Here is a 461,373-nt window from a genome sequence, read left to right as displayed (position 1 = left end):
GGCGAGGGTGTCCAGCTCGCCGGCGGGCGGTGGGTCGAACTCGGGCTCCGCGGACAGGGCGGCGAGCCAGGCGGCGCCGCCGAGTTCGACGCCGGCCTCGGCGAGCCGGGTGCGGACCAGGCCGTCGACGAGCCGGTGCAGCGCGGCGTGCAGGACGTCGGCGGCCGGCAGCCCGCCGACGTCGCCGGGCCGGGCGCGCTCGGCACGGCAGGCGGGCGGCATGCGGCGCAGCAGGTCGGCGTGGCGGGCCGCGTCGGTGCCGGTCAGCACGGGCCGCCACACGGCCCGGGGCCGGGTGCCCGCGGCGTGCACGGCGGGCAGCACCCGGCCGCGGGCGACGAGGTCGGCCGCGAAGGCGCAGACCTCGGCGAGGTAGGCCAGCGACGGCGCGGTGCGCGCGCCGTAGTCGTCCGCGAGGTCGTCGGTGACGAACGCGACGGTGGTGGCGGGCACCCGCCAGGGGCGCAGCCGGGGCCGGCCGCGGCGCGGCGGGAGCCCAAGCTGCGGGGACGGCAGCGGCCCGGCCGAGGTGGAGGGCAGCATCAGCGTCGCCGCGCGGTCACCGCCGGGCAGCGCGAGCGCCCGGGCGTGCGCACCGCCGCGGGCGGCCGGGGCGGCCGCGGGGGTCTCGTCGGTCTCGGCCCAGACGGCCAGGGTGCCGTCGCGCGCGATGAGGCCGTGCGCCACCACCGTCACGTGAGCCGCCAGACGATGTCCGGCGGCCGGACCCGGGCGCAGCGCGGCCCGCCCCGGTCGTCGGTGAGGCCGAGCCGGCCGACGAGCGGCCCGGCGCCGTCGTGCGCACCGCGCAGCATCGGTGTGGGTATGTCGCCGAAGAGCAGCTTGGCCCGCCGGAACATCGCGAACGTCTCGCCGTCGACGGCGCCCCAGCTGAGGTAGAGGAAGCGGGCGCCGGGCCGGCCGTGCACGTATGGCCCGCCGACGTCGAGCAGGCCGTCGACCTCGCGGCTGGTCACCTCGACGTCCCAGGTGGCGCCGGCGGCGCCGGCCGGGACCCGTCCGATCACCTCGCTCCCCCGTTGCACGCCGACGTGCACGTTGCCGCGGCGCAGCGCGTCGGCCTGCTCGCCGGGGCGCTGCCCGGGCAGGTCGCTGCCCTCGATCCGGATGTGCACGCCCTGAACTCTAGGCCCGGGCACCGACACTTCAGACCACGGACAGGCTCCGGTCACCGGTGCGCACCGGGAAGCGGATCGGGCCGCGCACGATGCTGGAGGCGCGGCGCCGCAGCACGCCGGCCCGGCGCAGGTCCGGCATCCGCTCCGCCAGCTTCTGCAGGGCGACCGTCGCCTCGAGCCGCGCGAGGGGCTGCCCGATGCAGTAGTGGATGCCGCTGGAGAAGGCCAGGTGATCGGCGCCCGGCGCACGCCCGATGTCGAACGTGCCCGGGTCGGCGAACGCCTCGGGGTCGCGGTTCGCGGCGCCGATCAGCGTCACCACGAACTGGCCCCGGCGTACGCGGTGGCCCTCCAGGTCGAGGTCCGTGAGCGCGCAGCGGGCCGTACGCTGCACCGGCGGGTCGTACCGCAGCGTCTCCTCGACCGCGGCCGGCGCCAGCCCGGCCGGATCCGCGACCAGCGCCGCCCACTGCTCCGGGTGGTCGAGCAGCGCGTTCACCGCGTTGCCGATCAGGTTGACCGTCGTCTCGAAGCCCGCGACCAGCAACAGGTTGCACATCGGCACCATCTCGCGCGGCTGGATCTGTTCGCCCTCCGCCGCCACGATCCGGCTGATCAGGTCGTCCGCGGGCTCGCGGCGGCGCAGCACGAACAGCTCCTCGAAGATCTCCCGCAGCGCCCGGTTCGCCGATCTCAGCCGGGCCGCGTGCGCCGGCGAGCGGACGCCGTCGAGCGCGCCGCCGATGATCGTGCCGTAACGGGAGAACCGCTCGGCGTCGGCATCCGGTACGCCGAGCAGGTCGGTGATGACCCCGATCGGCAGCGGCGCGGCGAGCGCCGGTACGAGGTCGAACTCCCGCGCCGCGAGCGCGGCGTCGAGCAGGTCGTCGACGGTGCGCTCGATCCGCGGCCGGTAACCGGCCATCTGTTTCGGGCTGAACGCGGGCTGCGCCAGCCGGCGCAGCCGGGTGTGGTCGGGCGGATCCCGGTCGAGGAACGACATGTCGAACGAGTCGGCGACCGACGGCGGTGCCGACGGGTCCAGGTTGGCGGCGCTCACGCCGAAGCGCCGGTCGCGCAGCACGGCGCTGCAGATCCGGTGGCTTGTCGTCGCCCAGTTGCCGAGGCGGGTCGGTCCGAAGCGGGGCATGCCGCGGTAGATCGCGTACGGGTCGTCGCGGCCGGGCCGCAGGTGCAGCAGCGCCATCGGGTCGCGGCGCACGTAGCCGTGGTAGAGGAAGTCGAGCCGGCGCGCGTACAGCCCGGCGGAGAACCTGACCGCGCGTCCGAGGTCAGCCATGGTCGCGAAGCCAGGCGTCGATCAGCCCGTTGAAGTGGCCGAGGAAGCGCTCGTGCTCATGCGGCGGGTACATCTCCCGGACGGTACTGCCCAGTAGCAAGCGGAACTCCTCCGAGCCGATCCAGTCGGCGACCACGTCGTCGACGTGCCCGAGGTGCTTGGCGCAGAACTCCTGGTAGCGGTCGATCTCGAAGTAGTCGTCGGCGAGCCGGCGGTAGCCGTCCAGCTTCTCGGCGTACGACAGCGACGGGTCGTCGGCGATCGCGAAGTACCGGGAGGTGTCGGTGTCCAACCTGGGCTTGCGGCCGGTGACCACGCAGTAGACGGTCCAGCGCAGCAGCGCCGACATCGCCCACGGGAAGTAGTAGTGCAGCGAGGTCACCGCCACGTCGGGGCAGGCGTTCGCGTAGTCGATGGGGTGCACGTCGGTGCCGCGGATCAGCGTCTCGCAGCTGTTGAACTCCCACCGGAAGAACGCGTTGACCACCCGGGAGATGGCCACCACCTCGTCGCCGACCGCCGGGGTGAGGAAGTCGTGCTCCACCGCGTACCGCTCGTGCATGGGCAGTTCGGGGCGGAACTTCATCACCATGGTCTCGGGGCCGATGGTCAGCGACCGGGCGAAGACGTCGTAGTCCTCGATGGCCGCCTGCAGGTGCATGAGCCGCTCACCGGACGCGTCGTAGGCCGCGTGCAGCTCGCCGACGTCGCGGATCCGGGAGACGCCGACCCAGGCGCCGCCGTCGTACGGCTTCATGTACATCGGATAGCCAACGGACTCGGCCAGCGCCTCGAGGTCGAACGGCTGGTTGTAGCGCCCCGACGTGTACGCGTACCGGGAGTTGTCCAGGGGGTTCTTGAACGGCACCAGCACCGTCTCCGGCACCTTGAGCCCGAGCCGCATCATCGCGCAGTACGCGGCGTGCTTCTCCATGGCCTGGAACGTGAACGGGCTGTTCAGCAGGTACACGTCGTCCATCAGCGCGATCTTCTTGAGCCACTCGCGCGGGTGGTAGTACCAGTAGGCGAGCCGGTCGATGACCAGGTCGTGGCGCGGCGAGTCGCGCAGGTTGAACGGCTCGATGGTGACCCGCACGCTGCGGGTGACGTGCGTGCGGCCCTGGTCGTCGGTGACCGCGCCGATCCGGCGCAGCATCGCCTCGTACGCCCGTGGCCAGTCGTCCTCGGTGCCCAGCAGCAGTCCGATGGTGTGCTCGACGTCGGCCATTGGCGCCTCCCGCTAGATGAACACCTTCTGGAGCAACCTGGTCAGGTCCGGATCGAGGGCGTCGCGCCACCCGGTCCAGTTGTGCGCGTCGGGAACCTCGCTGAAGCTGACGGTGTAGCCCTGCCGGCCCAGTACCGCGGCCATGTCGCGATTGTTCGCCAGGTTCTCCTCGACCGCACCACAGGTGAGCGCCGCCGGTACGCCGGCGTCGAAGGCCGCGTCGCGCCGGACCCGTCCGGTGAACCGGACGATGCGCAGGTAGCGCCGGAACCCGGACTCCTGCCGGTCGAAGCGCGGCTGGAAGAAGCTGCCCGATTGCAGGAACAGCGCGGCGAAGCGCTCCGGATGGCGGCGCTGCGCGTGCAGCATGGCCAGGGCGCCGAGGCTGGCGCCGGCGCCGACCACGGGCCGGTCGGTGCCGAGCTCGGCGGCCAGCTTCGGCAGGACGTCGCGCGCCAGCGCCTTGGCGTACGCCGGACTGGCCGAGTACCACTCGAAGCGCTCGCCGGGCGGCAGCAGCACGAGGTGGTACGGCGGCACCCGCCCCGCACCGATCATGGCGCCGGTGTAACGGCCGATCTCGCCGTACCGGAGGAAGTCGGGTCCGTCGTGCGCGACCAGGACCCGATCGGTGCGGGTGTCCGGCGACCAGATCCGGGCGATCATCTCGCCGCGGACGGCCGGCAGCGGCAGGTAGACCTCCCGCCACCGGCCGGCGGCCTGCGGCAGGTGCAGCCAGTCGGGCTCGCGGTAGTCGGGGCACCAGAGCACGGAGGACTCGCCGCTGCGGCGCGGGTTGTCGGGGTCGCAGACGATCTCGTTGGAGCCGTCCGGATGGCCGAGCTCCAGGTGGTACTCGACGCGCCGCACGGGCGGGCGGGGCAGCCGCAGCTCCCAGCTGCGCCGCTCGGCGTCGTAGCTGAACTCGCCGCTCGCGGCCCCGGATCTCAGCCGTACGGACTTGAGCCGGTGCTCGTGATCATGGAGCCGGAAGCAGATCTCGGCGTTCCCGCACCACGCCCCGACCGCCGGTTCCATGACGGCACCATAACCGGCGCAGGGCCCGGTCGCCCACGGGGCTATGGAGTGTATGTCTGCGGGCGGGAGGAACCGGGCGGCAGGCCGAACATCTCGGCCAGGCCGGTGATCCGCAGTTGCCGGTGCACGAAGTCGCTCGGGTTGCGCAGCAGGAACCGGGTGCCGGTGTCGCGGGCGGCGTTGTAGCCGGCCACCAGAGCGCCGACGCCCATCGAGTCCATGAAGGTGACGAAGGTAAGATCGACGATCATCATCACCGGGCGCTCCGCCTGCAGGGTGCCGAGCACCGCCCTGCGCAGCGCGTCCACAGTCGCCGCGTCGAGGGAGCCGCGGATCTCGACCACGATCGCGCCGTCCGCCTGGCGCCGTGTGGTCATCACGGCCTCGCCCATGTACCCCGACCTCCGAACACGGTAGCCCGTCGGCCCACGGTACAACGCCCTCCGGTGCCCCCGCAGGCTGCCCGCTGTTTCCGTGACCAGGGCGGACACCACGTCCGCCTCAGAGCGTCACGAGAAAATCACGCATCGACGGCATCAACAGAGACCACTGCGGGAAAGTAGGCAGCATCCGGCGGATCCGCTGGTGGGAGGCGCGCAGCCGACGCATGTGGAGGATGGTCTCAGCATGGTGAATGGTTCGAACCCACGCCCGGGAATCTTCGCGATCCGCGACGTACGGTCGCTGATCTCCGAGACCACCGAGGAGGGCCACGGGCTCAGGAAGGCCGTCAGCGCCACCCACCTGACCGCCATGGGCGTCGGCGCGATCATCGGCACCGGCATCTTCGTGGTGATCGGCGAGGGCGCCTCGGTGGCCGGCCCCGCGGTCATCCTCTCCTTTGTGCTGGCCGCGGTCGCCTGCACGTTCTCCGCACTTTCCTACGCCGAACTGGCCTCGTCCATCCCGGTCTCCGGCAGCGCGTACACCTACACCTACGCCACGCTCGGCGAGATCGTCGCCTGGATCATCGGCTGGGACCTGATCCTCGAGTACGGCGTCTCGGTGGCCGCGATCGCGGTCGGCTGGGGCGGCAACCTCAACGCGTTCCTCGACGCCGCGTTCGGGGTTGCCCTGCCGGACGCCATCTCCAAGTCACCCGAGGACGGTGGCGTCTTGAACCTGCCCGCCGTCTTCATCGTCCTGGCCATCACGCTGCTGCTGGTGCGGGGCGTCACCGAGAGCGCCCGGGTCAACCTGGTAATGGTCGGGGTCAAGCTGACGGTGCTGCTGTTCTTCATCGTCGTGGCGCTCTTCAACTTCGGCACCGGCAACTTCCACCCGTTCGCGCCGTCCGGTGTCGACGGGGTCACCTCGGCCGCCGCGATCATCTTCTTCGCCTACATCGGCTTCGACGCGGTCTCCACCGGCAGCGAGGAGGCCCGCAACCCGGCCAAGGACCTGCCGCTGGCGATCATCGGCTCGCTGGCCATCTGCACGGTCTTCTACGTGCTGACCGCGGTCGGCGCGATCGGTATCGCCACCCCGGAGCAGCTCGCGGGGAGCGACGCGCCGCTGGCCGCGGCCCTCGACCAGGGCGCCGGCATGAGCTGGGCGGCCTCGATCCTCGCGCTCGGCGCGGTCGTCGCCATCACCAGCGTCGTCCTGGTCATCCTGTACGGCCAGACGCGCATCTTCTTCGCCATGTGCCGCGACGGCCTGCTCCCGGAGAAGCTGGCAACGGTCAACCAGCGGTACGGCACCCCGGCGCGGCTGACCATCGGCCTCGGCGTGCTCATCGCGATCCTCGCGGCGCTGGTGCCGCTCTCGGAGATCGTCAAGCTCGTCAACATCGGCACGCTGTTCGCGTTCGTGCTCGTCAACATCGGTGTGATCATCCTGCGCCGGACCCGGCCGGACATGCCCCGGCCGTACCGGGTGCCGTGGTCGCCGGTGCTGCCGATCCTCGGCGTGCTCTTCGCGGTCTACCTGATGTCGGACCTCCCGCTGAGCACCTGGATCCGCTTCGTGGTCTGGTTGATCATCGGCCTGGCCATCTATTTCCTGTACGGCTACCGCCACTCCCGGTTGCGCCGGGCCCCGGCGCCGGGCGGGGAGCCCCGGTGAGCGCCCCGGTCATCGTCGGCGTCGACGGCGGCGAGGCGTCCGAGGACGCCCTGCGGCTCGGCCAGTGGACGGCGCAGACGCTGGACGCCCCGCTGATCGTCGCGGTCGTGCATCCGGCGCCGTCCGCGCTCGGCTCGGGCCGGGTCGACGCCGAGTGGGTGGCCGACCGGCACCGGGCCGCCACGGCGGTGCTCGACGGCGCCCGCACGGTGCTCGCCGGCGCGACCGGCGACATCGCGTACCGGGTGGTCGCCTCCACCTCGGCGGCACACGGCCTGCACGATCTCGCCGAGGAGCTGTCGGCGGAGGTGATCGTCGTGGGTTCCGGGCGGGCCGGCAGCCGGCACCGGCTCTTCGCGGGCAGCACCGCCGAGCGGCTGCTGGCCGGCAGCGTCTGCCCCGTCGCGGTCGCGCCGGCCGCGATGGAGACGCCGCCGGGCGCGCTGGGCCGCGTCGGCGTCGCCTACGTGGACACCCCCGACGGCCGGGCGGCGCTCGCGGCGGCGGCCCGGCTTGCGGCGCGCACCGGCAGCCCGCTGCGGCTGTACACGGTGGTCGCGGATGCCGACGCCACAATGCCGTTCCTGGTCGGGCAGGACGCCGAGCACGCGTTCCTGGAGACCGCCCGGGAGACCTACGAGCTGGCGCTGAGCCGGGCGGCCGAGTCCGCGGCGGGCGTGGAGACCGACTGGGAGATCCGGGTCGGCGACGTGGTCGAGTCGCTCGCCGACCTGGACGACGTGGACGTGCTGTTCTGCGGCTCGCGCGGCTACGGCCCGGCACGGCGGGTGCTGCTCGGCGGGGTCTCGGCCCGGCTCGTGCGCCGCGCCCGCCGCCCGGTGGTCATCGTCCCGCGCAGCGCCGCCGGTCAGACCTGAGCCACGGCCGCTCGCCGCCGCACACCGCGGATCAGCAGGTAGCCGACCATCCACAGCTCGCCGACGGACGCGGGATAGGTGAGTGCCTCGGCGAGGACCTGCGCGCCGGGAGCGAGGTAGGCGACGAACGCGCTGAGCACGTACCCGGCGCCGCCACCGACGAGGAGCCGGCCCAGGGCACTGGGCATCCAGCCCGACCGCAGGACGCACCAGCCCATCGGGATCAGCCACAGGCCGAAGAACAGCGCTCCGACACCCCACAGGTTCTCGTTGAGCAGGTGCAGAACCTGGACGGTGGCCACCGGGTCGCCGACCGGATCGGCCGCCACCTCGACCGCCGTGGCCAGCAGTGCCGTGCTCATGACGCCCACGACCGCGTTGACCAGCCCGAAGGCGGCGATCCCGCTCGCGGCGAAGGAGTCAACGGTGCGGAACAGGCGGTAGAACCAGGCCGCGGCGAGGGTCTGTGTGACGACCATGCCCAGGTACAGCGCGATGCCCCAGCGGGCCGGCGAATCGTGCGCGACCAGGTTGGCCATCGTCGCGGTGGGATCGTCGGCGTCGAAGAGCCGCGGGCGGATGACGATGAACCCGAGCACACTGGTGATCGCGTTGCCGAGGTAGAACAGCCCGGTGATGCGGGCGGTACGATTCAGCCCTTCTGGTTGCATGATCCCTCCTCGATTTCGTCTATTCGTGGGTCTCCGGGTATCCGAAGACGTCGTCGAGCGGCACCCCGAACACCCGCGCGATCTGGAAGGCCACCTCCAACGACGGCGAGTAGCGGCCCTGCTCGATCGCGATGACGGTCTGGCGGGTCACCCCGATGCGGTCGGCCAGCTCCGCCTGGGTCATCTCCCCGTGCGCGAAGCGCAGCGCCCGGATCGAGTTGGTCACCCTTGTCGGTTTGCCCACGCCTACCAGCCCCGCCGGTACACGACGATCTTCACGACCGACGAGGCCAGCGCGGCCAGGACGAACGCCAGGTAGAGCGCGTGGGCGATCCAGAAGTGCGCGACCTCCGCCATCGCCAGGACCAGCGGCACGATCGCGGCGCCGCTCATGACGTAGAACGCGACGTACTCGCCCCGCCGGTTGATCTCCCGATCGCGCTCGTCGGTCCGGTCCGCGTCCCGCGGCGAGGCCACGGCGACCACGATGGCCAGCACGATGCCCACGCCGATCCCGATGCCGATCGAGGCGAGCATCGGCACCACGTAGGCGATCTCCGCCACGTCCGCACCCGGCACCTTGGACAGGACGAACGCGAGGTAGACGACCGGGACGACGAACCCGACCAGTGCGGAGATCCAGGCGCGCTTCTCCTCGGAGGCCATGTCCCGCTCCCATGTATAAAAAGTTTGACATCCCGAAGGTAAAGTCACTTTGACATGGTGTCAAGGATTTTTGACATGGCGCGATGCCGGGTGCGATAGCGTTCCGCCGCGCACTCGTCGCTGCTGCCGCTGCTGGTGCGCAGCGGCTTCGACATACACAGGGCCAACGCCCGGCTCGCCACCCGGATGGCCGACCGGCCGGCCGGCGAGCTCGCCGCGCTGCTGCGGGCGAACGCGGAGAATCCGTTCCGCCCGCCGATCGTCGGTTACCCGGGGCAGCTCACCGATCTTCAGGTGCACGGGCAGGACATCCGCAGGCTGCTCGGCCTGCCTCATGATCTCCGACCGGACCGCCTGCGGGTGTCGCTGGACTTCCTGGTGGGCGGCCGCGCCGTGGGTTTCCTGCCGAAGCGCCGACCGGCCGGCCTCCGTTTCGAGGCCACCGACGTGGACTGGTCCTGGGGCGGCGGCCCGCTCGTCCGGGGCACGGCCGAGGCGGTGATGCTCGCGCTGACCGGTCGCCGGGCCGTGCTGGCGGAGCTGTCCGGCGACGGGGTCGCCGAGCTGCGGTGCCGCGTCGAGGGTTCGGCGCCGGAACGGCGGACGCGCCGATAGTCAGGCGCGGTGCCGGCCCGGGCGGTCGTCGTGGTGCGGCGGGGGCGCGGCGGGCAGGGCGGCGCTCGTCGGTGCGGCCGCGGCGCGCGCGTCCCACGGCGGCACCCTGGACGGTCGCGGCGTCGCGGCGGGGTCGACGAGCGGGACGTACACCCGGGCGTCGACGGCCTCGGCGAGCAGCAGCGCCGCGACCAGCGCGGTCGGCCGCTCGGCCGGGTCCCGGTGCAGGCAGCGCGAGCAGAGGTCGAGCACCTCGGTGGCGAGCCCGTCGATGTGCGGCAACGGCTCCGGGTCCAGGTGGCGCTGCGCGTGCACCATTTCGGTGTTTCCGGCCGCCGTCCAGGGCAGCCGGCCCGAGAGGCAGTGGTAGAGCAGCACGCCGAGGGAGTACATGTCGGACGCGGGGGTCGCGGGCAGGCCCGCGAAGCGCTCCGGCGCGACGTAGGCCGGCGTGCCCATGACCGGCCCGTCGGGGTCCGGGTCGTGGCTGCCCACCGCGGCCGCGATGCCGAAGTCGAGCACCTTCGCGCCGGCCGGGGTGAGCATGACGTTCGCGGGCTTGATGTCGCGGTGCACGACCCGCTCCGCGTGCGCCGCGGCGAGGGCCGCGGCCACCTCGGCGCAGATCCGGACGGCGATGCGCCAGTCGAACAGCCCGGCGTCGAGGTGCGCGCCCAGGGTCTGCCCCTCGACCAGCTCCATGACGATGTACGGCACCTCGCGATCCGGTGCCGGCGAGGTGCCGAAGTCGTGCACGCCGGCGACGTTCGGGTGCGCGAGCCGCGCGGCGGACCGGGCCTCGGTGCGGACCAGGTCGACCCCGCAGACCCGGCCGAGGGTGCCCTCGACCGCCGGCGCCATGATCTTGACGGCGACGGGCCGGTCGAGCACCCGGTCGTGTCCGCGCCACACCTCGGACATGCCGCCGACGCCGATGCGTCGTTCGAGCCGGTACCGCCCGCCCAGCGTTCGCATCGCGCTCCCCTGTCGCACCCACGGCGCAGCCCGCGCCGTGGTCGCCGGGTCTCTACCCGGCGGCCCGCCGGGTAAAACGCTCCGTCAGTCCTCGACGACGACGATGTGCTCGTCGACGTCGGCGCCCGTACCGATGCGGGTGGACACCTGGGACGCGATCCGGCGGGTCAGCAGCTTGCGCAGGCCGGAGCGGCGCAGCGCCGTCAGGGTGGGCCGCGACGCCCGGCGCATCCGGACCGCCTGCTCGCGGACCGCGGGCTCGATGAGCGGAAAGTCCATGTAGACCGCGCGGTTCTCCGGCGAACCCAGGTAGGCGAACGCCGCCGAGTCGGCGAGGGTACGCATGGGCGCGCCGATCATGCCGATGTTGCGGTACGCGCCGCGGTCGAGCATCGACACCGCGTGCCGCACGCCGCGGCGACGGCCGATCACCAGGAACGTGCGGTAGAGCATCGAGCTGACCAGCAGCGACGACCGTCCACCGCGGTACTGCGGCAGCACCGCGAGGGTCGCGCAGTCCCAGACCCGCTCGCCGTTCATGCCGTGCGCGGCGAGGATGGTGCCGACGTCGACGCCGATGTGCTGGGGCGCGTCGTCGATGGTCTTCACGCCGGCGCCGTTGCCCTCGATCATGCGGGCCACGCCCGCCGGGACGCCCCGGCGCCGGTCGATCACCACGAAGAACAGGCTGTTCGCCTCGTACGGGCCATACTCGGCGGCCATGACCGCGGCGTCGTTGCCGAACGACTCCTCGAAGACCCGGCGCTCGAGTGCGCGGCCGACGCGGGCGAGTTCGGTGTCGGGACCGACGACCGCCGTCACGAAACGGCCGGTGCCGGCCGGGTGCGCGGCCAGGAACTCCGCGGTGATGCGCTGCATCCCGGCGGCGTCGAGGTCGTAGCGGACGGTCGTCGTGGTCATGCTCAGAACTCCTTCGAGACGATCTCGGTGGTCTTGAAGTAGTCCTTTGTGAAGTCGAGGACGACCTGCGGGTCGAACGCCTTGCAGGTGTAGATGTCGACGCTGAAGAACGAGATCGGACGCTCCCACGAGTAGAAGTGCGCGCCGGAGGTCTCCCAGTGGATCCAGCCGGCCCAGCCGTACAGCTCGCTGACGTGCGTCACCGGCTCGATGATCGTGATCATGTCGGTCACGTCCGAGAGCTTCTTCAGATAGTCCTTGATGTGCTCGTCGGTGATCACGAACGTCGGGTAGCCCTCGACGACCATGCGCTGGCGGGTGATGGTCGGGGCGAGGTCCTTGAAGCCGAGCATTTTCGTGGTGCCTTCCGGTGCAGGGGGATCGGGAGCGGTGCGGTTCACCAGGAGGGGGCCGTGCTGGGCCGCGGCTTGCTGCCCACGACCTGCTTGCGTTGACCACCGTTCACTCTGGGTGATTCCTTGTCATCACGCTTCGTGGTACTCGATGTCGTGATCGACGGCATTTCGGTTCCTCCGTGGTGGCAGATGCAGCGGGTTTGAGGCTTTCCGGGTAGAAGCCCGACTCGCTCGCTTCTGTCACCAAATCTAGCAAAGAGTTACGCAGGGTCAACTGACCGCAAAGGCGGGGTGACAAGCGCCGGCCGGAGTCCCCCGACTGACCGAACGATCGAGGTGCCGCAACAACGACCCCTCCAGCCCTGTCCGGCCCCGTGGGTTTCGCCCATAAATGCAGGTGAGCGCCGATCAACGACACGCCCGGACAGTCGAACACGATCGAGCAGCAAGGCGCCCGCAGGGCATAAGACGTCTATGTCCGACTAGTCCGAGTGGCGCGGGTCACCTGCAACGTCGTCACATTGCGTGATTCCTGGGGTGCAGGCCGGTTAGATCTCTACAACCCGGAGCGCCGTCACTACCTTCTGTAGCTGCTTCGCGGGAACGCTCACGCACCGCTTTGCGCTGCGACAACCCGGGTCGCTCAGGAACGGTGGCCGGCGCGAACGAGGTGAGGCCGGGTGCGCGCGCGGGGCCGGCCCGGGTCGGATCCGGTGCGGCGTGGACCCGCCGCCGACGTCGGAGGACCGGAGGGGATACAGAAATGGCGGAGCCCGTCCTCGTGGGACGGGCTCCGCCATTACGGTCTCGCTATAGACCCGCCGTTGATGGTGGCGGGCGCCGGAGACCGGGCTTTTGTGTGTCTGACGCTAGGACAAGTCGATCACGACGCGCACCGCAGGCCCCGCCGAGGTGATCGTGCTCTCAGGGCCGTCACCCGCACTCGTCAGGCGGGTTCCGTGCGCAGGTCGTGTGCGCCGTCCTCGCGGGTCGCCTCGTAGTAGATCCGCTGCCGGCCGTCGGGCATGGTGACCAGGCTCAGGTAGCGCAGGCCGTTCGGGGCGTGCGGGCTGCCGACGGGCTCGCCGTCCTCCGCGGTCAGCTCGCCGAAGCTGCCGTCCGGCAGCCGCACGCCGCGGGCGGTGCCGGTGCGCTCCTCCCAGTTCTCCCCCGCCGTGGCGCGCCCGTCGTAGGCGGCCACGATGGAGTCGCCGTCGACCGACACCGAGGAGATCCGCACGCCGCGGGCGTCCCAGCGACCCGGGCGCCCGGCGAGCGCCGTGCCGCGCCAGGTCCAGTGCACGCCGTCGGGGCTCGTCGCGTACTGCGTCGTCATGCGGTCGGCGTCGTCCCAGGACTCCAGCGGGTGCACCGACGCCCAGAGGTGCCAGCCGTGTTCGTCGTGGTGCAGCACCGGGTCCTTGACGCCGGCGGTCTCGTCCCCGGCGAGCACCGTGATCGGCGTGGCGGTGGCCAGCCCTTCGGGGGTGCCGGCCTCGAGCAGGTCGACCCGCCAGTGCTTGGTGCCGGGGGTGGCGGCGCTGACGTAGAGCCGCCACCGGCCCTCCGGCGTACGGACCAGGGCGGGGCGTTCGAGCGACTCCGCGCCGAAGCCGTCCTTTCCGATCTCGGCGACGACGGTGAAGCGCAGGCCGTCGGCGGAGCGGGCGACGACATTGGAGATGCCCCGCCCCTCGCCGATCGGCAACCGCAGGCGGTACGCGAGGTAGACCTCACCGTCCGCGACGATGGCCGACGGTGCGCCCGCCCATGCTCCCGGTTCGTCTCCGGGCGGCTCGACCACCACCGTCGCGTCCTCCCAGCGAGGCAGGGGCAGGGCCTGGATTCCGATGGACAAGGCGGCTCCGTTTCGTGACGTCAGCGGCACAGCGAAGAGTGTCGGCTCAAGTTTGGCTGATCTATGGGGAAGATAGGGATTACGACGCGCGGGCGTGTCGGTCGACCGACATCCAGTCGTCGTAGCGCTCGCCGGTGACGTCCTGCAACAGCGCGATGTCATCGGCGAAGAGCGGCAGCAGCGCGGCACGCTCCTGCTGGGTGGTCACCGGGCGGGCGCCGCGCTTGCGGTGCAGCAGGGTGAGGATCGGCCCGCGCGCCGCGAGCCGCAGCGGCACCGGGAAACGGTGCCCGAACCGCCCGCCGGTGCGGAGCAGGCCGCGCGCCACCCGGTTGACGCCGTTGTCCTCGACGACGTGCCGGTTCACGTTCTCCTTCGGGATCTCCCGGAGCACCCCGGACTGTACGCCGAGGAAGTCGCAGACCCGGTCGAGCGTCGCGGCCGGCGCGTCCTTCAGCTCGCGGTAGCGCAGCAGCAGCACCTGCTCGCGGGGGAACACCTTGTACAGGTGCTGCACCTGGCGGCCGTACAGGCCGAGGCTGATGTAGTGCCAGAAGTCCGCCCAGCCGTCGGCGCGGCGCCGCTGCTCGGCGCCGCAGGCGGTGAGGAAGTCGGCCTCCGGCTCGAGGCCGGCGTTCCACAGGTGCGTCCAGTTGGAGTGCGCCCGGTCCACCGGGTCGCGCAGGAGCAGGATCAGCTTCGCCGACGGCACCAAGGCGTGGATGCGGTCGTGCGCGCCGTGGTCGTACAGGTAGAAGGGTGTCGCCTCGCCCCGCAGCGTGCCCGCCGGCGCGGGCGCGAAGAGCGCCTCGTAATCGTCGCGGCGCCACACGTGTTCCTGGTAGGTCTGCACGTCGCCGGGTCCGCCCGTGCGCGGCGGCGGCCCGTCGGTGAGGAAGAACTTCGGCTCCTTCACCGTGGGCAGGAACAGGCCCGGATGGCGGACCAGCGCCGCGTGCAGCGCGGTGGTGCCCGCCTTGGGGACGCCGGCGATCAGGAAGTCAGGGAGTGCCATGGGGGGTCCCTCCTCGCGCGGTGCGGCGCGCCGCACGAGGTGCGCGGCACCCCGCATTAGTGGCACTTAGCCTACAGAAGAAGTAGGCATTCTCCACCGCCGTCCCTCCTGGCGGGAGCGGTGAAACATCGCCGAAATCAGGCGCGCCGGTGCCACCAGCGGCGCCGTCGGAAGCGGGGGCAGACCCCCGGGCCGCAGAAGGTGCAGTCGGTGCCCGCGCGGTGGTGTTCGTGCGCGTTTCGCTGATGGCCGCAAACACACAGCGCTTCGGCCGCGGTCACCGGTTCACCCACAGTGCCGTCGACCGTGCGTCACGTCGCGGGGCCGGCGTGCGGGTCACGGTGTCAACCTATCCATCGACGTGCTATCCGCGCGCCCGACCCCCGATATAACTGTTCTGCACCCCAGGTTTCACTCTCTGTGACAACACTGAGAGTGATCCCCGTCACATCGTAAAAATCCGACATTGGCTTTATGTGCTGTTCCCTGTCCGGGGCTGACGGGTTCCGCCGGAATGGCACCGGGCGACCATTCTCAGGCCCGGCGTGCCTCAATGTCCGTTACTGAATGTAACGGCTGGGACTGATGGACATTCCTGTTGCCCATGTGAATAACCCCTGGTCATTCGATTGGCCGGGGTTCACCGCACGGATATCGTCACCCTGGCTCTTCGGTTAGTTGACCCTACGTAGCCCTCGGCTAGATTTGTCGTCAGAAGCGAGCGACTGAGTTTCTGCCCCCGGAAACAACCGATTCGGTCGCATCCGCCGCCCCAGGAGGGACCCACATGCAGCACCTTTCGTCCTCAAACAACACGGCGAGTAACGACAACTCATCACCGACGGTGAGCGTCGTGATCCCGGCGCTGAATGAGGAGCGGAACCTGCCGCACGTGTTCGCCAAACTTCCTGAGGGCGTCAGCGAGGTGATCGTGGTCGACGGCGGCTCCCAGGACCGCACCGTCGCGGTGGCCCTCGAGCTGCGGCCGGACGCGGTGATCGTCCAGCAGACCCGTACCGGCAAGGGCAACGCGCTGGCCTGCGGCTTCGCCGCCTGCACCGGCGACATCATCGTGATGATCGATGCCGACGGCTCGACCGACCCGGCCGAGATCCCGAGCTTCGTCGCCGAGCTCGTCGCCGGCGCCGACTTCGTCAAGGGTTCGCGCTTCGCCAAGGGCGGGCACAGCCACGACATCACCCCGCTGCGCAAGCTCGGCAACGACGGCCTCAACCTCGTGGTGAACGTCCTCTTCGGAACCCGGTTCACCGACCTCTGCTACGGCTACAACGCGTTCTGGCGCCGGGTCGTGCCGACCCTGGCCCTGCCGGACCCGACGCTGCCGCGCCCGGTCGACGGCAGCAAGCTCTGGGGCGACGGCTTCGAGATCGAGACGATGATCAACATTCGGGCCGCCGCCGACGGGATGAAGGTCGGCGAGGTGGGCAGCATCGAGCACGCCCGGATCCACGGCCAGAGCAACCTGAACACCTTCCGCGACGGCTTCCGCGTGCTGCGGACCATCTTCAGCGAGTACGGCCGGATGCGCCGGATGCGCCGCAACCCCGCCGGCGACCAGGGCGTCATCGTGCACCAGCACCCGACCGCCCGGCCCGCGAACACCACGCCGGCGCGTCCGCTGAACAAGGTCGTCAACCGGCCGCCGGCCACGGGTGAGCCCCGCCGGCACGTCGCGCAGTCCAGCCGCGCCCGCCGCGACGAGGTCGGCACCCGCCGCACCGACGACATCCGGGCCCTCCAGGCCCGCGCCACCCGCGAGGACTGAGCTCTCCCGCTCCGCAGTCCTGCTCCCCCACCCCGCCCGAGGAGTACCAAGCGTGGAATCCACCCCCCGCCCCGCCGTCAGCATCGTCATACCGACCCACAGCGAGCAGCGCTGGCCCGCGCTGGTGCGCACCGTCGCCTCCGCCCGGTCGCAGACGTACGCACCCGCCGAGATCGTCGTCGTGGTCGACCACAACCCGGCCCTGTTCCGCCGGGCCCGGCGCGACCTGGGCGGCGTGACCGTCCTGGAGAACCTCTACGCACAGGGCGTCTCCGGCAACCGCAACACCGGCGCGTTCCACACCAGCACCTCGCTTATCGCGTTCCTCGACGACGACACGGTCGCCGGCCCCGACTGGCTGGCCGGCCTGGTCGCGCCGTTCGCGGACCGGGAGGTCGTCGGCACCGGCGGCGGCATCCAGCCCGCCTGGGAGCGCACCGAGCCCGCCTGGATGCCGGCGGAGTTCCTGTGGGCGGTCGGCGGCTCGTACGCGGGTATGCCGACCAGCACCGCGCCGATCCGCAACGTGTGGTCGGCCAGCATGGTGGTGCGCCGCGAGACGTTCCTGGCGGTCGGCGGCTTCCGGACCGGCTTCGGCAAGCTCGGCAACCAGAACCGGCCCGAGGACACCGAGCTGTGCCTGCGGATGAGCGCGCTCGCCGGCGGCCGGTGGATGTACGTGCCGCACGCGACAATTCGGCACGAGGTACCAGCAACCCACTCAACCTTCGGATACTTCCTGCGCCGCTGCTACGCTGAGGGTCGCGGCAAGGTCGCGATGGCCGGGCTGCTCAACGGCTCGCAGAGCCTCGGCTCCGAGCAGGCTTACCTGCGCTCGCTGCCCGGGGCGGTGTTCCGCAACCTGGCCGCCGCCACCCGCGGCCGGGGCACGCACCACCTGCTCAAGGCCTGCGGCGTGCTCGCCGGGGTCACCGCGGCCGCCGTCGGCGGTGTCGTCGAGACGTTCGCGGCCCGCCGCACCGTCCCGGCCGGACTGGCCCGATGACCGCGGGGGTGAACGGTGTCGGCATCAACGGCAAGGTCTGGGTTCCCGAGCAGCGCGTCGACGAGATGATCACGCCGCCGGCCTTCGAGCCCAGCGGCGAGGTGCTGCCCGCGACCGTGCTCGACCTGGATCTCTCCGAGCCGCTGCCGGTGGTCGCCGGCGTCGGCGCGGACCACCGCCGGGTCCTGCAGGCCTGGGTGCTCGTCCGGCTCTTCACCGAGCCGATCGGCACCGTGCTCATCGACGTACCGACCCGGGGCCTGCGGCCCGCCGAGCTGGCGGCCGCGATCCAGGCCGAGCTCGGCACGGCGCTGGCGCCGCGGCTCGCCGGCCTTGGGCTGGCCACGCTGCCGATCGACGGCATCACGCCGGCGACCGAGCCGGCCTTCCTGGCCCGGCGCCGCGAGGTGCTCGCCGAGGCGCCCCCGATCACCGTGGTGATCTGTACCCGGGAGCGGCCCGGCGCCCTGGCCCGCTGCCTGGACAGCCTGCTCGCGCAGGCGTACCCGGACTTCCGGGTCCTGGTCGTCGACAACGCACCGGTCACCGGCGCGACCGCCGAGGTGGTCCGCGCCGCGGCCCGCCGCGGCAACGTCGACTACCTGGTCGAGCCGCGCGGCGGCCTCTCCTTCGCCCGCAACGCCGCCGTCGCTGCCGCGCCCGGCGAGATCCTGGCCTGGATCGACGACGACGAGTACGCGGACGTCAACTGGCTCGCCGAGGTCGCCCGGGCCCTGGCCGACCACCCCGAGGCGGACGTCGTCTCCGGCGTGATCGTCCCCGCCGAGCTGGAGACACAGGCGCAGCTCTGGTTCGAGCAGTTCGGCGGGCACAGCAAGGGCCGCGGCTTCAAGCCGGACGTGTTCAGCCCCGCGACCGCGCACATCCAGAGCCCGCTGTACCCGCTGCCGCCGTTCGGCACGGGCGCGAACATGACCTTCCGCCCGGGAGTCATCGAGCGCATCGGCGGCTGGGACACCGCGCTCGGCGCCGGCACGCCGGCCATGGGCTCGGAGGACACCCTGGCGTTCACCCAGGTCCTGGTCGGCGGCGGCACGATCGTCTACCAGCCGACCGCGGTGACCCACCACTACCACCGGCGCGACCTCGAGGGCCTGCACAAGCAGATGGTCGGGTACGGCGCCGGGCTGACCGCCGCGTACACGAGCCTGCTGATGAAGCGCCCGGGCCTGCTCTGGCCGCTGCTGCGGCTGGCGCCGGGTGCCCTGCGCGACCTCACCAGCAAGGACAGCCTGCGGGTGTCGACGCTGCGCGACGACTTCCCCCGGGAGCTGCTGACGGCCAACCGCCGCGGCATGCTGGCGGGTCCGCGCGCCTACCTGAAGGGCCGGCGGGCCGCCCGGGCGAAGGCCCGCGGCGACCGCTGATCGCGCCGAGTCGGCCGTTCACCGGAAAGTTCCCAGCTCACGCGGCATTCTCGGTCCAGAGGACCTGTATGTGCGACAACGCCACGGAGGCCCAGCCCATGGCGGACCAGCGCTCGGCAGACCAGCGCTCGCCAGAACCGAGCAAGACCCCGGACGACGCGCGGCCGGACCCCACCGGGGTGCGCCCGCCCGCGCCGGACGTACAGACCACGTCCGGCGTGCCCAAGACGCAGGTCCCGGCGGCCGGGGCGCCCGACGCCACGGCCAAGGCCAGGGCCATGGCCGACGCCATCGCCAGGGCCCGGGCCGACGCCCTCGCGAAGGCCAAGCCCGCGGCGAGCGCCGAGGACACCGTCGTGCTGCGCGTCGAGCCCTCCTCGCCCGAGGACACGGCGGTGCTGACCGTGCCCACGCCGCAGCCACCCAAGGCCGTGCCCACACCACAGCCACCCAAGGCCGCGCCCACACCGCAGCCGCCCAAGGCCGCGCCCACACCGCAGCCGCCCAAGGCCGAGCCCGCGCCGCAGCCGCCCAAGGCCGAGCCGCCCAAGGCCGGTCCCGGCGAGGAGACCCAGGTCATCCTGCCGCGGGCGGCGGACGACACCGTCGTGATCCCGGCGTACCGGGTCGCCCGGCCGGCCGACGTCGCCACCGCCATCATCCCGGTGGTGCCCGGCCGCGGCGACGGCCCGCGGACCGAGGCGGCGCACCCGCCCGACCCCGGCCGCGCGCCCAAGCCCGCCCGCCCCCGCCGCGAGCCCCTCGACCTCGGGCACGCCCCGGCCGTGCTCACCATCTCGGCGCTGGGCGTCCTCATGGTGGCGCTGGCCTACGCCGGCGGCCGGATCGGCACCGGCAACGCGCAGATCGCGTACTGGATCGGCCAGGTCGTGGTCTTCACGCCCGTCGTCGTGCGGCTGCTCAGCCGCCGCATGGCGGGCGTCGCCGAGTCGTTCGTGCTGGTCATGGGCCTGGCCCTGAACCAGTACCTGCTCAAATGGATGTACAGCCCGGATCAGTTCCGGTTCCCCGACGAACTACAGCACTGGCTCGCGACGACGGTCATCCTGGAGTCCGGCGTGCTGTTCCGGCCGAACCCGGCCCTGCCGCCCGCCGAGCACTTCCCCGGCCTCGCCGAGCTGGGCGCGGCCGTCGCGCAGCTGACCGGGCTGCCGGTGACGGCCGCCGGCGTCATCGTCGCCGGCGTCGCGCACCTGGTCTTCGTCGGCCTGCTCTTCGCCGTCGTGCTGCGGGCCAGCAACTCCCCCGCGGTCGCCGGCGTCGCCTGCGCGATCTACGCGACCGCCCTGCACTACCTCTTCTTCAACTCGATGTTCCTGTACCAGACCGCCGCGCTGCCGTTCTTCATGCTGACGGTCTGGGCGGTCCGGCGGTGGCGTACCAGCGGTGGACCGCAGTTCGCCTGGCTCGCCGTGGTGTCGATGGCGCTGACCACGGTCAGCCACCACGTGACGGCGTTCGCGCTGGTGGCTACGCTGCTGCTGCTCGCCGTCGCCGAGCTGACCACCGAGAAGCCGCGGCGCTGGTCGGCGTTGATCATGCCCGCGGCCGCCGCCGCGGTCGTGGCGGCCTGGATCCTGCTCGTCGCCACCGACGTCCTCGGCTACCTGGAGGAGCCGGTCGACCAGGTCACCCGTACCGTGTCGCAGCTCCTGTCCGGCGCGAGCGACCCGGCGTCGACGTCGGCGCCGGTCTCCCTGGGCCAGCTCGCGGTGCAGGGCGCCGGCCTGCTCGGCCTCGCCGTGCTCTACATCGCCGTCACCCGCGACATGGTGCAGCGCCACGACCGGGACTGGTGGCGGTGGGCCGCGGTGGCCGGCGGCCTGATCTTCTTCGCCGGCAACGGCGTGCGGTTCCTGGGGCAGAACGGGCCGGAGATCGCCGGCCGGCTCTCCACGTTCACCTACATCCCGATCTCCATCCTGGCCGCGATCGGCCTGGTCCGGGGCGTGCAGCTGATCCCGGCCCGGGACGCCGAGGGGCACCGGTGGCGCGCCGCCGCCCCGGCCATCGACGTGGTCATGCCGGGCGGCTGGAACCTCTACAGCCGGGTCGCGGCCGGGGCCGCGATGATCACGTTGCTGATGATCGGCGCGCGGGCCGGCGGCTGGCCGCCGCTCGCCTCGCTGCTGCCGGGGCCGTACCTGGCCGGCGGCTACGAGCGCTCGGTCGACGCGCCCGGGCTGGAGGCCGCCGAGTGGCAGCGCCGTGTCCTGGGCCCCGGCAACCGCGTCGGCGGCGACGCGACCTCGGTCTCCCTCGCCTCGACCTACGGCCGCCAGGACCCGGTCCGCGAGGTCGGCCCGCTGTACTACGCCGATTCCTGGGGACTCGAGCAGGAGGACCTGGTGACGGAGCTGCACCTCCAGTACCTGGTGGTGGACCGGCGGCTGGGCACCCAGTTGCCGGAGAGCGGCGCCTACTTCGAGATGGATCCGCGCTCCGGGCAGATCACCTCGCCGCTGACCGACACCCAGCTCGGCAAGTTCGACACGCTCACCGACGTCGACCGGATGTACGACAACGGCACGGTGCGCGTCTACCGGCTGGGTGAGCGGTGAACGCCCTGCTGGGCCGCGTGGTCGCGGCGCTGACCGTCGCCTCGGTCGCCGCGGTCCTGCTGGGCCCGGAGGTGGCGGCGATCGCCGGCGGCCTGCTGCTCGCCTTCGTGCTGCCCGGCCTGGCGCTGCTCGGCGCGGTCTTCTCCCGGCGTGACCTGACCGCGGTCGAGCGCATCGTGCTCACCCCCGCGCTGAGCATGGGCGTGCTGATCCTCGCCGGCCTGGCCATCCACGTCGTGGGCCTGCGGATCGACCGGGCCTCCTGGGCGGTCGCCACGGGCGGGGTCACCCTCGTCGCGCTCGCCGTCGCGTGGCTCGCACCGCGCCGGGCACCGGAGCCACCGGCCGTACCGGCCGCACCAGCCGCGCCTGCCGCACCGGCCCGCGCGGGCGCCGGCGGCGCGGCCGCGCGAGCGCCGCACGGCCTCGGGCAGGACGCCACCGTGGTGATATCGATCGCCGAGGTCGAGGAGGCCCTCGACGCGGCGGAGCAGGAGAAGGCGGGGCGCCGCCGCCTGGTCCGGCAGTTGCTGCCGCTGGCGCTGGTGGTGCTGGTGCTCGGCGGGGCCGGCTGGCTGTCGTTCGAGACCTCGCGCACGACGCACGACACCACCGTCACCGCGCTGTGGGCCGGGCCGTCGGGTCCGGTCGATCGGGCGGGCAACCGCACCGTGCAGGTCTCGGCGAAGGGCCTGCTCCCCGAGGACGAGCCGTACACGCTCCGGGTGCTCAGCGCACCGGGAAAGGTGGTCCTGACCCGCACCCTCGCGGTGGCCGCCGACGGAACCTGGACCGAGGCGCTGCGCCTGCCGGGCGCGCAGCGGATGACCGTCAACCTCTACCGGGTCGCAGACGACACCGCCTATCGAACGCTCTATCTCAGCGCCGTAGACTGAGCAGGACACGCGACTGGCGGCATCGAGGATGGGGACCACCATCGGGGAGCTCGCCGTGGGGGCCGTCCGCCTGGGTGCCCACGCCGGAGTAGGCGCACATGTCCGTACCCCATGAAGCAAGACTGCTGCCCGGCAAGCCGGTGGCCGACGCGGTGCTGGCCGACGTCGCGCAGCGCGCGGCGAAGCTGCGCGAGGGCGGCGTCGTGCCGTCACTGGCGACCATCCTGGTCGGCGACGACGACGCGAGCGCCGGCTACATCCGGATCAAGCAGCGCCAGGCCGCCGAGCTGGGCTTCGTCTCGCCGCACGAGCACCTCGGCGCTTCCGCGACGCAGGACGACCTGCACCGGGCGATCGACCGGCTGAACGCGGACCCGTCCGTGCACGGGCTGCTGATCCAGTACCCGCCGCCGGCGCACATCGACTATGACGCGGCGCTGCTCACCGTCGACCCGGACAAGGACGTCGACGGCATGCACCCGCTCAACCTGGGCCGGCTCTCGGTCGGGCTGCCGGGGCCGCGGCCGTGCACGCCGGCCGGCATCGAGGCGCTGCTCGCGCACCACGACATCCCGGTCGCGGGCCGCGAGGTGGTCATCCTCGGCCGCGGCGCGACCATCGGCCGCCCGCTCGCCATGCTGCTGTCGCAGAAGCGGCCGACCGCGAACGCGGCCGTCACGGTCGTGCACACCGGCGTGCCGGACTGGCAGCGGTACGCCCGGCGTGCCGAGATCCTGATCGCCGCGGTCGGCGTGCCGGGGATCATCCAGCCGGAGCACGTGCGGCCGGGCGCCACGGTGATCGGCGCCGGCGTGCGCTACGAGGGCCGGCGGCTGCTGCCCGACGTGGCCGAGGAGGTCTCGGCGGTGGCCGGGGCGATCACGCCGCGGGTCGGCGGCGTCGGCCCGACGACGGTGGCGATGCTGTTCCGCAACGCGATCGAGGCGGCGGAGAAGGCTAGCCGCTGAAGCGGACGCTCTTCGCCATGGCGGTGAAGGCCGCGAGGGAGTCGGCGTCCGTGTCGATGCGCCACTTCTCCTTGTACCCGGGGTGGGTGTCGGTGTCGAACCAGACGACGCCGCCCACCGCCGGGTGTGCCTCGACCCACCGTGCGAAGAGCGTGATCCAGTCGGCCTTGGTCCGGCCGCCGCGGTCCACCGAGCCGACCTCGGTGATCATCAGCGGCTTCCGCGCCGAGAAGGACCGGTAGATCGGACCGAAGAGGGTGTCGGGCGTCTCGCGGTGCAGGTTGTACCCCGAGATGCCGACCCAGTCGACGTAGCGGTCGCCGGGGTAGAGCGCCTCGGGCGTGTTCCACTCCTCGACCGGGGCGGAGTTCCAGTTCGGGCTCCACACCCACGAGACGTTCGTCGCCTTCTCCTCGGCGAAGATGCCGTGGATCCGCCGCCAGCACTCGATGTACCCGGCCGGGTCCTTGCCGTTGCGGGCCGCGCCCCACGGGTACCAGTCGCCGTTCATCTCCCAGCCCCAGCGCAGCAGCACCGGCCGGCCGTGCCGCTTGAGCTGCCGGGCGGCCCGGGCGATCCGGTCGTCGCTGCGGCCGGAGGCGATGTCGGTGAACGCGCTGCCGCGCCAGGAGACCAGCGGCGTCGCGCCCGCGGGCAGGCCGTCGATCCGGGCGGGCAGCGTGTCGGTCCAGTCGTAGAAGACGTGCACGATGCGCTGGTCGCGCCCGGTCTGCCGGCGGCGAAGGGCCACGCTCTCGGCGAACGACCTGCCCTCCAGGTCGAGGTACGAGCCGAGGATGGTCCGGCCGGGCCGGAACGGCACCGTGCCGCCGCCCTTGGTGACCACCTGCGGAGCCGTCGCGCTCGGCCGCGGCGCGCCGGACGCGGCGGCCGGGCCGGGCGGGGTTGCGGTCGCGGCGGGCCCGTGGTCGGCGCGGATCCGGTGCACGGCGAGGCCCGTCAGCGGGACGGCGGCGAGACCGGCGAGGCCGAGCACGTGGCGGCGGGTCAGCTTGCGGGATGCCCGGTGTGCCGACATCACGTGAGGTTCCGGCCGGCGGCGCGGGCGACCTTGCGCACCACACGCCAGCCGGGCTGCGCGAGCCGCTTGAGCCGCGGCACCAGCGGGGACCCGCCCCCGGCGACCAGGTTCACCAGGTCGGCGCCGGTCATGGTGGGCGTCGGCTGTAGCCGGGGTACGGCGAAGCGCCGCTCGCCCGGTGTGTGCAGCCGCCGGCCGACCTCGGTGGCGTTGTCGTGCCCCGCCTCCAGCACCGCGTCGCGGACCCGGGCGCCGTTGTATCCGTGCGGGTAGGCGAAGCCGCGTACCCGGCGCCCCAGGCGCTGCTCCAGCTCCTCCTTGCTGCGCACGATCTCCTCGCGCAGCTGGGCGGGGGGCAGCACGTCGAGCGGGTGGTGCAGCAGGCTGTGGTTGCCGATCTCGATGCCGGCGTCGGCGACCTCGGCCAGCTCGTCCCAGCTCAGCAGGGTGCCGAAGTCGGGCGCCCAGCGGCCGAGCCAGCCGGCCTGGCCGCCCAGGTGCCCGACGGAGGCGTACAGGGTGGCGCCGGCGCCGGCCTCGGCGAGGACGGGCACACCCTCGGTGAGGAAGTCGCGGTAACCGTCGTCGAAGGTGACCGCGAGGAGTCTGTCGGTGCTGCCCTGTGCGAGCAGGTCGAGCGCGTCGGTGAGCCCGACGAGCCGGTAGCCGGCGGCGGTGAGCGCGCCGAGCTGCTCGGCGAGGCGCTCGCGGGGCACGGCGAGATCACTCAACGGGCCGCCGACCGCGGACACGGAGTGATACATGAGCGCCGGCATGGACTCCCATGCCGGCGTTGCCGCGACGGTCACCGCTCGTTCCTCCCACACGCCTGCCGGTTATGACCACTATCGGTCGGTGCCCCGGCAAGCTTCGGACACCCTACGGTGCACTTTCCGCAGCGTCCACCACTGCTCAGCCCTTGTTTCAGAGATATCGGTGTCGGTCACTGGCCCCGGTTCCGTCGGGGCTCCGGAATCCCGGCGACCTCTGCCGAAAGTCGTAGCCGTCGATCCGGCTGCGGACGGAAGCGCGCGCACCCCGGTTGACGGAAGGGTGAGGGCCATGAAACCGGACCGTGCGCGCCGCCTCGCCGAGGCCGCCTGTGAGGCCGGGCTCGTGCTCGGCCTGGTCGCGCTGCCCACCGCCTGGCGAGCCCTCGACGGCGGCCTCGTCGCCGTGCTGGCGGGGATGCTGCTGGCACTCACCGCAGCGACGTATGCACTACACGCGGTAACGTTTGACTGTTTCCTCTTGACGGGACAGCGGGCCCGACGGAATCTTGGATTAACCCAGCGTAAGGACTGAACCGAGGGACTTCCTGGCGCGTATCCCGAGATGCACCGTCGTCACCGAACCCCACGGGAGTGAACAGGATGTTCCGGCTCATCCAGCTCCAGGCCCAGCACGGCGTACCCCGCATCGGGGTCGACGCGGACGGCTACGGCAGTGAGCGGGCCGCCCTGGCCCGCTACCGGGAGACACCGTCGGAATTCTTCGGCATCGGCCGCTTCGACCCGACCGGGCGGCTGTCCGAGATCATCATGGACACCGTCTGCGGCCCGGCCGGCGGCGAGTGCCCCCAGCCGGCGGTCGTGGTGCACGCCGAGACGTTCCAGCGGCTCTGCGACAACTGCTCGTTCGGCCTCGACGCGCTGACCCTGCCGGAGCTGGCCCTGCGCCTCGGCGTCGTGGTCCGGATGGCGCCGGTGCTGGCCCGCTCGGGGCGGCACGCCGCGCCCGAGGAGGGCTGCTCGGCCAGCAACCGGATCGCCCGCGAGTTCGCCTCGCACGTCGAGGACCCGGGCTGGCGCACGGAGCTCTGCGCGGAGCTGGCCCGGACGCCCGGCGCGGTCACCGGGCTGCTGATCGGCGTCGGCGCGCTCAGCCACCGCGACGTGCTCGACCTCTATCCGGCGCTGTGCGCGCTCGGCACGCAGCTGCCCGCCGGCGTCCACGCCGACCTGCTGCGGGCCACCACCCGGCCGCAGTCCCCGGCGGGCGTCACCGGCCTGCGGCTCGGCCTGTGAGGCCGTAGCGCCGTCCTGGCGGCCGCTGAGCGCGCGGGCGTGGCAGACTTTCCGCTGTGACCGTGGGTGAAACCGTCGAGGCCGAGACCGCGCCGCGTCGCCGGCGCGGGTCCGCGCTGCGATTCGGCCTGATCGTCTCCGCCGTCCTGCTCCTGCTCTTCGGCGTGCCCTGGTGGACGCTGCTGTGGTCCGGCAACCGGTGGCCCGGCGCGGTGTTCGCCGCGGGCACCGTGCTGGTCGCCGCCACCGCGGCCGCGTTCCCGGTCCTGATGTTCCGGGGCCACGGCCGCCACCACGACGGCTCCGCCCGCGTCGCCGACACGCTGCTCGGCGTCGTCTGGGTCCTGTTCGTGTGGTCCATCCTCGGCGGCGTGCTGCGGCTCGCGCTCGCCCTCGCGGGCGTCGGCGACCCGGTCCGCTCACGGATCGTGACGGCGGCGGTCGCCCTGATCTCGATCGTCCTGCTCCTCTGGGGGTACGCCGAGGCGATGCGGGTGTCCCGCGTCCGCCGCGTCGACGTGGTCGTACCCCGGCTCGGCCCGGGCCTGGACGGGCTCCGGGTGGTGCTGCTGACCGACACGCACTACGGGCCGATCGACCGGGCCCGCTGGTCACGCGGCGTCGTGGACGTCGTCAACTCGCTGCAACCGGACGTCGTCGCGCACACCGGCGACATCGCCGACGGCGAGGTGGCCCAGCGCCTCGAACAGGCCGCCCCGCTCGGCGACGTGCGGGCCGGGCTGGCCCGGGTCTACGTGACCGGCAACCACGAGTACTTCAGCGGGGCGCAGCGCTGGGTCGAGCACATGGCGTCGCTGGGCTGGGAGGCCCTGCACAACCGGCACCTGGTGATCTCCCGCGACGGCAGCAGCCTGATCCTCACCGGGGTGGACGACCGCACGGCCGCGGGCTCGGGGCTGCCGGGCCACCACATGGACCACGAGGCGGCGCTGGCCGGCGCCGACCCGGACCTGCCGGTGCTGCTGCTGGCGCACCAGCCGCAGCAGGTGACCGGCGCGGTCGAGCACGGCGTCGACCTGCAGATCTCCGGGCACACACACGGCGGCCAGATGTGGCCGTTCCACTACCTGGTTCGCCTGGACCAGCCGGTGCTCCAGGGCCTGAGCCGGCACGGCGAGCGCACCCAGCTCTACACGTCGCGGGGCACCGGCTTCTGGGGCCCGCCGTTCCGCATCTTCGCGCCGAGCGAGATCACCCTGATCACGCTGCGCTGCCGCTGAGGCCGGGCGGCGGGCGCCGTCAGCTCAGCCGCTCGGACAGGCGCACGGTGACGGTCGCGCCGGCCTCCTTGCCGATCCGGCGGCGCAGGTCGGCCTTGACCGGTAGCTTGTGACGGCCGTCGCCCAGGGCCATGAACGAGCTGCGGAACGGCTCGCCGTCCACGGTGCCGCGCACCTTGACCAGCCCGCGGGTGCCGAAGAACTCCGCCGAGCCCGGCATGATCACGTACGTCCAGCCGCCCTCGGCGGCGCTCTTCTCCAGCACGGCCGTGAACTCGGTGTCGAGCGGTCCGGCGACCATGGCGTTCCCCCCAGCTTCCGGCGACCAGGCAATCGGACCACGGCGACCGCCGCGACCGCGAGCGAAACGCGTGAGGTGCGCCACCGCCGGGCGCGGCGCGGCCCGCGGTGACGCACGCGATACCCCTCGGACACATAAATGGTTTGAGCAGCCGTGCCGCAAACCGCAGGATGGGTTCACCGCCTTCCCTATCCGTGAGGACCCCAATGCGCCTGCTCCGCGACTTATGGGCCACTTCGCCCCGTCGCACCGCCCTGGTCGTCGTCCTCATCGCCATGGGTGCGGCGGGTCAGGCGGCTGCCCTGGGCCTGGCCGGCGCGGTCCTCGTCGACGAGTCGGTGCCGCTCTTCGCCCTGCTCGCCGCCGCCCTGGTGGTCGCGGTCCTCAGCGACCTCGTGGTCGGCCTGGTCGCGGCCGGGCTGACCGCCGACTGGGCCGCGTCCGTGCGCCGCGGCCTGTGCCGGGTCGCCTTCGGCCAGGACCTGCCGACGCTCGAGAACACCCCGGTCGGCGAGCTGCTCGACCGCATCGACGGCGACGTCTACCAGGTCGGCTCCGAGCTGCGCGGCAGCGGCGTGCGGCTGGCGCAGTCCCTCGCCCTCGCGGCGTTCTCGGTCGTGACCGCGTTCTTCGCCTGGTGGCCGGCCGGCATCGCCATGGTGCTGGTGTCGATCCTGCTGGTCCTGGTGCTGAACAAGCCGACCCGGCGGCTCTCCCCGCTGCGCATCCACGAGGAGGAGGCCTGGTCCGACCTGGCCGCCGTGATGGAGGAGTCCATACACGGCCAGGACGACGTGCGCACCAGCCTCGCCGCACCGTACGTGCGCCGGCTCTACGCCCGTCGCGCCCGCGAGGTGCTGGTCCGCGGCCGCAAGGTCTGGACCGCGTCGTCGCGGATCACCATGAGCGCCGGCGCGGTCACCCGGACCCTCATCGCCGCGCTCGTGATCGTCGGCGCCTGGGCCCTGATCGGCGGGCACATCGACGGCGCCCGGCTGACCGCGGTCTGGCTGCTGGCGCTCGGCTTCGGCGGCACGCTGGAGCAGGTCACGCGCATGGTGCCGGAGCTGCAGAACGCGCTCGGCGCCTGGAGCCGGGTGCAGTCGCTGCGCGGCGTGCGGCAGGAGCCGACCACCGGGCTGCCGCCGGTCGACGGCGACCTGGAGGTGCGCGGCCTGACGTTCCGCTACGGCGAGTCGGACTCCGGGCGCCCGCCGGCACTGCGCGACGTGAACCTGTCGTTCACCCGCGGCCGCTCGTACGCGCTGATCGGCCGCACCGGCTCCGGCAAGTCGACCCTCGCCAAGGTGCTGACCCGGGCCGTCGACGTGCCGCGCGGCACGGTGTTCCTCGGCGGCGCCGACATCGACGACCTCGACGTCGAGGCGCTGCGCCGGTGGACCGCGATCGTGCCGCAGCGCACCGAGATCCTGGCCGGCACCCTGGCGGAGAACATCGCGCTCTTCGACCCGGAACTGCTGCCGCAGGCGTCCCGCGCGCTGGACGAGCTGGGCCTGACCGCCTGGGTGAGCAGCCTGCCCGACGGCGTGGACACCAAGCTCGGCGAGGGCGGCTACGTCCTCTCCGCCGGGCAGGAGCAGCTCGTCGCGTTCGCCCGGATCCTGGTCCGCGACCCGCACGTGGTGATCCTCGACGAGGCCACCGCGCGGATGGACCCGGTCACCGAGGCCTGGGTGCAGCGCGCCACCGACCGGCTGCTCGAGGGCCGGATCGGCGTCATCGTCGCGCACCGGCTCTCGTCGGTCCGGCGCTGCGACGAGGTGGTCGTGCTCGCCGACGGCGAGGTGCTGGAGGCCGGCCCGCTGCCCGAGTCGCGGCGCTTCGCCGAGCTGCTCGCCAGCTCCAGCGTCGCCGCGCCGGTGCGCCCGGCCGGCGGGGTGGCGCTGCTGGAACGCGAGCCGGAGGCGCCGGTCGAGACGGAGCTGGGCAACACGCTCCCGATGGCCGAACCGCCGCCGCTGCCCGAACCGCCGCGGGCACACACCATGCGCGAGATCGCCAGGCTGACCGTCAACGACCCGCGGTACGGGCTCGGCGCGATCGCGATCTTCATCGTGCTGGTGGTGCTCGGCCTGGACGGCGCGGTCCTGCCGCTGCTCTGGTCGGACGTCGTCGACGGCGTCGGTGACCCGATGCCGCCGGCGATCGCCATCGCCGCCTGCCTGGTCGTCGCGATCCCGACGCTCTACTACACCGGCGCCTGGTTCCCCGAGTGGTGGGTCCGGCAGATGCTGCGGATCAGCATGCGGCTGGTGCACGGCCAGACCGGCCCGCGCCGGATCAGCAAGTACACCCCGGCGGAGGTGGTGGCGCAGGGCGGCGACACCGAACGGGTCGTCATGCTCGCCGACAACCTCATCGACTCCGGGATCGGCCTGATCGTGATCCTGACGATGACGCTGGCCTCACGCTCGTACGTGCCGGCCGCGTTCTTCCTCGGCACGATGGTGGTCTCCGGGCTGGCGGCGACGCTGTTCGGCCCGCGGCTGGAGCGGGCGGCCCGGCGCACCGTCGCGGCCCGGGCGTCGTTCGCGACCGCCCTGGTCTCGTCGCTGTCGGCGGCGCGCACGGTGAAGCTGGCCGGCGCGACAAGGCCGGTGCTGGAGCACCTGGCCGGGCTGGACACGGCCCGCAGCGACCGGCAGCGCCGGGAGATCTCCATCCAGGTGTGGGCCCGGTCCACGCCGTCGATCGTCAGCGGCCTGCTGCCGATCGCGGCCTGGGCGATGTACCTGACCGGCAACCTGTCGGCGGCGGCGACGCTGATCGCCGTGGCGACGCTTGGCTCGGCCCGGTGGATCGCCTGGACGACGGCGTCGCTGGTCTCGCACTTCCCGTCGGCGCGGGTCTGGACCCGGCGCACGGTGGCCATGGCGGGCGTCTCGGCGTACTCGTCGTCGGTGCCGGGCGTGGACATCGCGGCCGGCACCGCGCAGGCACCGCCGGTGGCGCCGCGGAACCCGCTGCGGACGCTGACGCTCTCGGGCTTCAGCGCGGTGCACGAGAACGGCACGGTCGGCGCCCAGGACATCGACCTGGTCGTCGAGCGCGGCGAGCTGGTGCTGGTGGTCGGCCCGGTCGGCTCCGGCAAGTCGTCGCTGCTGCGGGCCCTGGCGGGAATCGTGCACCACACCGGCGCGCTGCGCTGGAACGGCCGGCCGGTCGACGAGCCGGAGCTGTTCCTGCGACCGAACCAGGTCGGCTACGTGGCGCAGCTGCCGCGGGTGCTGTCCGGCACGGTCGCGGACAACATCCGGCTCGGCCACGAGGTCGACGCGGCGGACGCGGTGACGACGGCGCAGCTGGAGCACGACCTGGCGGCCACCGGCGGCGGGCTGCAACTGCTGATCGGGCACAAGGGCACCCGGCTCTCCGGCGGCCAGCTACAGCGGCTGGCCCTGGCCCGGGCCCTGGCGCCGCGCACGGAGCTGCTGGTCGCCGACGACGTGTCCTCGGCGCTGGACGTCACGACCGAGCTGGAGCTGTGGCGTGCGCTGCGCGAGCACGGCGTCACCGTCGTCGGCTCCACGTCGAAGCGGGCGGCGCTGTCCCGCGCCGACCGGGTGGTCGTCCTGATCGGCGGCCGCTCGGTGGCGCAGGGCACGTGGCTCGAGCTCGAGGACCGGTACGGCCACCTGGCCGGCTAGCACCGGGGCCGGGCCTCCCACGATCAGTGGGAGGCTTCGGCCTCGAGCTGCCTGACGACGCTGGTGACGGTGCCGGCCGGGATGGCGAAGCCGAGGCCGATGCTGCCGGAGTCCTCGCTCGGCGTGGCGATGGCCACGTTGATGCCGATGACGTTGCCGGCGGTGTCGACGAGCGCGCCGCCGGAGTTTCCGTGGTTGATGGCGGCGTCGGTCTGCAGCAGGCCGGTCAGCTTCTCGCCGTCGGTGCCGACCTCCCGGTCGAGCGCGGACACGATGCCGGAGGTGACGGTCCCCTCGAGGCCGAGCGGGGCACCGAACGCGAGCACGGTGTCGCCGACGGCGACGCTGTCGTCCGTACCGAAGGTCGCCGGCGTGAGGCTCCCCGCGCCGGACGCCCGGACCAGCGCCAGGTCGTGGGTGGGGTCGGTGGCCAGGACCTCGGCGGGCACCGTGCGGCCGTCGGCGAGCTGCACGCTCGCGGTGCCGCCGGACGCGACCACGTGGTTGTTGGTGACGATGAGGCCGTCCTCGGTGATCACGACGCCGGAGCCCAGCCCCGTACCGCCGGAGCTCTGCATCAGCACCGTGACGATGCTCGGCGACACCTTGGCGGCGACCGCCGCCAGGTCGTTGTTCGCGGCGACCGCCGGGGTGCCGGTCGCCGTCGTCCGTGTCGCGGCGGCCGGCGTTCCGGTGGCGTAGTGCTCGGCGACCACGCCGCCGGCGATGCCGCCGCCGGCGATCAGGGCGAGGACGACCGCGCCGCCCGCCACCCGCCTCGGCCAGCGCCGCCCGCCACCGCGGTGGCTGATGACGTTCGGGGGCAGCGGGGGGAACGGCGGCGCGGCGGCGGTGTGGTCCTGGGTGTACGCGGGGGGCCTGGTCAGCAGATCGGTCATGCCACAACTGTCGCCCGCCGAATTGTCACCTACCCGAGAGCCCTCTGTGAGTTCGCTGTACGACGTACTCGCGGAAGCGGTCGGCGGCCCGGCCGGAGACGGCGCCGCCGTGGCCGAAGACGGCGTGCTCGAACTCCAGGTCGGCCAGGCGCGCGACGCTCTTCTCCTGCTGTGCGAGGTCGACCGAGACCATCTTGGGCGAGCCGCCGATCCGGCCGTCGCGCCCGCCCCGCGCGGCGTCGCCGGCGAAGAGCACGCCGCCGGCCCGCTCCAGCAGGAAGGAGAGGTGCCCGGCGGTGTGCCCGGGTGTGTGCAGGGCGGTGAAGCCGGGCAGCGGCGAGGAGCCGTCGACGGTGACGACGTCGTCGACGGGCGCCGGCTCCGGGGTGCCCATCAGGCGGCTGGTCACCTTGACGATCGGGTGCCGGATGACGACCTTTGCCTGTCCCGCGATGACCGGCGCGTCGGCCGCGTGCGCGACCACCCGGGCACCGGAGCGGCGGCGCAGGTCGGCGACGTTGCCGGTGTGGTCGGCGTGATGGTGGGTGAGCAGCACGGTCCGCACGTCGCCGATCTTGCGGCGGATGTCGTGCAACGCCTGATCCACCTTGCGGGACCTGCCGGGCAGCCCGGTGTCGACGAGCACCACCCCGTCGTCGGTGATCACCAGGTGCATGTGCACGTAACCGATGCCGAGCTCGAAAACGCCGTCGACCACTTCACGCATCCGGTGATCCTCCCATCCGGGGTGAAGTGCCCGGCTTTCACCCGCCCGGGGGCCGTTTCCCCCGTCTGTGGGCGAGCCGCCGTTTCGCCGCCCCGCCCCGGCTAGGGTCTGGCCGCATGATGGCGCAGAGATGGGTGGTCGCGGCGGTAATGCTTGTCGCGCTGAGCGGATGCGGCGACGACGACGTCACCAGGCCGGCGACCGTGCCCGCGCCGGCGACCAGCAGCGCGGCGCCGACCCCCTCGGCGCCGGCGGTCGCCGCCGGCCGCACCCGGCCGGTGCCGACCGCGACGGCCGCGCCGCGCACGTCCGGGCCCGCGCCGTCGTCCGGCCGCCGGGCCGCCAAGCCGCGGGCCGTCGCGCTGGAGACCTCGGGATTCGTCGCCGCGGTGCAGAACCGGCTGCCCGCGGTGGCCCTCGACCACCGGGACGAGGAGATCGCCGCGATCGCCGGGCAGGCGTGCACGTCGCTCGCGGCCGGCGAGGGCGCGGGCACCATCGTGGCCGGTACCGAGCGGTTCGGCACCGACGAGGCGACCGCCCACAAACTGATCAAAATGGCGATCGACAACGTCTGCCCGGATCAGGACCGCCGCATCGAGGAGTTCTGATCGCCCGAAATATCTTCTGCCAACTTTCGAAACTTCTTGGAAACTCCGGGGTTCGGTGATCAGACTGTGGCTTCCGGCGAGCCGAGGAGGTGGCCGCGGTGCCACGCTGCACCCTGGCGACGATCGCCCGCGAGGCGAACGTATCCGTGCCGACCGTTTCCAAGGTCCTCAACGGACACAGCGACGTCGCCGCGCACACCCGCGCCATCATCGAGCGGCTGCTCACCGAGCACGGGTACCAGCGGCCGCGGTCGCCGCGGCGCAGCAACCGCCGCGGCGAGTTCATCGACCTGGTCATCAACGACCTGGACAGCAACTGGGGCCTGGCGATACTGACCGGCGTCGAGCAGGTGGCCGAGGAGGCCGGGCTCACCCTGGCGGTCTCGGCGGTGCACAACCGGGCCAGCCTGACCCGGCGCTGGCTCCAGTCGCTGCTGTCCCGGGCGTCGCAGGGCGCCATCCTGGTCCTGTCCGATCTCGACGAGGCCCAGCGCGCCGAGCTGGCCCGGCGCACGCTGCCGTTCGTCCTCGTCGACGGGGTGTCCGCGCCGCCGCCGGACGTGCCGTCGGTCGGCGCGACGAACTTCGCCGGCGGGTTCGCGGCGACCGAGCACCTGATCGGCCTCGGACACACCCGGATCGCGGCGATCGGCGGCCCGGAGTCCCTGCTCTGCACCCGGGCCCGGGTGGCCGGCTACCGGTCCGCGCTCGAGGCCTCCGGGCTGCGCGCGCACCGGGACCTGGTCCGCTACGCGCCGTTCCACCACGACGGCGGCCTGGACGCGGCCCGGCGGCTGTTCGCGCTGGCCGAACCGCCGACGGCGATCTTCGCGGGCAGCGACCACCTGGCCACCGGCGTCTACTCGGCCGCCCGGGCGCGCGGGCTGCGGATACCCGAGCAGTGCAGCGTGGTCGGCTTCGACGACCTGAACTTCACGCCGTGGATGGCGCCGGCGCTGACCACCGTGCGCCAGCCGCTGCGTGAGATGGGTGTCGCGGCCGCCCGCATGCTGCTGCGGGTGATCAACGGCGAGCGGCTGGACAGCCATCGGATCGAACTGGCGACCGCGCTGGTGATCAGGGAGAGCAGCGGGCCCCGGGCTCCGCACTGAGCTCCGCGCTGAGTGCGCGCAGCGCCTCGAGCCCCGGCAGCAGGAAGTACTCGCCGCCGCGGCACGTCACCAGCGGCCCGGGCACGTTCACGTACGCCGGCGGCGACCCCGTCAGCAGGATCCGGGCGCCGGGCCCGCCGGCCGTGGTGAAGACGTCCTGCTCGGCGCCGCGCCCGAAGACGTTGCCGTCGGAGAGCCACTCGGTCTGCGCGAACTCGAACTGCCGGCCGAGGTCGCCGACGAGGGCGAGGAAGAGCAGCCCGCGCTCCTGTCCGTCGTCGCTCGCGCCCGGCGGCAGGTAGGGCCCGTACGGGATGCCGCGGCGCAGCATCAGGTGCCGGCGGGTGAGCTCCCGCCCGCCGGGCAGCGAGTCGCGGGGGTTGGCCCGCCGCACGTGCGAGCCGGCGGGGCACGGCGAGAGCATCGCGCCGTCGCGACGGCGGCCGACCAGCCCGGCGGCGACGCCGTCCGCGCCGTCGGCGAACGGACCGGCGGCGGCCTCGGTCATCGCCCGGAACGCGGGCACGTCCTGCTCGAGCTTGCGGTACACCAGGAAGCTGCCGTTGCGGGTGAGCGCGGCCGGCAGGTCGCGGCCGGCGATGTCGCCGTCCACATCGGGCAGGCCGAGCACGAACTCGCCGGGCGGCAGCACCTCGCCGGAGCCGTCACGGCCGTAGCCCGCGATCCGCGGCTGGGACAGCCCGTCGGCGAATCCGAAGTGCTCGATGAAGGTGCGGCCCGGTCCGGGCATCCGCCGGCCGCGCTGCTCGCCGACGACGCGCACGCCGCCGCCGTCGGTGGCGTCGCGCCGCAGCCGGCTCAGCAACGGTTCCAGCTCGGCGTCGCCGGTCGCGGAGAGCAGCAGGACCACGTCGACCGCGCCGGCGCCGTCGAACGGCCCACGCCACGGCCCGGTGCCGCGCCCCGGCGACAGCCTGTCCTCCCGGGCGTACATGCCCTCGCGGAACTCCTCGGGCAGCCCGGCGAGCTCCGCCTCCGGCACGCCGAGCCGGGCCAGTCCGGAGTGGCTGATGCCGACGTGCAGTGCCCGGCCCGGCCGGTCGGGCAGGTCCGCGGCCGACGTGACCTCGGACGCCACCGCGCCGAGCCAGCGCCGCGCGAGCGGCCCGGAGGTGATCCGCAGGTGGAGATGGGCCGCGACGGCGTGGTCGCCGTAGCCGCGCAGCACCAGGCCCTGCACCTCGGCGGGGTCGAGCCCGGGCGGCGGCGCCTCGGTGGCCGCCCGCGTCGCGGGCGGCGGGGTCGCCGTGCGGAAGCGGCGCAGCAGGGCGTCGTCGGAGACGTCGGAGGCGGTGGCGGCGAAGGCGGCGAGCTGGCGGCGGAGCAGGACCGCGTCGCGGATCTCCGTGACGGTCCCGTCGGGCGCGCCGGCGAACGTGTAGTTCGCCCGCAGGGCGCGGCGCCGGAAGAAGTCGGTGAACGGCTCCTCCTCGCCGTGCCCGGGGTAGCCGGTGCAGTCGCCCCAGACCGCGTCGGCGTCCGGGCCGAGGTCGCGCAGCCGCCGGAAGAACTCCGCCGGGTCGCCGTCGACCGTCGCGGTCATCATCAGGTACGGATGTGGCAGGTCGTCCGGGCGCGGCCCCCGCCCGAAGTGCGCGACCAGGTCGAGCAGCCGCGCACGCCGGCTCAGCCGGGCCGGCCGCTCCTGGCGCACCGCGTGTTCGATCACGATCAGCCGGGCGAAGTGGACACCCGGCAGCCGGGCGAAGGGACTGTCCTTCTCGTACGCCCGCAGCCGCTCGCGCACCTCCGAGGCGCGGCCGTCGGCGATGCGGGCGAACACGGTGACCGACCGGGTGCGGGTCCGGTGTCCGATGCTCATGATCCGGCCTCCCAGCTGTACAGGTCCTCCTGGACCTCGTCGAGGAACCGGCGCCACGCCTCCGGAAACGCCTCCGGCGCGGTGTCGCCGACGTGGCGTTCGAACGCGTCGCGGACCCGCAGCGCGGCGGCGATCTCGGTGACGCCGGCATCCGGGTACGCGGAGTAGTAGTGGTCGACCGGCAGGTCGTTGGCGGCGATGTAGCGGCGGAACGGCTCCGGCGGCAGCGCGCCGGGGAACCCGAACGACCAGCCCCAGATCAGCGCCATCCGCTTCGGGATCCGGATCGAGAACGCGTCGATGTACTTGCTCCAGGCGCCGTTGAAGTCGCTGCGGAACAACAGGTACGCGTACCGGGAGCGGCGCCGCTGGCCCGGGAACCGGGAGATCACCGACCAGTGCGCGAAGTGGATGAACGACAGCTGCCTGAGGTCCTTCGGCGCGCCCATCAGGTGCCGCACGAAGAGCAGGCCGCGCAGCAGCCAGGTCCACCGGCGCGGCATCGGGCTGAGAACGGTCAGCGGAGTGCCGCGGCCGCCGACCGGGGCCAGATAGGAGCCGTCCCGCGGCTGGCCGACGGGCGGGGTACCGGTTGTCTCGATCATGATCATGACCCTTCGGGAAAGATCAGCTGCGCCGATTCTGTGCGGTAGCCTCGCGCTCCCGGGCACGGGAATACACTCGGCCGATGATGCTCGGACGGACCGCCGAACGTGCATTGATCGACGCTCTTCTGACAGGTGCGCGGGGCGGTCGCAGCGACGCGCTGGTGATCACCGGCGAGCCGGGCATCGGCAAGACCACCCTGATCGGCTACGCGATCGAGCAGGCCGCCGGCATGCGGGTGCTGACCGCGCGCGGCTACGAGGACGAGTCGGAGATACCGTTCGCCGGCCTGGCCGACCTGCTGCGCCCGGTCCTCGACGGCCTGGACGGGCTGCCCGGCCCGCAGGCCGCCGCGCTGCGCAGCGCGCTGGCCCTCGGTCCGCCGGTGGCCGGCGACCGGTTCACCGTGTGCGCCGCCACCGTCGGCATCCTGGCGGCCGCCGCTGAGACCTCCCCGCTGCTGATCGTCGTGGACGATCTCCAGTGGCTGGACGCCTCCTCCCGCGAGGCGGTGCTCTTCGCGGGCCGCCGCCTGCACGCCGACGGCATCGCCCTGCTGGTCGCGACGCGCAACCCGGCCGACGCCGCCGACCTGCGCGCGTCGCATGTGGCGCTGGCCGGCCTCTCGGTCGACGACGTGGACGAGCTGTGCCGGTCCACCCTGCCCGCAGCGCCGCCCGGCGCCGCCGCGCGGCTGCACGCCGCGACCGCCGGCAACCCGCTCGGCGTCATCGAGCTGAGCCGCGAGCGGCCGGACCACCAGGACGCCGGCGTGGCCGCGCCGTACGTGCCGCCGGGCTCGCGGATCGAGCGCGCGCTCCAGTCCCGGCTCGCCGAGCTCCCCGGCGACACCCGCCGCGCCCTGGTGCTGGCCGCGGCCGCGGTCGGCGGCGACACCGGCATCCTGCTGCTCGCCGCGGAGGCGTCCGGTCTGCACCTGCGCGACTTCGCGCCCGCCGAGACCCAGGACCTGATCACCATCGACGACCGGCGCACCGAGTTCCGGCACCCGCTGCTGCGCTCGGTCGTCTACCACGCCGCCACAATGGACGATCGCTGCGCCGCACACAACGCGCTGGCGGCCGTGCTCGCCGACATACCCGGCGACGCGGCCGCCGACGCGCGCGCCTGGCACCTCGCCGCCGCAACGCTCTCCCCCGATGAAGACGTGGCAACGTTGCTGCAGGAGGCGGCGCTGCGGGCCAGCAGCCGCGCCGGGTATGTGGGGGCGGCCCGCGCGTTCGGGCAGGCCGCCCGGCTCAGCCGCGGGCCGGACCGGGCACGCCGGCTGCTGCGCGCGGCGCGCTGCTGGCAGCTCGCCGGGCGCAACGACCAGGTGCTTCCGCTGCTCGACGAGGCGCTGCCGCTGACCACCGAGCCGAGCCGGCGCGCCCTGATCCAGCACATGAGCGCCTACGTCCGGATGTGGCGCGAGCGCCCCGACGGCGTACTGGAGTTCCTGGTCGCCAGCGCGGAGGCGGTCGAGGAGGCCGACCCCGGCCGGGCCGCGCTGATGTACACCGACGCCTGCATCCCGTACTTCATGGTCGGCGACATCGAGCAGCTCCAGGCCGTGGTCCGCCGCGGCCACGAGCTGGCCGCGCGGGCCGGCGGCCCGCCCCAGCTTGTCGCGGCGGTCGCCCTGGCCGGCGGCCTCACCCTGGCGGGCGAGCGCGGCGCGGCGGACGCGCTGCTGCGACGCTGCCATCCCGACCTGATGCGGGCCGATCCCCTGGTACGCGCACAGGACCTCTGCCACGCCGCGCTCACCTGGATCTGGCTGGAGGGTTTCGACGCCGCCGGCGAGCTGCTCGACCGGGTCATCGCCGCCGCACGGTCCGCCGGCGCGCTCGGCGTGCTGCCGCAGGCCCTCGGCATCTCCTCGGAGCTGCACTTCCGGGTCGGCGACTGGCACGACGCCCGGGCCAGCGCCGCGGAGAGCCTGCGCCTGGCGAGCGAGACCCGCCAGGCGGACCTCTACGGGCTGTTCTTCAACGGCCGCCTCGACGCGGTCCAGGGCCGCGCCGACGACTGCCGCCGCCGGGTCGAGCGGACCATCGCGGTGGCCGAGCGCCTCGGCGTCGACTGCATGGCCCTCTACACCGGTCACGAGCTGGGCCTGCTGGCACTGAGCCAGGGCGAGGCGGGCGAGGCGATCACCCACCTCGAGGCCGTGCGCGCGCTGCCCGTCGCCGCGCACATCCGGGACCCCGCCGTGGTGCCGTGGGTCTTCGACCTCGTGGAGGCGTACATCCGCGACGGCCGGCCGGACGCCGCGCGGGAGCTGCTCGACGCGCAGCAGGCCCGCCCGGGCGGCATGTGGGCCGACGCGGCCGCGGCCCGGTGCCGGGCGCTGCTTGCCCCGCCGGAGGAGATGGCCGCGGCGTTCAAGACCGCCCTGGAGTCGCTGGGCTGCGCGCTGATGCCGTTCGAGCGGGCCCGCACCGAGCTCTCGTACGGCGAGCGGCTGCGCCGGCAGCGGCAGCGGGCACAGGCCCGTAAGCACCTGCACGACGCCCTGGAGACCTTCACCCGGCTCGGCGCGCAGCCCTGGGCCGAGCGGGCCCGCTCCGAGCTCAGCGCCACCGGCACCACGGTCCGCCGCTCCGCGGACGCGCTGCCCCGGCTCACCCCGCAGGAGTTGCAGGTGGCGCTCGTGGTGGCCAGGGGTGCCACCAACCACGAGGCGGCGGCGACCCTGTTCCTCAGCCAGAAGACCATCGAGTACCACCTGAGCAACATCTACCGCAAGACGAACATCCGGTCCCGCACCGACCTCGCCGGCATCGCGGGCGCCGCCAAGGCCTGACGGGCCGGCTGCTAGTGCCACGCGTGCGCCCCGAGGCCGTGGCCCTCGAGCGAGACCCGCAGCTTGCGCAGCGAGCGCATCCGGGTCGGCCCGATGCTACCGATCGGGATGCCCTTGCGGCGGGCGAAATCGGCGTACGCGGGCGCGTCCTTGCCGCTCAGCGCCACCACCATCTCCCGGGCCGGCCCCGGCAGCGAGTTCACGTGCTGCCACAGCAGGTCGATCATCTGAGCGTCGACGGCGACGCGCTCCGGGTGCGGCGCCCGTTCGTCGTCGAGCTGCTCGGCCCGCAACTCCAGGCCCGGCACCTCCCGCCGCCCGGTCCGCATGTGCTTGAGGCACTCCCGCCGGGCGATCGTCGCCACCCACGACCCGATCCGGTCCGGCTCCCGCACCTCGCCGAGATGCTCGAACACCCGCAGCCAGGTGTTCTGCACGACGTCCTCGGCGTCGGCGTCCGGTAGCCGGAAGGACCGCACGGTCCACCAGACCAGCCGCTCGAACTGCCGCACGAACATGTCCGCCGCGTGCGTGTCGCCCGACTGCGCGTCGCGAACGGTCTCCCGGGTGCCGTCGTACTGGTCGATCGTCATGATCGCGCCTCCCCTGCGATCCTGGCCCCGCTCACCCGCCGAGGGAGCCGCTGGACCCGAATCACGTTAGGGATTCCGGACGCCCCTGAGATCCGGGCAGCACCCTGGGGTTGACGGCAGGACACCCTGGGGCCGGGGTGACCGGCGTCAGGGTCTGGCGGCTCTGGCGCGGGCGCGGTAGGCGGCGACCGCGACCCGGTTGGCGCAGGCGGTGCCGCAGAAGCGGCGGGAGCGGTTGCGGGTCAGGTCGAGCACGATGCCGTCGCAGTTCTCGCCGGCGCAGACCGACAGGCGGGACGTCTCGTCGGCGCGTACCAGGTCGGCCATGGCCATCGCCGTCTCCACCATGACGCGCCGCACCAGGGGTTCGCCGGCCGCCACGGCGTGGATGTGCCAGTCGATGCCGTCGTGCCGGATCAGCTGGGGCACGGCACCGGCCCGCGCCAGCATCCGATTGATCATCTCGGCGGCGGCGTCGCGGTCCGCGGTGAGCAGCGCGCGCAGCTCCGGGCGGGCGGCCCGCAGCTCGGCCAGCTCCGCCGCGTCGCGGGCGCGGTGGCCGGTGTAGCGGTGCTTGGCGTACCAGGCGTCGACCCACGCCGTCGAGGTCAGGGTGTCCGGTTCCGCGCCGCTGTTGACCAGCTCGACGGCCGCCTGGAGCGCGGCCTCTGTGTCATGGGCGATAACCACCTTGACACCTTACGACGGTCTCCCTAGCGTCACCACCTATGACCCAGTTAGCCAATGACAGGCCCGTCCTCCCGGCCGCGCCCGGCATCGGCGGCGGGGTGCTGCTCGCCATCGTCTCCGCGACCGGTTTCGGCCTGTCCGGGCCGCTGGCCACCGGGCTGCTCGGCACCGGCTGGAGCCCCGGCGCGATCGTGCTCGGCCGGATGGCGATCGCCGCGCTCGCGCTGGCGCCCTTCACCCTCGCCGCGCTGCGCGGCCGGTGGCATCTGCTGCGGCGCCAGGCCGGGCAGGTCCTGATGTACGGCACGCTCGCCGTCGCGGGCGCCCAGTTCTGCTACTTCTCCGCGGTCGCCACCATGGACGTCGCGCCCGCCCTGCTCATCGAGTACACGGCGCCGGCCGCCGTGGTCGGCTGGCTCTGGCTGCGGCGCGGGCAGCGGCCCAGCCCGCTGACCGTTGTCGGTGCCGTCGTCGCCGCGGCGGGCCTGGTGCTCGTGCTCGACCTGGCCTCCGGCGCCGATCTGGCCTGGTCGGGCGTCGCCTGGGCGCTGGGCGCGATGATCGGCGCGACGGCGTACTTCCTGATCTCGGCCGACACCGACAGCGGCCTGCCGCCGCTGGCCCTGGCCGGCACCGGGCTCACGGTCGGCACGCTCGTGCTGCTCGCCTTCGCCGCGACCGGCCTGCTGCCGATGCACGCCTCCACCGCCGCCGCGGAGTACTCGTTCGGCAGCCCGCCCTGGTGGGTGCCGATGGCCCTGCTCGGCCTGGTCACCGCGGCAATGCCCTACGCGACCGGCATCGCCGCCAGCCGCCGGCTGGGCTCCCGGGTGGCGTCGTTCGTCGCCCTGCTCGAGGTGGTCGCCGCGGTTCTGTTCGCCTGGCTGCTGGTCTCCCAGCTGCCCGGCCTGACCCAGCTCGCCGGCGGCGTCCTGATCATCGGCGGGGTGGTGACGGTCCGCCTCGGCGACCGCGAGCTCAGCTGACCAGGTCCTTGTGGAACACCAGGAAGTCGCAGGGCGTCGCCAGGCGCGGCACCAGCCGCGGGTACTGCTCGGCGAGGTCGCCCTTGCCGACCACCCGGTAGCCGATCCGGGTGTACCAGTCGTACAGGAACCGCTTCACCGGGTGAGTCCAGGACTGCGGGACCAGCAGCTCCATCCGCATGGTCACGATGCCCTGCGCGCGGGCCCAGCTCTCGGCGTACCCGATGAGGTCCCGTCCGATGCCGGCGCCGCGCCGCTCGGGGTGAGCGACGAGCATGCCGAGCTCGCCCTCGCCGGTCGGCAGGCGCCGCAGGCGCGCCACCCCCGCCAGGCCGTCGCCCGAGCGGGCCACCAGCAGCTCGCCGGCCGCGATGATCGAGGCGACCTCGGCCGGCGACGTCCGCTCGGTGCCCTCGATCCAGATGCCCTCCTCGGCGGCCGCGTAGACGACGTTGACCAGGTCGGTGACCGTGGCGACGAACTCGGCGTCGGCTGATCCGGCCGACGGGTGGAAGGAGATCATGTGCCAGGTTCTAGCACGCCGGGCGCGACGGTCAGGGTGCCCGCCGCCGTGTCGATCGTGGCTCTCGTGCCGAGCGGCACGGTGAGCTGGCCGTTGCCGTGGCCGACGCGCAGCCCGCCGAGCACCGGCACGCCCAGGTCGCCGACCCGGTCCTGCACCGCGGTGGCCGCGTTCCACGTGCCGGAGTTCGCCGCGCTGGTGAACTGGCCGATCGCGATGCCGGCGATCCCGTCCAGCGCGCCCGCGCGCCGCAGCTGGGTGAGCATCCGGTCGTAGCTGTACGCCGCCTCGTCCACGTCCTCGAAGAGCAGGATCGCGCCATCGAGGTCGGGCAGGTCGCGGGTGCCGATGGCGGTCTGGAGCATCGTCAGGTTGCCGCCGAGCAGCCGCCCGGTCGCCGTGCCGGGCACCAGCACCGCGGCGCTCGGCTCGGCGGGGTCGCGGGTCAGCACGACGGGCTCGGTGGTCATGATCGCCTTGCGCAGCGACTCGATCTCCACCGGGCCGGTGCGGGAGTCCGTCCAGTTCACCATCGGGCCGTAGAAGGTCACCAGCCGCGCGCCCTGCCAGAGGCGGCCCATCAGCGAGGTGAGGTCGCTGAAGCCCACGAAGACCCGCGGGTCGCGGCGCACGGCGGAGAGGTCCAGCCGGTCGACGACGCGCTGGGTGCCGTATCCGCCGCGGGCGGCGAAGACGCCGCGGACGCCCGGGTCGGCGAAGGCCGCGTTGAGGTCCGCCAGCCGGTCCTCGTCGGTGCCGGCCAGGTAGCCGTACCTGTCGTTGACGTGGGCACCGACCTCGACGACGAGGCCGAAGCTCGACAGGATCTCGATCCCGCGGGCGAGGCGGGTGTCCGGCGGGTAGGCCGGGGCGATCACGCGCACCCGGTCGCCGGGGCGCAGCATCGGCGGCCTCACGGTCCGGCGGGGCGCGGCCCGCGCGGGGGCGGCACCGGCGACGAGGGTGCCTCCGCCGGCGGCAGCGGCGGCACCGAGCAGGGTACGGCGGGTCAGCCTCATCATCGCGACGTTTGTCGCGCACCACCGCGGTAGTCAAGAGCATCGATGAGATGCGACACTCCCGCTACGCCAGGGCGACGGTGAGCAGCAGCAGCCACTGCGGGTCGCGGAGGCGGTCGCCGTACAGCTCGCGCACCCGGGTCATGCGGTAGCGCACGGTCTGCGGGTGCACGAAGAGCGCCGCCGCCACCTCGTCGCGGCGCCCGTGGTGCAGCAGCCAGCCGCGCAGCGTCTCGGCGAGCTTGGCGGCCGTCGGCGCGCGCTCACCGGCGAGCGGGGCCAGGGCCTTCTCCCGCAGGTCGGCGAGGGCCTGTGGGTCGGCGTTGAGCACCAGCGAGACCAGGTGATCCTCGGTGTCCACCGCCGCCGCCCCGTCGCCGGGCGCGAACCGGGCGGTGCGCACGGCGCGGGCGAGCGACTCCCGGACCCGCAGCCACGGCCGCGACGGTCCGACGACCGCGCCGCGGCCCGCCAGCAGCCGCATCAGGTGTGCCCGGGACACGCCGTGCGCGTCCGGCACGAGCAGCACGGACGTCTCCTCCGGGCCGCCCTCGGCCGCCTGGAGGGTGCGGGCGTCGAGCAGTTCCAGGGCCGCGCGCGCGGCGGGCTCGGGCACCAGCACCGCGGTCAGGGTCTGCGGCGGCGCCCATTCGGCGCGATCGGCGGCCGCGATGGCCAGGTGCTCGGACTCGCCGGCCAGCAGCGCCTGCGCGAGCAGCTCCAGGTGCCGGCGGCGGGCCCGGCCGGAGGTGGCCAGCTCGTCGGCGTGCCCGGCGACGCTCGCCGCCGACAGCTCGTCGATGTAGGCGAAGACCAGCTCGGCGAAGTGCGCGATCGTCACGGAGTCCTCGCCGCCCCGGACGCTGATCGCGGCCAGCTCCCGCCAGGCCACCCGGGCGCCGAGCCGGTACGCCGCGAGCAGGGCGTCCAGGCTGCGCCCGTTGCGCGCCTCGCCCCGGCCGAGCGCGTACGCGGCCTCCAGCGCCGGGGTCAGCGGCGAGCCCTGCGCCGCGCGGGCCGGCCGGGACACCAGGTTCAGGAACGTGCCGAGTGCCGCCTGGACCGCCTTCTCGATCCGCGGGCCGAGTGTCCCGCTGAACGCCTCCGCGTACGCGGGCACACCCTGGGTGATCGCCTCGACCGTCTGGGCGGCGACGGCGGGCAGGGCGTGTCTGAGAGGTGTGACCGCTTCAGCGGACAGCCGGAAGTATTGATCATCGCTCACGCTGGCCTCCACTTGTTCGCTGCGAACAATAACGCGGACCCGATTCACGTAGATCAGGTCAGGCGATTACCCCGGAAACCCCGCACCCTTGTGGCATGGCCGTGAACCAGACACTGCGATCCGGCGCGTGGCGCGTCGTCGAACTGCTGACGACGCCCCTGGTGCCGACCGACTACCTCGACGTGGTCGCGCCGCTGCGCAACGCCCGGGTGCTGCGCGCGCGGATCGTGGCCGTCCGGCCCGAGACCCGCGACAGCGTGACCCTGGTGCTGCGCCCCGGCCGCGGCTGGCGGCCGCACGAGCCCGGCCAGTACGTGCGGATCGGCGTCGACGTCGACGGCGTGCGGCTGTGGCGCGCGTACTCCGTCACCTGCGCGCCCGGCGGGCTGTCGGTGACCGTCAACGCCGTCCGGGACGGCGCGGTCAGCAACCACCTGATCCGCAACGCCCGGGCCGGGATGATCGTGCACCTGGACCACCCGGCCGGCGACTTCACGCTGCCGGCCACCCGCCCCGGCCGGGTGCTGTTCGTGACCGCCGGCAGCGGCATCACCCCGGTCATGGGCATGCTGCGCAGCGCCCTGCACGAGCTGAGCGACGTGGTCGTCGTCCACTCGGCGCCGGAGCGCGACGCCGTCGTCTTCGGCGACGAGCTGCGCACCCTGGCCGCCGACGGCCGCATCCGGCTGATCGAGCGGCACACTCGCACCGGCGGCCGGATCACCCCGGCGGAGCTGGCCGAGCTCGTTCCCGACCTGTTCGAGCGGCACACCTGGGCCTGCGGGCCGAACGAGATGCTCGACGACCTCGGCGCGCACTGGGCCCGCGCGGGCGCCGAGGAGCTGCTGCACGTCGAGCGCTTCCGGCCGACCGTGATCGCGGCCGGCGACGGCGGCAAGGTCACCTTCGGCCGGTCCGGGACCGTGGTGCAGGCCGCCGGCGACGTGCCGATCCTGGAGGCGGGCGAGGCGGCCGGCGTGCTGATGCCGTCCGGCTGCCGGATGGGCATCTGCTTCAGCTGCGTGCTGCCGATGACCGAGGGCGCCGTCCGCGACCTGCGCGACGGCTCGATCACCACCGCCGTCGAGGGCGACAACGTCAAGGTGCAGACCTGCGTCTCGGCCGCGGCCGGCCCCTGCCACCTCGACGTCTGAGACTCCCCCCGCTTCCCGCACCCGAAGAAAACCGAGGACCCCCCGTGACCACGTTGCAGCGCAAGAGCGTCAACCCGATCGCGCACCTGTCCGCCGACGACATCGAGGCCATCGGTCGCGAGCTCGACGCCATCCGGGACGAGATCGTGGCGAGCCGCGGTGAGCGCGACGCCGCGTACATCCGTCGCGTGATCAGCGTGCAGCGGCGCCTCGAGCTGGGCAGCCGCGCGGTCCTGCTCTTCTCGCTGTTCCCGCCGGCCTGGCTGATCGGCACGGCGGGCCTGTCGGTCGCCAAGATCCTCGAGAACATGGAGATCGGGCACAACGTCATGCACGGCCAGTGGGACTGGATGCGCGACCCGAAGATCCACTCGACCACCTGGGAGTGGGACAACGCGTCGCCGGCCGAGCAGTGGAAGCACTCGCACAACGAGCTGCACCACACCTACACCAACGTGGTCGGCAAGGACAACGACCTCGGCTACGGCATCATGCGCGTCGACGAGCAGCAGCCCTGGCACCCGGTCTACCTGGGACAGCCACTGTGGAACTTCGTCAACGCCTGCTTCTTCGAGTACGGCATCGCCGCGTACGACCTGGAGCTGGGCCGCAACCTCAAGAGCAAGAAGCGGCGCCGGTCGCCGGAGTTCAGGGCCCGGCTCAAGCAGGTCCGCCGCAAGATCGGCAAGCAGATGCTGAAGGACTACGTCGTGCACCCGGCGCTGTCGGCCGCGACCGGCTCCTTCCTGCACACCCTCGCCGCCAACGCCGTCGCCAACCTGGTCCGCAACCTCTGGACCCACTCGGTGATCATGTGCGGCCACTTCCCCAACGGCGTCGAGACGTTCGAGCGCAACTCGATCGAGGGCGAGACCCGCGGCGAGTGGTACCTGCGGCAGATGCTCGGCTCGGCCAACATCGACGGCAACCGCCTCATGCACATCATGACCGGCAACCTGTCGTACCAGATCGAGCACCACCTCTTCCCGGACCTGCCGAGCAACCGCTACCAGGAGATCGCGCCGAAGATCCGCGACCTGTTCGACCGCTACGGCCTCAACTACGTCAGCGGCCCGATGCCGAAGCAGGTCGGCTCGGCCTGGGCCAAGGTCTTCCGGCTCTCGCTGCCCAACCGCGGCGCCGCCAAGATCGCCGCGGCCGCTCCCCGGCCGGTCAGCGGCCGCAAGCAGCAGCCCGCCACCCGCTGGCAGCGCCCGGCGACGGACTCGGCCCCGGCGCACGCCGGCTCCTGACCCCCGCACCGCTTACGCTGGTGCGGTGGCAGAAGTGGTGCGCAACTGGGCGGGCAACATCACGTTCGGCGCGAGCCGGGTGCACCGGGATCTGACGGTGCCCCGGCTTCAGGAACTGGTCGCCGCCGGAGGGCCGCTACGGGTCCTGGGCAGCGGCCACTCCTTCAACCGGATGGCCGACACGACCGGCGACCTGGTCAGCCTCGACGGCCTGCCGCGGGTCGTGGAGATCGCGGCGGACCGCCGCAGCGTCCGGGTCGACGGCGGCATCCGCTACGGCGAGCTCGCCGTGCGGCTGCACGCCGAGGGCCTGGCGCTGCACAACATGGCGTCGCTGCCGCACATCTCGGTCGCCGGGGCGGTCGCCACCGCCACGCACGGCTCTGGCGTGCGCCACGGCAACCTGGCCACCGCCGTCGCGGCCCTCGAGCTGATCCGCGGCGACGGCGAGCTGGTGCCGCTGCGCCGCGGCGACGAGGGCTTCGACGGCGCCGTGGTCGGCCTCGGTGCCCTGGGAGTGGTCACGGAGCTGACCCTCGACGTGGTCCCGGCGTTCGAGGTCCGCCAGTACGTCTACGACGACCTGCCCCGCGCCAGCCTGGAGACGGACCTGCCGGAGATCCTCGGCGCCGGCTACAGCGTCAGCCTGTTCACCGACTGGGCGGGGCCGGACATCAACCACGCCTGGCTCAAGCACACCGAGCCGGTGCCGGACGGCCCGTGGTTCGGCGCGCGGCCCGCCGACGGCCCGCGCCACCCGGTGCCGGGCGTGCCGGCGGGCAACAGCACCGAGCAGTTCGGCGTGCCCGGCCCGTGGCACGCCCGGCTGCCGCACTTCCGGATGGAGTTCAGCCCGAGCACGGGCGCGGAGCTCCAGTCGGAGTGGATGGTCCCGCGCGAGCGGGCACTGGAGGCCATCGACGCGGTCGCCTCGGTGCGGGAGACGGTCGCGCCGGTCCTTCAGGTCAACGAGATCCGCACGGTGGCGGCGGACGACCTGTGGCTGAGCATGAACTACCACCGCGACAGCCTTGGCCTGCACTTCACCTGGATCGCCGACACGGCCGCGGTCCTACCGGCCGTCTCGGCGCTGGAGGAGCGGCTCGCGCCGCTCTCGGCCCGGCCGCACTGGGGCAAGGTCTTCACCCTGGACCCGGCCACCCTGCGGTCCCGCTACGAACGCTTCGACGACTTCCGGGCGCTGGTCGCCGGGTACGACCCGGGCGGCACCTTCCGCAACGCCTGGCTGGACGAGATCCTCGGCCCGCGATGAGCGACGACGCGAGCCGGCCGGCCCGGGTCGAGGACGTGCACGAGCTGGCCTCGGCCATGCCGCACGTCACCGTCGAGTACGGCTCCGGCGACAACCCGGTCTACCAGGTGGGCCGAAAGTCGTTCGTCTTCTTCCGCAACCCGCGGCCGGACGCGGTCGACCCCGCCACCGGGGAGCGCTACCCGGACGTCATCGTCTTCTGGGTGCCGTCGGACGCCGACAAGCAGGCCCTGGTACAGGACCGGTCGTCGCCGTTCTTCACCACCGCGCACTTCAACGGCCACCTGTCCGTTCTGCTGCGGGCCGCCCGCGTCGGCGAGCTCAGCCACGGTGAACTGGCCGAGGTGATCCAGGACGCCTGGCTGTCCCGGGCGTCCGCGCGCCGGGCGGCGGCGTGGCTCAGCGCGCACCCGCCGGCCTGACCCCGGGATACCGCGGTTCGCCTGCGCGCGGGTGCCCGGAGCGCGAGGATGGCACGATGACCACCTTCAAGGTCGGCTACTTCGTCGGTAGCCTCTCGTCGACGTCGATCAACCGCGAGCTGTCGAAGGCCCTGATCGCGCTCGCCCCGGACGACCTCGAGTTCACCGAGATCCCGATCCGCGAGCTGCCGCTCTACAGCCCGGACCACGACGCGGCGTACCCGCCCGAGGCCGTCGCCCTCAAGGAGGCGATCCAGCGGTCGCAGGCGATCCTCTTCGTCACCCCGGAGTACAACCGCTCCATACCGGGTGCCCTGAAGAACGCGATCGACTGGGCCTCCCGGCCGTGGGGCCAGAACTCCTTCGACCACGTGCCAACGGCCGTCATCGGCGCCTCCATCGGGGCGATCGGCACCGCGCTCGCGCAGCAGAGCCTGCGCGCCGTGCTGAGCTTCTGCAACGCCCGGCAGATGACCTCGCCGGAGGCGTACATCAAGTTCACGCCGGAGACCTTCCCCGGCGGCGGCCGGGTCGCGGACGAGTCCACCAAGACCTTCCTCGCCACCTACATGGCGGAGTTCCGCGACCACATCACCCGGGTGCTGACCGTACTGCCCCGGCACGACGCCGTGCGCACCTGAGCGGTCAGGCGCTCACCTCCAGCGTGCGGGCCGCGACCAGGGTGTCGCCGTCGAAGCCCTCCAGCCGGATCACCGCCGGGCCGTCGGCGGGCAGCGGCACCTGGAGCGTCGGCTTGGCGTCGGTGAGCGGGACCGACTTCACCGGCCGCTGGTTCACGTACACGTCGACGCTGGTCAGCGCCTCGGTGGTCAGCGAGAGCGCCACGCCGGCCGGGGTGCGCGGCCCCGCGTCCGCGTCGAGGCGCCGCGGCGTGCCGGCGGCCAGGATCGTGCCCGCCTTCGCCAGCAGGTCGGCGTTGCCCTCCAGCAGGTCCCGGCGGGTCATCCGGTGCAGCTCGTCCGGGCGTACCCCGAGGTCCTCCACCGGCTCGCCCGCGCGCCTGCCGACGCGCAGGCAGCGCCGCAGCGCCACCCGGAACTGCGCGCTCGCGGGCAGCCGCCGGAACGGGCCGTTCCGCCAGCCGTCCACGAGGTTCTGCTGGGTCCACACGTTCGCGCCGCCGGCGCCGGTTGCCTCGTCGATGCCGAGCACCGTGCCGATCTCGTGGTCCTGGAAGCCGGCGGAGAAGATGTCCGTCGCGCTGTAGCAGAGCGCGTCGGTGATCAGCACCACCGGGCCGTGGTAGACCTGCCCGACGCTGTTCACCACGTCGGCCGGGTACAGCGGCACCGCGCTGGAGTACTGCGCGCCGGTCTCGATGGCCTGGTCGACCGAGGCGCGCCAGTCGGCGAGGTCGTCGACGCTCGCGCAGAGCTGGCGGGTCGCGTCGGTGCTGATCAGCTGCATCGGCTCGGGCTGGATCCGGCGCGGGGTGAGGAACTGGAGCAGGAACTCCGCGGCCACCACGTAGCCGCCGCCGTTGCCGCGCACGTCCAGGATCAGGCCGTTCTTCGGCAGGGCGTCCAGCAGCCGGATCACCTCGTTCAGGAACGCCTCGATGCCCTGGTCCCGCATGTGGAACGTGAAGATCCGCAGGTGCCCGAAGGTGCCGGCGGGCGTGGTGACGACCCGGGCCCGCAGCTCGTCCGGGCGGGTCGTCGGGATCTCGCCCGCGGCGAGCTGCTCGGCGGTCGGCTCCGGCACGTCGCCGGCCTGCTCGGCGACCCGGCGCTCCTCGTCCACGGCGGCCGGCACGAAGAGCTGCTTCTTCGCCTGCCGGACCACCTCGGTGCGCAGGTCGAGCCCGACCAGGTGCGCCGACGGCACGGTCAGGCCGGCGAACGGGCCGGCGTCGGGCAGCGGCCCGTTGAGGTCGGCGCTGGTGTCGAAGACCCGCCAGTGCAGCCGGGTCTCGTGCGCGGTGCCGTCGACCAGGTAGCGCAGGTCGACCCAGTCCTCGTCCGGCACCGCGGAGAGCGCCAGCGTGCGCAGCGACATGCTCTCGCACCCGCGGGCGAGCCGGGCGTCGGCGTTGCTGCCGGCCTCGCGGTCGGCGTTGCGGGCCACCGCGAGCGCGATCGGCGCGCCGTTCCAGTGCGTGATCTCGGCGCCGTCCACCAGCTGCGGGTCGCCGGTGAGGTGTGGGAACGTCTTGGACACCAGGAATCCCGGCTTGCCGTCGCGCCAGAACTGTTCGAGCAGCACGCCGAGGAAGGCGAACGGGCCCTGGTACGGCCGCGGCAGCACGTAGTTGGTGTGCAGGTCGCGCAGCTCGATGAAGATCCGCAGCAGCTCGGCGTGGAACTGCGCGTCGGTCAGCCGGGCCAGCCGGTGACGCAGCAGCCGGAGCCGCTGGGAGGGCTCGATCGCGTACATGGCGCGCTTGTGCAGCAGGTGCACGTACACGGTGTCGATGAGCAGGGCGGCCTGGTCGAGTAGGAGCTGGCGGTCGGCGGCGGTCAGCGCCGACTGCTCGGCTGCCTGGCGGAACTGCGGCATCGTCCGCACCGCACCCAGGCCGTGGTCGGCCTCCAACTTGACTTCGGCCATGATCGACATAGTGCACCTCCGTAGCGACTGTGCGTGACGGTACGAGCCGGTGCTGTGCCGCACGAGACACCTGTCGGGCCTATGACTGGAGAAAGCGCCGTTAGTGTGAGGCGACGTGCCCGAACGCGAAACGGCGGTTACCACGGTGTCCAACATCCTCTCGCAGCGTGATCTCGAGTTCCTGCTCTACGAATGGCTCGACGTCGAGTCGCTGACCGCGCGGCCACGCTTCGCCGAGCACTCCCGGGAGACGTTCGACGCGTTCCTCCAGGTCTCCGCGCAGATCGCCGAGCGCGAGTTCGCCACGCACAACAAGCGCGGCGACACCGAAGAGCCGCGCTTCGCCGACGGGAAGGCGCACGTGATCCCCGAGGTCAAGGCGGCGCTGACCGCGTTCAACGAGTCCGGTCTGCTGGCCGGCGGGCTGGACGCCGAGGACGGCGGGCTCCAGCTCCCGCACGTCGTGCACCGGGCCTGCTTCGCCTGGTTCCAGGCCGCGAACATCGCCACCTCCGCGTACCCGATGCTGACCATGGGCAACGCGAACCTGTTGCGGACCTACGCGGCGCCGGAGCACGTGGCGCGGTTCGTCGCTCCGATGGTCGAGGGCCGGTTCACCGGCACCATGTGCCTGTCCGAGCCGCAGGCCGGCTCCTCGCTGAGCGACGTCACCACCCGCGCGGTGCCCGCGGGCGACGGCACCTACCGGATCACCGGCAGCAAGATGTGGATCTCCGGCGGCGACCACGAGCTGAGCGAGACGATCGTGCACCTGGTGCTGGCCCGCGCCGCCGGCGCGCCGCCCGGCGTCAAGGGCCTGTCGCTGTTCATCGTGCCCAAGCACGTGGTCGGCCCCGACGGCGTGCCCGGGCGGCGCAACGGCGTGGACCTGGTCGGGCTGAACCACAAGATGGGCTTCCGCGGCACCACGAACGCCGCACTCTCCTTCACCGACAGCGAGGGCTTCCTGGTCGGCGAGGAGGGCCGGGGCCTGGCCTACATGTTCCAGATGATGAACGCGGCACGAATCGGCGTCGGCGCCGGCGCGGTCGCCCTCGGCTACACCGGCTACCTGCACGCGCTCGCCTACGCCCGGGAGCGGGTGCAGGGCCGGCCGGTGGCCGGCAAGGACCCGGCCGCGCCGCCCGTGCCGATCATCCGGCACCCGGACGTACGCCGGATGCTCCTGGCGTCCAAGACCTACGTCGAGGGCGGCCTGGCCCTCATCCTGTACGCCGCCAGGCTCGTCGACGAGCAGCACACCGGCGACACCGCCGAGGCCGCCGAGGCCGCGCTGCTGCTGGACATGCTGACGCCGATCGTGAAGGCCTGGCCGTCGCGGTGGTGCCTGAAGGCCAACGACCACGCCATCCAGGTGCACGGCGGCTACGGATACACCCGCGAGTACCCGGTCGAGCAGTTCTACCGCGACAACCGGCTCAACCCGATCCACGAGGGCACCGACGGCATCCAGGGCCTCGACCTGCTCGGCCGCAAGGTGACGATGCGCGACGGCGCGGGCCTGAGCCTGCTGGTCGGCAAGATCCGCGAGGCCGCGGTACGCGCGCCGGCCGAGCTCGGGTGGATGGCGGAGCGGCTCGAGGCCGGCTGCGCGCGCCTGGTCGAGGTCACCGGAAAGCTGTGGTCGGACGCGGACCCGACGACCGCGCTGGCCAACTCGACCGCGTACCTGAACGCGGCCGGCCACCTGGTCGTCGCGTGGATGTGGCTGGAGCAGGCGACGGCGGCGGCCGGCCGCGAGGGCGCCTTCTACGACGGCAAGCGCCTCGCGGCCCGCTACTTCTTCGCCCACGAGCTGCCGCGGACCACGACCTGGTTCGACCTGCTGGAGAGCCGTGACACCCTGCTCGCCGACCTGGACGACGCGTGTCTGTAGGCGTCCGCTTCCGCTATCTCGACTCGCCCGTCCCGCTGGCGTTCGCGCACCGCGGCGGCGCCGCCGAGGGCGACGAGAACACCGCCGAGGCGTTCGGCCGGGCGGTCGCGCTGGGCTACCGGTACGTGGAGACGGACGTGCACGCGACCGCGGACGGCGTACCCGTGGTGTTCCACGACCCGTCGCTGCGGCGCCTGACCGGTACCGCGGGCCGGGTGGCCGACCTGCGCTGGGCCGACCTGGCCACGCTGCGGGTCGGCGGGGCCGGAGCGGTGCCCCGCCTGGACGACGTCCTCGCCGCGTGGCCACAGGTCCGCTTCAACATCGACGTCAAGGCCGACGACGCCGCCGGGCCGACGGTGGAGGCGGTCCGCCGGGCCGGCGCCGGGGACCGGGTCCTGCTCGCCTCGTTCAGTGACGCCCGGCTGGCCCGGGTCCGCGCCCTGGCGGGGCCCGGGATCGCGACGTCCCTCGGCCAGCGCGAGGTGCTGCGCCTGCGGGTCTCCTCGGTGGCCGGCACCCGGCTGCGGCTTCCGGCGTCGGCGGCCGCGGCGCAGGTACCGGCGCGGTTCGGACCGGTGACCGTCGTCGACCGCAGGTTCGTGGGCCGGGCACACCGGCTGGGCCTGCAGGTGCACGTGTGGACGGTCGACGACCCGGCCGAGATGCACCGGCTGCTCGACCTCGGCGTGGACGGCATCATGACCGACCGGACCGCGGTACTCCGCGACGTGTACGCGGCCCGGGGCGCCTGGCCGGCCGGGTAACCGGAGCATTGACGGCGCGTGACACATCGATGATAATCGACGCGCGTTGTTAACGTTCACATCTGGAGGACATGGATGTCCCCGTCACGCGCACTCCTCGGACTCGTCGCCGCCGTGGTGCTGGTCGCCGCGACCGGCGGGGCCGCACCGGTCCTGGCCGAGGCGCCGGCCGCCGCGCCCGACTACACGATCACGGTCGACCCGGCGGCCACCGGCCCCGCGATCGCCGGCTCCATGTACGGGGTGTTCTTCGAGGACATCAACTTCGCGGCCGACGGCGGCCTCTACGCCGAGCTGGTCCGCAACCGCTCGTTCGAGTTCCTCCCGGCGGACAACACGTCCTACCGCGGGCTGACCGCCTGGACGCCCGGCGGCGAGTCCGGCGGCACCGGCAGCGCGTCGACGGTCAACGACGCCGACCGCCTCAACGAGCGCAACCGCACCTACCTCAAGCTCGCCCTGACCAGCCCGGACGGCGGGCGCTACGGCGTGACCAACTCCGGCTGGAACACCGGGTTCGCGGTGCGGCGCGGCGCCACCTACGACTTCTCGCTCTGGGCACGCAGCGACTCCCCCGCCGGCACGCCGGTGACCGTCGTCCTGCGCGACGCCGCGGGCGAACCACTGGCCGCGCCCGCCGAACTGACCGTGCGGGGCGACGGCTGGACCCGTTACGCCGTACCGGTGCGGGCGAGCCGGACCACCGACGCGGGCCGCCTCGCGGTCCTGGCCGGCGGGACCGGGACCCTGCGCCTCGACATGGTCTCCCTGATGCCCCGCGACACCTACAAGAACCACGGGCTGCGCCGGGATCTCGCCGAGAAGATCGCGGCGCTGCGGCCCGGCTTCGTGCGCTTCCCCGGCGGCTGCCTGGTCAACACCGGCAGCCACTACGGCTACGACGCGGCCTCGAACTTCCCCCGGGCCCGCTCCTACCAGTGGAAGGACACCGTCGGGCCGGTCGAGACCCGCGCCGCCAACGCCAACTTCTGGGGATACCACCAGTCGTACGGCCTGGGCTACTACGAGTACTTCCAGTTCTCCGAGGACATCGGCGCCATGCCGCTGCCGGTGGTTCCCGCGCTGGTCACCGGCTGCGGGCAGAACCGGGCGACCGACGACCCGGCGCTGTTGCAGCGCCACATCCAGGACACCCTGGACCTGATCGAGTTCGCCAACGGGCCGGCGAGCTCGCAGTGGGGCGCCCTGCGCGCCCGGATGGGTCACCCGGCGCCGTTCGGGCTGACCCACGTGGCGGTCGGCAACGAGGAGAACCTGCCCGACGCCTACTTCGCCAACTTCCTGAAGTTCCGCGACGCCATCGCCGCGAGATATCCCGGCATCACGGTCGTGGGCAACTCCGGGCCCGACGACCAGGGCGCGACCTTCGACAACCTGTGGGCCAAGAACCGGGCCGCCGGGGTGGCCATGGTCGACGAGCACTACTACAACAGCCCGGCGTGGTTCCTCGGCAACAACCGGCGCTACGACGGCTACGACCGCGCCGGGCCGAAGGTCTTCCTCGGCGAGTACGCCTCGCTGGACACCAAGCTGTTCAACTCGCTGTCCGAGGCGTCGTACATGACCGGGCTGGAGCGCAACGCCGACGTGGTGCGGATGGCCTCGTACGCGCCGCTGCTGGCCAACATCGACAACGTGCAGTGGCGGCCGGACATGATCTGGTTCGACAACGACGAGTCGTGGGGCACGACCAGCTACCAGATGCAGAAGCTCTTCATGAACAACGTCGGCGACCGGGTGGTGCCGAGCCGGGCCACCGGCAAGGTCATCGAGCCGAAGCCGATCACCGGCGCGATCGGGCTCTCCACCTGGGCCACCGCGGCGACCTACGACGACATCGCGGTGACCACGCCCGGCGGCCAGGTCCTGTTCTCCGACGACTTCTCCGGCGGCGCCGGGCAGTGGACGCCGGTCGAGCCGCGCGGCGCCTGGTCCGTGGTCGACGGCGGCTACCGCCAGAGCGACACCGCCGCGCTGGACACCCTGGTCAAGGCCGGGAACATCACCGCTACCGACTACGACCTGACGCTGAAGGCCACCAAGCAGACCGGCGCCGAGGGCTTCCTCGTCGCGTTCGGCGTGCAGGAGTCCGGCGAGCTCTACTGGTGGAACCTCGGCGGCTGGAACAACACGCAGGGCGCGATCCAGAAGGGCGCGGGCGGCAGCAAGGAGATCGTGCTCGCCAAGCCGAACAGCATCGCGGCCGGGGTCACCTACGACATCCGGATCGAGGTACGCGGCACCACGGTGCGGCTGTTCCTCGACGGCGCCGAGTGGGGCAGCTTCACCGACAACCAGGTGACCGAGCCGTTCGCGCAGGTGATCACGCACGACGACGCCACCGGCGAGCTGATCGTCAAGGTCGTCAACGCGCAGGACGTCCCGGCCGTGACCACGATCGACCTGGGCGGCCGCAAGGTGGCGAGCCGGGCCCGGATGACCGTCATCGCCGGCGACCCGCAGGAGCAGAACACCCGCTCCGCCGAGCCGATCCAGCCGGTCACCACGACCGTCGGCGGCATCGCGTCCACCTTCACCCGGACGTTCGCCCCGAACTCCGTCACGTTCCTGCGCCTGAGGGGTACACCGTCATGACCAACGACATCAGCCGCCGTACCCTGCTGCGCGGCGGGCTCGGCGTCGCCGGCGTCGGTGCACTCACCGCCCCGGCCCTGGACCACGGCGCCCGCACCGACGCGGAGATCTACGGGGTGCCGACGGCCGACCCGCTGATCGAGCAGCGCGCCGATCCGTTCATCACCCCGCGCACCGGCGGGCGCTACTACTTCACCGCCTCGGTGCCGGAGTACGACCGCGTCGTCGTACGCGGGGCGACCACCATCGCCGGGCTCGCCACGGCGACCGAGTCGGTGGTCTGGCGCCGCCCGGCGACGGGCCCGATGGGCGGGCACATCTGGGCGCCGGAGCTGCACCGCATCGGCGGGCGCTGGTACATCTACTTCGCCGCCGGCGACGCCGGCAACGTCTTCCGGATCCGGACGTACGTGCTGGAGTCCCCGCTGGACGACCCCACCGACCCGGCCGGCTGGACCCTGCGCGGCCAGCTCGCGACCGAATGGGACGGCTTCACGCTGGACGCCACCACGTTCGCCCACCGCGGCCGCCGCTACCTGGTGTGGGCGCAGAGCGAGCCGGAGATCGCGGTGAACACCAGCCTCTACATCGCCGAGATGAGCTCGCCCCTGGCGCTGAGGAGCAAGCCGACCCGGATCGCCACCCCCACCCGGAGCTGGGAGATACAGGGTTACCGGGTCAACGAGGGCCCGGCCGTGCTGGTACGCAACGGGCGGGTCTTCGTGACCTTCTCCGCCAGCGCCACCGACGCGCGCTACTGCGTCGGCCTGCTGACCGCCGACGCCCGCGCCGACCTGCTGTCGCACGCGTCCTGGACCAAGACCCCGGACCCGGTCCTCACCACGAACACCGCGACCGGCCGGTACGGCCCGGGGCACAACAGCTTCACCGTCGCCGAGGACGGCGTCACGGACGTGCTGGTCTACCACGCCCGCGACTACCGCGACATCGTCGGCGACCCGCTCTACGACCCCAACCGGCACACCCGGGTGCAGCGGCTCTACTGGCACCCGGACGGCACGCCGCTGTTCGGCGTGCCGGTCGGTGCGGGCGGGCCGATCGTGCGCCTCTCCCCCGCCGAGCGCGGCGCGTGGTTCGTACGGCACGACGACTCCTCCCTGGTCGTCGGCCCGCCGGGCCACGCGCTCGCCGACACCCAGTTCCGTTTCGTGCCGTCCGCGGGCGGCACGGAGGTGATCCAGTCGGTCGATCTCCCCGATCGGCACGTCCGGGTCGTCGACGGCGCGGTACGCCTCGAGACCGGCACGCCGACGGATTTCCGCAGGCTGCCGGCGGGCCGGGGCGTCCGCATCCAGCTCGCCGGCGACGCCACCCGCTACCTTCGGCACGACCGAGGCAGGGTGGTGACGGGCGACGCGTCGGTCTTCCTGCTCGGCTGAGCCCACGCTGCGGGATACTTCTTGCGTACCGATCTGACGTCGACGCGGAAGAGCCTCACCATGAGCGAGCACTACGACCTGATCGTCCTCGGCGCGGGACCGGGCGGCTACGTCGCGGCGATCCGCGCGGCCCAGCTCGGCCTGCGCACGGCCGTGGTCGAGGAGAAGTACTGGGGTGGTGTGTGCCTCAATGTCGGGTGTATCCCGTCCAAGGCGCTGCTGCGCAACGCCGAGCTGGCGCACATCTTCCACACCCAGGCGAAGACGTTCGGCATCACCGGCGAGGTGAGCTTCGACTTCGGCGCGGCCTTCGACCGCAGCCGCACGGTAGCCGACGGCCGCGTCAAGGGCGTGCACTACCTGATGAAGAAGAACAAGATCGCCGAGTACGACGGGCTGGGCACGTTCCGCGACGCGAACACCCTCGACGTCGCGCTCAGCACCGGCGGCTCGCAGACCCTCACGTTCGACAACGCGATCATCGCCACCGGCTCGACCGTCCGGCTGCTGCCCGGCGTCGAGCTCAGCGACAACGTGGTCACCTACGAGACCCAGATCCTGGACCGCGACCTGCCGGAGTCGATCGTCATCGTCGGCGCCGGCGCGATCGGCATGGAGTTCGGCTACGTCCTGAAGAACTACGGCGTCGACGTCACCATCGTCGAGTACCTCGACCGGGCCCTGCCCAACGAGGACGCCGACGTGTCGAAGGAGATCACCAAGCAGTACCGCAAGCTCGGCATCCCGATCGTCACGTCGGCCAAGGTGGAGACGGTGACCGACAAGGGCTCGTCGGTCGTGGTGTCCTACACCAGGAACGGCAAGACCGAGACGATCGAGGCGGCCCGGGTCCTGATGTCGGTCGGCTTCGCCCCCCGCGTCGAGGGCTTCGGCCTGGAGAACACCGGCGTCAAGCTGACCGACCGCGGCGCGATCGAGATCGACGATCACATGCGGACGAACATCCCCCACCTGTACGCGATCGGCGACGTGACCTCCAAGCTCCAGCTCGCACACGTCGCGGAGGCACAGGGCGTGGTGGCATCGGAGACGATCGGCGGCGCCGAGACGATGACGCTCGGCGACTACCGGATGATGCCGCGGGCGACGTTCTGCCAGCCGCAGGTCGCCAGCTTCGGCCTCACCGAGCAGCAGGCCCGCGACGAGGGCTACGACGTGAAGGTCTCGACGTTCCCGTTCACCGCGAACGGCAAGGCACACGGCCTCGCCGAGCCGACGGGCTTCGTGAAGCTGGTCGCGGACGCCAAGTACAACGAGCTGCTCGGCGGCCACCTGATCGGCCCGGACGTCTCCGAGCTGCTGCCCGAGCTGACGCTGGCGCAGAAGTGGGACCTGACGGCCAACGAACTGGCCCGCAACGTGCACACCCACCCCACGCTGAGCGAGGCCCTCCAGGAGGCGTTCCACGGCCTGACCGGCCACATGATCAACCTCTGACCGCACGCCGTGCCCGGCCGGCCACCAGGCCGGCCGGGCGACGAACAGGGGCGACCATGGTGGGTGGCAGCGCATGGGTGCGGGCCCGGCTACTTCCTTGCCGGCCGCCCGACGTCGACGACGACGACCCTGTCCCGACACCGTGGGGCGACTACTGGGAATGCGGCCACAGTGGCTGGCACATGTTCATCGCATGGCTGGCCGGGCCGGAGAACATCGTTCGCTACCCGGAAGACCGACCGCAATTCTGGGACGTGACCGTACCCATCCCCCAGGGTCACGCGACGCACCGGCAACCCGAGACACCGGACCAGGCGGAGATGTTCGACGAGTCCGTGAATTCCTACCTCCGCGACGCGGGGGTACCGGAGCGACCGGGCGGTTACCGCTGGTTCCAGGTCCTGCCGCCCGGAATCACCCCCGCAACCCTCGACTCATCGATCAACCAGGCACTGGCCGGCTCGGGGACGACAAGCATGCATCCCCGGGCCATCCGTGACGTCGTCGCCGAAGAGGTCGCCCGGCTGTACCGGCCACCTGCCTAGCGGCTCGGGGACGGCGACGGGGTCGCGGGCGGCGCCGACCGCTGCGCCATGGCGTGCTCGAACGCGGCGATCGTCGCCGCGTCCACCTCGCCGGTCGGCTCGACGTGCAGGGCCTCTTGGAAGGACTTCAGGGCCTCGGTCAGTTCCGGGGTCCAGGTGCCGTCCACCGGGCCGGTCCAGTAGCCGGCCAGCTTGAGGGTCTGCTGGAGGGCGGCGGTCGACGCGATGGCCTCCCCCGCGGCCGCGCCGCCCTTGGCCCGCAGCTCCGCCTCCAGCTCCGCGGCGGTGGCCTTGTCGAAGGCACCGGTCTCGGGCAGGTCGTTCGCCTTCTGTAGGGCCTGCACGGCCGCGACGGTCGAAGGTCCGTAGACGCCGTCGACCTCGTCGTCGTAGTAGCCGGCCTCGGCCAGCGACTTCTGTACCGCCTCGGTGTAGTCGCGGGCCGCGTCCTCCTGCTCCCCGCTCAGGCAGCCGGCGTCGGCGAGCAGCCGCAGCCACGACATCTCCAGCGCGACGGCCGCGGCGTTGAACCGCTCCGACGCCTGCCGCAGCGGCGTCTGGTCGGTGACGCCGGCCTGCGCCGCGGTGAAGTCGGCGTCGGCCTGCTTCACCCGGTTCACCGTCGCGGCCGGCAGGGTCGCGGCGACCGACGGCGACGCGGACGGCGGTGACGGCGCCGGCGACAGGGACGCCCCGGCGCGGGCGGCCGCCAGCGCCTCGGTGGCCTCGGCCAGCTCCTTCTCGGCCGTCGCCAGCTCCTGGCGGGCGGCGGCGACCTGCTCGGCGCCGGCGATGACGTCCCCGCGCGGCTCGGTCAGGTCGGCACCGGCGTCCTTGACGTCGCCGACGGTCGGCGCGGTCTCGTTGATGAGGTCGCCGTAGCGGTCCAGCGCGGTGACGTAGCCGGCGCTGGTGCGGCAGAACGCGTCGACCCGGCCGGCGAGCTCGGCCTGCGCCTCGGTCAGTGCCTGCTGCTTGTCGGCCAGCCGCTTCTCGGCGAGCCGCACCTGGCCGCCGCCGTCGCCGCCACCGCAGCCGGCGACCGCGAGCATCGTCGCGATCACGATGATCCACACGCGGCGCTGCACCTCAACCAAGGCCGTCACGCCTTCCGCTCGGCGGAACCGTCCACCGCAGAGTTCCAGGCCGGCGACCGATGCGGATCATCCGCGCCGGGTGAGGGATCAGTCGCCCTGGCTGACGTACATCGGCACGTCGCGGCGCAGCGTGTCCTGCATCGCCGCCACCTCCTCGGGCGGCACTCCGCGCAGCGACGGCGGCAGGCCCTCCAGCACCGCCTCGAGCCCCAGGGTCCGGTTGGCGTTGTGGTGGTAGAAGCGCAGCTCGGCCAGGTAGTCCGCGACCATCATGGTCGCCTTTGCGGGGTTCTCCCGCCACAGCCAGGCGAACACGTCGCCGAACGCGTCGCTGATGAGCGCAGTGCCACCGGGCTCGAAGTGCATGAGGGTCAGCTCGGCCTCGTAGAACACCAGGCCGACGAGCAGCTGGTCGAGTATGTGATCCGGTGTCTCTCGGGTGCCCACATACGCATCCTCTCTGCTCGCGGCAACCCGCGCTGGTCGCCGTCGCCCACAGTGGATCAGATCCCGTGCCGAATATGAACATAGTCGTCCGGCGCGGTACCGTCCCGGAATGCGAATCATGGCCGGCGCCGCCGTCGTCGCGGAGTACCAGGCCGAGCCGGACGTCGACCCGCTGCTCGGCCCCCGGCCCTACCTGCACCCGGTCCGCACCCTCGGCGGCGTTCCGGTGACCGACGCCCTGCCGGAGGACCATCGCTGGCACCTCGGCGTCTCGGTGGCCATGCAGGACGCCGACGGCGTCAACCTGTGGGGCGGCAGGACCTACGTGCGCGGCCAGGGCTACACCTGGCTCGAGGACCACGGCCGCATCGCGCACGTGGAGTGGCTGCCGGCGCCCGGCGCCGGCTTCGCCGAGCGCCTGCACTGGCTGAGCCCGGCGGGTGAGGTCCTGCTCACCGAGGTTCGCACGGTACGCGCGGAGCCGGCGGCGCTGGGCTGGGAACTCTCCTTCTCGTACGCGCTGTCGGCCGACCGCGACGTCCGGCTCGGCAGCCCGGCGACGAACGGCCGCCCGGACGGCGCCGGCTACGGCGGCTTCTTCTGGCGCGCGGCACCCGGGCCCGCGACCACGTTCACGCCGCGCCACGAGGGCGAGGACGCGGTGAACGGCAGCGCCGAGCCGTGGGTGGCGCTGACCGGCCCGGGGCCGTACACGCTGGTGTTCCGCGGCCTGAGCGACGACGACCGGTGGTTCGTCCGCACCGCAAACGGCGGCTACGCCGGCGTCTGCGCGGCCCTGGCGTTCGAGAAGGAGCTGGTGGTGCGCTCCGGCGTCCCGCTGGAGCGGAACCTGACCGTCCTGGTCGCGGACGGCCTGCTCACCCGCGAGCAGATAGCGGCATGACACGAGGGGCACCGCGCTCGACGGTGCCCCTCGCTCCAGCGGGGGTCAGATGCGGCCCGCGCCCGCACCGGCGGTGACGATGGACTTCACCGACGACGCCGAGTCGAGCTGGTACGAGTACGGGATCGAGGCGACCGAGCCCGCGCTCTGCGGCGTACCGGATCCGGTGAAGTAGTTGTTGCGCTGCACCAGGGTTCCGGGGCCGGAGTCGGCGTAGCCGACGAGCGTCGGGTCGTCGACGCCCTCGAAGTAGTTGCCCTCGACCAGCACGCCGGCGTTCATCGTGGAGGCGACGCCGTATTCGTTGTTGTAGTAGTAGTTGTTGTAGACGTGCACCGGGTTGCCGAAGCGGACCCGCGGGTGCCGGGTGCCCGAGCCGTCGAACCAGTTGTGGTGGTAGCTGACCCGCAGGTGGCCGACGTCCTGGCTGGCGTTGTCGTCGCTGTGGCCGAGCAGCATCGACTTGTCGTGGCTGAAGATCCGGTTCCACGACACGGTCACGAAGTCGGAGCCGCGCTTGATGTCGACCGCGCCGTCGTAGCCGTTGCTGAACGTGTTGTGGTCCACCCAGATGTTGGTGGCCGAGGTCTCCACGTTGATCGCGTCGTCGTCCCAGTCGCGGAAGGTCAGGTTGCGGATGATGACGTTGCGGTCGCCGCTGACGGTGAGCCCGCAGCCGACGATGGTGGCGCCGGAGTTACCGATGACGGTCTTGTTCGACCGGGTGCGCAGCATGCCGGAGCAGGAGATGGTGCCGGAGACCCGGATGACCGCGGCCGAGGTGGAGCCCAGCGCGCTGGTCAGCGCGGACGCGGTGGTGACGGTGGTTGCCGCCGCGCTGCCGCCGCCGGTGGTGCCGCCGTTCTGGGTGGCCCAGCCGACGAGGCCGGTCTGCGGCGGGGACGTCGGTCCGGTGGTCGGCGGGGTCGTGGGCGCAGTGGTGGGTGGTGTGGTCGGTGACGTGGTCGGCGGCGTCGTCGGGGTCGATCCGACGGTGTCGACGCTGACGTCGTCGAAGCGCGCCGACGCGTACGCGGTGACCAGCACGATCCGGCCCGCGCCGAACGCGGAATTGGAGCCGGAGGCGATCTGGCTGCCGTTGACGAAGCCCTTGATGGTGCTGCCGCTTGCCTCGATGCGCAGGGTGTACCACGACCCGGTGCTCACCGTCAGCGCCACCGATCCGATCACCGTAATGGAGCTGCCGTCGACGGCCTGCAATTCGGCACGGCCGGCATTGGTGAGTGCGAGCTGGTACCTCTTCGACGCGCTCGTCGACCGGGCGCCGATGGCGACCAGCCGGTTGCTGCCGTTGAACGCCAGCGGCTTGACCCGCGCCTGCACCTGATAGTCGGTCCAGCCGGTGTCGCCGGCGAACTGGCGTGCCAGCTCGCTGCCGGTGTTGGCCTGCTGGAAGGTGGCGGAGCCGTCGGTGACCGTGGACCAGTCACCGCCGGACTTCGACCAGGAGCCGGTTCCGCCGCTGAAGTCGTCGCTGAACAGGGTCGCCGCGCGGGCGGTTCCCGCCAGTCCGATGGTCAGGGCGAGGGCGAGCAGGCCGGCGCCGGTGGCCGCCGCCGTCCTCGCCAGGTGTTTCCGCTGCATGATTCCTCCGTGGGGAGACGGGGTCTTTTATCACTTCCCTCACGGTCCCATTCACATCTATGACATTCAATAATTTAAATATGCAGAAATGTTGCACACAAGAGTGGCCAGAACGTATCGTCACGGCCGGCAAATGGCCGAGTAATGCGCTTCGGTCCGCTTTTCGCGGCGGCGGTCATCCCGTTGTTTGCAACAGACTTTCCGTGAATGCGGGTACGGCCCAGGCGACGCCCGACTCGGCGGGCAGCCGCATCGTCTCCGCGGCCTCGCGCAGCACCGCGTTGATGCCGCCGATGACCCGCACGCGCCCCGGCGGCGCACCGGCCGAGGTCACGTGGGCGTCGTCGATCAGGTGCGGCGCGGGCACCCCGGGACCGGTCAGCGCCTCCACCACCGTGGTGAAGTCCGCCGTGCGCACCAGCGGCGCCACCAGCGGGGTGCCGGCCGGATCCCGGCGGTGCGCGATCAGGTTCTCGAGCAGGTCGACGCGGCCGGGCGGCGCGGCCGGGCCGGGCATGACGAGCCGGTCGGTCGGATACTCCAGTACCGCGCGGCCGGCCGCGCCGGTCACCACGACCTCGCCCGGGATGAACTCCTCCCCCGCGAGCGTCACCGCGGCCATCAGCCGCAGTCCGCCGCGGAACGTGATCCGGGCGAAGGCGGTGTCGTCGACCTCGATGTCCCGGGTCCGGTACCGCTCGGCCTCCAGCAGGACCGGCTCACCCGCGCCCGCCGCCGCGGCAACCGCCAGGCTCTGCATCACCGCGTGCGCGAGCGGGTTGACCAGGGCGCCGTCGAGCACCGGGCGGCCCGCGACGGTGCGCCGCCCCGACCACGGCGCGCGGGCGTAGTACGCGTCGTCGCGCCGCCAGGAGGCCACCGTCGTGACGGCGCTCAGGTCGCCGAGCACGCCGGCACCGACCGCGTCGAAGAGGTGCCGCGCGGCGAGCGAGCCGAGCGCCTGGAACCCGACCTGGCAGGACCGGCCCGCCTCCGCCGCGGCGGCCGCCAGGACGGCGTGCGCCGCCCGGGTCGGCACCGGCGGCTTCTCCAGCAGCAGGTCGCAGCCGGCGTCGAGGGCGTCGAGGGCGATCGCCAGGTGGGTGTGCGGCGGGGTGCAGATCACCACGACGTCGGGCCGGGTCGCGAGCAACTCGCGGTGGTCCGTGAAGACGGCCACGCCGGGCGGCACCGGCGGATCCCCGTCGATCGGCCGGACGTCGGCCAGCGCGACCAGCCGCAGCACCCCGGCCGCCTCGAGCTCGGCGATCCGGCGCCGATGGGACCGGCCGTGCCCGTTCGCGCCGACCAGCGCCACCCGGACGGTCATGCGGCACCGGCCAGCGTTGCCTCGACGCCGTGCCGGTCGAGGGCGGTCAGCCATTCGATCACGAGCTCGCGGACCGTCTCGTCGGCCGCCAGCTCGGCCGGGAAGACCGCGTCCAGGCCGAACAGGGCGTCGACGACGCCCCGCGGGGTCGACGGCGCCGCCGCCAGCCGGTCCCGGATCTCGGCGGCGAGCGGATCGTCGAGGTCCAGGGACCGCCCGTCGTCCGTGCGGCCCTGGACGAACCGCATCCAGCCGGCCACCACGAGCGCGCCCCAGCGCGGCGACGCGCCGGTCGCGCGGCGGTCCATGATGGTGTGCAGCACCCGCTGCGGCAGCTTCTGCGAGCCGTCCATCGCCACCTGCCGGGTCGCGTGCGCGATTGCCGGGTTCGCGAAGCGCTCGAGCACTCCTGCGCCGTAGCCGACGACCGAGACACCCGGCGGCGGCTCGAAGCTGCCGGCGACGTCCTCGGCGACGAAGCGCTCCAGCGCCGGGCGCATACCCGGTATCTCCAGCGCGGCGGCGATGGTCTCGCGCCCGGCCACCGCGCCGAGGTACGCCAGCGCCGAGTGCACGCCGTTGAGCGAGCGCAGCTTCAGCCGTTCCCACGGGCCCGCGTCGTCCGCGAGCACCGCGCCGGCCTTCTCCCAGGCCGGCCGCCCGCCGGGAAAGCGGTCCTCGATCACCCACTGCCGGTACGGCTCCCCGTGCACCGCGGCCAGGTCGCGCGCGCCGAGCTCGGCCTGCGCGACGGCCAGGGTGGCCGGCGTGCTCGCGGGCACGATCCGGTCGACCATGGTGCCGGGGAACGTGACGCTGTCGCGCAGCCAGTCGCCGAAGCCGCCGGTGGCGCCGGGCACCAGCACCCGGGCCTGCTCGACCATCCCGTGCAGCCGCCGCCCGTTCGACGCGAAGTTGTCGCAGCTCACCACGGCGAGCGGGCCCGCGTCGGCGCGGTAGCGGGCGAGCAGGCCCCGGACCAGCAGCCCGGGAATGGTGGCCGGCGGCCCGGCGGCGGCCAGGTCGGTCAGCAGCGCGGCGTCGACCGCCAGCTCGCCGGTCACCGGGTCGAGCCGGTGCGCCTTCTCGGTGACGGTCAGCGTCACCACCCGGATCGCCGGGTCGGCGAGCAGTGCGAGGATGCCGCCCGGGTCGGCCGCGGCGTGCCGGACGCCGGCCAGGGCGCCGATCACCCGGGTACGCGGGCCCGCGCCGGACAGGGTCGTCACGCTGAACAGCCGGTCCTGCGCCAGCAGGTCGGCGACGATGGTGCCCGAGCGCGGCGAGACGCCGACGATGCCCCAGTCGCCGCCGGCGGCCGCGACGGCCTCCTCGGTGTACACGGCCTGGTGCGCCCGGTGGAACGCGCCGAGCCCGAGGTGGACGATCCCGGCGGGCACGGAGCCGGGGCGCAGCAGCGGGCGGCTCTGCTCGGGCAGCCGGCCCAGGGTGGCCAGCCCGAGCAGCGGCGCCGTGGTCACCGCCATGCCGGGCCGTCGGGGAAGGAGAACTCGGCGATGGACGCGGTACGCATGGTGGCGCTGTATCCGGGCCGGTCCGGCAGCAGGTAGCGGCCGCCGCTGGTGCGTACCGGGTCCTCGAAGTGCTCGTGCAGGTGATCCACGTACTCGACCATCCGTCCGTCCAGGGAGGTGCCCACCCGCAGGTAGTCGAAGACGGCCAGGTGCTGCACCAGCTCGCAGAGCCCGACCCCGCCGGCGTGCGGGCAGACCGGCACGCCGAACTTGGCGGCCATCAGCAGCTCGGCGAGCACCTCGTTGACCCCGGCGACCCGGCAGGCGTCGACCTGCATGACGCCGATCGCCTCGGCCTGCAGCAGCTGCTTGAAGATCACCCGGTTCGCGGCGACCTCGCCGGTCGCCACCCGGCAGCGCCCGCCGGTGAGCCCGGCGACCGCCCGGTTGATCCGGGCGTGGCCGAGCACGTCGTCGGCGTGGGTCGGCTCCTCGATCCAGTACGGGTCCAGCGCGGCCAGCCGGCCCATCGCCGTGATCGCCTCCTCGACGTCCCACACCTGGTTGGCGTCCATCATCAGCAGCGCGTCCGGGCCGATCTCCGCGCGGATCAGCGTGGCCCGGCGCACGTCGTCGTCGAGGTCGCCGCCGACCTTCATCTTCATCGCACGCCAGCCCTGCGCGTACGCCGCCCGGGCCAGGCCGCGGACCTTGTCGTCGGGGTAGCCGAGCCACCCCACCGAGGTGGTGTAGGACGGGAATCCGTCGCGGGCCAGCTCGGCCAGCCGCTCCGCCATGCCGGCCTGGCCCTTGTCCAGGATCTCGGTGGCCTCGGCCGGCGTGAGCGCGTCGCCGATGTGGTGGAAGTCGACGCAGGCGACCAGCTCCGCGGTCGGCATCTCGGCGAGCAGGCGCCACAGCGGCACGCCCGCCTCCTTCGCCCGCAGGTCCCACACCGCGTTGACCAGCGCGCCGGTCGCCATGGCGATGACGCCCTTCTCCGGGCCGAGCCAGCGCAGCTGCGGATCGGCGGTCAGGCTCCGGTGGAAACCCACCGGGTCCGCGTTCAGCTCGGCGAGGGTGCGCCCGGTGACGTGGTGCGCCAGCGCGCGGACGGCGGCGCAGGTGATCTCGTTGCCGCGCCCGTTGGTGAACGTGAACCCGGCGCCGGTGTGCGTGGTGTCGGTGCGCAGCTCGACGTAGGTCGCGGAGTAGTCGCCGCGGTTGATCGCGTCGGAGCCGTCGCCGGCCGCGGCGGTCGGGAAGCGCACGTCGTGCACGTCGACCGATTCGATCCTGGTCACAGGCGGAACACCTTCTTCGGCAGGTGGTAGGCGAGGTCGGCGATGGTCTCGGCGGCCTCGTCGAGCGGGAGCCGGCCCTCGGCGACGAGCCGGGCGAGGTAGGCCGCGTCGGCGCGGCGTGCCACCTCGTGGCGGACCGGGATGGAGCAGAACGCCCGGGTGTCGTCGGCGAAGCCGGCCGTGTTGTAGAAGCCGGCGGTCTCGGTGACCGCGTCGCGGTAGCGCCGCAGCCCGTCCGGCGAGTCGAGGAACCACCACGGCGCGCCGAGGTACAGCGCGGCGTAGCCGCCGGCGAGCGGCGCGAGCTCCCGGGTGAACACGTCCTCGTCGAGCGTGTAGAGCACCACCCGCAGCCGCGGGTCGTTGCCGTACGCCTCCAGCAGCGGCGCGAGCGCGTGCACGTAGTCGGTCGCCTGCGGGATGTCGCCGCCGACGTCGCGGCCGTGCACGGCGTGCAGGCTGCGGTTGTGGTTGCGCACCGCGCCGGGGTGCAGTTGCAGCACCATCCCGTCCTCGATCGACATCCGGGCGAACTCGACGAGCATGTGCCCGCGGAACGCCTCGGCGTCGGCGGCCGACGCCCGCCCGCGCAGGCCCCGCTCGAAGAGCCGCGCCGCCTCGGCCGAGGTCAGCAGCGTCGTGTGCGCGGTCGGGTGGCCGTGGTCGGACGAGGTGGCGCCCGCGGCCTGGAACGCCTGCCGCCGCGACCAAAGCGCGGCGAGGTACCCGCGGTAGGTGGCGGTGTCCTCGCCGGTGATCTCGCCGAGCCGGGACACCGACGAGGCCCAGCCGTCGAACTCCATGTCGACCACGTCGTCGGGGCGGAACGTGGTGATGACCCGGCCGCCGGGCCCGCCCCAGCCGTCGGCCGCCAGCTTGGCGTGCCGGCTCAGATCGTCCAGCGGCGACTCGGTGGTGGCCAGCACCTCGATGCCGAACCGTTCGAACAGCGCGCGGGGCCGGAACGCGGGCTCGGCGAGGCGCTCCGCGACGGTGTCGTAGATCTGGTCGGCGGTGTCCGGTCCGAGCCGGGTGTCGACGCCGAAGACTGTGGACAGCGTGCGTTCCAGCCAGAGCCGCGACGGCGTGCCGCGGAACAGGTACCAGTTCTCGGCGAGCAGCCGCCAGATCGCCCGCGGGTCCTGCTCGACGGGGACGCCGGTGCGGCTGGGCACGCCGAGGCGGGCGAGCGGGATGCCCTGGCTCAGCAGCATCCGGGTGACGTAGTGGTCGGGGACGATGAGCAGGCGGGCCGGATCGCCGAACGGCTCGTCGCCGGCGAGCAGGCCGGGGTCGACGTGGCCGTGCGGTGAGATCAGCGGCAGGTCCCGGGCGAGGGCGTAGAGCTCCCGGGCGATGTCTCGCTGCCGGGGTTCGGCCGCGAACAGCAGGTCGGACATGGGTACCTCAGATCGGCAGCGGGTCAGGGCAGGTCGAGCAGGTCCGCGACGCGGACCGGGGCTCCGGTCTCGATGGAGCGGTTGGCGGCGAGGCCGGTGAGCAGCGCGAGGGCGCCGTCACGGGCGGTGGCGGAGCGGTGCATGGGGTCCTCGGCGGCGCCGAACAGCACGGCGGTCATCCGGGTGTCCGCGCCGCCGTGCCCGCCGCGTGAGTACGCCGCGGGCAGCGGCACCTCGCGCGGCGGCGCCCAGAACGGCCGGACGGTCAGCGCGGCCCGGCCGTGCTCGACGGCCTCGGTGACGCCGTGCAGCGCGGCGCCCTTGACCTCGCGCGCCCCGCCCGGGCTGACGTGGTCGCTCTCCACCACCTCGAGCTCGAGGCGGCCCCGGCTGCCGTTGAACATGACCCGGTAGCCCTCCCAGGGCGCGTACGCCGTCAGGTGGTAGGTCATCGTGGCGCCGGAGTCGTAGCGCACGAGCACCGCCAGGTCGTCCTCGATCGTCACGCCGGGCGCGAAGACGTTCACGTCGCGCCGGTAGCCGTCGTCGGCCTCGGCGTCCAGGTAGAGCTCCCGCAGGCGCGGGTTGTCCCGAAGGCTCAGCGCGAACGGATCGCCCTGCGCGGCGGGATGCCCGTGCGCGCGCGGATAGTCGCGGGCGTAGCCGTGCCGGCGCCCGTTCTCACCGTAGAAGAAGAGCCGGCCGGCGGCGTACACCTGCGCCGGCGCGGCGCCGAGCCACCAGTTGACCAGGTCGAAGTGGTGACCCGACTTGTGCACCAGCAGCCCGCCGGAGTTGGCCTTCTCGCGGTGCCAGCGCCGGAAGTAGTCGGCGCCGTGCCGCACGTCGAGCAGCCATTCGAAGTGGACCGAGCCGATCTCGCCGATCTCGCCGGCTGCGAGGACCTCCCGCACCGCCTCGTGCAGCGGGTTGAAGCGGTAGTTGAAGGCGACCGACACCCGCCGGCCGGTCCGCTCGACCGCGTCGAGGATGCGCCGGCAGCCGTCGACGTCGACGGTCATCGGCTTCTCGGTGATCACGTCGCAGCCGGCGTCGAGCGCGGCGACCACGTACTCGGCGTGCGTGCGGTCGACGCTGGTGACAAGCACCTCGTCGACCCGCTCCGCGCGCAGCATCGCCGCGAACCCGGCCGGCGCGCAGGTGGGCACCGGCTTGACGCCGAGCTCCGCCAGCCAGCGGTTGTGCGCCGCCATCCGGGCCGGGTTGACGTCGGCGAGGCCGACCAGCTCGGCCGTGCCGGCGTGGTCGAGCGCCAGCGCGCGCACGAACATCTCCGCCCGGGCACCGGCACCGACCAACGCGTAGCGCCGTCGTCCGTCCACCGCGCCTCACCTCCTGCAAACGTTTGCAGCAGAACTAAACACGTCGATGCCCCGTCGTCAAGAAATCCGCACGGTTTCGCGCCGATATATCCCTATTAGAGAGTGCTCAGTGGGCGTTCAATGCGGACAGCGGACACGAAGCCGCAATAAATGACCGTTGACAGAGCTACAACCGTTTGCATTAATTGGCGACCAGAGTGACCCCGACCACAGCCACATCCATCGACGGAAGGGCCGGCGTGCCAGCCACGATTCGCGACGTCGCACGGGAGTCCGGAGTGCACATCTCCACGGTCTCCCGGACGTTCTCGGCGCCGCACCTGGTCAACCCGGAGACCCGGACCCGCGTGCTGGCCTGCGCCGAGCAGCTCGGCTACCGGCCCAACCGGGCGGCCCGGGCGCTGATCACCGGCCGCACGTACAACGTCGGCCTGATCGTGGCCGACATCGCCAACCCGTTCTTCCCGCCCCTGATCAAGGCCGCGGAGAGCCAGGCCCGGCAGCGGGACTACCACATCTTCGTCGCCGACTCCAATGAGGACGCCGCGGTCGAGGAGGACCTGGTCCGCGCGCTGGCCAAGCAGGTCGACGGCATCCTGCTGTGCAGCCCGCGGATGAGCAACAGCCTGATCGAGCTGCTCAGCCGGGAGGTGCCGCTGGTCGTCGTCAACCGGGCGATCGCCGGCCTGCCCACGGTCGTCATGGACGTGGCGCAGGGCGCCCGGCTCGCGGTCGAGCACCTGGCCGGGCTCGGCCACCGCTCGATCGGCCTCATCGCCGGACCGCGCGGCTCCTGGACCAGCAAGGAGATCCGCCGCTCGGCGGCGACCGCGACCCGGGCCGCCGACGCCGAACTCGTCGTCATCGGCCCCAACCCGCCCACCGAGCACGGCGGCGCGGCAACGGCCGAGCAGGTCCTGCGCAGCGGCGTCACCGCCGTGCTCGCCTACAACGACCTCATGGCCATCGGCCTCATCCAGGGCCTGCACGCGCTCCGCGTGCGGGTACCCGAGGACATCAGCGTCGTCGGCATCGACGACATCGCGCTGAGCCGCCTGATCCACCCCAAGCTGACCACGGTGGCGACACCTGCCGCCGCCGCGGGACGGGCGGCCGTCGACATGCTCCTAGCGCACGGCGACGACCGCCGCACCACCGCACACGCGAGCCTTCAGACCGAACTGGTCATCCGCGACTCGACGGGACCGGGCCCGGATCCGCACAGCCATGCGGATCCGGGCTACGCGGCTGCCGCCGCCCCCGACGCTGTCGCCTCCTACGCCAAGGAGTGAGCGCAATGCACCCCGACAAGACCCCGACGGCGGGCGCGCGAACCACGCGCGGTCACCGTACCGCGACCAGGCGACGGCTCCTCGCCGCGGCCCTGGTCATACCCCTGGCCCTCGGCGGCGCCGCCGCCTGTGGCGGCGACGACTCCAGCGACGGCAAGATCGAGCTGTCCATCTTCTGGTGGGGCGCCGAGAAGCGCGCCGAGCTGACCGAGAAGGCGCTCGACCTGTACCACTCCAAGCACCCCGAGGTCACCTTCAAGAAGACCTGGCAGGCCAACCAGGGCTACTTCGACAAGCTCGCCACGCTCACCGCGGGCGGCAACGCGCCCGACATCTTCCAGATCGACGACAACTACATCGCCGAGTACGCCGGCCGCAACGTCACCCTCGACTTCACCCCGTACGCGGGCGACGGCCGGCTCGACCTGTCCAAGTTCCCGCCCGGCCTGCGCGACTACGGCAAGGTGGACGGCAAGCTCGCCGGCGTCGCGTTCGGCGAGAACACCCAGGGCCTGGTCTTCGACAAGACCCTGCTGGACAAGAACAAGCTGCCCGCGCCGACGACCGGGATGAGCTGGGACGACTTCATCACCTGGGCGGCGAACGTCTCCAAGGTCGCCAAGGTGCCCGGCACGCAGGACCCGAGCGCCGTCTACCAGGCCTTCTGGGTCTGGCTGCGCCAGCAGGGCAAGGACCTCTACCAGGGCAAGGAGCTCGGCTTCACCGAGCAGGACGTCACCGCCTGGTTCGAGCTCTGGAAGGGCGCCCGCGCCCGCGGCGCCACGCCGACCCCGGACGTCATCCACGAGGGCAACGCCACCGACATCAGCAAGCAGCTGGTGGTCACCGGCAAGGCCGGCACCTCCTGGGTCTGGGCCAACCAGATGCCGGAGCTGAAGAAGAACACCGAGAACGACCTGAACGTCATCGCCTACCCCGGCGACCAGAAGGCGCAGTGGGCCCGCGCCTCGATGTACTTCTCGGTGTTCAGCGGCAGCCCGGAGAAGGACGCGGCCGTCGACGTGGTGAACTTCCTGGCCAACGACCCGGAGGCCGGCCTGATCCTCGGCACCGAGCGGGGCCTGCCGTCCAACCTCGACATCCGCAAGGCGGTCGAGGAGAGCACCACCGACCCGGCCATGAAGCAGACCATCGCGTTCCAGAACGAGCTCGGCAAGACCTTCGGGCCCGCTCCGGCCGTACCGTTGAAGGGTCACAGCAAGGTGCGCAGCGAGCTGGTGCGGATCGCCGAGGAGGTCCAGTTCGCGCGGCAGACGCCGGCGCAGGGCGCCGCGGCGTTCGTCGCCGCCGCCAAGGCCGCCATCGGGCAGGGCTGACGGTCGACGTGACCACGGTGCGACCGGCACACAGCCGACTCCGGACCGTCCCAGCGGGCCCTGCCGAACGGCAGGGCCCGCGCGGGCGGCGCAGGCACAGCGAGAACCTGCCGGGGTACGTATTCCTCTCGCCCTGGCTGCTCGGGCTGTTCGCGATCACGGCGATCCCGATGCTGCTCTCGCTCTACCTCAGCTTCACCGACTACGACGTGCTCACCCCGCTCTCGGAGGCGAACTGGGTGGGCTGGGACAACTACAAGCGGATGTTCACCGCCGACCCGTCCTACTGGCACGCGGTCGCCGTCACCTGCACGTTCGCGTTCGTCGCCGTGCCGCTGAAGCTGGCCGCCGCGCTGGGGGTGGCGATGCTGCTGAACCGCGGAATCCGCGGCATCGGCGTGTTTCGAGGGCTGTTCTACCTGCCGTCGCTGCTCGGCGGCAGCGTGGCGCTGGCCATCGTCTGGGTGAACATGTTCAACCGCGACGGCGCCTTCAACTCCTTCCTCGGCCTGTTCGGCATCGAGGGCGCGCCCTGGGTGAACGACCCGGCCTGGGCGCTGGAGACCCTGATGCTGCTGGCCATCTGGCAGTTCGGCGCCCCGATGGTGATCTTCCTGGCCGGCCTCAAGCAGGTGCCGACCGAGCTGTACGAGGCCGCCTCGGTCGACGGCGCCGGGTCCTGGCGGCAGTTCCGCAACGTGACCCTGCCCATGCTGTCCCCGGTGATCTTCTTCAACCTGGTGCTGGAGACGATCAACGGTTTCCAGGGCTTCACGTCCGCCTTCGTGCTCAGCAACGGCACCGGCGGGCCCGTCGACTCGACCCTGATGTACACCCTGGACCTCTACATCAAGGGCTTCGTCGAGCTGGACATGGGCTACGCCTCGGCGATGGCCTGGGTGTTCCTGCTGGCCATCGGGCTGATCACGGTGGTGCTGTTCCGCACCGGCCGGTTCTGGGTCCACTACTCCGACGGCGAGGACCGCTGATGCGTAGCCGGCTGCGCCTGCTCATGCTGATCGTCATCCTGGCGGTCGTGCTCTACCCGCTGGCCTGGATGGTCGGCACCTCGTTCAAGTCGCCGCAGGAGATCGCCAGCAACATCGGGCTGATTCCCACGGAGTTCACGCCGGGCAACTTCACCGCGGGCTGGCAGAAGTTCGACGTCGGCTTCGGCCGGTTCTTCATGAACAGCGCGATGGTCTCCGCGCTGACCGTGGTCGGCAACACGCTGTCCTGCCTGCTGGCCGCGTACGCGTTCGGCCGGCTGAAGTTCCGCGGCCGCAAGTTCTGGTTCGCCATCATGATCGCCACCCTGCTGCTGCCCGGGCACGTGCTGATCATTCCGCAGTACATCCTGTTCCGGACGCTCGGCTGGGTCGGCGGCGACTGGCCGTACCTGCCGCTGCTGGTGCCGCAGTTCCTGGCCACCGAGGCGTTCTTCGTGTTCCTCATCGTGCAGTTCATGCGGGGCATCCCGCGCGAGCTGGACGAGGCCGCCAAGATCGACGGCGCGTCGCCGTACAAGGTGTTCAGGCACGTCATCCTGCCGCTGAGCCGCCCGGCGCTGGTGACCACGGCGATCTTCTCGTTCATCTGGACCTGGAACGACTTCTTCCGGCAGCTTGTCTACCTCTCCGAGCTGCAGGACTACACGGCGCCGGTGGCGCTGACCCTGTTCATCGACTCGACGAGCGAGAGCTCGGTCGGCCCGATGTTCGCGATGTCGCTGCTGTCGCTGGTCCCGGTGTTCATGTTCTTCGTGGCGTTCCAGCGCATGCTCGTCGAGGGCATCAACACCAGCGGGCTCAAGGGATGAGGCGGGACTGGCGGGACACCGTGCAGGTCGCGACCGACCTGGCGCTGCTCGGCCTGGTCGTGACGGCCGCGGCGCTGCCGCTGCTCACCGCGGGCGCCGCCGTGGCGGCCGGCAGCGCCGCGGTGCACCACCACCTGGAGCACGACCGGTGGCCGTCCGCGCGCCGGAGCTGGGCGGTCTTCCGCCGGGGCCTCGTGCCCGGCCTGCTCGCCGGCCCGGCCTGCGCGGCGGCGGCCGCCCTGGTCGTCGTCGACCTCCTGGCCGTACGCCGGGGCGCGGTGCCCGGCGGCACGCCGCTGCTGGTCCTCACGGCGGTGCTGGTCGCCGCCGCCGCCGGATACGCGGGGCTGACGGTCGTGGCCGTCGGCGCCCACCCGGGCCGGCCGTGGCGGGCCGCCGCCCGGCGCGTGCCGCTGAACCGGGCGCTGCCGGCGGCCGCCGGGGTGCTGGCGCTCGCCGGCGTCCTGGCCGTCCTGGTGCACCCCGTGCTGGTGCCGGTGCTGGCCGGTTACGCTCTGTTCGCGCTGCACGTGGTCGCCCGCCGCTTCCCGGTCCGCACCGGAGAATTCCTCACCCAGTGATGCAACCCCCCGGCCTCCCGGGCGCGTGATTACCCGCGACCGCACGGATTGGGGTGAGGATGAGTGATCGTGACTCGGCGTTCGCCGAGTACTTCGCGGCCCGTTCGGGTGCCCTGCGCGGCACGGCGTTCCTGCTCTGCGGGGACTGGCACCGCGCCGAGGACCTCGTACAGGCCGCGTTCACCAAGCTCTACGTGCACTGGAACAGGGTGGCGCGGCACGAGGCGCTGGACCCGTACGTCCGGAAGATGCTGATCCGCACCTTCATCGACGACGGGCGACGGGGCTGGCGACGGCGGGAACGCCCGCAGGACACGCCGGTCGAGCTTCCGGCGGCGCAGGCGCACACCGACGACCGGCTGGTGCTCATGCGCGCGCTGGCCGCGGTGCCGCCGCGGCAGCGCGCGGTGCTGGTCCTGCGCTACTGGGAGGACATGTCGGTCGAGGAGGCCGCGGCCGCCCTGAACTGCTCGGCCGGCACCGTCAAGAGCCAGGCGGCGCGCGGGCTGAACGCGATGCGCGCGCTGGTGCCCCCACCCGTCAACGCCGAATGAGGAGAGGCACCGTGGACGAGAACGACCTGCGCGAAGCCATGCGCAGCACGCTGGTGGCCACGCCGGAGCCACCGCCGATGGACTCGGCGACGGCGGTCACCGCGGGCCGGCGGGCCGCGCGGCGGCGGATGACGCTGGCCGGCGCCGGGGCCGCCACGGTCCTGGTGGCGCTGGGCGTCGCGGCCGCCGGCCCGGGCCTGCGGCTGGTCGCCGGCGGCGACGGCGGCCCGTGGGCGGGCCCCGGCGCGACACCGACGATCCCCGCGCCCGACGACACCAAGCCGTCGTGGCCCATCGACGGCGACGGCAAGCCGCAGGAGGATGCGACCGCCCGCTCCGGCCTGCGCTACGAACAGGGCAAGCGCGTCCTGAACGGCATCCTGGCGGTGGCGCCGGACGGCTACATCCTGCCCACCGGCGAGGGGGACGACGGCATCCCGCTGCGCGATCACCAGGGCGCGGTCGAGGGCGACGGATCGTGGGGCTACCTGGCGTCGGCCGCCCTGACCAAGGGCAAGGGCACCGGACGGCTGCTGGTGGAGGTGCACACCGCGGACAACACCCTGGCCAAGGAGCCGTGCGCGCTCGCCCGCGGTTTCTGGGGCATGGGCGGCACCTGCGAGGAGACCACCGTCGGAACGGCGAAGGTCGGGGTGGTGGTCACCCCCGGCGACGACCAGCGGCTGGACCAGTGGGCGGCGTACCGGTACCCGGACGGGATCGTGGTCTTCGTGGCGCAGTCCCGCCACGCCTCCAACGCCCAGGGCGGGATGAAGCCGCTCGACGAGCTGCCCCTGACGGTGCCGCAGCTGGCCGCGCTCGCCGTCGACGACCGCTTCCACCTCGAGTAGGCGCCGCCCGCGGGATCCCGGGCCGCTCCGGTTGCCGTCGGATGGCAAGATCATGCTCCGTGATCGATGCTGACGCCGTGAGTGGTCCGGATCTCGTGGAGGCTCGCCCGTGAGGGCGGTCATCGTCGCGGCGGGGGTCGCGTTCCTCGTCTCCCTGTTCGGCACGCCGGTGGCGATCCGGTTCTTTACCGCGCTCAAGGCCGGACAGCCGATCCGTTCCCTCGGGCTCGCCTCGAACCAGGGTAAGACGGGCACTCCTGCGATGGGTGGCGTCGTGTTCATCGTGGCCACCCTCCTCGCCTACGTCGCCGGGCATCTGGCGCTGATCACGCTGCCCGAGCGGCAGATCGCGCAGGAGATGCCGACCATGACGGCCCTCGTCCTGCTCGGCCTCTTCGTCTTCTGCGGCGCGGTCGGCTTCATCGACGACTTCCTCAAGGTCCGCAAGCGCAACTCCGACGGCCTGTCCGCCAAGGGCAAACTGCTCGCCCAGGCGATCATCGGCGGCGGGTTCGGTCTCGCCGCGCTCTACGAGGCGAGCACCAACGGCCAGACCGTTGCCAGCGAGCACATCTCGTTCATCCGGGACATCAGCTGGCTCGACGTCGGCAAGGTCGGCTCGGTGATGGTGTTCGTCTTCGTGATCACGGCGATGTCGAACGGCGTGAACCTCACCGACGGCCTCGACGGCCTGGCCACCGGCGCGTCGATCCTGGTGCTCGGCGCGTACGCGCTCATCGGGTTCTGGCAGTACCGGCACTGGTGCGCCGACGAGACGTACGCCCGCGCGAACGACTACTGCTACCAGGTCCGGGATCCCCTCGAGGTCGCCATGATCGCGGCGGCGGCCGCCGCCGCCTGCGTGGGCTTCCTGTGGTGGAACACGTCCCCGGCGAGGATCTTCATGGGTGACGTGGGCGCGCTCGGGCTCGGTGCCCTGATCGGCGGGCTCGCGGTGGCGACCCGCACCACGCTGCTGTCGATCCTGATCGGCGGGCTCTTCTTCATCATCACGATCACCTGGGTGATCCAGATCGTCTCGTTCCGGACCACCGGCAGACGGGTCTTCCGGATGGTGCCGCTGCACCACCACTTCGAGCTGGCCGGGTGGAGCGAGGTCAACATCGTGGTCCGGTTCTGGACCATCGCCGGCGTCTGCGTGGCGGCCGGCCTGGGCCTGTTCTACTCGGATTTCCTGGCGGCCGTCGGATAGGACGCGATGCCCCGGCGGCGCGGACGCCGCCGGGACGCCACGGGTTACCGCTCGCCGGTGATGTAGCCGGCGAGCTCGGAGCGCTCCGTCTCCAGCTCGCCGATCCGCTCCTTGACGACGTCGCCGATGCTGACGATGCCGCGCAGGGTGCCGTCCACGAGGACCGGCACGTGCCGGAACCTCCGCTCGGTCATCAGCCGCTCCACGTCCTCCAGCGAGGCCTCCGGCGCGACCGACTGCACCTCGGCGGTGTGGATGGCCGACACCGGCTCGGTCAGCACGGCGGCGCCGCGGACGGCGAGCGCCCGCACGATGTCGCGCTCGCTGACGATGCCGTCGACCGAGGACCCGTCCCGGGATACCACGATGGCGCCGATCCGGTGCTCGGCCAGCACCGAGAGCAGCGTCTCTACCAGCGTCTCGGGCGGCACCGTGACGACGCGACCGCCCTTGACACGAAGAATGTCACTGATACGCATGATTCCTCCCCAGGCCTGGTCCTTAACAGCCTAGGGTGCGGCGGCCCGCTTACGCCGGTGTAAGCGCTTCATCATCCACTTTTGGGTCGGGGGCCGGTCCGACGCTGTCTGATGTTTCCGTGTTCAACTTTGCCGGTGGATCGTCAACGGCTCAGCAGCATCGCGCACACCCACCACCCGATCGCGGCGCCGGTCTTCGGCGTCAACGTCAACCGGCTCCTGCGCCGGGCCGGCCGGCAGCCGGCGGCACGCATCCTCGACCTCGGCTGCGGAGAGGCCGCGTGGACGCTACAGGCGCTGGCGCACTACCCCGACGGCCACGCGGACGGCGTCGACATCTGCCACCACGGCCTCGAGCGCGCGGCGGCCGCCGCGGCCGAGCGCGGCCTCGCCGACCGGCTGACCCTGCACGAGCGCGACGCGCGGGGTTACGTGGCCGACGGCGACTACGACCTGGTGCTCTGCGTCGGCGCGACGCACGCGTTCGGCGGGTTCGCCGAGACCCTCGAGTCGGCCGGACGGCACGTGAAGCCCGACGGCATCCTGATGATCGGCGAGGGTTTCTGGCAGGTCCCGCCGACGCCCGAGGCGCTGGCCGGGCTACAGGCCACCCCGGCGGACCTCACCGACCTGCCCACCCTCGTCGATGTCGCCGAGCGGTCCGGCTGGGCACCGGTGTACGCACACGTCAGCGACACCGCCGAGTGGGACAACTACGAATGGTCCTGGACGGGGTCCCTGACCGAATGGGCCCTCGACAATCCCGGCCACCCCGACGCCGCGGTGGCGCTCGCCCGCGCCCGCGAGCACCGCGACGCGTGGCTGCGCGGTTACCGCAACGTGCTGGGCTTCGTGACGCTGGTACTGCGCCGTACCTGAGCGCCGGCCCGTCCGGGTCCGGACATCCCGTATTCCTTCCTGTTTGATCGCAAGAGTCGGAAGGGGCGATAAACGAGCCTCTATCCGCGCGGTCCCCCGCATCCATTCTCGACGTGTTGTCATTCGCGCCAATGACATCGCCTTGATGGGGGTGGGTGACCGTGTCATATCGGCGCTCGATATCCGCGTTCCTGGCGGCCGCACTGATAGCAACCACAACGGCCGTTGTCGGATCATCCGCGCCGGCGGCCGCGGCCGTGCTGCCTGCGGGCTTTCGCGAACAGACCGTCCTGACCGGACTCGATCAGCCGATGAACATCGAATTCGCGCCCGACGGCCGCATCTTCGTCGCCGAGAAGGCGGGCCGGATCAAAGTATTCGACTCCATAGCCGATCCGACACCGACCCTCTTCGCCGACCTTTCGGTCAACGTGCACAATCAGAACGACCGGGGTTTTCTCGGACTCGCACTGCATCCCGATTTTCCCACCCAACCGTACGTTTACGTGCTCTATACCTATGACGCGCCGCCGGGTCAGGTCGCGCCGGTGTGGAACGACAACTGCAGCGCGATCGGCGGCGCCAACGGCGGGCGGTGCGTCGTCACCGCCCGGCTGTCCCGCCTACAGGCGGCCGGCGACGTCATGACCGGCACCGAGGAGGTGCTGCTGCACGACTGGTGCCAGCAGTTCTCCTCGCACTCGATCGGCGACCTGCACTTCGGCGCGGACGGCATGCTCTACGTCACCGCCGGCGACGGCGCCAGCTTCAACGTCGTCGACTACGGCCAGCTCGGCACCCCGGTCAACCCGTGCGCCGACCCGCCCGGCGGCACGATGGCGCCGCCCACCGCCGAGGGCGGCGCGCTGCGCTCGCAGGACGTCCGCACCTCGGCCGACCCGACCGGGCTCGACGGCTCGCTGCTTCGCCTGGACCCGCTCACCGGCGCGGCCGCGGCCGGCAACCCGGCCGCCGCGTCGGCGGACCCCAACACCCGGCGGATCATCGCGCACGGGCTGCGCAACCCGTACCGGTTCGCGATGCGCCCGGGCACCGGCGAGGTGTGGCTCGGCGACGTCGGATGGGCCACCTGGGAGGAGATCAACCGCCTCACCAACCCGACCGCCCGGGTCACCAACTTCGGCTGGCCGTGCTTCGAGGGCACCGCCCGGCACGGCGGGTACGACGGCGCCAACGTCAACATCTGCGAGGGGCTGTACACGGCGGGCGGGCAGTCCGGGCCGCACTACGCGTACCAGCACACCGAGAAGGTCGTCGCCGGCGAGACCTGCCCGTCCGGCGGATCCAGCATCTCCGGCATGGCGTTCTACCCGACCTCGGGCGGCGACTACCCGGCCTCGTACCAGGGCGCGGTGTTCTTCGCCGACTACACCCGCGACTGCATCTGGGCGATGCGCCCGGCCGCACCCGGCGGGGTTCCGGACGCGGCCAACCGGCAGACCTTCGTCGCGGCCGCGTCGAACCCGGTCGACCTCGCGATCGGACCCGGCGGCGACCTGTACTACGCCGACGCGGCCGGCACCATCAAGCGGATCCGCTACTTCTCCGGCAACCAGCCGCCGAACGCGGTCCTCGTCGCGGCGCCGACCACCGGGCACGGGCCGCTGACCGTCGACTTCGACGCCGGACAGTCCACCGACCCGGACCCGGCCGACGAGGGCCTGCTGCGCTACGAGTGGGACTTCACCGCCGACGGCACCGTCGACGCCCGGACGCCGACCGCGACGTACACCTATCCGCCCGGCGGGCCGTACACGGCGCGGCTGCGGGTGCTGGACACCCTCGACGCGGCCGACACCCAGACCGTCGAGATCCAGGCCGGCAACACCCCGCCGGAGGCGTTCGTCGACGCGCCGGCGGCCGGCACCACGTTCGCGGTCGGCGACACGATCTCCTTCGCCGGGCACGCCACCGACCCCGAGCTGGGCGACCTTCCCGCGGCGGCCCTGCGCTGGCGGCTGCTGCAATACCACTGCTACACCCTGGACAACTGCCACATCCACACGGTGCAGGAGTGGAACGGGGTCGCGGCGGCGTCGTTCCCGGCACCGGACCACGAGTATCCGTCGTACCTGGAGCTGGTGCTGACCGCCACCGACTCCGGCGGGCTGTCGGCGACGAGCACCCGGCGCATCGACCCGCGCACCGTCGACCTGACGTTCAACAGCAACCCGCCCGGCCTGCAGGTGGCGGTGGGCAGCACCGTGCAGACCACGCCGTTCACCCGCACGGTGATCCAGGGCTCGCAGAACTCGGTGAGCGGCGTGACCCCGCAGAGCGCCGGCGGCACCGCCTACGTCTACGCCGCCTGGTCCGACGCGGGCGCGCAGACGCACGTCATCGTCGCGCCGACGACGCCGAAGACCTACACCGCGACCTTCGTACGGCAGCGGCTCCCGCAGTCGCAGCTCAAGGTGCGCTCGGTCGACAGCCAGGAGACCACCGGCCCACCCACGAACGCGCTCGACGGCAATCCGGCGACACACTGGCACACCCAGTGGGTCGCCGCCGATCCCAAGCATCCGCACCAGATCACGCTGGACCTCGGCGCGACGTACAGCGTGACCGGCCTGTCCTACCTGCCCCGGCAGAACTCGACGAACGGCCGGATCGCCCGCTACGAGGTGCTGGTCTCCACCGACGGCACCAACTGGGGCACGCCCGTCGCCAAGGGCACCTGGCCGAACGGCACCGTCGAGCAGACGGTCACCTTCGCCGGCAAGACCGGTCGCTACGTGCGGCTCCGGGCGCTCTCGGAGGTGGCCGGCCGGGCCTGGACGACGGCGGCCGAGCTCAACGTGGCCGTCGCGCAGCGGGTGCCGCGGGTGACGATGAAGGTCCGCTCGGCCGACAGCCAGGAGACCGTCGGCGAGAACGGCCGGGCGACGAACGTGCTGGACGGCAACACGGCCACCTACTGGCACACACAGTGGCAGGCCGCCGCTCCCGCGCACCCGCACGAGATCCAGCTCGACCTGGGCCGCGCGGGCAGCGTCAGCTGCGTCTACTACCGGCCGCGGCAGAACAGCGCCAACGGCCGGATCGCGGACTACGAGGTGTACACCTCAACCGACGGCACCAACTGGGGCACCCCCGCCGCGACCGGGACCTGGCTGAACAACACGGCCGAGCAGAACGCCTGCTTCAGCGCGCGGACCGCCCGCTACATCCGGCTGCGGGCGCTGTCGGAGGTGGCCGGCAAACCGTGGACGAGCGCCGCGGAGATCGGCGTAATAGGCAGGTGATCTCGCCGCCCCGGGCACTGCCGCGGCGCCCGGGGCGGAGTTAGGATTCCGTCCACATAGCTCCAGCGGTGATTCGAGGGGACACAGCCGTGAACCAGACGCCCGCTTCCGGGTCCGAACTGAACGACCAGCTCAACACCGAGGTCGCGCACTCGGCCCGGTTGTGGAACTACCTGCTCGGCGGCAAGGACAACTTCGCCGCCGACCGGGAGGCCGCCGAGTACGCGCTGGCCCTCATGCCCGAGCTCGTGCAGTCCGCCCGGGCGAACCGCGAGTTCCTCGGCCGGGCGGTGCGCTACCTGGCCGGCGAGGCGGGTATCCGGCAGTTCCTCGACATCGGTACGGGCCTGCCGACGGCGAACAACACGCACGAGGTCGCGCAGGAGGCGGCGCCCAGCAGCCGGATCGTCTACGTCGACAACGACCCGATGGTGCTGGTGCACGCCCGGGCCCTGCTGACCAGCACCCCCGAGGGCGCCACCGACTACATCGACGCCGACGCCAACGACGTCGAACGGATCCTCCAGGACGCGGCGAAGACGCTCGACTTCACCGAGCCGGTCGCGATCATGCTGCTCGGCATCGTCAACTTCATCGTCGACGACGCCGCGGCGCGGGCGGTGGTCCGGCGCCTGGTCGAGGCGGTGCCGCCCGGCAGCTACCTGGTGATCTCGCACCCGACCACCGAGGTCAACGGCCCCGCGGTCGAGCAGTCCATGCGCCAGTGGAACGAGAGCGGGGCCGCGCCGATCACCGCGCGCACCCGGACCGAGATCGCCGACTTCTTCGACGGCCTCGAGCTGCTCGACCCCGGCGTCGTGACCTGCTCGGCGTGGCGCCCGGACCCGCTGCACCCCGGCATCACCGACAAGGTCTCCGAGTTCGCCGGCGTCGGGCGCAAACCGGCCTGATCCGGACTATTTGGACGGACTTCGGCCCGCTTCGTAGCGGAGGGCGATCACGATGGCGGATATCCGTCACCGTCTGGCGTGGATCGCGGCGCCGAAGGGGCGTACAAACAGTCCGTAGACGGTGCGCCGGCGGAGTTCCCGCGGGTGCTCGACGGCTTGCGGGCGCGCGGGATCGAGGTGGGCCATGCCGACCTATGACGATCCGGCCTTCGGCGAGCTCACCGATCCCCGCGTGCGGCTGCTCATCGACCTGCTGAGCCGCGACGTCCACGGCGAGCTGATAGCCGTCGCGCTGAGCTCGGCGGGGCTCGACCCCGGCGACTACCCGCTCGACCGTGCCCGGCTGACGTGGACGGCGGCGGTGCCCGACGCGGCCCGGCTCGGCCGGCTGGGCGCCCTGATCGAGGTGGTCTCCGCCACCCGGCCCACGTTCACCCGCGAGCTGGAGTCGCGGCTCGCCCTGCTGCTGCGGCCCCCGCCGGCCGGCGGGTACTCCGAGGACGACCCCTACAGGTGCTCGTTCGTCGGGCTCCGCGGCGCCCGCGCCGTCATCGACCGGGCCGGGCTGCGCGACGGGCTCCGCGACCTCGCCGAGGACCAGTACTGGGTGCTCGTCGTGCACGGGCACCCGCGGTCCGGCAAGTCGCACACCTGGCTGCTCGTCGATCACCTGAGAAACGTCGGCAAGCTGGTCGGCGTCAACCGCTTCGCCCGGGTGACGACGCACCGCTGGAGCGGCGAGGTCACCGGCGAGGCGGTCGCCATGTCGCTGGCGTCCGAGCTGGGCCTGCCGGTCACCCTGTCGCCCAGCGGGGAGCTCGACGACGCCCGGGTCCGCAAGTTCCTCGACCACCTCGTCGGCGTCTACCCCGGCGACGACGGCGTCACGCGCTGGATCATCCTCGACGGGCTGGACCGGCCCGGCGTGCAGGAGGGCGCCCGGGACCTGGCCCGGGGCCTGATCCAGCTCGTCGAGGACGGCGAGCTGCCGCAGACCCGGCTCATCGTTACCGGGCTCGACCCGCTCGGGCTGCATGTGGGCTACGCCGTCCGCACCGAGGAGATCCCGGCGATCGACGGCACGCTGCTGCGCGCCTTCCTCACCGACGTCGCCGCGCGGCTCGGCCGGGACATCGGCGACGCGGAGCTGGACGCGTGGATCACCGAGATCCTCGGGCCGGTACCGGCCGCGCGCGACCTCAGCGAGGTGGAGGCGGCCGTCGTCCGGCTGGTGCGGTCGAACTGGACCCGGGAGGCGGGTCCGGTTGGTGAGACCCCCGGTACGGCGGCGGCCGGCGCGGACCGGCTGGTGCGCGCCGCCGTGCTCTCGGTCTTCGACCTCGACTGGCTGGAGCCGGGCCTGGCCGACGCCTCCGGCGCCGACCGCCTCGCGAACTTCCTCGCCGACTCGTGCGAGCGGGTCGTCGACGTGCGGGGCGTGCCGCGGTGGCGGCTGCGCGACGACGAGCGCCTGCGGGTGCTGCGCTCCGTGCCGCGCGAGGTGTTGCTCGCCGCCGTCGACGCCGCGCCGCGGCGCCCGGACGAGCCGGTCCAGCACGTGCTCGAGCGCTACCTGCGCGGCACGCTGCCGCCGCCGGCGTCCCTGGCACCCGCCGAGCTCACCGGGGTGTTGCAGCTGGAGCGCTGGCTGGGCCCGCGGCCCGGGCTGCCGGCGCGGCGCGACGTCGAGTCGCGCCTGGACTGGCTGAACCTCCTCGCGCCGCTGCGGCGGCTGCTCGCCCGCGGCTTCGTGGGCCGCGAGGACGTGCTCGCCGCCCTGACCGCACACGTCGACGCGCCGCACCCGCGGCCGCCGTTCGTCATCGAGGGCGTCGCCGGCAGCGGCAAGTCGGCGGTGCTCGCCCGCCTCGTCGAGACCGTGGTGGCCCGCGGCGACCTGGTCTGTTACGCCGGCTTCGACCGGTCCTGGCTGGTACAGGGCGGCGGATGGTCCCTGCTCCAGGAGGTGGCGCGGCAGATCGGCATGCAGCTGCCCGCGGACCCGCCGGGCCAGGAGCCGGTGACCCGGCTCCGCCGGCAGGTGCGGCGGTTCGTCCAGCGGATGGGATATTCCGACGTCGCGTCCCGCATCACCCAGCAGCTGGAGCCGGTGCCCGCCACCCTGCTCAGCGACCTCGGCCGGATCGTCGCCGGGCGCCGCCTCGTGCTGGTGATCGACACCGTCGAGGAGCTCGCGCGCCGCGACCCGTCGCTGGCCGTCGCGTGCTCCATGTTCCTGAAACAGCTCGCCAGGGCGGTGCCCGGCCTGCGCGTGGTGGCCGCGGGGCGGGCGCGGCCCCGGTCCGGCTTCACCGCCGGGCGGGTGTGGACGCTGCCGGGTCTTGACGACCACGACGGCGTCCTGCTCCTGCGCCGGCTCACCGGCACGGACGGCGACCAGGAGCTGATGCTGCGCGTCGTCCGCGCGACGGCGGGCGACCCGCTGAGCCTGCACCTGGCCGCGGACGTGTTGCGGCGCACGGGTTCGGACCCGGCCCGGCTCATCGCGATCGGCGAGGGCGACGTGCGGGGGCGGCTGTACTCCCGGCTGCTGGAGCACATCAAGGACCGGCGCGCGCGGGCGATCGCGCACCCGGGCCTGGTCGTCCGGCGCGTCACGCCCGAGGTGATCCGCCAGGTCCTCGCCGAGCCGTGCGGCCTCGCGCCGCTGAGCGGGCCGGACGCCGACGAGGTCTTCCGGGCGCTGCGGGACGAGGCGACGCTCTGCGAGCCGTCGACCGACGGCGACGGGGCGCTGGTGCACCGCCCCAACGTGCGCGCGCTCATGCTGGGCGCGATCACCCGGGACCGGCCCGCCGCCGCCCGGGCGATACACGAGGCCGCGGTGCGGTTCTACCGGCTCGCACCGCCGGGGCCGGGCGATCACGTCGCCCGCCGGGAGGAGCTGTACCACCGGCTGATGCTCAAGGAGCCGGCGCGGGAGCTGGACCCGCGGTGGACGCCGTCGGTCGCCGACGAGCTCGCCGCCGTGATGGACGAGATGCCCGCGGAGTCGCGGCTCTACCTCGCCGCGAAGGTCAAGGGCCTCAGGCTGGACCCCGAGGTACGCGCGGAGGCCGACGACCAGCGGTGGCGGCACTCCGTGCGCCCGTCCGCGGAGTCCCTGCTGGAGCGCGGGCAGTCGCGGGAGGCGCTGGAGCTGCTGCGCGAGCGGCGCGGACACGACGGCCGGGTGCTGCTGCCGGACCTGGAGATCGAGGCGCTCGAACGCCTCGACCGGGTGGACGAGGCGCTGGCGCTGGCGGAGGCGGAGCGGCGCCGGGCGTCCGGGCTCGGCCACGACGCGCGGATCCGCGACCTGGTTACGCGGCAGGCCCGGATCCTGGAGCGGACGGGCCGGCTGGAGCGGGCCTGGGAGCTGCTCGACGGGCTCGCGCGGCTGGACCGGTCCGCCGCCCGTCGGCGCGGCGCGGTGCTGGACGACGACGTACGCCCGCGCGAGCTGGTGGTGCTCACCGGCCTCCTGCGGATCGCGCGGCACTCCGGCCGGATCGACCGCGGGGTCGTCGAGGAGCTGCGCGCCGAGACGGTCGCCCTGGCCGAGGCGACGCCGGCCCGGCTGCTGCGGCGCGGCCCGAGCCTTGTCCGGGACCTGGCGGCGGAGATCGGCGACCGTTCGCAGTGGATTCTCCGGCTCGCCACCGCCGTCCGGGGGTTCGACGTGGACCCGGGTGGCCTGCCGCCGCGGGAGCCGGTGGCGGGCGACACCGTGGCGTACGACGGGTTCGTCTCCGAGGCCGACAAGTCGCAGGGGTACCGGTAACGCCGCGGCGGGCGGTTGCGCCGGGCTGCGAGCATCGCCGGGTGCGAACCCCACCTCGGCCCGGCCGGCGGCGCGGGCTGCTGGTCGCGGCGTCCGCCGTGCTGGTCGCCGGCCTGCTGGCGTTCCACGCCGCCGTGCCGAACACGGCCGCGCACCTGGGCAGCCTGCTGGAGACGTTCCTGCCGTGGCTCGGCTTGAGCATCCCGGTGCTCGCCGGTCTGGCGCTGTGGCGCCGCCCGGCCGTGTCCCTGCCCGCCGTGCTGCTCGCCCTGCTCGCCTGGCTCGGCCTCTTCGGCGGGCATCTGCTGCCGGATCGGGACCGGGCCTCCGACGTCACCGCGGTGCAGCACAACGTCAGCGACGAGAACGCCGACCCGGCGGCGACGGTGCGCGGGCTCCTGGAGGTCCGGCCGGACCTGGTCGCCCTGGAGGAGCTGACCCCGGCCGCGCTGCCGGCGTACGCCGCGGCGTTTCCGCCGGAGTATCCGCACCACACCGTGCAGGGCACCGTCGGCCTGTGGTCGCGCTATCCGCTCACCGGGGCGGCCCCGGTGGACATCAGGCCGCGGGCCTTCGGCACCGACTGGAACCGCGGCCTGCGGGCCACGGCGCGCACCCCGCACGGCGACGTCGCCGTCTACGTCGCCCACCTGCCCTCGGTGCGCCTCGGGCTCACCGGGTTCGACTGCGCGCGGCGCGACGAGAGCGCCGCCCTGCTCGGCGCGAGGATCGCCGCCGAGCCGCTCGACCGGGTGCTCCTGCTGGGCGACCTGAACAACACGGTCCACGACCGGGGCCTCGAACCCATCGCCGCGCTGATGAGCACCGCGGAGTCGGACTTCGCGTTCAGCTGGCCCGCGGGTTACCCGGTCGCGCGGATCGATCAGATAATGGGTCGTTCACTGACCGTCACCGAGGTCTGGGCGCTGCCCGCGACCGGAAGCGACCACCTGCCGATCGCCGCGCGGATCAGCTTCCAGGGCTCCTGAGGGTCAGCACCGGATCAGGCCGGCCCGCTGCTTGGCCTCCAGCACGTGTAGGGCCGCGTCGTCGACCCGGGCCGCGAACGCCGGGTTCGCGCGGGCCTGCGCGATCAGCGCGGCGGTCATCGGCCCGGCGTCCTGCGGCCGGATCGTCAGCACCAGGTCGCCGCCCGCGCGCACGAAGCGGACCGCGCGCTGCCCCACCGGTACCGCCCGCGCCGCCTGCGCCGCGCCGAGGTCGTCGGACATGATCAGTCCGGTGTAGCCGAAACGGTCGCGCAGCAGCCCCGTGACGATCGGCCGCGAGAACGCCGCGATGGCCTCCGGGTCCAGCCTCGGATACGACGCCGACGAGATCATCACCCCCGCCGAGCCCGCGTCGATCCCGGCCACGAACGGCTCCAGATACGCGTCGCCGACCGTCGCGGTGCGATCGACCGCCCGGGTCGACGTGTCGGTGTTGGCACGCACCCGGCCCAACCCCGGGAAATGCTTGAGGATCGTCAGCACACCCGCACCCTGCGACGCCGGCACCACCGTACGGACGTCCTCGGCGACCCCGCCGGGATCCGAGCCGTACTCCCGGTGGAACGCCCCGATCGGCGGGTTGCCCTCACCCAGACCCGCCGGCACCGTGTCGGCCACCGGCGCCAGATTCACCGACACACCGACCCGGGCCAGCCGCCCCGCGTTGTCACGAACGGTGTCGCGCAGCACCGCCTTCGGCCCGGCACCCAGTCGCCGCGCCGACGGGATCAGCGGAAAGTCGGGACCCTTGAGGGTCTGCACGCTGCCGCCCTCCTGGTCGAGCGCGACCAGCAGCGGCATCGCGGCGTCGCCCTGAAGGGCGGCGATGTCCGCTCGCAGCGCGGCGGCGGGGCGCTTGCTGCGGCCGGCCAGGAACACGCCGCCGAGGTGGTGGCGCCGCACCGCCGCCCGCAGGCCGCGCGGGCGGTCGACCGGCGTGCCGACCATCAGCAACTGCCCGGCCCGCTCCCCCAGCGAGAGCCGGCCCACCGCCCCGGCGCACGCCGGCACGGCGGGCGGGGACGGCGGCGACGACGATACCGATGCCGACATCGACGGCGGGGCCGATGCGCCGGCGGCCGTCGACGGTGGACCGTCGTCCGTGGCGCTTCTGACCGCGAGGCCGGCGAGCACGATCGCCACCCCGGCCCCGGCGCTCCACCACCGCACGCGCTGTCTCATCACCGCCCAGGCTATCGGGCCGGCCCGATCCCTATCGGCGAGCGGCGCGCCAGCGGTTGAAGGCGGTACCGGCACCCACACCGACGATGACGATGAGCGCCGCGAGGATGATCTGATGGCCCAGGGCCACCCGGTCCTCCGCCTCCGCGGCCGCCGGGCTCAGCGAGACCTCCTTGGCCTGCTCCGGCGCGCCCGCGTTCTGCGGTGCGGCGGCCTCCTGCGGCGAGGCGACCACCCCCGGCTCCACGGAGCGCGACGCCTTGGGCGTGGCGGAGGCCTTCGCCTTGGCCGGCTTGGTGGCGGCGACCGCCACGGGCCGGGCCTTGATCTGCAGGTCGGAGCAGGAGTAGTAGGTGTCCGGCGTGTTGGAGGTCTGCCACACCGTGTAGAGCACGTGCCGGCCGCTGCGGTCCTTCGGCAGCTTGGCGCTCATCCGGTAGGCGCCGCCCCGCAGCGGCGGGTCCTGCGCCGTCAGGATCGGCGACGCGCCGAGGTCGCCCCAGCCCAGCGGCTCGGTGGGGTCGTAGCCCTGCTTGGTCAGGTAGACCCGGAACGTGCCCTTGTGCGGGATCGTCCCCGCGTACGTGATGGGCAGCGTGTCGCCCGCGGTGACCTTGGTCGACGGCCAGTCCGTACGGGCGAGGTCCAGGCCCTTGTAGTCCGCCAGGCCGCCGCTGCACAGCTTCCCGTCCGGGATGGTCTGTTTGTCCTTGCCGTTCACGTTCGGCACCCGCACGTTCGAGAAGTTGCCGAACTCCCGGCCGTTCGCCGCGCGCGCCGTCTTGCAGACCGCCGAGCCGGTCCGTTCACCGCCGTCGGCGCAGGCCGCGCTGCGGCTGATCGGCGACGTCGGCGCGCCGTGCGCGAGTGCGGGCACCGCCGGGAGCACCGCGGCGGCCGCGGCGATCCCGCCGGCCAGTGCCAGGGCAGCGGTACGACGTACGACGGTCATGTGACCTCCTCGGCTCGTGGGCACGACGGCGCGAGGCCGGAGCGACCCCACGGCGAACAGTACGGAGATCAGCCCCCAGTCGTTCACTACGGTGGGTGGTCCGGCCCGAAAAGGCGCGGCGCTGTGATTGCATGGCCGAAGGCACACAACACAGGAGGAAACATGGAGAAGCCCGACGTCGGCCCCATCGAGGGCGCGCCGCCGGCCGATTTGGTCGTGGATGACCTCACCGTCGGTGACGGCGACGAGGCCAAGCCGGGGCACCGGGTCAGCGTCCACTACGTGGGGGTCGCGTTCTCCACGGGTAAGGAGTTCGACGCCTCGTACAACCGCGGCCAGCCGTTCGACTTCCTGCTGGGTGACGGCCAGGTCATCGGCGGATGGGACCAGGGGGTGGCCGGCATGCGCGTCGGCGGTCGCCGCAAGCTGACCATCCCCCCGCACCTCGGCTACGGCTCCCGTGGCGCCGCCGGCGCGATCAAGCCGAACGAGACCCTCATCTTTGTGGTGGATCTGATCGGCGTGCAGTAAGCCAGGGCCGGCAGGCCGTGCGGGCCGGGACGGGCGGTGCCTGTCCCGGCCCGTCGCTGTCGCTGGTGCCGGGCTCCGGTCGCGAGCACCGGGACGCGTCGAACGGCTCGCCGATCGGGGTCATCGGGCCGCCTTCAGGTCGGCACAGCCCGTCTCGTCCGGGAGCAGCGGCCGCAGGCGCAGCGAGTAGGCGTCGCCGCCGGAGGTCCACGGCGTGGCGGCGTTGGCGTCCTTCGCCGCGGCGAGCACGGCGTCGAGCTGCTTGCCGGTTGCGGCGACGCAGCCGAGGCCGACGGCCGGGTTCAGCGACTCGCCGGGCAGCGCCGGGCCGGGCCACACGACCGCCTTCGGCCGCTCGGGCAGCCCGTCGCCGGGCTCCACGTACGGCCGCACGATCGCGGCAAGGGTCTCCGGGCGGTACTGCTGCGGCGTGCCGCCGGCCGGCTGGCTGGTCAGCCTGTTCAGCTCCTCGGTGAAGGCCAGCAGCTTCTTGCGGGCCTGCTTCTGCGGCGCGGTGAGCATCGGGTCGTCGGCCTGCGCCTCGTTGAGTGCCTCCGCGGCGACCGTCTGCTCGCCGGCCACGGTCCGGACGGTGATCTCGGTGGTCGGCGCGTCCGCGACGCCGGGATGGCCGAAGTCGGCGCCCTCCTCGACCCCGGCGGCGACGGCCTTGTCGATGAGCGTGCCGAGCGCGTCGGGCGAGATGGTCACCACCTGGACGTTGGGCAGGGCAGGCCCGGGATAGACGGCCGGTACCGGGCCGTCGAAGATCACCCGGCCATCGGCATAGACGCTGATCTGAGGCATCCGGCCGGCGAGCATGTCCGGACCGACGAAGCCACCGGTTTGTTCCACCCTGAGCATCAGCGCGTCGTCGTCGCCGGGTACGGCGCTCGACCCGGGAGCGGTGGTGGACGACTGCGTCCCGGCGCCGGAGCCGGCCGACTGGGCACACCCGCTGAGCAGGAACAAGGACACGGCGGCAGCGGCCGTACACAGGCAACGAAGTCTCGTCATGGCGGTCAGACGTACCCCGGGACGGGCCGGTTCCTACCGCTTTCGGGGAAAAAACCGCCGCCGGGGCGGTGACCGGCCCCAGGGGGCGGGGCCGGTCACCTTTATCGGGGCGGAGTGGATGCTTGGCGGGCGCGGCTACTTGACCGAGCCCAGCGACAGGCCCTGCACGAGCTTGTCCTGCGCCGCGAAGCCGGCCACGAGAACGGGCAGCGAGACCACGAAGGCGGCCGCGCACAACTGGGCCAGGAACAGGCCCTGGCTGGTGACGAAGCTGGTCAGGAAGACCGGGGACGTCTCCGCGACGGTCGCGGTGAGCACGCGGGCGAAGAGCAGCTCGTTCCAGCTGAAGATGAAGCAGATCAGCGCGGTCGCCGCGAGGCCCGGCAGGACCACCGGTGCGATGACCGAGCGCAGCGTGCGGGCCAGGCTCGCGCCGTCCATCGAGGCGGCCTCGAGCATCTCGACCGGCACCTCGGACAGGAACGAGTGCATCATCCAGACCGCGATCGGCAGGTTCATCGAGGTGTAGAAGACGATCAGCAGCCAGATGTTGTCCAGCAGGCCGGCGTACTGCGCGAACAGGTACAGCGGCAGCAGGCCGGCGACGACCGGCAGCATCTTGGTGGACAGGAAGAAGAACAGCACGTCGGTCCACTTGCGCACCGGCTTGATGGACAGCGCGTACGCGGCGGGGAACGCCAGCAGCAGCACCAGGGCCGTCGAGAGGATGCTGGCGGTGAGCGAGTTGAGCAGCGGCGGCCACGGGCTGGCGGCGCCGGAGAAGAACTCGCGGTAGCCCTCCAGCGTGAGCGGGGCCAGGACGGCGGGCGGGTTGGTGGCGGCGTCCGCCTCGCTGTGGAACGAGGTCAGCACCATCCAGAGCACCGGCAGCACGAACAGGATGCCGACGACCCAGGCCAGCAGGCTGAGCCACGGCCCGCCGCGGTCCCGGCGCCGCGGCGCGGTCGGTGTCAGAGTGCTCATCGGCCCGAGTCCTCCCTGAACAGCGACGACACGGTCCGCAGCGCGAACGTCGCGATGATGATCGTGGCGATCACCACGACCACCGCGGCCGCCGAGGCCCGGCCGTAGTCGTGCGCCTGATAGAAGATCTGGTAGATCGTGTACGGCAGGTTCGCCGTGCCCAGGCCGCCGGATGTGATGGTGAAGACGGCGTCGAAGGTCTGCACGACATAGATCGAGCCGAGCAGCGCGCCGAGCTCGAGGTACCGGCGCAGGTGCGGCAGCGTCATGCTGCGGAAGATCTGCCAGGTGCCGGCCCCGTCGATGCGCGCCGCCTCGACCACGTCGAGCGGGCGGCTCTGCAGCCCGGCCAGCAGGATCAGCATCATGAACGGCGTCCACTGCCAGACCAGCGAGAAGATGATCGCCCACAGTGGCATGGTGCTGATCCAGTCCGGCTGCGGCGGGTTGTCGGACCCGAACACGCCCCAGATCCAGGTCAGTGCGCCGTTGAAGAGGCCGTACTCTGGGTTGTAGAGCGCGTGCTTCCAGAGCAGCGCCGCCGCGACCGGCACGACCAGGAACGGCGCGATCATCATGGTGCGGACCGCGCCGCGGCCCCGGAACTTGCGGTCCAGCAGCAGCGCGATGCCCAGCCCCAGGATCAGGCTGATCAGCACGACGCCGACGGTGAGCAGGATCGTCGTCGCCACCGCGTCGCGCATGTTGACGTCGGTGAAGACCCGCCGGAAGTTGTCGAAGCCGGCGAAGCCCCGCTCGTCGGGGTAGTAGGCGTTCCAGTCCATGAACGAGATGACCAGGGTCACCACGAACGGCAACTGGGTCACGATGATCATGAAGACGAGTGCGGGCAGCAGCGGCGCGCGGCGGGACCATCCGGCGGCACGGCGCGCCGCGCCGGGCGGTCGAGCAGGAGCGCTGCCGACCTGCCCCTCGCCGGCCTTCTCGGCTACGGATGTCATGTCAGCTACGCCTCCCTGTCATGTCGCCGTTGCGGCCTCAGCCGTTCTCGCGGGACCGATATCGTTCGGCGACGTCGTCGGCGAGGGGCTGGCCGCGTTCCAGTGCCTCGTCGACGGTCATCTGCCCGGCGATGGCCGAGCTGACGTACTGCGAGACCTGGGTGCCGAGGTCGGTGAACTCGGGGATGTCGACGAACTGGATGCCGATCGCCGGGCGCGGTTGCACGCCCGGGTTACGCGGGTCGGCGCTGGAGATGGCCTGCTCGGTCGGCGCGGCGAAGGCCGACGCTTCCTTGAGGTAGTCGGGGTTGTCGTAGGTCGAGGCGCGCTTGCCGGCGGGGACCCGGGACCAGCCGAGCTGGGCACCGACGAGCTCCTCGTACTCCCTGCCGGACGCCCAGGAGATGAACTTCCAGGCGTTGTCCTTCTTCTCGCTGGCCTGCTGGATGCTCCAGGACCAGGCGTAGAGCCACCCCGAGCTCGCGGTCTTCTCGACCGGCGCGGCGGCGTAGCCGATCTTGCCCTTGACCGGCGAGTCCGCGGCCTCGAGCGAGCCGGCGGCGCTCGTCGCGTCGTACCACATCGCGACGTTGCCCTGCATCAGGTTGTTCAGGCACTCGGTGAAGCCGGCCTGCGGTGCGCCGACCTCGCCGTGCGCGCGGACCAGGTCGACGTAGAACTGGGTGGCCTGCTTGAACTCGGGCGCGTCGACCTTCGCGTTCCAGTCGATGTCGAACCAGGTGCCGCCGAAGGTGTTCACCACCGTGGTCAGCGGCGCGAAGATCTGGCCCCAGCCGGGCTGGCCGCGCAGGCAGATCCCGGCCATGCCGGGCTGCTTGCCGTCGACCTGCGCGGCGATGGCGGCGACCTGCTGCCAGGTCGGCTTCGCGGGCATCTCGACGCCCTGCGCGTCGAGCACGTCCTTGCGGTACATCAGGAACGAGGACTCGCCGTAGAACGGCTCGCCGTAGAGCTTGCCGTCCTCGGCGGTCAGCGACTCCGTCATCGGCGGCAGGATGTCCGCCTGGTCGAACGCCGCGTCGGCCGCGACGTACGGATCCAGCGGGGCGATCCACTCGCTCTTCGCGTAGATCGGGATCTCGAAGTTGCTCAGCGAGGCGACGTCGTACTGGCCGGCCTGGCTGGAGAACTCCTGGCTGATCTTGTCACGGACGTCGTTCTCCGGCAGCACGGTGAAGTTGACCCGGATGCCGGTCCTCGCGGTGAAGTTGTCGGCCGTCAGCCGCTGGAGATCGATCATCTGCGGGTTGTTGACCATCAGCACGTCGATGCTGTTCGCGTCGTCGGACCCGCCGCCGCCTCCGCCCCAGCCCGCGCATCCGGTGAGCGCCGCCGCGAGCAGCGCCGCGGCCGCTCCCGAGGTGATCGCGCGGATGCGTGTCCGAGACATAGGGGCCTCCACGGCGAGGCGGAACGAACAGGACAACTGTGACGCCGGTTACACAACCGACCTCAGTAGATGCCTGTGATCGACACCCTGTCAACAACTCATCACACAATGTTGCATATGCGAATATCGACGTTGCCCGAACGGTCCTCAGGCGACCCGCGCGGACCGGCCCCGGACCGAGACCACGTCGCCGGGATGCAGCTGCCGGCCGCGCCGGGTGTCGACCTCGCCGTTGACCGTCACGTCGCCGATCGTGATCAGCACCTTCGCCTCACCCCCGGTGTCGATGAGGTCGGCAAGCTTCAGGAACTGTCCGAGTCTGATCATGTCGCTGTCGATCGGTACGTCACGCATGCCGACCATCATGCCGAACCCGCGTAAAAAAGGTTCCGAGCGGTTGAACCATCCGGGCCCGTGATCCGAACTAACCCTCGTGAGGCATCTCGTGAAGCACCGCCGGGCGGGCGTAGTGGCCGCCGCCGTCGCCGCGGGCGTGCTGTGTGCGGCGTCACCCGCCGCCGCCGACGTGACGGTCAGCCCGCCGACCGCGCCGCAGGGCGGCGGCGCCGACGTGACGTTCCAGGTGAAGAACACCGCGCAGAGCGCGATCACCCGGGTGAAGCTGCTGCTCCCCGCGGACCTGCCGGTCGCCGAGATCTACCCGCTCTCGGTGGACGACTGGGCGCCGCGGATCGTCAACAGACCCCTCGACAAGCCGATGCTCGGCCTGCACGGCAACAGCCAGGTCAGCGAGACCGCCGCGGAGATCACCTGGATCGCGATGCCCGGCAAGGCGCTCGCCCCGGGCAAATCCGCCGACCTGACGGTCGCCATGGGCCCGCTACCGACCTCGGCACAGATGACCTTCAAGGTCGAGGCGACGTACGCGGAGCCGGCCAAGGGCGCGGCCATACCGCCGGTGGTCCTCACGCTCACCCCGGCCGCCGCCGGGCAGCAGCCGGCCGGCCACGACGGCGGCCACTCCGGCACGGGCACCGACCAGCTCGACCCGGCCGTGGTCGCGGCCCTGCTCGAGGCCGATGACGGCCCGGGCTTCTGGACCGTCGCGGGCTGGGTCGTGGCCGCACTGGCCGTGGCCGCCGGCGCGATCGCGGTGCTGCGGTCCCGGCGCCGTGGCGCGACCGCCGGCGAGGAGCCCGGCGCGGCCGACGAGGACGAGGACAAGGAGCTCGTCGGCGCGGCGAAGGCGCCGCGGGTGACCGCCTGGAGCTACCAGGACGGTCCCGGCGACTGACAGACGTCCCGCGCAGGTGGGCGCGGGTGTGTCGTGCTGATGCGCGTGGGGCGCGGAACACGACCGGCGGGTGGGGTCAAGGGCAAGACCCACGACCTGCATAGAGCGGGGCGGGAAGGTTCGGCTTCCCGCTCCGCTCAGCTCTTCACACCGCGACCGTACGCGGGGTCTTGAGCGCGTCGATGATCTCGGCCAGGACCTGGGGCGAGTCCTCGTGCGGAACCTGGCAGGTCCCGGCCGCCAGGTGGCCGCCGCCGCCGTAGCGGAGCATGACCTCGCCGATGTCGACCGGCGACGAGCGGTCGAGGATCGACTTGCCGCACGCGAACACCGTGTTGATCCGCTGGCGGCCCCAGATGATGTGCACCGACACCCGGGCCTCGGGGTAGAGCGCGTACACCATGAAGCGGTTGCCCGCGTGGATCGTCTCCTCCTCGCGCAGGTCGACAACGACCACGTCGCCGTCGAGGTGACTCACCCGGCGCAGCTGCTCCACGAACATCGCCGAGCAGTCGTGGTACAGGTCCGAGCGCTCCTTGACGTCGCGCAGTTCGAGGATCTCCTCCACCGACTGCAGCTGGAGACAGGCGTCGATGAGCAGCATCATCAACTGGTAGTTCGAGATCCGGAACTCGCGGAAGCGGCCCAGGCCGGTGCGGCTGTCCATCAGGAAGTTGAGCAGCGTCCAGCCCTGCGGGTTGAGAATGTCGTCGAGGGAGTAGGCGGCGGAGTCGGCCTGGTCGACGGCGCGCATGAGCTCGTCCGAGATCTCCGGGAAGCGCTCCGCCCCGCCGTAGTAGTCGTAGATGACTCGCGCCGCCGAGGGCGCGTCCGGGTCGATGACGTGGTTCGAGCGGTCGCCCTGGTTACGCAGAGTCTCGGAGTGATGGTGGTCGAACACCATGTGCGCGCCGGGCGCGAAGGGCAGATTGGTCAGGATGTCACGGTCGGTGATGGCGATGGCGCCGTCCTGCACATCCTTGGGGTGCACGAAGGTGATGTCGTCGATCATGTCGAGCACACGCAGCAACACGGCGCAGACCAGACCGTCGAAGTCGCTGCGGGTCACGAGCCGGTACTTCACGAGCAATCTCCCTCTGCCGATTGGCACCTTACACCCCAGTTTGCCACTTTTGCAGCTAGGGGCCTGGCCGCATCGGCGTACACGTTTGATCCGGCGCCCCTCGCGCTGCGTAAAGTTCACACGGAAGCTCATGTACGCGGTCGGAGGAAGAAGACCTGACGATGGACAACGTTCCCCAGCTCGCACAGGACCGCAACGCCCCGCCCGCCACCCTGGTCATCTTCGGCGCGTCCGGTGACCTCACCCGCCGTAAGCTGCTGCCGGCCGTGGAGAGCCTCGCGCGGCACAACCGGCTGCCCGGCGAGTTCGCCCTCGTCGGCGTCGCCCGCACGCCGATGGAGGACCAGCAGTTCGCCGAGAGCGCGCTCGGCGGCCGCAGCCTGGCGGACAAGCGACAGCTCCAGGGCGGCATACGGTACGTGTCGGGCGGCTACGACAGCCCGGAAACCTACAAGCGCCTCTCCGAGGTGCTCGACGAACTGGACGCCACCCGCGGCACGTCCGGCAACCGGATCTACTACCTCTCCACCCCCGCCGAGGCCTTCGAGCCGGTCATCAAGGGCCTCGCCGGCGCCGGCCTGAACCACCCCCGGGAGGGCTCCTTCGCCCGGCTGGTGATCGAGAAGCCGTACGGCAACGACCTGCGGACGGCCAACGAGCTGGACAGCGTCGTGCACGCGGCCTTCGACGAGCCGCAGGTCTTCCGCATCGACCACTACCTGGGCAAGGACACCGTCCAGAACGTGCTCGCGCTGCGCTTCGCCAACGCGATCTTCCAGCCCATCTGGAACCGCTCCTGGGTCGACCACGTGCAGATCACCGTCGCCGAGACGCTCGGCGTCGGCACCCGGGGCGGCTTCTACGAGCACGCCGGCGCGATGCGCGACATCGTGCAGAACCACGTGCTCCAGGTCCTCGCGCTGGCCCTGATGGAGCCGCCGGCGTCGTTCGACGCGGAGGGGCTGCGCAACGAGAAGGTCAAGCTGCTCCAGGCGATCCGGCTGCCCACCGACCGCGACATCGCCGACCTGGCGGTCCGCGGCCAGTACACCCGGGGCGGCACCCGCGAGGACCTGATGGCCGGCTACCGCGAGGAGGCCGGCGTCGACCCGCTGTCGCGCACCGAGACGTACGCGGCGATGCGGCTCAACGTCGACAACTGGCGCTGGGCCGGTGTGCCGTTCTACGTGCGTACCGGAAAGCGGCTGCCCGCCCGGGTGACCGAGGTCGCGCTCCAGTTCCAGCGGCCACCGCACCTGCCGATCCCGACCAACCAGCTCACCGAGCTGGACGCCGACGCGCTGATCCTGCGGATCCAGCCGAACGAGGGCATCTCGCTGCGCTTCGGCGCGAAGGTACCCGGCCACTCGTTCCGGGTGCGCACGGCGAGCATGGACTTCTCGTACGAGCAGACGTTCCGCGAGGAGTCGCCGGAGGCGTACGAGCGGCTGCTGCTCGACGCGCTGCTCGGCGACCCCACGCTGTTCATCCGTACCGACGAGGTCGAGCAGTGCTGGCGGATCGTCGATCCGATCATCGAGCACTGGAAGAACGACAATTCGCCGATCCCCACCTACGAGGCGGCCTCCTGGGGGCCGACCGACGCCGACCGGCTCATCGGCCGCAGCGGCCGGAAGTGGCGCAACGCGATCTGAGCGGCCGGCACCATTACGCCGATCGGGCCTTCAGCACGTCGAGGGCCCGGTCGGCGTGCTCGTTCATGTTCCGCTCGCTGTGCACGACCTCCAGCACCGTCCGGTCGGTGTCGATCACGAAGGTCATCCGCCGGATGCTCAGCGGGCCGAGCGGCAGCTTGCGCTTCACGCCGTACGCCTCGGCCACCGTGCTCTCCGTGTCGGACAGCAGCGGGTAGTCGAAGCCGTGCAGGTCGGCGAACTTCTTCTGCTTGCCGACGGCGTCGCGGCTGATCCCGATCCGCTGCGCGCCGGCCGCCGCGTACTCCGCGGCCAGGTCCCGGAAATTGCAGGCCTCGGCGGTGCAGCCGCTGGTCATGGCGGCGGGGTAGAAGAACAGGACCACCGGGCCGTCGGCGAGCAGCGTGCTCAGCCGCCGCGGGATGCCGTCCTGGTCGGACAGCTCGAAGTCGGGGGCCATATCACCCTTGTCGATGCTCATTTGATCAACGTACCGCTCCTCGCCCCGGGCCGGTCCGGCGGTCTTGTCGTCGCCAGCGCAACCAGACAAGATCGACGGAACAGGCCTTAGGGTGGAGACACCCACCGATACTCCCCCGGATCCCCCGGCTGACCCCCTGCCCCCGAGGAAAGCGACGCCGCCATGCAGGTCTCGGTCGCCCACCACCCACCCAACACGGCCGTTCTGACGTTGCGCGGCTCCCTCGACATCGACACCGCGCCATCGCTGAAGGCCAACCTCGGCCGGCTCGTCGAGCGCCCGTCCCCCCGCCTCGTCGTCGACCTCTCGGGGCTCGACTTCTGCGACTCGATGGGCATCGGCGTCCTGGTCACGGCGCACGGCCGGGCCACCGAACGCGGCGGCTGGGTCCGGCTCGCGGCACCCTCGGGATTCCTGCGCCGGCTGCTCGACACCCTCGGGCTCACCGACTACATGTCGCTGCACGCCGACGTCGCGACCGCGCTCAAGGAATGAGCGGGGGCGCCCCGGATCTCCGGGACGCCCCCATTTCCTGCCGAAACGTCAGCTGGTGACGCCGAAGACGATCCGGCCCAGCGTGTCCTCCGTGCCGACGAAGCCCTCGGCCGGGCTGAACGGGCTGTCGCCGAAGTCGACATCGACGTCGTCCGCGGTGCCGCCGACGCCGTCCGGGCCGACGCCGAAGAGCACGTCGAAGTTGGCGCCGCCCGAGTCCATCACGTTGGGCGTCGCGTCGGAGTTGTCGGTGTGGAAGTCGCCGAAGAAGTGGCCCGCCTCGTGCGCGGTCACGTTGCCGACGGCCTGGCCGACGAAGGCGATCCGGTCGCTCTCCGCGGTCAGATAGGTGTTCAGCGACGCCGGGCCGCCGGCCGGGTCACTGAGCACGTCCTGCAACACCAGGGCGGTCTCCTCGGTCTCGAAGTTGCCCGGGTCGATGCTCTGCGCGATGCCGATCGTGCTGACGCCGGACTCGTCGATCGTGCCGCCGATGACGACGCGGCTGACGTTCTTCTGGCCCCACGGATCCGCGTGGTCCTTGCTGTTGAGGATCTTCAGCTTGAACCGGTTGTTGAGACCGCTGTCGAGCAGGTCCTGCTTGATGTTCTCGGTGACGCTCGCGACCACCGCGTCGATCACCTCGTCCTCCTGCACGCTGGGGATGCCCCACAGCGCGAGGAACGCCGAGAACGGGCTGAGCTGCACGTTGCCCGTTCCGCCGAAGACACCCGTGTTGACCCGGGCGCCGTCGAAGTCCAGGTACAGCGTCTGCACCGGCTTCGCGCCCTGCAGGACCGGGCGGTACGCCTCGACGGTGATGTCGTAGGAGCCGCTGCCCTGCGCGACGGCGACGTAGTGCCAGCCGGCCTTTGTCGCCACGTAGTCGGTGACCGCGTTGCCGCCGCCGGGCAGCAGCGAGTCCATCGGGTAGATGAAGCTGGCGTCCTGGTCGGAGCCGTGCACCTCGCGCGGGACCGTGTCGTAGACCGTCAGGTACGCCGGGGAGCCCTTCACCGAGGCGCCGAGCACGTCGCCGGCCTTGAGCTTGACCGCGAAGAAGTCGGTGTCGTCCGAGGCCTCCGTGATGGTGACCGTGTACGGGCCCTCGCTCGCGCCGCCGTCGCCGCTGGCCGGGTCGAACGGGTCGGCGGGCAGGCCGCTGTATGCCGCGACGATCACGTAGAAGGTGCCGGTGGCCGGGACCTTGTACTGCATCAGGCTGTCGAAGCCGCCGCCCGAGTCGTCGTTGGAGGCGACGATCGTGCCGTCCGGGGTGTAGAGCGCGACCAGGGTGTCCAGGGCGCCGGTCGGCGTGGCGGTCTGCACCTTCACGACCTGGCCGGCGGTGGCCTGAAGCTTGTAGAAGTCGAAGTCGTTGGTGCCGCCGGCGGCCGAGCCGTGCGGCCCGTCACCGATCACGGCGTTGGTGACGATCCCGGACCGGACCGTGCCGATGCCGGTGTCGCCGGCGAGGGTGATGGACCCGTCGTCCTCCGGGTTCGGCGGCCGGGCGACCGTGGTGACCGTCTCGGGGTCGAGCTGGCCCAGGACGCGGATCGCGGCGTTCTGCGCGGCTCCGGTGCCGAAGTTCTTGATCAGCTGGGCGGACGCGGGATTGTCGTTGGAGCCCCGGGTGCCGTCCGGCTCGTTCTCGTCGACGACCACCGCGGCCGCGGCGGCCTTGGCTGCCGCGGCGGGCGTGCCGGCGAGGGCCTTCAGGCGGGCGGCGGCCTTCGCCGACGCCTGCTTCTTCAGGTACGTCGCCCAGCCGCTGTAGTCGGCCTTCGACGCGTCGGGCAGCAGGGACAGGAACGGGTTCGGGCCGGCCGGTTTGGCGCCCGGTGCGGCCTTGGCGGCCACCGGCAGTCCGGCGTCGACGGATGCCTTGTCGGCGGGGCTCAGCCCCGGGTCGGTCGGTTTTGGAGCGGCCGGCGCCGCGCCCGCGGTGAGCGCAACGAGTCCGAGCACGACGGCTCCGACGGTCGCGATGCTTCGTCGCATCAGTGATCCCCCTTCAGCGCGTCCGGGCCCCCCGCCGCGGACGGCACTGGGGACGCTACTGAAGATGTCGATCAATATCTAGGGTTGTCAATGAGCCGTAAAAGGTGTTAGGAACGCCCGCATTCCCGCCCGTTCCAAATGGTGGAATGTATATCGAGAATGCTCGATATCATTTCCCGAATAGCGACGGTACGGCGGCAATGTTCGTAATCCACGAAATCTGCGGGCGCGGTCCGCCGCCGCCTCCGGGTGGACGGGAGGCGGACCGCTCGCCCGGTGGCTACAGCGCGCCGCGTACCCGCGCGAGCGCCGCGACCGCCGCACCGCGGGCGCCGGCCATGTCGAGGTCGGGCACCAGCGCGAACGTCGCCGCGGCCTGCTGCTCGGCGCGGAGCTGGGTGTGCTCGCGGACCGTGTTCAGGAACCACTGGCGGAAGTGCGGTGCCGCCTCGACCACGCCGCCGCCGAGGAAGTACGCGGCGGGGTCGGTGAAGTTCGCCGCGATGGTGAACAGCTTGCCGATCGCCCGCGCCTGCTGGCCGAAGACCGCGAGCGCGAGCGGGTCCTCCCGTTCCCCGTACCCGCGCAGCAGCTTGGCCGCCTTCTTGATCGACTCATTTGCGAGGGGGTGGTCGGGGAACCGCTTCAGCCAGTACGGCAGCAGGTTGTTGGTGATGCCGGTCAGCGACGCGATGCTCTCCACGTCGCCCTCGAAGCCGCAGTTGCACCGCGGCACCGGCTGGTCGGCCTCCAGCACGCCGTGCAGCGGGATCTGCACGTGGCCCAGCTCGCCCGCCATGCCGACGGCGCCGCCGATGACCTTGCCGTCCTCCACCACGCCGCCGCCGAGGCCGGTGCCCACGATCGCCGCGACCGACGAGCGCTGCGGCGCCTCGGCGCCGAAGTGCCGGTGGTGCGCGTAGAGCGCCGCGGCGTTGGCGTCGTTGTTGTAGATCACCGGCAGGCCGATGCGCGCCTCGAGGGCGCCGCGGATGTCGAAGCCGTGCCAGGAGAGCTGGGAGAAGTTCGTCGAGCCCTTCGAGGAGATCACCCCGTCGGCGCTGGCCGGGCCCGGCGTGTCCAGCCCGACGGCGCGCACCAGCGTCATCGGGGTGCTGGTCATGGAGAGGATGCCGTGGAACGCCTCGGCGAGCTGTTCGACCGCGGCCTGCGGGCCGTCGGTCACCAGACTGGGGCTCTCCACCATCTGATCGACGAGATACTGGCCCGTCGCGTCCAGCACGGTCGCATTGTTACAGGTGCCGCCGTTGTCGAGGCCAACAACTACCCAGGACGCCGGGGTCCGCACCACATCGATCTGATCCACAGGGCTGAGCGTACGTCCGGACCCGCCGGTAGGCGACGGGTGCACGCCGATTGCGGGCAGGTTGCCGGCGGCCGAACGGACGCTTGACGGCGGGAAACGCGCCGAAGTGCCCTGTATGACGAAGCCGGAAACCACCCGCCGCGCCGTTCTCGGTGGTGCCGTCGCGGTGGCCGCGACCACCGCCGGTGGCCTGCTCCTCGACGCCGCGCCGGCCGCGGCCGCCGCCGCGACCCCGGCGCCGGCCGGCCTCGTGTCCACCGACCCGCTCGCGCACCTGCTGCGCCGGGCGACCTTCGGCCCGACCCCGGCGGCCCTCGCCGAGATCACCAAGCTCGGCGCGGCCGGCTGGCTGGACCGCCAGCTCGCCCCCGCCAAGATCGACGATGCCGCGCTGGACGCGCTGCTGACCCGCCTGCCGCTGGCCGGCGCCGGCATCGCGACCGTCCGGGCCAAGCTGCCCCTGCACTCGTACGACGGATTCGGTCAGCTGGGCCGCGCCGCGGTCGCCCGGGCGATCTGGAGCAACCGGCAGCTGTTCGAGACGACCGCCGCGTTCTGGGCCAACCACCTGCACGTCGCCGCGCCGTCCAGCGACGTGTGGGACAGCCGCACCGACTACGACGCCTCGGTGATCCGTAAGCACGCCTTCGGCCGCTTCGCCGACCTGCTCAAGGCCGCCGCCCGGCACCCGGCGATGCTCACGTACCTGGACAACCGGTCGTCGACCAAGGTCCTGCCGAACGAGAACTACGCCCGCGAGCTGATGGAGCTGCACACCGTCGGCATGAAGTACAGCGAGGCGGACGTGCAGGCGGCGGCGAAGCTGCTCACCGGGCTGACCGTCGGCAAGGACGGCACCTACACGTACGCGGCGGACAAGCACGCCACCGGCGCCGTGCGGATCCTCGGCTTCAGCCACGCGAACGCCACCGCCGCGGGCGGTGAGGCGGCCGTGCTGGCGTTCCTCGACTACCTGGCCCGGCACCAGGCGACCGCCGAGCGCCTCGCCACCAAGCTGTGCGTCCGTTTCGTCGCCGACGAGGCGCCGCCGGCGCTCGTCACCAAGCTGGCGAAGGTGTACCTGGACAACGACACGGCGATCGTGCCGGTGCTGCGTGCCCTGTTCACCTCGCCGGAGTTCGCCGCCTCGATCGGGCAGAAGGTGCGCACGCCGTTCGAGGACCTGGCCGCGACGGTCCGGGCGCTCGGCCTCGGCCCCGAGGCCGAGGGCGTCAAGGCGCTCGACGCGCTCTACAACAGCCTGGTCAACGCGGGGAACGCGCCGTTCCGCTGGAGCCCGCCGAACGGCTTCCCCGACGTCGCGGCCGCGTGGGCCTCGCCGTCCGGTTTCGTCCTGCGCTGCAACAGCCACCTGAACCTCGCGGCCGGCTGGTACCCCAAGCAGCTCACCCGCCCCGCCGACCTGCTCAAGGCGCTGGTGCCGAGCCTGCCCGCGACCTACGGCGCCCTGGTGGACGCCCTGGCCAAGCGCCTGATCGGCACCTCGCTGCCCGCCGACCACGTCGCCGCCGTGCTCAGCGTTGCCGGAAAGTTGCCGACGAGTCCTTTGACCGGCAACGACAAGTCGGTGGCCGGGAGCCTGCCGTATCTGGTCGCCCTCGTGCTCGATTCGCCCTCTTTCCAGGTGAGGTGAAGACATGACCGCACAGGCGTGTTGCGACGAGAACCGGAAACTGCTGAGTCGCCGGGGGCTGCTGGGCCGCGGCCTGGCCGCCGGCGCGGCCGGCGCCCTGGCCGGGCTCGTCGGCGAGGGGCTGTCGACCCGGATGGCGTTCGCCGCCGGCGGGTACAGCGGCGACACGCTCGTCGTGCTGTCGCTGCGCGGCGGCTTCGACGGCCTGTCGGCGATCGCGCCGATCGGCGACCCGGAGTACTACAAGGCCCGCCCGGCGATCGCCCTGCCGAAGAGCCAGGCGATCGGCGGCGACGCCATGTTCGGCCTGCACCCGGCGCTGGCGCCGCTGTTGCCCATGTGGAAGGGCGGCAGCCTGGCCGCGGTGCACGCGGTCGGCCATCCCAACCCGACCCGCTCGCACTTCGCGGCGATGGAGGAGATGGAGCGCGCGGCCGCCGGCACCTCGACCCGTACCGGCTGGCTGGACCGGATGCTCGGGATGACCGGCGCGACCGGACCGCTCGCCGGCGTCTCGCTCGGCACCGCGATGCCGTCGCGCCTCTTCACCGGCCCGTCCGCCGACATCTCGATGGCGACCGTCGACGGCCTGGCCCTGGCCGGCGAGAGCGACAAGCGCCCGATGGCCGCGGCGCTGCGCAAGATGTACGCCTCGGCACCCACCCTGCTGGCGGCGCCGGCCAAGGCGGCGGACTCGGCCCTGACGGCGACGGCCGGGCTGCGCGCCACGGCGTACGTGCCGGCGAACGGCGCCGCGTACCCGTCGACGCCGCTGGGTGCCGCGCTGCGCGACGTGGCGCGATTGATCAAGGCGAAGGCGGGGCTGGCCGTCGCCGCGGTCGACTGCGGCGACTGGGACATGCACGAGGGCCTCGGCACGGCGGCCAAGGGCCAGCGCATGTACGACAACCTGCTCGAGACGGCGAACGCCCTGGCCGCGTTCGCGGCCGACCTGGGCCCGGCCGGGATGGCGAACGTGACGCTGCTGACGGTGAGCGAGTTCGGCCGCCGGGTGGCGGAGAACGGCTCCCGCGGCGCCGACCACGGGCACGGCAACGCGATGCTGCTCATGGGCGGCGGGGTCAAGGGCGGCAAGGTGTACGGCAAGTGGCCGGGCCTGTCCGCGGGCGCTCTGGTCGCCGGCGACCTCGCGGCGACGACCGACTACCGCGCGGTGATCGGCGAGATCCTCCAGAAGCGGTGCGGCCTCGGGTCGCTCAAGGACGTCTTCCCGGACGTCGCACCGGCATCGCTCGGGCTGGCCGCCGCCCGCTGAGCCGGACGGTGGCCCCGGTGCGGCCGCCGCGTTCGGCGGGCCGCACCGGGTTCGACGTCAGCGGGAGGCGCCGGCGCGGCGCTTGCTCCACACGTCGAGCGCGACCGCGAGGAGCAGGACGCCGCCCTTGACGTACATGACCGTCTGGACCTCGGCGCCGATCAGCGACATGCCGTTGTTGATCACGCCCATGAGCAGGCCGCCGGTGATCGCGCCGACCACCTTGCCGACGCCGCCCTGCACCGCCGCGCCGCCGACGAAGGCCGCCGCGATCGCGTCGAGCTCGAACGTGTTGCCCGCCGTCGGGCCGGCCTGGTTCAGCCGGCCCGCGAAGATCACGCCGGCCAGCGCCGCCAGGACGCCCATGTTCACGAAGAGCCAGAAGATGACCGACTTGACCTTGACGCCGGACAGCGTCGCGGCCTGGAGGTTGCCGCCGACCGCGTAGATCTGGCGGCCGAAGACCGCCCGGTTGGTCAGCAGCGAATAGCCCATCACCAGGAAGGCCAGCAGCACCAGCACCCACGGCAGGTTCTTGTAGCGGGCCAGCTGCGTCACCACGACGATGACCAGGATCGACGGCACCGCCATCTTGGCGATGAACATCGGCATCGGGTCGACGGCCTGGCCGTACTGCTGGCGGCCGGCGCGGGCGCGCCACTGGCTGAAGACGATGCCCGCGACGGCGAGCAGGCCGAGCAGCAGGCTGAGCAGGTCCGCGCCGCCGAGCACGCCGAGACCGATATTGCCCAGGTAGCCCTCGGTGAAGCCGTTCGCCATCGTGCGCACCGGGTCCGGGAACGGGCCGATGCCGCGGTTGCCCAGCACGGAGAAGGTCGCCGCCCGGAACAGCAGCATGCCCGCGAGGGTGACGATGAAGGCCGGGATGCCGAAGTAGGCGACCCAGTAGCCCTGCCAGGCGCCGATGACGCCGCCGACCACCAGCGTGATCAACAGCGCGAGGGGCCACGCCACGTGATAGTTGACCATCAGGTCCGCGGCGACCGCGCCGCAGACCGCGACCACGGAGCCGACCGACAGGTCGATGTGGCCGGCGATGATGATCAGGATCATCCCGATCGCCAGGATCAGGATGTAGGAGTTCTGCACGACGATGTTGCTGATGTTCTGCGGCGCCAGCATGTCACCGTCGGTGAGCACGGTGAACACCAGAACGAAGATGGCGAAGGCGATGTAGATGCCGCTCTGGCGCAGGTTGAGGCTGAACTTGCGGGGCGAGTCCCCGGTCGGCCCGGCCGGCGCGCCCGGCGTCTCGTCCACCGCGAGGTCGGCGTTGGTGGGTGCGACAGACATCGCGGTTACTCCGTTCCCTTTGTCATGAGCGTCATCAGGCTTTCCTGGGTGGCCTCGTGCCGCGGCACGTCGCCGGTGATCCGGCCCGCCGACAGCGTGTAGATGCGGTCGCAGATGCCGAGCAGTTCCGGCAGTTCCGAGGAGATGACCAGGATCGCCTTACCTTCGTCCGCCAGCCGGTTGATGATCGTATAGATCTCGTACTTGGCGCCGACGTCGATGCCGCGGGTCGGCTCGTCCAGGATCAGCACGTCGGGGTTCGTGAAAATCCACTTGGACAGCACGACCTTCTGCTGGTTGCCGCCGGAGAGCTTGCCGGTGATGCTCAGCACGCTCGGCGCCTTGATGTTCATGCTCTTGCGGAAGTCGCCGGCGACCTTGTATTCCTCGTTCTCGTCCACCAGGCCGCGCTTGGCGAGCTTGCCGAGGGCCGCCGCGGAGATGTTGCGCTTGATGTCCTCGATCAGGTTCAGGCCGAACCGCTTGCGGTCCTCCGTCGCGTACGCGATGCCGTTCTTGATCGCGTCACGCACGGACCGCAGGTGGATCTCCTTGCCGTCCTTGATGATCCGCCCCGAGATGCCGGTGCCGTACGAGCGGCCGAAGACGCTCATGGCCAGCTCGGTGCGGCCGGCGCCCATCAGCCCGGCCAGCCCGACGATCTCGCCGCGGCGCAGGTTCAGGTTGGCGTTGCGGACCACCACCCGGCCGTGCTGGGTGGGGCTGTGCACGGTCCAGTCCTCGATCCGCAGCACCTCCTCGCCGATCCGCGACTCGTGCGGCGGGAACCGGTGGTCCAGGTCGCGCCCGACCATGCCCGAGATGATCTTGTCCTCGGTGACCTCGTCGGTGGCCAGGTCCATCGTCGTGATGGTGCGGCCGTCGCGCAGGATGGTCACCCGGTCGGCGATCGCCATCACCTCGTTGAGCTTGTGCGAGATGATCACGCAGGTGATGCCGTGGTCGCGCAGTCCGCGCAGCAGGCCGAGCAGGTGCGCCGAGTCCTCGTCGTTGAGCGCCGCGGTCGGCTCGTCGAGGATGAGCAGCCGCACCTCCTTGGAGAGCGCCTTGGCGATCTCGACGAGCTGCTGCTTGCCGACGCCGAGGTCGATGATCGGGGTGACCGGGTTCTCGCGCAGCCCGACCCGCTCCAGCAGCTGACCCGCGGCGTGGTTGGTGCGGTTCCAGTCGATCAGGCCGCGGGTGGCCTGCTCGTTGCCGAGGAAGATGTTCTCGGCGATGGACAGCTGCGGCGCCAGCGCCAGCTCCTGGTGGATGATGACGATGCCGCGGTGCTCACTGTCGCGGATGCCGCCGAAGCGGCACGGCTCGCCCTCGAACGTGATCTCTCCGTCGTAGGAGCCGTGCGGGTAGACCCCGGACAGGACCTTCATCAGGGTCGACTTGCCGGCGCCGTTCTCGCCGCAGATCGCGTGGATCTCGCCGCGCCTTACGGACAGATTGACGTCCTGGAGCGCCTTTACCCCGGGAAACGTCTTGGTGATGTCCTGCATCTGCAGGATGGTGTCGCTCATGCTCATCCCCCAGGGTCGGCACGCGAAGGGACCGGCGCCCGCCGCTGATCGCTCAGCGGCGGGCGCCGGTTCGGATCACTGGAGGTCCGACGCCTTGTAGTAGCCCGACTCCACGAGCTCCTTCTCGTAGTTCGACTTGTAGATGATGACCGAGTCGAGCAGCTGCGCGGGGACGACCTTCACGCCGTTGTCGTAGTCCTTGTCGTTGTTCGTCGCCGGCTTCTCGCCCTTGAGGACCGCGTCGGCCATCTGGACGGTGGTGTCCGCGAGCTTGCGGGTGTCCTTGTAGATGGTCGCGAACTGCTCACCCGCGATGATCGACTTCACCGACGCGACCTCGGCGTCCTGACCGGTGACGACCGGGTAGGGCTGGCCGGTGGTGCCGTAGCCGCTGCTCTTGAGCGCAGACAGGATGCCGATGGACAGGCCGTCGTACGGCGACAGCACGCCGTCGACCTTGACGCCACCCTTGTACGTCGAGGTCAGCAGGTCCTCCATGCGCTTCTGCGCGGTCTCCGGCTTCCAGCGCAGGATGGCGACCTGCTTGAAGTCGGTCTGGCCGCTCTTGACGACGAGGGTCTTGTTGTCGATGTACGGCTGGAGGACCGACATCGCGCCGTTGAAGAAGAACGTGGCGTTGTTGTCGTCCGGCGAGCCGGCGAACAGCTCGACGTTCAGCGGACCCTTGGCGTCGCCCTTGGTGGTGCCGTCCTCCTTCAGCAGCTTCAGGCCGACCAGCAGCGAGGTGGCCTGCTGCACGCCGACCTTGAAGTTGTCGAAGGTGGCGTAGTAGTCCACGTTCGGGCTGTCCCGGATCAGCCGGTCGTAGGCGATGACCGGGATGTTCTTCTCCTTGGCGCTCTGGAGCTGCGTGGTGATCGCCGTGCCGTCGATGGACGCGATGATCAGCAGCTTGGCGCCGCGGGTGATCTGGTTGTCGAGCTGGTTGACCTGCGTGGGGATGTCGTCCTCGGCGTACTGGAGGTCGACCTTGTAGCCCTTGGCCTCGAGCTGCTTCTTGAGGTTGTCGCCGTCGCCGATCCACCGCTCGGAGGAGCGGGTCGGCATGGTGACGCCGACCAGCGCGCCGCTGTTGTCGCCGGTGCCGGAGGCCTGGTCGGCCGTCTTCTCACTCGAACCGCAGGCGGCCATGGCCGCCGCCAGCGTCATGGCCGTGGCCACCGACGCGAGTCGGGTCAACTTCATCGATCTCTCCTTGCGATGGGGGGTCGCGGACGCACGCGACGAGGGAACTTTCCCGCACGTCCGCTCAGAAGTAAACAATCCTGAACACTGTTGTTAGCGGTGCGTTACATTCGGCCGCTCTGCGACCTACCTTGCGAACTGACGGTAATAAGCCTGGTTCCACCGAACCCGGTCGGCGAAGTCATAGGTGGTGGTGCGCTCATCGATGAGCAGCAGCTCCGTCTGCAACATCGTGGCGAAGTCGCGCAGCGACTCCACCCCGGCGCCCTGAGTCAGCACGGTGTGGTGCGGCCCGCCGGCGGTCAGCCAGGACTCCGCGGAGGTGGCCAGCGACGGCGACGGCTTCCACACGGCGCGGGCCACCGGCAGCCTGGGCAGCGGCTCGTCCGGGGCGGTCACCTCGATGGTGTTGGCGACCAGCCGGAAACGGTCGCCGAGGTCCACCATGCCGATCACCACGCCCGCGCCGGGCGCGGCGTCGAAGACCAGGCGCACGGGGTCCTCGCGGCCGCCGATGCCCAGCGGGTGGATCTCGCAGGACGGCCGGGCGGAAGCGATGCTGGGGCAGACCTCGAGCATGTGCGCACCGAGGATCTTCTGCTCGCCGGGGCCGAAATGGTACGTGTAGTCCTCCATGAACGAGGTGCCGCGACCGGTGCCCTCGCTCATCGCCTTGACGGCGGCGAGCAGGGCGGACGTCTTCCAGTCGCCCTCGCCGCCGAAGCCGTAGCCGTCGGCCATCAGCCGCTGCACGGCGAGGCCGGGAAGCTGGCGCAGGCCGCCGAGGTCCTCGAAGTTGGTGGTGAACGCCCCGAAGCCGCCGGCGGTGAGGAACTGCCGCAGGCCGGCCTCGATCCGGGCCGCGTACCGCAGCGAGTCGTGCCGCTCGCCGCCGCGGGCCAGCGCCGGGTCCAGCACGTACGCGTCCGCGTACTCCGCGACCAGCGCGTCGATCTCGCCGTCCGGCACCGCGTCGACGACGGCGACCAGGTCGTTCACCCCGTACGTGTTGACGGAGACGCCGAACCGCAGCTCGGCCTCGACCTTGTCGCCCTCGGTGACCGCCACGTCCCGCATGTTGTCGCCGAAGCGCGCGAGCCGCAGGCTGCGCAGGCGCTGCACGCCGGCCGCGGCCCGGGCCCAGCCGTCGATGCGGGCCACCACGCCCGGGTCGGCGGCGTGCCCCGCCACGGTTTTGCGGGCCACGCTCATCCGGGTCTGTATGTAGCCGAACTCCCGGTCGCCGTGCGCGGCCTGGTTGAGGTTCATGAAGTCCATGTCGATGGACGCCCAGGGCAGCGCCTGGTTCAGCTGGGTGTGCAGGTGCAGCAGCGGCTTGCGCAGCGCGTCCAGCCCGGTGATCCACATCTTGGCCGGCGAGAACGTGTGCATCCAGGCGATGACGCCCAGGCAGGCCGGGTCGGCGTTGGCCTCGAGCATCACCTTGCGGATCGCCGCGCTGTCGGTGAGCACCGGCCTGCTGACGATCTCGGCGGAGATCCCGCCCGAGGAGGTGAGTAGCTGCTGGATCTGCTGCGACTGCGAGGTGACCTGGTCCAGGGTCTCGGGCCCGTAGAGGTGCTGGCTGCCGGTGAGGAACCAGATCTGGGGCTTCATCGGGTGGACTCCTGTCCGTAGGCGTGCTGATAGCGGTGGTAGAGGGCGTCGATGTCCGGCTGCGGGATGGGTACCGGCGCACCGAGCTGGCGCGAGATGTGCACGGTCCGGGCGACGTCCTCGCACATGACCGCCGCCTTGACGGCGGCCTTCGCGGTGGCGCCGACCGTGAAGACGCCGTGGTTGCGCATGAGGACGGCCGGCGAGCGGTGCCCCTCGAGGGTCTCGACGATGCCGCGGCCGATCGAGTCGTCGCCGATCAGCGCGAACGGGCCGACCGGGATCTCGCCGCCGAACTCGTCGGCGATCATCGTCAGCACGCACGGGATCGCCTCGCCCCGGGCGGACCAGGCCGTCGCGTACGTGGAGTGGGTGTGCACGACGCCGCCGACGCGCGGCAGGTGCTTGTACACGTACGCGTGCGCGGCGGTGTCCGACGACGGGCTCAGCTCGCCGTCGACCAGGTTGCCGTCCAGGTCCGTGACCACCATGTTGTCCGCGGTGATCTCGTCGTAGCGCACCCCGGACGGCTTGATGACCAGCAGGTCGGCGCCGGGCACCCGGGCCGAGACGTTGCCGGCCGTCCAGACCACCAGCTCGTTGCGGGGAAGCTCGGCGTGCAGGTCCGCCACCTGCCGGCGGATCGCCTTTATCGCGTCCGTGAGGATCATGCCGAGACCGACCGGCGCTGGATGGCCCGCAGGTTGCGCATGACCTTGTTGGCGCCGCGGCCGAAGTAGTCGTGCAGCCTGGTGTACTCCGCGAACAGCTCGTCGTAGACGTCCGCGGCCCGCGGGTCGGGCCGGTACACCGCGGTCTGCTTGCTGCCCATCGCCGCCGCGGCCGAGCGGACGTCCGGGTACGCGCCGGCGGCGGCCGCCGCGTGGATGGCCGAGCCCAGCGCCGGGCCCTGCTCGGAGCCGATCACCGACAACGGCATCCGGAGCACGTCGGCGTAGATCTGCATCAGCAGCGCGTTGCGCACCAGCCCGCCCGCGGCGATGAACTCGCCGACGGGCACGCCGGCCCGGCCGAACGTCTCGATGATCGTGCGGGTGCCGAAGGCGGTCGCCTCGATCAGCGCCCGGTAGACGTCCTCGGGCCGGGTGGCGAGCGTCTCGCCGATCAGCAGGCCGGAGAGCTCGTGGTCGACGAGCACCGAGCGGTTGCCGCTGTGCCAGTCCAGCGCGATCAGCCCGTGCTCGCCGGGCCGCTGCCGCGCGGCGAGCTCGGTCAGCCGCTCGTGGGTGAACTCCGGTGCGAGGTGGCGCAGGTAGGCGGCGAAGATGTCGCCGACCCCGCTCTGCCCGGCCTCGTAGCCCCACAGCCCGGCGACGATGCCGCCGTCGACCACCCCGCACATCCCGGGCACGACGACGGCCTCCTCGCCGTTCACCACGTGACACGTCGAGGTGCCCATGATGGCGACGAGCTGGCCGGGTTCGAGCGCCTGCGCGGCCGCGGAGGTGACGTGCGCGTCGACGTTGCCGACCGCCACGGCGATGCCCTCGGGCAGCCCGGTCCAGGCGGCGGCCTCGGCCGTCAGCGTCCCCGCCGCGTCGCCCAGTTCGCCGATCGGCTGGTCCAGCTTGTCGGCGACGAAGCCGGCGAAGGCGGGGTTCAGCTCGGCCAGGAAGTCCGGCGCCGGGTAGTGCCCGTCCTGGCGGATGCCCTTGTACCCGGCCGTGCAGGCGTTGCGCACGTACGCGCCGGTGAGCCGCCAGATGATCCAGTCGGCGGCCTCCACCCAGCGGTCCATCCGGTGGTAGATCTCCGGGTCCTCCTCGAGGAGCTGAAGGCCCTTGGCGAACTCCCACTCCGAGGAGATCAGGCCCCCGTACCGCGGCAGCCAGGCCTCGCCGCGCTTGGCGGCGAGCTGGTTGATCCGGTCGGCGTGCGGCTGGGCGGCGTGGTGGCGCCAGAGCTTCACGTACGCGTGCGGCCGGTTCGCCAGCCCGTCGAGCTCGCTGAGCGGCGTGCCGTCGGCCAGCGTCGGGATCATGGTGCACGCGGTGAAGTCGGTGCCGATCCCGACCACCTGCGCCGGGTCGACGCCGGCGCCGCGCACGGCGGCGGGCACGGCCTCGCGCAGCACGTCGAGGTAGTCGCCCGGCACCTGGAGCGCCCAGTCGTGACCGAGCGGGGTGCCGTCGGGCAGGGCCTCGGTGAGCACCGCGTGCCGATAGTCGTGCACGGCCGAGCCGAGCTCGGCACCGTCGGCGACGCGGACGACGACGGCCCGCCCGGAGAGCGTGCCGAAGTCGACGCCGATCACATACGTCTCGGAACCAGCGACGGGCATGAGTGTTGTACCTCCGCGAAGGGGGGATCCGGCGTGTCGCCCGCGTGGTCGCAGAGCGCACGCCAGCGGCGTGGTCCGAGTGTGAGCGCTAACATTTACGATGTCAACGGGGTGGGCGGTTACATCGGGGCAACCCCGCCGAAACCGTTTACGGTCACCGGGTCAGCCGGGCGGGGCCACGCTCGCCCGCTCGACCAGGGTCGGCGCGATGATGATCCGGTTCGGCGGCGTCGCCTCGTCGGTGATCTGCGCCAGCAGCAGGTCGAGGCCCGCCTGGGCGACCGCGTCGAAGTCCGGCCGGACCGTGGTCAGCGGCGGGATGAAGTACGCCGCCTCGGGCACGTCGTCGAAGCCGACGACGCTGACGTCCCGCGGCACCCGGCGGCCGTGCTCGCTGAACGCGCGCAGCAGGCCGAGCGCCTGATGGTCGTTGGCGGCGAAGACGGCGGTGACCTCGGGCATCCGCGCCAGCATCCGCCCGGCGTCGAAGCCGGACGAGGCCGACCAGTCCGCGGTCATCAGCGGCGGCACCTCGGCGCCGGCGTCCAGCAGCGCGCCGCGCCAGCCCTCGATGCGCCCGGCCGCGTCGTACCAGTCCACCGGCCCGGAGATGTGCCAGACCGTGCGGTGGCCCGCGGCCAGCAGGTGCTCGGTGGCGGCCCGGGCGCCGGCGACCTGATCGACAGTGACGAGGGTGTGCGAACGCTGCGGATCGCCGTCGATCGTCACCAGCGGCACGCCGACCGGCATGTCCTCGAGCGCGTCGTCGGCGGACTTGACGGGCGCGATCACCACCAGCCCGGCGACGCGCTGGTCCAGGTGCCGCTCCACCGCGCCGGCGATCGACTCCCGGTCCAGGCGCCCGACGCTGCCGACGCTGACCGCGAAGCCGGCCTCCGCGGCGGCCTGCTCGAACGCGGCGAGCAGCGAGGCCGGGCCGTACAGGGTGCTGTTCTGCGCGACGATGCCGATCAGCTGGGAGCGGCCGGTGACCAGCGCCCGGGCCGCGCGGTTGGGCCGGTAGCCGAGCTCCGCGATGGCGGCACGCACCCGCAGCCGGGTCTGCTCGCGCACGTTGGGATGATCATTGAGCACCCGCGAGACGGTCTGGTGCGAGACGCCGGCCAGCCTCGCGACATCGGTCATCGCCGGGCTGCGCGCTGCCTTGACGTCCATCGCCGCTCCTGTACCCGTCGCGACCCGATGAGTTGCCGTACCGGCGCCGCGGCCGGTTGCCGGCGGCGCGGGCCATCCCGCGCTATGAACCCGACGGTAATTGTTAGCGATAACAAGATCGGCGTCAACCTGCCCGTTTCCCCCTTTCCGCGCCGACCCGTAGGCTCGGCGGAGATGGACGCAGCCCCGGATTTGTCGCCGAGCGACGGCGACGGCGTGCCCGGCACCGGCGGCGACGGCGGCTTCGCCTCGCTGCGCACCCCCGCCCGGCCCCGCGCGGCGCGCTACGAACTCGGCCGCTCCCTGCGCGAACGCTCGCCGCGCACCGACCTGGCCGACTGGAAGCCCGCGCCGGACCGGGTCGACCCGATCCGGCAGCTCGCCGAGGCACACCAGGGGCGGCTGCCCCGGCTGATCCCGGTACGCGTCGGCCGCATGGTCGCGTCGCCCTACGCGTTCCTGCGCGGCTCGGCGAACATCATGGCCGACGACTTCGCACCGCTGCCGCACACCGGGATCACGCCGGTGATCTGCGGCGACGCCCACCTCGGCAACTTCGGCTTCTACGCATCCCCCGAGCGCGAACTCGTCTTCGACCTCAACGACTTCGACGAGGCGCACCCGGGCGCCTGGGAGTGGGACCTGCGCCGGCTCGTCACCAGCGTCTGGGTCGCCGGCCGGCAGAACGGCTTCCGCGAGCACGCCTGCGCGGACGCGGTACGGCACTGCGTCGCGGAGTACCGCGAGCAGATCGGCCACCTCGCCGCGCAGCCGCTGCTGGCCCGCTCCTTCGCCGCCCTCGACGTCGACGACCTGCGCCGGGCGGCCACCAAGGCCGGCTTCCGCGAGGAGATCGAACGGGCCGCCCGCCGGGCCCGGCGCCGCACCAGCGACCGCGCGCTGCCCCGCTTCACCGAACAGCACGACGGCACGGTCCGGCTGGTGCAGGAGCCGCCGCTGATCACCCGCCCCAGCGACCGGGAGTACGCACACCTGGCGGCGGCGCTCGACGGCTATCTGAACACGCTGCCGCCGCACTGGGCCCGGATCCTGGCCGGCTACCGGATCGTCGACATCGCGCACAAGGTGGTCGGGGTCGGCTCGGTCGGGCTGCGGGCCTACGTGGCGCTGTGCGAGGGCAGCAGCCCCGACGACGTGGTGTTCCTCCAGCTCAAGCAGGCCCGCCGGTCGGTGATCGCGAAGCACCAGCACGGCGACGCGGCCTGGCACCGCCACCAGGGCCAGCGGGTGGTCGAGTACCAGCAGGCGCTCCAGACGGTCAGCGACCCGCTGCTGGGCTGGGCCACGATCGCCGACCGGCAGTTCTACGTCAGGCAGTTCCGCGACATGAAGGGCGCGATCCTGGTCGAGGACATCGACGCGACCGCGCTCGGCGACTACGCGGGCATCTGCGGCTACCTGCTCGCCAAGAGCCACGCCCGGACCAGCGGCGCGTCGATGATCGCGGGCTACATCGGCGGCAGCGACAAGCTCGACGAGATGTTCGCCCGGTTCGCCCGCGCATACGCGGACCAGGTAGAAAGCGACCACCAATGCCTGGTGGACGCGGTCCGCAAGGGCCAGATGATCGCGGAGGGGGCGGCATGAGCGGTCGGTTGGATCTGATGGCTCCGGCGGTGCTGGAGTTCTGGACCGAGCGGCACCTCTGCACGCTCACCACGCTGCGCGCCGACGGTTCGCCGCACGTCGTGCCGGTCGGCGCCACCGTCGACCCGGCGGCCGGGCTGCTGCGGATCATCGCGTTCCGGGGCTCGGCGAAGGTCCGTCACGTCCTCGCCGGCGGCGACCGGGTGGCGATCTGCCAGGTGGACGGCGGGCGCTGGAGCACGATCGAGGGCAAGGCCGTGGTCCGCGACGACCCGGAGTCGGTGGCCGAGGCGGTCCGCCGGTACGCCGCGCGCTACCGGCAGCCGCGCCCCAACCCGGAGCGGGTGGCGATCGAGGTGACGATCACCAGGGTGCTCGGCTCGGTGAGCCTCGGCGCTCCCCGGTGACCTCGCCCGCCTACTGGTAGGAGATCAGCTCCGGCACGTCGGAGAACTTGAGCAGGTCGGCCGCGGCGTAGCGCCGCACGTCCTCGTCGTAGAAGAGCTTGTAGCCGAGGTGGAACTGGCGCGGGCGGCGCAGCCGGTCCCAGGTGGCGTTCTTCTCCGCGCGGGTGCCGAAGCCGTCGACGTGCTGGACCATCGCCAGCCCCGGCCGCTGCCGGATCCGCGGCACGTCGGGCAGCATCGAGGCCCGGAACTGGTGCAGCACGAACAGCTTCTCCGGCAACCGGTGCCGCGCGACCAGGCCGGAGACGTAGTCGGACACCCGGTTGACCTCGGCCGAGCCGACCCCGCCGATGGTCCGGCCGGGCACCTTGCCCTTGGGCATCCGCCACTCCGGGTCCAGCGCGAGGCCGACGTGCGGCTGCACCAGGAACCGCTCGAGCTGCCGGGCCTGCGGCAGGAAGTCGCCCCGACCGGGCTGGAGGTCCAGGATGATCAGGACCTTGTTGCGGCGGGCGTGGTCGACGTACTGCTGGATCCGGTCGAGGGCGATCATCCGGCTGTAGTCGCCGTCGGAGCCCGGCCGGGCCTGCGCGACGCTGGCGATCAGCTCGTAGGCCACCTGGACCTTGCGGCCGCCGGCGAACGGCTTGGCGGCGGCGCGCAGCCTCGGCAGCATCCTGTCGGGGCCGCCCTCGCCGAGCACGCCGAGCGCGGCGTTGCCGGCGGTGCCGTAGTAGGCGACCACGCGGTACGCGGGAAAGATCTTGGTGCCGCCGAGCGGCAGCACCGACGGCTCCGCCGGCGCGGGCGGCGACGACGTGGGACCGGGGCTCGCCGAGCCTGCGGGCGCGGCGGAGGCCGCGGAGGCCGGCGCCGTCGGTGCGGTCTCCGGGTCGTCGGCGCCGCAGCCGGCGGCGGCGAGGGCCACGACGGCCAGGACCGCGAGCGCGCGCACATCGACCTCCCTGTCCGGCAACAGACGGCCACCGTACTGAGGTCCACCGACATCCGCCGCGCGGCGCCCGTACCGGTGAAATCGTCGGTGCCCGGCGGTAGCTTTCGACCGTGAGCAGTCTCGAAGCGGATCCCGAGGTCGGCCGTTCGGTCGTGCCGCCGTCGCCGGAGGGCACGGAGTTGCTGGAGGGCGCGCCCGTCGCGCTCGGCGGGCCCCGGGGGTTCGAGGTCACCCGGACCCTGCCCAACAAGCACCGGCGGATGGTCGGCGCGTGGTGCTTCCTCGACGCGTACGGGCCGCACGCCCTGGCCGGGTCGCCGGGGATGCGGGTCGGGCCCCACCCGCACATCGGGTTGCAGACCGTCAGCTGGCTCGTCGCCGGCGAGGTCCTGCACCGCGACAGCCTCGGCAGCCTCCAGGAGATCCGGCCGGGTCAGCTCAACCTGATGACCGCCGGCCGCGGCATCTCCCACTCCGAGCAGACCCCCGCCGCGCACGGCCCGGTGCTTCAGGGCGTGCAGCTGTGGGTCGCCCTGCCCGGCGCCGCCCGGGACGTGGCGCCCTCGTTCGTGCACCATCCGGATCTGCCGGTGGTCGCCGCCGGCGGCCTGTCCGCCACCGTCCTCATGGGCGAGCTGGCCGGTGAGGTCTCCCCCGCCGCCTGCTTCTCGCCGCTCGTGGGCGCGCAGGTCACGCTGGCCGAGGGCGGCGGTGCGACGCTGCCGCTGCGGCCGGACTTCGAGCACGCGGTGCTGGTCCTGGACGGGTCCGCCACCGTCGAGGGCGCGCGCGTCACGCCCGGGCCGCTGCTCTATCTCGCCGCGGGCCGGCAACGGCTGCGCCTGGACGCGGGCCCGCGGACCCGGCTGCTGCTGATCGGCGGCGAGCCGTTCGACGAGCGGATCGTCATGTGGTGGAACTTCGTCGGCCGCGACCACGACGAGATCGTCGCGGCGCGGGAGGCCTGGGAGTCCCGGTCGGACGGTGGCCGCTTCGGACGGGTGCGCGGCTACGACGGGCCCGACATTCCGGCGCCGCCGATGCCGACCACCCGCCTGGTCGCCCGGGGCCGCACGCGCTGAGCTGGGAAGATCCGCCTCGGCGAATCGCACAAACCCGGCTTGACGGTGGTCGCGGGCGGGCGGATCGTCAGTGGGACAGCCGTGCACGCGGGCTGAAGGAGTTCACCATGAGCCTGCTCGACCTGGGGAAACTCGCCCTCATCACCGTCACGCCGACCCTGATCGGCGCGGTCGTCGTCTACGCACCCCGATGGTGCGCCGCGCTGGCCCGGGCCTGGCCGGTCCACGCCGAACCGGAGCCCGTGCCGGTCGGCCTGCCCATCGAGAAGCTCGCGGCCGACCTGCGCCGGCTGCTGCGGCTGCACGACGAGCTCACCCGCTCCGCGCACATCGCGATGCGGGCGCACCGGCTGTGGGCGGTCGAGGCCGCCATCAGCGTGCGCGCCGTCGAGGCGGCGCAGGCGCTCGACGTGCCGCACCGCGAGCCCGGGCCGGGCGGCACGCTGAGCCGGACCGAGCTCGGCCGGCTGCTGCGCGCGCTGGCGGACGCCGGGCTGGTCCTGCCGGCGACCGTCGGACCGTTCACCAAGGACGGCCGTCTCTGACCCGAAGTAGGTCGAAACGGCGGCGTGTGCACCCGCCGCCGTTTCTGTGTCCCGGCTGGGTGGCGGCGTTCGAGGGGGACGGTGGCCGCCGGCCGGGAGTTCGGGGTGGACACCATCGGTGTCGGGTATCGGTCACTGCGCGGGCCGGTCGCCGCGGCCGGCTGACATGCCGCGGGGCCGGTACATCGTCGGACCGGCCCGCGACTCCCACCATGACATCGACCGGGTCCATGATCCGCGGCGCGGAGACGTGTCCCTCGCCACGGTCACGCTCTGTGATCGCAATGGCGACGATCGGGACGGTCCACACAGCACCATTTCCGTCGCTTTCCTCAGCGGCTCATTAAGAATGGCTTAACTTCCGCGGCCCGCCATGTCCGCGTAACAATGGAAAGCGTTCATGGAAATGTCGCGGACCGCATCCGAGGTGGTCACTTTCCGTCAGTCGGCCCCAACGTTCCGCACCGCTTACCTCGGCGATTGAACCGCTCGGCGCGCCGGCCCGTACTGTCCGTTGACGGAACACTCCCGGCGGGCCGCGGCGCCGGGGCCGATCCCGGGCGCGACGGCCGTCCTGGGTCGGGTGACGCGCCTCCGCGGGCGGTAGCGCCGCACGCAAATCCGTGGTTAACCTTCCAAGTCAGTCCGCGCGGAAGGCATCACGGGACGCGTGGTGCGTGTACGCGGCGGCGATGACGGGGGGCACGTATGCGGCAGCGGGCCGGCTCGGCGCATCCTCCTTCGCGCGCCCCCGAGGGTCGTTCCGGGGTGACCCGATGAGCTTCGAGGACGACGAATACTGGGAATCCGAGTACGACGACAACCCCCGTAGGTCTCGGTACGCCGACTCCACCGCCACGGCGCGGGACCCGTACGCGGACGCCGTCATGGCGCGGTGGGGTGCCGACACCCGTCGTCCGGTGCAGCGCACCCAGTACATCGAAGACGACAATTTCGACGCCGTGCCGGACGTCGTGTCCGCCCCGGTGTCCACACCGGTTGCCGGCCCCGCGCCCGACCCGGTCAATTCACTCGATCCGGGCGTCGACGAACTCGCCGAACGCCGCCGTCAGCGACGGGAGGCCGGCTACCAACGGTCACCGAACCGCGACAAGCGCATCAGTTCGGCGTTCGACAGCGAGCGCCCGGGATGGCTGGACGACCCCTCGTTCGCCCCCGCCGACCTCGACGCCGCCCCGGTCTCGCCCGGCGCCGAGGGCTGGCAGCGCCGCAGCCTCGACTTCGACGAACTCGAGTACGACGACCGCGACTTCGACGTGCAGGACTGGGAGGAGCAGCGCCGCCACATCGCCGCGCGCCGCTCCCAGACGGTGCGCGGGCGCGACGTGCCCGAGGCGCCCGACACGGTCGGCGGCCGGGCCCGGGTCTCGCCGCCGGCGCCGGACGACCGCCGGCCCCGGCGCGACGATCCGCGCACCTACGACGCCCCGGCCGCCTTCGGCCCGGGGCAGGACCGTCGTCCGCCCGTACGGCCGGGCCAGCCGCCGCGGCCCGCACCGGTCCAGCCCGGTGGCGATCCGCGCACCGCGCGTCCGGACCTGCCCGCCGCGTCCCGGCCGGGCACCCGGCCGGAGCCGTGGTCCGAGCAGCCCGCCGCCGCGGCCGCCGGGCCGCAGGTCGGCGACCGGCCGGCCGAGACGGGCACGCCGGGCGACGGCCCGCGCGTCAAGAGCCGGGCCACTCCCCCGGCCGCCCCACGGGTGATCAGCAAGGCGGCACCGCCGGAGACGCCGCGGGTGCTCAAGAAGGCCGAGCCGCCGGCGCCGCCCCGCGTCGTCAACGCACCGCCGCAGACGGCGCCGCCGCGGGTGGTGACCCCGGCGCCGCCGAACGTGCCGAAGACGCCCGCCGCGGGCGCCGACGTCCTGCGGCCCCTGGTGCCCGCCGACCCGGCCGCCTACGACCCAGCCGCCTACGACCAGGGCACACGGGCGCCGGGCCGGACCGGCGGGATGCCGATGAGCCCGGCCGCGTACGACCAGGGCCAGGCGGGAGGCGCGCCCGGCTACCACCAGGACGCCGCACCGCCGGTCAGCCCCGCCGGCCCGCGCCGGCCCCGGGTCGGTTTCATCTCGCCCTCCGGCATGCCCGGCGAGGCGCCGACCAGCCCCGCACCCCTCGACCCGGCCGCCCTCGACCCCGGTCGCGGCCCGGGCCAGCCCCCGTCGCGCGGCCGCCCCGGCGTGCCGCCGAACAGCCCCGCACCCCTCGACCCGGCCGCCCTCGACCCCGGTCGCGGCCCGGGCCAGCCCCCGTCGCGTGGCCGCCCCGGCGTGCCGCCGCCCGGGCGCGGGCCCGGCGGTCCCGCCGTTCCTCCCGCGCCGCAGAACCGGCCGCCGGTCATGCCGGCCGCCGCGCCGCCGCCGGTTCCGCCGTCGGCGCCGGCACCCATCCGCCGGCCCGCCGCCGCGGCCCCGCCGCAGAACGCGCCCGGCGTGCGGCCGACCCCCGCGGCGCCGCAGGCCCCGCCGCCGTTCACGCCCTGGGACACCGGCCGGCCCGACGCGGCCGCGCCCGTCGCGGACCCGCACGCGGCGCCGCCGCGCGGTCGCCGTCCCGCACAGGCCGACCCGGCGCAGGCCGCGCCGCGCGGCCGGTCGGCCTTCGACGACGGTTCGACCGCCGAGAGGCCGATCGTCGGCGGGCCGCGCACGGCGATGATCACCTCTACCGGTGCGCCGACCGCGGTCCCGCGCTCGGAGCGCCCGCCGACGCGTACCGCGCCGACCGTCGGTGCGCCGCAGCCGCAGGTCACGGCGTACGACCGGCCGGTCAGCAGCATGCCGGCGCAGGGCCACCCGGCCGCCGCGGCGATCAGCGGCGAGGTGCTCGACGCTCGCCGCCGCGTCCCGGCGGCGGGCGACGCCCCGACGGTCGGCCTGTCCCGGCCGTCGTCCCCGGCCGGCCCGCGCGACCTGGCCGGTGCGACCGGCGAGCTGCCGGTCGTCGGCGTGCCGTCCGTGCCCGGCGACCAGCAGTACGGCGCACCCGGGCCGCGCACGCCCGACCAGCCCCGCCACGCCTCGGACCAGGCAGCGCAGAGCCGCCTGGCGGAGCCGCAGTACCGGCAGGACGAACCGCCGGCGGGGCGGCACTCCGGCCCGTACGTGCTGGAGGGCGAGGTGCTCCCGGCCCGGTCGGCGGGCGTGCCCCGGCAGCACACGGAGGCGGCCCGGCAGGCCGAGGCCGCGCGGCGGGCCACCGAGGAGCAGCAGGCCCGGGCCGAGGCCGCGCGGCGGGCCACCGAGGAGCAGCAGGCCCGGGCCGCGGCGGCGCAGCTCGCGGACGTGCAGCGCCGCGCCGAGGCCGACCGCAAGCTGGAGCAGGCGCTGCGCCTCGCCGAGCAGACCCGGCAGGCCGAGCTCGCCCGGCAGGCGGAGATCGCCCGCCGGGAGGAGGAGGCGGCGCGCCAGGCCGAGGCCGTGCGCCAGGCCGAGCTCGCCCGGCTGGCCGAGGAGGCACGCCAGGCCGAGGCCGCACGGCAGGCCGAGCTCGCCCGGCAGGCGGAGGAGGCGCGCCGGGCCGAGGCCGCACGGCAGGCCGAGGCCGCGGCGGCACGCCAGGCGGAGGCCGCGCGCCACGCCGCCGAGGCGGCCCGCCACGCCGAGGCCGTACGCCAGGCCGAGGAGGCCGCCCGCCGGGCGGAGGTAGCCGCGCACGAGGCGGAGGTCGCCCGCCGGGCCGAGGCCGCGCGCCAGGTCGCCGAGGCGGCACGCCGGGCCGAGGAGGCCCGCCGGGCGGAGGAGGCCGCACGCCAGGCGGAGGCCGCACGCCACGCCGAGCGGCAGGCCGACGCCGCACGCCGCGCCGAGGCCGCACGCCGGGCCGAGGAGGAGGCCCGCCAGGCCGAGGCGGCCCGGCAGGCGGCGATCGCGGCCCGCCAGGCCGAGGCCGACCAGCACGCGGAGGCCGTCCGCCGTGCGGCGGCGGCACGGCAGGCAGAGGCCGAGCGGCAGCTCCTGGCCGCGCGCGACGCCGAGGCCGCACGCCAGGCCGCCGAGGAGGCCCGCCAGGCCGAGGCGGCCCGGCTGGCACAGGCCGCCCGCGAGGCCGAGGCCGTCCGGCTGGCCGAGGGCGGCTCCGGCGTGCCCATGGCGGCCCGGCCCGGCCCGAACCCGGCGGCGTTCGCCGTACCGATCGGCCGCCTGATGACCTCCGGCCCGACGGCGCCGCCCAGGTACGCCGACGCGGAGCTCGGGGCGACGTGGTTCACCCCCAAGATCGACCCGGCCGCGGCACCCGCCGAACCGGCCACCGACGGCGACGCCGAGCCCGAGGGCGTGGTCCTCGACCTGGACATCAGCGGGCTGGTGAACGGCGCGGCCGCCGAGGAGGCCCGGCCCGCACCCGGCCCGGACCCCGCCCAGGCCCGGCCGGCCGCCACCGACGGCACCGGGCCGCTGGGCCCGGAGGACCTGGCGGCGATCCGCTGGCGCCTCGACGGCGCCACGCTGCGCGAGGTCGTGGACGACAAGGACGCCCTGCGCGTACTCGGTGAGCGTCTCGACGGGCCGCTCTCCGACGAGCAGGACAACGTCGCCAAGGCGGGGCTGCTGAGCGTACGGGCGGAGGTCTACCGCCTGCTGGAGGAGCTGGGCATGGCCGCCGCCGCCAGCCGCCTGGCCCTGGCGCACGCCGAGTCCTCGGGTGACGTCCAGGCCACCGTCATCGCGCAGGCCGAGCTGGCACACGTGCTGCGGCTGCGCGGCGACCACAAGGAGGCCGACCGGCTGTTCGAGCGGGCCGCCGGCTCCGAGGCGCCGGAGCTGCTGCGCAGCGTCGTGCACGAGAACGCCGGGCGCAGCGCCTTCGACCAGGGCCGGCACATGGAGGCGCTCGATCACTTCGCGCGCGCCGTACGGCTGGGCGCGCCCGACGATCAGGAGCTGGCGCAGCGCATCGACGTCGCGCTGGAGTCGGTCTACATCCACGTCCTGCGCGACGGGTGGGGCCCGTACCCGCGTTCGCGGCGGGAGATCCTCGGCCTGGTCACGGCGGAGCAGGAAGAGGTCTAGGGCCTGTCCTGCCGATCATGACGGCCTGCGCCGGGTCCAGCTTCCGCCTCGCGGCGCGGTCCGAACGGCCGAATACAACACCGGTATTCGACCGTCCGGCCCACTTGCGACGCGAAACCTGGACCTCGGCTCGGCGTCGCCATGATCGGCAGGACAGGCCCTAGCTGTACTGACGGGTGAGGTCGGCGGCGGGCCGGGGTACAGCCGTTGCCACCCGCCCGCGGCCCGACGTCTTCGCCTCGTAGAGCGCCGCGTCCGAGGCCGCCACCAGCTCGCCGACGTCGCCGGCGTCGTCCGGCAGGACCGCGATGCCGATGCTCAGGCCCGGCGCGCCGCCGGGCAGGTCGGTCCGGGCGGCGACGGCCGCGCACAGCCCTTCGGCGACCGCCGCGGCGGCGCGCCGGTCCGCGCGCAGCAGCACGACGAACTCGTCGCCGCCCAGGCGCGCCGCGAGACCGTCCTCGCCGACGGCGGAACGCATGGCCACGGCGACGGCCTGGAGGACCTGGTCGCCCTCCGCGTGGCCGAACGTGTCGTTCACCGCCTTGAAGTGGTCCAGGTCGACGGTGAGCAGTGCCAGCGGGCCGCCGGCGATCCGTGCCCACGTGCCGGCGTTCGCGAGCTCCTCGTCGAACTGGCGCCGGTTCGCCAGGCCGGTGAGGTGGTCGGCGTACGCCTGCCGCTCGAGGACTTCGTGCAGCCGGTCGGCCCGGCGGCGCAGCGAGTGCACCACCGTGGCGGCCAGCGTCATCGCCATGATCGTGGCGGCCAGGTCGGCGAGGCCGGCACCCGGTCCGAGGATCGCGAAGACCGTGACCGCGCCGCCGGCGTACACCAGCGCCAGGTTCAGGCCCAGGACGCGGCTGCTGAGGAAGTTGGCCGCGTACAGGACGGGCCAGAGATAGAAGAGCAGCGCGCCGGTGGACGCGTCGTTGGTGGCGAGGTTCAGGCCGGTGATCGCCAGGATGCTCAGGATCGGGGCGGCGAACCAGAACAGGCGCGGGAGCCGCGCGGGCACCCGCCAGCTCGCGATCCCGGCCAGTCCCATGAACACGCTGGTGGCGATCCCGGCGGTGAGGCCGGTGGCGCCGACGTCCGGCATCAGCACGCAGGTCGCCAGCACGTACGGGGATCCGGCCAGCGTGAGGAACACGACCGAGCGCGAGGCGCCGTGCAGGTCGCGAAGCTGGTACGGGAAGACGTCCCCCTTGTGCGGCACAACCCTGTCGATCGGCTCCCACCGCCGCCTAGTTGAGGCTTTCGGGCCTCAGCCCGGCGCGATCGGGGTCACCGGGTCGCGCCGGGTCAGGGTGACGCACAGGCTCGCCAGGCTGACCAGCAGCAGCGCGGCGATCTCGCGGGCGCCCAGGCGCTGGTGCAGCACGATCAGGCCGGCGACGGCCGCGGCGGCCGGTTCCAGGCTCATCAGCACGCCGAAGACCCGGGTCGGCATCCGCCGCAGGGCGTTGATCTCCAGCCCGTAGGAGAGTACCGAGGAGAGCAGCGCCACGACCGTCGCGCCGACCAGCAGCGACGGGCGGTCGAGCACCGCCGACGCGCCGTGCGCGCCGAACGGCAGGACCAGCAGCGCCGCGACCCCGACCGCGACCGCCAGGCCCCCGGTGCCCGGCACCTGGGTGCCCAGGTGCGCGCTGGCCAGGATGTACCCGGCCCAGCAGAGCCCGGCGGCGAACGCCAGCAGCAGCCCGCCGACCGGCGCCGTCACCCCCGGAGCCAGGCCGAGCAGCGCCACTCCCCCGCCGGCCAGCAGCGCGCAGCACAGGTCGATCAGCCGGCGCGTCTGCGCCAGCGCCAGCAGCAGCGGGCCGAGGAACTCGACGGTGACGCCGACGCCGAGCGGCACCGTGCGCAGGGCCAGGTAGAAGAGCAGGTTCATGCCCGCCATGACGGCGCCGAGCAGCGCGGCTGCCCGCCACGCCGCCGCGTGCCAGCCGCGGATCCTGGGCCGGAACACCGCGCCGAGGATCACGGCCGCGATGGCGAGCCGCAGCAGGGTCATGCCCGCCGCGCCGAGATCCTCGAAGAGGGTACGGGCGACGGCGCTGCCGACCTGCACCGATACGACGGCGGTCAGCACGAGCAGCGGGGCGGGCGGTGGGTTCACTCGGTGCGCAGCGCGACGACCGGGTCGAGCCGGCCGGCCCGTTGCGCGGGCACCACCCCGAAGGCGATGCCGACCAGCGCCGACACCCCGAACGCCAGGGCCAGCGACCACCAGGTGACGGCCGCGGGCACCGGCGACAGCCGGTCGACGAGCAGCGCGGCGGAGATGCCGAGCGCCATGCCGATGACGCCGCCGATCGTGGTGAGCAGGACGGCCTCGAGCAGGAATTGCAGGCCGATGTCGCGGGGCCGGGCGCCGACCGCCTTGCGCAGGCCGATCTCCTTGGTGCGCTCGCGGACGGAGACCAGCATGATGTTGGAGACGCCGACGCCGCCGACGAGCAGGCTGATGCCGGCGATGGCGGCGAGCACCCCGGTGAGCACGCCGAGGATGTCGCCGAGCACGCCGAGGATCTGCTCCTGGGTGACGGCGCTGAAGTCGCTGTCCGGGTGGCGTTCGGTGAGGGTGGCGACGACGTCGTGGCCCAGCGCGTCGATGCGTTCGCGGTCGGGTGCGCGGATGGCGAGCGCGTCGATGCGGTCGGTGCCGAGCAGGCGCTGCGCGGCGGTGACGGGGATGTGCACCTCGCCGTCGCGGTCGACGCCGAGGCTCTGTCCCAGCCGCTCGAACGTGCCGATCACCCGGAACCGGACCCCGCCGATGGTGATCTGGCGGCCGACCGGGTCGCGGTCGCCGAAGAGCCGGGTGGCGACCCCGGCGCCGAGCACGGCGACGCGGCGCGCCGTGCTGACGTCGGAGTGGGTCAGGTAGCTGCCGCGGTCCAGGTGGCGGACGAAGACGGTCGGGGTGGTCTCCAGGACGCCCTGGATGCTGGCGAACGTGGTCCGGCTGCCGGCCCGGACGGTCTCGCCGGAGGCGACGGTGACCGCGACCCGGCCGGGGTCGCCGACCACCCGGCCGACGGCCTCGACGTCGTCGAGCGAGAGGGTCGACACCGACGGCGCGGATCCGGCCTCGAGCCGGCCGGGCACGACGATGAGCAGGTTGGAGCCGAGGCCCTCGACCTGCTGCTCGATCTGCTGCTTGGTGCCGGTGCCGATGGCGACGAGTGCCACCACCGCGGCGACGCCGATGACGACGCCGAGCATGGTGAGGACGCTGCGCAGCCGGTTGGCGCGCAGCGCGTCGAGGGCGACCCGCCAGGCCTCGGCCAGCCTCACCCGTCGCCGTCCCCGGTGCCCGGCGCGGGGTCGACGATGAGACCGTCGCGCATCACGATCTGCCGTCCGGCCCGGGCCGCGACCTCGCGGTCGTGGGTGACCAGCACGATCGCCACCCCCTCGGCGTTCAGGGATTCGAGCAGGGCGAGCACCGACTGGCCGGTGGTGCTGTCGAGGTTGCCCGTCGGCTCGTCGGCGAGCAGCACGGACGGGGCGGTGACCAGGGCCCGGGCGATGGCGACCCGCTGCTGCTCGCCGCCGGACATCTGGTTGGGCCGGTGGTCCAGGCGGTGCGCCAGGCCGACCCGGTCGAGCATCTCGGCGGCGCGGGCCCGGCGCTCGCGGCGCCCCATGCCGCGATAGACCAGCGGCAGGGCGACGTTGTCGCGCGCGGTCGTGCGGGCGAGCAGGTGGAACGACTGGAAGACGAAGCCGATTGTCTCGTTGCGCAGCCGGGCCATCTCCGCCGGCGAGAGCGTGGCCACGTCGCGGCCGCCGATCATCAGCGTGCCGCCGGTCGGCCGGTCGAGCCCGCCGAGCAGGTGCATGAGGGTGGACTTGCCGGAGCCGGAGGTGCCGACGATCGACAGGTAGTCGCCGTCGGGGACGGTCAGCGAGACGCCGCGGAGCGCGGCGACGGAGACGCCGTCGAGCTGGTACGTCCGGGTGACGTCGACGGCGACGATCGCGGGCCCGCCGCTCACGGCACGGTCTGCCCGGCGCTGACCTGGTCCGCGCCGCCGACGACGACCTGCTGGCCGGCGTCGATGCCGGAGACCACCTGCACCACGTCCTCGCCCTGCACGCCGAGGGTGACCGGCACCCGCTCGGCCCGGCCGCCGCGGACCGCCCACACCGTGTCGCGGCCGCCGGAGGAGACGATCGAGGACGCCGGCACGGTCACCGCGTCGGCGGCCTCGCGCACCCGCAGGCGGACGATCGCGCTCATCCCGGGCCGCGGCGTCGGCGCGACCCGGCCGTCGGCGTAGCTGCCCTTGCCGAGGGTGAGCCGGACGCGATAGGACACCCCGCCGCGGGCGGAGGTGGTGGGCAGCAGGTCGACGGCGCGCACGGTCGCCTCGTAGCTCGCGCCCGTCGCGGCGTCGAGCTCCGCGGTGGCCGTGCCGCCGGGCTCGACGAGCAGCACGTCGGTCTCGTCGACCTCGGCGGCCAGGCCGAGCCGGCCGGTGTCGACGATGGTGAGGATCGGGGTTCCCGCGCCGACGACCGCGCCGACCGGCACCGCGGAGTCGACGCCGCTCAGCGGCGCCTGTGCCGGGGCCGCGCCGGTGGTGGCCCCCGCCGGGCCGGCGAGCAGGTCGCTCAGCGACGCGGTGCCGCCCGAGGCGGTGCCGCCCAGCTGGACGACGCCCGAGACGGGCGCGCGCAGGGTGAGCGCGTCGACGGCGGCCTCGGCCAGGTCGTACGCCTGCTTCGCCTGTAGCCGCTGCGCGGCGCTCAGGGCGTTGACCGCCTGTCCCAGGCTCGCGACGCCGCGCTGCACCGAGCGGACGGCGGCGCCGGCGGCCTCGGAGGCGGCCTGGTACTGCTGCCGGGCGGCCTTCACCTGGGTCAGCAGCGCCGCCCGCAGCTCGGCGTCGGTCACCTCGCCGGCCGCGTCCCGGGCGGCGGCGAAGGCCTTGTCCGCGCGGGCGTCGGTGCGGCGCTGGACGGCCCGGAAGCCCGCGGTGCCGCCGGCCGGCACGCCGCCGGCGGAGGCGGCGTCAACGGCCCGGGCGGCGTCCTGGAGGCGGCGGGCGGCGGCCGGCGAGTCGATCACCGCGACCACCTGGCCCTTGGTGACCTTGTCCCCGGCGTCGAAGCGCAGCTCGGCGAGGGTGCCCGCGGCGGGCGAGCTGACGGTGGCGGCGGCGCGGGCGGTGACCGAGCCGGACGCCTCGACGATCTCCGCGACGGTGCCGCGGGCCGCGGTCCCGAGGGCGACTCCGGACGGCTCGCCGCCGCAGGAGGCCGCGGTCAGCGGCGGCAGCAGGGCGCAGGCGACCAGCAGGACAACGGTGCGACGTCGGGGCCGGAACACGAGCGCCACTCTAATCCGGGCCGCCGACCCGGGCTTCCACCGGCACTGACCCCGCCGGAAGGGCTGATCGATTTCGGTCTGAGCCGCCCAGATACCGGCGGGATGTCGGGAATACGCCCGGCGCGCGACAGGTGGGCGACTGCGCAGCTCACGGGCCGGTGTGACGCTGAACTCCGGCCTCGGCCGGCGGGCCGTCGGCGAGGCACAATCGGCCGCAGCTTGAACCGAGCGCCCGTGGCGCCCGTATTGGGGATCACCTGCCGGATCCGCGTACCGAAGGAGGGGACCATGCCGCGTGCCGACGAACTGACGGTGGTGCACCATGACGACACGGTCAGCCGCTTCACCGACGTCACCTACACGCTGACCCGCGAGGGGCTGCGCGTGCTGACGGCGGCCGGCGACGAGAAGGCCTTCACCAGGTTCGACGTCCTCACCACCCACGCCCGGCTGGCGCACGGAGGACTCGCCGCCTGACGCGACAGGGGGCCCGCCGGCGCAGCCGGCGGGCCCCCTGCTACCACTGCTCGGATCAGGTGCCGGGTCGCCGGCCGATCACCTTCACCGTCATGCCGATCTTGCCGATGCTGTAGTACTTCTTGGCGTCGGACGGCAGCAGATTGACGCAACCGTGCGAGCCACGCCACGCGTCGTGGATGTACGTGGTCGTCTGGTGGAAGCCCCGGCCGCCGATGAAGCGCTGCCAGTACGGCAGCCACACGTCGTACGGGTCCGACCATTCCTTCTTGGTGCGCTTATTGATCTTGAAGCTGCCGGCCGGCGTCCGGTAGCCCTTCATGCCCGTCCGCGTGACCGTCGGCTTGGCGTAAACCTTGCCGTTCTTCATCACGTAGGTCGTCTGGTTCGTCAGGTCGACGCAGAACGTGTAACCCGACTTCTTCGCCTTGCACTTCGACGTCTTGGTGGCGGCGATGCGCTTGGCCACCCCGTACGTCGTGGGGCCGGCCAGCCCCGCAGCCGGCTTGATGCCGAACCGGCTCTGGAACTTCTTGATCGCCTTGCAGTCGGCGGCGGACTGCTTGCCGTCGACCGTCACGGTGCCGTAGCCACCGATCTGCTTGAGGTAGCCCTCAACCTGCTTCTGATATTTGCCCGTCGAGCACGAAGCCGCGGCGGCCTTCGTGACGACGACGGCGGTAACCGGCGCCGCTCCGACCGTCCGGACCGCGGCACCTGCCGCGGCCGGGGTCAGGGCGACAACCCCGAGCCCACCGCCGACCACCGCGGCAACGACGGCCGCGGCGAGGCGTGCGGATACCCGCTGCCCTCCCAAAATGGTCCTCCCCAGGAGTTTGTGTGCGCACACATAGAAGCACACGCACACACCTGGGAAGATCATCCGGATGACCCTGGCACGAATCCAGGGGGATACAGGTCACTGCGGGGTGGCGAAGTCCTGCACCCAGTAGGAGGTACGGTCCCCGGCGAAGGCCAGACCCAGGCCGACCTGGTGCAGGCGGCAATCCATGATGTTCTCGCGGTGCTCCGGGCTGTTCATCCACCCGTCGACGACCTCGAAGACGCTCTCCTGGCCCCGCGCGATGTTCTCGCCGTAGCGCTTCCACTGGTAGCCCGCGGCCTCGACCCGGTCGCCGGCCCGCTCGCCGCGGAGGTCCTCGTGCGCGAAGTAGCCGCGCCGGGCCATGTCGGACGCGTGCCGGTTCGCGGCCAGGATCAGCCGGCGGTCGACGGTCACCTCGTCGCAGCCGCCGCGCCTGCGGGCCTGGTTGACCAGGTCGAGCGCCTGCTGCTGCACCGTGCTGCGCGGGTCGGCGGAGAGCGCCTGGTCGGGCGTGACGTCCCGCTGCGCCGCGGCAGGGGAACCGGGCCGGTCACCCTTGCTCGACTTGTTCCGCCGGTCGTCGTCGACGGCGGGATCGACCGCGTCGTCGTCGGCCGCGGGGTCGGTCACGTCGTCGTCGGGCCGGTCCGGCCGGTCGGCCGCGCCGGCCGGCCGCGCGGCGCCGCCCGGCCCGGCATCGTCGGCGGGCTCGTCCTGCGCGGCACCCGGACCCGGATCATCCGGTACGGCGGGAGCGTCGACGACGTCCGGCACCTCCGGCGCGCCCAGGGCGGGCAGCTGCGGAACCGTCGACAGGCCGGGCCACTGGATCAACGGGATCGACACGGCGTCCGGAGTCTCCTCGGCGCCGGCGGTGGTGGCCACCATGATCCCGCCGGCCAGTACCGCCGAGACCGCGGCGGCCACTACGAGAGCAGGTCTGCGCATCCCGTTTCTTCCCCTCTGCTCGCGGCGCCGCGCCCCGTGCACGTCGCTCTCAAGACGGCCCAACGTCACAACCATCCACCGGGTGACTGCTCCCGGTTTCGGCCGCCAGGCGGCGACATTTCTGCCACAATGCGCCCTGACCTGCGGTTATGCCCGTCGAAACGGATCACGGCGAACGCACAGTCGCACGGAGGAAACGGACACTTCATTCCTTCGGGGTAACCCGCGCGGGTCTACATGAGAGCCGATCCGGAGGTTCATCGGCGGGTGCGCACATGGCTAGCGTTCTGCGGTGCGCAATCGTTACCTGGACCTGCTCCGGGCCGCCGCCATCGTCCGAGTGATCGTCTACCACCTGTTCGGCTGGCCATGGCTGTCGATCCTGCTGCCCGCCATGGGCATCATGTTCGCCCTCGCGGGATCGTTGACCGCGGCATCGCTGGACAGACGGTCGGCGGGCGCCGTGATCACCTCCCGGCTGCGCCGCCTGCTACCGCCGCTCTGGGCGCTCGCGCTGATCGCCGTGCCGGCGATGCTGTACCTCGGCTGGGCCGACCAGGACGGCGGCGACGAGCCGTTCACCTGGAAGCTGGGCCTGTGGCTGCTGCCGATCGGTGACCCGCCGGGCAGCGAACGCGGCATCGACGTGTGGGAACCCCTCTGGTACATCCGGGCGTACCTCTGGTTCGTGGTGCTGTCGCCGCTGCTGTACCTGGCGTACAAGAAGATCGGTTGGGCCGCGGTGCCCGCGCCGATCCTCCTGATCGCCTTCCTCGACAAGACCGGGTTCTCGCTGCCGTTCGGCCGCGCGGACGCGGCCATGTGGGACTTCGCGACCTACGGTGCGTGCTGGATCGCGGGCTTCGCCCACCACGACGGCCGCCTGGCCCGCCTGCGCCCGCCGGTGGTCCTCGGCGTGTCGACGGCCATGGGCTGCCTGGCGCTGTACTGGCTGCGCGGGCACGGCGGCGGCGACGGCTACGACCTGAACGAGGTATCGGAGTCGCAGGCCCTGTGGTCCCTGGCGTTCGTGCTGCTGGCCCTGCGCTGGCAGCCCGACATGTCCTGGCTGGCGAAGAACCGGGCCCTCGACGGCGCCGTGGACTTCCTCAACGCCCGGGCGGTGACGATCTACCTGTGGCACAACATCGCGATCGCGGCGATCTGGCCGGTGCTGACCGTGCTGGCGCTGGACGATCTCGACATCATGGACGGTCCCGTCGACCTGGTCGCGGCGATCGGGCTGACGGTACTGGCGGTGCTGGCGCTCGGCTGGGTCGAGGACGTGGCGGCCCGCCGGCGCCCCGCCCTGTGGCCGGTATCCGGTCGCCGCCGGCCGGCCGCGGAGCCGGCCCCGGAACCGGAGCCCGGCCCGCGCAGCGGACGGACCAGGTCCAACGGGTTCGGGCCCGAGCCCGCCTCGGTCGCGGCCGCGTCCGGCGCCGGGCCGGACCCGGAGCCGTCCGTGCCCGTGGCCAAGCCACCGGCGCCCCGCCATGCGAGCGAGCATGTCGCCGCGGCGGACCACGCCGCGCACGGTGGCGGCTTCGCCGGGCCGCCGGTGATCCCGTCCACGCCCGCGACTCACGGCGGCGACCGGCCGACGTGGCCACCGGCACCGGACGACGCCGCCGACCGGTCCGCGCCGGACCCGAGCGGATACGGCAGGCCGCCGGTGGTTCCGTCCATGCACGCCGCCCACGGCGGCGAACGGGCGACGTGGTCACCGGCACCGGACACCGCCGCCGACCGGTCCGCGCCGGGCGCGAGCGGGTACGGCAGGCCGCCGGTCGCGCCGTATCCCGAGGCCGCCGTGGCGTTCGGGCTGCCCGACGGCGGGCAGCGCCTCGACGACCTGGGCCGCCAGGACCTTCGCGCCCGGATCGCACCCGGGCAGTCCCGCGGGCACGACGACGAACCGGCCGCGGCGACGTCGTGGTTCGGCGGGGACTCCGACGAGGGCCGCTGAGGCCGCCGAAACGCCGAACGGCCGGGCGCGCGACCCGATGGTCGCGCACCCGGCCGCCGCCGGTTACCGGGCCCTACTTGACGTAGGCCAGGCCGTCGACCGTGACACCAGGGCGGCCGCTCGTGGCCAGCACCACGATCGTGACCGTGTGCTTGCCGTACGCCGGGCTCTTGGCCCAGACCGCCTGGCGGTACGTCGTCTTGCCGGCCTTCGTGTCGATCGTCGACACCTTCTTGCCGTCCAGGTAGACGGTCGCCTTGCCCGAGTTCTTGAAGCGGCCGACGATCAGCGCCGCCGACCGGCCCGTGAAGGTGAACGTCAGCTTGGCGTTCTTCTTCGAGGCGTACAGCGCCTTGCCGTTGAGGTGCGACTTGGCCGACTTCTTCGTCCAGGTGCCCGACCTCTTCGCCGACGTCTCCGCCAGCAGCGCCGTGGTACGGGTCACCGAGGTGTTGCGGACGTTGCCCACCAGGTCCTTGGCGGACACGCCGAACGTCACCGCCGCGCCCGGCTTCGCCGAGGTCTTCCAGGTCGTCGCGGTCGCCGACAGCGTCGCCTTCGACGGGGACGTGCCGCCGATCCAGGCGACCTTGACGTTGTCGGACGCCTTGAAGTTCACCGCGACCGGCACCGAGGTCGTGCTCACCGTTCCGGTGCGCAGGCCCAGCCACGGCGCGGAGATCGCCGGGAGGGTCACGTCCGAGATGACCGTCGCGGCGGCCGTCGTGTCCGCGTTGCCGCTGACGTGCGTCGCCCGGACCTGTAGCCGGTGCGTACCGGACGGGACGTCGACCGCGCCGGAGCGGGCCGTGCCGGGCAGGGTGGCGCGGGCCGCGCCGTCGACCAGCAGCTCGAACCGGTCGATCGACGCCGACGGGGTCGCCGCCGACCAGCTCAGGGTGGCCTTGCCCTTGACGTAGTACTTACCGCCGGACGAGACGCCGCCGGTCGGTGCGCCGGCCTTGAAGCCGAGGACCCGCGCCGACGCCTCGATCCGGATGGCCGGCAGCTGCGCGTAGAGGCCGTCGCCGGGGCACGCGGTGGCGACACCGTCGCGGTGCCCGGAGACGCGCTGGAACGTCTGCACCGACAGGTGCGGGAACTTGCCGTCGGTCGCGCGCTCGGTCAGCTCCGCGGTCGTACCCGGGTCGAAGCCGTACGCCGTGAGCCGCGCCGCCGCGACCTGCGAGATGATCTTGCGCGCCGGCTCGGCGGCGCCCTCGGCCGTGTAGGTGCCCAGCACCGCGATCGCCGCGGTCCCGGTGTTGAAGCCGTAGGTGTGCGCGCCGACGACGGCCCGGTCGACGCCGCCGCCGCGCCCCTCGAAGAGGTTCCCGCACTTGTCGACCAGGAAGTTGTAGCCGATGTCGTCCCAGCCCTGACTGCCCATGTGGTACGTCTGGATCGCGCGCACGTGCGCCGGCGAGTCCGCGCAGTTGTATGCGTTGCCGCCGTCCGCGGTGTGGTGCACGAACATCACGTTCACGGCGTCCGCCACCGCCGGCTCGGCCTTCGCCGGACCCGCGTTCCACCCGGCCCGGCTGGTGTACGACGGCAGCGGCACCCGCGCGACCGCCGCGATGCCCTTGCCCTTCGCCGGGGCCGGTGCCGTGGTCGTCGCCGGGGCCGGTGCCGCGGGCGCCTCGGTGGTGCCGGCGGGCGCCGCGGTGCTCGCGGCGGGCGCGGCGCTCTCGCTCGGCGCCACCGTGGCCGGGTCGCTCGGCTCGAGCGCGAGGCCGCCGCCCTGTCCCGCGCTGGAACCGGCCTTGCGGCCCGGGTCGACGAGGTCGAGGCGCAGCCCCGCCGGGAGCGGCTTGGCGCCCTCGGCGCTCACCACCCGCGCGGCGACGCCGTCGGACGGGCCGACCCACAGCGGCTCGCTGCCGCCGCGGAGATCGCCCTTGGCCTCGTCACCGCTGTCGGGGCCGCGGGTGCCCGCGGTCTCCAGGGTCTGCCACCCGCTCCAGCGGCCCGTGCCGACCGCCCGGGTACGCACCTCGACGGTGCCGCCGACGGTCAGCGCCGGGTCGGACCAGGTCAGGCCGAGCAGGCTGAACTTCTCGGTGCCGCGCTTGCGCACCTCGACCCGCCGGGCGCCGGGCGCGGGCGGCGCGACGTCGAGGGTGTGCAGGCTGGCCTTCACCGGCTTGCCGTCGCCGTCGTCGACAACGGGCTCCACGGCGGCGGGCTCCGCCGCCGCGACCGGCGCGGCCCGCGACGCCTCGGGCGCCGATCCGCCGGGAAGGTTCAGCGCCACCACCGTCGCCCCGGCGACGAGTACCGCCGAGCCTGCGACGACTCCGACGAGTTGCCGTTGATTCACTCGTACCCCCGTGTACATGGCCGCGATGAGCGGCTGATCGGCCGTGAGAGTATCGGTTCGCCGATCTCTGCGCGGCAGGCCCGGGCCGGTCCGAAGTGGACGTATCTTGATACGTGCCGCCTGCCTGTGCCGCTTCCCCCGTTCGGCCGTGTGGAACGACCCGAACGGTCCGAACCCCGGACGCACGATGACGGCCATCGATCCCGCACCACGCAGACCGACCCGAACGGCCCGAACCGGGACGCGCCCGCGCGGCACCATCCCCTTCGACCCGAACGGCCGACACCCAAGCAAAACCGCGAACCGTCACGGCTGAACGAGCTGAGGTGGGGCGGCGCACAGCGCCTGGGCCATCCTAGGATCCTTGGATACAGGCCGCCCCTCAGGCCGCCCCTCAGGCCGGCCCGAACCACGGCCGGCACGGCTCGAAGCCCGAGATCGTGACCGAGCTCCCGTGTCCCGCCGCCCGCCACCGGTCCGCGGTGAGGCGCAGGTGCCGCAGCTCGACCACCCGGCCGCCCGGCGCGACGACCAGACCGACACCGTTCTCCGCGTACCCGATGCGCCGCGAGACACCCAGCGAGGCCGCGTTCGCCGGCACCGCGGACGACACCGCGGCGACCGCGCCCAGCCGCTCGAACGCCAGCCCGAGCGCCGCCGTGCGCATCGCGACCCCGAGCCCGCGCCCGCGCACCCCGCGCGTCAGCCAGGACGCCGAGTCGACGGTCCGCAACGCCGGGAAGTCCTCCCCCTCCAGCGTCTGTACGCCGACCAGCTCACCCTGGTACCCGACGGCCAGGTGCAGGCTCCACGACGACGGCGACCAGGCGCCGAGCGCGCGCCAGTACCCCTGACAGAACCGCGCGCGCTCCTGCGCCGCGGCGCTCAGGCCGGGAAGGCGTTCGAGCCGGGGATCCTGCTCGAAGTCGTCGGGCAGGATCGCGGCGAGCCGCGCCAGGTCGTCCTCCCGTACGGCCCGGAGCGTCACCTCCCCGCACCGCAGCCGGAGCCCGAACAGCGGCCAGTCGTCCACGCCCGCCCCCTCGATCCGTCGTTCGCGTCCCGGGCCGCCTCGCCGCGGGCTCCGCACCGGCCATTCTGCGCGGCCCGCCCGCCGCCCTGTCGATCCTGCCCGCCGTCGCCGGTTAGGAGTTGATCAAAATAGGCGGATGACCGACGAGGAGATCGCCGAACGGATCCGCCGGGCCCGGCGATGCGACCAGGCGCCGAGCACGATCGGCGGCCATCCGGTACTCATCGACACGATCCGCCTGCCCGCCGGAACGCTCACGACCGCCCGCCGGGTACGCGACGGCCGGATCACGATGCTGCGCGCGAGCGCGGGCTCCTTCCGCGAGGACGTGGCACGGGCCCTGCTCGACGTGCACCCGGTCGCGCCCGGCACGGTCCGGCCGATCCCCATCGACGTACCCGGCCTGCGGCTCGACCGCGCGCTCGTGCTCGGCCCCGGCGAGGACCCGGAGCTCGATCCCGAACTGGACGAGCGGACCGTGACCGTCGTGGCCGTGCACCACAGCGAGATCCTCCCCGGCGAGGCGGAGCGGGACCTCCGCCGGGCGATCTCGCCACACGGCACCGGCCTCGCCCACCGCCTCGACGACTGGAACCGCCACCCGGTACCCCGCGCCGACGCCCGCCTGCTCGACGACTGGCCCGGCGGCGCGATTCGCCGATCGGAGCGACTCCACCCGTGGCAGGCCGAGCGGATCCTGGCCCGGGTCGCACCCGAGGGCCCCGCGGAGGTACGGGTCGAGATCCGCGCCATGGACGGCCACGCCCTCGTCCTGCAGCGCCGCTGGGACCGCGGCGTCGGCACGCTCACCTACCCCGACGGCACGACGGCACCGGTCGACCTGCCGAGGCACGACCTGTGGGCGAGGCTCGCCCCGATCTTCCTGGGCGAGAGCCTGGACGACCTGGTCACGGTCTCACCTGGTACGCCGGAGACCGACGTCCTGGAGCTGCGGTACCAGACGCTGGACCGCGGCTCGGCGTCGCTGCCCGTGCTGGAGACCCTGGACAGGTGCACGGCCCGCCTGGACCGCCAGATCCTGCGAACACCGGGCAACTGGGCCGTCTTCACGTCCCGCTCGGACGCCGTGATCCAGGTGGAGTGCACCGAAGAGGGCCGACTCTGGCTGGAGACCCCCGACCCCTCGACGAAGCGGTCCCACGGCCTCCACGTGACCGTCCAGCAGGCAACCACCCTCCTGGAGATCCTGTCCCGCGAAGACCGCAGCGCCGTAACCGACCTCCCCGACGCCGAAACCATCACCTGGGACTGACTCCCGGCTACTTAATTCGCTCGCCTTATTACCGTGTTCGTCTAATTCGCGCAACCATTCGCCGCCACTGTTCGCGGTCGATAGGTTGGCATGATCGAAAACGGATCGGAAAGGACAAATGACGGCCGGTCCGGGATAATGAATCCATGCGGCAGCTTCAATTCTTCACCACGAGCGAGTTGGCCGCCATGCGTGACCGCACCGCATCTCGCAACTACTCCCCCGAGCGGCACCGCGCGTGGGGCCTCGCTCAACGCCACGCCCGGCGGCTGCGCCGGCTGCGCAGCCGAGACGATGAGCGCCCCACCGCATACCCGGACGAGCGACGCCCCGCAGCCCCGCAGCGGACCCGCCCGGCCGGACCCGGCCACGTCGGATCGGTCAGCGGCGCACCTGGTAGCGCAGGTGAAGCACCCGGTTGCTCTGAAGCACCACGTCGGGATCCTCCAACAGGTGCTGCGCGTCGACCGACCCGAAGTAACGCTTGCCGGACCCGAACACCACGGGTACGACGTCCATGCGCACCTCGTCTACCAGGCCCGCGGCAAGCGCCTGGCCACCGACATCGCCGGCGGCGACCTCGACCAGGCGGTCACCCGCCAGCTCCTGGGCCTTGGCCACGGCCGCCTCGACGCCGTCGACGAAATGGAACGGCGCCTCGGGGTCCCAGCCCTCGGGCGCCGGCCGGTGTGTCACGACGACCACGTGGTCGATCCCGCTCGGAGGCTTCCCGTCCCAGCCGTCCGTCATGTCGAAGACGTGGCGGCCGGCGATCGTCACCCCGATCTGGTCCCAGTACGCCCGGGTGTAGTCGTAGGAGGTCTGCGACACCTTCACGTAGCCGCTCTCGTCCAACGGGACGTCACCGCTGGACAACCAGTCGAACAGCGGCCCGGGCTGATCATTCTCGTCCGCGATGAAGCCGTCCACCGACACCGAGCTGTACATGACCACCTTGCCCACGGGGCTCTCCTTGCTGTGAGGTCCCCCCAAATTAGCGTGCCGTGAGCTGTCGCTCCGGTAAGAAATCAATCGGCCGTCAGCGGCCGTCCCGCGCGTGGCCGGGATGTTCGCGCGGGAACCACCGCCGGACTTCGACGCACCGGGCGGCGTGAGCCCGGTGAACGCCCGGAATTGGTCGCTCATCTGGCCGAGAAACAAAAGGAAATATCGGCAATAGTGCGCCGGGGCGGGTATCGCGCGTCCTGGCGATTACTCGACGTGTCTCGTTCCGGTTATTACGAATGGAGAGTCGCGGTTGCTTGTCGTTATCCGGTCGGGAGGATGCGGGTGGGTGGGGTTCCGGTCCTGATGTCGTCCGGGCGGGCGTGGACCAGCAGAGACTCGCCGCTGCGGACGATCCTTGGGTCGGTCCAGAGCTCGTCCGGTGTCGGGGTGAGCAGCCGGGTCGAGGAACGGTCGGCGTCGTGGAGCAGGAGGGATCTGATGCGGCTGCTCAGGCTTCCCATCCCGTACTCCTGTGCCGGATGGTCCTCCGGCCCCTCGGCCTGGACCGTGTAGAACCGGTCGTCGAGCCATCGGCCGGACGTGTCGAGGGTCTGGTCCCCGCCGACCCGGGTGCCGTCGATCCAGAGCATCCCGGACGAGGTGTTCTCCCACCACAGCACGGCGCGGTGCCGGTCACCCGCGCTGAACCCGATCCAGGCGCGGCCCTCGCCGAGATCCAGGTAGAACGAGTCGCAGGCACCGGGGAGCGGGCCCTCCCGGTGGGTCCGGTCGTCCGGGGCCTCCGCGCGGTCCCGGGAGCAGATCTCCGGGCCGCGGCAGGCGCGGTCGATGCGCCGGGTGCAGCCGAAGCCGGCGGCCGCGCAGTCCCGGGGCCGAGCGCGGGACAGCGCCTCCACCAGTTGGTCCCGGTAGGCGTCCGCGCCCAGCAGGTACCGGTACTCGTCGCTCTCGTTGCGCCGGGTGAACAGCTCCATCGCGGTGCCGGACCGGCGCAGCCAGTCGCGCCAGTGCTCGTCGGCCCACCGCCATCGCCGGGCGCCGCGCACGTCGATGGCCTCCGGTGCCCGCTGGAGGGCCTCCATGATCTGGTCCGCGCGCGAGACCTCGCGCCGCCACCGACTCACCATGTGTGGCCCGACCTCCGCGATGATCATGGCACCTTGACGTCGACATCATCCACGCCGATGTCAATTCGTACGGCCGCTAGGCTCGGTCGGGTGATCGCACGCATGTGGCGCGGCTGGGTCGCGACCGAAGGTGCCGGGGAATACGTCGACTACATCAACCGGACCGGCATGGCCGAATACCGGCGGACTCCGGGCAACGTCGATGCGCAGATGTGGACGCGCGACCTCGGCGACGGCCGCACCGAGGTGGTGACGCTGAGCTGGTGGGAGTCCGCGGAGGCGATCCGCGGTTTCGCCGGCGACGACATCTCGCGGGCCGTCTTCTACCCCGAGGACGAGCGTTTCCTGATCGGCCGCGAGGAGACCGTCACCCACTACACGGTGACCTGACCGGACGCCCCCGGCGGCCGGAGCCGCCGGGGGCCGGACACGTCCTCGTCAGCCGTCGGTGGCCAGGGCGGCGACCGGGCTGACCCGCGAGGCCTTCCGGGCGGGCAGCACCCCGGCCAGCGCGGTGAAGGTGACCAGCGCCGCGAAGACCGCGGCCAGTTGCCACACCGGCAGCGACAGCGGCGCGTTCACCCCGAGTGCCTTGATCGACAGCCAGGCGTACGGGACGCCGAGGAGCAGGCCGATCGTGGCGCCGATGACGCCGTACAGGCTGGATTCCGCGGTGAGCATCACCCGCAGGCCGCCGCGGGACAGGCCGACCGCCCGCAGCAGGCCGGACTCCCGTACCCGTTCCACCACCGAGAGTGCCGTCGTCGTGCCGACGCCGACCACCGCGATCAGCACGGTCAGCCCGATCAGCCCGAGCGCCACCGCGAGTACGCCGTTGAGGACCAGGTTGAGCTGGTCGCGCTGGTCGGCCAGGACGGTGACGCCCACCCCGGTACGGCCCTGCGCGAGCTGCCGCAACGCCTTCTGCCCGGCGGTCCGGCCCTCCTCGCCGGTGTTCGCCGCGTCGGCGAGCAGGCCCGAGTAGCCGGCCGGGGCGCCGAGGCCGGTGAGGTCGGCCGGGTCGAGCAGCAGGTAGGACTGGAGCGGTGCCCCGTCGGGCAGGGTGGCCACCACCTGTACCCGGGCGGTCTTTCCGGCGGCGGCCAGGGTCGTGGTGTCGCCGACCTTCAGGCCGGTCTCGTCGGCGGCGAAGCCCGAGACGGCGATCCGGCCGGGGCCGATGTCCGCGAGCGAACCGGCCGAGACGTCGATCTTGTCGAGCGCCGGCAGGCCCTTCATGGCCAGGTCGGTGGCGGCGAGCCCGTACTCCGAGCCGCCGACCCGCACGTCGTTGAGCCGCCGGTACGGCGTGACGTGCGCCAGGTCGGTGCTCGCCTTCGCCTGGTCGTACACGGCGGCGGGCAGCGTGGCGTCGCCGCCGGAGGTCAGTTCGAAGTCGGCGGGCACCGAGGATGCCAGTTCCCGGTCGGCGAGTACCCGGATCGAGGCCCCGGTCACGACGAGCCCCGCGATCAGGGTCACGCCCAGCGCCACGACCACGGACACCGCGGCGGCCCGCCGGGGCGCACCGCCGACCCCGCCGACCGCGAGCCGGCCGACCGCGCCGAGGCGCCGCACCGGCCAGCCGACGGTGGCGAGCACGGGCCGCACCAGCACCGGCCCGAGGGCCATCAGGGCGAAGAACGCGAGCGCGCCCGAGACGACGACCATGAGCAGCATCGGCTCCACCCGGTAGTCCTCGTCGTCGCGGCCCGGCAGTCCGGCGATGACGTACGCGGCCGACGCCGCCGCGCCCAGCGCGAACAGCAGGCCGAACGCCCAGCGCAGGACGCCGATGTCGCGGCGGGCGCCGGTGGTGCCGGACGACCGCAGCGCCTCGAGCGGGGAGACCCGGGCGGCCGAGAACGCCGGTGCGAGCACGGCCAGGACCGTGATGGTCACCGACAGCAGGACCACGCCGGCCGCGGGCAGCACGGGCCAGCCGGGCGAGGCGACGCTGAGCTCGAGGGCGCGCAGCAGCGGCGGCAGCGCGTGGCCGGCGGCGAGGGCGCCCAGTACGCCGGCCACGCCGGCGACGAGGCCGGTCAGCGCGCCCTCGGCGGCCAGCGCCCGGCTGATCGAGCCGCGCCCGGCGCCGACGGCCCGCAGCAGCGCCAGCTGGCGCATCCGCTGGGCGAAGACGATCCGGAACGTGGACGTGGCGACCAGGCCGGCGGCGATGACGGCGATCGCCACGAACATCGCGACCACGGCGAAGAGGGCGTTCAGGTCGGCCGCCGCCTTGTTGGCCTCGGCCGTGCGTACCGCGAGGCCGGTGCGGACCCGCGGGCGCTCGTAGCCCTCGGCCGGTGCGGGCCCGGACCGCGCGACCCGTTCCACCTCCGCGCGCACGGCGGCCGCGTCGGCGCCGGGCGACAGCCGCAGGTCGACCCGCGCCAGCAGGCCGTCGGGGGCGAGTGGTGCGACGGTGCTCTCCGGCGCGTACCCGGTGAAGCCGTAGTCGTCCCGGGCGTCGACCAGGCCGGTGACGGTGAACTTCACCGGCTTGGCCGGGTTGCCCTTGTCGTCCCAGGCCGTGAAGAGGGTGACGGCGGTGCCGACGGGCAGGCCGAGCCGGTCCGCCGTACGGGGGCTGACGGCGATCTCGCCGGGCGCCGCCGGGAAGCGGCCCTGGGTGACGTGGGTGACCGCGAGCGGTCCGCTGCCGGGGTCGGCCGTCAGGTTCAGGTACTGCCCGCCGGTGGTTCCGGCGGTCTCCGCCCGGCCCACCGCCTCGGCGACGCCGGGCACGGCCCTGATCTTCGCCAGGTGGTCGGCGGTGAGGAAGGGCGCGCCGTCGGGGCTGTCCGGGCCGACGACGAGGTCGACGGCCGCGGGGGTGCCGCTGAGCCCGTCGAGCATCGTGCGCTCGGCGATCTGCTGCGCGAGCACTGTCGCGTAGACCACGAAGGACGCGACGAGCATCGCCAGGCCGGTCAGCAGCAGCCGGGCCGGGCGCCGCGCGACCCCGGTCAGCTGGGTCTGCAACACGGTCATCGGCGCGCACCCAGGTCGCGCAGGGCGTCGGCGATCTCCGCGTGGCCGGGCCGGTCCAGGTCGCCGGCGACCGCGCCGTCGGCGAGCAGCACCACCCGGTCGGCGTAGGCGGCCGCGCCAGGGTCGTGGGTGACCATGACGATGGTCTGTCCGAGGTCGCGCACCGAGTCGCGCAGGAACGTCAGCACCTCGGCGCCGGAGCGCGAGTCGAGGTTGCCGGTCGGCTCGTCGGCGAAGACCACCTCGGGGCGGGAGACCAGCGCGCGGGCCAGGGCGACCCGCTGCTGCTGGCCGCCGGAGAGCTCGCTGGGCCGGTGCGCGAGGCGCCCGGTGATGCCGAGCACGTCGGCGAGGTGCGCGAACAGGCCGCGTTCGGCGCGCCGGCCGGCCAGGTCGAGCGGCAGGGTGATGTTCTGCTCGGCGGTGAGCTGCGGCAGCAGGTTGTAGGACTGGAAGACGAACCCGATCCGCTCGCGGCGGACCTTGGTGAGGACCTTGTCGCTCAGCGTCGTGAGGTCGGTGCCGCCCAGCAGAGCCCGGCCCGAGGTGGCCGTGTCCAGGCCGGCGAGGCAGTGCATGAGCGTCGACTTGCCGGAGCCGGACGGGCCCATGATCGCGGTGAACTGTGCCCGGGCGAAGCCGACGGTGACGCCGTCCAGTGCCCGTACGGCGGTGTCTCCGCTGCCGTACACCTTGACCAGGTCCACGGCGGCGACGGCGGTCATGCCGTCGTCCGGTCCGGCGGGTGCCGGCGCGATGGCCGGGGACTGCGTTCTCATCAGGAGCCTCCGAGGGCGGGGTCGGTGAAACTGGGAGAATCCTGATGGCAGAGCGGCGGCCCGCGCATCGGCCCGCAGCGGGGACAACCGCCCGGCCCGGGTCTGACTTTCGGCCGATGGAGGGGCGTTGACCAGCGGTTACGCTGGGTCACGATGTTGACGCGAAAGAATCTTCTGTTCCACTCCGGCCAGGTCGCCGCCCTGGTCCTGATGGCCGTTCTCGGCCTGATCGACCTGAGCACCCTGACCAGCGGCGGCAGCCTGCTGCTCGCGCCGGTGATGATCGTCAGCGCGGTGGCGACCGCGCTGGTCTGGCTGCCCCGGCACCGGCAGGGTTCGAAGCGTCTGCCGAAGATCGCGATGCTGCTCGCCGGGTGCTCTCTGCTGCTGACGATCGCGCTCGCCGTGGTCACCGGCGGCGTCGGTGGCAGCTTCGGGCTGGCCGAGGCGGTCGGCCTGCTCGGCGTCATGTACGTGGTCACCCGCCGGGGCGACGCGCAGTGGGCGGTCGCCGCCGTGCTGCCGATCGGCATGGCGATCGGCTTCATGCCGCTGCGCGGCGGCCTGACGGCCGACTACGTCATCGCCGGCCTGGCTCTCGGCCTGGCCGCGACCGCGGTCATCGGCCTGGCCGTCTACCTGCGCACCATCGAGTCGACCCGGCAGCGGGCGATCGATTCGGTACGGGCCGAGCAGCGCACCGAGTTCGCCCGCGACCTGCACGACTTCATCGCACACCACGTGACCGGCATCGTGGTGCAGGCGCAGGGCGCCCGCTTCGTCGCCGAGCAGGACCCGAAGCGGGTGATGCTCGCCCTCGAGCAGATCGAGGCGGCCGGCGCCGAGACGATGGCGTCGATGCGCCGGATGGTCGGCGTGCTGCGCGACCCGAACGCCCGGCCCGACGCGCCGCTCGCGCCGCTGGCCGGCGTCGACGAGCTCGGGCCGCTGCTCGACCAGTTCGGCAACTCGGGCGGGGTGCTGGCCCGGCTGCACGTGGACGGGAGCACGGCCGGGATACCGGTGGAGGTGTCCACGTCGGCGTACCGGGTGGTGATGGAGGCGCTGACGAACATCCGCCGGCACGCCCAGGGTGCGCGCGTCGCCGACGTGTGGGTGCGCCGTACCCCCGACTGGCTGCTGGTCCGGGTGGCGAACGACGGTTCCGCGCCGCGCGCCACCGCGCCGCGGGAGGCGCCGGGGTACGGTCTCGTGGGCCTGACGGAACGGGTCCGCGCGGTCGGCGGGCGCATCTCCGCCGGGCCGGGCATCGACGGAGGCTGGGTGGTCGACGCGGCCCTGCCGCTCGACCAGGAGGTGGCGCGGTGATCCGCGTGATGATCGCCGACGACCAGGCGATGGTGCGTACCGGCTTCGGGATGATCATCGGCGCGCAGCCGGACATGGAGCTGGTCGGCGAGGCCGCGGACGGCGTCGAGGCGGTGGCGATGGCCCGCAAGCTGCGGCCGGACGTGGCGCTCTTCGACATCCGGATGCCCCGGATGGACGGCCTCGAGGCCCTGCGGCTGCTCGCCGGCCCGGGCGTCGCGGACCCCATCAAGGTGGTCGTGGTGACGACCTTCGACCTCGACGAGTACGTGCATCAGGCGCTGCGCAACGGCGCGGCCGGCTTCCTGCTGAAGGACTCGGGGCCGGCGCTGCTGGTCGAGGCGGTCCGCGCGGCGATGTCGGGTGACGCGCTGATCAGCCCGTCGATCACCGTACGGCTGCTGGAGCACCTGTCGCCGCCGGCGCCGGCGGGCGACGACGGCGGCCTGTCGCCGCGCGAGCTGGACGTGGTGAAGCTGGCGGCCCGCGGCCTGACGAACGCGGAGATCGCCACCAAGCTCTTCATCTCGGTCGGCACGGTCAAGACGCACCTGGGCAGCGTCCAGACCAAGCTGGGCGCCCGCAACCGGGTGGAGATCGCCGCATGGGCCTGGGAGCGCCGCCTGGTCGGCTGATCGGCCGGTCGGCTCAGTCGCCGGAGACGTCGATCCAGTAGCGGCGCAGCCGGCCGATCTCCGTGTCGCGGATGTCCTCCAGCACGCCGCCGTTGCGCTCGATCACGCGGCGCGAGGCATCGTTGGCCACGTTGCAGGTGATCAGGACCCGGTTCAAGCCGAGTTTGCCGGCATGGCGCAGGACCTCGCCGAGCGCGAACGACGCCAGGCCGCGGCGGCGCGCCGACGGCCGTACGCCGTAGCCGATGTGACCGCCGGCGCGCTCGAGGAAGTCGTTGAGCTCGTGGCGCAGCGCGATCGCGCCCTTCACCTCGCCGTCCTCTACGATCCACCAGTAGGTGCAGTGCACCCAGCCCTCGGGCACCGGGTTCGCCGGGTCCGACTCGCCGAGCAGGCGGCGCACCCAGGCGGCGAAGCCGTCCGGGGTGTCGACCTCGTCGCCCGCGCGCAGGCCGGCACCGTCCTGGTGCGTGTCGCGCCCCCACTCGTCCCGGGAGTCCAGCCAGGCGCGGTGCAGGCGTGCGGTCGGTGCGATCAGCTCAGCCACGACGTGACGATAGCCGTCAGCCGGGGAAGGCGGCGCGGGCGTCCCCGGGTTCGAGGCGGTCGAGGATCCGCCGGGCCATGTCGCCGAACCGTTCGAGCTCCTCGGCGGACAGGGCGTCCAGGATCAGCGCCCGGACCGCCGCGACGTGCCCGGGCGCGCTGGCCAGGACCTTCTCCCAGCCGGCAGCGGTGAGCACCGCGTTGGTGTACCGCCCGTCCGACGGGCAGGCCTTTCGCTCGATCCAGCCCCGCTTCTCCAGGCGCTTCACCACGTGTGACAGCCGGGACAGCGAGCCGTTCGCCAGGGCGGCGAGCTCGCTCATCCGGCGGGTGCGCTCCGGCGCCTCGGAGAGGCTCGCGAGCACCAGGTACTCGAAGTGGCTCAGGCCGGAGTCACGCAGCGTCTGCGCGTCCAGGGCGGCCGGCAGCTTGAGGAGCAGGCCGCCGATGGGCAGCCAGGCGTGCAGCTCGCCCGCGCTGAGCCAGCGGGGAGATCCGGCGGGTTCGACGGTCACGCACATCATCGTACTGCGAAATTGAAGCTTCAAGCAGGGGTGGACTGCCGCCGAAACAAGGATTACGCCGCAAGGGCGAGCATGCGCTGGATCTGGCCCTGTCGCTGCCTGGTCATCGTCTCGGCGAGCGCCTTCGCGGGCGGGTACTGCCCGCCGGTCGCCTCCATCCGGGTCAACTCGACGCAGTTGTGCAGGTGACCGAGGAGCAGGCTGACCGCCGTACGGTCGAAGTCGGTGCCCTTGGCGGCCTCCAGCTCGGCGAGGTCGGAGGGGCGCAGCGAGTGCAGCTCGCCGTGGCCCGCGTGCGCGCCGGCCGCGGGGTCCGCGGACGGCGGCTGCTGCCAGCCGGTGAGCCAGCGCCGCATCGTCGCCGACTCGCCCTGCCACTGGCCCCGCAGCTCGATCGCCAGGGCCCGCACCCGCGGGTCGCCGGCGCGCCGCTCGGCAAGCGCCACCACCTGGTCGCCCTGTCCGATGTAGTCGAGGCTCATCTGGAGGAACATCACGTCGGTGGCGTTGAAGGCGGGCGGCGGCGGGTCCGGCTCGGCGGCGCAGCCCGCCAGGGCGACGACCAGCAGGACGGCGGCGAAGAGGCGGCGCACGATCGAACCTCCCGGTGCGGAAAAGCCGGACGGGTCCACGCGCCGGCGGCGGTGGACCCGTCCGATGGTGCGGGTCAGATCCGGGCCCAGAGGGCCGGGACGTTCGGCGGCTCCCAGCCGGCGAGGGCGGTGTGCGCCTGCAGGCACCGGTACGAGAGGCCGCCGTAGGTGACGGTGCTGCCGACCGCGTACGCGGTGCCGGCCCGCCAGGTGCCACCGGCCGGCGGCGGCGTCGTGGGCGGGTTGGTCGGCGGGTTCGTCGGCGGGGTGGTGGTGGGCGGCGTGGTCGGCGGGGTGCCGCCGCCACCGCCGATGTTCAGGTCCACGCAGGAGTAGAACGCCATCGCGGTGTCCGCGATGTTCCACCTGGCCAGCAGGGTCTGCCGGCCGCTGAAGCCGCCCATGCTGACCGTGTGCGACTTGGTGGCGCCGGGCTGGGCGCCGCCGTCGTTGAAGTTGGCGAGCCGGGTGCCGCCGATGAAGTACTCCCAGTTGGTGGTGGAGTGCCGGGCGGTGAGCACCCAGTTGAACGTCACCGTCTGGCCGACCGACGCGGCGGGCCAGTTCCGGCTGTTGTCGTTGAGCACGGCGAAGCGGCTGCCTCCGCCGTTGCACTGCATCGAGCCCTTGGCCGCCTCGACGCTCTGCGGCTCGTAGATGATGTCGCCGCAGTTGGCCACCGCGCCGCTGGCGCAGTTGGCCTGGCGGCTGGGCGGCGAGGAGATGTAGCCGTGCGCCGAGGCGGGCGCGACGGCGATGAACAGCGAGGCGCCGACCGTGGCAACGGTCAGCATCGGCAGGGTCAGTCTTCGTCTCATGAAGCGCTCCTCTTCATGGGGGGGCCGGCAGGCCGGGGTGGGGGCTCCCGGCCTGCCGCGGGCATCGAGATCGCCCGATGGGAAAGCTCCGTCGGCTGTCCGTTCAACATAAGTTAAAGCTTGTTAACAGTAAATAGACCTAACGAAGTTTTTCGATGCCTCACCAGCCCCGATCGCGTTCCGTGCCGATTTGCCTGCGCTGCGCGCTTTGCGGGCGTTGCTACCGTGGTCAATGTGATCTTGAACCGCCGGGTCCTCGCCCTGGTCGCCGCCGTCGCCCTGCTGCCGGCAACCGGCTGCTCCGCAGGCCGGGGCGGTGCGAAGGCCATGCCGCAGGGCCCGGCCGCCTCGCCGAGCCCGGCGGCGAGCCCGGGGCCGGTCCTCGCGGCACCGGCGGCGCCGTCCGCCTCCCAGGCTCCGCCGCCGGTCGGCTGGGCGCTCTCCGACATCCCGGTCTTCCCGCCGGCGCCGCCGCCGCGGCCCATCACGCTGCCGAGGTCCGGGAGCGTGCCGTACCTGTCGCGGATACCGACCGACCAGCCGGTCGCGTTCATCACCATCGACGACGGCTTCATCAGGTCGCCCGAGGCGCCCAAACTGCTCGCGGCCGCGCGCGTACCGGTCACCCTCTTTCTCACCACCGACGCGATCCGCGACGACGAGCCGTACTTCGCCCGGCTACAGCAGCACGGCGCGGTGATCGAGGCGCACACGATCACCCACCCTCAGCTGCGCGGCCGGTCGTACGCGTTCCAGAGCCACGAGATCTGCGGGTCGGCCGATCGCCTCGGCCACCTCTACGGGCGGCGGCCGGTGCTGTTCCGGCCACCGTTCGGCACCCGGGACGCCACCACCCTGCGCGCGGCGCACGACTGCGGCATCGACGCGGCCTTCATGTGGAAGGAGACCGTCCACAAGGGCAAGGTCCGCTACCAGGAGGGGAAGGCGGTCCAGCGCGGCGACATCATCCTGATGCACTTCCGCCCGGCGTTCGTGAAGGACTTCCTGGCCGCGCTGCGCGCGATACACCGGGCCGGCCTGACGCCGGCCCTGCTGGAGGACTACATCCCCCGCCGGCCGGCGGCCCGGGTCAGCCCGTCCGGGCGTACGGGCTGAGCGCGCCCCAGCCGGCCAGCTCCCGCACCAGCCAGCCCGGCGCGCGCACCGCCATGCCGCCGGCGCGCTGCACCGCGCCGAGGGTCGCCTCGCCCGCGTACCAGCGGACCAGGCCGGCGACGTCCGTGGTGACCTGGCCGTCCTCGGGGTAGCCCGGCGCGCTGACGCAGACCTCGTTGCCGGTCGCAGCCAGGACCAGCCAGAAGCGGTTCGGCGCGCGGTGACCGGTGATGTGGAAGAGGACGACCACCCGCGGGCGCGGCAGCGTGGCCGGGTCGATCATCCTCGACAGGGTCCACAGCGCCAGGTAGGGATCCTGGTCCTCGGGCCGGACCTGGCGCCAGCGCGCGCCCCAGGCGCCCAGCGCCAGGCAGACCCCGGCGAGCTCGCGGCCGCTGACGGTCAGGCCGTACGCGGTGGACCTGCCGGTCCGCGTCCTGCCGACCACGCCGGTGCGCTCGAGCAGGCGCAGCCGCTGCGAGAGGACGCTGCGCGACAGCCCCGGCGCGCCGTCGAGGATCTCGTTGAAGTGGGTGCAGCCGAGCGAGAGGTTCCGGATGATGATCGGTGTCCAGCGCTCGGCGAAGACCTCGGCGGCCAGCGCCAGTGGACAGTACTGCCCGTAGCCTCGCATCCACCCACCCTGCGCCCCGGCGGCCGGGCGGGGGAAGTTCGTTCTTCGAACTTTCCGGCCCCTGGAGGCGGTGGTTGCGTGAGGGCATGACCGAGCAGACGTATGCGTTGTCGGCGCGGGCCGCCGAGTTCTACGAGTCGACCTTCGTGCCGGCGCTCTTCGCCGGCTGGGCGCGACGGCTGGTGGACGCCGCCGCGCCCGTACCCGGGTCGTCGATCCTGGATGTCGGGTGCGGCACCGGCATCGTGGCGCGGACCGCCGCCGACCGGGCCGGGCCCGGCGGCGTCGTCGGGCTGGACCGCGGCGAGGCGATGCTCGCCGTGGCCCGCCGGGTCCGGCCGGACCTGCGCTGGCTGACCGGCGACGCGGGCGTCCTGCCCTTCGGCGACGCCTCGTTCGACGTGGTGGCGTCGCAGGCCGCCCTGATGTTCTTCGCCGACCGGGTGGCCGCGCTGCGCGAGATGGGCCGGGTCGCCGGCCCGCGGGGGCGCGTCGTGGTGCAGGTGCCGGGACGGCTGGCCGCCAGCCCGGGCTACGTGGCGCTGACCGAGGTGGTGGCCCGGCACGCCGGGACCGCGGCGCTCGACCTGATCGGCGGCTACTTCGGCGCCGGCGAGCCGGCGCTGTTCGCCGCGGCCGGCCTGCGCGTCGAGCGCCACGAGAGGTGGCGGGACGCGACCCGGATGGACGACCTCGACACGTTCCTCACGGCCGAGCTGCTGCCGATCGCGGACGGCGTCGACCGGGCGACGCACGACCGGATCGTGGCCGGCTGCCGCACCGCGATGGCGCCGTTCGTCGACCCGGCCGGTGCCGTCGCCGCGCCGATAGAGGTCGACCTGTTCGTCGCGTCACTCTGAACGGCGCTGCAGGAACTCGTAGACGTCCTGTGCGTCGACGCCCGGGAAGGTGCCGGGCGGCAGCGCCGCCAGCAGGTGCGAGTGGACCCGGGCGCTGGGCCAGGCCTGCCCGCCCCAGCGGTCGACGAGCTCCGCCGGCGGGCGGCGGCAGCAGTTCGGGTCCGGGCAGCTCGAGACGGTGCGCCGGGTGGTGTCGCCGCCGCGGAACCAGCGCGCGTGCTCGTACGGCGTGCCCACCGTCACCGAGAACTCGCCGGAGCGGGTCGACTCCACGTGCACCGTGCACCAGTAGGTGCCGGAGCCGGTGTCGGTGAACTGGTAGAACGACGAGTACGGGTCGTCGGCGGCGAACACCGTGCGCGACGCCCACTTGCGACAGACGTGCTGGCCCTCGATCGCCCCGGTGACATCCGTCGGGAAGCGGACGTCGTCGTTCTCGTACGCCTTGTAGACCGTGCCGCTCTCGTGCACCCGGGCGAAGTGGACCGGGATGCCGAAGTGGTGTGTCACCAGGTTGGTGAAGCGGTGCGCCGCGGTCTCGTAGGAGACGCCGAACGCGTCGCGGAAGTCGTCGATGGCCAGCGCCCGGTCGGCCTTCGCGTCGCGCAGGAACTCGGTCGCGAACTTCTCCGGCATCAGCAGCGCCGCCGCGAAGTAGTTCACCTCGACCCGCTGGCGCAGGAAGTCGCGGTAGCCGCCCGGGTCGTTGTGGCCGAGCACGAAGTGGCCGAGCGTCTGGAGCACCACCGCGCGCGGGTCGTGTCCCTTGCCGCTGGCCACCTGCGGCAGGTAGATCCGGCGGTTGCGCAGGTCGGTCACCGAGCGTGCCGAGCCGGGCAGGTCGCTCACGTAGTGCAACGAGAAGCCCAGCTGCGCGGCGATGTCGAGGATGCCGCGCTGCGACAGCGGGCCGGTGGTGTGCCGCACCGACTGGAGCACCTTCGCCGCGGCCTGCTCGATGTACTCGAAGTAGTTGTCGCGCTCGCGCATCTCGACCCGCAGCTGCTGGTTGGCCCGGCGGGCCACCTCCGGGGTGGCGCTCTGCTCGGTGAGCAGCCGGGTCAGCTCCCGGTGCAGCCCGATCAGCGACTCCAGCGCGTCGGCCGGCAGCCGCCGCCCGGCACGCACCGTCGGCAGGCCGAGCGCCGCGTAGGCCGACTCCCGCTGAAAATGGGCCAGCTCGATCTCGAGCCCGGCGCGCCGGCTCGGCGCCTCGGGCCGCAGAAGATCCTGCATCTGTACGCCAAGAGCACCCGCGATCGCCTGTAGCACGCTGAGCTTCGGCTCCCGCTTGCCGTTCTCGATCAGCGAGAGCTGCGAGGGCGCGCGGCCGACCGCCGCGCTGAGCTGATCGAGGGTCATGCCCTTGGCGCGGCGCTGGTGCCGCAGGCGCTGCCCGAGCGTCACGAGGTCGACCGTGGCGTCGGAAGGTGAAGCCGTCATAGGTTTTGACGCTAGCAGAAGATTCTCGATTCTTCTCCTCACAAGTGCCTTCTTTAGGGCTTGCACCCTGCGTGACAGTGAACTTCTTCCACCCAGGCACCAAGCCAGGCACCAACAAGCCAGGCACCAAGGCAAAGCACCGAAGGGCTAATTCACATGACTGATCAGCTGACCGAAGTCAGGGGCGGTACCGCAGCGGACCTCACTCGGGCGTGGGCCGGCGATCCCCGTTGGCTTGGCGTGCGCCGCAGCTACACGGCGCAGGACGTCGTCAAGCTTCGTGGCACCGTCCAGGAGCAGCACACCCTCGCCGAGCGGGGCGCCCGCCGGCTCTGGGACCTGCTGCACAACGAGGACTACATCAACGCGCTCGGCGCCATGACCGGCGGCCAGGCCGTGCAGCAGGTCCGGGCCGGGCTCAAGGCGATCTACCTGTCCGGCTGGCAGGTGGCGGCCGACGCGAACCTGTCCGGGCACACCTACCCGGACCAGAGCCTCTACCCGGCCAACTCGGTGCCGGCGGTGGTGCGCCGCATCAACAACGCGCTGCTGCGCGCCGACCAGATCGACAACGCGGCCGGCAAGAACGAGCGTGACTGGCTGGCCCCGATCGTCGCCGACGCCGAGGCCGGCTTCGGTGGCCCGCTCAACGCGTTCGAGCTGATGAAGGCCATGATCGCCGCGGGCGCGGCGGGCGTGCACTGGGAGGACCAGCTCGCGTCGGAGAAGAAGTGCGGCCACCTCGGCGGAAAGGTGCTGATCCCGACGGCCCAGCACATCCGCACGCTGAACGCCGCCCGCCTCGCCGCCGACGTGGCCGGCGTGCCCAGCCTCATCATCGCCCGCACCGACGCCCTGGCGGCGGACCTGCTCACCACCGACGTGGACGAGCGCGACCGCCCGTTCCTGACCGGCGAGCGCACCGCCGAGGGCTTCTTCCGGGTGCGCAGCGGCCCGGACGCCGCCATCGCCCGCGGTGTCGCCTACGCCGAGTACGCCGACCTCATCTGGTGCGAGACCGGCAAGCCGGACATGGAGTTCGCCCGCTCCTTCGCCGAGGCAGTGCACAAGGAGCACCCGGGCAAGATGCTCGCGTACAACTGCTCGCCGTCGTTCAACTGGAAGCGCAACCTCGACGACGCCGACATCGCCCGGTTCCAGAAGGAGCTCGGCGCGATGGGCTACAAGTTCCAGTTCGTCACGCTCGCCGGCTTCCACGCCCTCAACCACTCGATGTTCGAGCTGGCCAAGGGCTACGGCGAGACCGGCATGAGCGCGTACGTGAAGTTGCAGGAGGCCGAGTTCGCGGCCGAGGCCAACGGCTACACGGCGACCAAGCACCAGGCTGAGGTCGGCACCGGCTACTTCGACGCCGTCTCGACGGCGCTGAACCCGGAGAGCTCCACCACCGCGCTGTCCGGCTCGACCGAAGCGGAGCAATTCTGATGGAAACTGTGACCGTCGCGGCGTCCGACTACACCGACATCCTCACCCCCGAGGCGATCGAATTCGTCGTGGCGCTGGACCGGGAGTTCGGCGCGCGACGGGTCCAGCTCCTGGAACGGCGCCGGCGTCGCCGGGCGACCCGCACCACGGAGCTGGACTTCCTCGAGTCGACCAAGCAGATCCGCATCGACGACACCTGGTCCGTGGCACCCCCCGCCGAGGACCTGACCGACCGGCGGGTGGAGATCACCGGCCCGCCGGAGCGGAAGATGACCATCAACGCGCTGAACTCCGGCGCGAAGGTGTGGATGGCCGACTTCGAGGACGCTACCGCGCCGACCTGGGACAACGTCGTCTCAGGCCAGCGCAACCTACGGGATGCGCTGGACGGCAAGCTGGACTACACGGCGCCCGACGGGCGGCAGTACCGGGTCGGCGACGAGCTGCCGACCGTCATGGTGCGGCCGCGCGGCTGGCACCTGCCGGAGTGCCACGTGCGCATCGGCGGGCGTGCGGTCTCGGCCTCGCTGTTCGACTTCGGCCTGTACCTGTTCCACTGCGGGCAGAAGCAGATCGACCGCGGTAGCGGCCCGTACTTCTACCTGCCCAAGCTCGAGAGCCACCTCGAGGCGCGGCTCTGGAACGACGTCTTCGTCTTCGCGCAGAACCTGCTGGGTATCCCCCGCGGCACGATCCGCGCGACGGTGCTGATCGAGACGATCACCGCCGCCTTCGAGATGGAGGAGATCCTCTACGAGCTGCGCGAGCACTCGGCGGGGCTCAACGCGGGCCGGTGGGACTACCTGTTCAGCATGATCAAGAACCGCCCCGACGTGGTGCTGCCGGAGCGGTCGCAGGTGACGATGACGGCACCGTTCATGCGGGCGTACACGGAGTTGCTGGTCCGGACCTGTCACCGGCGCGGGGCGCACGCGATCGGCGGCATGGCCGCCGTCGTGCCCAGCCGGGACCCGGTGGCCGCGAAGCGGGCGCTGAACCAGGTCCGCCAGGACAAGCGGCGCGAGGTCGGCGACGGCTTCGACGGCTCCTGGGTCGCACACCCCGGCCTGGTCGAGACCTGCAAGGAGGTCTTCGACCAGTGGCTCGGCTTCGAGCCGAACCAGATCGTGCGCAAGCGCGACGACGTCCGGGTCACGGCCAAGGAGTTGCTGGACGTGCGGGCCACCGCCGTCTCGGTCAGCGAGGTCGCGCTGCGGACCAACGTCAGCGTGGCACTGCGCTACGTGGCGGCCTGGCTCGGCGGGCGCGGCGCGGTGGCGCTCGGCGGCCTGATGGAGGACGCGGCGACCGCCGAGATCTGCCGGACCCAGCTCTGGCAGTGGATCTCGACGGGCACCCCGACCGACTACGGCGTGCCGATCACGGCCGGGCTGGTCACCCGGATGCTGCGCGAGGAGCTCGACGTGCTGGCCGAGACCGGCGCCCTGGACGAGGACGCCGCGCGGCGCTTCGGGCAGGCCCGGACGCTGCTGACGGTCCTGCTCTCCGAGCGGACCTGCCCGGAGTTCCTCACCCTGCCGGCGTACCTGCGGCACATGACCGGCGGCAAGCTCGCGCCGGCGGTGTCGGTCTGACGCCCTAAGCGGAAATTGGCCCTTCCGAAACGGCCCGGTGGCGATCTGCCACCGGGCCGTTGCCAGTGTTCACGGACAATGCGAAAGATTCGGTACGAAGTGCCCGGCGCGCGGGCTCACGGGATGCTGAGGACCTCGGACCCGTCAGCCGCGCTGGGAGGAAACACCGATGTTGCCGCTCAATGCCAAGAGTCTGCCGTCCCTGCCGGACGGCCTGCCCGCACCCGCCTACGACCGGGGCGCGCTGCGCACCGGGATCGTCCACTTCGGCGTCGGCGGCTTCCACCGGGCGCACCAGGCGATGTACCTGGATCGCCTGATGAACGCGGGCACGGCGCTGGACTGGGCGATCTGCGGCGTCGGCGTCATGCCCGCCGACCGGCGCATGCAGGAGGCGCTCGGCGCGCAGGACGGGCTGTACACCCTGGTGATCAAGGCGCCCGACGGCACGCTCGAGCCGCGGGTGATCGGCTCGATCAGGGAGTACCTCTTCGCACCGGACGACCCGGAAGCCGTGATCGAGAAGATGGCCTCACCCGGCGTACGGATCGTCTCGCTGACCATCACCGAGGGCGGCTACAACATCAACGCGGTCACCGGCGACTTCCTCGCCGACGACCCCGGCGTGCGGCACGACCTCACGCCCGGCGCCGCGCCGAGTACCACCTTCGGCCTGATCACCGCGGCGCTGGCCCGGCGCCGCGAGCGCGGCCTGGACCCGTTCACGATCATGAGCTGCGACAACATCCAGGGCAACGGCCACGTCGCCCGCCGCAGCTTCGTCGCCTTCGCCACCCTGCTCGACCCCGGGCTCGGCGCCTGGGTGCAGGAGCACGTCGCCTTCCCGAACAGCATGGTCGACCGGATCACCCCGGTGACCACCGACGACGACCGCGAGCTGGTCCGCACCCGGTTCGGCGTCGACGACGCGTGGCCGGTGGTCTGCGAGCCGTTCACACAGTGGGCGCTCGAGGACCGGTTCCCGCTCGGCCGGCCACCGTTCGACGATGCGGGCGTGCAGGTCGTCGAGGACGTCGAGCCGTACGAGCTGATGAAGCTGCGCCTGCTCAACGCAAGCCACCAGGCGCTCTGCTACTTCGGCTACCTGGCCGGCTACCGGCTGGTCCACGACGTCGCGCAGGACCGGCTGTTCGCGGACTTCCTGCTGGCGTACATGGACGCCGAGGCCACCCCGACGCTGGAGCCGGTGCCGGGCATCGACCTCGACGAGTACCGGCACCAGCTCATCGACCGGTTCTCCAACGCCCGGGTGAAGGACACCGTGGCGCGGCTCTGCGCGGAGAGCTCCGACCGCATTCCGAAGTGGCTGCTGCCCGTGATCCGGCACAACCTCGAAACCGGCGGCGAGATCCTGCGCGCCACCGCCGTCGTGGCGAGCTGGGCCCGGTACGCCGAGGGCGTCGACGAGCAGGGCCGGCCCATCGAGGTGGTGGACCGGCTCCGGGACACCCTGGTCGCCGCGGCGCGGCGCTCGGGCGAGGACCCGCTGGCCTTCATCCGGAACCGGGACCTCTTCGGCGACCTGGTCGACAACGAGCGGTTCGTGTCCGCGTACGCCTCGGTGCTGGCCTCCCTGCACACCAAGGGCGCGCGGGCGACGCTGGAGGAGCTGGCGGCCGCCTGAGCGGGGTACCGTCCACTGTCGGCGATCGGACCGTTGTCCGAGGACGCTTCGGATGCGAGCATGACCATGCCCGTACCCCGACCCGGAGGCGCCATGACCCTGCCCCTGAGGGTGACCGTCGTCCCCGAGCGGGCGGACGCGACACCCGGCGACAACCTGGCCTTCGACGTCACGGTGCGCAACGCCAGCGACATCGTCGAGCACTACGGCGTCGAGCTGCTCGGCCTGCCCGACGGCGCCACCGTGCGCACCGAGCCGGACGTCGCCAAGCTGCGCCCCGCCGAGTCCGCCACCCTGACCGTGCGCGTCACCCTGCCGGTGCGGCCGCCCGCGCCCGCGGGCACCTACGTGCTCGGCGCGCTGGTCCGCTCGAAGTACCGCCACGACGTCTCCCGCTGCGTCGAGGTGCCGGTCGATCTCGCCGCGGTCGACCAGGTCACGGTCCGGGTCACGCCGGAGGTCGTCAACGGCGGGCGCGCCGGCCGCTACACGGCCGAGATCTCCAACGGCGGCAACGCACCCGTGCGCCTGCACCTAGGCGCCACCGACCCGGAGCGCCGGGTGCGCACCGAGTTCCACCCGCAGCTCGTCGACCTGCCGCCCGGCACGTCCGCGCAGGCGCTGCTCACCGTGCAGGCGCCGCTGCCGTGGAACCGGGAGAAGCAGCGCCAGCTGACCGTCACCGCCATGCCGCAGACGCCCGGCGCGGTGCCCGCCACTGCCAACGCCACGTTCATCCAACGCCCGCGGTTCGCGTCCAAGTTCGCCAAGGTCGCCGGCATCGGCGCGGCCGTCGTCCTGCTGGCGGCCGCGATCGCCGTACCCGCGCTGCTGGCCCGCGCGGGCGACGACAAGAACCCGGACCCCGCCGCCGTACACGAGAATCAGCCACCCGCCGCGCAGCCGACCGCCGCCGCGGTCCCACCACCGGCCGCGTCCTCCGCGGCCGCCGCTCCCCCGCCCGCCTCGGCACCCGCCGCACCACCGCCCTCGGCCGGCGCGTCGGCGCCGCCGTCCGCGGCACCCTCGGCGACCCTCGGCGCGCGCGAGGTCGACCTGACCGCACCCCGCGACGGCGTCCTGCCCAGCGACGCCTTCCGCGACCAGGGCTTCCTGGCCGGCGCCGACCCCGGCACCCTGGCCGTACCCGGCTGCGAGGACGCCCGGAGCGCGGCCGTGGTCACCGACCCCGACGGCAAGCGCTTCCTGACCTCCTCCTCGGCCGACGACCCGGCGAAGTGCCACACCGTCCCCCTGATGATCGACTTCCTCCCGGACGCGCCCGCGGGCTCGGTCGTCCTGACGCCGGTGACGAAGAACGCCCTCGAGATGGAGGTCGTCTACCGCGACCTCACCCGCGAGGTGAAGCGCGACCTGAAGGCACCCGACGGCGCCGCACACGGCGGCATCGACCTCCTCCTGGTCCGCCCCCGCTCCTCCGACGGCGCCGCCACCGAGCCCGTCGCCCTGACCGCCATCACCTTCGCGCCGTAGCGAGCCCGCGCCGAACTGCCGCGCACCCGCATCGCCGCTGTGCGAAGATCGCCGCGTGCAGGAGCTGGACTACGTCGAGGGCGACGCCACTGATCCCGTCGGCGACGGTCCGCGGATCATCGCGCACGTCTGCAACGACATCGGCGCCTGGGGCAGAGGAATCGTCGAGGTCATCTCCCGGCGCTGGCCGGAGCCGGAGCGGGAGTTCCGCCGTTGGCACGGCGAGCCCACGTTCCGCCTCGGCGCCGTTCAGCTGGTGCCGGTCGCCCCGGAGCTCTGGGTGGCCAACATGGTCGGCCAGCACGGCATCGCCACCCGTCGTGGCCTGCGCACCGGCTCCGGCTATGAGGCCGGTGCCGGGCCGCCGGTCCGCTACGACGCGATCCGCGAATGCCTGACCTCCCTCGTCACCCACGCCCGTACCCGGCACGCCTCGGTGCACATGCCGCGCATCGGCTGCGGCCTTGCCGGCGGCACGTGGGCCGGGATCGAGCCGCTGATCCGCGAGACCCTGTGCGCGCACGACGTGCCCACGGTCGTCTACGACCTGAGCGCGTGAAGCTCGCCGGGCCGGTCAGATCCGGTACCTCCATGGGAATGAAGCTCGCTCGGTCTCGCTGATCTGTCATCGCTTGTCGAGGTCGAAGAACCCCGTGGTTGCCGCTGTGCCGGGCCGGATTCGGTCGCTATGCCGGCGTCAGTCGGGTTCTGATGTGTCCGCCCGGTAGTCGAGTCGGGACGGCTGCGCGGGGAAGGGATGCCGTGTTCGTCGAGAGCGGCCCAGATCCGCGTGACCTGTCGGTCGGAGCGCTCGTCGAGGAACGGTTCGATGGCATGGGGGCACGGCGGTCTCCGATTGCGGCATCGGGTGACGGCGGCCGCGGCGGTTACCTCCTTGCCCAGGCCCGCGACGCTACCCCAGCTGGTCGCGGCGGCGGGTCAGGTAGGCGGTCTCGGCGGTGTTGCCGGCCAGCTCGATGGCCCTGTCGTAGGCCGCGCGGGACGGGCCGCTGCGGCCCAGGCGGCGCAGCAGGTCCGCGCGGGTCGCGTGGTAGGCGTGGTAGCCGGTCAGGCTGGCCTCCAGGCGGTCGACGGCCGCCAGGGCCACCTCGGGGCCGTCGAGCTCGGCGACCGCGATGGCGCGGTTGAGGGCGACGATCGGCGAGGGGTCGAGGCGGATCAGCTGGTCGTAGAGGGCGACGACCTGTGACCAGTCGGTGTCGCGGACGTCGCGGGCTGAGGTGTGCACGGCGTTGATCGCCGCGAGGATCTGGTAGCGGCCCGGCGGCATCCCGGTGGCCAGGCGTTCGCGTACCAGGTGGTGGCCCTCGGCGATCAGGGCCGGGTCCCAGGCTCCGCGGTCCTGTTCGCCGAGGGTGACCAGCTCGCCGCGCGGGGAGACCCGGGCGGCGCGGCGGGCCTCGGTGAGCAGCATCAGGGCCAGCAGGCCGGCCACCTCGCCGTCGCGCGGCAGCAGGGTGCGGATCAGGCGGGTGAGCCGGATCGCCTCGGCGGTCAGGTCGTGGCGTACCGGATCGGTGCCGGGGCCGGTGGCCAGGTAGCCCTCGTTGAAGACCAGGAACAGGACGGCGAGCACGCCGGAGACGCGGGCCGGGAGGTCCTGTTCGGACGGTACCCGGTACGGGATGCGGGCGGCCTTGATCTTGGCTTTCGCCCGGGTGATCCGCCGGCCCATGGCGGCCTCGCCCACCAGGAAGGCGCGGGCGATCTCGGGCATGGTCAGGCCGCCGACCATGCGCAGCGTGAGCGCCACGCGGGTCTCCATCGCCAGCGCCGGGTGACAGCAGGTGAAGATCAGCCGGAGCCGCTCGTCGTCGATGGCGCCGGCAGGCTCGGGCGCGGCGTCGTCGTACAGCATCCGGGCCTCCTTCTGCTTGTCGTCGCGCTTGCTCTCGCGGCGGATCCGGTCGATGGCCCGGCGGTTGGCGGCGGTGGTCAGCCAGGCGCCGGGGTTCGGGGGTACGCCGTCGGCCGGCCAGCGCTCGACGGCGATCGCGAACGCCTCGGCCGCGGACTCCTCGGCGATGTCCAGGTCGCCGAAGCGCCGGGTCAGGGCCGCGACCACCCGGGCCCACTCCTCGTGGTGCGCGCGGGTGATCGCCTCCCGGATGTCGGACACGCTCACCGGAACGGTCGCACCTCGACCTTGCGGTTGCAGGCCCTCGAGCCGTCGGCGGCGAGCCTGAGCGCGACGTCGAGGTCGGGGGCCTCGATGATCCAGAAGCCGGCCAGAAACTCCTTGGACTCCACGAACGGGCCGTCGGTGATCATCTCCGCCCCGCCCCGGTTGTCGATGACGGTGGCCGTGCCGGGCTCGGCGAGGCCGCCGGCGAAGACCCAGTGGCCCTCGGCGACCAGCCGGTCGTTGAACACGTCGATGGCGGCCATCTCGCCCTCGGTGGCGAGGCCGGCCTGGTCAAAGATCACGGAAACCAGGTACTGCATCTCGGATCATCTCCTGTGGTCGTCCGGCGCCGCTCGTGGGCGTCCGCACCCCTGCAACGAACACGTCAGCCCCGATCCGACACCATCTCCCGGTTTTCGTTCAAGAACCTCCGGCATCCAGCGCCCGGCCGATGACCAGGGGATACCCCCGGGACCCGGTCCCAGTTGCCCCAAACTACAACGCAGTTGCGCACTTGTTCGCGGCCCGCCGCACCCGAAAAGATCGACGGTGGCTGGAGCGGCATTCCCCTAACGTGAAGAAGAGGCGAGGGCGATGAGCGCCGAAATCACGGCGATCCCTGCGGACCCGACCGGTGCCCTGACACCGGTAGAATTCGGGCGGCGCCTACGGGCGCTGATACTGGCGCGTCGGCGTTCCGTCGACAGCGTCGCCCGGCGTAGCAGGGAGGCCGGGACACCGATCTCCCGCGCCACGGTCTACAACCTGATCTCCGGCACCGGCGCCGCGCGGCGCGACACGCTGGTGGCCTTCCTGCGCGGGTGCGGGGTGCCGCCGCGGGAGCAGATCCGGTGGCTCATCACGTTCGACCGGGTGCACGCGCCCGCCGGGTCCGCCGCGGCATCGCACGACGCCCGCGCCGCCGCAGCGCGGGCCGCGGCCGGCAACCGGCGCCCCGGCCAGCTCGGCAGCGCGGCCTGACCACCGGAAACCACGCCCGGCCGCCCGGCCGCGCCAGCAGGACAGCTTGACCACTGGAAGCCACGCTCGGCGCGGTGACCGGGCCCGCCGGGCGGCGTGGCTTGGCCGGCGGGAGACCTGCCCGGCGGCTGGATCATCGGACCCGGCCGCCGGATCATCGGGCCCGGCCGTGTCGGTGACGCGGTAGGCCTGGTCGTCATATCGGTGACCTCGCCAGGGTCGCCGCCGCTCAGCCGTTCTGACCTCGGCGTTCCCGCCTCGCGGCGGGCCCGGTTCGGGCTGCGCGCGGAGTCTCAGTCGACGGTGTGCCGGTGTTTGCCGGCCACCCGGTGGGTGGGCATGCGGCGGCCCTCGGCGAACTTCTCGATCAGGTCCAGGTCGGCCGGTTGCAGGCCGCGCAGCGGCTTGGGCGCGATCAGCAGCGCCCGGCCCCGCGCGGTCAGCTCCTCGCGCTGCGGGCCCGGCGGCGGCAGCGCGTCGTCGTCGGTCCAGATCAGGCGGCGGCCCTCCTCGGCCAGGACCGCACGGGCCGCCTGTTGCTTCAGCGGCCAGCAGTCCGAGCCGCGGGGCATCGGGTCGGCGTGCAGGGCGCGGCCCAGCTCCGGCAGGCGCCAGAGGCGTTCCAGGCGGTGCGCCTCGGGGCACCAGGTGGTGCACCAGCGGATCTCCACCTTCTCCGCGGCCTCCAGCGCGCGGATGCGGTCGATCAGGGCCGGGCCCCAGCGCAGCAGGTACGACGTGTTGTCCGCGCCGGACCAGACCAGCGCCCGTTTCGGCGGTCCGCCCCACCCGGGGCGGACCGTGTTCAGCACGCCGTCGACGTCGAGAAGCCACACGGGCTTCTCGACGTCGATCATGATCGGCAGTCTAGGGGCTACGTCTGATCGGCTACGAAGGATGCCACCCAGGACAGGGCCGAGTTCCAGTTGATGGTCAGCTCGTTCGTCGACCACGACTGGATGTCGTCGATGTAGCAGAACTGGCCGACGCAGCCGGTCAGCTTGCTCTGCGCGTACGGGTCCTGGATCGACGAGTTCGCGCCGCCGGCCAGCGAGCCGACGGGCGGGTTCGGCAGGGCCGGTTCGAGCTGGTGCGAGTACCAGCGGCTGTGCTGGTTCTGCGAGCTGACCTCGCCGTACCCGGTGACGTAGGACTGGTTGAGCGCGTTGCGGCCGAACAGGTAGTCCATGCCCTCGATCACGCCGTCGCGGTACCGGTCGCGGCCGGTGAGCTCGTACGCGCCCGCGACCACCACCAGGTTGTTGAGCAGCAGGCTGTTCGAGCCCCAGTCCCACATGTTGTTCGCTGGGGCGTACGCGACGCCGTACGGGTGCCCGGCCTGTACCGACAGGTACTTCTCCGCGCCGCGGACGATCGACGCGCGGACCGCCGCGCGCCCGGGCAGCCGGTTCGGCACCAGCGCGAGGTCGAGGCGGCCGGCCGCGGCCGTGTTCGCCCAGTCGAAGGCGCCGGGGCCGAAGATGTCGGCGGTGTGCACGGGTGAGGCCAGCACGGCGTCGGCGTACCGCTTCTCCCCCGTGGTCAGGTACAGCTCGGCCGCCGCCCAGTAGAAGTCGTCGTCGACCTTGCTGTCGTTGTACGCGCCGCCGCCGGTCCCGTCGGACTCGAGCGCGTAGCGGGCGGGCTCGGCCAGCGCGGCCGTGTACGCGGTCCGTGCCGCCGCGAGGGCCCGCTTGGCGAACGCGGGGTCGTAGCGCTTGTAGATCCGGGCGGCCTGCGCGGCGGTGGCGGCCAGGTTCAGGGTCGCCGCGGTCGAGACCGGGTGGAGTTCGCGCTGCTGCGGGTCGAGGTGCGGCAGCAGCGGCAGGCCGGTCCAGTTGGCGTCGTGGATCTTGTGGTGCACCATGCCGGCGAGCGGCTTGCCGGCCGGCACCCGCATGCTCAGCATGAACTCCAGTTCCCAGCGGGCCTCGTCGAGGATGTCCGGCACCCGGTTGCCGCTCTCCGGGATGGCCAGGGTGCCGTCGCGCAGCCGGCCCGGCTCCGTGGTGCGCTCGAACTGGTTGAGCAGTTCCCAGGTGGAGATGCCGCCGTTGACGACGTACTTGCCGTGGTCGCCGGCGTCGTACCAGCCGCCGGCGACGTTCAGCGTGTAGTCGCAGACGCCGGGCTGGCACGGCACCGCGACGTCGCCGAGGTTCGGCGCGACGCCGACGTGGCCGGCCGGGCGGGCGTAGCCGGGGCGCAGGTCGTCGCGGATCTCGATGCCGCTGCGCTGCGGGTAGTAGAACTTCAGGGCGTCCAGGCGCAGCCGCTCGTAGGCGGCGGCGTCGATGTCGAACGGGCGGCTCGTCTCGCCGTCGGCGACGAGCGTGTAGCCGGTGCCGCGGCCGCGGTAGCCGCCGAAGTCGATCGACTGGACGTTCTGGCCCGACGAGACGTCGACGCCGCGCGGCACGGTGTGCCCGCGCGCGACGGTGGCGCCGGCGGCGTTCCTGAGCTGCCAGCCCAGCCGGGTCGTCGCCGCCGTGACCAGCGTCGCCTTCTTCGGGCCGCGCGGCAGGTAGGCGACCTGGTTGACCCGGACCCGCGGCCCGGTGTCGGGCACGTAGACCTCCGGCGGCACGCCGCCGACCAGGGAGACGTCGTCGAGGCAGAGACCCCAGGCGGTGGGGCTGCCGCCGACCTGGAGCGCGACCTGCGCCTGCGTGGTGGTCACGTTCGCGGTGAAGGTGAACGAGTAGGTGTCGCCCGCGACGGTCAGCGCCGGAGAGGCCTCGAAGTAGGTGTCGTAGGGCGCGACGGAGAGCCCGACGATCGCCCGGGCGATGTGCCCGTCCGGGTCGCCGGACGCGGTGAACGAGTAGCGGTAGGACTCGCCGGCGATGAGGTCGATGTCGTTCTGGCCGACCGAGGCGTCCCATCGGTTGGTGGTGCCGCCCGGTACGTCCACGCAGGCCTTGCCGTCGCGCAGGGTTATCGGCATGCCCGCGGTGGACCACCACGGGTCGGTGCCGGAGGTGAAGCCGCCGTTGACGACCTGCTCGACCTCGTCGGCGGCGGCCGCGGACGCAGGCCCCACCGCGGTGAGGGTGACGGTCAGCAGTGCGGCGGCGCCAAGGGCTCGAATCACGGAGAATCTCCTTGGGAGCGCTTCCATTGACTGGCGAGGATATGGTTACGCGCTTGTCACGGGGTGTCAACAGTTTCGATACGTCAGGTGAGACCATGTCCGGGTGCTCGAGCTGGACGAACCTCTGACCACCGCCCGTCTGCTGCTGCGCCCGTTCCGGACCGGCGACGCGGACGCGCTGTTCGACCTGCGCAGCCGGCCCGAGGTGCTGCGCTATCTCTACTGGCCGCCGCCGACCCCGGACGGCGTCCGCGACGTGGTCCGGCAGCGCCTGACCATGACCAGGCTGGCCGCGGACGGCGACTGCCTGGTCCTGGCCGCCGAGGAGCGCGACACCGGCCGCCTGGTCGGCGAGGTCGACCTGAGCCTGGTCAGCACCGAGCACCGGCACGGCGAGATCGGCGTCATCCTGCACCCCGACGCCCAAGGCGCCGGGTACGCCACCGAGGCCGCCGGCGCCCTGCTGGACCTCGCCTTCGACCGGCTGGCGCTGCACCGGGTCACCGCCAGCACGAACGCCGGCAACGAGGCGTCCGCGCGGGCGCTGCGCCGGCTCGGCCTGCGCCAGGAGGGTCACCTGCGGCAGTGCGTCCTCTTCGACGGCGCCTGGCACGACGAACTGATCTTCGCGATCCTGGCCGCCGAGTGGCGCTCGGCCCGGCGCTAACGCGTGAACACTCGGCGCTAACGCGTGAACAGCAGCACCGCCACCAGGGCCAGCACCGCGATCGCCGCGATCGCCAGCACCGCGACGAGCCAGCCCCAGCCGCCGCGCGACGGCGCCGCCCGGGCCGGGGGCGGGCCGAGCACCACGGCATGCGGCCGGGCCGCCCGCAGCTCGTAGCCGCAGCGCTCGCAGCGGATCCGGACCGGCTCGTTGCCGTAGCCGCACTGCGGGCACGGGTACTGGCCCGGTATCGGTGCGGGCGCGGTCCGCTGGGTCCGTGCCACCGGGGCCGGCATGACCGTGCCGGTGCCGTCGTCGCGCTCGTTCGGCGAGCGCGGCACGGCACGGGCGTCGTGCTCCGCCGCCTGCTGGCGCAGGAACATCAGCGGGTAGCCGCAGCGGGGGCAGAGCTGCTCGACGTCCGGGCGTACCGGGGAGCCGCAGTCCGGGCACGGCAGTTGCCGGTCAGCCATCGCCGCCGCCCTCCCCGGACACCGGTGGGCGGGCCCGGCCGCGGGCCGGCCGCGGCTGGAACCGCACGTCCAGGCGAACCCGGGCGCCCAGCGGCATCTCGCTCTGGAGGAAGCCGAGCACCTGGCGCTCGGTGAGGTGACCGGTGTGGTCCATCTGCACGGTCACCACGGCGTCCACCGGCGGCACCGCGTCGTTGCGGCCGTAGACGCCGCCGGTGTCCGTCACGGTGACCCGGGCGCCGGTCGCCGCCTCCAGCAGGGCCTCGACGCCGTACCGGGTGCCGCGCCAGCCGAGCAGCCGGCCGACCTCGCGGACCATCGACCGGCGGTACTCGGGCGGGTCCGTCGGCTCGAGCTCCACGCCCAGCCAGGAGCCCAGGTACTGGAGCATCTCGGGGCTGGCCAGGCCGGTGTCCATCTGGTGCTCGACGCTGTCGATGCGCTCGCGGACGGTGTCGGCCACCTCCTCGAACGCGGTGACCAGCCCGCGCAGCACCGGGTCCGTGGCCATCGCCCGGGGCAGTTGATCCACCAGCCAGGTCACTGCTGCACCACCACCCGGTGCTCGTACGACATGAACAGCGCCGCCGGCAGCAGGCGCAGCCGCTGTTCGACCTGGTCGAGGGCGCGCTGCCGGCGCAGGTCGGCCGAGAAGAAGTGCACCGCCTCGACGCCCTGCACGCCGAACGAGCCGTGCAGCACCCCGTACACGTCGCCGAGCCGCAGGTCGGTGTCGAACGGCCAGCCCTGCCCGCTCGGGCCGCCCGTCAACGGGTTCAGGTACTCGTAGAGGGCGCGTTCGGCGCGCTCGCGCACCGTCTCCGTGCGCACGCCCGGGCCGGCGCGCACCTCCGCGACGACCTTGACGCCCTGGTACCGGGGCGCCTCGATGCGCAGCCGCATGGTGAGCAGCCGGCGCGGCTCGAGGTAGGCCTTGATCTGCTCCTCCAGCTCGTCGGTGACGGCCATGTCGTCGAGGGTGAGCTGCTCGGGCGCGATGTCGACCCGCGGCACGACCAGCAGCCGGGCCGGCTCGCCCGGCGCGTCCGGCGGCAGGCAGCGCGCCCTGGCGATGCTCGGCGCGGCGTCGAGGGTGAGCCGCTCCACGTCCTCGGCGGTCACCGCCCGGCGGCCGCCGCGCAGCAGCAGCGGGCCGCGCACCTTGGCGTTCTCCACGCTCTCCGCGTCGACGCCGCCGGCGCTCGGGTCCAGGTTGGTCACCCCGGCCACGAACGGGATGGACGTGTGCAGCACGGTGAGCCGCTCGGCGGCGACGTTGCCGCGCCGGCCGCCGCCGAAGCGGTAGCCGGTGACCGAGACCTGCGCGTCGATCGGCGGGATCGCGCCGTGCTGCCAGGCCCGGCCCTCGCGGTCGAGCACCCGCGGGCCGAAGCGGATCTCGCCGGTGGCGCCGGACCAGGTGAAGACCCGGTCGTCGCCCTCGGCGTCGGCGAGGTCGGCGACCTCGGTCCACTCCTGCTCCTCGGGCTCGCCGGTGCGCTCGTGGCGGGGCAGCACCACCCGGACGGTCTCGTCGTGGCGGCGCGGCAGCACGGGCGACCGGCGCACCTGGAACACCTGGCCGGGGCGCCCGTCGCTGGTGCCGAGCAGCTCGGCGGGGGCCGGCTCGGCGTGGTGCGCGGGCACCGCCCCGCCCAGCGCCACCGCGGACAGCGACTCCAGTTCGGGCGGGTTGGTGTACTCGGGCTGCCCGTCGACGGCCTGCACGAGCCGGCAGCGCAGCCAGTGCGCACGCCGCGACCCGATGGCGAGGGCCTCGTGCCGGGCCGGCAGCAGCAGGGTGACCTGGCCGGGGCTGTTGAAACCGGCGCTGGTGTCGCCGAGGATCCGCACGTCCGCCCACTGGTGGCCGTCCCAGGCCTCCCAGCAGCGCGGCGGCCGGCGCGGGTCGACGCCGGCGCCCTCGGGCCCGGTGGTGACGTCCAGGCGCAGCAGGTTGCCGGCCGCCGGCTCGGCCAGCCCGAAGTAGACGGCCTCGCCGGGGCTCAGGCTCGGGAACAGCCGCACCGAGGAGGCCTCGCGGCGCAGGTCCTCCCAGTGGTCGGCGTACCGGTCGCCGGTGTGCGTGACGCAGGCGACCAGCTCCGGCGGAAGGATCCGCAGCTCGGAGTCGGTGAGGAAGACGACCGGCTCCTCGTCCTCGCGGCGCTCGGTGCTGACCTGGGTGCCGGCGGGTACCCGGACCACCTCCGCGCGCGGCGCGGTGAGTGTGAAAAGCAGGTCGGCGCGGGACGGCACCGCCGAGAAGAGCTCGACGCCGACCAGCTCGAGGAACTTGATGTACAGCCGGTCGGGCACCTGGTTGAGCCGGTACAGGGTCATCTCGGTCATCCAGGCGAAGAGCTCGACGAGCGCGACGCCGGGGTCGGAGACGTTGTGGTCGGTCCACTCCGGGCAGAGCCGGTGTATCCGCCGCTTGGCCTCGTCGACGATGTCCTGAAACCGGCGATCGTCAAGATCCGGCGCGGGAAGACTCACGGGGCCGCCTCCTCGGTGGGGATCGTGTAGAACGGGAAGACCAGGTTCCGGACGTCGTTGGTGGCGCGGATCCGGTACGCGATCGCGATGTGGACGGTGGCGGTGCCGGGCACGGCGGTGGCGACGACCGACTGCTGCTCGATCCGCGGCTCCCAGCGCTCCAGCGCCTCGCGGACCGCCTGCTCGACCAGGCCGAGCGTCCCGGCGGTCAGCGGCGCGAAGAGCAGCTCCCACATCGCGCAGCCGAACTCGGGGCGCATCACCCGCTCGCCCGGCACCGTCGACAGGATCATCCGGATCGCGCCGTCCACCTCGTCGACGCCGCTGACCAGCCGCACCGAGCCGGTCCGCGAGATCGCGGCGGGGAACGCCCAGCCGCTGCCGATGAAGTCGTCACGCCGCATCGCTCAGCCCACCAGCACGTCGGGCGAGCCGGCGGTGATCGTGCAGGCCGGCAGGTCCGCGGGGTCGTTGCAGGTCATGACCGGGTCGCCCAGCCGGGCCAGCGGCTTGCCGCCGACGAGCACGGTCGGCGAGCCGGTCACCACCCGGCCCTGATTGGTCGGCGGCCTGCTGAAGCTGGCCGGCGGCGGGCAGATGTGCGGCGGGATGTTCTGCGCGACGCTGCCCTGCACCGCCGCGGGCAGGCCGTTGACGAGCACGTCCGGTACCAGCCCGGTCAGCAGCTGCCCGGCGAACGGCAGCGGCGTCGGCGTCGGCACCGGCCCGCCCGGCGAGGGCACCAACAGGATGTGCACGTCGGTGCCGGTGACCGGGTCGTTCTGGCGGGCGGCGGGCTGGGGCACGGAACCTCCTCAGTTCAGCCTGATCGGCTTGCCGGACGCGGTCAGCGGGCCGGACGCGGTGACCTCGACCTGCGCGCCGCTGAGCGTGAGCTTCTGGGTCGCCTTGATCTCGATCTGGGCGGCGGAGATGACCAGCTTCTGATCGCCGGTCAGCGACGACTCCGCCTTCTCCAGCTTCACAGCGCACGGGCTGCCGCCGAGAGTGAGCCCGACGGACAGCTCCGGCTCGTCGGTGAAGGCCAGCCGCGAGTCGCCCCGGCTCACCAGGAAGCGCTCCTTCGCCCGGGCCGCGCCCGCCGGCGGGCCGTCCTTGCGGTTCCACAGGCCGCCGAGCACCACCGGCCGGGAGTGGTCGTCGAGCTCGAAGCCGACAAGGACCTCGTCGTCCACCTCGGGCAGCCACTGGAGGCCGCGCTGCGCGCCGCCGCCGGGCGTGGCCAGCCGGGCCCAGGCGCTCTCGTCGTCGGCGGACAGGGTCGGGAACTGCACCCGGACCCGGCCGAGGCCCTCCGGGTCGTCGTTGTTGGTGACGATGCCGACGACCAGGCCGGACCAGCCGCGCCGTTCGCCGCCCGCACCGCCCGGTCCGGTGAGGTCCGCCAGCCCGCCCGGCTCCTTGCCGCCGCACACGAACCGGGTGAGGTAGGGCTTGCCGGCGCCGTACGTGTGCTCGACGCCGGTGACCCGGTAGCCGCCGGTGAGCCGCGAGCCGACCCCCTCGATCCGGACCCGGGCGCCCGCGCCGATCAGCGGATCACCGGCGCACTGCCCGCGCAGCACCACCTCCTCGCCGGACGCGCGCAGCAGCAGCGACGACGCCAGGGCGTCCGCCTCCGCCTGGTCGGTGACGGGGAACTGGCCCGCGTTGCGCCGCACCCGGCCGAACGCCCGCCGGGCCGCGTCGGCCATCTCCCGGGCGGCCGGCGCGTCGGTGCCCGGGTCGGTCTCGTCGGCGCGGCCCTCGATGGTCTGCTTGCCGAGCTGGTCCCAGCCGCGGATCTGCACCTCGTCGCAGCGCTCTGCCGCGGAGAACCGGACCGTGAAGCCGTTCAGGTTCCCGCCGTACTTCAGGGTCGGCGGGTTCGCGGTCGACCGCGGGCCGCGCTTGAAGAAGAAGGTGCGGTCGCTGACCCACACGTCGAAGCCGATCCGGGCGGCCCGGCGGCGCAGGAACGCGTAGTCCGTCTCCCCCGCCTGGAGCACGTAGTCGTGCGCGCCGCCGGTGCCGTCGATGTCCGCGTCCAGGCCGTACTCGCCGGCGATGCGGGCCGCGATGTCGGCGTCGGTGACCCGCTGGAAGCTGCGCGACTTCGGCTCCCGGGCCATCCGGTGCGTCAGGTCGAACCCGGTCAGCACCAGCTCGTGCCGCCCGGCGGCGCCCGGCTCGACGACGATCGCGGTCACCTCGCCGGCGGTGACCACGACGGGGTCGCCCTCGGCCCGGAACGCGATCTCCATCCGGGTGCCGAGCGTGAACGTGCCCTTGTCGAAGAGCTCGAAGTGCGGGTCGTCGAAGTGCACGGTGAAGAAGTCCGGCAGGTGCACGGACTCCTCGACGCGCACCAGCGCGAGCCGCGGGTACAGCTCGGGGGCGAGCGGGCGCCCGTCCACGGTCAGCACCACCCCGTCGAGGCGGCGGGTCGCCTCAGCCACGGCGGCGCACCGGCAGCTCGGGGATCACCAGCAGCGTCCCGGGTGCGAGCGCGAGCGGGTCGACCACGTTGTTGGCGTCGGCGATCAGCCGCCAGCGGGTCGAGTCGGCGTAGTGCCGGGCCGCGACCCGGTCCAGGGTCTCGCCGAAGCCGAGGCGGTGCACGCTGTGCAGCGTCGGCGTGTGCGAGGTCGGGTTCTGGAGGGGCCGGACGGCCTCGTCCTCGTACTGCTTGAGCGACAGGTCCGCCTTGGCCCGCAGCGGCATGCCGCTGCTGGCGAAGTAGGTGAACTTGATCTGTAGCCGCTCGACGATCGCCCGGAACGAGTGCAGGTTGCCCCAGTGGAACTCCACCCACGGCGGGCGGCCCTTGTTGCGCGCCCGGTCGGCGCCGGGCAGGCTCATGTCGACCTTCAGCAGATCCAGCAGCTTGTTGGTGTGCACGGTGACGTCGGAGCCGTCGCTCGTCGTGTCGAGCGTGAGGCTCAGCGCGAGGGTGCCGGACTGGCCGCCCTGGAAGCGCAGCTGCGGCGCGTTGCCGCCCTTGTTCTCCGAGGCCTGCCAGCTGTTCGACTTGGTGATGGTGAGCTCGGCCGGGTTGAAGAGGAACGGGATCTCGGTCTTCAGCTCGGTGCGCAGGACCGCCTTCTCGGGATTGCCCATCAGAAGACACCCGCCCATCGCCCACCGCGCCGCTCGATCTCCCGCAGCAGACGAGCCTCCACAATTTCGACAACTTTGTCCGGGTCGAGCGCGGCCGCCGCCTTACCCGCCAGACCGGAGGCGGCGTTGCCGACGGCGTTCACGGCCGTGCCGACCGCCCCGGTCGCCGCTCCGACGGCGTCGGTCACCGCACCGGTCGCTCCCGCCAAGCCGTCGGCCAGACCGTCGGTCGCGCCGTCGACCAGGCCGGTCGCCGTGGACATCGCCTCGGTCGCCGTCGAGCGGGCGTTCTGCGCCCACCCGGCGGCCGAGGCGATCGGCGACGCGGTGGCTTCGAGGACGGCCGCCCGGGCGGCCCGGGTCGCCACCTCGCCGACGGCGCCGATGCCGCCGCCGACGGGCAGGCGGTCCACGATCCCGGCCGCCGCTTCCGGCGCGGCCTTGAGCCGGTCCGCGCCGGCGGCCAGCGCCGAGCGTTCGTCGTCATCGAGCAGGCCGGACATGCCGCCGAGCAGGAAGCGGGGGCGGCGCACCGGGTTACGCGTGTGCGTGAGCTCGTGCGCCAGGACCGCGGCGACGGCCGGGGCGGCGGTCGGCACGGCAGGCAGATGCACGACGGTCCCGGTGGTCGCCCCGAGCGCACCGGCAGCGGCCAGCGCATGCCGGGTGGCCGGGCCGGTGGTGAAGAGCGGCGCCCGAGTGCGGCCGGTGATCGCCGCCGCCATCGCGTGCAGCGCGTTCGGCAGCGGCCGGGGCGCCTCCAACGGCCGGGCGGCGACCGCGGCCTCCCAGCGAGCCCGGGGAGAGACCTTTTCCTGTACGGGTGCGGCGAAGTCCATGCCGCGCGGCGCGGGCCGGGTGCCTGGTCCGGGCCGTTGCGCGACCGCCGGGCTGAGCTGCACGGCACCGGTCGGGTCCGGCACGTTGCCGGGCGGCAGCCCGCCACCCCCGAGCACCCGCATGTCCTCAGCGGGCACCGGATTGTGCACGGTCGGCCCCTCCCCCGGCCGCCTCACCAGCCCACCGCCGGCCAGCCTCACCGTCGCCCGGCCCACCGGCGCGAAGCCGCGACCGGGCTCCACGCGCGAGGACGCCGTCGGACGCCGCGCCGGACTCCGCCGCACCGCCGGAGCGGCTACGGGCAGTTCGATCGGCGACGCACCACCAGCTTCCTGCCCGGGGGCGGCGCCCGGCACCGGTTGAGGGGTCGACTGCGGCGGTCGGAGGGTCAGCTGGTGTCCCGGGCGCAACGTCGGTCCGTCGGCCGCGCGGCCCCGCGCGAGCGTGGGCCTCCCGGCCAGCGCGACCGGATCCATGCTGCTCAGCCCGGCGGCCGCGTAACGGCCCGGTCCGGGCAGACCGGCCGCGCGGTGCAGTGTGGACTTCGCTGCCCCCGTCCGGGAAAAGGATTCTGAAATGCCCGCCCGGGAGGGGTCGGACCCCGGGCTCGGCGCAAGGGCGTGGACCGAGCCCGGGAGCATCGGGGGTGGGCGCATGATCAGGTCGTGGCCCGGCGTGACCTCCGGGCCACCGCGGTGTGCGGTCAGCGGCCGGCGGCGAACCGACAACGGCCGGTGGCGAGCCGACAGCGGCCGGGTCAGGTCCGGCGCGGCGGCGTCGACCGGGCTGGACGGCGACGCGGCGCGGCCTCGGCGACGCCACCAATGGACCAGGTTCCAGGGTGCGCGCACTCGCAGGTCCGTGGCGATGCCGGCCGAGGCGCGCGGACCCGGCGCCGGCCGGCGGACCAACAGGCGCAGCACCCGGAACAACCTGTTACGAGGCGCGGAAGCCACAGTGGCACACCTCCAGCTCCTCGACGGCCAGGTCCTTCGACGAGGCCGCCAGCTTCGGCCCGGTCCACTTCACCGGCTTGGCCTCCGCGATCGTCCAGGTGCGGACGGGTGTGCGGTCCGGCGCCATCACCGTGATCTTGCCGTCGCGCGGCTTGACCACGTTGTTCTTGCCCGACAGACCCTCGCCGGAGCATTCGAGCAGCCATTCGAACAGCGCGTTCGTGTCGGTCAGCCCGCGCTTGAACACCAGGTTCGGCCACTTCATCCGGCCGAGCAGCTTGTGCGTGTACGCGTTCTGCCCACCCTCGGCGAGCTCCTCGACGTCGAGCTGGACCGCCAGCCCGGACACCTCGGTGAACGCGCCGATCGTCGCCCCGTCGATCTCCAGGACGAAGTTGCCGACGAAGGGCGGGTCCTTGGTGTGCGCCTCAGCCACCCTGCACTCCTGTCCATGCGCGTTCGTTCAGGCCGCCGACCTCGCGCAGCAGCCGGATCCGGTCGCCGTGCTCGAGGTCGAGCAGCCGGTCGAGGTCCCAGTGCAGGTGGTACGCCAGGAAGGCGATCTCCTGCCACAGCTCGTCGTGGGCGTAGTGCCCTAGCCCACCTCCACTGACGTCCGCGGGAAAGGGGCGCCGGGCTCCAGGGCCTCGAGGATGCTCGGGTCCTGGAAGTTCACGATCCGGTACAGGTCCTGCAGGTAGCCGAAGTCGCTGACGAACAACGACTCGATCGTCTTGGTCGTCACCCGCGAGACGGTGCCGAGCTCGGTGACCACCCGGGAGAGCACGATGACCGTCGCGTAGGACTCGTTCTCCTTGACCCGGCCGTCGCGCAGCGGCTCGATCTCGTCGCGGGCGCAGGCCAGCCGCATGATCCCGGTCCGGTGCAGGGTGCCGTGCTCGTCCACGTACCCCTTGGGCAGCGTGAACGGAAACTCCGTCTGCAAGCTCATGCCCGGTGCAGCCCCTCGTGGGTGATGACCACCTTCTCGGTCGCCACCTCGTTGCTGCCGGCGTCGAGCTCGGCGCCGGTCCACTTGGAGACCCAGCCGCGCTCGAAGTTCCAGCGGGCGACCTCGGCCTTCATCGAGTCCTTGATGACGATGGAGCCGTCGCGGCGGGCGGTGTCGATGTCGCCGTCCTCGACCTGCTTGCGCCACTCCCAGAGCGCCTTCGACTCGTCGATGCGCCGTTCGAGGGTGATGTCGCTCCACTTCATCGCGCCGGGCATCTTGGCGATTCGGATCTTGCCGTCCTTCGTCGCCTCCTTGTACTCGATGATCTCGGTCTCGGATTCGACGCCCGAGCACTTGCGGAAGCTGGCCATCTCCACTCCGCCGATCTCCAGGACGAAGTTGAACGTTGCCATCAAATCCGGCATCAGATATCTCCCTTACTCGCTCGCGGACCCGCCACCCTGCCACTGGCTGATCCGGAAGATGACGAACTCGGCGGGCTTCACCGGCGCGATCCCGATCTCGACGATGAGCTTGCCCTCGTCCACCGAGGACGCCGGGTTGTTGCTCTCGTCGCACATCACGTAGAACGCCTGCTCGGGCGTGTTGCCGACCAGCGCGCCCTGCATCCAGAGGCCGCGCAGGAACGAGGTGATGTTGCGCTTGACCCGCTGCCAGAGGTCGAAGTCGTTCGGCTCGAAGACGGCCCACTGGGTGCCGCGCTGGATCGACTCCTCGACGAAGTTGAACAGCCGCCGCACGTTGATGTAGCGCCAGCTGGGGTCGGTCTTGGCGAGGGTGCGCGCGCCCCAGATCTTGGTGCCGTAGCTGCCGAACGACCGGATGCAGTTGACCCCGTCGGGGTTGAGCAGGTCCTGCTCGCCGTTCGTCACGTCGTTCTCGAGCCGGACGATGCCGCGCACCGCCTCGTTGGCCGGCGCCTTCCACACGCCGCGGGCGGCGTCGGTGCGGGCCCAGACCCCGGCGACGTGCCCGGCGGTCGGCACGGTCAGATACAGCTCGCCGTTGTTGGCGCCGGGCCGGGCCAGCGGGTTGCTGATCACCACGTTCGGGTAGTAGAGCGCCGCGAACGCGGAGTCGCGGGCCAGCCGGGAGCGCCACTCCAGTGCCCGGGTCGCGTTGAGCCCCGGCGGCGTGTCCAGGATGGCCATCTTGTTGTGCGCGGCCTCGCAGAAGTCGATGAGCTGCTTCTGCGCGCCGAGGAACATCTCCTCGTCGAGGCTGCCGTCGTCGCGGGTGGCGACGGTGACCAGGTCGGGGATGGCGACCATGGTGACGCTCTCGGCGATGGCGAGGCCCTGGTAGCCGGTCCGCTCGCTCTCGTCGCCGACCAGGTCCGCCGGGGTCACCGAGACGGTCGACAGGGCCGGCGCCTCGAGCGTGTAGCGGCCGGCGGCGGGGGTCCGCTCGGCGAGCGAGGCGCCCTGAAGCGGCTTGACCTCGAGCCGGATGAACTTGGACCGCTCGTTCACGGTCCGCTCCACCGACCGGGCGCTGCGGCCGCTGAACTGGAGCCCGCCGAGCTCCTCCTGGAGGGCGCCGTCGCGGTAGACGCGCAGTGTGTGGTCGGCGGGGGCCGCGCCGTCGCTTTCGCCCTCGGCCGGCGCGGCGGGCGGCACCACCTCGACCTCGAGGTGCGCGCCCGGGTCCACCGCGGACACCCGGACGCTGTCATTGTTCGGGTTGTCGGCGGCGGGCAGGTTGCGCGCCGGGTTGCCGCCATTGGCGCCGTTCGCGCCGGGGATCCGGCAGATGTACGCGGCGCTGCCGCCGTTCTCGAAGAAGCCGCGGACGGCGTGCGGGAGCATCGCGCCGCGCACGAAGCCGCCATACACCCGCTCGTACTGCGGCCAGCTCGTGACCAGCTGCGGCTTCACGCCCGCCGGGTCGGTGGGGTCGCCCTGTTCGACGTCGTATCGCTCGGTGAAGCCGACGAACGCGGCGACGGCGGTGCCCACCCCCTCGATCGGCATGGAGCCGCTCGGCTGCTCCTCGATGTAGACACCCGGTGCTCCGTACGACGCGGCCATTGAAGCCCCCTGTCAGGCCTGTACCGCGCTGGTCAGCAGCGCGGGATCAAGATCGGATTCGTAGAACTCGCCGTAGTGCAGCGGCGGGAAGATCCGCATCATCGGGCGGCGCGACGAGCAGGCGACCACCTTGACCGCCGGGAACCGGTGCACGATCACGTGCACCAGCTCGTCGGTGGCGCGCTTGTCGAGGTCGAGGACGATCACGTCGGGCAGCGCCTCCAGCAGCCGGGCGAGCACGTCCGTGCCCGCCGTGTCCATCAGCTCGATGCCGTCGATCCGCAGGATGTCCTCCAGACCGAGGCGGTGCAGTGCGCTGAAGTCCCCCATCAGGACCCGTGTCATCGCGCACACCTCCCCCGTCACCGCCGACCTGCCGAGCCTGCTCGCGCGCCCGAGGTAGAGGTAGGTCCGGCGGTGCAGACGAAGGTGCAACCACCTACCGGAGGTTCGCGTCGACGGTGACCGTCTCGGTCGGCGGGCCGGCGGTGACGCGCAGCGCGGCGTCCATCGTCACCGTCACCACCAGGTCCAGCCCCGGCTTGAGCTGGCCGCCGAGCGCCGACCAGAAGTCGGAGTTCTCCGAGCCGTCCCCGCTGCGCAGCCGCAGGCCCGGCAGCGGCCGCACCGCGGCGAACGCGCCCTGTAGGTGCTCGCTGCCGATCACCGGGTGCAGCAGCAGCGCCGAGAGGACGTCGCCCAGCAGCGAGTGCTCGTCGCGCACCTCGCTCGTCCACGCCGTCACCAGGTAGCGGCAGTCCACCCGGGGCAGCGGGTCGCGGCGGAACCGGCGGCCGTCGGCCTCCTCGACGATCACCTCACCGAAGTCGCGCTCGGCGAGGTTCGGCCGGATGTCCCACAGGTACAGGTCGACCGTCGGGCGCGAGGACAGCGACGCGGACCACTCGGCGTCCGGCGCGGCGAAGGCCACGTCGACGTCGCGGGCCGGCAGGGGCACCTCGGCGCGCAGGAACGCCTCGAGGGTCTCATCGAGCAGGTGCAGCATCGGCGTCTCGATTCACCAGGTCGAAGTAGCGGTCGAACTCCTTCTCGGTGCGCAGCCGGCCCAGTTTCTGGAACTCGCGCTTCACCGACAGGATCGCGTGGCGCATCGTGATCGGGCCGCCCTCCGCCGCCGCCAGGAAGGCCGCGCCGAGGGCCGCGTTGCTGATCACCCCGCCGGTGATCTTGAATTGGCGTGCCAGGAAGTCCAGGTCGACGTCGCGGACCGGCGCCGTGGCCGGGAAGGCGCGCGCCCAGATGGCCCGGCGCTCGGTCTCCTCGGGCGCCGTGAAGTCGACCGCCACCGAGATCCGGCGAAGGAACGCCGGGTCGATGTTGCGTTGCAGGTTCGTCGCGAGGATCACCAGGCCGTCGTAGGTCTCCAGCCGCTGCAACAGGTACGCCACCTCGATGTTCGCGTACCGGTCGTGCGCGTCGCTGACCTCGGAGCGCTTGCCGAACAGGGCGTCCGCCTCGTCGAAGAAGAGCACCAGGTCGCCCGCGGCGGCGGCGCCGAAGATCCGCTCGAGGTTCTTCTCGGTCTCGCCGATGTACTTGCTCACCACCGCCGAGATGTCCACCTTGTAGAGATCCAGCCCGAGCTCGCCGGCCACCACCTCGGCGGCGAGGGTCTTGCCGGTGCCGGAGGGGCCCGCGAAGAGGCCGACCACGCCCACCGACGGCACCGGGCTGAACCGCCACCGGCCGTACACGGTGTCCCGGCCGCGGTGGCGCGCGGCGAGCTCACGGAGCTGGCGCTCCTCGTCGGCCGGCAGGATCAGGTCGGGCCAGGTGCGGCGCGGCCTGATGCGCACGGCCACCTGGTCGAGATGGCCACCGGCGAGGCGCCGCACGGCCGGCGCGATCTCTCCCGAATCGGCGGCGGCCGCGGCGGCGACGAGCCGCAGCTGCTCGCGGCTGAGCCGGTACGCCGGGTCCGGCTCGCGCCCCAGCAGCGCCGCCCAGTCGGCGGCGTCGGCGTCGCCGTCGACCACGTGCACCTCCTGCCAGGCCCGCTCCGGCACGCTCTCCAGCGGCAGCTCGCCCGGCGACGACAACGCCCAGCACAGGTGGCCCGCCCGGGCGACGGCGTCGGAGTCGGCGGCGGACGGCGGCCCGTCCAGTTGCAGCACGACGACGAGGTCGCCGATCGTGGCCTCGCGGACCACCGCCTCGGTCACCGGCGCGCCGCAGATCAGCAGGCCCGCGCCGGGCCAGCGGGACCGCACGGCGCGCAGCCGGCTGTCGCGGTCGCCGCCGTGCACCAGCAGCAGCCCGCCCGGCCGGTCCGGCGCGGCACCGCCGACGGGCGCGGAACCGCCGGCCGGCGCCAGGACCGTGCCCGGCGGCAGGTCGGGGTCGGGCCCCGGGTCGCCGCGCAGGTGCCAGATCAGCCGCTCGGCGGGCTCGCCGGCGCGCGTCGCCCACGGGCCGTCCCCCGCGAGCCGGGCCAGGCCCGCGCGGCGCAGCCGGGAACCCGGCGCGAGCGCCCGGTCGGCGGGATGGTCAGGCTCGTGGAAGACCCTGGCCAGCCCGGCCAGGGTGAGCCGGGGCAGCTGCACCGAGTCCTGCACGTACGCGACAAGCCGCTGCCGGGCCGGCGACAGCTCGACCGCGACCAGCAGCGCGAGCACCTCGGCCTCGCCGACCGGCAGCCGCGCGGAGCGGCACACCGCGGCGAACGCCGACGGCCCGGCCAGCTCCGCCGCGAACGCCGCGCGCGCCGCGGCGATCCGCCCGGCGAGGATCGCCCGCACCTGCTCGACCCGCTCCGCGCCGGGGCCGTCGAGGCCGGGCAGGCTCGTCAGGAGGCCGTCGATCTCGTCGTCGCCCACGTAGAGACCCGCGAAGTCGCGGGGCGCCCGGCCCTGCGCCATGCGGCAGATCAGCGCCTCACGCTGTAGCAGCGGGTCCGCCAGCGGGGCCCACACCTCAGATGACGCCTTCGCGGGTCGCCACGGCGACGGCCTGCGCCCGGGTACGGCAGTTCAGCTTGGTCAGGACGTCGTGCACGACGTTCTTCACCGTGCGTTCGGAGAAGCACAGGTCCTCGGCGATGCCGCGGGTGTCCATCCCGTCGGCGAGCAGCCGCAGCACCGAGCGCTCCCGGGGGTTGAGCCCGGCCGGGCCGAGGCTGGAGGTCTGCGTGACGTGCAGCAACAGGCGCGCCAGCAGGTCGCCGGGGAGCGCGACCGAGCCGGCCACCACCGCGCGCAGCGTGGCGATCAGGCTCTCCGGGGTGAGGGTGCCGTGCGGCAGGACCGCGCCGACGCCCGCGTCGACCAGCTCGCGCACGGCCTGCTCGTTGACGTCGCGGACGGTCGCCACCAGCCGCGTGGTCCGGCCCTCCACCATGCGGACCGCGCGGCGCAGGGTCGGGCCGACGTACTCGAAGACCAGCACGTCGAGGCCCGCCGCGACCGGGGCCGGCGCCAGCGCCGAGCTCTCGCCCCGGACGACGAAGTCGGCCTGTTGCAGGCATGCCGCCATGCCCCGCCGGACGATCGCGTGGCTGTCGTCTATCCACACCGTCGGCGGCCTTGTTGAAAGCATGATCCCCCCAGATCAGCGGTGAGCCAGGGTCGACCGCAGGCACATGATGCGCCGGTGAAGTCGATCTGAACAATAGGGCTTTCGTCTATGTCGGAGATCCAACTCCGTCACTGTCGCCTTGCGCACAGGACGGTAGCGGAATGACGCTATACAGCGGTGGATGCGGGGTCCTACGCTCGGGCAATGCCGAGATACTCCGCGGAACAGATCTACGGTTTCGCCCGTCGTGCCGGGTTCACCCCCGACGAGGCCGCGACGATGACCGCGATCTCCCTTGCCGAGTCCGGTGGCAACAGCAGGGCGCACAACCCGCACGGCGAGGACTCGCGCGGGCTGTGGCAGATCAACGGCCGCGCGCACCCCGGCCTGATGGCCAAGTACAACCTCTACGACCCACAGGACAACGCGAAAGCGGCCTACGAGGTCTCCCGGCACGGCGCGGACATTTCACCGTGGACGGTCACCCACGGCGGCAGCGGCGCCCGCTATCTGCGCCACCGGGAGGAGGCGCAGAGCGCGGCGGTCTCCTATGGGGATGGTCCGGGCCGCGGCGTCTGGTCCGGTACGCCTGGCTACGGCCACACGGTCTCCGCCGACCGGCCCGGCGGGGTGGTGAGCAGCCTCGTACAACCGGCCGACGGCGGCGGCAACGCGGCCCTCGACGAATTCCTGCGGGTCGCCAAAGCGCAAATCGGGGACCGTTATGTCTTCGGCGCGGAGGTGAAGCTTAAGGACGAGGACCCGGACGTCTTCGACTGCTCCGAATTCACCCAGTGGGCCGCGCATCAGGCCGGAACGACAATCCCGGACGGCGCCACCGCGCAATACCTGCACCTGAAGGAGAAGGGCCTGCTGATCCCGGTCTCCGAGGCCAAGGACACGCCGGGCGCGCTGCTCTTCTCCTTCGACCGCGAGCCGCGGCCCGGCGACGGCCGCACCCCCGGCGCGCACGTCGCGATCAGCCTCGGCGACGGCCGGGTGGTCGAGGCCGCGAACCCCCGGGCCGGCGTCCGGGAGTCGAACGCGGCCAACCGCTTCGAGTACGCGGCGGTGCTGCCCGGCATCTCCGACGGCACCGGCACCCCGCTCGCCACCCCGGCCGCGCTGCCCGACCCCGGCCCCCTGCCGCTGCCCGCCCCGCTGCCGGCCGCCCTGCCGCCGCCGGAGCTCGGCGGCGCCGACACCGACCGGGACGGGCTCAGCGACGCGCTCGAACGCCGCCAGGGCATGGACCCGCTGCGCGCCGACACCGACGGCGACAACCTCACCGACGCGCAGGAGATGGTCACCTACCGGACGGACGCCCGCAAGGCCGACACCGACGGCGACCAGCTCAACGACGCGTTCGAGCTGGCGCAGGGCCTCGACCCGCGCTCGCCGGACAGCGACGCCGACGGGCACCTGGACGGCAGCCTCGCGCCGTTGCAGACCGACACCGACCGCGACGGCCTCGACGACGCCCTCGAGCAGGTGCTCGGCCTGAACGCGAGGCTCAGCGACAGCGACGCCGACGGCTTCAGCGACGCCCTCGAGGTGAACTCCGGGTCGAACCCGCTCGACGGGCGGGACAACCCGCTGCTGCACGGCACCGGCGCGCCCGACACCGCGCAGCCGTCCCCGCTGCCCGGCGGCGACCAGCTCGGCGCCGACACCCTGACGGCCGGCCAGCTCACGGGCGGGCAGGTCGGTGCCGGCCCGGTCGCGGGCGGGCAGATCGCCGGTCAGGTTGGCGACCCGGTCAACCTGCCATGACCGCGCTGGTGAAACCATCGTGGGCGTGGAACTGACCCTGCCGACGACGCCCGTGACCCTGCCGCCGGGCGTCGCGGTCCGGGTGCCGGTCGCGCTGCGCAACCCGAGCCTCGCCGCGCGCGACGTCCGGATCACCGTCGCCCGCGGGCGCGCCTCCGGCTGGGCCTCGGTCGATCCGCCGACGGCCACGCTGGGGCCCGGCGCGACGACGACGGTCGAGGTGGTGCTGCGTGCCCCCGCCGACCAGCCGCCGAGCGCGTCGCTGGTGCCGTTCACCGTGCACGCCGAGGACACCACCAGCGGCGCCACCGCGGGCTTCGCCACCGGGCTGCTCACGGTCGCCCTTCCGGTGCCGGTGACCGGGGACCTGACGCCGCGGCCCGGCGCCGCGCAGACCTTCGACCTGCGCCTGGGCAACGACGGCGGCTACCCCGCCGACCTGCGGATCAGCGCCAAGCTGGACCCGCCGGGCGGCAGCGCCGAGGCCCGGCCCGAGGCCGCCCGGCTGGAGGCGGGCGCGTCGCTCTCGGTCGTCCTGCACGCCCGGCCGGCCCGTCCCCTGGTGGGCGCGCCGAGGCCGTACGCCGTGATCGTCTCGGTGTACGACGGCGCCGCGGAGGACCGGCGACCGCTGCTGACCGCCGTGGGCACCGGCACACGCCGGCCACGGCTGCCGAACTGGGCCGCCGGCACCATCGCCGTGCTGCTCGCCCTCGGCGCCACCGCCGCGGTCGCGATCTCCGGCGTACGCATGCCGCTGCCCGGCCGCAACCGCGCCGCCGCGCCGCCCAGCGTCGCCGCGTCCGCGCCCGTGCCGGCCGCACCCGTCGGACGGCCGTTCGTCCTGGTCGACGTCTTCCCGCACCGCGGCGCGGACGGCGGTCAGGCGGCCGCCGAGGCGCAGCGGGCCAAGCTCGCCGCCGCCGGCATGCAGGTCCGGCTGGTCGACAGCCTCGCCTCGGACGAGCTGGCCGACGACGGCGCCGGCTTCTGGGTGCTGCTGCACGACGGCTTCGCCTCCCCCGGCGCGGCACAGGACTTCTGCACGCAGTGGCGGACGGTGGCGCCCAAGTGCACGGTCACACCATGAACACCATCCCCGACACAGCCCGTCCGGCGGTGCCGCCGGTGGCGCGCTGCCCGTAAGGTCTGGAGCTGTGGTGATGCAGTACGGCTTGGGTGTCGACCTCGGCACGACCCAGACGGCGGCAGCGGTCCGCGTCGACGGGCGCGTCGAGGTGGTCCGGCTGGGCGGGCGCCGGGCCGAGATCCCGTCACTGGTCTTCGTGCGCCCCGACGGCGGCCTGCTCATCGGCGAGGCGGCCGAGCGCCGCGGTCACACCGAGCCCGGCCGGCTGGCCCGCGAGTTCAAGCGCCGCATCGGCGACCCGGTGCCGATCCTGGTCGGCGGGGTGCCGTTCTCGGCGCACGCGCTGACCGCCAAGCTGCTGCGCCACGTCCTCGACACCGTCGCCCAGCTGCAGGGCGGGCCGCCGGCGGTGCTGACCGTGACGCACCCGGCGAACTGGGGACCCTACAAGCGCGAGCAGCTCGACCAGGCGCTGCGGCTGGCCGACACCGGGCCGGTGCTGCTGCGCACCGAGCCCGAGGCCGCCGCGCTGCAACACGCGACCGCCCGCCGGATCGCGCCGGGCGAGACCGTCGCGGTCTACGACCTGGGCGGCGGCACGTTCGACGCGGCCGTGCTGCGCCGCGACGGCGAGGGCTTCCAGCTGCTCGGCGAGCCGGAGGGCATCGAGCAGCTCGGCGGCGCCGACTTCGACGAGGCGGTCTTCGGACACGTCATCGGCGTGCTCGGCGGCATGATCGAGGGCCTGAACCCCGACGAGCCGGACGTGATCACCGCCCTGGCCCGGCTGCGCCGCGACTGCGTCGAGGCCAAGGAGGCCCTGTCCTTCGACACCGAGGTGATGATCCCGGTGGCGCTGCCCGGGCTGCATACCCGGGTCCGGCTGAACCGCTCCGAACTGGAGTCGATGATCGCCCCCGCGCTCGAGGACACGGTGACGGCGATGCACCGGGCGCTGCGCCAGGCCGGGGTGGCGCCGGGCGAGCTCGACGCGGTGCTGCTTGCCGGCGGCTCGTCGCGGATTCCGCTGGTCAGCCAGCTCCTGTCGACGGCGTTCGACCGGCCGATCGTGGCGGACCCGCATCCGGAGCACAGCATCGCGCTGGGCGCGGCGGTGTCGACGGCGCTGATCACCGGCGGGGTGTCGCCGTTCGCCGGGGCGGTCGCGCCGCCCACCAAGCCCCGCACCGCCGCAGCCACAGGCACAGCCGCGGACTCGGGCCCGGCGTCCACGCCCGGCACGCCCGGCACGCCCGCCGACGCGGTCGCCGGGACAGCCGCCGGAACGGTCGCCCCCGCGGGTGGCGCCGGTGCCCGGGCCGTGCCCGCCGCCGCTACCGCCGCCACCGCCGCCACCACCGCCGGCGCGGCCCCGGCCGCGAGGTCGACCGTGGCCCAAGCCAAGCCCGCGTCCGGCGCGGGCACTCCGGTCGCCGTGCCGCACGAGACCGGCGCGGCCCCGGCCTCGAGGTCGACCGCGACCCAGGCCAAGCCCGCGTCCGGCACGGGCACTCCGGTCGCTGTGCCGCACGAGCCAGGCGCGAACGGCGCGAGTGCCGCCACGACGCAGGTCATGCCCGGTGCCGGCGGCCCGCCCACCACGGTCGTGCCAGGCCGGTCCGCCGCGCCCGGCGCCGGCAACCCGGCCGGCACCGCCTACGGCTCCGCGGCGCCGGTCGCCTTCTCCCGCGGCGCGGCCGCCGTGCCCGGCACCACGCAGCAGTTCGGTGCGGTACCGCCCGGCGGCGCGGCCCCGCCCGTGGCACCCGGCTCCCCCATCACCTACCCGCCGATGCCGCCGGGCCTGGCCGGTGACGAGCCGCCCAGGCGCAACGCCCGCCTCCTGATCATGGCCGGCGCGCTGACCCTCGCCGTCATCGCCGGAACCACGGCGGTCGTGATCGCCCTCAACCGCGGCGACGACGCCGGCAAGGACGACACCGCCGCCCAGCCACCGGCCTCACCGTCGGCCGCCCCGCCGCCGTACCCGACGGACACCATGCTCATCCGCGTCGACACCGGCGACGACTGGCCGAAGGGCACGACCGCCATCAAGCTGCTCACCCCGGGCAGCCCGGAGCGCACGCTGATCTCCGACAACGGCGCCGACGTGCTGCCCGAATGGTCCCGGGACCGCAAGAAGATCGCCCTGACCCGCCGGGTGTCCGCGGACAACAACGAGATCTGGGTGATGGACGCCGACGGCGGCAACGCCAAGAAGGTGATCGACGACGTCACCGGCGGCCGCACCACCTGGTCCGCCGACGGCACCAAGCTCGCGTTCATGCGCAAGGTCGACGGCAAGGCGCAGATCTTCGTCCTCAAGATCGGCGAGTCCGACCCGACCCAGCTCACCTCGTCGGACATCGTCAAGGACGACCCCGCCTGGTCCCCCGACGGCAAGACGATCGCCTACTGGGCCGAGATCGACGGCGAACGACAGATCTACCTGCTGACGGTCAAGGACCCCCAGGAGCCCGGCAAACAGATCACCAAGGGCGACCAGGGCCCCGCGTACGACCCGGCGTGGTCACCGGACGGCACGACGATCGCCTACACCCACGGCACCGGCCCCGGCATCTCCGACATCTGGCTGGTCGGCAGCGACGGCAAGAACGCCCGGGAGCTGACCTCCGACCCCGAACGGGAGATGGACCCGTCCTGGGCACCGGGCAACACCGGGTGGCTGGCGTTCACCCGCGGCGTGCTGGAGAAGCCGAAGATCACCATCATCAAGTCGGACGGCACCGACGAGGAGACCCTCACCCAGGGCGACGCCCGCGAGGGCCACCCCTGCTGGTCCTGAGGTTCCTTCGGCGGTGCGCCGTCGCCGACGGTTCAGGCCCCGTTGACCGTTGCGGCTCGCGGCACATCACGCGGACACACCTCGTTCAGGGGGCACGACGGGCACTCGGGCAGGCCGGGTCCGCACCAACGACGGCCGATCAACCACGCGGGGAAGTCGAGAGCTCCCGGCCGATCCGGGTGCAGGGAGCGCGCCACGTCGAGGATGTGCCCCGGATCGTCATACCGCGCGAGCCTGGTGCGGAGGAGGTGGCCGCCTGTCCGTGGTACTCGGCGCATACCGTGCGGCCCGCGGCGACGAGCCAGTTCGGGACCGTGTTCACGTACCGGTGCAGCGCCGGAGCCCGCGCCACCGCATCGGCGACCGCGCCCGGGTCGGCGGCGATCGTCGCCGGGTCGAGATGTCCCAGCCGTTGCCGCAGATCGTACGGTGCCCGCCAGGCCCGCTCGGCGGGGATTCCCTGGTCGAAGATGACCGCGAGAAGGAAGGCGAACGGGTCTCCGAGCACCAGCGCGTTGGCAGCCGCGTGGGGCGTGTACCGGACGGGCTTTCCCGCCTGTTCTTCGGCGTGCCGGCGCCCGTACGCCAGGAGTTGCCCCACCACCGCCGTCGGCCCCTTGACGTCGGCCCCGGCGTCCGGCGGCGGGCGGTGGCCGGCACATCGGACTGCGAGGTCCGCAGCCGGGCGACGGCGTACGCGGCCCACGCCGCCGTATCCGCCTCGGGCAGGTGGACCGCCATCGCGTCGCGCGGGCCCGGTCCGGTGACCACGTCGGCGAGCCGCACCAGGGGGAAGCCCAGGTAGTGCACCGGAAGCGGATCAGCCGGCCCGAGCGGCCGGCCGTCGGCGTCCTTCACCGTGCTCGCCAAGCGGCGGGTGTGCGCATGGTCGTCGGTGCCGAATCCTCCCGCCACGGGCCGGCCGTCGACCCACACCACCATCCGCCGCCGGTCGCGGCCGTACGCCGCGCGTACGCCGGTACCGATCCTGATGTGGTGCCGGCTGACACCGTTCTGCACGACCAGCGCCGCCCCGCCGTCGAATTCCTCCGGGCCGTCCGGCCAGCGATGCGAGAACGGCGGCAGGGAGTGCGGACCGTCGAGGATGGTGAGTTCAGCGAACGGCGCCGCCGCGTCGGGCTTGTTGACGTCGTCGTACCAGGCGAGTTGGCGTCCCATCGACAACCGGGCCAGCGGCCGCCGCACGTCCGCCCCGGCAGCGGACAGCAGCGGCACGAGGGTGGTGGCGTACGCATCGCCGGCGTGTATCTCGACGCGACGCCCGGCAAGATCACCGTCGATCTGGCGCAGTTTGGCGACCACCCACTGCGCCCATGCGCCGCGGTACTGATTCGTCTGTTCAGAAAGATCCACATCGTATGGCTCGAGCAACGTGTCGGGCGCTACGAGACCATGCTCGGCGCTGAGGACGTACCAGCTGAGCCCCCGCTGCTCGGCGTACCTTCGGCGGCGATCGAACAACGGCGAGCAGTAGAGCTGACGTGCGGGAGCCGGCGTCGCGGTCTTGGTCTTCATGCCACAGACACTGGATACGCCGCCAGGGGCGTTTCGGGTCATTCCCTGAATGACGGGACCGACGGAGTCGGGTCGGCGGCTCGGATCCAGTCGCCGAATCTCGGACATCAACTCGTCGCGGGAGAACTCGCCCCGGCGCGAAGCCAGATTTCGGGATGCTTCGAGCACGAGCGCCCAGGCTGGTGCGGACACGCCTACCCCCTCGGCCGTTCCAGGCTCGTGACCATAGTCGACCAGCCCTCGGGGCGGACCGGCCCGGAGGGACCGGTCGGATTGTCGTTCGTTCACTCTTGCCGGGCGGGACAGCCGGGAGTGGGGATCGCGTTGCGCGGGATACAGTCGTGGCTCTCATTGGAGGGATGAGACATGGCGACTGCCTCGATCGGGATTCCGGCCGCTACCGCCGGCACCGGGCACTGAGCCGCGGCGATGACGTCGGCGGCCCGGCTGGTGGAGGTGCATCGCCTGGCGGTGGCCGGCCGCGAGGCCGGGATCGCGGGTGATGTGGGGCGCCGGGTCTGTCGTGTGTGGTTGGGACGGTCGCGGTTCGCCGATGTGATCCGGCTGGCCGAGCAGACCCTGACCCTGGGCGAGGACGCCACGGCCATCTACCACCTGGGGTGGGCCAAGCAGGTCACCGGTTTCCCGATGGAGGCGCTGGCCGCCTACGACCGCGCACTGGTCCTGTACCGGGCGAGCCGCAACCGCTGGAACGAGGCCGCCACCTTGAACAACATCGGCCTCGTACACGATGGATTGGGCGACCGGCAGCTGGCCCTGGAGTATTACGAGCAGGCCCTGCCGATCCGCCGGGAGGTCGGCGACCGGGCCGGCGAGGCCGTCACGTTGAACAACATCGGCCTCGTGTCCAACGGGCTGGGCGACCGGCAGCAGGCGCTGGACTACTTCCGGCAGGTCCTGCCGATCCAGCGGGAGGTCGGTGACCGGGCCGGCGAGGCCACCACGCTGAACAACATCGGCAGCGTGCACAACGGGCTGGGCGACCACCAGCAGGCGCTGGACTACTACGGCCAGGCGCTGCCGATCCGCCGGGAGGTCGGCGACCGGGCCGGCGAGGCCGCCACGTTGAACAACATCGGCCTGGTGTACGACGGGCTGGGCGACCAGCAGCAGGCGCTGAACTATTACTGGCAGGCGCTGCCGATCGTGCGGGAGATCGGTGACCGGGCCGGCGAGGCGATCACGCGGTACAACCTCGCGGTGATCTACCACCAGCTGGGCCAGCTCGACCGGACCGTCGCCGAGCTGGAGCTGGTGGTGGAGCTGGACCGGCAGGTAAGCCACCCCGACCTGGAGGCCGACACCGCCATGCTGGAACGCGTACGCCAGGAACGGGCCGGATCGTGACGTCGACGGCGCGGTTGGTGGAGGTGCACCGCCTGGCGGTCGCCGGCCGCGACGCCGCGGTCGCGCGTGACGTGGGTGACCGGGTCGGCCGGGTGTGGCTGGTCCGGTCGCGGTTCGCCGATGTGATCCGGCTGGCCGAGCAGACCCTGACCTTGGGCGAGGACGCCGACGCCCTGTACCACCTGGGGTGGGGCAGACGCGCCACCGGTTCCCCGGTGGACGCGCTGGCCGCCTACGACCGCGCACTGGGCCTGTACCGGGCGAGCCGCAACCGCGGGAGTGAATCCGCGACGTTGAGCAACATCGGCAACGTCCACGCCGGGTTGGGCGACCGGCAGCGGGCGCTCGACTACTACGGACAGGCGCTGCTGATCGTGCGGGAGGTCGGTGACCGGGCCGGCGAGGCCACCACGCTGAACAACATCGGCCAGGCGTACAACGGGTTGGGAGACCGGCAGCAGGCGCTGGACTACTACGGACAGGCCCTGCCGATCCGCCGGGAGGTCGGCGACCGGGCCGGCGAGGCCGCCACGCTGAACAACATCGGCCTCGTGCAGCACGGGCTGGGCGACCGGCAGCGGGCGCTGGACTACTACGGACAGGCCCTGCCGATCCTGCGGGAGGTCGGTAACCGGGTCGGCGAAGCCACCACGCTGAACAACATCGGCAGCGTGTACGACAGCGCGGGCGACCAGCAGCAGGCGCTGGACTACTACCGGCAGGCCCTACCGATCCTGTGTGAGATCGGCGATCGGGCCAGTGAGGCCGTCACGCGGTTCAACCTCGCGTTGACCCACCGTCAGCTGGGCGACCTCGACCGGGCCGTCGCCGAGCTGGAGCTGGTCGTCGAGCTGGACCGGCAGGTCGGCCACCCCGACCTCGAGGCCGACACCGCAATGCTGGAGCTCCTCCGCCGGGAACAGGCCGGATCATGACGTCGACGGCGCGGCTGGTGGAGGTGCATCGCCTGGCGGTGGCCGGCCACGAGGCGGAGATCGCGAGCGTGGTGGGTGACCTGGTCGGCCGGGTGTGGCTGGCCCGGTCGCGGTTCGCCGACGTCGTCCGGCTGGCCGAGCAGACCCTGACCCTGGGTGAGGACGCCGGCGCCCTGTACGACCTGGGCTGGGCCAAGCGGATCACCGGTTTCCCGATGGAGGCGCTGGCCGCCTACGACCGCGCGCTGGACCTGTTCCGGGCCGGCCACCACCGCGGGAACGAGTCCGCCACGTTGACCAGCATAGGCCTCGTGTACGACGGGCTGGGCGACCGGCAGCAGGCGCTGAACTACTACGGTCAGGCCCTGCCGATCGTGCGGGAGGTCGGTGACCGGGCCGGCGAGGCCACCACGCTGAACAACATCGGCAGCGTGCACGACGCGTTGGGCGACACGCGGCAGGCCCTGGACTACTACGGGCAGGCGCTGCGGATTCGCCGCGAGGTCGGTGACCGGGGCGGCGAGGCGGTCACGTTGAGCAACATCGGCCTCGTGCACAACAGGTCGGGCCGGCCGCGGCGGGCGCTGGACTACTACGGGCAGGCCCTGCCCCTCATGCGCGAGGTCGGCGACCGGGCCGGCGAGGCCACCACGCTGAACAACATCGGCACCGCGCACAACGAACTGGGCGACCGGCAGCAGGCGCTGAACTACTTCGGCCAGGCCCTGCCGATCCGCCGCGAGGTCGGCGACCGGGCCGGCGAGGCCTCCACGCTGAGCAACATCGGCCTCGTGTACGACAACATGGGCGATCTCCAGCGGGCGCTGGACTATTACGGCCAGGCGCTGCCCATCGTGCGGGAGATCGGCGACCGGGCCAGTGAGACGATCACGCGATACAACCTCGCGGTGACCTACCGCCAGCTGGGCGAGCTCGCCCTTGCCGTCGCCGAGCTGGAGCGGGTGGTGGAGCTGGACCGGCAGGTCGGCCACCCCGACCTGGAGGCCGACACCGCCACGCTGGAACGCCTCCGCCGGGAACAGGCCGGATCATGACGTCGACGGCGCGCCTGGTGGAGATACATCGTCTGGCGGTGGCCGGCGGCGACGCGGGAATCGCTCGTGATGTGGGTGACCGGGTCGGCCGGGCGTGGCTGGCCCGGTCGCGATTCGCCGACGTGGTCAGGCTGGCCGAACAGACCCTGGCCCTGGGCGACGACGCCACCGCCCTCTACTACCTGGGGTGGGCGAAGCGCGTCACCGGTTTCCCGATGGAGGCGCTGGCCGCCTACGACCGCGCACTGGATCTGTATCGGGCCGACCACCACCGCGAGAACGAGTCCGCCACGTTGAGCAGCATCGGCCACGTGCTCAGCGGACTGGGCGACCGGATACAGGCCCTGGACTACCACGGGCAGGCTCTGCTGATCGCGCGGGAGGTCGGCGACCGGGCCGGCGAAGCCTCCACGTTGAACAACATCGGCCAGGTGTACGACAGCCTCGGCGACGGGCAGCGGGCGCTGGACTACTACCGGCAGTCCCTGCCGATCGAGCGGGAGGTGGAGGATCGTGCGGGTGAGGCCATCACGTTGAACAACATCGGCAGCGCCTACCACACGCTGGGCGACCCGGAGCAGGCGCTGGACTACTACCGGCTGGCCCTGCCGATCCAGCTGGAGGTCGGCGACCGGGCCGGCGAGGCCACCACGCTGAACAACATCGGCGGTGTGCACAACGAATTGGGCGACCCGCGGCAGGCGCTGGGCTACTACGGTCAGTCCCTGCTGATCCTGCGGGAGGTCGGCGACCGGGCCGGCGAGGCCGTCACGCGGTACAACATCGCCATGACCTACCGCCAGCGGGGCGAGCTCGACCGGGCCGTCGCCGAGCTGGAGCAGGTGGTGGAGCTGGACCGGCAGGTCGGCCACCCCGATCTGGACTCCGACACCGCCATGCTGGAGCGCGTCCGCCAGGAACGGGCGCGATCGTGATGACCTCGACGGCGCGGATGGTGGAGATACACCGTCTGGCGGTGGCCGGCCGCGAAGCCGGGATCGCTCGTGATGTGGGTGACCGGGTCGGCCGGGCGTGGCTGGCCCGGTCACGGTTCCCCGACGTGATCAGGCTGACCGAACAGACCCTTACCCTGGGCGACGACGCCACCGCCTTCTACCACCTGGGGTGGGCCAAGCGTGCCACCGGTTACCCGATGGAGGCGCTGGCGGCCTACGACCGTGCGCTGAGCCTGTGCCGCACGGACCACGACCGCTGGAACGAGGCAGCCACGCTGAGCAACGTCGGCCTCGTGCATCACGGGCTGGGCGACCGGCAGCAGGCGCTGGACCACTACGAGCGGGCCCTGCCGATCCAGCGGGAGGTCGGCGACCGGGGCGGCGAAGCCTCCACGTTGAACAACATCGGCGGCGTGTACATCGAGTCGGGTGACCGGCGGCAGGCGCTGGACTACTACGGACAGGCCCTGCCGATCATGCGGGAGATCGGGGACCGGGCCGGCGAGGCCACCGCGCTGAACAACATCGGCGGCGTGTACGCCAGGCTGGGTGAGTGGCAGCAGGCGCTGGACTACTTCGGGCAGACCCTGCCGATCCGCCGGGAGATCGGCGACCGGGACGGTGAAGCGGCCACATTGAACAACATCGGCCAGGTGTACGCCGGGTTGGATGACCAGCAGCGCGCACTGGACTACTACGTGCAGGCCCTGCCCATCGTGCGGGAGGTCGGGAACCGGGCCGGTGAAGCCGTCATGCGGTACAACATCGCCATGATCCACTACCGGTGGGGCGAGCTCGACCGGGCCGTCGCCGAGCTGGAACAGGTGGTCGAGCTGGACCGGCAGGTCGGCCACCCCGACCTGGAGGCCGACACCGCCACGCTGGAACGCGTACGCCAGGAACGGGCGAGGTCATGATGACCTCGATCGCGCAGCTGGTGGAGGTGCATCGCCTGGCGGTGGCCGGCCACGAGGCGGAAATCGCGAGCGATGTGGGTGACCGGGTCGGCCGGGTGTGGCTGGTCCGGTCGCAGTACGCCGACGTGATCCGGCTGGCCGAGCAGACCCTGACCCTTGGTGACGACGCCGGCGCCTTCTTCGACCTGGGGCGGGCCAAACGCATCGCCGGTCTCCCGGCGGAGGCGCTGGCCGCCTACGATCGCGCGCTGGAGCTGTACCGGGCCGACGACGACCACGGGAACGTGGCCGCCACGTTGACCAGTATCGGCCGCGTTTATCACGGGCTGGGCGACCACCAGCAGGCGCTGAACTACTACCGGCGGGCCCTGCCGATCCAGCGGGAGGTCGGAGCCCGGGCCGGCGAAGCCGTCACGCTGAACAACATCGGCGGCGTGCACAACGGGCTGGGCGACCACCAGCAGGCGCTGAGCTACTACGGGCAGGCTCTCCCGATTCGCCGGGAGGTCGGTGACCGGGCCGGTGAAGCCGCCACATTGAACAACATCGGCGGCGTGCACAACGGCCTGGGCGACCACCAGCAGGCGCTGGACTACTTCAGGCGGGCCCTGCCGATCCTGCGGGAGGTCGGTGACCGGGCCGGCGAGGCGATCACGCGGTACAACATCGCCATGATCTACCGCCAGCGGGGCGAGCTCGACCGGGCCGTCGCCGAGCTGGAGCTGGTCGTGGAGCTGGACGAGCAGGTCGGCCTCCCCGACCTGGAGTCCGACGCGGCCGTGCTGGAACGCGTCCGCCAGGAACAGGAGCGAGCCGGGTCGTGACGGTGTCGACGGAGCGGCTGGTGGAGGTGCATCGCCTGGCGGTGGCCGGCCGGGACGCGGCGATCGCCAGTGATGTCGGCAACCGGGTCAGTCGTGTGTGGCTGGTCCGGTCGCGGTTCGCCGACGTGATCCGGCTGGCCGAGCTGGAACGGACAGTGGAGCTGGACCGGCAGGTCGGCCACCCCGACCTCGAGTCCGACACCGCCATGCTGGAGCGCGTCCGCGGCAAGCAACGATCATGAACACTAGGAGACCGCGGCGAGGAGGCCTTCGCAGCTGCGGGCCACGGCGCGGGCCGCCGTGCGCAGCTCCCGGGCGGTGAACGGGTGCTCGGCCACGCCCTGCCACCGGGCCAGCGCGGCCCGGGCCGCCGCCGCGATCCGGGTCGGCGGCGCGTCCGCCGGCAGGCCGAGCCGGTGGTGTGCGGCGCCGCCCGCGCCGCCGAGCAGCAGGTCCATCTCGGCCAATTGTTCGTCGGTGCCCGGTAGCCGCCCGGAGCGGACCAGGTGAAGCAGGCGCAGTTCGACGAACTCGTGTGCGCTGGCCCGGATCCGCTCGGCCTCCGCGGCCAGCGCCGAGCCGGGCGCCAGGAACTCGTCGAGCACGGCCAGCGCCGAGCGGGACTTCAGCACCTCGCTGCGGCCGACGAACTGGGCCGCGAAGACCTCGCGCAGGCGGTCGATGCCGCTGTGTTCGGTAAGCGCCGCGGCCAGGTCGGCGGAGTCGTGCACCTTGCCCTCGCGGATCAGCCGCACGGACAGCCGCACTCCGAACAGGCCGAGCCGTTGCAGTGCCTCGCGGCGTTCGGGCGCCGACGCGGCGAACCGGTCGGCGGTGAGCAGCAGCTCCACCACCTCGGCCATGGGCTCGGCGGCCGCGGCGGCCAGGGTCCGGTACTCGTCCTCGCGCAGGGTCGCGCCCGCCGCGCCGAGCAGGCCCGCGACCGGGACGACGACCGGGCAGAGCCGGCGCAGCCGCTCGTCGGAGGCGTAGCGTTCGGCGACCCGGGCGGCCGCCGCCATCGCGTCGAGGCGGGCGCCGCCGATCTCGTCGGCGCGCGACAGCACGCCGACGGCGTTGACCGGGGTGCCGCTGGACAGGCCGTCGCCGTGGAAGGACTCCAGGAAGCGGACGTCGCTGGCGTGCATGTGGCGCAGCAGGTAGATGACGGCGTCGGTCTTGGCGGCGCGCTCGCCCTCCGCGTCGAGGAACGCCATGGTACGCAGGGAGACGTCGGTGGAGAGCGACGCGATGCCGGGGGTGTCGATCAGGGTGTGCCGCCGCAGCCGGGCGCTGGGTACCCGCACCTCGAGGTGGTCGACCTGCTCGGCGGCGCGGCCGAGGCTGATCCGCACGGCGCCGTCGACCCGGTTGAACGGGCGCGCCTCGGTGCTGCCGTCGGTCAGGTGCGCGGTGACCGCGTAGGTGGGGCCGTCGGCGTACCAGGTGACGATCCGGGTGCACTCCCCCGCGTCGGTCGGCGCCAGGCCCTCGCCGACCAGGGCGTTGAGCAGTGTGGACTTGCCGGCCTTGACCTTGCCGGCGATGGCGACGCGCAGCGGCTGGTCGAGGCGCCGGCGGGCGTCGGCGATGGCGGCGCGCACGGCCGGGTCGGCGGTCTCCGCCAGGGCCCGGTCGAGCAGCGCGCGGACCTCGGGCAGCAGGCCCACCGGGGCGCTCATCGGAGCCGGTCCAGTTCGCCGCGCAGGGACGCGAGCTGGCGGGCCCGCTCCTGCCGGGCGGCCTCCGGCAGGGCGGCGGTCTCGCGGACGGCGGCCGCGGCCGTGGCGTTGGAGCGGTCGACCGCCGCGGCCCGGGCCCCGAACTCGTCGCGCAGGAACCGCTGCGTACGCCGGACCGCCTCGCGCGAGTCCCGCCCGACGTGGAAGGACACGTCGTCGACGTAGCGGCGCAGCTCGGCCTTCGCCTGTAGGCGCCGCTGCTGGATCTGCCGGTCCCGCTCCTGTTTGATCAGCCGGCGGCCCAGGGTCATGCCCGCGAGCAGCCCGATCGGCGCGGCCACGGCGACGTTGAACAGGGCGCCGAGCGCGCCGAGCATGTAGAAGCCGCCGTAGGTGACCCGGGCCGCGGTGAACGCGCCGAGGAACTGCTGCATGCCGGACTTGTGGAAGCTGACGTCCAGCTCGCCGACCTTGCCCAGGCCCTGCTCCGGTGACGGCAGGTCGACGTCGAGGCTGTCGTACTCGAGGTCGAAGCGTTCCGCGACGTCGCGGGCGAGCTGTTCGGTGCGGGTGACGAGCAGCATCAGGTTGTCGACGGCGGCGGCCGTCGCCTCGCGGGCCGCCCAGGCCTGGAAGTCGCGCCAGGTGTCGCGCGGGTCGGACTCGTCGAGCAGCTCCTCGCCGCCGCGCAGCAGCCCCCGGAGGCGTTCGCGCAGGTCGTGGTCGACGTCCGCGGTGAGGTCCTGGATGCCGTCGCCCAGCACGGTCTGCCAGGAGCCGAGGGTCTGCGCGCGCCGCCGGCGCTCCGCGTACCGGTCGGTGATGGCGGCCGCCGCGGCGGGCGACGCCGCCGCGGCCTGCTCGGCCGCCACGCGCTCGCGTAGCTGCCCGACGACGAACGCCAGCTCGGCGCGCGCCGCGGCCCGCATGCCCTCCCGGGCCGCGCCGAGTACGTCGCGGCGCAGCAGCTCGACCAGGCGCGGGAAGCCGGACTCGGTGTTGAGCTCGGTGCTGTCGCGGGCCTGCGCGCGCAGCCGCAGGAACGAGGAGACGGCGATGATCGGCACGTCGAGGCCCTGCTTGGCGAGGTGGCCGGCGTTGAGCTCGACGATGCGCCGCCACTCGCCGTGCAGGTCGGTCTTGGTGACGACGCAGCAGACGTTCGGGCAGCGGTCCAGCGTGCGGCGCAGGAAGTCGACCTCGGGCGCGGTCAGCTCCTGCGACGCGTCGGTCACGAAGAGCGCCGCGCCGGCCGTGGCCAGCGCGGCGAGGGTGAGGTTGCCCTGCGCGGAGTCGAGGCCGCCGACGCCGGGTGTGTCGATGAAGGACAGCCCGGCGCCGAGCAGCCGCCGGTCCAGGCGCACCTCGACGCTGCGCGGCGCGGCCTCGCCCTCGGCGACGGGCGCGCCCTCGGTGACGTGCCGGCGCAGGTCGCCGAACGGCACGCCGACCGGGTTCACGGTGCCGTCCTCGGCGGGGATCTGGAGGGTCACCGACGGCGGCGTGCCGAAGCGCAGCACGGTCGGGACCGCGGTGACGATGTCGGCGTCGACCGGGCAGATGTCGGTGCGCAGCAGGGCGTTGACCAGCGTGCTCTTGCCCTGCTTGAACTCGCCGACGACGGCGACCGCGACGTCGTCGGCGCGCAGGCGCTCGACGGCCCGGTCCAGCCGCTCGGCAAGGTCGGGCCGGTCGTTCGCGGCGGCCAAACGGCGCGCGCCGTCCAGCTCGGCGAGCAGGTCCGTAGCCAACCGGCTCCCTCACTACTGTTCGACGCGGGCCTGCTCAGACCCTATCGCGGGCGGCGCCGGTTGCAGAAGGTCGCCCCGCGCAAGGCCGCGCAGCGTGCGGATGGCCACGACGGCCCAGGCGGCGACCAGCCCGGCGTACAGCAGGACGGCGAGGGCGGTCAGCAGGACCGAGCCGGTGCGCACGGCCAGGCCGCTCGCGCCGGTGGCCACCGTGCCGACCGGGAACGTGAAGCTCCACCAGGTCAGCGAGAAGGGCAGGCCGGCCCGGGCGGTCCGCGCGGTGATCGCGCCGGCCAGCGCCGCCCAGAACAGGGCGAAACCCAGCGTGGGTACGCCGTAGAGCACCGCGGCAAGCTGGGCGCCGTTCGCGTACGGCTCGGGCAGCACCCCCTGCGCGGCACGCCCGAGCAGGTGTGCGGCGGTGACCGACTGGCCGAGCGGGCCGAGCACGATCCACAGCGTCGGCACCAGCCGGGCGGGACCGGCGCCGTGCAGCATCAGCCGGCCCCAGATCTGGCCGATCACCAGGATCGCCGCGAACAGGCTGACCCCGAACATCGCGTAGCAGGCGAGCAGCAGCTCGGCGCGGGCCGCGACATGCGGGACGAGCAGCGCGCCGCCGGCGGCGGAGACCATCGGCGAGACCACCGGCATGAGCCAGCCGCCGAAGGCCGCGTCCGGCCCGGCGCGGTGCCGGGTCATCATCCGGTACGGGACGGCGACGGCGACGGCCAGGCCGAGCACCGTACCCACGGTCCAGAGCACGAGGTCGACGGCGACGGCGACGGGTTCGCCGAGCCAGTCCCGGCCGACCAGCAGGGTGCCGGCGCCGACGGTCATCAGCGCCATCGGCGGCGCTCCCCAGAACTGCGACAGGACCGGGTCGTCGGCGTACGTCCTCGCGTGCCGGACGGCCGCGACCACCAGGACGGCCAGCAGCGCCGCCGCGAGGGCCCACCCGAGGGTGGCCAGGATGCGCAGCCCCGGCACGTGCACCGGCAGGGCGGCGGCGGCCGTGGCGAGGATGCCGGTGCCCATCACGGAGGCGAACCAGTTCGGGCCGAACACGATCGTGGGCGCGGTACGGGGCGGTCGCTCCAGCAGGGCGGTCATGGTCACCACTCTCCGGCCGCCCGCGCCGCCCCGGTACCCGTCGCGACCCTCATGCGTCATAGGCTGCGGTTATGCCTCTGCCGCCGCAGGTCACCGACCTCACCCCGTTCGACCTGCTGCTCAGCGTCGCCCGGCTGGGCAGTGTCGGCCGGGCGGCGGCCGCGCACCGCATCTCCCAGCCGGCCGCCAGCGCCCGCCTGCGTGAGCTGGAACGCCGGCTCGGGCTGACCCTGCTGCACCGTTCGCCGCGCGGCTCGACCCTGACCGGCACCGGCGCCCTGGTCGCCGACTGGGCGCGGGCGGCCGTCGACGCGGCCGACGCCCTGGCCGCCGGCGCCGCCGCGCTGCGCACCAGCCACGAGAGCCGGCTCGCGGTGGCCGCCAGCCAGACCGTCGCGGAGTATCTGCTGCCCGCGTGGCTGGTCGCGCTGCGGTCCGGGCATCCCGGGCTGAGCGTGACGCTGCGGGCGGCGAACTCCGCCGAGGTGGCCGCGGCGGTCCTCGCGGGCGAGGTGGAGCTGGGCTTCGTCGAGGGCCCGGACGTGCCGGCCGGGCTGCACGCCGAGGCCGTCGCCGCCGACCGGCTGGTGGTCGTCGTTGCGCCGGGTCATCCCTGGTCGAGGCGGCGGCGCGGCGTCACCGCGGCCGAGCTGGCCGCGACCCCGCTGGTGTCGCGGGAGGCGGGCTCGGGCACCCGGCGCGCGTTCGAGGAGTCGCTACGGCCGCTGACGGCGGAGGCACCGCTGTTGGAGCTGTCGTCGACGACGGCGATCAAGCACGCGGTCGCGGCGGGCAGCGGCGCGGCGGTGCTCAGTTCGCTGGCCGTCACCGCCGACCTGGCCGCCGGCACGCTGGTCGCGGTGCCGACGGCGATGCCGATGCAGCGGCACCTGCGCGCGGTCTGGCCGGCCGGCGACCAGCTCATCGGCCCGGCCCGCGATCTGTACGCGATCGCCCGGCGGCACCGCTGATCCACGCATTTGGCCAGGTCTCGGTGTTCCCGCGCAGTGATCGGGCACGGACCAAACGCCTCCCGGCCTGAGCTGCGGATATGACTTCGACGGATTCCTGACAGATTCCACAGGGCCATGATCGTGCGAGCGTGACACCGGTCCGGTGAGGGCCGGTCTGGGGGATCGCCGTGCATCGTCGTCTGTGGATCGTGGCGCTGGCCGCACTGGCCGCGCTGGCCGCGCCGTTCGCCGCGGTGGCGCCCGCGCGCGCCGCCGTGACACCCGTCGCGAAGATCAACTTCCAGCCCGCGGCGTCGACGGTGCCGGCCGGGTACACCGCCGACACGGGCCTGGCGTTCGACGCGGCGCGCGGGTCCGGCTGGGTGGTCGCCGGCACCCACGACCCGCTGGACCTGACCCGCAACACCCGCGACCGCGCGCGGGCCGGCATCGACCCGCGGCTCAACACCCTCATCCACCTCCAGTACGGCGACGTCGGCGGCACCGCCGGCGTGGCGACGCCGGGCGCCTGGGAGTACGCGGTGCCGGCCGGCACCTACCAGGTGACCGTCGCGGTCGGCGACCGGGCCCCGTACGACAGCTCGCACACGATCCGGGCAGAGGGCGTCGCCGTGGTCTCCGGGTTCGTCTCGACCGCCGCGGCCGAGTTCCGCACCGCCACCGCGACCGTGCCGGTCAGCGACGGCCGGCTGACCCTCGACGCGGTCGGCGGCACCAACACCAAGCTGAACTATGTGGAGATCGCCCGGGTCGGGCCGCCCGCGACGCCGGCCGGCCTGACCGCGACGCCCGGTGACTCGCAGGTCGCGCTCGCCTGGACGGCGTCGGCCGCGGCCGACCTCGCCGGCTACCGCGTCTACCGGGGCGGCGCGCTCGCCTCCGGCCCGGCGCCGCTGGCCCGGCCGTCGTGGCTGGACACCGCGGTCGCCAACGGGACCGCGTACGGCTACGCCGTCACCGCGGTGGACACCGCGGGCACGGAGTCCGCGCGGTCCGCGACAGTCACCGCGACCCCGGCGGCCTTCACCCTGCGGGTGAACTTCTCCGACGCCGCCACCGCGCCGCCGGCCGGCTACGTGCGCGACTCCGGCGACGCGTTCGCGGCCGCCCGCGGATACGGCTGGGTGCAGCCGGGCACGACGACGCCGCTGAGCCTCGCCGGCAACGGCCGCAACCGGAACCCGGCGGCCGGGCAGGCCGACGTGCGGCTCGCCACGCTGATGCACGCCCAGCTGCCCGCCGGCTCGGCCGGCGTGACCACGCCCGGCTCCTGGGAGGCGGCCGTGCCGAACGGCACCTACACGGTGACGGCGGCGGTCGGCGACGCCGGCACCGCGCTCGACAGCGTGCACTGGCTCGGCATCGAGGACCAGAACGCCGTCGCCGCCTTCGCGCCGACCGTGTCCACCAGGCACGCGACCGCGACGCGGACGGTCACGGTCGCCGACGGACGGCTCACGCTCAGCGCGACCGGCGGCACCAACACCAAGTTCAACTACGTGGACGTGGCCAGCGTCCCGGCCGCCGGCGCCCTGCCCGGGGTACGGACCAGCACCCCCGCGAACGGCGCCACCGGCGTGCCGCCGACCACCAGCGTGGTCGAGGACCTGGTGCTACCCAACGGCGGCGTCGACCAGGCGACGCTGACCGGCTCGACCGTGACGCTGACCCGGGTCACCGACGGCGCGACGGTGCCCGCCACCACGATCACCAGCGGCGGCGGCGACGTCGTCAACCTCTCACCCACCTCCCCGCTGGCGGCGAACACCGCGTACCGCTTCACCCTGACCTCAGGGGTGCGCGACGTGAGCGGGCGCGCCTTCACCCCGTACTCGATCGTCTTCACGACCGGGGCCGGCACCGGTCCCGGCGGCCCCGGTTTCGACAAGGTCGTCGGCGTCGCCACCGGCGCACCCTTCACGACGGTGGTCAAGGGCCCCGACGGCCGTCTCTACGCGGGCACCCTCGACGGGCGCATCCTGCGCTTCGCGATCAACCCCGACGGCACTCTCGGCACGGCGACGACCATCACCGCGGTACGCGACAACGCGGCGGCGCTGGGCCTGCCCGGCGCTCCGGCCCGCACGGTGATCGGCATGGCCTTCGACCCCGCGGGCAACCTCTGGGTGACCGACAACTACGAGTACGTCGGGCCGCTGAACGTGCCGGACTGGTCGGGCCGCATCGGCCGGCTCAGCGGCACGGACCTGGGCACCTACACGCCAATCGTGATCAACCTGCCACGCTCGGTCAAGGACCACGAGACGAACTCGCTCGCCTTCGGACCCGACGGCGCGCTCTACGTCTCGCAGGGCGCCAACAACGCGATGGGCGCCGCCGACTCCACCTGGGGAAACCGGCCCGAGCAGCTGCTCAGCGCGGCGGTGCTGCGACTCGACCCGGCGGCCTTCACCGGTACGCCGATCGACGTGCGGACCGCCGACGGCGGCGCCTACGACCCGTACGCCGCCGGCGCACCCCTGACCCTCTACGCGACCGGCGTCCGCAACGCCTTCGACCTGGTCTGGCACCGCAACGGCCACCTGTACGCACCCACCAACGGCTCGGCCGCGGGCGGCAACACCCCCGCCACCCCCACCCCGCTGCCCGCGTCGTGCGCCCGCCGCGGCTACACCGGGCCGGCCGTGCCGGCGCTGACCAATGTGCCCACCGCCGAGACCGACTACGTGTTCGACGTGAAGCCGGGCCGCTACTACGGCCACCCGAATCCGCTGCGCTGCGAGTGGGTGCTGGCCGGCGGCAACCCGACCGCGGGCACCGACGCGTTCCAGGTCGGCGCGTACCCCGTCGGCACGCTGCCGGACCCCGCCTTCGACCTGGCCGGCACCTACGACGCGGGCCTGCACGCCTCGGCCGACGGCGCCATCGAGTACCGCGGCGGCGCCCTGGACGGCAAGCTACTCGTGGTCCGCTACTCGGCGGGACAGGACATCGAGACGTTCGACGTCGCCCCGAACGGCACACTGACCAACCGCACCACCGGCCTCGACGGCCTGACCGGCTTCAGCCAGCCGCTCGACGTCACCCAGGACACCGCGACCGGAAACCTGTACGTCACCGAACTCGGCGCGAACCGGATCACCCTGCTCCGGCCGCACACCTGACCAGACGGGCGAATTCACCCGCTCGGGGTCACGAATACGGCACGCCGTGGTGGGTGCGGTATCGAGATGTGCAAAGCTGCGCGCTACATCTCGATCCCTGTCTTCGGAGGCCATGCCGTGGCATCGCTCCTTTCCATAGTTGCCGCACTGCTCGTGCTCCTGCTCGTGGGCTGGCTGGTCCGGGGTCGCATCCTCGCCCGCCGCTCCGCGCAGTCGCCGGCCGACGTCGCGACCTCTCCCACCGAGCCCGCCGCCGAGCCCAAGCCCGTCGCCGAGGCCGAGCCCGTCGCGGCCGCCGAGCCCGTCGCAGACCCGGAGCCCGTCGCCGCCGCCGAGCCCGTCGCGGACCCGGAGCCCGTCGCCGCCGCCGAGCCCGTCGTGGCTGCCGAGCCTGCCGCAGAGCCGGAGCCGGTCGCGGAACCCGAGCCCGTCGCCGTTGCCGAGCCCATCGCGGCGCCCGAGCCCGTCGCGGAGCCCGAGCCGGTGGCCGTTGCCGAGCCCGTGACGGAACCGGAGCCCATCGCCGAGCCCGAGCCGGTCGTCGTTGCCGAGCCGGTTGCCGCGCAGGTCACCGCCCCGGACAAGCTCGTCCTCATCGAGGGCGTCGGCCCGAAGGCGGCCGCCGCCCTGGCCGCCGCCGGCATCACCACCTTCCGCAAGCTCGGCGACACCGACGTCGAAACCCTGCGCTCCACGATCAAGTCGGCCGGCCTGCGCTCCGCCCCGAACCTGGCGACGTGGCCGGCTCAGGCCCGCCTGCTCGCCACCCGCGAGCAGAACGGCTTCGCCGGCAACCTCGCCACGGAGCCGGCACCCGCCGCCGCAGAGACCGAGCCTGTCGCCGTGGAAGCCGAGCCTGTCGCCGCGGAAACCGAGCCCGTCGCCGTCGTAGCCGAGCCCGTCGTAGCCGAGCCCGTCGCCGTCGTAGCCGAGCCCGTCGTAGCCGAGCCCGTAGTAGTCGAGGCCGAGCCCGTCGCAGCCGAGCCGGCACCCGTAGTCGTCGAGGCCGAACCCGCCGCCGTGGCCACGCTGCCGATCGCCGACGCGCCGGTCGAGGCCCGGGCGGAGACGGTGCCGGCACAACGGACCCCCGAGGCCGCGACCCCCGACGACCTCACCCGCATCGAGGGCATCGGCCCGAAGATGGCGAGCGCGCTGCAGAGCGCCGGCATCACCACCTACTCCCAGCTCGCCGCCAGCGACGAGGCCGCCCTCCGGGCCGCGATCGCGGCGGCCGGGATCCGCTCGTCGGCGAGCCTGCCGACCTGGCCCCAGCGCGCGCAGCTGCTCGCCGACCGAAACCTCCAGGACAGCTGACACACCCACACGAACAACGCCCGGCCCTCGGCACGCGAGGGCCGGGCGTCGTCGTCTGCGGGTGTGGGTGGGATTCGGTTGCGGTGGACGGGTGGGGCCGGGGGTGACCACGCACGGCTCTTTGGACCGTTTCTATGCTCGTGCGTGGTCACCCCCGGCCCCACCCTTGCATGGGAGTCTGTCGCGCCAGGGTCTCGGTTGCTCACCGGTGGGTGCCTGGTGGGGCTTTGGTTTGCACCTTGCGGTGGGAGGTCTGGCTGCCGGGCTGTGGGCGCGGCGGGGATTTCGGTCGGGCTGGCCAGCGTGGGTGGTGGGTCACGCGACGCACCTCGCCGGTCACCCACACCGCGACGCCGGCCCTTGGGTATCCGAGGGCCGGGCGTCCATGACGCCCCCGGAAACCGCGGGTTGTCGCCAGGCGGACACGTCACGCCGTCAGCGAAACGGGAGGTCGAGGTCTCTTGGTCGGGATTCTGAGTCGGCTGCTTCGTGGGCTGTTCGGTCGCGGGCCGCGACCGGCGAGGTGCGCCGCGTGACCCACCACCTAGGCCGGCCAGCCCGACCAAATTCCCTGCCGCGCCCACAGCGCGGCAGCCAGACCCCTCACCGCAAGGTGCACACGAAAGCCAAACCAGCACCCAGCGGCGAGCAACCGAGACCCTGGCGCGACAGACTCCCACGCGAGGGTGGGGCCGGGGGTGACCACGCACGAGCATAGAAATGGTCCAAAAAGCCGTGCGTGGTCACCCCCGGCCCCACCCGTCCACCGCAACCGAATCCCCCACCTCAGAATCCCGCCCACCCGAACTAGCCCCCCGTTTTCGCTGACGGCGTGACGTGTCCGCCTGGCGACAACCCGAGCTTTCCGGGAACGTGTGCGTCATGGACGCCGCCTTTGTTCTCGTACACAGCCCGTCCGTCGGCCCCGCCACGTGGGGACCGGTCGCCGACCGCCTCACCGCGCACGGCGCCACCGTCGTGGTGCCCTCCCTGCTCAACGTCGCCCGGTCCGCGCCACCGTTCTGGCCAAGGGTCACCGAACTGGTCACCGAACGGATCGCCGAGCTCGCACCCGGCCGCCCGGTCGTGCTCGTCGCGCACAGCAATGCCGGCCTGTTCGTCCCGGTCATCGTCGCCGCGCTGACCAGGCCGGTAGCCGGGTGCCTCTTCGTGGACGCCGCGCTGCCCGCACGGCAGGGCCCCACCCCGGTTTCCAGGCCAGAGGACCAGGAATTCCTGCGGAAGATCGCCGAGGACGGCGTCCTGCCGCCGTGGACGAGCTGGTATGACGAAGCCGAGATCGCCCCGATGTTCGCCGACCGGGCCACCCGCGAGGCCGTCGAGGCAGAGCTGCCGCGGCTGCCGCTGAGCTACTACGAGCAGCAGATCCCCGTTCCCGGCGGATGGGACGGCCAGCCGTGCGGCTACCTGCTGTTCGGCCCGCCGTACGAGGAGGTGGCGAACGAGGCCGCCGCGCGCGGGTGGGCCGTCGAGCGGATGACCGGCCGGCACCTGCATCAGGTGGTCGACCCGGACGGGGTCGCCGACCGCATCGCCGCGATGGCCGCGACCTGGTCCCCGCCGGTGTCCTGAGCCGGCCGCGGGCCATAGATTGTGCGCATGTCTCCCGCTACCCATGACGTCGTCAACCAGCCGCCGCCGCTGGTCGGCCACGACATCGCCGCCGACGCCGCCCTGCTCGAAGGGGTCGCCCGCGAGGGCGCCGGCTGGGCGACCGACGACCTGCACCGGCTCGGCAAGTTCGGCGGCGGCTCCGAGCCGCAGCGCTGGGCCGAGGAGGCCAACCGGCACGAGCCGCGCCTGGTCACCCACGACCGCTACGGCCACCGCGTCGACGAGGTCGAGTTCCACCCCGCCTGGCACCGGCTCATGGAGGTGGCAGTCGGCGAGGGCCTGGCCGCGGCGCCGTGGGCGGACCGGCGGGCCGGCGCGCATGTCGCCCGCGCCGCCGGGATGTTCACCTGGAGCCAGGTCGAGGCCGGCCACTCCTGCCCGATCTCGATGACGTACGCGGTCGTGCCGGCCCTGCGCAACGCGCCGGAGCTGGCCGCCGTCTACGAGCCGCTGCTGACCTCCCGCGCCTACGATCCCGGCCTGCGCGCGCCCGCCGCCAAGCGGGGCCTGCTGGCCGGCATGGGCATGACGGAGAAGCAGGGCGGCTCCGACGTCCGGGCCAATTCCACCACCGCGACGCCGGCCGCGGACGGCACCTACCGGCTGCGCGGCCACAAGTGGTTCACCAGCGCGCCGATGTGCGACCTGTTCCTGGTGCTGGCGCAGGCGCCGGCCGGGCTCTCCTGTTTCTTGGTACCGCGGGTGCTGCCCGACGGTGAGCGCAACACGTTCCGCATCCAGCGATTGAAGGACAAGCTCGGCAACCGCAGCAACGCCAGCAGCGAGCCGGAGTTCGACGACACGGTCGGCTGGCTGGTCGGCGACGAGGGCAAGGGCGTGCGGACGATCATCGAGATGGTCTCGATGACCCGGCTGGACTGCGTGACCGGGTCGGCCTCGGGGATGCGCGCCGCGCTGGTGCAGGCGGTGCATCACGCCCGGCACCGGTCCGCGTTCGGGGGCCCGCTGATCGGCAAGCCGCTGATGCGCAACGTCCTGGCCGACCTGGCCGTGGAGTCCGAGGCCGCGACGGCGCTCGCGCTGCGTCTCGCGGGCGCGGTCGACCGGGGGGTACGCGGCGACGCGCAGGAACGCGCGTTCGGCCGCCTGGCGATCGCGGTCGGCAAGTTCTGGGTGTGCAAGCGGCAGCCGGCGGTGGTCGGCGAGGCCCTGGAGTGCCTGGGCGGCAACGGCTACGTGGAGGAGTCGGGCCTGCCGCGGCTCTACCGCGACGCGCCGCTGAACTCGATCTGGGAGGGCTCCGGGAACGTGCAGGCCCTCGACGTGCTGCGCGCGATGCGCCGCGACCCGGGCAGCCTGGACGCGTTCCGGGCCGAGGTGGCCGCCGCCTCGGGCGCGGACGCCCGCCTGGACGCGGCAACGGCGAGGCTGACCGCGCTGCTCGGCGACGGCGAGGACCTGGAGACCGACGCCCGCCGCGTCGTGGAGCGGATGGCCGTGGTGCTGCAAGGCTCGCTGCTGGTGCGGCACGCGCCGGCGGCGGTGGCGGACGCGTTCTGTGCGAGCCGGCTCGGCGGCGACTGGGGGCACACGTTCGGCACGCTGCCCCGGGGCGCGGACACCGCGGCGATCGTGGAGCGGGCCATGCCGGCCTGACAATCATGTGACGCAGGTCACCGCTGACCACCCCGGTGCGGCGGTGACCGGCGTCGCCTGACAAGTGGAAGGGCTCAGTTGGGCCCGTACCCGGTCGATTGCCCACTGTGCGGCAGAACAGACTCTGGTGGATCTGGCTGGTGGCGGGCTCGGCCCTGACCGTCGGCTACTTCCTGCTCTCCCCGGACGACCTCGCCTCCAACCTCCTCTACAACCTGGTCGGGCTCCTGTCCGGCCTCGCGATCCTGCTCGGCGTGCGGCTGCACCGGCCCGAGCGCCCGGCCATGTGGTACTGGTTCGCCGCCGGGCAGATCACCTGGGTCGTCGGTGACCTGGTCTGGGAGTACTACGTCTTCGCCCGCCACGAGGAGCCGTACCCGTCGTTCGCCGACGTCTTCTACCTGGTCGCGTACCCGATGCTGGTGATCGGCCTGCTCCTGCTGGTGCGGGTGCGCGCCAGCCGCGATCTCGCCGGCCTGGTCGACGCCGCCGTCGTCGGCACCGGGCTCGGCCTGGTGTTCTGGGTGTTCGTCATGCACCCGGTCGCCGCCGACTCGACCGCCTCGGCGCTCGAGCGGGGCATCAGCGTGGCCTATCCCGCGGCCGACGTCCTGCTGCTGGCGATGCTGGCCCGCCTGTACACCTCCGCCGGGCGCCGCACGGTCAGCGCACATCTGCTGGGCCTGGCCGGCCTGTTCCTGCTGGTCGGCGACGTGGGCTACTCGCTGGTCTCGCTCTATTCCGAGAACGACGAGAGCAACCTGCTCAACGCCGCCTTCCTGCTCTCGTACGTGGCGTGGGGCGCCGCCGCCCTGCACCCGTCGATGCGGTCGACCGGGGTGGCGTCGCCGCATCCGGGCGACTCCCGGGTCGGCCGGTCGCGCCTGGCCACGCTCGCCGTCAGCTCGCTGCTGGCGCCCGCGCTGCTGTTCGTGCCCGGCATCGGCGGCGACAACATCGACCGCGTGGCGATCGCGGCCGCCGCCGTCGTCCTGTTCCTGCTCGTCGTGTTCCGGATGGGCGGTTTCGTCGCACAGGTGCAGCGGCAGGCGGACCAGCTCGCGGACCTCGCGATGGAGGACGACCTGACCGGCCTCGCCAACCGGCGGCGCCTCGAGCAGGTGCTGCGCTCGGCGCTGGGCGAGGGCCCGGTGCAGGTCGCGCTGCTCGACCTGGACGACTTCAAGGGCGTCAACGACCGGCTCGGCCACGCCGTCGGCGACCAGCTTCTCACGGTCCTCGCCGGCCGCCTGGTCACGGCCCTGGAGGACGACGTGCTCGTGGCGCGCATGGGCGGCGACGAGTTCGCGATCATGATGCCGGGTGCGACGGACGCGCCGGCCGACCTCACCGTCGCCCGGCTGTCCGAGACGCTGCGCACCCCGATCCGCGTGGAGGATCACGAGCTGCTGGTCAACGCCAGCATCGGGGTCACCGACGGCGCCGGCACCACCAACCCGTTCGAGGTGCTGCGCCGCGCCGACGTGGCGATGTACGTGGCCAAGGGTTCCGGCAACGGCTACTTCCGCTACGCGGAGAATCTCGACGAGGAGGCGGACGAGCAGGCGCGCATCGGCGCCGAGCTGCGCGTAGCGCTCGACGCCGGCCAGTTCCGGATGGTCTACCAGCCGATCGTCGAGCTGCCGCACGGCCGGATCCGGGGGGTGGAGGCCCTGGTCCGCTGGGAGCATCCCACCCGCGGGTTCGTCCCGCCGGACCAGTTCATCCCGGCGGCCGAGCGCAACGGGCTCATCGTCGAGCTCGGCGACTGGATCCTGCGCACGGCGTGCGAACAGGCCGTCGCCTGGCACACCGAGCTGGGCGAACACGCGCCGTACAAGATGAGCGTCAACGTCTCGGCCCGCCAGCTCGCCCAGCCCGGCTTCTCCCGCGTCGTCTCGGCGACGCTCGCGCAGACCGGACTGGCGGCCGACCGGCTCACCCTCGAGGTCACCGAGACGGCGGTCTTCGGCGGCAGCCACGCGGTGCAGGCGCTCAACGAGCTGAACGAGCTGGGCGTCTCGATCGCGCTCGACGACTTCGGCACCGGCCACTCGTCGCTCGGCCTGCTACAAACCGTGCCGGTCGACATCCTCAAGGTCGACAAGTCGTTCGTCGACAACATCACCATGGCCGGCCGGCACGCCGTCATCGCCACCGCCCTGATCCAGGTCAGCACCGGCCTCGGCCTGACGGCCATCGCCGAGGGCGTCGAGACCGCCGAGCAGGCCGCCGAGCTGCACCGCCTCGGCTACCGGCTGGCGCAGGGCTACCACTTCGGCAAGCCGTCCGCGACACCGGATTTCGGGGTGACCCCGATCGGCGCCGTGGGTCAGTAGACCTCGATCTTCCCCGTCGGGCGCGGGCTGTAGCTGTCGTTGAAGAAGTACTCCCCCGGGCGCTCGAACGTGTACGCGAACGACTCGCCCGGCCGCAGCCGCACGTCGAAGAGGCCCTCGAAGAACTGGGTCGCGCCGTGCACCTGGATGTTGTCCGGCGGGTTCACGAACGTCACGGTCGTACCGGCCGGCACCCGCAGGTGTGTCGGCGCCATCGCGTTCACCGCGGTCGACTCCGTGGCGCCCACCGTTCCGGTCGCCGGGTTGTAGGTACGGGCCAGCACCACGGTGTTGCCGACGGTGTGCCCCTCGACCGGCGCGCCGGAGACCGGCCGGCGGATCACCGGCGGCGGCGGGGCCGGCGCGGGCGGCACGTTCCCGCCGATCCGGAAGGCCCATAGGTAGTCGCCGCGCGGCGCGGAGTCCCCGTACGGGATCCCGGTGCCGCCCGCGTAGACCGCCAGGTACTGCACCCCGCCGGCCTCGTACATGATCGGGCTGCTGCTGATCGCCGCCCCGGTCTGGAACCGCCAGAGCTCGCGGCCGTTGCCGGCGTCCAGGCAGAGCAGGTTGCCGTCGGGCTGCCCGATGTAGATCAGGTCGCCCGCGGTGCTCAGCACGCCGTTGCCGTGCGCCAGCGAGTACGGCATCCGCCGCTTCCAGCGCACCTCGTTCGTCGCCGGGTCGACCGCCACCACGCCGCCCGTCTGGTACTCGCCCGGCGGGCGCAGCCCGTTGCTCGCCTCGGTCAGCGAGTGCGCCGCGGCGACGTAGCCGAAGCCGGTGTACACCAGGCCGGTGCTGTGGCTGTACGACTGGTGGTTCCAGTCCGCTCCCCCGCCGTGCCCGGGTATGGACAGCACCGGCACGTCCCAGTGCGGGTCGTACAGCGCGCCCCGCACGTAGTTGGGCACCGCCCTGTTCGGGTCGCCCGGCACCGAGGTGCCCAGCGGCTGGTCCACCACGCGGGTCTCGGTCCACGGCCCCTGGCGCGGGAACGGCTGCGTCGGCCAGGTCTTCTGGCGCGGCTCCTGCGGCACCGGCACCTCGTCGATGCCCAGCGGCGCGGACCCGTCGGTGCGGTCGAGGATGAAGTACATCCCCGACTTGCTGCCGTACACCACGATCTTGCGCATCCGCCGGCGGATGCGGACGTCGGCCAGGACCGGCGCCATCACGTTGTCCATGTCCCAGATGCCGTGGTGTATCGACTGGAAGTGCCAGCGGTACTTCCCGGTCGCGATCTCCAGCGCCACGATCGAGCTGGAGAACAGGTTCTGCCCGCCGCGGCCGGAGCCGTCCTGCGACGAGTTGTTGCCGCGGACGTTGCCGAAGGTCCAGTAGACCAGGCCCAGCTCGGGGTCGAGGGCCGGGTGTATCCACGGTGTCGCCCCGCCGGTCTGCCAGGAGTCGCCCTCCCAGGTGTCGTTGCCGAACTCGCCCGGGCCCGGCGTGCCCCAGAAGTTCCAGACCAGCGAGCCGTCCGTGGCGCTCAGCGCCAGCGCCGCCGCCCGCGCGCTGTCGTGGGTGCCGACGTGCAGCAGGCCGTCGTGGTGGGTGATCGCGACCTTCTCCATGTTGCCGTACCCGGTGATCTGTCTTTCCCAGGCCACCGCGCCCGTCTCCTGGTCCAGCGCGATGATCCAGTTGCCCCGGCCGTGGGTGAACACCAGGCCCTGGCCGACGGCGACGCCGCGCCGGGTGACCGGCCCGCGGGTCTGCGTGTACTTCCACTTCGTCTCGCCGGTGCCTCCGTCGACGGCGAAGACGTTGCCCAGCGCCGATTCGATGTAGAGCACGCCGCCGACGGCGACCGTGGTGCTCTGGTTGGTGCCGGTGGTCAGGCCGCCCTCGATGCGGTTGACCCAGGCCGCGCCGAGGCGGCGCAGGTTGCCCCGGTGGATGCCGCGCAGGGCCGAGTAGTTCTGGTTGCCGTAGTTGCCGCCGACCTTCGGGAAGTCCGTGCCGCCGGGCGTGGTGCAGGACCCGGCGGCGGCCGCCGCCTCCGCGCCGGCGGCGGGCAGCTGGGTCAGTGCCGTGGCGGCGGCCGTGACGGCCACGCCCCTGAGTACGTCTCTGCGCGGGACCTCCATCGCCGTTCCCCTCTCGAGACTGGTCCACCAGACGGACCATCGATCCACCTGGGAGTCAGCTCAATATAGGGGTGCGGCTATGTCTTGGAAACAGATGGTCCGCCTGGCGGACCTGCCTCAGCGCTGCGTCGACAGCTCGGTGATGCTCGCCCGCAGCTCGTCCTGGCTGATCGGCCCGACCATCCCGCCGGTGCGGGCGTCCTGCATCGCCTTGGCGAGCTGCACCCGGCGCAGCACCTCCTTGATGTCCGCGCCGGTCATGCCGTGGCTCAGCCGGGCCAGCTCGGCCACGTCGACCCCGTCCGCGAACATGGTGAAGCCCGGCTCCTCGTACACCGCGACGAGCTGCGCGATCATCTTGCGGAAGATCTCCGCCCGGCTCGCCTCGTCCGGACGCGGCACCGAGATCTTGACGTCGAAGCGGCCCGAGCGGATCAGCGAGTCGTCGACCCGGTGCGGGAAGTTCGTCGTCGCCACCACGATGACGTTCGGGTTCGCCTCGATCAGGTCGTTCATCTCCTGCTTGAAGATGCCCGCGACCGCGTTGATCGCCTGGCTCGCCGCGTCGCCGCCCGAGCCCGCGTAGCTGATGATCGAGTCGAACTCGTCGAAGAGGATCAGCGTCGGCTCCCGGTAGCGCCGGGCGTCGCGGAAGATCTGCTTGATGTTGCGCTCCGAGCCGCCCAGCCACTTGTCGAGGATCTCCGGCGTGCGGACCTCGCGGAAGTCGGCGCCGATCTCGTTGGCGAGCGCGCGCGACAGCATGGTCTTGCCGGTTCCCGGCGGGCCGTACATCAGGATGCCCTGCGGCCGGCGCGCGCCCCACCGGGCCATCGCCTCCGGGTGCCGGAACGACACCGCGATCTGCCGCAGCTCCGCGACCAGGTCCGCCAGGCCGCCGACCTGGTCGAGGGTGACCGTCTGGGTGGTCGTCGCGACCCGGGGAATGGTCTCCCGGCTGACCAGGTAGCGCCGGCCGGCCAGCGGCCGCTCGCCGGCCTCCGGGCCGAGCAGCTCGACCACGGCGTGCAGCATCAGCCGGACCATCGCCTCGAGATGCTCGGGCCGCACCTCGTCACGGGCGACCTCCGCGCGCAGCCGCACCACGCCCTCGCGCTCGTAGCCGACCGTCGCCTGCATCCCGGCCGCGGCGTCGGCCAGGACCGCGCCGGGCTCACGCTCGGCGGCGGGCCCGGCCGGACGATCAAGACCGAGTTTCCGGTACGCCGCCAAGGCCGCCGCGCCGACCTCGTCCACGATCCGGGTGGTGACCACGTCGCCGGCGGCGATCCGCTTCGCCAGCAGCGGGCCGACCGGGACGTTGCCGAGCACGATCGCCCGCAGGCGCTCCTTGCTCGGCCCGTCGGCGCCGTCGGCGCGGATCTCCGCGACGAAGACGTGCACCGGCCCCGAGCCGGTGTCCGCGCTGGTCACGGTCAGCTCGGCGCCGCTGACCGGCGCCGGGAACACGGCCCGGCGCAGCAGCTCGACCGGGTTGACCCGCGCGGCGGCGAGGATGGTGGCGGCGTCGACGATCTCGACCGTGGCGCCCGCGTACTCGAAGGACATGGCGGCCCCCTCCCGCACCAAGAGTGACACGCCGCGGCGACCTTGCCCCGTTTCGGCCAGAAACACCGGACGGCGGCGCGGGCCGCTGCTGCCCGCGCCGCCGCCGGTGTACCGGCCGCCGAATCAGCAGCCGGCGCGCGTGGTGCCCACCGCGAGGTCGTCGTACCAGAGCGTGTCCGCGCCCTCGCCGTAGCTCTCCCAGCCCAGCCGCAGATCGGTGAGGGCGGGTCGCCAGGTCCGGTTCAGCCACTGGCCGTCGATGTCGTGCGTCGGCACACCGTCCTCGAGCAGGCCCGGCACGGAGGTCCCGTTCAGCCAGGTCTGCATCGTCCCGTCACGGCCGTCGACCTTGAACTCGACGCAGTTCCAGGCGCCGACCGGCAGCGGGGCCGACAGCGCGACCCCGGCCGGGCTCTGCTCGGGCAGCGTCGCGTCGTCGGAGGCCCGGTTCCATTGCAGTGCGCCGTTCTGGCCGCCGAAGCGCAGGTCCCGGTTGCCGTCGTTTGCGTCGCGCAGGGCGATCGCGGTGACGTGCGCGGCGGGCAGCGCGGTGGTGTGCCGCACCCAGTAGCGCACGAACAACGCCGATCCCGCCGCCGGCAGCAGCGCCGTGTTGCGGACGAAGACGTGGTTGCAGTAGCCGGCCGCGCCGTCGATCCGCAGCGAGGTGCCGCCGCCGTGCGCGACCGCGGTGTCGAAGACCGCCTTGCCCACTCCCGAGCAGTCCGGATAGGTCACCGCCCAGTCGGCCTGCGTGCCCTCGAAGCCGTCGCACCGGGCACCGGACGTGCATCCGCCCGGGTTGGGCGGCGTGCTGGTCGGTGGCGTCGTGGGCGGGGTTGTGGGCGGGGTTGTGGGCGGGGTTGTCGTCGGCGGCGGGGCGCCGTTGCAGGTCACGCCGTTGAGCGCGAACGACGCCGGCGCGGTGTTGGTGCCCGAGTACGTGCCCTGGAAGCCGAAGCCGGTCGAGGCCCCGGTCGCCAGGGTGGTGTTGTACGACGGCGCGGCCGCCCGCACCGCGCTGCCGGACTGGGTCACCTGGGCGTTCCAGCCGTTGGTGACCTGCTGGTTGCCGGTGAAGGCCCAGGTCACCACCCAGCCGTTGATCGGCGCGCCGTTGTTTGTCACCCGCACGTCGGCGGTGAAGCCGGTGCTCCACTGGTTGACGGTGTACACGACGTCGCAGGCGGTCGCGGCCGCCGCCGGGGTCACGGCGGCGAGCACGGCACCCACCAGCAGGGTGCCGGCCGCCGCCAGCCGGATCAGCACGCGACGCCGTTCAGCGCGTAGCCGGTCGGGTTCGCCGGCGCGGAGCCGGTGAAGCTCGCCTGGAAGCCCGCGCTGACGCTCGCGCCGGCACCGAGGTTGCCGTTCCACGCCGCGTTGCGCACGGTGATCGTGGTGCCCGACTGCGACCAGACGCCGCTCCAGCCGCTCGCCAGGGTGACGTTGGCCGGGACGGTGAAGGTGAGCGTCCACGCGGTGAGCGCGGCGCGGTTGTTAGTGATCTTGACATCGGCGGTGAAGCCGTTCGACCAGGCGTTCGCCGTGTACGCGACCGTGCAGGCGCCACCGGCCGGCGGCGTCGTGGGCGGGGTGGTCGGCGGGGTGGTCGGCGGCGTCGTCGGAGGCGTGGTGGGCGGAGTGGTCGGCGGGGTCGTCGGAGCCGTCGTCGGCGGCGTCGTGACCGGGCCCGCCGCGATCGCCAGGTCATAGGCGCGCTGCGGCACGAACTGGCCGGCACCGGCGATGCAGCCGTCGGCCTCGCCGGGCAGCTTGATCCACAGGTACGCGTCCAGGATCGAGTCGGAGACCTGGTTGGTGCTCGGAATGCCGATCGCGCGCCCGGCCGGGTCGCACCACTCGCTGCCCGCCGGCCCGTTGCCGTTGCGGCTGGTGTCGATGACGCCCTTGAGGCTGGAGTCGCCGGTCGCGGCGATGACGTTCCTGATGTACGGGATCGACTCCGCGTTGGTGCGGTAGTTGGAGACGTTCACCGAGATGCCGTCCGCGCTGTTCGCGACGTCCGCCCGCACCAGCCGGGCCGCCATCTCCGAGGCCGACAGCCAGGCCGAGTGACCGGCGTCGAAGTAGACCTTGGCGGCGCCCGAACCGGCCTTGAGCTTCTTGCCCGCGTACGCCATGGAGGTGTAGACCTCCTGCTGCTGCGCCTGGGAGAGGCAGTTCGTCATGATCGGCAACACGTCCGGCTCGAGGATGACGGCCGCGGCCCGCCCCTTGAGCCCGGCGGCGACCTGATCGATCCACTGCCGGTACGCCGTGTGGTTCGGCATGCCGCCGGAGCTCGCGCCGCTGCAGTCGCGGTTGGGGATGTTGTAGACGACCATGATCGGCGTCTTGCCGGCCGCGGCGGCCGCGCCGACGAACGCGTCCACCTCGGCGGCGACCGTCGCGGTGTTGTTCTGGGTGAACCAGCGCCCCTGCGGGACGCTCGCGATCCGGTCGCGGATCACCGCGGCGCGGGAGTCGCCGGGATTGGCGGCGACCCATCTGGCGGCGCTGGTCTGCGGGTCCGTGTAGTAGGGGGATTCGGCGGCGGAGGCGGATCCGGGCCAGATCACGGCCGTTGCCGCGACCACGACACCGGCGGTCGCGAGGATTCTCAAGCGCATTCGACAACTCCTGGGGATGGACGTGGGAGCGCTCCCATGCATCGACCACGGTAGTTGTAACAAGGGTGAAATCTCAAGGCCGGCCGGCATTCAGCCCGTACGGCCGCCGGGATGCCTCGCCGCTGCCGGCGTCTGGCTCCATCGCGTCAGGGCGAGCACCGCCCGTTCGATAGCTCCGCTGCGACGCAGGGCGTCCGCGCCGAGAAGCACGCCGGCCGAGAGCACGCCGTCGCGAAGGATCGACCAGCCGACCCCCACGATGTCGCGAGGGCGAAAGAACCGCTCGCCGGCGAAGGCTCCGCCCGCGTCGAGGGCGATGCACCGCACACCGGCGGGGAAGCGGATGATCGCGACTCCGATGCAGGGTGTCAGCACCCCGAAGCAGACGACGAACGCGCCGAGCAGAGTGTTGCCGCCGGGGATCTCGCCGACGGAGGCCACGCTGAGCGCGAGGTTCTCCCTGCGGAGCAGGGCCATGCCCATGCCGATCTCCGCCACGCTGCCGCCGACGACGGCCGCACCGATCAGGAGGCGCCAGACCGCCTCGAATTCGGTGGGCACGAGGATCGCGGTGACCACGAGGCCGACGGCGACCAGTGAAGCGGGCACGGTCCAGGCCTCCACGAGCGCCGCGAGCGCGGCGAGCAGGGCGAGCGCGAGCAGGACCGTCGGGGCGAGGAGGCCGATGCGCGATTCGGGCAGCACCTTGCGTCGCAACACCCAGCTCACCACCGCGACCCCTGCCACCAGCAGCGCGACGGCGACGGATCGCCAACCGTAGTCGCCGGAGGTCACGTTGACGGCCAGGGCGCTGGCTATTCCCGATGCGTAGCAGCTCAGCCTCAGCAGCGGCTCACGCTGCCCGGCTCGGGTCCCGTCGGAACTCACCCGTCCAGCATGGTGATCCGAGGCGGATCGTGCCTCACTCGATCAGGCGACGCGGCGGCGCCGCGTCGTCCTGACGCAGTACGCGGTGCCCGGAGTACCGCGCCGACGGTATGCGGACGACCTGCACGCGGACGACGCGCCGGAGGCCGATTTCGGTGATCGTTCAAGGGTCAGCTCCCCCCGACCCTGGAGTTCCGATGGCCACCTACCTGTACCGGCTCGGCCGGTTCAGCTTCCGCCGGCGCAAACTCATCCTCGCGCTCTGGCTCGCCGCGCTGGCCTTACTCGGAGTCGGCGCGGCGACGCTGTCGGGGCCGACGTCCGACGAGTTCTCCATACCGGGTACGCAGGCGCAGGAGGCGATGGACCTGCTCGCCGAGCGCTTCCCCGGCGCCGCGGCCGACGGCGCGCGGGCCCGCGTGGTGTTCGCCGCGCCGGACGGGGAGAAGCTCACCGACGACGCCAACAAGGCCGCGATCGCGGCGACCGTCGCGCGGCTCGAGGGCGTCCCGGACGTGGTGACGGTCACCGATCCGCTGCGGGGCACCGTCAATCCCGCCGGCACCGTCGCGTACGCGCAGGTCACCTTCGCCGTACCGGCGACCGCGCTGACCCAGGACGACCGGGACGCGCTCGCCGCGGCCGCCGGCGCCGGCCGCGACGCCGGGCTGACCGTGGAGATGGGCGGCGACGCGATGCAGGAGGAGGGCGGCCCGGGCAACTCCGAGGTGCTCGGCATCCTGGTCGCCGCGGTGGTGCTCGTGGTGACGTTCGGTTCGCTGGTGGCCGCCGGGCTACCGCTGCTGACCGCGATCCTCGGCGTCGCCGCCGCGATGCTGGGCATCCAGATCGCCTCCGGCTTCGTCGACCTCGGCGCCAGCACCTCGACGCTGGCGCTGATGCTCGGCATCGCGGTGGCCATCGACTACGCGCTCTTCATCGTGTCCCGGTACCGGCACGAGCTGACCCTGGGCCGGCCGGGCGAGCAGGCCGCCGCACGCGCCGTCGGGACCGCCGGCTCCGCGGTCACCTTCGCCGGCCTGACCGTGGTCATCGCACTCTCCGCGCTGGCCGTGGTGAACATCCCGGTGCTCACCGAGATGGGGCTCGCGGCGGCCTTCGCCGTCGTCATCGCCGTGCTGATCGCGCTGACCCTGCTGCCCGCCCTGCTCGGGTTCGCCGGCCCGCGGATCCTGGGCCGGCGCGGCCGCGACCCGGAGGCCGCCTCCGACGCCCGGCCGACCGCCGGGCTGCGCTGGGCCCGATTCGTGACCGGGCGCCCGGTGGCGATCCTGATCGCCGCCGTCACCGGCCTGCTGGTCCTCGCGGTCCCCGCCCTCGACATGCGGCTCGGCCTGCCCGGCGACAACATGGCGAGCCCCGAGTCCACCCAGCGCAAGGCCTACGACACGCTGACCGACGGGTTCGGCGCCGGCTTCAACGGCCCGCTGACCGTGGTGGTCGACGCCGCCACCAGCCGGGACCCGAAGGGCGCCGCGGACGAGGCCGCCGCGGTCATCAAGGGCCTGCCCGGCGTCGTCGCGGTCAGCCCGCCGGCCCTCAACCCGGCCGGGGACACCGCGATCCTCCAGGTCATCCCGTCCTCCGCGCCGGACAGCGCGGAGACCGAGTCGCTGGTGCACGCCATCCGGGACACCGACGACGGCCTGCGGGACCGGGTCGGTGCGGGCCTGTCCGTCACCGGCACCACGGCCGTCGACATCGACATGTCCGACCGGATGGGCTCGGCCCTGTTGCCGTACTTGTCGGTGATCGTGGTGCTGGCGTTCCTGCTGCTGACGCTGTTGTTCCGGTCGCTGCTGGTGCCGCTCAAGGCGATCGCCGGCTTCCTGCTCTCGGTGGTGGCCACCTTCGGCGCGGTCGTCGCGGTCTTCCAGTGGGGCTGGCTGAACTCGGCGCTCGGCATCGACCAGGCCGGCCCGATCATCAGCATGCTGCCGATCTTCCTGATCGGCATCGTCTTCGGCCTGGCCATGGACTACGAGGTGTTCCTGGTCAGCCGGATGCGCGAGGAGCACGTGCACGGCGCCGCGCCGACTCAGGCGGTGGTCTCCGGCTTCGCGCACGGCGCCCGGGTGGTGACGGCCGCCGCGATCATCATGGTCAGCGTCTTCGCCGGCTTCATCCTCTCGCCCGAGTCGCTGGTGAAGTCGATCGGCTTCGCGCTGGCCGTGGCGATCCTCTTCGACGCGTTCGTGGTCCGGATGACCATCGTGCCCGCGGTGATGACGCTGCTGGGGCGCCGGGCCTGGTGGCTGCCGCGCTGGCTGGACCGGCTGCTGCCGGACATCGACGTCGAGGGCGACAAGCTGCGCGAGGAGCCGGCCGAGCCCGAACGCGATCCGGCGGAGCTGGTGACCGCCGGCCGATGAGCGAAAGGTCCCGGGAGGTGCGCGGCGATGGTGACGCGCGCCTCCCTGGACCGCCCGGCCCGGTCCGGCCGGGCATCATGGCCAGGTGAATTCGGTGCGGGACACGATCGGCGCGGTCGTCGGCGGGCGACTCGGGTACGAGGACGGCCTCGACACCCTGGCCGTCGCCCCGGCGGCCGACGTCGATCCGGCCCTGACCACCGCCCTGTTCGACGCCACCGCCCGGCTGTGGCGCGGCGGATGGCAGCCCGCCGAGCTGCACCGGGTCGTCGCCCGGCGCGGCACCGGCGTCCAGCCGCACCTGATCGTCGACGCCGTCGCCGCGTACCTGCGCGGCTTCCCGCCCCGGACGGTCGACGCGCGCTGGCTGGCGCAGGCCGTCGAGCTGGAGGCCCGGGACTGGTGGGGCGACGACGCCGGCTACCTGCGGGAGGTCACCGCCCGCCGCCGGGTCGACCGGGTCACGCTCATCGACGCCCTGCTGTCGCTGCTGGGCCTGCTGGCCGGGCTGCCGCCGATCGAGATGCTGGTCCCGCCGCCGGGACAGGCGACGCCGGCCCGGCGGGCGCCCGGGAACGACGCGCGGCTCGAGCGGGTACGCGCGCTGCTGGCCAAGGCCGAGGCCACCACGTTCCCGGCCGAGGCGGAGGCGTACACCGCCAAGGCGCAGGAGCTGATCTCGCGGCACAGCCTCGACGAGGCCCTGCTGGCCGGCGACAGCGAGGCCGTGATCCCGTACGCCCGGCGCATCGGGGTCGATCACCCCTACGAGAGCGAGAAGGCCTCGCTGCTCACCTCCGTGGCCCGGGCCAACCGCTGCCACGTCGTCTGGTCACCCGAGTTCGGCTTCGCCACCGTCTTCGGCTTCGACGCCGACATCGACGCGGTCGACCTGCTGCACACCTCGCTGCTGGTGCAGGCGCACCGGGCGATGTCCCGCGCCGAGCCGCCAGGGGGCAAGGCGGGCCGGTCCCGGCTCAAGAACTTCCGGCAGTCGTTCCTGGTCGGCTACGCGGTCCGGATCGGCGAGCGGCTCGCCGAGGCCGGCCGGGCGGCGCTGAAGCAGGTCGGCGACCCGGCCGCGCTGCTGCCCGTGCTCGCCTCCCGCGACGTGCGGATCCGCGAGGCCCGGGACCGCTCGTTCCCGTCGACGGTGCGGGGCCGGGGCTTCCGGGTGGCCAGCCGCGAGGGCTGGGAGTCCGGCCAGACGGCGGCCGACGAGGCGACCCTGTCCTAGCGGGACACCCTCTGCAAGATCTTGATTCCACTGTGTAGGGTACGGCCGTGAGCAAGACAATCGTGGCCCGGGTCACAGTCGTGGCCGAGGACGACACCGCCGCCGACACGGCGGCGAAGAAGCTCCTGCACGAGCTGCACGACCTGGACGACGTGGTCTCCGTCGCGCAGGACCGCGGCCCCGGCGCGCCGGAGGGCGCCCGCGGCGCCGAGCTGATCGCGGTGGGCACGCTGATCATGTCGGTGGTGGCACAGCCGGAAGTGATCACCGCGGTGCTGACCTACCTCGCGGACTGGCGGCGCCGGCAGGGCCGCGGCCAGATCGAGTTCCGGACGGGCAAGGCCGAGCTGATCCTCACGAACGCGAGCGACGCGCAGGTCGACAAGCTCATCAAGGCGTTCATCGAGGAGGTCACCGACCCTGAGCCGTAGACGCGCGCTGATCATCGCAACGGAGAGCTACCAGAGCAGGGCGTTCGCCCCGCTGCCCGGCACCGCGAGGGACGCCGCGGAGCTGGAACGGGTCCTCGGCGACCCGCGCATCGGGGACTTCGAGGTCACCGTCCTGCAGGACGCCACCGTGCGCGCCGCCGGCCTGATGGTGCGGGACTTCTTCTCGCACGCCGACCCGGACGACATGCTGCTGCTGCACATCTCCGGGCACGGCGAGCGCGACAGCGACGGCAACCTGTACTTCGTCAACCACGACACGATGCGCGACTCCCTCTGGGTCACCGGGCTGAAGGCCGACCACATCAGCGCGGAGATCCGCGACAGCCCGGCCCGCCGCATCGTCGTGCTGCTCGACTGCTGCTACGCGGGCGCGTTCGTGCAGCACGACGGCGTGCTCGCCGGCCTTGGCCCGGAGAAACCACCGGCGTCCACCCCGATGCCCGGCTACAAGGCCGGCAACCCGGACGACCGGCACCACCGCGGCGAGGTGGTGATCACCGCCGCCACCTCGATCGAGCACGCGTACGAGTCGGACGCCGGGCTGTTCACCCGCTGCGTCGTGCACGGGCTCGAGACCGGCCGGGCCGACATGAACCGCGACGGCGCCGTCGACTCGTACGAGTTGTACCAGTACGTCGCCGCCCGGATGCGGCGCGACGCCGCCACGCCACGGCAGAGCCCGACCTACTCCGCGCATCGGATGCAGGGGATCCTGCGGATCGCGCACAGCGCCCGCGATCTCGCCCCCGACCGGCCCCCGCCGCCGCGCCCGGCGCCGGCACCGGCCACCGTCCCGCGCGGCCGGGGCCCGCTACCGCGCCGCGTGCTGCTTCCGCTGCTGGTGGTCGCCGGCCTGCTCTGCGGGTGCGGCATCCAGGCGGACGGCGCCGTCGCCGGCGGCGGGTGCCCGGCCCCGGCGCAGGTACGGGTGGCCGCCGCGCCGGGCGGGCTGGGCGCCTACCGGGAGGTCGCCGCCGGGTTCGAGGGCTGGGTCGCCGAGCGGCAGCACGGCTGTCGCGCGGTCGACCTCTACGTCTATCCGGCCGCCGTCGACGATCTCACCGAGGGGCTGCGCCGGGGCTGGGGCGTCGGCGGCGACGGCCGGGACTACCTGCGCGACGTCGGCCCGCACCCCGACGTCTGGCTGCCGGCCGCCGCCGACGAGGTCCCGCCGGACTCCCGCGACGTCATCGACCGGGTGGAGCTGATCGGGCAGACCCCGATCGTGCTCGGCGTCCCGGCGCGGGCCCGCATACCCGGCGACGAGGAGCAGCGCCCTTCCGTGCTCTCCCTTCCGGCCCTGCTCGCCGCGGTGGGCGGGCGCCACGGCGTCGTGCGCGGCGACTTCGCCGGCTCCGCGGTCGCGCGGATGGCGACCGCGACCCTCTACCAGGACGGCACCCTCGACCCGGCCCTGGCCCGCACGGACATCGAGCAGCCCCTCGAACGGTTCCTGGACTCCGGCGGCTACCCCGTCGGCGACGAGGCGGCCCTGCTGTGCCACCAGCGCCGGGTCCGGGGCAGCACCGCCGTGCTCCTCACCGAGCAGCAGGTGGTGCGGTTCAACCGCGGCGACGCACCGGACGGCGGTTGCGTCGGCGGCGCCGCCCCGGCCGCCGGCGACCGGCTGCACGCGTTCTACCCGGCCACCACCCCGGCCGTTCGCCAGGTCGCCGTGACCCTGAACTGGCCGCGGAGCGCACAGGGCGGCACCGCGCGGTCGTACGCGGCCTGGTTCGTGCGCTGGCTGCGGCAGAAGCCGGGGCGGCAGGCGCTGCTGCGCTCCGGCTTGCGGCCGATCGGCCTGGACGCCGCCGATCCGATCGGCCCGGCGAACGGCGCGCTCGCCGACTGGCCGTTCGCCCACTGGGTGCCGGGCGAGCCGAACGCGCTGACCCGCCGGGACGTCGCCGCGCTCTACGCGGCGGCCCGCCGGCCCGGACGCTTCCTGGTGGCCCTGGACGCGTCGGGCTCGATGAACACCGTCACCGCCGACCCGGACCGAACCCGCTTCGAGGTCGCCGCGGCGGCCGTCGAGCAGGCGGCGTCCCGGCTGGGCCGGCGCGACGAGCTGGGCCTGCTCACCTTCAGCGGCCGCAGCGCCCGCGAGGTGCTGCCGATCGCCGCGGCGGGCGGCGACCCGGTCGGCCGGGTGCGCCGGTCGGCCGCCGGGATCCGGCCCGCCGGCGACACCCCGCTCTACGAGGCCGTCCGCCGCGGCGCCGCCGCGCTGCGGGCCGGCCCCGGCGACGCGCAGCGCACCCTGGTGGTGCTCACCGACGGCAAGGACACCAGCGGGCAGCCGCGCCCGTCGGCGGCGCAGACCGCCGGCGTACGCATCTTCGTGATCGCCGTCGGCGACGTGAGCTGTGCCGACGCCGCCCTCGCGGCGCTGACCACCGACAGCGGCGGCCGCTGCTTCGACGCCGGGCCGGACTCGCTGCAACCGGCGCTCACCTCGATGTTCCGCGCCGTCTGGGATATGGAAGGCGACTGACGTGCTACGGCTGCGACCCTGGATGACCTTCGTCGCCGGCAACCTGACGGGTGCCGCGCTGATCGCCGCGCTGTTCCTCTTCGGCCCGCTGTCGGGGCCCCCGGAGCTCGAGGACGGCGAGCTGGTGATCCTCAGTGGCCAGGACGACAGCCCCGGCGGGCAGCGCCAGCAGCTGGTGAACATCTGGAACGACAGCCACCCGCGCAACCGGGCCCGGATCGTGACGCTGCCCGAGGCCGCGGACGGACAGTACGCCGAGATGGTCAGCCGGGCCGAGGACGGCGACACCGACATCTTCAACCTCGACGTGGCCTGGACGGCCCGGTTCGCCGCGCCGCCGTCCGGGCGCCGGCTGATCCGGCCCATCGACGAGTCGCTGCTCGCCGAGCGCCCGGACCGGGCGTTCATGCGTAACCCGTTGCAGACCTGCCGGTACGACGGGCGGTTGTGGGCGCTGCCGTTCAACACCGACGCGGGCCTGCTCTACTACCGCACCGACCAGGGGCTGCGGCCGCCGTTCGACTGGGACACGATCAGGGCCACCAAGGTCAGGCCCGGCTTCAAGGCCGCCTGGACCGGACAGCTCAACGCCTACGAGGGACTCACCGTCAACTTCCTCGAGGCGGTCTGGTCGCGCGGCGGTGACCTCGTGGTCTCCGCCGACGGCCGGGTGACCCTGGACCTGGCGAAGTGGAACGAGGCCGCCCGCCTGCTCACCCCGCCGCGCGACGACCTGCCGGGCCCGATCCTGCCGGGCTCGGTGAACTTCGAGGAGACGAGCAGCCGCACCGCGTTCCAGGAGGGCGAGACGCTGTTCATGCGCAACTGGCCGGTCGCGTACCGGGCGATGCGCACCGGCGATCAGGCCGGCGGCGGGAAGTTCGACTTCGACGTGACGCGGCTGCCGGGCGTCAGCGTGCTCGGCGGGCAGAACCTGGCGATCGCGGAGCGGACCCGCAAACCCCGGGCGGCGCAGGCGCTCATCGAGTTCCTCACCGGCGAGCGCAGCCAGCGGCTGCTCTTCGTCAACGGCGGCTTCGCCGCCACCCGGGCCGTCGTCTACGAGGACGAGTCGATCAAGCAGAAGTACGCGTACCTGCCGCGGCTGCGCGAGGCGATCGACACCGCCCGGCTGCGGCCGGTGTCGCCGAACTACGTGGCCTTCAGCCGGGTGCTCAACGAGCAGGTGCACAACGTGCTCACCGGCAAGCGCGAGTCGCTGCCGCCGGACCTGGCCGACCGGCTGACCCGGGCCCTGCAGGGCAGGTGAGCCCCGCAGGGCCCGGGGTTCAGTGCCGGGCGCGCAGCAGGTCGTGGGTCTGCTGGATCCCGGCGAGCGACCTCGGCGCCTTCGGCGCGGCGGCGGCCGTGAGCGCGGCGGCGCCCGGGACGGCCGGCTTCGCCGGCGTGTACAGCCAGGCGTCGAACAGCTCGTCGAGCTGCTGGCCGGAGATCTTCTCGGCGAGCGTGGTGAACTCGACGGTGTTGGCGTCGCCGTACCGGTGCTCGGACACCCAGGTGCGCAGGAGCTCGAAGAAGTCCTGGTCGCCGATGGTGTTCCGGAGCTGGTGCAGGGTCATCGCGCCCCGGTCGTACACGGCGTCACCGAAGATCTCCGAGGCGCCGGGCGCGGCCGGCGCGACGGTCCAGAAATCCGCGTCCTTGCTCGCGTACAGGTAGTCGAAGAGCTCCTGGGCCGTGCCCTCGCCCTGCTCCTCGGACCAGAGCCACTCGGCGTAGGTGGCGAAGCCCTCGTTGAGCCAGATCTCCTTCCACCTGTCGACCGAGACGCTGTCGCCGAACCACTGGTGTGCGTTCTCGTGCACGACCACCGAGGTGTTCGAGCCGCTGCGGAAGAAGCCCGACGAGTAGACCGACCGGGTCTGCGTCTCGAGGGCGAAGGTGAGCGTGTCCGGCGGGGCGACGACGCCGCCGCGGGCCTCGAACGGGTACGGCCCGAAGAGGCCGCTCTCCCAGTCGACCACCTCGGCGGTGCGCTCGACGCTCGCCTTCGCCGCGTCCTCGAAGGCCGGCGTGAGCAGGTCCGAGTACGCGTTGATCACCTGCTGGCCGTCGGCCGTGGTGTCCCGGGTGATCTCGTACTGCCCGATCGCCAGGAACGCCAGGTAGGTCGCCTGCGGGTGGATCGAGCGCCAGCTCCACCGGGTCCAGCCGAGGATCTCACGCGCCGGGTTGCGCGGCATGACGCCGTTGCTGACCACCTCGACCCCGTCGGGCACCGCGACGGAGACGTCGAAGGTGGCCTTGTCGCTCGGGTGGTCGTTGCTCGGGAACCACCACCAGGCCTCCTCGGGCTGGCCGACCGCCAGCGCGCCGTCCGGGGTGCGCACCCAGGCGGTGATGCCGCCCGCGACCTTGTTGGACGGCACGCCGGAGTACTGCACCACCACGGTCATCGCACCGCCGCGCGTGACCGCCCGCGACGGGGTGACGACCAGTTCGTGGTCGCCCTCCCGGCTGAAGGCGGCGGGCCGGTTGTTGACCTTCACGGAGGCCACGTCGAGCACGAAGTCGAGGTGGAACGAGCTGAGGTCCTGCGTCGCGGTGGCCAGGATGGTGGTGGTGCCGGTGAGCCGGTCGTCGTCGGGGTAGTAGCGCAGCCGGACGTCGTAGTGCGAGACGTCGTAGCCGCCGTTGCCGTAATCGGGGAAGTACTCGTCCCCGAGCCCGGCGCCGCCGGGCGCGGGTGCGGCCTGCGCCGGGATCGCGCTCCCGGCCAAGGTCAGTGCGGTGGCGAGCGTGGCCACCAGCAGTCGTCGCACGGTCGAGCTTCCTTCCGTCGGCGGACCGGGTCGCGGCCCGACGTGGAGTGGTCAGCTCGAACCTACCGAAGATCGATGAGGCCCGTGCCCTCATTCCAGGAGGGAGATCACCGCTGCCGGGCAGTGCAGCACCGCCGAGCGGACCGCCTCGTACTGCTCGGGCGGCGGCTCCGGTTCGAGGACGACGACGACCGCCTCCTCGGGATCGGTGTCGAAGACGGCCGGGGCGGTCAGCGCGCACGTGCCCGACCCGATGCACAGGTGGGTGTCGACGGCTACCTTCATGAGCTCTCCCAAGCATCACGTTGAGTCACCGCGTCCACACTGCACGGCGGCTCATCGCCGGTCAACATCGGCATGGATATGTACCGATCGCCGCGAAAACCACCGGTGGCCGCCCGGCCGTCCCGTCCCGGCTGTCCGGCCCCGGCGCCGGCGAGCTCGCGTCCCGCGCGGGGTGAACAAAAGCGGCTGGAGGGTTCTTCAACCATCCCCGGCATGTTGGGATTGAGGCCGTCGCACAGCGGAGCCTCGAGGAGACCAACATGATCAATCTTTCCGTCTTTCTGGAGGACAGCGCCCGGCGCTACCCGAACCGGGCGGCGGTCGTCCTCGGCGACCAGCGCCTCACCTACGCCCAGGTGGACGCGGGCGCCAACCAGGTCGCCAACCTGCTGCGCTCGCGCGGCATCGGCCGCGGCGACAAGGTCGCGCTGTCGTGCCCGAACCTGCCGTACTTCCCCGTGATCTACTACGGGATCCTCAAGGCCGGCGCGGTGGTCGTGCCGCTGAACGTGCTGCTCAAGGGCCGCGAGATCGCCTACCACCTGACCGACTCCGAGGCGAAGGCGTACTTCTGCTTCCAGGGCACCGCGGACCTGCCGATGGGCACCGAGGGCAACGCCGGTTTCGGCCAGGTCGACGGCTGCGAACACTTCTTCCTGGTCACCGCCGACCCGGCCGCCCCGTCGCCGATCGAGGGCGCCGAGACGCTGGGCCGGGCGCTGACCGGGCAGTCCCCGGTCTTCGAGACCGTGCCGGCGGCCGAGACGGACGCGGCGGTCATCCTCTACACCAGCGGCACGACCGGCCAGAGCAAGGGCGCCGAGCTCAGCCACTCGAACCTGATCCTCAACGCCCTGACCAGCAACCGGCTGTTCCAGGCGAAGCCGGCCACCGACACGCACCTGCTGGTGCTGCCGCTGTTCCACTCCTTCGGCTCCACGGTGAACATGAACGCGGGCTTCTCCAGCGCGGCGACGCTGGTGCTGCTGCCCCGCTTCGACGCCGCGGCCGCGGTCAAGCTGCTACAGACCGAGGACGTCACGTTCTTCGCGGGCGTGCCGACGATGTACTGGGGCCTGCTCAACGCCCTGACCGGGGACGTGGACGTGGAGAAGATCGCCCGTAACATGCGGGTCGCGGTCAGCGGTGGCTCGAGCCTCCCGTTGGAGATCATCAAGGAGGTCCAGCAGCGCCTCGGGGTGACCATCCTGGAGGGCTACGGCCTGTCCGAGACCTCGCCCGTCGCGACGTTCAGCGACCCCGACAGCGACCCGCGCCCCGGCTCCATCGGCATTCCGATCTGGGGCGTCGAGCTGAAGCTGATCGACGAGTCCTGGAACACCATCGAGGGCAGCGACGAGATCGGCGAGATCGCGATCCGCGGCCACTGCATCATGAACGGCTACTACAACCGCCCCGAGGCCACCGCCGAGGTGCTCAACAACGGCTGGTTCCGCACCGGCGACCTGGGCAGGCGCGACAAGGACGGCTTCTACTACATCGTCGACCGGGCCAAGGACATGATCATCCGCGGCGGCTTCAACGTCTACCCGCGCGAGGTCGAGGAGGTCCTGATGACCCACGAGGCGGTGTCGCTGGCCGCGGTCATCGGCGTGCCGCACCCGAGCCACGGCGAGGAGGTCAAGGCGTACGTGATCCTCAAGGAGGGCGCCGCGATCACCGAGGAGGAGCTGGTCGCCTGGAGCAAGGAGCAGATGGCCGGCTACAAGTACCCGCGCACGATCCAGTTCGCCGAGTCCCTGCCGATGACCGCGACGGGCAAGCTCCTCAAGCGCGCCCTCACGTAGCCACACCGCCGCCGAGGACCGACGATCGCCCGCCGCGACTGCCCTGCGCAGCCCGGCGGGCGATCTGGTCTTCTCCCGCCGAACAGTTAGCCCTTGCACTAAGTGTTGGGCGCGACAATACTTAGCCTCATGGCACAGTATTCGGCCCGGCTCGACGACGTCTTCGTCGCCCTGGCCGACCCGACACGGCGTGGGGTGATCCTGCGCCTCGGCCGCGGCCCGGCCAGTGTGGGAGACCTCGCCGGTGACTTCCCGATGACACTGCCCTCGTTCATGAAGCACGTGCGCACGCTGGAGGCCGCCGGACTGATCCGCACGGCCAAATCCGGCAGGGTGCGCACCTGTGTGCTCAACCGCGAGGGCCTCGACGTCATCGGGGACTGGCTGGCCGAGCAGCATCGTGTCTGGGAAGAGCGCACCGACCGCCTGGAGCGCCTCGTCACCGACCCGGAGGAGAGACCCACGTGAACCCCGACCTCGACCTGACCCTGCAGCGGGTCATCAGGGCCCCGCGCGCCGCCGTCTGGAAGGCGTGGACCGACCCGGACCGATTCGCGAAATGGTGGCTTCCGGCGCCGGCCGTGTGCCGGGTCGACCGCCTGGAGGCGAGGCCCGGCGGTGCGCTGGTCACCCGGTACAGCGAGGACGGCGTGGCGTTCGTCCCGCACATGGACGCGGCGTTCCTCGTGGTGGACGAGCTCGAGCGAATCGTGTTCACCAACGCGATCGACAGCTCGTGGCGGCCGGCCACCCCGGCGCCGGTGGCGATGACCGCCGAGATCGTGCTGACCGACCGCCCGGACGGCACCGACTACCGGGTTCTCGTGCGGCACGGCGATCCCGCCGCCCGCGCCCGGCACGAGGAGCTCGGCTTCGCCGACGGCTGGGGCACGGTCACCAGCCAGCTTGCCCACTCCGTCGAAGAGGAGGCCGGACCGTGAAGGTCGTCCTCACCGAGTTCGTCACCCTCGACGGGGTCAGCCAGGGCCCCGGCTCCCCGACGGAGGACACCAGCGGCGGCTTCACCCGAGGCGGCTGGCTCGTGCCCTACCTGGACAAACTCTTCGTCCAGCGGACCTCCGAGTGGCTGGATCTCGCCGACGGCCTGCTGCTGGGCCGGCGCACCTACGAAGCCTTCGCCCGCGACTGGCCGCAGATCACCGACCCGCACGACCCGTTCACCGAACGCATGAACACGCTGCCCAAGTACGTCGTCACCAACACACTCGCGCAGGGCGGCTGGCATCCCACCACGGTGCTGCCCGGCGATCCGGTCGAGAGCGTGGGAAGGCTCAAATCCCGGGCAGGCCGGGAACTTCAGATCCACGGGAGCGCCCGCCTCGGCGCGGCCCTGTTGTCGGCCGGCCTCGTCGACACCCTTCGGCTCGTGGTCGCGCCGACCGTGATCGGTTCCGGGCGTCGCCTGCTCGACCACCCGAGCGCCCCCGTCGGATTGCGACTCGTTCACCACGAGGTGACGACGACAGGCCTGATCCTCCTCGAGTTCGACACGGCCGGCGCCGCCCCCCAGGCCGAGTACGAGGGCGTCACCGCCTTCGTCGAGCCGTAGCCGGCTCGGGCGGCACACCCGATGCGTCACGCAAGCGCACCCGGAGGGGGACTCTCCGGGCGCCGTTTCCTGCGTAGAATCGGCCGCCCCACCTCGTCGTGAAGATCGTTTGCACCCGTGCGGCACAGTGGCTGGGGTGAGTGCCCGACCACGCACTGCATCGACGGAGGAAGCTTGAGCACAGCGCAGCTGGAACGCGCGGCTCCGGTCGCGGCGGACGCCCGCACCGGTGTCCTCGACCGCGTCGGACGGCTGCGCCACACGTCACCCGGACGCCTCCAGCTGATCCTCGCCGCCCTGGTCTCGCTCGCGCTGCTGACCGGCCTCGTCACCGGCCTGACCGCGGCCGCGGCGGCGGACGGCACCGACGACCTCGGCAACCGGGCGCAGCCGCTGCTCGTCGAGGCCGAGACCATCTACTCCGCGCTCGCCGACGCCGACACCACCGCCGCGCAGGCCTTCCTGGCCGGCGGCCTCGAGCCGACCGCGCTGACCCGCCGCTACGAGGACGACCTCGACCGGGCCAACGCCGCGCTGACCTCGGCCGCCCGGCGCACGCCCGAGCAGGGCCGCTCCGCCGACGCGATCCGCCGGCTGTCCGCCGACGTCACCCGGTACGCGGGCCTGGTGTCCAGCGCCCGCGCCAACAACCGGCAGGGCCTGCCGATCGGCGCGTCGTACCTCTCCTCCGCGTCCGCGCTGAGCCGGGATTCCCTCCAGCCGCAGGCGCAGGCGCTGTTGCAGGCCGCGCGGAGCGAGGTCGACGACGGCTACGGTGCCGCCCGCAGCTCCTGGTGGGCGGCGCTGCTGGTGATCCTGCTGATCGCCCTGCTCGGCGCGCTGCTGCGGGCGCAGCTCTACCTGAGCCGCGCCACGCACCGGACGTTCAACCTGCCGCTGGTCGCCGCGACGGCCGGCACGGTGGTCCTCGCGCTCGCCGTCGGCGGGGTGCTGATCGCGCAGCGCGCCCATCTGTCCGAGGCCGACACCGAGGGCTCGCGGCCGGTCGCCCTGCTCGCCGAGGCCCGCATCGCCGCCCTGCGCGAACGCGGCGACGAGGCGCTGACGCTGGCCGCACGCTCCGGCGAAGGCACCCTCGAGGTCGACTTCGACACCACCACCGGGCGGCTCAACGAGCTGCTGTCCGACGCCAGCAGGTCCACGGTGGACAGCTATCCGTCGCTGGCCGTTCGCTCGGCGATCACCAAGCACGGTGCCTACGTGAGCGCGCACGACCAGGTCCGCGAGCTCGACAACGGCGGCGACTACGACGGCGCCGTCGCGCTGGCCATCGGCCCGCAGACCTCGCAGATCTTCACCGGGGTCACCGACGACATCGGCCGGGCGCTGGAGAACCGCAAGGACGTGTTCAGCGACGAGATCAGCGACGCGGGGCGCGGCCTCGGCCCGCTCACCGTGCTCGGCCCGCTGCTCGCCCTGATCGTCTGCGGCCTCATCATCGCCGGTCTGCGTGCCCGACTCGAGGAGTACCGCTGATGCGTACCCGCGCCGCCCTCGCCGCCGCCGCACTGAGCGTGCTCGCCGCCGCCGGTTGCGCCGGCGACTCCTCGCCGTTGCCCGGCCGGCCCACCACGTCCGCCGGCCCCTCGGCGACCGCGACGGCCGCACCCGCGGACGTCTCCTGCAATCCGCGCGCGAGCCTGCGCCCCGCCGGCGCGCTGCCCGCGCCGGGCCGGATGCCGGCCGGCAGCTACATGGCGGAGATCCAGAAACGCGGCCGGCTCGTGCTCGGCACCAGCCAGGACACGCTGCTGTTCAGCTCCCGCAACCCGTTCACGGGCAAGGTCGAGGGCTTCGACGTGGACATGGGCCGGCAGATCGCCCAGGCCATCTTCGGCGACCCCGACAAGATCCAGATCAAGGTCATCGCGTACGACAAGAGGGTCAGCTCGGTCCTCGACTCCTCCGTCGACATCGTCGCGGACACCATGACGGCGAACTGCGCACGCTGGAAGGACGTCAACTTCTCCAGCATCTACTACGACGCCGGGCAGAAGGTGCTGGTCTCCAAGGACTCGAAGGCGACGAGCATCGACGACCTCGGCGGGAAGAAGGTCTGCGCGGCCAAGGGCTCCACCTCCTACGACAACATCGGCAAGAGGGCCAGCAAGCCGATAGCCGTCGACCGGCCCGGCTTCGGCGACTGCCTGGTCGCCTTCCAGCAGAACGAGGTCGACGCCATCTCCACCGACGACACGATCCTGGTCGGCCTCGCCGCGCAGGACCCGTACGCGAAGGTGGTCGGTCTGCCCTTCACCAAGGAGCCGTACGGCATGGCGATGCCGAAGGAGCACGAGGACTTCACCCGGTTCGTCAACGCGGTGCTGGCCAAGAACCGCGCGGACGGCACCTGGAAGGCCACCTACGAGCGGTGGCTCGGCGACTTCGGCGGCGCGCCGCGGCCGCCGGCGGCCGAGTACCGGGACTGACACCGTGACCGCGCCGACCCAGCAGCTGCTCGGCCGCGCCGACGGGGAGCTGATGCGCCTCGAGGCGGCGGCGGCCGCGGTCGCCTCGAACCTGGTCGACCTCGACGACAACACCGCGCGCAAGGACCTCGACCGGGGCCCGCTGACCGGCCGGACCGCCGCGGCCTGGGCCGACGCCACCGAGGCGCTGACCCAGCTCTGGGACGGCTACCGCATGCTGACCGCGCTGATCACCGCGGCGCGGGCCGCGCGCGACCAGCGCCGCTTCACCGACACCGAGAAGGCCGCGTACGTGCACCAGGTGCTCGGCCGCTCGATCACGCTCTCCACCCGCACGGTGCCGCTGGCGCAGCGGGGGCTGCTCGGCGCCGGGCAGGTCAGCACCAGCTGCTCCCCCGCCGAGCTGCTCGCCGCGATGGAGGCCGCGTTCAAGACCGCGGTGGACGTGGCGACGCGGGCGGGCGAGGTGTGGCACCGGCTGATGCCGGAGGCCGCGACGGTCGCCTCGTCGCTGAGCCACCTGCGCACGCTGACCCGCTCGGCCACCCTTGACGAGGCCGACCGCCGGCTCGGCGACTTCACCTCGGCGCTGGCCACGGACCCGCTGGGCTGCGACGAGACGGCGCTGGCCGCCGTACGCGCGCTGCTGGACCGCGCCGACGCCGAGCGCACGTCGGCCGGTGAGCTGCGCGAGGCACTGACCCAGCGCCTCACCGACGCGCACGCCCTTGCCGACCAGCTCGCCGAGGCGGCCCGCGCGGCCGCCGCGGCCGAGCAGAGCGTCGCCGGCCGCTTCGCCGACACCGCCGTCGCGACCGCGGCCGGCCCCGACCTGCGTCCCGACCTGGCCGCGCTCGACGCGCTCGCCGCCGCCGGGCACTGGGCGCTGATCAGCCCCCGGCTCGCCGACTGGACCCGGCGGGCCCGCGAGCGGCTCGACGCCCTGCGCGGCGCCGCCGCCCGCAACGCCGCGATGCTCGGCTCCCGCAACGAGCTGCGCGGGCGGCTTGACGCCTACCAGGCCAAGGCCGGCCGCCGCGGCCTCGCCGAGGACACCGTGCTCGCGCCGCTCGCCGAGCGGGCGCGCGCCGCGCTCTACACCGCGCCCTGCGATCTCGACGCCGCGCGGGCGGCCGTGAACGCGTACCAGGACGCGGTGGCCCGCCTCACCGCCACGACCGCGAGGGACGGACTCCTGTGAAATGCCAGCGCGACTGTCCGGGCGCCATCCAGGACGGTTACTGCGACACCTGCGGCATGGCCCCGCCGAAGTCGGCAGCCGCACCGGCGCCCAAGCAGCGCACCGCGACCGCGCCCTCGGTGCGGACCGCCGCGCTGTCCACGCGTACGGGTGGATCGGTGCGCGGCGGCAGCGGGCGCACCGGCAGCCGGCGGCGACGCTTCGGCGGCGGCCTGGTCGACGTGGCGCCGCTGCCGGAGCGCGACCCGGCCACCGCGATCATGGCGGTCGCGGAGGTGCCGGAGGAGAAGCGCTACTGCGCGAAGTGCGCCAACCCGGTGGGCCGGGCCCGCGGCGACCGGCCCGGCCGCACCGCCGGCTTCTGCCCGTCGTGCGGCGAGGCCTTCAACTTCACCCCGAAGCTGGCCAAGGGCGACCTGGTCGGCAGCCAGTACGAGGTGATCGGCGCGCTCGCGCACGGCGGGCTCGGCTGGATCTACCTGGCCAACGACAAGCGCGTCTCGGACCGCTGGGTGGTGCTCAAGGGCCTGCTCAACTCCGGCGACGAGGACGCCCTCGCGGCCGCGGTGGCCGAGCAGCGGTTCCTCGCCGAGGTCGAGCACCCGAACATCGTGAAGATCTACAACTTCGTCGAGCACGAGGGCGCCGGCTACATCGTCATGGAGTACGTCGGCGGCGAGTCGCTCAAGGGCATGCTCAAGGACCGCCGCGCGGCCAACGGCAACCAGCCGGACCCGCTGCCGCTGGACCAGGCGCTCGCCTACGTCCTGGAGATCATGCCGGCGTTCGGCTACCTGCACGACCGTGGCCTGATCTTCTGCGACTTCAAGCCGGACAACGTCATCCAGACCGGCGACCAGGTCAAGCTCATCGACCTCGGCGGCGTCGTGCACATCGACGACCAGGACGCCGCCCTGTACGGCACGGTCGGCTACCAGGCGCCGGAGATGGCGCAGGCCGGGCCGTCCATCCAGTCCGACCTGTACACGATCGGCCGCACCCTCGCGGTGCTCACCACCGACTTCCGCGGCTACCAGAGCACGTTCAAGCAGAGCCTGCCGGACCGCGGCGAGTTCGACCTCTACCGCGAGCACGAGTCGTTCTACCGGCTGCTGGACCGGGCCACCCGCATCGACCCGGCCGAGCGCTTCGTCGACGCCGCGGAGATGTCCGAGCAGATGCTGGGCGTGCTGCGCGAGGTGCTCGCCGCCGACGGCGAGCCGCGACCGTCGACGTCGCGGCTGTTCACCAGCGAGCTGCGCACCGACCCGCGCAGCGACGAGCCGAACTGGCGGTTCCTGCCCGCCCCGATGATCGACCTGACCGACCCGTCGGCCGCGTTCCTGGCCTCGGTGACGGTGACCGACCCGCAGGAGGTGCTCACCCTGCTCGGCAAGGCACCGCAGAACACGTTCGAGGTGCAGCTGCGGGCCCTGCGCGCGCTCATCGACCTGGGCGCCGCCGGCACCGGCCCGGCCGCGTTCGCCGACGCCGCCCGGCTGCGCGACACGATCACGGCGGCGGCCGCCGGCGACTGGCGCCTCGCCTGGTACGACGGCGTCCTGGCGCTGGCCTCGGGCGATCTGGGCCGGGCGCGGGAGCGGTTCGACGCGGTCTACTCGGCGCTGCCCGGCGAGCTCGCCCCGAAGCTGGCGCTGGGGCTGGCCCTGGAGCTGGCGCAGCACCCCGCGGAGGCGGCCGGTTACTACGACGTGGTGAGCCGCACCGATCCGGCGTACACGACCGCGGCGGCGGGGCTGGCCCGGTGCCGGCTCGCCGCCGGTGACCGGGACGGTGCCGTCGAGGCGTACAACCGGGTGCCGGGCACCTCGGCCGCGTACCGCAGCTCGCAGGTCGGTGCGGTCCGTGCGCTGGTGCACGCGCACCCGTCGGCCGCGGCCGACGTCGCCGCCCTGGCCGCGGCCGCCGCGCTGATCGACCGGCTGGAGATGGAGTCCGCGCAGCTCGCGGCCCTGCGGGCCGAGCTGCTCGAGCGGGCCCTGAGCACGCTGACCGCCGGAACCTCGGTGCCGGCGGCGGTGCTGGGCACCAGCGGCGACGGCGCCGCCGGCGAGCGGGACGTGCGCTTCGCGCTCGAGGGCGCGTACCGGGAGATGGCCCGGGCCGCGCACGGATCCGAGAAGATCCGCCTGGTGGACCGGGCCAACGCCGCCCGGCCGAGGACGCGCACGTGATCGCACAGGAGGACTGCCCGTCCTGCGCCGACGAGCGGGCCGCGGGCGCCGCGTTCTGCGAGAACTGCGGCAAGGCGCTGGCCACCGGCGCGGGCCTGGCCATCGGCAAGGACTGCCCGTCCTGCGGCGCGGCCGGTGTCGTCGGCGACGACGGCTACTGCGGCAACTGCGGCCTGCTCGCCGCCCGGCCCCGCGACCACGTCGAGGCCGACGGCGGCGGCGTCGCGGCCGCGGTGACCGACCGCGGCCTGCGGCACCACCGCAACGAGGACGCGATGTGGCTGGCCACCAGGGGCGCGGACGTCGACGTGGTGGTCTGCGACGGGGTGTCCTCGTCGTTCGACCCGGACGTCGCCTCGGAGACCGCGGCCGAGGCCGCCGGCAAGGCGCTGACCCTGGCCGCGACCGAGCTCGCGGAGAGCATCGGCGCGGCCATCGTCGGCGCCGGCAGCGCCGTCGCCGTGCTGGCCACGGCCGGCGACCCGCGCCGGGCCACCTCCAACCCGGCCTGCACGATCGTCGCGGCCTGCGTGCGGGGCACCGAGGTCGGGTACGGGTGGGTCGGCGACAGCCGGGCGTACTGGGTGCCCGCCGCGGGCCCCGCCGTGCAGCTCACCGAGGACGACTCGTGGGCGACACACGCGATCGCCCTCGGCGCCGACCCGCAGGCGGCCATGAACGACCCGAAGGCGCACGCCATCACCGCCTGGCTGGGCGCGGACGCGGGCACGGTCGCGCCACGCACCGGCACCTTCTACGCCGAGGTGCCCGGGCACCTCGTGCTGTGCAGCGACGGCCTGTGGAACTACCTGACCGAGCCGGCCGTCTTCGCGCACACCGTCCGGTCCGCCCTGCGCGACACGGACGGCCTGCTGGCGGCGGCGCGGTCCCTGGTCGGCATCGCCAACGCCGCGGGCGGCGCCGACAACATCACCGTCGCCCTTGTCCCCGTCAACACCCGAGACAGCTGAGGGAGAGCCCGTGCCGTACACCGCCGAGGCGTTCCAGAACGAGTTCCTCGCCCTGGGCGCTACCGAAGTCAACGCCATCGTCACCGTCGCCTCGTCGGGCGCGGAGGGCGGGCGGCGCACGGCCGGCGCCACCGAGATCATCATCGTGGACTGCTCGGGCTCGATGATGGCCGAGGGCCGGATGGCCGCCGCCCGGCAGGCCGCCAAGGCCGCGGTGAACTGCATCGACGACGGCGTCCGCTTCGCCATCATCGCCGGCGTGAGCACCGCGCAGCAGCTCTTCCCGGCGCCCGGCGAGCTCGCCGTCGCCACGCCGGAGAGCCGCGCCAGGGCGGTCGGCGCGATCGACCGGCTACAGGCCAACGGCGGCACCGCGATCGGCGCCTGGCTCCGGCTCGCCGGCCAGCTCTTCGCGCAGCGGCCCGGCGACATCGCGCACGCCATCCTGCTCACCGACGGCGAGAACGGCGAGTACCAGGGCTACCTGGAGAGCGTGCTGGCGGAGATCGGCGGCAGCTTCACCTGCGACTGCCGCGGCGTCGGGACCAACTGGACGGTGTCGGAGCTGCGCAAGGTCGCGGCTGCGATGTTGGGCACGGTCGACATCGTCGCTCGGCCTCAGGATCTGACCGTCGCGTTCGAGCAGATGATGACCGCCGCCATGGGCAAGACGGCCGCCGACGTGCAGCTCAAGGTCTGGACCCCGGTGAACTCGACGGTCCGCTTCGTCAAGCAGGTCGAGCCGCAGGTGGCCGACCTGACCGGCAAACGGGTCGCGGACGGGCCCCGCGCCGGGCGCTACCCGCTCGGCTCCTGGGGCTCGGAGAGCCGCGACTACCACGTGTGCGTCGACGTGACCGCGGGTGCGGCGGGCGACGAGATGCTCGCGGCCCGGGTGTCCGTCGTGGAGGGCGACGTGGTGCACGCGCAGACCCTGGTGCGCGCGGTCTGGACCGAGGACTCGGCGCTGTCCACCCGGATCAACCGGCAGGTCGCGCACTACACCGGGCAGGCCGAGCTGGCCGAGGCGATCCAGCAGGGCATCGAGGCCCGCAAGGCCGGCGACGACCGCACCGCGACGCTGAAGTTCGGCCGGGCCGCCCAGCTCGCGCACGAGAGCGGCAACAAGGCGACCGAGGAGCTGCTGGCCACGGTCGTCGACATCGAGGACGCGGCGACCGGGACGGTCCGGCTGCGCCGCAAGGTCGACGCCGCCGACGAGATGGCCCTGGACACCCGCTCGACAAAGACCGTCCGGGTGGGACGGGCGCAGTGACGACCTTCACCTGTCCGAAGGGCCACCCGTCCACGACGGGCGACTTCTGCGACACCTGCGGCGCGAAGATCGGCGGCACGGCGGCGTTCAGCCCGGGCGCCGCCGCGGCCGCTCCCCCGGCGTCCCCGGGCGGCGACCCGTGCCCGAACTGCGGCACGCCCCGGGCCGGCGCGGGCCGGTTCTGCGAGGACTGCGGCTTCGACCACAGCACCGGCCGGGTGCCGACCCTGGCACAGCCGCCGGTCGCGCCCCCGGCGGCCGGCAGCTGGACTGCGACGGTGTTCGCCGACCGGGAGTACTTCGAGGCGAACGCGATCGAGGGCGTCGACTTCCCAGAGCTGACGACGGAACGCACGGTGACGCTGCCGCCCCCGCAGGTACGGATCGGGCGCCGGAGCGCCTCCAAGGGCACCGACCCGGAGATCGACCTCGCCGACGCCGACCCGGGGGTCTCGCACAGCCACGCGCTGCTGACGCTGAGCGTGGACGGCGTGTGGCTGGTCTCCGACCTGGGCTCGACCAACGGCACGTGGCTCAACGACGAGCCGAAGCCGCTGACCGCGGGCCAGACCCGCGGCGTCGGCGACGGCGACCGCGTACACGTCGGCGCCTGGACGACGATCACCCTTCACGCGCCGGCGGGCTGAGAACCGGGTGTTTCGCCGCGCACCCGGCCCGCGCCGCGATACGTTCGCCACCGATGAGGGACGAGCGCATCGGGATGGTGCACCGCACCCAGGTGATCGGCCTGCTGGGTCAGGCTCTCGACGAGGGCCTGCTCACCATGGCGCAGCACGACGCCCGGGTGGTCGCGGTGAGCGGCGCCACGTACGCGTCCGACCTGCTCGGCCAGGTGCAGGACCTGCCGCCGCGGCTGCACTGGGACCCGCGCAACGCGGCGCCGCCGACCGCGCCGAACCGCAACGCGGGCCGTACGGCGCTGATCCTCGGGATGTTCAGCCTGCCGATGGCCTTCTGCGTGGTGGGCATCGTCCCGGCCATCGCGGCGATCGTCATGAGCACCAAGGGCAGCGGCGCCCGCGGGGTCAACCCGGCCCTGCTCGGCCGGGTGCTGGGCATCATCAGCGTCATCCTGTCGATCGGCGCGCTGCTGGCCCTGATCTTCGTCCGCTCGTCGTGACTGCGCCGGCGCTCGTCGTTGACTACGCCGGCCAGAGCGCGGCGTGTGCGGCGCCCCACAGCGCCCGGTCGGCGGCGAAGAGCGACACGCCCGGCCTAGGGCCGCGGATTCCGTCGGCGCCGCCGTAGCAGCCGCCCGCCTCCTCGACGATCAGCGCGGTGGCGGCGAAGTCCCAGATCTGCCCCCGGGTCTGCAACGCCAGGTCCAGGGTCCCGTCGGCGACCAGCAGCGCGGCGTGCACGTCCCAATCCACGATGGAGGCGACCGCGCCCAGCGGCGCGGCGATCGCCTCGTCGGCCGCGGTCAGGTTCGGCGCCACCGGGATGACGCCCACCCGGCTCTCGGCGATCGTGGCGCGGCCGCCGCCCGCGCGCAGCCGCCGTTCGCCCGTACCGTCGAACTTCGCCGCGAAGGCACCGCCGCCGCGCCGCGCCCACCAGAGGCCGCCCTGCGCCGGCACCGCGGCCACCCCGGCGACGATCTCGCCGGCCTCCTCGAGGGCGACAAGGACCAGCCAGCGGTCGTCGCCGGCGACGAACTGGGCGGTGCCGTCGATCGGATCGATGATCCACCGGCGGGCGCCGTCGCCGGTCGCGCCGCCCTCCTCGCCCAGGATGGCGTCGCCGGGCCGGCCCTCGGTCAGCACCGCGCGGATGGCGGCCTCGACCGCGCGATCCGCCTCGGTGACCACGCTGCCGTCGGCCTTGAGCTCGCGGGGCAGGTCGGCGAGGGCGGCGAAGTACCGCAGGCCGACGGCCGCTCCCGCGAGGGTGGCCGCCCGGGCAAGTTCAAGATCGCTCTGCACCCACCCATACTGCCCGGGGTTCCCCGTGCCAGACGCGCGGCTCCTCGAGGAATGTTGTGATCTCGGTGATCCGCCCGCCGGCGGTCTCGAAGAACATCAGCGCGAACGGCTCGTACCCACCGCCCGGCCCGGTCGGCCGCTCCTGCCGGTACGCGGTCGTGCCGTTGGCGGCGACCGGCACCAGGCGCGCGCCGCGGCAGGAGCCGTCGCCGTGCCGCAGCGCCGTGGCGATCTCGTCGCGCCCGCGCAGCCACCAGGCGAACGGCGGCATGGACATCGTGGCGTCCTCGTGCAGCAGCGCCACCATCGCGGCGACGTCGTAGCGTTCGAACGCCCGGCAGTAGCGGTCGAGCAGCGCGGCCGCCTCCGGATCCAGCGGGGCGACCGGCGCGTCCCGGCGCAGCGCCGCCCGGGCACGCTGGAGGGCGCTGGTCACCGACGCCACCGAGGCGTCCAGCAGGCCGGCCACCTCGTCGGCGTGCCAGCCGAGCACGTCGCGCAGGATGAGGACGGCCCGCTGCCGCGGCGAGAGCCGCTGGAGGGCGGCCACGAAGGCCAGCCGTACGGACTCCCGGCGCACCGCCTGCTCGGCCGGATCCTCGCAGCCGGGCAGGACCCGCCCGTCCTCGATCGGCCGCACCCACGCGCTCTCCGGCAGCGGCGCGCCGATCGGGGAACCGGCCTGCGCGGCGGGGCCGAGGTCGACCGCGCGGGCCCGCCGCCCGGCGCCGCGCAGCATGTCCAGGCACACGTTGGTGGCGATCGAGTACAGCCAGGTCCGCAGCGATCCGCGCCCGGCGTCGAAGCGGTCGGCCTGCCGCCAGGCCCGCAGCAGCGTCTCCTGGACCGCGTCCTCGGCCTCGGATCCGGACCCCAGCATCCGGTACGCGTATCCGGTCAGTTCGACGCGGAACTCCTCGGCCTGCACGACTCGAACGCTACCCCGGGTCCACTGCAAACTTCCTGCACATCGGTTTCCATTGACTCGCGCAAATACCCGTGCCAGCGTTGGCCACTGGTAAGCGCTTTCCTTCCCCGATTCCTGGAGCCACCGTGCGCGGACGATCCCTTGCCGCGGCCGCAGTCTCGGTCGTCGCGGCCCTCGGACTCAGCACAGCCCTGCCGGCCGGCGCCGTGAAGCCCGCGCAGGCCGGCGGCGGCCCGTCGGCGGCCGCGCTCCGGCTCGCCCGGCAGCCCCTGGCCCCCAACGACGGCTGGGCCGCCGCCGGCTCCGGCACCACCGGCGGCTCGGCGGCCGACGACGCGCACGTCTTCGTGGCCCGCAACCGCGCCGAACTGCTCGCGGCGCTGGCCGGCGACGCCGCGCCGCGGATCGTATTCGTCAGCGGGCGCTTCAGCATGAGCGTGGACGACGCGGGCCGGCCGCTCGGGTGCGCCGACTACGCCGACCCGGAGTACGACCTCGACGCGTTCCTGGGGGCGTACGATCCGGCGGTCTGGGGCCGGGCGAGCAAGCCGACCGGCCCGCTCGAGGACGCCCGGGTCCGGTCGGCCAAGCGCCAGGGCGACCAGATAAAGATCAATGTCCGCGGGGACACGACGATCATCGGCATCAACGGCGCCCGGATCGAGCACGGCAGCCTGATCCTGGCGAACGTCGCCAACGTCATCGTCCGCAACATCGAGTTCACCGACGCCGCCGACTGCTTCCCGGCCTGGGACCCGACCGACGGCGCGGCCGGCAACTGGAACTCGCTCTACGACCTGGTCTCGCTGACCGGCGCCACGAACGTCTGGCTCGACCACAACACCTTCAGCGACGGCAACAACCACGACGCCGACCAGCCGGTCCGCCTCGGCCGCCCGTACCAGGTGCACGACGGCGCGAGCGACATCATCCGCGGCTCCGACCTGGTCACGGTCTCCTACAACGACTACTACGACCACGACAAGACGATGCTGATCGGCTCGACCGACACCCCCGGCGTTGACGTCGGCAAGCTGCGCGTCACGGTCCACCACAACCGGTTCGGCAACGTGATCCAGCGCGCGCCACGGGTCCGCTTCGGACAGGTGGACGTGTACAACAACGCGTACCGGGCCACCGACGAGGAGTACGGCTACTCACTCGGCGTCGGCGTGGAGTCCAGCATCTACGCGGAGAACAACCACTTCGTACGCAGCGAGGACCTGCCGGACGGCGAGATCATCCACTACTGGAAGGGCACCCGGATCACGGCGCTCGGCACGCTGGTGCAGATCGGCCACCGGCCCGCGCAGCCGGTGGACCTGGTGGCCGCCTACAACGCGGCACACGACCCCGACCTGGCACCGGACGGGGGCTGGGTGCCCACGCTGCGCACCCGGCTCGACCCGACGGCCGACGTACCCCGCATCGTCGGCGCTTCGGCGGGAATCCGCCGCCTCGGCATCTGAGCCGGCGGCTCAGGCTCGCAGGGCCCGCACCGCGGTCGACGACATCGCGGCCAGCTCCGGCCGGGCGGGCACGAACAACGTCGCCACGTCCAGGGACTCGTTCATCGCCGCGAGCTCGTACTCGCGCGCCCAATCGGCGGAGTTCCGGAGCCCCCGGACGATCACCCGGATTTCGTGCTGTCGGCAGTAATCCGCGGTCAGCCCGTGCCAGGCGACCACCGAGACATTCCCCCAGCCCGCCGGAAGCAGGCCCCGAATCTCCGCCGCCCGCGCGGCGGTCGGCCGGGACGGCCGTTTGCCGTCGTTCACGGCGACCAGGACGGTGACGTGGTCGAACATGCGGCGCGCCCGGTCGACGATGTCGAAGTGGCCCGGCGTGAAGGGATCGAACGTCCCGGGATAGACCGCTCGAGCGGCGCCGAGACCACGATCGGGCACATGAGGCATCGCGCCAGACTAGCCACCGCCCGCGATCACCCTCCGGCGGTCCACGACCTGGCTTGCTGGCGAGCAGTTCGCGGACGTGACGCCGGTCGCCGAACATGATGTCGCGCAGCACCAGCATCACCCACGGGTCGCCTTGGACCTCGACCGCCGCGGCGCGGGATCCATCGTCAGCCCTGCTTGCAATTAGGGTGGCGGCTAGCAGTAGCAGGCCGTTGACACTTGGAGCACTGATGCCAGGCCGGTTCGTGTACTGGATGAACGTTTCCCTCGACCTGAGGATCGAGCACGCCGAGGACGAGCAAGGCGGCGGATCGTGGATGCGCATCGGCGAGTCCCTGCACCACGAGTTCAACGCACGGGCGCGAGCGCTGTCGCTGATGGTCCAGGGACGCACCATCTACGAGACGATGGAGGGATTCTGGCCGAGAGCGCGCGACGACGCCTCGTTGCCCGGCTTCCTTCGCGAGTACGGTCAGATCTGGACCTCGATGCCGAAGGTGCTGGTGTCGCGAACGCGCACCAGCGCCGAGCACAACACCCGGGTCATCAACGCCGACGACGCCGTCGGTGCGCTCGCGGACCTGCGCGCGCGGACCGAGGGCGACATCGGCGTCGGGGGTGCCACGCTGGCTACCGCGCTGCTCCGGGCCGGGCTGCTGGATGAACTGCTCCTCTTCACCCACCCCGTCATCCTCGGTGCCGGCCGGCCGCTGTTCGACAGCCACGACGAGCCGCTGGAGCTGGACCTGCTCGAGCAGGTGCGCTTCGACCAGGGCGTCACGCTCCACCGGTACGCCGTCCGCGGGTCGCGTGCATGACCATGAGCACCGGACTTGCCGTGTTGCCCTGGCCACTGCGCACCGACCGCCTGACGTTGCGGCCGGCAACCACGGACGACGCCGACGCCACCTGGCGTTTCCGCCGCCGCGAGGACGTGAGCCGTTGGATCACCCGTGCTTCCGCCACCCTGGACGAGCACCGGACCTGGTTCCGGACCCCCGACAGACTGGCCAGGACCCTCGTGATCGAGCACAGCGGCACGATCATCGGCGACCTCATGCTGAGGATCGAGGACGCCTGGGCCCAGGCGGAGATCGCCGAACGCGCCCGCGGCGTGCAAGCGGAGCTGGGATGGGTGCTGCACCCGGAGAACGCCGGCCACGGATACGCCACCGAAGCCGTCCGGGAACTGCTCCGGCTCTGCTTCGAGGATCTCGGACTGCACCGCGTGACGGCCACCTGCTTCGCCGCCAACGAGGCATCGTGGCGACTCATGGAACGCGTCGGGATGCGCCGTGAGTTCTACACCGTCCGGGATTCCCTGCACCGATCCGGCGAGTGGCTCGACTGCGTCGGCTATGCCCTGCTCTCCGACGAGTGGCCCGGTTCGGCGCAGCCTGCGGGTCGTCCGGCATGATCCGGCGACTCGTAAGGATTCCCCGTACCGCCGATCGGCGTCGCCCACGGATACCTGGGTAGTCGCCACGATCCGCGCCCTGCTCGACAACGGCGCGGCCGACCTGGTGGTGCTGGAGGATGCGTGCGAGGAAGCACTGAGGTCGGCGCGTGCACCTGGCTGGACCTGCATGATCGTCACCAATGGCCGTGCGGCGCAACGGGAGGCGAAGATCCGCAACACCGGCCTTGACCGGCTGGTACACGGCTGGGTCGTCTCGGAGACGGTCGGCCGCGAGAAGCCCGCTCCGGAGATCTTCCGTGCGGCCGCCGATATCGCCCGGCTCCCGCTGCGGGACGCGTGGGTCATCGGCGACTCGCCCCAGGCCGACATCGCGGGAGCGGTGGCACTGGGACTTCGGAGCATGTGGATCTCGCACAACCGGACGTGGAGCCAAGCCGCTTACCAGCCCACGGATGTCGCCGGCGAAGTCGCTTCCGCCATCCGTCGGATCCTGCGACGCGATGCTCTCGAACGGCTGTAACGGGTGGACGGGACCCGCGGAGTGCCCCGGCCGCCGTATTCTCAACTCGCACCGGCCGGTGCGCGCCCGAAGGAAGGAAAACCATGCGGATCGCCGTGCTGGGTGCGGGTTCGTGGGGCACCACGGTCGCGTCCATCCTCACCCGCCGGGACCACGAATCGCTGATCTGGGCGCGCAACCCGGCCACGGCGGAGGAGATCAACGCCAAGCACAGCAACGGGCGCTATCTCGACGGCTTCCCGCTACCGAGCCGGCTTCGCGCCACCTCGGACCTCGCCGAGGCGGCGGCGCACGCCGAGCTGCTCGTCGTCGGCGTGCCGACCGGGGCGTTCCGCACCACCCTGGAGCAGGTCCGGCCGGACCTGCACCCGTGGATCCCCGTGGTGAGCCTCAGCAAGGGTCTCGAACGCGACTCGCTGCTGCGGATGACCGAGGTGATCAAGGAGGTGCTTCCGGGGCATCCGGCCGCCGCGCTCACCGGCCCCAACCTGGCCAAGGAGATCATGGCGGGCATGGCGGCGGCCACCGTGATCGCCACGGAGGACCTCACCGTCGCCACCGCGATCCAGCAGGTGTTCCGGCGCGGCCTGCTGCGGGTGTACACCAACCACGACGTGATCGGCTGCGAGGTCGGCGGTGCGCTGAAGAACGTCGTGGCCATCGCCACGGGCATCGCGCAGGGTCTCGGCGTCGGCGACAACACCCGGGCCGGGGTGATCTCCCGCGGACTCGCCGAGCTGACCACGCTGGCGGTCGCGATGGGCGGCGAGCCGCACACGCTCGCCGGGCTGGCCGGAATGGGCGACCTGGTGGCGACGTGCATCAGCCCGCAGAGCCGCAACCGGCACGTCGGCGAGCAGCTCGGCCGTGGACGGCGGCTGGACGACATCCTCGCCGAGATGGGCCAGGTCGCCGAGGGGGTCAAGACGGTGCACGCCGCGGTTCGGCTGGCCGACCAGCACGGGCTGGCCATGCCCATCACCCGCACCATCCACCGTGTCATCACCGGCGACATCACCGCCGAACGAGCCTACGACGGCCTGCTGAGCACCCACCCGGCCGGCCACGAGTCCGAACCAGGCTGATCACTCGATCCGTCCACTCAGGCGAGTCGGAGCATTACGGCGTGAACCGGCCGCCGTTCAACCGATCGGCTCGCCGCGGTCCCGGGCGAGGACCAGGATGCCGTTGGCCGGGACGGTCAGGGCCGCCGACTGCGCGAAACCGTGCAGCCCGGGCCCGGAGGCCTCCACCTCGCCGCCGTTGCCCGACACCCACGGGTTCGGGAAGTTGTCGTAGACGTCGCTGTTGAAGACCTCGTGCCACCGGCCCGGCTGCGGCAGTCCGAGTCGGAAGTCGTGGAACGTGGACTCCGACAGGCTCACGACCACCACCACGTCCCGCCCGGTGCCCGGCACCCAGCGCTGCCAGGCCAGCACCCGGTCGGCCGGCTGCCACACCGTCACCGGGTCCGCGCGCAGCGCCGGATGCCGCCGCCGCAGGTGGATCAGGTCGCGGGTGAAGCGCAGGAAGTCCGCCATGTGCCGGTCCTCCCCCAGCGCGCCGTCCCACCAGATCAGCCGGTCGGTGCGTTCCGGGCTGTCGTTCCAGAGCTTGTCCTCGAGGAACTCCTCGCCCATGAACAGCATCGGCACGCCCGGCGCCGTCAGCAGCACACCGGTCGCCGCGCGCGCCCGGCTGCGGGCGTACCAGGATCGGGGGTTGTCGGGGTCCGCCAGCCGCGCGATGCGCGGCGCGCGGTGGTCGTCCATGTCCAGCACGAGGTCGTGGTTCTCCAGGCAGTGGTACGACGTTCCCGGTGCCCGGCGCAGGCCGTCGCCGATCCGGCCGATGTGCACGGCCGCGCCGGCTCCCTTCGCGGCCTCGGCCAGGGTCAGCCGGACCGTGTCGCGCAGGCCGTCGCTGTAGCCGATGTCGAAGCCCATCCCCTCGGGCGGGCGCTGCACGGCGAGCCACCGCCGCTCGCCCCAGTACTCGGCGATCTGCACGACCGACGGCTTGCGGCGGCGCAGCTCCTCGGTCAGCTCCTGGCAGAAGAACCAGCCGCCCTTGGCGTCGATCACCGACACCTCGTCGAAGCGCAGCCCGTCCGCGTGGTAGCGGTCCAGGAACATCAGGGCGTTGTCGATCAGATAGCGGCGCACCTCGGTCCGGCCGAAGCCGAAGACGCGGCCGCCGGCCCAGCCGTCCGGGGAGAAGTAGGCGTTGTTGTGCGGGCCGGGCTCGGCGGGCAGGTCGATGTAGTCGATGCTCTGCGGGTCGAGGCCGCCGCCGGCGTGGTTGTAGACCACGTCGAACAGGACCGCGATCCCGTACAGGTGGCAGATGTCCACGAACGCCTTGAGCTGGTTGACCTGGCCGGCCAGCTCCGCCTCGGCCAGGGCCGCGGCGCCGCGCGCGCTGAGCAGGGCGTTGACCCGCGCCAGGTACGGCGGCAGGTCCTCCGGCGCGACGCAGTAGTCCATCTCCGGCGAGAACAGGTCGGTGCCGTTGTAGCCGAGGCTCCACTCGCCCTGGAACTCGACGACGGGCAGCGGCTGCACCGCGTTGACCCCGAGCTCGGCGAGGTACGGCACCCGCTGCACGGCGTCCAGCAGCTTCGCGACCCGCTTGGCCCGCCGGTCGTTGCCGTCGTCGTCGGTGGCGTGGAAGACGCCGACGTGGAACTGGTAGACGATCAGGTCGGCGAGGTCCGGCGTGCGGAAGTCCGCGTCGTGCCAGGGGTAGGCGTCGTGGTCGACCACCAGCGCGTCGCAGTCCGGGTAGCCGTACAGCTCCAGCTCGTGTGCCCGCGGGTCGCGCTTGAAGCCGGCGCCGCCCGGGCCGTGCACCAGGAACCGGTACTTCTCGCCCGGGCCGATCCCGGGGAAGAAGCCGGTCCAGTGCCCGGTGTCCGGGTCCTTCACCAGTTCGTCGGCGGGGCTGGGCCGGTAGCCGTCGACACCGCCGAAGACCACGTGGACGCGCTCGGCGGCCGGCGCCCAGAACCGTATCGTGACGCCGCCGCCGATGAGGTCGGCGCCCATCGGAGTGGCCGGGTTGATGTGGTCCTGCGCTGCGGGCATGCGCCGACGCTAGGTCCGTGCCGCCCCCGGCGAAAGCAGATCTCCGACGCTAGAGGGCTGACTGGTAGGCCAGCACTCCCCTGTTCACCGCGGCGATCGCCTTGCGGGCGGTGTCGCGGATGCCGGCCGACGCGGCCGGCGCGTCCCGGAGCTGGGTGAGCAGGTCCAGCACCTGGCGCGCCCAGCGGACGAAGTCGCCCGCCGGCATGTCGGACTCGTAGTTGTGCCCGCTGGCCAGCACCCGGGCGAGGGGCTCGCCGCGGGCCCACCGGTAGATCGGCCAGACGAAGCCCGGGTCGGGCTCCCGGGTCAGCGACAGGCCGTGCGCGGCCTCGTCGGACTCGATCTCGGCCCACAGCTTCTGGCAGGCGTCGACCGCGGCGGTGGTCGCGCCCTTGGGCACCGAGGCACGCTCGTCGCCCTCGCGGCGCGACTCGTAGAGCACCATCGACACCGCCGCCGCCAGCTCCTCCGGGGCGAGGCCCTCCCAGACGTCGCGGCGCAGGCACTCGGCGACCAGCAGGTCGGCCTCCGTCCAGATCCGGCCCAGCATCCGGCCCGCGTCGGTCACCTCGTTGTCGGCCGACAGGTAGCCGCGGCCGGCGAGCACCGCGAGGACCTGGTCGAAGGTGCGGGCCAGCGATCCGGTGCGCCCGGCGACCTTGTCCCGCAGGGCGTCGGTGTCGCGGGCGAGGCGGTGCCGGCGCTCGGCCCAGCGGGCGTGCTCCTCGCGCTCGGGGCAGGCGTGGCAGGCGTGCTGGCGCATCTGCACCTTGAGCAGCGCGATCTCCGCGTCCTCGCCCGGGGCGCCCCGGTCACGGCCGCGGCGCCGGGTGCCGTCGCCGTGCCGGTCCAGGCCGGTGGCGCTGACCGTGGCGGCCAGGTCCCGGCGCGCCGCGGGCGAGCGGTGGTTGAAGTGCTTGGGCACCCGGATGCGCTCGAGCACGTCGACCGCGGCGGGGAAGTCGGCCGGGCTGACCCGCCCGGCCCAGCGGTCCTGGGTGAGCACCAGCGGACGCGGCTCGCCGAAGCCGCCGCTGACCGGCTCGAGCACCACGGCCAGCCCGGCCCGGCGGCCCTGCGGCACCCGGATGACGTCGCCGACGCGCAGCTTCTCCAGCGACGACAGCGTGGCGGCGCGGCGCTGGGTGGCGCCCTGCCGGGCGAGGCTCCGCTCGCGGTCGGCGATCGCGACCCGGATCGCGAAGTACTCGTCGAAGTCGCCGTGGTGGCAGGCGCCGTCGTCCCCGTACGTCTGCATGGTGTCGACGTTGCGCTGCACCTGCCGGGCCAGGCCGACCACCGAGCGGTCCGCCTGGAACTGGGCGAACGACGACTCGAGCAGCACGCGGGACTCGTCAGCGCCGACCGTGCCGACCAGGTTGACCGCCATGTTGTAGGACGGGCGGAAGCTCGAGCGCAGCGGGTAGGTGCGGGTCGAGGCGAGGCCGGCCACGTGCCGCGGGTCGACCTCCGGGCTCCACAGCACGACCGCGTGGCCCTCGACGTCGATGCCGCGCCGCCCGGCCCGGCCGGTGAGCTGGGTGTACTCCCCCGGGGTGAGGTCGACGTGCGCCTCGCCGTTGAACTTGACCAGCCGCTCCAGCACCACGCACCGGGCCGGCATGTTGATGCCCAGGGCCAGGGTCTCGGTGGCGAACACGGCCTTGACCAGGCCGCGGACGAAGCACTCCTCGACGGCCTCCTTGAACGCGGGCAGCATGCCGGCGTGGTGGGCGGCGACGCCGCGCTCGAGCCCGTCGAGCCACTCCCAGTAGCCCAGGACCGTCAGGTCCTCGCCGGGGATGCTCGCGACCTTGGCCTGGGCGATGCGCCGGATCTCCGCCCGCTCGTCGGCGTTGGTCAGCCGCAGCCCGCCGGACAGGCACTGCTGCACCGCGGCGTCGCAGCCGGCGCGGCTGAAGATGAACAGGATCGCCGGCAGCAGGTCGGCCCGGTCGAGCCGGTCCACCACCTCGGCGCGCGGCGGCGGCTGCCAGCGCCGCGACCGGCCGCCGCGCGACTGCCAGCCCGGGCCCGCCGTGCGGTCCGTCAGCTCGAGGCGGCGCAGCATCTCGCGGGTGTAACGCAGCAGCTCGGGGTGCACGTCGTGCTTGCGGGCCGCGTCGGCGTCGTGGAACAGGTCGAACATCCGCTTGCCGACCAGCATGTGCTGCCACAGCGGCACCGGGCGGTGCTCGCTGACCACGACCTCGGTGTGGCCGCGGACGGTGACCAGCCAGTCGGCGAACTCCTCGTAGTTGCTGACCGTGGCGGACAGCGAAACCAGCGTCACCGACGCCGGGAGGTGGATGATCACCTCTTCCCAGACCGCGCCGCGGAACCGGTCGGCCAGGTAGTGCACCTCGTCCATCACCACGTAGGCCAGGCCGTGCAGGCTGGCCGAGCCCGAGTAGAGCATGTTGCGCAGCACCTCGGTGGTCATGACCACCACGGGCGCGTCGCCGTTGATGACGTTGTCACCGGTCAGCAGGCCGACCTGGTCGGCGCCGTGGCGTGCCACCAGGTCGTGGTATTTCTGGTTGGAGAGCGCCTTGATCGGGGTGGTGTAGAAGCACTTGCGCCGGCCGCCGACGCCGGTGTCGCGCAGCACGAGGTGCACCGCGAACTCGCCGACCACCGTCTTGCCGGCCCCGGTCGGCGCGCAGACCAGCACGCCGCTGCCGCGCTCGAGGGCCTCGCAGGCCTGGCGCTGGAAGTCGTCGAGATCGAATCCGACATCGAGCATGAAGTCGGCCAGGGCCGGGAACTCGGCCGCGCGGGCCGCCCGCCGCTTCGAAGCCGCATACCGTTCGGCGGGGCTCACATCATCGGCACGGCTCGTCATGAACACAAGGCTAGTGCTTACCTCTGACACAACGAAGGTCATGGCTAGGCGGGCGGCGCCGACAGTTGCGTCGGAGGCTCTGGGTATGGTGCACGGCGTGCCGGATGCCGCCGATTCGACCCCCTACCCGTCGCGCCGACAGGTCGACGCGGTGCTCTTCGACTTCCACGGCACCCTCGCTCAGGTGGAGGAGCCGGTGACCTGGGTGGTCGCCGCCGCGGCGGCCTGCGGGCGCGAGCTGGAGCGCGGCAAGGCCACCATCCTGGCCGACCGCCTGGTCACCGCCGGCCGGGCCGGCGGGCCGCTGCCCTACCGCGTCCCGCTGCACCTGGCGGAGCACTGGGCCGACCGTGACCTCTACGAACACAGCCACCGCGCGGCATACACCGGCCTGGCGGAGACGGTCAGCACCGACGTGGAGGGGCTGGCCGACGCCCTCTACGAGCGGCTGCTCGGCCCCGCCGGCTGGCTGCCCTACGCGGACACCGAGCCGACCCTGCGCACCCTGCACGACGCCGGGATCAAGGTCGGGGTGGTCAGCAACATCGGCTTCGACATCCGCCCGCACTTCGCGGCCTGGAAGCTGGACGGCCTGGTCGACGCCTTCACGCTGTCCTACGAGGTGGGCCGCACCAAGCCCGACCCGGCGATCTTCCTGCGCGCCTGCGGCATGCTCGGCGCCGACCCGGAGCGCACGCTGATGGTCGGCGACAGCCCGGCCGACGCGGGCGCGGTGCGGGCCGGCTGCGCGGCACTGGTGCTCCCGGCCGCCGAGCCGGGCCGCAGCAACGGCCTGAGCGCGACGTTGGCCCTGGCCGGCTGCCCGATCTGAGCGGCTCCGGTGCCCGGAAATAGCATTGCGGCGTGAGCCGTTTTCCTGCTGCGCGAGACCGGCCGCAGCATCACCGACGTCTGCGCCGACGTCGGCTTCAACAGCCTCGGCACGTTCAGCCGGACGTTCCGGGAGATCGTCGGGGAGACGCCGACGGCCTACCGCGAGGGTAACGGGCCGGTCGTCGTGCCCGGCTGCGTCCAACTGGCCAACACCCGGCCACGCAAAGACAGCAGTTCCGGATAAGGCGCCACCGGTTCGGCCGACCTAGCCTGACGATGTTTCCATCACCACGGCGGAGGAGCCCAGATGATCACCAAGCTGAACGTCGCGTCCATCTACGTCCTCGACAAGGACGAGGCGCTGGAGTTCTACGTCGGCAAGCTCGGCCTCGAGAAGGGCAACGACGTGCGGCAGGGCTCGTACCGCTGGCTGACGGTCCGGATACCGGGCGACGGCGGCACGGAGCTCTGCCTCGAGCAGCCGGGCCCGCCGCTGCACGACGAGGCGACGGCCGAGCAGCTCCGCGAGCTGATCGCGAAGGGCGCCATGAACGGCATCGTGCTCAACAGCGACGATGTCCGCGGGCTTTACGAGACGCTGAAGGCGGGCGGTTTCACCGACTTCACGCAGGAGCCCACCGATCACTTCTACGGCACCGACATGGGCCTGCGTGATCCGTCCGGCAACGCGATCCGGATCCTCCAGCAGGGTGCCTGACCGCTCAGAGGTAGGTGTCCACCAGCGTGCCGAGCGTCGCCGAGGCGGCCGGGGCCGGCTCCTGCTCGGCGGCCGCGACGTGGTCCGCGATCGTCCGGGCGCCCTCACGCGTCTTCGCGGCGCTCGCGGAGGCGTCGGCCTGCGCCAGCGTCGCGGTGGAGGCGATGCCCGAGAACAGCGAACCGATCGACATACGGTCTCCCTCGTGTCTGCGGCGTGCGGACTCACCGCTCCGTTCGGCGCCGCCGCGGCGGCGCTGACGCCGAAGCCACGACGGCAACCGGACCGCACCCGCGGCGGGCTCAGCGCAGCAGCCGCACCGCGCCCGGAACACACGTCACGACCAGGTCCAGCGCCGCCACGCGCTCGCCGTCCGCGTACCCGAAGATCCCCTCGGAGGCGATCTTGACCTCCCGGGCGCGGTAGCTGGTGACCGCCGGGTCGGTGACGTGGGTGCCGCGGCGCAGGCGCGGCTTGAGCCGCGCCACGGCGCCGCGCCCGAGCGGGCCGGCGACCACGATGTCGAGCAGGCCGTCCGCCGGGTCGGCGTCCGGGCAGATCAGCATGCCGCCGCCGTAGCTGGCGCAGTTGCCGACGGCGACCAGGACCCCGCTGAAGCTGTGGTCGACGCCGTCGAGGACCAGCGAGTAGTCGCGCGGCCGCAGGCGGGCCAGCTCCAGCAGGATGGCGAGGTCGTAGCGGCGCGGGCCGCGCGGCCAGCGCATCCGGTTGGCGCGCTCGTTGACGATCGCGTCGAAGCCGGCGGCCAGGACGGCGCCGAACCAGCGCACGTCGCCCTCCGCGGTGGTCACGCGGGCCATGTCGATCTCGGTGGCGCGCCCGGTCCGGACCGCGTCGGCGATCGCGTCCGCCGCGGCCAGGGGGTCCGACGGCACGCCGGTGCCGGCCACGAAGTCGTTGCCCGTGCCGGCCGGGACCATGCCGAAGCCGACGGTGGTGCCGGCCACCGCCTGCACCGTCCGGTGCAGCGTGCCGTCCCCGCCGAAGCCGACGAGCGCGCCGACGCCCTCGGCGACCGCGCGGTGGCAGGCCTTCTCGGCCTCCTCGGCGCTGGCCGCGCTCAGCAGCCGCACGGTCCGGCCGGAGGCGCCGAGCCGGTCGAGTACCTGGGAAAGCAGACCGCGGTGCCGGCCTCTGCCCGCAAGTGGGTTGGCCAGCACCGCGATGTCGTCGCTCGTCACAGCCGGGAGGGTACCCGGCCGTCGCCTCAGGTCATATCGTCGAACCGGCTCTCCAACGGCAACGGTTTCGCCACCGGCAGCGGGGACTCGACGGGTGACGGCGCCTCGATCCGGTCGCCCGCGGTGACCGGGTCCCGGTCGTCCTCCAGCGGCGAGATGGTGTCGTCGTCCAGCCCGGCGTAGATCTCCTTGCCGCGGCCCTTGCGCTTGTCGTTGAGGAAGGCCACCCCGACCGCGATCAGGTAGAGCACGACGAGGCAGAGCGCGAGCAGCGTCATGCCGAACGGGCCCGGGTCCGGCGTGGCGATGGCGGCGAAGCCGAAGGACAGGAAGACGACGATCCGCCACCAGCTCATCAGCTTGCGCGCGGACACCACGCCGGTGAAGTTGAGCATCAGCAGGATCAGCGGGAACTCGAACGCCACGCCGAACAACAGGATCATGTTCGTCACGAAGCCGACGTACGCGCCGACCTCGAGCTGGGTTGTCACGCCCAGGATGCCGGCCTCCTGGATGAAGGCCAGGCTGTGCTTGACGACGAAGTACGCGAGCACCGCGCCGCCGATGAACAGCGGCGCCGCGATGGCCACGAAGACGTACGCCCACTTGCGCTCGTGCCGGTGCAGGCCCGGCGCGATGAAGGCCCAGAGCTGGTACATCCAGACCGGCGCGCCGAGGATCAGGCCGACCCACAGGGCGATCTTCAGCTTGAGGATGAGCGAGTCGGCGACACCGAGCACGATGAAGTTGCAGACCCGCTCGCCCTGGGCGTTGATGGCCCACGAGCTGGGCAGCGAGCAGTACGGGTCCTTGAGGACGTCGAAGACCCAGCCGGAGATGATGAAGCCGATGATCAGGCCGCCGATGATGCCCAGCGACGACCAGAAGAGACGGTTACGCAACTCCCGGACGTGCTCGATCAGGGTCATCGAACCGTCGGAGGCCTGCTCGAACTTGCTCGGCCCCCGACGGCTGAGGGAGAAGGCCACGGTGGGTCAGCGGTCGTTGGTGCGCTGCACCGGGTCCACGTAAGGCTGGGCCGGCGGCTGCTGGAACTGCTGGCCGTTCGCAGGCGGCGCCTGCGGGGAACCCGGCTGGCCGGGCTGCTGGATCTCGTTGGGCTGCAACGGCTGCCGCGAGTACTGCGGCTCGGCCTTCTCGGCGACGTTGTCGTCGTTGTCGACGAGACCCTTCGTCTCAGCCTTGATGATCCGCAGCGAGCGGCCGAGCGACCGGGCCGCGTCCGGCAGCCGCTTCGCGCCGAACAACAGCACGAGCACGACTACGAAGATGGCGATGTGCCACGGCTTGAGGGCGCCCATGGATAGCTCCAGTCGGTCGATCAGGGTCCTGACGGGTGATGCGGGTCCATCGTACGTGTGGTTGTTGTGAGAGACCCCTGCCGGACCTGTTTGTTTGCGTTCAGGTCCCGGGGATTTCGGACAAGGCCCCGGGAACGCCGCACGCTACCACGGCCGTCACGCCTTCTGTAAGGAGTGTTTTTCGTCCGACCCGTGACCCGGCCTGATCGCGGCCAGCCGGGACTGCATGAGTTCGGCCCGGTCCTGCACGCCTGCGGCGGACCGCTCCAGCACGGCCGCGCGCTCCTGCAACCTCATCGCCTCCTGCTGCCGCCGCTCCAGCTTGCGCGCGGCGCGTTCCAGGCCCGAGAGCCGGCCCAGCACGGACAGCACGGAGGCCACCAGAATGATCACGGCGAGGACCACCACGGCGATCACGATCCACGTCACCATGGCGGACAGCTTAGGCGGTGGCCGGCGCGGGCGCCGCGTACTGGTCCAGCGCGGTCGTGGCCTGTTCGCGGATCCGGTCGACCAGCTCCACCGGGCCGACCACGGTCACGTCCGGGCCGAGCCCCAGCAGCAGCCGCTGCGCCCAGCCCAGATCCGTGACCCGCATCGTCACGATCCACTCGTCCCCGTCGCGCCGGACCTCCTCGCACGGGTAGTACTCGGTGATCCACCGGCTGCCCCGGCCGACCCGGAGGGTGACCAGCGGCAGGTCCGGCGTCGGGTGGAACACGCCGTCGCTCACGTCGTGCGGCACCGCCCGCGCCGGCGGCGCGGACGGCTCGTCCAGCTCGGTGAACGCGTCGATGCGGTCCACCCTGAAGAGCCGGGTGGCCTCGGCGCGACGGCACCAGGCCTCCAGGTACGCGCGCGGGCCGACCATCAGCATCCGCATCGGGTCGACGACCCGCTCGCTGGTCTCGTCCCGGGCGGCCGTGTAGTAGGTCAGCCGCAGCGCGTGCCGGCGCTCGACCGCGCCGCGGATCTCGTCGACCTTCGCGACGTCCGCGGGCAGCCGCACCGCGACCGGGGTGTCGACGACGTCGCCGGTCGCGTTCTCGATCTTGGCGAGCGCCCGCTCGATCGCGTCCCGCGACCCGATCCCCGGCGTCTCGGCCAGCATCCGCAACGCCACCACCAGGGCCAGCGCCTCGTCCGGGTTGAGCCGCAGCGGCCGGTCGATGCCGGCGTCGTAGGTGATGGTCACCCGGTCGCCGTCGAGCGCCATGTCGATCAGGTCGCCCGGGCCGTAGCCCGGCAGGCCGCAGACCCACAGCAGCTCGAGGTCCTCGCGCAGCTGACGCTCGGTGATCCCGAACGCGGCCGCCGCCTCGGCGACCAGAATCCCCGGGCGTCCGAGCAGGTAGGGCACGAGATTGAGCAGCCGGCCCAGGCGGTCGGCCGAGGCCTTGTTCTCCCGGGTACGGGGCACAGGCGTCACCGCAGCACCGCGGGAAGCACCCGCTCGTGGCGCGCCACGACCTCCTTGAGCTGCTGGATGACCGCTTCGCGCAGCTCCGGCGGCCCGTCGGCGCGCACGTCCGCGCCGTAGCCGACCAGCCGCGAGGCCAGCCACTCCACGTCGGAGTACGGCAGGGTCAGGCGATCGCCGTCGGGGCCGGGCACGGTCTCCACCGCGAGCCGGCGCAGCCCGGCGGCCCGCCCGGTGCGGACCAGCACGGTGGCGCGCCCGTTGCGCTCGACCGGGCCGAACCTCCGCGAGACGTGGCTGATCAGGTCGACGTTCGCCGGCGGGGTGAACGCGCCCTCGGGACCGACCGCGCGGACCGGCCCGACGATGCGCGACAGCCGGAAGCAGCGGGTCGCGTCGCGGTCGCGGTCGTGGCCGACCACGTACCACCGGCCCTGCCAGCAGACGACGCCCCACGGCTGGAGCCGGCGGGTGGACGGCTCGTCGACCTCGGGTACCCGGTAGGAGAAGGTGACCGCCCGGCGCTTGCGGGCGGCACCGGTCAGCGGGCCGAACGCCGGGTCGACCGTGACGACCGGCTCCACACCGAGGGTGGCCTGCGGGTCGACCTCGACACCGGCGGCGCGCAGCTTGGCCAGCCCGGAGGACGCGGCGGCGGCGAGGCCGGCGTGCTGCCAGAGCCGGGCCGCGATGCCGACGGCGGCCGCCTCGTCCGGCTCGAGGGGTATCTCGGGTAGGGCGTACTCCCGGTGGGCGATGCGGTAGCCGGACTCGGTGTCGAACGCGCTCGACAGGCCCGTCTCGAGCGGAACGCCCAGCTCACGCAGCTCGGCCTTGTCCCGCTCGAACTTGCGCTGGAACGCCTCGTGGTCGCGGGGATCGTCGGGGTCGTGCTCGTAGCCGGGCACGGTCGCGGCGATCTGCGCGGCGGTCAGGAACCGTCGCGTGGACAGCAGGCAGATCACCAGGTTCACCAGGCGCTCGGTGCGGGTCCGCGACACGACCGAAACGCTAGCAGCAACCCAGCCCGATAGCGGTATGCGCAGGCCGCGCACGGGCATTCGCACCCGTCGAGGGGTCCCGTCCGCCGCCGAATCACCCGAAAACACCCGATAGAGTACCCGCTCCGCTGCGCCGCGCCGTGGTCGGCCGATAGGGTCGCCGTCATGGTGCGCTGGCGATCAGGAACGGTCACGACGGTACGGCGTGAGTGGCGCGGCGCCCTCGAGCTCGATGTGACGACCGACGAGGGCACGGTGCGCGCGCTCGCGTACCCGGAGCTGACCGGGGCACCCGCGGCCGGCGACCGGGTCCTGCTGAACGTCGGCGCGCTGGTGATGGGGCTCGGCACCGGCGGCTACGCGCTGGTGGTCGCCCTCCCTGACCGCCTGCCCGCCGACCCGCCGGAGTCCGGCACCGACCGCGACTCGGGTCACCTGGTCAAGGCCCGGTACACGCCGCTCCAGCCGATCCTGCTCGGCGTGGACGAGGAGGCCTCACCGCACCGCGAGGTGATGGCGAGGGCGGACAGCCTCGACGGCATGCCGGTGGTGACCGCCGACCTGCACTCGGCCCTGCCGGCGATCCTGGCCGGGATCCACGCGGACCGCCCCGACGCCCGGGTCGCGTACGTGATGACCGACGGCGGCGCGCTGCCGGCCTGGTTCTCCCGCACCCTGGACGGCCTGCGCGACCGGCTGGCCGGAACGGTGACGACCGGCCAGGCCTTCGGCGGCGACCTCGAGGCGAGCACGGTCCACACGGGGCTGCTGGCGGCGCGGCACGTGCTCGGCGCGGACGTGACGATCGTCGCGCAGGGCCCGGGCAACCTCGGCACGGGTACCGCCTGGGGCTTCTCGGGTGTCGCCCTCGGCGAGACGATCAACGCGACGGTCGCGCTGCGCGGCGCACCGGTCGCCTCGCTGCGCATCTCGGACGGCGACGGTCGTCCCCGCCACCGCGGCGTCTCGCACCACAGCCTGACCGCGTACGGGAGGGTTGCCCTGGTCCCGGCCGACCTGGTGATCCCGGACGACCTGCCGGTCGACCTGGCGAAGGAGGTCGAGGCGGACCTGGCACCGCTGGCGGAGCTGCACCGCCTGGTCCGGGTGCCGACGGCGGGCCTCGACGCGGCGCTGGAGGCGAGCCCGGTGCGGCTGTCCACGATGGGCCGCGGCCTCGCGCAGGACCACGCCTACTTCATCACGGCCGCCGCGGCCGGCCGGCACGCGGCCACGCTCATCGTCTGACCCGGCGCGCGGGCGGCCGGGTCAGTCGAAGAAGATGATGTAGAGCCAGCCGAGCAGGATCAGGCCCAGCACGGTCGCCATGAGCCAGGTCGGTACCAGGTGCCTGCCGCTGCGGGCCTGCTGGACCTGGGAGTGCACGCGGTCGCGGCGGCGCCCGACGCGCTGCCACATCACATCCTCGATCGACCGCTCCGGCTTGCTGCCGGGCGGCTGCTGGTCAGGATCGTGCGATGGCGTCGTCATGGCCTGACCAGCCTAGCCGCTCGGTTTCACATACTGGCGATCAGGCGCTCCACGCGCTCGTCGTACGCCCGGAACGGGTCCTTGCACAGCACCGTGCGCTGCGCCTGGTCGTTCAGCTTGAGATGCACCCAGTCGACCGTGAAGTCGCGGCGCTTCTCCTGCGCGTGCCGGATGAACTCGCCGCGCAGCCGGGCGCGGGTCGTCTGCGGCGGGGTCTCCTTCGCCTCGAAGATCTCGAGGTCGTTGGAGATCCGGTCGACCTGCCTGCGCTTCTCCATCAGCGCGTACAGGCCGCGGCCGCGGCGCACGTCGTGGTACGCCAGGTCCAGCTGGGCGATCCGCGGGTGGCTCATCGGGATCTCGTGCTTGGCCTGGTAACGCTCGATCAGCTTGTACTTCGACACCCAGTCGATCTCGCGGGAGACCGGGCCGAGGTCGCCGTTCTCGATCGCGTTGAGCACCCGGCCCCAGAGCTCGACGACGCGCTTGGCGGTGGGGTCGCCACCGCGGCGCTCGACGAACTCGGTCGCCTTGGCCAGGTACTCCTGCTGGATCTCGAGGGCGCTGACCTCTTTGTTGTTGGCCAGGCGGATCTTGCGGCGGCCGGTGATGTCGTGCGAGACCTCGCGGATCGCCCGGATCGGGTTCTCCAGCGACAGGTCGCGCATGACCACGCCGGCCTCGATCATCCGCAGCACGATGTCGGCGCTGCCGACCTTGAGCAGCGTCGTGACCTCGTTCATGTTGGAGTCGCCCACGATGACGTGCAGGCGCCGGTAGCGCTCGGCGTCGGCGTGCGGCTCGTCGCGGGTGTTGATGATCGGGCGGCTGCGCGTGGTGGCGCTGGAGACGCCCTCCCAGATGTGCTCGGCGCGCTGCGAGAGGCAGAAGACCGCGCCGCGCGGCGTCTGCAGCACCTTGCCGGCGCCGCAGATGAGCTGGCGGGTGACGAGGAACGGGATGAGGACGTCGGCGAGCCGGCCGAACTCACCGTGGCGGCTCACCAGGTAGTTCTCGTGGCAGCCGTACGAGTTGCCGGCCGAGTCGGTGTTGTTCTTGAACAGGTAGATCTCGCCCGCGATGCCCTCGTCGTGCAGACGCTTCTCGGCGTCGACGAGGAGGCCCTCGAGGATCCGCTCGCCGGCGCGGTCGTGTGCGACCAGGTCGGTGACGGAGTCACACTCGGGCGTTGCGTACTCGGGGTGGGAACCGACGTCGAGGTATAGGCGGGCACCGTTGCGGAGGAATACGTTGCTGGAGCGTCCCCAGGACACCACTCGGCGGAACAGGTAGCGGGCCACCTCGTCGGGCGACAGCCGCCGCTGCCCCCGATAGGTGCAGGTGACTCCGTACTCGGTTTCGAGGCCGAAAATTCGCCGTTCCATGACGAAACACTAGCCTCACAAGTGCCGCTCGCGGCAGTGACAACGCGCCGTTTCACCGATGCACAGCGTGGCCTCGCCGGACCGAGATCAACTACCAGGCCCCCGACCTGCGGATACACTCTCGCTTGATGAATCTTCTGGTCACCGGCGGCGCCGGCTTCATCGGCTCACACTTCGTCCGCACCGCGCTCGCCGACGCGCTGCCGGGTCTCGAGGGCGTCCGGATCACGGTGCTGGACAAGCTCACCTACGCCGGCAACTTCGACAACCTGAACCCGGTGAGCCAGAGCCGGCGCCTCGATTTCGTACCCGGGGACATCTGCGACGCGGCCCTGATCGAGTCGGTCCTGCCCCGCCACGACGCGGTGGTGCACTTCGCCGCCGAGTCGCACGTCGACCGCTCCATCGCGGGCGCCGCGGAGTTCGCCACGACGAACGTGGTCGGCACCCAGGTGCTGCTGGACGCGGCCCTGCGGCACGGCACGTCCCGCTTCGTGCACGTCTCCACCGACGAGGTGTACGGCTCGATCGCCACCGGCGCCTGGACCGAGCGGTCGCCGCTGTCGCCCAACTCCCCGTACGCCGCCACGAAGGCGGGCTCGGACCTGCTGGCGCTGGCGTACCACCGCACGCACGGGCTGCCGGTCATGGTGACCCGCTGCGCCAACAACTACGGGCCCTACCAGCACCCCGAGAAGCTGATCCCCCGCTTCGTCACGAACCTGCTGGAGGGCCGCACGGTGCCCCTGTACGGCGACGGGACCCAGGTGCGCGACTGGGTGCACGTCGACGACCACTGCCGGGGCACCGCGCTGGTGCTCCTGAACGGGCGGCCCGGCGAGGTCTACCACGTCGGCGGCGACAGGGAGCTGTCGAACCGGGACCTGACCGCACTGCTGCTGAAGGCGTGCGACGCCGACTGGGACAGCGTCGAGACGACCGCGGACCGCAAGGGCCACGACCAGCGCTACGCCCTCGACGACGACCTGATCCGCCGCGAACTCGGCTACCGCCCCCGGGTCGACTTCACCGCCGGCCTCGCGGACACGGTCCAGTGGTACCGCGACCACCGCGACTGGTGGCGCCCCCTGGTCATTGACTGAGAATCCCACCACAGCCAGACCGCGCCGCCGCATCCGGCGCCGCGCCGAGGGACCGCGCCGCCGCGACCCGCGCCTTGCCGGGCGGGTGCGTCAGGCGTCCCGGCGCCGCCCCCGGCCCCGTCGCGGTGGTGGCGGCGGGAGGGGGTGGGCCTGGGCTGGGTGGTGCGGTGTCAGGAGGCGTCGGTGTCGGTGGGCTCCTTGCCTTCGAGGTCGGTCGACGCGGCCGAAACGGTCGGCTTGTCCTCGCCGGGTGCCGGCGGGGCGACGTCGCCGGCCTCCCCGATCTCCTTCTCCGGCTGGTCCTTGCCGCCCTCGAGCAGGGTGGTCAGGGCCGCGCCGGAGATGCGGCGGAACGCGCGGCCCATGCGGCGGCGGTCCAGCACCGCCACCTCGAGCTGGGCCGCGCCCAGCGTGCGCGGGGCGCCGTTCTCGCCGCCGACGCTGGCCAGGCCCTCGACGGCCAGGGCCAGGGCGGTCGGCAGGTCCGCGGCGACGTCGTGCCGGGACTTGAGCACCGTCGAGATGGCCTCGGCCGAGCCGCCCATGGCCATGAAGCCGGGCTCGTCCTGGACGGAGCCGTCGTAGGTGATCCGGTAAAGCTCGTCGGCCTCCGGCGCGGCGCCGACCTGCGCCACGCAGATCTCCACCTCGTAGGGCTTCTGCGTCTCCGAGAAGATCGCACCGAGCGTCTGGGTGTATGCGTTCGCGAGCGCCCGGCCGGTCACGTCCCGCCGGTCGTATGCCAGCCCGTTGAGGTCTGCCATCCGCACGCCGGCCCGGCGCAGGCTCTCGAACTCGTTGTAGCGGCCGACGGCCGCGAAGCCGATCCTGTCGTAGAGCTCGCTGATCTTGCGCAGCGAGGTGAGGTTCTCGGCGACCAGCAGTACGCCGCCCTCGTAGGTGAGGACGACGGCGGAGCGGCCGCGGGCGATGCCCTTGCGGGCGTACTCCGAGCGGTCGCGCTGGACCTGCTCGGGTGAGGCGTAGAACTGCATGGCCACGGGTGGCTACTCCTTCAATGACCGGATGGCGGGTTTGTGTGAGTACTGCCGGGCGATCAGCCGCCCGGGTTCTCCATCCGTCCGGCGACCACTGCCTCGGCCACCGCGCTGATCTCGGCCTCGGTGAGCCGGTGGGTGCTGTCCGCAGTCGCGGTCATCACCACCGGGTAGATCTTGCGGGTGACGTCGGGCCCGCCGGTCGCCGTGTCGTCGTCGGCGGCGTCGTAGAGCGCCTCCACCGCCATGCGGATCGCGTCCTGGGTGCTGACGCCCGCGCGGTACTTCTTCTTCAGCGCCGACTTGGCGAACAGCGAACCGGAGCCGATCGCGTCGTAGCCGGTCTCCTCGTAGAGGCCGCCCGCGACGTCGAAGCTGAAGATGCGCCCGGCCCGGGACGGATCGGACGGGGACAGGTCGAAGCCCGCGAAGAGCGGGACCACGGCCAGGCCCTGCATGGCCGCACCGAGGTTGCCGCGCACCATCGCGGCGAGCCGGTTGGCCTTGCCGTCGAGGGACAGCATCGCGCCCTCGATCTTCTCGTAGTGCTCCAGCTCGACCTGGAACAGGCGCATCAGCTCGATGCCGATGCCCGCCGTGCCGGCGATGCCGATCAGCGAGTAGGCGTCCGCCGGGTGCACCTTCTCGATGTCCCGGCTGGCGATGAGGTTGCCCATGGTGGCGCGGCGGTCGCCGGCCATAACGACGCCCTCGGCGCTGGCGATGGCGACGATGGTGGTGCCGTGCGGCGCTATGTCGGCGGACATCCCCGGCGGCAGCGGCCGGCGACCCGGCAGCAGCTCGGGGGCCGCTTGGCTCAGGAACTGCGTGAAGGAGGACGTCCCCGCATTGGTGAACACATCTGGAAGACGCCCGGATGGATCAAAACCCGCTGCCACGTGGTTCCTTTCAGATACGTGATCGCTTCGGCGAGGAGTTCCGGGCTGTCCCGGAACTGCCCGAGGCCGCCGTCGCAGTTGAAGCACAATATCCCGCGCACCCAGCCGGTGCGATGATCGTGATCGAGGTGTTGGGGATCTGCTGCGCCACAGATGGCGCAGCGGCCTTCCTGAGCCAGCAGCATCTCGTCGAACTCGACCGAGCTGCGGCCGTTGCGGTCATCAAGCCCCCGTGGCATGTCCGCTTCGCCCCCCTCTGGCGTTACTCGCCGCCCTTTTGGACGTAACCCCGCACGAACTCCTCGGCGTTCTCCTCCAGCACAGAGTCGATCTCGTCGAGCAGGTCGTCGACATCCTCGGTGATCTCGGCGTGCCGCTCGGCAACCTCAGGGTTGGCCTCGGTGGTGACGTCCTCGATCTCCTCGTCGCGCTTGCCCTTGCCTGACTGCGACTGACCGCCGGTGTCTCGCGTTGCCATGGCTGTCCCCCTTCATGACCCAACTGGTTCGGGTTGGGAAAAACTTACCTCGCGGGTACGACGAAAACGCCCGTCGTCACGGGTGTTTCTCGCCCCGCGCGGCGTCAGCGGCTCGTGATCACTTCCAGCAGGTCCTTCGCGGTGTCGCACTTGTCGAACAGCGCGCCGACGTGCTTCTTGGTCCCCCGCTCCGGCTCCATCATCGGGACGCGCACGAGCGATTCGCGCCCGACATCGAAGATCACCGAATCCCAGCTCGCCGCGACCACTTCGGACGCGTACCGGGCCAGGCACTCGCCGCGGAAGTAGGCCCGGGTGTCCTCGGGCGGCTTCACCATCGCGCGAAGGGTCTCCTCGTCGTCCAGCAGCGTCTTCATCGAGCCGCGGGCGACCAGGCGGTGATACAGGCCCTTCTCCGGGCGTACGTCGGAGTACTGCAGGTCGACCAGCCCGAGCTTCGGCGACGACCAGGCCAGGTTCTCCCGGTCGCGGTAGCCCTCGAGCAGGCGCAGCTTGGCGACCCAGTCGAGCTGGTCGGAGAGCTGCATCGGGTCGCGGCCGAGCTGGTCCAGGACGTCCTCCCAGCGTTGCAGCACGTCGACGGTCTGCTCGTCGGTGTCATCGCCGTAGCGCTCGTCGCAGAAGTTCTTGGCCCGCTCGTAGTACGCCCACTGGAGGTCGAGGGCGGTGAGCCGGCGGCCGTCACGCAGGCGCATCAGGTGCTTGAGCGACGGGTCGTGGCTGACCGCCTTGAGCTCGGAGACCGGGTCGGCGACGCCCAGCTCGCCGGTGAAGACCTTCTCCTCGATCATGTTGAGGATCAGCGCCGTCGTGCCGACCTTGAGGTAGGTGGAGATCTCGGACAGGTTCGCGTCGCCGATGATCACGTGCAGGCGGCGGTACTTGTCGGCGTCGGAGTGCGGCTCGTCGCGGGTGTTGATGATCGGCCGCTTCAGCGTGGTCTCGAGGCCGACCTCGACCTCGAAGAAGTCCGCCCGCGAGGAGATCTGGAAGCCCGCGCCGGTGCCGTCCTGGCCGATGCCGACGCGGCCGGCGCCGCAGAAGATCTGCCGGGTCACGAAGAACGGGGTCAGGTGCGCCACGATGTCGGCGAACGGCGTCTGCCGGCGCATCAGGTAGTTCTCGTGCGAGCCGTACGAGGCGCCCTTGTTGTCGGTGTTGTTCTTGTAGAGCTGGATGCGGTGCGTGCCGGGGATCGTGGCGGCCCGCCGCGACGCCTCGGCCATGACCCGCTCGCCGGCCTTGTCCCAGCGGACGATGTCCATCGGGTTGGTGCACTCCGGTGTGCTGTATTCCGGGTGCGCGTGGTCCACGTAGAGCCGGGCACCGTTGGTCAGTATCACGTTGGCCAGGCCGAGGTCCTCGTCGGCGAGCGCGTCCGCCGGGTCGTACGCCGCACCGGAGTAGGTGAAGCCGCGGGCGTCGCGCAGCGGCGACTCCTCCTCGTAGTCCCATCTGGCCCGGCCGCCCCGGTTCAACTCCGGACGCGCCCCATAGGCGTTGACCACCTGGGACGAGGTGACCATCGGGTTGGCGCCGGGCTGTCCAGGCACCGAGATGCCGTACTCCACCTCGGTACCCATGATCCGTCGAACGCTCATGCCATCACCTCCGCTGACGCTCCGGCGATGACACGAATCCGAGTCGAACTCATGCCGACCACCCCACCCGCCACTGTGCTGCCGTTGCCCATGTATCGAGCCTAGACGCTTCCCTAGCGGTTCTCCGCTCTGGCCGTGCTCGCCACGATACGCAGAGTAGAGATGCACAACGCGGACGAGGGGGCGCGTCGTAGCGCCTCCCCGCCCGCGTCGGGCGTTGCCGTGTGCTTACAGGTACTGACCGGTGTTGCTGGCCGTCTCGATCGAGCGGCCGGCCTCTGCGCCCTTGCCACCGGAGACCAGCGTGCGGATGTAGACGATCCGCTCGCCCTTCTTGCCGGAGATGCGGGCCCAGTCGTCGGGGTTGGTGGTGTTGGGCAGGTCCTCGTTCTCCCGGAACTCGTCGACGCAGCTGTCGAGCAGGTGCTGGAGCCGAAGACCCTTCTTGCCGGAGGTGAGGAACTCCTTGATCGCCATCTTCTTGCCGCGGTCGACGATGTTCTGGATCATCGCGCCGGAGTTGAAGTCCTTGAAGTAGAGGACCTCCTTGTCACCGTTGGCGTAGGTGACCTCCAGGAAGCGGTTCTCCTCGGACTCCGTGTACATCCGGAGGACGACCGCCTCGATCATGGCCGCGACGGTCACGTCCCGGTCGCCGCCGTGCTCGGTCAGGTCGTCGTCGCTCAGCGGCAGGCCACTGAGGATGTACTTGGCGAAGATGTCCTTCGCCGCCTCCGCGTCCGGACGCTCGATCTTGATCTTCACGTCGAGCCGGCCGGGGCGCAGGATCGCCGGGTCGATCATGTCTTCCCGGTTGGAGGCGCCGATGACGATGACGTTCTCCAGGCCCTCGACACCGTCGATCTCGCTGAGCAGCTGCGGGACGATGGTGTTCTCCACATCGGAGGAGACGCCGGAGCCACGGGTACGGAATATCGAGTCCATCTCGTCGAAGAACACGATGACCGGCGTACCCTCGCCGGCCTTCTCCCGCGCCCGCTGGAAGACCAGGCGGATGTGCCGCTCGGTCTCACCCACGTACTTGTTGAGCAGCTCGGGACCCTTGATGTTGAGGAAGTAGCTGGTGTGCTTCTCCTCGCCGCGGCGCTCGGCGATCTTCTTCGCGAGCGAGTTCGCCACCGCCTTGGCGATCAGGGTCTTGCCGCAGCCGGGCGGGCCGTAGAGCAGGATGCCCTTCGGCGGGCGCAGCTGGTGCTCCCGGAACAGCTCGGCGTGCAGGAACGGCAGCTCCACCGCGTCGCGGATCTGCTCGATCTGCGAGTGCAGACCGCCGATGTCGGTGTAGTCGACGTCGGGCACCTCTTCGAGGACGAGCTCCTCGACCTCACTCTTCGGGATGCGCTCGTACGCGTACGCGGAGCGCGGCTCGATCATGAGCGAGTCGCCCGCCCGCAGCTTCGACACCAGCAGCGAATCGGCCAGGTGGACGATCCGCTCCTCGTCGGCGTGCGAGATGACAAGCGCCCGGTCGCCCGGGCCGCCTGCGGGGTCCTCGAGGATCTCCTTGAGGAGGACGACCTCGCCGACCCGCTCGTAGCCGAACGCGTCGACCACGTTGAGCGCGTCGTTGAGCAAAACCTCCTGCCCCCGCCTGAGCTCCTCGACCGCCAGCGACGGGGAGACCGCCACCCGGAGCTTGCGTCCGCCCGTGAAGACATCGACTGTGCCGTCCTCATGGGCGGCGAGGAATACGCCGTAGCCGCTGGGCGGCTGGGCGAGCCGGTCAATCTCCTCTTTGAGAGTGACGATCTGAGCGCGGGCTTCCTTGAGGGTCGCCACGAGCCGGTCGTTGTTCTCGGTCAGCCGAGCGAGCTGCGCCTGCGTTGCCGCGAGCCGTTCCTCGAGCTGCCGGACGTGTCGGGGGCTTTCGGTCAACTTGCGCCGTACCAGGGCTAGCTCCTCTTGCAGGAACGCAACCTGGCTGGAGAGATCGTTGGCCTCTTTCTCCCAACGTGCGGCGCCTGACGCCTCGTCGCTACGTGCCACGTCCCACCTCCCCGGGGGCTCGAACGTCTTGGAGATAACACTAGCTGCTGTGGGCCGGTTTTCGACCCATGCAACACCCTCGTCACTGAACCTTGATCGATTCGGCCAGGTACCCGCGCCGAGTGGTCAGAGCCTTCGGGTAACGTCGGACGGGGCGAGGCAGGGGAGGTAAGCGGTGTCGGCACTGACCGAGACGGGCGAGCTCGAGGTCTGGGTGGATCAGGACCTGTGCACCGGTGACGGGCTGTGTGTGCAGTACGCGCCCGAGGTGTTCGAGTTCGACATCGACGGGCTCGCGTACGTCAAGGACAGTGCGGGTGAGCTGCTGCAGAACCCCGGAGTGCGCACCGGCGTGCCGGCCCGGCTGCGGCTCGAGGTGATAGACGCGGCCAAGGAGTGCCCGGGCGATTGCATCCACGTCGTACGCAGCGACGACGACGTCGAGATCGCCGGACCGGACGCCGACTGAGGCCCGGCCGGTGCCCGGCCGGGCCGTTCGCGGCACCCGTCCGGAGGTGCCGGAAATGTCACAGCGTTGGGCGACCGACCAAAGATGCGACAACTCGGGAAAACTCTTCCAATCGGGCGATTTGCCCCGGTCCGCCGTCGTCGAGCGTCTTGCCGAAGCGCAGCGCGTCGTGCCGCAGCGCGGCCCGGCCCTCGTCCTCGGCCATCCCCGGCGGCGGCACCGCGTCGTCCACTGAGCTCAGCAGCAGGTAGACGTCGATGCTGTCGACCCGCGCCTGCCCGGTGGGCGTCCGGGTCAGCCGACGGCGGCAGCCCACCTCGGTGACGGTCGAGAGCGGCACCACCCGCAGCGACGAGGTCATCGAGCCGACCGGGCCGTCGCCGGGCGCCACGTCCTCGCCGTGCCAGAGCACCAGCCGGCTGCCGTCGCAGATGACGACCTCCTGCCAGACGCCGTTGACCTCGTTGACGAAGCGCTCCAGCGTGAAGCACAACACGGACGCGCCCCGCAGCACCCCGAAGAGGGCGTCGAGCGCCACCTCGGGATCGCGCAGATAGGCCCGGGCGGCCGAGTCGAGATCCTCGTAAGGCGACCAGTCCGGGAAAACCGCCGGCATCTCGTTACTGCCACCGAACGGCGGAGAACTCATCGCGCCCACCCGTTCCCTCCGCTCCCAAACCCCATCGAAACCCGCGACGGAAACTACCGGATCCGTCCCGAACCGTCACACCCCGGTATCGTCAACCGTCTCCGTACCCTCGGCCGCGATCGCCGCCCGAGCGGCCTTGCGCAGGGCGTACGCCTCGGCGCCCTTGCTGGGCTTGCGGCGCCGCGGCGGGGCGGTCACCCCGGGTGCGAGCCGGCGCGCCGAGACCAGGAACGCGGTGTGCGCGATCATCCGGTGGTCGGGGCGCACGGCCAGGCCGTCCGCGTGCCAGTCGCGCACCAGCGACTCCCAGGCCCGGGGCTCGGTCCAGCCGCCGCGCTCGCGCAGCCCCTCCACCAGCTCCGAGAGCTGCGGGGTGGTGGCAACGTACCCGATGAAGACGCCGCCGGGCACCAGTGCGCGCTCGACCATCTCGAGGGCCTCCCACGGAGTCAGCATGTCCAGGACGATCCGGTCGAAACCGGACCCCTCGGCCTCCGCCACGTCGCCCTGGTGCAGGTGCCAGGCCGGGTGCGGCCCGCCGAAGAACGCCTCGACGTTCTTGCGGGCGATCGCCGCGAAGTCGTCCCTGAGCTCGTACGAGTGCAGCTCGCCGGTGCTGCCCACCGCCCGCAGCAGCGAGCAGGTCAGCGCGCCCGACCCGGCGCCGGCCTCCATGACCTTGGCACCCGGGAAGATGTCGCCCATGGCGACGATCTGCGCCGCGTCCTTCGGGTAGATCACCTGGGCGCCGCGCGGCATGGAGAGCACGTAGTCGGAGAGCAGCGGGCGCAGCGCGAGGTAGGCCGTGCCGCCGCTGGAGACCACGACGCTGCCCTCGGGCAGGCCGATCAGGGCGTCGTGCTCCAGGGCGCCACGGTGGGTGTGGAAGGCCTTACCGGGCTCCAGCACGATGGTGTGCATGCGGTTCTTGGGATCCGTGAGCTGCACACGGTCGCCCTCGCGGAACGGCCCGCGGTGGGCGGGCACTGGCTCGTCGACGACGGTGGTGGATTGCACAGTCACTGATCGCTCTTTCATCTCGGTAGCAGGAACTCATCGGCCGGACGGCCTGCGCGCGGCGCGGCGCGGCTCCAGCAGCTCGGCCAGGTCCGCGATGTGCAGCACGCCGACGACATCCTCCCCGGAGGTGACCACGTACTGCGCACCCGGGTGTGCCTGCACGGCCCGGACCACCTGTTCGCCGCTCAGCCCGAGCGACAGGACGGGCAGCCGGCCGAGGTCCTGCGAGACCGCGTCGACCGACACCCAGGGCCGCCGTTCGGCCGGCACGGCGGCCGAACCGGCCGCGTCGACAAGGGCGACGACCCGGCCGCTGGAGTCCGCGACGGCGAGCGCGTCGCGGGCCCGGTCCGCCGCGTCGGCGCGGCGCTGCGCCTCGGCCAGCGGCGTTCCCGACGGTACGGCGAAGAGCGGCCGCGCGAGGGTGCCCAGGTCGACAAGGGGGTACCGCCGCGTCATCCGGGCCAGCCTGATGGACTGCCCGGCGCCCTGCCACAGCGTGTAGACCACGAGCAGGATGAAGACCAGGCCGAACAGCGTGAGGACGTTGAGCCGGTACAGGGTGACGACGCTCATGGCGGTGAGCAGCGCGATGCCCCGGCCGCACCAGGCGGCCGCGACGGTGGCCCGGTTCCGGTCCTTGATCAGCGCCCAGAGCCCGGCACGCAGCGCCCGGCCGCCGTCGAGCGGGAGCCCCGGCAGCACGTTGAAGATCGCCACGATGACGTTGCCGGCGGCGATCTGGAACACGATCTGGCCGGCGACCGTGCGGTCGGGCAGCGCCAGCGCGGCGGCGGTCGCGAGGCCGCCGAGCACGAACGAGACCGCGGGGCCGGCCAGCGAGACCAGCGCGTCGACGCGGGGCGTCGGCGCGTCGCGGTCCAGCTCCGTCCAGCCGCCGAGCAGCTCGAGGGTGATGCCGCGCACCCCGATGCCGTAGCGCCGGGCGGTCAGCGCGTGGCCCAGCTCGTGCAACAGCACGGAGCCGAGCAGGCAGACCACGAAACCGAAGCCCGCCGCGTACGCCGCCGCGCCGGCCAGGCCCAGCTCGGTCTCCGCGTAGCCGCCGTACACGACGGTGACCAGCAGCGCGAGCAGCAGCATCGAGGGGTGCAGGTACACCGGGAAGCCGAGCACGCGGCCGACCATCCGGCCGGGCCGCCGCGCCGGGCGGGTCTGCTGTGCGCCTTCGTCCACGCATCGATGCTACGGACCGCGCCTGAGAGCCCCGCCTCTCCGGTTTCGTCGTACCCGTCCCATAGCCTTGTCACCATGACGGCAGAAACGGTTTTGTCTCCTTCCGCGGGCGCTCCCGGCGACGCGGTGCCCGGCCGCGCCGCCGGCCGGGTGCCCGGCCCGGACGAGCGGCCCTCGGGGCCGTCGCTGTCGCCGTCGCGCGCCGCCGACTTCAAGACGTGCCCGCTGCTGTTCCGCTTCCGCACGATCGACCGGCTGCCGGAGCGGCCGACCGCCGACCAGGTGCGCGGCACGCTGGTCCACGCGGTGCTGGAGCGGCTGTTCGACCTGCCGGCGGCCGAGCGCACGCCGGATTCGGCGGCCGCGCTGGTGGCGCCGGAGTGGGAGCGCCTGGTGGGCCAGGAGCCGCTGCTGGCGGACCTGTTCGCCCCGACGGACCCGGAGCCCGCGTCCGGTGCCGCGGCGCCGGACGGTGCCGCCGCGGCCGAGCCCCTGCCCGGGATCGCGGCGGCCACCGAGGCGGAGCGGATCGCGGCGTTCCTGGGCGGCGCCGGTGACCTGCTCGCCGGCTACTTCGCGGTCGAGGACCCGCGGCGGCTGGAGCCGGCCGAGCGCGAGAGCCTGGTGTCGACGCTCGTCGGCGACGAGCTGCTGATCCGCGGTTACATCGACCGCCTCGACGTCTCACCCGCCGGCGACCTGCGGGTGGTCGATTACAAGACCGGCGGCGCGCCGCGCGAGGCGTTCGAGGGCCGCGCGCTGTTCCAGCTGAAGTTCTACGCGCTGGTGCTGTGGCGCACCCGCGGCGTCGTGCCCCGGGTGCTGCGCCTGCTCTATCTCAAGGACGCCGAGGTCTGCGACTACAGCCCGGACGCGGCCGAGCTGGAGCGCTTCGAGCGCACCTTGGTGGCGCTGTCGCAGGCGATCGAGCGGGCGAAGGCCGACCGGGACTTCCGCCCGAAGCCGAGCAGGCTCTGCGGGTGGTGCAGCCATCAGCGGTTCTGCCCCGAGTTCGGCGGCACTCCCCCGGCCTACCCCGAGCCGGCGCCGGCCGAGGCCGTCGACCCGGCGGCGCCCGACGCCCCCGCCACGGCCGACGCCAACCCCGTGCCGCCGTCCCGCCGCCCGTAACCGCGACGCCCCGGCCGGACCGCCGCCGACCGCACCACCCGCCCGGCGCAGGCCGGCCGGGATCGGGTCGGCGGGACCGCCGCCGGGCCTCGGGTCCGGCGGGCATCACCTATCGTGTGCAGGGCCGGTCCACCCAGCACTGGAGGCACAGCGGATGACGGCGAGCGACCGCGCGACGGCGACAGCCGCGGCGGCCACCCGACCGGTCCGGGTGCTGCTCGCCGACGACCAGCCGATGCTGCGGTCCGGGCTGCGGATGGCGCTGACCGGCGCCGAGGGCCTTGCCGTGGTCGGCGAGGCCGGCGACGGGGTCGAGGCCGTCGACCTCGCCCGCCGCCTGCTGCCCGACGTCGTCGTGATGGACGTGCGGCTGCCGCGCCTCGACGGGCTCGCCGCCACCCGGGCCATCAGCGGCTCCGGGCTGCCCGTGCGCGTGCTGATCCTGACGGCGCTCGACGCCGACGAGCAGGTGCTCGCCGCCGTCGCCGCCGGCGCGGCCGGCTACCTGTGCAAGGACGTGCCGCCGGCGGAACTGGTGTCCGCCATCCGCGCGGTCGCCGGCGGTGGTTCGGTCGTCGCCCCGCTCATCCTGGCGCGGCTGCTCGCCCGGCTCGCCGACGCGCTGCCGGCACCCGCCGCCATGTCGGCCGCACCGGCCCTGCGCGCCCTGACCGAGCGCGAACGCGAGGTCTTCACGCACATCGCGAAGGGTCACTCCAACGCCGAGATCGCCCGCGCCCTGACCGTCAGCGAGACCACGGTGAAGACCCACGTCGGTCACCTGCTGACCAAGCTCGGCCTTCGCGACCGCGTGCAGGCGGTCGTCCTCGCCTACGAGGCCGGGCTGGTCCGGCCCGGCCGGTGAGAGGCTAGGCCGCGAGCGGCGTGTCGCCCGCGGCGCGGTGCACGTCGATGTCGCCGCTCGCCGTGCGCACGCCGAGCTCCAGGGTCGCCTGCTGCTCGCCGCCGGGCGCCGTCGCGCCCATCGACAGGTCGTTCGACGTCGAGCCGGAAGCGGTGCTCAGGTCCAGCCAGACACCGGTGCCGGCGGCGACGCCGACCGAGACGTCGCCCGACGCCGTCCTGAACCGGGCCCGGCCGCGCCGGAGCACGCCGACCTCGATGTCGCCGGACGCCGACTCCGCCTGCACCGAAGCGCCGGCCGCCCGGATGGTGATGTCGCCACTCGCGGTGTCGGCACTGACGTCACCGATGACGTCACCGACCTCGACGTCGCCCGACGAGCTGCTCAGCCGCAGCGACCCGCCGACGTGCACCACCTTCAGGTCGCCGCTGGCGGCCTTCAGGCTCGCGTCGCCGTCGACCCGGTCCACCTCGGCGTCGGCGGACTGGAGGCTGGCCTGCACCGTCGCGTAGCGGCCCGCCGCGCGGATGTCGGCCGACGCCGACTTCATCGCCAGCGAGCTGCCCTCCGGCACCCGGACGACGATCCTGGTCTTCGGGTAGCGCCACTGCCACGGCGTGCCCTCCGGCGCGTGGACGATCAGTGTGTCGCCCTCCAGCCGTACGGTGAAACTCTCCGACGCGTCGGCGCCGGCCTCGGTGACGTCCACCCGCACGGTCTGGCGTGGCTCGGCGTAGATGTCCGCCTCGCCGCGGTGCAGGCGCAGGGAGACCGTGACGGGCGTCGCGTGGTCGAACTCGGGCATGGTCGTGTCCTCTCTCGATGAGCGTGCTGGTCAGGCTTGCGCGAAGCCGGTGATGCGCTTTCCGTGACGGCCCCGGCCCGGCGGCGGTTCGGGTGCCGGCCGGCCCGCGGCCGTGGTGACGGCCCGGACCAGCCAGGCGTTTACCGAGACACCCTCGGCCGCGGCGGCCTGCTCGACGTGGGCCTTCAGCGCCTCCGGCATGCGCAGCGTGAGCCGGGCCAGGTCGCCGCCCTCCAGCGGCGGCGCGGACGGCGCCGCGGCCGGTGGCTCGGGCTCGGCGTAGACCTGGCTGACCACCAGGTCCGCCTCCCGGCCGCGGAGCCGGACGTCGACGACGGGCCCGTGCAGCCGCGTGGTGATCTCGGCCGCCGCGTCGGAGAGCGCCTGGAGCAGCGCGAGCCGGGCCGAGGACTCGATCGCGTGGCTGAGCAGTTCGGCCGCGCGGGTGGTCTCCGGGCCGCCCGGCGCCGCCGCCGCGGCGAGGTCGCCGCGCAGCGATTCGAGGTACGGTGTCAGGTCCATGACGCCATGGTGACGTCACCAATGACGTCTGTCAACCGTCACCTCGACGTCAACCTGCCACGCGGACCGAAGTCAGGGACAACCCTGAGAACCCGCTGGAGGAATCCCCGAGCAAATCTCCGCGTCGCGCTCCGCCCGTGGGCGGACGCCCCCGCCGGATTTCGACGAAACACTGGGCGGGCCGGCCGGGCGCGAAAGCCCGGCCGGTCCACACGTTGGAAATACAGGGGGCGGAAGTGACAGCGACGATGGCCGGCGATCCGGTGGCCGCACGTGCGAAAGAGGTCTGGAAGGTGTACGGCTCCGGCGAGGCCCGGGTCGTCGCGCTGCGCGGCGTGAGCGCGGACTTCGAGCGGGGCCGGTTCACGGCCATCATGGGCCCGTCCGGCAGCGGCAAGTCGACCCTGATGCACTGCCTGGCCGGTCTGGACACGGTCGACCGCGGCGAGGTGCACATCGGCGGCACCGCCGTCACCGGCCTGGGCGACAAGGCGCTCACCCGGCTGCGCCGGGACCGGGTCGGCTTCATCTTCCAGCAGTTCAACCTGCTGCCGACGCTCAGCGCGCAGGAGAACATCCGGCTGCCGCTGGACATCGCCGGCCGCAAGCCCGATCCGCAGTGGTGGGACATCGTCATCGACACCGTCGGCCTGCGGGACCGGCTGAGCCACCGGCCCAGCCAGCTCTCCGGCGGCCAGCAGCAGCGCGTCGCGTGCGCCCGTGCCCTCATCGGCCGGCCCGACGTCATCTTCGCCGACGAGCCGACCGGCAACCTGGACTCGCGCTCGGGCGCCGAGGTGCTCTCGTTCCTGCGGGCCAGCGTCCGCGAGCACCACCAGACCATCATCATGGTCACCCACGACCCGGTGGCGGCGAGCTACGCCGACCGCGTCGTCTTCCTGGCCGACGGCGAGATCGTCGACGAGCTGCTCGAGCCGACCCCCGAGTCGGTGCTGGACATGATGAAGCGCCTCGACACCCACGCCGCGCCGGTGGTGCTCTGATGCTGCGCGCGACCCTGAAGAGCCTGCTGGCGCGCAAGCTGCGGCTCATACTCTCCGGGCTCGCCGTCGTGCTCGGCGTCATGTTCGTGGCCGGCGCGTTCGTGGTCACCGACACCCTGAACCGCTCGTTCGACAACCTGTTCGCCAGCGCGTTCTCCACTACCGACGTCTCGGTGAGCGCCAAGCCCAAGGTCGAGGTCTCCGAGTTCGAGGGCGAGGAGGTGGCGGCCCCGCTGCCCGCCTCGGTCGTCAAGCAGGTGAGCGGCGTACCCGGCGTGAAGAGCGCGGTCGGGCAGGTCAGCGCCGACGGCGCTCGGGTGATCGGCAGCGACGGCAAGGTACTCACCTCGATGGGCCCGCCCCGGCTGGGCAACAACTGGACCGGCACCGACGACCTGATGCAGCTGCGCGAGGGCCGCGGCCCGACCGCGGCGACCGAGATCGCGGTGAACGCGGCCGTCGCGAAGGCCGCCGGCATCAAGGTCGGCGACCGGGTCGGCGTGCTCACGCTGGAGCCGAAGAAGGAGTTCACCCTCGTCGGGATCTGGGGCTACAGCGGCAACCGGGACAGCATCGGCGGCGCGCAGGAGGTCGCGTTCACCGAGCCCGTCGCGCAGCAGCTCATGCTCGGCGAGACCGGCGTCTTCAGCTCGATCCAGGTGCGGGCGGACGACGGCGTGACGCCGGAGGCGCTGCGGGACCGGATCGCCGCCGCCGTCGGCCCGGGCTACGAGACCCGGACCGGCGAGCAGCTCGCCAAGGACAACGCCGCCGGCATCCAGGAGGGGCTCGGCTTCTTCAGCAACATCCTGCTGGGCTTCGCCGGCGTCGCCCTGTTCGTCGGCGTCTTCCTGATCCTCAACACCTTCTCGATCATCGTCGCGCAGCGCACCCGGGAGCTGGCGCTGATGCGGGCGATCGGCGCGAGCCGGCGCCAGGTCATCGGCTCGGTGCTCGTCGAGGCGGTGGTGATCGGGCTGGTCGCGGCGGTGCTCGGCCTCGCGGCCGGCGTCGGCGTCGGCTTCGGGCTGGCGTACCTGTTCAGCTCGGTCGGTGGCGGCGGGCTGGAGCTGGCGCCGCTCGGCGTGCCGCTCGAGGCAATCATCAGCTCGTTCGTCGTCGGCGTGCTGGTCACCGTGGTCGCCGCGGTCCTGCCGGCGCTGCGGGCGTCGCGGATCTCACCGGTCGCGGCGATGCAGGACGTCGCCACGCCGGACCGGCCGCTCACCAAGATCAGCATCGCCGGCGGCGTCGTCACGGCGGCCGGGGCCACGGCGCTGGGCATCGGGCTGTTCGGGGACGCCGGCGACGCCACCCTCTGGACGATCCTCGGCGGCGTGCTGGTGTCGTTCATCGGCATCGCGCTGCTCACCCCGCTGATCAGCCGCCCGGTCGTCTCGGTGATCGGCCGGATCTTCTCGTGGTCGCTGCCGGGCCGGCTGGGCCGGCTCAACTCGGGCCGCAACCCGCGCCGCACGGCGATCACCGCGGCCGCGCTGATGGTCGGCATCGCGCTGGTCACCGGCGTCACCGTGGTGATGGACTCCGCCAAGAGCAGCCTCAAGGCGATGGCCTCGACCGTGCTCAAGGCCGAGGTGATCATCAGCGGGGACGACAACGGCCCGCGCCCGGCGACCTACGACCCGGCCGTGCTGCGCAAGGCCGCGGCCATTCCGGGCGTACGGGCGGCGGCCGGCCTGTGGAGCGACCAGGTCCTGATCAACGGCGAGAAGCAGTGGGTGGACGCCACCGACGACCTGGCCGGGCTGTCCGAGGCGTACGGGGACGGCGCCACGCTGACGACGCTGCGCGACGACCAGGTCGTCGTGAGCGCGCCGGAGGCGAGCGAGCACGGCTGGCAGGTCGGCACCCGGCTGACGATCCAGGCGTCCCGCGGCGATCCGCACGAGTACACGGTCGCGGCGACCTTCCCGGAGGACGCGCTGCCGGGCAACTTCCTGTTGCCGGCCGCCGCCTCGAAGGACTTCGGCATCTCCCAGCCGATGATCGGCTTCGTCCGGCTCGACGCGGGCGTTCCGGTCGGCCAGGTACTGCCGCAGGTCAAGGCCCTGCTGGCGGACAGCCCCGAGGTCTCGGCGCAGGACGCGCAGGCGTTCGTCGACCAGCAGGCCTCGACGTTCGACGTGATCATCACGATGATCCAGATCCTGCTGGCGCTGGCGATCCTGATCGCCGTGCTCGGCGTCATCAACACGCTGGCGCTGTCGGTGCTGGAGCGGACCCGCGAGCTGGGCCTGCTGCGCGCGGTCGGCCTGGGCCGTGCGCAGACGATGCGCATGGTGACGGTCGAGGCCGTGGTGATCTCGGTCTTCGGCGCGCTGCTCGGCGTGGTCGTCGGCGCCGGTCTCGGCACCGCGGTGACCCGGGCCCTGAAGAGCGACGGCATCACCGAGCTGGTGCTGCCCTGGGGCCGGATGGGCACCTACCTGGTGCTGGCCGCCCTGGTCGGCGTGATCGCCGCGGTACTGCCGGCGATCCGCGCCGCCCGCCTCAACGTCCTGGGCGCCATCGCCCACGACTGACGGGGGGAGTTCCCGCGCCGGCCCGCAACAGGGCCGGCGCGGGCTCAGCCCGGTATCGGGACGAGCAGGCTCGACAGGAACGCCGGGTCGACGTCCTCGAGGGAGTCGCGCAGGTGGACGCCGTCGGTCGCCGGCAGCTCCAGCTCGGCCGGCACCGCGAGCACCGCCGCGCCGGAGGCCACCGCGCTGGCCATGCCGGTCGGCGAGTCCTCGATCGCCACGCACTGCGCGATCTCCACGCCCAGCAGGCCGGCCGCGGTCCGGTACGGCGCCGGGTCCGGCTTCGGGGCGGACACCTCGTCGCCGCAGACCACGACGTCGAAGTTCTCCCGGCCCAGGGTGTCCAGCGCGACCTCCACCAGCCGGCGACCGGTCGAGGTGACCAGCGCGGTCGGCAGGCCCGCGGCCCGCACGGCCTTCAGCAGCTCGAACGCGCCGGGCTGCCAGACCAGCCCGTCGGCGAAGAGCTCCTCGACGCGCCGCTCCAGCCAGTCGACGTCGGCGGCCTCGTCGCGTCCGGGCTGGCCCAGGTCGTCGCGGAGGATCCGCATCGAGGTGGCCATGCTGGAGCCGATCATCGCCCGCCGCGCCGCCGGTGACAGCTCGCCGCCGGCCCGGGCCGCGAGCTCGTGCAGCGCGACCTCCCAGACCTTCTCGCTGTCGACGAGCGTGCCGTCCATGTCGAAGAGCACCGCTGCCGGTAGTCGTGGTGTCAGGGCGGGCCTCCCGGGCCGATCGGGTCGTCTACCCGCCCATTCTTGCGAACCCGGCGCCGCCGGACCCGGTGGTGTGACGGCTAAGACACGTCGCAGGGCTTGAGCGAGTTCTTGTAGCCGCGGTTGAAGGCCCTGGTGCGCTGCTCCGCCGAGCCGTGCGCGCCCTCGGCGAACCAGGGCTGGCCCGGGTCGTCGCCGACGGCCTCCAGGCCCGCGGCGAGCTCGTCGAGGTCGCCGTCGTCGAGCTTGAGCCTGCCCTTGCGCTCCATGTCGCCGATGTACGCGCCCGCCATGCAGTCGGCCTGCAACTCCGTGTCGATCGAGAGCTCGTGCTGTATCCGCAGCCGGCCCTGGATGGCGTGCGCGTACTCGTGGCCGAGCAGGTAGAAGATGAACGCGTCGCCGATCTGCTGGAACGCGGCGAACGCCCAGTTCATGTCGTACGCGATGAAGTCACCGGCCGAGCAGTACGCGGCGTTGTTGAGCCCGAGCGGCTGCCCGCCGCACTCGACCTCGCCCTCCCGCTCGTACGGGATCACCTGCGCGACCGGCCGGAATTTCAGATCGGACTCCGCGAAACCGGCCTTCCAGTAGTCCTCGGCCACCCGCGTCGCGTCGCCGACGTCGGCCGCGAACTCCTCGGGGGTGTCGGTGCCGTCCGGGTCCTCCCCCGCCGGTGTGGAGGTGCGCTCGGCGGTCGGCGCCGGACGGGCCGGGCCGGCGGCCGGGTCGTCGGGCGCCGAGACGCAGCCGAGCGCGACCAGCGCCGTCGCCACGAAGGCCGACAGCAGAATGCGGGAGCGACGCGGTACCGGCATGCGGGGGTCCTCCGAGGGGCAGGCGTTACCGGGATGTACCCACGATACGCACGGAGCACCACAAAAGGATCAACGCGCGTGCATGATAGGTCCGTGCGGATCGAGGACGTGACCCCGGAGACGATGCGGCCGGTGCGCCGCCCGTGGCTGGTGCAGCGCTGGCACGACCTGGCGTTCCTGCACTGGGCCCTGCCGCCGGAGGTGGTCGCGCCGTTCCTGCCGCGCGGCACCGTGCCCGACACCCTCGACGGCGTCACCTACACCGGGCTGATCGGCTTCCGGATGGTGCGGCTCGGCGCGCTGCGCGGCCCGGGCATCCCCTACCTCGGCACGTTCTGCGAGACGAACGTCCGTCTGTACAGCGTGGACGGCCAGGGCCGGCGGGCGGTCGTCTTCCTCTCCCTGGACGCCGAGCGGCTGCTGCCCGTCCTGACCGCGCGGGCGCTGCTGCGCCTGCCCTACATGTGGTCACGCATGCGCCTGGAAAAGGACCGCGACGTCGTGCGATACACCAGCAGGCGGCGCTGGCCCGCCCCGCGCGGGGCGGCCTCTTCCATGACGGTACGCGTCGGAGCGGCGCTCGATCGACCGTCGGCGCTGGAGCACTTCGTGACCGCCCGCTGGGGCCTGCACACCCGCGCCTGGGGCAGCACCGTGCACCTGCCGAACGAGCACCCATGCTGGCCGCTGCACCGCGCGGAGCTGCTCGACCTCGACGACGACCTGCTGCGCGCCGCCGGCCTGCCGCTACCGGCCGGACCGCCGGCCAGCGTCCTCTACTCCCCCGGCGTGCCCGTCGTCTTCGGCGCGCCGGCCGCCGCCTGACCCCGGTCCGTGGCGACGCCCAGCACCCGCCGCACCGCGCCGAGCAGCTCGTCCGCGGTGAACGGCTTGTGGATCATCTCGATGCCCTCGACCGTCAGGTGCCGCACCCGGGTGCACTCCTCGCTGTAGCCGGAGATCAGCACGATCCGGGTGCCGGGGTGGTGCAGGAGCACCGTCTCGGCCAGCCGCGACCCGGACATCTCCGGCATGACGATGTCGGTCAGCAGCAGGTCGAACGGCCCCCGGTTGATCCGGTCCAGGGCCACCCGGCCGTTCGCGGCCTCGGTCACCCGGTAGCCGGCGCCCGCCAGGATCCGCACGGCGATCCTGCGGACCTCGGCGTCGTCCTCCACGACGAGGATGCGCGACCGGCCGCCGCCCGGCGCCGTCTCGCCGCGCCGCGCCCTCCCGGCGGCGCCGCCCGCGCGCGCCACGGGGGCGGAGACGGCCGGCAGCAGGATCCGGAAGGTGGTGCCGACGCCCGGCTCGGACGACACCGTGATGTCGCCGCCCGCCTCGGTCACGATGGAGTACACCGTCGCCAGGCCCAGCCCGGTGCCGTGCTGCTCGGCCTTGGTCGTGAAGAACGGCTCGAAGATGCGGGCGGCGACCTCCGGGGGCATCCCCGTGCCCGTGTCGCTGACCTTCAGCTGCGCGTACGGGCCTGCGGGCAGCGGCGGCAGCCGGTCGGGATCGTGCTCGAGCCGGACCGGGCCGGCCTCGATCACGACCGTGCCGCCGTCGGGCATCGCGTCGCGCGCGTTGATCACCAGGTTGAGCAGCACCTGCTCCATCCGGCCCCAGTCGCAGCGGACGGCGAGCGGCTCCGGCGACCTGCGGGCGATCAGCTCGACATGGCCGCCGATGGTCCGGCCGAGCAGGGCGCGGGCGTCCTCGATCACCGAGTCGACGTCGATGACCTCTGCGTCGCCCGGCTCCTGGCGGGCGAAGAGCAGCAGCTGCCGGGTGAGCTCGCGGGCGCGTTCGGCGCTGGTCCGGGCGCGGGTGAGGTCCTCGCGGGTCTCGGCGTCGGCGGTCCGCTCGAGCACGAAGTCGAGGTAGTTGAGGTTGATCGCGAGCAGGTTGTTGAAGTCGTGTGCGACGCCGCCGGCGAGTTGACCGAGGCATTCCAGCCGTTCGGCGAGGGCCGAGCGTTCGATGACCAACCGGCGCTGCTCCTCGGCCTGCTTCACGGCCGTGAGGTCCCGCTCGATGCGGGCGACGGAGACCACCTGGCCGAAACGGTCGCGTACCGGCCACATGCTGACCAGCACCTCGACGTGCGACCCGTCCTTGCGGACCCGGTGCGCTTCGATCGGGCCCCGGCGCTTGCCCGCGCTCAGCCCCGCCAGGGTGTCGGGCATCACGAAGATCTGATCATGGGTGTACACCAGGGCGATGCAGCGCCCGATCGCCTCATCGGCCCGCCAGCCGTACTGGCGCGTCGCGCCGTCGTTCCAGGTGGTGATGGTGCCGTCGAGGTCGGTGGTGATGACCGCGTCCTCGGACGAGCGCACGATCGCGGCGAGGGTCGACTCCTGCTCGGCGCCCCGGTGCGCCCGGCGCTCGAGGACGCCGAGCCGGTGGGCGAACCCGGCGCTGAGCAGGGTGATCCCGACGATCGCGCCCAGGCGCATCGCCTGGTCGACGGTTCCGGACATGCCGCCGCGCGACGACATGACCCAGACCAGAATCAGGGCGACGAGCCCGACCACCGCCACCGCCCACGGGCGCAGCAGGATCGCCGCGAGCACCGGCGCCAGCAGGATCAGCCAGAAGAACACCTTGTCGGGCGGGGTGACGAAGTCCGCGACGACCACCGCGACGACGAGCAGCACCGCGGTGGTGAGCAGTGCGGCGCCCCACCCGCTGCGCAGCGCCGCCACGCGTTCCCGCATCACCGAAGCACCCATGTGCGCCGCCGGTCAGACCCGGGACGGGATGCGCCGGTGCAGCTCGGCGATCAGGGTCCGCGGCCCCGGTGACATCAGGCCGACGTCGATCAGGAACGCCGAGCCGGCGTCGCGGCGCAGCACTCGGGGCGCCCGCCCGCGCTCTCGCAGCTCGGTGACCGCCGCCATGTCGGTGGGCGTCACCACGAGCTCGGTGAACGGGCCCCAGCGCCGCAGGCCGACCGACGCGATCGAGGACCACTGCAGGTGCACGCCCCGGCGGCCGGTCGCCGCGAACTCCAGGCCGTACACGGAGCTCTTCAACCAGCCCAGCCGCTGCCAGGTGATGAGCATGATCAGGCCGGCGGTCACGGTCGGCACGATCAGCACGCTCTCGACCATGATGAGGATGTCGCCGGACTTCAGCTCGATCCCGGTCACGTACACGACCGCCCCGTACAGGACGGTGACCAGCAGCCAGACCAGCGCGATCACCCAGAGCATGGTCACGAAGACCAGGGCGCGTGGCTGGAAGAACGTCGTGGCGTCCTCGCCGGGCTCGAGCGGGTGATCCTCCACAACCGCCAGTATGCCCGCCTATATAGCTACATATACGGTATTGGCGGACTGGCCCCCGGTCAGCGGGTTCGGGAACGCCACCACGTGCGCGGCCGCCTCGTCGAACACCTCGGCCAGCACGGCCTCGAACTCGGCGTCCGGCGGATCGTCCGACCAGAGCGCGAAGACGCCGCCCGGGCGCAGGTGCGCGGCGAGCCGGCGCATCCCGGCGACCGTGTAGAGGTCCGCGTTGGCCGGGGCGAGCACGTGCCGCGGGCTGTGGTCGACGTCGAGCAGGATCGCGTCGAAGCGGCGTCCGGGCGCGTCCGGGTCGAAACCCGACTCGCCCGCGGCCATCGCGAAGAAGTCGCCCTCGACCAGACGGCTCCGCGGATCGGTGGTCAGCGCGGCGGCCTCCGGCAGCAGCCCGCGCTCGTGCCAGGAGATGACCTCGCCAACCGCGTCGACGACCAGCAGCGACCCCACCCGCGGATCCTCGAGCACGGCCCGGGCGGTGTAACCCAGCCCGAGGCCGCCGACGACCACGTCGGGCCGGGCGCAGGCGGGCAGCGCGGCCAGGCCCAGCCGGGCGAGTTCGATCTCCGCGACGGTGAAGAGGCTGGACATCAGGAACTCGTCGTCGATCTTCACCTCGTACACCTCGACCCCGAGCCGGGGATCGAGCCGGCGGCGCAGGCTGATCTCGCCGATCGGGGTCTCCCGCCAGGCGAGTTCCTCGAAGCGCGCGCTCACCGGGTCGCCGGCCGTCCGGGCCGGCGGCCCCGGGTGAGCGGGGCGCCGGCCAGCAAGAGTCCGTCCATGGCCGGTCAGCTTGCCACGCCGGCCGGCCGCGCGGTGGGACGCGGCCCCCGGTCCCTACGCGGAGATGCGCTGGGTGCTGAACGCCTCCGGGTCGTCGGCGTCCTCGGCCGGCTCGATCCCGGTCGCGACGGCGGCCGCCGCGGCCTCCGCCTCCGACGTACCGATCTTGGCGAGCTGCCGGGCGTAGCTGCGGGTCGCGGTCCAGAGCTTGTAGATCAGCAGCAGCTCGAAGCCCGCCAGCAGCACGGCGGAGAGGATCGTGAAGAACGCGATCTGGTTGGTCAGCGGGCCGAGGATGAAGATGAACATCTGGAACTCGATGCCGCTGAACACGTGCGCCCGGATGCGCTGGCGTACCAGGATGTTGCGGACCTTCACGAAGCCGCTGAACCGGGTGCGGAAGTCGTCGAAGACGTCGACGACGGGCCGCACCTCGCCCGTACCGTCGGTGGCGGTCGTCAGGCCGGCGCCGGCGCCGACCGGGTGCTCGATGCCGGTCTCCTCGACGAACAACGGGCGGCCGGAGTTCTCGCCGCGGGCGGCCTCCAGCCGGCGCCGCATGTCGTTCTTGACCTTGCCCATCTGGAGGGCGTTCAGGTACCGGAACATGTCCAGGAAGATCACGACGGCGGCGAGGTACAGGTAGCGGATGTCGTCGGTCTTCGCGTACTGGCCGCCGAACAGGGCGCACGCGCAGGTCAGCACCCGCAGCCGGTCGAAGACGTAGTCGAGCCACGCGCCGAAGACCGAGCCCGTACCCTTGAGCCGGGCGATCTTGCCGTCCATGCAGTCCAGCACGAAGCTGAGGTGGAAGACGATCGCGCCGGCGATCAGCCACGGGTAGTCACCCTGCGCGAAGCAGTACGCGGTGACCAGGCCGAGCAGGAAGGCGCCCATCGTCAGCACGTTCGGCGTGATCCACCGGACCGGCGCCACGAGCCACACCAGCCGCGAGGCGAGAGGGTCGACGAGCCAGACGGTCCACCAGGCGTCGCGATCCTTGTAGGTGCGGGTCCGGATCTCGTCGAGCGTGAACCGTTGTGCCATGCCACAACTCCACCGTCGTGATGAATACATGAATACCGGGACGCGCGGACATTACAGGAGCGCGTCTCACAACGGAGCGGCCAGGCCGAGAATCTGGACATACGACTCGGGAATCTCGGCTGAGCGGCCGGACCGCGTGACGGATGCGAATACGTTGGGTGACGGGTACAGATACCAGCAAACACGACGAGTGCCACGGCTCCGTAGTGCCGCAACCCCTGCGTGCGATAAATGGCACACGGAGATCCTCCTCGGGAGGTACAGCACGTGTTGGCCGTCGCCGTCACACATGTCAGGCTTTCGGCGTGACCTCGGCCGGGGCCCGCCGACTTGCAAGGGGATGACGGTTGGACGCTGACCACGTCGCGGACGATCTCGAGTCCGTGCTGCTCACCGAGGATCAGATCCTGGCCCGGGTGGGCGAACTCGCGGCCGAGATCGGCAAGGACATGTCGGGGCGCGAGATCGTTCTGATCGGCGTGCTCGGCGGTGCCGCCACCTTCACCGTAGACCTCGCGAGGGCCCTGGAGAGCCAGGTCGAGATCGGCTGGATGGCGATCCGGTCGTACACCACCACCAGCAACCGCGCCTCCGGCTCCGTACGCCAGCTCAAAGATCTTGATATCGACATCGAGGGCCGGGACGTGATCATCGCGGAGACGGTGATCGACACCGGCCTGACCATGTCCTGGCTGATCTCCAACCTCAACCAGCGCCGCCCGGCGTCGATCGCGGTCTGCGCGCTGCTGCGCAAGCCGGACGCGCCGCAGCTCGCGGTGCCGGCCTACATCGGCTTCGACGTGCCGTCCGGCCAGATCGTCGGGTACGGGCTGGACTACCGCGGGCGCTACCGCAACCTGCGCTGCGCGGCCGTCCTGGCCTCTCACGCCGTACGGTGAAGGATCTTCTGGATGCGGGCGCGTGCCGCGGCCGCCGGGGTCGAGTCGGCGGCGCGGGCCGCGCGCAGCACGCCGGCCAGGGTGCCGGCGATCCCGTCCACGCGGGCCGCGGCCCGGGCGGCGCTCTCCCCGCGCAGCTCGACGGCGACGGCGTGGATGATGCCGCCGGCGCTGACGATGACGTCCGGCGCCCAGAGGATGCCGCGGTCGTGCAGCAGGCCGGCGGTGGCCGGCTCGTCGAGCTGGTTGTTGGCCGGCCCGGCGATCGCGGCGCAGCGCAGCCGCGGCACCGTCCGCGCGGTCAGCAGGCCGCCGAGGGCGGCCGGGACGAGCACGTCCACCTCGGCGGCCAGACACTCCGGCGGGCCGACCCAGGCGGCACCGGCGGCGACGGCGAGCCCGCGCTTGCCGTCGTCGACGTCGGCGGCCACCAGGCTCGCGCCGGCGTCGGCGAGCAGCCGCAGCACCCGCCCGCCGACCCGGCCGAGGCCGAGCACCGCGAAGCTGCGGGCGGACAGGTCCGCCGAGCCGAACCGCTCCGCGCACAGCACCCGTAGCGCCGCGAGCACCCCGGCCGCGGTGTGCCCGGAGGAATCGCCGCTGCCGCCGGCGCCGTCCGGCCGGCAGAACACGTGCGCGGTCCGCTCGCCGATCACGGCCATGTCGTCCGGCCCGGTGCCGACGTCCGGCCCCGTGGCGTAGGCGCCACCCAGCCCGGCGATCACGTCGCCGACGTCGTGCAGCACCGCCCGGCGGTCGACCGCGCCGGGCGGCACGGCCACGACGGTCTTGCCGCCGCCGTTGGGCAGGCCGGCCAGGGCGCACTTGTCCGACATCGCCGCCGACAGCCGCAGCGCGTCCGCGAGCCCGTCGCGCCAGTCCGGGTACGACGCGAGCCGGCAGCCGCCGATGGCCTGACCCAGCACCGTGGAATGCACCGCGACGACGATCGGCAGCCCCGACCGCGCGCCCCGCCGGACGACAAGCTGTTCGTGCTGAAATTCGGCCATGGAGCCGACGGTAGGTAAACGGCCGAGGCATACCGCTTCACGGCGAACATCGTTCGGAACGAGTGGCAAAATTCCGGCCATGGACGAACTTGATTCGGCGATCGTCCGGCACCTGCAGACACATGCGCGGCAGACCAACCGCGAACTGGCCCGCGCCGTCGGCATCGCGCCGTCGACCTGCCTGGAACGCGTGCGCGCGCTGCGGGAACGCGGAGTGATCACCGGCTACCACGCCGAGATCAGCCTGGCCGCCCTCAACCGCGGCGTGCAGGCGCTGCTGCATGTGCAGGTCCGGCCGCTGAGCCGCACCGTCATCGACGGCTTCAAGAGGTACGCGATGGGCCTGCCCGAGGTGCTCTCGGTCTACGTGGTGGCCGGCGGCGACGACTTCCTGGTCCACGTCGCCGTGCCCAGCGTCGACGCCCTGCACGCCTTCCTCATGGACAAGTTCAGCGGCCGCCGGGAGATCGTCGGGTTCCGCAGCTCCGTCATCTACCAGCACGCCCGCAAACAGGTCATCGACCCCCTCGACCCGTAGCATGCCGTGGTGATCACCAAGTTCCTCGCGGCGGCCGGGCGGCACGGCCGGCCGATCCTGGCGACCGGCCTCGCCCTCTCCGCCGGCTTCCTGCTGGTCCAGGCCCAGGTCCCGGCGCTCGGGCAACGCGCGTTCCCGGCCCTGATGATCGCCGCCATGTCGCTGCTGCCGCTGGGCGTGGTCTCGGTGGCCGGCAGACGCCCGAACGCCTTCGTGGTGCTGCCGGACGTGCCGGCGTTCAGCACCCCGCCGCGGCCGACGTACACCTTCCTGGCGCTCGCGTATCTCGTGATGGCCACCGGAAGGACCGCGAACGTCATCCGGGACTGGGGATCGGACCCGTTCCTGTCCGAGCAGCTGCCCGAACTGTTCACGACGGCACTCACCCTGCTGTTCGTCGCCGTCGCCTGGGGCGACAACAGCGTGCAGCTCCGGCCCGACGGCGTGTGGCAGCGCGGACTGACCGGCTGGCTCGTCATACCCTGGGACGCGTCGCCCGCCGTGCCGTCCCTGCCACCCGCCCCGAACGCCAACACGGTGCCGCTGACCTGCGCCCGGCCCGAGCTGGTGCGGCGCAGCGGCCTGCACGTGTTCGGGAAGAAGTTGCGCACCACCGACATCGAGCCGTGGCTCATCACGGCCGCGATCCGCTACTACGCCGCGAATCCCGTCCACCGCCCTGCGATCGGCACCGAGATCGAACGGGACCGCCTCATGCGGGAACTATTCGACCCGTTCCGGCCGGCGCCGGCCGCCGGCACATGAGCTACGACATGCTGGTCATGCGGTTCGAACACGGTGAGCCGGCGCCGATGCCCGGCACCGCGTTCCGGGCGGCCTTCGAGGCCTGCATCGACCGCACGGAGCCGGAGTTCCACTACTGGCACGTGACAGCGCCGGACGGCGGCGACGCGAGCCTCTACGGGGGACTCACCGACGACCAGCTCGGCAGCATCCTGTTCAACCGCTTCTCCACCGGAGCGGTCCTCGACCTGCTCGCCACGTTCCTGAACCTGGCCGGCGCCGTCGTGATCCCACCCGACCGCCCCACCATGCTGGCCGACGAAGCACAACGCGAGCACCTCCCCGAGGAACTCCGCACAAACGCCGTCGTGGTACGAAGCGGCGCGGACATGGAATCCGTCATCGCAGAGGCACCCCGACCTGATCCCGGCGCGCTTCCATCCGCGCCAATCGATACGAAATGCCTCCAGTGTCCCGAAGACGAACATAAATGAGCCGACCGCAATGGCGAGCACTCGCCCGCAGGCGACCATGAACCGGTACTACCGGCTGCCTTCCGGGACGTCCCTGCCGAAGTATCTCCTGCTGTTCGCAGGCCCGGCCTCTCCCGCGATCCATGTGATCACCTTGGCAGAAACGGCTCAGCACCGGCGCAGATCACGAGCTTCGGGCCACCACGGCCAGGCAAGTAATAATTGATTCTGATGTTTCGCGGCAACCACATTATGCCGATCTTGCGGCCGCCCCGAGAAAGCCGCTGAACCATTCCGCACAACGGTCCGGTCCGGGGTAGCTTCGATGCCGGCGGCCCGACTTGCGGCCGGCCGCCGCCCTGACCGCAAGCAGGGATGTGACCATGATCGACGCCGTGTCGGCATTCGCCGCCGAACTCCGCCGACTGCGTGCAGCACGCGGGCTCTCCGTGCGCCGACTGGCCGATCGCGTCTACTTCAGCAAGTCGTACATCGGCATGCTTGAGCACGGCGACCGCGCCGCAACCGGCCGGGCCGCCCGGCGTCTCGACGACGTGCTCGAAGCGCACGGCTCGTTGATCCGGCTGGTCGATGGCGCCGAGCCGGTCGCGTCCGCTGCTGACGTCGTGAACGGCACGGCGCGCACCGACGCCGACGAGCCGATGAGCGCCGACGACGTGCAGCACCTGCGCGACACCGTCCACCACCTCGTCGCGCTCGACACCGCGCACGGTTCCGGCGGGCTGCACCTCAGCGCGATCCGTGCGTTCCAGACCGCCCGGTCCCGGCTCGCCCGGGTCGGTGTGCGCGCGGGCGACCGCTCGGACGTGCACGCGGCTCTGGCCGAGGTGGGCGAGGTCGCCGCCTGGCTCGCCTACGACAGCGAGCACCAGGACGACAGTCGCCGGATCGCCACAGAGGCGATGCTCGTGGCGCAGACCGCCGGCGACACCAGCATGGCCCGCTTTCTGGCCTCACATCTGTCGATGCAGGCCACGTATCTGGGCCGCGGCGCGGAGGGCCTGGCGCTGGCCGACCGGGTTATCGCCGAGCGACCGAAGTCCCGCAGGGTCGTCGGGATGATGCGGGTCCGCCGCGCGCGGGCGCTGGCCCAGCTCGGCGACGGTCGGCGCGCCCTGGCCGAGCTGGAGAAGGCCCGCCGGGAGCTGGCGGGCGGGATAGGGCCCGGCGATCCGGGGTGGACGTGGTGGCTGCACACCGCCGAACTGGCCGTGCACGAAGCCCGGATCCGGTCGCTGTCCGACGATGGGCGCGGTGCCGCGACCCGGTCGGAGCGGGCCGTCCTCGCCCTTCCCGCGGGGCAGGGCCGCGACCAGTCGCTGTATCGGGCCTGGCTGATCTCGGACCTCGTCGACGTCGGCGCATGGGGTGAGGCCGACGAGGTCGCCGAAGAGCTGATCGACCGGGTGTCCACCGCCGGCACGGCGCGGGTGCCGAAGATCCTCGGGCGCACAGTGCGGCGGGCTCGCCGCGCCGACGCGCCTTCCTGGCTGGTAGACGCACTGCACGAGGCGACCGAGGCGTCACACCGCGCGGCCTGATTCGCTGTCCACAGTTCTGTGGACGGGCCGGCGCCTTGTGGACAGCAAGGCGATGCGAAGTCGGCATATCCAGCACGGGCCGCGCGCGGTGAGTCGCCCCGGTACCGCCGGTCAGCGACCGATGGCGATCGGGCTCGACCTGGTCCATTCGTACATTTGCTGGTCGCGGTGGTACTCGAGCAGGTCCACATGCCGCAGGGACAGCGTCACGGGCTCGGCCTCAACCCGGCGGAGACGGTCGACGATCGGCGCTGCGGGCTGCGCACGGTTCGAGTAGGCAATGCTGACATGCGGCCGAATGCTCCCGGATTCACCAAGGCGTCCGGGGCCCAGCACGGACGCGACGGCCTCGCGTATCGCCTCCCGGACCTCGGCGATCCCCTCTGCCGGCTCCGCGCGAAGGTAGACAGCCTCAGACCGGACGACGGGCCGCCGAAAGGTGACCGCCGGCGCATCGACGCCGGCCAGCAGCCCGCCGACCACCTGCCGAAGCCGTTCGGCGCTCGACTCGTCGATGGAGTCCATGGGCCCGATCTCATGCGTGGTCAAATGCAACCACCGTTGCGGGATCAGGTCCAGACCATCAATATCGGACAGCGACCGTTGATACGCGGCCACCAGGTCATGAAGCGCCGGCTGGTCGGTAAAGGTGAAGTGGCAGGCATAGAAGTGTTTGCCGTGGCGCCACCCGGGCCGCCACCACCAGTGATCCTTCAGCTGGTCGACGTGCTCGCCGGACCGCAAGGCGAGGGCCACCCGGCGTCGCAGTGACATACGAGCCGTGCGCAGTCGATCAAGCCGGGCGAGGCGCCACATGACCCGACACTATAGATGCCGGCGATCGTCAACGTCGGTCATCGTTGGCCCACCTTCCACGGCCCGCAGACGGCCTGACCTCGATAACCTTGCCGTATGCCTCCGGGTCAGCGGCGGCGCGTCGGCTACGTCCGCGACGGCCTCGCCCATCGCCTGCCGAACCGGGTTGTCCCCTCCGTAGCCGATCACCGTGCTCGATCGCTCCCAAGCCACGAAGACGATGCGAGTGCTGAATCACCAGCTCTGGGCTTCGCCGTGGGCGGCAACAGCCGGCACCGGTGCCGTCGACGCAGGCGGCCGGACTTGCGGCCGACCGCCGCCCTGACCGCAAGCAGGGATGTGACGACCTGTGGATCCAGAACCGACCTTCGCCGTAGTACTACGCCGTCTGCGCCGCGATCGCGGCCTGTCGCTCCGCGAATTCGAGCGGGTCACCCACCAGGGAGCCTGCAACTACTCGTCAAGGTCGGCAGCTTGTCCGGCGCCTGCGCGTCGTTGCCGTCCCACGGGTCCTCGAACCCCGACGGTCAGTGCCGCGCTGGTAGGACCGGTGTGGTTCGCCGGGTGCCCGGGGCGCTCAAGGAATCAGCGCGACGATCTCGACGGCGCGCAGCGCCACGCCCTCACGCTGCACGGGCGTTGGATCACGCCGGAAGGGCGGCCAGGCCGACGACCATGGTCGCCGCGCGCACCCTGCTGGCCGGAACCGGCCTCGCCACACCGGCCTGATCTCCCGGTCCAGTGCGCGTCCAGTGCGCGTCCACTGGCTCCGGTGACGCTTGCTGGGTCGCCGATCACGGTGACCCCGGGACGACCCGGGCCTTGACCCCCGAGAGGGATGCAATGTTCACCAAGATCAGAGCCGTCGCGCCGGCGGTCGCCGCGCTGGGGATGCTCGCGTTGGCGGCGCCCGCACAGGCGCAGGCGCGGGCGGCCGAGCCCGCACCGATCCCCGAACGCGGGGTCGTTCAGCTTTCGGCCGGGCAGGCGGCCAAGATGTTCAGGGTCGTGCCCGTGAAGGCCACCGGCCGCAAGCTCCAAGCGGTCGCGGCGGCAGACGCCTGTGACTACTACGAGCCGATCTGGGACATCACCTACGTCCCGACCGGCCAGCACCTGTGGGCCCAGGCGACAAGAACGAAGCCCTGCTCTAACGCAACCAAGGTGACCCGGATCCTGGAGCGCGCCACCGTGGTCGTCGAGGCCGAGCCCATCGTCGGCCTTACCTTCGGCGCGTCCTCGGTCAGAGAGGACCCGAAGTCGTTCCCGAACACCTACTACACCGCCAGGGGTGCGCAGCCGTTCACCTACTGCCCACCGGACGGCAACGCCTGCGTGAGCGGGACGTTCAACATCGACGTGTACGCCAATCCCAACAGATTCATCTACGACTACGGGTACTTCAGCTGACCGCACCAGTGCCGGTCCCGGTGTCCACCACACCGGGGCCGGCACATCGGCGGAGGACGTGCTCACGCATCGGTGCAGGCGCGGAGCCGGGGCGTTCGGGATCAGTTGTGGCGCGGGAGCGCAGCGATGGTCGGCATTGCATGGAGCCCGGCACGCCGAGGCCACGGAGCGGAGCGGGTACAGCCCCTTCCGACCCTCGTCTGCCGGTCGATCGCCTTCCCACACCGCCAGGTCATATGACACGAGGAGGTTCTTGCGTACGCCCACGCGAGTCGCCAACCACGGCGGGCAAGTCCGTCCGGCGAACTCTCGTCGGCATCATCCGGGCGCGGACGGGCGGCGCGACGGTTTGACAGGACCGCGCCCGGCGTGCCATCGATCGGGCGTTCGGCCACGCCACGGGTACGCCTGGCGGCCTGGAGACGGCCTGATCATGAAAATCGACCGGTTCTCGAAGCGTTTCCGCAGCTCAGCGTGGGTATGCGAACTACTTGGCGTTGAAGTAGTTGGCGTCCGGGTGGTGGACGATGATCGCGTCGGTGGACTGTTCGGGTTCCAGTTGGAATTCCTCGGACAGGGTCACGCCGATGCGGGTCGCGTCCAGTAGGTCGACGACCTTGGCGCGGTCCTCCAGGTCCGGGCAGGCCGGGTAGCCGAAGGCGTACCGGCAGCCGCGGTAGTCGTTCTTCAGGATTCCCGCCAGGTCTGCCGGGTCGTTCGTGCCGACCGTAGTGCCGTTCGGCAGGGTCAGTTCCGAGCGGACCCGTCGGTGCCAGTACTCCGCCAGTGCCTCGGTCAGCTGGACCGACAGGCCGTGTACCTCCAGGTAGTCGCGGTACTCGTTGCGGGCGAACATCTTCGCCGTGTACTCGCTGATCGGCTGGCCGACCGTCACCAGTTGCAGGCCGACGACGTCGAGTTGGCCGGCCTCGCGGGGCTTGAAGAAGTCGGCCAGGCAGAGGCGGCGTTCCTGGCGCTGGCGGGGGAACGTGAAGCGGGCCCGCTCCGACGTGCCGTTCTCGTCCAGCACCACGAGGGTGTTGCCTTCCGAGTACGCCGGGAAGTAGCCGTAGACGACGGCCGCCTCGAGGGTGTGGTCGGCGGCCAGGCGGTCCAGCCAGTAGCGCAGTCGGGGGCGGCCTTCCGTCTCCACGAGTTCGTCGTAGGAGGGGCCGCTGCCGCCGCGGGCCGGCTTGAGGCCCCACTGGCCGAGGAACGTCGCCCGCTCGTCCAGCATCGACGCGTAATCGTTGAGGGGGATGCCCTTGATGACGCGGGTGCCGAAGAACGGCGGGGCGGGCACGTCGGCGGACGGGGACACGTCCGAGCGGACCGAGGTGTCGTCCAGCGGCGGCAGGTTCGCCGTGACCATCGCGCGCTGCTTCTCGCGGCGGGCGCGGCGGGCGGCGAGCGCGGCCTCGCGTTCGGGGTCGATCACGGGGGCGCCGCCGCGCTTGGCGGTCATCACCCGGTCCATCAGGGACAGGCCCTCGAAGGCGTCGCGGGCGTAGTGGACCTCGCCCTCGTACTGCGAGCGCAGGTCGTCCTCCACGTACGCGCGGGTCAGCGCGGCGCCGCCCAGCATGACCGGGAACCGGCTGGCCACGCCGCGGGCCGCCATCTCGTGCAGGTTCTCCTTCATCACGACGGTGCTCTTCACCAGCAGGCCGGACATGCCAATGGCGTCGGCCTGGTGCTGCTCGGCCGCGTCGATGATGGCGTTGATCGGCTGCTTGATGCCGATGTTGACGACCTCGTAGCCGTTGTTGCTCAGGATGATGTCGACAAGGTTCTTGCCGATGTCGTGCACGTCGCCCTTGACCGTGGCGAGCACGATGCGGCCCTTGCCGTCCTCGTCCTCGTTCTTTTCCATGTGCGGCTCGAGGAACGCCACCGCCGCCTTCATCACCTCGGCGGACTGGAGCACGAACGGCAGCTGCATCTGGCCGGAGCCGAACAGCTCGCCGACCGTCTTCATGCCGTCCAGCAGGACATCGTTGACGATCGCCAGCGCCGAGGAGGCTTGCAGCGCCTCGAGGAGGTCGTCCTCCAGGCCGTTGCGCTCGCCGTCGATGACGCGGCGCTTGAGGCGCTCGTCCAGGGGCAGCGACGCCAGTTCCTGCGCGCGGGACTCGCGGGCCGACTTCACGTCGACGCCCTCGAAGAGCTGGAGGAACTTCTGGAGCGGGTCGTAGCCCTCGCTGCGCCGGTCGTACACCATGTCCAGGGCGACCTGGCGCTGCTCGTCCGGGATCTTGGACATCGGCAGGATCTTGCTGGCGTGCACGATCGCGCTGGTCATGCCGGCCAGCACGCACTCGTGCAGGAAGACCGAGTTGAGCACCTGGCGGGCGGCCGGGTTCAGGCCGAACGAGATGTTCGAGACGCCGAGGGTGAAGTTGACGCCGGGGTACAGCTCGGTGATGCGCCGGATCGCCTCGATCGTCTCCAGGCCGTCGCGGCGGGTCTCCTCCTGGCCGGTGGCGATGGGAAACGTCAGGCAGTCGACCAGGATGTCGGCGCGGTTCATGCCCCACGTGCCGGTGAGGTCGTCGATCAGCCGGGAGGCGACCCGGACCTTCCAGTCGGCGTCGCGGGCCTGGCCCTCCTCGTCGATGGTCAGCGCGACCACGGCGGCGCCGTGCTCCTTGACGATCGGCATCATCCGCGCGAAGCGGGAGCCGGGGCCGTCGCCGTCCTCGTAGTTGACCGAGTTGACCACGCAGCGGCCACCGAGCATCTCCAGGCCGGCCTCGACGACCTGCGGCTCGGTCGAGTCGAGCATGATCGGCAGGGTGGACGCGGTGGCGAAGCGGCCGGCCAGCTCGCGCATGTCCTGGGTGCCGTCGCGGCCGACGTAGTCGACGCAGAGGTCCAGCAGGTGTGAGCCGTCGCGGGCCTGGCTGCGGGCGATCTCCACGCAGGCCTGCCAGTCGCCGGCCAGCATCGGCTCGCGGAACGCCTTCGAGCCGTTCGCGTTGGTCCGCTCGCCGACCATCAGCACGCCGGCGTCCTGCCGGAACGGCACCTCGTGGTAGATCGAGGCGGCGGCCGGCGGGTGCGCGACGGTACGCGGCGCCGCGCGCAGCCCGCGGACCCGCTCGACGACCGCCGCGATGTGCGCGGGCGTGGTGCCGCAGCAGCCGCCGACCAGCGAGACGCCGTACTCGCGGACGAAGCGCTCCAGGGCCTCGGCGAGCTCGTCCGGGGTGAGCGGGTAGTAGGCGCCGCCCGCGGCCAGGACGGGCAGGCCGGCGTTGGGCATTACCGAGATCGGGATGCCCGCAGACTGCGACAGGTAGCGCAGGTGCTCGGTCATCTCGGCGGGCCCGGTGGCACAGTTCAGTCCGATGAGGTCGATGCCGAGCGGTTCGAGCGCGGTCAGCGCCGCGCCGATCTCGCTGCCCAGCAGCATCGTGCCGGTGGTCTCCACGGTCACGTGGCAGATGATCGGGACCTCGCGCCCGACCTCGGCCATCGCCCGGCGGGAGCCGACCACCGCGGACTTGGTCTGCAACAGGTCCTGGCAGGTCTCGATGATCAGCGCGTCGGCGCCGCCGAGGATCAGCCCGGCCGCGTTCTCGTGGTACGCGTCGCGCAGCGTCGTGTAGTGCGTGTGGCCCAGCGTCGGCAGCTTGGTGCCGGGGCCGATCGAGCCGAGCACGTACCGGGGCTGCTCCGGGGTCGACCAGGTGTCGGCCGCCTCGCGGGCGACCCGGGCGCCGGCCTCGGAGAGTTCGCGAATTCTGTCCTGAATGTCGTAGTCGCCCAGGTTACCGAGGTTCGCGCCGAAGGTGTTCGTCTCCACGCAGTCGGCGCCGGCGGCCAGGTAGGCCTCGTGCACGCCGCGGACGACGTCGGGCCGGGTCACGTTCAGGATCTCGTTGCAGCCCTCGAGACCCTGGAAGTCGGTGTCCACGTCGAGGTCTGCGGCTTGCAGCATCGTGCCCATCGCCCCGTCGGCGACGAGGATGCGATCGGTCAGCGCGGCAAGGAAGGAATTCGGCACCCGACAAGGCTAATGGCAGAAGCCCCCGGTACCGCATGACGGCGTCCGACAGGTGGACACACTGTGACCGGGCTCTCCACGCAAAGCCGCGCGACGGCGCGGCCCCCGGGTGCGTTGTCGGCCATGCACGTAGGCTTTGCGTACGTGAGGTACGAAAGGTTGGCACCGTGACAGAGTTCGACGGTCTTCCCCTGCTGCGCTCCCCCGTGGCGATCGCCGCCTTCGAAGGGTGGAACGACGCCGCCGACGCGTCCACGGCCGCGGTGGAGCACCTCGAGCAGGTGTGGCAGGCCCGCGAGATCACCACCGTCGACCCGGAGGAGTTCTACGACTTCCAGGTCAGCAGGCCGACCATCACCATGGCCGAGGGCGAGGCCCGCAAGATCGAGTGGCCGACCACCCGGTTCAGCGTGGCGAGCCCGCCCGGCACCGAACGCGACGTGGTGCTGATCCGCGGGATAGAGCCGAGCATGCGCTGGCGCACGTTCTGCGAGCAGATCCTCGAGGTGTGCCACAGCCTCGAGGTCAACCGGATCGTGCTGCTGGGCGCCCTGCTCGCCGACGTGCCATACACCCGGCCGCTGCCGATCAGCGGCACCGCGTCGGAGAAGGAGGTCGCGGAGAGATACAAGGTCGTCCCGACCCGCTACGACGGCCCGACCGGCATAGTCGGCGTGCTTCAGGAGGCGGCCGGGCGCGCCGACGTCGACGCCCTCTCGTTCTGGGTGCACGTCCCGCACTACGCGAACAACCCGCCGTGTCCGAAGGCGACGCTCGCGCTGCTCAGCCGGCTCGAGGACGTCCTCGACCTGCCGGTGCCCCTCGCGGACCTCGCCGAGGAGGCCGACGAGTGGGAGAAGCGGGTCCGTGCCGCCGCCGAGCAGGACTCCGAGCTGGGCGACTACGTCCGCGAGCTGGAGGAGCGGGTCGGCGACGAGGGCATCAAGCCGCTGACCGGCGACGAGATCGCCAGCGAGTTCGAGAAGTACCTGCGCCGCCGCGGCGGCTCCGCCGGCCCGACCGCGGGCTCCTGGTAGGCGAGCGGGCGAGGCCCCGCCGGCGGACCGGCGGGGCCGAACCGGATCATCACCGCAGGCCCGCGACGGCCGGGCCCCGGACGGTACGGCGCGCCGTGCCGAGCACCGAGAAGGCCGTCAGCCCGACCGCCACCGCGACGATCACCGCGTACGCGATAGGGGTCGCGTCGGGCCAGGCGCGGTCCGCACGGGCCGCGCCGAACGACATGATCGTGAAGAGCGCGGCGGCCGAGCCGGCCAGCACCCCGGTGACCGTCACGAGCAGCGCCTCGCACGCGAGCATCGCGGTGAGCTGACCGCGGGTCGATCCCGCCAGCCGCTGCTGGGCGAACTCCCGCCGCCGGTGCGCCGTCGCCGCGATCAGGGTGTTGACCAGCATTATCGCCACGAAGATCGTGATCATTCCGACCACCACGTAGTTCAGGGTCTGAATGTCGCGGGCGTACTCCGGCGCCACCGTGCCCGCCGCGGCGTCGTCCTCGATGCCCTGCATGTAGACCGTGCCGGTGGCGATGCCGGTGAACAGCACGACGGGCATGACCGCGCCCGCCAGCTGCCGGGTGCGCTGCCGCACCCCGATCACGGCAAGCTCGCCCGCGACGCCGCCGAGCAGCCGGACCGGCGGGCCGAGCGCCGCCGTGACCAGCCGCAGCAGCTCCGGTGCGAACAGCGCCAGGCCGATCGACGCCCAGATCGACGCCTGGCCCGCGGTCTGCATCGCGTCGATGCCCTTGCCGTCCATCAGCGTCACGGTCAGCGTCGCGCAGTTCGCCGCGACCAGCAGGAACAGCACCCCGGCGAGGCGGCGGGCCCGCGGGTGCGCCCGCCGGGGCCCGGCCGAGCCCACCGTACGCCGGGCGGTGGCCAGCGCCGCGAGGATCGCGCCGAGCAGGGTCACCCCGAAGCCCACCGCCGGCGCGACCGGGCCGAACGCGTAACCGACGTCTCCCGCGACCTGGCCGGTGTCCTGCAACAGCGCGAGCAGCAGCCGGCCCAGCACGAGGCCGGCCGGCACGGCCACCGCCGCGGCGAGCAGCGCGATCGCCGCGGCCTCCCCCACGATCATCCGGAGCAGCTGCGGGCCGGTCGCGCCCACCCGGCGCAGCAGCGCCGTCTGCTCCGCGCGGCGCGTGACCGCCAGGCTCAGGGTCGAGGTGACCGCGAAGACGACGATCACCAGGCACCAGCCGCCGGCCACGCTCGCCGTCGTGACCAGGGACTCCGCGCTGGCGGCGTCGGCGCCCGCCGCGGTGTCGACCATCGCCGCGAACGCCATGAGCAGCGTCGCACCCAGGAACGCGGACAGGAACGTCGCCACGAATCCGCCGGGGCGGTGCCGCAGGTTGCGCAGGGCGACGGCGATCATGTCGGCGACCCGGCCCGGTCCGCGACCAGGTCACCCAGGTGGGTCAGCCGCTCCGCGACGGCCTCCGCGGTGGGCGCGCTCAGCGCGCCGGCCAGCCGGCCGTCGGCGAGGAAGAGCACCGAGTCCGCGTACGCGGCCGCGACCGGGTCGTGGGTGACCATGACGACGGTACGGCCGTGCTCGTGCACCACCGCCCGCAGCAGGGTCAGCACCTCGCGGGCGCTGCGCAGATCGAGCGCGCCGGTCGGCTCGTCGGCGAAGACGACGGCCGGCTCGGCGACCAGGGCGCGGGCGACGGCCACCCGCTGCCGCTCTCCACCGGAGAGCCGCTCGGGCAGGTCGTGCCGCCGGTCGCCGAGGCCCAGCCGGGTGAGCACCTCCGCGCAGCGGCCCCGGTCGGCGCGGCGGCCGGCGAGGCGCAGCGGCAGCAGCACGTTCTGCTCGACGGTCAACGCCGGCAGCAGGTTGTAGTCCTGGAAGACGAAGCCGACCCGGCCGCGCCGGAACCGGGTCATGGCGGTGTCCTTGATCGCCGTCAGCTCGGCGCCGTCGATGAACACCCGGCCGGCGCTGGGCCGGTCCAGCCCCGCCGCGCACTGCAACAGGGTGCTCTTGCCGGAACCGGACGGGCCCATCACGGCGGTGAAGGTGCCGGCGGCGAACGTGGCCGTCACGCCGTCGAGCGCGGTGACGGCGGTGCCGGTGTCTGCGTAGGTCTTGTAGAGCGTCTCTAGGCGTACCGCATCGGTCATAGGTACACCGTACGAGCGCACTAGGTTCGCCAAAAGTGGTGCTAGCACCCCTATCCAGAGGCGCCCACTAGTGCACTAGGATCGAGTGCACTAGTACACGGAGGATTCATGGCCGTACCGCCGTACCAGAGGATCGCCGCGGAGATCGCCGCCCGGATCGCCGCCGGCGACCTCGCGCCCGGCGACCGGATCGCGTCGACCCGGCAGCTCACCGCGCAGTACGGGATCGCGATGGCGACCGCGACCAAGGTCATCGCCACCCTGCGCGAGCAGGGGCTGGTCCGGGCGCTGCCCGGCGTCGGGACGGTCGTGGCCGCGCCGGCCCGGCCGGCCGACGCGGCGCCGGACCGCGACCGGGTCGTGCGCGCCGCCGTGACGATCGCGGACGCCGAGGGCCTCGCCGCGCTGAGCATGCGCCGGCTCGCGGCCGAGATCGGCGTGCCGACCATGTCGCTCTACCGGTACGTGGCCGACAAGGAGGAGCTGCTGCTGCTCATGACCGACTCGATCTTCGCGGTGAACCCGCCGCCGCCGCTGACCGCGGAGGACGACGGCTGGCGGCGCTGCGTCGAGGCGATCGCCCGGCAGCAGTGGGCCATCTATCGGCGCCACCCCTGGCTCGCGCAGGCGATGTCGTTCACCCGGCCGCTGCTGGCCCCGCACGCCATGGCGTACACCGAGTGGACCATGCGGGCCCTGGACCGGCACGGCCTCTCCGCGAACACCCAGTTCCGGGCGGCGGTGATGGTGGCGAACTACGTGCGCGGCACGGCGGTCAACCTGGAGCACGAGGCGCAGGCCGAGCAGGAGACCGGGATGACCGGCGACCAGTGGCTCCAGGCGCGGCAGGCACGGTTCGAGGCCGTGCTGGCGACCGGGCGGCTGCCGATGATGGCACGCTACCTGGCCGCCGACGACCGCGACTTCAACCTCGACACCCTCGTCGAGTTCGGGCTCCAGCGCCTGCTCAGCGGCCTGGCCGAGGTGCTGGAGCCCTGACTCTCAGCGCCAGAAGGTGGCGATCGCCGCGTTGATCAGCGTCAGCGCGATGATGCCGATGAAGTGCCCGCGGTTGACCTCTTCGCGCTTGCGGGGCACCCACACCATCACGAAGATCATGATCGCGATCAGGAGCTTGACGCCCAGCTTGACCGGGCTCGGCTCGTCGTCGCCGCCGCCACGCAGCGGCGCCGACAGCGCCAGGCCGGTGACCACCTGGATGATCGCGCCCCACTGCATCGCCGGGTTGATCCGCAACTTGCCCGAGACGAACTGCGCGATCGCCCCGCCCAGCAGCAGCGCGAAGCCGATCAGGTGCGCGTATCTCAGGATCAACCGCAGTGCCTCCACGCCGGGGGCTCCTCTCGTCTCGATCAGGTGCCGACAGCCTAGGCGGCGGTCCTGGTGGCGATCGTCAGCAGGTGGCTGCTCGCGCCGAGAACGCTCGGCTCGTCCTCGACCCGGCGAAGCATGTCGAGCATGATCCCGGTCAGCCGCGGGTCGGCGAGGAACTCCGTCAGCCGCTCACCGGTCATCCAGACGGGCCCCTCCACCGCGACCGTGCGAACCTCGGCGAGCCCGGCCTCGGCCGCCTCGGCCGCCGGCTCCTCCGGGCGGTGGAAGTAGGCGCTGGTGAACCAGCGCTGCACCGCGCCGGTGTTGCGGTGCACGCCGTCGCGCAGCGCCCGCTCCACGATCGACACGAACTCCGGATCGGCGTAGTAGCCCTTCACGACGCCGTCGAAGAGCGAGGCGAACCTGCTGATCACCGCGCCTGCGACCACGCCGCCCGGCCGCACCACGCGGGCGGCCTCGCGCCACGCCGCGACCCGGTCGGCGCGGTCCGGCAGGTGGTAGAGGGGTCCGAGCAGCAGCACGGCGTCGGCGCTCGCGTCCGGCTCGGGCAGGTCGCGGGCGTCGCCGAGGGCCGCGGTCACGCCGTCGAGCCCCGCGGCCGCGGCCACGTGCTCGGGCACCGGGTCGATCACGTGCACGGCGTAGCCGGCCCGCGCGAGCGGGCCCGCGTAGGCCCCGGTGGCGCCGCCGACGTCGAGGACCCGGGCCGGCGCCGGCGGCAGCGCCCGGCTCAGCAGGTCCCACGTGCGCAGGAACTCCAGGCGGCCCGTGCCGGCGGACAGGCGCTCGCGCTCGCCGCCGCGCTCGTAGTACTCGAGGATCTCGGGACTCAGCATGGCCACCATGCTCGGCGAGCCGCCGGCGCGGGTCGATCGAGTTTCGCCGGGCTACAGGTGCCCGGTGTCGTTGAAGCTGACGAGCGCCGGCGGCCGGTCGGCATCCCACCGCACGACGGTGATGCCGCAGTTGGCCTGGTTGAGGCCGATCCAACGCCACTCCGGGGCGTCGAGCACGTGGCGGACGAACCAGCCGATCACGAAGTTGTGCGTGATCAGCAGTTCCCGCCGGTCCTCCGCGCCGGTGACGCCCAGGTGCTCGACAGCGGCGCGCAGGGCGACCGCCTCCTCGTCGCGCTCGTCGGCGGGTACGCCGTCGAGCCAGTCGTGCCACCGGCCCGGGTACCGGTCGCGGTGCTCGGCGGAGGGCACCGGCGTCCGGTCCGCCACGAGATCGCAGCGGTGCCGCGGCACCCCCGGGAGGTGGCCGGCGACGATGTCGGCGGTCTGCGCCGCCCGGGCCAAGGGGCTGTGGTGGATCGCGGAGAAGGGCACCGCGCGTAGCCGCCGGCCCAGCCTGTCCGCCTGCACCCGGCCGAGCCGCGAGAGGCCGCCTTCGGGCGCGTGACCGGAGGCCGGGTCCTGTTCGCCGTGGCGGACGAGGTAAAGCTGGGTCTGAGCCATCGATGCATCCTCCGGATCGTGTTCGGAACCGAGCACGGCGTGTCGCTGTCACGTCGCGCACGCCGCGTAAGTCATCCTAGGAACCTGGGTCTGGAGGTACGTCCATGACGATCAACCCCGGTGCCGCCGAGTTCCCGCACCGTCAGATCGCCGCACAGCTGCGCGAGCGGATCCGCCGCGGCGACTGGAACCCGGGCGAGCGGCTGCCCTCGATCCCGGCGATGGCCGAGATGTTCGGCGTCGCGAAGCAGACGGTGCAGCGCACCGTCGACCAGTTGCGGGTCGAGGGCATCCTGATCACCAAGCCGGGCTCGGGCACGTACGTGCGCGGCACCCGGCGGCGGCTCAACCGGCTCTCCCGCGGCCGCTACGGCGCGCACCGCGGCTACCACGCGGACCTGGCGGCCCGCTACCGGCAGCAGCTGGCCGGCGTGGGGCGCGAGGCCGCGCCGCCCGAGGTCGCGGACGCGTTCGGCGTCCGCGACGGCACCGAGATGCTGGTACGCCGGCACGTCGTGCGCGCCGACGACGCCACGGTCGAGGTCGGCGCCTCGTGGTTCCGGGTGACCGACGCGACCGGCACCTCGCTGGAGCGCGTCGAGGCGTTCGGCCGGCCGCTGTACCAGGAGGCCGAGGAGGCCATCGGGCGGCGTTACGCGTCGGCGACCGACACGATCAGCGCCCGGCAGCCGAGCCGCGAGGAGGCCGAGATCCTCAAGATCCGGCCGGACACCCCGGTGCTGCACCTTCTGCACGTGGCGTTCGACGAGACCCGCAAGCCGATCGAGGTGGCTCAGGCGACCTGGCCGGGGCCGATGACGACGCTGACCGAGGAGTACCGGATACCGGCGCCGGTGCCCGAGCCCGACCCGGACCCGGGCCTCACTCTCGCGTAAGGGTGATCACGTTGGCGGTCCTGGCGCAGGTACCCACGTTCACGCAGCCGTTGCCGGTCTGCGTCAGGGTGAGCACCGGGTCGTCGCCGGTGATCCGGTAGGTGCCCGCGCCCTGCATCGTCGCACCGCCGCCCGAGCCGGCGTAGGTGTACTTGCCACCGGTGGCGGACGTCGGGGAATACGAGTAGACGACGGTGAAGCCGGTGCCCGCTCCCTTCAGGTCGAACGGTGCGGTGAGGTCGGGGACGAGGCCGGACACCTTCACCTTGGTGCCGCCGCCGGCGACGTACCCGCCCTGCTTGGTGTCGAAGTCGATGCTCGCCTTGGCGACACCTCGGCGCGACCTGGCCTCCAGCGACACCGTGCCGCTCTTGTCGGGGGCGTCCGGTGCGGTGTAGGCGAAGGTCGCGTCGGCCTTCACCTTGCTGCCCGCGGGCTTGACCGCGGCGCCGCCCGCGGTGAGGTTCGCCTTGACCGACCCGCCGACGGGCCCGCCGTCGATCCGGCTGCGGGGCGCCGCGTTGATCGTCGAGGTCGCGCCGGGCTTCAGGCGCTTCGGCCCCGGCGCGGCGGTCGGCTTGAGAATCACGCAACGGCCCGACTGCCAGCCCTTCTCGGCCGCCCTGGTGACGTTGCTCGCGACGAGCATCGTGTACAGCATGCCGCCGGCGACCGCCGTCTCCTGCATGCCGGCGTTCGGCGTGCCGCCAGTGCGGTTGAGGGTCGCGGACCGCGCCTTCGGGCCGCTCAGCGCGCCCGAGACATCCACGAAGCCGCCCTTGCTGTTAGCGAAGTCGGCGTACTGCATGCGGTACTCGGCGTCGGTGGACGCCAAAGTGGCGTCGTCGTCGACCTCGCCGGTGATCGTGACGTCCAGGGTGCCCCGCTGACCGGTGCTGCCGCCCGTCTTCGTCGCGGAGACGTCGACCTTGGCTGTCGCCTCGAAGTGGCCGTTCGCGTCGGGGCACGGGCTGACGCCGACCTTCACGACGAGCTTGGTGGTCACGCCGTCCGACTCATGGGTGAAATTCATGTCCAGGTCGACGTGGTCGCGGCTGCCCGAGGACTGGATCTCCTTGTTGCTCCGGTCCGGGGCGACGTGCTCGCCGTCCTTGAGGTCGTTCGAGGAGGACACGACACCGTCGGCGCCGAGGGAGACCAGGAGCATGCCGCCGAACAGGCCCTCGCCGATGGTCGGGCCCGAAGGCTCGGCGGCGTACACCGCCGGCACCATCACGATCGGCTTGTCGGCGAGCGCCCGCGCCCTGCCGGTGAGCGCCCGGCCGTGCGCGGCGAACGCGGCGTCGGCGGCCGCGGCACCGCCGAGCGCTGCTTCCAGGCCCGACTCGGTCCACAGCTGCCGCTCGAGGACGTTGTTCAGCCTGGCGAGTTCCGCCTCCTGCTGCTCCGGCGAGCGCGACCGTGCACTGTCGACAAGCTGTTGCAGCGCCGGCAGGTCCACGGCGCCGTCGACGACGACCGGGCCCTGCTTCGCCGGCCGGCCGTTCGAGGGCGAGCCGCAGGCGCCGAGCACGAGCGCCGACACCGCGAGCAGGGAGAGCGAGCGGGTGAGACCGGGGTGGGACAACGTGGGGCTCCTTCTGGCGGGCATGCTGAAGGGACCCCGACGGTGTCGCTTCTTGATCGATTCGGCGCCTGAGGGTATCGAGCCGGTAGGAGTTCCGGTGATCGGCTGATAGGTCAGCACGACCGACCCGATCCATCAATGCGCGGCCGGTCTCTGGCCGTCCGAGCTGGACAGACGACACCGGCGCCACGTACCGCCGAGCGGTAGTGACGCCGGGTAGGGGTGTCGCCGTTTACCGGCTCAGAGGCGGATGCCCAGCAGGGCGTCGACCGTCTTGGCCATCAGCGCCGGTGCGCCGGCGTCGTCGCCCGGGCCGGACAGCGCCGCCTCGGACCAGGCGTCGACCAGGGCCAGCGCCGCCGGGGTGTCGAGGTCGTCGTGCAGGGCGCCGCGGACCGCGGCGAGCAGCTCCGCGCCCGACGGGCCGGCCGGCGCCGCCGCCGCCTCGCGCCAGCGGGCCAGGCGCTGCTGGCCGGCCTTGAGCACGTCGTCGGTCCAGTCACGGTCGGCGCGGTAGTGGTCCGCGAGCAGGCCCAGCCGGACCGCCATCGGGTCGATGCCGTCCGCGCGCAGGCGGGAGACGAAGACCAGGTTGCCCTTGGACTTCGACATCTTCTCGCCGGCCAGGCCGATCATGCCGGCGTGCACGTAGTGCCGGGCGAACGGCGCCGCGCCGGTGAGCAGCTCGGCGTGGGCCGCCGAGCACTCGTGGTGCGGGTAGAGCAGGTCGTTGCCGCCGCCCTGCACGTCGATGGTGTCGCCGAGCAGGCCGAGCGCGATGGTCGCGCACTCGATGTGCCAGCCGGGGCGGCCCGGGCCGAGGTCGCCGCCGTCCCAGGCCGGCTCGCCGTCGCGGGCGCCGCGCCACAGCAGCGGGTCGAGCGGGTCGCGCTTGCCGGGGCGCTCGGGGTCGCCGCCGCGCTGCGCGGACAGGACCAGCATCTCCTCGCGGGACAGGTGGGACTCGTAGCCGAACGACGGCACGGACGCGATCGCGAAGTAGATGTCGCCGGTGCCGTCGGTGAGCCGGTAGGCCGCGCCGGTGTCGAGCAGCTCGCGCACGTGTGCCGCGATCGCCGGGATGGACTCGACGGCGCCGACGTAGTGCGCCGGCGGGATCATCCGCAGCGCCTCCATGTCCTCGCGGAACAGGGCCGTCTCGCGCATCGCCAGGACCACCCAGTCCTCGCCGTCGCGGGCCGCGCGCTCGAGCAGCGGGTCGTCGATGTCGGTGACGTTCTGCACGTAGTTCACGTCGAGGCCGGCGTCGCGCCAGGCGCGCTGCACCAGGTCGAAGGTGATCATCGTGGCGGCATGGCCGAGGTGGGTGGCGTCATAGGGCGTGATGCCGCAGACGTACATCGTCGCGGTCGCGCCCGGCGTCGTGGGCTGCACCGACCGGCGGGCCGAGTCGAACAGCGCCGGCGGCGTCGCGGTCCCCGGCAGGGTCGGCACCTCGTGCCCCGTCCATGCGTCCATGGTCAAAAGACTATCCAGCCCCGCCGACAGAAAGCGCGCCGCGTGAGTAAAGCCTCAGACCGGCGGCCAGGGCACGGCCGGCCAGTCCCGCGACGGCTCCGGGAAGCGCGCCGCGCGCAGCAGGCGCCGCACCCGCAGCTGGGCGTGCTGCACCTCGGTGACGGTCAGGTGCTGCTCGAGCTCCGCGCCGAGGTCGCCCTCGAGCCGCTCCGCCAGCACCGACAGGGTCTCGACCGAGTCGGCCGGGATGGCCTTGCCGGTCCAGCCCCACAGCACGGTGCGGAGCTTGTTCTCCACGTGGAAGCAGACGCCGTGGTCGACGGCGTGAATCCGGCCGCCGGGTGCGTACAGCACGTGCCCGGCCTTGCGGTCGGCGTTGTTGATCACCGCGTCGAGCACCGCCAGCCGGGACAGCCGCGGGTCGTCGGCGTGCGCCAGCGCGTAGGCGTCGCCGTCCTCGTCGCGGGCCGAGGCGATCGCGAACCACCCGGCCGGCACGTCGTAGGCCGGGATGAAGCCGATGAGCGTCTCCGCGTCGTCGGGCTCGTCGATCCAGAGCTGGCACGCGCCGGGCCCGAGCGGGCCGTCGCGCAGGATCGTCGGCGGCACCAGCCCCCAGCCGGTCGCCTGCGAGACCAGGAACGCGGAGACCTCGCGCCCGGCCAGGGTGCCGTCCGGGAAGTCCCAGAGCGGGCGCTCGCCGCGCACCGGCTTGTAGACGCAGCGCCGGGTCAGCCCGTCCAGGGTGATCTCGGCCCGCAGCGTGGTGTTGGAGGCGCCGACCAGGCGGCCCTCCAGCTCCATCTCGCCGCGGGTGAGCAGTTCGAGCGCGTCCTCCTCCGCGAGCACGGATGCGGGCTCCGTCGTCACCGGTGGTAGCCGTTGTGCCGGGGGCAGAGGTGGCCGGCCGGGTCGAGCGGCTGGCCGCAGAGCGGGCACGGCGGCCGGCCAGCGGCGACGACCCGGCGGGCCCGGTCGATGAACGCCCGGGTCGCCTCCGGGGTCAGCCGCACCCGGAGCCGGTCGAGGTCGTCGTCGGGCTCGTCGTCGTCCTCGTCGTCGTCGATCGGCGTGTCGTCATCGTCGTCCTCACCGAGCTCGACCTCGGCGTCGCCGTCACCGGCCTCGATGGCCTCGATGACCACCGTTGTCGTGTCGACGTCGAAGGCCAGGCCCAGGGTGCCGACCCGGAACTCCTCGTCGACGGGGGTGTCCAGCGGCTCGTTGTCGTTGATCGCCAGCACGGGCACCTCGGGCAGCTCGACGCCGAAGCGGCGGCTGGCCTCGGTGAGCAGCTCCTCGAGCTTCTCGGCGAGCAGCGACACCTGAACCTTCTCCAGCGCCACGCTGACCACCCGGCCGCCGCCGCGGGCCTGGAGGAAGAACGTCCGGTCACCCGGCTCGCCCACCGTCCCGGCGACGAACCGCTCGGGCGGCTCGAAGGCATGCACCTGGTGGGTCATGGCTGTGCCACCGTCGCCATGCCCTCCCGGCCCTCGCTTCGCTCGGTGCAGTCGGTCATGACTTCGACCCTATCCGCCCGCGCGTGCGGTTGCGCAGCCTGCCGCCGCGGTTCGCCGAGGGCGCAAAGCACGCGCACGCTGTGGTAACGCGCCGGTCACATGTCGTATTCATACGCCCCCGCCCGCGCCACCGCCCACGGCCGCGTCGGACTCCGGCAGGGCGCCCTCGGCGGGCTTCGGCGGCACCAGCGCCGACAGGTCGGCGGTGTCGTTGAGGCGTACGAGGAAGGGCCGCATGGGCGTGTAGCGGATGACGCTGATCGAGGCGGGGTCGGCGACGAGGCGCTGGAACTCGTCAAGGTGCAGCCCCATCGCGTCCGCCACGACGGCCTTGATCACGTCGCCGTGGCTGCACGCCAGCCAGAGCGCGTCCGGGCCGTGCCGGGCGGTCACCCGTGCGTCCCAGCGCCGGACCGTGGCCACCGCGCGGGCCGACATCGCGGCCATCGCCTCGCCGTTCGGGAAGACCACGGCGCTGGGGTGCTGCTGGACCACCGGCCAGAGCGGCTCCTTGGCCAGCTCCTTGAGCGGGCGTCCCTCCCAGTCGCCGTAGCCGCACTCGGTCAGGCCCTCGTCGACCTCCGGGACGATCTCCGGCAGGGCCAGCTCCAGCGTCTGCCGGCAGCGGATCAGGGGGCTGGTCACGACCGCCGCCAGCGGCAGCTTGCGCAGCCGCTCGCCGACCCGCAGCGCACTACCCCGGCCGGTGTCGTCGAGCTCGACCGGCAGCCGCCCGGCCAGCTCGCCGGTGGCGTTCGCGTTGGTCCGCCCGTGGCGGAGCAGCAGAACCGTTGCCACGGCTACCCGGCCACCCCCGCGGCCTCGAACGCCTCCGCGACGGTACGCAGGGTGGCGATGCCGCTCTCCAGGTCGCCCACGTACGGGCTGATGGAGAGCGTGCCGACGCCGGCGGCGGCGTACTCGCGGATCCGCTCGGTGATCTGCGCGCGGTTGCCGACCATCGACGTACGGGTGATGAAGTCCTGCGGCACGGCGGCCGCGGCGTCGCGGATCTTGCGGTCCAGGTAGAGGTCCTGGATCTGCCGGGCCTCGTCCGCGTAGCCCATCCGGACGGCGAGCTGGTTGTAGAAGTTCTGCTCGCGGCTGCCCATGCCGCCGACGTACAGGGCCGCGTAGGGCCGGACCGCGTCGCAGGCGGCCGCGACGTCGTCGCCGATCACCACCGGCACGGTCGGTGCCACGTCGAAGCCGGCCAGGCCGGCGCCGATCTTCGCCCGGCCGTGCTCGATGTGCCGCAGGGAGTCCCCCGCCGCGTCCGGCGCGAAGAAGATCGCCAGCCAGCCGTCGGCGATCTCACCGGCCAGCTCCAGGTTCTTCGGCCCCACAGCCGCGAGATACAACGGTACGGCGTCACGGGGCGGGTGGAAGCCCAGCCGCAGCGCCTTGCCGGCGCCGCCGGGCAGCGGCAGCGTGTAGTGCTCGCCGTCGTAGGCGACGGGCTTGCGGGCGATCGCCAGCTTGACGATGTCGACGTACTCCCGGGTGCGGGCCAGCGGCTTGGCGAACCGCACGCCGTGCCAGCCCTCGGAGACCTGCGGGCCGGAGACGCCCAGGCCGAGCCGGAACCGGCCGCCGGAGATGGTGTCGATCGTGGCGGCGGTCATCGCGGTCATCGCGGGGCTGCGCGCCGGGATCTGCATCACGGCCGCGCCGACGTCGATCGACCGGGTCTGCCCGGCGATCCAGGCGAGGATGCTCGGCGTGTCCGAGCCGTACGCCTCCGCCGCCCACACCACCGAGTAGCCGAGCCGGTCGGCCTCCTGCGCCATCGCGAGATGGTCCGCGGGTGTGGTCCACGAGGTCTGATATCCGAGGTTGAGTCCGAGCCGCACGGGTCCTCCCGGTTCTGCGCGGAAGCGCCGATGCTCCGCGCCAAGAAGCCTAGGCGAACACGTTGCGTGATCTTCGGAGGACTTGGGTCGCCAACCCGACGGATCGCGGCCCTATTGAGCCGTCGCGAGCATTTCGCGGGTGCCCCGGGCTGAATAGGGTTCACCCATGCAACAGCGACCGCTCGGCCGAAGCGGGCTGGCGGTCTCCCGGCTCGCTCTCGGCACCATGACCTGGGGCCGCGACACCGACCCCGATGACGCGGCCGCGCAGCTCAAGCTCTACCTCGAGGCCGGCGGCACCCTGCTCGACACCGCCGACGTGTACGGCGACGGCGACGCGGAGACGGTCATCGGCTCGCTGATCGACCACCTGGTGCCCCGCGACGAGGTGCTGATCGCCACGAAGGCCGGCCTCGGCCGGCACGGCCTGCGCCGCCGGGACAGCTCCCGGGGCCACCTGCTGCGCAGCCTGGACGCGTCGCTGCGCCGGCTGGGCACCGACTACGTCGACCTGTGGCAGGTGCACGGCTACGACCCGCAGACGCCGCTCGAGGAGACGCTGTCCGCCCTGGATCACGCGGTCGACAGCGGCCGGGTCCGCTACGTCGGTGTGTCCAACTTCGCCGGCTGGCAGACCGCCCGGGCCGCCGCCTGGCAGCAGGCGTACCCGGCCCGCGCGCCGATCGTCGCGACCCAGATGGAGTATTCGCTGCTGGAACGCGGCATCGAGCGCGAGGTGCTGCCGGCAGCGGCGGCGCTGGGCATCGGCGTGCTGCCGTGGTCACCGCTGGGCCGCGGCGTGCTGACCGGCAAGTACCGCAACGGCCGCCCCCTGGACTCGCGGGCCGCGACCGATCACCTGGCGCCGTTCGTGCAGACCTACCTGGAGCCGCGCAGTTCCAGCATCGTCGAGGCCGTGCTGATCGCGGCGAGCGGCCTTGGCGTCTCGCCGGTCGAGGTGGCCCTTGCCTGGATCCGGGACCGCCCGGGCGTGGTCGCCCCGATCCTGGGTGCGCGCACGGCGGGCCAGCTGCAGGGCGCCCTGCTGAGCGACGAACTGACCCTGCCGGCCGAGATCGCCGGCGCACTCAACGACGTGTCCGCCGTGCCGGTCGGCTACCCCGAAAGGGAGGGCCTGACCGGCCCGGGGACTGGTGACATGCCGGGCGCTGGCGCATATTAGGACGCATGGACTACGAGTACGCGCCGCTCCGGTTGCCATCGAATGTTGATCGCATGACCGCTGCGGCGCAGCTGGCGATCCAGGCCGAGTTCTCGGGATGGGAGCTGGCCCGCGTCCAGCTCTTCCGGGACGGAACCAGGCAGGTAATGCTGCGCCGCAAGGTGCAGGCCTACCTCCAGCCCGGCCTCTCCATATAAACAAGGACCCCGCGCCCGCCCCGTAACCAGGGCGGGCGCCCCTTCACGCCCGATCCGGTGCACACGCTGGTGCACCGGGCGATCAGTGCTGGTGACCGGCGTGGTCGTCTTCCTCGTCGGCGAGGTAGGGGTGTTCGTCCAGGCGGCCGACGAGCAGGTCGTCCGGGCCCGGTGCGAACGGTCCCGCGCCGTCCTCGTCCGCGAACGACTCGAGGTCGAGCGGCGCGGCCACCTCGCTGACCGTGAGCAGGCCGTCGAGCGGCTCCAGCTCCGGCACGTCCAGCGAGGAGAGCGACCCGTCCCCGGCCTGGAGGAGTTCGAGGACCGCCTCGCCGACCGAGTCGATCGGCTCGGCCTCGTCGTCGTCGCCCGGCACGAGGTTGCGCCGGGCCGCGTCCGCGACGCGCAGCAGCGCCGCGACGCTGGGCACCCGGTAGTCGCGGCGCTGGCGCACCGAGATCACCCGCGGGTGCGGGTCGGCGTCGCCCTCCTCCAGCCCGCCGACAAGGCCGCCGAAGCGCTGGTCGGCCTCGTCCGGGTCGATCGACTCGACGTCCCAGGGCGTCACTTCGCCGAACGCCTCGAGCAGCTGCTCGTCGTACGCGAAGGAGGTGTTGTTGAGGTTGACGTACGCCTGCCACACATCGTCGTCGTCCACCCGGCCCTGGGCGGCCTTGACCGCCGCCAGGTGGGCTTTCGCGGCCTCGACGACCCGCTCTAGGGCGGCGTCGAGCTCCGCGTACTGGTCGGTCATGGTGTGAAAAGTCCTCTCATCAGCTCGCCTGCAGCAGTCGGTCGAGCACACGCACGCCGAACTGTAGTCCTTCCACCGGCACCCGTTCGTCGACGCCGTGGAACAACGCCGAGAAGTTCAGGTCGGCGGGCAGCTTCAGCGGCGCGAAGCCGAAGCAGCGGATGCCCAGCGTGCTGAAGGCCTTGGCGTCGGTACCGCCGGAGAGCATGTACGGCACGGTGCGGGCGCCCGGGTCCTCGGCCCGCAGGGCGGCGCTCATCGCCTCGACGAGCGCGCCGTCGAAGGAGGTCTCCAGGGCGCCCTGCTGGGAGATGTGCTCGATCTCGATGTCGGGGCCGATGACCCCGCGCAGCTGCTCGAGGAAGATCTCGGCCTGCCCGGGCAGGGTGCGGCAGTCGATGGTCGCCGACGCCTTGCTCGGGATGACGTTGTCCTTGTAGCCCGCCTCGAGCCGGGTCGGGTTGGCCGTGTTGCGCACGGTCGCGCCGATCAGGTTGGCGATCGGGCCGAGCTTGGCGATGGCCAGTTCGGGCTCGTCGGGGTCGAGGTCGATGCCGAGGGCCTCGGAGACCTGCTCCAGGAACGAGCGCACGGTCGGGGTGACGACCATGGGGAACCGGTGCCGGCCGACCGCGGCGACGGCCTCGGCGAGCGCGGTGACCGCGTTGTCGTCGTGCACGAACGAGCCGTGCCCGGGCCGGCCCTTGGCGTGCAGGCGCAGCCAGTCGATGCCCTTCTCGGCCGTCTCGACCAGGTAGAGGCGCAGGTCGTCGTTGATCGTGTAGGAGAAGCCGCCGACCTCGCCGATCGCCTCGGTGCAGCCCTCGAAGAGCCCGGCGTGCTCGCGGACCAGGTACTGCGAGCCGTACTCCATGCCCGCCTCCTCGTCCGCGGTGTACGCGAGGACGATGTCGCGGGGCGGCACATAGCCGGTGCGCTGCCAGCCGCGGACGACGGCGAGCACCATCGCGTCGAAGTCCTTCATGTCGATGGCGCCGCGGCCCCAGAGGTAGCCGTCCTTCTCCTCTCCGGAGAACGGCGGCACCGACCATTCGGCGGCGTCGGCCGGGACCACGTCGAGGTGCCCGTGCACCAGCAGCGCGCCGCGGGACCGGTCGGCGCCGGGTATCCGGGCGACCAGGTTGGCCCGCCGCGGCGCGGACTCGTGCAGCTCGACCTCGATGCCGACCTCGGTGAGCTTGCCGGCGACGTACTCCGCGGCGACGCGTTCACCGACGGTCGTACGGGGGTCTCCGGTGTTTGTGGTGTCGATCCTCAACAGGTCGCGGCACAGTTCGACGACCTCGTCGGCGGCGGAGACAGGTTCCATCCGCTCTTCTTACCAGTTGGTCCCGGGCGACGTTTGGCGGGAGATCAGGTTCGGGTAAGAGCGGGCGGTGTCCATACACCTTCCCCCGCTGCCGCCGGTGGGCGGCGAGACGACCGGCCCCAGCGTCATCGACGTGATCTCGCGGGAGCACCGCGAGCTGACCGCCCTCTGCGACGAGCTGACCGGCGACGGCACCGACGCCGCCCGCCGCCGCACGATCGCCCAGGTGCTCAGCGCCGAGCTGTCGCGGCATCTCTCCGCCGAGGAGCAGTACCTGTACCCGGCCGTGCATGCGGCCGTGCCGGATGGCTACGCGCTTGTCGACCGGGAGATCGCCGAGGACCGGGCGCTGCTGGAGTCGCTCCGGCTCCTCGAGGCCGCGGACGACGCCGATCGAGCGGCCCGCGCCGGCGACGTGCGGCGCCGGCTGCTGCGACACGCCGAAGCGGCGGCCGGGGAGCTGCTGCCGCTGCTGCTGCGGATGTGCTCGGCCGAGGAGCTGATCCGGCTCGGCAACCGGGTGGAGCTGGCCGAGGAGGCCGCGCCGACCCGCCCGCACCCCGGCACTCCCGCGACGCCGCCGTGGAACAAGATCGTCGACCCGGCCGTGGCGCTGGCCGACAAGGTCCGCGACGTCGTGGGTCGACGGACCACCTACCGGCGCGATCTGTGAACAAAGTACATAGTGGACGGAGTTTTCACTCATAGTGATAGATGATCAACGATCTGTGCCCGGACCAGCGTACGGCTTAGCTGGATCTGTCCTTTTGGTTAACCCATTTGTCACAAGTGGAGGATCTTTGGCTGGCCGAAGGTCTAGCCGATATCCCGCGAACGTCCTACCGTCACGCTATGAACCTGGAGCTGCGGCATCTCAAGGTGGTCTGTGCCATCGCGGAGACGGGCAGCGTGACGAAGGCGGCATCGCTGCTGGGCCTCGCCCAACCGGCGCTGACCGCACAGCTGCAACGGATCGAGCGGACTCTGGGCGGTCCGCTCTTCGAACGTGACCGTCGCGGCGCCCGGCCGACGGCGCTCGGCGAACTCGTGCTGTCCCGGGCCCGGGTGCTGCTGCCCGCGATGAAGGGCCTCCAGGACGAGGCGGCCCGGCTCGCCGGGTCCGGCGCGGACGAGAACGTCATGACCCGCTACCGGATCGGCGCGATCGGCGGCCCGGTCATCGGCGGCATGGTGCACCGGCTCTCCGAGGCGCAGCCCGAGGCGCAGATCTCCACCCACGCGTCCTACTACGTCGACGAGCTGGCCACCATGGTGCTGGCCGGCAAGCTGGACTACGCGCAGGTCGGCGTCTGCGGCGACGCCATCCCCTCCGCGGACTACGGCCTGGTGTGGCAGACCATCGCCGTCGACGGTGTCTGCGTGCTGATGCCCGAGAACCACCCGGCGGCCAAGGGCGTCGAGGTCGACCTCGCCGAGATGTCCGAGGAGCAGTGGGTCGCCGGCACCGGCGACGGCTGCTTCGGCGACTGCTTCGCGGCGGCCTGCGCGCGCAACGGGTTCACCCCCCGGCGGATGCTGGAGACGGACATCCGCGGCTGCGTCGACATGGTGGAGTCCGGGCTCGCGCTCGCGCTGTGCCAGCCGACGTTCCGGCCACCGGCCGGGCTCACCCACCGGCCCCTGATGGGCGCGCCGCTGCGCTGGCGGCAGGTGCTCGGCTGGCACCCCGACAGCCAGGCGGCCAAGGTCGCACCGCGGCTGATGGGCATGGCCGGCGAGGCGTACGCCGAGGTCGTCGCCCGCAACCCGCTCTACATCGAGTGGCTCGAGGACTACCCGCAGCTCGGCGGCGGCCAGCTCGCGGCGGCGTAGCGGCGGGTGCCGTCCCGCCCGGGTGTGAGACGCTCGGGTGCATGGCCGTACCGCTGCTGGTCGTCGACGCCGCCAACGTCGTCGGCTCCAAGCCGGACGGCTGGTGGCGCGACCGCGCCGGCGCCAACGCCCGGCTGCGCGACGCACTCCTTCCGATCGGCGCCTCCGGCCTGCCGGACCTGCCCGGGCCCGTCGAGGTCGTCCTGGTCGTGGAGGGCCGGGCCCGGGACATCCCGGCCGTCGACGGCGTACGGCTGGAGCGCGCGACCGGTTCCGGCGACGACGCGATCGTCGAGCTCGTGGCCCGCGAGGGCCGCGGCCGCCGGCTGATCGTGGTGACCGCCGACCGCGGCCTGCGCGAACGGGTGACCGCCCTGGGCGCCGACGTGCGCGGCCCCGGCAGCGTGCCGAGATAACCGTTCGGGCGCGGATTCACGAAAGGGGCGTGCGGGCACGACCACCCCATCCGGGACGACTATTCTGAGTCCGTACCGCCACCCCCATACCGCAGGAGGCTGCACGAGTGGCCAGCGTCGCCGAGGTCAGAGCGGCCGTTGATGCCGCTCTCCAACAGGTCACGGAGAGCCAGGCGGCGATCCAGGCGGCCCGGGAGAAGCTCGGCGAGGCGCAGCAGAGCCTGGCCTCGGCGCTCGACGGCAGCGCCAACGACGCGGTCGGCGCCGTGCACGCCTCCCTGTCGCAGGCCGACCAGCAGCTCGAGGAGTGCCTCGGCGCCACCCTGCTCGCCGTCGAGCAGGCGCAGAACTACACGGCGACGCTGTAACGCGATGTCCCTGTTGCAGGAACTCGGCGCCCAGCTCCGCGCCACGTCCGACGAGCTGCCCATCGGCGTCGTCTCGGTGGCGATGGAGCGCCTGCGCAGCGCGACCGAGCTGCTGAACTGGGTGCGCCAGACCTCGGTCGACCCGATCGGCGTGCCGCAGCTCGGCAACGCCACCGAGCACGCCGAGCACGCCGCGGCCGCGCTGCGGCTGGCGCAGGACGCCATCGCGGCCTACCTGGCCCAGCTCGGCCTCGCCGGCGAGGCGAGCGCGGCGCCGGGCGGCGACTGGAAGGCCGGCCTGCGGGAGGACGAGCAGCCCGCGGTGCCGCGGCAGCAGGAGCATCAGCCGCCGCCGGAGCGGCTCGGCCCCTGGTGGCGCGAGCGGGTCGAGCAGCTCACCGGCGAGGCGCCGCCACCGCCGCGGGCCGACGGCACGCCGCAGGAGCGGCCGGCCGACACCGCCGAGCTGCTGCGCCGCGTCGCCGCCGGGGTCCGCTCCGGCGACCGCGCCCGGCTCGGCCGCGACCTGCACGGCGTCAACGCGGCCACCGGGCTGGGCCTGTCCGCGGTGACCCCGCCCGTGCTGCACCGCCTCGCCGGCGACCTGCTCGGCCACGAGCCCGGGCCCGACGACCTCCAGCGGCTGCGCAGCGCCGCCGGCGGCCGGGTGAGGTCGCTGCTGCCCGGCACCCCGCCCGCCGTGCTCGACACGCTGCTGGCCCGGATCTGCCGGGCGCCCGCGGGCGCGCAGGCGCCCTCGCACCCGGCCGACTCCGCGGTCACCGCCAGCGTCCTGACCGGGGTGCTGCTGGCCCGGCTGGGCCGCGACCCGGCGACGCTCGACCCGAACGCCCCCGAGCCGCTGCCACCCCGTGGTGTCGATGCCTGACAGCAGGGCGCAGCAGGTCGTCGAGGTCCGGGCCGCGCTGTCGCACGCACTCGGCGCGGCCGAGAACGCCTTCGTCGCCGCCCGCGACGAGTTCGAGGCGGCGGTCACCCGGCGGGCCCGGGTGGCGACCGCGGCCCGCGAGCGCCGGATCCGGCTGATCCGGGAGCGGGACAAGCGGCTCAAGGAGATCGACGAGCAGCACGAGCGCGACATGGCCGCGCTGGCCGGCGCCGCCGCCGAGACGGCACTGGCCGCCGCGCCGGGCGCCGCCGGCCTGCCCTGGTCCCGGTGGCGGCCGACGCCCGCGGGCACCCAGGTACCCGCGCCGGAGCTGCGCGCCGGCCGGCTGCTGCTGCCGTACGAGGGTGAGGTGCCCGCGCTGGTGCCGCTGCTCGACCGCGGGCACGTGGTGATCCGCGGCGACGAGTCCATCGGTGACGACACCGTGGCCGGGCTGCTGCTGCGCGCCCTGGGCAGCACCGAGGCCGGCCGGATCCGGCTCACCGGCTACGACCCCGAGCAGCTCGGCGGCGGCCTCGCCGGGTTCGCGCCGCTCGCACCGGCCGGGGTGCTGACCTTCGTCGGCCCGGGCGGGCTCGCGGCGCTGCTGGACGAGCTCGTCGACCACGTGCGCCGGATCAACGAGACCGTGCTCGCCGGCGAGCACACCTCGCTGCGGGAGCTGGCCGCCGCCACCGGGCGCCGGCCCGAGCCGTGGCGGGTGGCGATCCTGCTCGGCGCCGGGCGGCACGACGAGCTGTCGAAGCACGAGCGCGGACAGCTCGACCGGCTGCTGCGCACGGGCGCCGCCTGCGGCGTACACCTGATCATCCGGGGTCTCCCGGTGCCGGCCGGCACCGGGATCGAGGTCATCGACGCGGCACCGGGCGACGACGCGCGCGTGAGCGGCTGCGGCGACCTGCCGGTGCGGCTCGACCCGGCGCCGTCGGCGGAGGTGATCACCCGCACCTGCCGGCGGATCGCCGACGAGGTCGCCGCCGGGCCCGCACCGGTCGCGCTCGACAGCCTGCTGCCCGAGCACGAGTGGCAGCAGAGCTCGGCCCGGGCGCTGACCGCGCCGCTCGGGGACAGCCCGCAGGGCTCCCCGGTGCACGTGACGCTCAGCGACTATCCGCCGCACGCCCTGATCGCCGGCCCGTCCGGCACCGGCAAAACCAACCTGATCTACGCCTGGATGGGCGCCCTCGCGGCCCGCTACTCCCCCGCCGAGCTCGCGTTCTACCTGCTCGACTTCAAGGAGGGCGTGTCGTTCGCCCGGTTCGCGCCGGGCCGCCGCGACCCGAGCTGGCTGCCGCACGTGCGGCTGGTCGGCGTCAACGTCAACACCGACCGCGAGTTCGGCCTGGCCCTGCTGCGGTTCCTCGGCGCGGAGCTGCGCAGCCGGGCCGACGCGGCCAAGCGCCACGAGGTGACCAACCTGGCCGAGCTGCGCGCCGACGATCCGAACGGCAACTGGCCCCGGATCGTCGCGGTGGTCGACGAGTTCCAGGTGCTGCTCTCCGGCCGCGACGCGGTCGCCGCGGAGGCCGTCGACCTGCTGGAGGACCTGGCCCGGCGCGGCCGCTCGCAGGGCATCCACCTGGTCCTGGCCAGCCAGGACGTCTCCGGCATCGAGGCGCTGTGGGGCCGGCCGGCCCTGGTCGCGCAGTTCTCGCTGCGGATCGCCCTGCCCCGGGCCCGGCGCGTGCTGGCGGAGACCAACCAGGCCGCCGACGTGCTGCCGCGCTACCACGCCGTGGTCAACGCCGACTCCGGCGCCACCGAGGCGAACCGGATCGTCCGGGTGCCCGACGCCGGCGACCGGGAACGCTGGAGCGAGCTCCAGCACCGGCTGTGGCGGCACCGCCCCCCCGAGCTCGCCGCGCCCCGGCTCTTCGACGGCGACGCCATCCCCCGGCTCGAGGACAGCCCGGAGTTCCGCCGCTTCGTCCCGGCCGACGCTCCCGCCGCGCCGGTGGTGCTGCTCGGCGAGACCATCGACGTCGAGTCGCGGTCCGCCAAGACCGTGCTGCGCCGCGCGCCGGGCCGCACGATCGCCGTGCTGGGCACCCGGGTCGACGAGGCGTGCGCCGTGCTGGGCACCGCGGCACGGTCGCTGGCCGCGCAGTTCACCCCCGGCGCGGCCCAGTTCTCGGTGGCCTGCCTGGACACCGACGCCGGCGCCGCCGTCGACGCGCTCAAGAGGTACCTGCCGCCGGAGACGGGCTACTTCGACGGCGACAACGTGGACTCCCTGCTGGAGATGGCCGCCGAGCGTGCCGAGCTGGGCACGGCCGCGGACAAACCGCACTTCATCTTCCTGTACGCGGTCGACGCCGCGCCGAGCGGCAGCAACGAGCCGCTGCGCCGGATCATGCGGCAGGGCCCGGAGCGGCGCATCCACGTCATCGGCTGGTGGCGGGGCGCCGCCCTGCTGCGCGACACGCTCGGCGGGCAGGGCTCGCGGACGGACCCCATCGGCGCCTGGGTGGCGCTGGACGTGCACGGCAGCGAGCTGTCGCCGTACTACCCGGGTCACGGCTCGCCGAGCTGGTACCCGCGCCCGTGGCGTGCGCTGCACTTCGACCGCTCGGTGCATCGTGGCGCCGAGGTGATCATCCCTTACGGACCCTCATGAATGAGCCTGCCAACGACGCGATGCTGGAGCGCCGCGCGCCCGACTACCGCAGCGTCCTGCGAAAGCTGACGAACCTCGACGACGAGGCCGGCGCGCACCGTGCCGAGGCCCGGAGCTGGCACGACAGCCGCGCGATCGAGGCCGACAACGCCGTCCGGGCCGCCGACCAGCGGATCCGCGAGGCGCGCGCGGCCGTACAGAAGGCGCAGCGCGAACGCGACGAGGTGGACGCCCGCGCCGCGGTGCTGTGGGCGGAGTTCGCCCACAAGGTCGGCCGGGTGGCCGACCGGTTCGGCGAGCGGGCGCCGCAGCCCGCCGTCCCACGCCAGCGCGACCGCGACGCCGAGGACTACCTGCAAGAGGCGGCCGCCACCGCCGCCTGGAAGCCCGCGCCGCGGCCCGCCTCGGGCAACGCCACCCTGCTGTACGCGGTGCTGGGCGCGCTGGGCGGTGCGGTCGGCGTCGCGGCGTGGTCCCTGCTGCGCTGGGCGGGACGCGAGGCCGGCGGCGACCTCGCCGTCGGGCTGCCCGTGGTGGCGCTGGTGGTGGCGGTGCTCGGCCCCGTCCTCGCCGTCTTCACGGCGAAGCGGGTCGCCGACCGCCGCGCCGCCCAGCTCGACTTCTCCGCGGTGGCCACGGTGCTGATCGCCGGCCTGATCGCGGCCGGGGTGGTCCTGGCCCTGGCCCGCGGCGCCGCCGCCTCGGGCGCGGGCTGAGCGGGTCCCGGGCCACGGCGTCCTCGGCGCGCCCGGGCACCGGCGCCGCGCTCGGAAGGTCATCCGCACGCCGTAGGTTGGTGGTGTGCTGAACGTCGAGCTGAACGGGCAGGCGCCGGACCTGGCGCGGCTGCACCGGATCGCCACCCTGAACTACGGGCACTTCACGTCGTTCCAGGTGCGCGACCACAGGGTCCGTGGCCTGGCCCTGCACGTCGCCCGGCTCGCCGACGGCGCCGAGGAGCTGTTCGGGCACCGCATCGGCGTCGCGGAGGAACACCGGCTGCTCGGCCTGATCCGGCACGCACTCGGCGACGTCCGCGATGCCTCCGTACGGGTGACTTTCGTGCCGGGCCCCGACGAGCAGGGCCCGCCGGACGTCCTGGTGTCGGTCTCCGATCCGGTACCGGAGGAGCCCGGGCCGCCGCTGCGGGCGCAGTCCGTGATCTACGAACGCGAGCTGCCGGAGCACAAGCACCGGGCGACCATGGGGCTCACCTACCACCTGCGCGAGGCGCGGCTGGCCGGCTTCGACGACGCGCTGTTCCTCGGCCGCGACGCCCTGGTCCGCGAGGGCACCACCTGGAACGTGGCGTTCTGGGACGGCAGCCAGGTGGTGTGGCCGGTCGCGCCGGTGCTCAGGGGCGTGACGATGGTGCTGCTCCAGATCGCGATGAGCATCAACGGCACACCGTGGACGCTGCGGCCGATCGGCGCGGAGGAGCTACCCGGCTTCGCGGCCGCCGCGGCGGTGAACTCGCACTGCCCGGCACGCCCGATCGCCAGCATCGACGAGCTGCCGCTCAAGGACGACGGCCTCCTCGCGGAGACCCTCCGGGAGGCCTGGTCGACCGTGCCCTGGGACGACCTCTAGTCCCCGAGCAGCTCGATGAGGGTGCCGGCGTTGCGCTGGGCGTAGTCGGAGTAGCAGTTGTTCATGAAGACCTGGGTGGTCCGGGCCTCGTCGGCGAGGGCGCGCAGCTTCGGCACCCACTCGCGGAGTTCCTTCTTGGAGTAGTCGTAGCCGAACTTCTCGTGGATGTCCCGGCTCGTCCACTTGTCGCTGTGGCCGTGGAACCGGACGACGGCCAGGTCCGAGGTCGCGGCCACCACCGGGGGCACCGACGAGCGGTGGCCCTGCGGCATGTCGACGCAGACCAGGGGAAGCTCGTGCCGGCGCAGGAAGTCCAGGGTCTCCGCGGCGTTGTCGCCGTCGAACCAGGACGCGTTGCGGAACTCGAAGACCGGTCGCAGCGGTCTGCACCGGGCGGCGACCTCGAGCAGGTAGTCCTTGTTGGAGCGGCGGATGCCCCACCAGGGCGGGAACTGGAACAGCAGCGCGCCCAGCTTGCCCGCCTCGACCAGCGGGTCCAGGGCGCTCAGGAACCGGGTCCAGATCTCCTCGTACGCCTGCGGCGGCAGGTCGCCCGGGTAGACGTTCTTCTTGTCGGTCTCCGGGCGCAGGTCCTTGTAGATCGCCGACACCTTCGTGGGATGGCCGGTCAGCATGCTGAAGGCCTTGATGTTGAAGGTGAAACGGTCCGGCGTGCGCTCGGCCCACAGCCGGGTGGTCTGCTCGGCCGGCGGCCCGTAGTAGGTCGCGTCGACCTCTACGACCGGGAAGTGCTTCGCGTAGTGCGCCAGGCGTTTCTCGGGGTTGTCCGCGGTCTGCGGGTACCACCCCGACTCGAGCAGGGTCTTGTCGGTCCACGACGCCGTGCCGACCTGGATCTCGCCCATGGGGCCAAGCTATCGCTGATAAGACCGGTCCGCCGCCCGAGCAGGGGCGGCGGACCGGCGATATCGAGCCTCAGCCCGCGCGCCTCTCGCGGTTGGCCTTGCAGGCCACGCATGTGGTGGCCGACGGGAACACGGTGAGCCGCTCCACCGGGATCGGCTTCGAGCAACCCTCGCAGTTTCCGTACGTGCCGTCCTCCAGGCGCTGCATGGCGTGCTCCGCCTGCGTGCGCCGGTCGAGCAGAGTCCGGATGAGCGACGACGCCGCGTCGCGTTCCGCGGTCTTGGAACCACTGTCGGCCTGGTCGTCGCCGGCTGCATCGCCTATCTCGACGAGTCGCAGCTTCTGGTTCTCGGCCACGGCCTCCTCGTACTCGGCCGTCAGGTCGTCGAACCGGGTCCGCAGAATCCCGCGGATCTGCTCGATCTCCTCGACCGAGCGCCCCTTGGCGGTGTCGGCACCTTTACCCGTGATGACCGCGCTGTTGACGAGCATGTGCTCCCCCTGCCCTCCCTGTGCCCCTGCCGGTGGGCCGTCCCCCGCGCCGGTCTTCGGCGTACGCCGAGGAGCCCGCAGATACCCACCGCCGAAGATCCCAAACGGGAACCCCGCAAAAAAGTAACCGCAGCATAACTGTCAGTGCTCGCTACCGCCACGGACTGCGCAAATACGCTTTCGCGTCGCAGGTCAACAGGGGTGTGAACGGGGATTCACTCACGATCCGAGGACCAGGGCGGGCCGCCGCGGGTCGTCCAGGCGGACCACGACGTCGGCGAGCGCCGCCGGATCGACCTCGGCCCCGTAGCGCTCGAACGCGGGCAGCGTCCAGCGCCGCTCCGGCCCGGTACGGCGGGCCAGCGCGGCCGGCGACAGTTGCAGATGGACGGTGAGGTCGAACGGCAGCCCGGCGCCGAGCAGCAGCGGCCCGCTGACGATCACCACCGCGTCCGGCGGCAGGTCGCGGTAGGGCTCGCGGGCGGCACGGTCGGTGCGGGCGTCCCAGAGCCGGGTGATGATCCGCCCGCTGCCGCCCGGGCCGGCCGGGTCGAGGACCTCCCGGCGCAGGCCCGCCTCGTCCAGCCAGCCGAAGTAGAACGAGTCCGGGTTGGTCCGGCCGGACTCCAGGCGCACCGAGGCGGGCCGCAGGAAGTCGCCGGTGCTGATCCGGACGGCCGGACGGCCCCGGAGCCGCAGCGGGCCGACCAGGCCGTCGGCGAGCGCATCGGGATCGGCGGCGTCGGCGCCGTCGATCGCCACCCGCACCCGCCCGCCGATTCCGGCCAGCCGATCGGCCAGCTCGTCGACCAGGACTTCGAGGGAGACCGGACGCACACGCACCGGCCAAGCCTAGTGAGCGATTTTCAACCTGGCCTCGGGCCAGAGGTATCCGGGCCGCCGACCGCCGCCAGGAGCTGCAACCCGGGCCACGTTGAAAAAGGCTCATTCGTGGGGCAGCACCACGATCCGGGCCTCGTCGGCCAGGCGGTAGCCCACGCCGTAGACGGTGGTGATCAGCGAGACCTGTGCGCCCAGCTTGACCCGCAACCGGCGCACGTGCACGTCGACCGTGCGCTCGCCGGTGTGCTCGTAGCCCCAGACCGCGTTGAGCAGCTGGGTGCGGCTGAACACCCGGCGCGGGTGATCGGCCAGGTAGAGCAGCAGATCGAACTCGAGCCGGGTGAGCGGCAGCAGCTCGCCGTCGACGAGCACCTGGCGCGATGCCGTAAGCAGGCGCACCTCGACCGTGTCGTCGGCCCACTCGCGCAGCGGGGCCTCCCCCGGCATCCCCGCGACGGGCGCGGCCGACGGCGACTCGACGGCGACCGAGCCCTGGCCGGCCTCGACCAGTTCACGGACGGCGTCGATGAGCCGGTGCGCCTGCGGCGGCAGGGTCTCACCCGTCAACGGGATGTTGAGCGTAATGGTCAGCGCGTTCGGCGGGGCAGCAGCGGTGGGCTCTAGGCGACGGATCGTGGCCACCCGGCCGGACCCCCTCGCATGTCGTCCCGTGCGTGCCGGCAGGGCGGTGACCGCCATGAATCCTCCTGCGTCAAAGAATGGAAACGCCGTGACATCCTAACGGACGCCAATTAATGCACGCTTAAACCGCGGTCGATGCTTCCGGCCATGTGGCCGCCGGGTCAAGACGGCATCCACATTGTGGGAAGGTCGTTCCATAACCATTGGATGCATCGTGTTTCTGCGCACTGTTAATGCGATTACTGTCACGCGGTTAACAGCCGACCCTCCCTTGTCGAAGCTTAAATAAACGGCTGTTTCTCGGTCCGATCAGGACCTCGGCGGTGGCAGGCGCCAGCCCGGCAGCGACGGCCAGCGCACCGTCAGGACCACGGTCTCCACGTCCCCGGCCTGCCAGGAGTGGTCCTCGCCGGGTCCCCAGACGACGTAGTCGCCCGGCTCGCGCAGCAGCACCGTCCGGTCGCGCAACTCGATGTCGAACGCTCCCTTGATCAACACAAGCAACGCCGTCCGGATCTCGTCGGTGGCCCAAGCCGCGCGACGGTCGCCGGGCGGGTGCACGCCCCACTTCACCTCGACATCGTCGCTGTGCAGGAGCTTGCCCTTCGGCATAAAATGGCCGAGCAGCCAGCCCTGGTTCACCACGCCGTCAACACCCGCACGGCCGACGTAGACCCCGTCGGTCACCGCTCACCCCCGGAGAATGTGCGCCAGACATTAGCACCGTAGGCTGGCCTGCATGCACGAGGAATTGGATGCGGAAACGATCGCGTTCCCGCACCGACTGACGCCGTGACACTCGCCGGCGAGATGCGCGGCGCCGCCGCGGCGCTGCTGGCGACCCCGGACGGCGCGCGGGCCGCGGCCCCCTTCGCCGACGACGCGGCGCGCCGCTGGATCGAGTACCGCCCCCGGCCACGGCCCGGCCTGAGCATCGCCGACCTCGGCCGCACCGCCCGCAAGGCCGCGCACCGGCTGCTCGCCACCGCGCTGAGCCCGCCCGCATACGCGCAGGCCATGACCGTGCTCGCGCTGGAGGAGATCCTCGACCGGCGGGAGGGCTGGGCCCGCGGCCGGCACAGCGAGGACTACCACGTCATCGTCTTCGGCGCGCCGTCCGATGACGAGTGGGGCTGGCGCTTCGAGGGCCACCACCTGTCGGTGAGCATGACCGTGGCCGGCGACCGGGTCTCCCCCGCGCCGGTGTTCCTCGGCGCCAATCCGGCGCGGGTCGACACCGGCGGACGGGTCGTGCTGCGGCCGCTCGCGGTCGAGGAGGACCTCGCACACGAACTGCTGCGCGCCATGCCGGCCGCGCTGCGCCGCCGTGCCGTGATCGCCGACCGGGCGCCCTCCGACGTCCGCTCGGCCACGAACCCGGCAAGCACCGTCCTGACGCCGCACGGCGTGCCGAGGGCCGATCTGCGGCCCGGCGAGCGCGCCCTGCTCGACCAGTTGATCGCCGTGCACCTGGGCCGGCTCCCCGACGACCTGGCCGCCGCCCTCGACCCCACCGGGTCCGACGTGCACTTCGCCTGGGAGGGCCCGCCCGGGCCCGGCACCCGGCACTACTACCGGATCCAGGCCGACGACCTGCTCATCGAGTTCGACAACACGTCCGAGGACGGCAACCACGCGCACAGCGTGCTGCGCCGCCCGCGCGGCGAGTTCGGCGGCGACATCCTCGCCGCGCACCGCGCGGGCTTCCCCCACGACTGAGCCCGCGCGGCGTCGCGCCGCGCGGGGGTACCCGTCCCGGCGCTCAGCCGCCCGAGGTGAGGCGCCGGCCGACCGCCGCGATGAGGCGGTCCAGCTCGGAGCCGAACGGGTTGTCGTGCACCAGGTACGTCCACGTCGCGCTCGGCCGGACGATCTCGGCGCGGTCCGGGTCGTAGCCGTCGGTCAGGTCGGTCTCCTCGAAGGTCGCGATCGTGCGCGCCTCGATCTCGGTGAAGACCTTCTGGAACGCCGGCACGGCGGAGCGGTGGAACTCGTCAAGCGGGTCGAGCTTGCCCAGCGCCCGCAGGTGCACGCCCTCGCGCACCTCGGAGAGCTCGGCCAGGTGCTCCGCCCAGAGCCGGTCCAGGTGGTAGAGCGCGATCGAACGGGCGGCGTCGGAGAGCACGTCCTCGTCGGTCTCCCCGGCCTTCTCCGGCGAGCGCTCGATCAGCATGATCGCCGCGATCTCGGAGGTGAGCAGCCGCTCCCGGCGCTCGGCCAGGGCGAGCCGCTGCCCCTCGATCACCACGCTGTAGCGCCAGGTGTTGCGGTGGATCTCGTGGTTGACGCCCTCCGCGACGCGCTGCGCGTGCTCGACGGCGTACTCGACCTGCTCGTCGTGCACCACGCCGTCCATGTCCATCCGCGGCGACGACGGCAGGATGTCGCCGGCGTGCCGGGTGATCAGGTCGTCCTCGAGGCTGACGAAGAAGACCGAGCCGCCGGGGTCGCCCTGACGCCCGGCGCGGCCACGCAGCTGGTCGTCGACCCGGCGGCTGTCGTGCCGGCCGCTGCCGATGACGAACAGGCCGCCGAGCTCGGCCACCTTCTCGGCGTCCTTGCCGTCGCTGCCGCCGAGGCGGATGTCGACGCCGCGGCCGGCCATCTGGGTGGAGACGGTGACCGCGCCGAGGGCGCCGGCCTCCGCGATGATCGCGGCCTCCTCGTCGTCGTTCTTGGCGTTCAGCACGACGCTGGGCACCCCGGCCGCGGCGAGCTGCTTGGCGAGCAGCTCCGACGCCTTCACGTCGAGGGTGCCGATGAGCACCGGCCGGCCCTTGTCGTGGGCGATCTTGATCTCCTCGACCAGGGCCTCGTCGCGCATGTCGTGCGCGGAGTAGATCCGGTCGGGCTCGTCCTCACGGATGTTCGGGGTGTTCGACGGGATGACCGCGACCTCGAGCTTGAAGTACTCGCGCAGCTGCTCGCCGACGTGCACGGCGGTGGCGGTCATGCCGCACACCGTCTTGTAGAGCGCGATGAACGCCTGCACGGTGATCGTGTCGAGCACCTCGCCCTCGGCGGTGGCGTTCAGGCCCTCCTTGGCCTCGACCGCCGCCTGTAGCCCATCGGGCCAGCGCCGCCGCTGCGCGACCCGGCCGCGCATCTCGTCGATCAGCTCGACCGTGCCGTCCCGCACGATGTAGTCGACGTCGCGGCGCAGCAGGGCGCGGGCGTGCAGCGCCACGTTGACCGCGGAGAGCTGCTCGACCTGGTCGTCCGCATACAGGTCGATGCCCATCTTCGCCTCGAGGGCGTGCAGGCCGTCGTTGGTGAAGGCGACGCTGCGGCCGTCCTCGGCGACCTCGAAGTCCTTGCCCGGGCGCAGGTCGCGGACCAGGTCGGCGGCGTGGTGCACCGGGTCGCTCTCGGTGGCGATGCTGCCGGCCAGCACCATCGGCACCCGGGCCTCGTCGATCAGGATCGAGTCGGCCTCGTCGACGATGCAGGTGGCGAGCTTGCGCTGCACCCGGTCCTCGACGTCGGTGACGAGCTGGTCGCGCAGGTAGTCGAAGCCGGCCTCGCTGACCGAGACGTAGGTGACGTCGGCGCCGTAGGCCTCGCGCCGCTCCTCGTGGGTCGAGGCCTCGGTGACCCAGCCGACGGTGAGCCCGAGCAGGGTGTAGACCGGCTCCATCCAGGTGGCGTCGCGCCGGGCCAGATAGTCGTTGACGGTCAGCACGTGCACCGGACCGTGGCCCAGCCGGACGTGGCCGTACGCGGCGATGGTCGCGGTGAGCGTCTTGCCCTCACCGGTGGCCATCTCGGCGACCCGGCCGGCGAGCAGCGCCATGGCGCCGACCAGCTGCACGTCGTACGGCCGCTGCTCGAGGGCGCGCCAGGCGGCCTCCCGGCCGACGGCGCAGATCTCGGTGAAGTTGTCGGCGGCGCCGGCGGCCTCGGTCAGCGCGGCGTCGTCGAGCGCGCGCAACGCCTCCTCACGGGCTTCGATGGCCGGCAACCGCTTCTCAAGCGGTGCGAGATCGACCGTGGTGCCCGGACGCTGCAGAAACTTACGGAACCGGTTTTTGAACCGCTGCGACACACCCATGGGCGGTTACGGTACTTCACTTACCTTGAAGCATGGTGCCGACTCCCGGTCGTTTCGCCCAGAGCGCGATCACTCGGGCTCAGGAGACCAGGAGTTGGTGCGCCGCGAGCTCGCGATAGAGCGGGCTGGTGTCCAGCAACTCCCGGTGTGTTCCGGTGGCCACGACGCGCCCGGCCTCGACGACAACGATCCGGTCGCTGTCGACGACGGTGCTCAGGCGGTGCGCCACCACGATCAGCGTGCGCTGGAAGGACGCCGCCGCGATCGCCTCGCGCAGGGCCGCCTCGTTGCGGGCGTCGAGGTTGCTCGTCGGCTCGTCCAGCAGCAGGATCGGCGCGTCCGCCAGCAGGGTCCGTGCGATCGCCAGCCGCTGCCGCTCGCCGCCCGAGAGCAGGACACCGCCCTCGCCCACCTGCACGTCCAGGCCCGCCGGCGTCCGGGTGGCGAGCGCGCCGAGATTGACCTCGTCGAGCGCGGCGAGCAGCCGCGCGGAGTCCGTGCCGGGCGCGGTGAGCAGCAGGTTGTCGCGCAGCGTTCCGGCCAGCACCGGCGCCTCCTGCTCCACGTAGCCCAGCGTGCGGCGCAGCGCGTCGCGGGGCAGGTCCCGCACGTCGGCACCGCCGACCCGGATCGTGCCCGAGGTGACCTCGTAGAAGCGCTCGATCAGCGCCAGCACCGTCGACTTGCCCGCGCCGGACGGGCCGACCAGCGCGACGCGGCTGCCGGCCGGGACGCTGAACGACACGTCCCGCAGCACCGGCTCCCCTCCGGGATACCCGAATGTCACGTTCTCGAAGACGACCGCGGGCTCCGAGATCACGGCGGTCGGCCGGGCCGGGCGGTCCGCCGCCGTCTCCGACGGCAGGTCGAGCACCTCCTCGATGCGCTGCAACGCACCCAGGCCGGTCTGCAGCTGCGCGTACGCGTTCAGCGCCTGGCCCAGCGGCATGACCAGGAAGAACAGGAACAGGATGAACGCCACCAGATCGCCGACGCTGATCGAGCCGGCCGCCACCCGGGCACCGCCGACGCCGAGCACCAGCAGGAAGGCGCCCTGGGTGGCCGCCGAGGCGGCGGGACCGATGAGCGCACGCAGCCGGGCCACCCGCATCCCCGCGTCGTACGCCTGCGCGGCGCTGAGCCCCACCGTCTCGGCCTCGCGCTCCTCGGCGCCGCTGGCCCGGATGGTCCGGGCGGCCGAGATGGAACGCTCGACCGCCGAGGTCATCTCGCCGAGCCGGGCCTGTGCCTGCTCGGAGAGGCCACGCACGCGCCGGGAGACGGTGACGGCGACGGTCAGGCCGACGGCGAGGCCGGCCGCGGTGACCGCGAGCAGCAACGGGTCGAGCAGGGCCATTGCGATCGTCGCGCCGATGACCATCACGGCGCCCGTCACGACCTCGAACAGGCCGGAGGTGACGACGGCGCGCAGGAGCGTGGTGTCGGCGCCGACCCGGGACAGCAGGTCACCGGTGCGGCGGGCGTCGTACTCGGCGATCGGCAGGCGCAGCAGGTGCCGGGCCAGGCGCCGGCGGGTGGTGAGGACCAGCCCCTCCGCCGTGCGCTGGAGCAGATAGTCGCGCACGCCGCCGAGGGCCGCGCCGGTCAGCAGCAGGACGACCAGCAGCGCGACCGGGCCGCCGATCGGGGTGCCCGCCGAGATGCCGTCCAGGACCGTGCGGACCAGGACCGGCTGCGCCAGGGCCGCGACCGCGGCGACCAGGGACAGCCCGCCGACCACGACCAGGGTGCCGCGATGCTCGCGCAGATACGGCAGCAGAGCCGGCAACCCCACCCTCCGCGCGGCCATGCGCCGAGCCTAGCCGCGGCGCGCACGGCCGTACCCGTGTCGCTCGCCACCCTCCGGCACGTTTGTCCAGGCCGCCGGGCGGGCACACGAACCGCGACGTGCCTGGCAAGGCACGTCCGTGAAGGGATGCCGATGACGAGTCAGCTGGTCTGCCGGCCGGAACAGGATCTTCCGGTGGCGATCCTGCGCGCCAGCGGCGTACTGGACCTCGTGACGGGCGACGCGCTGGAGAACGCGGTCGGGCGCTGCCTCTCCGCTCAGCCGGAGGCGCTGCTGATCGACGTCTCCGGGCTGGAGGTCTCCGAGCCGGGCGCGCTGGCGGTGCTCAGCTCCGTCGTGTGCCGCACGGCCGAGTGGCCCGCCGTGCCCATCGTGCTCTGCGGCGCCGGCCCGGAGACCACCGAGACCATCGCGGCGTGGCCCGGCTGTGCCTCGGTCGGCGCCGCGGCGAGCTGCGAGCAGGCGCTGGCCGACGCGGCTGCGGAGCCCGAGCCGCACCGCATCCGGGTCCGGCTGCGGCCGATACCGGACGCCTGCCGCCAGGTACGCCAGCTCGTGGACCAGGCCTGCACCGCGTGGCAGCACGGTGAGGCCACCGCGACCGTCTCGCTGGTCGCCACCGAGCTCGTCGCCAACGTGGTCCGGCATGCGCACACCGCGATGGAGTTCACCGTGGGGCTGCGCGACGGCCGGCTCTGCGTGACCGTGCGTGACGGCAGCCGGGTGCTGCCCCGGCCGAGGAATCCCGGAACCAACGACACCGGCGGGCGCGGGTTACAGCTGGTCCGGGAGTTGACCGACGCGTGGGGCGTGCTGCCGGTGCCCGACGGCAAGGTGGTGTGGACCCACCTGACGGCCGGCGACGCGGCGTGAGAAGTTCATGAGCGGCGCGGCAGCCCGCTGGGTCCCTCCTCGTCGGCGGCGCCGGTCGCGTCGGGCCGCGGGCTCTCGGGTTGCGGTGCGGGACGGGCCGGCAGGCCCGACGGGGCCGCGGCGGGGTCTTCGGGCGCCGGCGGCAGGCCCCGGTTGAGCTGGCCCAGCTGCGGCGGCTCGAGCGGCGGGCGGGCGGCCCGCGCCGGGTCGGCGGCCGTGTCCGGACCGGGCAGCCCCGACGGCGGGTGGTGATGGGTGGCGCCCGGCACGTGGGCGACCCCCGGGCCGTGGCCGGGGTGCTGCGGATCCGCCGGTCCGGGCCGGCCGTACTGGCCGGGCTGGGCGAACTGGCTCGTCTCGCCGGGTGCGATCGCGCCCGGGTAGGGCGGCCGCTCCGGCGCGGCGGGGTAGGCCGACGGGTCGGCTTGTGCGGGGTAGGCCGACGGGTCGGCCTGGGCGGGATAGGCCGGTGGAGCGGGCTGGACGGGCTGGGCCGGCGGGGCCGGCTGGGCCGTGGGTGGCCGCTCGAGGCCGCTCGGCTCCGGTGCGTCGTGCGCCGCCGCCGGCGGCTGCGCGGCCGGGTCGGCGGGGCGGTTGAGCTGGCCCATCTGCGGTGGTTCGAGCGGCGGCCGGGAGGACGGGCGGGGCCGGTCGGCCGGGGCGACGAAGGCACGATCCTGAGGACCACCCGCACCTCGCTCGGCTGGGGCGACGAAGGCACGATCCTGAGGACCACCCGCGCCTCGGTCCGCTGGGGCGACGAAGGCACGATCCTGGGGACCGCCCGCGCCTCGGTCCGCCGGGGCGACGAAGGCACGATCCTGGGGACCGCCCGCGCCCTGCGGCGGCCGGGCCGGGCCGGGTTGGTCCGCCGGGCCGGGCCGGGCGCCCGGCTGCGGGCGCGGGGCGAACTGATCCTCGACACCCCTTCCCTCGCCCGCAGGCCGGGTGGGCTGCGCGGGCTGGGCGGACTGGGCGGGCTGGGCGGGCTGGGCAGGCTGGGCGGGCTGGGCGGGCTCGGCCGCCGGTACCTGCGGCTGGGCGGGCCCGGCCGCCGGCATCTGCTGGGTGACGTCGAGGTCCGGCGGCCGGTGTGCGCTGCTGTCGTCCGGCTGGGGCGGCTTGGCGACCGGCATGCCGTTGCGGCCGGCGGGCTCGGCGCCGCCCGGCCGGGACTCCGGCGGGCGGGCCGACGGCGTGAACCGCGGCGCGTCGAGGGGGCGGTTCTGCTGCGCGAACAGCGGCGGTCCCAGCAGCAGCGGATCCACGTCGGGGACCGCGCGCGCCCGGCCGGGAGCGAGTGGATCCGGCCGGGGCGCGGCGGGCGGGCCCGTCGGGGCATCGGCCGGTCCGCGGGACGGCTGCGCGCCTCCCACGGGCGGCGCGGGACGCTCCGGCGGGGGCGACGCGGCGGGTCCGGGCGGAGGCGGCGCACTTGCCGCCCGCGCCGGCGGTGGCGGGCCGTACGCCTCCGGCCCGGGCCGCGCCGGCGGGGGCGGGCCGTACGCCTCCGGGCCGGGCCGCGCCGGCGGGGGCGGGCCGTACGCCTCCGGGCCGGGCCGCGCCGGCGGGGGCGGACCGTAAGGCTCCGGGCCGGGCTGCGCCGCGGGCGAACCGCCGGGGGCCGGGCCGAAGGACTCGGGGCCGGGCGGAGTCAGGCCCGACGGCGTGCCGCCGGGTGCGCCGGGCGCGCCGGGGTCCGGTCCGGGCGGCCAGGCGGACGGCTGACCGGCCGGTTGCCACGGTTCCCCGTACGGCTGCGGGCGGAGCCCGGATTCGGCCTCGGGCGCGGGCGGGGCCGGCGGGCTCAGGGGTTCGCGGGGTGTTTCGAAGGGCGGCGGGGTCACGGACAGTGAGCTCGCCGGGTAGCTCGGCTCGGGCGGCGGCGGCGCGGCGGGCTCGGCGTAGGTGGGCAGGCTCTCCGGGACCGAGTAGGCGTGCGAGGGCCGTCTCACCGGGGCGGGCGGCTCCTGGTAGCCGAGCGGGGACCCCCGGCCCTGGCGCGCCGCCTGGATCAGGCCCGACGTCTCCGCCATGCCCGCGGCCTCGAGGACCTCCGCGGCGGCACGCCCGGCCCGGCAGGGAAGGGGCTCGTCGCATTCGGGGCAGGTGTCGATGCCGTCGTGCGGTCCCATGCCTCCGGCGTGTGCCTGCACCATCTCCCAGGCGGTCCGTGCCAACACGCTGTCCGGATTAATGTATTTGGTGCCGCTCAGTTCCATGCCGTCCCACCCCCGTAGATCGCCCGCGACAGGCGTTCAGCACAAGTTCACCGTGTCGCACTCCGCTCCGTGAGCGTTTCGCCCAATCGGTAGACGGACGGCGGACCACGCGGCCGTCCCATGAGGCGGATTTCTGCAATAAAGGGCGTACCGGACGAATGGCCGGCGCGGCCACCGCTAAACCGAGCCGACCAGCCGACGGTAACCCCGGGCTAGATGGCGAATTGATCACGCACTGTGTTCACTGCATCGCTCTCCGTACGATCGAGGCATGCAAGTCTCCCCACCCCAGGAGATGCCCCCATGGACGACACCGAGCTCTACCGCGAGCGAATCCTCCGGCACGCCGGTCCCGTCATCACGGGCCGGTTCCTCGGCTTCCGCGCCTCGTACACCCGCGAGGTCAAGATCGATCAACCGCTGCTCGTCGCCGTACTCGTGACGGCGTCCGTCGCCCAGGCCGTCGGCGCACTACTGCTCGCCCTGCTGCGCAGCGGCGGCGGAGGCACCCGGCGCAGGTTCAAGGACCTGAAGAAGGGCCCCGAATACCTTGTCACGCCGGTACGGCTGCGCGACGAACTGGGCCAGATCTACGAGGTGGAGATGCACGGGCAGCTGCCGCAGTCGGCGCTGCACCGCGACGACCTCGTGCAGGTGCGCACCCGCCCGCAGAAGGATCCGGACCTGCCGGTGAAGCTGCACCAGCTCGTCAACCTGACCACGTTGCAGCCCCTGACCCCGCGGATACCGACGATGTGGTCGCATCTCGGTCCGGGGCTGCTGATCCAGGCCGGACTCGGCCTGACGATCATCACCGCCCTCGCGGCCGCCTGGATCAGCTGACCCCCGGCGCCGGGATCAGCGGTGATCCCGGCCCCGCTCAGACCTGCGGTACTGGCTCCGGCTCGGCGACCGTGAGCAGGCCGCGCGACCGCGCCCAGCGCTCGAAGACGAGCGTGGCGAACGGCGGGACCGAGCAGGCCAGCGCGAGCAGGGTGACCCACCACTTCCACCGTGCGACCCGGGCCAGCACGACGGTGACCGCCAGGTAGGCGGTGAACAACGCGCCGTGTACCGGGCCGGCGATCCGCACGCCGATCTCGTCGCCCACCGGTCCGTACTTGAAGAACATGCCGATCAGGAGCGCGGCCCAGCTACAGGCCTCCGCGATTGCGATGGCGGCGAAAAGGGCAGGTACGCGACGCACGCAAGAACCTCCGGGGCAATCGACGCGCGGAGTGGTGCGCCGGCGTTCGGACCACGCGATCATAGATGCAGGCAGAGGGGCGGTGCGCGGTGGGCGAAGAGGTCGACCAGAGGACATTCACCCGCGAGGATCGATCCAGGTACCGGCAGAAGATCAGGCGCAGCCTCGACGTGTTCGCGGGGATGCTGCGGGAGGCGCGATTCGAGTTCGAGCGCCCGCTGACCGGGATGGAGATCGAGCTCAATCTGGTGGACGACGACGCCGACCCGGCGATGCGCAACGCCGAGGTACTCAAGGCGATCGCCGACCCCGACTTCCAGACCGAGCTGGGCCAGTTCAACGTCGAGATCAACGTCGCGCCGCGCCGGCTGGCCGGCGACGAGAACGCCGATCTGGAACGCGAGCTGCGGGCCAGCCTCAACAACGCCGAGGAGCACGCCCGCGGCGTCGGCGCGCACATGGTGATGATCGGCATCCTGCCGACCCTGCGCCGCGAGCACCTGACCGCGGACGCGCTGTCGGCGAACCCCCGCTACGCGCTGCTCAACGAGCAGATCTTCGCGGCCCGCGGCGAGGACCTCGACATCCGCATCGACGGCATCGACCGCCTGGCGGTCACCACCGACACGATCGCGCCCGAGGCGGCCTGCACCAGCACCCAGTTCCACCTCCAGGTAAGCCCCGAGGAGTTCGCGGCGTACTGGAACGCGGCGCAGGTCGTGGCCGGCGTACAGGTGGCGCTGGGTGCCAACTCGCCGTTGCTGTTCGGGCGCGAGCTGTGGCGCGAGACCCGGATACCCCTGTTCGAGCAGGCCACCGACACCCGCTCGGAGGAGATCCGCGCGCAGGGCGTCCGGCCGCGGGTGTGGTTCGGCGAGCGCTGGATCACCTCGGTCTTCGACCTGTTCGAGGAGAACGTCCGCTACTTCCCCGCCCTGCTGCCGATCTGCGACTCCGACGACCCCGAACAGATCCTGGAGAGCGGCGACACCCCGCAGCTGAGCGAGCTGCGGCTGCACAACGGCACGGTCTACCGCTGGAACCGGCCGATCTACGCCGTCGTCAAGGGCCGGCCGCACCTGCGGGTCGAGAACCGGGTGCTCCCGGCCGGCCCGACCGTCGTCGACACGGTCGCGAACGGCGTCTTCTACTACGGCCTGGTCCGGATGCTCGCCGAGGCGGAGCGTCCGATCTGGACCCAGATGTCGTTCAGCGCGGCCGAGGAGAACTTCCACTCCGGCGCCCGGCACGGCATCGCGGCGTCGGTGTTCTGGCCGGGCCTCGGCTACGTGCCCGTGTCCGAGCTGGTGCTGCGCCGCCTGCTTCCGCTGGCACACGAGGGCCTCGACCGGTGGGGCGTGTCACCCGCCGAGCGGGACCGGCTGCTGGGCATCATCGAGCAGCGCTGCCTGACCGGCCGCAACGGCGCCACCTGGCAGGTGGAGACGCTGCACTCGCTGGAGCGCTCGGGCCTGGACCGGCAGGCGGCGCTGCACGGCATGCTGCGCCGCTACCTTCCGCCGATGCACGAGAACATCCCGGTACACGAGTGGCCGGTCACCTAGGAACCGCACCCGCCCGGCTTTAATGATCGCCATGCCTCTACTGATCTCCCCCGTCGTCGCCGCCGGCGACCTGGCCCGGCTCGATCAGCCCGTGCTGACGGGCCCGGGCCTCACGCTGCGGCCGTGGCGGGCCACGGACGCCGCCGTGGTCGCGGCGGCCTACGACGAGCCGGGCATCCGGCAATGGCACTCACGGTCGATGACCGTCGACGAGGCCCGCGCGTGGATCGGCGCCTGGCCGCAACGGTGGCGGCGGGAGACCGGCGCCGGCTGGGCGGTCGCCGCCGACGACGACGCGGTGCTCGGCCAGATCAGCCTGCGCACCATCGACCTCGCCGAGGGCATCGCCGAGATCTCGTACTGGGTGCTGCCCGAGGCCCGGGGCCGGGGCCACGCCGCGGCGGCACTGAGCGTCCTCTCCGGGTGGGCGCTGCGGGTGCTCGGCCTGCACCGCGTCGAGGTTTACCACTCGACGCGCAACCCCGCGTCGTGCCGGGTCGCCGAGCGGGCCGGCTACCCGTACGAGGGGACGATGCGCAGCAAGGTCCTGCACGCCGACGGCTGGCACGACATGCACCTGCACGCCCGCATCGCCGGGGACCCGGCCGCCTGAACCTGTCGGAGGACGGTTCAGGCCTCGGGGCCGGTGCCTCGCGCGATCGCGACGGTCGCCGCCGGGAAGGCCAGCTTCGGCAGGATCAGCGTCGCGCCCGGGCCGGCGGCGAGCAGCGCGGCGGCCTCCGCGACGCTCGGAGTACCCGACCTGTGCGCGACCTCGGCGCTGGGGTGCGGGACGTCAACGGTGGCCAGTTCCGCGGCCGTGAACGCGACGATCCGCCACCCGTTCCGGTCGGCGACGGCGCGCGGTCCGGGCTCGCCGGCCCGGCGGTCCAGCGTCGCGAGCACGCCGACGTCCGCCGGCCGAAGGCACACCGCGGCCAGCGCGGCGCCGGCCGCGGCGGCCAGTTCGTCCTCCAGCGTGCCGGACCGGGCCCCGAGCCCCAGCACCACCAGGCCGGTCGAAATCACCCCGCGAACATACGTGCCGCCTGGGCGACCACCCGGCGGGCGATCGCCCGGTCGGCGGCCCAGTGCAGGTGCAGGTACGAGGCCTGGAGGGTCGGCGTGGCGAAGCCCTCCGGGTCCGCGCCGCGCCAGGCCCACGCCGCTCCCCCGGCCGGTTCGAGCAGCAGGCCCGACCGTGGGTGCGCCGTCGTGCGGTGGAACTCGTGGCCGGTGATCCGCGAACCCGCCGGGAACAGCGGGCTGTCCGACAGCGCCACCGCGTCGCGGTAACCCAGCGTCAGCGTCGGAGTCATCGCCGCCTCCGCGTCCAGCACCCCGCACATCGGCCTGCCGTCCAGCGTTCGGCAGAGCCACAGCAGGCCCGCGCACTCGGCGACGATCGGCAGGTCCGCCGCGGCCAGGGACGCCACCGCCAGGCGCAGCGGCTCGTTCGCCGACAGTTCGGCGGCGTACACCTCCGGGAAGCCGCCGCCGACGACCAGGGCGGCGGTGTGCTCCGGCAGGGCCTCGTCGCGGAGCGGGTCCACCGTGACCACCTCGGCTCCGGCGCCGGAGAGCAGTTCGGCCGTCTCGGCGTACGCGAAGGTGAAGGCCGGTCCGCCCGCGATCGCGACCACCGGGCGGCCGGGTACCGGATTCTCGGCGGCCGGTGACCAGGGTGTCGCCGCCAGGGGCGGCACCGAGCGGGCGACGGCGAGCACCGCGTCGAGGTCCACCGCGGAGGCCACCAGTGACGCGAGCGCGGCCACCGAGGCCACGGCCTCCGCGCGGCGTTCGGCGGCGGGGATCAGGCCGAGGTGGCGCGCGGGCGCCGCGACCGCGTCGGCGCGGCGCAGCGCGCCAAGCACCGGCGTGCCGACCTCCTCGCAGGCCTCGCGCAGCAGCGCCTCGTGCCGGTCCGAGCCGACCCGGTTGAGGATGACCCCGGCCAGGCGGACCGTGCCGAAACTCCGGAAGCCGTGCACGAGCGCGGCCACCGACCGGCCCTGCGCGGCCGCGTCGACCACCAGCAGGACAGGAGCGTCGAGCAGGGCCGCGACGTGTGCGGTCGACCCGGTGTCGCCCGCGCCCGTGCGACCGTCGTAGAGGCCCATCACCCCCTCGATCACCGCGAGGTCGGTGCCCGCGCTGCCGTGTGCGAACAGCGGCCCGATCAGGTCCTCGCCGACCATGACCGGGTCGAGGTTGCGGCCCGGGCGGCCCGCCGCCAGCGAGTGGTAGCCGGGGTCGATGTAGTCCGGGCCGACCTTGAACGGGGCGACCCGCATCCCCCGGGCGGCGAACGCGGCGAGCAGGCCCGTCGCCACGGTGGTCTTGCCGTGCCCGGAGGCGGGTGCCGCGATGACGACGCGGGGTACGTTCACCACTCGATGCCCTGCTGTCCCTTGCGGCCGGCGTCCATCGGGTGCTTGAGCTTGGTCATCTCGGTGACCAGGTCGGCGGCCGCGATCAGGTCCGGATGGGCGTCGCGGCCGGTGATCACGACGTGCTGGGTGCCGGGCCGGTCCGCGAGGGTGGCAACCACGTCCGCCACGTCGATCCAACCCCACTTCATCGGGTACGTGAACTCGTCGAGCACGTAGAACCGGTGCGTCTCGGCGGCCAGGTCCCGCTTGATCTGCGCCCAGCCCTCGACGGCCTCGGACGCGTGATCGCGCTCGGTGCCCGCGCGCTGGATCCAGGACCAGCCCTCGCCCATCTTGTGCCAGGCGACGCTCGCGCCGCCGGCCTGGCCCAGCGCCTTGAACGCCGCCTCCTCGCCGACGCGCCACTTCTCGGACTTCACGAACTGGAAGACCCCGATCGACCAGCCCGCGCTCCACGCGCGCAGCGCCATCCCGAACGCGGCCGTCGACTTGCCCTTGCCGTGTCCGGTGTGGACGGCCAGCACCGCCTGCTTACGGCGCTGCCGGGTGGTGAGCCCGTCCTTCGGCACCGTCGTGACCTGCCCCTGCGGCATCAGGCGACCCTTCTGGCGTAGCTGGTGGAGGCGACACCCGCGGCGAGGGCGTCGAGCGGCATGACGTCGGCGTCGAGGGCGGCGGCGAGGCGCCCGGCCAGGCCGAGGCGCACCGGGCCGGATTCGCAGTCGACGACCACCGCGGCGACGCCGGCCAGCGCCGGTGCGACGGTCGCGGGGTCCGGGCCGCTGGTCGCGCGGCCGTCGGTGACGATGATCAGTAGCGGCCGGCGGCGGGGGTCGCGGCGGCGCTCGGTGGCGATGGTCGCCGCGGCGGCGCGCAGGCCGGCCGCCAGCGGGGTACGTCCGCCCGTGCGCAGGCCGGCGAGCCGCAGCACGCCGACCTCGTGGCTGGAGGTGGGCGGCAGCACCTGCTCCGCGGCCGCACCCCGGAACGTGATCATGCCGACCCGGTCCCGCCGCTGGTAGGCGTCGCGCAGCAGCGACAGCACGGCGGTCTTGACGACGGTCATCCGCCGGCGGGCGGCCATCGACCCGGACGCGTCCACGACGAAGAGCACCAGGTTGGCCTCGCGGCCTACGTGCACGGCCTCGCGCAGGTCACGCGGCTGCACGACCCGTGGGCGCCGGCCGGCCGGCGGCCGCACCGCCGGGCCGGCGTCCGGGAGAAGGTCCTGTGCGCAGGCGCCGCGGTGGATGGCCGCGCGCAGCGTCGCCGGCAGGTGGGCCGCGCCGGCGAGCTTGCCGCGCGGGATCCGGGAGCCGACGACCCGGCCGCGGCGGGCGAGCGCCGGCGAGCGGCGCCCGGCGTGGCCGCCCTCGCCGCGGGCCGCGATCCGCAGGGTCCGCGGCCGGTATGCGCTGCCGGCCTGGGCGGGCGCGGCGCCGCCGACCCGGGCGTCGGCCGGAGCCTGCCCGTCGGCCGGCGCGGTCTCGGGCTGGGTGCCGGGGTGGGACGCGTCGGCCGGGGAGGACGGTCCGGTGCCGCTCTGGTCCCGGCCGCCGTCGGGGCCGCCGCCAGGGCCGCCGCCGTCGGGGCCGGCATCATCGGGGCCGGCGTCGTCGGGGCCGGTGTCGTCGGGGCCGGTGTCGTCGGGGCCGGTGTCGTCCGGGTCGTCGTCCGGGTCGCCCTGGTCGAGGGCCTCCTCCAGGCGCTGCTCGTCGGTGCCCGGCGGGTCCAGCGGATCCCGGCGCCGCCGGTGCGGCAGGGCCAGTCGCGCCGCGTCGCGGACCTCCTCGGCGGTGACCTGGTCGCGGCCGTGCCACGCCGCCAGCGCCACCGCGCAGCGGGCGACCACGATGTCCGCCCGCATCCCGTCGACCCCGTAGGCCAGGCAGACCCGGGCGATCCGGTCCAGCTCCGCGTCGGGCAGCCGCACCGCCGGCACCGCCGCGCGGGCCGCCAGGATCCGGGCCGCCAACTCGGCCTCGGCGGCGGCGAACCGCTGGGCGAACTCGTCCGGTCCGGCCTCGTAGGCCAGCCGGCGGCGCACCACCTCGGCGCGCTGGGTCGCGTCCCGGGGCGCGGCGACGGTGACCACCAGGCCGAACCGGTCGACAAGCTGCGGCCGCGGCTCGCCCTCCTCGGGGTTCATCGTGCCGACGAGCAGGAACCGGGCCGCGTGCTTGACCGACACCCCGTCGCGCTCGACGTGCGCGCGGCCCATCGCGGCCGCGTCAAGCAGCAGGTCGACGAGGTGGTCCGGCAGCAGGTTGACCTCGTCGACGTAGAGGGCGCCGCGGTGCGCGGCCGCGAGCAGGCCCGGCTCGTAGGCCTTCACGCCGTCGGCGAGCGCGCGCTGGATGTCGAGGGTGCCGACGACCCGGTCCTCGGTGGCGCCGACCGGCAGCTCGACCAGGGTGGCGGGCCGGTGCCCGTGCGGCGCGCCGGCCTCGTGCGGCCCGTCGGGGCAGCCCGGGTCGGTGGCGGCCGGGTCGCAGGCGAAGCGGCAGCCGCGGACCACGTCGACCTCGGGCAGCAGCGCGGCGAGGGCGCGCACCACGGTGGACTTGGCCGTGCCCTTCTCGCCGCGGACCAGGACCCCGCCGACGGCGGGTGAGACGGCGGTCAGCAGCAGCGCGAGCCGCAGGTCGTCGAGGCCGACGACGGCAGAGAACGGGTACGGCGTCACGCCCGGTCCTTTCCGCGGGTCCGCGCCCGCGTGTGGAAGGTAACGAGCGACCGGAGTCTCCTGACTCCCGGGACGTCGATCCCGGTCACAGTGGCGGGACCGTCCCGGTCTCTCACCGGGTTCCTCCGCAGCCGCTCGCGAGTCACTCTTTCTCACGGCGCGGCACGGCGTCAACGCGGGGCAGGGTGGCCGACCTCACGGCCCGGCCGTCCGCCGGGGCGGGACGGCGCCGCCTCAGCGGCCCTCGGGCAGGGCCTTGGGGGTGTCCGGCAGCGGCTGCGGCGCCAGTCTGTCCAACTCGGTGAGCACTCCCGTCACCGCCAGCGCCGAGCGCTCCACCAGCGGGCGCAGCCGGCGGTAGAGGTCGGCGGCGTGCGGGTCCGGGTGGGTCGGCTCGCCGATGGCGACCATCGCCGCGGCGGCGGCCAGGTCCGGCAGCTCGCCCAGGGCGTGGCGGGCGAGCAGGCAGGCGCCGAGCGCGGTGCCCTCCGGCGTGTCCGCAACGGACACGGGCAGGTCCAGGGCCGCGGCCAGCACGGACACCCACAGGTCGGAGGCGACCGCGCCGCCGGTGGCCCGGACCTCGGTCATCGCGATGCCCTCGTCCGCGAACGTGTCCCGGACCAGCGCCAGCTGCTGGCAGACCCCCTCTAGCGCGGCCCGGACGAGGTGCGGCCGGCCGTGCTCGCGGCGCAGCCCGAGGTAGGCGCCGCGCATGCCGCCGCGCCACCACGGCGCCCGCTCGCCCAGCAGGTAGGGCAGGCAGAGCAGGCCCTCGCTGCCGGGGCCGACCTCGGCGGCCTCCGCCAGCAGCGCGGCGTCGCGTACGTCGGCGTCCTCGCCCTCGGCGGCCGGGCGGTCGAAGCCGCCGGCGAAGGTCTGCCCGGCCCAGCGCACCACCGATCCGGCGTTGTTGATCGCGCCGCCGACGACCCAGTGTTCCTCGGTGAGCGCGTAGCAGAACAGCCGCCCGGCCCGGTCGGCGGTCGGCCGGTCCACGATGGTGCGCAGCGCGCCGCTGGTGCCGAGGGAGACGGCCGCGACGCCGGGCGGGGTGGCGCCGACGCCGAGGTTGGCCAGCGGCCCGTCGGCCGCGCCGATGATCAGCGGGGTGTCCGCGTGCAGCCCGGCCGCGGCCGCCACCTCGGGGTTCAGCCTCAGCCGCCGGGTGGTGGGCACGACCTCGGCGAGCTGGTGCCGGCGCACGCCGGTCAGCTCCAGCGCCTCGTGGTCCCAGCGGCGCCGGTGGATGTCGTACATGCCGGTGCCGGAGGCGACCGAGAGGTCCAGCAGGAAGCCCTCGTCGGCGAGGCCGGCCAGGACGATCTCCTTGACGCCGCCCCAGCGCGGGGTGTCGCGCAGCTTCGCGGGATCGGTCTCGCGCCACCAGGCGAGCTTGGTCAGCGGGGACATCGGGTGCACCGGCGTGCCCGTCCGGGCCTGGAGCGACTTCGCGCGGCCGGTGCCGACGATCCGCTCGCTCAGCCCGGCGGCCCGGTTGTCGGCCCAGGTGACCAGCGGGCCGAGCGGCGCGCCGTTGCCGTCCATCGGCACGAGCCCGTGCAGGAACGCGCTGAGGCCGACGGCGACGACCCGGTCGTCCCGCCCGTGCGCCTGCGCGGCGGCCGTGACCAGGGCCTCGATCGCCGCGTCGCGCAGCTTGACGGGGTCGAGCTCGGCCTGGCCCGGCCCGGGCACGGAGAGGGGGTAGTGCACGCTCGCCATCGCCCGCACCTGCCCGGCCGGCCCGGCGGCGACGGCCTTGGTGGCGGTGGTCCCGGTGTCGATGCCGATGACGACGTCCATGCACCCTCCTCGGTCGCCGACTGTCATGCCCGTTCGGATGCCGGGTCATGCCAGGAGGTGCGACCGACCCTAACCCGGGAGCCCGACCACCGCCCTCGCGGTCCCGGGCCGGTCCACCTCGACCTCGGTGGCGGCGGCCGGCAACAGCGCCGCGTCCCCGGCGACGGGCAGCCATCCCGGGCCCCGCGCCCGGTACCTCATGCGCGCGCCCTCGGACGCGACGACGACGCCCCGCAGGCCGGGCAGCCGGACCCGCACGGGCAGCGGCGCGCCCGGGTCGGCGAAGCCTTGGAGGACCGGGGCGGGTGTGCCCAGCGACAGGTAGACCCGGCTGCGGCCGTCGGTGGCGGTCAGGGTCTGCACCACGAACCGGCGGCGGTCGAAGGTCGCGCCCCGGATGAACCAGGTGGCGGCGGGCGGCTGGAGCCGGTAGCCGTACCGGTCGTTGAACTCCTCCTGGCCGGACAGGTCCCACCGGGCGGCCTCCCGCTCCGCGGCCGCGTCCCGCGGCCAGGCCTTCTCCCGGCCGGGCAGGGGGCGGAGCAGCCGGGCGCCGGCGTCCGGCGGTGTCTCACCGGACATCAGGGCCGACCGGTTGGCGAGGCCGACCGTACGGTCGCCGTGGGTGTCGCCCCGGTCCGCGCGCAGAGCGATCTGGATCGACCCGCGCTGGGTCGCCGTCGCCGCGAACGCCACGCCGTCGTGCACCCGGAAGTCCAGCGGGGTGAAGGTCCGGGTGATGGTGCCGTCGGGGTCGTAGCCGAAGCCGGGCGAGTACCGGATGCCGCGGCCGTCGTCGAGGACCATCAGCACGTTGCGCTGCGGTGCCAGCAGCACGGCCGGGGCGTTCACGGCGCCGGTGAGCATCTCCTCCAGCGAGATGGCCCGCAGGCCCGCGGTCGTCTGCTCGAGGAAGCCCATCAGGCCGTAACTGATCTGGCCGGCCGGGGAGGCGACGCGCTGCGGCACGCGCTGCGCGATCACGGCCGCCCGGCCGGCGTGCGGTGCGAGGCCGGCCCAGACCACGTGCGGCTCGCCCCGTACCGGGATACCGCCGAGGTGAGCGGCCCAGACCGCGCGGGCCTCGGCCAGGAACGCCGCGTCGCCGCGCAGGTCGCCGCGGGTCTCGCCGTCCAGCAGCGGCGAGGCGACCGGTGCGTCGCCGTCGCCGCCGCCGCGCAGCAGGACCCCGGCGGCGGATCCGGCCGTGACCGTGGCGAGGCCCGCGGCGAGCAGCGCGCGGCGGCGCACGACCCGGCGGCGGCCACCCTGGTGTACCCGGTCGAGCAGGTCGGGCGGCGTGCGCAGGTCGCCGGTGGCGTGTGCCAGCGCCGTACGGATGTCGGTGTCGGTCATCGCTGTCCTCGTCCGGTGGTCGTGGTGGTGACGGCGACGGGTGCGAGCGCGGCGCGCAGCCGTTCGAGGCCCCGCGAGGCGTTGCTCTTCACGTTGCCCTCGGAGCAGTCGAGCGCCCGGGCGACCTCGGCGATCGGCAGGTCGTCCAGGTAGCGCAGGACCACCGCCGCCCGTTGCCGCGGCGGCAGGGTGCGCAGCGCCTCGACCACCGCGTCACGGACCACGACGTGCTCGCTGTGGTCCGGCTCGGCGACGTCGTGGTGACCGAGCGGCGCCTCGGGGCGGCGGCCCCGCGAACGCCACCGGTTGGTGGCGCGGTTGACGAGCGCCCGGCGGGCGTACGCCTCGGGCGCACCGTGTATGCGGCGCCACTTGACGTACATCTGCTCGAGCACCTCCTGCACCAGGTCCTCGGCGGTGTGCCGGTCACCGGTGAGCAGGTACGCGATCCGCAGCAGTCCCGTGCTGCGACCCCGCACGAAGTCGTCGAACCCGTCACGCATCGTCAGCCTCTCCCCGTCCTTCACCCTGCCTGACACCGGCGGGCGGGCAAAGGTTGCCGTGCTCAGCGCGCGAGCTGCTCCGCGTAGCCGGCGCGCAGCTCCGCCCAGCCGTGCGCGGCGGCGTCGCGGCCCCGGATGACGCCGACCGGGTCGCCGGCGAGCAGGCGTGCCAGGACGGCGGCGCACAGGTGCCAGCCGGCCGCGTACATCGGCGCCTCGTCGCGGGGGGCGAACCGGTGCCGCAGGGTGAGCCGGGTGCCCTCGGCGGTGCCGGCGAGCTCCCAGCGCAGCAGGTCGCCGCCCCAGGTGTACTCGAGCAACGCCGGCGGCTCGGCGCGCAGCACGGTCGCCGGTACGGGGGTGCGCTCGGGACCGTCCACCATGGCCAGGGTGGTGTCGCCGGTGACGGAGAGGTCGCGGGCGGCGGAGAACGGCGCCCACCGGTCGAGGCGGTCGGGGTCGGTCAGGGCGGCCCACACCTCGGCCGGCGGGTGCCGCAGGTCGCGCACGAAGATCAGGGTCCACAGGTCGCCGTCGGCGACGACGCGCGCGCCGCCGGGCGGGCCGCTGTCAAATGAGCCTTTTTCCACGTGGCCAGGGCGGCAGCTCCCGGCGGCGGTCAACGGCCCGGATACCTCTGGCCCGAGGCCAGGTGGAAAATTGCTCATCGGTGTGCTCACGATTCCTCCAGGTGGCGCTCGAGCGCGTCCAGGTGCCGGGTCCACAGCCGCCGGTACGGCGCCAGCCAGGCGTCCAGCGCCCGGAACTGTTCCGGCTCGAGCGTGTAGATGCGCTGCTGCGCGGCGGTGCGGCTGGAGACGAAGCCGGCCTCGCGCAGCACCTTGAGGTGCTTGGAGACCGCGGGCTGGCTCATGGCGAGCCGCTCGACGAGCTGCCCGACGCTGCTGTCGGCGAGCCGGAGCTGGTCGAGGATGCGGCGGCGGGTCGGCTCGGCGAGCACGGAGATCGCGTCGACGGTCACGGGCATCGCCCGACTATGCCACTGCGGTTATATAACCGTCAAGGCATACACAAGTCCCGGAAAAGGCCGCGCGGCCGCCCTCCCGGAGGAGGACGGCCGCGCGAAAGAGCTGACTGTCAGCGCTCGGTGATCGGAACGAACTGGCGCTCCGCCTCGCCCGTGTAGAGCTGGCGCGGACGGCCGATCTTGGTGGTCGGGTCGGCCATCATCTCGCCCCACTGCGCGATCCAGCCGGGCAGCCGGCCGAGCGCGAAGAGCACCGTGAACATCTTCGTCGGGAAGCCCATGGCCTTGTAGATCAGGCCGGTGTAGAAGTCGACGTTCGGGTACAGCTTGCGGGAGACGAAGTAGTCGTCCGCGAGCGCGATCTCCTCGAGCTGGAGCGCGAGCTCCAGCAGCGGGTCCGGCTTGTCCATCGTGGAGATGACGTCCTGCACGGCCTTCTTCACGATGGCGGCGCGCGGGTCGTAGTTCTTGTAGACCCGGTGGCCGAAGCCCATCAGCTTGACGCCCTTCTCCTTCGCCTTGACGCGGCGCACGAAGGAGTTGACGTCGCCACCGTCGGCGCGGATGCCCTCGAGCATCTCCAGCACCGCCGAGTTGGCGCCGCCGTGCAGCGGGCCGGAAAGGGCGTTGATGCCCGCCGAGACCGAGGCGAAGAGGTTGGCCTGCGCCGAGCCGACCAGGCGCACCGTGGACGTGGAGCAGTTCTGCTCGTGGTCGGCGTGCAGCACGAAGAGCATGTCGAGGACCTTGGCCAGCGTCGGGTCCACCTCGTAGTTCACGGTGGGCAGCCCGAACGTCATGCGCAGGAAGTTCTCGACGTAGTCCAGCGAGTTGTCGGGGTACGGCAGCGGGTGGCCGATCGACTTCTTGTACGCGTACGCCGCGATGGTCGGGAGCTTCGCCATCAGGCGAATCCCGGAGATCTCGACCTGCTCAGGGTCCGTCGGGTCGAGCGCGTCCTGGTAGAACGTCGACAGCGCGGTGACCGCCGAGGAGAGCACCGCCATCGGGTGCGCGTCGCGCGGGAAGCCGGAGAAGAAGGCGCGCATCTCCTCCTGGAGCAGCGTGTGCACCCGGATCTTGTCGCCGAACTCCGCCAGCTGGGTCGGCGTGGGCAGCGCGTCGTGGATCAGCAGGTAGGAGACCTCGAGGAACGAGGCCCGCCCCGCGAGCTGCTCGATCGGGAAGCCCCGATAGCGCAGAATGCCTGCGTCGCCGTCGATGTAGGTGATCGCCGACGAGCACGAGGCCGTGTTGACGAAGCCCTGATCCAGGGTGACGTACCCGGTGTCCTTCAGCAGCGCGCTGATGTCGACACCACCCGGACCCTCGACCGCCGGCCGCACCGGCATGGACAACTGGCCACCGGGGTGGTCGAGCTTGACATCCGTCATTTGTATTTCCCTCACCTCACCGGCAGATGTCCCGACTTACCTGCCGTTCACCGTAAACCCTCAAGCGGAGCGGGTCATCCGACGGTCGACCGCTGAGGGATTGATCACGACCGCCATCCCCCCACACCATAGATAATGGTCTGTGGAACCTCGTCGTCGCGGTGCGGAGGTGGCGAACCGATGCGGAATCCGGGCCTGACTCCTGTCGTCGTAGGCGTGAACGGCACCCCCGCCGGACTGGCCGCCGCACGGCTTGCCGCGCGGGAGGCGGTGGTCCGCGGACTACCGCTGCGGGTCGTGCACGTCTTCACCGGGCAGAAGACCCGCTCATTCGATGATGCACCTGATTGGCCGAGGGCACGTCGCGAGTCCGGCGAGTTGGTCGCCGAGGCGGTCGCGACCGCCTCGCGGGCGGTGCCGGGGGTGCACGTGGAGGGTCTGCTGCTGGACGGGCCACCGGTGCGGGAGTTGCTGCGGCAGAGCCGGACCGCCGAGCTGCTGGTGATCGGCGGCGACGACTGCGCGGGCACCACGCGCCTGCCCACCGACTCGGTGCTGGTGCAGACCGTGTCCCGGTCCCGGTGTCCCGTCGCGGTGGCCCGGGGCATCCGCCCGCCGGCCGGCCCGGTACTGACGGCCACCGACGGCTCACCGAGTTCCCTGCTCGCGCTGCGCACGGCCGCGGCAGAGGGCCGCCGGCGCGGGGTCGCCGTCGAGGTCATCCACGTCGCGGAGACCACGGACGGCGAGGCCTCCGGCCGGCGGCTGCTGGAGGACGCCGTCGCCGCCGTTCCGGAGCTGCGGACGGCCCGGACCCGGCTCATGATCGGAGAGCCCGCGGGAAATCTGGTCCGCGCGGCCCGGCGGGGCCGCATGATGATCGTGGGGCCGCGCGGCGCCGGCGGCGGAACGTTGCTCGGCGGCGTGGGCTTGCAGTTACTGCGCCGATGTGCATGTCCAACCGTGTTTGTACACGGAAACCCTGCCGGGGACACCCCGTCGGCGGGTACCGTGCCAACGGCGGGGGCGCTGATCAGCTGACATATGCCAGGGGGCGATGACGGTGCGATCCAAAGCTCCGTCGACGCCCGGTCGGCGGTGGTGGCAGATCTTCGGTGGCATCGGCGTGCTCGCCACGCTGCTGTACACCCTCGGCATCGCCCCGGACGTCTGCTTCGTGGTCATCGGCGTCGGCACCATCTGGGCCTGTTTCGGCGCGCCCCGCCGTTTCGGCGCACAGCCGCGGGCCGCCTGGCCGTTCCTGGGCGCCTCGGCGCTGTCCTTCCTGATCGGAGTGGTGCTCCGGCCGCTGGTCGTGGACCACCCGCTGGTCGCCGACGCCTTCACCATCCCCGGCTACATCCTGCTGGGCATCTTCTTCGCGCTGCTGTTGCGGGCGCGCGGGCGCATCGAGCGCCACGCCGTGCTCGACTGCCTCATCGTGTGCCTGGCCGCGGGGCTGGCCGGCGCGCTGTTACTTGCCGCGCCCGCGGCCGCGGTCCCCGGCCGGTCGGTGGTCGTCTCGGTGCTGGCCGGCATCTACCCCATGTTCGACGTGGTGCTGCTCGCGCTCTGCGTCAACCTGACCTTCACGGCGCGCACCTGGCCGGTGAGCCTGAAGGCGCTGCTGTCGGCCATGTCGCTGCTGGTGGTCGGCGACGTCGCGTACGCGATCATCGGCATCTCCGGGCGCCTCTACGCCTCGCCGCTGCTGGACGTGCCCTTCCTGCTCTCATACACGGCGCTGGGTGTTGCGGCGCTGCACCCGTCGGTGGTCGAGCTGGGCCGGGCCACGCGATATCCGGTGCAGGCCTGGTCCTGGGGCCGGATGCTGCTGCTCGTGCCCGCGGTGCTCACGCCGTTCCTGCTGCTGGTGTTCGTCGGCGGCCATTCCGCGGAGTACCGCGCGCTCATCGGCGCCTGCGGCATCGCCATCGTCGCGCTCCTGCTGCTGCGGGCGGTCACCGCGGTGAAGGCGCAGGTGGCGGCGCAGCTGCACTCCGAGCACCAGGCGATGCACGACCCGCTGACCGGCCTGCCGAACCGGCGGATGATCTCCACCGAGATCGCGCGGCTGATCGCCGCGCTGCCGCCGGACGATCCCCGCCTGGTCTGGGTCTGCTTCCTCGACCTCGACGGCTTCAAGTGGGTGAACGACTCCTGGGGCCACGACACCGGCGACCAGCTGGTCATCGAGGTGGGCACGCGGCTACAGGCCGTCCTTCCGGCCGGCACGATGCTGGCCCGGGTCGGCGGCGACGAGTTCCTGATCGCGTACGTCGGCGGCGAGCAGGGCGCGCTGCGGCTGGTCGACGACGTGCACCGGTGCTTCGCCCGCCCGCTGCCGGTGCGCGACACCGAGGTCGTCATCAGCGCCTCCATCGGCATCGCGCACGCGCCCGGCAACAGCTCCCCCACGACCACGGCGGAGGCGCTGCTGCGCGACGCCGACACCGCGATGTACCGCTCCAAGGCCGAGGGCCCGGGCAACGCGACGGTCTTCGACAGCTCGATGCACGACCGGGTGCGCGAGCGCATCGAGCTGGAGGCCGCGCTGCGCACCGCCCTGGCCGAGGGGCAGCTCAACGTCGTCTACCAGCCGATCGTGCGGCTGGAGAGCGGGCGCCCGGTCGGCGCCGAGGCACTGACCCGCTGGAACCACCCGGAGCGCGGCCCGATCCCGCCGACGACGTTCATCCCGATCGCCGAGGACGCCGGGCTGATCGGCCAGCTGGGCACCTGGGTACGCACCGAGGGCCTGCGCCAGCTGGCGCAGTGGCGCGCCGACGGCACGGTCGGCCCCGACTTCTACCTGTCGGTGAACGTGTCACCCAGCCAGCTGCGCGACGAGACGATGCCGCTGACGGTCTCCGCCGAGCTGATGCGCTACGGGGTGCCGGCGACGGCCATCGCCCTGGAGATGACGGAGTCGGTGATGGCCGACGACGGCGTGACCGCGAGGGTGCTCTTCGAGCTGCGCGAGCTCGGCATGAAGCTGCTCGTCGACGACTTCGGCACCGGCTTCTCGGCGCTGGGCTACCTGCGCCAGTTCCCGGTGACCGGGGTGAAGATCGACCGCTCGTTCGTCTCCGGCCTCGGCGAGAACGGCGAGGACGAGGAGATCGTCCGCGCCGTCGTCGCCATGGGCCGGGCGCTCGGCCTGAGCATCGTGGCGGAGGGCGTCGAGACCCGGGTGCAGCGCGACGCGCTCGCCGCCGTCGGGGTCACGCAGGGCCAGGGCTGGCTGTGGGGCCCGGGCGTGCCGCCGGAGGACTTCGCGCGCCACTGGAGTGCGCGTCTGCACCTGCCCGGGGATGCCCGACTGGGCGCCGGCAACCCCTGATCGGGTCACTCCTGGTGACAAACGTCCCGCCCACCTCTGGCGTCACGGCGACAAGTCCGGCATTATTCGCACGGTCCGGATCCTTGCGTTTCGCACTGTCCGGCCGATGACAATGGACACCAGAGGAGGCGACACATGATGACAGCGCTGACCGGATCCGAGGGCTCCGTGGTCTGGCTCGTCGCCGTTCTGCTGCTGCTGGCCCTCGGCCTGGCGGGCGCGCTGCTCGCCGCCACCCGCGGCGCCGCGGCGCCGATGCGCGCCGAGCGCCACTCCCCGGAGCGCTGACGCCGCCCGTTGCCGGTCCTCAGGTGGCAGGCTGGGGCGATGCGCTTCGCCACCTGGAACGTGAACTCGGTAAAGGCCCGCCTGCCCCGGCTGCTCGAGTGGCTCGACCAGGCCGGCCCGGATGTGCTATGCCTGCAAGAGACCAAGGTCGCGGCGGACGGCTTCCCCGCGGCCGAGGTCGCCGACCTGGGCTATCAGACCGCCGCGTACGGGCAGGGCCGCTGGAACGGCGTCGCGCTGCTCTCCAGGATCGGGCTCGACGACGTACGGCACGGCTTCGACGGCGAGCCGGGCTTTCCCGGCCCCGAGGCCCGCGCGATCAGCGCCACCTGCGGCGACATCCGGTTCACCTCGGTGTACGTCCCGAACGGGCGCACGCCGGAGGACCCGCACTACGCGTACAAGCTGGCGTGGTTCGCCGCGCTGCGCGACGCCCTCGCGGCGCGGCCGGGGCCGGCCGTCGTGGCCGGCGACTTCAACGTCGCCCCGACCGACGACGACGTCTGGGACCCCGAGGTCTTCATCGGTGCCACCCACGTCACCCCGCCGGAGCGCGACGCGCTGGCCGCCCTGCGCGCGCTCGGCCTCACCGACGTGGTGCCCCGGCCGCTCAAGGGCGACCGGCCGTACACCTACTGGGACTACCGCGCCGGGATGTTCCACCAGAACAAGGGCATGCGGATCGACCTGGTCTACGCCACCCCGGACGTGGCCGCCACGGTGCGTGACGCGGTGGTGGACCGGGAGGCCCGCAAGGGCAAGGGCCCGTCCGACCACGCCCCGATCATCGTCGACACCGAGGCGCCCGCCTGAGCCAATCGGGTCGCCCGGTGCCGGGGGCGGAGTTATGGTGGCCCGTATGGACTCCTGACGCCGTCACCCCGGCCGCTTCGCCGGGCCCGCGTATCTGGGCGCGCCGTGATCCGCGCGCGGACTTCATCGACTGTCCCGTACTCCGCCTCGTGCCATACGGAGGTCTTTCATGCGTGATTTTGCCGTACACGTCGACTCGGACGAGATGGCCCGCCAGGATATGGCGGGCTCGGTGCCGGAACTCGACACCCACGACCAGCATCCCGCCGCCGCCACCCTGGCGCACCACGGCGCGGACGACATCCGGCAGGCGGCCCGGCAGCGGTCCGAGCGGGACCGTGCCGGGCGGGCCACCGGCGGCTCCGGCCGCTCGTACGCCTTCCGCCGCAGCTGAGCCGCGACCGAACACCGCAGCCGCTTCGATCGATCAGGGCCGGAACCCGTCGGGTTCCGGCCCTGATGCTCATAGTTGTCAGCCCAGGCGGGCGTACACGTCGTCGAGCGCGCCGTGGTACATGTCGCTCTTGATGTTGAAGTTCGGGCCGCCGATCCGCAGCGGCATGTCGTTGGCGATGGACAGGGCCGCCGGGATCGCGGTGCGACCCCGCTCGGTGCCGTCGACGTAGATCGACAGCGCCGCGCCCGACCGCTGGCACATGACGTCATGCCAGGCGCTGTCCGCCACCGGCACGCTCGAGCGCACCAGGTAGAGCTGGCTCGCGCCCTGCCCGACGACCACGCAGCTGGCCTTGCCGTGGTTGCCGCCGATTTGCAGCTTCCACTGGCTCGCCGTGTCGGTGACGCCCTTCTGGATGATGTTGGTGGAGCCGGTCACCTGGGTCCTCGCGACCCGGACGCTGGCGCCCCAGCGGAACCGGCGGGTGCCCGGGTCGAGGTCGGCGTCGTCGGTCCCCTCGAGCATGGCGCGGGGACAGACGGTCGCCGTCGCGGCGCAGGCGGCCGGGAACGCGGCGTACTTGTCGGTGGTGCCGGTGAAGGTGATCTTTCCCTGATCGGCGGTGCGGATGGTCAGGGCGGATCCCCGTCCCGAGGTGTCCGCGATGCGGCTAGCGGTGGCGTTGCCGGCGTCGAACGTATACCGGGCGACCGTGATCGGCGCGGGCTCGGCGACAGGAGCCGCGATGGCGGCGAGGGCGGGCGTGGCTGTGACAGCCAGCGCGGAGGCCACTGTAAGGGCGATGAGACGCATGTAACAAATGGTACTGAAAGCTCTTAATATTACAATTCAGACCACATACGCATTTCGGGTGATCTTCAGAGCAGGCCGGCGGACTCCGCGATCATGCAGACGGCGACCAGGCGCATGAGGTGCCACTCCGCCGACAGCCACGCCGAGCCCGACAGGTACGCCTGACCCGGCTGCGGCACCGGGCGGCCCATCCGCGCCGCGGCGGCGGAGATCGACTTGGCGTACGCGGCCAGGCCCTCCGCGTCGACCTCGCGGCCGGCCTGCCCGAGCGCGTTGCGCACGGCGGCGGCGTGCTGGTCGACCTGGGCCAGCAGGCCCGCGTCGCCGAGCGCGGCCGCGAGGCCGTCGACGCCGACCCGCGCCATCATCTCGTCCAGCAGCGCGCGGTTCGGGTCGGCGACGGGAGTGGTGGAAACCGGGGCGAAGGCGAGGAATTCGTTCTTCATGGGGAGGACGCTAGGGCCTCGCGCCGCCGGTTGACAGCCGGGTAACCGAACGGCACCCGACCCCTCCCCTGGGTGCTACGCGGGCAGCTGGTCCATGGCCTTGTAGATCCGCTTGTCCGATACGGGGTACGCCGTGCCGAGCGCCTGCGCGAAGAGGTTGATCCGCAGTTCCTCGATCATCCAGCGGATCTCGCGCAGCCCCTCGTCGGCCGGGCCGCCCGGCGCCGACTCGGCCCGCAGCTCGCGGTACTCCTGCTCGATCTCGTGAACCTGGGCCGTGAGCTGCCGGTCCCGGGCCAGCGTCGCGCCGAGCCGGTCGAGGCGGTGCGTCATGCCGCGCAGATAGCGCGGCAGGTGGTGCAGCTGCCGCCAGCCGGTCTCGGTGACGAAGCCCTGATAGACCAGGCCCTTGAGCTGCTGCCGGATGTCGGCCAGCGCCGGAAGCAGCGACACCTCGCGGGTGCCGGCCAGCCGCTGGTCCACCTCGTACGAGGTGGCGAGCACGGCACGCACCTGGGTGACGACGTTGGCGACCGCGTCGACCAGGTCGGCGCGGACCTCCTCGCGCAGCTTCGCGAAGGACTCCTTGTCCCAGGCCGGGCCGCCCGCGTCGGCGACGAGCTTGTCGACGGCCGCGCCGGCGCAGTCGTCGAGCAGGTCGGCGATCGACCGGTACGGGTTGCCCCGGGACAGCTCCAGCTTGGCGCGGTTGTCGAGCCGGCCCTGGAGGAAGCGGGCCGCGGGCGGCAGCGTGAGCATCAGCAGCCGGCGGGTGCCGGCCCGCATCGCCTCGCGCTGACCGGCCTCGGACTCCAGCACCCGGACGGCGACGCTGTCACCCTCGTCGACGAGCGCCGGGTAGACGGTCACCTCGTACCCGCCGCGCACCTGGGCGACCGAGCGGGGCAGCGTGCCGAAGTCGTTCGTCGTGATGCCGCGGCGCTCGATGTCGCCGGCGGCCGCCGAGATGGTCGCCCGCACCTTGGGCGCGAGGCTCGCGCGCAGCACGTCGAGGTCGCGGCCCTGGCCGACCACGCCGCCCTCCTCGTTCACCACCCGGAAGTTCATCTTGAGGTGGTCCGGCACCTGGTCCGGGCGCCAGGCGTCGCGGGGCACGACCGTGCCGGTGAGCCGGCGCAGCTCGCCACCGACCGCGTCGGGCAGCGAGCCCCGGCGGGCGGGCACCCGGCTCAGCACGGCCTCGGCCCAGTCCGGCACCGGCACGAAGCTGGTACGCAGGTGCTTGGGCAGCGCCCGGATCAGCGCGACCACGACCTCCTTGCGCAGGCCCGGCACCGACCAGCCGAAGTCCTCGGCGTCGAGCTTGTTGAGCAGCGCGAGCGGCACCCGCACGGTCACGCCGTCGCCGGCCGCGCCGGGCTCGAACTGGTAGCTCAGCGGCAGCCGGACGCCGCCGGCGAGCCAGGCGTCCGGGTAGGCGCCCGGGTCGACGGCGTCGCGGCCCGCGTTGACGAGCAGCTCGCGGGTGAAGGTGAGCAGGCCGGGGTCGGCGTGCCGGGCCGTCTTCCACCACGCGTCGAAGTGCCGGGCGGAGACGACGTCGGCGGGGATGCGGGCGTCGTAGAGGGCGTACACGGTCTCGTCGTCGACGGCGATGTCCCGGCGGCGGGCCCGGTTCTCGATCTCCTCGATCCGGGCCAGGAGCTTGGCGTTCTCGGCGAAGAACGGGTGATGGGTCTCCCAGTCCCCCTCGACGAGCGCGTGCCGGATGAACAGCTCGCGGCACATCGCCGGATCGACCCGGGCGTAGCCGACCTTGCGCCGGGGCACGATCGGCAGCCCGTAGAGGGTCACCTTCTCGTAGGCCATCACGGCGCCCTGCTTCTTCTCCCAGTGCGGCTCGCTGTAGCTGCGCTTGACCAGGTGCGGCGCGAGCTTCTCGGCCCACTCGGGCTCGATGCGCGCGTTCACCCGGCCCCAGAGCCGCGACGTCTCGACCAGCTCGGCCGACATCACCCAGCGTGGCTGCTTCTTGAACAGGGCCGAGCCCGGGAAGATCGCGAACTTGGCGCCGCGGGCGCCGAGATATTCGCGCTTGTCCGTGTCCTTCAGGCCGATGTGCGAGAGCAGGCCGGCGAGCAGGGCCGTGTGCACGGCCTGACCCCCGCCGAGCTCGTCACGCTCGGTGAGCGTGAGCCCGAGGGTACGGGCGACCTGCCGCAGCTGCGAGTAGATGTCCTGCCACTCGCGGACCCGCAGGTAGTTGAGGAACTCGGCACGGCACAGCCGGCGGAACTGGTTGCCGGACAGCTCGCGCTGCTTCTCCCGCAGGTAGCGCCACAGGTTGAGGTAGCTGAAGAAGTCGGATTCCTTGTCGGCGAACCGGGCGTGTTTCTCGTCGGCCTGCTGCTGCCGGTCGGCCGGCCGCTCACGGGGATCCTGGATGGACAGCGCCGCGGTGATGACCATGACCTCGGCGAGGCAGTCCTGTTTGTCCGCCTCGATGACCATGCGGGCCAGCCGCGGGTCGACCGGCAGCTGGGCGAGCTGGCGGCCCATCGGGGTGAGCTTGCGCTGCTCGAGGGCGCCGAGCTCCTCCAGCAGCTTCACGCCGTCGGTGACGTTGCGCTTGTCCGGCGGGTCGATGAACGGGAACGCGGCCAGGTCGCCGAGCCCCAGGCTGGTCATCTGGAGGATGACGCTGGCCAGGTTGGTCCGCAGGATCTCCGGCTCGGTGAACGCCGGCCGCGCCTCGAAGTCCTCCTCCGAGTACAGCCGGATGCAGATGCCGTCCGACGTACGCCCGCAGCGGCCCTTGCGCTGGTTGGCGCTGGCCTGCGAGACCGCCTCGATCGGCAGCCGCTGCACCTTGAGCCGGCTGCTGTAGCGCGAGATCCGGGCGGTGCCGGGGTCGATCACGTAGCGGATACCGGGAACCGTCAGGGACGTCTCGGCGACGTTGGTGGCGAGCACCACCCGGCGGCCGGCGTGCGCCTGGAAGACCTTGTGCTGCTCGGCCGCGGAGAGCCGGCCGTAGAGCGGGACGATCTCGGTGTTCCTCAGGTCGCGGCGGTTGAGCGCGTCCGCGGTGTCGCGGATCTCCCGCTCGCCGCTGAGGAAGACCAGGATGTCGCCGCTGCTCTCGGCGCCGAGCTCGTCGACGGCGGCGGCGATCCCGTCCACCTGGTCGATCGGCTCCTCGCGGAGCTCCTCGTCCTCCTCACCGGTGAGCCGGGCCAGCGGACGGTAGCGCACCTCGACGGGGTAGGTCCGCCCGGACACCTCGATGACCGGCGCGGGACCGGCCGGGCCCGCGAAGTGCTCGGCGAAGCGCCCGGTCTCGATCGTCGCCGAGGTGATGATCAGCTTCAGGTCGGGGCGCTTGGGCAGCAGCTGGGCGAGGTAGCCGAGGATGAAGTCGATGTTGAGGCTGCGCTCGTGCGCCTCGTCGATGATCAGCGTGTCGTAGCGGCGCAGCATCCGGTCGTTCTGGATCTCGGCGAGCAGGATGCCGTCGGTCATCACCTTGACCATGGTCTCGTCGGTGACCTGGTCGGTGAAGCGGACCTTGTAGCCGACCGTCGAGCCCAGCGGGGTGCCGAGCTCCTCGGCGATCCGCTCGGCGACCGTGCGGGCCGCGATCCGGCGCGGCTGGGTGTGCCCGATCTGGCCACGGACGCCCCGGCCCAGCTCCAGGCAGATCTTCGGCAGCTGGGTGGTCTTGCCCGAGCCGGTCTCGCCGGCGATCACCACGACCTGGTGGTCGCGGATCGCCGCCATGATGTCGTCGCGCCGCTGGCTGACCGGCAGCTCGTCGGGGTAGGTGATCGGCGGGACGGCGGCCAGCCGCGCGTCGCGGCGCCGCTCGGCCTCGGCGACCTCGGCGGCTATCTCGGTGAGCACGGCGGAGCGCGCGAGCTCGTCGCGGATCCGGCGGCTGCCCTCGAGCCGGCGTTGCAGCCGGCGCTCGTCGCGGGGTAGCAGGTCGGACATGCGGCGGCGAAGCTCGGCGAGGTCCTGGCTCAAGGGCGTTACAGACATGGCGCGTCAACAATAGGCAGTTCCGCCGAGTTCCGCCTCGTGATTACCGCCGCGTTGCCGGGCGGCGCCGGCTCACTTCCAGGTGTCGTACTGGTAGAGGTCGTACTTCGCCATCAGGCCGGTGACCTTCGTGTAGTAGTTCGGGTCGGTCGCGTAGCCGGCCTTCCACACCTTCATGATGAACTTGTTCGCGTCCTTGGTGTATGCGAAGGCGCCGTCGTAGCGGCTGTTCACCTTCAGGAAGCTGCCGTGGTCCCGGAACGAGTGCGCCTGGCTGGCGTAGGTACGGAAGGCCGCCGACGTCTCGAAGCACTTTCCGGCCTTGGTGCACTCCTGGGTGCGCACGGTGCGGCAGCCGTTGGCCAGCTTGCCGTACTTGCCGTCCTGGCACTTGATGCCGAAGTAGTTGTTGCTGGTGGCCGACAGGTCGCTGCGGCCCCAGCCGGACTCGAGGATGGCCTGGGCGAGGGTGACCGACGCCGGGACGCCGTACTCGCGCCAGCCGGCCTGCGCGCCGGGCGCGGCGGCCTTGATGAACTGCTCCGGGGTCAGCTTCACCGCGGGTGCGGGCGCGGGCTTCACCGGCGCCGGGCAGGCGGGCAGCTTGCCGGAGTAGATGTAGGCGTTCGGGACGTAGCCGCCGGACCGGGTGCGGTCCCACTGCGCGGTGGACCGGACCGTGCCCTTGACCATGTCGCCGGTGACCGAGCAGACCAGGTCGACCTTCGCGCCGCTGGCGAGCTTCCCGGCGGTGGCGGCCTTGGCCGACGCGGCGGCCCGCAGCGTGACGGCGCCGCTGGCGCTCTTGACCGTGCCGACGACGTACTTGACGGCGGGCTTGGTGGCCGCCGGCTTCCCCGCGCAGCGCGGGATCTTGCCCGAGCTCTTCACGTAGGCGTGCGAGATGTAGCGGTCCGTGCCGATCCGGTCCCAGGCGGTCGTGGTGCGCACCGTGCCGGCGACCCGCTGCCCGGTGATGACGCAGGAGATGGTCACCTTCTGGTTCTTGCGCACCGATCCCACGATCTTCGCCGACTGCGAGGGCGCGTTGCGCACCTTGAGCGTGGCGGCGACCTGCACGGTGGCGGACACCCCCGCGGCGTTGGCGGCACCGGGCGCTACGACCAGTCCGGCGATCAGCCCGGCCGGCAGCAGCAGCGCGGAGAGCATTCGTCGGGTGGTGAACGGCATCAGATCCCCATCCATCTCGGCCGGCCCCGTTGCGCGGCGTCCTTCTCAAGGTCTCGTCGCGCTGTTGCGGGGCAGGAGGACGGCAGGTGCATCGGGGTTGCCGCGGGGCGGGCCTGTGGCGTACGAGGCCCGGTGCCACGAAAGGGGACTATGATTCCCCGCCGCACGGGGGCTTGAGAGGCTTGAGACGCGTGACGACTGGGCAATGCGGAACCGCGCACACCCCGTGAGGTTCAGGAGGACCACCGATGACGGCCCTGGCACGCCGCACCGCGAAGACCGGAGAACCCGCTGACCGCGGGGGTGGCCGGGGCTTCTGGCACGCGGTGGGGCACGCGTTCGTCGCGCTGCTGGCCGCCGCGGGCGTCGCCGGCGTCTACCTCGCCTGCGTGCGTACCCCGCTCGGTCAGTCCGTCGACACGCTGATGATGCGCGGCGCCGACGTCGACCACCCGCGCGTCGTCGAGGTGCTCAACCGGGCGCTGAACGGCACCACGCTCGTCAGCCTCGTGCTGGTCTGCGTGGCCGCCGCGGCGATCGGCTTCGTCCGGCGCCGGGTCGACCTGGCGGTCGCCGCGGGCGTGCTGGTGCTCGGCGCCAACGCCAGCACCCGGCTCTTCAAGATCCGCCTGCCGAGGCCGAACCTGGACGACTTCCCGGCGCCGAACTCGTTCCCCAGCGGCCACACCACCGCGGCCGCGTCGGTGGCGTTCGCGCTGATCCTGGTCCTGCCGTTCGCGATCCGCGGCACCGTCGCGCTGATCGGCGCGGCCTACGTCACCGTCATCGCGATCGCCACCGTCTGGGCCGAGTGGCACCGGCCGAGCGACACCGTCGCCGCCCTGCTGGTCGTGCTGGCCTGGGGCGCGGGCGCGTCGGCCCTGGTCCGGGCGTACCGGTCCCGGATCACCGGCGTCACCGTCCGCCCGAACCGGATGGCCATGCTGATCTTCGGTGGCGTCGGCGCGCTCAGCGCGCTGGCCGGCCTGCTGGGCGTCGGCGCCGTCCTCCTCGCCGAGAGCGCGATGCCCGACTTCGTCTCCGGCCGGTTCGCGTTCGCCGCCGGGATCGCCGGCATCGCGGCCGCGGTCGCCGCGGTCTTCGCGATCTGGGTCCGGCTCGCGGCCGGCGACCGCCCGTCGACGGACGGGCCGGCGCCGGCCACGCCGAGGCAGGCCAGGCCCGCGGCGCGGCCGAAGCCCGCACGCCGCGGCGCCTAGAACGCCGGGTCGAGCTGGGTGCGCAGCTTGGTCAGTGCCTTGGTGAGCAGGCGGCTGACGTGCATCTGGGAGATGCCGATCTGGTCGGCGATCTGGGACTGGGTGAGGTTGCCGTAGAAGCGCAGGGTGAGGATCTTCTGTTCGCGTTCGTCGAGGGTGGCCAGGGCGGGTCCGAGGGCGACGCGGGTCTCGGCGACCTCGAATTCGTGGTCGGTGTCGCCGAGGGTGTCGCCGAGTTCGGTGGTGCCGTCGGCGCTGATGGGGGTGGAGAGGCTGGTGGCGTTGTAGGCGCGGGCGCCTTCGAGGCCTTCCAGGACGTCTTCCTCGGTGACGCCGAGGTGGACGGCGATGTCGGCGACGGTGGGTGAGCGGCCGAGGGTGTGTGTGAGGGTGCTGTTGGCTTCGGTGATGGCCAGGCGCAGTTCCTGGAGGCGGCGGGGTACGCGTACGGACCAGGTGCGGTCGCGGAAGTGGCGCTTGATCTCGCCGATGATGGTGGGGATGGCGTAGCCGGCGAAGTCGACGCCGCGGTCGGGGTCGAACTTGTCGACGGCTTTGATGAGGCCGACGGTGGCGGTCTGGATGAGGTCGTCGGTGGGTTCGCCGCGGCCGGAGTAGCGGTGGGCGAGGTGGCGGGCGAGTGGGAGCCAGGCCTCGATCGCCCGGCACCGCAGTGCGGCGCGCCGGCGGTCCCGCGGCGGGGTCGCGGCCATCAGGTTGAGTAGTTCGGCGGCGCTCTCCTGCGCGGAGGCTTCACTCACCGTGGTCAATGGGGCCGAGGTGACGATCATCTGAGGTGGTCCTCCATCAGGCGGGCAGAGAGCCGTGCCCGCACGCGGCGACCGTTCACTTCACCTCACGCTAGCCGAGAGGCCGATGCTTGACTAGCCGAAAGTATGAGTGACATTCCGTTACCATGCGGCCGAGGGAAGATCGCCGGTCGTTAGAGGTTGCAGCGCGCGCGTGTACCCCTTACCGAGGCCCTGCCACGGCCGGATCGGCGGGAGTGGCACGATTCGGTTCCGGGTGTGTGTGGGTACACGCACCGGAAACGCACCGGAGACGGAGTACTGGCATGGCCATCCTGGGCATCGACATCGGCGGTTCCGGCGTGAAGGGTGCGCCGGTCGACACCGTGCGCGGAGAGCTGCTCGCGGAGCGGCACCGGGTACCGACACCGCAGCCGTCCGACGTTTCCGCGGTCGTGGCGGCCGTCGCCGAGGTGGCCGCGCGGTTCGACGGCTTCGACCGGGTCGGCGTGACCTTCCCGGGCGTCGTCGTCGACGGGGTCACCCGGACCGCCGCGAACGTGGACAAGTCGTGGATCGACGCGCCGGCCGCGCAGCTGTTCAGCGAGCGGCTCGGCAAGCCCGTTTCGGTGCTCAACGACGCCGACGCCGCGGGCGTCGCCGAGGTCGCCTTCGGCGCCGGGCGTGATCAGCACGGCCTGACGATGATGCTGACCTTCGGCACCGGCATCGGCAGCGCCCTGTTCCTCGACGGGATCCTGATACCCAACACCGAGCTCGGCCACCTCGAGCTGGAGGGCGCCGACGCCGAGCTGCGCGCGTCCGACCGCGCCCGCGAGCAGGAGGACCTGAGCTGGGAGAAGTGGGCCGCCCGGGTGCAGGACTACCTGCGCCACGTGGAGATGCTGCTGTCGCCGCGGCTGTTCATCGTCGGCGGCGGGGTGAGCAAGAAGTCGGAGCGGTGGCTGCCGCTGATCGGGATCCGCACCCCGATCGTCCCCGCGGTCCTGCTCAACAACGCCGGCATCATCGGCGCGGCCGTCACGGCCGAGCAGGCGCACGGCCTGCCGGGCGCCGTCGCGGTCGACACCGCGCTGCGGAGCTGAGCGGCGCCGTGGCACGCACCGTCGCGACAAACACGAAGGTCGGGCGCGAGGAACTGCTCGAGTTCCTCCGCACCCGGCACCAGGCGATCCTGATGACCACCCGCCGGGACGGCCGCCCGCAGGCGTCGCCGAACACCTGCGGCGTGGACGCCGAGGGGCGCATCGTCATCTCGACCTACCCGGAACGGGCCAAGGCCGCGAACATCCGCCGCGACCCGCGGGTCAGCGTCTGCGTGCTCTCCGACTCCTTCGGCGGGCCGTGGGTACAGGTCGACGGCGTCGCCGACGTCATCGACCTGCCCGAGTCGGTCGAGCCGCTCGTCGAGTACTTCCGGGTGATCTCGGGCGAGCACCCGGACTGGGACGAGTACCGCGAGGCGATGCGCGCGCAGGGCAAGTCCCTGATCCGCGTGACGATCGAGCGCTGGGGCCCGATCGCGACCGGCGGCTTCCCCGCCCGGCTGGCCTGACACGAGGCGCCGGCCGGTGACCCCCGTTGAGTCACCGGCCGGCGTCCGTGCGTCTCAGCCCCGCCAGGCACCCAGCCGCTCGGCGGCCCGGCGGGCGAAGCCCTCGGCCACCGCGCGCCGGGCCGAGATCGACTCGTAGCCGGCGTTCTCCACCAGCGCGACGGAGTCGCCGATCCGGACCGCGGCGAAGTAGACCCGGTACGACGACCCGTCGGCGGACGGCTCGCCGTCGTCACCCCGGGCCGGCGTCGAACCCTCCACGAGCAGCGACTCGTCTCCCACGCCGAGCGAGCCCAACGACCGGTAGGTGAACGTCAGGTGCGCCCGCTCGCCCCGTGGGCAGCCGCGCACCGCCGAGCGGAACTCGTCGATGAAGTCCGCGGCGCCGTCGCCCCGGTAGACGGTGACCGTGTCGAAGACCTCGCCGGACGGGGTGTGGTCCGCGTCGTCGCCGGGCGCCCGGTAGAGGATCGAGACCGTGTCCCGCACCCCGGCCCGCGATTCGGACGGGTAGCCGGCCGCGGCGCAGAACTCCGGCGGGCCGGCCGGCGGGTCGAGCCGCCGCAGCGTGGCCACGTCGGCATCCGAGCGGCCCAGGAACGCCCGGTACGGTATCGACGCCGGGATCGACGGCGTGCCGGAATCCGTCGACCCCGGCGGCGAAGAGCCGGTCGGCGGCGACGAGGGCGTGGCCGATGTGGACGGTGCGGCCGACCCCGACGGCGCGGGGGTCGGTGCGGTGCTCTGCGCGGGCGGGAGCGGCGGGCGGGCGTCGTCGGCCAGGACCAGGCGCGCGCCGACGGTCACGCCGGCCACCAGGACCGCGGCCGCGGCCACGCCGGAGAGCGTACGGGTGAGTGCGCGGCGGTCGGCGGTGCGGCGCACGGCGGCGGCGGGTGCGAGCCGGGCATGGCGTGCGTCGTCGGACAGCGCGGCGAACGCGCTCTCGAGATCATTCGGCATCGTGCACCTCCATGGGTCGTCCCGCCGAGAGGATGGCTGCCAGGTCGGTACGGCCGCGGTGCAGCCAGGAGGTCACGGTGCCCACGGGCGAACCGGTCTCGGCCGCGATCTGGGCGACGGACATGTCGAACAGGTAATGCAGGGCGACGGCCTGGCGCAGGTGCGCGGGCAGGCGGCGCAGGGCGGCGGTCAGCAGGACCGTGTCCTCGCTGGGAGGCGGGGCGGGTTCGGGCGGACCCGACCTGCTCAGCGCGGCACGCCAGCCGCTGAGCCGCCGCCACCGGTCGGTGGCCAGCCGGGAGATCGCCAGCCGCAGCCAGCCCTCCGGCGCCGGGTGCACGGCGACCGTCCGCCAGTGCCGCCAGGCCCGGGTGTACGCCTCCTGCACGATGTCCTGCGCCTCGGCGAGGTCACCGGTCAGGGCGTAGCCGTAGCGCACCATCCGTAGTGACGTGTCCCGGTAGAACTCGTCGAACCCTTGGGCATCGCGCATCCATCGTCCCCCGTCGTCCTCACAGTTATCAGGAGAACGGGGCGGCGCGGAGAAATGCTGCGTGGCACGCCGACTGTTTTCCGGCGGATCCGCGCGCGAAGAAGCCTAGGCGCACAACAGGTAGACGAGGTCTTCTTTGTGCAGGTCCGAGACGGCCTCGAGCAGGTCCGGGTGGCGCAGCAGGGCGGCGGCCTCGAGGTCGCGGGCGTCGGGGGCGGTCAGCCTGCGGAACTCGCTCGGCAGGTCACCCACGCGGCGTGGGCGCGGCCGGTTGTCGGGGGCGGGGACGGCCGCGGCGACCGAGTCGACGGCGCGGGCGGCCAGCAGCGGGTCGGCGAGCAGGCAGGCGGCCCAGCTGACCACGACCTCGTCGACCCAGGTGCGCCAGCCCTCGCCGTCGGCCAGGTCGTCGTCGGGCTCGCTGCCGGCGCGCCAATCGAGCACGGCGGAGCCGCCCGGGCCGGCGATGGCGACCAGTTCGGCGTCGACCGGAGTCGGGTAGCGCAGCCAGGCGGCGACGGTCACGGCCTGCCGCGCCTGTAGCTCGGCGAGGGTGTCGGCGGAGCGGTCGGCGCCGCTGGACGGGTATGCCCGGACCAGCCAGTGCGTGCTCGCCGCGATGACCGGTGACAGCGCGGCGGACGGACCGGCCATGAGAGCCCCCAGAGTTTCGGTGGCACCCCACGACGGGGTGCGTCAGCCGTACATCTCGGCGCGGAAGGGGGCCGGATGAGCAGCCTCGCCCCGATGGCAACGCACGGCAACCGACGCGCAACCAGGTTCACCCCGGGTCGCCTCCGGCACGGGTGTGGCACGGCGGGGAATTGACCACCTTCGTGGCGGGTGCGAGGGCGCGCCACGAGGGGCCGTACCGAGCGCTCTCCGGTAGGTTGATTCCACCGGGTGCGTGGCCGTTCGCGGTTGCTCCATTCCGGAGAACCGATGGCTGACGGCTGCCCGGAATTCGCCCGTCGCCGCCCGCCCCTGCGCTTTCTGATTACGGTGGAGATCATGACCGGTCGCTTTCCCATCGAGGACGTAACACCGTCGGTGTCCTGTGGCCGCTATCCCTCGAAGGCGGTGGTGGGCGAGCTCGTGCCCATTTCCGCGGTGTCCTATCGGGAAGGCCACCACGCCCTCGGCGTGAACGTGGTATGGAAGGGGCCGCACGGCGCGGCCGAGCCGTTCACCCGGCTCGTGCCCGGCGAGCCCGGCCTGGACCGGTGGCACGGAGTGATCAAGCCGGACCGGGTCGGCCGGTGGACGTTCACCGTCGAGGCGTTCGACGACCCCTACCTGACCTGGCGCAACGCGGTCACCAAGAAGATCGGCGCCGGGCAGGGCCTCGAGGACCTGGCCAACGACCTGGCCGAGGGCGCCGACGTGCTGGACCTCGCCGCCAAGATCGTGCCGGCCGGCGACGAGGAGCGGGTCCGCGCCGCGGCCGCGGCGATGCGCGACGAGAACCGCTCGCTGTTCTCCCGGGTCTCCCCCGCACTGGAACTGGAGAAGCTGCTCTGGCAGAACCCCGTGCGCCACCTGGTCACCACGACCCGGTCGTACGCGATCTGGGTCGACCGCCAGCGCGCGCTGTACTCCTCGTGGTACGAGTTCTTCCCCCGCTCCGAGGGCGCCGAGATCGGCCCCGACGCCACACCGATCCGGCACGGCACGTTCGCGACCGCGGCGAAGCGCATCCCGGCCGTCGCGGCGATGGGCTTCGACGTGCTCTACCTGCCGCCGATCCACCCGATCGGCAAGATCAACCGCAAGGGCCGCAACAACACCCTCGTCGCCCGCGAGGGCATCGACGTCGGCTCGCCCTGGGCGATCGGCTCCGACGAGGGCGGCCACGACGCGATCCACCCGCAGCTCGGCGACCTGGCGGACTTCCGCGAGTTCATCGCGGTGGCCCGGGACAACGGCATGGAGGTCGCGATGGACCTGGCGCTACAGGCGGCGCCGGACCATCCGTGGGTGAAGTCGAACCCGGAGTGGTTCACCACCCGGGCCGACGGCACCATCGCGTACGCGGAGAACCCGCCGAAGAAGTACCAGGACATCTACCCGATCAACTTCGACAACGATCCCCGTGGGCTGCGCGAGGAGGTCCTGCGCATCGTCCTGCACTGGGTGGAGAACGGCGTCAAGATCTTCCGGGTCGACAACCCGCACACCAAGACTCTGACGTTCTGGCAGTGGCTGATCTCCAAGGTCAAGGCGGTCGACCCGGACGTGCTGTTCCTGGCCGAGGCGTTCACCCGGCCGGCCATGATGAACGGGCTCGGCAAGATCGGCTTCACCCAGTCATACACGTACTTCACCTGGCGCACCACGGCCTGGGAGATGCGGGAGTACCTGGGCCAGCTCAAGGCCTCGATCGACTGGATGCGCCCCAACTTCTGGCCCAACACCCCCGACATCCTGCACGAGTCGCTGCAACACGGCGGCCCGCCGATGTTCAAGATCCGCACGGTGCTGGCGAGCATGCTCTCGCCGTCCTGGGGCATGTACTCGGGGCTGGAGCTCTTCGAGCACGTCAACCGGCCGGGCGCCGAGGAATACATCGACAACGAGAAGTTCGAGCTCAAACCGCGGGACTGGGCCGGCGCCGAGCGGTCCGGTCAGACGCTGGCGCCCTACATCACCAAGCTGAACGCCATCCGGCGTGACAACCCGGCCCTCCAGTGGCTACGCAATCTGGAGTTCCACGGCATCGACAATCCGTCGCTGCTGTGCTGGTCGAAACGCGATCCCGAGACAGGCAACACCGTTTTGGTGATCTGCTCGTTCGACTCGGCAAACGTGCAATGGGGAAACACGGCCCTCGACATGCCGGCCCTGGGCATGGACTGGCACGAGCGGTTCACCGTCACCGACCAGCTGACCGGGGCGACGTATGAGTGGGGTCAGCACAACGCCGTCCGGATCGACCCTCAGGCCGAACCGGCGCACGTGTTCGTGGTGCACCCACGCCGCCACTAGCGGCACCAAGCGATTCAGTTCCTGCGGGGTGGGGTAGGTGAACGTCTGATGGATCTGACGAGCAGACTCGGCGCGAGCGTCGAGCACAATCCCACGGAGGGCAGCCACGTCGAGGACGGGGTGGTCGAACACCCCACCGCCGACGACTTCGGTCACGCCCGCACGCTGCCGGCGGACCGGACCTGGTTCAAACGCGCCGTCTTCTACGAGGTACTGGTCCGGGCCTTCTACGACTCGAACTCCGACGGTGGTGGCGATCTACGCGGGCTGATCGAACGCCTCGACTACCTGCAATGGCTCGGCGTCGACTGCCTCTGGCTGCCGCCCTTCTACGACTCGCCGCTGCGCGACGGCGGCTACGACATCCGCGACTTCTACCGGGTACTGCCCGAGTTCGGCACCGTCGACGACTTCGTCGCCCTGCTCGACGCGGCGCACAAGCGCGGCATCCGGGTCATCACCGACCTGGTCATGAACCACACCTCCGACTCGCACGCGTGGTTCCAGGAGTCGCGCCGCGACCCCGACGGCCCGTACGGCGACTACTACGTGTGGAGCGACACCAGCGAGCCGTACTCCGACGCCCGGGTCATCTTCGTCGACACCGAGGAGTCGAACTGGACGTTCGACCCGGTGCGCCGGCAGTTCTACTGGCACCGGTTCTTCTCGCACCAGCCGGACCTCAACTACGACAACCCGGTCGTACAGGAAGCGATGATCGACGTTCTGCGCTTCTGGCTCGACCTGGGCATCGACGGGTTCCGCCTGGACGCGGTGCCGTACCTGTTCGAGCGCGAGGGCACCAACTGCGAGAACCTGCCCGAGACGCACGCGTTCCTCAAGCATTGCCGCAAGGTGATCGACGACGAGTTCCCGGGCCGGGTGCTGCTCGCGGAGGCGAACCAGTGGCCCGCCGACGTGGTCGAGTACTTCGGCGACTCCGACACCGGCGGCGACGAGTGCCACATGGCGTTCCACTTCCCGCTGATGCCGCGCATCTTCATGGCGGTACGGCGCGAGTCGCGCTTCCCCATCTCCGAGATCCTGGCGCAGACGCCGCCGATCCCGGACATGGCGCAGTGGGGCATCTTCCTGCGCAACCACGACGAGCTGACGCTCGAGATGGTCACCGACGAAGAGCGCGACTACATGTACTCCGAGTACGCCAAGGATCCGCGGATGAAGGCCAACGTCGGCATCCGCCGGCGGCTGGCGCCGCTGCTGGAGAACGACCGCAACCAGATCGAGCTGTTCACCGCCCTGCTGCTGTCGCTGCCCGGCTCGCCCGTGCTGTATTACGGCGACGAGATCGGCATGGGCGACAACATCTGGCTCGGCGACCGGGACGGCGTGCGCACCCCGATGCAGTGGACGCCGGACCGCAACGCGGGATTCTCCACCGCCAACCCCGGGCGGCTCTACCTGCCCGCCAACCAGGACCCGATCTACGGATACCAGTCGGTGAACGTGGAGGCACAGCGGGACAGCTCGACGTCGCTGCTCAACTGGACCCGCACGATGCTGGCGGTGCGTCGCCGCCACGACGCGTTCGCCACCGGGACCTTCCGCGAACTCGGCGGCTCCAACCCGTCGGTGCTCGCGTTCCTGCGCGAGGACGGCGACGACGTGGTGCTCTGCGTCAACAACCTCTCGCGCTTCCCCCAGCCCATCGAGCTGAATCTGCAGCACTGGAACGGGTACACACCGGTGGAGCTCACCGGGCACGTGAACTTCCCCCGCATCGGCCAGCTGCCGTACCTGCTGACCCTGCCGGGGCACGGGTTCTACTGGTTCCAGCTGTGCGGGTCCGAGGAGAAGCAATGACGCTGCCCTATGCCGACTGGCTCTCCCAGCAACGCTGGTACGCGGGCCGCAGCCGGACCCTGCGGGAGGTCCGGCAGGCCTCGTCCACCCCGCTCAAGGACGACCTGGACCTGGTACTGCTGGACGTCGACTACACCGACGGCAGCTCCGAGCGTTACCAGGTCCTGGTGGCCTGGGACTCCGGGCCGATCTCCGAGTTCAGCACCGTGGCGACGATCGGCACCGACGGCGACCGCACCGGCTACGACGGCCTGTACGACCCGGCCGCCGCGACGTTCCTGCTGTCGCTGATCTCGTCCGACACCACCGTCGGCGACATCGTCTGCCAGTCCGAGCCCGGCGCCTCCTTCCCGCTGGAGAGCGAGGCGCGGGTCTTCGACGCGGAGCAGAGCAACACCAGCGTGATCTTCGAGCAGGACGCCATCCTCAAGGTCTTCCGCCGGGTCGACATCGGCGTCAACCCCGACATCGAGCTCAACCGGGTGCTCGGCCGGGCCGGCAACCCGCACGTCGCCCGGCTGCTCGGCTCGTTCGAGATCAACACCGGCGGCCAGCCGTGCCCGCTCGGCATGGTCACCGCGTACGCCGTGAACTCCGCCGAGGGCTGGGCGATGGCCACCGCCAGCGCCCGGGACCTGTTCGCCGACGCCGAGATGGGCGCCGACGAGGTCGGCGGCGACTTCGCGGGCGAGTCCTACCGCCTCGGCGAGGCGGTCGCCTCGGTGCACCGGACCCTCGCGGCCGAGCTCGGCTCGGGCCCGTCGCCGTTCCCGGTGGACGCCGTCGTCGCGCGGCTCGCCCACGCGACCGCGACCGTGCCCGAGCTGAAGACCTACGCGGCGGCGATCGAGGAGCGGTTCCGCAAGCTCACCGGCGAGCAGGTCTCGGTGCAGCGGGTGCACGGCGACCTGCACCTGGGCCAGGTGCTGCGGGTGCCGGAGGGCTGGCTGCTCATCGACTTCGAGGGCGAGCCCGGCCAGCCGCTCGACGAGCGGCGGCTGCCCGACTCGCCGCTGCGCGACATCGCCGGCGTGCTGCGCAGCTACGAGTACGCGGCATACCAGCTGCTGGTGGACTCCGATGGCGACGAACACCTCGCCGTCCGTGCCCGCGAGTGGGTCGACCGGAACCGCGACTCCTTCTGCGACGGGTACGCGGCGGCGGCCGGGCACGACCCGCGCGAGCACGGCTCGCTGCTCGCCGCGTACGAGCTGGACAAGGCGGTCTACGAGGCCGTGTACGAATCGCGGCACCGGCCCGGATGGCTGCGGATCCCGCTGCGGTCGATCTCCCGGCTCGTACGCTGATGACCCCCGGAGAAGGAGTACCGATGATCGGGCAGAGCACCCCGCCACCCCGCGTGGCCGGCGACCAGCGCGCGATGGACGCGGTGATGTCCGGCGACACGCACGACCCGCACGGGCTGCTGGGCGCGCACCCCTCCGGCGGGCACACGGTCATCCGCACCATGCGCAAGGGCGCCAAGGAGGTGTCCGTCGTCGCCGGCGGCGAGCGGACGGCGATGGCGCAGGTGCACCCCGACGGCATCTTCGCCGTCGAGCTGCCCGGCACGGTGCTCGACTACGAGCTCGACGTCGACGGCACGGTCTGCGACGACCCCTACCGGCACCTGCCGACCCTCGGCGAGCTCGACCTGCACCTGATCGGCGAGGGCCGGCACGAGAAGCTGTGGAAGGTGCTGGGCGCGCAGCCCAAGGGCGACGGCGTCGGCTTCGCCGTCTGGGCGCCCGGCGCCCGCGGCGTGCAGCTCATCGGCGACGTCGCCGGCTGGGGCCCGTACGACGGCTGGCCGATGCGCTCGCTCGGCAGCAGCGGCGTCTGGGAGATCTACGTACCGGGCGCGTCGTCCGGCACCAAGTACAAATTCAAGATCCTCGGCCGGGACGGGGTCTGGCGCGAGAAGGCCGACCCCCTCGCGCAGCACACCGAGGTGCCGCCGCGCACGGCGTCGGTCGTCTACGAGTCCTCGTACGAGTGGCAGGACGCCGGCTGGATGGCCGAGCGCGCGGAACGGCAGTGGCACCAGGAGCCGATGAGCGCGTACGAGGTGCACCTCGGCTCGTGGCGACCGGGCCTGACCTACACCGAGCTCGCCGAGCAGCTTGTCGACTACGTGGTCGAGACCGGCTTCACGCACGTCGAGCTGATGCCGGTGATGGAGCACCCGTTCGGCGGCTCGTGGGGCTACCAGGTCACCGGCTACTTCGCGCCGACGTCCCGGTTCGGCTCGCCCGACGAGTTCCGTTACCTGGTCGACAAGCTGCACCAGGCCGGCATCGGCGTCATCCTCGACTGGGTGCCCGCGCACTTCCCCAAGGACGAGTGGGCCCTGGCCCGCTTCGACGGCACCCCGCTCTACGAGCACGGCGACTGGCGCCGCGGCGAGCACCCCGACTGGGGCACCTACGTCTTCGACTACGGCCGGCGCGAGGTCCGCAACTTCCTGGTCGCCAACGCCCTCTACTGGTGCGAGGAGTTCCACGCCGACGGGCTGCGCGTCGACGCGGTCGCGTCGATGCTCTACCTGGACTACTCCCGCAAGGACGGCGAGTGGACCCCCAACCAGTACGGCGGCCGGGAGAACCTCGACGCGATCAGCTTCCTCCAGGAGATGAACGCGACGGTCTACCGCAACTACCCGGGCGTGGTGACCATCGCCGAGGAGTCGACGGCCTGGCCGGGCGTCACCCGGCCGACCCACCTCGGCGGCCTGGGCTTCGGTTTCAAGTGGAACATGGGCTGGATGAACGACACCCTGACCTACATGGGTAAGGAGCCCATTCACCGGCAGTGGCACCACCACCAGATGACCTTCGCCACCGTGTACGCCTGGAGCGAGAACTACATCCTGCCGATCAGCCACGACGAGGTGGTGCACGGCAAGGGCTCGCTCACCGGCAAGATGCCCGGCGACCTGTGGCAGAAGCTGGCCAACACCCGCGCGCTGCTGGGTTTCATGTGGGCGTTCACCGGCAAGCAGCTCCTCTTCATGGGCGCCGAACTCGGCGACGAGCGGGAGTGGAGCGAGGAGCGCGGTCTGGACTGGGGCCTGCTGTCGGACGGCGGCCACGGCGGCGGCATCCACCGGCTGGTCCAGGACCTGAACCGGGAGTACCGCCGGACACCGGCGATCTGGTCGCAGGACACGACGCCGAACGGCTTCCGCTGGATCACCAGTGAGGACTCCCAGCACAACACGTTCTCGTTCCTGCGCTTCGCGCCGGACGGCGCCACATTGGCCTGCGTTGTCAACTTCGCCGCGATACCGCACGACGGCTACCGCATCGGCCTGCCCACCGCCGGCGTCTGGCGCGAGGTGGTCAACACCGACAGCACCCTGTACGGCGGCTCCGGCGTCGGCAACCTCGGCGAGGTGCACGCGGAGGCGCTGCCGTGGCACGGGCTCCCCGCGTCGGCCTCGCTGCGGGTGCCGCCGCTGGCCGCCGTCTGGCTGCGCTTCGACGGGTAGGTGGTATCTACCGGGCGGCTTATCCACAGGCGGGTGAGCCGCGCCGTCCAGAGGTCTATCGTCCTAGGGGTGTCTTGCTGCTGATCTCGGCAAAGGAGCCGGTCATGGCCATTCGACTGAACCCCTACATCTCCTTCCTCGGCGGCGATGCCCGCGCCGCGATGGAGTTCTACCACTCCGTCTTCGGCGGGACGCTCACCATCAACACCTTCGGTGAATACGGCGCACCCGACCCCTCGCTGGCCGACAAGGTCATGCACGGCATGCTCGAGGCCGAGGGCGGGCTCACGCTGATGGCCGCCGACTCGCCGCCCGGCATGGAGCACACGGCCGGCAACAACATCTCCGTCAGCCTCAGCGGGGACGACGCCGACACGCTGCGCGATTGGTGGGCGAAGCTCTCCGAGGGCGGCACGGTGAGCGTGCCGCTGGAGAAGCAGATGTGGGGCGACGAGTTCGGCTCCTGCCGCGACCGCTTCGGCATCGAATGGATGGTCAACATCGGCGCGCCCCGGCCCTGACCCCGCGGGCGCTCAGGACGCGGCGGCCGGTCCGAGATATTCCGTCCGCAGCAGGCCGTAGATCAGGTCATCCGTCCATTCGTCCTTGGTCCAGGTGTGCCGGCGCAGCAGGCCCTCGCGGGTGAAGCCCAGGCGCTCCAGCACCCGGGCCGACGCCACGTTGCGGGCGTCGCACTCCGCCGAGACCTTGTGCAGGCCGCGCACCCGGAAGAGGTGGTCGAGCACGGCCCGGACCGCCTCGGTGGCGTAGCCGTGCCCCTGCCGCCGCGGTGCGAGGGTGTAGCCGATCTCGGCCTGCATGAGGTTGTCGTTCAGGTTCACCCCGACGTCGCCGATGTGCTCGCGACCGTCCTTGAGCTCGATCGCGTACTGGAACCAGCCGGGCTGCTCCGGATCGGCCGCGGCCATCGTCTCGATCGCGTAGCGGGCACGCTCCAGCGGGTACGGCGCCCGCCACGACTGGTAGACCGCCACCTCCGGCGCCGACCGGTACGCCGCGAGGGTCTCCGCGTCGCCCGCGCGGAAGCGGCGCAGCACCAGCCGCTCGGTCGTGATCAGCACAGGTCCGAGCCTAGGGCCTGCGTCCCCGGCCGTCGCGGCGTGGCCGGGCTCAGCCCTCTTCGATGTCCGCGACGATCACGGAGACGTTGTCCGGGGCGCCGGCCTCCAGCGTCCGGGCGATCAGCTCGGCCGCGCACACCTGCCGATCCGGGTACGAGCGCAGGGTCGTGGCGATCACCTCGTCCTCGACGTAGTCGCTCAGGCCGTCGCTGCACAGCAGGAAACGGTCGCCGACCCGTACCGGCACCATCCGACCGGCCGGGCGGAACGGCCCGCCCTGCACCGCCTGGGTCACCAGCGCCCGCTGCGGGTGCCGCCGGGCGTCGGACGGCGTCAGCACGCCCTGATCCACCAGCGCCTGCACGTACGTGTCGTCGCGGGTGAGCTGCGTCATCTCCCCGTCGCGGCTCAGGTAGCAGCGCGAGTCACCGACGTTGAGCGCCGCCAGCCGGTCGCCCGACAGCAGCAGCGTGGTGACCGTCGTGCCCATGCCGTCGCGGGTGTCGTCGTCCGCGACGGCGGCCTCGATCCGCCCGTTCGCCGTGTCCAGGGCCGCGATCAGGTCCTGTAGCGGCTCGCCGGTGTCCGGCAGGGCGTCTACGTCGGCCAGGGTGCGGACCAGGATGTCGCTGGCCAGTTCACCGGCCGGCAGCCCGCCCATGCCGTCGGCGACCACCAGCAGCCGGGCGCCCACGAAGACGGCGTCCTCGTTGTTCGACCTGACCAGGCCCTGGTCGGAGGCGGCCACCGCACGAAGCACGACACTCATGTCACAAGACTGCCAAAGGGCTGAGGCGGTGTCTGTAGTACGTAGTACGTAGTGTTGAGAGGTGATGCCGGTACCGATGGTGGGACGAGCGGGCGCGCTGGATGAGCTCCGGGGCGCCTGGGAGCGCGTGGACGCGCGCCGCAGGTGCGTTCCCGCCGTGGTCACCGGCCTGCCCGGCACCGGCAAGAGCACCCTGGTCGCGGCCGCTTTGCAGGTCACGACCCCGCAGGTGGTGCTCTCCGGCTCGGCGCGGCTGCACTCGCCCGCGCCCTACGACTGGCTGGCGGCGGTGCTGGCCGGGCTCGGCCCCCGCCCCGACCTGCCCGTGCCGCCGGACGCGCTGGCCTGGCTGGCGCAGGACCCCGATGTCCCCCGGGAGCGTTACACGCCCGACGCGCTGCTGCGGCTCGCCGTCGCCACGGTGCGGACGCTCGTGGCCGGCCGTCCGGCCGTACTCGTGGTGGAGGATCTCCACGCGCTCGACCCGGCCAGCCTGAACCTGATCGGCGAGCTGGCCGGCGCGGAGCTGCCGGCCCTGCTGCTGGTGACCAGCCGGCCGCCGGACGCGGCGGTCTCCCCGCTGCTCACGGCCCGGGTTCTCGCCCGCCTGTCGGGGGCGCCCGGCGCCGTGCGCCAGCACCTGGGTGCCCTGACCGCCGGGCAGGTGGCCCAGATCCTCGAACACGTGTACGAGGACAGCCGCCCGCCGGCCGACGTCGCCGAGGCGGTGTGGCGCCGCACCGGCGGCAACCCCTACCGGCTGACCGAGCTGCTCGCGATGGCGGGCGGACCGGAGGCGCTCGCCGACGCCACGCTGCCGACCTACCTCCAGGAGCAGCCGGACCTGACCGCCCGCGAGCGGGAGGTGATCGGCTGCCTGGCCGAGGGCATGTCCAACAAGCAGATCGCCCGGGCGCTGGGCATCTCGGTGCGCACGGTCACCGTGCACGTCTCCAACCTGCTGCGCAAGACCGGGGCGGTCTCCCGCACCGAGGCGGCGCTGTGGGCGGTTCAGCGCGACCTCAGGGCCACAGCAGCGTCTTGATCGACCGGCGCTCGTCCATCGCGGCGTACGCCTGCGCGACCTCCTCCATGGGCAGGTGCAGGTCGAAGACGGCGCTGGCGTCCAGCGTGCCGGCGAGCACGTCGGCAAGCAGCTCCGGCAGGTAGGGCCGGACCGGCGCGACGCCGCCGGCCACCGCGATGTTGTCGTCGAACATCTTCTGGATCGGGAGCTCGGCGCCGCCCAGCGGCACGCCGACGTAGCCGACGGTGCCGCCCGGGCGCACCGAGGCCACCGCCTGCGCCATCGACTGCTTGTTGCCCACGCACTCGAGCACCGCGTCCGCGCCCTCGCCGGCGAGCAGGTCGTGCAGGGCCGCGGCGCCCTCGTCGCCGCGGGCCGCGATGATGTCGGTCGCGCCGAAGCGGGTGGCGACCTCCTGCCGGTCGGCGTGCGACGAGAAGGCGATCACCCGCTCCGCGCCGAGCCGGACGGAGGCGAGCACCGCGCACAGGCCGACGGCGCCGTCGCCGACGACCGCCACCGTGCGGCCGGGGCCGGCGCCACCGGACACGGCGGCGTGGTGGCCGGTGACCAGCACGTCGGAGAGGGCGAGCAGGGCGGGTATCTGGCCGGTGTCGGGCAGGCCCGGTGTCGCGACGAGCGTGCCGTCGGCGAGCGGCACCCGCACGTACCGGCCCTGCCCGCCGTCGAGGACCCGGCCGTCGCGGTCCCGGCCGCCGTACCACTGGAGCTGTGCGCACGACGTGGTGACGCCCCGCCGGCAGTGCGCGCAGGTGCCGTCGCTGATCGAGAACGGCGAGATGACGAAGTCGCCGGCGTTCAGCGTGCTCACCGCGGCGCCGGTCTCCTCGACCACGCCGACGAACTCGTGGCCGATCGGGTGCGGGTCGGCGGGCGGCCGTGCGCCCCGGTACGTCCACAGGTCCGAGCCGCAGACGCAGGCCGCGACGACCCGGACGACGGCGTCCGTCGGCAGCTGGATCGCCGGATCGGGGCGCTCCTCCCAGCGGACGTCCCGGGTGCCGTACCACATGGCAGCATGCATGAGGCCGACCCTACCCGCGCCCGGCCGGGGTGATCGTCAACCGCTGTTTCGTGGGGCGGCGCGACAAGTGTCGGACCTCTGGCGCACAATCGTCGGCGTGACGACCACCATCCATCAGCGCATTGCCCAGGAGCTCGGGGTCCGCGAGGGCCAGGTGACGGCCGCGGTCGACCTGCTGGACGGCGGCGCCACGGTGCCGTTCATCGCCCGTTACCGCAAGGAGGTCACCGGCACCCTCGACGACCAGCAGCTGCGCACGCTCGAGGAGCGGCTCGGCTACCTGCGTGAGCTCGAGGACCGCCGCGCCGCCGTGCTCGAGTCGATCCGCTCGCAGGGCAAGCTCGACGACGCCCTCGAGGCGCAGATCCTCGGCGCCGAGTCCAAGGCCCGCCTCGAGGACATCTACCTGCCGTTCAAGCCCAAGCGCCGCACCCGGGCGCAGATCGCGCGCGAGGCCGGCCTGGAGCCCCTCGCCGACCTGCTGGTCGCCGACGCGACCCGGGACCCCAAGGCGGAGGCGGCGGCCTACGTGGACGCCGACAAGGGCGTCGCGGACGTGGCGGCCGCCCTCGACGGCGCCCGGGCGATCCTCGTCGAGCGCTTCGCCGAGGACCCCGACCTCATCGGTGAGCTGCGCGAGCGCATGTGGACCAAGGGCCGGCTGATCGCCAAGGTGCGCGACGGCAAGCAGACCGACGGCGCCAAGTTCGCCGACTACTTCGACTTCGCCGAGCCGTTCACCAAGCTGCCCTCGCACCGCATCCTCGCCATGTTCCGCGGTGAGAAGGAGGACGTCCTCGACCTGACCATGGAGCCGGAGGAGGGCGCCGAGGACGGCGCGCCGTCGTCCTTCGAGGCGTCGGTGGCCGGCCGGTTCGCCATCTCCGACCACGGCCGCGCCGGCGACCGGTGGCTGCTCGACACGGTCCGCTGGGCGTGGCGCACCCGGATCCTGATCCACCTCGGCGCCGACCTGCGGGTCCGGCTCTGGCAGGCGGCCGAGGAGGAGGCCGTGCGGGTCTTCGCCGCCAACCTGCGCGACCTGCTGCTCGCCGCGCCGGCCGGCACCCGGGCGACCATGGGGCTCGACCCCGGTTTCCGCACCGGCGTCAAGGTCGCGGTCGTCGACGGGACCGGCAAGTGCGTCGCGACCTCGACGATCTACCCGCACGTGCCGCAGAACAAGTGGGACCAGTCGCTGCACACCCTGGCCACCCTCGCCCGGGAGCACAACGTCGACCTGGTCGCGATCGGCAACGGCACCGCTTCGCGGGAGACCGACCGGCTGGCGGCCGACCTGATCAAGCTGCACCCCGGCCTCGGGCTGACCAAGGTCATGGTCTCCGAGGCGGGCGCGTCGGTCTACTCGGCCTCGGCGTACGCGTCGCAGGAGCTGCCCGGCATGGACGTCTCGCTGCGCGGCGCGGTCTCCATCGCCCGCCGCCTCCAGGACCCCCTGGCCGAGCTGGTGAAGATCGACCCGCGCTCGATCGGCGTCGGGCAGTACCAGCACGACCTGTCCGAGATGAAGCTCTCCAAGTCGCTCGACGCGGTGGTCGAGGACTGCGTCAACGCGGTCGGCGTCGACGTCAACACGGCGTCCGCTCCCCTGCTGACCCGGGTCTCCGGCATCGGCGCGGGCCTGGCGGAGAACATCGTGCTGCACCGCGACGCCAACGGCCCGTTCCGGAACCGCTCGGAGATCAAGAAGGTCGCCCGGCTCGGCCCCAAGGCGTTCGAGCAGTGCGCCGGCTTCCTGCGCATCCCCGGTGGCGACGACCCGCTGGACGCCTCCAGCGTGCACCCCGAGTCCTACCCGGTGGTCCGCACGATCCTGGCGGCGGCCGGCGGCGACCTCAAGACGGTGATCGGCAACAGCCCACTGCTGCGCGCCCTGCGCCCGGAGGAGTTCGTCACCGGCACCGTCGGCCTGCCGACCGTCACCGACATCCTGCGCGAGCTGGAGAAGCCGGGGCGCGACCCGCGGCCGGCGTTCACCACGGCCACGTTCGCCGAGGGCGTCGAGAAGATCGCCGATCTGCGGCCGGGCATGATCCTGGAGGGCGTGGTCACCAACGTGGCGGCGTTCGGCGCGTTCGTCGACGTCGGCGTCCACCAGGACGGCCTGGTGCACGTGTCGGCGCTGTCGAACACGTTCGTCAAGGATCCCCGCGAGGTGGTGAAGTCCGGCGACGTCGTCAAGGTTCGGGTCGTCGAGGTCGACGAGGCCCGCAAGCGGATCTCGCTGACGATGCGGCTCGAGGACAAGCCGGAGCAGCGCGGCCCGCGCGAGCCGCGCGAGCCACGCCAGGGCGGCGGCCAGCGCTCCGGCGGCCAGGGCGGCGGCCAGCAACGGCAGGGCGGCGGCCAGCCTCGCCAGGGTGGCGGCCAGCGGCAGCCCCGCCAGGGCGGCGGCCAAGCCGGCGGGCAGCGCTCCGGCGGCGGCCGCGGGCAGGGCCCGGCGGGCGGCGACTTCAACGGCGGCGCGATGGCCGACGCGCTACGGCGCGCGGGTCTGACGAAGGACTGACGAAGGATTGAGCGGTTCGAGGCCGGGCCCGGGTGGGCCCGGCCTCAGCGGCTGATCGGCCAGACCTTGATGTCGTTGAAGGCGACCGAGTACGGCCCCTGGACCGGCGCGTTGCGCTCGGTGTAGATGCCGAGCACCACCCGGCCGCCGGCGATGTCCGGGTCCTGCACCGGCACGCTGCCCACCAGCTCGCCGTCGCGCAGCACCTCGAGCGTCTCGCCGACGATGCTGACCGTGATCCGGGTCGGCGGTGCGCCGACGCCGATCGCGTTGTCGTCCAGCGGGAAGGTCTTGTAGACCTTCATCTCGTTCGACTTGTGCGTGCCGACGTAGACGTTGTGCTCGCAAACCCGGACCTGATAGCCGCGGTAGCCACTGAAGCGCATCCAGATCGAGCCGCAGCTGTCCGGCGTCAGCAGGCGGAGTTCGACCTCGGCCTGCAGGTCGTCGGGCTCGGCGTCCTCCGGCCCGCGGCAGCGGAAGACCCCGCGGGTCTCGCGGCGCACGACGAGGCCGCCGTCGAACGAGCAGCTCGCACCCTCGCCGGCGTCCGACGACGGCTGCCACAGCCGCTGTTGCAGCAGCGGGTCCTCCAGCAGCGCGTTCACCACCGGTTCGACCTCGGCCGTCGGGCTGGTCGTGACCGTGGTGCCGGGCTCGCCGTCGCGCGGCAGGTACGTCGCCGCCAGGCCGGCGACGGCGAGGAGCGCGACCACCAGGAGGCCGACGGCGGCCGGCAGCACCCACGGGCGGCGCGGCGTGGGGTCGTGGCTGAACGGGGTCGTCGGACCGGCCGGCGAGCTCGGCACCGGCTGGGTGACGATCGAGTTCTCGTCGTAGCCGACCAGGTTCGACGCCGCCGCGGCCGCGGTCAGCTGGCGGGCCGGGTGGTAGCCGGTGACCGCCTGCGCCTCCTCGGCGGCGATCCGCAGCCCGGGCTGGTGGTCCAGGGCGGCGCCGGCGGCGGCCGGCCGCTGCGGCCCGGTGATCAGCAGATCGAGCAGCTCGCGGGCGCTGGGCCGGTTGGCCGGGTCCTTCTCCAGCGCGTGCCCGATGAGGTCGCGCAGCGGGCCGGACAGGCCGGACAGGTCCGGCGGCTGGGTGAGGATCCGGGCCGCGGTGGCGGGCGGCGAGTCCGCGCTGAACGGGGTGCGCCCGGTGCCCGCGTACGCGACGACGCCGCCCCAGGCGAAGACGTCCGCGGCCGGGGTGAGCGGGGTGTCCGAGCCGAACCGCTCGGGCGCCATGTAGGCGACCGTCCCGACCATCTGATCGGTGCGGGTGTGCGCGCTCGTCGCCTCCATCGCCCGGGCGATGCCGAAGTCGATGACCTTCGGGCTGCCCGGCGCGAGCAGCACGTTGCGCGGCTTCAGGTCGCGGTGGATGATCCCGGCGCCGTGGATCGCCGTCAGCGCGGTGGCCACCCCGATCGCGACGCTGTGCAGGTTGGAGGCGGTGAGCGGGCCGCGCCCCTCGACGACCTCGGCGAGGCTCGGGCCGTCCACGTACTCGACGACCAGGTAGGGCTGCTCGTGGTCGGGGTCGGCGTCGAGCACCTCGGCGGTGCAGAACGGCGGCACCTCGCGGACCCGGTTGACCTCGCTGCGGAACCGGCGCCGGAACTCGTCGTCCGGCGCCAGGTCGGCGCGGACCATCTTGACGGCGACCAGCACACCGGCGGCGCTGCGGGCCAGGTAGACCGTGCCCATGCCGCCCTCACCGAGGCGGCCGAGCAGCTCGTAAGAACCGAGCTTACGAGGGTCGAGTGGGCGCAGCGGGCTGGTCCGCTCGTCCGACATGCCGCTACTCCTACGCCCCCGGCGGCTTGATGCCGTCCGCTTGCCCCCGACAGAAAGGTCACCCTATCGGGCGCTGTCACTACCTGCGAAGACCCGTCCGCCCAATGCCGCCTAACCGACACTGTTTCCTGCCCTTGTGCGGATCGATCGGGGGGCACGGCCGGGGGCCGAGGGGGGTTAGATTTACCGGCATGAGAGCGCGCGCATGACGCCCACGCAGTTGCGGGCGTACTCGGCCGTCGTGCGACTCGGGTCCGTCAAGCAGGCCGCCGCCCAGCTCGAGGTCTCCGAGTCGGCGGTCTCGCTGCACATCGGCCAGCTCCGCCGCGAGCTGGGCGACCAGCTCTTCTCCCGGACCGCGGCGGGCCTTGCCTTCACACCGGGCGGGCTGCGCCTGGCGAGCCGCGCCGCGGAGCTGCTCGGGCTGCAGGACCGCACCGTCCTCGAGGTCAGCGCGGCCGGTCGCGGGCGCCGGCTGCTGCGGGTGGCGTCGTCGAGCCTGTTCGCCGAGCACGCGGCGCCCGGCCTGATCGAGCTGTTCGCCAAGCGGGCGGCGGATCTCGACGTGGAGCTCAGCGTGCGCGACCCGGAACAGTTCGACACGCTGCTGCTGACCCGCACTGTCGACATCGCGATCGGCCCGCAGCCGGCGGTGGTCGACCCGGCACTGACCTGCCGTCCGGTGATGAACCACCGGATCGTGCTTGTCGTCGGTCCGTCGCACCCGCTGGCCGGGTTGCCGGCCGGACCGCAGCGGCTGCGGGAGCAGATCTGGCTGATGGGCCCGTCGGCGACGGGCACGGGCGCGGTGCCGGCGCTGCTGCGCCGGCTGGGCGTGCCGGAGGACCGCCAGCGGATCTTCCAGAGCCACGCGGCGGCGCTGGAGGAGGCGAAGCGCGGCAAGGGCGTCGCGGCCGGCCTGTCGTTCACGGTGGCGCAGGACGTGGCGCGCGGGCACCTGGTGCAGCTGACCGGGTCGCAGGTGGCGTTCGACGCGGTCTGGCACTCGCTGATGCTCACCGAGCAGGGCGGCCCGACGGCCGCGGCGGAGCTGAGCCGGTTCGCGGCGACGCCCCGCGCGATCCAGGCCATGATGCGCGGCGCGGGCGTCACCGTCGGTCACTTCCGGCCGTCGATCCACGTGACCCTCTGGAGCTGACCGGACCGCGCCGGCCGGCCGGCACCTTCGCGCTGTCGGCGATCTGCTCCGCGACCCGGTCCAGGTCGCGGAACGTGCCGGCGGGCAGCAGCCGGTCGCAGAACGGCAGCGCGGCCGCCATCGAGCCGACCCGCGGCGCGAACCCGGGCGCGCCGGCGCGCGGATTCATCCAGATGATCCGGTACGCGCGCCGCCGCAGCCGCGCCAGCACCGCCGCGAGCTCCGCCGGCGGATCGCTGTCCCAGCCGTCCGAGCCGATGACCACGACCGCGCCCCGCACGGCGTTGCCGTGATGCGAGGCCAGCAGCGAGCGCAGATTCGTGGCGATCCGGGTGCCGCCGAACCGGTCGGTCACCAGCTCGCCGGCCCGGGCGACGGCGGCCGTCGCCGACGCGTGCCGCAGCACCGCCGTCAGCCGGGTCAGCGTCGTCGCGAAGGCGAAGACCTCCGCGTCCGCCACGGCCGCGAAGGCGCGCATCAGGTGCAGGTAGGCGGCGGCCTGCGCCTGCATGGACTGGCTGACGTCGCAGAGCAGCACCACCCGGCGCGGGCGGCGCACCGGCCGGGACCGCACCAGGACGACCGGCTCCCAGCCCGTGCGCCGGGCCCGGGTCAGCGTCGGGCGCAGCGCGATCCGCCGCCCCGCCGCGCCGGTCCGCTGCCGCCGCGTCCGCCGGGTGGGCCAGTCGGCGGCGCGCAGCCGCTCGCCCAGCGCCGCCACCTGCGCGGCGTCCAGCTCCTCGAAGGGGCGGCCGGCGAGCCCGGCGAGCGCGCTCGGCCGCCGCTCGGGCGTGCCGCGCTCCCCCGCGGGCCCGTCGGCGTCCGCGACCACCGGCGGCAGCGTCGCCCACGGCAGCCCGCCGGGGTCGGACGCGCCCTCCGCGGCCGGCAGGGACACGAACGACTCGCCGCCTCCCGCGGGCCCCCGGCGCTCGGCGACGGCCGGCGCGTCGTCGAAGACGCCGTTGAACACCCGCTCGAACGCGGCCAGGTCGGCCTGGCGCCGGACCAGGCTGACCCGCGCGGTCCAGTAGAGCCGGTCGCGCGACAGCGGCGGGCAGGCGCCGAGTGCCCGCACGAAGTCGTCCACATCGGTCAGGCCGCAGGGCACGCCGGCGCGGCGCAGCCGCCCGGCGAGGCCGACCGCGAACGCGGCCCGGTCGACGCCGCGCAGGAAGACCTCAGCGCCGGACAACGACCCAGACGATCACGGCGGCGACCGCCGCGACCCCGACGCCGATCGGAATCAGCCGCTTGTAGACGGACCCGCCGGCCAGCCCGAGCAGATCGAGGGCCTCGTCGTCCGGCTGCGGACCGAACCCCGAGGACTTGCGCGGGAGCACCGGCTCCACGTCGGCGGAGTCCGGGGCGCCGACGGGCGCCTCTTCGAGAGACGAGGCGCCGGCGGGCGCCACTTCAAGAGGCGCCTCCTCCGCGGGCGGCACGGCCTGCGCCGGGGCGGCCTCCGGCGGGGCGGCCTCCGGCGGGGCGGCCTCCGTGCCGTCGGCGGCGAGCTTCGCCTCGAGATTCTGGACGAACTGGTTCAGCAGCTTCCCCGAGACCTCCTTGATCATGCCGCTGCCGAACTGGGCCAGCTTTCCCGAGATCTTCAGGTCCGTGTCCACGCTGACCAGCGTTCGGTCGCCGTCCGGCCGCAGCTGCGCCGTCACCACCGCCGCGGCGTTGCCGGCCGAGCGGGCGTCGCGGCCCTTGGCGTCGATCACCGCGCGGTGTGCCTGCTCGTCCTTCTCCAGGAAGCGGGCCGTGCCCGCGAAGTCCGACACCACCGGGCCGACCTTGACCTTCACCCGCCCGGTGTAGGTGTCGCCCTCGACCCCGGTGAGCCGGGCGCCGGGCAGACACGGCGCGATGCCCTCGAGGTCGGTCAGCACCGCCCAGGCCCGGTCGATCGGGGTGTTCACCGCGAACTCGTTGGTGATCTTCATGGTTGCCTTTCCTGTGGTGCCGCCGGAAGGGCGGCCGTGATCAGATCACGGTCGTCGGGGGTCTTCGCGATGGCACCGAGGGTGCGGATCACGTGGTCCGGAACGAGTTCGGTGACGCCCAGCGCCGACAGCGCGGCGACCCAGTCGATGGTCTCGGCCATGCCGGGCGCCTTGTCCAGCTCCAGCCCGCGGACGTGCGCGATGAACGCCGTCGCCGCGGTGATCAGCGCGGCGTCCGCGCCGGGCACCGTGCGGCGCACGATCTCCACGGCCCGGCCGGCCGACGGGTAGTCGATCCAGTGGTAGAGGCAGCGGCGGCGCAGGGCGTCGTGCAGCTCGCGGCTGCGGTTGGAGGTCAGCACCACGATCGGCGGCCGTACCGCGGTGAAGGTGCCCAGCTCGGGAACGGTGATCGCGGCCTCGCCGAGGAACTCGAACAGCAGCGCCTCGAACTCGTCGTCGGCCCGGTCGATCTCGTCGATCAGCAGCACCGGCGGCACCGGGCCCGGATGCCGCACGGCGCGCAGGATCGGCCGCTCCAGCAGGAACTCCGCGGTGAACAGGTCGGCCTCGCCGAGCTTCTCCGCGCGCGCCTCGGCGAGCCGGATGGCCAGCAGCTGCCGCTGGTGGTTCCACTCGTACAGCGCCTCGGGTACGCCGAGCCCCTCGTAGCACTGGAGCCGGATCAGCGTCGTGTCGAGCGCGCGGGCGAGCGCCTTGGCCGCGGCGGTCTTGCCGACACCCGGCTCACCCTCGAGCAGCAGCGGCCGCCCGAGCCGCAGCGCCAGGAACAACGCCATGGCCAGCCCGTCGTCGACCAGGTAGTCGACCGCGTCGAGGCGGCGCCGCACCTCCTCCGGCGACACGCCGGGGCGATCAGCCCACAAGGCGGTCTCCGGCCAGCAGCCGCTCGTAGTCCTCGCGGGTGTCGACGTCGATCGGCACCGGCCCCGGCACCGCGACCTCGACCACCGGGTACTCGCCGGCGTGCAGCAGCTTCCACACCGCCTTGTCGCCGTGCAGGCCCGCCAGCGCGGCGAACACCGCGCGCCCGAACCAGAACGGATGGCCCAGGCCGTCGTCGTACCGGCAGACGCCGAGCGGGCCGTCGCCGGCGGCGGCGAGCAGCGCGGCCACCGAGGACGCCCGCACGCCCGGCTGGTCGCCGAGCAGCAGCACGAGGCCGTCCGCCCGCGGATCGAGCGCGCCGACCGCGGTGCTCACCGAGGCGCCGCAGCCGGTGCCGTCCGCCGGCACGTCGACGGTGGTGAACCCGCTCAGGTCGACCCGCGAGCGCACCGCGGCCGACCAGGCGCCGAGCGTGACGAGCCGCTGGTCGAACGGGCAGGCCCGGACGGTGTCCAGCGCCGCGTCCAGCAGGGTCCGGCCGCGGTACGGCAGCAGCTGCTTGGCCTCGCCCAGCCCGAGCCGCACCGAGTTGCCCGCGGCGAGGACCACGCCCGACACGTACACGGCTCAGGCCCGCGCGAGGAAGGCGTCGCGGCACCCCGTACCGCAGAAGTAGTTGCCGTCCGCCGAGATGGCGTCCGGGCCGATCAGGACGGTCATCCCGCAGATCGGGTCCGTCGCCGCCGCCGGCGGCGTGGCCGCGGCGGCCGACGGCGCCAGGCCGTCGACCCGGATCGCCCGGACCACCTCGGCCATGATGGACAGGGCGATCTCCTGCGGGGTACGCGCGCCGATGTCGATGCCGGCCGGCGTGTGCACCCGCGATCGCTCGCCGGGCGTCAGGCCGAGCGCGTCGAGCACCGCCGCGCCGCGCGTGCGGCTCGCCACCAGGGCGATGAAGCCGACGCCGGCGTCCAGGGCCGCGCGGATCGCGTCCTCCTCGCCCCGGCCCAGCCCGGCCACCACGGCCGCGGTCGCGCCCGCGCAGGCGCCGTCGCGCGACACCTCGAAGTCGAGGAAGGCGGCCAGGGTGGCCAGCGCCTCGCCGATCGGGGTCTCGCCGGCCAGCCGCAGCACCGGCCGGGGCAGGACCGGACGCAGGAAGATCTCGATCGCGCCGCCGGAGTGGCACGGGTTGACCACGACCAGCGCGCCCGGTGTCTCCGGGAACTCCGCCCCGCCGTCCGGCAGCACCCGCAGCAGCAGGGTGCGCCCGTCCCGCAGGGTGTCCAGGGCGGCGGTGCGCACGGAGTTCTCCGCGCAGTGTCCGCCGACGAAGCCCTCGATGGAGCCGTCGTCGAGGACGACGGCGGCGTCGCCCGCGCGGGCCGAGGTCGGCTGCTGCGCGCGCACGACGGTGGCGTGCACGAACGGGCGCCGCTGCTGGGTCAGGGCCCGGGCGCGCTCGGCGATGTCGGTCATGTCGTCCCGCCCGGCTCAGATCGGGGGCCGCGGCGCGCCGCGCATCGCGTCCCAGACCCGGGACGGGGTGAGCGGCATGTCGGCATGGCGGACGCCGTATGGCGCGAGCGCGTCCACGACGGCGTTGACGATGGCCGGCGGCGAGCCGACGGTGGCGGACTCGCCGACGCCCTTGGCGCCGATCGGGTGGTGCGGCGACGGGGTGACGGTGAAGCCGGTCTCCCAGTCGGGCACCTCGAGCGCGGTGGGTATCAGGTAGTCCATCAGCGACGCGCCGAGGCAGTTGCCATCCTCGTCGAAGGCGATCATCTCCATCAGCGCCATGCCGACGCCGTCGGTGAGGCCGCCGTGCACCTGACCCTCGATGATCATCGGATTGATCCGGGTGCCGCAGTCGTCGACGGCGATGAACCGGCGCACCTTCACCTCGCAGGTGCCCGGGTCGATGTCGACCACGCAGATGTACGCGCCGTGCGGGTAGGTCAGGTTCGACGGGTTGTAGCAGATCTGCGCCTCAAGGCCGCCCTCGACCCCGTCAGGCAGGTCGCCGGCGCCGTGCGCGCGCATGGCGATGTCCTGGATCGTCACCGACTTGCCCGGGTCGCCCTTGACCTGGAATCTGCCCTTCTCCCAGTCCAGGTCGGCGACCGAGACCTCGAGCATCGCCGAGGCGATCAGCCGGGCCTTGTCGCGGACCTTGCGGGCGACGAGCGCGGCGGCCGCGCCCGAGACCGGGGTGGACCGGCTGCCGTAGGTGCCGAGCCCGAACGGCGTGTTGTCGGTGTCGCCGTGCACCACGTCGATGTCGGCGGGCGGGATGCCGATCTCCTCGGCGACGATCTGCGCGAACGTCGTCTCGTGACCCTGGCCCTGCGACTGCACGCTGAGCCGGACCACGGCCTTGCCGGTCGGGTGCACCCGCAGCTCGCAGCCGTCGGCCATGCCCAGTCCGAGGATGTCCATGTCCTTGCGCGGCCCGGCGCCGACGGCCTCGGTGAAGAACGCGATGCCGATGCCCATCAGCTCGCCGTTGGCCCGCTTCGCCTCCTGCTCCTTGCGCAGCTCGGCGTACCCGGCCAGGTCCATCGCCAGGCGCATTGTCGGCTCGTAGTCGCCGGAGTCGTACACCCAGCCGGTCTTCGTCGTGTACGGGAACTGCTCGGGCCTGATGAAGTTCTTCAGGCGCAGCTCGGCCGGGTCCATCCCCAGCTCCGCGGCGAGGCAGTCGACGATCCGCTCGACCAGGTACACGGCCTCGGTGATCCGGAACGAGCACGCGTACGCGACCCCGCCGGGCGCCTTGTTGGTGTATACCGCCGTCATCGAGCAGTAGGCGGCCTCGATGTCGTAGCTGCCGGTGAAGACGCCGAAGAAGCCGGCCGGGTACTTGACCGGCGCGGCCGTACCGTTGAAGGCGCCGTGATCGGCGAGCACGTCCGTGCGGATGCCGAGGATCCGGCCGTCGCGGGTCGCCGCGATCTCGCCGCGCATGATGTAGTCGCGGGCGAAGCCCGTGCTGATCAGGTTCTCCGAGCGGTCCTCCATCCACTTCACCGGCTTGCCGGTGACGATCGAGGCGACGATGGCGCAGACGTAGCCGGGGTAGATCGGCACCTTGTTGCCGAAGCCGCCGCCGAGGTCCGGCGAGATCACCTGGATCTTGTGCTCGGGCAGGCCGGCGACGATCGCGTACAGGGTGCGGTGCGCGTGCGGCGCCTGGGTGGTCGACCAGAGCTTGAGCCGGCCCTCGACCGCGTCGAAGTCGGCGACCGCGCCGCACGTCTCCATCGGCGCCGGGTGCACGCGCGGATAGACGATGTCCTGCCGCACCACCACGTCCGCCGCCGCGAAGACCGCCTCGGTGGCGTCCTTGTCGCCGGTCTCCCAGTCGAAGCAGTGGTTGTTCGTCTTGCCGTCGAGGTCGTCGCGGATCACCGGCGCGTCCGGCGCGAGCGCGCGCCGCGCGTCGATGACCGGCTCGAGCACGTCGTACTCGACGTCGATCAGCTCGAGGGCGTCCCGGGCGGTGTAGCGGTCCTCGGCGACGACGAACGCGACCTCCTGGCCCTGGAAGCGGACCTTGTCGGTGGCGAGCACCGCCTGCACGTCGCCGGAGAGCGTCGGCATCCAGGCCAGTCCCTGCGCGGCCAGGTCGGCGCCGGTGACGACGGCCCGAACCCGGGGCAGCGCGGCGGCGGCGCTGGTGTCGATGCCGACGATCCGCGCGTGCGCGAACGGCGAGCGCAGGATGGCCAGGTGCAGCATGCCGGGAAGCTGGATGTCGTCGGTGAAACGGCCACGCCCGCGCACCAGGCGCGGGTCCTCCTTGCGCAGCATCCGCCCGTGCCCGACGGGCTTCTGGTCGTTGTCCTCGAAGGTGGTGAGCCGCTCGGAGCCCTGTACGGCCGTCATGCCGTCACCTCTTCCGTGCCGGCCTCGTGCACCGAGGCCCAGCGCACCGAGCGGACGATCGTCGCGTAGCCGGTGCAGCGGCAGATCTGCCCGGAGATGGCCTCCCGGATCTCGGCCTCGGTCGGGTCCGGGTTGCGGTCGAGCAGCGCGCGGGCGGTCATCAGCATCCCGGGCGTGCAGAAACCACACTGGAGCCCGTGGCACTGGATGAAGCCCTCCTGCACCGGGTCCAGCTTGCCGTTCTTCGCCAGGCCCTCGACCGTGCGGACCTCGTGGCCGCCGGCCATCGCGGCGAGCACGGTGCACGACTTGACGGGCTCGCCGTCGAGCCACACCACGCAGGTGCCGCAGTTGCTGGTGTCGCAGCCCCAGTGGGTGCCGGTGAGGCCGAGGACGTCGCGCAGGAAGTGCACGAGCAGCAGCCGTCCCTCGATCTCCTCGGTGACTTCGACGTCGTTGACGGTCATCGAGACCTGCATGCTCAGCCTCTCTCGGCGATGCGCGCCACGGCGCGGCGCAGGGTACGGACGGTGAGCTCCTTGGCGAGGTGGCGCTTGTAGTCGGCGCTGCCGCGCTGGTCGGTGACCGGGTCGCAGCTCCGCGCCGCGATCTCGCCGGCCTCGGTGTACAACCCCTCCGACGGCGGGCTGCCGCGCAGCGCGGCGGAGATCTCCGGCAGGCCGGTGGTGTTCGGCCCGACGGCGGCGAGGCCGACGCGGGCGTCGGTGACCAGGCCGGCCTCGTCGAGCCACACCGCCGCGCCCGCGGACACCACGGCCCAGTCGCCGGCCCGGCGCTCCACCTTCGCGTACGCGCTGCCGCCGCGCGGGCGCAGCGGTATCCGGATCTCGACGAGGATCTCCCCGTCGGCGACCGCCGTCTCGTACGGGCCGCGGTGGAAGTCCTCCATGGTCACCGTCCGGGTCCCGCCCGGCCCGCGGATCACGCAGCTCGCGCCGAGCGTGGTGCAGACCGCGGAGAGGTCCTCGGAGGGGTCGGCCTGGCAGAGCGAGCCGCCGAGGGTGCCGCGGTTGCGCACGACCGGGTCGGCGATCACCCGCTCGGCGTCCCGGAAGATCGGCAGCGCCGCGGCCAGCGCGTCGGACTCGAGCAGCTCGCGATGGCGGGTCAGCGCGCCGATCCGGACCTGGTCCGCCTCGACGACGATGTGGCCGAGCTCGCCGTGCAGATCGTTGATGTCGATGAGGTATTCGAAGTTGGCCAGCCGGAGCTTCATCATGGGCAGCAGACTGTGTCCGCCGGCCACCAGCCGGGCGGTGTCGCCGTAGCGCTCCATGAGCCCGATGGCCTCGTCCACGGTGGTGGCCCGCGCGTATTCGAAGGGTGCCGGAACCTGCATGTCGCAGTATGGGCCGCGACCTGATCACGCTGTCAACGGCAACCTAAGCCAAAGCTTAATCCGTCCACATCGGTGGGTGCGGCTCAGAGCGAGCGGATGTCCACGTCCGAGAAGGACACCGCGTACGGCGGCCCGGCGCCGGCGGCCTCGGCGCTGAGCCCGAGCAGGACCTGGCCCTCGTCCGGCCCGCCCTCCGGCAGCGGCACCGCGCCCGCGAACTGCGCGCCGCGGAACACCTGTGCCTCGCCGTCGCGGATCACCAGGTGGATCCGGACCGGCTGGCGCAGCCCGATCCGGCGGTCGAGCGCGATCCGCCCGTACACCCGGCTGTCTTCCGGCAGGTCCGCGCCGACCGAGATCTCCCCCTGGCAGATCCGCAGCACCTGGCCGCCGGCCCGTGGGTCCCAGTGGAACCAGATCGCCGCGCAGGCGCCCGCGGATTGCAGCGCGGTGGTCACCTCGACCCCGAAGTCGTCGGCGATCTCCTCCTCCGGGCCGGCGCACTGGTGCGCGCCGGCGTCGACCCGGGCGACGCGCAGCACGCCCTGCACGGTGCAGTCGGCGTCCGCACCGGGTACCTCGCTGTCCTGCCACAGGCCGGGCCGGCTCAGCGCGTCCTGGATGATCGGCTCGCCGCCGTCCGGCTCCGCCGGCACCGGGCCGGCGCCCCTTGTGGGATCGGTCAGGTCGCCGGGTTCGGTCGCCGGCGGGTTGCGCGGGGCGGCGGCGCCGGTCTCCGGCGCCCCCGCGCCCGGCGCGCCGCCCACGTTGCGCGGCTCGCCCACCGGGGCGTACGCCTTCAGCACCAGGGCGACCGTGGCCAGCCCGGCGAGCACGAGCAGGACGGCGAGCACGGCCAGCGTCCGGTGGCCTCGCCTGCGGGCCGGCGGGGCCGGCGGGGCCGAGGTGACCGGCCGGGCCGGCTGCGTGCGCGGTGCCGCGGCGGGCGCCGCGAACCCCGTCGCGCGCCGGCGCTCGGGCTGCCGCTCGCCGAGCAGCAGATCCAACAGCTCGCGGGCCGTCGGCCGCTCCTCGGGATGCTTGGACAGCGACAGCTCGACCAGGCCGCGCAGCGGCTCGGGCAGCACGCCCAGGTGCGGCGGCTGGGTCAGGATCCGGGCGGCGGTCGCCGGCGGCGAGTCGCCGTGGAAGGGCGTCCGGCCGGTGCCGGCGTACGCGACGACGCAGCCCCAGGCGAACACGTCGGCGGCCGCGGTCAGCGGCGTGCCGGGCTCGGAGGAGAACCGCTCCGGCGCCATGTACGCGACAGTGCCGACCATCTGGTCCGTGCGGGTGTGCTGGCTGGTCGCCTCGAACGCCCGGGCGATGCCGAAATCGATGACCTTGGGGCTGCCGGGCGCGAGCAGCACGTTGCCGGGCTTGAGGTCACGGTGGATGACCCCGGCGCCGTGTATGCCGGTCAGCGCGGTGGCCACGCCGACCGCGAGCGAGTGCAGCGCGGCCGAGCGCAGCGGGCCGCTCTCCTCCACCACCTCGGCGAGGCTCGGCCCGTCGACGTACTCGACCACCAGGTACGGCGGGTTGTGGTCGAGGTCCGCGTCGAGCACCTCGGCCGTGCAGAACGACGGCACCTGCCGGGCCCGCTCGACCTCGCTGCGGAACCGCCCCCGGAACTCGGGGTCGCCGACCAGGGTGGCGTGCACGAGCTTGACCGCGACGAGCTCGTCGTCGCGGTCGGTGGCCAGGTAGACGACGCCCATGCCGCCGGAGCCGAGCCGGCCGATCACCCGGTACCCGCCCAGCCGCCCGGGATCGCCGCGGCGCAGCGGGCTCACGCGGGAGGCGGTGTCCACGTCCTCAGCCGCCCACCGGGGCGCGCCGGCGCCGCGACAGCAGGAGCGCCGCCAGCACCAGGGCGGCCAGCAGCAGCGCGAACCAGCCCGCGCCGACCCGGCCGACCGCGCCGCTGAGCTGGTGCTGGATGCCCGAGGCGAAGTTGACCACCGGATCCCGCCCGGACTGCCGCAGGTCACCGGCGAGCCGAAGCTCGTACCAGCCGTAGTAGGCCACGTACGCGCCGGCGACGACCAGGACCGCGCCCCCGACGCGGGGCACGGCGGCGGACGCCCGGCGCAGCCGGGAGACCGCGGAGACCCGGACCAGCGCGACGGCGAGCGCGGTCACGCCGATCACCAGCCCCATCCCGGCGGCGTAGCTGACGAACAGGGCGACGCCCTCGCCGATCGAGCCGGCCCGCAGGCTGGAGACGACGATCGCCAGGAACGGCCCGATCGCGCAGCCCAGCGACGCGAGCGCGTAGGCCATGCCGAAGAGGACCATCGACGCGGCCGAGCCGGTCAGCCGCGGCGCCCGCAGCGCCCGGGCCGGGTTCGGCAGCGAGCGGCCGGCGAGCAGCCAGCCGCCGAGCCCGAGCAGGCCCAGTCCGAAGACGACGGTCAGCCACGGCAGCCGCGGCAGCAGCCACCCGGTCAGCGGCGCCAGGACCAGCCCGAACGCGCCGAACACCGCGACGTACCCGGCGGTCAGCGCGGCGGTGCAGCGCAGCGCGCGGCCCACGGCCGCGACCGTCGACCGGGAGCCGTCGCTCTGATCACCGGCGACCAGCACCGACAGGTACGCGGGCAGCAGCGCGAAGCCGCACGGGTTGACGGCGCCGAGCATCCCGGCGGTGAGCGCGAGCAGCAGCGTGGCCCGCACCGCTCACGCCACCAGCGACTTGACCTTGGTGGTGAGCTGTAGGTCGTCGAGGTAGCTGCGGACCACGACCTTGCCGGCCCGGTCCAGGATCACGTAGGTGCTCTGCTCGGTGATGCCGAACTTCTTCCAGAGCTTGCCCGGCCCGTCGTCCAGGTGCGGCACCTCGCCGACCTCGAGGTCGGAGACGAACTCGTGCATGTCCTTGTTGCCGCCCATGCCGGCGATGCCCAGGATGTTGAGCCGCCCGGCGTACTCGTCGCTCAGGTCGGAGATCGACTGGGCCTCGCTCGCGCAGGTCGCGCACCAGGGCGCCCAGAACCACAGGATGGTCGGCTTGCCGGCCATCGTCGCGGCGTCGAAGGTCTTGCCGTCCAGGGTCCTGCCCTTGAATTTCAGCGACGCGGGCACCACCGCGGGCGCCTCCGGCGGCTCGGTGGCTCCGGCGTCGGCGGCAGCGGGCTCCGCGGCCTGCTCGGCGGCCGGCAGCGCCGGACCGGCCGGCGGGGTGGCGGCCGAGCCGCACCCCGCGAGCGCGCCGGCGGCAACCGTCGCCGCGATCAGGGCCTTGATCCTGGGTACGGTCACTTCTTTACCGCCTCCGTCAGCCGCAGGGCCAGTGCCGGGCACACGTTGACCGCCTTGCGGGCGCCGTTCTCGAGCCACGGCGGCAGCGGCGTCTGCGGGAACGCCGGGAAGCCGTTCGCGTCGAGCCGGATGATCTCCGGGGCGACCGCCGAGCAGAGTCCGTGGCCGTCGCAGCGCGACCAGTCGACGGCGAGTTTCCGCGCGCCCTGATCGGTGTGGTACGGCAGGGGAAGGATGCCGCGCACCTGCTTGCCGCACCCCTCGCCGTTGGCGTGCAGCTCCACGTCGCGGGCGAAGACCTCGAGCGCGGACAGGGCGAACCGGGCGGTGCCGTCCGGGTGGCTGCACGCGCCGCGGCCCTTGACCACGCCGGCGGCCTGTCGCACGTTCTCCAGCGCGCTACCGCCGAGCGCGACCAGGGTGACCGCGCGGGCCAGGTCGGGCAGGCCGAGGCGGCACGGGCCGCACTGACCCGCCGACTCGCCGGCGAGGTACTGCACGACCTGGGCGACCTCGCCCAGCGGGCAGGTCGCCGAGCCGATCGGGATGAGCATGCCGGCGCCGAGCGTGCCGCCGACCTTGGCGAAGCCCTTGCGCGAGATCGTCACTGTCTTGGCGGCCTCGGCGGTGATCCACTTGCCGTGGTAGCCGCCGACGAGCAGCCCGGGACCGATGTCGGCGCCGCACATGGTGAGCACGTCCATCAGCGGGGTGCCGGTCGGCGCCTCGACGACGGCGGGCGCGGTGGACGAGCCGCCGACGGTCAGCATGACCGTGCCGGGCTCCTCCGGGATGCCGACCGCGTTGTACTCCCACGGGCCGAGCCGGGCCGCGATCGCCAGCTGCGAGTAGGTCTCGGCGTTGGAGAGCAGGGTCGGCAGCCCGCCGACGCCGTTGTCGCTCGAGCGGACCTTGCGGCCGGGCGGGATGTGCGCCTCGCCGTTGATGCCGCGCACCAGCGCGCCGCCCTCGCCGGAGATGAACCGGTGCGGGACGGTGACGATCCGGGTCGGCACCGGCATCCGCCGCTCGGCAAGCGCCGCCGCGAGGGAGTCCTGGCCGATGCCGTCGTCGGCGACGCCGATCACGATCTCCTCGGCGTCGAGCGCGGCGGCCGCGAGGGCCGCGCCGTCGAGGATCAGGTGCGGGCCGCGGGTCAGGACCGCCTTGTCCTTCCAGGACGGGGGCTCGCCCTCGGTGCCGTTGACCACGATCACCGGCGGCAGGTCCTGGCGCTGGCAGGAGTCGAGCACGGCGCGGACCTTACGGGCGAACGGGAAGCCGGCGCCGCCGCGCCCGCGCAGCTCGATGCGGTCGGCGAGGCCGATCAGCTCACCGCTGGAGAGCGCCGCGAAGCCGCCGTGCACCTCCTGGTGCGCGACCAGGTCGAGCCGGCCGTACTCGTCGAACCCGGCCGTGATCCGTGGCGTGCCCACGCTCGTGACGGGCGGAACCCTGCCCTCGCTCACGACGACGTCCCGCCGGTGCCGTGCCCTGCCCTGCTGCGCTCACTCACTGTGCTTCCCCTCGCAGCTGACGGAAGTATTGGTCGTCAGCCGATTCATCCCCACCCTTACCGCCTCGGCGAGCCCCCCGGCTCGCCGTACGGGCGGGTTCCTGCTGTGTCGCCCGGCGTGCCCGCCGGGACGCCATGTCTACCAGGGCCGGCGCGTCGTCGTACTCCGGGTCGGCGCTGTCGATTTGAGCGCCCCGGTCGCGCCGGGCCCGGGGCGCAGTCTCCGCATCCTCGGCGTAGCGCGCCGCGCGGGACGGCCTCGGCGGCTCGTCGTCCACGTAGCGATCCGACCGGCGCCGCGGCGCCTCCTCGTACCGCTCGTCGTCCGGGTAGCGGCGCTGCCGCGGCGCCGGGGCGTCGTCGGCGGCGAGGCGGCGGCCGCGCGGCGCGGGCACCTCGTCCTCGTCGGCGTAGCGCCGGCCGCGCGGTGCCGGCGCCGGCTCCTGCTCGAACTCGGTGCCGGCGTAGCGCCGGGACCGGGACGGCGGGCGCTCCTCGACGTAGTCGTCTTCGGCCCGGCGGCGACCGCGCGGCGCGGGCATGTCGTCGTCCTCGGCGTAGCCGCGCGGGCCGTCCTCGGCGGCGCGCCGCGAGATCGCCCGGGTGGGCTCGTCGAAGCGCTCGGGCTCGGGCGCCCGCCGCTGGCGCGGCGCCGGCGCCTCGTCCTCGGCGTAGCGGCGCGAGCGCTGCGCCGGCATGTCGTCTTCCTCGAACTCCCAGCGCTGGGTCGGCGCGTCGACGTAGTCGCGGCGGCGGCGGGCCCGCTCGTCGTCGTCGGCGCCGCGGCGCGGACGACGCTCGGCCTGCGGCGGGGGGCCGGCCGGGGCCGCGACCGGCTCGCTGGGCACCGGGGCGGCCGGCGTCCAGGCCTCGACCGCCGCGGGGGCGACCGGCTCGGCGCGGCGGCTCTTGCCCCGGCCCTTGCTCGGGGTGGTGGTCGGCACGAGCTTGCCGACCGGCTGGATCTTGCCGGTGCCGGTGCCGGCCTGCGACGCGAAGTCCTTGCGGCGGTTGAGGCTGACCGAGAGCCGCACGGCGAGCCCGACGAGCACACCCAGCACGCAGACGACGTAGCTGACGATGACCCAGGTGGCGGCGGGGCGGCCGGCGTTGAGGCCGTGCAGCAGGGCGAGCGGCCACATCAGGTACGAGATGGCGTGGATACCGCGCCACATCCAGGGCTTGCCCTTGCCGATGAACCGCGCGCGGGCGAGACCGGTCCACATGACCAGCACCATCACGTACGCGGAGACGCTGCCGAGACCGATGAAGAACCCGTTGTACGGCAGCAGGAACGGGATGAACACGTCGACCACGCCGACGAGGTTCATGGCGACCTTCGTCCAGACGTGCACGAAGAGGGCGCTGACCGCGATGATGCCGGTGGTGCGGTGCGCGGACTGGAGCAGCACCCGCTGCCGGATCGACAGGACCAGCCGGTCGGTGGCGACCAGTCCCAGCATGATCGTGATCGAGAGCGACACGAGGCAGACGACACCCATGTAGTACAGGCAGTACGTGAAGAAGTAGACGTAGCCGGTCTTACCCGCGGTGGTCAGCATCGCAGCGGCCCAGATTGCCGCGATGATGGAGACGCCGAGCACCACGTAGGCGATCGTCGACGGCGGTGTCCGGCCGCCGGTGGCATCAATGGGGACGTCACTTGCGGTTCGCTGGTTCGTCTTCGTCCGGGCCATAACTCCTCGTTCTCCGCAGCGGTGTGGCGTCCGTCCTGGGCGGTCGGGACGCCGGCATCCGTGGGGGATGCCCCGCGCTCGTTACTGTCGGGCTGATCTACCGGCCATCTACCTTTCCTTACGGTGCGTTGTCGCCGGTCTCCCGCCCTCCCCCATCTACGTGCGCGGCCCGGGTTCGGATGAACGTTCCGGAAGAACTTTCCGGGGAATCTTGGGCCGCCGCACGGCCGCCCACGATGATAAAGGCGCTGGCCTGCGAAGATACCTGTCGGTAACCAGCTGATAAGACAAAAATAAGTGTTATCCCGAGTGATCCCTCAGGCCGGGCTGAACCTTTCGCGCGGCGGCACCGAACTACCTTACGTGCGTGCGTTTTTGACGCCTCTGCGTAAGGAGATGATTGCTGTGCGGCATCGCACTGCCCTGCTGTCCACCGTTCTGGCCGTGGTCGTCGCGACCCTGGCCCTACCGGGCCGCGCCGGCGCGGTCGAGCCCGGCTTCGCGGTGGCCATCACCGAGGTGCCCGCCACCTTCACCGCCGGGAAACAGGCACGTACGGTGACCGTGGTCGCCTCCTCCGAGGCGCGGCGCTGCCAGAAGGTCCGCTGGTCGCTGATCCTCCAGGTCGACGGCCCGGAGCTGGACGAGATCCAGGTCGCCCGGGTCGAGGACGGCCGCGACTTCCCGGTGCAGGTGCAGAACGGTGGCGCCGACAGCACCCGGATCACCGACGTGCGGCTCGACCCGGGCCAGCTCTGCCGCGGCCGCACGGTGACGGCGCGTTACGAGATCGCGTTCGACGACGACGCCGACGCGGGAGAGGTGATCTTCCAGGCGCAGGCCTTCAACGCCCGGCAGACGCTGCTCCAGGAGTCGACGGCCCGCAGCCGGATCGAGGGCGAGAAGGGCGAGGCGGAACCGACCGCGTCGCCAAAGCCGTCGCCGAGCGAGACCGAGGAGGCAGAGGAGCCCGCCGCCGACGAGGCGGCGCCGCAGCCGGCCGAGTCCGACGACGACCTGGCGTCCGTGCCGACGGCCGGCGACGCCGGCACGCCAAGCCTGCTCGGGCCGGGCCTGATCGTGGGCGGCGTCCTGGTCTTCGTCGGCGTCGGCCTGCTGCTGCGCCTGCGGATGCGCGGCCGCGACCAGAAGCAGGGCCCGGCGCCGACCGGCTTCTACCCGGCCGGCTGATCGACCGGCCGCCCGGTGCGCCGGGCGGCCCGTCGATTGAGCCTTTTTCAACGTGGCCCGGGTGGCAGCTCCCGGCGCCGGTCGACGGCTCGGATACCTCTGGCCCGAGGCCAGGTTGAAAATTGCTCATTGTCGATCTTCCTCCACAAAAACCTGTGGAAGACTTAGGACGCAGTTAAGACTCCGTCGCGGACAGTAGCCCTAGGGTTGGTCGGGCGTAACGCCAGCCCTACCGCGAAGGATCCCTGGTGACCAGATCTCTCCGTATCTCGGCCGGCGTCGGCGTTGCCGTACTGGCGCTCGTCGGCACCTCCTCCGGCGTCTCGTTCGCCGATGACCTGCCCGCACCCGTCACGGCCGACCGCTTCCTCGGCGGCCCGAGCAGCGTTCCACCCGAGCTCGTCCCGCCCGCCGGCAACACGTTGACCTCCGTCTTCAAGGCCAAGGGCGTCCAGGTCTACGGCTGCACGGACGCCAAGTGGACCCTGATCGAACCCGCCGCCTCGCTGACCGGCATCACGCTGCGCCCGGTGCGGCCGGTGTCGGCCCTGCACTTCCGCGGCCCGAGCTGGGAGTCCGACGAGGACGGCTCGCTGATCGAGGGCACCGCGCCGAAGCCGGCGCCGTCGGACACCCCGAACAGCATCCCGCAGTTGCTGGTCACGGGCGCCCGGACGCGGGGACCCGGCGTCTTCGGCGACGTCACCTACATCCAGCGGCTGTCGACGGTCGGCGGTGTCGCACCGGCGACCGCGTGCGCGGCGGGCGCGACGACGTCGGTGCCCTACCGGGCCGTGTACCGCTTCTTCAAGAAGGGCTGACCTTCCCTACACAGACTTTCCCGAGGGGCCGGATGCCGGTGACCCGCCGATGCGGCGGGTCGCCGGCATCTCCCGGTCACCCGGGCGCGGTCACGGCCCGTCCAGGCGAAGCACCGTCTCCTCGATCTCCTTGCCGCGGGCCGTCGAGTAGGCGACCTCGATGCCCTCCGGGCGGAAGCCGGTCTTGCGCAGCACGGCCAGGGAGCCGGCGTTGTCGCTCGCCGCGCGCGCGATGATCGGCCGCACCGGCACGAGGTCGAGCAGCAGCTCGACGGCGCGGGTGGCGACGCCGCGGCCCCACCAGGCCCGGTCCAGCCAGTACGTGATCTCGGTGTCGCCGCCGACGACGAAGCTCGCGATGGTCCCGGCGAGCTCGCCGTCCACCGTGATCGCCCGCAGCAGGATGTCCGGCGAGGTGCGCAGCCGCACGAAGTGCGCGTCGAACGCCTCCCGGTCGTCCGGATCCTCGGCGGTGAAGGCGGCCATCATGACGGCCTCGGGGTCGCGCATCTGGTCGTAGAGCGCGTCGAGGTCCGCGTCGCGCACCGGCCGCAGGCCGATCTCACCCATCGGTCACTCCCGTCCGACCCGGATCACCGCGGCCGTCGCATTGTCGTCGCCGCCGGCCCGCAGGGAGTCCTCGAGCAGCGTCGTCGCCGCCTCGCCCGGGTCGGGCGTGCCCCGCAGCACCTCGGTGAGCCGTTCGTAGCCGACCTGCTCCGCGAGGCCGTCGGTGCAGAGCAGGAACACGTCGCCGGCGCGCAGCGCCACGCTGAGCACGTCCGGCTCGGGCGAGTCCGGATGCCCGGCGTAGCGGGTCAGCCGGTAGCGCGCCGCGTGCGCCTCGGGCGAGTCGGCCGGCCACCAGCCGTACACGGCGCCGAGCCAGGCCATCGTGTGGTCGGTGGTGAGCAGTTCGAGCAGGCCGTCGCGCAGGCGGTAGGCGCGCGAGTCGCCGAGCTGCACGATCCAGGCGTCGGGCTCGTCGACGGCGCCCACGAAGGCGGTCAGCGTGCAGCCGGTGAGCTCGCCCAGCGCGGCGCCGGCCGCCCGGACCCGGAGCTGCACCTCGGCGACGGCGGCCCGCAGTGCCCGGGGCGTCGGCGCGGCCGTCGCACCGGCCACGAAGACGTCGACCGCCGTGCGCCCGGCGATCGCGCTGCCGGGGCCGTCGCCCATCCCGTCCGCCACGACCACCAGGGGCCAGACCGGGTCGATGTGCAGCACGTCGAAGTTGGCCGGATAGCGGTTGCCGACCACGCTGCCCGCGGCCACCGTGAGCCGCCGGCCCGCGGCGGCCGGCTCGGCACGCCGGACCTCGACCTGCTCGATGACCCACCCCCGATGCTCAGTGGCGGCAGCCTACCGAACACGCTACGGCCGAACGAGGTTAGGTCAGGGCGGGTGTCAGTCGCGCGCGGGCCGCGGCGACCAGTCCCTCGGGGTCGTCGGCGTGGAACCGGATCTGCGTCACCGGCCGGCCGCCGGTCTTCTTGTGCCCGACGGTCAGCGGCCGGCTCAGCTGGACGTCGATGCTGGTCTGGCTGCCGACGCCGAGCGAGAGGATGCGGGCGTCGCCGGCCTCCTCGACCTGGACGCCGCCGCCGGGCGGCATCGAGCGGCGGCGCACCTGGACGCTCTCGACGGCGTCCCACGGCACCTCGACCCGCAGGGTGGTGCTGTTGCGGATGACCAGCGCGCCCGGCGCGGCCAGGTGCGGGTAGAGCCGCAGGGTGGCCAGCAGGCCGATCATCCAGACCAGGCCGTACGCCCCGATGATCAACGAGATGGTCCGCGCGGTCTGCCACGGCAGGATCAGGTGCAGGATCGGGATCTCGACCGCGGACAGCCCGATGAAGACGCCGAAGAGCGGCGTGACGGTGCCGGCGTAGTGGAAGGCGGCGGTGCCGGGCTCGACCGGGTAGGGCCGGCGGGCGATCCAGCGGAACAGGGCGGCCCAGAGCGCCGCCTCGTAGCGGCCCGCGAAGGCCAGCCCCTGCCGGACCGACATCGTGAGACTCCTTCATAAGTGGGCGGGCGAGCACCATTATGACCAGGCGATATTGCGCGCCCGGCGGGCGGGCGGTAGCGGGACGGGTGCGGTTCAGGCGCGGGTCGCGCTGAGGTACGCCTTCGCCATCGTGTGCCGGGTCGGCGTGCCGGCCAGGCGCTCCACGTGCGCGTCCAGGCGCTCGCGCTCGGCGGGGGTCAGCGCCGCCTCGATCGCCTCGCCGTACGTCGGCGCCAGCGGGTTCGGGGACGTGCGCTTGAGCGCCGCCCAGTCCGTGACGGGCGGCCCCGGCACGTCGACCTCCGCCCGGTAGTCGAGCGTCACCCGGGTGAACCCCGCCTCCCGGGCCCAGCCGAGCAGGTCGCGCTCGTCGAAGTCGGTCATCGGGCGGCCGCCGTCCGGCGCGCCCGGCGTGAACTGTGCGCGCACCTTGGCGGCGAGGTCGGCCACGGGGGTGAGGTCCAGCCCGAACAGGTGGTCGGCTCCCGCCCGTACGGGAAAGCTGTTGATCGGCTCGAAGATGGACAACCGGCCGCCGGGGCGGAGCACCCGGAACAGCTCGGCGAAGGCCTCGCGCTTGCGGGCCACGTAGATCAGCACCGACCGGGTCGTCACGACGTCGACCGACGCGTCCGCGATCGGGCCGAGGTCGTCCGCCGCCGCCTCGACGAAGCTGCTGCGGTCCGGGTCGGCGAGCCGCCGGCACTCGTCGAGCAGCGCGGCCGAGACGTCGCTGAACACCACCCGCCCGGCCGGGCCGACCAGGTCGAGCGCGCCGAGGCCGATCAGTCCCGTGCCCGTGCCGACGTCGAGGACCACGTCGCCCTCGGCGATCGCGGCGCGGTCGAGAACGCCGTCCCGGAACGCGATCAGCTCCGCGGCGAACCGCTCGCGCAGCTCCGTCGAGCCGCCGTCCCGGCGGCGCAGCAGCCAGCTCGCCCATCGGTCCGTGGTCATCGGCAAAGCCTAGCCAGAAAAGGGCGGGCGGCCCGGTCGTGGGAGAACCGGGCCGCCCGCGTCGGGAGTGGATCAGGAAAGGGGCGGGTACGCGTTCGCCATCAGCTGGCGGAACTGCGCCGAGAACCAGGCTCCCGAGATCGGGGCGCCGGACAGCGAGCCGGTGGGGCTGTTGCCGTTGCGCTCGTTACCGGTGTAGGTCGGGTCGCACATCCGGTCGAAGCCCTTGCCCTCGTTGTTCGGGATGAGGGTGCTGGAGCCGTCCGACTCGCCCGGGGGCTTGACCCAGACGTAGGCGTCGATGCCCGAGGCCGGAGCCGACCGGGGACGCTCGCCGAGGCCGGCGCCGTCCTGGTTGCACCAGTTGCCGGCGTGGATCCGGCGGTCGATGCGCGACTGGTTGACGAAGGTGTCCACGGCGGTCGACGTGCTCGCCGCGGTGGGCCGGCTGGAGCCGCCCCAGCCGTTGCGCGAGGTGTCGATCAGCATGCCGATGCCGGAGTCGAAGCCGACCGAGACCAGCTTGGTACGGAACGCCTGAGCGAACGAGAGCTCGTCGACGTACTGGTTCCAGTCGACCCACTTGGACTGCCGCACCGAGGTGCCGCCCACCGAGGTGTTGATGGTGAAGTACGGCTCGGTCAGCGCCGAGTAGTTCGCCGTGTTGGTGATGAAGCCGTTGACGTTGCGCACGCTGCCGGACGCCTGCGCGGCCTGCAACATGATGTCCGCGGTCGGGCCGAAGTTGGTGTCCCAGCCGATCCAGCCGTGGTGCGCGGCGTCGATGTAGTTGTAGACGTTGCCGATCGCGCCGAGCTTGTTCAGCGCGTAGCCGACGCCCTGCACGTAGCCGCCGTTCGACTTCATCGTGGCGCAGGTCGCGACGTTGGTGTTGGTGATCAGGTTCGGCAGCGAGTCGATCTCGATCACGTTGATGATCCGCAGGCCGGCGTACTTCGCGCGGCTCTGGATCGCGGCGATCGGGTCGATGTACTCGGCCTTGTAGCGGGGCAGGTCGTTCACGCCCAGCTCGCCGTTGGAGGCCAGCGCCGAGCAGTCGCGCCCGGGCAGGTTGTAGATGACGAACTGGATGTAGCCGGCGCCCTGCGCGAGCGCGGCGTCCAGGTGGTCCTCAAGGCCCATCGAGCCGTTGGAGCTGCTGCCGGTCGTGCCCTCGATGGCGGCGATCCGGTCCAGCCAGACCGCGGTCGGGTTGCTCGAGACCCGGCTACCGCCGGGCTCCGCGTCGGCCTTGGCCTTCCACTCCGGGTTCACGTAGCCCCGGGCGCCCGCGTACGGGTTGTCGACCTTGTTGCCGGGCGGCTGCGAGGTCGGCGGCGTCGTCGGCGGGGTGGTGGGCGGGGTGGTGGGCGGCGTCGTCGGCGGGGTCGTCGGCGTCGTGGTCGGCGGCGTCGTGGGCGTGGTCCCGGTGCAGACCGTGCCGTTGAGCGAGAACGAGGCGGGCGCCGCGTTCGTGCCGGAGTAGTCGGCGTTGAAGCCGAACGTCGCCGTCGCGTTGGTGGCCAGGCCTGTCGCCCAGGACGGGTTGACCGCGGTCACCGCCTGGCCGGACTGGGTGATGGTGGCGCTCCAGCCCTGGGTGATCCGCTGGTTGCCGGCGAAGCTCCAGGTCAGTCGCCAACCGTTGGTGATCGGGTCACCGAGGTTGGTCACGGAGACGTTGCCGGTGAACCCGGTGCTCCACTGGTTGACCGAGTATGCGACGCGACAACCCGCGGCGGCGCTGGCCTGCTGTGCCGCGACGGCGATGCCGGCGCCGGTGAGGAGGGTGATCGCGGCGGCGGCCGTCAGGCCGCGCGTCACGGTGTGGGGACGTGGACTCATGCGCAAGCGCTCCTGGAAGACATGGCAGCACCCGGGGAAGGCGCGACCGAGGGGAACGAACTTCCGCGCGGGGGGATCGATCGGTGTCGCTGACCTCCCGCGTCAGGTCAGACTATGGGAGCGCTCCCATGACATCAATACGTAACTCCATCGAAACTTTTCGCACCGCGCTTCTGGCACGCTCCCTATTGGAAGAGCTTCGCCGCGGTGATCACCGTCTGGGTCACGCCGTAGCCGAGCAGAACGGCGACCAGCGCCCAGGACAGCACCAGCCGCAGGGGCGACGTCCTCATGCGACGGCCTCCTTCTCCTCGGCGGGCGTCTCGTGGAAGCGCTCCGGCACCGGGCGTATCAGCAGGTTGGCGAGGAGGCCGACCGCCAGCAGGCCGACCATGGTGAACAGCGCCGGGCGGTACGCGGACGCCGTCAGCGTGCCCGGCTTCCCCTGCGCGTCCAGGAAACCGTTGACGATCAGTGGGCCGGCCACGCCCGCCGCCGCCCAGGCGGTCAGCAGCCGGCCGTGTATCGCGCCGACCTGGAACGTGCCGAACAGGTCGCGCAGGTACGCCGGCACGGTCGCGAAGCCGCCGCCGTAGAACGACAGGATCAGGCCGGCGAGCAGGACGAACAGCCAGACGGCGGCGTGCCCGACCGACGCGAGCAGCGCGTACAGGATCATGCCGCCGCCGAGATAGACCAGGTACATCCGTTTGCGCCCGATCACGTCGGACGTGGACGACCAGACGAACCGGCCGGCCATGTTGAACAGCGACAGCACCCCGACGAAGCCGGCCGCGGCCGAGACGGCGACGGTGGACACGCCGGCGTCGTCCCGGAAGAAGTCCTGGATCATCGGGCTGGCCTGTTCGAGGATGCCGATGCCCGCGGTCACGTTGCAGAAGAGCACGATCCAGAGCAGCCAGAACGACCCGGTGCGGATCGCGGAGGCCGCCGAGACGCTCGCCGTGGTGACCAGCGGCTTCGCCGCGACCGTCGCCGGGTCGAAGCCCTCGGGCGCCCAGCCCTCGGGTGGTACGCGCACGGTGACGACGCCGAACATCATGATCACGAAGTAGCCGGCGCCCAGGGTCAGGAAGAGCGCCACGAGCGCGCCGCCGGAGGCCACCGAGGTGGAGACGCTCGGGTCGTAGGCCGGGTCGTAGTAGGACAGCAGTTGCCGCGACAGCGGGCTGGCGATCAGCGCACCGCCGCCGAAGCCCATGATGGCCAGGCCGGTGGCGAGGCCGGGCCGGTCCGGGAACCACTTGATCAGCGTGGAGACCGGCGAGATGTAGCCGATGCCGAGGCCGATGCCGCCGAGGAAGCCGTAGCCGAGGTAGACCAGCCACAGCTGCCCGGTGCCGATGCCCAGCGCGCTGACCGCGAAGCCCGAGGCCCAGAAGCACGCCGAGACGAACATGGCCTTGCGCGGGCCGTTCGCCTCGACCCAGGTGCCGCCGAGCGCCGCCGACAGGCCGAGCATGACGATCGCGATGCTGAAGATGATGCCGATGGCGGTCTGGCCGACGTCGAAGTGCGCGATGAGCGAGTTCTTGTAGACGCTCGTGGCGTAGACCTGGCCGATGCAGAGGTGGACGGAGAGGGCGGCCGGCGGAATCAGCCAGCGGCTGAACCCGGGCGGGGCGACGGATTGCTCGCGGTCGAGCGCGGACAGCATTGCGGCGCCTCCCGGACCTCGGCGAAGACATCGATGTTCATCATCTTCAACCTTCCGGAAACTTGCCGCAACAATTACCGCGGCGGGCCCCGTTCGCACGGGACCCGCCGCGGCCGCTACCGGCCCGAGTCGTAGAGCTCCTTGATCTCCGCGGCGGACAGCGCCCGGTCGTAGAGGTGCACCTGGTCGATCGTGCCGTCGAGGTAGTCGACCGGGTTGCCGCCGTACCGGCCGCGGCCGATCACCGTGTTGCCGGTCGCCGCCGCCTGCGGCATGCAGGCTCCGGCCCGCCCGGCGGGCTCGCCGTCGACGTAGAGCCGCAGCTCGCCCCGGACGCTGTCGCGCACCCCGGTCAGGTGGTACCAGCGGCCCACCTCCGGCCGGGCCGGCCCCAGCGCCCGTACGCCGGCGAAGCTCATCGCGAAGCGCTGGTCGGCGCCGGAGTACTGCAGGAAGAAGTCGCTGTTGGACGGCCCGTCCTGGCTCACCGCCGTCTGGAACGCGCCGTCGACCTTGTCGAGCTTCACCCAGGCGGAGGCGGTGTAGTCCGAGGCCGTGTCCAGCACCGGCGCGCCGGCGTCGAGGAACTGGGTGGACCCGTTGAGGTCAAGACCCTGGCCCGACCTCCCGGTCACGTACGCCGGTCCGCCGACCGCCGTGGCGTCGTGGTCGCCCGCCGCGTCCTCGGCCGTGCCGTCCAGCGGGTAGAACGCGACGCCGGTGAGCCCCGGCGTGCCCGGCGGCGGCTGCGGCAGGTTGCCCGCGGTGCCGTCGGCCTTCGCGATGATCTCCCGGTTGACCGCGCGGACCTGCTTGAGGTCCATCTTGGCCACCTGCCGGTCATAGGTCCAGAAGCCGTTGAGCTCGCCCTCGACGTCGGTGATCTGGGTGTAGATGGCCGCGCTGATGCCGCACGAGCGTGCCGAGCTGATGACGGCCTTCTGGTTCTCCACGTACTTGCGGGTCAGGGTCGCCGAGTCCGGCTCCATCTCGTACGCCTGCCCGTCGCCGAACCACATGTGGTTGGACGTCTTGAGGCCGAAGCCGCCGTGCTCCCCGTCGATCGACACCCGGTTCTCCTCGGGCGCCGGCGAGGCCGGGCCGAGGTACTGGTGGAAGTCGACCACGTCGCCCCTGCCGGAGTCGCCGTGGGAGTTGCAGCAGTTCACGCCGCTGTGCGCGTTGACCAGCCGGCTCGGGTCCTGCGCCTTCACCTCGTCGGCGATGCGGCCGGTCGCGGCGCGGTCCCACTCGCCCCAGCCCTCGTTGAAGGGCACCCAGGCCACGATCGAGGTCCAGCTCTGGTGCTCGCGGACCATCTCGTGCAGCTCCGACTCGAACTGGCCGCGCCACGGCTCGGGGATCGGCCCGGTGTTGGCGGCCGGCATGTCCTGCCAGACCATCAGGCCCAGCCGGTCGGCCCAGTAGTACCAGCGGTCGGGCTCGACCTTGATGTGCTTGCGCACCGCGTTGAAGCCCATCTCCTTGTGCTGGCGCAGGTCGAACTTCAGGGCCGCGTCGGTGGGCGCGGTGTTCAGGCCGTCGGGCCAGAATCCCTGGTCCAGGGTGGCCATGTTGAACAGGATCTCGCCGTTGAGCGCGATGCGCAGCTTGCCGTCGGCGCCCTTCTTCGTGCCGATCTCCCGCATGCCGAAGTACGACCGCACGGTGTCGACGGCCTTGCCGCCGCGCAGCAGGGTGACCTCGAGGTCGTACAGGAACGGCGAGTCCGGCGACCAGAGCTTGGCGTCGGGCACCGGCAGCCGCAGATCCGCGTTCGCGGCGCCGGTGACCCGGCCGGCCACCCGGCCGTTGCCCCGCGCGACGGCGCGGACGGTGAGGCCCTCGCCGCCCACGGCGTTCACCTTGATCTTGAGGTCGGAGGCCGCCAGGTCCGGGGTCGTCGCGAGCGACGAGATGCTGGAGTCGGCGACCGGCTCCATCCAGACCGTGCGCCAGATGCCGGAGCTGCCCTGGTAGAAGATGCCGCGGTCGGAGGTCCGGCGCTGCTTGCCGATGGGCTGGCCGGTGGCGTCGGTGAGGTCCTCGGCCCAGACGATCAGCTCCTGCGGGCCCGCGGAGGTGAGCGCGTCGGTGACGTCGACGTCGAAGCCGTCGTAGCCGCCCCGGTGGGTCGCGACCTGGGTGCCGTTGACCCACACCTTCGCGTCGTAGTCGACCGCGCCGAAGTGCAGCAGCAGCCGCCGGCCCTGGCCGACCCGCCAGCCGGCGGGCACCGTGAAGGCGCGGCGGTAGAACATCCGGTCCTCGCGGCGCTGAATCCCGGAGAGCGCGGACTCGATCGGGTACGGCACCAGGACCCGCTCGCCGAGCTCCCGGCCGACGGGCGGCGCCTCGCCGACGGCGGCCTTGGCGAACTCCCAGACGCCGTTGAGGTTCTGCCAGCTGTCGCGGACCAGCTGGGGCCGGGGATATTCGGGCAGCGCGTTGCCGGGGCCGACCCGGTCGGTCCACGGCGTCGCGACGGGCGCGATGCCCTTGCGCCAGGCCGGCGCGGCGGCCGGCGCCGGCGCGGCGACCAGCGCGGGCGCGGCGGCGGGTGCGGGGACGCCGGGGGACGGCGCGGCGCCGGCGGCGCCCGCGGTGCCGACGGTCAGTACCGTGACGGCGGCCACCGCGACGGCCCGCCGCCGGAGGATCCAAGGTGCGGTCATGCGCGAAAGTCCTCTCGGTGGGAAAGAACGCGGGCAGCGTCGACCGGCGCTCCACCTTGGACGAAAATCACATGGAGCGCCTGCGGGAGACCACCCGGGAGTGAACACAGTCCAACAAGACTGCTCAGATCACGTCAAGGTTTCGAGCGAAGAACCTCGATGGTCCGACACTTTCCACCATGGACGCGCATACGAACGGGCAGCGCACCCAGCGGGGTGTGCGACGATGCCGCGGTGCCAGAATCGATCTTGGAAGTCATCGCACTGAACGCCGTCGATGCGCTCGCCGCGCAGGACGGCGGCGCCGACCGGGTCGAGCTGGTCGCCGACATGAGCCGGCAGGGCCTGACCCCGAGCCTCGCGACCTTCGCGGAAGTCCGGGCGGCGGTCGGCATCGGCGTCCGCGTCATGCTGCGCGCCGAGGACGGGTACGGGCTGAGCGACCCGGACGCCCTGATCGACGCCGCCGCTGAGCTGCGCGCCGCCGGGGCCGACGAGTTCGTCCTGGGTTTCCTCGACGCGCGGGCCGCCGTCGACCTGGTGGCGGTCAAGGCCGTGCTGGCCGCGATCGAGGGCTGCCGGTGGACCTTCCACCGGGCGCTGGACCACGCCGCGGACCGCGCGGCCGCCCGGCGGGCACTCGTCGGGCTGCCCGGCCTGGACTTCGTGCTCACCGCGGGCGGCCCGGCGAGCGTCGCGGAGGGCCTGCCCGTCCTGGGCGCGGAGGCGGCCTCCCGGCCGAGGGTCCTGGCCGGCGGCGGGCTGCGCCACCACCACCTCGGCCCGCTGCTGGCGGCCGGGGTGGACGCGTTCCACACGGGCAGCGCGGTGCGCCCGGACGGCCGCTGGGACCTCCCGGTGGACGCGGACCTGGTCCGCGCCTGGCGCGCCGCACTGCCCTGACCGGCGGCCGGACCCGCGTGCGGGTCAGCGGCCGGTGAGCGACAGGTAGCGGTAGCCGAGCTTGGTGAGGCGCCCGGGGTCGAGGCAGTGCCGGCCGTCCAGGATCACCGGCGTGCGCATCAGCGGGGCCAGCTTCGCCCAGTCCAGGTCCAGGTACTGCGCCCACTCGGTGACCAGCACCACCGCGTCGCTGTCGTCGAAGACGTCCTCGACGTCGTCGGCCAGGTGGGCCGCCAGGTCCGGCTGCTCGCGGCGCAGGCGCTCGGCGGCGACCGGGTCGTGCAGGCGCACCCGCGCGCCGCGGTCGATGAGCATGCGGGCGATGTCCAGCGCCGGCGCGTCGCGCATGTCGTCGGTCTCGGGCTTGAACGCGAGCCCGAGCAGGCCGATCCGGCGCCCCTTGACGATGCGCAGCTCACCCAGCAGCCGGTCCACCACCAGCCGGCGCTGGAGCTTGTTGACCTCGCGGGCGGCGGAGACGATCGGCATGTCGTGGTGGTACTCGGCGCTGGTGGCGATCAGGGCCGCGGTGTCCTTGCCGAAGCAGGAGCCGCCCCAGCCGATGCCGGGCTGGAGGAAGCGCGGCCCGATCCGGGTGTCCAGGCCGATGCCGCGGGTGACCTGGGAGATGTCCGCGCCGACCCGGCCGGCCAGCTGGCCGATCTCGTTCGCGAAGCTGATCTTCAGGGCCAGGAACGCGTTCGCGGCGTACTTGATCAGCTCGGCCGAGGCCAGGTCGGTGGAGACCATCGGCACGGCGCCGAGCCCGGCCGGCCGCGGCAGGTAGGTGGGCGGCGTGAACGTCTGGTTGAGGATGGTGCGGTAGAGGCGGTTGAGCACGTCGAGGCTGCGGGGGTTGTCGGAGCCGACGACGATCCGGTCCGGGTAGAGGGTGTCCTGGATCGCCGCGCCCTGGCGCAGGAACTCCGGGTTCGAGGCGACCGAGAACTCGCCGTCGCTGCGCCGCTCGTGGGTCCGCTCGAACGACTCCCGCAGGATCGAGTCGACCCAGTTGCTGCTGCCGATCGGCACCGTCGACTTGTTGACCACCACGGTGAACTCGCCGTCGATGTGACGGCCGACACTCTCCGCGGCCGCGCGCAGGTACTTCAGGTCCGGGTTGCCGTCGGGCAGCGAGGGGGTCTGCACCGCGATGAACACGACGTCCGCGCCGGGCACGGCCGCGCTGTAGTCGGTGGTGAAGATCATCCGCTCGGCCGCGTCGACAAGCAGCGCCTCCATGTGCGGCTCGTAGATCGGCGACCGGCCGCCCGAGAGCAGGTCGACCTTTTCCTGGTCCAGATCGACGCAGGTGACGTCGTGACCGAGAAAGGCCAGGCTGACACCGGTGGTGAGCCCCACGTAACCAGTTCCGACCACACACACCCTCATGCCGCACTCCCCTTCGTTCCGCCGGGCGGCTGCCCCCGATCGCTGCACGGTAATCCGTCGGGTCCCGTGCCCCGCATCACCAGGATCCTCAGGCGCGTCGCGTCCCTGCCGATCACCCTGGCGTGACTCTGGGCAACGAGGTGCTAACCATGGGTTCGACGGCTACCGAGCTGGCGACGATCGTCCTCGACGATCAAGCCCGGCTGCATCATGACCTGACCGAGGCTATGACCAGGGACATCCCCTCGGTCGCGCACATGCTCTCGATCATCGCCAGCCGGCTCTCCGGCTCCTGCGGCATGCGCTCCGCGTCCGTCTTCGCCCTCGAGCCCGACGACGGCCGGCTGCTGCTGGAGGCCAAGTACGCCGACGCCGCGGCCGACGACGTCACCGTCGCGGGTCGCGTGTTCCGGGTCTCGGCGGCCGCGCCCCCGGTGCAGCACGGCGACCGGATGGCCATCCGGCTGCGCATCGGCGGCCAGACGCTGGGCGTGCTCGTGCTCACCGGCACCGCCATGACCGAGCTGCGGACGAACGTGACGAGCATGATCGCCCTCCAGCTCGCCTCGACCCTCCAGGTTCTCGCCGCCGAGCGGCACCACCAGTACGTGACGCACGCAAACAGCACCATCCGGCGGCTCTTCGAGGAGGGCACCTCCGCGACAAGCGTCGAGGACGCCGGCCGGCTGCTGGCCAAGGCCACCGGCGAGGCGTTCCGGACCGAGCGGGCCGCCCTGCACCTGATCGGGCCCGACGGCCGGATCCGCTACGCCGCCGGCGTCGGCCTGACCGAGCAGATGACCGCGGAGATCGCCGGCAGCCTGCTCGGCAAGGTCGCCGCGGACTCGCCCGCCTGGCAGGCGATGCAGCTGCTCAACGGCCCGCTGCTGGTCGGCGACGTCACCCGGGCCGAGGTCCGGCCGGGCGGATTCGCCGAGACGCTCCAGCTGAGCTCGTTCATCGCGATCCCGCTGATGTCCGCCTCCGGCCCGGTCGGGGTGGTCATGTGCGGCGACTCCGGCACCACCCGGCACTGGACCGGCCGCGACCGCAGCCTCGCACAGCAGGTGGCGATGGAGGGCACGCTGATCGTCGACAGCGCCCGGCTGCGCCAGGCCGAGCGGCAGCACGTCGCGGAGCTGACCCGCCAGGCGTACCACGACGGGCTGACCGGGCTGCCGAACCGCTCGCACCTGCTGGAGCGCGCGGAGCGTGAGGTCGTGGCCGCCCTGACGAACTCCGGCAGCCTCGGGCTGCTCCTGCTCGACCTGGACGGCTTCAAGCGGGTCAACGACACCGTCGGGCACCACGCCGGCGACGCCCTGCTGCACCAGGTCGGCCGGCGACTGCAGGCCGAGGTGCGCGACCACGACATCGTGGCCCGCCTCGGCGGCGACGAGTTCGCGATCCTGCTGGCCGGCAACCCCGACCTGACCGCCGCGACCGCGATCGCCGCGCGGATACACGCGCGACTGTCCGAGCCGTACGACATCGACGGCGGCGTGATCCGGGTGGGCGCGAGCATCGGCGTCGCGCTGCTCCCGCCGCACGCGAACAACATGCCGAGCCTGATGCGGGGCGCGGACGCCGCCATGTACCTGGCCAAGCGCCAGGGTGGCGGGGTGCGTACCGCCTCGACGTCGACCGAGCCGGGCGGAGGCCCGTCTCACTAGACTTGGCCTCCATGCTCACGATGCAGGAAGCGCTGGCCCGGTTGACGGCGTACTGGACGGCTCAGGGCTGCCTGACCGTCCAGCCGATGAACACCGAGGTCGGCGCCGGGACCCTCAACCCGGCCACCTTCCTGCGCGTACTCGGACCCGAACCCTGGCGCGTCGTCTACGTCGAACCCTCCGTACGACCCGACGACTCCCGATACGGCGAAAACCCCAACCGCCTACAGACACACACCCAACTCCAGGTCATCCTCAAACCCGACCCCGGCAACCCCCAAGAGCTCTACCTCGGCAGCCTCACCGCACTCGGCATCGACGTCACCGCACACGACGTCCGCTTCGTCGAGGACAACTGGGCATCCCCCGCACTCGGCGCCTGGGGCCTGGGCTGGGAAGTCTGGCTCGACGGCCTCGAGATCACCCAGTTCACCTACTTCCAGCAAGCCGGCGGCCTCAACCTCGACCCACCCTCCGTCGAGATCACCTACGGCATCGAACGCATCGTCATGGCGTTGCAGAACAAACAGCATTTCAAGGAAATCGAGTATTCGCCCGGCATCAGCTACGGCGAGGTCTTCGGCCAGAGCGAATACGAGATGTCGCGGTACTACCTCGACGACGCCGACGTCGACGCCAATCGGCGGCTCCTGGAGATCTACGCCGCCGAGGCACAACGACTCCTCGACGCCGGCCTGCCGGTGCCCGCGCACACCTACGTCCTCAAGTGCTCGCAGGCCTTCAACGTCCTGGACTCCCGCGGCGCCGTCTCCACCGCCGACCGCGCCGCCGAATTCGCCCGCATGCGCCGCCTCGCCGGCGACGTCGCCAGGCTGTGGCAGGCCCGCCGCGAGGAGCTGAGCCATCCGCTCGGCGTGGTCACCCCGCTCCCGCCGGCGGTCGTGTCCGAGGAGGCGCCGCCCGGCACCGGGCCGCGGACGCTGGTCTTCGAGATCGGCACCGAGGAGATGCCGCCGGGCGAGGCCCGCGCCGCCCGGGCGCAGCTGCTGCGCGAGCTGACCGAGCGGCTCGGCGCCACCCGGCTCGGGCACGGCGACGTCCGCGTGCACGCCACCCCGCGGCGCCTGATCGCCGTCGTCGGCGAGGTCGCCGCGCGCGAGGACGACCACGTCCGTACGGTGAAGGGCCCGAAGGCCACCGCGCCGGAGCAGGCGGTCGCCGGCTTCGCGCGCTCGCAGGGTGTTTCCGCGGACTCGCTGCGGACGGCCGACTTCAACGGCGTACCGCATCTGGTCGTGGAACGCCACGAGGCCGGACGCGCGGCACCCGCCGTGCTCGGCGAGGTGCTCGCGAAGGTCGCCGGCGGCCTGCGCTCGGCGAAGAACATGCGCTGGAGCGACCCGGGCCTGTCCTTCACCCGCCCGATCCGCTGGCTCGTCGCGCTCTGGGGCGACGACGTCGTGCCGGTCGCCGTCTCTGCGCTGCGCGCCGGCCGGGAGACCCGGGTGCTGCGCACCGCCGCGGCGCCGCGGGTCAGCGTGGCGTCCGCCGAGACCTTCATGGAGACGCTGGCGATCAACGGCGTCGTCGCCGACGCCGAGGACCGCCGCGAGCTGATCGTGACCGGCGCGCAGGACCTGGTCTGGGACACCGGCCGGATCGACCTCGCGGGCGAGGACGCGCTGATCGAGACGATCACCTACCTGGTGGAGCAGCCGACGCCGTTGCTCGGCACGTTCGACGAGCGCTACCTCGAGCTGCCGGCGGCCGTGCTGACCACGGTGATGCGCAAGCACCAGCGCTACCTGGCGGTCCGCGACGCCGACGGCGCCCTGCTGCCGATGTTCGTCACGGTCGCCAACGGCCAGGTCGACGTGGAGCTGGTCCGGGCAGGCAACGAGGCGGTGCTGCGTGCCCGGTACGAGGACGCGGCGTTCTTCTACCGCGCCGACCGGCAGACCCCGCCGGCGGCGATGCGCGAGCGGCTGCGGCGGCTCACGTTCACCGACAAGCTCGGCTCGATGGCCGACCGCGCGGACCGGATCGCCGCGCTCGCCACGACCCTGGCGGACGAGCCGTCGCCGACGCTGCTGCGGGCCGCCGCCCTGGTGAAGTTCGACCTGGGCTCCCAGCTGGTCACCGAGATGACCGGCCTGGCCGGGGTGATGGCCCGCGACTACGCCCTCAACGCGGGCGAGACCCGGGCGGTGGCGCAGGCGGTCTACGAGGCCGAACTGCCCCGCCACGCCGGGGACGACCTGCCCGCCGGCGTGGCGGGCGCGCTGCTGTCGCTCGCCGACCGGCTCGACCTGGTGGCCGGCCTGGCCGCGACGGTCGGGCTGCCGACCGGCAGCAGCGACCCCTTCGCCGTACGCCGGGCCGTGCTCGGCCTGATCGCCGTGCACCGGGCGCACCCGGCCCTGTCCGGCATCAGCCTCACCGAGGCGCTGACGGCCGCGGCGGCAGCGCAGCCGGTCGAGGTGGCGGCGCGGGTGCCGGCCGACGCGGGTGAGTTCCTGGCCCGGCGCCTCGAGCAGGTGCTGGTCGAGGAGGGTCACCCGGTCGACCGGGTCCGCGCGGTGCTGCCGCACGCCGGCCGCCCGTCGTTCGCGGACCTGCTGCTGGCCCAGCTCGGCCGGCTCAGCGCGGAGCCGGAGTTCCTGGCGCTCGCCGAGGCGATCCAGCGCGCCCGCCGCATCGTCCCGGACGGCACGGCGGCGGCCTACGACCCGGCGCTGCTCAAGGAGCCGGCCGAGGTCACCCTGCACGAGGCCGTGCGGGCCGTGCGCGCGGAGCCGGCCCCGGCCGACCTGAGCGGCTTCACCGCGGTCGCGGGCCGGATCACCCGGCCGGTGCACGCCTTCTTCGACGACGTGTTCGTGATGGCCGACGACCCGGCGGTGCGCGCCGCCCGGCTCGGCCTGCTGGCGTGCGTGCGCGACCTGGGCTCGGACCTGCTGGACTGGCCCCAGCTGCGGCTCTGACCGGCTACGCGGCGCGCGGCAGGCGTTCCGGAAGGGTCAGGGTGACCCGGTCGAGGCTCTCGGCGTCGACGGCGAACTGTGCGTGCATCACGAAGCCGGCCAGCACCCACCGGTCCCACGGGCCGTAGTCGCCAAGGAAGCGGTCGCGGTAGGGCGCGCCCTGCTCGTCCGGGCGGCCCAGCATCGCCCACAGGTGTGCCCGGCGGGCCACGCTGCCGGCGCCGCCGGGTATCTCACCGGAGTACGAGGTGAAGCCGTCGTCGCCGTGAAAGTGCAGGAAGACCGTGGTGATCACGCCGTGTGCGTCGGCGGCGAGCTCCACGCCGGCGGCGCGGGCCAGGTAGGAGCGGGACAGCCCCGAGCCGGCGGCACCGGAGCGCGGTATCAGGCCGTACTCCCGGCAGACCTGCTGCACCCGCGCCTCGAGCACGGTCCGGCCGAGCAGCACCGTCAGGTCGGTGCGCCGGACCGGGCCGGCCGGCACGCGGCGGGCCGGTATCGCGTCGTGGAGCGGATCGTTGGAACCGCCGCGCGGGCCGGGCTTGGGCCCGTACCGGTCGTCGGGGCGGGGCGTTTGATCGGTGCGACGCTCGAGAAATCCCATGATGACTCCACAAAGGCCTTTCACGGTGAGCGTTCGGACCACCACCCTAAGCCCACCCCTTATCGACCTCAAGGGATGAAGGGTCATTGGCCCGTTCCGGTCCGGACCACCTGAACCCTTCCCCGGATGCCGCCCGGGTACACCCGGCGCCGAATTCGATCAGCGGCGTTCGCCTGTCCGCCACGGCGACTTCGCCTCGTCGTCGAAGAGATCGCCTGGACTCGGCCGCGGGAGTTCCGGCGACGGTCGCCGGCGGATCCCGTGGAGGAACCGTGGCAGACCGCCGAGAGGTGCTGCGCTTCGGCGCGCTGGCCGCCGGCGTACCGGCCGTGCTCGCGGGCGCCACGCCCGCGCTCGCCACGCGCCGGCGGCATCCGCTGGTCCTGGGCCACCGGGGCGCCTCCGGCTACCGGCCCGAGCACACCCTCGCCTCGTACGAGCTGGCCGCCCGGCTCGGCGCCGACTTCATCGAGCCCGACCTGGTCGCCACGAGCGACCACGTCCTGGTCGCCCGGCACGAGCCGGAGATCGGCGGCACCACCGACGTCGCGTCGCGGCCCGAGTTCGCGTCGCGCCGGCGCACCGTCGTGCTCGACGGCACGCCGGTGACCGGCTGGTTCACCCACGACTTCACCCTGGCCGAGCTGCGGACGCTGCGGGCGGTCGAGCGCATCCCGCAGGTGCGCCAGCACAACACCCTCTACAACGGGCTCTTCCGGGTGCCGACCCTCCAGGAGGTCCTCGACCTGCGCAAGCGGCTGTCTCGGGAGCTGGACCGGGAGATCGGCGTCTACCCGGAGACCAAGCACCCGACCTACTTCCGCCGCCTCGGCCTCGACCTGGAGACGCCGCTGGTGCGTGCCCTGCGCCGCGCCGGCCTGGACCGGCCGGGCGCGCCCGTGTTCGTGCAGTCCTTCGAGGCGGGCAACCTGAAGAGCCTGCGCGAGGAGCACCGGCTGCGCGCGCCGATCGTGTTCCTGACCGGCGCGGCGGGCGGGCCCTTCGAGGACCCGACGAGCTACGCCGAGTACCTGACGCCGGCCGGGCTGCGGCGGCTGTCCCGCTTCGCCGACGGCATCGGCCCCGAGAAGGGCCAGGTCATCCCCCGCCGGGCGGACGGAACCCTCGGCACGCCGAGCACGCTGGTCGGCGACGCGCACGCGGCCGGGCTCAAGGTCATGCCGTACACGTTCCGGGCGGAGAACCAGTTCCTGCCGGCCGACTACCGCGTCGGCACCGACCCGAACGCGTACGGCCGGGCCATCGACGAGCAGGTCACGTTCCTGCGGACCGGCGTGGACGGGCTCTTCACCGATCAGGCCGACATCGGCGCGCTCGCCCGCGCCACGGCCTTCGCGCACGTGTAGGGCTCAGCCCAGGCGGCGGGCCAGCTCGGTGCGCGAGCGCACGCCGAGCCGGGCGAAGACGTTGCGCAGGTGGTGGTCGATCGTCCGGGGGCTGAGGAAGAGCTGCTCGGCCACCTCCCGGTTGGTGGCGCCGTCGGCCACCAGCCGGGCGATCCGCTCCTGCTGAGCGGTCAGCCCGCGGGCCGCGGACACGGGCCGCGGCGCTACGGGCGCGCCGGCGGCGCGCAGCTCGACGTCGGCCTGCGCCGCCCACGGCGCCGCGTCCAGCAGCCGGAACGTCTCCTCGGCCCGGCGCAGGTGCTCGCGGGCGGCGCCCGGCCGGCGCCGGCGGCGCAGGTCGCGGCCGAAGAGCAACTCGGTGTGCGCGCGGGCGAAGTCGGCGTCGCCGCGCCGGTGCTCGCGCAGCGCCTCCTGGAAGTACTCCTCCGCGGCGTGCGGATCCGCCGCGCGCAGTGCCCGGCAGCGGGCGCGCAGCGCCAGCCAGTAGGGCTGCCCGGTCCCGGCGGCCCAGCGGTCGAACGGCTCGAAGGCCCCGTCCAGCACCGCGGTACGCGCCACCGGCGGGGTATGTGGCGGCGGGTCGCAGCGCCAGTACGCCTCGATCAGGTGCGGGGTCGCCGCCACCTGCACGACCAGGCTGCCGCGGCCGGCGGGCCCGACGAAGATCGAGTCCAGCCGGTGCAGCGCTGCCCGGGGCCGCCCCTCGACCAGGTCGAGCAGCGCCAGCGCCCACTCGCAGAAGGCGCGCGCCTGCCCCGGGCCGTTGGCGCTGTCGTACACCCCGGCGGCGCGGATCCGCAGCATGCAGGTGTCCCGGTCGCCGACGAGGGCCGCCAGCACGGCGAGGACGCCGAGGTGGTTCTGCGCCAGGCCGGGCTGCCCGGTGGCCCGGGCCAGCGCCGCGCCCTCGGTCGCCGCGGCCAGGGCGGCGTCGTGGTGCCCGGCCGCCAGCCCGGCGAAGGCCGCCACCTCGAGCCCCTGCGGCACCAGCGTCACCGCGCCGCGGTCCCGGGCCAGGTCGACCGCCCGGCCGGCGAGCACGCGGGCCACGGGCGCGTCGCCGAGCAGCACCGCGGCGTTGGCGGCCCGGATCAGCGCGACGGGGTCCGCGACCACCGGCGCCGTGCGCAGCACGTCGCGCAGGTGCGTGAAGGCGGCGTCGTGGTCGCCCTCGTACATGGCGGTGAGCCCGGCGATCTGGTGGCGGGCCTGCGCCACCGGGTCCGGCTCGCCGGGCGTGCGCCTGGCGAGGATCCGCCGGGCAAGCCGGCAGTAACCGCCCTGCCCGCCGGCCAGGTGCACCGCCTCGCCGGCCAGCAGCAGGGCCTCCAGCGCGGCGGGGAAGTCCCGCGACGACAGCTCCGCCGCCGCGGTCAGCAGGGTGTCCCGGGCGGCGGCGGCGGCGCCCTCGCGAAGATCCATCTCGCCGGCCAGGCGTAGGGCGTGCGCGTGCGCCGGCGCCTGCGGGCTGCGCCCGGCCCGGCGCAGCAGCAGCCGGGCCTGCTGCCGCTCCCCCGCCAGCCAGGCCTGCCGGGCGGCGGCCGCGAGGGCCTCGACGGCGAACTCGGCCGCGGTGGTCAGCTCCGCGGCGTACCGGTAAGCGGCCGACGCCGTGCGGGCCGGCCCGTCGGCGGCCGCCGCGAACAGCTCCCGGGCCAGGCCCTCGTCGCTGCCGCCCGCCGCGGCGGCGCGGTGCACCAGGGCGCGCAGCCGCTCGCCGCGCCGGCCGAGCAGCCCGGCGAGGTCCAGGTGCGCGGCCCGGCGCCGCGCGTGCGGCGCGTCGTAGTACACGACCGCGCGCAGCACGGCCGGCAGGAACTGCACCCCGGCCGGGGTGACCGTGACCAGGCAGGCCTGCTCGGCGGCGACGAGGTCCTGCTCGCCGGTCACGGCCAGCAGTTCCCCGGCGGTCAGGTCCGGGTCCGCCGCGGCCAGCAGCAGGGCGCGCCGGGCCGGGCCGGGCAGCCCGGCGACCGCGGCACGGCAGGAGCGCCCGAGCCGGCTGGTCAGCGGCAGGGTGCACGGCGGCGGCACGCTGCCGCGGATCTGCCCGGGCGTGAGCGTCCCGGCGAGCTCGATGAGGACGTCGGGGTCGCCGCCCGCGAGCCGGATCAGGGCGGTGACCAGCTCCTCGGGCAGGCCGGGAAGGCGCTCGGCCAGCAGTTCCCGGCAGGCACCGTCATCGAGGGCTTCTTGCACTAATGGTGCAATTACCATGCGCCCAAGTTTCCGGGTCGATCACCCGGCAGCGCAAGGCCGGTGATTTCACCGATGTGTCAAAACTGTTGCCGTCGCAGGCTGCGAAGACCATCGATGCCCCGCCTTGGAGGTTCCCCTTGCGTCGGATGTTCGCAATCCTGCTCGCCGCCGTGGCCGCGTTCGCGGTCGCGCCCGCCGCCCCCGCCGCCGCGGCCGCCCGCACCCCGGTCGTCTTCGTGCACGGCTACACCGGCAGCGCCTCGAACTGGGCCACCGCCCAGAGCGTGTTCCGGGCCGCCGGCTACAGCAGCAGCGAGCTGTACGCCTACGAGTACAACTCCTACGGCGACAACGTGACAAACGCCCGCGGACTGGCCACCTTCGTCAGCCAGGTACGCAGCCGCACCGGCGCCGCCAAGGTCGACATCGTGAACCACTCGATGGGCGGCCTGGTCAGCCTCTGGTACCTCAAGCAGCTCGGCGGCGCGCAGTACGTCAACCACCTGGCCTCGCTGGCCGGCGCCAACCACGGCACCACGTACGCCGGCGCCTGCCTGATCTACATCACCTGCCAGCAGATGTACCCCGGCTCGTCGTTCATCAACACCCTCAGCGCCGGCGACGAGACCCCCGGCGCGACGCGGTACGCCACCTGGTACTCCGCGTGCGACGGCATCATCATCCCCTACACCAGCACTGTCCTCAGCGGAGCCACCAACAACGCGGTGCTCTGCGAGACCCACCTCGGCTACCTCACCGACACCACGGTGCTCTCCCAGGTCCGCAGCTTCCTGAGCAGCTGACCGCCGCCTGACTCGACTGGATCAAGCCGGCCGGCCGTGTGGTCACGCCGGCTTGATCCAGTCGAAGGTGCGTTCGACGGCGCGGCGCCAGTTGTCGTACTCGCGGTCGCGCAGGTCCGGGTCCATCGCCGGCATCCACTGTGCCGCCCGGTGCCAGTTGCGCCGGAGGTCCTCGAGGTCCGGCCAGTAGCCGACCGCGAGGCCCGCGGCGTACGCGGCGCCCAGCGACACCGTCTCGCTGGCCAGCGGGCGGACCACCGGCACGTCCAGCACGTCGGCGATGTACTGCATCAGCAGGTTGTCCGCGGTCATGCCGCCGTCGACCTTGAGCGTCTTGAGGGTCAGCCCGGAGTTGGCGTTCATCGCGTCGACGACCTCGCGGGTCTGCCAGGCGGTCGCCTCCAGGACCGCCCGGGCCAGGTGGCCCTTGGTGATGTAGGAGGTCAGGCCGACGATGACGCCGCGGGCCTCGCTGCGCCAGTACGGTGCGTACAGGCCGGAGAAGGCCGGGACGATGTAGCAGCCGCCGTTGTCGCCGACCGTGCGCGCCAGGGTCTCGATCTCCGGCGCGCTCGCGATCAGTTCGAGCTGGTCGCGGAACCACTGGACCAGCGAGCCGGTGATCGCGATCGAGCCCTCCAGGGCGTACTGCGCGGGCTCGCCGGCGAGCTGGTACGCGACGGTGGTGAGCAGCCCGTGCGTCGAGCGGACCAGCTCCGTACCGGTGTTGAGCAGCAGGAAGCTTCCGGTGCCGTAGGTGCACTTGGCCTCGCCGGGCGTGAAGCAGGTCTGGCCGAACAGAGCGGCCTGCTGGTCGCCGAGCGCGGCGCCGATCCGTACGCCCGGGAACGCGGCCGCCGCCGTGCCGAAGACCGCGACCGACGGCCGCACCTCCGGCAGCATCGCCGGGGGTATGCCGAAGAACTCGCAGGCCCGCGCCGACCAGCGCAGGCTGCGCACGTCCAGCAGCATCGTGCGGCTGGCGTTGGTGACGTCGGTGACGTGCAGGCCGCCGGTGAGGTTCCAGATCAGCCAGGTCTCCATCGTGCCGAAGAGCACCTCGCCGCGCTCGGCGCGGGCCCGCAGCCCGGGCGTGTGATCAAGCATCCAGCTCATCCGCGGTCCGGAGAAGTAGGTGGCCAGTGGCAGGCCGCAGCACTCCTGCACCTCGTCGGCGCCGGGCGCGGCCAGCAGCGCGTTGACCAGGCCGTCGGTGCGGGTGTCCTGCCAGACGATGGCCCGGCCGACCGGCACGCCGGTGCGCCGGTCCCAGAGCACTGTGGTCTCCCGCTGGTTGGCGATCCCGACGGCGGCGACCTGCTCGGTGGTGATACCGGCCCGCTGCAGAGCCAACGGCCCCAGCCGCTCGACGTTGCGCCAGATCTCCGCCGCGTCGTGCTCGACCCAGCCGGGCCGGGGGAAGTACTGCTTGTGCTCCTGCTGAGCCAGGGAGACGAGCTGGCCGTGGCGATCGAACACGATGCACCGCGTGGAGGTGGTGCCCTGGTCGATGGCGACCACGTAGCGCTCGGTCATGGATGCCTCCCCTGTTCTCAGTGCCGGGCGGCCCCGAGATCCCGGGAGACCGCGCGGGCGGCGTCCCGGACGTAGCCGACCAGTCGCGGGTGCGGCCGGTACCTGGTGTCGCACATGCGCTCGACGAGCCCGGAGACGCCGATCGCGCCGACGACCAGGCCGCCGTACCCCCGGATCGGCGCGGCGATCGCCGCCTCGCCGAGGGTCAGCTCCTCGATCTCCGCGCCCCACCCCGCCAGCCGGACCTGTTCGAGGGCCGCGGCGAGTTCGCGGGGCGACACGACCGTGCGCCGGGTGAACCGTTCGAGCTCCGCGGGCGGCAACGCGGACCGGTACGCGAGCAGCACCTTGCCCAGCGCGGTGGCGTGCAGCGGAAGGAGCGAGCCGACCTCCAGGGTCTGGAACGTGTCGTCGGGACGGAAGACGTGGTGCACGACCAGCACCCGGCCCTCCAGCACGGTGCCGATCCGGACGGCCTCGCCGCTGCGCGCGGCGAGCGGGTCCGCCCAGTTGATCGATCGGGAGCGCAGTTCGTTGATGTCGAGATAGCTGGTGCCGAGATGTAGCAGGGCCGCGCCGAGCTGGTACCGGCCGGACACCCGGTCCTGTTCGACGAAGCCGACGCCTTGCAGCGTGCGCAGGATGCCGTGGGTCGTCCCCTTGGCGAGATCGAGGGATTTCGCGATCTCCCCGAGGCCGAGACGGCCGGTGCCACCGGCGAGCATCCGCAGGATCGCGGCCGCACGCTCGATCGACTGCACCGTGCCGGGCACGTTTCGGATGCTATGCCAATCAGTTACGGAGTGCGCACGCTGAGCGTTCGACAATGCCGAACGCCGTTCATTGCCGGTGCACCGATGCGTCCATAGCGTCGGGTCACATCGGACCTGGAGGGCACATGGCAGAACGACTGAAGATCCCGGGACTGCTCGGCGAGCTCGTGGCCGAGTTCGCCGGGACTCTGATCCTCATCCTCTTCGGCGTCGGCGTCGTCGCGCAGGTGGTGGCCGGCGGCTTCGGCGACCACGACAGCATCGCCTGGGCCTGGGGCCTGGGCGTCACGTTCGGCGTATACGTCGCGGGCCGGATCAGCGGCGCGCACCTCAACCCGGCGGTCACCGTCGCGCTCGCGGTCTTCAAGGGCTTCGAGTGGCGCAAGGTGGCGCCCTACTGCGGCGCCCAGTTCCTCGGCGCGTTCGCCGCCGCGCTGCTGGTGCGCTGGAACTACACCGAGGCGCTGCACGCGGCCGACCCCGGCCTCACCATCAAGACGCAAGGGGTGTTCTCCACCCTGCCGGGCAATGGGACATTGCCGGTCAACGAGTGGGGCGCGCTGCGCGACCAGGTCATCGGCACCGCCATCCTGCTGTTCCTCATCCTTGCGGTCACCGACGCCGCGGCCACTCCCCCGGGCGCCAACCTGGCGCCGTTCATCATCGGCCTGATCGTCGTGGCCATCGGCATGGCCTGGGGCACCAACGCCGGCTACGCGATCAACCCCGCGCGTGACTTCGGGCCGCGACTCGCCAGTTTCCTGACCGGATACGGTGGCGCATTCCGGGACCAGACGGGTTATCTGTACTTCTGGGTCCCGATCATCGGCCCGATCGTCGGCGGAATCGTGGGCGCCGGTCTCTACCAGGCACTGGTAGGACGGTTTCTTCCGACGGCCGGCCCGCAGGAACCGGGCAGACTTCCGACCCCGCCGAACGAGAACGTGGAGGCAAACCGTGGCTGATTTCGTCGCCGCTGTTGACCAGGGCACGACCAGCACCCGATTCATGATCTTCGACCACGGTGGGAACGAGGTCGGCCGCCATCAGCTCGAGCACCAGCAGATCCTGCCGCAGGCCGGCTGGGTGGAGCACAACCCGATCGAGATCTGGGACCGGACCGTCTCGGTCATCCGTACCGCGATGCAGCAGGCCAACCTCCAGGCGAGCGACCTGGCCGCGCTGGGCGTCACCAACCAGCGCGAGACCACGGTGGTGTGGGACCGGCGCACCGGGCGCCCGTACTACAACGCGATCGTCTGGCAGGACACCCGCACCGACCGGATCGCCTCGGCGCTGGACCGCGACGGCCGCGGCGACGTCATCCGCCGCAAGGCCGGGCTGCCGCCGGCCACCTACTTCTCCGGCGGCAAGATCCAGTGGATCCTGGAGAACGTCGACGGGGTCCGCGCGGCGGCCGAGCGCGGCGACGCGGTCTTCGGCAACACCGACAGCTGGCTGCTCTGGCACCTCACCGGCGGCGTCGACGGCGGCAACCACATCACCGACGTGACGAACGCCAGCCGCACCATGTTGATGAACCTCGAGACCCTGGACTGGGACGACGAGCTGCTCTCGTTCTTCGGCATCCCGCGGCAGATGCTGCCGGAGATCCGGCCGTCGTCGGACCCGAACACCTACGGCGTGGCGCACGCGCCCGGCCCGCTCGGCGGCGACGTCCCGCTCACCGGCGACCTCGGCGACCAGCAGGCGGCCACGGTCGGCCAGGTCTGCTTCGCGCCGGGCGAGGCCAAGAACACCTACGGTACGGGCAACTTCATGCTGCTCAACACCGGGACGGAGCTGGTGCGCTCGAACAACGGCCTGCTCACCACGGTCTGCTACAAGCTCGGCGACGCCCCGGCGGTGTACGCCCTCGAGGGCTCGATCGCGGTCACCGGCTCGGCCGTGCAGTGGCTGCGCGACCAGCTTCACATCATCAACGAGGCGTCGGAGAGCGAGACCCTCGCCGCGACGGTGCCGGACACCGGCGGCGTCTACTTCGTACCGGCGTTCTCCGGGCTCTTCGCGCCCTACTGGCGCTCCGACGCCCGCGGCGCGATCGTCGGGCTGTCGCGCTTCAACACCGGCGCGCACCTGGCCCGGGCCGCCCTGGAGTCGATCTGCTACCAGAGCCGCGACGTGGTCGAGGCGATGGCGCAGGACTCCGGCGTCACCCTGGACGTGCTCAAGGTGGACGGCGGCATCACCGCCAACGAGCTGTGCATGCAGATCCAGGCGGACGTGCTCGGCGTCGCGGTGAGCCGGCCGGTCGTGGCCGAGACCACCGCGCTCGGCGCCGCCTACGCGGCCGGGCTGGCGGTCGGCTTCTGGAAGTCGACCGACGAGCTGCGGGAGAACTGGAACGAGTCGCGGCGGTGGCAGCCCGCATGGACGCCGGAACAACGGGAACAGGGATACGGCAGGTGGAAGAAGGCCGTGCAGCGAACTCTCGATTGGGTCGACGTTGACTGACATCGCTCTCTCTCCAGCCAGCCGGGAAGCCGCACTCTCCGCGCTGGCCGACAGCGAGGTCGACGTACTGGTCGTGGGTGGCGGTGTGGTGGGCGCGGGCTGCGCCCTCGACGCCGCCACCCGCGGTCTCTCCGTCGGCCTGCTCGAGGCGCGCGACTTCGCCTCGGGCACGTCCAGCCGGTCCAGCAAGCTCATCCACGGCGGCCTGCGCTACCTGGAGATGCTGGACTTCGCCCTGGTCCGCGAGGCGCTGCGGGAACGCGGCCTGATACTCACCCGGCTCGCGCCGCACCTGGCCCGGCCGGTCCCGTTCCTCTACCCCCTGCAACACCGCGGCTGGGAGCGGCTCTACGCGGGCGCCGGGGTGCTGCTCTACGACACGATGGCCGCGGCCGCGCCCGGACTGCCGCGCCACCGGCACCTCTCGCGGCGCGGCGCGCTGCGGGTCTGCCCGGCGCTGCGGCGCGACGCGCTGGTCGGTGCGCTGCAGTACTACGACGCCCAGCTCGACGATGCCCGGCACACCATGTTCCTGGCCCGCACGGCCGCGGCGTACGGCGCGCACGTCACGTCCCGTACCGAGGTGGTGGGCTTCCTGCGCGAGGGCGAGCGCGTCACCGGCGTGCGGGTGCACGACCTGGAACACGACAACGTGTTCGAGGTGCGGGCCCAGCAGATCATCAACGCGACGGGCGTGTGGACCGACGACACCCAGGCGCTGGTCGGCGAGCGCGGCCAGTTCCACGTGCGGGCGTCCAAGGGCATCCACCTGATCGTGCCCCGGGACCGCATCCAGTCCTCAACGGGCCTGATCAGCCGCACCCCGTCCAGCGTGCTGTTCATCATCCCGTGGGGCCGGCACTGGATCATCGGCACCACCGACACCGACTGGACCCTGGACAAGGCGCACCCGGCCGCGTCCAGCACCGACATCGACTACCTGCTCGACCAGGTCAACCGGGTGCTGGCGACGCCGCTGAGCCGGACCGACGTGCAGGGCGTCTACGCCGGGCTGCGCCCGCTGCTCTCCGGCGAGTCGGAGTCCACCTCGAAGCTGTCCCGCGAGCACACCGTCGCCAGCCCGACGCCGGGGCTGGTCGTGGTGGCGGGCGGCAAGTACACGACGTACCGGGTGATGGCCCGCGACGCGGTGGACGCCGCGGTGCACGGCCTCGGCCGCTCGGTGCCCCGCTCGTGCACGGAGCGGGTGCCGCTGCTGGGCGCCGAGGGGTACACCGCGCTGTGGAACCGCCGCCGGCTGCTGGCGGACTCCTCCGGCCTGCACGTGGCCCGGGTGGAGCACCTGCTCGGCCGGTACGGCTCCCTGATCAACGAGCTCCTCGACCTGATCCGGGCCGATCCGGGCCTGGGCCGGCCGGTCGAGGGCGCGGAGGACCATCTGCGCGCGGAGCTGGTCTACGCGGCAAGCCACGAGGGCGCACGGCACCTGGAGGACGCGCTCACCCGGCGCACCCGGATCTCGATCGGGACGTTCGACCGCGGCATCGCCGCCGCACCGGTCGCGGCGGAGCTGATGGGCCCGGTGCTGGGCTGGACCGCCGAGCAGACGGAACGGGAGGTGCGGCACTACCGGCTGCGGGTGGAGGCGGAACGCGCGTCGCAGGAGCAGCCGGACGACGAGACGGCCGACGCCGCGCGCCTGGGCGCCCCGGACGTCGTACCCCTGCGCACGCCCTGACCGAAACCGCTTCGAAACATTGACTGTCACAAATATGTCTCATTAGGCTCCCGGGAATGGGGGCAACCTTTCACACCTGGACGCGCCGGATCGCCGGCGCCGGCCTGGCGGCCGCGATGATCCTGACCGGGCCGGCCACCGCGGCCTTCGCGGCGGCGCCGGTGCTGTTCAGCGACGACTTCTCCGACGGCGACGCCGCCGGCTGGCGCACCTCCGGCGGCGCCTGGTCGGTCGCCGAGCAGAGCCTGCGCCAGGCCGACACCGGCGCCAGAGCCGTGGCCCGGGCCGGCGAGGCGTCCTGGTCCGACTACGCGGTCTCCGTCCGGGTCCGGCCCGCCGCCTACCGCGACGCGGGCTCCTCGGCCGGCGTGCAGGCCCGGGTGCAGGGCGACGGCAGCCACTACTACCTGACGACCCGCGCCGACAACACCGTCGAGCTCGGCCGGGTGTCCGGCGGCCGGTCGACGACCCTCGCCACCGCGGCCTATCCGGCCGCCACGCAGATCTGGCGGTACCTGACCCTGGTCGTCAAGGGCACCACCCTGCTCGGCGTGGTCAACGGCGAGCCGCTGCTGCGGGCCACCGACACCCGGCTCGCCCGCGGCCGGGCCGGACTCGCCACGACCTACACCGACGCCACGTTCGACGACGTCTCGGTCGGGTCGTACGCCGCCACCACGCCGGACACCCAGGCGCCGCTCACCCCGGGGCGGCCCCGCGTCGTCGAGGTCACGCCGACCACAGTGACGCTCTCCTGGCTGGCGACGATCGACAACGTCGGCGTTGTCGACTACGTCGTCTACCAGGGCGAACAGTTCTACCAGCAGTACCCGGTGCGCACGGTCACCGGCACCGGGCCGATCACCCTGACGATCAGCCCGACGGCGGCGACCATCCACTACGCGGTCGCGGCGCGCGACGCGGCCGGCAACCTCTCGCCGATCTCACCGCGGACCAGCATCCCGCAGCCGCCCAGCTATCCCAGGTCCGGCGACGACGCGGTACCGCCCTCGAAACCCGGCAACCCGGTGCTGACCGGGCAGACCGCGGACGGCCGGGGGATCCTGAGCTGGACACCCGCGACCGACAACGTCGGCGTGGTCGAGTACCACGTGCTCCTGACCGTCAACATCGACGAGGTCCGGGTGCTCGCCAAGGTCAGCGAGCCGACCGCGACGGTCACCGTGAACAGCGGCGGCGGCCCGATGGTCCGGGTCATCGCGTACGACGCGGCGTGGAACGCCAGTTACAGCTCGATGGTGCCGTACGGGCCGGCGCCGACTCCGACGCCGACAGGCTAGGCGCAGCTGAGCAGGCCGGCGCGGTACTTGGCGTGCAGGACGTGGGCGGCGGCGTCGGTCACCCGGTCGGCGAAGACCGGTGACCCGCGCGCGGCGGCGAGCAGCGCCGCGATCATCGGGCCGACGTTCTGCGGCCGGATCGTCAGCACCAGGTCGCCGCCCGCGTCCACGAAGCGCACGGCCCGGTCGCCGGTCGGCACCGACTCGACGGCGTCCGCCGCGCCGAGGTCGTCGGACATGATCAGGCCGGTGTAGCCGAGACGGTCGCGCAGCAGCCCCGTGACGATCGGCCGCGAGAACGCCGCGATGGCCTCCGGGTCCAGCCGCGGATAGGACGCCGACGAGATCATCACCCCGGCCGAGCCCGCGTCGATCCCGGCCACGAACGGCTCCAGATACGCGTCGCCGACGGTCGCGGTGCGATCGACTGCCCGGGTCGACGTGTCGGTGTTGGCACGCACCCGGCCCAGCCCCGGGAAATGCTTGAGGATCGTCAGCACACCCGCACCCTGCGACGCCGGCACCACCGTACGGACGTCCTCGGCGACCCGCACGGGATCCGAGCCGTACTCCCGGTGGAACGCCCCGATCGGCGGGTTGCCCTCACCCAGACCCGCCGGCACCGTGTCGGCCACCGGCGCCAGATTGACCGACACACCGATCCGGGCCAGCCGCCCCGCGTTGTCACGAACGGTGTCGCGCAGCACGGCCTTCGGCCCGGCGCCCAGTCGCCGCGCCGACGGGATCAGCGGGAAGTCGGGACCCTTGAGGGTCTGCACGCTGCCGCCCTCCTGGTCGACCGCCACCAGCAGGGGCGGTTCGACGCGGCGCCGCAACGCCGCGAGGTCGCCACGGAGATCGGCGGCGGGGCGAACGCTGCGCCCGGACAGGAAGGCGCCACCGAGGTGGTAGCGGGCCACGAGCCCGCCGAGCCCGCGCGGCGCGTTCGCCGGTACGCCCACCATGAGCAGCTGACCGGCGCGCTCCTCCAGCGACAGCGCACCGACGGCCGCCGACACGCACGGCGGAAACGTGCCGGCGGGCACCGGCGCCGAGGAGGTGGCGGGCGGCCGGACCGCGGGTGTCTCCGCGCCGACGACCACGAGCGGGACCAGCGCGGCCGCCGCGAGACACCACCGCATGATCGTCATCGGCGCCCAATGTAGAACGGCGGGGCCACCGTGGTGGTGGCCCCGCCGCTCGGCGGTCCTACTACTTGTTGAGAGAGCAGGGTGCGAACCGCTCCAGGCCCTCCGGCTTGGCCGCGGCGCGGCCGATCGCGGTCTCGATGCGGTTCAGCACCGCGAACCGCTTGTCCTCCAGCGGGCCGAGGATCGCGTTCTGGATGAAGTTCGGGCCACCCTCGCCCACCGTCGAGGCGAGCCGCTTGTTCGCCTCGGCGATCTGCGTGTCGAGCAGCTCCAGGTTGCGGGTGACCTCCGCCGCCGCCTGCGCCGGGATGACCGGCAGCCCGGTCACGGCCGGGCAGTTCACGGTGGGTGCCGCGCCCGCGTTGCCGGCGTTACCCGCATTGCCGGCGTTGCCGGCGGCCGGTACAGCGGTCGGCTCGGGAGCCGCGACGCCGCCGCCGTTCTGGTTCAGCGAGCAGGTCGCCAGGCCGTTGACGTCGAGGACCGGCTTCGCCGCGTTGCGCCCGATCGCCGTGGCCATCCGGTTGATGGTCGCGACGCGCTTGTCCTTCAGCGGGCCGAGGATCGCGTTCTGGATGAAGTTCGGGCCACCCTCGCCGACGCTGGAGGCCAGCCGCTTGTTCGCCTCGGCGATCTGCGTGTTGAGCAGCGCCAGGTTGCGCTCGATCTCGGCCTGTGCCTGCGCCGGGACCGCGCCGAGCGCGCCGGCCACCGCCGGGCAGTTCACCGTCGGTGCGGCACCCGCCGCGTCCTCCTCGGCGGGGTCCGCGGCCGGCACCTGGGCCGGCTCGGGCGCGGCGACGCCGCCACCGTTCTGGTTCAGCGAGCAGGTGGCCAGGCCGTTGACGTCGAGGTTCGGTTTCGGCGCGCTGCGCCCGATCGCCGTGGCCATCCGGTTGATGGTGGCGACCCGCTTGTCCTTCAGAGGTCCGAGGATGGCGTTCTGGATGAAGTTGGGGCCGCCCTCACCGGCGCTGGTCACCAGCCGCTTGTTGGCCTCGGCGATCTGGGTGTTGAGCAGTGCCAGGTTGCGCTCGATCTCCGCGGTCGCGCGGGCCGGAACGGCGCCGAGCGCACCCGCGACGGCGGGGCAGCTCACCGTGGGGGCGCTGGTCTCGTCGGCGGACGCGACACCCAGGCCGACGCCGACGAGTGCCACGGCGACCGCGCCGACGCCGGCGATCTGCCAGCGACGTGCGGTGGTACGGGAGGAAATCATTCTTCGCCTGAGCCTTCCTGTCGTAGGACCTCGCCCCCTAGTACGGAAGCGCTCCCACAACAGATCAAGGTCCGGCGAATCTCGGGAGAATTCGCCGCTCAGGGCGCCAGTGTCTTGCCGTCCAGCTTGCGGAAACCGTCCGCGACCAGCTCGCGGAGCACGTCGAGGTCGACGTCCGCGAGCCGCCTGAGGTACAGGCACGACCTGCCGAGGCGATACGGCCCGAGCCGGTCGAGGATCTCCTGCTCGAAGCCGGCCGAGATGTAGATCGTCATGGCGCTCTTGCGCGGCGAGAGCCCCACCGGCGGCCAGTCGCCCTCCTGCCCGGAGGCGTACCGGTAGTGGTAGGTGCCGAAGCCCACGATGGCGGGGCCCCACATCTCCGGCGCCACCCCGGTGGCCTGCGCCATCAGCGCGCAGACGGCCTGGGCGTCCGCGCGGCGCTTCGGGTCCGGCACGGCGGCCAGGAAGTCGCCGACACTGGCGCCGGTCCGTACCGTCTTGGGGCCGGACATGATCAGCTCACCATCTCCCACGGTGACACCCGGCGAGCCTAACCCGCCGAATGTGACCGCCGCCACATCCCAGCCGCGGATCACTCGGCGGTGGGCGGGTCCACCAGCGGCCAGCCGCCGGTGGCGAGCCGGGCCGAGACCCGGACCACGTCCTCCGGGGTGGCCTCCTGGAGCAGCGACGCGCTGATCATCTGCTCGATGTCCTCGGTGCTGATCGGGTCGTCGCCGGCCAGCACCGACTGGTCCGCGAGGTCGACCGCGATCTGCCGGACCTCGTCCTCGGTCATCCGGCGCCGCAGCACGCCGAGCAGCGCGACGTAGTCCTGGCGCGGGATGCCCGCCGGATAGCCGGCCCGCAGCCACTCGACGGCACGGGTCATGAAGTTGGTACGCAGATCGGTCATGGGTTGCCGCTACTTGTCCACGATCGCCGGATGGAAGTGCTGGAAGCTCAGCGTCTTGCCGAAGCCGCCGGCCACGATGTAGGCGATACCCAGCAGGACGCCCAGCACCACGATCCCGAACAGGAGATAGCCGGTCACCGTGCCGATCCGGCGGGGCGGCGGCCCGGGCACGCCCGGCTCGGCGTCGCCGCCCGCGCCGTACGCCAGGGCCCGGACGCCCAGCGCGAACAGGATCGGCAGGCCGGCGCCGAGCAGGACGCTCGCGAGCAGGACCTTCCAGGCGCCCGCGAGGGCGAATCCCAGGTTGTGCATGCCGGTTCCTCTCAGGTCGCCGCGCGGACGGGCACGGACTCGGCGGCGGGCGACGCCTCGGCCGCGGGCGCGGCGACCGGGTCGCCCTCCCAGGCGTCGTTGACGTTGTGGTGGTCCACCCGGATCCGGCGCGACCGCAGGTACATCAGCGCCGCCAGGACCAGCAGGATCACGAAGACGACGGTCGAGCCGACCAGGCCGCCGCCGAGCACGTTGCCGATCCACCACATCAGCGCGCCGACGATCGCGGCCGCGGGCAGCGTGATCAGCCACGCCGCGAACATCCGGCCGGCCACCCGCCAGCGCACCTGCGCGCCGGGGCGCCCGACGCCCGAGCCGAGGATCGAGCCGGTCGCCACGTGCGTGGTGGAGAGCGCGAAGCCGAGGTGGCTCGAGGCGAGGATGACCGTCGCCGACGTGGAGTCGGCGGCCAGGCCCTGCCGCGGCGCGATCTCGACGAGGCCCTTGCCGAGGGAACGGATGATCCGCCAGCCGCCGAGATAGGTGCCGAGCGCGATCGCCACGGCGCAGGCGGCCTTCACCCAGAACGGGATGTTCCCGGTGTCGGTCCAGTCGCCCGCCGCGATCAGCGCGAGCGTGATGACGCCCATTGTCTTCTGCGCGTCGTTGGTGCCGTGCGCGAGCGAGATCAGGGAGGCGCCGCCGATCTGGCCCCAGCGGAAGCCGTGCCGGGTGAACCGCTCCGCCATCCCGGCGGTGACCCGGTAGATCAGCCAGGTGCCGGTCGCGGCGACCACGCCGGCGATGACCGGCGACATGAAGGCCGGCAGGATCACCTTGCCGACGACGCCGTCGAGCTTGCTGCCGTCGCCGTTCCAGTTGACGCCGGCCCAGCCGAGACCCGCGACGGTGGCGCCGATCAGGCCGCCGAACAGGGCGTGCGAGGAGCTGGACGGCAGCCCGAGCAGCCAGGTCAGCAGGTTCCAGACGATGCCGCCGACCAGGCCGGCGAGCACGATCAGCAGCAGCGCGGACCCGCCGTCGGCGAGCAGCTCGGGCCGGGGCGCCCCGCTCGAGCTCTGGATCTTCACGACGGCGTTCGTCACGGTCAGCGCGACCTCGACGGACAGGAACGCCCCGATGAGATTGAGGACGCCGGAGAGGGCGACGGCCGCCTTCGGCTTGAGCGCACCGGTGGCGATGGAGGTGGCCATCGCGTTGGCGGTGTCGTGGAATCCGTTCGTGAAGTCGAACCCGAGCGCGGTGACGACCACGAGGGCCAATATCACGGATGTGTGTGTCACACGCAGATAGTGGCTGTACAGATCAATAAGGAAAAGAGGCCGGCGGGTAACACATCGGAATCTGCGCCGACATCACACCCGAACCTGCCCAGGGGTCACCACAGGGTCACTCACCGGTGCGGCGGGGGCCGGCTCGCGCCGGCCCCCGGGGCGCTCAGAACGCCTCGGCGTCCGCCGCGCGGATCGCGTCCACCAGGATCCCCAGGCCCTCGCGGGCCTCGTCGTCGGTGAGCGTCAGCGGCGGGCCCATGCGCAGGACGTTGCCGTACAGGCCGCCCTTGCCGACCAGCAGGCCGCCACGGCGGCACCCGTCGAAGACGCGCATCGTCGACGAGGGGTCCGGGTCCGTCGTGCCGGGGCGGACGAACTCGACGCCGATCATCAGGCCGCGGCCGCGTACCTCCGCGACGATCTTCGTGTCCGCCACCGCCTCGCGCAGGCCGTCGAGCAGGATCTTGCCGGTGCGCTTGGCGTTCGCCTGCAGGTCGTGGTCCAGGACGTAGTCCAGGACCGCGATGCCCGCCGCCGTCGAGACCGGGTTGCCGCCGAAGGTGGAGAAGCTCGTCGCCGGCACCGCGTTCACGAGCTCCGCGCGGCCGACCACCCCGGCCAGGGCGAAGCCGTTGCCGATGCCCTTGGCGAAGGTGATCAGATCCGGCTGCACGTCGTGCGCCTGGTAGCCCCAGAAGTGGTCGCCGGTGCGGCCCCAGCCGGTCTGCACCTCGTCGGCGATGAGCAGGATGCCGTGGTTGTCGAGCTCCTTCTTCAGCGCGCCGAGCAGGCCGTCGGGCGCGTGCACGAAGCCGCCGACGCCCTGGATCGGCTCGGCGATCAGCGCGGCCACGTCGCCCGAGGTGGTGGTCGCCAGCACCTCGCGCAGGTCCTCGACCGCCGCCTCGATGTGATCGGCGTCGGACAGGCCCTTCATCCGGCCGCGGAGCCGGTCGCCCGAGTTGAGCCAGGACACCGTCACCGGGCTCAGCGCGCTCGCCGACCAGCTGCGGTGCCCGGTGATCGCCATCGCCGCGAACGACCGGCCGTGGTAGCTGTTGCGGATCGCCAGGATCTGGTTGGAGCGGCGGTGGTTGGTGGTGAACAGCAGCGCCGCCTCGTTCGCCTCGGTGCCCGAGTTGGTGAAGAAGACACGCGGGTCGGCGATGCCGGAGACCCGGGCGATCTTCTCGGCGAGCTCGACCTGCTTGCGGATCAGGTACAGCGTCGAGCTGTGCACGATGCCGGTGGCGATCTGCCGCTCGACCGCCTCGCGCACCTCGGCGACGTCGTAGCCGAGCATGTTGGTGAGCACGCCGCCGAAGAAGTCCAGGTAGGTGCGCCCGTTCGCGTCGGTCACGCGCCGGCCGGAGCCGCTCACGAGCTCGATCGCGTCGTCGCCGTAATAGGTCGTCACCCAGGACGGCAGCACGGCCTGGTGGCGGGCGAGCAGGTCATCGGTCACGGGGTCCTCCAAATGAGCTAGCGCCAGCCCGGCGGGTGCGGGCGGGAACGATGGCCGCTGCCGCGCGCGGTGGCGCCGGCGGCGGAGGCGAGAATCTCGGCAAGGGAGTCGAAGTCGTCGCGGATCAGTCCGACGGTCACCCGGACGTGGTCGCTGCCGAGCGGGGTGACCTCGAAGGGCGCGCCGGGCGCGACGGCGATGCCGTGCGCGGCGAGCGCGAGCATCGCCATCTGCTGATCCTCGACGGTCAGCCAGAGGTTGATGCCGTCCGCGGCGACGGCGGTGGCGCCGCGGGCGGCGAGCGCGGACAGCATCGCGGCGCGGCGCCGGGCGTAGGCGTCGCGGGCCGCGGTGACCTGCGCGATCGCGGGCTCGGACGTGAGCAGGTCGAGCAGGACGGCCTGGAGCAGCCGGCTGGACCAGCCCGGCCCCAGCAGGCGGCGGTCGGCCACCGCCGCGATCAGCGCGGCCGGGCCGCCGAGGGCGGCCAACCGCAGGTCGGGGCCGTGGCTCTTGGAGAAGCCGGCCACGTGCACGGTCCGGTCCGGCAGCCGGGTGCCGAGGCTGACCGGTGGCGCGGTCGCGATGTCGCCGGCGTGGTCGTCCTCGACGATCGTGACCTCCGGGTACGCGGCCAGCGCGTCCGCCAGCTCGGCGACCCGCCGCGCGGTGAGGCTGACGCCGGTCGGGTTCTGCGCCCGCGGCTGGAGGTAGACCGCCACCGGGTCGTACTCGCGCAGCGCCGCGCCGAGCGCCTCCGGGCACATGCCCTGATCGTCGACCGGCACGCCGACCACCGTCGCGCCGACGGCCTCGAGCAGGTCGAGCACCGGCGGGAAGGCCGGGCTCTCGACCAGGACGTGGTCGCCGAAGCGGACCAGGGCGGCGGTCACCCGGTCGAGCGCGTCGAGCGCGCCGTCGACAACGGTCAACCGCTCCACCGGGTACGGCCAGCGCTGCCGTAGCACCGTCTCCAACGGCGGCAACACGGGCCCCTCGAGGTAACTCGTGGTGAGCCGCGCATCGCCGACGCGCTTCATCGACTCGGCGAGACTCGGCAGCAGTTCGTAGTCGGGTACGCCGGTGGAGAGGTCGCGCACGACCCCGGGCAGCAGGCTGCCCAGCTGCGCGTACCGGAGGCGCTGGCGTGCCAGGACCGGGACGCTGACGAAGGAGCCCGACCGGCCGCGGGTCTGTATCGCCCCGGCCCGGGCCAGGCCGCGCCAGGCCTCGCTCACGGTGGTCGGGCTGACCCCGAGCGCCCGGGCGACATCGCGCACCGTCGGCAGCCGTGCGCCGACCGGCAGATCACCCGAGGTGACCAGGCGGCCGACGGCCGCGGCGATGCCCCGAGCGCTGCGGTCGTCCACCGCGCCCGCGATAAGCCCCAACAGCAAATTACGTCTCCGAAACATTTGATAACAGGCGAGTGATTGTCCGCCTGAAGTTGTGTCATTAGTGTCCTACCTCATCGACCCATGATGTCAAGCGATGAGCTGGTGACGATGACAGACGGTGGACGGACGATCACAATCGTGGGGTGACCCACGCCACCGAACAGAGGAGGCACGATCCATGAGCAATGTCATCCGGGCCGCCCTCGTCCAGACCAACTGGACGGGCGACAAGGAATCGATGATCAAGGCACACGAGGCGTACGCCCGGGAAGCCGCGGCCCAGGGTGCGAAGGTGATCTGCTTCCAGGAGCTGTTCTACGGCCCCTACTTCTGCCAGGTGCAGGACGCGGCCTACTACGAGTACGCGGAGTCGATCCCCGGCCCCACCACCGAGCGCTTCCAGGCTCTCGCGGCCGAGCTCGGCATGGTGATGGTCCTGCCGATGTACGAGCAGGAGCAGCCCGGTGTCCTCTACAACACCGCCGCGGTGCTCGACGCGGACGGCAGCTACCTCGGCAAGTACCGCAAGCACCACATCCCCCAGGTCAAGGGCTTCTGGGAGAAGTTCTACTTCCGCCCGGGCAACCTGGGCTACCCGGTGTTCGACACCGCGGTCGGCAAGGTCGGCGTCTACATCTGCTACGACCGGCACTTCCCCGAGGGCTGGCGCGCACTCGGCCTGAACGGCGCGCAGATCGTCTTCAACCCGTCGGCGACCAGCCGCGGCCTGTCGTCGTACCTGTGGCAACTGGAGCAGCCGGCCAGCGCGGTGGCGAACGAGTACTTCGTCGGGGCGATCAACCGGACCGGCATCGAGGAGCTCGGCGACAACGACTTCTACGGCCAGTCGTACTTCGTGGACCCCGAGGGCAAGTTCGTCGGCGAGGTCGGCGACACGCACAACCCGGAGCTGATCGTCCGCGACCTGGACATGGACCTGCTGGCCACGGTCCGCGACCGGTGGGCGTTCTACCGCGACCGCCGCCCCGACAGCTACGACGGGCTGGTGGCACCGTGATGACGAGCTACCTGATCAAGGGCGGGACGGTCGTCGGCCCGACCGGCGCCGCCGCGGCCGACGTGCTCGTCGACGGCGAGACCATCGCGGCGGTGTTCGCACCGGGCCGCGGGCCGGAGGGTGTCGAGACCATCGACGCCACCGGCAAGTACGTGATCCCCGGCGCGGTCGACGCGCACACCCACATGGAGCTGCCGTTCGGCGGCACGGCCGCCAGCGACACGTTCGACACCGGCACCCGGGCGGCGGCCTTCGGCGGGGTCACCACGATCATCGACTTCGCCGTGCAGCGCTACGGCGAGGTGGTGCAGGACGGCCTGGCCGCGTGGCACGCCAAGGCCGAGGGCAACTGCCACATCGACTACGGCTTCCACATGATCCTGGGCGGCGTGACGGACGAGGCGCTCAAGGCCATGGATCAGCTGGTCAACGACGAGGGCATCGCCAGCTTCAAGCTCTTCATGGCGTACCCGGGGGTGTTCCTCAGCGACGACGGGCAGATCCTGCGGGCGATGCAGAAGGCGCGCGACAACGGCGCCATGATCATGATGCACGCGGAGAACGGTCCCGCTATCGACGTCCTGGTCAAGCAGGCCCTGGAGCGCGGCGAGACCGACCCGTACTACCACGGCGTCACCCGGCCGCAGGAGCTCGAGGCCGAGGCGACCAGCCGGGCGATCTGGCTGGCCAGCGTGGCCGCCGACTGCCCGCTGTACATCGTGCACCTGTCCGCGAGCAAGGCGCTCGAACAGGTCGCGGCGGCCCGGGACACCGGCCGCAACGTCTTCGCCGAGACCTGCCCGCAGTACCTCTACCTGACGCTGGAGGACCAGCTCGGCGCGCCCGGCTTCGAGGGCGCCAAGTGGGTCTGCTCGACGCCGCTGCGCAGCAAGCACGAGAGCCACCGCGCCGACCTGTGGCGGGGCCTGCGCACCAACGACCTCGCCGTGGTCTCCACCGACCACTGCCCCTTCTGCATGAAGGACCAGAAGGAGCTGGGGCTCGGCGACTTCTCCAAGATCCCGAACGGCATCGGCAGCGTCGAGCACCGCGTCGACCTGCTGTACCAGGGCGTGGTCGACGGGAAGCTGTCGCTGGCCCGCTGGGTCGAGACGATCGCGACGACGCCGGCGCGGATGTTCGGCATGTACCCGCGCAAGGGCATCATCGCGCCCGGCTCCGACGCCGACATCGTGCTCTACGACCCGAGCGGGCGGACCCGGATCAGCGCGTCCACCCACCACATGAACATGGACTACTCGGCCTGGGAGGGCTGGGAGATCGCCGGGAAGGTCGACACGGTCATCTCCCGCGGCACCGTCGTCGTGCAGGGCAATGAGTACAAGGGACGAAAGGGTCACGGCCGGTACATCCGCCGCGGACTTTCGGACTACCTGGTCTAGGGGGTCACATGCGTGAGATCAAACATTGGCTCGACGGCGCCGCCGTCTCCGGCGGCGGCGACCGGCGGCTGCCGGTCTGGGACCCGGCAACCGGCGAGCAGCAGGCGTACGTCGTGGCGGCGACCGCGGACGAGACCGCGCGGGCCGTCGCGTCCGCCGCGCGGGCCTTCCCCGACTGGCGGGCGGCGTCGCTGTCGCGCCGCTCCGAGGTCATGTTCCGGTTCCGGGAACTCGTCGACGCGAACCGCAAGGAGATCGCGTCGCTGGTCAGCCAGGAACACGGCAAGACCGTCGCGGACGCGGGCGGCGAGCTGGCCCGCGGTCTGGAGAACATCGAGTTCGCCGCGGGCGCGCCGCACCTGCTCAAGGGCGGCTACAGCGAGCAGGCCTCGTCCGGCGTGGACGTCTACTCGATCCGCCAGCCGCTCGGGGTGGTCGCCGGCATCACGCCGTTCAACTTCCCGGCCATGGTGCCGATGTGGATGTTCTGCAACGCCCTGGTCTGCGGCAACACGTTCGTGCTCAAGCCGAGCGAGAAGGACCCGTCCGTCTCGCTGATGCTGGCCGACCTGCTGCGCCAGGCCGGGCTGCCCGACGGCGCGTTCAACGTCGTGCAGGGCGACCGGGAGGCCGTCGAGACGCTGATCGCCCACCCGGACGTGCAGGCGCTGAGCTTCGTCGGCTCGACGCCGGTCGCGAAGAGCATCTACGAGCAGGGCACCCGGGCCGGCAAGCGGGTGCAGGCGCTCGGCGGCGCGAAGAACCACATGGTGGTGCTCCCGGACGCGGACGTCGACTCGGCCGCGGACGCCGCGGTCAGCGCCGGCTACGGCTCGGCCGGCGAGCGCTGCATGGCGGTCTCGGTCGTGGTGGCCGTCGGCGCGGTCGGCGATCCGCTCGTCGCGGCGATCCGGGACCGGATCGGCCGGATCGCGGTCGGCCCGGCCAGCGACCCGTCCGCCGAGATGGGCCCGCTGATCAGCCGCGAGCACCGCGACAAGGTGGCGGGTTACCTGGCCGCCGCCGGCACCGCCGACGTCGTCGTCGACGGCCGGGACGCGCCGATCAGCGACGGGCCGGGCTTCTTCCTCGGCGCCTCGCTCGTCGACAAGGTGCCGACGGACTCGCCGCTGTACACCGACGAGATCTTCGGCCCGGTGCTGTCGGTGGTGCGCACCGACACGTACGAGGAGGCGCTGGAGCTGGTCAACGACAACGAGTTCGGCAACGGTACGGCGATCTTCACCCGCGACGGCGGCGCCGCCCGGCGGTTCCAGTACGACGTCAACTGCGGCATGGTCGGCGTCAACGTGCCGGTGCCGGTGCCGGTCGCGTACTACAGCTTCGGCGGCTGGAAGTCCTCGCTCTTCGGCGACCTGCACATGTACGGCCCGGAGGGCATCCAGTTCTACACCCGGAGCAAGGTCGTCACCTCCCGCTGGCCGGACCCGGCCACCTCGGAGGTCGACCTCGGCTTCCCGAAAGTGCGGTGAGGCATGGACATCGGAGTCGTTCTGCAATGCGACCCGCCCGCGATGGACGTGGTCGAGTGGGCGAAGAAGGCAGAGGACCTGGGCTACAGCCACGTGTGGACGTTCGACTCACACGTGCTGTGGCAGGAGCCATTCGTCATCTACAGCAAGATCCTCGCCGACACCCGGCGGGTGATCGTCGGCCCGATGGTCACCAACCCGGGCACCCGGGACTGGACGGTCATCGCGTCGCAGTTCGCCACCCTCAACGAGATGTACGGCAACCGCACGATCTGCGGCATCGGGCGCGGCGACTCGGCGCTGCGGGTGCTTGGCCTGCAGCCGGACACCCTCGCGCGGATGCGCGAGAGCATCGGCGTCATCAAGGGCCTGGCCAGCGGGGAGACGGTGTCACTTCGCGGGCAGGAGCTCCAGTTCGCCTGGGCGCCGGAGAGCCGGCTGGACGTGTGGGTCGCGGCGTACGGCCCGAAGGCCCTCGCCGTGGCCGGCGAGGTCGGCGACGGCTACATCCTGCAACTGGCCGACCCGGACATCGCGGCCTGGATGATCAGGACGGTCCGGGAGGCCGCCGAACGGGCGGGCCGCGACCCGGCCGCCGTCAAGTTCTGCGTCGCGGCGCCGGCCTACGTCGGCGACGACATCGCGCACCAGCGCGAGCAGACCCGGTGGTTCGGCGGCATGGTCGGCAACCACGTCGCCGACATCGTCGCGCGCTACGGCGCGACCGGCGCCGTGCCGCAGGTGCTCACCGACTACATCAAGGGCCGGGACGGCTACGACTACGCCGAGCACGGCCGGGCCGGCAACTCGCACACCACGTTCGTGCCCGACGAGGTGGTCGACCGGTTCTGCATCCTCGGCCCGATCGAGAACCACCTGAAGCGGCTCGAGGAGCTGCGGGCCCTCGGCGTCGACCAGTTCGCGCTCTACCTGCAACACGACGACAAGGAGGCGACGCTGCGGGCGTACGGTGAAAAGATCATTCCGGTCATGTCGTGAGACGCCTGCTGAGCGCCGTGATCGGTCTGGTCGTGCTGGCCGCCCTCTGGGAGGGCTACAAGGCGGTCGGCAACCCGGACGGGACCGTGCTGTTCGGTGTGCGGATCCTGCCCCGGGCCGACGACCTGTCGATGCCGCACGTGTGGGACATGCTCAGCCGGCTCGGCCGCCCGGAGCTCGCGGGCGGCCGGCCGGTCTGGCAGGTGGTGCTGAGCGGAAGCCTCTTCACGCTCGGCGTCACCGCCGTGGGGTTCGTCGCCGGCGCGACGATCGGCCTGCTGCTGGCGATCGCCATGCAACGGTTCCGGATCGTGGAGCGCGGCCTGCTCCCCTACGTGATCCTGTCGCAGACGGTGCCGCTTGTCGCCCTCGCGCCGCTGATCGCCGGCTGGAGCGGGAACCTGTCGTTCGGGCCCTATCCCTGGCAGGACTGGATGACGGTGGCGGTCATCGCCGCGTACCTCGCGTTCTTCCCCGTCGCGGTCGGCATGCTGCGCGGCCTCCAGTCGCCGCCGGCGGCCGGGGTCGAGCTGATGCGCAGCTACGCCGCCGGCTGGTGGCGGACCCTGGTCAAGCTCCGCCTGCCGGCGTCGCTGCCCTACCTGTTCCCCGCGCTGCGGCTGGCCGGCGCGGCCGCCGTCGTCGGCGCGGTGGTCGGCGAGATCTCCACCGGTACGCGCGGCGGCATCGGCCGGCTCATCATCGAGTACTCCCGGGAGGCCACCTCGGATCCGGCGAAGGTGTACACCGCCATGTTCGGCGCGGCCCTGCTCGGCCTCGTCGTCGCGGGCCTGGTCGCGCTCATGGAGCTGCCGCTGATGCGCCACCGCGACCGCGTCTCGGTGGTGACGATGTGAGCGCCGTTTCCCTGGCCGGGGTCACCAAGGTCTTCAACGCCGGCCGGCCGGACGAGGTCACCGCCCTGACCGACATCGACCTGACCATCGCGCAGGGCGAGTTCGTCTCGCTGATCGGCCCGTCCGGCTGCGGGAAGAGCACCCTGCTGCGGCTGATCGCCGACCTGATCCCGGCCACCAGCGGCACGGTCGAGGTCGCCGGCAAGCCGGCCGCGAAGGCCCGGCTCGACCAGGAGTACGGCATCGCGTTCCAGCAGGCCGGGCTCTTCGAGTGGCGGACCGTGCAGCGCAACGTCGAGCTCCCGCTTGAGCTGCGCGGCGCCTCACGGGCCGAGCGCCGCGCCCGCGCCGCCGAGATGCTGGCGCTGGTCGGGCTGGCCGACTTCGCCCGGCACTACCCGGCGCAGCTCTCCGGCGGCATGCAGCAGCGGGTCGCCATCGCCCGGGCCCTGGCCGTGCACCCGCCGCTGCTGCTGATGGACGAGCCGTTCGGCGCGCTCGACGAGATGACCCGCGAGCGGCTACAGGCGGAGCTGCTGGCGATCTGCACGAAGACCGGCACCAGCACGGTCTTCGTCACGCACTCCATCCCGGAGGCGGTCTTCCTGTCCGACCGGGTCGTGGTGATGTCGCCGCGGCCGGGCCGGATCGCCGCCACCGTGCCCATCGACCTGCCGGTGCGCGACGACGCGGCCCGGCAGTCGCCCGCCTTCTTCGAGGCGATCACGGCGGTCCGCCGCGCGCTGCGCGAACCCGGCGAGATCCCGGCGGCGACGCCGTGAGACAGGTGCTGCGCATCGCCCCGCCGATCGTGGTGGGCATCGTCGCCCTGGTCGCCTGGGAGCTGGTGGTCTCGCTCGGCCGGATCGCGCCGTTCATCCTGCCGGCGCCGTCCGCGATCGGCCACGAGCTGGTCGCCCAGCGCGGCAACGTCTGGGACGCCGCGCTGGCCAGCGGCCTCAACGCGCTCATCGGCCTGGCCTGGGGCACGATCGCCGGGGTCCTCGCGGCGATGGCCGCGAGCCGCTTCCGGCCGCTGTCCGAGGTCTCCGTCCCCCTCGCGGCGGTGCTCAACGCGCTGCCGATCATCGCGCTCGCCCCGATCCTCAACAACATGTTCGAGTCGACCTCGAGCGTCCCGCGCCGCCTGGTAGCCGGGATCATCGCGTTCTTCCCCGTCTTCATCAACACGCTGCGCGGCCTGCGCGAGGTCGACCCGACCCACCGGGAGCTGATGACCAGCTACGCCGCGGGCGGCTGGACGTTCACCCGGCTGGTCCGGCTGCCCGGCGCGCTGCCCTTCGTCTTCACCGGCCTGCGACAGGCGTCGTCGCTGGCCGTCATCGCGGCGGTCGTCGCCGAGTACTTCGGCGGCCTCCAGAACGGGCTCGGCTCGCGGATCACCTCCGCCGCCGCGTTCACCGCCTACTCCCGTGCCTGGGCCTTCGTGGTCGGCGCCTGCCTGCTCGGACTCGTCTTCTACCTATCGACGCTCCTGCTGGAGCGGCTCGCCATGCCCTGGAAAACCCGGCTCATCTCCTGACCCATGTGGAGGATGCCCAGTGAGAAGATTCCGACTCCTGTCCGCCGCGTCGCTCGCGGCGATACTCATCGCCTCGGGATGCGGCACCGCCGACACCCCGTCGACCCCGGCACCCGGCGCGAGCGGCGCCCGGACCCCGATCAAGCTGCAACTCCAGTGGTTCTTCCAGTCCCAGTTCGCCGGCTACATCGCCGCCGTCGACAAGGGCTTCTACGCCGAGCAGGGCCTCGACGTGCAACTGCTCGAGGGCGGCGTGGACATCGTGCCGCAGACCGTGCTGGCGCAGGGCAAGGCCGACTACGCGATCGCCTGGGTGCCCAAGGCGCTCGCCTCGCGCGAGCAGGGCGCGGCGATCACCGACGTCGGCCAGATCTTCGCCCGCTCCGGCACGTACCAGGTGGCCTTCAAGGAGAGCGGGATCACCGGCCCGGCGGACTTCAAGGGCCGCAAGGTCGGCAACTGGGGCTTCGGCAACGAGTTCGAGCTGTTCGCGGGCATGACCGGCGCCGGGCTCAACCCAGGCAAGGACGTCACGCTGGTGCAGCAGCAGTTCGACATGCAGGCGCTGCTCAAGAAGGAGATCGACCTCGCGCAGGCGATGAGCTACAACGAGTACGCCCAGCTGCTGGAGGCCAAGAACCCCGCGACGGGCAAGCTGTACACGCCGGAGGACTTCACCGTCATCGACTGGAAGACGGTCGGCACCTCCATGCTCCAGGACGCGGTGTGGGCCAACACCGGCAAGCTCAGCGACCCGGCCTACCAGCAGCAGACGGTGAAGTTCCTGCTCGGCACCGTCAAGGGCTGGGCGTACTGCCGCGACAACCCGGAGGAGTGCCGCGACCTGGTGGTGAAGAAGGGCTCCAAGCTCGGCAAGAGCCACCAGCTCTGGCAGATGAACGAGGTGAACAAGCTGATCTGGCCGTCGGCGGCCGGCGTCGGCCTGGTCGGCGAGGCGGACTGGAAGCAGACGGTCGAGCTGTCGATGAACACGAAGAACCAGACCGGCGACACCGTGCTGACCAAGCAGCCGGAGGGCCTCGCCTACACCAACGACTACATCCAGCAGGCGCTGGAGCAGGCGAAGGCGGCGGGCATCGACGTGACCGGCGCGGCGTTCCAGCCGCAGACCGTGACGCTGAACGCGGGCGGCGCATAGCCACCCGTCCTCGATCGACGGGCCCGGCCGCCCCCCGTCGGCCGGGCCCGTCCCCCTACTGACCGCCCTGGAACCGGGCGATGGCCTCGATCGCGCCGACGGTCGAGGTCGTCGCGCCGGCGATGCTCTCCGCGCCCTGCGCCGCGAGCACCAGCCGCTGGAAAAAGGTATTGATCTTTCCCAGTAGGCCGGGTTCCCTAATATCCTCGCGCCTCACGAATGCGCCGGTAAGACAATCCAACGCGTCTTCAAGATCGACTGATCCGGTGATCCGCGACCCCAGCAGCGCGGTTTCTATGTCGCGCAGGCGGCGGACGAGAAATGTCTTTGCGTCCGCGGACAGCGCCGGGCTGCCGGTCACCGAATCAATCAATTCGCGGACGTCATGGATCAATGAATCCAGGTGCTCGGGGCCGATCGCCGGTTCGGGGCAGCATCGGTGAAGCGCCCTCGAGGCCGCCTCCAGTCCGAACAACGCCGCACCGTCCAACGGCACCGGAACAATGAATTTGGCGGCGAACAGATCCGTGGGCGCATAGGTGGCGGCAGCCATCACCACGTCGTCGGTCAGCCGCTTGACGAGCGCCTCCACCTGGTGGAAGTGCTGTAGCAGGAAGGCCGGATCCTCCTCGTCGGGCAGGGCCTCCACCGACGACCGGGTCGCCCGCGCCAGGCGCCCGATCTCCAGAACTCTGAGTGCGACCGCGAACGGCTCATCGGCGTCCTCCGCCAATCCCAGTACTTCACCGACGGTTTTATCGCCATTTCGACTGTGCAATGACTCAAGGAACGCACCCAGCCGACCAGCGGGATTGTCCATCCATCTCGGCATGCCCGACACTGTAACAACAGCAATACTGTGAGTCACAAAACACGCATGCCACCGCTGCGGTCGGCCATTCGGCCGATATGTATCCTACGTACGTACGTCAGCTGGAAATGAGGCGCGCGGTCAGTGCGACGGCATTGATGTCGCCCTCGCGGAGTGCCGCCGCCGCCTCCGCCTCGCCAAGGCTCACCATTCGCTGCGCCGCCGTGTCGATGATGTCCGGGTTGCCGCTGAGCAGTTTGCGGGCCAGGTTCGCCTGTAGCGGGGTGAGCTCCGCATACGCGCAGCGGTCCAGCGCGACGACCGTCTCCTGGTCCAGGTGGCCCGCCAGGGCCCGCTCGGTGACGACGCGCAGCAGCCAGGACGGCCACCACCCGTACTTGCCGAGCAGGTGCCCCGAGCGCACCGCGTCCGCGGGCTGCTGGCCGCCGTCCAGCAGGCGCAGGGCCATCGGGACGTCGAAGCGCTCCAGGCGCAGCGCCGTCACGAACAGCTTCTGGAGCTTCACGGTGCCGACCACCGGCTCGGCCGCCGCGGCCGCCGCGGCGTACTCGCCGCGCAGGGCCAGGGCGACGGTGGCCGCCTCGGCCGTGGAGATCTCCGCTCCCGTCGCGCTGTCGGTCATCCGCTCGAGGGTCCGGGCCAGGCGCTCGGTGGCCTTCTCGGCCAGCTCGGCCCGTTCGGTGATGCCGGGGCGCTCCAGGTGGCGTACCACGCTGTCCGTGGCGAGCTCCACCTCGCGGCGCAGCAGCGGGTACCCGATGTGCGGGGCGAGGAGGTCGCCGATGCCCTCGACCAGGTAGGCGGCGTCGAAGTGGTCCGACGCTTCGAGGAACTGCGCCCACCACTGCTCCTGGTGCGTCGCCACGACCACCAGGGTGGCGCAATCCGCGGCCGGGCGGGCGGCAAACGGCCGAGGTCACCGCCGTGAGTGACGGGCGGTGACCTCGGCCGTCCGGGTGGATCAGCCCGCGGACGGGGTCAGGACGACCTGGTCCGAGCCGCTCTGCGGCGGGGTGCCGGAGTCGGTGTACTCCGCGACGAACACCGCGGTCAGGTCATCGGCGCCGGCGTGGCCGCCGTCGATGAACGTGGTGATCGAGCCGGTGCAGCCGGCCGCCGTGGACAGCGGGTGGCCGTGCTGCGCGTGACCCAGGATGTAGGTGACAGTGACCTTCGTGCAGTCGACCGGCTGGTCGTCGACGACGCTGACCTGGAAGTTCACCGTGTCACCGAACTCGAACGGCTGTCCCTCGCTGGGTGACACGAGGGTGACGACCGGCGCGAGCGTGCCCACCGGAAGAATGACCTCCGCCGACGCCCAGCGACCCGTCGGATCGGTGACTTTCAGCGTCGGCCGGTAGTTGCCGTTCTGGGTGAACGTGTAGACCGCGTTCGGCGCGCGGGAGTCGACCACACCGTCGCCGTTGAAGTCCCACGCGTACCGCAGGCTGTCACCGTCCGGGTCGGTCGTGCCGGCGCTGGAGAAGGTGACGGTCAGCGGGGCCGCGCCGCTTGTCGGCGTCGCCGAGACGCGCGGGATCGGCGTCCGGTTGCCGCGCACGAAGTCGATGCGGGCCAGCTGGGCGTCCGGGTTCTCGGAGAAGAAGCCGTCGCCGTACTCGAGCACGTACAGCGAGCCGTCCGGACCGAACTCGAGGTCCATCGGGTTGTCGAAGACGAACGAGGGCAGCACGGACTCGATCGAGGTGACCTGGTTGGCCGGGCCGAGGGTGAAGCCCTTGACGTAGTCGCGGGTCCACTCGTAGAACAGCGGCTTGCCGTCGTAGTACCGCGGCCACTTCGTGGCGGAGGAGTTGCGCGCGTCGAAGTCGTACGCCGGGCCGCCCATCGGCCCGATGCCGCCGGTGCCGAGCTCGGGGAACGCGGGCGTCATGCCGTACGAGTAGATGACCTCGGCCTTCTCGACCGGCGGGAGCCTGCGCTTGCCGGTGTTGTTCGGCGACTCGTTGACCGGCGCCGCGCAGTTGAACGGCGCGCCCGAGGTCTGCGTGGCGAAGTCGTAGTCGATGTACGGCAGGTCGGGCGAGACGCAATAGGGCCAGCCGTAGTTGGCGGGCTTGTCGACGGCCATCCAGCGGCCCTGCCCGGCCGGTCCACGTGCCGGGTTCGGCGAGTTCGCGTCCGGCGAGTAGTCGCCGACGTAGACCACGCCGGTGTTCTTGTCGACCGCGAACCGGAACGGGTTTCGCAGGCCCATCGCGTAGATCTCCGGCCGGGTGTACGCGGTGCCCGGCTTGAAGAGGTTGCCCCTCGGGATGGTGTAGCTGCCGTTGGCCCGCACCTTGATCCGCAGCAGCTTGCCGCGCAGGTCGTTGGTGTTGGCCGCGGTGCGCTGCGCGTCGAAGGCGGGGTTGCGGTTGGCCCGCTCGTCGATCGGCACGTAGCCGTCGGAGGCGAACGGGTTGGTGTCGTCGCCCGTCGACAGGTACAGGTTGCCCTGTCCGTCGAAGTCGATCTTTCCGCCGACGTGGCAGCAGATGCCGCGGTCGGTGCCGACCTCGATGATCTTCTGTTCGCTGCCGAGCGACAGCGTGTTGCCGTTGAGCTTGAAGCGCGACAGCCGCATCACGCCCTTGAACGGCGCGAAGTCCGCGGCGGTGCCCGTCTCGGGCGCGTTGCCCTCGTTGACCGACGGCGTCGCCGGGTCGTCGGCCGGCGTGTTCAGCGGCGGCGAGTAGTAGATGTAGACCCACTTGTTGCGCGCGAAGTCGGCGTCGATCGCGACGCCCTGCACGCCCTCCTCGTCGTGCTGGTAGACGGGGATCGTTGCGGCGAGGATGTTGCGGCCACTCTTCGGGTCGTTGATGCGGACCTCGCCCTTGCGCGCGGTGTGCAGTACCCGCTTGTCGGGCAGCACGGCCAGGGCGATCGGCTCGCCGGGGAAGTCGTTGAGGGTCACCTTCTGGAAATCGGAGTCCGGCGGCGGCGCGGCGGCCTGCGCCGCGGCCGGGCCGGACGGCACCGTCAGCGCGGTCGCGACCAGTGCCAGGGCGGCGACGGCGGTGGGCAGTCTCTTCATGCGGCTCACCCCTTTAGAACCGGAGGGTGTCGAGGAAGCGGAAGCCCACCTCGGCCGTGGTCAGGGCGTCGGCGGGTACCCGCGGCGGTATGCCGGCGTCGTCGCGCTCCACGATGTACTCGACCAGGCCGGCCTCGCGGGAGTGCGCGAAGATGCGCCCGAAGTCGATGAGGCCCTGGCCCGGGTCGGCGAAGCTGCCGGAGGGCGCCAGGTCCTTGACGTGCACCTGCCGGATCCGGCCGCGGTGCTTGTGAATCAGGTCCACCGGGTCGCTGGCGCCGCGGAACGCCCAGAACAGGTCGACCTCGAGGTGCACGAGCCGGGGATCGGTCTCGCTGGTCAGGATGTCGAAGCCAGTGCGGCTGCCGCCGTCCTGGCGGGCGAACTCGTTGTGGTGGTTGTGGTAGCCGAAGCTGAGCCCGGCCTTGCGGGCGAGCGCGCCCGCCTGGTTCAGGTCCTTGGCGAAGGCCCGGTACACCGCGCCGTCGCGGATCGGCGCACCGCCGGCGCCGACGCCGAAGAACGGGTGCACGATGTACTTGCTGCCGACGACGTGCGCGTTGTCGAGCGCCGCCTGCCAGGTCGCGGCGTCGAAGGGCTGCGGGATGCCCACGTGCCCGGAGGTCGCCTTCAGGCCGGCCCGGTCCAGGGCGGCGCGGAACTGCGCCGCGGTGCGCCCGACGAAGCCGGCGTGCTCGACCCGCCGGTAGCCGATCTCGGCCAGCCGGGCCAGGGTGCCGTCGAGGTCGACGTTGAGCTGGTCGCGCAGGGTGTATAGCTGCACGCTGATCTGGTCACGCGGCACCCGGGACGGCCCGTGGCCGCCCTTGGCGGCGGCCGGCGAGGCGAGCACGGCGGAGGTGCCGATCGCGGCGGCACCGGCCGCCGCGGCGCCCAGTAGGTTTCGGCGGCTGACTGTTGACTCGTTCTGCATCGCTTGCACTGCCTCCCGGTCGGTGGTGCGGGATTGGGCGTGGGCGCGCGGAAGCGGCCGATCGGGCGGCGGCTTTCTCAGCCGTGCGCCACGCCGGAGCACTTTTGTTGCATCGAAGTCGTTCGCTTGCTGATGTTAATGGCTTGTTTCGCTGGAGTCGCGGAAAGAATCTTCGAAATATGCAAAAGTTTCGCTGCGGCCCTGCATAAGTCCCCGCCAATGCCGTGAGCCTGGCCGATGTGGACACGCCGGACATCGCCCGCTCCGGCGTGCTTCGCCCGGGTAGGGCCGCCTGATGGACCGAGCTTAGGTCCGCATCGGACTGTCCGCTCGCTGAGCCGCCAGCAGCGCGGTGAAGTCGCCGGCGGCCATCGGCCGGGCCAGGTGATACCCCTGGCCGTAGACGTAGCCCAGGGCACGCAGCTGCTCGACCTGAGCCTCGTTCTCGATACCCTCGGCCACCGTCTCCAGCCCCAGCGCGTCCGCCAGCTGGACGACCGCGCGGGCCACCGCCTGGCGGGCGTCGCGCGCCGACGGGCTCGCGTCGTCGATCTCGATGCCGTCGACGAACGACTTGTCCAGCTTGACGATCGCGGCCGGGAACGCGCGCAGCAGGCTCAGCGACGACTCCCCGGTGCCGAAGTCGTCAAGGGCCAGCTTGATGCCGAGGCGGTCGAGCTCGTGCAGGGTCTGCGACACCTGGCCGCCGCGCAGCACCGCCGACTCCGTCAGCTCCAGCACCAGGCGGTCGGTCGACAGCCCGTTGTCGGCGAGCGCCGCCAGCACGTCGGCGACGAAGTCCGGGTCGTGCAGCTGCCGGGCCGAGACGTTGACGGCCGGCCGCTGCAACGCGTCGGGGCCGAACTCGGCCAGCCAGGCCGCGGTCTGCCGGCAGGTCTCGCGCAGCACGAAGCGGCCCAGCTCGACGATCAGGCCGGTCCGCTCCGCGGCGGGGATGAACTCGATCGGCGGCACCGTGCCGCGGATCGGGTGGTTCCAGCGCACCAGCGCCTCGACGCCGACGATCCTGCCGGTGCCGAGCGCGACAAGCGGCTGGTACACGACCCGGAACTCGCCCGCGTCCAGGCCGCGGCGGATCTCGCCACCGAGCTGGATGTGCGCGAGGACCGGCTCCTCCATCCCGGGTACGTAGCGCACGTGGCCCGCCTTGCCGCGCTCCTTGGCCGCGTACATGGCGACGTCGGCGTCGCGCAGCACGCTGTCGACCGTGGCACCCGGCGCGACCGTCGCGATGCCGATGCTGGCCTGCACGAGCAGCCGGTGCTCGCTGATCGGCCGGCTCAGCGCGTCGAGGATGCGCTGGGCGACGGTCTCCCCCACCGTCGTCCCGCCGATGAGCAGCACCGCGAACTCGTCGCCGCCGACGCGCACCGGCAGGGCGTCGGCGCCGGACTGCTCGGCGAGCACCTCGGCCACCGCGACGAGCAGGTGGTCGCCGACGTCGTGGCCGAGCGAGTCGTTGACGGTCTTGAAGTCGTCCAGGTCGACGAGGAGCACGGTCGCGGGCCGCTCGGCCGCGATGGCGGCCTGCAACACGTCGCGGAACCGGGCCCGGTTCGCCAGGCCGGTCAGGCCGTCGTGGCTGACCTCGTGCTGGAGCCGCTCCTCCTGGCCCCGGATGTCGCGCAGCAGGCGCCGGTTGTCGCGGGAGGCCATGAACTGGCGGACCGTGACCAGGATGCTGATCAGCACGGCGCCGGACAGCGTGACCCGGCCCGGCCAGTACAGCGGGCCGACGGCGATCGCGATCAGGCACAGGTCCACCGCCCCGATCGACAGGTAGGGCAGCAGCGGCGAGGACCGCCGCGACGCCCGGCGGCGGCCGAGGGCGGCCCGGGCCTGTGTCCGGACCGCGAGGACCAGCAGCGCCGGCCCCAGCGGCAGCACCACGGCCTGCGACGGGACGCCGCCCTCGTACCCGAAGGTGGTGGCGAGCACCGCGACGCCGGCGGCGGTCAGACCCACGACGGCGACCATCCGTATCGCCGTGCGGTCGACCGGGCCGTCGCCGAGGTACGAGACCTTGGTGAGGCCGAAGATGGTCAGCAGGAAGGCGAGGCCGATCAGGGACAGGGTCTGCGGGCTCCACCGCTCGTCGGAGGTCAGCATTCCCGCGAACCCGAAGTGCCAGAGCACCGTCGCGCAGCACACGCAGGCGAGCGCGCGGTCCAGGTTCATCCGCCAGCGCTCGGCGGTGCCGACGGCGCCTACGGGAACCCGGCCGACCGCGAACATGGCGAGCGTGAAGCCGAGGGCGATGGCCGCGGCGGCCGGGAGCGGCATGTCCGGCGGTATGGGGCCGACCGTGTAGATCGCAGCGTGTACGGCCATCACCACGTAGCCGAGCGTCATGCTGACCGCGGCGGCCAGCAGGGTGCGCCAGAACCGGCGGGCGACGGGGTTGCCGCGCACCGTGCGCCAGAGGCCGAACAGGGCGACGACGGCGACGCAGCCCTCGAGCGGCGCGGCCACGTAGGCGATGGCCACGTGCCCCGCGCCGACGGTGGCGTGCAGCACGTACCAGACCAGGCTCGCGACGACCAGACCGCCGTTGATCCACACGTAGCGTGTGAATGAACGGGTGTCGTCGGCCATGGTGTGTGCATCGGCCGCGGAGGTATCGGGTGAAGGGAAACCCAGGGCTGTGGGGCAGCTCACAGCATGTAATCGCTCACGGACACCCGGCCGACGGCGGATCGGCCGAAAGGCAGAGGTCGGCGTGGCATCTCGGTCCCCCGTCAGATGTGGACGCGGGCGGCGCGACGGAATGCTGACTGCACTGTCGCGCTCGAGCTCAGGGGGAACTCCGATGACGTCCGTACCGCACCACTACGACACGGCGCCGCTCGTGCACACCGACGTCCTCGTGCTGGACTACCTGGCCGCGCTCTGGGCCGCCAGTGAGGAGCTCGAACCGGGGCTGCGCGACGAGCTGATGGCCACCGTCGCCGACTACATCGCGATGCGCCGGACCTCGGCCGCCGATCCGATCGATGACCCGCAGCAGATCCTGGCCCGGCTGGGCCCTCCCGAGTCGCTCGCGGCCGCGGCCCGCCGCGGGCGGGTCCCGGCCCACCTGCGGCGGCCCGCCCCGCCCCTGCCGGTGCCGCCGGCCGCACCGGCGCCCTCCGGCCATCTCGAGTACGCGGGGATAGCGCTGCTCACCGCGGGTTCCGTGGTGCTGCCGGTGGTCTGCCCGCTCGCCGGGCTGCTGCTGGTCTCCGGATCGCCGCGGTGGAGCCCGGCGCAGAAGACGGCGGCCTGGGTGCTCACCGCGCTGCCCGCGCTGCTCACCTTCGTGATGGTGCTCGGCGCGCTGGCATTCGGCGGCGGCGCCGAGATCCTGGTCCTCGGCTACCTGGCGATGGTCGCGGGCGCCGTCATCGCGGGCCTGTCCCTGCTGCCCGGCCTGACGGCCCGGCGGCGCTACTGAGCCTCGGCGGGGCGGCGCAGCGTGGCGCGGGCCAGCATCGCGATCGAGAACGCGGAGTGCGCCAGCAGCAGGCCCAGCATCCGGAACACGCCGCCGGACAGGAATCCCGCGCCGATCGCGGCAACCGCCCCGGCGGCCACCGAGAGCAGCCCGCCGACGGCCGCCTGCGCGACGCCGGCGGTGCCGCGGGCGACGGCCGCGAAGCCGCACACCGCGGCGACCAGGGCCAGCAGCAGCACCGCCTCGGTGGCGGGCGAGCCGAAGGCCGCCTGGTGTGCCACCTCGGGGATGCCGGAGCAGAGCGCGGCCGCGAACGGAAGCTCGAACAGCGGCGGCAGCAGCCACATCAGCTGGGCCGACCAGCGCCCGGTCGTCGCGCTCGCCGTCGATCCGGTCATGGGACGCCTCCGTCGGTAGCTCGGAGTCCAGTCTCCTCCCGCGCCGCAACCCCGGCGTTCAGCGGATCGGCGAGCAGCCGGCCGAAGGCCAGCTCGGCGGCGCCGATCAGGGCGGCGTCGCGGCCGAGCGCGGCGGCCCGCAGCAGCACCCGCTCGCGGGAGGCGGGCAGCGCGCTGACGTCGAGGCGGCGGTGCACCACGTCGGCGCCCGCGGCGTAGACCTGCCGCAGCGAGCCACCGAAGACCACCAGGCCGGGGTTGATCACGTTGAGCAGGCTGGCCACGCCGAGCCCCAGCCAGTCGGCGACCCGGTGCACCGCCGCGCAGGCCGTGCGCTCGCCGTGCTCGGCGGCGCGCAGCACCTCCGCCGCCGCCGCCGCGAGGCCCGCGGTCCCGGGCTCCCGGCCGGCGTGCCGCAGCAGGGCGGCCACACCGATCTCGGTCTCCCAGCAGCCGCGCGAGCCGCAGCCGCACCGCACGCCGCCCGGGTTGACGACCATGTGGCCGACCTTGCCGCCGTGCCCGCGATGGCCGGAGACGAGCCGGCCGCCGGTGATGATGCCGGCGCTGACGCCGAGGTCGCCGTGCAGGTAGACGACGTCGTCGGTGCCCGCCGCGACCCCGCGGGCGTGCTCGGCCAGCGCGGCGATGTCGGCCAGGTCCCCGGCGACGAAGCCCGGGTCGGCCGGGAACTCGGCGTACAGGGCGGCGCCCAGCTCCGCGTCGGCGCGGCCGATCCGGATCCTTCCGTCGGCGTCGCGGGTCGTGTCCGCCACGGCGACGGCGCCGCCCGCGCACCGGGCGCCCTCGGCGAGGCCGCGCTCCATGTCACGGACGAGGCAGGCCAGCGGCCCGGCCGCGTCGGCGGCCGGCATGCCCGGCGGACGGGCGACCTCGCGCAGGTCCAGGACGCGGCCGCCGAGGCCGACGCAGGCGGCGCGGAGCCGGTCGGACTCGATGCTCAGCGCCCGCGCGTAGACGCCGCCGGAGCGGGGGCTGACCACCAGCGAGGGCCGGCCGGCCCGGAGCGCGACGGTCGGCGGCTCCTCGGTGACCAGCCCACCGGCCGCCAGGTCGGCGGCGAGCGCCCCGATGGTGCTGCGGTTGAGCCCGAGCCGGCCGGTCAGCTCGGCGCGGGAGGTCGGGCCGTGCAGGTGGACGTGGCGCAGCACGGCGCCGAGGTTCTGCCGGCGGATCTCCTCCTGGCCGGGCAGGTACGGCGCGGACCGCGCTGGTGCCGGCACGTCGGTTCCCGCCTTCCTGATATCGGTGCCCTCGACGGCGAAGGGCCCCCGGAGACGAGCTCCGGGGGCCCAAGGGTCGTCGATGACTACCCTGCGTTGATTACTTGGTGAGCGGCGCGAGCTTCGGGTCGTTCGCGTACGCCTCGGCCGCGTTCGCCTTGGTGACGGCGACCGGGGGGAGCAGGTACGTGTCGACGACCTTGCTGCCGTTGTTGTAGGACTTCTGGTCGTTCACCTGCGGGGTGCCACCGGTCTGGAGCGCCTTGACCATGTTGATGGTCTCCTTGACCAGGGTCCGGGTGTCCTTGTTGATGGTCATGTACTGCTCGCCAGCCATGATCGACTTGACCGACTCGACCTCGGAGTCCTGGCCGGTGACGACCGGGACGGGCTTGCCGGCACCCTTGATCGAGGTGATGATCGCGCGGCCCAGCGTGTCGTTCGGGGACAGGACGCCGTCGAGGGCCTTGTCACCGTAGGTCGAGGTCAGCAGCTGGTCCATGCGGGCCTGCGCACCCTCGGCCTTCCAGCCCTGGATGGCGGTCTGCTTGACGTCGGTCTGCTTCGACGCGACGACCAGGTTGCCCTTCTCGATCTCCGGCTTGAGGACGTCCATCGCACCGTTGAAGAAGACACCGGCGTTGTTGTCGTCCGGCGAGCCCGAGAACAGCTCGATGTTGTACGGGCCGGTCGCCTTCTTGGCCTTGAGGCCGTCCAGCAGGGCCTGGCCCTGGAGCTGGCCGACCTTGAAGTTGTCGAACGCGACGTAGTAGTCGAGGTCCGGCGTGTTGGTGATCAGGCGGTCGTACGCGATGACCTTCGCGCCGGCCTGGTGCGCCGCGGCGACCTGGGTCGACAGCTGCGCGGCGTCGGTCGCGCCGATGACGATGACCTTCGCGCCCTTGGTGACCATGGCGGTGATCTGGTTCTGCTGGTCGGCGACCGTGGTCGACGCGCCGGCGTACTGCACGTCGCTCTGGAAGCCGGCCTCCTTCAGGCCGTTGGTGAACAGGTCACCGGCGAGAACCCAGTTCTCCGACGTCTTGGCCGGCAGGGCCACACCGATGAGGGAGTTCGCCGCGAAGCCCTTGGCCGGGGCGTCCGTGCCGGCCTCGTCGTCACGGCCGCCGCTGCAGGCCGTCAGGGCCAGCATCGAGATGGCACCGATGGCCACCGTCTTGGCAAAGAAAGTACGCATGAGGGGGTGTTGCCCTTCTTCAGAGAGGTGATACGGGTGATGGGTGTTGCGGGTGGTGAGAGGGGTCGGTGGCCGTCAGCCGGACACCGTTGTCTTGGCGGGCTGGGTGTCCGCGTCCGACGAGGTTGCCGGTTTGGCGGGTGCCTCCCGGCGGAACGGGCGCATGATGCTTCCGATGATGGAGAAGCGCCCCTGGCTCTTGTTGTAGACATCGAGCGCGACGGCCAGCAGCAGGACCAGGCCCTTGATGATCTGGACGAGGTCGGTGCCGACGCCCTTGAGCTGGAGGCCGTTGTTGAGCACGGCCATGACCAGGCCACCGACGATCGAGCCGCTGATGGTGCCGATGCCGCCCGAGACGGCCGCGCCGCCGATGAAGACCGCGGCGATGGCGTCCAGTTCCCAGCCGTTGCCGTCCTGGGGGCCGGAGGCCGCCGAACGCGCCACGAAGATCATGCCGGCCAGGGAGGCCAGGACGGACATGTTCATCATGACGTAGAAGTTGACCCGCTTGAGCTTGACGCCGGACAGCTCCGCGGCGCGCGAGTTGCCGCCGACCGCGTAGATGTGCCGGCCGCCGGCCGTGTTCCGGGTGTAGAACGAGTACGCGATCACCAGGGCCACCAGGATGATGCCGGAGACCGGGAAGCTGGTGCCGACGCGGCCGCTGGCGAAGCGCAGGGTGGCGAAGAGGATCACGCCGACCATCACGCCGATCCGCACGACCGAGATCCACAGCGGAGCGGTGTCGGCGTCCATCGCGTGGCGCGTCCGGCGGGACTGCACCTCGCGCCAGATGACGGCCAGGCAGGCCAGGAAGCCGAGCAGCAGCGTCAGGTTGTTGTAGCCCGTGCTGGGGCCGACCTCGGGCAGGAAGCCCGAACCGATCACCCGGAAGGGCTCCGGCACCGGGATGGTGTTCGCGTTGCCGATGTACTGGTTGCCGCCGCGGAAGATGAGCATGCCCGCCAGGGTGACGATGAACGCCGGAACCCCGATGTAGGCGACCCAGAAGCCCTGCCAGGCGCCGATGATGGCACCGATCACGAGGCCGAGGAGGATGGCCAGCGGCCAGGGCAGGTCCCAGTCCGCCATGGACTTGGCGACGATGATGCCGGTGAAGGCGGCGATCGAGCCGACCGACAGGTCGATGTGCCCGGCCACGATCACCATCAGCATGCCGACGGCCAGGATCAGGATGTACGAGTTCTGCTGGAACAACGCGATCAGGTTGTCCGAGCGCAGGGTCAGGCCGTCGGTCCAGATTTGGAACAGGACAACAATCGCCACCAGGGTGAAAATCATCCCGAACTGACGGGCGTTGGAGGTGGTGCCTCCGAACAGGTTCTTCTGAAGGTCCTTGAATCGGCTCATCGGGTCTGCATCTTCTTCGTCGAGGTCATCTGCTTCATGAGGGTCTCCGGGTCCGCGTCCTGCCGGGCGATGTCGCCGGTGATGGTGCCTTCGAACACGGTGTAGATGCGGTCGCAGAGCCCGATCAGCTCAGGCAGCTCCGAGGAGATGACGATGACGCCCTTGCCCTGGGTGGCGAGCCGCTGGATGATGCCGTAAATCTCGTACTTCGCGCCGACGTCGATGCCGCGGGTCGGCTCGTCGAGGATCAGCAGGTCCGGGTCGGTGAACATCCACTTCGCCAGGACGACCTTCTGCTGGTTGCCGCCGGAGAGCTTGGAGACACCCTCGTCGACGGTGGGCGCCTTGGTGCGCAGCTCCCTGCGGTAGCCCTCGGCCGCCTTGTACTCCGCCACCTCGTCGATGATGCCGTGGCGGGTGATCTTGGAAAGCTTGGCGGCCACCGTCGACGTCTTGATGTCGTCGAGCAGGTTGAGGCCGATCGCCTTGCGGTCCTCGCTGACGTACGCGAGTCCGTGCGCGATGGCGTCGGCCACCGACTTGAGCACGATCTCCTTGCCGTCCTTGATGATCGTGCCCGACTCCCAGACACCGTAGGACCGGCCGAAGACGCTCATCGCGAGCTCGGTGCGGCCGGCGCCCATCAGGCCGGCGAAGCCGACGATCTCGCCGCGGCGCACCACGAAGTTCTCGTTCTTGCAGACCTGGCGGTCGGCGGAGATCGGGTGCCGCACGTTCCAGTCGCGGACCTCGAAGAAGACCTCGCCGATCGTCGGCGTGTGGTCCGGGAACCGGCTGCTCAGCTCGCGGCCGACCATGCCGCGCACGATGCGGTCCTCGTCGACGCCGTCCGCCTTGATGTTCAGCGTCTCGACCGTCTTGCCGTCGCGCAGGATGGTGATCTCGTCGGCGATCGCCTCGATCTCGTTCAGCTTGTGCGAGATCATGATCGAGGTGATGCCGCGCTCGCGGAAGCCGCGCAGCAGGTCGAGCAGGTGCCGGGAGTCGGCCTCGTTCAGCGCGGCGGTCGGCTCGTCCAGGATGAGCAGCCGGACGTCCTTGGCGAACGCCTTGGCGATCTCCACGAGCTGCTGCTTGCCGACGCCGATGTCCTTGATCAGGGTGTCGGGGTCCTCCTGGAGGCCGACCCGCGCCATCAGGTCCAGCGCCATCCGGTTGGCGGACTTCCAGTCGATCGCGCCGCGCTTGCGGGGCTCGTTGCCGAGGAAGATGTTCTCGGTGATCGACATGTCCGGGATGAGGGCGAGCTCCTGGTGGATGATCACGATGCCCGCGTGCTCACTGGCCCGAATGTCGTGAAAGCGGGTCTCTGCCCCCTGGTAAACGATGTCACCGTCGTATGACCCGTAGGGATAGACGCCGCTGAGTACCTTCATCAGCGTGGACTTGCCGGCACCGTTCTCGCCGCAGATGGCGTGGATCTCGCCGGCCCGCACCACGAGATTGACGTCGGAGAGGGCCTTGACCCCGGGAAACTCCTTGGTGATGGAGCGCATCTCCAGGAGGATGGGCGCGTTGCTCATCGGTCGCACCACCTCGCCAACGTCATGGATGCCTCCGGGATGGTCTCGCCTTCACATGGTTTTGTTGCCGAAGGCAACCTATTCAGAGCGGAAGATGATTCGCAAGTTTTCTTGATCACCGTTCGGGTAACAATCCGGCAATGAAGAGCCGGGGCGTGCATCGCACGCCCCGGCTCGGGTGGTTCTTCGATGGGATCAGACCGCTGCGGGTTCGCGTTCCCGCTGCTCATCGAGCTGATCGCGGAGCCGCTCGCCCTCGATGTCGACGTTCGGCAGCGCCCGGTTCAGCCAGCGCGGCAGCCACCAGGCAGACGTCCCGAGCAGTGAGATCACCGCCGGGACTATTGTCATGCGGACAACAAACGCGTCGATCGCGACGCCGACCGCGAGCGCGAAGCCCATCGACTTGATCACCGGGTCGTCGAGCAGGATGAAGCCGGCGAAGACCGACGTCATGATCAGGGCGGCCGCGGTGACCACCCGGGCGCCGTGCCCCATGCCGCTGATCGTGGCCGCCTGCGCGTCCGCGCCGTGCACGAAGTCCTCGCGCATCCGCGAGACCAGGAAGACCTCGTAGTCCATCGCGAGGCCGAACAGGATGCCGATCAGCAGGATCGGCAGGAAGCTGATCAGCGGGCCAGGGGTGTCCAGGCCGACCAGGTCGCTCAGGTGGCCCTGCTGGAACACCAGCACCGTGATCCCGAAGGTGGCGCCGACGGTCAGCAGGAAGCCGAGCGCGGCCTTGAGCGGCACCAGCACCGAGCGGAACACCAGCATCAGCAGCAGCACCGAGAGCCCGACCACCAGCAGCAGGTAGACCGGCATCGCGTCGGACAGCTTCTCCGACACGTCGATGCCGACGGCGGTCTGCCCGGTCAGGGCCACGTCCGCGCCGCTCACCCCGGCCACCCGGTGGCGCACCTCGTGCACCAGGTCCTCGGTGGCCGCGTCGAGCGGTCCGGTCGTCGGGATGACCGCCAGCAGGGCCGTGAGCTTGTCCCGGCTCAGGTTCGGCGGGGTGACCGCGAGCAGGTTCGGCGTGCCCTGGAGGACCTGGGTGACCTGCTGGACGGCGGCGCCGGTCCGCTCCGGTGAGTCGCTCGAGACGACGAGCGCGAGGCGGCCGTTGAAGCCCGGACCGAAGCCCGCGGTGATCAGGTCGGCAGCGTCGCGGGCCGCCGTGCCGTCGGGCGCGGCGGTCGCGTCCGGCAGCGCCACCCGCATGTCGGTGGCCGGCAGCGCCAGGGCGCCGAGGCTCAGGACGCCGACCAGGATCACCGGTACCCGCAGCCGGGTCACGATCCGCGCCCAGCGGAAGCCGAAGGTCTCCACCGCGGCGTCCGGCGCCGGCCGGTTCTCGCTCGCGCGCAGCCGGCGCGGCAGCACCAGCGCGCCGGCGAAGCCGAGGAACGCGGGCAGCAGAGTGATCGCCACCAGCACCGCGACCGCGACGGTTCCGGCCGCGGCCAGGCCCATGACGGTGAGGAACGGGATGCCGACCACGGCGAGCCCGGCGAGGGCGATGACGACGGTGACGCCCGCGAAGACGACAGCGGAGCCGGCCGTACCGACCGCGCGGGCGGCCGCCTCCTCCGGCGCCAGGCCGTCGAGCAGGTTCTGCCGGTGCCGCGACGTGATGAACAGCGAGTAGTCGATGCCGACCGCGAGGCCGAGCATCAGCGCCAGCACCGGTGCGGTGCTGGTGAGGTCGACGACGCCGCTGAGCGCGAAGAGGCCGGCCATGCCGGCGCCGACACCGATCAGCGCGTTGAGCATGGTCATCCCTGCGGCCACCAGCGAGCCGAACGTGACGACCAGGACGACCAGGGCGATGAGGACGCCGATGCCCTCGGTGCCGCCGACCTCGGGCTCGGAGTTCATCACCTCGCCGCCGTGCTCCACCCGCAGGCCGGCCGCCTCGGCCGTGGCGCCGCTCGCCTCGTACGCGGCGCGCTGCTCCTTGGTGACGGCGTCCGCGCGCTCGGCGAACTGCACCTGGATCAGCGCGTGACGGCCGTCCTGGGAGAGGGCCTTCACCGCGTACGGGTCGACGGCGCCGAGCGCGCCGGGCAGCTGCGAGGCCTCCTTGACCAGGCCCTGCACCGCCGCGGTGAGCCGCGGGTCGGCGAGCGTCGCGCCCTGCGGCGCGGCGACGACGATGGTGCCGGTCGCGCCGCTGGCCTCCGGGAACTCCCGTTGCAGGGCGTCGATCGCGCGCTGCGACTCGGTGCCGGGCATCGTGAAGTTGCTCGCCGTCGGGCCCTTGAAGGCCAGCGCCGCGCCGCCGAGCGCGGCAAGCAGCACGAGCCACAGGACGACCACGAGCTTGCGTCGCCGGAACGAGGCCCGGCCGAGTCGGTACAAGAGGGTAGCCATCTCAGTCCTTGTCGTGAGGGGTGATCAGGGCACGCTTGGCCACGGCGACCAGCGCCTCGCGCAGGTCCTCCCCGGCCTTGTCGATGACGACGCCGGCGATGCCGCCGAGCAGCACCTCCGCGGCGAGGCAGTCCGCCGGGTCCGGTGACCGGCCGGCGAGCGCGGCGCACAGGTTGTCGATGTGCGGGCGCAGGAACGCGAACGCGGGCTCCCGCAGGAACCGCGCCGCGTCGCCGTAGATGAGGGCCGCCTCCTGGCGGTGCCGCAGCACCAGGTCCACGAAGCCCTCGATGGCCGCCGACTGGAGCTCGGGCCCGTCGAGGGCGGCGAGCCGCGCGTCGAGGGCGGCGAGTTCCTCCGCGGCCGGGGCGATCAGGGCGGCGAGGATCGCGTCCTTGCCGGCGAAGTGGTAGAGCAGCGTGGCCTTGGAGCAGCCGACCTCGGCGGCGATCTCCTGCAACGAGGCGCCTTTGAACCCGACGTGGGCGAACTGCGCGGCGGCGACGACGAGGATCTCGTCACGGGTACTCCTGCGGGGCATGCGCTTCAGCATGCCTGACCGATCGGTCAGATCCTGTCCGATCGGTCAGGAAAGTGACGGAGCCAACTCCCGCGGCGGGCCGCCGGGCGTCAGCGGCAGGTGCACACCATCAGGTTCGGCGACCCTCGGCCGGCCGAGGTGACCTTGCCCTGGGAGGCGGCGCGCAGCAGCGCCACCCGCACCGAACTCGGCTTCCAGGTGCGGTGTGCCGCAAGCAGCAGCGCGGCCGCGCCGGCCACGTGCGGGGCCGCCATCGAGGTACCGGACATCACCTGGTGTGCCTTGTCGCTCGACTTCCAGTCCGAGGTGATCGCGAGGCCCGGCGCGAACAGGTCCACACACCGGCCGTAGTTGGAGAACCCGGCGCGCCGGTCGCCACGGTCGGTGGCGGCGACGGTCAGCGCGGACGGCTCGCGGGCCGGCGAGAAGTCGCAGGCGTCGCGGGACTCGTTCCCGGCGGCGACCACGAAGGTGATGCCGGCGGCGACCGCCCGCTTCACCGCGTCGTCGAGCGCCCGGGACGGCGGGCCGTCGATGCTCATGTTCACCACGGCCGGGCCGGCCGCGTGCGCGATGATCCAGTCGATCCCGGCGACCATCTTGGCGTAGCTGCCCTTGCCCTTGCAGTCCAGGACCCGCACGGCGACGAGCCGGACCCGCTTGGCCACGCCGTACTGGGCGCCGCCGACCGTGCCGGCGACGTGGGTGCCGTGCCCGTTGCAGTCGTCGGCCTTCGCGTCGCCGCCGATGAAGTCCCAGCCGTACCTTGCCCGTCCGCCGAAGTCGCGGTGGCCGATGCGGATGCCGCTGTCCAGCACGTAGACGCTCACCCCGGCGCCGCCGGCGGAGGGATAGGTGTACGCGCCGGTCAGGCGCTTTCCGCGCTGGTCGACGCGGTCCAGCCCCCACGACGGCGGCGTCCTGACGGTGGCCGACGCGGACACCTCCCCGTCGTCGGTGACATACGCCACGGCCGGGTCGGCGCCGAGCCGGGCGGCCGCGGACGGCGACATCCGGGTGGCGAAACCGAGCAGGCCGCTGGTGTACCTCTCGTGCACGACCCCGCCGAACCGCCGGGCCAGCGCGTCAGCCTTGGTGGGCACCTCGGCCGGGTCCGTGCCGGGCGCCAGCACGACCAGGTAGTCCGACAGCGCCTCCTGCGGATTCCGGACGCCGTGCGGGCGGGCCACCGACGACAGCACACCGACGACCGCGGCAACCCACAGGGCGCCACGGGCGACCCGACGTGCCTGCCGCATATACGGACCCCCTCGTGAAGATACGAGGAAGACATCGGCGCACCGCGGCGAGGCCTGAGCGGTTCGAGAGTGACGACCGACCAGCGAGACGGCCGCATGACGTCATGTCGTTACCGGCATCACGCCCTGCGGGGTCGTCGCCGGCGGGTCGCGACGATCAGGCCGAGACCGCCGA

Annotated in this window: 408 protein-coding genes, 2 pseudogenes and 2 riboswitches (2 of these 412 running past the window's edge); of the genes and pseudogenes, 177 read left to right on the top strand and 233 right to left on the bottom strand. The window is 72.6% G+C overall.

Annotated elements, in window-relative coordinates; genetic code table 11:
• The 6 genes in view from BJ971_RS15530 to BJ971_RS15505 are tightly spaced (at most 41 nt apart) and all read right to left on the bottom strand, a layout consistent with a single transcriptional unit that may run on beyond the window.
• On the bottom strand, positions 1-696 hold the 5' portion of the coding sequence (locus BJ971_RS15530; protein WP_239087269.1) for a DEAD/DEAH box helicase. The gene continues 2,268 nt to the left of window position 1, outside the view; 696 of the gene's 2,964 nt are visible here — the first part of the coding sequence; the start codon lies at positions 694-696; the stop codon falls past the left edge of the window.
• Complete coding sequence (locus BJ971_RS15525) at positions 693-1,136, bottom strand: DUF5990 family protein (RefSeq protein WP_184993740.1); 444 nt, start codon at positions 1,134-1,136, stop codon at positions 693-695. The genes BJ971_RS15530 and BJ971_RS15525 overlap by 4 nt, the downstream gene beginning before the upstream one ends.
• Positions 1,137-1,167: 31 nt before the next feature.
• Positions 1,168-2,439, bottom strand: a complete 1,272-nt coding sequence (locus BJ971_RS15520) for a cytochrome P450 (RefSeq protein WP_184993738.1) — start codon at positions 2,437-2,439, stop codon at positions 1,168-1,170.
• The gene (locus BJ971_RS15515; RefSeq protein WP_184993736.1) at positions 2,432-3,667 is read right to left on the bottom strand and encodes an ATP-grasp domain-containing protein; all 1,236 of its coding nucleotides are present in this window, start codon (positions 3,665-3,667) and stop codon (positions 2,432-2,434) included. The genes BJ971_RS15520 and BJ971_RS15515 overlap by 8 nt, the downstream gene beginning before the upstream one ends.
• Before the next feature lie 12 nt (positions 3,668-3,679).
• Positions 3,680-4,705 carry an alpha/beta hydrolase gene (locus BJ971_RS15510; protein ID WP_184993734.1) on the bottom strand — a complete coding sequence of 342 codons (1,026 nt, stop codon included), beginning with the start codon at positions 4,703-4,705 and terminating at the stop codon, positions 3,680-3,682.
• A 41-nt stretch (positions 4,706-4,746) separates the two neighbouring features.
• Entirely contained in the window at positions 4,747-5,082 is a 336-nt protein-coding gene (locus BJ971_RS15505) for an STAS domain-containing protein (protein WP_239087270.1), read from the bottom strand.
• A gap of 250 nt (positions 5,083-5,332) precedes the next feature.
• Here BJ971_RS15505 and BJ971_RS15500 point away from each other — a divergent pair, with 250 nt between their 5' ends.
• Positions 5,333-6,772: an amino acid permease gene (locus BJ971_RS15500; RefSeq protein ID WP_184993730.1), complete on the top strand. Its 1,440-nt coding sequence runs from the start codon at positions 5,333-5,335 to the stop codon at positions 6,770-6,772.
• Positions 6,769-7,650, top strand: a complete 882-nt coding sequence (locus BJ971_RS15495) for a universal stress protein (protein ID WP_184993728.1) — start codon at positions 6,769-6,771, stop codon at positions 7,648-7,650. The genes BJ971_RS15500 and BJ971_RS15495 overlap by 4 nt, the downstream gene beginning before the upstream one ends.
• On the opposite strand, the gene BJ971_RS15490 is transcribed toward BJ971_RS15495, so the two are convergent.
• Genes BJ971_RS15490 through BJ971_RS15480 form a run of 3 tightly spaced genes read right to left on the bottom strand, consistent with a single transcriptional unit; the run spans position 7,641 to position 8,987 of the window.
• On the bottom strand, positions 7,641-8,321 hold the full coding sequence (locus BJ971_RS15490) for a DUF4386 domain-containing protein (protein ID WP_184993725.1): 681 nt from the start codon (positions 8,319-8,321) through the stop codon (positions 7,641-7,643). The two genes, BJ971_RS15495 and BJ971_RS15490, sit on opposite strands and share 10 nt — an antisense overlap.
• Before the next feature lie 19 nt (positions 8,322-8,340).
• Positions 8,341-8,565, bottom strand: a complete 225-nt coding sequence (locus BJ971_RS15485) for a helix-turn-helix transcriptional regulator (RefSeq protein WP_184993723.1) — start codon at positions 8,563-8,565, stop codon at positions 8,341-8,343.
• 2 nt (positions 8,566-8,567) lie between these two features.
• On the bottom strand, positions 8,568-8,987 hold the full coding sequence (locus BJ971_RS15480) for a hypothetical protein (RefSeq protein ID WP_184993721.1): 420 nt from the start codon (positions 8,985-8,987) through the stop codon (positions 8,568-8,570).
• 135 nt (positions 8,988-9,122) lie between these two features.
• Here BJ971_RS15480 and BJ971_RS15475 point away from each other — a divergent pair, with 135 nt between their 5' ends.
• Positions 9,123-9,602 carry a maleylpyruvate isomerase family mycothiol-dependent enzyme gene (locus BJ971_RS15475; RefSeq protein WP_184993719.1) on the top strand — a complete coding sequence of 160 codons (480 nt, stop codon included), beginning with the start codon at positions 9,123-9,125 and terminating at the stop codon, positions 9,600-9,602.
• Here the strand turns inward: BJ971_RS15475 and BJ971_RS15470 are convergent, their stop codons facing one another.
• From BJ971_RS15470 to BJ971_RS15450, 5 genes are all read right to left on the bottom strand, one after another.
• Positions 9,603-10,577 carry a serine/threonine-protein kinase gene (locus tag BJ971_RS15470; protein ID WP_184993717.1) on the bottom strand — a complete coding sequence of 325 codons (975 nt, stop codon included), beginning with the start codon at positions 10,575-10,577 and terminating at the stop codon, positions 9,603-9,605.
• Positions 10,578-10,661: 84 nt separating this feature from the next.
• Positions 10,662-11,498, bottom strand: a complete 837-nt coding sequence (locus BJ971_RS15465) for a hypothetical protein (RefSeq protein WP_184993715.1) — start codon at positions 11,496-11,498, stop codon at positions 10,662-10,664.
• Positions 11,499-11,500: 2 nt separating this feature from the next.
• The gene (locus BJ971_RS15460) at positions 11,501-11,851 is read right to left on the bottom strand and encodes an S-adenosylmethionine decarboxylase (RefSeq protein WP_184993713.1); all 351 of its coding nucleotides are present in this window, start codon (positions 11,849-11,851) and stop codon (positions 11,501-11,503) included.
• Between the two features lie 949 nt (positions 11,852-12,800).
• The gene (locus BJ971_RS15455; RefSeq protein ID WP_184993711.1) at positions 12,801-13,712 is read right to left on the bottom strand and encodes a hypothetical protein; all 912 of its coding nucleotides are present in this window, start codon (positions 13,710-13,712) and stop codon (positions 12,801-12,803) included.
• Positions 13,713-13,791: 79 nt separating this feature from the next.
• Positions 13,792-14,727, bottom strand: a complete 936-nt coding sequence (locus BJ971_RS15450) for a sulfotransferase domain-containing protein (RefSeq protein ID WP_184993709.1) — start codon at positions 14,725-14,727, stop codon at positions 13,792-13,794.
• Between the two features lie 787 nt (positions 14,728-15,514).
• Here BJ971_RS15450 and BJ971_RS15445 point away from each other — a divergent pair.
• From BJ971_RS15445 to BJ971_RS15420, 6 genes are all read left to right on the top strand, one after another.
• Entirely contained in the window at positions 15,515-16,513 is a 999-nt protein-coding gene (locus tag BJ971_RS15445; protein WP_184993707.1) for a glycosyltransferase family 2 protein, read from the top strand.
• A 52-nt stretch (positions 16,514-16,565) separates the two neighbouring features.
• The gene (locus tag BJ971_RS15440) at positions 16,566-17,519 is read left to right on the top strand and encodes a glycosyltransferase family 2 protein (protein ID WP_184993705.1); all 954 of its coding nucleotides are present in this window, start codon (positions 16,566-16,568) and stop codon (positions 17,517-17,519) included.
• Complete coding sequence (locus BJ971_RS15435) at positions 17,516-18,907, top strand: glycosyltransferase (RefSeq protein ID WP_275411361.1); 1,392 nt, start codon at positions 17,516-17,518, stop codon at positions 18,905-18,907. Before BJ971_RS15440 ends, BJ971_RS15435 begins: the two co-directional genes overlap by 4 nt.
• Before the next feature lie 98 nt (positions 18,908-19,005).
• Positions 19,006-21,489 (top strand): hypothetical protein, encoded by a 2,484-nt coding sequence (locus BJ971_RS42125; RefSeq protein WP_184993703.1) that lies wholly within the window; start codon positions 19,006-19,008, stop codon positions 21,487-21,489.
• Entirely contained in the window at positions 21,486-22,385 is a 900-nt protein-coding gene (locus tag BJ971_RS15425; RefSeq protein ID WP_184993701.1) for a DUF1616 domain-containing protein, read from the top strand. The genes BJ971_RS42125 and BJ971_RS15425 overlap by 4 nt, the downstream gene beginning before the upstream one ends.
• A riboswitch (ZMP/ZTP riboswitch) is annotated at positions 22,385-22,468 on the top strand. It overlaps the preceding gene by 1 nt.
• A 15-nt stretch (positions 22,469-22,483) precedes the next feature.
• Positions 22,484-23,353 (top strand): bifunctional 5,10-methylenetetrahydrofolate dehydrogenase/5,10-methenyltetrahydrofolate cyclohydrolase, encoded by an 870-nt coding sequence (locus BJ971_RS15420; RefSeq protein WP_184993700.1) that lies wholly within the window; start codon positions 22,484-22,486, stop codon positions 23,351-23,353.
• Here the strand turns inward: BJ971_RS15420 and BJ971_RS15415 are convergent.
• Together BJ971_RS15415 and BJ971_RS15410 are read right to left on the bottom strand one after the other, a co-directional pair.
• On the bottom strand, positions 23,343-24,392 hold the full coding sequence (locus BJ971_RS15415; RefSeq protein WP_184993698.1) for a glycoside hydrolase family 26 protein: 1,050 nt from the start codon (positions 24,390-24,392) through the stop codon (positions 23,343-23,345). The two genes, BJ971_RS15420 and BJ971_RS15415, sit on opposite strands and share 11 nt — an antisense overlap.
• Positions 24,392-25,204 carry a polysaccharide deacetylase family protein gene (locus BJ971_RS15410; protein WP_184993696.1) on the bottom strand — a complete coding sequence of 271 codons (813 nt, stop codon included), beginning with the start codon at positions 25,202-25,204 and terminating at the stop codon, positions 24,392-24,394. Before BJ971_RS15410 ends, BJ971_RS15415 begins: the two co-directional genes overlap by 1 nt.
• Positions 25,205-25,457: 253 nt before the next feature.
• On the opposite strand from BJ971_RS15410, the gene BJ971_RS15405 reads away from it, so the two are divergent.
• From BJ971_RS15405 to BJ971_RS15395, 3 genes are all read left to right on the top strand, one after another.
• Positions 25,458-25,700 carry a hypothetical protein gene (locus BJ971_RS15405; RefSeq protein WP_184993694.1) on the top strand — a complete coding sequence of 81 codons (243 nt, stop codon included), beginning with the start codon at positions 25,458-25,460 and terminating at the stop codon, positions 25,698-25,700.
• Positions 25,701-25,768: 68 nt separating this feature from the next.
• Positions 25,769-26,422, top strand: a complete 654-nt coding sequence (locus BJ971_RS15400; RefSeq protein WP_184993692.1) for a hypothetical protein — start codon at positions 25,769-25,771, stop codon at positions 26,420-26,422.
• Between the two features lie 56 nt (positions 26,423-26,478).
• The gene (locus BJ971_RS15395) at positions 26,479-27,663 is read left to right on the top strand and encodes a metallophosphoesterase (RefSeq protein WP_184993690.1); all 1,185 of its coding nucleotides are present in this window, start codon (positions 26,479-26,481) and stop codon (positions 27,661-27,663) included.
• A 19-nt stretch (positions 27,664-27,682) separates the two neighbouring features.
• On the opposite strand, the gene BJ971_RS15390 is transcribed toward BJ971_RS15395, so the two are convergent.
• Entirely contained in the window at positions 27,683-27,964 is a 282-nt protein-coding gene (locus tag BJ971_RS15390) for a DUF1905 domain-containing protein (RefSeq protein ID WP_184993688.1), read from the bottom strand.
• A 206-nt stretch (positions 27,965-28,170) separates the two neighbouring features.
• On the opposite strand from BJ971_RS15390, the gene BJ971_RS15385 reads away from it, so the two are divergent.
• Entirely contained in the window at positions 28,171-31,632 is a 3,462-nt protein-coding gene (locus BJ971_RS15385) for an ATP-binding cassette domain-containing protein (RefSeq protein ID WP_184993686.1), read from the top strand.
• A gap of 23 nt (positions 31,633-31,655) precedes the next feature.
• Here BJ971_RS15385 and BJ971_RS15380 read toward each other — a convergent pair whose 3' ends face one another.
• On the bottom strand, positions 31,656-32,531 hold the full coding sequence (locus BJ971_RS15380; RefSeq protein ID WP_184993684.1) for a S1C family serine protease: 876 nt from the start codon (positions 32,529-32,531) through the stop codon (positions 31,656-31,658).
• A gap of 25 nt (positions 32,532-32,556) precedes the next feature.
• Entirely contained in the window at positions 32,557-33,258 is a 702-nt protein-coding gene (locus BJ971_RS15375) for an MBL fold metallo-hydrolase (RefSeq protein ID WP_184993682.1), read from the bottom strand.
• Positions 33,259-33,374: 116 nt separating this feature from the next.
• Between BJ971_RS15375 and BJ971_RS15370 the strand changes: the two genes are divergently transcribed.
• Entirely contained in the window at positions 33,375-33,869 is a 495-nt protein-coding gene (locus BJ971_RS15370) for a DUF732 domain-containing protein (protein WP_184993680.1), read from the top strand.
• A gap of 98 nt (positions 33,870-33,967) precedes the next feature.
• Positions 33,968-34,981, top strand: coding sequence for a LacI family DNA-binding transcriptional regulator (locus tag BJ971_RS15365; protein ID WP_239087277.1), 1,014 nt, complete (start codon positions 33,968-33,970; stop codon positions 34,979-34,981).
• Here the strand turns inward: BJ971_RS15365 and BJ971_RS15360 are convergent.
• Together BJ971_RS15360 and BJ971_RS15355 are read right to left on the bottom strand one after the other, a co-directional pair.
• Positions 34,947-36,824, bottom strand: a complete 1,878-nt coding sequence (locus BJ971_RS15360) for a Dyp-type peroxidase (RefSeq protein WP_184993676.1) — start codon at positions 36,822-36,824, stop codon at positions 34,947-34,949. The two genes, BJ971_RS15365 and BJ971_RS15360, sit on opposite strands and share 35 nt — an antisense overlap.
• A complete protein-coding gene (locus BJ971_RS15355; protein WP_184993674.1) occupies positions 36,821-37,429 on the bottom strand; it encodes a hypothetical protein in 609 nt (202 codons plus the stop codon). Before BJ971_RS15355 ends, BJ971_RS15360 begins: the two co-directional genes overlap by 4 nt.
• Before the next feature lie 83 nt (positions 37,430-37,512).
• Between BJ971_RS15355 and BJ971_RS15350 the strand changes: the two genes are divergently transcribed.
• Positions 37,513-40,239 (top strand): helix-turn-helix transcriptional regulator, encoded by a 2,727-nt coding sequence (locus tag BJ971_RS15350; RefSeq protein ID WP_184993672.1) that lies wholly within the window; start codon positions 37,513-37,515, stop codon positions 40,237-40,239.
• Between the two features lie 11 nt (positions 40,240-40,250).
• Here the strand turns inward: BJ971_RS15350 and BJ971_RS15345 are convergent, their stop codons facing one another.
• Both BJ971_RS15345 and BJ971_RS15340 read right to left on the bottom strand, forming a co-directional pair.
• Entirely contained in the window at positions 40,251-40,832 is a 582-nt protein-coding gene (locus BJ971_RS15345) for an RNA polymerase sigma factor (protein WP_184993670.1), read from the bottom strand.
• 147 nt (positions 40,833-40,979) lie between these two features.
• Positions 40,980-41,522: a CGNR zinc finger domain-containing protein gene (locus BJ971_RS15340; protein WP_184993668.1), complete on the bottom strand. Its 543-nt coding sequence runs from the start codon at positions 41,520-41,522 to the stop codon at positions 40,980-40,982.
• Positions 41,523-41,560: 38 nt separating this feature from the next.
• Here BJ971_RS15340 and BJ971_RS15335 point away from each other — a divergent pair, with 38 nt between their 5' ends.
• A complete protein-coding gene (locus BJ971_RS15335) occupies positions 41,561-42,508 on the top strand; it encodes an EamA family transporter (protein WP_184993665.1) in 948 nt (315 codons plus the stop codon).
• Here BJ971_RS15335 and BJ971_RS15330 read toward each other — a convergent pair.
• The 3 genes from BJ971_RS15330 to BJ971_RS15320 all read right to left on the bottom strand — a co-directional run bounded on the left by BJ971_RS15330 (position 42,501) and on the right by BJ971_RS15320 (position 45,275).
• Positions 42,501-43,031, bottom strand: a complete 531-nt coding sequence (locus BJ971_RS15330) for a GNAT family N-acetyltransferase (protein WP_184993663.1) — start codon at positions 43,029-43,031, stop codon at positions 42,501-42,503. The two genes, BJ971_RS15335 and BJ971_RS15330, sit on opposite strands and share 8 nt — an antisense overlap.
• The gene (locus BJ971_RS15325; protein ID WP_239087312.1) at positions 43,028-43,936 is read right to left on the bottom strand and encodes a S66 peptidase family protein; all 909 of its coding nucleotides are present in this window, start codon (positions 43,934-43,936) and stop codon (positions 43,028-43,030) included. The genes BJ971_RS15330 and BJ971_RS15325 overlap by 4 nt, the downstream gene beginning before the upstream one ends.
• A gap of 178 nt (positions 43,937-44,114) precedes the next feature.
• The gene (locus BJ971_RS15320) at positions 44,115-45,275 is read right to left on the bottom strand and encodes a PucR family transcriptional regulator (RefSeq protein WP_239087278.1); all 1,161 of its coding nucleotides are present in this window, start codon (positions 45,273-45,275) and stop codon (positions 44,115-44,117) included.
• Between the two features lie 95 nt (positions 45,276-45,370).
• On the opposite strand from BJ971_RS15320, the gene BJ971_RS15315 reads away from it, so the two are divergent.
• Genes BJ971_RS15315 through BJ971_RS15295 form a run of 5 tightly spaced genes read left to right on the top strand, consistent with a single transcriptional unit; the run spans position 45,371 to position 50,018 of the window.
• A complete protein-coding gene (locus tag BJ971_RS15315; RefSeq protein ID WP_184993657.1) occupies positions 45,371-46,429 on the top strand; it encodes a ferredoxin reductase in 1,059 nt (352 codons plus the stop codon).
• Positions 46,430-46,473: 44 nt separating this feature from the next.
• Positions 46,474-47,682 carry a fatty acid desaturase family protein gene (locus BJ971_RS15310; protein WP_184993655.1) on the top strand — a complete coding sequence of 403 codons (1,209 nt, stop codon included), beginning with the start codon at positions 46,474-46,476 and terminating at the stop codon, positions 47,680-47,682.
• A 25-nt stretch (positions 47,683-47,707) separates the two neighbouring features.
• The gene (locus BJ971_RS15305; RefSeq protein ID WP_184993653.1) at positions 47,708-48,955 is read left to right on the top strand and encodes a D-arabinono-1,4-lactone oxidase; all 1,248 of its coding nucleotides are present in this window, start codon (positions 47,708-47,710) and stop codon (positions 48,953-48,955) included.
• Entirely contained in the window at positions 48,952-49,377 is a 426-nt protein-coding gene (locus BJ971_RS15300; protein ID WP_184993651.1) for an MmcQ/YjbR family DNA-binding protein, read from the top strand. The genes BJ971_RS15305 and BJ971_RS15300 overlap by 4 nt, the downstream gene beginning before the upstream one ends.
• 56 nt (positions 49,378-49,433) lie before the next feature.
• Positions 49,434-50,018: an NADPH-dependent FMN reductase gene (locus BJ971_RS15295; protein ID WP_184993649.1), complete on the top strand. Its 585-nt coding sequence runs from the start codon at positions 49,434-49,436 to the stop codon at positions 50,016-50,018.
• Between the two features lie 4 nt (positions 50,019-50,022).
• Here BJ971_RS15295 and BJ971_RS15290 read toward each other — a convergent pair whose 3' ends face one another.
• Positions 50,023-51,948 carry a S41 family peptidase gene (locus tag BJ971_RS15290; protein ID WP_184993647.1) on the bottom strand — a complete coding sequence of 642 codons (1,926 nt, stop codon included), beginning with the start codon at positions 51,946-51,948 and terminating at the stop codon, positions 50,023-50,025.
• 115 nt (positions 51,949-52,063) lie between these two features.
• Here BJ971_RS15290 and BJ971_RS15285 point away from each other — a divergent pair, with 115 nt between their 5' ends.
• The 6 genes from BJ971_RS15285 (at position 52,064) to BJ971_RS15260 (ending at position 60,631) form a co-directional block, all read left to right on the top strand.
• Positions 52,064-53,845 carry an acyl-CoA dehydrogenase gene (locus BJ971_RS15285; RefSeq protein ID WP_239087279.1) on the top strand — a complete coding sequence of 594 codons (1,782 nt, stop codon included), beginning with the start codon at positions 52,064-52,066 and terminating at the stop codon, positions 53,843-53,845.
• Entirely contained in the window at positions 53,836-54,612 is a 777-nt protein-coding gene (locus BJ971_RS15280; protein ID WP_184993645.1) for a glycerophosphodiester phosphodiesterase family protein, read from the top strand. The genes BJ971_RS15285 and BJ971_RS15280 overlap by 10 nt, the downstream gene beginning before the upstream one ends.
• A gap of 75 nt (positions 54,613-54,687) precedes the next feature.
• Entirely contained in the window at positions 54,688-57,228 is a 2,541-nt protein-coding gene (locus BJ971_RS15275) for an alpha-L-arabinofuranosidase family protein (RefSeq protein ID WP_184993643.1), read from the top strand.
• Complete coding sequence (locus BJ971_RS15270; protein WP_184993641.1) at positions 57,225-58,628, top strand: family 43 glycosylhydrolase; 1,404 nt, start codon at positions 57,225-57,227, stop codon at positions 58,626-58,628. The genes BJ971_RS15275 and BJ971_RS15270 overlap by 4 nt, the downstream gene beginning before the upstream one ends.
• A gap of 60 nt (positions 58,629-58,688) precedes the next feature.
• On the top strand, positions 58,689-60,086 hold the full coding sequence (gene lpdA / locus BJ971_RS15265; protein ID WP_184993639.1) for a dihydrolipoyl dehydrogenase: 1,398 nt from the start codon (positions 58,689-58,691) through the stop codon (positions 60,084-60,086).
• Positions 60,087-60,142: 56 nt separating this feature from the next.
• Complete coding sequence (locus BJ971_RS15260; protein ID WP_260414983.1) at positions 60,143-60,631, top strand: DUF5956 family protein; 489 nt, start codon at positions 60,143-60,145, stop codon at positions 60,629-60,631.
• Here the strand turns inward: BJ971_RS15260 and BJ971_RS15255 are convergent.
• Both BJ971_RS15255 and BJ971_RS15250 read right to left on the bottom strand, forming a co-directional pair.
• On the bottom strand, positions 60,628-61,737 hold the full coding sequence (locus BJ971_RS15255) for a peptidoglycan-binding domain-containing protein (protein ID WP_239087280.1): 1,110 nt from the start codon (positions 61,735-61,737) through the stop codon (positions 60,628-60,630). The two genes, BJ971_RS15260 and BJ971_RS15255, sit on opposite strands and share 4 nt — an antisense overlap.
• A 78-nt stretch (positions 61,738-61,815) precedes the next feature.
• Entirely contained in the window at positions 61,816-62,175 is a 360-nt protein-coding gene (locus BJ971_RS15250; RefSeq protein WP_184993635.1) for a hypothetical protein, read from the bottom strand.
• A gap of 109 nt (positions 62,176-62,284) precedes the next feature.
• On the opposite strand from BJ971_RS15250, the gene BJ971_RS15245 reads away from it, so the two are divergent.
• Positions 62,285-63,079 (top strand): DUF6807 domain-containing protein, encoded by a 795-nt coding sequence (locus BJ971_RS15245; protein ID WP_184993633.1) that lies wholly within the window; start codon positions 62,285-62,287, stop codon positions 63,077-63,079.
• A gap of 45 nt (positions 63,080-63,124) precedes the next feature.
• Here the strand turns inward: BJ971_RS15245 and BJ971_RS41235 are convergent, their stop codons facing one another.
• The 6 genes from BJ971_RS41235 to BJ971_RS15215 form a co-directional block, all read right to left on the bottom strand.
• The gene (locus BJ971_RS41235) at positions 63,125-64,684 is read right to left on the bottom strand and encodes a pectate lyase family protein (protein ID WP_239087281.1); all 1,560 of its coding nucleotides are present in this window, start codon (positions 64,682-64,684) and stop codon (positions 63,125-63,127) included.
• A gap of 175 nt (positions 64,685-64,859) precedes the next feature.
• Positions 64,860-66,014, bottom strand: coding sequence for a Gfo/Idh/MocA family protein (locus BJ971_RS15235; RefSeq protein WP_184993631.1), 1,155 nt, complete (start codon positions 66,012-66,014; stop codon positions 64,860-64,862).
• The gene (locus tag BJ971_RS15230) at positions 66,011-67,501 is read right to left on the bottom strand and encodes a mannitol dehydrogenase family protein (RefSeq protein WP_184993629.1); all 1,491 of its coding nucleotides are present in this window, start codon (positions 67,499-67,501) and stop codon (positions 66,011-66,013) included. Before BJ971_RS15230 ends, BJ971_RS15235 begins: the two co-directional genes overlap by 4 nt.
• Positions 67,492-68,793, bottom strand: coding sequence for an enolase C-terminal domain-like protein (locus BJ971_RS15225; protein WP_184993627.1), 1,302 nt, complete (start codon positions 68,791-68,793; stop codon positions 67,492-67,494). Before BJ971_RS15225 ends, BJ971_RS15230 begins: the two co-directional genes overlap by 10 nt.
• Positions 68,790-70,193 carry a glucuronate isomerase gene (gene uxaC / locus BJ971_RS15220; RefSeq protein WP_184993625.1) on the bottom strand — a complete coding sequence of 468 codons (1,404 nt, stop codon included), beginning with the start codon at positions 70,191-70,193 and terminating at the stop codon, positions 68,790-68,792. Before uxaC ends, BJ971_RS15225 begins: the two co-directional genes overlap by 4 nt.
• A 23-nt stretch (positions 70,194-70,216) precedes the next feature.
• Complete coding sequence (locus BJ971_RS15215) at positions 70,217-71,485, bottom strand: Gfo/Idh/MocA family protein (RefSeq protein WP_184998875.1); 1,269 nt, start codon at positions 71,483-71,485, stop codon at positions 70,217-70,219.
• Positions 71,486-71,775: 290 nt separating this feature from the next.
• On the opposite strand from BJ971_RS15215, the gene BJ971_RS15210 reads away from it, so the two are divergent.
• The 8 genes from BJ971_RS15210 to mraY all read left to right on the top strand — a co-directional run bounded on the left by BJ971_RS15210 (position 71,776) and on the right by mraY (position 79,183).
• Positions 71,776-72,828 carry a LacI family DNA-binding transcriptional regulator gene (locus BJ971_RS15210; RefSeq protein ID WP_184993622.1) on the top strand — a complete coding sequence of 351 codons (1,053 nt, stop codon included), beginning with the start codon at positions 71,776-71,778 and terminating at the stop codon, positions 72,826-72,828.
• 5 nt (positions 72,829-72,833) lie between these two features.
• Positions 72,834-74,165, top strand: coding sequence for an ABC transporter substrate-binding protein (locus BJ971_RS15205; protein ID WP_184993620.1), 1,332 nt, complete (start codon positions 72,834-72,836; stop codon positions 74,163-74,165).
• A gap of 8 nt (positions 74,166-74,173) precedes the next feature.
• Entirely contained in the window at positions 74,174-75,154 is a 981-nt protein-coding gene (locus BJ971_RS15200; protein ID WP_184993618.1) for a carbohydrate ABC transporter permease, read from the top strand.
• Complete coding sequence (locus tag BJ971_RS15195; protein ID WP_184993616.1) at positions 75,154-75,984, top strand: carbohydrate ABC transporter permease; 831 nt, start codon at positions 75,154-75,156, stop codon at positions 75,982-75,984. Before BJ971_RS15200 ends, BJ971_RS15195 begins: the two co-directional genes overlap by 1 nt.
• Positions 75,981-76,565 carry a hypothetical protein gene (locus tag BJ971_RS15190; RefSeq protein WP_184993614.1) on the top strand — a complete coding sequence of 195 codons (585 nt, stop codon included), beginning with the start codon at positions 75,981-75,983 and terminating at the stop codon, positions 76,563-76,565. Before BJ971_RS15195 ends, BJ971_RS15190 begins: the two co-directional genes overlap by 4 nt.
• A gap of 59 nt (positions 76,566-76,624) precedes the next feature.
• A complete protein-coding gene (locus BJ971_RS15185; RefSeq protein ID WP_184993612.1) occupies positions 76,625-77,119 on the top strand; it encodes a SigE family RNA polymerase sigma factor in 495 nt (164 codons plus the stop codon).
• An 11-nt stretch (positions 77,120-77,130) separates the two neighbouring features.
• Entirely contained in the window at positions 77,131-77,970 is an 840-nt protein-coding gene (locus BJ971_RS15180; RefSeq protein WP_184993610.1) for a hypothetical protein, read from the top strand.
• Between the two features lie 109 nt (positions 77,971-78,079).
• On the top strand, positions 78,080-79,183 hold the full coding sequence (mraY, locus tag BJ971_RS15175; RefSeq protein WP_184993608.1) for a phospho-N-acetylmuramoyl-pentapeptide-transferase: 1,104 nt from the start codon (positions 78,080-78,082) through the stop codon (positions 79,181-79,183).
• 44 nt (positions 79,184-79,227) lie between these two features.
• Here the strand turns inward: mraY and BJ971_RS15170 are convergent, their stop codons facing one another.
• The gene (locus BJ971_RS15170; protein ID WP_184993606.1) at positions 79,228-79,662 is read right to left on the bottom strand and encodes a CBS domain-containing protein; all 435 of its coding nucleotides are present in this window, start codon (positions 79,660-79,662) and stop codon (positions 79,228-79,230) included.
• 135 nt (positions 79,663-79,797) lie between these two features.
• Between BJ971_RS15170 and BJ971_RS15165 the strand changes: the two genes are divergently transcribed.
• The 5 genes from BJ971_RS15165 (at position 79,798) to BJ971_RS15145 (ending at position 89,491) form a co-directional block, all read left to right on the top strand.
• The gene (locus BJ971_RS15165) at positions 79,798-80,541 is read left to right on the top strand and encodes an SAM-dependent methyltransferase (protein WP_184993604.1); all 744 of its coding nucleotides are present in this window, start codon (positions 79,798-79,800) and stop codon (positions 80,539-80,541) included.
• A 311-nt stretch (positions 80,542-80,852) separates the two neighbouring features.
• Positions 80,853-83,807, top strand: coding sequence for a discoidin domain-containing protein (locus tag BJ971_RS15160; RefSeq protein ID WP_184993602.1), 2,955 nt, complete (start codon positions 80,853-80,855; stop codon positions 83,805-83,807).
• Positions 83,808-83,896: 89 nt separating this feature from the next.
• A complete protein-coding gene (locus BJ971_RS15155) occupies positions 83,897-84,718 on the top strand; it encodes an SAM-dependent methyltransferase (protein WP_239087282.1) in 822 nt (273 codons plus the stop codon).
• A 184-nt stretch (positions 84,719-84,902) separates the two neighbouring features.
• Complete coding sequence (locus BJ971_RS15150; protein ID WP_184993600.1) at positions 84,903-88,502, top strand: P-loop NTPase family protein; 3,600 nt, start codon at positions 84,903-84,905, stop codon at positions 88,500-88,502.
• Positions 88,503-88,543: 41 nt separating this feature from the next.
• The gene (locus BJ971_RS15145) at positions 88,544-89,491 is read left to right on the top strand and encodes an endonuclease/exonuclease/phosphatase family protein (protein ID WP_239087283.1); all 948 of its coding nucleotides are present in this window, start codon (positions 88,544-88,546) and stop codon (positions 89,489-89,491) included.
• A 3-nt stretch (positions 89,492-89,494) separates the two neighbouring features.
• Here BJ971_RS15145 and BJ971_RS15140 read toward each other — a convergent pair whose 3' ends face one another.
• Together BJ971_RS15140 and BJ971_RS15135 are read right to left on the bottom strand one after the other, a co-directional pair.
• The gene (locus tag BJ971_RS15140; protein ID WP_260414982.1) at positions 89,495-90,694 is read right to left on the bottom strand and encodes a glycoside hydrolase family 3 N-terminal domain-containing protein; all 1,200 of its coding nucleotides are present in this window, start codon (positions 90,692-90,694) and stop codon (positions 89,495-89,497) included.
• A 31-nt stretch (positions 90,695-90,725) separates the two neighbouring features.
• Positions 90,726-91,646, bottom strand: coding sequence for a lytic polysaccharide monooxygenase (locus BJ971_RS15135; RefSeq protein WP_184993598.1), 921 nt, complete (start codon positions 91,644-91,646; stop codon positions 90,726-90,728).
• A gap of 162 nt (positions 91,647-91,808) precedes the next feature.
• Here BJ971_RS15135 and BJ971_RS15130 point away from each other — a divergent pair, with 162 nt between their 5' ends.
• A complete protein-coding gene (locus tag BJ971_RS15130; RefSeq protein ID WP_184993596.1) occupies positions 91,809-92,177 on the top strand; it encodes an FKBP-type peptidyl-prolyl cis-trans isomerase in 369 nt (122 codons plus the stop codon).
• 120 nt (positions 92,178-92,297) lie between these two features.
• On the opposite strand, the gene BJ971_RS15125 is transcribed toward BJ971_RS15130, so the two are convergent.
• The 5 genes from BJ971_RS15125 to BJ971_RS15105 all read right to left on the bottom strand — a co-directional run bounded on the left by BJ971_RS15125 (position 92,298) and on the right by BJ971_RS15105 (position 96,905).
• Positions 92,298-93,155, bottom strand: coding sequence for a hypothetical protein (locus BJ971_RS15125; protein ID WP_239087285.1), 858 nt, complete (start codon positions 93,153-93,155; stop codon positions 92,298-92,300).
• A 174-nt stretch (positions 93,156-93,329) separates the two neighbouring features.
• Positions 93,330-94,178, bottom strand: a complete 849-nt coding sequence (locus BJ971_RS15120) for a carbohydrate ABC transporter permease (RefSeq protein WP_184993592.1) — start codon at positions 94,176-94,178, stop codon at positions 93,330-93,332.
• Complete coding sequence (locus BJ971_RS15115; protein WP_184993590.1) at positions 94,175-95,140, bottom strand: carbohydrate ABC transporter permease; 966 nt, start codon at positions 95,138-95,140, stop codon at positions 94,175-94,177. The genes BJ971_RS15120 and BJ971_RS15115 overlap by 4 nt, the downstream gene beginning before the upstream one ends.
• Positions 95,141-95,177: 37 nt before the next feature.
• Positions 95,178-96,551, bottom strand: a complete 1,374-nt coding sequence (locus BJ971_RS15110) for an ABC transporter substrate-binding protein (RefSeq protein ID WP_184993588.1) — start codon at positions 96,549-96,551, stop codon at positions 95,178-95,180.
• A gap of 147 nt (positions 96,552-96,698) precedes the next feature.
• Positions 96,699-96,905 carry an RNA-binding S4 domain-containing protein gene (locus BJ971_RS15105; RefSeq protein ID WP_184993586.1) on the bottom strand — a complete coding sequence of 69 codons (207 nt, stop codon included), beginning with the start codon at positions 96,903-96,905 and terminating at the stop codon, positions 96,699-96,701.
• Positions 96,906-96,984: 79 nt separating this feature from the next.
• Here BJ971_RS15105 and BJ971_RS15100 point away from each other — a divergent pair, with 79 nt between their 5' ends.
• The gene (locus BJ971_RS15100) at positions 96,985-97,806 is read left to right on the top strand and encodes a DUF1775 domain-containing protein (protein ID WP_184993584.1); all 822 of its coding nucleotides are present in this window, start codon (positions 96,985-96,987) and stop codon (positions 97,804-97,806) included.
• Positions 97,807-97,951: 145 nt separating this feature from the next.
• Here BJ971_RS15100 and BJ971_RS15095 read toward each other — a convergent pair whose 3' ends face one another.
• The gene (locus BJ971_RS15095; protein ID WP_184993582.1) at positions 97,952-98,890 is read right to left on the bottom strand and encodes a DHH family phosphoesterase; all 939 of its coding nucleotides are present in this window, start codon (positions 98,888-98,890) and stop codon (positions 97,952-97,954) included.
• Between the two features lie 161 nt (positions 98,891-99,051).
• Here BJ971_RS15095 and zwf point away from each other — a divergent pair, with 161 nt between their 5' ends.
• The gene (gene zwf, locus BJ971_RS15090) at positions 99,052-100,545 is read left to right on the top strand and encodes a glucose-6-phosphate dehydrogenase (RefSeq protein WP_184993580.1); all 1,494 of its coding nucleotides are present in this window, start codon (positions 99,052-99,054) and stop codon (positions 100,543-100,545) included.
• A 13-nt stretch (positions 100,546-100,558) separates the two neighbouring features.
• Here the strand turns inward: zwf and BJ971_RS15085 are convergent, their stop codons facing one another.
• The gene (locus BJ971_RS15085; protein WP_184993578.1) at positions 100,559-101,026 is read right to left on the bottom strand and encodes a peroxiredoxin; all 468 of its coding nucleotides are present in this window, start codon (positions 101,024-101,026) and stop codon (positions 100,559-100,561) included.
• A gap of 162 nt (positions 101,027-101,188) precedes the next feature.
• Here BJ971_RS15085 and BJ971_RS15080 point away from each other — a divergent pair, with 162 nt between their 5' ends.
• A complete protein-coding gene (locus BJ971_RS15080; RefSeq protein WP_184993576.1) occupies positions 101,189-101,521 on the top strand; it encodes an STAS domain-containing protein in 333 nt (110 codons plus the stop codon).
• A 48-nt stretch (positions 101,522-101,569) separates the two neighbouring features.
• Here BJ971_RS15080 and BJ971_RS15075 read toward each other — a convergent pair whose 3' ends face one another.
• Positions 101,570-103,525, bottom strand: coding sequence for a PPC domain-containing protein (locus BJ971_RS15075; protein WP_184993575.1), 1,956 nt, complete (start codon positions 103,523-103,525; stop codon positions 101,570-101,572).
• Between the two features lie 280 nt (positions 103,526-103,805).
• The gene (locus BJ971_RS15070) at positions 103,806-104,852 is read right to left on the bottom strand and encodes an ROK family protein (RefSeq protein ID WP_184993573.1); all 1,047 of its coding nucleotides are present in this window, start codon (positions 104,850-104,852) and stop codon (positions 103,806-103,808) included.
• 115 nt (positions 104,853-104,967) lie between these two features.
• Between BJ971_RS15070 and BJ971_RS15065 the strand changes: the two genes are divergently transcribed.
• Positions 104,968-106,506, top strand: a complete 1,539-nt coding sequence (locus BJ971_RS15065) for a DUF1800 domain-containing protein (protein ID WP_184993571.1) — start codon at positions 104,968-104,970, stop codon at positions 106,504-106,506.
• A gap of 4 nt (positions 106,507-106,510) precedes the next feature.
• The gene (locus tag BJ971_RS15060) at positions 106,511-107,782 is read left to right on the top strand and encodes a DUF1501 domain-containing protein (protein ID WP_184993569.1); all 1,272 of its coding nucleotides are present in this window, start codon (positions 106,511-106,513) and stop codon (positions 107,780-107,782) included.
• Between the two features lie 57 nt (positions 107,783-107,839).
• Here BJ971_RS15060 and mmsB (BJ971_RS15055) read toward each other — a convergent pair whose 3' ends face one another.
• The 7 genes from mmsB (BJ971_RS15055) to BJ971_RS15025 form a co-directional block, all read right to left on the bottom strand.
• Complete coding sequence (gene mmsB / locus BJ971_RS15055) at positions 107,840-109,096, bottom strand: multiple monosaccharide ABC transporter permease (protein WP_184993567.1); 1,257 nt, start codon at positions 109,094-109,096, stop codon at positions 107,840-107,842.
• A 5-nt stretch (positions 109,097-109,101) separates the two neighbouring features.
• Complete coding sequence (mmsA, locus tag BJ971_RS15050; protein WP_184993564.1) at positions 109,102-110,631, bottom strand: multiple monosaccharide ABC transporter ATP-binding protein; 1,530 nt, start codon at positions 110,629-110,631, stop codon at positions 109,102-109,104.
• A gap of 75 nt (positions 110,632-110,706) precedes the next feature.
• The gene (chvE, locus tag BJ971_RS15045) at positions 110,707-111,837 is read right to left on the bottom strand and encodes a multiple monosaccharide ABC transporter substrate-binding protein (RefSeq protein ID WP_184993562.1); all 1,131 of its coding nucleotides are present in this window, start codon (positions 111,835-111,837) and stop codon (positions 110,707-110,709) included.
• 126 nt (positions 111,838-111,963) lie between these two features.
• On the bottom strand, positions 111,964-113,454 hold the full coding sequence (gene araA, locus BJ971_RS15040; RefSeq protein WP_184993560.1) for an L-arabinose isomerase: 1,491 nt from the start codon (positions 113,452-113,454) through the stop codon (positions 111,964-111,966).
• Entirely contained in the window at positions 113,451-114,125 is a 675-nt protein-coding gene (locus BJ971_RS15035) for an L-ribulose-5-phosphate 4-epimerase (protein WP_184993558.1), read from the bottom strand. Before BJ971_RS15035 ends, araA begins: the two co-directional genes overlap by 4 nt.
• Complete coding sequence (gene araB, locus BJ971_RS15030; protein WP_184993557.1) at positions 114,122-115,756, bottom strand: ribulokinase; 1,635 nt, start codon at positions 115,754-115,756, stop codon at positions 114,122-114,124. Before araB ends, BJ971_RS15035 begins: the two co-directional genes overlap by 4 nt.
• Before the next feature lie 162 nt (positions 115,757-115,918).
• The gene (locus tag BJ971_RS15025) at positions 115,919-116,932 is read right to left on the bottom strand and encodes a LacI family DNA-binding transcriptional regulator (protein WP_184993555.1); all 1,014 of its coding nucleotides are present in this window, start codon (positions 116,930-116,932) and stop codon (positions 115,919-115,921) included.
• 174 nt (positions 116,933-117,106) lie between these two features.
• Between BJ971_RS15025 and BJ971_RS15020 the strand changes: the two genes are divergently transcribed.
• Together BJ971_RS15020 and BJ971_RS15015 are read left to right on the top strand one after the other, a co-directional pair.
• A complete protein-coding gene (locus tag BJ971_RS15020) occupies positions 117,107-118,540 on the top strand; it encodes a DUF2252 domain-containing protein (RefSeq protein ID WP_184993553.1) in 1,434 nt (477 codons plus the stop codon).
• On the top strand, positions 118,537-118,947 hold the full coding sequence (locus tag BJ971_RS15015) for a pyridoxamine 5'-phosphate oxidase family protein (RefSeq protein ID WP_184993551.1): 411 nt from the start codon (positions 118,537-118,539) through the stop codon (positions 118,945-118,947). Before BJ971_RS15020 ends, BJ971_RS15015 begins: the two co-directional genes overlap by 4 nt.
• 10 nt (positions 118,948-118,957) lie before the next feature.
• On the opposite strand, the gene BJ971_RS15010 is transcribed toward BJ971_RS15015, so the two are convergent.
• On the bottom strand, positions 118,958-119,902 hold the full coding sequence (locus tag BJ971_RS15010; RefSeq protein ID WP_184993549.1) for a hypothetical protein: 945 nt from the start codon (positions 119,900-119,902) through the stop codon (positions 118,958-118,960).
• 110 nt (positions 119,903-120,012) lie between these two features.
• Here BJ971_RS15010 and BJ971_RS15005 point away from each other — a divergent pair, with 110 nt between their 5' ends.
• The 3 genes from BJ971_RS15005 to BJ971_RS14995 all read left to right on the top strand — a co-directional run bounded on the left by BJ971_RS15005 (position 120,013) and on the right by BJ971_RS14995 (position 126,565).
• The gene (locus BJ971_RS15005; protein WP_184993547.1) at positions 120,013-120,984 is read left to right on the top strand and encodes a pirin family protein; all 972 of its coding nucleotides are present in this window, start codon (positions 120,013-120,015) and stop codon (positions 120,982-120,984) included.
• Between the two features lie 107 nt (positions 120,985-121,091).
• Positions 121,092-121,529, top strand: a complete 438-nt coding sequence (locus BJ971_RS15000) for a hypothetical protein (protein WP_184993545.1) — start codon at positions 121,092-121,094, stop codon at positions 121,527-121,529.
• Positions 121,530-122,305: 776 nt separating this feature from the next.
• Positions 122,306-126,565, top strand: a complete 4,260-nt coding sequence (locus tag BJ971_RS14995; RefSeq protein WP_184993544.1) for a tetratricopeptide repeat protein — start codon at positions 122,306-122,308, stop codon at positions 126,563-126,565.
• 160 nt (positions 126,566-126,725) lie between these two features.
• Here the strand turns inward: BJ971_RS14995 and BJ971_RS14990 are convergent, their stop codons facing one another.
• From BJ971_RS14990 to BJ971_RS14970, 5 genes are read right to left on the bottom strand one after another with little or no spacing between them, the layout of a single operon-like run.
• The gene (locus tag BJ971_RS14990; protein WP_184993542.1) at positions 126,726-127,784 is read right to left on the bottom strand and encodes a GGDEF domain-containing protein; all 1,059 of its coding nucleotides are present in this window, start codon (positions 127,782-127,784) and stop codon (positions 126,726-126,728) included.
• Between the two features lie 48 nt (positions 127,785-127,832).
• Entirely contained in the window at positions 127,833-128,690 is an 858-nt protein-coding gene (locus BJ971_RS14985) for an EamA family transporter (protein WP_239087286.1), read from the bottom strand.
• On the bottom strand, positions 128,687-129,871 hold the full coding sequence (locus BJ971_RS14980; protein WP_184993540.1) for an ABC transporter permease: 1,185 nt from the start codon (positions 129,869-129,871) through the stop codon (positions 128,687-128,689). The genes BJ971_RS14985 and BJ971_RS14980 overlap by 4 nt, the downstream gene beginning before the upstream one ends.
• On the bottom strand, positions 129,868-130,575 hold the full coding sequence (locus tag BJ971_RS14975; RefSeq protein WP_184993538.1) for an ABC transporter ATP-binding protein: 708 nt from the start codon (positions 130,573-130,575) through the stop codon (positions 129,868-129,870). Before BJ971_RS14975 ends, BJ971_RS14980 begins: the two co-directional genes overlap by 4 nt.
• Entirely contained in the window at positions 130,572-131,912 is a 1,341-nt protein-coding gene (locus tag BJ971_RS14970; protein WP_239087287.1) for an efflux RND transporter periplasmic adaptor subunit, read from the bottom strand. Before BJ971_RS14970 ends, BJ971_RS14975 begins: the two co-directional genes overlap by 4 nt.
• Before the next feature lie 288 nt (positions 131,913-132,200).
• On the opposite strand from BJ971_RS14970, the gene BJ971_RS14965 reads away from it, so the two are divergent.
• The gene (locus tag BJ971_RS14965) at positions 132,201-132,389 is read left to right on the top strand and encodes a hypothetical protein (protein ID WP_184993534.1); all 189 of its coding nucleotides are present in this window, start codon (positions 132,201-132,203) and stop codon (positions 132,387-132,389) included.
• 55 nt (positions 132,390-132,444) lie between these two features.
• Here BJ971_RS14965 and BJ971_RS14960 read toward each other — a convergent pair whose 3' ends face one another.
• Entirely contained in the window at positions 132,445-133,206 is a 762-nt protein-coding gene (locus BJ971_RS14960; protein ID WP_239087288.1) for a L,D-transpeptidase family protein, read from the bottom strand.
• A gap of 102 nt (positions 133,207-133,308) precedes the next feature.
• Positions 133,309-134,163 carry a CAP domain-containing protein gene (locus BJ971_RS14955; RefSeq protein WP_184993530.1) on the bottom strand — a complete coding sequence of 285 codons (855 nt, stop codon included), beginning with the start codon at positions 134,161-134,163 and terminating at the stop codon, positions 133,309-133,311.
• 292 nt (positions 134,164-134,455) lie between these two features.
• Here BJ971_RS14955 and BJ971_RS14950 point away from each other — a divergent pair, with 292 nt between their 5' ends.
• Positions 134,456-136,132, top strand: a complete 1,677-nt coding sequence (locus tag BJ971_RS14950) for an acyltransferase family protein (protein WP_184993528.1) — start codon at positions 134,456-134,458, stop codon at positions 136,130-136,132.
• A 73-nt stretch (positions 136,133-136,205) separates the two neighbouring features.
• On the opposite strand, the gene BJ971_RS42120 is transcribed toward BJ971_RS14950, so the two are convergent.
• Positions 136,206-138,455 carry an N-acetylmuramoyl-L-alanine amidase gene (locus BJ971_RS42120; protein ID WP_203709181.1) on the bottom strand — a complete coding sequence of 750 codons (2,250 nt, stop codon included), beginning with the start codon at positions 138,453-138,455 and terminating at the stop codon, positions 136,206-136,208.
• A gap of 394 nt (positions 138,456-138,849) precedes the next feature.
• A complete protein-coding gene (locus BJ971_RS14940) occupies positions 138,850-139,488 on the bottom strand; it encodes a GNAT family N-acetyltransferase (RefSeq protein ID WP_184993526.1) in 639 nt (212 codons plus the stop codon).
• Between the two features lie 136 nt (positions 139,489-139,624).
• Between BJ971_RS14940 and BJ971_RS14935 the strand changes: the two genes are divergently transcribed.
• Positions 139,625-140,761: a hypothetical protein gene (locus BJ971_RS14935; RefSeq protein ID WP_184993524.1), complete on the top strand. Its 1,137-nt coding sequence runs from the start codon at positions 139,625-139,627 to the stop codon at positions 140,759-140,761.
• A 381-nt stretch (positions 140,762-141,142) separates the two neighbouring features.
• On the opposite strand, the gene BJ971_RS14930 is transcribed toward BJ971_RS14935, so the two are convergent.
• Together BJ971_RS14930 and BJ971_RS14925 are read right to left on the bottom strand one after the other, a co-directional pair.
• Positions 141,143-141,724: a dihydrofolate reductase family protein gene (locus tag BJ971_RS14930; protein WP_184993522.1), complete on the bottom strand. Its 582-nt coding sequence runs from the start codon at positions 141,722-141,724 to the stop codon at positions 141,143-141,145.
• A 305-nt stretch (positions 141,725-142,029) separates the two neighbouring features.
• Positions 142,030-142,884, bottom strand: a complete 855-nt coding sequence (locus BJ971_RS14925; protein ID WP_239087289.1) for a hypothetical protein — start codon at positions 142,882-142,884, stop codon at positions 142,030-142,032.
• Between the two features lie 63 nt (positions 142,885-142,947).
• Here BJ971_RS14925 and BJ971_RS14920 point away from each other — a divergent pair, with 63 nt between their 5' ends.
• Positions 142,948-143,247: an antibiotic biosynthesis monooxygenase family protein gene (locus BJ971_RS14920; RefSeq protein ID WP_184993520.1), complete on the top strand. Its 300-nt coding sequence runs from the start codon at positions 142,948-142,950 to the stop codon at positions 143,245-143,247.
• A 48-nt stretch (positions 143,248-143,295) separates the two neighbouring features.
• Here BJ971_RS14920 and BJ971_RS14915 read toward each other — a convergent pair whose 3' ends face one another.
• Both BJ971_RS14915 and BJ971_RS14910 read right to left on the bottom strand, forming a co-directional pair.
• Positions 143,296-145,854, bottom strand: a complete 2,559-nt coding sequence (locus BJ971_RS14915) for an FtsX-like permease family protein (RefSeq protein WP_184993518.1) — start codon at positions 145,852-145,854, stop codon at positions 143,296-143,298.
• Complete coding sequence (locus tag BJ971_RS14910; RefSeq protein ID WP_184993516.1) at positions 145,851-146,633, bottom strand: ABC transporter ATP-binding protein; 783 nt, start codon at positions 146,631-146,633, stop codon at positions 145,851-145,853. Before BJ971_RS14910 ends, BJ971_RS14915 begins: the two co-directional genes overlap by 4 nt.
• 153 nt (positions 146,634-146,786) lie before the next feature.
• Between BJ971_RS14910 and BJ971_RS14905 the strand changes: the two genes are divergently transcribed.
• Entirely contained in the window at positions 146,787-147,962 is a 1,176-nt protein-coding gene (locus BJ971_RS14905) for a sensor histidine kinase (RefSeq protein ID WP_184993514.1), read from the top strand.
• The gene (locus tag BJ971_RS14900) at positions 147,959-148,597 is read left to right on the top strand and encodes a response regulator (protein WP_184993512.1); all 639 of its coding nucleotides are present in this window, start codon (positions 147,959-147,961) and stop codon (positions 148,595-148,597) included. Before BJ971_RS14905 ends, BJ971_RS14900 begins: the two co-directional genes overlap by 4 nt.
• 13 nt (positions 148,598-148,610) lie before the next feature.
• On the opposite strand, the gene BJ971_RS14895 is transcribed toward BJ971_RS14900, so the two are convergent.
• The 4 genes from BJ971_RS14895 to BJ971_RS14880 all read right to left on the bottom strand — a co-directional run bounded on the left by BJ971_RS14895 (position 148,611) and on the right by BJ971_RS14880 (position 151,078).
• Complete coding sequence (locus BJ971_RS14895) at positions 148,611-149,144, bottom strand: GNAT family N-acetyltransferase (protein ID WP_184993510.1); 534 nt, start codon at positions 149,142-149,144, stop codon at positions 148,611-148,613.
• Positions 149,145-149,160: 16 nt separating this feature from the next.
• A complete protein-coding gene (locus BJ971_RS14890; RefSeq protein ID WP_377885238.1) occupies positions 149,161-149,658 on the bottom strand; it encodes a MarR family winged helix-turn-helix transcriptional regulator in 498 nt (165 codons plus the stop codon).
• Between the two features lie 62 nt (positions 149,659-149,720).
• Positions 149,721-150,260 (bottom strand): DUF305 domain-containing protein, encoded by a 540-nt coding sequence (locus tag BJ971_RS14885; RefSeq protein ID WP_239087290.1) that lies wholly within the window; start codon positions 150,258-150,260, stop codon positions 149,721-149,723.
• A gap of 74 nt (positions 150,261-150,334) precedes the next feature.
• Positions 150,335-151,078 carry a lytic polysaccharide monooxygenase gene (locus BJ971_RS14880; RefSeq protein WP_184993506.1) on the bottom strand — a complete coding sequence of 248 codons (744 nt, stop codon included), beginning with the start codon at positions 151,076-151,078 and terminating at the stop codon, positions 150,335-150,337.
• Positions 151,079-151,312: 234 nt separating this feature from the next.
• Here BJ971_RS14880 and BJ971_RS14875 point away from each other — a divergent pair, with 234 nt between their 5' ends.
• Entirely contained in the window at positions 151,313-152,194 is an 882-nt protein-coding gene (locus BJ971_RS14875) for a polysaccharide deacetylase family protein (RefSeq protein ID WP_239087291.1), read from the top strand.
• On the opposite strand, the gene BJ971_RS14870 is transcribed toward BJ971_RS14875, so the two are convergent.
• Complete coding sequence (locus BJ971_RS14870) at positions 152,169-152,828, bottom strand: winged helix-turn-helix transcriptional regulator (RefSeq protein WP_184993504.1); 660 nt, start codon at positions 152,826-152,828, stop codon at positions 152,169-152,171. The two genes, BJ971_RS14875 and BJ971_RS14870, sit on opposite strands and share 26 nt — an antisense overlap.
• 86 nt (positions 152,829-152,914) lie before the next feature.
• On the opposite strand from BJ971_RS14870, the gene BJ971_RS14865 reads away from it, so the two are divergent.
• The gene (locus BJ971_RS14865; protein ID WP_184993502.1) at positions 152,915-153,688 is read left to right on the top strand and encodes a class I SAM-dependent methyltransferase; all 774 of its coding nucleotides are present in this window, start codon (positions 152,915-152,917) and stop codon (positions 153,686-153,688) included.
• Here BJ971_RS14865 and BJ971_RS14860 read toward each other — a convergent pair.
• Complete coding sequence (locus tag BJ971_RS14860) at positions 153,680-155,131, bottom strand: XRE family transcriptional regulator (protein WP_184993500.1); 1,452 nt, start codon at positions 155,129-155,131, stop codon at positions 153,680-153,682. The genes BJ971_RS14865 and BJ971_RS14860 overlap by 9 nt on opposite strands.
• 156 nt (positions 155,132-155,287) lie before the next feature.
• On the opposite strand from BJ971_RS14860, the gene aceA reads away from it, so the two are divergent.
• The 5 genes from aceA (at position 155,288) to BJ971_RS14835 (ending at position 161,870) form a co-directional block, all read left to right on the top strand.
• The gene (aceA, locus tag BJ971_RS14855) at positions 155,288-156,577 is read left to right on the top strand and encodes an isocitrate lyase (protein ID WP_184993498.1); all 1,290 of its coding nucleotides are present in this window, start codon (positions 155,288-155,290) and stop codon (positions 156,575-156,577) included.
• Complete coding sequence (gene aceB, locus BJ971_RS14850; RefSeq protein WP_184993496.1) at positions 156,577-158,172, top strand: malate synthase A; 1,596 nt, start codon at positions 156,577-156,579, stop codon at positions 158,170-158,172. Before aceA ends, aceB begins: the two co-directional genes overlap by 1 nt.
• Positions 158,173-158,341: 169 nt before the next feature.
• Positions 158,342-159,817 (top strand): mannitol dehydrogenase family protein, encoded by a 1,476-nt coding sequence (locus BJ971_RS14845; RefSeq protein WP_184993494.1) that lies wholly within the window; start codon positions 158,342-158,344, stop codon positions 159,815-159,817.
• A gap of 93 nt (positions 159,818-159,910) precedes the next feature.
• Entirely contained in the window at positions 159,911-161,311 is a 1,401-nt protein-coding gene (locus BJ971_RS14840; protein WP_184993492.1) for a COG1470 family protein, read from the top strand.
• A gap of 55 nt (positions 161,312-161,366) precedes the next feature.
• The gene (locus BJ971_RS14835; protein ID WP_184993490.1) at positions 161,367-161,870 is read left to right on the top strand and encodes a macro domain-containing protein; all 504 of its coding nucleotides are present in this window, start codon (positions 161,367-161,369) and stop codon (positions 161,868-161,870) included.
• 354 nt (positions 161,871-162,224) lie between these two features.
• Here the strand turns inward: BJ971_RS14835 and BJ971_RS14830 are convergent, their stop codons facing one another.
• Together BJ971_RS14830 and BJ971_RS14825 are read right to left on the bottom strand one after the other, a co-directional pair.
• The gene (locus BJ971_RS14830; protein ID WP_184998866.1) at positions 162,225-163,451 is read right to left on the bottom strand and encodes an RNA polymerase sigma factor; all 1,227 of its coding nucleotides are present in this window, start codon (positions 163,449-163,451) and stop codon (positions 162,225-162,227) included.
• 2 nt (positions 163,452-163,453) lie between these two features.
• Positions 163,454-163,777 carry a YciI family protein gene (locus tag BJ971_RS14825; RefSeq protein WP_184993488.1) on the bottom strand — a complete coding sequence of 108 codons (324 nt, stop codon included), beginning with the start codon at positions 163,775-163,777 and terminating at the stop codon, positions 163,454-163,456.
• 274 nt (positions 163,778-164,051) lie between these two features.
• Here BJ971_RS14825 and BJ971_RS14820 point away from each other — a divergent pair, with 274 nt between their 5' ends.
• Entirely contained in the window at positions 164,052-164,438 is a 387-nt protein-coding gene (locus BJ971_RS14820; RefSeq protein ID WP_239087293.1) for a helix-turn-helix domain-containing protein, read from the top strand.
• Between the two features lie 293 nt (positions 164,439-164,731).
• Here BJ971_RS14820 and BJ971_RS14815 read toward each other — a convergent pair whose 3' ends face one another.
• Both BJ971_RS14815 and BJ971_RS14810 read right to left on the bottom strand, forming a co-directional pair.
• Positions 164,732-165,295 carry an HAD domain-containing protein gene (locus BJ971_RS14815; RefSeq protein ID WP_184993486.1) on the bottom strand — a complete coding sequence of 188 codons (564 nt, stop codon included), beginning with the start codon at positions 165,293-165,295 and terminating at the stop codon, positions 164,732-164,734.
• A gap of 17 nt (positions 165,296-165,312) precedes the next feature.
• Positions 165,313-167,532, bottom strand: coding sequence for a glycoside hydrolase family 9 protein (locus BJ971_RS14810; protein WP_239087294.1), 2,220 nt, complete (start codon positions 167,530-167,532; stop codon positions 165,313-165,315).
• 103 nt (positions 167,533-167,635) lie between these two features.
• Between BJ971_RS14810 and BJ971_RS14805 the strand changes: the two genes are divergently transcribed.
• Positions 167,636-168,199 (top strand): GNAT family N-acetyltransferase, encoded by a 564-nt coding sequence (locus tag BJ971_RS14805; RefSeq protein ID WP_184993482.1) that lies wholly within the window; start codon positions 167,636-167,638, stop codon positions 168,197-168,199.
• Positions 168,200-168,216: 17 nt separating this feature from the next.
• On the opposite strand, the gene BJ971_RS14800 is transcribed toward BJ971_RS14805, so the two are convergent.
• From BJ971_RS14800 to BJ971_RS14725, 17 genes and pseudogenes are all read right to left on the bottom strand, one after another.
• Positions 168,217-168,672 (bottom strand): zinc-ribbon domain-containing protein, encoded by a 456-nt coding sequence (locus BJ971_RS14800; RefSeq protein WP_184993480.1) that lies wholly within the window; start codon positions 168,670-168,672, stop codon positions 168,217-168,219.
• On the bottom strand, positions 168,665-169,216 hold the full coding sequence (locus tag BJ971_RS14795; RefSeq protein ID WP_239087295.1) for a phage tail protein: 552 nt from the start codon (positions 169,214-169,216) through the stop codon (positions 168,665-168,667). The genes BJ971_RS14800 and BJ971_RS14795 overlap by 8 nt, the downstream gene beginning before the upstream one ends.
• The gene (locus BJ971_RS14790; protein ID WP_184993478.1) at positions 169,213-171,171 is read right to left on the bottom strand and encodes a putative baseplate assembly protein; all 1,959 of its coding nucleotides are present in this window, start codon (positions 171,169-171,171) and stop codon (positions 169,213-169,215) included. The genes BJ971_RS14795 and BJ971_RS14790 overlap by 4 nt, the downstream gene beginning before the upstream one ends.
• Positions 171,168-171,575 (bottom strand): GPW/gp25 family protein, encoded by a 408-nt coding sequence (locus BJ971_RS14785; RefSeq protein WP_184993476.1) that lies wholly within the window; start codon positions 171,573-171,575, stop codon positions 171,168-171,170. The genes BJ971_RS14790 and BJ971_RS14785 overlap by 4 nt, the downstream gene beginning before the upstream one ends.
• Positions 171,576-171,578: 3 nt before the next feature.
• Positions 171,579-171,977, bottom strand: a complete 399-nt coding sequence (locus BJ971_RS14780; protein ID WP_184993474.1) for a PAAR domain-containing protein — start codon at positions 171,975-171,977, stop codon at positions 171,579-171,581.
• 9 nt (positions 171,978-171,986) lie between these two features.
• Positions 171,987-173,630 carry a VgrG-related protein gene (locus BJ971_RS14775; protein ID WP_184993472.1) on the bottom strand — a complete coding sequence of 548 codons (1,644 nt, stop codon included), beginning with the start codon at positions 173,628-173,630 and terminating at the stop codon, positions 171,987-171,989.
• Positions 173,623-174,291: a CIS tube protein gene (locus BJ971_RS14770; protein WP_184993470.1), complete on the bottom strand. Its 669-nt coding sequence runs from the start codon at positions 174,289-174,291 to the stop codon at positions 173,623-173,625. The genes BJ971_RS14775 and BJ971_RS14770 overlap by 8 nt, the downstream gene beginning before the upstream one ends.
• Positions 174,291-175,307, bottom strand: a complete 1,017-nt coding sequence (locus tag BJ971_RS14765) for an eCIS core domain-containing protein (protein WP_184993468.1) — start codon at positions 175,305-175,307, stop codon at positions 174,291-174,293. The genes BJ971_RS14770 and BJ971_RS14765 overlap by 1 nt, the downstream gene beginning before the upstream one ends.
• Positions 175,308-176,067: 760 nt before the next feature.
• On the bottom strand, positions 176,068-176,523 hold the full coding sequence (locus BJ971_RS14760; protein ID WP_184993466.1) for a phage tail protein: 456 nt from the start codon (positions 176,521-176,523) through the stop codon (positions 176,068-176,070).
• Positions 176,516-176,665: pseudogene (locus BJ971_RS42505) on the bottom strand (DUF6760 family protein); the annotation flags it as partial. The pseudogene BJ971_RS42505 and the gene BJ971_RS14760, both read right to left, overlap by 8 nt.
• 17 nt (positions 176,666-176,682) lie before the next feature.
• Complete coding sequence (locus tag BJ971_RS14755; RefSeq protein WP_184993464.1) at positions 176,683-177,039, bottom strand: hypothetical protein; 357 nt, start codon at positions 177,037-177,039, stop codon at positions 176,683-176,685.
• The gene (locus BJ971_RS14750; RefSeq protein WP_184993462.1) at positions 177,036-177,467 is read right to left on the bottom strand and encodes a phage tail protein; all 432 of its coding nucleotides are present in this window, start codon (positions 177,465-177,467) and stop codon (positions 177,036-177,038) included. Before BJ971_RS14750 ends, BJ971_RS14755 begins: the two co-directional genes overlap by 4 nt.
• A gap of 12 nt (positions 177,468-177,479) precedes the next feature.
• Positions 177,480-179,093 carry a phage tail sheath family protein gene (locus tag BJ971_RS14745; RefSeq protein ID WP_184993460.1) on the bottom strand — a complete coding sequence of 538 codons (1,614 nt, stop codon included), beginning with the start codon at positions 179,091-179,093 and terminating at the stop codon, positions 177,480-177,482.
• A 12-nt stretch (positions 179,094-179,105) separates the two neighbouring features.
• Positions 179,106-179,438 carry a helix-turn-helix domain-containing protein gene (locus BJ971_RS14740; protein ID WP_184993458.1) on the bottom strand — a complete coding sequence of 111 codons (333 nt, stop codon included), beginning with the start codon at positions 179,436-179,438 and terminating at the stop codon, positions 179,106-179,108.
• Between the two features lie 94 nt (positions 179,439-179,532).
• The gene (locus BJ971_RS14735; protein WP_184993456.1) at positions 179,533-180,099 is read right to left on the bottom strand and encodes a Pvc16 family protein; all 567 of its coding nucleotides are present in this window, start codon (positions 180,097-180,099) and stop codon (positions 179,533-179,535) included.
• Positions 180,080-182,026 carry an ATP-binding protein gene (locus BJ971_RS14730; protein ID WP_239087296.1) on the bottom strand — a complete coding sequence of 649 codons (1,947 nt, stop codon included), beginning with the start codon at positions 182,024-182,026 and terminating at the stop codon, positions 180,080-180,082. Before BJ971_RS14730 ends, BJ971_RS14735 begins: the two co-directional genes overlap by 20 nt.
• Position 182,027: 1 nt before the next feature.
• The gene (locus BJ971_RS14725) at positions 182,028-182,648 is read right to left on the bottom strand and encodes a response regulator transcription factor (RefSeq protein WP_203709183.1); all 621 of its coding nucleotides are present in this window, start codon (positions 182,646-182,648) and stop codon (positions 182,028-182,030) included.
• 183 nt (positions 182,649-182,831) lie between these two features.
• Between BJ971_RS14725 and BJ971_RS14720 the strand changes: the two genes are divergently transcribed.
• From BJ971_RS14720 to BJ971_RS14710, 3 genes are all read left to right on the top strand, one after another.
• Entirely contained in the window at positions 182,832-184,400 is a 1,569-nt protein-coding gene (locus BJ971_RS14720) for an NlpC/P60 family protein (protein WP_184993454.1), read from the top strand.
• 25 nt (positions 184,401-184,425) lie between these two features.
• Positions 184,426-185,490, top strand: a complete 1,065-nt coding sequence (locus tag BJ971_RS14715; protein ID WP_184993452.1) for a COG1470 family protein — start codon at positions 184,426-184,428, stop codon at positions 185,488-185,490.
• A 73-nt stretch (positions 185,491-185,563) separates the two neighbouring features.
• Entirely contained in the window at positions 185,564-188,296 is a 2,733-nt protein-coding gene (locus BJ971_RS14710) for an Hsp70 family protein (RefSeq protein ID WP_184993450.1), read from the top strand.
• Positions 188,297-188,614: 318 nt separating this feature from the next.
• Here BJ971_RS14710 and BJ971_RS14705 read toward each other — a convergent pair whose 3' ends face one another.
• On the bottom strand, positions 188,615-189,832 hold the full coding sequence (locus BJ971_RS14705; protein WP_184993448.1) for a DUF6884 domain-containing protein: 1,218 nt from the start codon (positions 189,830-189,832) through the stop codon (positions 188,615-188,617).
• A 30-nt stretch (positions 189,833-189,862) separates the two neighbouring features.
• Positions 189,863-190,024 (bottom strand): annotated as a pseudogene (locus BJ971_RS42660) (DUF7669 domain-containing protein); the annotation flags it as partial.
• A gap of 237 nt (positions 190,025-190,261) precedes the next feature.
• On the opposite strand from BJ971_RS42660, the gene BJ971_RS14700 reads away from it, so the two are divergent.
• Genes BJ971_RS14700 through BJ971_RS14670 form a run of 7 tightly spaced genes read left to right on the top strand, consistent with a single transcriptional unit; the run spans position 190,262 to position 196,129 of the window.
• Complete coding sequence (locus BJ971_RS14700; RefSeq protein WP_184993446.1) at positions 190,262-191,200, top strand: tetratricopeptide repeat protein; 939 nt, start codon at positions 190,262-190,264, stop codon at positions 191,198-191,200.
• Positions 191,197-192,135 (top strand): tetratricopeptide repeat protein, encoded by a 939-nt coding sequence (locus BJ971_RS14695; RefSeq protein WP_239087297.1) that lies wholly within the window; start codon positions 191,197-191,199, stop codon positions 192,133-192,135. The genes BJ971_RS14700 and BJ971_RS14695 overlap by 4 nt, the downstream gene beginning before the upstream one ends.
• Positions 192,132-193,190 (top strand): tetratricopeptide repeat protein, encoded by a 1,059-nt coding sequence (locus tag BJ971_RS14690; RefSeq protein WP_184993444.1) that lies wholly within the window; start codon positions 192,132-192,134, stop codon positions 193,188-193,190. Before BJ971_RS14695 ends, BJ971_RS14690 begins: the two co-directional genes overlap by 4 nt.
• Positions 193,187-194,125, top strand: a complete 939-nt coding sequence (locus BJ971_RS14685) for a tetratricopeptide repeat protein (RefSeq protein ID WP_184993442.1) — start codon at positions 193,187-193,189, stop codon at positions 194,123-194,125. The genes BJ971_RS14690 and BJ971_RS14685 overlap by 4 nt, the downstream gene beginning before the upstream one ends.
• Positions 194,126-194,166: 41 nt before the next feature.
• Positions 194,167-195,063 carry a tetratricopeptide repeat protein gene (locus tag BJ971_RS14680; RefSeq protein WP_275411364.1) on the top strand — a complete coding sequence of 299 codons (897 nt, stop codon included), beginning with the start codon at positions 194,167-194,169 and terminating at the stop codon, positions 195,061-195,063.
• The gene (locus BJ971_RS14675) at positions 195,060-195,887 is read left to right on the top strand and encodes a tetratricopeptide repeat protein (RefSeq protein WP_239087298.1); all 828 of its coding nucleotides are present in this window, start codon (positions 195,060-195,062) and stop codon (positions 195,885-195,887) included. The genes BJ971_RS14680 and BJ971_RS14675 overlap by 4 nt, the downstream gene beginning before the upstream one ends.
• Entirely contained in the window at positions 195,884-196,129 is a 246-nt protein-coding gene (locus tag BJ971_RS14670) for a hypothetical protein (protein WP_184993440.1), read from the top strand. The genes BJ971_RS14675 and BJ971_RS14670 overlap by 4 nt, the downstream gene beginning before the upstream one ends.
• Positions 196,130-196,132: 3 nt before the next feature.
• Here BJ971_RS14670 and BJ971_RS14665 read toward each other — a convergent pair whose 3' ends face one another.
• Genes BJ971_RS14665 through BJ971_RS14655 form a run of 3 tightly spaced genes read right to left on the bottom strand, consistent with a single transcriptional unit; the run spans position 196,133 to position 200,433 of the window.
• Complete coding sequence (locus BJ971_RS14665; protein WP_184993438.1) at positions 196,133-197,569, bottom strand: dynamin family protein; 1,437 nt, start codon at positions 197,567-197,569, stop codon at positions 196,133-196,135.
• Complete coding sequence (locus BJ971_RS14660; protein WP_184993437.1) at positions 197,566-199,320, bottom strand: dynamin family protein; 1,755 nt, start codon at positions 199,318-199,320, stop codon at positions 197,566-197,568. The genes BJ971_RS14665 and BJ971_RS14660 overlap by 4 nt, the downstream gene beginning before the upstream one ends.
• A gap of 12 nt (positions 199,321-199,332) precedes the next feature.
• Positions 199,333-200,433, bottom strand: coding sequence for a TDT family transporter (locus BJ971_RS14655; protein WP_184993435.1), 1,101 nt, complete (start codon positions 200,431-200,433; stop codon positions 199,333-199,335).
• Between the two features lie 71 nt (positions 200,434-200,504).
• Here BJ971_RS14655 and BJ971_RS14650 point away from each other — a divergent pair, with 71 nt between their 5' ends.
• The 6 genes from BJ971_RS14650 to BJ971_RS14625 all read left to right on the top strand — a co-directional run bounded on the left by BJ971_RS14650 (position 200,505) and on the right by BJ971_RS14625 (position 211,440).
• Positions 200,505-201,404 (top strand): LysR family transcriptional regulator, encoded by a 900-nt coding sequence (locus BJ971_RS14650; protein ID WP_184993433.1) that lies wholly within the window; start codon positions 200,505-200,507, stop codon positions 201,402-201,404.
• A gap of 170 nt (positions 201,405-201,574) precedes the next feature.
• Positions 201,575-204,532, top strand: a complete 2,958-nt coding sequence (locus BJ971_RS14645; RefSeq protein WP_239087299.1) for an Ig-like domain-containing protein — start codon at positions 201,575-201,577, stop codon at positions 204,530-204,532.
• Positions 204,533-204,649: 117 nt separating this feature from the next.
• On the top strand, positions 204,650-205,849 hold the full coding sequence (locus BJ971_RS42655) for a helix-hairpin-helix domain-containing protein (RefSeq protein ID WP_239087300.1): 1,200 nt from the start codon (positions 204,650-204,652) through the stop codon (positions 205,847-205,849).
• Between the two features lie 882 nt (positions 205,850-206,731).
• Positions 206,732-207,442: an alpha/beta hydrolase gene (locus BJ971_RS14635; RefSeq protein WP_184993431.1), complete on the top strand. Its 711-nt coding sequence runs from the start codon at positions 206,732-206,734 to the stop codon at positions 207,440-207,442.
• A gap of 27 nt (positions 207,443-207,469) precedes the next feature.
• The gene (locus BJ971_RS14630) at positions 207,470-209,101 is read left to right on the top strand and encodes an isovaleryl-CoA dehydrogenase (RefSeq protein ID WP_184993429.1); all 1,632 of its coding nucleotides are present in this window, start codon (positions 207,470-207,472) and stop codon (positions 209,099-209,101) included.
• A 107-nt stretch (positions 209,102-209,208) separates the two neighbouring features.
• The gene (locus BJ971_RS14625; protein ID WP_184993427.1) at positions 209,209-211,440 is read left to right on the top strand and encodes a putative bifunctional diguanylate cyclase/phosphodiesterase; all 2,232 of its coding nucleotides are present in this window, start codon (positions 209,209-209,211) and stop codon (positions 211,438-211,440) included.
• Here BJ971_RS14625 and BJ971_RS14620 read toward each other — a convergent pair.
• The 5 genes from BJ971_RS14620 to BJ971_RS14600 all read right to left on the bottom strand — a co-directional run bounded on the left by BJ971_RS14620 (position 211,434) and on the right by BJ971_RS14600 (position 218,623).
• Positions 211,434-213,500, bottom strand: coding sequence for an outer membrane protein assembly factor BamB family protein (locus tag BJ971_RS14620; protein WP_203709184.1), 2,067 nt, complete (start codon positions 213,498-213,500; stop codon positions 211,434-211,436). The genes BJ971_RS14625 and BJ971_RS14620 overlap by 7 nt on opposite strands.
• A 150-nt stretch (positions 213,501-213,650) precedes the next feature.
• Entirely contained in the window at positions 213,651-215,102 is a 1,452-nt protein-coding gene (locus BJ971_RS14615) for an ATP-binding protein (protein ID WP_184993423.1), read from the bottom strand.
• A gap of 123 nt (positions 215,103-215,225) precedes the next feature.
• Positions 215,226-216,371 (bottom strand): cellulose-binding domain-containing protein, encoded by a 1,146-nt coding sequence (locus BJ971_RS14610; protein WP_184993421.1) that lies wholly within the window; start codon positions 216,369-216,371, stop codon positions 215,226-215,228.
• A complete protein-coding gene (locus tag BJ971_RS14605; protein ID WP_184993419.1) occupies positions 216,365-217,735 on the bottom strand; it encodes a glycoside hydrolase family 6 protein in 1,371 nt (456 codons plus the stop codon). Before BJ971_RS14605 ends, BJ971_RS14610 begins: the two co-directional genes overlap by 7 nt.
• Positions 217,736-217,825: 90 nt before the next feature.
• Positions 217,826-218,623: a hypothetical protein gene (locus BJ971_RS14600; protein WP_184993417.1), complete on the bottom strand. Its 798-nt coding sequence runs from the start codon at positions 218,621-218,623 to the stop codon at positions 217,826-217,828.
• Positions 218,624-218,820: 197 nt separating this feature from the next.
• On the opposite strand from BJ971_RS14600, the gene BJ971_RS14595 reads away from it, so the two are divergent.
• The 5 genes from BJ971_RS14595 (at position 218,821) to BJ971_RS14575 (ending at position 226,472) form a co-directional block, all read left to right on the top strand.
• On the top strand, positions 218,821-221,016 hold the full coding sequence (locus tag BJ971_RS14595) for an MMPL family transporter (protein WP_184993415.1): 2,196 nt from the start codon (positions 218,821-218,823) through the stop codon (positions 221,014-221,016).
• A gap of 85 nt (positions 221,017-221,101) precedes the next feature.
• Positions 221,102-222,253, top strand: coding sequence for a DUF2786 domain-containing protein (locus BJ971_RS14590; RefSeq protein ID WP_239087301.1), 1,152 nt, complete (start codon positions 221,102-221,104; stop codon positions 222,251-222,253).
• A gap of 47 nt (positions 222,254-222,300) precedes the next feature.
• The gene (locus BJ971_RS14585) at positions 222,301-222,684 is read left to right on the top strand and encodes a hypothetical protein (RefSeq protein ID WP_184993413.1); all 384 of its coding nucleotides are present in this window, start codon (positions 222,301-222,303) and stop codon (positions 222,682-222,684) included.
• On the top strand, positions 222,674-225,202 hold the full coding sequence (locus BJ971_RS14580) for a caspase family protein (protein WP_311772863.1): 2,529 nt from the start codon (positions 222,674-222,676) through the stop codon (positions 225,200-225,202). Before BJ971_RS14585 ends, BJ971_RS14580 begins: the two co-directional genes overlap by 11 nt.
• Position 225,203: 1 nt before the next feature.
• Entirely contained in the window at positions 225,204-226,472 is a 1,269-nt protein-coding gene (locus BJ971_RS14575) for an extracellular solute-binding protein (protein ID WP_184993409.1), read from the top strand.
• Between the two features lie 19 nt (positions 226,473-226,491).
• On the opposite strand, the gene BJ971_RS14570 is transcribed toward BJ971_RS14575, so the two are convergent.
• Together BJ971_RS14570 and BJ971_RS14565 are read right to left on the bottom strand one after the other, a co-directional pair.
• Positions 226,492-227,985, bottom strand: coding sequence for a M1 family metallopeptidase (locus BJ971_RS14570; RefSeq protein WP_184993407.1), 1,494 nt, complete (start codon positions 227,983-227,985; stop codon positions 226,492-226,494).
• 90 nt (positions 227,986-228,075) lie between these two features.
• Positions 228,076-228,270, bottom strand: coding sequence for a ferredoxin (locus BJ971_RS14565; RefSeq protein ID WP_184993405.1), 195 nt, complete (start codon positions 228,268-228,270; stop codon positions 228,076-228,078).
• 260 nt (positions 228,271-228,530) lie between these two features.
• On the opposite strand from BJ971_RS14565, the gene BJ971_RS14560 reads away from it, so the two are divergent.
• The 12 genes from BJ971_RS14560 to BJ971_RS14505 all read left to right on the top strand — a co-directional run bounded on the left by BJ971_RS14560 (position 228,531) and on the right by BJ971_RS14505 (position 240,882).
• A complete protein-coding gene (locus BJ971_RS14560) occupies positions 228,531-230,078 on the top strand; it encodes a long-chain-fatty-acid--CoA ligase (RefSeq protein WP_184993403.1) in 1,548 nt (515 codons plus the stop codon).
• 129 nt (positions 230,079-230,207) lie between these two features.
• On the top strand, positions 230,208-230,546 hold the full coding sequence (locus tag BJ971_RS14555) for an ArsR/SmtB family transcription factor (protein WP_184993401.1): 339 nt from the start codon (positions 230,208-230,210) through the stop codon (positions 230,544-230,546).
• Positions 230,543-231,019, top strand: coding sequence for an SRPBCC domain-containing protein (locus tag BJ971_RS14550; RefSeq protein WP_184993399.1), 477 nt, complete (start codon positions 230,543-230,545; stop codon positions 231,017-231,019). Before BJ971_RS14555 ends, BJ971_RS14550 begins: the two co-directional genes overlap by 4 nt.
• A complete protein-coding gene (locus tag BJ971_RS14545) occupies positions 231,016-231,648 on the top strand; it encodes a dihydrofolate reductase family protein (protein WP_184993397.1) in 633 nt (210 codons plus the stop codon). Before BJ971_RS14550 ends, BJ971_RS14545 begins: the two co-directional genes overlap by 4 nt.
• 174 nt (positions 231,649-231,822) lie before the next feature.
• A complete protein-coding gene (locus BJ971_RS14540) occupies positions 231,823-233,145 on the top strand; it encodes a GlnX family signal transduction membrane protein (RefSeq protein ID WP_239087302.1) in 1,323 nt (440 codons plus the stop codon).
• Positions 233,145-234,098, top strand: coding sequence for a glutamate ABC transporter substrate-binding protein (locus tag BJ971_RS14535; RefSeq protein WP_184993395.1), 954 nt, complete (start codon positions 233,145-233,147; stop codon positions 234,096-234,098). The genes BJ971_RS14540 and BJ971_RS14535 overlap by 1 nt, the downstream gene beginning before the upstream one ends.
• A gap of 4 nt (positions 234,099-234,102) precedes the next feature.
• Positions 234,103-235,299: a hypothetical protein gene (locus tag BJ971_RS14530; RefSeq protein ID WP_184993393.1), complete on the top strand. Its 1,197-nt coding sequence runs from the start codon at positions 234,103-234,105 to the stop codon at positions 235,297-235,299.
• The gene (locus BJ971_RS14525) at positions 235,296-237,494 is read left to right on the top strand and encodes a serine/threonine-protein kinase (protein ID WP_239087303.1); all 2,199 of its coding nucleotides are present in this window, start codon (positions 235,296-235,298) and stop codon (positions 237,492-237,494) included. Before BJ971_RS14530 ends, BJ971_RS14525 begins: the two co-directional genes overlap by 4 nt.
• Positions 237,491-238,465 (top strand): PP2C family protein-serine/threonine phosphatase, encoded by a 975-nt coding sequence (locus tag BJ971_RS14520; protein ID WP_239087304.1) that lies wholly within the window; start codon positions 237,491-237,493, stop codon positions 238,463-238,465. The genes BJ971_RS14525 and BJ971_RS14520 overlap by 4 nt, the downstream gene beginning before the upstream one ends.
• A gap of 10 nt (positions 238,466-238,475) precedes the next feature.
• Positions 238,476-239,741 (top strand): vWA domain-containing protein, encoded by a 1,266-nt coding sequence (locus tag BJ971_RS14515; protein WP_184993391.1) that lies wholly within the window; start codon positions 238,476-238,478, stop codon positions 239,739-239,741.
• Positions 239,738-240,388 carry an FHA domain-containing protein gene (locus BJ971_RS42105; protein WP_184993389.1) on the top strand — a complete coding sequence of 217 codons (651 nt, stop codon included), beginning with the start codon at positions 239,738-239,740 and terminating at the stop codon, positions 240,386-240,388. Before BJ971_RS14515 ends, BJ971_RS42105 begins: the two co-directional genes overlap by 4 nt.
• A 53-nt stretch (positions 240,389-240,441) precedes the next feature.
• Positions 240,442-240,882, top strand: a complete 441-nt coding sequence (locus tag BJ971_RS14505) for a DUF1707 domain-containing protein (protein WP_184993387.1) — start codon at positions 240,442-240,444, stop codon at positions 240,880-240,882.
• 22 nt (positions 240,883-240,904) lie between these two features.
• On the opposite strand, the gene BJ971_RS14500 is transcribed toward BJ971_RS14505, so the two are convergent.
• Positions 240,905-241,687: an inositol monophosphatase family protein gene (locus BJ971_RS14500; RefSeq protein WP_184993385.1), complete on the bottom strand. Its 783-nt coding sequence runs from the start codon at positions 241,685-241,687 to the stop codon at positions 240,905-240,907.
• Entirely contained in the window at positions 241,671-242,615 is a 945-nt protein-coding gene (locus tag BJ971_RS14495) for an RNA polymerase subunit sigma-70 (RefSeq protein ID WP_203709186.1), read from the bottom strand. The genes BJ971_RS14500 and BJ971_RS14495 overlap by 17 nt, the downstream gene beginning before the upstream one ends.
• 125 nt (positions 242,616-242,740) lie before the next feature.
• Here BJ971_RS14495 and BJ971_RS14490 point away from each other — a divergent pair, with 125 nt between their 5' ends.
• Positions 242,741-244,084, top strand: a complete 1,344-nt coding sequence (locus BJ971_RS14490; protein WP_184993381.1) for a pectate lyase family protein — start codon at positions 242,741-242,743, stop codon at positions 244,082-244,084.
• 9 nt (positions 244,085-244,093) lie between these two features.
• Here BJ971_RS14490 and coaD read toward each other — a convergent pair whose 3' ends face one another.
• Positions 244,094-244,531, bottom strand: coding sequence for a pantetheine-phosphate adenylyltransferase (gene coaD, locus BJ971_RS14485; protein WP_184993379.1), 438 nt, complete (start codon positions 244,529-244,531; stop codon positions 244,094-244,096).
• A gap of 230 nt (positions 244,532-244,761) precedes the next feature.
• On the opposite strand from coaD, the gene BJ971_RS14480 reads away from it, so the two are divergent.
• The 4 genes from BJ971_RS14480 to BJ971_RS14465 all read left to right on the top strand — a co-directional run bounded on the left by BJ971_RS14480 (position 244,762) and on the right by BJ971_RS14465 (position 247,556).
• Positions 244,762-245,349, top strand: coding sequence for a dihydrofolate reductase family protein (locus tag BJ971_RS14480; RefSeq protein WP_184993377.1), 588 nt, complete (start codon positions 244,762-244,764; stop codon positions 245,347-245,349).
• Positions 245,350-245,351: 2 nt separating this feature from the next.
• Positions 245,352-245,948 (top strand): GNAT family N-acetyltransferase, encoded by a 597-nt coding sequence (locus tag BJ971_RS14475; RefSeq protein WP_184993375.1) that lies wholly within the window; start codon positions 245,352-245,354, stop codon positions 245,946-245,948.
• Positions 245,890-246,471 carry an HAD family hydrolase gene (locus BJ971_RS14470; protein WP_184993372.1) on the top strand — a complete coding sequence of 194 codons (582 nt, stop codon included), beginning with the start codon at positions 245,890-245,892 and terminating at the stop codon, positions 246,469-246,471. The genes BJ971_RS14475 and BJ971_RS14470 overlap by 59 nt, the downstream gene beginning before the upstream one ends.
• An 83-nt stretch (positions 246,472-246,554) precedes the next feature.
• Positions 246,555-247,556 (top strand): NAD(P)H-dependent glycerol-3-phosphate dehydrogenase, encoded by a 1,002-nt coding sequence (locus BJ971_RS14465; protein WP_184993370.1) that lies wholly within the window; start codon positions 246,555-246,557, stop codon positions 247,554-247,556.
• A 57-nt stretch (positions 247,557-247,613) separates the two neighbouring features.
• Here BJ971_RS14465 and BJ971_RS14460 read toward each other — a convergent pair whose 3' ends face one another.
• Both BJ971_RS14460 and BJ971_RS14455 read right to left on the bottom strand, forming a co-directional pair.
• Positions 247,614-249,557: an alpha amylase C-terminal domain-containing protein gene (locus tag BJ971_RS14460; RefSeq protein WP_184993368.1), complete on the bottom strand. Its 1,944-nt coding sequence runs from the start codon at positions 249,555-249,557 to the stop codon at positions 247,614-247,616.
• Between the two features lie 49 nt (positions 249,558-249,606).
• Positions 249,607-252,405 (bottom strand): DEAD/DEAH box helicase, encoded by a 2,799-nt coding sequence (locus tag BJ971_RS14455; RefSeq protein ID WP_184993367.1) that lies wholly within the window; start codon positions 252,403-252,405, stop codon positions 249,607-249,609.
• An 85-nt stretch (positions 252,406-252,490) separates the two neighbouring features.
• Between BJ971_RS14455 and BJ971_RS14450 the strand changes: the two genes are divergently transcribed.
• From BJ971_RS14450 to BJ971_RS14440, 3 genes are all read left to right on the top strand, one after another.
• The gene (locus tag BJ971_RS14450; protein ID WP_184993365.1) at positions 252,491-253,237 is read left to right on the top strand and encodes an HAD family hydrolase; all 747 of its coding nucleotides are present in this window, start codon (positions 252,491-252,493) and stop codon (positions 253,235-253,237) included.
• Positions 253,238-253,282: 45 nt separating this feature from the next.
• A complete protein-coding gene (locus BJ971_RS14445; protein WP_184998853.1) occupies positions 253,283-253,483 on the top strand; it encodes a helix-turn-helix domain-containing protein in 201 nt (66 codons plus the stop codon).
• Between the two features lie 63 nt (positions 253,484-253,546).
• On the top strand, positions 253,547-253,957 hold the full coding sequence (locus BJ971_RS14440) for a VOC family protein (RefSeq protein ID WP_184993363.1): 411 nt from the start codon (positions 253,547-253,549) through the stop codon (positions 253,955-253,957).
• A 4-nt stretch (positions 253,958-253,961) separates the two neighbouring features.
• Here the strand turns inward: BJ971_RS14440 and BJ971_RS14435 are convergent, their stop codons facing one another.
• The 7 genes from BJ971_RS14435 to BJ971_RS14405 all read right to left on the bottom strand — a co-directional run bounded on the left by BJ971_RS14435 (position 253,962) and on the right by BJ971_RS14405 (position 258,902).
• A complete protein-coding gene (locus tag BJ971_RS14435; protein ID WP_184993361.1) occupies positions 253,962-254,150 on the bottom strand; it encodes a hypothetical protein in 189 nt (62 codons plus the stop codon).
• A 109-nt stretch (positions 254,151-254,259) separates the two neighbouring features.
• Positions 254,260-255,159 (bottom strand): diacylglycerol kinase family protein, encoded by a 900-nt coding sequence (locus tag BJ971_RS14430; RefSeq protein WP_184993359.1) that lies wholly within the window; start codon positions 255,157-255,159, stop codon positions 254,260-254,262.
• Positions 255,160-255,185: 26 nt separating this feature from the next.
• Positions 255,186-256,148, bottom strand: coding sequence for a twin-arginine translocase subunit TatC (gene tatC, locus BJ971_RS14425; RefSeq protein WP_184993357.1), 963 nt, complete (start codon positions 256,146-256,148; stop codon positions 255,186-255,188).
• A 6-nt stretch (positions 256,149-256,154) separates the two neighbouring features.
• The gene (gene tatA, locus BJ971_RS14420) at positions 256,155-256,481 is read right to left on the bottom strand and encodes a Sec-independent protein translocase subunit TatA (RefSeq protein ID WP_184993355.1); all 327 of its coding nucleotides are present in this window, start codon (positions 256,479-256,481) and stop codon (positions 256,155-256,157) included.
• Between the two features lie 156 nt (positions 256,482-256,637).
• The gene (locus BJ971_RS14415; protein WP_239087305.1) at positions 256,638-256,913 is read right to left on the bottom strand and encodes a hypothetical protein; all 276 of its coding nucleotides are present in this window, start codon (positions 256,911-256,913) and stop codon (positions 256,638-256,640) included.
• A 10-nt stretch (positions 256,914-256,923) separates the two neighbouring features.
• On the bottom strand, positions 256,924-257,901 hold the full coding sequence (locus BJ971_RS14410; RefSeq protein WP_184998851.1) for a helix-turn-helix transcriptional regulator: 978 nt from the start codon (positions 257,899-257,901) through the stop codon (positions 256,924-256,926).
• A gap of 5 nt (positions 257,902-257,906) precedes the next feature.
• The gene (locus tag BJ971_RS14405; protein ID WP_184993353.1) at positions 257,907-258,902 is read right to left on the bottom strand and encodes a helix-turn-helix transcriptional regulator; all 996 of its coding nucleotides are present in this window, start codon (positions 258,900-258,902) and stop codon (positions 257,907-257,909) included.
• 165 nt (positions 258,903-259,067) lie between these two features.
• On the opposite strand from BJ971_RS14405, the gene BJ971_RS14400 reads away from it, so the two are divergent.
• Positions 259,068-260,150 (top strand): DUF3866 family protein, encoded by a 1,083-nt coding sequence (locus tag BJ971_RS14400; RefSeq protein WP_184993351.1) that lies wholly within the window; start codon positions 259,068-259,070, stop codon positions 260,148-260,150.
• A gap of 21 nt (positions 260,151-260,171) precedes the next feature.
• Here the strand turns inward: BJ971_RS14400 and BJ971_RS14395 are convergent, their stop codons facing one another.
• On the bottom strand, positions 260,172-260,393 hold the full coding sequence (locus BJ971_RS14395) for a hypothetical protein (protein WP_184993349.1): 222 nt from the start codon (positions 260,391-260,393) through the stop codon (positions 260,172-260,174).
• Between the two features lie 26 nt (positions 260,394-260,419).
• On the bottom strand, positions 260,420-261,778 hold the full coding sequence (pafA, locus tag BJ971_RS14390; RefSeq protein WP_184993347.1) for a Pup--protein ligase: 1,359 nt from the start codon (positions 261,776-261,778) through the stop codon (positions 260,420-260,422).
• Positions 261,779-261,906: 128 nt separating this feature from the next.
• Here pafA and rfbB point away from each other — a divergent pair, with 128 nt between their 5' ends.
• A complete protein-coding gene (gene rfbB / locus BJ971_RS14385; protein ID WP_184993345.1) occupies positions 261,907-262,881 on the top strand; it encodes a dTDP-glucose 4,6-dehydratase in 975 nt (324 codons plus the stop codon).
• A 170-nt stretch (positions 262,882-263,051) separates the two neighbouring features.
• Here rfbB and prcA read toward each other — a convergent pair whose 3' ends face one another.
• The 6 genes from prcA to arc form a co-directional block, all read right to left on the bottom strand.
• Complete coding sequence (gene prcA / locus BJ971_RS14380) at positions 263,052-263,882, bottom strand: proteasome subunit alpha (RefSeq protein ID WP_184993343.1); 831 nt, start codon at positions 263,880-263,882, stop codon at positions 263,052-263,054.
• A gap of 56 nt (positions 263,883-263,938) precedes the next feature.
• The gene (gene prcB, locus BJ971_RS14375) at positions 263,939-264,778 is read right to left on the bottom strand and encodes a proteasome subunit beta (protein WP_184993341.1); all 840 of its coding nucleotides are present in this window, start codon (positions 264,776-264,778) and stop codon (positions 263,939-263,941) included.
• Entirely contained in the window at positions 264,697-265,017 is a 321-nt protein-coding gene (locus tag BJ971_RS14370) for an endonuclease VII domain-containing protein (protein WP_239087306.1), read from the bottom strand. Before BJ971_RS14370 ends, prcB begins: the two co-directional genes overlap by 82 nt.
• A 23-nt stretch (positions 265,018-265,040) precedes the next feature.
• Positions 265,041-265,256: a ubiquitin-like protein Pup gene (locus BJ971_RS14365; RefSeq protein WP_023364349.1), complete on the bottom strand. Its 216-nt coding sequence runs from the start codon at positions 265,254-265,256 to the stop codon at positions 265,041-265,043.
• 104 nt (positions 265,257-265,360) lie between these two features.
• The gene (gene dop / locus BJ971_RS14360) at positions 265,361-266,878 is read right to left on the bottom strand and encodes a depupylase/deamidase Dop (protein WP_369076803.1); all 1,518 of its coding nucleotides are present in this window, start codon (positions 266,876-266,878) and stop codon (positions 265,361-265,363) included.
• A 228-nt stretch (positions 266,879-267,106) separates the two neighbouring features.
• Positions 267,107-268,885, bottom strand: coding sequence for a proteasome ATPase (gene arc / locus BJ971_RS14355; RefSeq protein ID WP_184993339.1), 1,779 nt, complete (start codon positions 268,883-268,885; stop codon positions 267,107-267,109).
• Positions 268,886-269,069: 184 nt separating this feature from the next.
• On the opposite strand from arc, the gene BJ971_RS14350 reads away from it, so the two are divergent.
• Positions 269,070-269,354, top strand: coding sequence for a ferredoxin (locus BJ971_RS14350; protein WP_184998849.1), 285 nt, complete (start codon positions 269,070-269,072; stop codon positions 269,352-269,354).
• Between the two features lie 58 nt (positions 269,355-269,412).
• On the opposite strand, the gene BJ971_RS14345 is transcribed toward BJ971_RS14350, so the two are convergent.
• The 3 genes from BJ971_RS14345 to BJ971_RS14335 form a co-directional block, all read right to left on the bottom strand.
• Entirely contained in the window at positions 269,413-270,003 is a 591-nt protein-coding gene (locus BJ971_RS14345) for a hypothetical protein (protein ID WP_184993337.1), read from the bottom strand.
• 75 nt (positions 270,004-270,078) lie between these two features.
• Positions 270,079-271,026, bottom strand: coding sequence for a tRNA (adenine-N1)-methyltransferase (locus BJ971_RS14340; RefSeq protein ID WP_239087307.1), 948 nt, complete (start codon positions 271,024-271,026; stop codon positions 270,079-270,081).
• Positions 271,027-271,056: 30 nt separating this feature from the next.
• Positions 271,057-272,172: a site-2 protease family protein gene (locus tag BJ971_RS14335; protein WP_184998848.1), complete on the bottom strand. Its 1,116-nt coding sequence runs from the start codon at positions 272,170-272,172 to the stop codon at positions 271,057-271,059.
• 123 nt (positions 272,173-272,295) lie between these two features.
• On the opposite strand from BJ971_RS14335, the gene BJ971_RS14330 reads away from it, so the two are divergent.
• Both BJ971_RS14330 and BJ971_RS14325 read left to right on the top strand, forming a co-directional pair.
• The gene (locus BJ971_RS14330; RefSeq protein WP_184993333.1) at positions 272,296-273,351 is read left to right on the top strand and encodes a RecB family exonuclease; all 1,056 of its coding nucleotides are present in this window, start codon (positions 272,296-272,298) and stop codon (positions 273,349-273,351) included.
• Positions 273,352-273,505: 154 nt separating this feature from the next.
• Positions 273,506-274,216, top strand: a complete 711-nt coding sequence (locus BJ971_RS14325) for a response regulator (protein WP_184993332.1) — start codon at positions 273,506-273,508, stop codon at positions 274,214-274,216.
• A gap of 4 nt (positions 274,217-274,220) precedes the next feature.
• On the opposite strand, the gene BJ971_RS14320 is transcribed toward BJ971_RS14325, so the two are convergent.
• Both BJ971_RS14320 and BJ971_RS14315 read right to left on the bottom strand, forming a co-directional pair.
• The gene (locus tag BJ971_RS14320; RefSeq protein ID WP_184993330.1) at positions 274,221-275,021 is read right to left on the bottom strand and encodes a DUF4097 family beta strand repeat-containing protein; all 801 of its coding nucleotides are present in this window, start codon (positions 275,019-275,021) and stop codon (positions 274,221-274,223) included.
• Positions 275,022-275,051: 30 nt separating this feature from the next.
• Positions 275,052-275,543: a toxin-antitoxin system HicB family antitoxin gene (locus tag BJ971_RS14315; protein ID WP_184993328.1), complete on the bottom strand. Its 492-nt coding sequence runs from the start codon at positions 275,541-275,543 to the stop codon at positions 275,052-275,054.
• A 248-nt stretch (positions 275,544-275,791) separates the two neighbouring features.
• On the opposite strand from BJ971_RS14315, the gene BJ971_RS14310 reads away from it, so the two are divergent.
• Together BJ971_RS14310 and BJ971_RS14305 are read left to right on the top strand one after the other, a co-directional pair.
• Positions 275,792-276,547, top strand: coding sequence for an ABC transporter ATP-binding protein (locus tag BJ971_RS14310; RefSeq protein WP_184998847.1), 756 nt, complete (start codon positions 275,792-275,794; stop codon positions 276,545-276,547).
• Complete coding sequence (locus BJ971_RS14305) at positions 276,547-279,090, top strand: ABC transporter permease (RefSeq protein ID WP_184993326.1); 2,544 nt, start codon at positions 276,547-276,549, stop codon at positions 279,088-279,090. The genes BJ971_RS14310 and BJ971_RS14305 overlap by 1 nt, the downstream gene beginning before the upstream one ends.
• A gap of 44 nt (positions 279,091-279,134) precedes the next feature.
• Here the strand turns inward: BJ971_RS14305 and BJ971_RS14300 are convergent, their stop codons facing one another.
• Positions 279,135-279,782, bottom strand: coding sequence for an HAD family hydrolase (locus BJ971_RS14300; protein ID WP_184993324.1), 648 nt, complete (start codon positions 279,780-279,782; stop codon positions 279,135-279,137).
• 104 nt (positions 279,783-279,886) lie between these two features.
• Positions 279,887-280,624 (bottom strand): neutral zinc metallopeptidase, encoded by a 738-nt coding sequence (locus BJ971_RS14295; RefSeq protein ID WP_184993322.1) that lies wholly within the window; start codon positions 280,622-280,624, stop codon positions 279,887-279,889.
• 93 nt (positions 280,625-280,717) lie between these two features.
• Here BJ971_RS14295 and BJ971_RS14290 point away from each other — a divergent pair, with 93 nt between their 5' ends.
• Positions 280,718-281,449 (top strand): YqjF family protein, encoded by a 732-nt coding sequence (locus BJ971_RS14290; protein ID WP_239087308.1) that lies wholly within the window; start codon positions 280,718-280,720, stop codon positions 281,447-281,449.
• Here the strand turns inward: BJ971_RS14290 and BJ971_RS14285 are convergent.
• The 4 genes from BJ971_RS14285 to BJ971_RS14270 all read right to left on the bottom strand — a co-directional run bounded on the left by BJ971_RS14285 (position 281,401) and on the right by BJ971_RS14270 (position 285,768).
• Positions 281,401-283,347 carry a hybrid sensor histidine kinase/response regulator gene (locus tag BJ971_RS14285; RefSeq protein WP_184993320.1) on the bottom strand — a complete coding sequence of 649 codons (1,947 nt, stop codon included), beginning with the start codon at positions 283,345-283,347 and terminating at the stop codon, positions 281,401-281,403. The two genes, BJ971_RS14290 and BJ971_RS14285, sit on opposite strands and share 49 nt — an antisense overlap.
• Positions 283,348-283,374: 27 nt before the next feature.
• Positions 283,375-283,920 (bottom strand): hypothetical protein, encoded by a 546-nt coding sequence (locus BJ971_RS14280; protein WP_184993318.1) that lies wholly within the window; start codon positions 283,918-283,920, stop codon positions 283,375-283,377.
• 18 nt (positions 283,921-283,938) lie between these two features.
• Complete coding sequence (locus tag BJ971_RS14275; protein WP_184993316.1) at positions 283,939-284,652, bottom strand: spermidine synthase; 714 nt, start codon at positions 284,650-284,652, stop codon at positions 283,939-283,941.
• Between the two features lie 123 nt (positions 284,653-284,775).
• Positions 284,776-285,768, bottom strand: a complete 993-nt coding sequence (locus tag BJ971_RS14270) for a CDP-alcohol phosphatidyltransferase family protein (protein WP_184993314.1) — start codon at positions 285,766-285,768, stop codon at positions 284,776-284,778.
• Positions 285,769-286,115: 347 nt separating this feature from the next.
• On the opposite strand from BJ971_RS14270, the gene hpt reads away from it, so the two are divergent.
• A complete protein-coding gene (gene hpt, locus BJ971_RS14265) occupies positions 286,116-286,667 on the top strand; it encodes a hypoxanthine phosphoribosyltransferase (protein WP_184993312.1) in 552 nt (183 codons plus the stop codon).
• Here hpt and BJ971_RS14260 read toward each other — a convergent pair.
• A complete protein-coding gene (locus BJ971_RS14260) occupies positions 286,652-287,677 on the bottom strand; it encodes a Glu/Leu/Phe/Val dehydrogenase dimerization domain-containing protein (RefSeq protein WP_184993310.1) in 1,026 nt (341 codons plus the stop codon). The genes hpt and BJ971_RS14260 overlap by 16 nt on opposite strands.
• A 79-nt stretch (positions 287,678-287,756) precedes the next feature.
• Here BJ971_RS14260 and BJ971_RS14255 point away from each other — a divergent pair, with 79 nt between their 5' ends.
• The 4 genes from BJ971_RS14255 to BJ971_RS14240 all read left to right on the top strand — a co-directional run bounded on the left by BJ971_RS14255 (position 287,757) and on the right by BJ971_RS14240 (position 290,994).
• Positions 287,757-288,215 (top strand): Lrp/AsnC family transcriptional regulator, encoded by a 459-nt coding sequence (locus BJ971_RS14255; protein WP_184993308.1) that lies wholly within the window; start codon positions 287,757-287,759, stop codon positions 288,213-288,215.
• Between the two features lie 9 nt (positions 288,216-288,224).
• A complete protein-coding gene (locus BJ971_RS14250; protein ID WP_184993306.1) occupies positions 288,225-288,980 on the top strand; it encodes a hypothetical protein in 756 nt (251 codons plus the stop codon).
• Complete coding sequence (locus BJ971_RS14245) at positions 288,977-289,453, top strand: hypothetical protein (RefSeq protein WP_184993304.1); 477 nt, start codon at positions 288,977-288,979, stop codon at positions 289,451-289,453. Before BJ971_RS14250 ends, BJ971_RS14245 begins: the two co-directional genes overlap by 4 nt.
• A gap of 362 nt (positions 289,454-289,815) precedes the next feature.
• Positions 289,816-290,994 carry a helix-turn-helix domain-containing protein gene (locus tag BJ971_RS14240; RefSeq protein ID WP_184993302.1) on the top strand — a complete coding sequence of 393 codons (1,179 nt, stop codon included), beginning with the start codon at positions 289,816-289,818 and terminating at the stop codon, positions 290,992-290,994.
• Positions 290,995-291,105: 111 nt separating this feature from the next.
• On the opposite strand, the gene BJ971_RS14235 is transcribed toward BJ971_RS14240, so the two are convergent.
• A complete protein-coding gene (locus tag BJ971_RS14235) occupies positions 291,106-291,810 on the bottom strand; it encodes a 2'-5' RNA ligase family protein (RefSeq protein WP_184993300.1) in 705 nt (234 codons plus the stop codon).
• An 843-nt stretch (positions 291,811-292,653) separates the two neighbouring features.
• Between BJ971_RS14235 and BJ971_RS14230 the strand changes: the two genes are divergently transcribed.
• Positions 292,654-293,220 carry a hypothetical protein gene (locus BJ971_RS14230; RefSeq protein ID WP_184993298.1) on the top strand — a complete coding sequence of 189 codons (567 nt, stop codon included), beginning with the start codon at positions 292,654-292,656 and terminating at the stop codon, positions 293,218-293,220.
• A 487-nt stretch (positions 293,221-293,707) separates the two neighbouring features.
• On the opposite strand, the gene metH is transcribed toward BJ971_RS14230, so the two are convergent.
• Positions 293,708-297,229, bottom strand: a complete 3,522-nt coding sequence (metH, locus tag BJ971_RS14225) for a methionine synthase (RefSeq protein WP_184993296.1) — start codon at positions 297,227-297,229, stop codon at positions 293,708-293,710.
• Between the two features lie 167 nt (positions 297,230-297,396).
• Between metH and BJ971_RS14220 the strand changes: the two genes are divergently transcribed.
• Positions 297,397-298,266 carry a PAC2 family protein gene (locus tag BJ971_RS14220; RefSeq protein ID WP_184993294.1) on the top strand — a complete coding sequence of 290 codons (870 nt, stop codon included), beginning with the start codon at positions 297,397-297,399 and terminating at the stop codon, positions 298,264-298,266.
• 49 nt (positions 298,267-298,315) lie between these two features.
• Here BJ971_RS14220 and BJ971_RS14215 read toward each other — a convergent pair whose 3' ends face one another.
• Both BJ971_RS14215 and BJ971_RS14210 read right to left on the bottom strand, forming a co-directional pair.
• Complete coding sequence (locus BJ971_RS14215) at positions 298,316-299,632, bottom strand: FtsX-like permease family protein (protein ID WP_184993292.1); 1,317 nt, start codon at positions 299,630-299,632, stop codon at positions 298,316-298,318.
• Positions 299,629-300,384, bottom strand: a complete 756-nt coding sequence (locus BJ971_RS14210) for an ABC transporter ATP-binding protein (protein ID WP_184993290.1) — start codon at positions 300,382-300,384, stop codon at positions 299,629-299,631. Before BJ971_RS14210 ends, BJ971_RS14215 begins: the two co-directional genes overlap by 4 nt.
• A 108-nt stretch (positions 300,385-300,492) precedes the next feature.
• On the opposite strand from BJ971_RS14210, the gene BJ971_RS14205 reads away from it, so the two are divergent.
• A complete protein-coding gene (locus tag BJ971_RS14205) occupies positions 300,493-301,383 on the top strand; it encodes a TetR/AcrR family transcriptional regulator C-terminal domain-containing protein (protein ID WP_184993288.1) in 891 nt (296 codons plus the stop codon).
• A 3-nt stretch (positions 301,384-301,386) separates the two neighbouring features.
• Here BJ971_RS14205 and BJ971_RS14200 read toward each other — a convergent pair whose 3' ends face one another.
• Genes BJ971_RS14200 through BJ971_RS14190 form a run of 3 tightly spaced genes read right to left on the bottom strand, consistent with a single transcriptional unit; the run spans position 301,387 to position 303,200 of the window.
• Complete coding sequence (locus BJ971_RS14200) at positions 301,387-301,734, bottom strand: hypothetical protein (protein ID WP_184993286.1); 348 nt, start codon at positions 301,732-301,734, stop codon at positions 301,387-301,389.
• 38 nt (positions 301,735-301,772) lie between these two features.
• Positions 301,773-302,576 (bottom strand): class I SAM-dependent methyltransferase, encoded by an 804-nt coding sequence (locus BJ971_RS14195; RefSeq protein WP_184993284.1) that lies wholly within the window; start codon positions 302,574-302,576, stop codon positions 301,773-301,775.
• 51 nt (positions 302,577-302,627) lie between these two features.
• Entirely contained in the window at positions 302,628-303,200 is a 573-nt protein-coding gene (locus BJ971_RS14190) for a histidine phosphatase family protein (protein ID WP_184993282.1), read from the bottom strand.
• A 104-nt stretch (positions 303,201-303,304) separates the two neighbouring features.
• Here BJ971_RS14190 and BJ971_RS14185 point away from each other — a divergent pair, with 104 nt between their 5' ends.
• Positions 303,305-304,096 (top strand): GntR family transcriptional regulator, encoded by a 792-nt coding sequence (locus BJ971_RS14185; protein ID WP_184993280.1) that lies wholly within the window; start codon positions 303,305-303,307, stop codon positions 304,094-304,096.
• Here BJ971_RS14185 and BJ971_RS14180 read toward each other — a convergent pair.
• The 6 genes from BJ971_RS14180 to BJ971_RS14155 all read right to left on the bottom strand — a co-directional run bounded on the left by BJ971_RS14180 (position 304,083) and on the right by BJ971_RS14155 (position 310,539).
• A complete protein-coding gene (locus tag BJ971_RS14180; RefSeq protein WP_184993278.1) occupies positions 304,083-305,684 on the bottom strand; it encodes a hypothetical protein in 1,602 nt (533 codons plus the stop codon). The genes BJ971_RS14185 and BJ971_RS14180 overlap by 14 nt on opposite strands.
• 240 nt (positions 305,685-305,924) lie before the next feature.
• Positions 305,925-307,163, bottom strand: a complete 1,239-nt coding sequence (gene mshC / locus BJ971_RS14175; RefSeq protein ID WP_184993276.1) for a cysteine--1-D-myo-inosityl 2-amino-2-deoxy-alpha-D-glucopyranoside ligase — start codon at positions 307,161-307,163, stop codon at positions 305,925-305,927.
• A gap of 54 nt (positions 307,164-307,217) precedes the next feature.
• Positions 307,218-308,033: an SCO1664 family protein gene (locus BJ971_RS14170; RefSeq protein WP_377885234.1), complete on the bottom strand. Its 816-nt coding sequence runs from the start codon at positions 308,031-308,033 to the stop codon at positions 307,218-307,220.
• Positions 308,030-308,626 (bottom strand): DUF3090 domain-containing protein, encoded by a 597-nt coding sequence (locus BJ971_RS14165; RefSeq protein WP_184993274.1) that lies wholly within the window; start codon positions 308,624-308,626, stop codon positions 308,030-308,032. The genes BJ971_RS14170 and BJ971_RS14165 overlap by 4 nt, the downstream gene beginning before the upstream one ends.
• A gap of 168 nt (positions 308,627-308,794) precedes the next feature.
• Positions 308,795-309,484, bottom strand: coding sequence for a histidine phosphatase family protein (locus BJ971_RS14160; RefSeq protein ID WP_184993272.1), 690 nt, complete (start codon positions 309,482-309,484; stop codon positions 308,795-308,797).
• A 2-nt stretch (positions 309,485-309,486) separates the two neighbouring features.
• Complete coding sequence (locus BJ971_RS14155) at positions 309,487-310,539, bottom strand: LLM class F420-dependent oxidoreductase (protein ID WP_184993270.1); 1,053 nt, start codon at positions 310,537-310,539, stop codon at positions 309,487-309,489.
• Positions 310,540-310,705: 166 nt separating this feature from the next.
• Between BJ971_RS14155 and BJ971_RS14150 the strand changes: the two genes are divergently transcribed.
• On the top strand, positions 310,706-311,722 hold the full coding sequence (locus tag BJ971_RS14150) for an aldo/keto reductase (RefSeq protein ID WP_184993268.1): 1,017 nt from the start codon (positions 310,706-310,708) through the stop codon (positions 311,720-311,722).
• A gap of 5 nt (positions 311,723-311,727) precedes the next feature.
• Complete coding sequence (locus BJ971_RS14145; protein ID WP_184993266.1) at positions 311,728-311,919, top strand: DUF5703 family protein; 192 nt, start codon at positions 311,728-311,730, stop codon at positions 311,917-311,919.
• Positions 311,920-312,001: 82 nt separating this feature from the next.
• Here the strand turns inward: BJ971_RS14145 and BJ971_RS14140 are convergent, their stop codons facing one another.
• Positions 312,002-312,673, bottom strand: a complete 672-nt coding sequence (locus BJ971_RS14140) for a hypothetical protein (protein ID WP_184993264.1) — start codon at positions 312,671-312,673, stop codon at positions 312,002-312,004.
• Between the two features lie 19 nt (positions 312,674-312,692).
• The gene (locus BJ971_RS14135; protein ID WP_184993262.1) at positions 312,693-314,003 is read right to left on the bottom strand and encodes a M20/M25/M40 family metallo-hydrolase; all 1,311 of its coding nucleotides are present in this window, start codon (positions 314,001-314,003) and stop codon (positions 312,693-312,695) included.
• A 67-nt stretch (positions 314,004-314,070) separates the two neighbouring features.
• On the opposite strand from BJ971_RS14135, the gene BJ971_RS14130 reads away from it, so the two are divergent.
• From BJ971_RS14130 to BJ971_RS14095, 8 genes are all read left to right on the top strand, one after another.
• Entirely contained in the window at positions 314,071-314,676 is a 606-nt protein-coding gene (locus tag BJ971_RS14130; protein ID WP_184993260.1) for a hemerythrin domain-containing protein, read from the top strand.
• 179 nt (positions 314,677-314,855) lie between these two features.
• Positions 314,856-315,836: a LysR family transcriptional regulator gene (locus BJ971_RS14125; protein WP_184993258.1), complete on the top strand. Its 981-nt coding sequence runs from the start codon at positions 314,856-314,858 to the stop codon at positions 315,834-315,836.
• Between the two features lie 41 nt (positions 315,837-315,877).
• Positions 315,878-316,252 (top strand): PIN domain-containing protein, encoded by a 375-nt coding sequence (locus BJ971_RS14120; protein WP_184993256.1) that lies wholly within the window; start codon positions 315,878-315,880, stop codon positions 316,250-316,252.
• Between the two features lie 107 nt (positions 316,253-316,359).
• Complete coding sequence (locus BJ971_RS14115) at positions 316,360-316,620, top strand: hypothetical protein (protein WP_184993254.1); 261 nt, start codon at positions 316,360-316,362, stop codon at positions 316,618-316,620.
• A gap of 4 nt (positions 316,621-316,624) precedes the next feature.
• On the top strand, positions 316,625-317,509 hold the full coding sequence (locus BJ971_RS14110) for a hypothetical protein (RefSeq protein WP_184993252.1): 885 nt from the start codon (positions 316,625-316,627) through the stop codon (positions 317,507-317,509).
• Positions 317,502-320,147, top strand: a complete 2,646-nt coding sequence (locus BJ971_RS14105) for an FtsK/SpoIIIE domain-containing protein (protein ID WP_184993251.1) — start codon at positions 317,502-317,504, stop codon at positions 320,145-320,147. Before BJ971_RS14110 ends, BJ971_RS14105 begins: the two co-directional genes overlap by 8 nt.
• Complete coding sequence (locus BJ971_RS14100) at positions 320,144-320,863, top strand: hypothetical protein (protein ID WP_184993249.1); 720 nt, start codon at positions 320,144-320,146, stop codon at positions 320,861-320,863. Before BJ971_RS14105 ends, BJ971_RS14100 begins: the two co-directional genes overlap by 4 nt.
• Positions 320,864-320,948: 85 nt before the next feature.
• Complete coding sequence (locus BJ971_RS14095; RefSeq protein WP_184993247.1) at positions 320,949-321,737, top strand: aminotransferase class IV; 789 nt, start codon at positions 320,949-320,951, stop codon at positions 321,735-321,737.
• Here the strand turns inward: BJ971_RS14095 and BJ971_RS14090 are convergent.
• From BJ971_RS14090 to BJ971_RS14070, 5 genes are all read right to left on the bottom strand, one after another.
• Entirely contained in the window at positions 321,734-322,603 is an 870-nt protein-coding gene (locus BJ971_RS14090) for a DUF72 domain-containing protein (RefSeq protein WP_184993245.1), read from the bottom strand. The two genes, BJ971_RS14095 and BJ971_RS14090, sit on opposite strands and share 4 nt — an antisense overlap.
• Before the next feature lie 70 nt (positions 322,604-322,673).
• Positions 322,674-323,096, bottom strand: a complete 423-nt coding sequence (locus BJ971_RS14085; RefSeq protein ID WP_184993243.1) for a TraR/DksA family transcriptional regulator — start codon at positions 323,094-323,096, stop codon at positions 322,674-322,676.
• Positions 323,097-323,315: 219 nt separating this feature from the next.
• Entirely contained in the window at positions 323,316-323,939 is a 624-nt protein-coding gene (locus BJ971_RS14080; protein ID WP_184993241.1) for a nucleoside/nucleotide kinase family protein, read from the bottom strand.
• Positions 323,940-324,041: 102 nt separating this feature from the next.
• Positions 324,042-324,524 (bottom strand): winged helix-turn-helix domain-containing protein, encoded by a 483-nt coding sequence (locus BJ971_RS14075; protein WP_239087315.1) that lies wholly within the window; start codon positions 324,522-324,524, stop codon positions 324,042-324,044.
• A 366-nt stretch (positions 324,525-324,890) separates the two neighbouring features.
• The gene (locus BJ971_RS14070) at positions 324,891-325,268 is read right to left on the bottom strand and encodes a signal peptidase I (protein ID WP_184993237.1); all 378 of its coding nucleotides are present in this window, start codon (positions 325,266-325,268) and stop codon (positions 324,891-324,893) included.
• Between the two features lie 123 nt (positions 325,269-325,391).
• Here BJ971_RS14070 and BJ971_RS14065 point away from each other — a divergent pair, with 123 nt between their 5' ends.
• A complete protein-coding gene (locus BJ971_RS14065; RefSeq protein WP_184998844.1) occupies positions 325,392-326,300 on the top strand; it encodes a DUF3500 domain-containing protein in 909 nt (302 codons plus the stop codon).
• Between the two features lie 43 nt (positions 326,301-326,343).
• On the opposite strand, the gene secA2 is transcribed toward BJ971_RS14065, so the two are convergent.
• The gene (secA2, locus tag BJ971_RS14060) at positions 326,344-328,632 is read right to left on the bottom strand and encodes an accessory Sec system translocase SecA2 (RefSeq protein WP_184993235.1); all 2,289 of its coding nucleotides are present in this window, start codon (positions 328,630-328,632) and stop codon (positions 326,344-326,346) included.
• A 79-nt stretch (positions 328,633-328,711) separates the two neighbouring features.
• Positions 328,712-330,442, bottom strand: a complete 1,731-nt coding sequence (locus tag BJ971_RS14055) for an ABC transporter ATP-binding protein (RefSeq protein ID WP_184993233.1) — start codon at positions 330,440-330,442, stop codon at positions 328,712-328,714.
• Between the two features lie 132 nt (positions 330,443-330,574).
• Between BJ971_RS14055 and BJ971_RS14050 the strand changes: the two genes are divergently transcribed.
• Positions 330,575-331,315 (top strand): ATP-binding protein, encoded by a 741-nt coding sequence (locus tag BJ971_RS14050; RefSeq protein ID WP_184993231.1) that lies wholly within the window; start codon positions 330,575-330,577, stop codon positions 331,313-331,315.
• Between the two features lie 5 nt (positions 331,316-331,320).
• Here BJ971_RS14050 and BJ971_RS42100 read toward each other — a convergent pair whose 3' ends face one another.
• On the bottom strand, positions 331,321-333,498 hold the full coding sequence (locus BJ971_RS42100) for a hypothetical protein (protein ID WP_184993229.1): 2,178 nt from the start codon (positions 333,496-333,498) through the stop codon (positions 331,321-331,323).
• A gap of 342 nt (positions 333,499-333,840) precedes the next feature.
• Here BJ971_RS42100 and BJ971_RS14040 point away from each other — a divergent pair, with 342 nt between their 5' ends.
• Positions 333,841-334,380 carry a hypothetical protein gene (locus tag BJ971_RS14040; protein WP_184993227.1) on the top strand — a complete coding sequence of 180 codons (540 nt, stop codon included), beginning with the start codon at positions 333,841-333,843 and terminating at the stop codon, positions 334,378-334,380.
• 37 nt (positions 334,381-334,417) lie between these two features.
• On the opposite strand, the gene BJ971_RS14035 is transcribed toward BJ971_RS14040, so the two are convergent.
• Entirely contained in the window at positions 334,418-334,744 is a 327-nt protein-coding gene (locus BJ971_RS14035) for a DUF3817 domain-containing protein (protein WP_239087309.1), read from the bottom strand.
• 89 nt (positions 334,745-334,833) lie between these two features.
• Between BJ971_RS14035 and BJ971_RS14030 the strand changes: the two genes are divergently transcribed.
• The gene (locus tag BJ971_RS14030) at positions 334,834-336,309 is read left to right on the top strand and encodes a glutamate-cysteine ligase family protein (protein WP_184993223.1); all 1,476 of its coding nucleotides are present in this window, start codon (positions 334,834-334,836) and stop codon (positions 336,307-336,309) included.
• Positions 336,310-336,340: 31 nt separating this feature from the next.
• Positions 336,341-336,922, top strand: a complete 582-nt coding sequence (locus BJ971_RS14025; RefSeq protein WP_184993221.1) for a GNAT family N-acetyltransferase — start codon at positions 336,341-336,343, stop codon at positions 336,920-336,922.
• A gap of 17 nt (positions 336,923-336,939) precedes the next feature.
• On the opposite strand, the gene BJ971_RS14020 is transcribed toward BJ971_RS14025, so the two are convergent.
• The 10 genes from BJ971_RS14020 to BJ971_RS13975 form a co-directional block, all read right to left on the bottom strand.
• Positions 336,940-337,338: a cobalamin biosynthesis protein gene (locus BJ971_RS14020; RefSeq protein ID WP_203709189.1), complete on the bottom strand. Its 399-nt coding sequence runs from the start codon at positions 337,336-337,338 to the stop codon at positions 336,940-336,942.
• On the bottom strand, positions 337,335-338,702 hold the full coding sequence (locus BJ971_RS14015) for a cobyrinic acid a,c-diamide synthase CobB (protein WP_184993219.1): 1,368 nt from the start codon (positions 338,700-338,702) through the stop codon (positions 337,335-337,337). The genes BJ971_RS14020 and BJ971_RS14015 overlap by 4 nt, the downstream gene beginning before the upstream one ends.
• Positions 338,696-339,295 (bottom strand): cob(I)yrinic acid a,c-diamide adenosyltransferase, encoded by a 600-nt coding sequence (gene cobO / locus BJ971_RS41200; protein ID WP_184993217.1) that lies wholly within the window; start codon positions 339,293-339,295, stop codon positions 338,696-338,698. The genes BJ971_RS14015 and cobO overlap by 7 nt, the downstream gene beginning before the upstream one ends.
• Positions 339,295-341,388 (bottom strand): VWA domain-containing protein, encoded by a 2,094-nt coding sequence (locus tag BJ971_RS14005; RefSeq protein ID WP_184993215.1) that lies wholly within the window; start codon positions 341,386-341,388, stop codon positions 339,295-339,297. The genes cobO and BJ971_RS14005 overlap by 1 nt, the downstream gene beginning before the upstream one ends.
• Positions 341,389-341,420: 32 nt before the next feature.
• Positions 341,421-341,549: riboswitch (cobalamin riboswitch) on the bottom strand.
• Between the two features lie 73 nt (positions 341,550-341,622).
• Positions 341,623-343,194, bottom strand: a complete 1,572-nt coding sequence (locus BJ971_RS14000) for a gluconokinase (RefSeq protein WP_184993213.1) — start codon at positions 343,192-343,194, stop codon at positions 341,623-341,625.
• A 69-nt stretch (positions 343,195-343,263) separates the two neighbouring features.
• On the bottom strand, positions 343,264-344,550 hold the full coding sequence (locus BJ971_RS13995; protein ID WP_184993211.1) for a hypothetical protein: 1,287 nt from the start codon (positions 344,548-344,550) through the stop codon (positions 343,264-343,266).
• Positions 344,547-345,053, bottom strand: coding sequence for a SigE family RNA polymerase sigma factor (locus BJ971_RS13990; RefSeq protein WP_184993209.1), 507 nt, complete (start codon positions 345,051-345,053; stop codon positions 344,547-344,549). Before BJ971_RS13990 ends, BJ971_RS13995 begins: the two co-directional genes overlap by 4 nt.
• 62 nt (positions 345,054-345,115) lie before the next feature.
• Positions 345,116-345,643 (bottom strand): SRPBCC family protein, encoded by a 528-nt coding sequence (locus BJ971_RS13985; RefSeq protein WP_239087310.1) that lies wholly within the window; start codon positions 345,641-345,643, stop codon positions 345,116-345,118.
• Between the two features lie 86 nt (positions 345,644-345,729).
• A complete protein-coding gene (locus tag BJ971_RS13980; protein ID WP_184993207.1) occupies positions 345,730-346,041 on the bottom strand; it encodes an ArsR/SmtB family transcription factor in 312 nt (103 codons plus the stop codon).
• 110 nt (positions 346,042-346,151) lie between these two features.
• Positions 346,152-347,435 carry a citrate synthase gene (locus BJ971_RS13975; RefSeq protein ID WP_184993205.1) on the bottom strand — a complete coding sequence of 428 codons (1,284 nt, stop codon included), beginning with the start codon at positions 347,433-347,435 and terminating at the stop codon, positions 346,152-346,154.
• Between the two features lie 135 nt (positions 347,436-347,570).
• Between BJ971_RS13975 and BJ971_RS13970 the strand changes: the two genes are divergently transcribed.
• The 5 genes from BJ971_RS13970 (at position 347,571) to BJ971_RS13950 (ending at position 352,273) form a co-directional block, all read left to right on the top strand.
• On the top strand, positions 347,571-348,476 hold the full coding sequence (locus tag BJ971_RS13970) for a universal stress protein (RefSeq protein WP_311772755.1): 906 nt from the start codon (positions 347,571-347,573) through the stop codon (positions 348,474-348,476).
• A 22-nt stretch (positions 348,477-348,498) separates the two neighbouring features.
• Positions 348,499-350,778 carry a putative bifunctional diguanylate cyclase/phosphodiesterase gene (locus tag BJ971_RS13965; RefSeq protein WP_239087311.1) on the top strand — a complete coding sequence of 760 codons (2,280 nt, stop codon included), beginning with the start codon at positions 348,499-348,501 and terminating at the stop codon, positions 350,776-350,778.
• A 135-nt stretch (positions 350,779-350,913) separates the two neighbouring features.
• On the top strand, positions 350,914-351,066 hold the full coding sequence (locus tag BJ971_RS13960) for a hypothetical protein (RefSeq protein ID WP_184993199.1): 153 nt from the start codon (positions 350,914-350,916) through the stop codon (positions 351,064-351,066).
• A 39-nt stretch (positions 351,067-351,105) separates the two neighbouring features.
• Entirely contained in the window at positions 351,106-351,879 is a 774-nt protein-coding gene (locus BJ971_RS13955; RefSeq protein ID WP_184993197.1) for an exodeoxyribonuclease III, read from the top strand.
• Positions 351,880-352,048: 169 nt separating this feature from the next.
• Entirely contained in the window at positions 352,049-352,273 is a 225-nt protein-coding gene (locus tag BJ971_RS13950) for a hypothetical protein (protein ID WP_184993195.1), read from the top strand.
• Positions 352,274-352,351: 78 nt separating this feature from the next.
• Here BJ971_RS13950 and BJ971_RS13945 read toward each other — a convergent pair whose 3' ends face one another.
• The 4 genes from BJ971_RS13945 to gsmA form a co-directional block, all read right to left on the bottom strand.
• Positions 352,352-353,089: a LamG-like jellyroll fold domain-containing protein gene (locus BJ971_RS13945; RefSeq protein ID WP_184993193.1), complete on the bottom strand. Its 738-nt coding sequence runs from the start codon at positions 353,087-353,089 to the stop codon at positions 352,352-352,354.
• A 65-nt stretch (positions 353,090-353,154) separates the two neighbouring features.
• Positions 353,155-353,535 (bottom strand): DUF6401 family natural product biosynthesis protein, encoded by a 381-nt coding sequence (locus BJ971_RS13940; RefSeq protein ID WP_184993191.1) that lies wholly within the window; start codon positions 353,533-353,535, stop codon positions 353,155-353,157.
• Positions 353,536-353,610: 75 nt separating this feature from the next.
• The gene (gene hrpA, locus BJ971_RS13935; RefSeq protein WP_184993189.1) at positions 353,611-357,537 is read right to left on the bottom strand and encodes an ATP-dependent RNA helicase HrpA; all 3,927 of its coding nucleotides are present in this window, start codon (positions 357,535-357,537) and stop codon (positions 353,611-353,613) included.
• A 72-nt stretch (positions 357,538-357,609) separates the two neighbouring features.
• Positions 357,610-358,728 (bottom strand): sporangiospore maturation cell wall hydrolase GsmA, encoded by a 1,119-nt coding sequence (gene gsmA, locus BJ971_RS13930; protein ID WP_184993187.1) that lies wholly within the window; start codon positions 358,726-358,728, stop codon positions 357,610-357,612.
• A 248-nt stretch (positions 358,729-358,976) separates the two neighbouring features.
• Between gsmA and BJ971_RS13925 the strand changes: the two genes are divergently transcribed.
• Positions 358,977-359,948 carry a phosphatase PAP2 family protein gene (locus BJ971_RS13925; protein WP_184993185.1) on the top strand — a complete coding sequence of 324 codons (972 nt, stop codon included), beginning with the start codon at positions 358,977-358,979 and terminating at the stop codon, positions 359,946-359,948.
• On the opposite strand, the gene BJ971_RS13920 is transcribed toward BJ971_RS13925, so the two are convergent.
• Entirely contained in the window at positions 359,945-360,739 is a 795-nt protein-coding gene (locus BJ971_RS13920; RefSeq protein ID WP_184993183.1) for an RNA polymerase sigma factor SigF, read from the bottom strand. The genes BJ971_RS13925 and BJ971_RS13920 overlap by 4 nt on opposite strands.
• A 284-nt stretch (positions 360,740-361,023) precedes the next feature.
• On the opposite strand from BJ971_RS13920, the gene ppgK reads away from it, so the two are divergent.
• Together ppgK and BJ971_RS13910 are read left to right on the top strand one after the other, a co-directional pair.
• Positions 361,024-361,803, top strand: coding sequence for a polyphosphate--glucose phosphotransferase (gene ppgK, locus BJ971_RS13915; RefSeq protein WP_184993181.1), 780 nt, complete (start codon positions 361,024-361,026; stop codon positions 361,801-361,803).
• Positions 361,804-361,811: 8 nt separating this feature from the next.
• The gene (locus BJ971_RS13910) at positions 361,812-362,273 is read left to right on the top strand and encodes a PPOX class F420-dependent oxidoreductase (RefSeq protein WP_184993179.1); all 462 of its coding nucleotides are present in this window, start codon (positions 361,812-361,814) and stop codon (positions 362,271-362,273) included.
• A gap of 54 nt (positions 362,274-362,327) precedes the next feature.
• On the opposite strand, the gene BJ971_RS13905 is transcribed toward BJ971_RS13910, so the two are convergent.
• The 3 genes from BJ971_RS13905 to BJ971_RS13895 all read right to left on the bottom strand — a co-directional run bounded on the left by BJ971_RS13905 (position 362,328) and on the right by BJ971_RS13895 (position 364,383).
• On the bottom strand, positions 362,328-363,236 hold the full coding sequence (locus tag BJ971_RS13905; RefSeq protein WP_184993177.1) for a hypothetical protein: 909 nt from the start codon (positions 363,234-363,236) through the stop codon (positions 362,328-362,330).
• Positions 363,226-363,729, bottom strand: a complete 504-nt coding sequence (locus BJ971_RS13900) for an RNA polymerase sigma factor (protein WP_184993175.1) — start codon at positions 363,727-363,729, stop codon at positions 363,226-363,228. Before BJ971_RS13900 ends, BJ971_RS13905 begins: the two co-directional genes overlap by 11 nt.
• A gap of 105 nt (positions 363,730-363,834) precedes the next feature.
• Complete coding sequence (locus BJ971_RS13895; RefSeq protein ID WP_184993174.1) at positions 363,835-364,383, bottom strand: hypothetical protein; 549 nt, start codon at positions 364,381-364,383, stop codon at positions 363,835-363,837.
• Between the two features lie 357 nt (positions 364,384-364,740).
• Between BJ971_RS13895 and BJ971_RS13890 the strand changes: the two genes are divergently transcribed.
• From BJ971_RS13890 to BJ971_RS13870, 5 genes are all read left to right on the top strand, one after another.
• Complete coding sequence (locus tag BJ971_RS13890; RefSeq protein WP_184993173.1) at positions 364,741-366,714, top strand: alpha-1,4-glucan--maltose-1-phosphate maltosyltransferase; 1,974 nt, start codon at positions 364,741-364,743, stop codon at positions 366,712-366,714.
• A 48-nt stretch (positions 366,715-366,762) separates the two neighbouring features.
• Positions 366,763-368,538 carry a maltose alpha-D-glucosyltransferase gene (gene treS, locus BJ971_RS13885; protein ID WP_184993172.1) on the top strand — a complete coding sequence of 592 codons (1,776 nt, stop codon included), beginning with the start codon at positions 366,763-366,765 and terminating at the stop codon, positions 368,536-368,538.
• Positions 368,535-369,845, top strand: coding sequence for a maltokinase N-terminal cap-like domain-containing protein (locus BJ971_RS13880; RefSeq protein ID WP_184993171.1), 1,311 nt, complete (start codon positions 368,535-368,537; stop codon positions 369,843-369,845). The genes treS and BJ971_RS13880 overlap by 4 nt, the downstream gene beginning before the upstream one ends.
• A gap of 74 nt (positions 369,846-369,919) precedes the next feature.
• Positions 369,920-372,028, top strand: a complete 2,109-nt coding sequence (gene glgB, locus BJ971_RS13875) for a 1,4-alpha-glucan branching protein GlgB (RefSeq protein ID WP_184998841.1) — start codon at positions 369,920-369,922, stop codon at positions 372,026-372,028.
• Between the two features lie 104 nt (positions 372,029-372,132).
• Entirely contained in the window at positions 372,133-372,549 is a 417-nt protein-coding gene (locus BJ971_RS13870) for a VOC family protein (RefSeq protein ID WP_184993170.1), read from the top strand.
• A 12-nt stretch (positions 372,550-372,561) separates the two neighbouring features.
• On the opposite strand, the gene BJ971_RS13865 is transcribed toward BJ971_RS13870, so the two are convergent.
• Positions 372,562-373,110 carry a GNAT family N-acetyltransferase gene (locus BJ971_RS13865; protein ID WP_184993169.1) on the bottom strand — a complete coding sequence of 183 codons (549 nt, stop codon included), beginning with the start codon at positions 373,108-373,110 and terminating at the stop codon, positions 372,562-372,564.
• Positions 373,111-373,159: 49 nt separating this feature from the next.
• A complete protein-coding gene (locus BJ971_RS13860; RefSeq protein ID WP_184993168.1) occupies positions 373,160-373,879 on the bottom strand; it encodes a PP2C family protein-serine/threonine phosphatase in 720 nt (239 codons plus the stop codon).
• A gap of 76 nt (positions 373,880-373,955) precedes the next feature.
• On the opposite strand from BJ971_RS13860, the gene BJ971_RS13855 reads away from it, so the two are divergent.
• Entirely contained in the window at positions 373,956-374,924 is a 969-nt protein-coding gene (locus tag BJ971_RS13855; RefSeq protein ID WP_239087819.1) for a helix-turn-helix transcriptional regulator, read from the top strand.
• On the opposite strand, the gene BJ971_RS13850 is transcribed toward BJ971_RS13855, so the two are convergent.
• A complete protein-coding gene (locus tag BJ971_RS13850; protein ID WP_184993166.1) occupies positions 374,902-375,951 on the bottom strand; it encodes a zinc-binding dehydrogenase in 1,050 nt (349 codons plus the stop codon). The two genes, BJ971_RS13855 and BJ971_RS13850, sit on opposite strands and share 23 nt — an antisense overlap.
• A gap of 97 nt (positions 375,952-376,048) precedes the next feature.
• On the opposite strand from BJ971_RS13850, the gene BJ971_RS13845 reads away from it, so the two are divergent.
• The gene (locus BJ971_RS13845) at positions 376,049-378,481 is read left to right on the top strand and encodes a Tex family protein (protein WP_239087818.1); all 2,433 of its coding nucleotides are present in this window, start codon (positions 376,049-376,051) and stop codon (positions 378,479-378,481) included.
• A 44-nt stretch (positions 378,482-378,525) separates the two neighbouring features.
• On the opposite strand, the gene BJ971_RS13840 is transcribed toward BJ971_RS13845, so the two are convergent.
• A complete protein-coding gene (locus BJ971_RS13840) occupies positions 378,526-380,280 on the bottom strand; it encodes a serine/threonine protein kinase (RefSeq protein WP_184993164.1) in 1,755 nt (584 codons plus the stop codon).
• Between the two features lie 205 nt (positions 380,281-380,485).
• On the opposite strand from BJ971_RS13840, the gene BJ971_RS13835 reads away from it, so the two are divergent.
• Positions 380,486-381,439, top strand: a complete 954-nt coding sequence (locus BJ971_RS13835; protein WP_184993163.1) for a LysR family transcriptional regulator — start codon at positions 380,486-380,488, stop codon at positions 381,437-381,439.
• Here BJ971_RS13835 and BJ971_RS13830 read toward each other — a convergent pair.
• From BJ971_RS13830 to BJ971_RS13770, 13 genes are all read right to left on the bottom strand, one after another.
• Positions 381,390-382,634, bottom strand: coding sequence for a vWA domain-containing protein (locus BJ971_RS13830; protein WP_239087817.1), 1,245 nt, complete (start codon positions 382,632-382,634; stop codon positions 381,390-381,392). The genes BJ971_RS13835 and BJ971_RS13830 overlap by 50 nt on opposite strands.
• Positions 382,621-383,385 (bottom strand): SRPBCC family protein, encoded by a 765-nt coding sequence (locus BJ971_RS13825; protein ID WP_184993162.1) that lies wholly within the window; start codon positions 383,383-383,385, stop codon positions 382,621-382,623. The genes BJ971_RS13830 and BJ971_RS13825 overlap by 14 nt, the downstream gene beginning before the upstream one ends.
• Positions 383,382-384,272, bottom strand: coding sequence for an AAA family ATPase (locus BJ971_RS13820; protein ID WP_239087816.1), 891 nt, complete (start codon positions 384,270-384,272; stop codon positions 383,382-383,384). The genes BJ971_RS13825 and BJ971_RS13820 overlap by 4 nt, the downstream gene beginning before the upstream one ends.
• A complete protein-coding gene (locus BJ971_RS13815; RefSeq protein ID WP_239087815.1) occupies positions 384,262-384,843 on the bottom strand; it encodes a nucleotidyltransferase family protein in 582 nt (193 codons plus the stop codon). Before BJ971_RS13815 ends, BJ971_RS13820 begins: the two co-directional genes overlap by 11 nt.
• An 18-nt stretch (positions 384,844-384,861) precedes the next feature.
• Positions 384,862-385,716 (bottom strand): XdhC family protein, encoded by an 855-nt coding sequence (locus BJ971_RS13810; protein WP_184993160.1) that lies wholly within the window; start codon positions 385,714-385,716, stop codon positions 384,862-384,864.
• 15 nt (positions 385,717-385,731) lie between these two features.
• Positions 385,732-388,128 carry an aerobic carbon-monoxide dehydrogenase large subunit gene (locus tag BJ971_RS13805; RefSeq protein WP_184993159.1) on the bottom strand — a complete coding sequence of 799 codons (2,397 nt, stop codon included), beginning with the start codon at positions 388,126-388,128 and terminating at the stop codon, positions 385,732-385,734.
• Positions 388,125-388,607 carry a (2Fe-2S)-binding protein gene (locus tag BJ971_RS13800; protein WP_184993157.1) on the bottom strand — a complete coding sequence of 161 codons (483 nt, stop codon included), beginning with the start codon at positions 388,605-388,607 and terminating at the stop codon, positions 388,125-388,127. Before BJ971_RS13800 ends, BJ971_RS13805 begins: the two co-directional genes overlap by 4 nt.
• 2 nt (positions 388,608-388,609) lie before the next feature.
• Entirely contained in the window at positions 388,610-389,488 is an 879-nt protein-coding gene (locus tag BJ971_RS13795) for an FAD binding domain-containing protein (RefSeq protein ID WP_184993155.1), read from the bottom strand.
• Positions 389,489-389,571: 83 nt separating this feature from the next.
• A complete protein-coding gene (locus BJ971_RS13790) occupies positions 389,572-391,302 on the bottom strand; it encodes a serine/threonine-protein kinase (RefSeq protein ID WP_239087814.1) in 1,731 nt (576 codons plus the stop codon).
• Between the two features lie 4 nt (positions 391,303-391,306).
• On the bottom strand, positions 391,307-392,167 hold the full coding sequence (locus BJ971_RS13785) for a cytochrome c biogenesis CcdA family protein (protein ID WP_184993153.1): 861 nt from the start codon (positions 392,165-392,167) through the stop codon (positions 391,307-391,309).
• A gap of 3 nt (positions 392,168-392,170) precedes the next feature.
• Positions 392,171-392,752, bottom strand: a complete 582-nt coding sequence (locus BJ971_RS13780; RefSeq protein ID WP_239087813.1) for a TlpA family protein disulfide reductase — start codon at positions 392,750-392,752, stop codon at positions 392,171-392,173.
• Entirely contained in the window at positions 392,749-394,221 is a 1,473-nt protein-coding gene (locus BJ971_RS13775; RefSeq protein ID WP_184993151.1) for an NADH-quinone oxidoreductase subunit NuoF family protein, read from the bottom strand. The genes BJ971_RS13780 and BJ971_RS13775 overlap by 4 nt, the downstream gene beginning before the upstream one ends.
• A gap of 43 nt (positions 394,222-394,264) precedes the next feature.
• A complete protein-coding gene (locus BJ971_RS13770) occupies positions 394,265-395,965 on the bottom strand; it encodes a translation initiation factor III (protein ID WP_184993148.1) in 1,701 nt (566 codons plus the stop codon).
• A gap of 405 nt (positions 395,966-396,370) precedes the next feature.
• On the opposite strand from BJ971_RS13770, the gene BJ971_RS13765 reads away from it, so the two are divergent.
• Positions 396,371-397,156: a hypothetical protein gene (locus tag BJ971_RS13765; protein WP_184993146.1), complete on the top strand. Its 786-nt coding sequence runs from the start codon at positions 396,371-396,373 to the stop codon at positions 397,154-397,156.
• A 248-nt stretch (positions 397,157-397,404) separates the two neighbouring features.
• Positions 397,405-397,977 (top strand): DUF3455 domain-containing protein, encoded by a 573-nt coding sequence (locus tag BJ971_RS13760; RefSeq protein ID WP_184993144.1) that lies wholly within the window; start codon positions 397,405-397,407, stop codon positions 397,975-397,977.
• Positions 397,978-398,067: 90 nt separating this feature from the next.
• Here BJ971_RS13760 and BJ971_RS13755 read toward each other — a convergent pair whose 3' ends face one another.
• From BJ971_RS13755 to BJ971_RS13725, 8 genes are all read right to left on the bottom strand, one after another.
• Positions 398,068-398,547: a GNAT family N-acetyltransferase gene (locus tag BJ971_RS13755; RefSeq protein ID WP_184993142.1), complete on the bottom strand. Its 480-nt coding sequence runs from the start codon at positions 398,545-398,547 to the stop codon at positions 398,068-398,070.
• 3 nt (positions 398,548-398,550) lie between these two features.
• Positions 398,551-399,252 (bottom strand): PP2C family protein-serine/threonine phosphatase, encoded by a 702-nt coding sequence (locus BJ971_RS13750; protein ID WP_239087812.1) that lies wholly within the window; start codon positions 399,250-399,252, stop codon positions 398,551-398,553.
• Positions 399,253-399,367: 115 nt separating this feature from the next.
• Positions 399,368-399,988: a hypothetical protein gene (locus tag BJ971_RS13745; protein WP_184993140.1), complete on the bottom strand. Its 621-nt coding sequence runs from the start codon at positions 399,986-399,988 to the stop codon at positions 399,368-399,370.
• Between the two features lie 93 nt (positions 399,989-400,081).
• Entirely contained in the window at positions 400,082-400,945 is an 864-nt protein-coding gene (locus BJ971_RS13740) for a methyltransferase domain-containing protein (RefSeq protein ID WP_184993138.1), read from the bottom strand.
• Positions 400,946-401,017: 72 nt separating this feature from the next.
• Entirely contained in the window at positions 401,018-402,790 is a 1,773-nt protein-coding gene (locus tag BJ971_RS13735) for a glycoside hydrolase family 6 protein (protein ID WP_221478776.1), read from the bottom strand.
• A gap of 185 nt (positions 402,791-402,975) precedes the next feature.
• Complete coding sequence (locus tag BJ971_RS42650) at positions 402,976-403,083, bottom strand: MFS transporter small subunit (protein WP_417281803.1); 108 nt, start codon at positions 403,081-403,083, stop codon at positions 402,976-402,978.
• Entirely contained in the window at positions 403,080-404,468 is a 1,389-nt protein-coding gene (locus tag BJ971_RS13730; RefSeq protein WP_184993136.1) for an OFA family MFS transporter, read from the bottom strand. Before BJ971_RS13730 ends, BJ971_RS42650 begins: the two co-directional genes overlap by 4 nt.
• Before the next feature lie 116 nt (positions 404,469-404,584).
• Positions 404,585-407,143, bottom strand: coding sequence for a LamG-like jellyroll fold domain-containing protein (locus BJ971_RS13725; protein ID WP_184993134.1), 2,559 nt, complete (start codon positions 407,141-407,143; stop codon positions 404,585-404,587).
• 249 nt (positions 407,144-407,392) lie between these two features.
• Between BJ971_RS13725 and BJ971_RS13720 the strand changes: the two genes are divergently transcribed.
• Positions 407,393-408,046, top strand: a complete 654-nt coding sequence (locus tag BJ971_RS13720) for a copper homeostasis protein CutC (protein WP_260414957.1) — start codon at positions 407,393-407,395, stop codon at positions 408,044-408,046.
• A gap of 24 nt (positions 408,047-408,070) precedes the next feature.
• On the opposite strand, the gene BJ971_RS13715 is transcribed toward BJ971_RS13720, so the two are convergent.
• On the bottom strand, positions 408,071-409,438 hold the full coding sequence (locus BJ971_RS13715; RefSeq protein WP_184993130.1) for a UDP-glucose dehydrogenase family protein: 1,368 nt from the start codon (positions 409,436-409,438) through the stop codon (positions 408,071-408,073).
• Between the two features lie 149 nt (positions 409,439-409,587).
• On the opposite strand from BJ971_RS13715, the gene BJ971_RS13710 reads away from it, so the two are divergent.
• Complete coding sequence (locus BJ971_RS13710; RefSeq protein WP_239087810.1) at positions 409,588-411,111, top strand: sensor domain-containing diguanylate cyclase; 1,524 nt, start codon at positions 409,588-409,590, stop codon at positions 411,109-411,111.
• An 11-nt stretch (positions 411,112-411,122) separates the two neighbouring features.
• Positions 411,123-414,056 carry a glycine--tRNA ligase gene (locus BJ971_RS13705; protein ID WP_184993128.1) on the top strand — a complete coding sequence of 978 codons (2,934 nt, stop codon included), beginning with the start codon at positions 411,123-411,125 and terminating at the stop codon, positions 414,054-414,056.
• 4 nt (positions 414,057-414,060) lie between these two features.
• On the opposite strand, the gene BJ971_RS13700 is transcribed toward BJ971_RS13705, so the two are convergent.
• Positions 414,061-414,660: a DUF6392 family protein gene (locus BJ971_RS13700; RefSeq protein WP_184993120.1), complete on the bottom strand. Its 600-nt coding sequence runs from the start codon at positions 414,658-414,660 to the stop codon at positions 414,061-414,063.
• A gap of 272 nt (positions 414,661-414,932) precedes the next feature.
• Between BJ971_RS13700 and BJ971_RS13695 the strand changes: the two genes are divergently transcribed.
• Positions 414,933-416,027, top strand: coding sequence for a glycerophosphodiester phosphodiesterase (locus BJ971_RS13695; protein WP_184993118.1), 1,095 nt, complete (start codon positions 414,933-414,935; stop codon positions 416,025-416,027).
• Between the two features lie 3 nt (positions 416,028-416,030).
• On the opposite strand, the gene BJ971_RS42095 is transcribed toward BJ971_RS13695, so the two are convergent.
• The gene (locus BJ971_RS42095; protein WP_184993116.1) at positions 416,031-418,226 is read right to left on the bottom strand and encodes a helix-turn-helix domain-containing protein; all 2,196 of its coding nucleotides are present in this window, start codon (positions 418,224-418,226) and stop codon (positions 416,031-416,033) included.
• A 146-nt stretch (positions 418,227-418,372) separates the two neighbouring features.
• Here BJ971_RS42095 and BJ971_RS13685 point away from each other — a divergent pair, with 146 nt between their 5' ends.
• A complete protein-coding gene (locus BJ971_RS13685; protein ID WP_184993114.1) occupies positions 418,373-419,029 on the top strand; it encodes an esterase/lipase family protein in 657 nt (218 codons plus the stop codon).
• A gap of 42 nt (positions 419,030-419,071) precedes the next feature.
• Here BJ971_RS13685 and glpK (BJ971_RS13680) read toward each other — a convergent pair whose 3' ends face one another.
• Complete coding sequence (glpK, locus tag BJ971_RS13680) at positions 419,072-420,565, bottom strand: glycerol kinase GlpK (RefSeq protein WP_184993112.1); 1,494 nt, start codon at positions 420,563-420,565, stop codon at positions 419,072-419,074.
• Positions 420,566-420,582: 17 nt separating this feature from the next.
• Entirely contained in the window at positions 420,583-421,338 is a 756-nt protein-coding gene (locus BJ971_RS13675) for an IclR family transcriptional regulator (RefSeq protein WP_184993110.1), read from the bottom strand.
• Positions 421,339-421,463: 125 nt separating this feature from the next.
• On the opposite strand from BJ971_RS13675, the gene BJ971_RS13670 reads away from it, so the two are divergent.
• The 4 genes from BJ971_RS13670 to BJ971_RS13655 are packed head-to-tail and all read left to right on the top strand — an operon-like array spanning position 421,464 to position 426,813.
• On the top strand, positions 421,464-422,303 hold the full coding sequence (locus BJ971_RS13670; RefSeq protein ID WP_184993108.1) for an MIP/aquaporin family protein: 840 nt from the start codon (positions 421,464-421,466) through the stop codon (positions 422,301-422,303).
• On the top strand, positions 422,296-423,813 hold the full coding sequence (glpK, locus tag BJ971_RS13665; RefSeq protein WP_184993106.1) for a glycerol kinase GlpK: 1,518 nt from the start codon (positions 422,296-422,298) through the stop codon (positions 423,811-423,813). The genes BJ971_RS13670 and glpK (BJ971_RS13665) overlap by 8 nt, the downstream gene beginning before the upstream one ends.
• On the top strand, positions 423,806-425,512 hold the full coding sequence (locus BJ971_RS13660) for a glycerol-3-phosphate dehydrogenase/oxidase (protein ID WP_184993105.1): 1,707 nt from the start codon (positions 423,806-423,808) through the stop codon (positions 425,510-425,512). Before glpK (BJ971_RS13665) ends, BJ971_RS13660 begins: the two co-directional genes overlap by 8 nt.
• A gap of 56 nt (positions 425,513-425,568) precedes the next feature.
• Entirely contained in the window at positions 425,569-426,813 is a 1,245-nt protein-coding gene (locus tag BJ971_RS13655; protein ID WP_184993103.1) for a fibronectin type III domain-containing protein, read from the top strand.
• On the opposite strand, the gene BJ971_RS13650 is transcribed toward BJ971_RS13655, so the two are convergent.
• The 8 genes from BJ971_RS13650 to BJ971_RS13615 form a co-directional block, all read right to left on the bottom strand.
• A complete protein-coding gene (locus BJ971_RS13650; RefSeq protein WP_239087649.1) occupies positions 426,810-427,964 on the bottom strand; it encodes a glycoside hydrolase family 3 N-terminal domain-containing protein in 1,155 nt (384 codons plus the stop codon). The genes BJ971_RS13655 and BJ971_RS13650 overlap by 4 nt on opposite strands.
• A gap of 61 nt (positions 427,965-428,025) precedes the next feature.
• Positions 428,026-429,183, bottom strand: coding sequence for a hypothetical protein (locus BJ971_RS13645; RefSeq protein ID WP_184993101.1), 1,158 nt, complete (start codon positions 429,181-429,183; stop codon positions 428,026-428,028).
• A gap of 98 nt (positions 429,184-429,281) precedes the next feature.
• On the bottom strand, positions 429,282-429,698 hold the full coding sequence (locus BJ971_RS13640) for a DUF1801 domain-containing protein (RefSeq protein ID WP_184993098.1): 417 nt from the start codon (positions 429,696-429,698) through the stop codon (positions 429,282-429,284).
• An 80-nt stretch (positions 429,699-429,778) separates the two neighbouring features.
• Entirely contained in the window at positions 429,779-430,102 is a 324-nt protein-coding gene (locus BJ971_RS13635) for a DUF3349 domain-containing protein (RefSeq protein WP_184993096.1), read from the bottom strand.
• Positions 430,103-430,111: 9 nt separating this feature from the next.
• The gene (locus BJ971_RS13630) at positions 430,112-430,414 is read right to left on the bottom strand and encodes a hypothetical protein (RefSeq protein ID WP_184993094.1); all 303 of its coding nucleotides are present in this window, start codon (positions 430,412-430,414) and stop codon (positions 430,112-430,114) included.
• 11 nt (positions 430,415-430,425) lie between these two features.
• Positions 430,426-431,679: an inorganic phosphate transporter gene (locus BJ971_RS13625; RefSeq protein WP_184993092.1), complete on the bottom strand. Its 1,254-nt coding sequence runs from the start codon at positions 431,677-431,679 to the stop codon at positions 430,426-430,428.
• 154 nt (positions 431,680-431,833) lie between these two features.
• The gene (locus BJ971_RS13620) at positions 431,834-433,135 is read right to left on the bottom strand and encodes an aspartate aminotransferase family protein (protein ID WP_184993090.1); all 1,302 of its coding nucleotides are present in this window, start codon (positions 433,133-433,135) and stop codon (positions 431,834-431,836) included.
• 17 nt (positions 433,136-433,152) lie between these two features.
• Entirely contained in the window at positions 433,153-434,505 is a 1,353-nt protein-coding gene (locus BJ971_RS13615; RefSeq protein WP_307837410.1) for an aminotransferase-like domain-containing protein, read from the bottom strand.
• 205 nt (positions 434,506-434,710) lie between these two features.
• On the opposite strand from BJ971_RS13615, the gene BJ971_RS13610 reads away from it, so the two are divergent.
• From BJ971_RS13610 to BJ971_RS13575, 8 genes are read left to right on the top strand one after another with little or no spacing between them, the layout of a single operon-like run.
• Complete coding sequence (locus BJ971_RS13610; RefSeq protein WP_184993088.1) at positions 434,711-435,550, top strand: nitrilase-related carbon-nitrogen hydrolase; 840 nt, start codon at positions 434,711-434,713, stop codon at positions 435,548-435,550.
• Positions 435,550-436,953: a dihydropyrimidinase gene (gene hydA / locus BJ971_RS13605; protein WP_184993086.1), complete on the top strand. Its 1,404-nt coding sequence runs from the start codon at positions 435,550-435,552 to the stop codon at positions 436,951-436,953. The genes BJ971_RS13610 and hydA overlap by 1 nt, the downstream gene beginning before the upstream one ends.
• 8 nt (positions 436,954-436,961) lie before the next feature.
• Positions 436,962-438,446, top strand: a complete 1,485-nt coding sequence (locus tag BJ971_RS13600; RefSeq protein WP_184993084.1) for a CoA-acylating methylmalonate-semialdehyde dehydrogenase — start codon at positions 436,962-436,964, stop codon at positions 438,444-438,446.
• Positions 438,447-438,449: 3 nt separating this feature from the next.
• Positions 438,450-439,445 (top strand): TIGR03842 family LLM class F420-dependent oxidoreductase, encoded by a 996-nt coding sequence (locus BJ971_RS13595; RefSeq protein ID WP_184993082.1) that lies wholly within the window; start codon positions 438,450-438,452, stop codon positions 439,443-439,445.
• Positions 439,442-440,302, top strand: coding sequence for an ABC transporter permease (locus BJ971_RS13590; RefSeq protein ID WP_239087647.1), 861 nt, complete (start codon positions 439,442-439,444; stop codon positions 440,300-440,302). The genes BJ971_RS13595 and BJ971_RS13590 overlap by 4 nt, the downstream gene beginning before the upstream one ends.
• Positions 440,299-441,084, top strand: coding sequence for an ABC transporter ATP-binding protein (locus tag BJ971_RS13585; protein WP_184993080.1), 786 nt, complete (start codon positions 440,299-440,301; stop codon positions 441,082-441,084). Before BJ971_RS13590 ends, BJ971_RS13585 begins: the two co-directional genes overlap by 4 nt.
• Positions 441,081-441,845 carry an ABC transporter permease gene (locus BJ971_RS13580; protein WP_239087646.1) on the top strand — a complete coding sequence of 255 codons (765 nt, stop codon included), beginning with the start codon at positions 441,081-441,083 and terminating at the stop codon, positions 441,843-441,845. Before BJ971_RS13585 ends, BJ971_RS13580 begins: the two co-directional genes overlap by 4 nt.
• Positions 441,846-441,864: 19 nt before the next feature.
• A complete protein-coding gene (locus BJ971_RS13575; protein WP_184993078.1) occupies positions 441,865-443,004 on the top strand; it encodes an ABC transporter substrate-binding protein in 1,140 nt (379 codons plus the stop codon).
• A 55-nt stretch (positions 443,005-443,059) separates the two neighbouring features.
• Here the strand turns inward: BJ971_RS13575 and BJ971_RS13570 are convergent, their stop codons facing one another.
• The 5 genes from BJ971_RS13570 to BJ971_RS13550 form a co-directional block, all read right to left on the bottom strand.
• Positions 443,060-443,836, bottom strand: a complete 777-nt coding sequence (locus BJ971_RS13570) for a hypothetical protein (protein WP_184993076.1) — start codon at positions 443,834-443,836, stop codon at positions 443,060-443,062.
• A gap of 97 nt (positions 443,837-443,933) precedes the next feature.
• Positions 443,934-444,701 carry a hypothetical protein gene (locus BJ971_RS13565; protein ID WP_239087645.1) on the bottom strand — a complete coding sequence of 256 codons (768 nt, stop codon included), beginning with the start codon at positions 444,699-444,701 and terminating at the stop codon, positions 443,934-443,936.
• 96 nt (positions 444,702-444,797) lie between these two features.
• A complete protein-coding gene (locus tag BJ971_RS13560; protein WP_184993074.1) occupies positions 444,798-446,876 on the bottom strand; it encodes a PQQ-dependent sugar dehydrogenase in 2,079 nt (692 codons plus the stop codon).
• Between the two features lie 13 nt (positions 446,877-446,889).
• On the bottom strand, positions 446,890-447,810 hold the full coding sequence (locus tag BJ971_RS13555) for a sugar phosphate isomerase/epimerase family protein (RefSeq protein WP_184993072.1): 921 nt from the start codon (positions 447,808-447,810) through the stop codon (positions 446,890-446,892).
• Positions 447,811-448,116: 306 nt separating this feature from the next.
• Entirely contained in the window at positions 448,117-450,426 is a 2,310-nt protein-coding gene (locus BJ971_RS13550) for a putative bifunctional diguanylate cyclase/phosphodiesterase (RefSeq protein WP_184993070.1), read from the bottom strand.
• Between the two features lie 214 nt (positions 450,427-450,640).
• Here BJ971_RS13550 and BJ971_RS13545 point away from each other — a divergent pair, with 214 nt between their 5' ends.
• On the top strand, positions 450,641-451,264 hold the full coding sequence (locus BJ971_RS13545) for an HAAS signaling domain-containing protein (RefSeq protein WP_184993068.1): 624 nt from the start codon (positions 450,641-450,643) through the stop codon (positions 451,262-451,264).
• Here BJ971_RS13545 and BJ971_RS13540 read toward each other — a convergent pair.
• The 9 genes from BJ971_RS13540 to BJ971_RS13500 form a co-directional block, all read right to left on the bottom strand.
• On the bottom strand, positions 451,258-451,662 hold the full coding sequence (locus tag BJ971_RS13540) for a hypothetical protein (RefSeq protein WP_184993066.1): 405 nt from the start codon (positions 451,660-451,662) through the stop codon (positions 451,258-451,260). The two genes, BJ971_RS13545 and BJ971_RS13540, sit on opposite strands and share 7 nt — an antisense overlap.
• Positions 451,659-452,906 carry an ROK family protein gene (locus tag BJ971_RS13535; protein ID WP_239087644.1) on the bottom strand — a complete coding sequence of 416 codons (1,248 nt, stop codon included), beginning with the start codon at positions 452,904-452,906 and terminating at the stop codon, positions 451,659-451,661. The genes BJ971_RS13540 and BJ971_RS13535 overlap by 4 nt, the downstream gene beginning before the upstream one ends.
• Positions 452,907-453,006: 100 nt before the next feature.
• Positions 453,007-454,104 (bottom strand): substrate-binding domain-containing protein, encoded by a 1,098-nt coding sequence (locus BJ971_RS13530; RefSeq protein ID WP_184993064.1) that lies wholly within the window; start codon positions 454,102-454,104, stop codon positions 453,007-453,009.
• Positions 454,105-454,179: 75 nt separating this feature from the next.
• Positions 454,180-455,478, bottom strand: coding sequence for a multiple monosaccharide ABC transporter permease (gene mmsB, locus BJ971_RS13525; RefSeq protein ID WP_184993062.1), 1,299 nt, complete (start codon positions 455,476-455,478; stop codon positions 454,180-454,182).
• Positions 455,475-457,022: a multiple monosaccharide ABC transporter ATP-binding protein gene (gene mmsA, locus BJ971_RS13520; protein WP_184993060.1), complete on the bottom strand. Its 1,548-nt coding sequence runs from the start codon at positions 457,020-457,022 to the stop codon at positions 455,475-455,477. Before mmsA (BJ971_RS13520) ends, mmsB (BJ971_RS13525) begins: the two co-directional genes overlap by 4 nt.
• A gap of 195 nt (positions 457,023-457,217) precedes the next feature.
• The gene (locus BJ971_RS13515) at positions 457,218-459,398 is read right to left on the bottom strand and encodes an MMPL family transporter (protein ID WP_184993058.1); all 2,181 of its coding nucleotides are present in this window, start codon (positions 459,396-459,398) and stop codon (positions 457,218-457,220) included.
• 1 nt (position 459,399) lies between these two features.
• Positions 459,400-459,939, bottom strand: a complete 540-nt coding sequence (locus BJ971_RS13510) for a TetR/AcrR family transcriptional regulator (protein WP_239087643.1) — start codon at positions 459,937-459,939, stop codon at positions 459,400-459,402.
• 89 nt (positions 459,940-460,028) lie between these two features.
• A complete protein-coding gene (locus BJ971_RS13505) occupies positions 460,029-461,198 on the bottom strand; it encodes a S8 family peptidase (RefSeq protein WP_184993055.1) in 1,170 nt (389 codons plus the stop codon).
• A 119-nt stretch (positions 461,199-461,317) separates the two neighbouring features.
• Positions 461,318-461,373: the 3' portion of an LPXTG cell wall anchor domain-containing protein gene (locus BJ971_RS13500; RefSeq protein ID WP_184993053.1), read on the bottom strand. 52 nt of this gene lie beyond the right edge of the window; only the last 56 of its 108 coding nucleotides appear in the window; the start codon falls outside the window, past its right edge; its stop codon occupies positions 461,318-461,320.

Source organism: Amorphoplanes digitatis (genome assembly GCF_014205335.1).
Taxonomy (GTDB): Bacteria; Actinomycetota; Actinomycetes; order Mycobacteriales; family Micromonosporaceae; genus Actinoplanes; species Actinoplanes digitatus.
The sequence above is the reverse complement of the archived record's forward strand: the minus strand, read 5'-3'. Positions and strand labels throughout refer to the sequence as shown.

Coding starts and splice junctions, on each gene's coding strand:
- BJ971_RS15520 (WP_184993738.1), bottom strand. CDS start 2,439: ATGGCTGACCTCGGACGCGCGGTCAGGTTCTCCGCCGGGCTGTACGCG.
- BJ971_RS15515 (WP_184993736.1), bottom strand. CDS start 3,667: ATGGCCGACGTCGAGCACACCATCGGACTGCTGCTGGGCACCGAGGAC.
- BJ971_RS15510 (WP_184993734.1), bottom strand. CDS start 4,705: ATGGAACCGGCGGTCGGGGCGTGGTGCGGGAACGCCGAGATCTGCTTC.
- BJ971_RS15505 (WP_239087270.1), bottom strand. CDS start 5,082: ATGACCACACGGCGCCAGGCGGACGGCGCGATCGTGGTCGAGATCCGC.
- BJ971_RS15500 (WP_184993730.1), top strand. CDS start 5,333: ATGGTGAATGGTTCGAACCCACGCCCGGGAATCTTCGCGATCCGCGAC.
- BJ971_RS15490 (WP_184993725.1), bottom strand. CDS start 8,321: ATGCAACCAGAAGGGCTGAATCGTACCGCCCGCATCACCGGGCTGTTC.
- BJ971_RS15480 (WP_184993721.1), bottom strand. CDS start 8,987: ATGGCCTCCGAGGAGAAGCGCGCCTGGATCTCCGCACTGGTCGGGTTC.
- BJ971_RS15470 (WP_184993717.1), bottom strand. CDS start 10,577: ATGCGAACGCTGGGCGGGCGGTACCGGCTCGAACGACGCATCGGCGTC.
- BJ971_RS15465 (WP_184993715.1), bottom strand. CDS start 11,498: ATGACCACGACGACCGTCCGCTACGACCTCGACGCCGCCGGGATGCAG.
- BJ971_RS15460 (WP_184993713.1), bottom strand. CDS start 11,851: ATGCTCGGCTTCAAGGACCTCGCCCCGACCATCACCCGCCAGCGCATG.
- BJ971_RS15450 (WP_184993709.1), bottom strand. CDS start 14,727: ATGGCACTCCCTGACTTCCTGATCGCCGGCGTCCCCAAGGCGGGCACC.
- BJ971_RS15445 (WP_184993707.1), top strand. CDS start 15,515: ATGCAGCACCTTTCGTCCTCAAACAACACGGCGAGTAACGACAACTCA.
- BJ971_RS15435 (WP_275411361.1), top strand. CDS start 17,516: ATGACCGCGGGGGTGAACGGTGTCGGCATCAACGGCAAGGTCTGGGTT.
- BJ971_RS42125 (WP_184993703.1), top strand. CDS start 19,006: ATGGCGGACCAGCGCTCGGCAGACCAGCGCTCGCCAGAACCGAGCAAG.
- BJ971_RS15420 (WP_184993700.1), top strand. CDS start 22,484: ATGTCCGTACCCCATGAAGCAAGACTGCTGCCCGGCAAGCCGGTGGCC.
- BJ971_RS15415 (WP_184993698.1), bottom strand. CDS start 24,392: ATGTCGGCACACCGGGCATCCCGCAAGCTGACCCGCCGCCACGTGCTC.
- BJ971_RS15405 (WP_184993694.1), top strand. CDS start 25,458: ATGAAACCGGACCGTGCGCGCCGCCTCGCCGAGGCCGCCTGTGAGGCC.
- BJ971_RS15400 (WP_184993692.1), top strand. CDS start 25,769: ATGTTCCGGCTCATCCAGCTCCAGGCCCAGCACGGCGTACCCCGCATC.
- BJ971_RS15390 (WP_184993688.1), bottom strand. CDS start 27,964: ATGGTCGCCGGACCGCTCGACACCGAGTTCACGGCCGTGCTGGAGAAG.
- BJ971_RS15385 (WP_184993686.1), top strand. CDS start 28,171: ATGCGCCTGCTCCGCGACTTATGGGCCACTTCGCCCCGTCGCACCGCC.
- BJ971_RS15380 (WP_184993684.1), bottom strand. CDS start 32,531: ATGACCGATCTGCTGACCAGGCCCCCCGCGTACACCCAGGACCACACC.
- BJ971_RS15375 (WP_184993682.1), bottom strand. CDS start 33,258: ATGCGTGAAGTGGTCGACGGCGTTTTCGAGCTCGGCATCGGTTACGTG.
- BJ971_RS15370 (WP_184993680.1), top strand. CDS start 33,375: ATGATGGCGCAGAGATGGGTGGTCGCGGCGGTAATGCTTGTCGCGCTG.
- BJ971_RS15360 (WP_184993676.1), bottom strand. CDS start 36,824: ATGAGCATCGGACACCGGACCCGCACCCGGTCGGTCACCGTGTTCGCC.
- BJ971_RS15355 (WP_184993674.1), bottom strand. CDS start 37,429: ATGATCGAGACAACCGGTACCCCGCCCGTCGGCCAGCCGCGGGACGGC.
- BJ971_RS15350 (WP_184993672.1), top strand. CDS start 37,513: ATGATGCTCGGACGGACCGCCGAACGTGCATTGATCGACGCTCTTCTG.
- BJ971_RS15345 (WP_184993670.1), bottom strand. CDS start 40,832: ATGACGATCGACCAGTACGACGGCACCCGGGAGACCGTTCGCGACGCG.
- BJ971_RS15335 (WP_184993665.1), top strand. CDS start 41,561: ATGACCCAGTTAGCCAATGACAGGCCCGTCCTCCCGGCCGCGCCCGGC.
- BJ971_RS15330 (WP_184993663.1), bottom strand. CDS start 43,031: ATGATCTCCTTCCACCCGTCGGCCGGATCAGCCGACGCCGAGTTCGTC.
- BJ971_RS15325 (WP_239087312.1), bottom strand. CDS start 43,936: ATGCTGCGCCCCGGCGACCGGGTGCGCGTGATCGCCCCGGCCTACCCG.
- BJ971_RS15315 (WP_184993657.1), top strand. CDS start 45,371: ATGGCCGTGAACCAGACACTGCGATCCGGCGCGTGGCGCGTCGTCGAA.
- BJ971_RS15300 (WP_184993651.1), top strand. CDS start 48,952: ATGAGCGACGACGCGAGCCGGCCGGCCCGGGTCGAGGACGTGCACGAG.
- BJ971_RS15295 (WP_184993649.1), top strand. CDS start 49,434: ATGACCACCTTCAAGGTCGGCTACTTCGTCGGTAGCCTCTCGTCGACG.
- BJ971_RS15290 (WP_184993647.1), bottom strand. CDS start 51,948: ATGGCCGAAGTCAAGTTGGAGGCCGACCACGGCCTGGGTGCGGTGCGG.
- BJ971_RS15275 (WP_184993643.1), top strand. CDS start 54,688: ATGTCCCCGTCACGCGCACTCCTCGGACTCGTCGCCGCCGTGGTGCTG.
- BJ971_RS15270 (WP_184993641.1), top strand. CDS start 57,225: ATGACCAACGACATCAGCCGCCGTACCCTGCTGCGCGGCGGGCTCGGC.
- lpdA (WP_184993639.1), top strand. CDS start 58,689: ATGAGCGAGCACTACGACCTGATCGTCCTCGGCGCGGGACCGGGCGGC.
- BJ971_RS15260 (WP_260414983.1), top strand. CDS start 60,143: ATGGTGGGTGGCAGCGCATGGGTGCGGGCCCGGCTACTTCCTTGCCGG.
- BJ971_RS15245 (WP_184993633.1), top strand. CDS start 62,285: ATGCGAATCATGGCCGGCGCCGCCGTCGTCGCGGAGTACCAGGCCGAG.
- BJ971_RS41235 (WP_239087281.1), bottom strand. CDS start 64,684: ATGCAGCGGAAACACCTGGCGAGGACGGCGGCGGCCACCGGCGCCGGC.
- BJ971_RS15235 (WP_184993631.1), bottom strand. CDS start 66,014: ATGACCGTCCGGGTGGCGCTGGTCGGCGCGAACGGGCACGGCCGGTCC.
- BJ971_RS15230 (WP_184993629.1), bottom strand. CDS start 67,501: ATGGCGGTGACCACGGCGCCGCTGCTCGGGCTGGCCACCCTGGGCCGG.
- uxaC (WP_184993625.1), bottom strand. CDS start 70,193: ATGTCCGACCTGCTGTTCGCGGCCGAACCCCGGCAGCGAGACATCGCC.
- BJ971_RS15215 (WP_184998875.1), bottom strand. CDS start 71,485: ATGTTCGTGCGCGCGCTGGCGCTCGACCACGCCGGCACGGCCGAGCTG.
- BJ971_RS15205 (WP_184993620.1), top strand. CDS start 72,834: ATGCACCCCGACAAGACCCCGACGGCGGGCGCGCGAACCACGCGCGGT.
- BJ971_RS15195 (WP_184993616.1), top strand. CDS start 75,154: ATGCGTAGCCGGCTGCGCCTGCTCATGCTGATCGTCATCCTGGCGGTC.
- BJ971_RS15190 (WP_184993614.1), top strand. CDS start 75,981: ATGAGGCGGGACTGGCGGGACACCGTGCAGGTCGCGACCGACCTGGCG.
- BJ971_RS15185 (WP_184993612.1), top strand. CDS start 76,625: ATGAGTGATCGTGACTCGGCGTTCGCCGAGTACTTCGCGGCCCGTTCG.
- BJ971_RS15170 (WP_184993606.1), bottom strand. CDS start 79,662: ATGCGTATCAGTGACATTCTTCGTGTCAAGGGCGGTCGCGTCGTCACG.
- BJ971_RS15160 (WP_184993602.1), top strand. CDS start 80,853: ATGAACATCGAATTCGCGCCCGACGGCCGCATCTTCGTCGCCGAGAAG.
- BJ971_RS15150 (WP_184993600.1), top strand. CDS start 84,903: ATGCCGACCTATGACGATCCGGCCTTCGGCGAGCTCACCGATCCCCGC.
- BJ971_RS15140 (WP_260414982.1), bottom strand. CDS start 90,694: ATGAGACAGCGCGTGCGGTGGTGGAGCGCCGGGGCCGGGGTGGCGATC.
- BJ971_RS15135 (WP_184993598.1), bottom strand. CDS start 91,646: ATGACCGTCGTACGTCGTACCGCTGCCCTGGCACTGGCCGGCGGGATC.
- BJ971_RS15130 (WP_184993596.1), top strand. CDS start 91,809: ATGGAGAAGCCCGACGTCGGCCCCATCGAGGGCGCGCCGCCGGCCGAT.
- BJ971_RS15120 (WP_184993592.1), bottom strand. CDS start 94,178: ATGAGCACTCTGACACCGACCGCGCCGCGGCGCCGGGACCGCGGCGGG.
- BJ971_RS15115 (WP_184993590.1), bottom strand. CDS start 95,140: ATGACATCCGTAGCCGAGAAGGCCGGCGAGGGGCAGGTCGGCAGCGCT.
- BJ971_RS15110 (WP_184993588.1), bottom strand. CDS start 96,551: ATGTCTCGGACACGCATCCGCGCGATCACCTCGGGAGCGGCCGCGGCG.
- BJ971_RS15105 (WP_184993586.1), bottom strand. CDS start 96,905: ATGCGTGACGTACCGATCGACAGCGACATGATCAGACTCGGACAGTTC.
- zwf (WP_184993580.1), top strand. CDS start 99,052: ATGGACAACGTTCCCCAGCTCGCACAGGACCGCAACGCCCCGCCCGCC.
- BJ971_RS15085 (WP_184993578.1), bottom strand. CDS start 101,026: ATGAGCATCGACAAGGGTGATATGGCCCCCGACTTCGAGCTGTCCGAC.
- BJ971_RS15080 (WP_184993576.1), top strand. CDS start 101,189: ATGCAGGTCTCGGTCGCCCACCACCCACCCAACACGGCCGTTCTGACG.
- BJ971_RS15075 (WP_184993575.1), bottom strand. CDS start 103,525: ATGCGACGAAGCATCGCGACCGTCGGAGCCGTCGTGCTCGGACTCGTT.
- BJ971_RS15065 (WP_184993571.1), top strand. CDS start 104,968: ATGACGAAGCCGGAAACCACCCGCCGCGCCGTTCTCGGTGGTGCCGTC.
- BJ971_RS15060 (WP_184993569.1), top strand. CDS start 106,511: ATGACCGCACAGGCGTGTTGCGACGAGAACCGGAAACTGCTGAGTCGC.
- mmsB (WP_184993567.1), bottom strand. CDS start 109,096: ATGTCTGTCGCACCCACCAACGCCGACCTCGCGGTGGACGAGACGCCG.
- mmsA (WP_184993564.1), bottom strand. CDS start 110,631: ATGAGCGACACCATCCTGCAGATGCAGGACATCACCAAGACGTTTCCC.
- chvE (WP_184993562.1), bottom strand. CDS start 111,837: ATGAAGTTGACCCGACTCGCGTCGGTGGCCACGGCCATGACGCTGGCG.
- araA (WP_184993560.1), bottom strand. CDS start 113,454: ATGAAGCCCCAGATCTGGTTCCTCACCGGCAGCCAGCACCTCTACGGG.
- BJ971_RS15035 (WP_184993558.1), bottom strand. CDS start 114,125: ATGATCCTCACGGACGCGATAAAGGCGATCCGCCGGCAGGTGGCGGAC.
- araB (WP_184993557.1), bottom strand. CDS start 115,756: ATGCCCGTCGCTGGTTCCGAGACGTATGTGATCGGCGTCGACTTCGGC.
- BJ971_RS15025 (WP_184993555.1), bottom strand. CDS start 116,932: ATGGACGTCAAGGCAGCGCGCAGCCCGGCGATGACCGATGTCGCGAGG.
- BJ971_RS15020 (WP_184993553.1), top strand. CDS start 117,107: ATGGACGCAGCCCCGGATTTGTCGCCGAGCGACGGCGACGGCGTGCCC.
- BJ971_RS15015 (WP_184993551.1), top strand. CDS start 118,537: ATGAGCGGTCGGTTGGATCTGATGGCTCCGGCGGTGCTGGAGTTCTGG.
- BJ971_RS15000 (WP_184993545.1), top strand. CDS start 121,092: ATGAGCCTGCTCGACCTGGGGAAACTCGCCCTCATCACCGTCACGCCG.
- BJ971_RS14995 (WP_184993544.1), top strand. CDS start 122,306: ATGAGCTTCGAGGACGACGAATACTGGGAATCCGAGTACGACGACAAC.
- BJ971_RS14965 (WP_184993534.1), top strand. CDS start 132,201: ATGCCGCGTGCCGACGAACTGACGGTGGTGCACCATGACGACACGGTC.
- BJ971_RS14955 (WP_184993530.1), bottom strand. CDS start 134,163: ATGCGCAGACCTGCTCTCGTAGTGGCCGCCGCGGTCTCGGCGGTACTG.
- BJ971_RS14935 (WP_184993524.1), top strand. CDS start 139,625: ATGACCGACGAGGAGATCGCCGAACGGATCCGCCGGGCCCGGCGATGC.
- BJ971_RS14925 (WP_239087289.1), bottom strand. CDS start 142,884: ATGATCATCGCGGAGGTCGGGCCACACATGGTGAGTCGGTGGCGGCGC.
- BJ971_RS14915 (WP_184993518.1), bottom strand. CDS start 145,854: ATGACCGTGTTGCAGACCCAGCTGACCGGGGTCGCGCGGCGCCCGGCC.
- BJ971_RS14910 (WP_184993516.1), bottom strand. CDS start 146,633: ATGAGAACGCAGTCCCCGGCCATCGCGCCGGCACCCGCCGGACCGGAC.
- BJ971_RS14905 (WP_184993514.1), top strand. CDS start 146,787: ATGTTGACGCGAAAGAATCTTCTGTTCCACTCCGGCCAGGTCGCCGCC.
- BJ971_RS14880 (WP_184993506.1), bottom strand. CDS start 151,078: ATGAGACGAAGACTGACCCTGCCGATGCTGACCGTTGCCACGGTCGGC.
- BJ971_RS14870 (WP_184993504.1), bottom strand. CDS start 152,828: ATGCGAGGCTACGGGCAGTACTGTCCACTGGCGCTGGCCGCCGAGGTC.
- BJ971_RS14865 (WP_184993502.1), top strand. CDS start 152,915: ATGACCGAGCAGACGTATGCGTTGTCGGCGCGGGCCGCCGAGTTCTAC.
- BJ971_RS14860 (WP_184993500.1), bottom strand. CDS start 155,131: ATGACGGCTTCACCTTCCGACGCCACGGTCGACCTCGTGACGCTCGGG.
- aceA (WP_184993498.1), top strand. CDS start 155,288: ATGACTGATCAGCTGACCGAAGTCAGGGGCGGTACCGCAGCGGACCTC.
- aceB (WP_184993496.1), top strand. CDS start 156,577: ATGGAAACTGTGACCGTCGCGGCGTCCGACTACACCGACATCCTCACC.
- BJ971_RS14845 (WP_184993494.1), top strand. CDS start 158,342: ATGTTGCCGCTCAATGCCAAGAGTCTGCCGTCCCTGCCGGACGGCCTG.
- BJ971_RS14840 (WP_184993492.1), top strand. CDS start 159,911: ATGACCCTGCCCCTGAGGGTGACCGTCGTCCCCGAGCGGGCGGACGCG.
- BJ971_RS14825 (WP_184993488.1), bottom strand. CDS start 163,777: ATGCAGTACCTGGTTTCCGTGATCTTTGACCAGGCCGGCCTCGCCACC.
- BJ971_RS14820 (WP_239087293.1), top strand. CDS start 164,052: ATGAGCGCCGAAATCACGGCGATCCCTGCGGACCCGACCGGTGCCCTG.
- BJ971_RS14815 (WP_184993486.1), bottom strand. CDS start 165,295: ATGATCGACGTCGAGAAGCCCGTGTGGCTTCTCGACGTCGACGGCGTG.
- BJ971_RS14800 (WP_184993480.1), bottom strand. CDS start 168,672: ATGGCTGACCGGCAACTGCCGTGCCCGGACTGCGGCTCCCCGGTACGC.
- BJ971_RS14785 (WP_184993476.1), bottom strand. CDS start 171,575: ATGCGGCGTGACGACTTCATCGGCAGCGGCTGGGCGTTCCCCGCCGCG.
- BJ971_RS14770 (WP_184993470.1), bottom strand. CDS start 174,291: ATGGGCAATCCCGAGAAGGCGGTCCTGCGCACCGAGCTGAAGACCGAG.
- BJ971_RS14755 (WP_184993464.1), bottom strand. CDS start 177,039: ATGAGCTTGCAGACGGAGTTTCCGTTCACGCTGCCCAAGGGGTACGTG.
- BJ971_RS14750 (WP_184993462.1), bottom strand. CDS start 177,467: ATGCCGGATTTGATGGCAACGTTCAACTTCGTCCTGGAGATCGGCGGA.
- BJ971_RS14745 (WP_184993460.1), bottom strand. CDS start 179,093: ATGGCCGCGTCGTACGGAGCACCGGGTGTCTACATCGAGGAGCAGCCG.
- BJ971_RS14740 (WP_184993458.1), bottom strand. CDS start 179,438: ATGACACGGGTCCTGATGGGGGACTTCAGCGCACTGCACCGCCTCGGT.
- BJ971_RS14735 (WP_184993456.1), bottom strand. CDS start 180,099: ATGCTGCACCTGCTCGATGAGACCCTCGAGGCGTTCCTGCGCGCCGAG.
- BJ971_RS14725 (WP_203709183.1), bottom strand. CDS start 182,648: ATGCTTTCAACAAGGCCGCCGACGGTGTGGATAGACGACAGCCACGCG.
- BJ971_RS14720 (WP_184993454.1), top strand. CDS start 182,832: ATGCCGAGATACTCCGCGGAACAGATCTACGGTTTCGCCCGTCGTGCC.
- BJ971_RS14710 (WP_184993450.1), top strand. CDS start 185,564: ATGCAGTACGGCTTGGGTGTCGACCTCGGCACGACCCAGACGGCGGCA.
- BJ971_RS14705 (WP_184993448.1), bottom strand. CDS start 189,832: ATGAAGACCAAGACCGCGACGCCGGCTCCCGCACGTCAGCTCTACTGC.
- BJ971_RS14700 (WP_184993446.1), top strand. CDS start 190,262: ATGACGTCGGCGGCCCGGCTGGTGGAGGTGCATCGCCTGGCGGTGGCC.
- BJ971_RS14690 (WP_184993444.1), top strand. CDS start 192,132: ATGACGTCGACGGCGCGGCTGGTGGAGGTGCATCGCCTGGCGGTGGCC.
- BJ971_RS14685 (WP_184993442.1), top strand. CDS start 193,187: ATGACGTCGACGGCGCGCCTGGTGGAGATACATCGTCTGGCGGTGGCC.
- BJ971_RS14675 (WP_239087298.1), top strand. CDS start 195,060: ATGATGACCTCGATCGCGCAGCTGGTGGAGGTGCATCGCCTGGCGGTG.
- BJ971_RS14665 (WP_184993438.1), bottom strand. CDS start 197,569: ATGAGCGCCCCGGTGGGCCTGCTGCCCGAGGTCCGCGCGCTGCTCGAC.
- BJ971_RS14655 (WP_184993435.1), bottom strand. CDS start 200,433: ATGACCGCCCTGCTGGAGCGACCGCCCCGTACCGCGCCCACGATCGTG.
- BJ971_RS14650 (WP_184993433.1), top strand. CDS start 200,505: ATGCCTCTGCCGCCGCAGGTCACCGACCTCACCCCGTTCGACCTGCTG.
- BJ971_RS14635 (WP_184993431.1), top strand. CDS start 206,732: ATGGACGCCGCCTTTGTTCTCGTACACAGCCCGTCCGTCGGCCCCGCC.
- BJ971_RS14630 (WP_184993429.1), top strand. CDS start 207,470: ATGTCTCCCGCTACCCATGACGTCGTCAACCAGCCGCCGCCGCTGGTC.
- BJ971_RS14615 (WP_184993423.1), bottom strand. CDS start 215,102: ATGTCCTTCGAGTACGCGGGCGCCACGGTCGAGATCGTCGACGCCGCC.
- BJ971_RS14605 (WP_184993419.1), bottom strand. CDS start 217,735: ATGCGCTTGAGAATCCTCGCGACCGCCGGTGTCGTGGTCGCGGCAACG.
- BJ971_RS14595 (WP_184993415.1), top strand. CDS start 218,821: ATGGCCACCTACCTGTACCGGCTCGGCCGGTTCAGCTTCCGCCGGCGC.
- BJ971_RS14565 (WP_184993405.1), bottom strand. CDS start 228,270: ATGAAGGTAGCCGTCGACACCCACCTGTGCATCGGGTCGGGCACGTGC.
- BJ971_RS14560 (WP_184993403.1), top strand. CDS start 228,531: ATGATCAATCTTTCCGTCTTTCTGGAGGACAGCGCCCGGCGCTACCCG.
- BJ971_RS14555 (WP_184993401.1), top strand. CDS start 230,208: ATGGCACAGTATTCGGCCCGGCTCGACGACGTCTTCGTCGCCCTGGCC.
- BJ971_RS14535 (WP_184993395.1), top strand. CDS start 233,145: ATGCGTACCCGCGCCGCCCTCGCCGCCGCCGCACTGAGCGTGCTCGCC.
- BJ971_RS14505 (WP_184993387.1), top strand. CDS start 240,442: ATGAGGGACGAGCGCATCGGGATGGTGCACCGCACCCAGGTGATCGGC.
- coaD (WP_184993379.1), bottom strand. CDS start 244,531: ATGCCTCATGTGCCCGATCGTGGTCTCGGCGCCGCTCGAGCGGTCTAT.
- BJ971_RS14480 (WP_184993377.1), top strand. CDS start 244,762: ATGCCAGGCCGGTTCGTGTACTGGATGAACGTTTCCCTCGACCTGAGG.
- BJ971_RS14475 (WP_184993375.1), top strand. CDS start 245,352: ATGAGCACCGGACTTGCCGTGTTGCCCTGGCCACTGCGCACCGACCGC.
- BJ971_RS14470 (WP_184993372.1), top strand. CDS start 245,890: ATGCCCTGCTCTCCGACGAGTGGCCCGGTTCGGCGCAGCCTGCGGGTC.
- BJ971_RS14465 (WP_184993370.1), top strand. CDS start 246,555: ATGCGGATCGCCGTGCTGGGTGCGGGTTCGTGGGGCACCACGGTCGCG.
- BJ971_RS14460 (WP_184993368.1), bottom strand. CDS start 249,557: ATGCCCGCAGCGCAGGACCACATCAACCCGGCCACTCCGATGGGCGCC.
- BJ971_RS14455 (WP_184993367.1), bottom strand. CDS start 252,405: ATGACGAGCCGTGCCGATGATGTGAGCCCCGCCGAACGGTATGCGGCT.
- BJ971_RS14450 (WP_184993365.1), top strand. CDS start 252,491: ATGGTGCACGGCGTGCCGGATGCCGCCGATTCGACCCCCTACCCGTCG.
- BJ971_RS14440 (WP_184993363.1), top strand. CDS start 253,547: ATGATCACCAAGCTGAACGTCGCGTCCATCTACGTCCTCGACAAGGAC.
- BJ971_RS14435 (WP_184993361.1), bottom strand. CDS start 254,150: ATGTCGATCGGTTCGCTGTTCTCGGGCATCGCCTCCACCGCGACGCTG.
- tatA (WP_184993355.1), bottom strand. CDS start 256,481: ATGGGCGCCCTCAAGCCGTGGCACATCGCCATCTTCGTAGTCGTGCTC.
- BJ971_RS14415 (WP_239087305.1), bottom strand. CDS start 256,913: ATGGTGACGTGGATCGTGATCGCCGTGGTGGTCCTCGCCGTGATCATT.
- BJ971_RS14400 (WP_184993351.1), top strand. CDS start 259,068: ATGGTGCGCTGGCGATCAGGAACGGTCACGACGGTACGGCGTGAGTGG.
- BJ971_RS14395 (WP_184993349.1), bottom strand. CDS start 260,393: ATGACGACGCCATCGCACGATCCTGACCAGCAGCCGCCCGGCAGCAAG.
- pafA (WP_184993347.1), bottom strand. CDS start 261,778: ATGGAACGGCGAATTTTCGGCCTCGAAACCGAGTACGGAGTCACCTGC.
- rfbB (WP_184993345.1), top strand. CDS start 261,907: ATGAATCTTCTGGTCACCGGCGGCGCCGGCTTCATCGGCTCACACTTC.
- BJ971_RS14370 (WP_239087306.1), bottom strand. CDS start 265,017: ATGCCACGGGGGCTTGATGACCGCAACGGCCGCAGCTCGGTCGAGTTC.
- BJ971_RS14365 (WP_023364349.1), bottom strand. CDS start 265,256: ATGGCAACGCGAGACACCGGCGGTCAGTCGCAGTCAGGCAAGGGCAAG.
- dop (WP_369076803.1), bottom strand. CDS start 266,878: ATGAGCGTTCGACGGATCATGGGTACCGAGGTGGAGTACGGCATCTCG.
- BJ971_RS14345 (WP_184993337.1), bottom strand. CDS start 270,003: ATGAGTTCTCCGCCGTTCGGTGGCAGTAACGAGATGCCGGCGGTTTTC.
- BJ971_RS14335 (WP_184998848.1), bottom strand. CDS start 272,172: ATGGTCGGCCGCGTGCTCGGCTTCCCGGTGTACCTGCACCCCTCGATG.
- BJ971_RS14330 (WP_184993333.1), top strand. CDS start 272,296: ATGACGGCAGAAACGGTTTTGTCTCCTTCCGCGGGCGCTCCCGGCGAC.
- BJ971_RS14325 (WP_184993332.1), top strand. CDS start 273,506: ATGACGGCGAGCGACCGCGCGACGGCGACAGCCGCGGCGGCCACCCGA.
- BJ971_RS14320 (WP_184993330.1), bottom strand. CDS start 275,021: ATGCCCGAGTTCGACCACGCGACGCCCGTCACGGTCTCCCTGCGCCTG.
- BJ971_RS14315 (WP_184993328.1), bottom strand. CDS start 275,543: ATGGACCTGACACCGTACCTCGAATCGCTGCGCGGCGACCTCGCCGCG.
- BJ971_RS14310 (WP_184998847.1), top strand. CDS start 275,792: ATGGCCGGCGATCCGGTGGCCGCACGTGCGAAAGAGGTCTGGAAGGTG.
- BJ971_RS14305 (WP_184993326.1), top strand. CDS start 276,547: ATGCTGCGCGCGACCCTGAAGAGCCTGCTGGCGCGCAAGCTGCGGCTC.
- BJ971_RS14295 (WP_184993322.1), bottom strand. CDS start 280,624: ATGCCGGTACCGCGTCGCTCCCGCATTCTGCTGTCGGCCTTCGTGGCG.
- BJ971_RS14285 (WP_184993320.1), bottom strand. CDS start 283,347: ATGCGGGAACGCGTGGCGGCGCTGCGCAGCGGGTGGGGCGCCGCACTG.
- BJ971_RS14270 (WP_184993314.1), bottom strand. CDS start 285,768: ATGGCACAACGGTTCACGCTCGACGAGATCCGGACCCGCACCTACAAG.
- BJ971_RS14260 (WP_184993310.1), bottom strand. CDS start 287,677: ATGGCCGAATTTCAGCACGAACAGCTTGTCGTCCGGCGGGGCGCGCGG.
- BJ971_RS14255 (WP_184993308.1), top strand. CDS start 287,757: ATGGACGAACTTGATTCGGCGATCGTCCGGCACCTGCAGACACATGCG.
- BJ971_RS14245 (WP_184993304.1), top strand. CDS start 288,977: ATGAGCTACGACATGCTGGTCATGCGGTTCGAACACGGTGAGCCGGCG.
- BJ971_RS14240 (WP_184993302.1), top strand. CDS start 289,816: ATGATCGACGCCGTGTCGGCATTCGCCGCCGAACTCCGCCGACTGCGT.
- BJ971_RS14235 (WP_184993300.1), bottom strand. CDS start 291,810: ATGTGGCGCCTCGCCCGGCTTGATCGACTGCGCACGGCTCGTATGTCA.
- BJ971_RS14230 (WP_184993298.1), top strand. CDS start 292,654: ATGTTCACCAAGATCAGAGCCGTCGCGCCGGCGGTCGCCGCGCTGGGG.
- BJ971_RS14215 (WP_184993292.1), bottom strand. CDS start 299,632: ATGATCGCCGTCGCCCTGCGCAACCTGCGGCACCGCCCCGGCGGATTC.
- BJ971_RS14210 (WP_184993290.1), bottom strand. CDS start 300,384: ATGACCGATGCGGTACGCCTAGAGACGCTCTACAAGACCTACGCAGAC.
- BJ971_RS14205 (WP_184993288.1), top strand. CDS start 300,493: ATGGCCGTACCGCCGTACCAGAGGATCGCCGCGGAGATCGCCGCCCGG.
- BJ971_RS14195 (WP_184993284.1), bottom strand. CDS start 302,576: ATGCTGAGTCCCGAGATCCTCGAGTACTACGAGCGCGGCGGCGAGCGC.
- BJ971_RS14190 (WP_184993282.1), bottom strand. CDS start 303,200: ATGGCTCAGACCCAGCTTTACCTCGTCCGCCACGGCGAACAGGACCCG.
- BJ971_RS14185 (WP_184993280.1), top strand. CDS start 303,305: ATGACGATCAACCCCGGTGCCGCCGAGTTCCCGCACCGTCAGATCGCC.
- mshC (WP_184993276.1), bottom strand. CDS start 307,163: ATGGACGCATGGACGGGGCACGAGGTGCCGACCCTGCCGGGGACCGCG.
- BJ971_RS14165 (WP_184993274.1), bottom strand. CDS start 308,626: ATGACCCACCAGGTGCATGCCTTCGAGCCGCCCGAGCGGTTCGTCGCC.
- BJ971_RS14150 (WP_184993268.1), top strand. CDS start 310,706: ATGCAACAGCGACCGCTCGGCCGAAGCGGGCTGGCGGTCTCCCGGCTC.
- BJ971_RS14145 (WP_184993266.1), top strand. CDS start 311,728: ATGGACTACGAGTACGCGCCGCTCCGGTTGCCATCGAATGTTGATCGC.
- BJ971_RS14140 (WP_184993264.1), bottom strand. CDS start 312,673: ATGACCGACCAGTACGCGGAGCTCGACGCCGCCCTAGAGCGGGTCGTC.
- BJ971_RS14135 (WP_184993262.1), bottom strand. CDS start 314,003: ATGGAACCTGTCTCCGCCGCCGACGAGGTCGTCGAACTGTGCCGCGAC.
- BJ971_RS14125 (WP_184993258.1), top strand. CDS start 314,856: ATGAACCTGGAGCTGCGGCATCTCAAGGTGGTCTGTGCCATCGCGGAG.
- BJ971_RS14120 (WP_184993256.1), top strand. CDS start 315,878: ATGGCCGTACCGCTGCTGGTCGTCGACGCCGCCAACGTCGTCGGCTCC.
- BJ971_RS14110 (WP_184993252.1), top strand. CDS start 316,625: ATGTCCCTGTTGCAGGAACTCGGCGCCCAGCTCCGCGCCACGTCCGAC.
- BJ971_RS14105 (WP_184993251.1), top strand. CDS start 317,502: ATGCCTGACAGCAGGGCGCAGCAGGTCGTCGAGGTCCGGGCCGCGCTG.
- BJ971_RS14100 (WP_184993249.1), top strand. CDS start 320,144: ATGAATGAGCCTGCCAACGACGCGATGCTGGAGCGCCGCGCGCCCGAC.
- BJ971_RS14090 (WP_184993245.1), bottom strand. CDS start 322,603: ATGGGCGAGATCCAGGTCGGCACGGCGTCGTGGACCGACAAGACCCTG.
- BJ971_RS14085 (WP_184993243.1), bottom strand. CDS start 323,096: ATGCTCGTCAACAGCGCGGTCATCACGGGTAAAGGTGCCGACACCGCC.
- BJ971_RS14065 (WP_184998844.1), top strand. CDS start 325,392: ATGCGCGGCGCCGCCGCGGCGCTGCTGGCGACCCCGGACGGCGCGCGG.
- secA2 (WP_184993235.1), bottom strand. CDS start 328,632: ATGGGTGTGTCGCAGCGGTTCAAAAACCGGTTCCGTAAGTTTCTGCAG.
- BJ971_RS14055 (WP_184993233.1), bottom strand. CDS start 330,442: ATGGCCGCGCGGAGGGTGGGGTTGCCGGCTCTGCTGCCGTATCTGCGC.
- BJ971_RS14050 (WP_184993231.1), top strand. CDS start 330,575: ATGACGAGTCAGCTGGTCTGCCGGCCGGAACAGGATCTTCCGGTGGCG.
- BJ971_RS14040 (WP_184993227.1), top strand. CDS start 333,841: ATGGACGACACCGAGCTCTACCGCGAGCGAATCCTCCGGCACGCCGGT.
- BJ971_RS14025 (WP_184993221.1), top strand. CDS start 336,341: ATGCCTCTACTGATCTCCCCCGTCGTCGCCGCCGGCGACCTGGCCCGG.
- cobO (WP_184993217.1), bottom strand. CDS start 339,295: ATGCCGCAGGGGCAGGTCACGACGGTGCCGAAGGACGGGCTCACCACC.
- BJ971_RS14000 (WP_184993213.1), bottom strand. CDS start 343,194: ATGGACGTCGTCATCGGCATCGACACCGGGACCACCGCCACCAAGGCC.
- BJ971_RS13995 (WP_184993211.1), bottom strand. CDS start 344,550: ATGACCGACACCGACATCCGTACGGCGCTGGCACACGCCACCGGCGAC.
- BJ971_RS13990 (WP_184993209.1), bottom strand. CDS start 345,053: ATGCGTGACGGGTTCGACGACTTCGTGCGGGGTCGCAGCACGGGACTG.
- BJ971_RS13980 (WP_184993207.1), bottom strand. CDS start 346,041: ATGCCCGTGACCGTCGACGCGATCTCCGTGCTCGCCGAGCCGACCCGC.
- BJ971_RS13975 (WP_184993205.1), bottom strand. CDS start 347,435: ATGACGGATGTCAAGCTCGACCACCCCGGTGGCCAGTTGTCCATGCCG.
- BJ971_RS13970 (WP_311772755.1), top strand. CDS start 347,571: ATGGTCTGTGGAACCTCGTCGTCGCGGTGCGGAGGTGGCGAACCGATG.
- BJ971_RS13960 (WP_184993199.1), top strand. CDS start 350,914: ATGATGACAGCGCTGACCGGATCCGAGGGCTCCGTGGTCTGGCTCGTC.
- BJ971_RS13955 (WP_184993197.1), top strand. CDS start 351,106: ATGCGCTTCGCCACCTGGAACGTGAACTCGGTAAAGGCCCGCCTGCCC.
- BJ971_RS13950 (WP_184993195.1), top strand. CDS start 352,049: ATGCGTGATTTTGCCGTACACGTCGACTCGGACGAGATGGCCCGCCAG.
- BJ971_RS13945 (WP_184993193.1), bottom strand. CDS start 353,089: ATGCGTCTCATCGCCCTTACAGTGGCCTCCGCGCTGGCTGTCACAGCC.
- BJ971_RS13940 (WP_184993191.1), bottom strand. CDS start 353,535: ATGAAGAACGAATTCCTCGCCTTCGCCCCGGTTTCCACCACTCCCGTC.
- hrpA (WP_184993189.1), bottom strand. CDS start 357,537: ATGTCTGTAACGCCCTTGAGCCAGGACCTCGCCGAGCTTCGCCGCCGC.
- gsmA (WP_184993187.1), bottom strand. CDS start 358,728: ATGCCGTTCACCACCCGACGAATGCTCTCCGCGCTGCTGCTGCCGGCC.
- BJ971_RS13925 (WP_184993185.1), top strand. CDS start 358,977: ATGACGGCCCTGGCACGCCGCACCGCGAAGACCGGAGAACCCGCTGAC.
- BJ971_RS13920 (WP_184993183.1), bottom strand. CDS start 360,739: ATGATCGTCACCTCGGCCCCATTGACCACGGTGAGTGAAGCCTCCGCG.
- ppgK (WP_184993181.1), top strand. CDS start 361,024: ATGGCCATCCTGGGCATCGACATCGGCGGTTCCGGCGTGAAGGGTGCG.
- BJ971_RS13905 (WP_184993177.1), bottom strand. CDS start 363,236: ATGCCGAATGATCTCGAGAGCGCGTTCGCCGCGCTGTCCGACGACGCA.
- BJ971_RS13900 (WP_184993175.1), bottom strand. CDS start 363,729: ATGCGCGATGCCCAAGGGTTCGACGAGTTCTACCGGGACACGTCACTA.
- BJ971_RS13895 (WP_184993174.1), bottom strand. CDS start 364,383: ATGGCCGGTCCGTCCGCCGCGCTGTCACCGGTCATCGCGGCGAGCACG.
- BJ971_RS13890 (WP_184993173.1), top strand. CDS start 364,741: ATGACCGGTCGCTTTCCCATCGAGGACGTAACACCGTCGGTGTCCTGT.
- treS (WP_184993172.1), top strand. CDS start 366,763: ATGGATCTGACGAGCAGACTCGGCGCGAGCGTCGAGCACAATCCCACG.
- BJ971_RS13880 (WP_184993171.1), top strand. CDS start 368,535: ATGACGCTGCCCTATGCCGACTGGCTCTCCCAGCAACGCTGGTACGCG.
- glgB (WP_184998841.1), top strand. CDS start 369,920: ATGGACGCGGTGATGTCCGGCGACACGCACGACCCGCACGGGCTGCTG.
- BJ971_RS13870 (WP_184993170.1), top strand. CDS start 372,133: ATGGCCATTCGACTGAACCCCTACATCTCCTTCCTCGGCGGCGATGCC.
- BJ971_RS13860 (WP_184993168.1), bottom strand. CDS start 373,879: ATGAGTGTCGTGCTTCGTGCGGTGGCCGCCTCCGACCAGGGCCTGGTC.
- BJ971_RS13855 (WP_239087819.1), top strand. CDS start 373,956: ATGGTGGGACGAGCGGGCGCGCTGGATGAGCTCCGGGGCGCCTGGGAG.
- BJ971_RS13850 (WP_184993166.1), bottom strand. CDS start 375,951: ATGCATGCTGCCATGTGGTACGGCACCCGGGACGTCCGCTGGGAGGAG.
- BJ971_RS13840 (WP_184993164.1), bottom strand. CDS start 380,280: ATGTCGGACGAGCGGACCAGCCCGCTGCGCCCACTCGACCCTCGTAAG.
- BJ971_RS13835 (WP_184993163.1), top strand. CDS start 380,486: ATGACGCCCACGCAGTTGCGGGCGTACTCGGCCGTCGTGCGACTCGGG.
- BJ971_RS13825 (WP_184993162.1), bottom strand. CDS start 383,385: ATGAAGATCACCAACGAGTTCGCGGTGAACACCCCGATCGACCGGGCC.
- BJ971_RS13810 (WP_184993160.1), bottom strand. CDS start 385,716: ATGACCGACATCGCCGAGCGCGCCCGGGCCCTGACCCAGCAGCGGCGC.
- BJ971_RS13805 (WP_184993159.1), bottom strand. CDS start 388,128: ATGACGGCCGTACAGGGCTCCGAGCGGCTCACCACCTTCGAGGACAAC.
- BJ971_RS13800 (WP_184993157.1), bottom strand. CDS start 388,607: ATGCAGGTCTCGATGACCGTCAACGACGTCGAAGTCACCGAGGAGATC.
- BJ971_RS13795 (WP_184993155.1), bottom strand. CDS start 389,488: ATGCAGGTTCCGGCACCCTTCGAATACGCGCGGGCCACCACCGTGGAC.
- BJ971_RS13770 (WP_184993148.1), bottom strand. CDS start 395,965: ATGGCCCGGACGAAGACGAACCAGCGAACCGCAAGTGACGTCCCCATT.
- BJ971_RS13755 (WP_184993142.1), bottom strand. CDS start 398,547: ATGGGTGAGATCGGCCTGCGGCCGGTGCGCGACGCGGACCTCGACGCG.
- BJ971_RS13745 (WP_184993140.1), bottom strand. CDS start 399,988: ATGTCGGTCCGGCAGGGGCTGGCCTTCGCGGGCCGCTACGAGGCGGCG.
- BJ971_RS13740 (WP_184993138.1), bottom strand. CDS start 400,945: ATGACCACGGACCGATGGGCGAGCTGGCTGCTGCGCCGCCGGGACGGC.
- BJ971_RS13735 (WP_221478776.1), bottom strand. CDS start 402,790: ATGAGTCCACGTCCCCACACCGTGACGCGCGGCCTGACGGCCGCCGCC.
- BJ971_RS42650 (WP_417281803.1), bottom strand. CDS start 403,083: ATGAGGACGTCGCCCCTGCGGCTGGTGCTGTCCTGGGCGCTGGTCGCC.
- BJ971_RS13730 (WP_184993136.1), bottom strand. CDS start 404,468: ATGCTGTCCGCGCTCGACCGCGAGCAATCCGTCGCCCCGCCCGGGTTC.
- BJ971_RS13725 (WP_184993134.1), bottom strand. CDS start 407,143: ATGACCGCACCTTGGATCCTCCGGCGGCGGGCCGTCGCGGTGGCCGCC.
- BJ971_RS13715 (WP_184993130.1), bottom strand. CDS start 409,438: ATGAGGGTGTGTGTGGTCGGAACTGGTTACGTGGGGCTCACCACCGGT.
- BJ971_RS13710 (WP_239087810.1), top strand. CDS start 409,588: ATGGGTTCGACGGCTACCGAGCTGGCGACGATCGTCCTCGACGATCAA.
- BJ971_RS13705 (WP_184993128.1), top strand. CDS start 411,123: ATGCTCACGATGCAGGAAGCGCTGGCCCGGTTGACGGCGTACTGGACG.
- BJ971_RS13700 (WP_184993120.1), bottom strand. CDS start 414,660: ATGGGATTTCTCGAGCGTCGCACCGATCAAACGCCCCGCCCCGACGAC.
- BJ971_RS13685 (WP_184993114.1), top strand. CDS start 418,373: ATGTTCGCAATCCTGCTCGCCGCCGTGGCCGCGTTCGCGGTCGCGCCC.
- glpK (WP_184993112.1), bottom strand. CDS start 420,565: ATGACCGAGCGCTACGTGGTCGCCATCGACCAGGGCACCACCTCCACG.
- BJ971_RS13670 (WP_184993108.1), top strand. CDS start 421,464: ATGGCAGAACGACTGAAGATCCCGGGACTGCTCGGCGAGCTCGTGGCC.
- BJ971_RS13655 (WP_184993103.1), top strand. CDS start 425,569: ATGGGGGCAACCTTTCACACCTGGACGCGCCGGATCGCCGGCGCCGGC.
- BJ971_RS13650 (WP_239087649.1), bottom strand. CDS start 427,964: ATGACGATCATGCGGTGGTGTCTCGCGGCGGCCGCGCTGGTCCCGCTC.
- BJ971_RS13645 (WP_184993101.1), bottom strand. CDS start 429,183: ATGATTTCCTCCCGTACCACCGCACGTCGCTGGCAGATCGCCGGCGTC.
- BJ971_RS13640 (WP_184993098.1), bottom strand. CDS start 429,698: ATGTCCGGCCCCAAGACGGTACGGACCGGCGCCAGTGTCGGCGACTTC.
- BJ971_RS13635 (WP_184993096.1), bottom strand. CDS start 430,102: ATGACCGATCTGCGTACCAACTTCATGACCCGTGCCGTCGAGTGGCTG.
- BJ971_RS13630 (WP_184993094.1), bottom strand. CDS start 430,414: ATGCACAACCTGGGATTCGCCCTCGCGGGCGCCTGGAAGGTCCTGCTC.
- BJ971_RS13610 (WP_184993088.1), top strand. CDS start 434,711: ATGAGCAATGTCATCCGGGCCGCCCTCGTCCAGACCAACTGGACGGGC.
- hydA (WP_184993086.1), top strand. CDS start 435,550: ATGACGAGCTACCTGATCAAGGGCGGGACGGTCGTCGGCCCGACCGGC.
- BJ971_RS13600 (WP_184993084.1), top strand. CDS start 436,962: ATGCGTGAGATCAAACATTGGCTCGACGGCGCCGCCGTCTCCGGCGGC.
- BJ971_RS13595 (WP_184993082.1), top strand. CDS start 438,450: ATGGACATCGGAGTCGTTCTGCAATGCGACCCGCCCGCGATGGACGTG.
- BJ971_RS13570 (WP_184993076.1), bottom strand. CDS start 443,836: ATGCCGAGATGGATGGACAATCCCGCTGGTCGGCTGGGTGCGTTCCTT.
- BJ971_RS13560 (WP_184993074.1), bottom strand. CDS start 446,876: ATGAAGAGACTGCCCACCGCCGTCGCCGCCCTGGCACTGGTCGCGACC.
- BJ971_RS13555 (WP_184993072.1), bottom strand. CDS start 447,810: ATGCAGAACGAGTCAACAGTCAGCCGCCGAAACCTACTGGGCGCCGCG.
- BJ971_RS13550 (WP_184993070.1), bottom strand. CDS start 450,426: ATGGCCGACGACACCCGTTCATTCACACGCTACGTGTGGATCAACGGC.
- BJ971_RS13545 (WP_184993068.1), top strand. CDS start 450,641: ATGACGTCCGTACCGCACCACTACGACACGGCGCCGCTCGTGCACACC.
- BJ971_RS13540 (WP_184993066.1), bottom strand. CDS start 451,662: ATGACCGGATCGACGGCGAGCGCGACGACCGGGCGCTGGTCGGCCCAG.
- BJ971_RS13530 (WP_184993064.1), bottom strand. CDS start 454,104: ATGCGTACTTTCTTTGCCAAGACGGTGGCCATCGGTGCCATCTCGATG.
- mmsB (WP_184993062.1), bottom strand. CDS start 455,478: ATGAGCCGATTCAAGGACCTTCAGAAGAACCTGTTCGGAGGCACCACC.
- mmsA (WP_184993060.1), bottom strand. CDS start 457,022: ATGAGCAACGCGCCCATCCTCCTGGAGATGCGCTCCATCACCAAGGAG.
- BJ971_RS13515 (WP_184993058.1), bottom strand. CDS start 459,398: ATGGCTACCCTCTTGTACCGACTCGGCCGGGCCTCGTTCCGGCGACGC.
- BJ971_RS13510 (WP_239087643.1), bottom strand. CDS start 459,939: ATGCCCCGCAGGAGTACCCGTGACGAGATCCTCGTCGTCGCCGCCGCG.
- BJ971_RS13505 (WP_184993055.1), bottom strand. CDS start 461,198: ATGCGGCAGGCACGTCGGGTCGCCCGTGGCGCCCTGTGGGTTGCCGCG.